406 protein-coding genes, 11 tRNA genes, 2 other RNA genes, 3 pseudogenes and 1 riboswitch (2 of these 423 running past the window's edge) are annotated in these 452,634 nt (G+C 70.8%); of the genes and pseudogenes, 155 read left to right on the top strand and 267 right to left on the bottom strand.

The features are described from left to right. From WFJ17_RS07860 to WFJ17_RS07850, 3 genes are all read right to left on the bottom strand, one after another. Positions 1–204: the beginning of a dihydrofolate reductase family protein gene (locus tag WFJ17_RS07860; protein WP_336648105.1), read on the bottom strand. It extends 372 nt beyond the left edge of the window; 204 of the gene's 576 nt are visible here — the first part of the coding sequence; its start codon is at positions 202–204; its stop codon lies off the left edge, out of view. Between the two features lie 43 nt (positions 205–247). After that, complete coding sequence (locus WFJ17_RS07855; RefSeq protein WP_336648104.1) at positions 248–862, bottom strand: helix-turn-helix transcriptional regulator; 615 nt, start codon at positions 860–862, stop codon at positions 248–250. A 324-nt stretch (positions 863–1,186) separates the two neighbouring features. Further along, complete coding sequence (locus WFJ17_RS07850; RefSeq protein WP_251439643.1) at positions 1,187–1,459, bottom strand: CBS domain-containing protein; 273 nt, start codon at positions 1,457–1,459, stop codon at positions 1,187–1,189. A 243-nt stretch (positions 1,460–1,702) separates the two neighbouring features. Here WFJ17_RS07850 and WFJ17_RS07845 point away from each other — a divergent pair, with 243 nt between their 5' ends. Together WFJ17_RS07845 and WFJ17_RS07840 are read left to right on the top strand one after the other, a co-directional pair. Next, positions 1,703–2,092 carry a hypothetical protein gene (locus WFJ17_RS07845; RefSeq protein ID WP_336648103.1) on the top strand — a complete coding sequence of 130 codons (390 nt, stop codon included), beginning with the start codon at positions 1,703–1,705 and terminating at the stop codon, positions 2,090–2,092. A gap of 33 nt (positions 2,093–2,125) precedes the next feature. Then, positions 2,126–2,581, top strand: a complete 456-nt coding sequence (locus WFJ17_RS07840; RefSeq protein ID WP_336648102.1) for an SRPBCC family protein — start codon at positions 2,126–2,128, stop codon at positions 2,579–2,581. Positions 2,582–2,679: 98 nt separating this feature from the next. Here the strand turns inward: WFJ17_RS07840 and pdxS are convergent, their stop codons facing one another. Beyond that, on the bottom strand, positions 2,680–3,582 hold the full coding sequence (gene pdxS / locus WFJ17_RS07835) for a pyridoxal 5'-phosphate synthase lyase subunit PdxS (RefSeq protein ID WP_292887267.1): 903 nt from the start codon (positions 3,580–3,582) through the stop codon (positions 2,680–2,682). A gap of 90 nt (positions 3,583–3,672) precedes the next feature. Between pdxS and pdxY the strand changes: the two genes are divergently transcribed. Continuing rightward, positions 3,673–4,524, top strand: coding sequence for a pyridoxal kinase PdxY (pdxY, locus tag WFJ17_RS07830; RefSeq protein WP_336648190.1), 852 nt, complete (start codon positions 3,673–3,675; stop codon positions 4,522–4,524). Positions 4,525–4,683: 159 nt separating this feature from the next. Here the strand turns inward: pdxY and WFJ17_RS07825 are convergent, their stop codons facing one another. The 7 genes from WFJ17_RS07825 to WFJ17_RS07795 form a co-directional block, all read right to left on the bottom strand. Beyond that, positions 4,684–5,244, bottom strand: a complete 561-nt coding sequence (locus tag WFJ17_RS07825) for an HIT family protein (RefSeq protein WP_251439638.1) — start codon at positions 5,242–5,244, stop codon at positions 4,684–4,686. Further along, positions 5,241–7,169 (bottom strand): threonine--tRNA ligase, encoded by a 1,929-nt coding sequence (gene thrS, locus WFJ17_RS07820; protein WP_336648189.1) that lies wholly within the window; start codon positions 7,167–7,169, stop codon positions 5,241–5,243. Before thrS ends, WFJ17_RS07825 begins: the two co-directional genes overlap by 4 nt. A gap of 246 nt (positions 7,170–7,415) precedes the next feature. Next, positions 7,416–8,678: a low temperature requirement protein A gene (locus WFJ17_RS07815; protein WP_251439636.1), complete on the bottom strand. Its 1,263-nt coding sequence runs from the start codon at positions 8,676–8,678 to the stop codon at positions 7,416–7,418. 61 nt (positions 8,679–8,739) lie between these two features. Further along, positions 8,740–9,339: a YdcF family protein gene (locus tag WFJ17_RS07810; protein ID WP_251439634.1), complete on the bottom strand. Its 600-nt coding sequence runs from the start codon at positions 9,337–9,339 to the stop codon at positions 8,740–8,742. A 91-nt stretch (positions 9,340–9,430) separates the two neighbouring features. Next, positions 9,431–9,502 (bottom strand) — tRNA-Val (locus tag WFJ17_RS07805). Between the two features lie 29 nt (positions 9,503–9,531). Further along, positions 9,532–9,602, bottom strand: a tRNA-Cys gene (locus WFJ17_RS07800). Between the two features lie 48 nt (positions 9,603–9,650). Then, positions 9,651–9,726, bottom strand: a tRNA-Gly gene (locus WFJ17_RS07795). Between the two features lie 150 nt (positions 9,727–9,876). Here WFJ17_RS07795 and WFJ17_RS07790 point away from each other — a divergent pair. Together WFJ17_RS07790 and WFJ17_RS07785 are read left to right on the top strand one after the other, a co-directional pair. Then, complete coding sequence (locus tag WFJ17_RS07790; RefSeq protein ID WP_251439632.1) at positions 9,877–10,773, top strand: MerR family transcriptional regulator; 897 nt, start codon at positions 9,877–9,879, stop codon at positions 10,771–10,773. 118 nt (positions 10,774–10,891) lie between these two features. Continuing rightward, entirely contained in the window at positions 10,892–11,248 is a 357-nt protein-coding gene (locus tag WFJ17_RS07785) for a VOC family protein (RefSeq protein ID WP_336648101.1), read from the top strand. Between the two features lie 23 nt (positions 11,249–11,271). Here WFJ17_RS07785 and WFJ17_RS07780 read toward each other — a convergent pair whose 3' ends face one another. From WFJ17_RS07780 to WFJ17_RS07765, 4 genes are all read right to left on the bottom strand, one after another. Then, entirely contained in the window at positions 11,272–12,066 is a 795-nt protein-coding gene (locus tag WFJ17_RS07780; RefSeq protein ID WP_336648100.1) for an SDR family NAD(P)-dependent oxidoreductase, read from the bottom strand. A gap of 93 nt (positions 12,067–12,159) precedes the next feature. Beyond that, positions 12,160–12,474 carry an ArsR/SmtB family transcription factor gene (locus WFJ17_RS07775; RefSeq protein ID WP_251439620.1) on the bottom strand — a complete coding sequence of 105 codons (315 nt, stop codon included), beginning with the start codon at positions 12,472–12,474 and terminating at the stop codon, positions 12,160–12,162. Further along, on the bottom strand, positions 12,471–12,956 hold the full coding sequence (locus WFJ17_RS07770) for an SRPBCC domain-containing protein (protein ID WP_336648099.1): 486 nt from the start codon (positions 12,954–12,956) through the stop codon (positions 12,471–12,473). Before WFJ17_RS07770 ends, WFJ17_RS07775 begins: the two co-directional genes overlap by 4 nt. Positions 12,957–13,048: 92 nt before the next feature. Continuing rightward, positions 13,049–13,124 (bottom strand) — tRNA-Val (locus tag WFJ17_RS07765). A 145-nt stretch (positions 13,125–13,269) separates the two neighbouring features. Here WFJ17_RS07765 and WFJ17_RS07760 point away from each other — a divergent pair. Further along, a complete protein-coding gene (locus tag WFJ17_RS07760) occupies positions 13,270–15,270 on the top strand; it encodes an ATP-dependent helicase (protein ID WP_251439615.1) in 2,001 nt (666 codons plus the stop codon). 18 nt (positions 15,271–15,288) lie between these two features. On the opposite strand, the gene WFJ17_RS07755 is transcribed toward WFJ17_RS07760, so the two are convergent. The 5 genes from WFJ17_RS07755 to zapE all read right to left on the bottom strand — a co-directional run bounded on the left by WFJ17_RS07755 (position 15,289) and on the right by zapE (position 21,735). Continuing rightward, positions 15,289–16,479: an acetate/propionate family kinase gene (locus tag WFJ17_RS07755; RefSeq protein ID WP_251439613.1), complete on the bottom strand. Its 1,191-nt coding sequence runs from the start codon at positions 16,477–16,479 to the stop codon at positions 15,289–15,291. Continuing rightward, positions 16,476–18,611 carry a phosphate acetyltransferase gene (gene pta / locus WFJ17_RS07750; RefSeq protein ID WP_251439611.1) on the bottom strand — a complete coding sequence of 712 codons (2,136 nt, stop codon included), beginning with the start codon at positions 18,609–18,611 and terminating at the stop codon, positions 16,476–16,478. The genes WFJ17_RS07755 and pta overlap by 4 nt, the downstream gene beginning before the upstream one ends. Positions 18,612–18,666: 55 nt before the next feature. After that, positions 18,667–19,233 carry a type II toxin-antitoxin system PemK/MazF family toxin gene (locus tag WFJ17_RS07745; RefSeq protein WP_251439609.1) on the bottom strand — a complete coding sequence of 189 codons (567 nt, stop codon included), beginning with the start codon at positions 19,231–19,233 and terminating at the stop codon, positions 18,667–18,669. 41 nt (positions 19,234–19,274) lie between these two features. Continuing rightward, positions 19,275–20,510: an ammonium transporter gene (locus tag WFJ17_RS07740; protein ID WP_336648098.1), complete on the bottom strand. Its 1,236-nt coding sequence runs from the start codon at positions 20,508–20,510 to the stop codon at positions 19,275–19,277. Positions 20,511–20,682: 172 nt separating this feature from the next. Further along, on the bottom strand, positions 20,683–21,735 hold the full coding sequence (gene zapE, locus WFJ17_RS07735; protein WP_336648097.1) for a cell division protein ZapE: 1,053 nt from the start codon (positions 21,733–21,735) through the stop codon (positions 20,683–20,685). Between the two features lie 178 nt (positions 21,736–21,913). Here zapE and WFJ17_RS07730 point away from each other — a divergent pair, with 178 nt between their 5' ends. Together WFJ17_RS07730 and WFJ17_RS07725 are read left to right on the top strand one after the other, a co-directional pair. After that, on the top strand, positions 21,914–22,807 hold the full coding sequence (locus WFJ17_RS07730; protein ID WP_336648096.1) for a sulfurtransferase: 894 nt from the start codon (positions 21,914–21,916) through the stop codon (positions 22,805–22,807). A 19-nt stretch (positions 22,808–22,826) separates the two neighbouring features. After that, complete coding sequence (locus tag WFJ17_RS07725) at positions 22,827–23,273, top strand: SufE family protein (protein WP_251439599.1); 447 nt, start codon at positions 22,827–22,829, stop codon at positions 23,271–23,273. A 107-nt stretch (positions 23,274–23,380) separates the two neighbouring features. On the opposite strand, the gene WFJ17_RS07720 is transcribed toward WFJ17_RS07725, so the two are convergent. Further along, the gene (locus WFJ17_RS07720) at positions 23,381–24,541 is read right to left on the bottom strand and encodes an alpha/beta hydrolase family protein (protein WP_251439594.1); all 1,161 of its coding nucleotides are present in this window, start codon (positions 24,539–24,541) and stop codon (positions 23,381–23,383) included. Between the two features lie 25 nt (positions 24,542–24,566). Here WFJ17_RS07720 and WFJ17_RS07715 point away from each other — a divergent pair, with 25 nt between their 5' ends. The 4 genes from WFJ17_RS07715 to WFJ17_RS07700 all read left to right on the top strand — a co-directional run bounded on the left by WFJ17_RS07715 (position 24,567) and on the right by WFJ17_RS07700 (position 29,811). Then, complete coding sequence (locus WFJ17_RS07715; protein WP_251439592.1) at positions 24,567–25,148, top strand: DUF3000 domain-containing protein; 582 nt, start codon at positions 24,567–24,569, stop codon at positions 25,146–25,148. Then, positions 25,141–26,337, top strand: a complete 1,197-nt coding sequence (locus tag WFJ17_RS07710; RefSeq protein ID WP_251439590.1) for an HRDC domain-containing protein — start codon at positions 25,141–25,143, stop codon at positions 26,335–26,337. Before WFJ17_RS07715 ends, WFJ17_RS07710 begins: the two co-directional genes overlap by 8 nt. Before the next feature lie 115 nt (positions 26,338–26,452). Beyond that, complete coding sequence (locus tag WFJ17_RS07705) at positions 26,453–27,658, top strand: thiolase family protein (protein WP_292880246.1); 1,206 nt, start codon at positions 26,453–26,455, stop codon at positions 27,656–27,658. Between the two features lie 8 nt (positions 27,659–27,666). After that, a complete protein-coding gene (locus WFJ17_RS07700; RefSeq protein ID WP_336648188.1) occupies positions 27,667–29,811 on the top strand; it encodes a 3-hydroxyacyl-CoA dehydrogenase NAD-binding domain-containing protein in 2,145 nt (714 codons plus the stop codon). Positions 29,812–30,008: 197 nt separating this feature from the next. Here WFJ17_RS07700 and WFJ17_RS07695 read toward each other — a convergent pair whose 3' ends face one another. Genes WFJ17_RS07695 through WFJ17_RS07685 form a run of 3 tightly spaced genes read right to left on the bottom strand, consistent with a single transcriptional unit; the run spans position 30,009 to position 34,219 of the window. After that, positions 30,009–31,649 carry a GMC family oxidoreductase gene (locus WFJ17_RS07695; protein WP_336648095.1) on the bottom strand — a complete coding sequence of 547 codons (1,641 nt, stop codon included), beginning with the start codon at positions 31,647–31,649 and terminating at the stop codon, positions 30,009–30,011. Between the two features lie 4 nt (positions 31,650–31,653). Further along, positions 31,654–32,550, bottom strand: coding sequence for a diacylglycerol/lipid kinase family protein (locus tag WFJ17_RS07690; RefSeq protein WP_336648094.1), 897 nt, complete (start codon positions 32,548–32,550; stop codon positions 31,654–31,656). A 4-nt stretch (positions 32,551–32,554) separates the two neighbouring features. Next, positions 32,555–34,219, bottom strand: coding sequence for an FAD-binding oxidoreductase (locus WFJ17_RS07685; protein WP_336648093.1), 1,665 nt, complete (start codon positions 34,217–34,219; stop codon positions 32,555–32,557). 20 nt (positions 34,220–34,239) lie between these two features. Between WFJ17_RS07685 and WFJ17_RS07680 the strand changes: the two genes are divergently transcribed. The 4 genes from WFJ17_RS07680 to WFJ17_RS07665 all read left to right on the top strand — a co-directional run bounded on the left by WFJ17_RS07680 (position 34,240) and on the right by WFJ17_RS07665 (position 37,715). After that, positions 34,240–34,839, top strand: coding sequence for a TetR/AcrR family transcriptional regulator (locus tag WFJ17_RS07680; RefSeq protein ID WP_336628262.1), 600 nt, complete (start codon positions 34,240–34,242; stop codon positions 34,837–34,839). Further along, positions 34,836–36,362 carry a glycerol-3-phosphate dehydrogenase/oxidase gene (locus tag WFJ17_RS07675; RefSeq protein ID WP_336648092.1) on the top strand — a complete coding sequence of 509 codons (1,527 nt, stop codon included), beginning with the start codon at positions 34,836–34,838 and terminating at the stop codon, positions 36,360–36,362. The genes WFJ17_RS07680 and WFJ17_RS07675 overlap by 4 nt, the downstream gene beginning before the upstream one ends. A gap of 58 nt (positions 36,363–36,420) precedes the next feature. Further along, positions 36,421–37,113: a TetR/AcrR family transcriptional regulator gene (locus WFJ17_RS07670; protein WP_336648091.1), complete on the top strand. Its 693-nt coding sequence runs from the start codon at positions 36,421–36,423 to the stop codon at positions 37,111–37,113. A gap of 68 nt (positions 37,114–37,181) precedes the next feature. Further along, positions 37,182–37,715 (top strand): hypothetical protein, encoded by a 534-nt coding sequence (locus WFJ17_RS07665; protein ID WP_251439567.1) that lies wholly within the window; start codon positions 37,182–37,184, stop codon positions 37,713–37,715. 27 nt (positions 37,716–37,742) lie between these two features. Here the strand turns inward: WFJ17_RS07665 and dxs are convergent, their stop codons facing one another. Beyond that, a complete protein-coding gene (dxs, locus tag WFJ17_RS07660; RefSeq protein ID WP_295033520.1) occupies positions 37,743–39,725 on the bottom strand; it encodes a 1-deoxy-D-xylulose-5-phosphate synthase in 1,983 nt (660 codons plus the stop codon). A gap of 61 nt (positions 39,726–39,786) precedes the next feature. Further along, the gene (locus WFJ17_RS07655; RefSeq protein WP_251439564.1) at positions 39,787–41,100 is read right to left on the bottom strand and encodes a citrate synthase; all 1,314 of its coding nucleotides are present in this window, start codon (positions 41,098–41,100) and stop codon (positions 39,787–39,789) included. Positions 41,101–41,231: 131 nt separating this feature from the next. Between WFJ17_RS07655 and WFJ17_RS07650 the strand changes: the two genes are divergently transcribed. Then, positions 41,232–42,401, top strand: a complete 1,170-nt coding sequence (locus tag WFJ17_RS07650; RefSeq protein ID WP_336648090.1) for a citrate synthase — start codon at positions 41,232–41,234, stop codon at positions 42,399–42,401. 155 nt (positions 42,402–42,556) lie between these two features. Here the strand turns inward: WFJ17_RS07650 and WFJ17_RS07645 are convergent, their stop codons facing one another. The 5 genes from WFJ17_RS07645 to dut all read right to left on the bottom strand — a co-directional run bounded on the left by WFJ17_RS07645 (position 42,557) and on the right by dut (position 48,177). Beyond that, positions 42,557–43,162 (bottom strand): hypothetical protein, encoded by a 606-nt coding sequence (locus WFJ17_RS07645; RefSeq protein ID WP_336648089.1) that lies wholly within the window; start codon positions 43,160–43,162, stop codon positions 42,557–42,559. Between the two features lie 137 nt (positions 43,163–43,299). Further along, positions 43,300–46,122: an aconitate hydratase AcnA gene (gene acnA, locus WFJ17_RS07640; protein ID WP_336648088.1), complete on the bottom strand. Its 2,823-nt coding sequence runs from the start codon at positions 46,120–46,122 to the stop codon at positions 43,300–43,302. A gap of 194 nt (positions 46,123–46,316) precedes the next feature. Beyond that, positions 46,317–47,102, bottom strand: a complete 786-nt coding sequence (locus WFJ17_RS07635; protein WP_442927972.1) for a DUF3159 domain-containing protein — start codon at positions 47,100–47,102, stop codon at positions 46,317–46,319. After that, complete coding sequence (locus WFJ17_RS07630) at positions 47,099–47,707, bottom strand: DUF3710 domain-containing protein (RefSeq protein WP_251439558.1); 609 nt, start codon at positions 47,705–47,707, stop codon at positions 47,099–47,101. Before WFJ17_RS07630 ends, WFJ17_RS07635 begins: the two co-directional genes overlap by 4 nt. Continuing rightward, positions 47,704–48,177 carry a dUTP diphosphatase gene (dut, locus tag WFJ17_RS07625; RefSeq protein ID WP_251439557.1) on the bottom strand — a complete coding sequence of 158 codons (474 nt, stop codon included), beginning with the start codon at positions 48,175–48,177 and terminating at the stop codon, positions 47,704–47,706. Before dut ends, WFJ17_RS07630 begins: the two co-directional genes overlap by 4 nt. A gap of 12 nt (positions 48,178–48,189) precedes the next feature. Here dut and WFJ17_RS07620 point away from each other — a divergent pair, with 12 nt between their 5' ends. Further along, positions 48,190–48,696, top strand: coding sequence for a DUF3093 domain-containing protein (locus WFJ17_RS07620; RefSeq protein ID WP_292880289.1), 507 nt, complete (start codon positions 48,190–48,192; stop codon positions 48,694–48,696). An 80-nt stretch (positions 48,697–48,776) separates the two neighbouring features. Here WFJ17_RS07620 and WFJ17_RS07615 read toward each other — a convergent pair whose 3' ends face one another. After that, positions 48,777–49,070 (bottom strand): DUF4193 domain-containing protein, encoded by a 294-nt coding sequence (locus tag WFJ17_RS07615; protein WP_233310015.1) that lies wholly within the window; start codon positions 49,068–49,070, stop codon positions 48,777–48,779. A gap of 193 nt (positions 49,071–49,263) precedes the next feature. Here WFJ17_RS07615 and sepH point away from each other — a divergent pair, with 193 nt between their 5' ends. Continuing rightward, positions 49,264–50,340, top strand: coding sequence for a septation protein SepH (gene sepH / locus WFJ17_RS07610; RefSeq protein WP_336648087.1), 1,077 nt, complete (start codon positions 49,264–49,266; stop codon positions 50,338–50,340). A 63-nt stretch (positions 50,341–50,403) separates the two neighbouring features. On the opposite strand, the gene WFJ17_RS07605 is transcribed toward sepH, so the two are convergent. Beyond that, the gene (locus WFJ17_RS07605) at positions 50,404–51,531 is read right to left on the bottom strand and encodes an alkaline phosphatase family protein (RefSeq protein ID WP_336648086.1); all 1,128 of its coding nucleotides are present in this window, start codon (positions 51,529–51,531) and stop codon (positions 50,404–50,406) included. An 80-nt stretch (positions 51,532–51,611) separates the two neighbouring features. Between WFJ17_RS07605 and WFJ17_RS07600 the strand changes: the two genes are divergently transcribed. Beyond that, a complete protein-coding gene (locus tag WFJ17_RS07600) occupies positions 51,612–54,056 on the top strand; it encodes a DNA gyrase/topoisomerase IV subunit A (protein ID WP_336648085.1) in 2,445 nt (814 codons plus the stop codon). A gap of 18 nt (positions 54,057–54,074) precedes the next feature. Here the strand turns inward: WFJ17_RS07600 and WFJ17_RS07595 are convergent, their stop codons facing one another. From WFJ17_RS07595 to WFJ17_RS07580, 4 genes are read right to left on the bottom strand one after another with little or no spacing between them, the layout of a single operon-like run. Beyond that, on the bottom strand, positions 54,075–54,974 hold the full coding sequence (locus tag WFJ17_RS07595; protein ID WP_295034113.1) for a 3-oxoacyl-ACP synthase III family protein: 900 nt from the start codon (positions 54,972–54,974) through the stop codon (positions 54,075–54,077). Between the two features lie 19 nt (positions 54,975–54,993). Then, a complete protein-coding gene (locus WFJ17_RS07590; RefSeq protein WP_336648084.1) occupies positions 54,994–56,316 on the bottom strand; it encodes a F390 synthetase-related protein in 1,323 nt (440 codons plus the stop codon). After that, positions 56,313–57,113, bottom strand: coding sequence for an MBL fold metallo-hydrolase (locus tag WFJ17_RS07585; protein ID WP_336648083.1), 801 nt, complete (start codon positions 57,111–57,113; stop codon positions 56,313–56,315). The genes WFJ17_RS07590 and WFJ17_RS07585 overlap by 4 nt, the downstream gene beginning before the upstream one ends. After that, positions 57,110–58,117 carry an NAD-dependent epimerase/dehydratase family protein gene (locus WFJ17_RS07580; RefSeq protein ID WP_336648082.1) on the bottom strand — a complete coding sequence of 336 codons (1,008 nt, stop codon included), beginning with the start codon at positions 58,115–58,117 and terminating at the stop codon, positions 57,110–57,112. The genes WFJ17_RS07585 and WFJ17_RS07580 overlap by 4 nt, the downstream gene beginning before the upstream one ends. An 84-nt stretch (positions 58,118–58,201) precedes the next feature. Here WFJ17_RS07580 and WFJ17_RS07575 point away from each other — a divergent pair, with 84 nt between their 5' ends. Continuing rightward, on the top strand, positions 58,202–59,431 hold the full coding sequence (locus WFJ17_RS07575) for a glycosyltransferase (protein ID WP_336648081.1): 1,230 nt from the start codon (positions 58,202–58,204) through the stop codon (positions 59,429–59,431). 3 nt (positions 59,432–59,434) lie between these two features. On the opposite strand, the gene WFJ17_RS07570 is transcribed toward WFJ17_RS07575, so the two are convergent. Genes WFJ17_RS07570 through WFJ17_RS07560 form a run of 3 tightly spaced genes read right to left on the bottom strand, consistent with a single transcriptional unit; the run spans position 59,435 to position 62,952 of the window. After that, positions 59,435–60,346 (bottom strand): arginase family protein, encoded by a 912-nt coding sequence (locus WFJ17_RS07570; RefSeq protein WP_336648080.1) that lies wholly within the window; start codon positions 60,344–60,346, stop codon positions 59,435–59,437. A gap of 12 nt (positions 60,347–60,358) precedes the next feature. Next, positions 60,359–60,835, bottom strand: a complete 477-nt coding sequence (locus WFJ17_RS07565) for a GNAT family N-acetyltransferase (RefSeq protein WP_336648079.1) — start codon at positions 60,833–60,835, stop codon at positions 60,359–60,361. Continuing rightward, positions 60,835–62,952: a DNA gyrase/topoisomerase IV subunit B gene (locus WFJ17_RS07560; protein ID WP_442927971.1), complete on the bottom strand. Its 2,118-nt coding sequence runs from the start codon at positions 62,950–62,952 to the stop codon at positions 60,835–60,837. Before WFJ17_RS07560 ends, WFJ17_RS07565 begins: the two co-directional genes overlap by 1 nt. Positions 62,953–63,134: 182 nt before the next feature. Here WFJ17_RS07560 and WFJ17_RS07555 point away from each other — a divergent pair, with 182 nt between their 5' ends. Next, positions 63,135–63,350 (top strand): DUF7455 domain-containing protein, encoded by a 216-nt coding sequence (locus WFJ17_RS07555; protein WP_251439536.1) that lies wholly within the window; start codon positions 63,135–63,137, stop codon positions 63,348–63,350. Positions 63,351–63,443: 93 nt separating this feature from the next. Here the strand turns inward: WFJ17_RS07555 and WFJ17_RS07550 are convergent, their stop codons facing one another. Together WFJ17_RS07550 and WFJ17_RS07545 are read right to left on the bottom strand one after the other, a co-directional pair. Continuing rightward, positions 63,444–64,493: an alanine racemase gene (locus WFJ17_RS07550; RefSeq protein WP_336648078.1), complete on the bottom strand. Its 1,050-nt coding sequence runs from the start codon at positions 64,491–64,493 to the stop codon at positions 63,444–63,446. Beyond that, positions 64,481–65,203: an alanine racemase C-terminal domain-containing protein gene (locus tag WFJ17_RS07545; RefSeq protein ID WP_336648077.1), complete on the bottom strand. Its 723-nt coding sequence runs from the start codon at positions 65,201–65,203 to the stop codon at positions 64,481–64,483. The genes WFJ17_RS07550 and WFJ17_RS07545 overlap by 13 nt, the downstream gene beginning before the upstream one ends. Before the next feature lie 116 nt (positions 65,204–65,319). Here WFJ17_RS07545 and WFJ17_RS07540 point away from each other — a divergent pair, with 116 nt between their 5' ends. Further along, positions 65,320–66,342 (top strand): sugar-transfer associated ATP-grasp domain-containing protein, encoded by a 1,023-nt coding sequence (locus tag WFJ17_RS07540; RefSeq protein WP_336648076.1) that lies wholly within the window; start codon positions 65,320–65,322, stop codon positions 66,340–66,342. A gap of 133 nt (positions 66,343–66,475) precedes the next feature. On the opposite strand, the gene WFJ17_RS07535 is transcribed toward WFJ17_RS07540, so the two are convergent. From WFJ17_RS07535 to WFJ17_RS07525, 3 genes are all read right to left on the bottom strand, one after another. After that, positions 66,476–67,180, bottom strand: coding sequence for a coenzyme F420-0:L-glutamate ligase (locus WFJ17_RS07535; protein WP_251439528.1), 705 nt, complete (start codon positions 67,178–67,180; stop codon positions 66,476–66,478). Next, on the bottom strand, positions 67,177–68,418 hold the full coding sequence (locus WFJ17_RS07530; protein ID WP_251439526.1) for an RNA polymerase sigma factor: 1,242 nt from the start codon (positions 68,416–68,418) through the stop codon (positions 67,177–67,179). Before WFJ17_RS07530 ends, WFJ17_RS07535 begins: the two co-directional genes overlap by 4 nt. A gap of 224 nt (positions 68,419–68,642) precedes the next feature. After that, positions 68,643–69,575, bottom strand: a complete 933-nt coding sequence (locus WFJ17_RS07525) for a proteasome assembly chaperone family protein (RefSeq protein ID WP_336648075.1) — start codon at positions 69,573–69,575, stop codon at positions 68,643–68,645. Positions 69,576–69,685: 110 nt separating this feature from the next. On the opposite strand from WFJ17_RS07525, the gene WFJ17_RS07520 reads away from it, so the two are divergent. The 3 genes from WFJ17_RS07520 to sucB all read left to right on the top strand — a co-directional run bounded on the left by WFJ17_RS07520 (position 69,686) and on the right by sucB (position 74,344). Beyond that, positions 69,686–71,164: a leucyl aminopeptidase gene (locus WFJ17_RS07520; RefSeq protein WP_336648074.1), complete on the top strand. Its 1,479-nt coding sequence runs from the start codon at positions 69,686–69,688 to the stop codon at positions 71,162–71,164. After that, positions 71,161–72,534 carry a dihydrolipoyl dehydrogenase gene (gene lpdA, locus WFJ17_RS07515; protein ID WP_251439517.1) on the top strand — a complete coding sequence of 458 codons (1,374 nt, stop codon included), beginning with the start codon at positions 71,161–71,163 and terminating at the stop codon, positions 72,532–72,534. The genes WFJ17_RS07520 and lpdA overlap by 4 nt, the downstream gene beginning before the upstream one ends. 97 nt (positions 72,535–72,631) lie before the next feature. Beyond that, positions 72,632–74,344, top strand: coding sequence for a 2-oxoglutarate dehydrogenase, E2 component, dihydrolipoamide succinyltransferase (sucB, locus tag WFJ17_RS07510; RefSeq protein ID WP_336648073.1), 1,713 nt, complete (start codon positions 72,632–72,634; stop codon positions 74,342–74,344). A gap of 11 nt (positions 74,345–74,355) precedes the next feature. Here the strand turns inward: sucB and WFJ17_RS07505 are convergent, their stop codons facing one another. Continuing rightward, complete coding sequence (locus WFJ17_RS07505; protein ID WP_336648072.1) at positions 74,356–75,825, bottom strand: hypothetical protein; 1,470 nt, start codon at positions 75,823–75,825, stop codon at positions 74,356–74,358. Between the two features lie 157 nt (positions 75,826–75,982). Between WFJ17_RS07505 and WFJ17_RS07500 the strand changes: the two genes are divergently transcribed. Next, positions 75,983–76,693: a DUF4191 domain-containing protein gene (locus tag WFJ17_RS07500; protein ID WP_251439514.1), complete on the top strand. Its 711-nt coding sequence runs from the start codon at positions 75,983–75,985 to the stop codon at positions 76,691–76,693. Between the two features lie 72 nt (positions 76,694–76,765). Here the strand turns inward: WFJ17_RS07500 and WFJ17_RS07495 are convergent, their stop codons facing one another. After that, positions 76,766–77,962 (bottom strand): RimK family alpha-L-glutamate ligase, encoded by a 1,197-nt coding sequence (locus WFJ17_RS07495; protein ID WP_251439513.1) that lies wholly within the window; start codon positions 77,960–77,962, stop codon positions 76,766–76,768. Positions 77,963–77,987: 25 nt separating this feature from the next. On the opposite strand from WFJ17_RS07495, the gene WFJ17_RS07490 reads away from it, so the two are divergent. After that, entirely contained in the window at positions 77,988–78,470 is a 483-nt protein-coding gene (locus WFJ17_RS07490) for an ATP-dependent zinc protease family protein (RefSeq protein ID WP_251439511.1), read from the top strand. Between the two features lie 7 nt (positions 78,471–78,477). On the opposite strand, the gene WFJ17_RS07485 is transcribed toward WFJ17_RS07490, so the two are convergent. After that, on the bottom strand, positions 78,478–78,906 hold the full coding sequence (locus WFJ17_RS07485; RefSeq protein ID WP_292880351.1) for an RDD family protein: 429 nt from the start codon (positions 78,904–78,906) through the stop codon (positions 78,478–78,480). Between the two features lie 163 nt (positions 78,907–79,069). On the opposite strand from WFJ17_RS07485, the gene glnA reads away from it, so the two are divergent. Next, complete coding sequence (gene glnA, locus WFJ17_RS07480) at positions 79,070–80,494, top strand: type I glutamate--ammonia ligase (protein WP_251439508.1); 1,425 nt, start codon at positions 79,070–79,072, stop codon at positions 80,492–80,494. A gap of 101 nt (positions 80,495–80,595) precedes the next feature. On the opposite strand, the gene WFJ17_RS07475 is transcribed toward glnA, so the two are convergent. The 5 genes from WFJ17_RS07475 to WFJ17_RS07455 form a co-directional block, all read right to left on the bottom strand. Continuing rightward, complete coding sequence (locus WFJ17_RS07475; protein WP_336648071.1) at positions 80,596–81,444, bottom strand: transposase; 849 nt, start codon at positions 81,442–81,444, stop codon at positions 80,596–80,598. A gap of 106 nt (positions 81,445–81,550) precedes the next feature. Then, on the bottom strand, positions 81,551–82,474 hold the full coding sequence (locus WFJ17_RS07470; protein ID WP_336648070.1) for a diacylglycerol/lipid kinase family protein: 924 nt from the start codon (positions 82,472–82,474) through the stop codon (positions 81,551–81,553). Positions 82,475–82,521: 47 nt separating this feature from the next. Then, positions 82,522–85,503, bottom strand: coding sequence for a bifunctional [glutamine synthetase] adenylyltransferase/[glutamine synthetase]-adenylyl-L-tyrosine phosphorylase (locus WFJ17_RS07465; protein WP_336648069.1), 2,982 nt, complete (start codon positions 85,501–85,503; stop codon positions 82,522–82,524). Positions 85,504–85,515: 12 nt separating this feature from the next. Continuing rightward, positions 85,516–86,853: a glutamine synthetase family protein gene (locus WFJ17_RS07460; RefSeq protein WP_251439501.1), complete on the bottom strand. Its 1,338-nt coding sequence runs from the start codon at positions 86,851–86,853 to the stop codon at positions 85,516–85,518. A gap of 5 nt (positions 86,854–86,858) precedes the next feature. Beyond that, entirely contained in the window at positions 86,859–87,104 is a 246-nt protein-coding gene (locus WFJ17_RS07455) for an SPOR domain-containing protein (protein ID WP_292880366.1), read from the bottom strand. Between the two features lie 66 nt (positions 87,105–87,170). Here WFJ17_RS07455 and ppgK point away from each other — a divergent pair, with 66 nt between their 5' ends. Next, positions 87,171–87,914, top strand: coding sequence for a polyphosphate--glucose phosphotransferase (ppgK, locus tag WFJ17_RS07450; RefSeq protein ID WP_251439499.1), 744 nt, complete (start codon positions 87,171–87,173; stop codon positions 87,912–87,914). A gap of 73 nt (positions 87,915–87,987) precedes the next feature. On the opposite strand, the gene rnpB is transcribed toward ppgK, so the two are convergent. Then, positions 87,988–88,360, bottom strand: an RNA gene (rnpB, locus tag WFJ17_RS07445) — RNase P RNA component class A. Between the two features lie 12 nt (positions 88,361–88,372). Further along, on the bottom strand, positions 88,373–90,100 hold the full coding sequence (locus WFJ17_RS07440; RefSeq protein ID WP_251439498.1) for a bifunctional 3'-5' exonuclease/DNA polymerase: 1,728 nt from the start codon (positions 90,098–90,100) through the stop codon (positions 88,373–88,375). A 143-nt stretch (positions 90,101–90,243) separates the two neighbouring features. Here WFJ17_RS07440 and WFJ17_RS07435 point away from each other — a divergent pair, with 143 nt between their 5' ends. After that, entirely contained in the window at positions 90,244–91,083 is an 840-nt protein-coding gene (locus tag WFJ17_RS07435; protein WP_336648068.1) for an aldo/keto reductase, read from the top strand. A gap of 28 nt (positions 91,084–91,111) precedes the next feature. Here the strand turns inward: WFJ17_RS07435 and WFJ17_RS07430 are convergent, their stop codons facing one another. Together WFJ17_RS07430 and WFJ17_RS07425 are read right to left on the bottom strand one after the other, a co-directional pair. Beyond that, positions 91,112–91,867 (bottom strand): zinc ribbon domain-containing protein, encoded by a 756-nt coding sequence (locus WFJ17_RS07430; protein WP_251439496.1) that lies wholly within the window; start codon positions 91,865–91,867, stop codon positions 91,112–91,114. 48 nt (positions 91,868–91,915) lie between these two features. Next, entirely contained in the window at positions 91,916–92,320 is a 405-nt protein-coding gene (locus tag WFJ17_RS07425; protein WP_336648067.1) for a YchJ family protein, read from the bottom strand. Positions 92,321–92,394: 74 nt separating this feature from the next. On the opposite strand from WFJ17_RS07425, the gene WFJ17_RS07420 reads away from it, so the two are divergent. After that, on the top strand, positions 92,395–94,563 hold the full coding sequence (locus tag WFJ17_RS07420) for a heavy metal translocating P-type ATPase (RefSeq protein WP_442927970.1): 2,169 nt from the start codon (positions 92,395–92,397) through the stop codon (positions 94,561–94,563). A gap of 22 nt (positions 94,564–94,585) precedes the next feature. Here WFJ17_RS07420 and WFJ17_RS07415 read toward each other — a convergent pair whose 3' ends face one another. Then, positions 94,586–95,716 carry an aminotransferase class V-fold PLP-dependent enzyme gene (locus tag WFJ17_RS07415; RefSeq protein WP_336648066.1) on the bottom strand — a complete coding sequence of 377 codons (1,131 nt, stop codon included), beginning with the start codon at positions 95,714–95,716 and terminating at the stop codon, positions 94,586–94,588. Positions 95,717–95,757: 41 nt separating this feature from the next. Between WFJ17_RS07415 and WFJ17_RS07410 the strand changes: the two genes are divergently transcribed. The 7 genes from WFJ17_RS07410 to WFJ17_RS07380 all read left to right on the top strand — a co-directional run bounded on the left by WFJ17_RS07410 (position 95,758) and on the right by WFJ17_RS07380 (position 103,615). Further along, a tRNA-Val gene (locus WFJ17_RS07410) sits at positions 95,758–95,830 on the top strand. A 147-nt stretch (positions 95,831–95,977) separates the two neighbouring features. Beyond that, positions 95,978–98,701, top strand: a complete 2,724-nt coding sequence (gene aceE, locus WFJ17_RS07405) for a pyruvate dehydrogenase (acetyl-transferring), homodimeric type (RefSeq protein ID WP_336648065.1) — start codon at positions 95,978–95,980, stop codon at positions 98,699–98,701. A 13-nt stretch (positions 98,702–98,714) separates the two neighbouring features. After that, positions 98,715–99,932, top strand: a complete 1,218-nt coding sequence (locus tag WFJ17_RS07400) for a PucR family transcriptional regulator (RefSeq protein WP_251439490.1) — start codon at positions 98,715–98,717, stop codon at positions 99,930–99,932. Positions 99,933–100,050: 118 nt separating this feature from the next. Continuing rightward, positions 100,051–100,986, top strand: a complete 936-nt coding sequence (locus WFJ17_RS07395) for an ACP S-malonyltransferase (RefSeq protein WP_251439489.1) — start codon at positions 100,051–100,053, stop codon at positions 100,984–100,986. Further along, positions 100,983–101,981 (top strand): beta-ketoacyl-ACP synthase III, encoded by a 999-nt coding sequence (locus tag WFJ17_RS07390; RefSeq protein WP_251439488.1) that lies wholly within the window; start codon positions 100,983–100,985, stop codon positions 101,979–101,981. Before WFJ17_RS07395 ends, WFJ17_RS07390 begins: the two co-directional genes overlap by 4 nt. A 64-nt stretch (positions 101,982–102,045) precedes the next feature. After that, positions 102,046–102,294, top strand: a complete 249-nt coding sequence (locus WFJ17_RS07385; protein ID WP_045270633.1) for an acyl carrier protein — start codon at positions 102,046–102,048, stop codon at positions 102,292–102,294. Positions 102,295–102,373: 79 nt separating this feature from the next. Next, entirely contained in the window at positions 102,374–103,615 is a 1,242-nt protein-coding gene (locus WFJ17_RS07380) for a beta-ketoacyl-[acyl-carrier-protein] synthase family protein (RefSeq protein ID WP_251439487.1), read from the top strand. A gap of 257 nt (positions 103,616–103,872) precedes the next feature. On the opposite strand, the gene WFJ17_RS07375 is transcribed toward WFJ17_RS07380, so the two are convergent. Both WFJ17_RS07375 and WFJ17_RS07370 read right to left on the bottom strand, forming a co-directional pair. After that, a complete protein-coding gene (locus tag WFJ17_RS07375; RefSeq protein WP_233309964.1) occupies positions 103,873–104,376 on the bottom strand; it encodes a DUF3145 domain-containing protein in 504 nt (167 codons plus the stop codon). 205 nt (positions 104,377–104,581) lie between these two features. Next, the gene (locus WFJ17_RS07370; protein WP_251439486.1) at positions 104,582–105,355 is read right to left on the bottom strand and encodes a hypothetical protein; all 774 of its coding nucleotides are present in this window, start codon (positions 105,353–105,355) and stop codon (positions 104,582–104,584) included. A 171-nt stretch (positions 105,356–105,526) separates the two neighbouring features. Here WFJ17_RS07370 and WFJ17_RS07365 point away from each other — a divergent pair, with 171 nt between their 5' ends. Then, positions 105,527–107,527: a DUF262 domain-containing protein gene (locus WFJ17_RS07365; protein ID WP_336648064.1), complete on the top strand. Its 2,001-nt coding sequence runs from the start codon at positions 105,527–105,529 to the stop codon at positions 107,525–107,527. Positions 107,528–107,562: 35 nt separating this feature from the next. Further along, entirely contained in the window at positions 107,563–108,789 is a 1,227-nt protein-coding gene (locus WFJ17_RS07360; RefSeq protein ID WP_336648063.1) for an alpha/beta fold hydrolase, read from the top strand. 12 nt (positions 108,790–108,801) lie between these two features. On the opposite strand, the gene WFJ17_RS07355 is transcribed toward WFJ17_RS07360, so the two are convergent. Next, on the bottom strand, positions 108,802–109,326 hold the full coding sequence (locus WFJ17_RS07355; protein WP_336648062.1) for an SRPBCC domain-containing protein: 525 nt from the start codon (positions 109,324–109,326) through the stop codon (positions 108,802–108,804). Continuing rightward, on the bottom strand, positions 109,323–109,640 hold the full coding sequence (locus WFJ17_RS07350) for an ArsR/SmtB family transcription factor (RefSeq protein ID WP_251439479.1): 318 nt from the start codon (positions 109,638–109,640) through the stop codon (positions 109,323–109,325). The genes WFJ17_RS07355 and WFJ17_RS07350 overlap by 4 nt, the downstream gene beginning before the upstream one ends. Positions 109,641–109,790: 150 nt before the next feature. On the opposite strand from WFJ17_RS07350, the gene WFJ17_RS07345 reads away from it, so the two are divergent. Beyond that, positions 109,791–109,997 (top strand): CsbD family protein, encoded by a 207-nt coding sequence (locus WFJ17_RS07345; protein WP_292880409.1) that lies wholly within the window; start codon positions 109,791–109,793, stop codon positions 109,995–109,997. Between the two features lie 91 nt (positions 109,998–110,088). On the opposite strand, the gene WFJ17_RS07340 is transcribed toward WFJ17_RS07345, so the two are convergent. The 3 genes from WFJ17_RS07340 to WFJ17_RS07330 form a co-directional block, all read right to left on the bottom strand. Further along, positions 110,089–110,162, bottom strand: a tRNA-Ile gene (locus tag WFJ17_RS07340). A 45-nt stretch (positions 110,163–110,207) separates the two neighbouring features. Further along, positions 110,208–110,735 carry a gamma carbonic anhydrase family protein gene (locus tag WFJ17_RS07335; protein ID WP_251439474.1) on the bottom strand — a complete coding sequence of 176 codons (528 nt, stop codon included), beginning with the start codon at positions 110,733–110,735 and terminating at the stop codon, positions 110,208–110,210. A 35-nt stretch (positions 110,736–110,770) separates the two neighbouring features. Beyond that, the gene (locus tag WFJ17_RS07330) at positions 110,771–112,876 is read right to left on the bottom strand and encodes an acyltransferase family protein (protein WP_336648061.1); all 2,106 of its coding nucleotides are present in this window, start codon (positions 112,874–112,876) and stop codon (positions 110,771–110,773) included. A 205-nt stretch (positions 112,877–113,081) separates the two neighbouring features. Here WFJ17_RS07330 and WFJ17_RS07325 point away from each other — a divergent pair, with 205 nt between their 5' ends. Beyond that, positions 113,082–113,567: a Dps family protein gene (locus WFJ17_RS07325; protein ID WP_336648060.1), complete on the top strand. Its 486-nt coding sequence runs from the start codon at positions 113,082–113,084 to the stop codon at positions 113,565–113,567. A gap of 36 nt (positions 113,568–113,603) precedes the next feature. Here WFJ17_RS07325 and WFJ17_RS07320 read toward each other — a convergent pair whose 3' ends face one another. The 7 genes from WFJ17_RS07320 to WFJ17_RS07290 form a co-directional block, all read right to left on the bottom strand. Further along, positions 113,604–114,275, bottom strand: a complete 672-nt coding sequence (locus tag WFJ17_RS07320; protein WP_442927969.1) for a response regulator transcription factor — start codon at positions 114,273–114,275, stop codon at positions 113,604–113,606. Positions 114,276–114,323: 48 nt separating this feature from the next. Beyond that, complete coding sequence (locus WFJ17_RS07315; protein ID WP_251439467.1) at positions 114,324–115,688, bottom strand: sensor histidine kinase; 1,365 nt, start codon at positions 115,686–115,688, stop codon at positions 114,324–114,326. A gap of 107 nt (positions 115,689–115,795) precedes the next feature. Then, complete coding sequence (locus WFJ17_RS07310; protein WP_251439465.1) at positions 115,796–117,292, bottom strand: amidohydrolase; 1,497 nt, start codon at positions 117,290–117,292, stop codon at positions 115,796–115,798. Then, positions 117,289–117,960, bottom strand: a complete 672-nt coding sequence (locus tag WFJ17_RS07305) for an FMN-binding negative transcriptional regulator (protein WP_336648059.1) — start codon at positions 117,958–117,960, stop codon at positions 117,289–117,291. The genes WFJ17_RS07310 and WFJ17_RS07305 overlap by 4 nt, the downstream gene beginning before the upstream one ends. 47 nt (positions 117,961–118,007) lie before the next feature. Then, complete coding sequence (locus WFJ17_RS07300; protein ID WP_336648058.1) at positions 118,008–119,009, bottom strand: Fpg/Nei family DNA glycosylase; 1,002 nt, start codon at positions 119,007–119,009, stop codon at positions 118,008–118,010. Then, on the bottom strand, positions 119,009–119,494 hold the full coding sequence (locus tag WFJ17_RS07295; protein ID WP_251439459.1) for a ribose-5-phosphate isomerase: 486 nt from the start codon (positions 119,492–119,494) through the stop codon (positions 119,009–119,011). The genes WFJ17_RS07300 and WFJ17_RS07295 overlap by 1 nt, the downstream gene beginning before the upstream one ends. A 65-nt stretch (positions 119,495–119,559) precedes the next feature. Continuing rightward, complete coding sequence (locus WFJ17_RS07290) at positions 119,560–120,735, bottom strand: ferrochelatase (protein ID WP_251439456.1); 1,176 nt, start codon at positions 120,733–120,735, stop codon at positions 119,560–119,562. A 193-nt stretch (positions 120,736–120,928) separates the two neighbouring features. Here WFJ17_RS07290 and pepN (WFJ17_RS07285) point away from each other — a divergent pair, with 193 nt between their 5' ends. From pepN (WFJ17_RS07285) to WFJ17_RS07265, 5 genes are all read left to right on the top strand, one after another. Then, positions 120,929–123,541: an aminopeptidase N gene (gene pepN, locus WFJ17_RS07285; RefSeq protein ID WP_336648057.1), complete on the top strand. Its 2,613-nt coding sequence runs from the start codon at positions 120,929–120,931 to the stop codon at positions 123,539–123,541. A gap of 138 nt (positions 123,542–123,679) precedes the next feature. After that, entirely contained in the window at positions 123,680–124,900 is a 1,221-nt protein-coding gene (locus tag WFJ17_RS07280) for a mechanosensitive ion channel family protein (RefSeq protein WP_374208755.1), read from the top strand. Continuing rightward, entirely contained in the window at positions 124,897–125,322 is a 426-nt protein-coding gene (locus WFJ17_RS07275) for a globin (protein ID WP_336648056.1), read from the top strand. The genes WFJ17_RS07280 and WFJ17_RS07275 overlap by 4 nt, the downstream gene beginning before the upstream one ends. 37 nt (positions 125,323–125,359) lie before the next feature. Then, entirely contained in the window at positions 125,360–127,030 is a 1,671-nt protein-coding gene (locus WFJ17_RS07270; RefSeq protein ID WP_251439451.1) for an FAD-binding dehydrogenase, read from the top strand. Between the two features lie 128 nt (positions 127,031–127,158). Next, a complete protein-coding gene (locus tag WFJ17_RS07265) occupies positions 127,159–127,446 on the top strand; it encodes a helix-turn-helix transcriptional regulator (protein WP_251439448.1) in 288 nt (95 codons plus the stop codon). A 22-nt stretch (positions 127,447–127,468) separates the two neighbouring features. Here WFJ17_RS07265 and WFJ17_RS07260 read toward each other — a convergent pair whose 3' ends face one another. After that, on the bottom strand, positions 127,469–128,134 hold the full coding sequence (locus tag WFJ17_RS07260) for a hypothetical protein (RefSeq protein WP_336648055.1): 666 nt from the start codon (positions 128,132–128,134) through the stop codon (positions 127,469–127,471). A gap of 61 nt (positions 128,135–128,195) precedes the next feature. Between WFJ17_RS07260 and WFJ17_RS07255 the strand changes: the two genes are divergently transcribed. Beyond that, positions 128,196–129,080: an acyl-CoA thioesterase gene (locus WFJ17_RS07255; RefSeq protein ID WP_295033852.1), complete on the top strand. Its 885-nt coding sequence runs from the start codon at positions 128,196–128,198 to the stop codon at positions 129,078–129,080. Positions 129,081–129,095: 15 nt separating this feature from the next. On the opposite strand, the gene WFJ17_RS07250 is transcribed toward WFJ17_RS07255, so the two are convergent. The 3 genes from WFJ17_RS07250 to WFJ17_RS07240 form a co-directional block, all read right to left on the bottom strand. Next, positions 129,096–129,626 (bottom strand): acyl-CoA thioesterase, encoded by a 531-nt coding sequence (locus tag WFJ17_RS07250; RefSeq protein WP_374208754.1) that lies wholly within the window; start codon positions 129,624–129,626, stop codon positions 129,096–129,098. After that, complete coding sequence (ettA, locus tag WFJ17_RS07245; protein WP_251439442.1) at positions 129,619–131,298, bottom strand: energy-dependent translational throttle protein EttA; 1,680 nt, start codon at positions 131,296–131,298, stop codon at positions 129,619–129,621. The genes WFJ17_RS07250 and ettA overlap by 8 nt, the downstream gene beginning before the upstream one ends. A 104-nt stretch (positions 131,299–131,402) precedes the next feature. Then, positions 131,403–131,912, bottom strand: coding sequence for a DUF6993 domain-containing protein (locus tag WFJ17_RS07240; protein WP_336648054.1), 510 nt, complete (start codon positions 131,910–131,912; stop codon positions 131,403–131,405). 159 nt (positions 131,913–132,071) lie between these two features. On the opposite strand from WFJ17_RS07240, the gene WFJ17_RS07235 reads away from it, so the two are divergent. Continuing rightward, positions 132,072–133,667, top strand: coding sequence for an isocitrate lyase (locus WFJ17_RS07235; protein ID WP_336628209.1), 1,596 nt, complete (start codon positions 132,072–132,074; stop codon positions 133,665–133,667). Between the two features lie 62 nt (positions 133,668–133,729). On the opposite strand, the gene WFJ17_RS07230 is transcribed toward WFJ17_RS07235, so the two are convergent. Both WFJ17_RS07230 and WFJ17_RS07225 read right to left on the bottom strand, forming a co-directional pair. Further along, complete coding sequence (locus WFJ17_RS07230) at positions 133,730–134,200, bottom strand: single-stranded DNA-binding protein (protein WP_336648053.1); 471 nt, start codon at positions 134,198–134,200, stop codon at positions 133,730–133,732. Positions 134,201–134,364: 164 nt separating this feature from the next. Next, positions 134,365–134,991: a LysE family transporter gene (locus WFJ17_RS07225; protein ID WP_336648052.1), complete on the bottom strand. Its 627-nt coding sequence runs from the start codon at positions 134,989–134,991 to the stop codon at positions 134,365–134,367. 103 nt (positions 134,992–135,094) lie between these two features. On the opposite strand from WFJ17_RS07225, the gene WFJ17_RS07220 reads away from it, so the two are divergent. After that, a complete protein-coding gene (locus WFJ17_RS07220; RefSeq protein WP_251439437.1) occupies positions 135,095–135,358 on the top strand; it encodes a hypothetical protein in 264 nt (87 codons plus the stop codon). A gap of 200 nt (positions 135,359–135,558) precedes the next feature. After that, on the top strand, positions 135,559–136,254 hold the full coding sequence (locus WFJ17_RS07215) for a phosphatase PAP2 family protein (RefSeq protein ID WP_251439436.1): 696 nt from the start codon (positions 135,559–135,561) through the stop codon (positions 136,252–136,254). 20 nt (positions 136,255–136,274) lie between these two features. Here the strand turns inward: WFJ17_RS07215 and WFJ17_RS07210 are convergent. Beyond that, positions 136,275–136,346: transfer RNA gene (locus WFJ17_RS07210), tRNA-Arg, on the bottom strand. Between the two features lie 45 nt (positions 136,347–136,391). Here WFJ17_RS07210 and orn point away from each other — a divergent pair. From orn to pdxR, 3 genes are all read left to right on the top strand, one after another. Further along, the gene (gene orn / locus WFJ17_RS07205) at positions 136,392–137,018 is read left to right on the top strand and encodes an oligoribonuclease (protein ID WP_251439434.1); all 627 of its coding nucleotides are present in this window, start codon (positions 136,392–136,394) and stop codon (positions 137,016–137,018) included. A gap of 36 nt (positions 137,019–137,054) precedes the next feature. Beyond that, positions 137,055–137,127 (top strand) — tRNA-His (locus WFJ17_RS07200). Positions 137,128–137,195: 68 nt separating this feature from the next. Next, positions 137,196–138,572, top strand: a complete 1,377-nt coding sequence (gene pdxR / locus WFJ17_RS07195; protein ID WP_336648051.1) for a MocR-like pyridoxine biosynthesis transcription factor PdxR — start codon at positions 137,196–137,198, stop codon at positions 138,570–138,572. A gap of 19 nt (positions 138,573–138,591) precedes the next feature. Here the strand turns inward: pdxR and WFJ17_RS07190 are convergent, their stop codons facing one another. From WFJ17_RS07190 to WFJ17_RS07175, 4 genes are all read right to left on the bottom strand, one after another. Continuing rightward, complete coding sequence (locus WFJ17_RS07190; protein WP_336648050.1) at positions 138,592–139,221, bottom strand: LysE family translocator; 630 nt, start codon at positions 139,219–139,221, stop codon at positions 138,592–138,594. A gap of 85 nt (positions 139,222–139,306) precedes the next feature. Beyond that, positions 139,307–140,284: a hypothetical protein gene (locus WFJ17_RS07185; RefSeq protein WP_336648049.1), complete on the bottom strand. Its 978-nt coding sequence runs from the start codon at positions 140,282–140,284 to the stop codon at positions 139,307–139,309. Beyond that, complete coding sequence (locus tag WFJ17_RS07180) at positions 140,281–141,567, bottom strand: MFS transporter (protein WP_336648048.1); 1,287 nt, start codon at positions 141,565–141,567, stop codon at positions 140,281–140,283. Before WFJ17_RS07180 ends, WFJ17_RS07185 begins: the two co-directional genes overlap by 4 nt. A gap of 1 nt (position 141,568) precedes the next feature. Next, positions 141,569–143,719 carry a chitosanase gene (locus WFJ17_RS07175; protein ID WP_336648047.1) on the bottom strand — a complete coding sequence of 717 codons (2,151 nt, stop codon included), beginning with the start codon at positions 143,717–143,719 and terminating at the stop codon, positions 141,569–141,571. A gap of 150 nt (positions 143,720–143,869) precedes the next feature. Here WFJ17_RS07175 and WFJ17_RS07170 point away from each other — a divergent pair, with 150 nt between their 5' ends. From WFJ17_RS07170 to WFJ17_RS07150, 5 genes and pseudogenes are all read left to right on the top strand, one after another. Continuing rightward, positions 143,870–145,090, top strand: coding sequence for an ROK family transcriptional regulator (locus WFJ17_RS07170; RefSeq protein WP_251439423.1), 1,221 nt, complete (start codon positions 143,870–143,872; stop codon positions 145,088–145,090). Between the two features lie 44 nt (positions 145,091–145,134). Further along, positions 145,135–145,536: pseudogene (locus WFJ17_RS07165) on the top strand (GNAT family N-acetyltransferase); the annotation flags it as partial. A gap of 111 nt (positions 145,537–145,647) precedes the next feature. After that, positions 145,648–145,995 carry a metallopeptidase family protein gene (locus WFJ17_RS07160; RefSeq protein WP_251442298.1) on the top strand — a complete coding sequence of 116 codons (348 nt, stop codon included), beginning with the start codon at positions 145,648–145,650 and terminating at the stop codon, positions 145,993–145,995. Beyond that, positions 145,992–146,288, top strand: coding sequence for an ATP-dependent Clp protease adapter ClpS (clpS, locus tag WFJ17_RS07155; RefSeq protein WP_251439421.1), 297 nt, complete (start codon positions 145,992–145,994; stop codon positions 146,286–146,288). The genes WFJ17_RS07160 and clpS overlap by 4 nt, the downstream gene beginning before the upstream one ends. A 5-nt stretch (positions 146,289–146,293) precedes the next feature. After that, complete coding sequence (locus tag WFJ17_RS07150; protein ID WP_336648046.1) at positions 146,294–146,845, top strand: DUF2017 family protein; 552 nt, start codon at positions 146,294–146,296, stop codon at positions 146,843–146,845. A 7-nt stretch (positions 146,846–146,852) separates the two neighbouring features. On the opposite strand, the gene WFJ17_RS07145 is transcribed toward WFJ17_RS07150, so the two are convergent. From WFJ17_RS07145 to WFJ17_RS07110, 8 genes are read right to left on the bottom strand one after another with little or no spacing between them, the layout of a single operon-like run. Next, complete coding sequence (locus WFJ17_RS07145) at positions 146,853–147,434, bottom strand: hypothetical protein (protein WP_336648045.1); 582 nt, start codon at positions 147,432–147,434, stop codon at positions 146,853–146,855. Next, positions 147,415–147,750: a hypothetical protein gene (locus WFJ17_RS07140; protein WP_251439416.1), complete on the bottom strand. Its 336-nt coding sequence runs from the start codon at positions 147,748–147,750 to the stop codon at positions 147,415–147,417. Before WFJ17_RS07140 ends, WFJ17_RS07145 begins: the two co-directional genes overlap by 20 nt. A gap of 60 nt (positions 147,751–147,810) precedes the next feature. After that, positions 147,811–149,064: a DNA polymerase IV gene (gene dinB, locus WFJ17_RS07135; RefSeq protein ID WP_251439414.1), complete on the bottom strand. Its 1,254-nt coding sequence runs from the start codon at positions 149,062–149,064 to the stop codon at positions 147,811–147,813. A 48-nt stretch (positions 149,065–149,112) separates the two neighbouring features. After that, positions 149,113–150,627: an Asp-tRNA(Asn)/Glu-tRNA(Gln) amidotransferase subunit GatB gene (gene gatB, locus WFJ17_RS07130; protein WP_295035140.1), complete on the bottom strand. Its 1,515-nt coding sequence runs from the start codon at positions 150,625–150,627 to the stop codon at positions 149,113–149,115. Next, on the bottom strand, positions 150,627–152,141 hold the full coding sequence (gene gatA, locus WFJ17_RS07125; protein WP_336648044.1) for an Asp-tRNA(Asn)/Glu-tRNA(Gln) amidotransferase subunit GatA: 1,515 nt from the start codon (positions 152,139–152,141) through the stop codon (positions 150,627–150,629). Before gatA ends, gatB begins: the two co-directional genes overlap by 1 nt. Continuing rightward, positions 152,138–152,437, bottom strand: a complete 300-nt coding sequence (gene gatC / locus WFJ17_RS07120; protein ID WP_251439404.1) for an Asp-tRNA(Asn)/Glu-tRNA(Gln) amidotransferase subunit GatC — start codon at positions 152,435–152,437, stop codon at positions 152,138–152,140. The genes gatA and gatC overlap by 4 nt, the downstream gene beginning before the upstream one ends. Before the next feature lie 46 nt (positions 152,438–152,483). After that, complete coding sequence (locus WFJ17_RS07115; protein WP_336648043.1) at positions 152,484–153,272, bottom strand: PDC sensor domain-containing protein; 789 nt, start codon at positions 153,270–153,272, stop codon at positions 152,484–152,486. Positions 153,273–153,298: 26 nt separating this feature from the next. After that, positions 153,299–154,075, bottom strand: coding sequence for a FadR/GntR family transcriptional regulator (locus WFJ17_RS07110; protein WP_251439402.1), 777 nt, complete (start codon positions 154,073–154,075; stop codon positions 153,299–153,301). 120 nt (positions 154,076–154,195) lie between these two features. Between WFJ17_RS07110 and WFJ17_RS07105 the strand changes: the two genes are divergently transcribed. The 6 genes from WFJ17_RS07105 (at position 154,196) to WFJ17_RS07080 (ending at position 162,131) form a co-directional block, all read left to right on the top strand. After that, complete coding sequence (locus tag WFJ17_RS07105) at positions 154,196–155,278, top strand: ABC transporter ATP-binding protein (RefSeq protein WP_292880492.1); 1,083 nt, start codon at positions 154,196–154,198, stop codon at positions 155,276–155,278. A gap of 42 nt (positions 155,279–155,320) precedes the next feature. Continuing rightward, complete coding sequence (locus tag WFJ17_RS07100) at positions 155,321–156,499, top strand: ABC transporter substrate-binding protein (RefSeq protein WP_251448473.1); 1,179 nt, start codon at positions 155,321–155,323, stop codon at positions 156,497–156,499. 63 nt (positions 156,500–156,562) lie between these two features. Then, a complete protein-coding gene (locus WFJ17_RS07095; RefSeq protein ID WP_251448471.1) occupies positions 156,563–157,489 on the top strand; it encodes an ABC transporter permease in 927 nt (308 codons plus the stop codon). A gap of 8 nt (positions 157,490–157,497) precedes the next feature. Next, positions 157,498–158,298 (top strand): ABC transporter permease, encoded by an 801-nt coding sequence (locus WFJ17_RS07090; RefSeq protein WP_251448469.1) that lies wholly within the window; start codon positions 157,498–157,500, stop codon positions 158,296–158,298. A 73-nt stretch (positions 158,299–158,371) separates the two neighbouring features. Continuing rightward, the gene (locus WFJ17_RS07085) at positions 158,372–160,072 is read left to right on the top strand and encodes a long-chain-fatty-acid--CoA ligase (protein ID WP_336648042.1); all 1,701 of its coding nucleotides are present in this window, start codon (positions 158,372–158,374) and stop codon (positions 160,070–160,072) included. 142 nt (positions 160,073–160,214) lie between these two features. Continuing rightward, positions 160,215–162,131, top strand: coding sequence for a DEAD/DEAH box helicase (locus WFJ17_RS07080; RefSeq protein WP_251448488.1), 1,917 nt, complete (start codon positions 160,215–160,217; stop codon positions 162,129–162,131). Between the two features lie 183 nt (positions 162,132–162,314). On the opposite strand, the gene WFJ17_RS07075 is transcribed toward WFJ17_RS07080, so the two are convergent. From WFJ17_RS07075 to WFJ17_RS07055, 5 genes are all read right to left on the bottom strand, one after another. Continuing rightward, positions 162,315–163,061 carry an ABC transporter permease gene (locus WFJ17_RS07075; RefSeq protein WP_336648041.1) on the bottom strand — a complete coding sequence of 249 codons (747 nt, stop codon included), beginning with the start codon at positions 163,059–163,061 and terminating at the stop codon, positions 162,315–162,317. A 24-nt stretch (positions 163,062–163,085) separates the two neighbouring features. Beyond that, complete coding sequence (gene ligA, locus WFJ17_RS07070; protein ID WP_251448463.1) at positions 163,086–165,404, bottom strand: NAD-dependent DNA ligase LigA; 2,319 nt, start codon at positions 165,402–165,404, stop codon at positions 163,086–163,088. A gap of 47 nt (positions 165,405–165,451) precedes the next feature. Beyond that, entirely contained in the window at positions 165,452–166,723 is a 1,272-nt protein-coding gene (locus WFJ17_RS07065) for an ATP-binding protein (RefSeq protein WP_251448461.1), read from the bottom strand. Between the two features lie 105 nt (positions 166,724–166,828). Next, the gene (mnmA, locus tag WFJ17_RS07060; RefSeq protein WP_336648040.1) at positions 166,829–167,926 is read right to left on the bottom strand and encodes a tRNA 2-thiouridine(34) synthase MnmA; all 1,098 of its coding nucleotides are present in this window, start codon (positions 167,924–167,926) and stop codon (positions 166,829–166,831) included. Positions 167,927–168,137: 211 nt separating this feature from the next. Beyond that, the gene (locus WFJ17_RS07055) at positions 168,138–169,319 is read right to left on the bottom strand and encodes a cysteine desulfurase family protein (protein ID WP_336648039.1); all 1,182 of its coding nucleotides are present in this window, start codon (positions 169,317–169,319) and stop codon (positions 168,138–168,140) included. 115 nt (positions 169,320–169,434) lie between these two features. Here WFJ17_RS07055 and glgX point away from each other — a divergent pair, with 115 nt between their 5' ends. From glgX to WFJ17_RS07025, 6 genes are all read left to right on the top strand, one after another. After that, positions 169,435–171,519: a glycogen debranching protein GlgX gene (gene glgX / locus WFJ17_RS07050; RefSeq protein WP_336648183.1), complete on the top strand. Its 2,085-nt coding sequence runs from the start codon at positions 169,435–169,437 to the stop codon at positions 171,517–171,519. A 109-nt stretch (positions 171,520–171,628) separates the two neighbouring features. Continuing rightward, positions 171,629–173,647 (top strand): maltotransferase domain-containing protein, encoded by a 2,019-nt coding sequence (locus tag WFJ17_RS07045; RefSeq protein ID WP_336648182.1) that lies wholly within the window; start codon positions 171,629–171,631, stop codon positions 173,645–173,647. Continuing rightward, complete coding sequence (gene glgB, locus WFJ17_RS07040) at positions 173,644–175,842, top strand: 1,4-alpha-glucan branching protein GlgB (RefSeq protein WP_336648038.1); 2,199 nt, start codon at positions 173,644–173,646, stop codon at positions 175,840–175,842. Before WFJ17_RS07045 ends, glgB begins: the two co-directional genes overlap by 4 nt. Positions 175,843–175,897: 55 nt before the next feature. Beyond that, a complete protein-coding gene (locus tag WFJ17_RS07035; RefSeq protein ID WP_251448449.1) occupies positions 175,898–176,458 on the top strand; it encodes an RNA polymerase sigma factor in 561 nt (186 codons plus the stop codon). Further along, positions 176,455–177,561: a DUF4349 domain-containing protein gene (locus WFJ17_RS07030; protein ID WP_336648037.1), complete on the top strand. Its 1,107-nt coding sequence runs from the start codon at positions 176,455–176,457 to the stop codon at positions 177,559–177,561. Before WFJ17_RS07035 ends, WFJ17_RS07030 begins: the two co-directional genes overlap by 4 nt. Before the next feature lie 180 nt (positions 177,562–177,741). Then, positions 177,742–179,091, top strand: coding sequence for an acyltransferase family protein (locus WFJ17_RS07025; RefSeq protein WP_336648036.1), 1,350 nt, complete (start codon positions 177,742–177,744; stop codon positions 179,089–179,091). Here WFJ17_RS07025 and proS read toward each other — a convergent pair. Further along, complete coding sequence (proS, locus tag WFJ17_RS07020; protein WP_336648035.1) at positions 179,085–180,503, bottom strand: proline--tRNA ligase; 1,419 nt, start codon at positions 180,501–180,503, stop codon at positions 179,085–179,087. The two genes, WFJ17_RS07025 and proS, sit on opposite strands and share 7 nt — an antisense overlap. A 78-nt stretch (positions 180,504–180,581) precedes the next feature. Further along, positions 180,582–180,654, bottom strand: a tRNA-Glu gene (locus WFJ17_RS07015). A 128-nt stretch (positions 180,655–180,782) separates the two neighbouring features. On the opposite strand from WFJ17_RS07015, the gene WFJ17_RS07010 reads away from it, so the two are divergent. After that, a complete protein-coding gene (locus tag WFJ17_RS07010) occupies positions 180,783–181,421 on the top strand; it encodes an MBL fold metallo-hydrolase (RefSeq protein ID WP_295032692.1) in 639 nt (212 codons plus the stop codon). Between the two features lie 53 nt (positions 181,422–181,474). Here WFJ17_RS07010 and WFJ17_RS07005 read toward each other — a convergent pair whose 3' ends face one another. Both WFJ17_RS07005 and pepN (WFJ17_RS07000) read right to left on the bottom strand, forming a co-directional pair. Beyond that, positions 181,475–182,650: a cation:proton antiporter gene (locus WFJ17_RS07005; protein WP_336648034.1), complete on the bottom strand. Its 1,176-nt coding sequence runs from the start codon at positions 182,648–182,650 to the stop codon at positions 181,475–181,477. A gap of 63 nt (positions 182,651–182,713) precedes the next feature. Next, the gene (pepN, locus tag WFJ17_RS07000) at positions 182,714–185,209 is read right to left on the bottom strand and encodes an aminopeptidase N (protein ID WP_336648033.1); all 2,496 of its coding nucleotides are present in this window, start codon (positions 185,207–185,209) and stop codon (positions 182,714–182,716) included. 55 nt (positions 185,210–185,264) lie between these two features. Here pepN (WFJ17_RS07000) and WFJ17_RS06995 point away from each other — a divergent pair, with 55 nt between their 5' ends. Together WFJ17_RS06995 and WFJ17_RS06990 are read left to right on the top strand one after the other, a co-directional pair. After that, positions 185,265–185,762, top strand: coding sequence for a YbaK/EbsC family protein (locus tag WFJ17_RS06995; protein ID WP_336648032.1), 498 nt, complete (start codon positions 185,265–185,267; stop codon positions 185,760–185,762). Between the two features lie 78 nt (positions 185,763–185,840). Then, positions 185,841–186,995 carry an acyltransferase family protein gene (locus WFJ17_RS06990; protein ID WP_251448431.1) on the top strand — a complete coding sequence of 385 codons (1,155 nt, stop codon included), beginning with the start codon at positions 185,841–185,843 and terminating at the stop codon, positions 186,993–186,995. 67 nt (positions 186,996–187,062) lie between these two features. Here WFJ17_RS06990 and WFJ17_RS06985 read toward each other — a convergent pair whose 3' ends face one another. The 10 genes from WFJ17_RS06985 to WFJ17_RS06940 all read right to left on the bottom strand — a co-directional run bounded on the left by WFJ17_RS06985 (position 187,063) and on the right by WFJ17_RS06940 (position 201,759). Next, positions 187,063–189,501: an HAD-IC family P-type ATPase gene (locus WFJ17_RS06985; protein ID WP_336648031.1), complete on the bottom strand. Its 2,439-nt coding sequence runs from the start codon at positions 189,499–189,501 to the stop codon at positions 187,063–187,065. A gap of 5 nt (positions 189,502–189,506) precedes the next feature. Continuing rightward, the gene (locus tag WFJ17_RS06980; RefSeq protein WP_336648030.1) at positions 189,507–190,193 is read right to left on the bottom strand and encodes an SDR family NAD(P)-dependent oxidoreductase; all 687 of its coding nucleotides are present in this window, start codon (positions 190,191–190,193) and stop codon (positions 189,507–189,509) included. A 211-nt stretch (positions 190,194–190,404) separates the two neighbouring features. Continuing rightward, a complete protein-coding gene (locus WFJ17_RS06975; RefSeq protein ID WP_251448422.1) occupies positions 190,405–191,724 on the bottom strand; it encodes an MFS transporter in 1,320 nt (439 codons plus the stop codon). After that, entirely contained in the window at positions 191,721–192,308 is a 588-nt protein-coding gene (locus WFJ17_RS06970; RefSeq protein ID WP_251448419.1) for a winged helix-turn-helix domain-containing protein, read from the bottom strand. The genes WFJ17_RS06975 and WFJ17_RS06970 overlap by 4 nt, the downstream gene beginning before the upstream one ends. 81 nt (positions 192,309–192,389) lie before the next feature. Continuing rightward, entirely contained in the window at positions 192,390–193,094 is a 705-nt protein-coding gene (locus tag WFJ17_RS06965) for an ABC transporter ATP-binding protein (protein WP_336648029.1), read from the bottom strand. Then, positions 193,091–194,026 (bottom strand): ABC transporter ATP-binding protein, encoded by a 936-nt coding sequence (locus WFJ17_RS06960; protein ID WP_251448413.1) that lies wholly within the window; start codon positions 194,024–194,026, stop codon positions 193,091–193,093. Before WFJ17_RS06960 ends, WFJ17_RS06965 begins: the two co-directional genes overlap by 4 nt. A 56-nt stretch (positions 194,027–194,082) precedes the next feature. After that, positions 194,083–196,740, bottom strand: a complete 2,658-nt coding sequence (locus WFJ17_RS06955; protein ID WP_251448410.1) for an FtsX-like permease family protein — start codon at positions 196,738–196,740, stop codon at positions 194,083–194,085. After that, a complete protein-coding gene (locus tag WFJ17_RS06950; RefSeq protein WP_251448407.1) occupies positions 196,737–199,088 on the bottom strand; it encodes a hypothetical protein in 2,352 nt (783 codons plus the stop codon). The genes WFJ17_RS06955 and WFJ17_RS06950 overlap by 4 nt, the downstream gene beginning before the upstream one ends. 123 nt (positions 199,089–199,211) lie before the next feature. Beyond that, positions 199,212–200,480, bottom strand: a complete 1,269-nt coding sequence (locus WFJ17_RS06945; protein WP_251448478.1) for an MFS transporter — start codon at positions 200,478–200,480, stop codon at positions 199,212–199,214. A gap of 73 nt (positions 200,481–200,553) precedes the next feature. After that, positions 200,554–201,759, bottom strand: a complete 1,206-nt coding sequence (locus WFJ17_RS06940) for a trans-sulfuration enzyme family protein (protein ID WP_295034604.1) — start codon at positions 201,757–201,759, stop codon at positions 200,554–200,556. A gap of 114 nt (positions 201,760–201,873) precedes the next feature. Here WFJ17_RS06940 and WFJ17_RS06935 point away from each other — a divergent pair, with 114 nt between their 5' ends. The 3 genes from WFJ17_RS06935 to WFJ17_RS06925 all read left to right on the top strand — a co-directional run bounded on the left by WFJ17_RS06935 (position 201,874) and on the right by WFJ17_RS06925 (position 206,162). After that, positions 201,874–202,350: an Lrp/AsnC family transcriptional regulator gene (locus WFJ17_RS06935; RefSeq protein WP_292880573.1), complete on the top strand. Its 477-nt coding sequence runs from the start codon at positions 201,874–201,876 to the stop codon at positions 202,348–202,350. Between the two features lie 121 nt (positions 202,351–202,471). Beyond that, positions 202,472–205,006: a bifunctional lysylphosphatidylglycerol flippase/synthetase MprF gene (locus WFJ17_RS06930; protein ID WP_336648028.1), complete on the top strand. Its 2,535-nt coding sequence runs from the start codon at positions 202,472–202,474 to the stop codon at positions 205,004–205,006. A 43-nt stretch (positions 205,007–205,049) separates the two neighbouring features. Next, complete coding sequence (locus tag WFJ17_RS06925) at positions 205,050–206,162, top strand: M23 family metallopeptidase (protein ID WP_336648027.1); 1,113 nt, start codon at positions 205,050–205,052, stop codon at positions 206,160–206,162. A 67-nt stretch (positions 206,163–206,229) separates the two neighbouring features. Here the strand turns inward: WFJ17_RS06925 and WFJ17_RS06920 are convergent, their stop codons facing one another. Together WFJ17_RS06920 and WFJ17_RS06915 are read right to left on the bottom strand one after the other, a co-directional pair. Continuing rightward, positions 206,230–206,751, bottom strand: coding sequence for a hypothetical protein (locus WFJ17_RS06920; protein WP_251448391.1), 522 nt, complete (start codon positions 206,749–206,751; stop codon positions 206,230–206,232). Between the two features lie 7 nt (positions 206,752–206,758). Beyond that, positions 206,759–207,169 (bottom strand): DUF4383 domain-containing protein, encoded by a 411-nt coding sequence (locus WFJ17_RS06915; protein ID WP_251448388.1) that lies wholly within the window; start codon positions 207,167–207,169, stop codon positions 206,759–206,761. 215 nt (positions 207,170–207,384) lie between these two features. Here WFJ17_RS06915 and WFJ17_RS06910 point away from each other — a divergent pair, with 215 nt between their 5' ends. After that, positions 207,385–208,350, top strand: coding sequence for a DNA topoisomerase IB (locus WFJ17_RS06910; protein WP_251448385.1), 966 nt, complete (start codon positions 207,385–207,387; stop codon positions 208,348–208,350). Positions 208,351–208,378: 28 nt separating this feature from the next. Here the strand turns inward: WFJ17_RS06910 and WFJ17_RS06905 are convergent. Continuing rightward, positions 208,379–209,915 (bottom strand): annotated as a pseudogene (locus WFJ17_RS06905) (SDR family oxidoreductase). Between the two features lie 208 nt (positions 209,916–210,123). On the opposite strand from WFJ17_RS06905, the gene WFJ17_RS06900 reads away from it, so the two are divergent. Beyond that, positions 210,124–212,007: a bifunctional metallophosphatase/5'-nucleotidase gene (locus WFJ17_RS06900; protein WP_336648026.1), complete on the top strand. Its 1,884-nt coding sequence runs from the start codon at positions 210,124–210,126 to the stop codon at positions 212,005–212,007. Between the two features lie 46 nt (positions 212,008–212,053). On the opposite strand, the gene WFJ17_RS06895 is transcribed toward WFJ17_RS06900, so the two are convergent. Together WFJ17_RS06895 and WFJ17_RS06890 are read right to left on the bottom strand one after the other, a co-directional pair. After that, entirely contained in the window at positions 212,054–212,878 is an 825-nt protein-coding gene (locus tag WFJ17_RS06895; RefSeq protein WP_295032711.1) for a glutamate ABC transporter substrate-binding protein, read from the bottom strand. Position 212,879: 1 nt separating this feature from the next. Further along, on the bottom strand, positions 212,880–214,592 hold the full coding sequence (locus WFJ17_RS06890) for an amino acid permease (RefSeq protein ID WP_251448374.1): 1,713 nt from the start codon (positions 214,590–214,592) through the stop codon (positions 212,880–212,882). 190 nt (positions 214,593–214,782) lie between these two features. Here WFJ17_RS06890 and WFJ17_RS06885 point away from each other — a divergent pair, with 190 nt between their 5' ends. From WFJ17_RS06885 to WFJ17_RS06875, 3 genes are read left to right on the top strand one after another with little or no spacing between them, the layout of a single operon-like run. Next, positions 214,783–215,232, top strand: a complete 450-nt coding sequence (locus WFJ17_RS06885; RefSeq protein WP_251448372.1) for a hypothetical protein — start codon at positions 214,783–214,785, stop codon at positions 215,230–215,232. Further along, entirely contained in the window at positions 215,229–215,630 is a 402-nt protein-coding gene (locus WFJ17_RS06880; protein ID WP_336648025.1) for an MmcQ/YjbR family DNA-binding protein, read from the top strand. The genes WFJ17_RS06885 and WFJ17_RS06880 overlap by 4 nt, the downstream gene beginning before the upstream one ends. A 46-nt stretch (positions 215,631–215,676) precedes the next feature. Then, positions 215,677–216,654 (top strand): Vgb family protein, encoded by a 978-nt coding sequence (locus tag WFJ17_RS06875; protein ID WP_336648024.1) that lies wholly within the window; start codon positions 215,677–215,679, stop codon positions 216,652–216,654. A gap of 323 nt (positions 216,655–216,977) precedes the next feature. Here the strand turns inward: WFJ17_RS06875 and WFJ17_RS06870 are convergent. The 10 genes from WFJ17_RS06870 to WFJ17_RS06825 all read right to left on the bottom strand — a co-directional run bounded on the left by WFJ17_RS06870 (position 216,978) and on the right by WFJ17_RS06825 (position 227,215). Further along, positions 216,978–217,049, bottom strand: a tRNA-Gln gene (locus WFJ17_RS06870). A 90-nt stretch (positions 217,050–217,139) separates the two neighbouring features. Beyond that, a complete protein-coding gene (locus WFJ17_RS06865; RefSeq protein ID WP_336648023.1) occupies positions 217,140–217,637 on the bottom strand; it encodes a lipocalin family protein in 498 nt (165 codons plus the stop codon). Between the two features lie 101 nt (positions 217,638–217,738). Beyond that, positions 217,739–219,244: a glutamate--tRNA ligase gene (gene gltX, locus WFJ17_RS06860; RefSeq protein ID WP_336648022.1), complete on the bottom strand. Its 1,506-nt coding sequence runs from the start codon at positions 219,242–219,244 to the stop codon at positions 217,739–217,741. 63 nt (positions 219,245–219,307) lie between these two features. Beyond that, positions 219,308–220,093, bottom strand: coding sequence for a class I SAM-dependent methyltransferase (locus WFJ17_RS06855; RefSeq protein ID WP_336648021.1), 786 nt, complete (start codon positions 220,091–220,093; stop codon positions 219,308–219,310). Continuing rightward, the gene (locus WFJ17_RS06850) at positions 220,090–221,370 is read right to left on the bottom strand and encodes an MFS transporter (RefSeq protein WP_336648020.1); all 1,281 of its coding nucleotides are present in this window, start codon (positions 221,368–221,370) and stop codon (positions 220,090–220,092) included. The genes WFJ17_RS06855 and WFJ17_RS06850 overlap by 4 nt, the downstream gene beginning before the upstream one ends. Next, positions 221,367–222,146 carry a fumarylacetoacetate hydrolase family protein gene (locus WFJ17_RS06845; RefSeq protein ID WP_251448352.1) on the bottom strand — a complete coding sequence of 260 codons (780 nt, stop codon included), beginning with the start codon at positions 222,144–222,146 and terminating at the stop codon, positions 221,367–221,369. Before WFJ17_RS06845 ends, WFJ17_RS06850 begins: the two co-directional genes overlap by 4 nt. Positions 222,147–222,193: 47 nt before the next feature. Further along, positions 222,194–223,249 carry a phosphogluconate dehydrogenase (NAD(+)-dependent, decarboxylating) gene (gene gnd, locus WFJ17_RS06840; protein ID WP_251448349.1) on the bottom strand — a complete coding sequence of 352 codons (1,056 nt, stop codon included), beginning with the start codon at positions 223,247–223,249 and terminating at the stop codon, positions 222,194–222,196. A gap of 76 nt (positions 223,250–223,325) precedes the next feature. Continuing rightward, positions 223,326–224,438 (bottom strand): branched-chain amino acid aminotransferase, encoded by a 1,113-nt coding sequence (locus tag WFJ17_RS06835; RefSeq protein WP_251448346.1) that lies wholly within the window; start codon positions 224,436–224,438, stop codon positions 223,326–223,328. Between the two features lie 51 nt (positions 224,439–224,489). Beyond that, complete coding sequence (locus tag WFJ17_RS06830) at positions 224,490–225,551, bottom strand: 3-isopropylmalate dehydrogenase (protein WP_336648019.1); 1,062 nt, start codon at positions 225,549–225,551, stop codon at positions 224,490–224,492. Positions 225,552–225,679: 128 nt separating this feature from the next. Further along, positions 225,680–227,215: an MFS transporter gene (locus WFJ17_RS06825; RefSeq protein WP_251448340.1), complete on the bottom strand. Its 1,536-nt coding sequence runs from the start codon at positions 227,213–227,215 to the stop codon at positions 225,680–225,682. 67 nt (positions 227,216–227,282) lie between these two features. Here WFJ17_RS06825 and WFJ17_RS06820 point away from each other — a divergent pair, with 67 nt between their 5' ends. After that, the gene (locus tag WFJ17_RS06820; protein WP_251448337.1) at positions 227,283–227,840 is read left to right on the top strand and encodes a TetR/AcrR family transcriptional regulator; all 558 of its coding nucleotides are present in this window, start codon (positions 227,283–227,285) and stop codon (positions 227,838–227,840) included. Positions 227,841–228,165: 325 nt separating this feature from the next. On the opposite strand, the gene serA is transcribed toward WFJ17_RS06820, so the two are convergent. From serA to WFJ17_RS06805, 3 genes are all read right to left on the bottom strand, one after another. Then, positions 228,166–229,797, bottom strand: a complete 1,632-nt coding sequence (gene serA, locus WFJ17_RS06815; protein WP_336648018.1) for a phosphoglycerate dehydrogenase — start codon at positions 229,795–229,797, stop codon at positions 228,166–228,168. Positions 229,798–229,913: 116 nt separating this feature from the next. Then, the gene (locus WFJ17_RS06810) at positions 229,914–230,243 is read right to left on the bottom strand and encodes a hypothetical protein (protein WP_336648017.1); all 330 of its coding nucleotides are present in this window, start codon (positions 230,241–230,243) and stop codon (positions 229,914–229,916) included. After that, on the bottom strand, positions 230,240–230,776 hold the full coding sequence (locus tag WFJ17_RS06805; protein ID WP_336648016.1) for a hypothetical protein: 537 nt from the start codon (positions 230,774–230,776) through the stop codon (positions 230,240–230,242). The genes WFJ17_RS06810 and WFJ17_RS06805 overlap by 4 nt, the downstream gene beginning before the upstream one ends. 83 nt (positions 230,777–230,859) lie before the next feature. On the opposite strand from WFJ17_RS06805, the gene WFJ17_RS06800 reads away from it, so the two are divergent. Beyond that, positions 230,860–231,861 (top strand): hypothetical protein, encoded by a 1,002-nt coding sequence (locus tag WFJ17_RS06800; RefSeq protein WP_336648015.1) that lies wholly within the window; start codon positions 230,860–230,862, stop codon positions 231,859–231,861. 104 nt (positions 231,862–231,965) lie between these two features. Here WFJ17_RS06800 and WFJ17_RS06795 read toward each other — a convergent pair whose 3' ends face one another. The 7 genes from WFJ17_RS06795 to WFJ17_RS06765 all read right to left on the bottom strand — a co-directional run bounded on the left by WFJ17_RS06795 (position 231,966) and on the right by WFJ17_RS06765 (position 239,823). Further along, complete coding sequence (locus WFJ17_RS06795) at positions 231,966–232,691, bottom strand: copper homeostasis protein CutC (protein ID WP_251448322.1); 726 nt, start codon at positions 232,689–232,691, stop codon at positions 231,966–231,968. Then, positions 232,688–234,037, bottom strand: a complete 1,350-nt coding sequence (locus tag WFJ17_RS06790) for an alpha-L-fucosidase (protein ID WP_336648014.1) — start codon at positions 234,035–234,037, stop codon at positions 232,688–232,690. Before WFJ17_RS06790 ends, WFJ17_RS06795 begins: the two co-directional genes overlap by 4 nt. After that, the gene (locus WFJ17_RS06785) at positions 234,034–235,584 is read right to left on the bottom strand and encodes a M81 family metallopeptidase (RefSeq protein WP_336648181.1); all 1,551 of its coding nucleotides are present in this window, start codon (positions 235,582–235,584) and stop codon (positions 234,034–234,036) included. The genes WFJ17_RS06790 and WFJ17_RS06785 overlap by 4 nt, the downstream gene beginning before the upstream one ends. 83 nt (positions 235,585–235,667) lie before the next feature. Next, positions 235,668–236,642 carry an ROK family protein gene (locus WFJ17_RS06780; RefSeq protein WP_336648013.1) on the bottom strand — a complete coding sequence of 325 codons (975 nt, stop codon included), beginning with the start codon at positions 236,640–236,642 and terminating at the stop codon, positions 235,668–235,670. Continuing rightward, a complete protein-coding gene (locus WFJ17_RS06775) occupies positions 236,639–237,565 on the bottom strand; it encodes a carbohydrate ABC transporter permease (RefSeq protein WP_251448309.1) in 927 nt (308 codons plus the stop codon). Before WFJ17_RS06775 ends, WFJ17_RS06780 begins: the two co-directional genes overlap by 4 nt. Continuing rightward, positions 237,555–238,499 carry a carbohydrate ABC transporter permease gene (locus WFJ17_RS06770; protein WP_336648012.1) on the bottom strand — a complete coding sequence of 315 codons (945 nt, stop codon included), beginning with the start codon at positions 238,497–238,499 and terminating at the stop codon, positions 237,555–237,557. Before WFJ17_RS06770 ends, WFJ17_RS06775 begins: the two co-directional genes overlap by 11 nt. A 64-nt stretch (positions 238,500–238,563) precedes the next feature. Beyond that, the gene (locus tag WFJ17_RS06765; RefSeq protein WP_295032736.1) at positions 238,564–239,823 is read right to left on the bottom strand and encodes an ABC transporter substrate-binding protein; all 1,260 of its coding nucleotides are present in this window, start codon (positions 239,821–239,823) and stop codon (positions 238,564–238,566) included. A gap of 211 nt (positions 239,824–240,034) precedes the next feature. On the opposite strand from WFJ17_RS06765, the gene WFJ17_RS06760 reads away from it, so the two are divergent. Further along, positions 240,035–241,198: an ROK family transcriptional regulator gene (locus tag WFJ17_RS06760; RefSeq protein WP_336648011.1), complete on the top strand. Its 1,164-nt coding sequence runs from the start codon at positions 240,035–240,037 to the stop codon at positions 241,196–241,198. 16 nt (positions 241,199–241,214) lie between these two features. Here WFJ17_RS06760 and WFJ17_RS06755 read toward each other — a convergent pair whose 3' ends face one another. Genes WFJ17_RS06755 through WFJ17_RS06740 form a run of 4 tightly spaced genes read right to left on the bottom strand, consistent with a single transcriptional unit; the run spans position 241,215 to position 245,231 of the window. After that, on the bottom strand, positions 241,215–242,483 hold the full coding sequence (locus tag WFJ17_RS06755; RefSeq protein WP_336648010.1) for an alpha-L-fucosidase: 1,269 nt from the start codon (positions 242,481–242,483) through the stop codon (positions 241,215–241,217). A gap of 35 nt (positions 242,484–242,518) precedes the next feature. Continuing rightward, the gene (locus WFJ17_RS06750) at positions 242,519–242,938 is read right to left on the bottom strand and encodes an RbsD/FucU family protein (RefSeq protein WP_251444366.1); all 420 of its coding nucleotides are present in this window, start codon (positions 242,936–242,938) and stop codon (positions 242,519–242,521) included. A gap of 12 nt (positions 242,939–242,950) precedes the next feature. Further along, positions 242,951–243,931, bottom strand: coding sequence for an aldo/keto reductase (locus WFJ17_RS06745; RefSeq protein WP_251444367.1), 981 nt, complete (start codon positions 243,929–243,931; stop codon positions 242,951–242,953). Continuing rightward, positions 243,924–245,231, bottom strand: coding sequence for an L-fuconate dehydratase (locus WFJ17_RS06740; RefSeq protein ID WP_336648009.1), 1,308 nt, complete (start codon positions 245,229–245,231; stop codon positions 243,924–243,926). Before WFJ17_RS06740 ends, WFJ17_RS06745 begins: the two co-directional genes overlap by 8 nt. Positions 245,232–245,397: 166 nt before the next feature. Between WFJ17_RS06740 and WFJ17_RS06735 the strand changes: the two genes are divergently transcribed. Both WFJ17_RS06735 and WFJ17_RS06730 read left to right on the top strand, forming a co-directional pair. Continuing rightward, a complete protein-coding gene (locus tag WFJ17_RS06735; protein WP_292880672.1) occupies positions 245,398–246,258 on the top strand; it encodes a fumarylacetoacetate hydrolase family protein in 861 nt (286 codons plus the stop codon). Further along, the gene (locus tag WFJ17_RS06730) at positions 246,255–247,007 is read left to right on the top strand and encodes an SDR family NAD(P)-dependent oxidoreductase (RefSeq protein ID WP_251444370.1); all 753 of its coding nucleotides are present in this window, start codon (positions 246,255–246,257) and stop codon (positions 247,005–247,007) included. Before WFJ17_RS06735 ends, WFJ17_RS06730 begins: the two co-directional genes overlap by 4 nt. Before the next feature lie 161 nt (positions 247,008–247,168). Here the strand turns inward: WFJ17_RS06730 and WFJ17_RS06725 are convergent, their stop codons facing one another. Continuing rightward, positions 247,169–247,846 carry a FadR/GntR family transcriptional regulator gene (locus WFJ17_RS06725; RefSeq protein WP_336648008.1) on the bottom strand — a complete coding sequence of 226 codons (678 nt, stop codon included), beginning with the start codon at positions 247,844–247,846 and terminating at the stop codon, positions 247,169–247,171. Positions 247,847–247,921: 75 nt separating this feature from the next. Here WFJ17_RS06725 and WFJ17_RS06720 point away from each other — a divergent pair, with 75 nt between their 5' ends. The 4 genes from WFJ17_RS06720 (at position 247,922) to WFJ17_RS06705 (ending at position 252,747) form a co-directional block, all read left to right on the top strand. Continuing rightward, positions 247,922–248,791, top strand: a complete 870-nt coding sequence (locus tag WFJ17_RS06720) for an amidohydrolase family protein (RefSeq protein ID WP_336648007.1) — start codon at positions 247,922–247,924, stop codon at positions 248,789–248,791. A gap of 129 nt (positions 248,792–248,920) precedes the next feature. Further along, a complete protein-coding gene (locus WFJ17_RS06715; RefSeq protein ID WP_336648006.1) occupies positions 248,921–249,973 on the top strand; it encodes an iron ABC transporter substrate-binding protein in 1,053 nt (350 codons plus the stop codon). A 9-nt stretch (positions 249,974–249,982) separates the two neighbouring features. Next, positions 249,983–251,626: an ABC transporter permease gene (locus tag WFJ17_RS06710; protein ID WP_442927976.1), complete on the top strand. Its 1,644-nt coding sequence runs from the start codon at positions 249,983–249,985 to the stop codon at positions 251,624–251,626. After that, positions 251,623–252,747 (top strand): ABC transporter ATP-binding protein, encoded by a 1,125-nt coding sequence (locus tag WFJ17_RS06705; RefSeq protein WP_336648004.1) that lies wholly within the window; start codon positions 251,623–251,625, stop codon positions 252,745–252,747. The genes WFJ17_RS06710 and WFJ17_RS06705 overlap by 4 nt, the downstream gene beginning before the upstream one ends. Positions 252,748–252,863: 116 nt before the next feature. Here the strand turns inward: WFJ17_RS06705 and ilvC are convergent, their stop codons facing one another. The 6 genes from ilvC to WFJ17_RS06675 form a co-directional block, all read right to left on the bottom strand. Further along, positions 252,864–253,892: a ketol-acid reductoisomerase gene (gene ilvC / locus WFJ17_RS06700; RefSeq protein WP_251444382.1), complete on the bottom strand. Its 1,029-nt coding sequence runs from the start codon at positions 253,890–253,892 to the stop codon at positions 252,864–252,866. A gap of 75 nt (positions 253,893–253,967) precedes the next feature. Then, a complete protein-coding gene (gene ilvN, locus WFJ17_RS06695; protein WP_251444389.1) occupies positions 253,968–254,477 on the bottom strand; it encodes an acetolactate synthase small subunit in 510 nt (169 codons plus the stop codon). Between the two features lie 3 nt (positions 254,478–254,480). Then, on the bottom strand, positions 254,481–256,283 hold the full coding sequence (locus tag WFJ17_RS06690) for an acetolactate synthase large subunit (RefSeq protein ID WP_336648003.1): 1,803 nt from the start codon (positions 256,281–256,283) through the stop codon (positions 254,481–254,483). Between the two features lie 424 nt (positions 256,284–256,707). Beyond that, on the bottom strand, positions 256,708–257,496 hold the full coding sequence (gene otsB, locus WFJ17_RS06685; RefSeq protein ID WP_336648002.1) for a trehalose-phosphatase: 789 nt from the start codon (positions 257,494–257,496) through the stop codon (positions 256,708–256,710). Next, positions 257,493–258,911 carry an alpha,alpha-trehalose-phosphate synthase (UDP-forming) gene (locus WFJ17_RS06680; RefSeq protein WP_336629655.1) on the bottom strand — a complete coding sequence of 473 codons (1,419 nt, stop codon included), beginning with the start codon at positions 258,909–258,911 and terminating at the stop codon, positions 257,493–257,495. The genes otsB and WFJ17_RS06680 overlap by 4 nt, the downstream gene beginning before the upstream one ends. A 69-nt stretch (positions 258,912–258,980) precedes the next feature. Then, on the bottom strand, positions 258,981–260,222 hold the full coding sequence (locus WFJ17_RS06675) for an MFS transporter (RefSeq protein WP_336648001.1): 1,242 nt from the start codon (positions 260,220–260,222) through the stop codon (positions 258,981–258,983). A gap of 120 nt (positions 260,223–260,342) precedes the next feature. Here WFJ17_RS06675 and WFJ17_RS06670 point away from each other — a divergent pair, with 120 nt between their 5' ends. Then, the gene (locus WFJ17_RS06670) at positions 260,343–260,624 is read left to right on the top strand and encodes a hypothetical protein (RefSeq protein ID WP_251444405.1); all 282 of its coding nucleotides are present in this window, start codon (positions 260,343–260,345) and stop codon (positions 260,622–260,624) included. Between the two features lie 14 nt (positions 260,625–260,638). Here WFJ17_RS06670 and WFJ17_RS06665 read toward each other — a convergent pair whose 3' ends face one another. The 4 genes from WFJ17_RS06665 to WFJ17_RS06650 are packed head-to-tail and all read right to left on the bottom strand — an operon-like array spanning position 260,639 to position 263,753. Continuing rightward, the gene (locus WFJ17_RS06665; RefSeq protein WP_336648000.1) at positions 260,639–261,085 is read right to left on the bottom strand and encodes a GNAT family N-acetyltransferase; all 447 of its coding nucleotides are present in this window, start codon (positions 261,083–261,085) and stop codon (positions 260,639–260,641) included. A 25-nt stretch (positions 261,086–261,110) separates the two neighbouring features. Then, positions 261,111–262,295: an acetyl-CoA C-acetyltransferase gene (locus WFJ17_RS06660; protein WP_336647999.1), complete on the bottom strand. Its 1,185-nt coding sequence runs from the start codon at positions 262,293–262,295 to the stop codon at positions 261,111–261,113. A 2-nt stretch (positions 262,296–262,297) separates the two neighbouring features. Then, the gene (locus WFJ17_RS06655) at positions 262,298–262,942 is read right to left on the bottom strand and encodes a 3-oxoacid CoA-transferase subunit B (protein WP_251444430.1); all 645 of its coding nucleotides are present in this window, start codon (positions 262,940–262,942) and stop codon (positions 262,298–262,300) included. A 1-nt stretch (position 262,943) separates the two neighbouring features. Next, entirely contained in the window at positions 262,944–263,753 is an 810-nt protein-coding gene (locus tag WFJ17_RS06650; protein WP_336647998.1) for a CoA transferase subunit A, read from the bottom strand. A 103-nt stretch (positions 263,754–263,856) separates the two neighbouring features. Here WFJ17_RS06650 and WFJ17_RS06645 point away from each other — a divergent pair, with 103 nt between their 5' ends. The 5 genes from WFJ17_RS06645 (at position 263,857) to WFJ17_RS06625 (ending at position 267,680) form a co-directional block, all read left to right on the top strand. Continuing rightward, positions 263,857–264,654 carry an IclR family transcriptional regulator gene (locus tag WFJ17_RS06645; RefSeq protein ID WP_336629660.1) on the top strand — a complete coding sequence of 266 codons (798 nt, stop codon included), beginning with the start codon at positions 263,857–263,859 and terminating at the stop codon, positions 264,652–264,654. Positions 264,655–264,719: 65 nt separating this feature from the next. Then, on the top strand, positions 264,720–265,151 hold the full coding sequence (locus WFJ17_RS06640; protein WP_251444434.1) for a MarR family winged helix-turn-helix transcriptional regulator: 432 nt from the start codon (positions 264,720–264,722) through the stop codon (positions 265,149–265,151). After that, positions 265,148–266,377, top strand: a complete 1,230-nt coding sequence (locus tag WFJ17_RS06635) for an MFS transporter (RefSeq protein WP_251444436.1) — start codon at positions 265,148–265,150, stop codon at positions 266,375–266,377. Before WFJ17_RS06640 ends, WFJ17_RS06635 begins: the two co-directional genes overlap by 4 nt. Before the next feature lie 96 nt (positions 266,378–266,473). After that, on the top strand, positions 266,474–266,749 hold the full coding sequence (locus WFJ17_RS06630) for a hypothetical protein (protein WP_336647996.1): 276 nt from the start codon (positions 266,474–266,476) through the stop codon (positions 266,747–266,749). Between the two features lie 13 nt (positions 266,750–266,762). Continuing rightward, complete coding sequence (locus tag WFJ17_RS06625; RefSeq protein ID WP_336647995.1) at positions 266,763–267,680, top strand: TolB family protein; 918 nt, start codon at positions 266,763–266,765, stop codon at positions 267,678–267,680. Between the two features lie 24 nt (positions 267,681–267,704). On the opposite strand, the gene WFJ17_RS06620 is transcribed toward WFJ17_RS06625, so the two are convergent. Both WFJ17_RS06620 and WFJ17_RS06615 read right to left on the bottom strand, forming a co-directional pair. Beyond that, positions 267,705–268,100, bottom strand: a complete 396-nt coding sequence (locus WFJ17_RS06620) for a DUF6855 family protein (protein WP_336647994.1) — start codon at positions 268,098–268,100, stop codon at positions 267,705–267,707. Positions 268,101–268,174: 74 nt separating this feature from the next. Next, a tRNA-Lys gene (locus tag WFJ17_RS06615) sits at positions 268,175–268,250 on the bottom strand. Between the two features lie 164 nt (positions 268,251–268,414). On the opposite strand from WFJ17_RS06615, the gene WFJ17_RS06610 reads away from it, so the two are divergent. The 4 genes from WFJ17_RS06610 to WFJ17_RS06595 all read left to right on the top strand — a co-directional run bounded on the left by WFJ17_RS06610 (position 268,415) and on the right by WFJ17_RS06595 (position 273,683). Continuing rightward, positions 268,415–269,242 (top strand): inositol monophosphatase family protein, encoded by an 828-nt coding sequence (locus tag WFJ17_RS06610; protein ID WP_292880730.1) that lies wholly within the window; start codon positions 268,415–268,417, stop codon positions 269,240–269,242. 1 nt (position 269,243) lies between these two features. Further along, a complete protein-coding gene (locus WFJ17_RS06605) occupies positions 269,244–269,831 on the top strand; it encodes a hypothetical protein (protein WP_336647993.1) in 588 nt (195 codons plus the stop codon). A 98-nt stretch (positions 269,832–269,929) separates the two neighbouring features. Continuing rightward, positions 269,930–273,094, top strand: a complete 3,165-nt coding sequence (locus WFJ17_RS06600) for a tetratricopeptide repeat protein (protein WP_336647992.1) — start codon at positions 269,930–269,932, stop codon at positions 273,092–273,094. A 49-nt stretch (positions 273,095–273,143) separates the two neighbouring features. Then, complete coding sequence (locus WFJ17_RS06595) at positions 273,144–273,683, top strand: HutD/Ves family protein (protein WP_336647990.1); 540 nt, start codon at positions 273,144–273,146, stop codon at positions 273,681–273,683. A 96-nt stretch (positions 273,684–273,779) separates the two neighbouring features. Here the strand turns inward: WFJ17_RS06595 and ssrA are convergent. Next, positions 273,780–274,149, bottom strand: a transfer-messenger RNA (tmRNA) gene (gene ssrA, locus WFJ17_RS06590). Positions 274,150–274,315: 166 nt separating this feature from the next. Between ssrA and WFJ17_RS06585 the strand changes: the two genes are divergently transcribed. Beyond that, positions 274,316–274,975 carry an SIMPL domain-containing protein gene (locus WFJ17_RS06585; protein ID WP_336647989.1) on the top strand — a complete coding sequence of 220 codons (660 nt, stop codon included), beginning with the start codon at positions 274,316–274,318 and terminating at the stop codon, positions 274,973–274,975. A gap of 22 nt (positions 274,976–274,997) precedes the next feature. Here the strand turns inward: WFJ17_RS06585 and hflX are convergent, their stop codons facing one another. Beyond that, positions 274,998–276,503 (bottom strand): GTPase HflX, encoded by a 1,506-nt coding sequence (gene hflX, locus WFJ17_RS06580; protein ID WP_336647988.1) that lies wholly within the window; start codon positions 276,501–276,503, stop codon positions 274,998–275,000. Between the two features lie 74 nt (positions 276,504–276,577). Here hflX and WFJ17_RS06575 point away from each other — a divergent pair, with 74 nt between their 5' ends. After that, entirely contained in the window at positions 276,578–277,219 is a 642-nt protein-coding gene (locus tag WFJ17_RS06575; protein WP_251444457.1) for a class I SAM-dependent methyltransferase, read from the top strand. A 16-nt stretch (positions 277,220–277,235) separates the two neighbouring features. On the opposite strand, the gene dapF is transcribed toward WFJ17_RS06575, so the two are convergent. Beyond that, complete coding sequence (gene dapF, locus WFJ17_RS06570; protein WP_251444458.1) at positions 277,236–278,108, bottom strand: diaminopimelate epimerase; 873 nt, start codon at positions 278,106–278,108, stop codon at positions 277,236–277,238. A gap of 136 nt (positions 278,109–278,244) precedes the next feature. Here dapF and WFJ17_RS06565 point away from each other — a divergent pair, with 136 nt between their 5' ends. Together WFJ17_RS06565 and WFJ17_RS06560 are read left to right on the top strand one after the other, a co-directional pair. Then, positions 278,245–278,865, top strand: a complete 621-nt coding sequence (locus WFJ17_RS06565) for a ClpP family protease (RefSeq protein WP_251444459.1) — start codon at positions 278,245–278,247, stop codon at positions 278,863–278,865. A gap of 1 nt (position 278,866) precedes the next feature. Further along, positions 278,867–279,508, top strand: coding sequence for a ClpP family protease (locus WFJ17_RS06560; protein WP_251444460.1), 642 nt, complete (start codon positions 278,867–278,869; stop codon positions 279,506–279,508). Here the strand turns inward: WFJ17_RS06560 and WFJ17_RS06555 are convergent. From WFJ17_RS06555 to WFJ17_RS06490, 14 genes are all read right to left on the bottom strand, one after another. Beyond that, positions 279,490–279,861 (bottom strand): helix-turn-helix domain-containing protein, encoded by a 372-nt coding sequence (locus WFJ17_RS06555; protein ID WP_251444461.1) that lies wholly within the window; start codon positions 279,859–279,861, stop codon positions 279,490–279,492. The two genes, WFJ17_RS06560 and WFJ17_RS06555, sit on opposite strands and share 19 nt — an antisense overlap. Positions 279,862–279,938: 77 nt before the next feature. After that, the gene (locus WFJ17_RS06550) at positions 279,939–280,388 is read right to left on the bottom strand and encodes a GNAT family acetyltransferase (RefSeq protein WP_336647987.1); all 450 of its coding nucleotides are present in this window, start codon (positions 280,386–280,388) and stop codon (positions 279,939–279,941) included. After that, positions 280,381–281,325, bottom strand: a complete 945-nt coding sequence (miaA, locus tag WFJ17_RS06545; RefSeq protein WP_336647986.1) for a tRNA (adenosine(37)-N6)-dimethylallyltransferase MiaA — start codon at positions 281,323–281,325, stop codon at positions 280,381–280,383. Before miaA ends, WFJ17_RS06550 begins: the two co-directional genes overlap by 8 nt. A 32-nt stretch (positions 281,326–281,357) precedes the next feature. Next, positions 281,358–282,908 (bottom strand): tRNA (N6-isopentenyl adenosine(37)-C2)-methylthiotransferase MiaB, encoded by a 1,551-nt coding sequence (gene miaB, locus WFJ17_RS06540; RefSeq protein ID WP_295032197.1) that lies wholly within the window; start codon positions 282,906–282,908, stop codon positions 281,358–281,360. A gap of 89 nt (positions 282,909–282,997) precedes the next feature. Next, entirely contained in the window at positions 282,998–283,492 is a 495-nt protein-coding gene (locus WFJ17_RS06535) for a regulatory protein RecX (RefSeq protein ID WP_336647985.1), read from the bottom strand. A 396-nt stretch (positions 283,493–283,888) separates the two neighbouring features. Continuing rightward, positions 283,889–284,938, bottom strand: a complete 1,050-nt coding sequence (gene recA / locus WFJ17_RS06530; RefSeq protein ID WP_251444469.1) for a recombinase RecA — start codon at positions 284,936–284,938, stop codon at positions 283,889–283,891. Between the two features lie 269 nt (positions 284,939–285,207). Then, a complete protein-coding gene (locus WFJ17_RS06525; RefSeq protein WP_251444471.1) occupies positions 285,208–285,432 on the bottom strand; it encodes a DUF3046 domain-containing protein in 225 nt (74 codons plus the stop codon). Between the two features lie 4 nt (positions 285,433–285,436). Then, entirely contained in the window at positions 285,437–285,745 is a 309-nt protein-coding gene (locus WFJ17_RS06520) for a helix-turn-helix domain-containing protein (RefSeq protein WP_251444473.1), read from the bottom strand. A 141-nt stretch (positions 285,746–285,886) separates the two neighbouring features. Further along, positions 285,887–286,423, bottom strand: coding sequence for a CinA family protein (locus WFJ17_RS06515; protein ID WP_336647984.1), 537 nt, complete (start codon positions 286,421–286,423; stop codon positions 285,887–285,889). Then, complete coding sequence (gene pgsA, locus WFJ17_RS06510; RefSeq protein WP_336647983.1) at positions 286,423–287,010, bottom strand: CDP-diacylglycerol--glycerol-3-phosphate 3-phosphatidyltransferase; 588 nt, start codon at positions 287,008–287,010, stop codon at positions 286,423–286,425. Before pgsA ends, WFJ17_RS06515 begins: the two co-directional genes overlap by 1 nt. Beyond that, positions 287,010–289,811 carry a DNA translocase FtsK gene (locus tag WFJ17_RS06505; protein WP_251444479.1) on the bottom strand — a complete coding sequence of 934 codons (2,802 nt, stop codon included), beginning with the start codon at positions 289,809–289,811 and terminating at the stop codon, positions 287,010–287,012. Before WFJ17_RS06505 ends, pgsA begins: the two co-directional genes overlap by 1 nt. Positions 289,812–289,928: 117 nt before the next feature. Beyond that, entirely contained in the window at positions 289,929–291,605 is a 1,677-nt protein-coding gene (locus WFJ17_RS06500; RefSeq protein ID WP_336647982.1) for a ribonuclease J, read from the bottom strand. Positions 291,606–291,734: 129 nt separating this feature from the next. Further along, a complete protein-coding gene (dapA, locus tag WFJ17_RS06495) occupies positions 291,735–292,712 on the bottom strand; it encodes a 4-hydroxy-tetrahydrodipicolinate synthase (protein WP_045273778.1) in 978 nt (325 codons plus the stop codon). A 28-nt stretch (positions 292,713–292,740) separates the two neighbouring features. Then, positions 292,741–293,160, bottom strand: coding sequence for an EF-Tu/IF-2/RF-3 family GTPase (locus tag WFJ17_RS06490; protein ID WP_336647981.1), 420 nt, complete (start codon positions 293,158–293,160; stop codon positions 292,741–292,743). 61 nt (positions 293,161–293,221) lie between these two features. Between WFJ17_RS06490 and WFJ17_RS06485 the strand changes: the two genes are divergently transcribed. Continuing rightward, complete coding sequence (locus tag WFJ17_RS06485; protein WP_292880782.1) at positions 293,222–293,761, top strand: NUDIX domain-containing protein; 540 nt, start codon at positions 293,222–293,224, stop codon at positions 293,759–293,761. A 162-nt stretch (positions 293,762–293,923) separates the two neighbouring features. Here WFJ17_RS06485 and WFJ17_RS06480 read toward each other — a convergent pair whose 3' ends face one another. From WFJ17_RS06480 to WFJ17_RS06465, 4 genes are all read right to left on the bottom strand, one after another. Then, complete coding sequence (locus tag WFJ17_RS06480; RefSeq protein ID WP_336647980.1) at positions 293,924–294,439, bottom strand: endonuclease domain-containing protein; 516 nt, start codon at positions 294,437–294,439, stop codon at positions 293,924–293,926. 651 nt (positions 294,440–295,090) lie between these two features. Continuing rightward, the gene (locus WFJ17_RS06475) at positions 295,091–295,852 is read right to left on the bottom strand and encodes an SDR family NAD(P)-dependent oxidoreductase (protein ID WP_251444489.1); all 762 of its coding nucleotides are present in this window, start codon (positions 295,850–295,852) and stop codon (positions 295,091–295,093) included. 30 nt (positions 295,853–295,882) lie between these two features. Next, positions 295,883–296,368: a dihydrofolate reductase gene (locus tag WFJ17_RS06470; protein ID WP_308220693.1), complete on the bottom strand. Its 486-nt coding sequence runs from the start codon at positions 296,366–296,368 to the stop codon at positions 295,883–295,885. Beyond that, positions 296,365–297,174, bottom strand: coding sequence for a thymidylate synthase (locus tag WFJ17_RS06465; protein WP_336647979.1), 810 nt, complete (start codon positions 297,172–297,174; stop codon positions 296,365–296,367). Before WFJ17_RS06465 ends, WFJ17_RS06470 begins: the two co-directional genes overlap by 4 nt. Before the next feature lie 102 nt (positions 297,175–297,276). On the opposite strand from WFJ17_RS06465, the gene WFJ17_RS06460 reads away from it, so the two are divergent. From WFJ17_RS06460 to WFJ17_RS06450, 3 genes are all read left to right on the top strand, one after another. After that, entirely contained in the window at positions 297,277–297,711 is a 435-nt protein-coding gene (locus tag WFJ17_RS06460; protein ID WP_336647978.1) for a thioredoxin family protein, read from the top strand. Next, positions 297,708–298,298: a DUF4395 domain-containing protein gene (locus WFJ17_RS06455; protein WP_251444494.1), complete on the top strand. Its 591-nt coding sequence runs from the start codon at positions 297,708–297,710 to the stop codon at positions 298,296–298,298. The genes WFJ17_RS06460 and WFJ17_RS06455 overlap by 4 nt, the downstream gene beginning before the upstream one ends. A 67-nt stretch (positions 298,299–298,365) precedes the next feature. Beyond that, positions 298,366–298,791: an OsmC family peroxiredoxin gene (locus tag WFJ17_RS06450; RefSeq protein WP_251444497.1), complete on the top strand. Its 426-nt coding sequence runs from the start codon at positions 298,366–298,368 to the stop codon at positions 298,789–298,791. A gap of 123 nt (positions 298,792–298,914) precedes the next feature. Here the strand turns inward: WFJ17_RS06450 and WFJ17_RS06445 are convergent, their stop codons facing one another. After that, entirely contained in the window at positions 298,915–299,349 is a 435-nt protein-coding gene (locus WFJ17_RS06445) for a hypothetical protein (RefSeq protein WP_251444499.1), read from the bottom strand. A gap of 157 nt (positions 299,350–299,506) precedes the next feature. Between WFJ17_RS06445 and WFJ17_RS06440 the strand changes: the two genes are divergently transcribed. After that, positions 299,507–300,511, top strand: coding sequence for an ATP-binding cassette domain-containing protein (locus tag WFJ17_RS06440; RefSeq protein ID WP_336647977.1), 1,005 nt, complete (start codon positions 299,507–299,509; stop codon positions 300,509–300,511). Next, positions 300,508–301,338, top strand: a complete 831-nt coding sequence (locus WFJ17_RS06435; protein WP_336647976.1) for an ABC transporter permease — start codon at positions 300,508–300,510, stop codon at positions 301,336–301,338. Before WFJ17_RS06440 ends, WFJ17_RS06435 begins: the two co-directional genes overlap by 4 nt. 96 nt (positions 301,339–301,434) lie before the next feature. Here WFJ17_RS06435 and WFJ17_RS06430 read toward each other — a convergent pair whose 3' ends face one another. Then, positions 301,435–304,590, bottom strand: a complete 3,156-nt coding sequence (locus WFJ17_RS06430; protein WP_336647975.1) for an ATP-binding protein — start codon at positions 304,588–304,590, stop codon at positions 301,435–301,437. After that, the gene (gene dapB, locus WFJ17_RS06425) at positions 304,587–305,333 is read right to left on the bottom strand and encodes a 4-hydroxy-tetrahydrodipicolinate reductase (RefSeq protein WP_251444507.1); all 747 of its coding nucleotides are present in this window, start codon (positions 305,331–305,333) and stop codon (positions 304,587–304,589) included. The genes WFJ17_RS06430 and dapB overlap by 4 nt, the downstream gene beginning before the upstream one ends. 85 nt (positions 305,334–305,418) lie before the next feature. Here dapB and WFJ17_RS06420 point away from each other — a divergent pair, with 85 nt between their 5' ends. Together WFJ17_RS06420 and WFJ17_RS06415 are read left to right on the top strand one after the other, a co-directional pair. Next, a complete protein-coding gene (locus WFJ17_RS06420; RefSeq protein WP_336647974.1) occupies positions 305,419–305,898 on the top strand; it encodes a GNAT family N-acetyltransferase in 480 nt (159 codons plus the stop codon). Continuing rightward, on the top strand, positions 305,895–306,329 hold the full coding sequence (locus tag WFJ17_RS06415; RefSeq protein ID WP_336647973.1) for a pyrimidine dimer DNA glycosylase/endonuclease V: 435 nt from the start codon (positions 305,895–305,897) through the stop codon (positions 306,327–306,329). Before WFJ17_RS06420 ends, WFJ17_RS06415 begins: the two co-directional genes overlap by 4 nt. Positions 306,330–306,486: 157 nt before the next feature. Here WFJ17_RS06415 and WFJ17_RS06410 read toward each other — a convergent pair whose 3' ends face one another. The 4 genes from WFJ17_RS06410 to WFJ17_RS06395 form a co-directional block, all read right to left on the bottom strand. Next, entirely contained in the window at positions 306,487–307,089 is a 603-nt protein-coding gene (locus WFJ17_RS06410; RefSeq protein ID WP_251444513.1) for a histidine phosphatase family protein, read from the bottom strand. Positions 307,090–307,162: 73 nt separating this feature from the next. Continuing rightward, complete coding sequence (locus WFJ17_RS06405; RefSeq protein ID WP_251444515.1) at positions 307,163–308,227, bottom strand: aldo/keto reductase; 1,065 nt, start codon at positions 308,225–308,227, stop codon at positions 307,163–307,165. A gap of 201 nt (positions 308,228–308,428) precedes the next feature. Beyond that, positions 308,429–310,705 (bottom strand): polyribonucleotide nucleotidyltransferase, encoded by a 2,277-nt coding sequence (locus WFJ17_RS06400; RefSeq protein WP_251444517.1) that lies wholly within the window; start codon positions 310,703–310,705, stop codon positions 308,429–308,431. Between the two features lie 137 nt (positions 310,706–310,842). Further along, positions 310,843–312,768 carry a GDSL-type esterase/lipase family protein gene (locus WFJ17_RS06395; protein WP_336647972.1) on the bottom strand — a complete coding sequence of 642 codons (1,926 nt, stop codon included), beginning with the start codon at positions 312,766–312,768 and terminating at the stop codon, positions 310,843–310,845. A gap of 219 nt (positions 312,769–312,987) precedes the next feature. Between WFJ17_RS06395 and WFJ17_RS06390 the strand changes: the two genes are divergently transcribed. Further along, positions 312,988–313,158, top strand: a complete 171-nt coding sequence (locus tag WFJ17_RS06390) for a DUF5302 domain-containing protein (protein ID WP_091477308.1) — start codon at positions 312,988–312,990, stop codon at positions 313,156–313,158. 123 nt (positions 313,159–313,281) lie between these two features. Beyond that, positions 313,282–314,490 carry a hypothetical protein gene (locus WFJ17_RS06385; RefSeq protein WP_251444520.1) on the top strand — a complete coding sequence of 403 codons (1,209 nt, stop codon included), beginning with the start codon at positions 313,282–313,284 and terminating at the stop codon, positions 314,488–314,490. A gap of 7 nt (positions 314,491–314,497) precedes the next feature. Here WFJ17_RS06385 and WFJ17_RS06380 read toward each other — a convergent pair whose 3' ends face one another. Continuing rightward, positions 314,498–314,983: an SRPBCC family protein gene (locus WFJ17_RS06380; RefSeq protein ID WP_336647971.1), complete on the bottom strand. Its 486-nt coding sequence runs from the start codon at positions 314,981–314,983 to the stop codon at positions 314,498–314,500. 97 nt (positions 314,984–315,080) lie between these two features. Then, positions 315,081–316,535 carry a cation:dicarboxylate symporter family transporter gene (locus WFJ17_RS06375; RefSeq protein WP_251444524.1) on the bottom strand — a complete coding sequence of 485 codons (1,455 nt, stop codon included), beginning with the start codon at positions 316,533–316,535 and terminating at the stop codon, positions 315,081–315,083. Positions 316,536–316,716: 181 nt separating this feature from the next. On the opposite strand from WFJ17_RS06375, the gene WFJ17_RS06370 reads away from it, so the two are divergent. The 3 genes and pseudogenes from WFJ17_RS06370 to WFJ17_RS06360 form a co-directional block, all read left to right on the top strand. Beyond that, positions 316,717–318,012 carry a sensor histidine kinase gene (locus WFJ17_RS06370; RefSeq protein WP_251444526.1) on the top strand — a complete coding sequence of 432 codons (1,296 nt, stop codon included), beginning with the start codon at positions 316,717–316,719 and terminating at the stop codon, positions 318,010–318,012. Further along, positions 318,009–318,701: a response regulator gene (locus tag WFJ17_RS06365; protein ID WP_251444529.1), complete on the top strand. Its 693-nt coding sequence runs from the start codon at positions 318,009–318,011 to the stop codon at positions 318,699–318,701. The genes WFJ17_RS06370 and WFJ17_RS06365 overlap by 4 nt, the downstream gene beginning before the upstream one ends. Positions 318,702–318,753: 52 nt before the next feature. Further along, positions 318,754–318,899, top strand: a riboswitch (FMN riboswitch). Positions 318,900–318,906: 7 nt separating this feature from the next. Further along, positions 318,907–319,347, top strand: a pseudogene (locus WFJ17_RS06360) (6,7-dimethyl-8-ribityllumazine synthase); the annotation flags it as partial. Between the two features lie 51 nt (positions 319,348–319,398). Here the strand turns inward: WFJ17_RS06360 and WFJ17_RS06355 are convergent. From WFJ17_RS06355 to efeU, 6 genes are all read right to left on the bottom strand, one after another. Then, positions 319,399–320,751 carry an FAD-binding oxidoreductase gene (locus WFJ17_RS06355; protein WP_336647970.1) on the bottom strand — a complete coding sequence of 451 codons (1,353 nt, stop codon included), beginning with the start codon at positions 320,749–320,751 and terminating at the stop codon, positions 319,399–319,401. A 65-nt stretch (positions 320,752–320,816) separates the two neighbouring features. Then, positions 320,817–321,461 (bottom strand): FMN reductase, encoded by a 645-nt coding sequence (locus tag WFJ17_RS06350; protein WP_251444534.1) that lies wholly within the window; start codon positions 321,459–321,461, stop codon positions 320,817–320,819. Position 321,462: 1 nt separating this feature from the next. Next, on the bottom strand, positions 321,463–322,677 hold the full coding sequence (locus WFJ17_RS06345; RefSeq protein ID WP_336648180.1) for an LLM class flavin-dependent oxidoreductase: 1,215 nt from the start codon (positions 322,675–322,677) through the stop codon (positions 321,463–321,465). Positions 322,678–322,895: 218 nt separating this feature from the next. Continuing rightward, entirely contained in the window at positions 322,896–324,209 is a 1,314-nt protein-coding gene (gene efeB / locus WFJ17_RS06340; protein WP_336647969.1) for an iron uptake transporter deferrochelatase/peroxidase subunit, read from the bottom strand. Position 324,210: 1 nt separating this feature from the next. After that, positions 324,211–325,443, bottom strand: coding sequence for an iron uptake system protein EfeO (efeO, locus tag WFJ17_RS06335; protein ID WP_336647968.1), 1,233 nt, complete (start codon positions 325,441–325,443; stop codon positions 324,211–324,213). Further along, positions 325,440–326,435 (bottom strand): iron uptake transporter permease EfeU, encoded by a 996-nt coding sequence (gene efeU, locus WFJ17_RS06330; protein WP_251444539.1) that lies wholly within the window; start codon positions 326,433–326,435, stop codon positions 325,440–325,442. The genes efeO and efeU overlap by 4 nt, the downstream gene beginning before the upstream one ends. Positions 326,436–326,629: 194 nt before the next feature. Between efeU and WFJ17_RS06325 the strand changes: the two genes are divergently transcribed. Further along, positions 326,630–327,634 (top strand): isopenicillin N synthase family dioxygenase, encoded by a 1,005-nt coding sequence (locus WFJ17_RS06325; protein ID WP_336647966.1) that lies wholly within the window; start codon positions 326,630–326,632, stop codon positions 327,632–327,634. Between the two features lie 18 nt (positions 327,635–327,652). Here WFJ17_RS06325 and WFJ17_RS06320 read toward each other — a convergent pair whose 3' ends face one another. Both WFJ17_RS06320 and WFJ17_RS06315 read right to left on the bottom strand, forming a co-directional pair. After that, a complete protein-coding gene (locus WFJ17_RS06320) occupies positions 327,653–328,318 on the bottom strand; it encodes a GntR family transcriptional regulator (RefSeq protein WP_295032812.1) in 666 nt (221 codons plus the stop codon). Further along, complete coding sequence (locus tag WFJ17_RS06315) at positions 328,302–329,795, bottom strand: chlorohydrolase family protein (protein WP_374208775.1); 1,494 nt, start codon at positions 329,793–329,795, stop codon at positions 328,302–328,304. Before WFJ17_RS06315 ends, WFJ17_RS06320 begins: the two co-directional genes overlap by 17 nt. 159 nt (positions 329,796–329,954) lie before the next feature. On the opposite strand from WFJ17_RS06315, the gene WFJ17_RS06310 reads away from it, so the two are divergent. The 7 genes from WFJ17_RS06310 to WFJ17_RS06280 all read left to right on the top strand — a co-directional run bounded on the left by WFJ17_RS06310 (position 329,955) and on the right by WFJ17_RS06280 (position 338,260). Next, positions 329,955–330,962: an ABC transporter permease gene (locus WFJ17_RS06310; protein WP_336647965.1), complete on the top strand. Its 1,008-nt coding sequence runs from the start codon at positions 329,955–329,957 to the stop codon at positions 330,960–330,962. 42 nt (positions 330,963–331,004) lie between these two features. After that, complete coding sequence (locus WFJ17_RS06305) at positions 331,005–332,729, top strand: ABC transporter substrate-binding protein (protein ID WP_251444549.1); 1,725 nt, start codon at positions 331,005–331,007, stop codon at positions 332,727–332,729. Positions 332,730–332,791: 62 nt separating this feature from the next. Then, positions 332,792–333,793 carry an ABC transporter permease gene (locus WFJ17_RS06300; protein WP_251444551.1) on the top strand — a complete coding sequence of 334 codons (1,002 nt, stop codon included), beginning with the start codon at positions 332,792–332,794 and terminating at the stop codon, positions 333,791–333,793. Beyond that, positions 333,793–334,821, top strand: coding sequence for an ABC transporter ATP-binding protein (locus WFJ17_RS06295; RefSeq protein WP_251444553.1), 1,029 nt, complete (start codon positions 333,793–333,795; stop codon positions 334,819–334,821). Before WFJ17_RS06300 ends, WFJ17_RS06295 begins: the two co-directional genes overlap by 1 nt. Next, on the top strand, positions 334,818–335,843 hold the full coding sequence (locus tag WFJ17_RS06290; RefSeq protein ID WP_336647964.1) for an ABC transporter ATP-binding protein: 1,026 nt from the start codon (positions 334,818–334,820) through the stop codon (positions 335,841–335,843). Before WFJ17_RS06295 ends, WFJ17_RS06290 begins: the two co-directional genes overlap by 4 nt. Continuing rightward, positions 335,830–337,041: an amidohydrolase family protein gene (locus WFJ17_RS06285; protein ID WP_336647963.1), complete on the top strand. Its 1,212-nt coding sequence runs from the start codon at positions 335,830–335,832 to the stop codon at positions 337,039–337,041. The genes WFJ17_RS06290 and WFJ17_RS06285 overlap by 14 nt, the downstream gene beginning before the upstream one ends. Then, the gene (locus WFJ17_RS06280; protein WP_336647962.1) at positions 337,025–338,260 is read left to right on the top strand and encodes an MFS transporter; all 1,236 of its coding nucleotides are present in this window, start codon (positions 337,025–337,027) and stop codon (positions 338,258–338,260) included. Before WFJ17_RS06285 ends, WFJ17_RS06280 begins: the two co-directional genes overlap by 17 nt. 115 nt (positions 338,261–338,375) lie before the next feature. On the opposite strand, the gene WFJ17_RS06275 is transcribed toward WFJ17_RS06280, so the two are convergent. The 5 genes from WFJ17_RS06275 to rpsO form a co-directional block, all read right to left on the bottom strand. Next, positions 338,376–338,669, bottom strand: a complete 294-nt coding sequence (locus tag WFJ17_RS06275; protein WP_336647961.1) for a transcriptional regulator — start codon at positions 338,667–338,669, stop codon at positions 338,376–338,378. Positions 338,670–338,682: 13 nt separating this feature from the next. Further along, the gene (locus WFJ17_RS06270; protein WP_336647960.1) at positions 338,683–338,952 is read right to left on the bottom strand and encodes a hypothetical protein; all 270 of its coding nucleotides are present in this window, start codon (positions 338,950–338,952) and stop codon (positions 338,683–338,685) included. Continuing rightward, positions 338,945–339,097, bottom strand: coding sequence for a hypothetical protein (locus WFJ17_RS06265; protein WP_336647959.1), 153 nt, complete (start codon positions 339,095–339,097; stop codon positions 338,945–338,947). The genes WFJ17_RS06270 and WFJ17_RS06265 overlap by 8 nt, the downstream gene beginning before the upstream one ends. Before the next feature lie 42 nt (positions 339,098–339,139). Continuing rightward, on the bottom strand, positions 339,140–339,835 hold the full coding sequence (locus WFJ17_RS06260) for a hypothetical protein (RefSeq protein WP_336647958.1): 696 nt from the start codon (positions 339,833–339,835) through the stop codon (positions 339,140–339,142). Positions 339,836–340,134: 299 nt separating this feature from the next. Further along, positions 340,135–340,404, bottom strand: a complete 270-nt coding sequence (rpsO, locus tag WFJ17_RS06255) for a 30S ribosomal protein S15 (RefSeq protein ID WP_045251768.1) — start codon at positions 340,402–340,404, stop codon at positions 340,135–340,137. A gap of 216 nt (positions 340,405–340,620) precedes the next feature. On the opposite strand from rpsO, the gene WFJ17_RS06250 reads away from it, so the two are divergent. Then, on the top strand, positions 340,621–341,853 hold the full coding sequence (locus WFJ17_RS06250; protein WP_442927975.1) for an MFS transporter: 1,233 nt from the start codon (positions 340,621–340,623) through the stop codon (positions 341,851–341,853). Between the two features lie 37 nt (positions 341,854–341,890). On the opposite strand, the gene WFJ17_RS06245 is transcribed toward WFJ17_RS06250, so the two are convergent. Next, entirely contained in the window at positions 341,891–342,385 is a 495-nt protein-coding gene (locus tag WFJ17_RS06245; protein ID WP_251444562.1) for a carboxymuconolactone decarboxylase family protein, read from the bottom strand. An 83-nt stretch (positions 342,386–342,468) separates the two neighbouring features. Between WFJ17_RS06245 and WFJ17_RS06240 the strand changes: the two genes are divergently transcribed. After that, positions 342,469–343,338 (top strand): sigma-70 family RNA polymerase sigma factor, encoded by an 870-nt coding sequence (locus tag WFJ17_RS06240; protein ID WP_251444563.1) that lies wholly within the window; start codon positions 342,469–342,471, stop codon positions 343,336–343,338. Positions 343,339–343,401: 63 nt separating this feature from the next. After that, entirely contained in the window at positions 343,402–344,295 is an 894-nt protein-coding gene (locus tag WFJ17_RS06235) for a DNA-3-methyladenine glycosylase family protein (protein ID WP_336647956.1), read from the top strand. 118 nt (positions 344,296–344,413) lie between these two features. On the opposite strand, the gene WFJ17_RS06230 is transcribed toward WFJ17_RS06235, so the two are convergent. From WFJ17_RS06230 to WFJ17_RS06220, 3 genes are all read right to left on the bottom strand, one after another. Next, positions 344,414–344,962, bottom strand: a complete 549-nt coding sequence (locus WFJ17_RS06230; protein WP_251444566.1) for a YceI family protein — start codon at positions 344,960–344,962, stop codon at positions 344,414–344,416. Positions 344,963–345,122: 160 nt separating this feature from the next. Further along, positions 345,123–345,491 carry an FKBP-type peptidyl-prolyl cis-trans isomerase gene (locus WFJ17_RS06225; RefSeq protein WP_251444568.1) on the bottom strand — a complete coding sequence of 123 codons (369 nt, stop codon included), beginning with the start codon at positions 345,489–345,491 and terminating at the stop codon, positions 345,123–345,125. Between the two features lie 194 nt (positions 345,492–345,685). Beyond that, a complete protein-coding gene (locus WFJ17_RS06220) occupies positions 345,686–347,053 on the bottom strand; it encodes a PrsW family intramembrane metalloprotease (RefSeq protein ID WP_251444570.1) in 1,368 nt (455 codons plus the stop codon). Between the two features lie 59 nt (positions 347,054–347,112). Between WFJ17_RS06220 and WFJ17_RS06215 the strand changes: the two genes are divergently transcribed. After that, complete coding sequence (locus tag WFJ17_RS06215; RefSeq protein WP_336647955.1) at positions 347,113–347,982, top strand: fumarylacetoacetate hydrolase family protein; 870 nt, start codon at positions 347,113–347,115, stop codon at positions 347,980–347,982. A gap of 21 nt (positions 347,983–348,003) precedes the next feature. On the opposite strand, the gene WFJ17_RS06210 is transcribed toward WFJ17_RS06215, so the two are convergent. The 9 genes from WFJ17_RS06210 to WFJ17_RS06170 all read right to left on the bottom strand — a co-directional run bounded on the left by WFJ17_RS06210 (position 348,004) and on the right by WFJ17_RS06170 (position 358,349). Continuing rightward, on the bottom strand, positions 348,004–349,119 hold the full coding sequence (locus tag WFJ17_RS06210; RefSeq protein ID WP_336647954.1) for a LacI family DNA-binding transcriptional regulator: 1,116 nt from the start codon (positions 349,117–349,119) through the stop codon (positions 348,004–348,006). A gap of 39 nt (positions 349,120–349,158) precedes the next feature. Beyond that, positions 349,159–350,997, bottom strand: coding sequence for a glycoside hydrolase family 3 protein (locus WFJ17_RS06205; protein ID WP_336647953.1), 1,839 nt, complete (start codon positions 350,995–350,997; stop codon positions 349,159–349,161). Positions 350,998–351,020: 23 nt separating this feature from the next. Continuing rightward, entirely contained in the window at positions 351,021–351,884 is an 864-nt protein-coding gene (locus WFJ17_RS06200; RefSeq protein ID WP_336629038.1) for a carbohydrate ABC transporter permease, read from the bottom strand. 3 nt (positions 351,885–351,887) lie between these two features. Then, complete coding sequence (locus tag WFJ17_RS06195) at positions 351,888–352,847, bottom strand: carbohydrate ABC transporter permease (RefSeq protein WP_336647952.1); 960 nt, start codon at positions 352,845–352,847, stop codon at positions 351,888–351,890. 1 nt (position 352,848) lies between these two features. Beyond that, the gene (locus WFJ17_RS06190; RefSeq protein WP_336647951.1) at positions 352,849–354,117 is read right to left on the bottom strand and encodes an extracellular solute-binding protein; all 1,269 of its coding nucleotides are present in this window, start codon (positions 354,115–354,117) and stop codon (positions 352,849–352,851) included. 156 nt (positions 354,118–354,273) lie between these two features. Beyond that, positions 354,274–355,734, bottom strand: coding sequence for an aspartate ammonia-lyase (locus tag WFJ17_RS06185; RefSeq protein ID WP_251444585.1), 1,461 nt, complete (start codon positions 355,732–355,734; stop codon positions 354,274–354,276). Positions 355,735–355,798: 64 nt separating this feature from the next. Further along, positions 355,799–356,701 (bottom strand): metallophosphoesterase family protein, encoded by a 903-nt coding sequence (locus tag WFJ17_RS06180; protein WP_251444587.1) that lies wholly within the window; start codon positions 356,699–356,701, stop codon positions 355,799–355,801. Between the two features lie 80 nt (positions 356,702–356,781). Then, positions 356,782–357,114 carry a peptidase gene (locus tag WFJ17_RS06175; protein WP_251444589.1) on the bottom strand — a complete coding sequence of 111 codons (333 nt, stop codon included), beginning with the start codon at positions 357,112–357,114 and terminating at the stop codon, positions 356,782–356,784. Beyond that, positions 357,111–358,349 (bottom strand): inorganic phosphate transporter, encoded by a 1,239-nt coding sequence (locus WFJ17_RS06170; RefSeq protein ID WP_251444591.1) that lies wholly within the window; start codon positions 358,347–358,349, stop codon positions 357,111–357,113. Before WFJ17_RS06170 ends, WFJ17_RS06175 begins: the two co-directional genes overlap by 4 nt. Positions 358,350–358,553: 204 nt before the next feature. Here WFJ17_RS06170 and WFJ17_RS06165 point away from each other — a divergent pair, with 204 nt between their 5' ends. Together WFJ17_RS06165 and WFJ17_RS06160 are read left to right on the top strand one after the other, a co-directional pair. After that, on the top strand, positions 358,554–360,650 hold the full coding sequence (locus tag WFJ17_RS06165) for a S9 family peptidase (protein WP_442927974.1): 2,097 nt from the start codon (positions 358,554–358,556) through the stop codon (positions 360,648–360,650). Positions 360,651–360,849: 199 nt separating this feature from the next. Beyond that, positions 360,850–361,683 (top strand): endonuclease domain-containing protein, encoded by an 834-nt coding sequence (locus WFJ17_RS06160; protein ID WP_336647949.1) that lies wholly within the window; start codon positions 360,850–360,852, stop codon positions 361,681–361,683. 111 nt (positions 361,684–361,794) lie between these two features. Here the strand turns inward: WFJ17_RS06160 and WFJ17_RS06155 are convergent, their stop codons facing one another. The 6 genes from WFJ17_RS06155 to truB form a co-directional block, all read right to left on the bottom strand. Then, complete coding sequence (locus tag WFJ17_RS06155) at positions 361,795–362,823, bottom strand: 6-phosphofructokinase (protein ID WP_251444599.1); 1,029 nt, start codon at positions 362,821–362,823, stop codon at positions 361,795–361,797. 217 nt (positions 362,824–363,040) lie between these two features. After that, positions 363,041–365,185 carry a DEAD/DEAH box helicase gene (locus tag WFJ17_RS06150; RefSeq protein ID WP_336647948.1) on the bottom strand — a complete coding sequence of 715 codons (2,145 nt, stop codon included), beginning with the start codon at positions 365,183–365,185 and terminating at the stop codon, positions 363,041–363,043. A gap of 219 nt (positions 365,186–365,404) precedes the next feature. Next, on the bottom strand, positions 365,405–366,403 hold the full coding sequence (locus WFJ17_RS06145) for a bifunctional riboflavin kinase/FAD synthetase (protein WP_336647947.1): 999 nt from the start codon (positions 366,401–366,403) through the stop codon (positions 365,405–365,407). Then, positions 366,400–366,819: a hypothetical protein gene (locus WFJ17_RS06140; RefSeq protein ID WP_251445376.1), complete on the bottom strand. Its 420-nt coding sequence runs from the start codon at positions 366,817–366,819 to the stop codon at positions 366,400–366,402. The genes WFJ17_RS06145 and WFJ17_RS06140 overlap by 4 nt, the downstream gene beginning before the upstream one ends. A gap of 135 nt (positions 366,820–366,954) precedes the next feature. After that, positions 366,955–367,326 carry a hypothetical protein gene (locus tag WFJ17_RS06135; RefSeq protein ID WP_295034207.1) on the bottom strand — a complete coding sequence of 124 codons (372 nt, stop codon included), beginning with the start codon at positions 367,324–367,326 and terminating at the stop codon, positions 366,955–366,957. Beyond that, a complete protein-coding gene (gene truB, locus WFJ17_RS06130) occupies positions 367,323–368,219 on the bottom strand; it encodes a tRNA pseudouridine(55) synthase TruB (RefSeq protein ID WP_336647946.1) in 897 nt (298 codons plus the stop codon). The genes WFJ17_RS06135 and truB overlap by 4 nt, the downstream gene beginning before the upstream one ends. A gap of 59 nt (positions 368,220–368,278) precedes the next feature. Between truB and WFJ17_RS06125 the strand changes: the two genes are divergently transcribed. After that, positions 368,279–369,175 (top strand): A/G-specific adenine glycosylase, encoded by an 897-nt coding sequence (locus tag WFJ17_RS06125; protein ID WP_336647945.1) that lies wholly within the window; start codon positions 368,279–368,281, stop codon positions 369,173–369,175. A gap of 87 nt (positions 369,176–369,262) precedes the next feature. Here the strand turns inward: WFJ17_RS06125 and WFJ17_RS06120 are convergent, their stop codons facing one another. The 9 genes from WFJ17_RS06120 to WFJ17_RS06080 all read right to left on the bottom strand — a co-directional run bounded on the left by WFJ17_RS06120 (position 369,263) and on the right by WFJ17_RS06080 (position 379,926). Beyond that, positions 369,263–371,398, bottom strand: a complete 2,136-nt coding sequence (locus WFJ17_RS06120) for a LuxR C-terminal-related transcriptional regulator (protein ID WP_336647944.1) — start codon at positions 371,396–371,398, stop codon at positions 369,263–369,265. Positions 371,399–371,679: 281 nt separating this feature from the next. Next, complete coding sequence (gene rbfA, locus WFJ17_RS06115; RefSeq protein ID WP_251444614.1) at positions 371,680–372,111, bottom strand: 30S ribosome-binding factor RbfA; 432 nt, start codon at positions 372,109–372,111, stop codon at positions 371,680–371,682. Positions 372,112–372,259: 148 nt separating this feature from the next. Then, positions 372,260–375,025: a translation initiation factor IF-2 gene (infB, locus tag WFJ17_RS06110; RefSeq protein WP_336647943.1), complete on the bottom strand. Its 2,766-nt coding sequence runs from the start codon at positions 375,023–375,025 to the stop codon at positions 372,260–372,262. 59 nt (positions 375,026–375,084) lie between these two features. Beyond that, positions 375,085–375,375 carry a YlxR family protein gene (locus WFJ17_RS06105; RefSeq protein WP_251444618.1) on the bottom strand — a complete coding sequence of 97 codons (291 nt, stop codon included), beginning with the start codon at positions 375,373–375,375 and terminating at the stop codon, positions 375,085–375,087. 48 nt (positions 375,376–375,423) lie between these two features. Then, complete coding sequence (gene nusA / locus WFJ17_RS06100; protein ID WP_292880952.1) at positions 375,424–376,410, bottom strand: transcription termination factor NusA; 987 nt, start codon at positions 376,408–376,410, stop codon at positions 375,424–375,426. Positions 376,411–376,577: 167 nt separating this feature from the next. Beyond that, complete coding sequence (locus tag WFJ17_RS06095) at positions 376,578–377,618, bottom strand: TIGR00730 family Rossman fold protein (RefSeq protein WP_292880955.1); 1,041 nt, start codon at positions 377,616–377,618, stop codon at positions 376,578–376,580. Between the two features lie 81 nt (positions 377,619–377,699). Further along, positions 377,700–378,131, bottom strand: a complete 432-nt coding sequence (locus tag WFJ17_RS06090) for a cupin domain-containing protein (RefSeq protein ID WP_336647942.1) — start codon at positions 378,129–378,131, stop codon at positions 377,700–377,702. Continuing rightward, a complete protein-coding gene (locus WFJ17_RS06085) occupies positions 378,128–378,727 on the bottom strand; it encodes a pyridoxine/pyridoxamine 5'-phosphate oxidase (RefSeq protein WP_292880961.1) in 600 nt (199 codons plus the stop codon). The genes WFJ17_RS06090 and WFJ17_RS06085 overlap by 4 nt, the downstream gene beginning before the upstream one ends. A 35-nt stretch (positions 378,728–378,762) precedes the next feature. Next, the gene (locus WFJ17_RS06080; protein ID WP_336647941.1) at positions 378,763–379,926 is read right to left on the bottom strand and encodes a DmpA family aminopeptidase; all 1,164 of its coding nucleotides are present in this window, start codon (positions 379,924–379,926) and stop codon (positions 378,763–378,765) included. A 145-nt stretch (positions 379,927–380,071) separates the two neighbouring features. Between WFJ17_RS06080 and WFJ17_RS06075 the strand changes: the two genes are divergently transcribed. Together WFJ17_RS06075 and WFJ17_RS06070 are read left to right on the top strand one after the other, a co-directional pair. Then, positions 380,072–381,562 (top strand): APC family permease, encoded by a 1,491-nt coding sequence (locus WFJ17_RS06075; RefSeq protein WP_336647940.1) that lies wholly within the window; start codon positions 380,072–380,074, stop codon positions 381,560–381,562. Positions 381,563–381,620: 58 nt separating this feature from the next. Continuing rightward, positions 381,621–382,226 carry a TetR family transcriptional regulator gene (locus WFJ17_RS06070; protein WP_251444632.1) on the top strand — a complete coding sequence of 202 codons (606 nt, stop codon included), beginning with the start codon at positions 381,621–381,623 and terminating at the stop codon, positions 382,224–382,226. A 68-nt stretch (positions 382,227–382,294) separates the two neighbouring features. Here the strand turns inward: WFJ17_RS06070 and WFJ17_RS06065 are convergent, their stop codons facing one another. Both WFJ17_RS06065 and WFJ17_RS06060 read right to left on the bottom strand, forming a co-directional pair. Then, positions 382,295–384,052, bottom strand: coding sequence for a proline--tRNA ligase (locus tag WFJ17_RS06065; protein WP_336647939.1), 1,758 nt, complete (start codon positions 384,050–384,052; stop codon positions 382,295–382,297). Positions 384,053–384,145: 93 nt separating this feature from the next. Continuing rightward, a complete protein-coding gene (locus tag WFJ17_RS06060; RefSeq protein WP_295034768.1) occupies positions 384,146–384,919 on the bottom strand; it encodes an isocitrate lyase/PEP mutase family protein in 774 nt (257 codons plus the stop codon). A 53-nt stretch (positions 384,920–384,972) separates the two neighbouring features. Between WFJ17_RS06060 and WFJ17_RS06055 the strand changes: the two genes are divergently transcribed. Further along, the gene (locus WFJ17_RS06055) at positions 384,973–386,391 is read left to right on the top strand and encodes an RNB domain-containing ribonuclease (protein ID WP_336647938.1); all 1,419 of its coding nucleotides are present in this window, start codon (positions 384,973–384,975) and stop codon (positions 386,389–386,391) included. Beyond that, a complete protein-coding gene (locus WFJ17_RS06050; protein WP_336647937.1) occupies positions 386,378–387,730 on the top strand; it encodes an erythromycin esterase family protein in 1,353 nt (450 codons plus the stop codon). The genes WFJ17_RS06055 and WFJ17_RS06050 overlap by 14 nt, the downstream gene beginning before the upstream one ends. A 97-nt stretch (positions 387,731–387,827) precedes the next feature. Here the strand turns inward: WFJ17_RS06050 and WFJ17_RS06045 are convergent, their stop codons facing one another. Next, positions 387,828–387,986 (bottom strand): hypothetical protein, encoded by a 159-nt coding sequence (locus WFJ17_RS06045; RefSeq protein WP_336647936.1) that lies wholly within the window; start codon positions 387,984–387,986, stop codon positions 387,828–387,830. 395 nt (positions 387,987–388,381) lie between these two features. Here WFJ17_RS06045 and WFJ17_RS06040 point away from each other — a divergent pair, with 395 nt between their 5' ends. Beyond that, positions 388,382–389,323: an HNH endonuclease signature motif containing protein gene (locus tag WFJ17_RS06040; protein ID WP_336647934.1), complete on the top strand. Its 942-nt coding sequence runs from the start codon at positions 388,382–388,384 to the stop codon at positions 389,321–389,323. 36 nt (positions 389,324–389,359) lie between these two features. On the opposite strand, the gene WFJ17_RS06035 is transcribed toward WFJ17_RS06040, so the two are convergent. From WFJ17_RS06035 to ispG, 3 genes are read right to left on the bottom strand one after another with little or no spacing between them, the layout of a single operon-like run. Further along, positions 389,360–390,220: a hypothetical protein gene (locus tag WFJ17_RS06035; protein ID WP_251444645.1), complete on the bottom strand. Its 861-nt coding sequence runs from the start codon at positions 390,218–390,220 to the stop codon at positions 389,360–389,362. 39 nt (positions 390,221–390,259) lie between these two features. Next, on the bottom strand, positions 390,260–390,592 hold the full coding sequence (locus WFJ17_RS06030) for a nuclear transport factor 2 family protein (RefSeq protein ID WP_336647933.1): 333 nt from the start codon (positions 390,590–390,592) through the stop codon (positions 390,260–390,262). Further along, positions 390,592–391,743: a flavodoxin-dependent (E)-4-hydroxy-3-methylbut-2-enyl-diphosphate synthase gene (gene ispG, locus WFJ17_RS06025; RefSeq protein WP_251444648.1), complete on the bottom strand. Its 1,152-nt coding sequence runs from the start codon at positions 391,741–391,743 to the stop codon at positions 390,592–390,594. Before ispG ends, WFJ17_RS06030 begins: the two co-directional genes overlap by 1 nt. A 241-nt stretch (positions 391,744–391,984) precedes the next feature. Here ispG and WFJ17_RS06020 point away from each other — a divergent pair, with 241 nt between their 5' ends. Next, positions 391,985–393,889, top strand: coding sequence for an anthranilate synthase family protein (locus WFJ17_RS06020; RefSeq protein ID WP_336647932.1), 1,905 nt, complete (start codon positions 391,985–391,987; stop codon positions 393,887–393,889). 6 nt (positions 393,890–393,895) lie between these two features. On the opposite strand, the gene WFJ17_RS06015 is transcribed toward WFJ17_RS06020, so the two are convergent. The 3 genes from WFJ17_RS06015 to WFJ17_RS06005 all read right to left on the bottom strand — a co-directional run bounded on the left by WFJ17_RS06015 (position 393,896) and on the right by WFJ17_RS06005 (position 397,368). After that, entirely contained in the window at positions 393,896–395,227 is a 1,332-nt protein-coding gene (locus WFJ17_RS06015) for a M50 family metallopeptidase (RefSeq protein WP_336647931.1), read from the bottom strand. Positions 395,228–395,298: 71 nt separating this feature from the next. Further along, positions 395,299–396,384, bottom strand: coding sequence for a 1-deoxy-D-xylulose-5-phosphate reductoisomerase (gene dxr / locus WFJ17_RS06010; RefSeq protein WP_336647930.1), 1,086 nt, complete (start codon positions 396,382–396,384; stop codon positions 395,299–395,301). A gap of 15 nt (positions 396,385–396,399) precedes the next feature. After that, positions 396,400–397,368, bottom strand: a complete 969-nt coding sequence (locus WFJ17_RS06005) for an FKBP-type peptidyl-prolyl cis-trans isomerase (RefSeq protein ID WP_251444656.1) — start codon at positions 397,366–397,368, stop codon at positions 396,400–396,402. 237 nt (positions 397,369–397,605) lie between these two features. On the opposite strand from WFJ17_RS06005, the gene WFJ17_RS06000 reads away from it, so the two are divergent. Further along, positions 397,606–398,295, top strand: coding sequence for a lysophospholipid acyltransferase family protein (locus WFJ17_RS06000; protein ID WP_251445379.1), 690 nt, complete (start codon positions 397,606–397,608; stop codon positions 398,293–398,295). 27 nt (positions 398,296–398,322) lie between these two features. Here the strand turns inward: WFJ17_RS06000 and WFJ17_RS05995 are convergent, their stop codons facing one another. Then, a complete protein-coding gene (locus WFJ17_RS05995) occupies positions 398,323–398,808 on the bottom strand; it encodes an OsmC family protein (RefSeq protein WP_336647929.1) in 486 nt (161 codons plus the stop codon). A 103-nt stretch (positions 398,809–398,911) separates the two neighbouring features. Here WFJ17_RS05995 and WFJ17_RS05990 point away from each other — a divergent pair, with 103 nt between their 5' ends. Together WFJ17_RS05990 and ald are read left to right on the top strand one after the other, a co-directional pair. Beyond that, complete coding sequence (locus WFJ17_RS05990; protein ID WP_336647928.1) at positions 398,912–399,907, top strand: asparaginase; 996 nt, start codon at positions 398,912–398,914, stop codon at positions 399,905–399,907. A gap of 63 nt (positions 399,908–399,970) precedes the next feature. Then, positions 399,971–401,086, top strand: a complete 1,116-nt coding sequence (gene ald / locus WFJ17_RS05985) for an alanine dehydrogenase (protein ID WP_336647927.1) — start codon at positions 399,971–399,973, stop codon at positions 401,084–401,086. Here ald and WFJ17_RS05980 read toward each other — a convergent pair. The 17 genes from WFJ17_RS05980 to prmC all read right to left on the bottom strand — a co-directional run bounded on the left by WFJ17_RS05980 (position 401,058) and on the right by prmC (position 417,826). Next, a complete protein-coding gene (locus WFJ17_RS05980) occupies positions 401,058–403,862 on the bottom strand; it encodes an FtsK/SpoIIIE domain-containing protein (RefSeq protein WP_336647926.1) in 2,805 nt (934 codons plus the stop codon). The genes ald and WFJ17_RS05980 overlap by 29 nt on opposite strands. A gap of 57 nt (positions 403,863–403,919) precedes the next feature. Next, entirely contained in the window at positions 403,920–404,738 is an 819-nt protein-coding gene (locus WFJ17_RS05975) for a PP2C family protein-serine/threonine phosphatase (protein ID WP_336647925.1), read from the bottom strand. An 83-nt stretch (positions 404,739–404,821) separates the two neighbouring features. Continuing rightward, positions 404,822–405,793 (bottom strand): aldo/keto reductase, encoded by a 972-nt coding sequence (locus WFJ17_RS05970; RefSeq protein ID WP_336647924.1) that lies wholly within the window; start codon positions 405,791–405,793, stop codon positions 404,822–404,824. Positions 405,794–405,886: 93 nt separating this feature from the next. Then, on the bottom strand, positions 405,887–406,648 hold the full coding sequence (locus WFJ17_RS05965; RefSeq protein ID WP_336647923.1) for a large exoprotein: 762 nt from the start codon (positions 406,646–406,648) through the stop codon (positions 405,887–405,889). Positions 406,649–406,762: 114 nt separating this feature from the next. Then, positions 406,763–407,527: a YaaA family protein gene (locus WFJ17_RS05960; RefSeq protein ID WP_336647922.1), complete on the bottom strand. Its 765-nt coding sequence runs from the start codon at positions 407,525–407,527 to the stop codon at positions 406,763–406,765. 82 nt (positions 407,528–407,609) lie between these two features. Next, positions 407,610–407,870, bottom strand: a complete 261-nt coding sequence (locus tag WFJ17_RS05955; RefSeq protein ID WP_233310707.1) for a F0F1 ATP synthase subunit epsilon — start codon at positions 407,868–407,870, stop codon at positions 407,610–407,612. A gap of 2 nt (positions 407,871–407,872) precedes the next feature. Then, on the bottom strand, positions 407,873–409,309 hold the full coding sequence (gene atpD / locus WFJ17_RS05950; RefSeq protein ID WP_251444668.1) for a F0F1 ATP synthase subunit beta: 1,437 nt from the start codon (positions 409,307–409,309) through the stop codon (positions 407,873–407,875). A 23-nt stretch (positions 409,310–409,332) separates the two neighbouring features. After that, positions 409,333–410,232 (bottom strand): F0F1 ATP synthase subunit gamma, encoded by a 900-nt coding sequence (locus WFJ17_RS05945; RefSeq protein ID WP_251444670.1) that lies wholly within the window; start codon positions 410,230–410,232, stop codon positions 409,333–409,335. A gap of 19 nt (positions 410,233–410,251) precedes the next feature. Then, a complete protein-coding gene (gene atpA, locus WFJ17_RS05940; RefSeq protein ID WP_251444672.1) occupies positions 410,252–411,892 on the bottom strand; it encodes a F0F1 ATP synthase subunit alpha in 1,641 nt (546 codons plus the stop codon). A 51-nt stretch (positions 411,893–411,943) separates the two neighbouring features. Further along, a complete protein-coding gene (locus WFJ17_RS05935; RefSeq protein ID WP_251444675.1) occupies positions 411,944–412,732 on the bottom strand; it encodes a F0F1 ATP synthase subunit delta in 789 nt (262 codons plus the stop codon). Beyond that, positions 412,732–413,286: a F0F1 ATP synthase subunit B gene (locus WFJ17_RS05930; RefSeq protein WP_336647921.1), complete on the bottom strand. Its 555-nt coding sequence runs from the start codon at positions 413,284–413,286 to the stop codon at positions 412,732–412,734. The genes WFJ17_RS05935 and WFJ17_RS05930 overlap by 1 nt, the downstream gene beginning before the upstream one ends. Positions 413,287–413,314: 28 nt before the next feature. Further along, positions 413,315–413,551 carry an ATP synthase F0 subunit C gene (gene atpE / locus WFJ17_RS05925; RefSeq protein ID WP_045251710.1) on the bottom strand — a complete coding sequence of 79 codons (237 nt, stop codon included), beginning with the start codon at positions 413,549–413,551 and terminating at the stop codon, positions 413,315–413,317. Between the two features lie 49 nt (positions 413,552–413,600). After that, positions 413,601–414,386, bottom strand: a complete 786-nt coding sequence (atpB, locus tag WFJ17_RS05920) for a F0F1 ATP synthase subunit A (protein WP_251444681.1) — start codon at positions 414,384–414,386, stop codon at positions 413,601–413,603. Positions 414,387–414,507: 121 nt separating this feature from the next. Beyond that, entirely contained in the window at positions 414,508–415,047 is a 540-nt protein-coding gene (locus tag WFJ17_RS05915; RefSeq protein WP_336647920.1) for a hypothetical protein, read from the bottom strand. After that, positions 415,044–416,189, bottom strand: a complete 1,146-nt coding sequence (locus WFJ17_RS05910) for an MraY family glycosyltransferase (protein WP_251444687.1) — start codon at positions 416,187–416,189, stop codon at positions 415,044–415,046. Before WFJ17_RS05910 ends, WFJ17_RS05915 begins: the two co-directional genes overlap by 4 nt. Before the next feature lie 24 nt (positions 416,190–416,213). Continuing rightward, on the bottom strand, positions 416,214–416,888 hold the full coding sequence (locus WFJ17_RS05905; RefSeq protein ID WP_251444690.1) for an L-threonylcarbamoyladenylate synthase: 675 nt from the start codon (positions 416,886–416,888) through the stop codon (positions 416,214–416,216). 80 nt (positions 416,889–416,968) lie between these two features. Next, the gene (gene prmC, locus WFJ17_RS05900; protein WP_336647919.1) at positions 416,969–417,826 is read right to left on the bottom strand and encodes a peptide chain release factor N(5)-glutamine methyltransferase; all 858 of its coding nucleotides are present in this window, start codon (positions 417,824–417,826) and stop codon (positions 416,969–416,971) included. A gap of 141 nt (positions 417,827–417,967) precedes the next feature. Between prmC and cysK the strand changes: the two genes are divergently transcribed. Continuing rightward, positions 417,968–418,906: a cysteine synthase A gene (gene cysK / locus WFJ17_RS05895; RefSeq protein WP_251444696.1), complete on the top strand. Its 939-nt coding sequence runs from the start codon at positions 417,968–417,970 to the stop codon at positions 418,904–418,906. Further along, on the top strand, positions 418,906–419,508 hold the full coding sequence (gene epsC, locus WFJ17_RS05890; protein ID WP_251444700.1) for a serine O-acetyltransferase EpsC: 603 nt from the start codon (positions 418,906–418,908) through the stop codon (positions 419,506–419,508). The genes cysK and epsC overlap by 1 nt, the downstream gene beginning before the upstream one ends. Before the next feature lie 41 nt (positions 419,509–419,549). Here the strand turns inward: epsC and WFJ17_RS05885 are convergent, their stop codons facing one another. Next, a complete protein-coding gene (locus tag WFJ17_RS05885) occupies positions 419,550–419,972 on the bottom strand; it encodes a hypothetical protein (protein WP_336647918.1) in 423 nt (140 codons plus the stop codon). 60 nt (positions 419,973–420,032) lie between these two features. On the opposite strand from WFJ17_RS05885, the gene WFJ17_RS05880 reads away from it, so the two are divergent. Continuing rightward, entirely contained in the window at positions 420,033–421,097 is a 1,065-nt protein-coding gene (locus WFJ17_RS05880) for a DNA polymerase IV (protein ID WP_336647917.1), read from the top strand. Here the strand turns inward: WFJ17_RS05880 and WFJ17_RS05875 are convergent, their stop codons facing one another. After that, positions 421,098–422,081, bottom strand: coding sequence for an NAD(P)-dependent alcohol dehydrogenase (locus WFJ17_RS05875; protein WP_336647916.1), 984 nt, complete (start codon positions 422,079–422,081; stop codon positions 421,098–421,100). It abuts the gene before it with no gap. 87 nt (positions 422,082–422,168) lie between these two features. Between WFJ17_RS05875 and WFJ17_RS05870 the strand changes: the two genes are divergently transcribed. Then, a complete protein-coding gene (locus WFJ17_RS05870) occupies positions 422,169–422,816 on the top strand; it encodes a TetR/AcrR family transcriptional regulator (RefSeq protein ID WP_336647914.1) in 648 nt (215 codons plus the stop codon). A 25-nt stretch (positions 422,817–422,841) separates the two neighbouring features. Here the strand turns inward: WFJ17_RS05870 and prfA are convergent, their stop codons facing one another. From prfA to lysA, 5 genes are all read right to left on the bottom strand, one after another. Beyond that, positions 422,842–423,921: a peptide chain release factor 1 gene (prfA, locus tag WFJ17_RS05865; RefSeq protein WP_251444716.1), complete on the bottom strand. Its 1,080-nt coding sequence runs from the start codon at positions 423,919–423,921 to the stop codon at positions 422,842–422,844. 42 nt (positions 423,922–423,963) lie between these two features. After that, positions 423,964–425,907: a transcription termination factor Rho gene (rho, locus tag WFJ17_RS05860; protein WP_336647913.1), complete on the bottom strand. Its 1,944-nt coding sequence runs from the start codon at positions 425,905–425,907 to the stop codon at positions 423,964–423,966. Positions 425,908–426,104: 197 nt separating this feature from the next. Next, positions 426,105–427,058, bottom strand: a complete 954-nt coding sequence (gene thrB, locus WFJ17_RS05855; protein ID WP_336648179.1) for a homoserine kinase — start codon at positions 427,056–427,058, stop codon at positions 426,105–426,107. A 22-nt stretch (positions 427,059–427,080) separates the two neighbouring features. Continuing rightward, complete coding sequence (locus tag WFJ17_RS05850; RefSeq protein WP_336647912.1) at positions 427,081–428,400, bottom strand: homoserine dehydrogenase; 1,320 nt, start codon at positions 428,398–428,400, stop codon at positions 427,081–427,083. Further along, positions 428,397–429,842 carry a diaminopimelate decarboxylase gene (gene lysA / locus WFJ17_RS05845; RefSeq protein WP_336647911.1) on the bottom strand — a complete coding sequence of 482 codons (1,446 nt, stop codon included), beginning with the start codon at positions 429,840–429,842 and terminating at the stop codon, positions 428,397–428,399. The genes WFJ17_RS05850 and lysA overlap by 4 nt, the downstream gene beginning before the upstream one ends. Positions 429,843–429,988: 146 nt before the next feature. Between lysA and WFJ17_RS05840 the strand changes: the two genes are divergently transcribed. Further along, complete coding sequence (locus tag WFJ17_RS05840) at positions 429,989–430,378, top strand: VOC family protein (RefSeq protein WP_336647910.1); 390 nt, start codon at positions 429,989–429,991, stop codon at positions 430,376–430,378. 228 nt (positions 430,379–430,606) lie between these two features. Continuing rightward, on the top strand, positions 430,607–431,650 hold the full coding sequence (locus WFJ17_RS05835) for a YhjD/YihY/BrkB family envelope integrity protein (RefSeq protein WP_336647909.1): 1,044 nt from the start codon (positions 430,607–430,609) through the stop codon (positions 431,648–431,650). A gap of 1 nt (position 431,651) precedes the next feature. On the opposite strand, the gene WFJ17_RS05830 is transcribed toward WFJ17_RS05835, so the two are convergent. From WFJ17_RS05830 to WFJ17_RS05820, 3 genes are all read right to left on the bottom strand, one after another. Beyond that, positions 431,652–432,539 carry an LmeA family phospholipid-binding protein gene (locus tag WFJ17_RS05830; protein WP_336647908.1) on the bottom strand — a complete coding sequence of 296 codons (888 nt, stop codon included), beginning with the start codon at positions 432,537–432,539 and terminating at the stop codon, positions 431,652–431,654. Between the two features lies 1 nt (position 432,540). Beyond that, positions 432,541–434,208: an arginine--tRNA ligase gene (argS, locus tag WFJ17_RS05825; RefSeq protein WP_251444735.1), complete on the bottom strand. Its 1,668-nt coding sequence runs from the start codon at positions 434,206–434,208 to the stop codon at positions 432,541–432,543. Between the two features lie 104 nt (positions 434,209–434,312). Continuing rightward, entirely contained in the window at positions 434,313–435,290 is a 978-nt protein-coding gene (locus WFJ17_RS05820) for an N-acetylglucosamine kinase (protein ID WP_336647907.1), read from the bottom strand. Between the two features lie 129 nt (positions 435,291–435,419). Between WFJ17_RS05820 and WFJ17_RS05815 the strand changes: the two genes are divergently transcribed. The 6 genes from WFJ17_RS05815 to WFJ17_RS05790 all read left to right on the top strand — a co-directional run bounded on the left by WFJ17_RS05815 (position 435,420) and on the right by WFJ17_RS05790 (position 441,886). Further along, complete coding sequence (locus tag WFJ17_RS05815; RefSeq protein WP_336647906.1) at positions 435,420–436,352, top strand: MurR/RpiR family transcriptional regulator; 933 nt, start codon at positions 435,420–435,422, stop codon at positions 436,350–436,352. Continuing rightward, positions 436,349–437,101 carry a sugar isomerase domain-containing protein gene (locus WFJ17_RS05810; protein ID WP_251444738.1) on the top strand — a complete coding sequence of 251 codons (753 nt, stop codon included), beginning with the start codon at positions 436,349–436,351 and terminating at the stop codon, positions 437,099–437,101. The genes WFJ17_RS05815 and WFJ17_RS05810 overlap by 4 nt, the downstream gene beginning before the upstream one ends. Before the next feature lie 53 nt (positions 437,102–437,154). Beyond that, a complete protein-coding gene (gene ngcE / locus WFJ17_RS05805; protein ID WP_251444743.1) occupies positions 437,155–438,576 on the top strand; it encodes an N-acetylglucosamine/diacetylchitobiose ABC transporter substrate-binding protein in 1,422 nt (473 codons plus the stop codon). A gap of 50 nt (positions 438,577–438,626) precedes the next feature. Beyond that, a complete protein-coding gene (locus WFJ17_RS05800) occupies positions 438,627–439,604 on the top strand; it encodes a carbohydrate ABC transporter permease (RefSeq protein ID WP_336647905.1) in 978 nt (325 codons plus the stop codon). Further along, positions 439,601–440,500: a carbohydrate ABC transporter permease gene (locus WFJ17_RS05795; protein ID WP_251444748.1), complete on the top strand. Its 900-nt coding sequence runs from the start codon at positions 439,601–439,603 to the stop codon at positions 440,498–440,500. The genes WFJ17_RS05800 and WFJ17_RS05795 overlap by 4 nt, the downstream gene beginning before the upstream one ends. Before the next feature lie 102 nt (positions 440,501–440,602). Next, positions 440,603–441,886, top strand: a complete 1,284-nt coding sequence (locus tag WFJ17_RS05790; protein ID WP_336647904.1) for an alpha-L-fucosidase — start codon at positions 440,603–440,605, stop codon at positions 441,884–441,886. A gap of 106 nt (positions 441,887–441,992) precedes the next feature. Here WFJ17_RS05790 and WFJ17_RS05785 read toward each other — a convergent pair whose 3' ends face one another. From WFJ17_RS05785 to WFJ17_RS05755, 7 genes are all read right to left on the bottom strand, one after another. Next, positions 441,993–443,198 (bottom strand): Gfo/Idh/MocA family protein, encoded by a 1,206-nt coding sequence (locus tag WFJ17_RS05785; protein WP_251444754.1) that lies wholly within the window; start codon positions 443,196–443,198, stop codon positions 441,993–441,995. A gap of 68 nt (positions 443,199–443,266) precedes the next feature. Next, a complete protein-coding gene (locus tag WFJ17_RS05780) occupies positions 443,267–445,429 on the bottom strand; it encodes a hypothetical protein (protein ID WP_336647903.1) in 2,163 nt (720 codons plus the stop codon). A gap of 102 nt (positions 445,430–445,531) precedes the next feature. Then, positions 445,532–446,923 (bottom strand): alpha-L-fucosidase, encoded by a 1,392-nt coding sequence (locus tag WFJ17_RS05775; RefSeq protein WP_251444760.1) that lies wholly within the window; start codon positions 446,921–446,923, stop codon positions 445,532–445,534. Next, a complete protein-coding gene (locus WFJ17_RS05770; RefSeq protein ID WP_336647902.1) occupies positions 446,920–448,935 on the bottom strand; it encodes a DUF2264 domain-containing protein in 2,016 nt (671 codons plus the stop codon). Before WFJ17_RS05770 ends, WFJ17_RS05775 begins: the two co-directional genes overlap by 4 nt. A gap of 50 nt (positions 448,936–448,985) precedes the next feature. Further along, positions 448,986–450,647 carry an extracellular solute-binding protein gene (locus tag WFJ17_RS05765; protein ID WP_251444766.1) on the bottom strand — a complete coding sequence of 554 codons (1,662 nt, stop codon included), beginning with the start codon at positions 450,645–450,647 and terminating at the stop codon, positions 448,986–448,988. A 47-nt stretch (positions 450,648–450,694) separates the two neighbouring features. Beyond that, on the bottom strand, positions 450,695–451,645 hold the full coding sequence (locus tag WFJ17_RS05760; RefSeq protein WP_336647901.1) for a carbohydrate ABC transporter permease: 951 nt from the start codon (positions 451,643–451,645) through the stop codon (positions 450,695–450,697). After that, positions 451,635–452,634: the 3' portion of an ABC transporter permease gene (locus WFJ17_RS05755; RefSeq protein WP_336647900.1), read on the bottom strand. 59 nt of this gene lie beyond the right edge of the window; 1,000 of the gene's 1,059 nt are visible here — the last part of the coding sequence; its start codon lies off the right edge, out of view; it ends in the stop codon at positions 451,635–451,637. The genes WFJ17_RS05760 and WFJ17_RS05755 overlap by 11 nt, the downstream gene beginning before the upstream one ends.

The following is a 452,634-nucleotide window of genomic DNA, read 5'->3' as shown; positions in this document are numbered from 1 at the left end:
GTACGGCGCCCACTTCTCGTAGGTGCGCCGACCGAGCAGCACCGTGTCCTGCGTCGCGATCGTCTCGGCCAGGAACTCACCGAGCCCGGAGCCCGTGTCACGTAGCCACTTCCCTTCGCCAGGCTCGTCCGCGAAGCCGTCCAGAGACATCAGCTCGTAGACGACGACACGACGTCCGATCTTCTCTGCACGGTTCTTGTTCACGATGCTTCCTTTCACGCGACCGTCGCTCGGTCGCTCTCGGACGCTATCGGGTCTCCTCCCGACCTGTCTTGTACAACAACGACAGCGTGCCACCGTCGCCGGAATCGGTCAGCCCGGTCGCCGACGGACCGATGAAGCGGCGGAGGGAGCGCGCGAGATGCGGCTGGTCGAAGTAGCCCGCCTCGTGTGCAACTTCTGCGACGTGTCCACCGGCCCGCAGAAGGACGGCAGCGTCGGCCGCTCGCTCGATCTGCCGAACGGTGCGGAGTGGAAGACCGACTGCCGAGAGATATCGCCGCTGCCGCGTTCGCTCGCTGAGCATGGCGCCCGATTCGAGATCAGCTCGGACCAGCAGTCCTCCGCGCACGAGGGTTTCCACGAAACGCTCCGCATCATCGAAACCAGGCAGGTCGAGCCGCTCGCCGAAGAGCCCGAGCCGGCCGTCCGCCACCCGAAGCGGGATGAACCGATCCACCATCGCCACGCCGGGAAGTGCCGGAAGGATCGCGCCCCGAACCACCCTGATGCCGACGAAGTCGGCACCAACCGGGACCGCTGCCTTGGTCGCCCGCGATTCCGGCCCCTGCAAACCTGCGTGGACACCGTCGGGGTCCTCCCACACGACGAGATCCCACTCGGCCCGGGCCACAGAGGACATAGACGCGGTTCCGTCGGTACTGCGACTGCGCCACACCCGCTCCACCCACGGCGAAGCCGACGCTCGATGCTCGAACTCCAGACCCAATGCTCCCCGTCTCTTCCGCCGAAGACATTACGCCCAGCACGGACCCGACCCTGCATCTCAGAAGCCTGCCCAGCATTATCCGGGCTGATCGCGGGGAGGGCTAGGGCACGGTCGCAGATACTTCTACCCGGTCCCAGGCTTCGGACACCTTCAGGAGTCGGTCCGCCGGTTTGAGCTCGATCCGGCGAGGATCCAGGCGATCGCGAACTCCGCCACCCGGGCCATCGGCGCAGCCGATCATTGCGAGATCCGCGCCACCGTCTCTCCCGTAGCGGACGGAGCGACGCTCAACGAGATATCGCCCTGGCTGATGATGCCGACAAGGTCGTGATCCTGGATCACCGGCACACGTCGGATCTGTCGATCCTGCATGAGCCGCAGCACATCCGCGATGTCAGCGTTCGCATCCACGTATGCCGGCGTGCCCTCCGCAAGCTCGCCGGCAGTCACGATGTTCGGATCGCCGCCGCGCGCAAGGCAACGGACGACGATGTCACGATCGGTCAGCATCTCTACGAGTCTTCTCTCGGGGCGAGCACGGGATTGACAAACGCGGGCAAGCGCCCGATGCCGGCCATCTCGTGACACAGATGCCGGTAGGCGGAGCTCACTCCGAACGCTCTTTTGATCTTTTGATCTGCGTTGCGCCCGGCAACACCTGACGACTGGCGACGGCGGTTGTCAAGGCCCTCGCCATTCCCCCGGGGATCACGGAGTCTGGGGTCATCAGAGAGATCCCGGCAGGAGGTTGAGATGAGCGAGATCAATGACGAAGGACTGCTGCCACCGAACGTGCATCACGCGCGTCCCGAGAGTCCTCGACTCCCCGACGAGGACGCCGACCGCGAACGAGCGGCGGAGGACACGGACGAGGACACAGCGGAACAGCGCATTCGGCGAGAGAGCACACCCGACGACAGCGCGCGACAGCACCCTCACGCGGAACACGCAGGGGATCGCGCGGCGGAGGGATCCGACGATCCGTACGCCAAGCGCGACGAAGACTCCCACGACGCAGGCGCACCGGCCCCGGATGAGGACGGCGGACGGGTCGACGGCAAAACGGGCGTGGAGGGCACAGGCGACGAGACCGACTCCGGCGGCGCCAGTCCGGCACGTCCGACAAGTGAACCGCCGGACTGAAGAAGCCAGTCCATCCCGGCTCACCGTCGCCACATGAGCGTGAAGGCCAGTACCGTGGTCGCGGTCGTCGAGATCGGCCGCCCCGTCGGCGAGGTCTACCGCCGATGGACCGATCTCGATGATCTGCCCGAACTCCTACCCAGCGTCGAGCGCGTCGAGCGCCTCAGCGACGACATGACGCACTGGGACGCACGAGTCGGGGGTCTCCGGCGCTCGTTCTACGCCCGAACTGTCGAGGACGTCCCTGACGAATGCATCAGCTGGGAGAGCACGGCGGGAAGGGAACACAACGGCACCGTCGTGTTCGCACCCCTCAGCTCCGACCGAACGCGTGTGACGCTGCGTGTGGTCTGGACGCCCAAGTCTCTCCTGGAGCGCATCAGCGCCGGACTCGGCGTGGACAGGGGCATCGCACAGCACGATCTCGGCCGCTTCAAGAACGGACTCGAAGTGATGGACACCGACGACCCGCCGGCTCTGCCGCCCTGACACCCCGCTGTGCAGGTCGCCGACGCCGCGCCACGACGGCAGAAGACCGGTGCCCCACGGACGCATCCGTGGGGCACCGGTCCTGATCTGACCCGGGATTACCAGCCGCGCTCCGCGAGACGGTGCGGAGCGGGAAGGTCCGCCACGTTGATGCCGACCATGGCCTCGCCGAGGCCCCGGGAGACCTGCGCGATCACCGCGGGGTCGTCGTAGGCCGCGGTCGCCTTCACGATCGCCGCGGCGCGGGCCGCCGGGTCGCCCGACTTGAAGATGCCGGACCCGACGAACACGCCGTCGGCGCCGAGCTGCATCATCATCGCCGCGTCGGCGGGAGTCGCCACTCCCCCGGCCACGAACATGACCACGGGCAGCGCGCCCTTCTCGGCGACCTCTGCGACCAGCTCGTAGGGCGCCTGCAGCTCCTTGGCCGCGACGTACAGCTCGTCTTTGGACAGGGTGGTCAGGCGCGCGATCTCGCCGCGGATCGTGCGGATGTGCTTCATGGCTTCGGAGACGTCACCGGTGCCCGCCTCGCCCTTGGAGCGGATCATCGCCGCGCCCTCGGTGATGCGGCGCAGCGCCTCGCCCAGGTTGGTCGCGCCGCAGACGAAGGGCACGGTGAAGCCCCACTTGTCGATGTGGTTCACGTAGTCGGCCGGCGAGAGCACCTCGGACTCGTCGATGTAGTCGACGCCGAGCTCCTGCAGCACCTGCGCCTCGACGAAGTGACCGATGCGCGCCTTCGCCATCACCGGGATCGACACGGCCGAGATGATCCCGTCGATCATGTCGGGGTCGCTCATGCGCGACACGCCGCCCTGGGCGCGGATGTCGGCGGGCACCCGCTCGAGGGCCATGACGGCGACGGCACCCGCATCCTCCGCGATCTTCGCCTGCTCGGGAGTGACGACGTCCATGATGACGCCGCCCTTGAGCATCTCGGCGAGGCCGCGCTTGACGCGGCCGGTTCCGGTGGTCGATTCGGGTGCAAGTTCTGTCATAGGACAGATCATACGCTGTCTGCCACGCGTCCCGACACCGCGCAGACAGTGGCGCGGGATCCCCGCCTCAAGTGAGAGGATCGAGGGATGCTGAAGGTGCTCTCCATCCAGTCCGCCGTCGCTTACGGCCATGTCGGCAACTCCGCCGCGGTGTTCCCGCTGCAGCGCATCGGCGTCGAGGTCCTCCCCGTCTACACGGTGAACTTCTCCAACCACACCGGCTACGGCGCCTGGCGCGGACCGATGATCGCCCCGGACGACGTCCGCGAGGTCATCACCGGGATCGAGGAGCGCGGCGTGCTCGGCGAGATCGACGCGGTGCTGAGCGGCTATCAGGGCGGCGAGGGCATCGGCGACGTGATCGTCGACGCCGTCGCCAGGGTCAAGGCCGCCAACCCGAACGCGGTGTACGCGTGCGACCCCGTCATGGGCAACGCCAAGTCGGGCTGCTTCGTCGCTCCCGCGATCCCCGTGCTGCTGCGCGACAAGGTCGTGCCCGTCGCCGACATCATCACCCCCAACCAGTTCGAGCTGGGCTTCCTCACGGGCACCGAGCCGGACACGCTCGAATCGACGCTCTCCTCCGTCGACGCGGCGCGTGCGATGGGCCCGAACACCGTGCTGGTGACGAGCGTCGAGCGCCCCGACCGCGAAGAGGGCACGATCGAGATGCTGGCCGTCGACGACAAGGGCGCCTGGCTCGTCGCCACGCCGCACCTGCCGATGAAGGCGAACGGATCCGGCGACGTCACCGCGGCGCTCTTCACCGCGCACTACGTCGAGACGAAGGACGCGAAGACGGCCCTCGAACGGACCGTGTCGAGCGTGTACGAGCTGCTCAGGCTCACGCTGGAGTCGGGCGAGCGTGAGCTGCAGCTCATCCCCGCGCAGGAGTTCTACGCGAACCCGCCGCTGCAGTTCGCGGCACGCCAGGTGCGCTGAGCCGATCTGGGCCGGTCACGCGACGCGGATGCGACCCCGCGCGCGGAGATCGGGTGGATCGCCCGAGACGAGGTGGATCCGGATGAAGGCGCCTGATCTCGGGCGATCCACCTGATCTCGGGCGAGGCACGGTCCGGCGCGCCGAGCGCCGTCCCAGGCTCAGGCGGGCCAGGCGTCCGCGACCGTGTTGCGCACGTCGCCCAGCAGCTGCGGCAGGGCCTTGGTCTTCGCGATGATCGGGAAGAAGTTGGCGTCGCTGTTCCACCGCGGCACCACGTGCTGGTGCAGGTGCGCGTCCACGCCGGCGCCTGCGATGGCCCCCTGGTTCATGCCGAGGTTGAAGCCGTCGCAGCGCGAGGTCGCCTTGAGCACGCGCATCGCGATCTGGGTGAGCTCGCCGATCTCCGCGACTTCCTCGGCCGTCGCCTCGTCGTAGGTCGCGATGTGCCGGTACGGGCACACGAGCAGATGGCCCGAGTTGTACGGGAACAGGTTCAGCAGTACGTACGCGGTGCGTCCCCGCGCGACGATGAGCCGCTCCTCGTCCGGATGCTTCGGCGCCTCGCAGAACGGGCACTCCTCGCGCAGCGGCTCCGGGCCCGCCTGGATGTACGCCATCCGATGCGGCACCCACAGGCGCTGGAACTCGTCGGGGACGCCGGCGAGGTGCGCGGCGTCTTCCAACTGCGCGCCCGCGCCCGCGTCCCCGACGTCGCTCATGCCAGGTCGCCGGCGGTCTGGATCAGCGCGTGACTCTCGATCGCCCGACGCACGCGGTCGACGGCCTCCGCGAGCGGAACGCCGTTCTCCTGGGTGCCGTCGCGGAACCGGAACGAGACCGTGCCCGCGGCCCGATCCTGCTCCCCTGCGATGAGGATGAGCGGGACCTTGCCCGTGGTGTGGTTGCGGATCTTCTTCTGCATGCGCTCGTCCGAGTGGTCGACCTCGGCGCGCACACCCGCCGCGCGCAGAGCGGAGACGGCGTCGTCGAGATAGTCGGCGAACGTGTCGGCGACGGGGATCCCGACGACCTGCACCGGCGAGAGCCACAGCGGGAAGTCGCCCGCGTAGTGCTCGAGCAGGATCGCGAAGAACCGCTCGATCGAACCGAAGAGGGCCCGGTGGATCATGATCGGGCGCTTCTTCTGCCCGTCCTTGTCGGTGAACTCGAGTCCGAAGCGCTCCGGCAGGTTCGGGTCGACCTGCACCGTGGACAGCTGCCACACCCGGCCGATCGCGTCGGTCGTCTTGAGGTCGATCTTCGGACCGTAGAAGGCCGCCTCACCGGGGACCTCGGTGAGCTTCAGACCGGAGGCCAGGGCCACGTTGCGCAGCGCGTTCGTGGAGTACTCCCAGAACTCGTCGGACCCGATCCACTTGTCCTTCTCGTCGTCGCGCATCGAGAGCTCGAGCTCGAAGTCGCTGAGACCGAAGTCGCGCAGCATCGACAGGATGAACTCGAGGACCTTGGTGACCTCGGCCTCGAGCTGGTCCGGCGTCACGAACAGGTGCGAGTCGTCCTGGGTGAAGCCGCGCACGCGCGTGAGGCCGTGCAGGGCTCCGGAGAGCTCGTTGCGGTAGACGGTGCCGTTCTCGGCGAACCGCAGCGGCAGGTCGCGGTAGCTGCGTGCCCGCTCCTTGTAGATGAGGATGTGCATCGGGCAGTTCATGGGCTTCAGGTAATAGTCCTGGCCCTGCTTCGTGACGTGCCCGTCCTCGTCGCGCTCCTCGTCCATCCGGATCGGCGGGAACATGCCGTCGCGGTAGGTGACGAGGTGGTTGGACGTGAGGAAGAGGTCTTCCTTCGAGATGTGCGGCGTGTACACGTAGGTGTAGCCGTCGGCGATGTGCCGACGGCGCGCATGCTGCTCCATCTCGCCGCGGATGATGCCGCCCCGCGGATGCCAGACGGACAGACCGGATCCGATCTCGTCCGGGAACGAGAACAGGTCGAGCTCCTTGCCCAGGCGGCGGTGGTCGCGCTTGGCCGCCTCCTCCAGGCGCTGCTGGTAGGCACGCAGCTCGTCCTTGGTCGGCCAGGCCGTGCCGTAGATGCGCTGCAGCTGCGGGTTCTTCTCGGATCCGCGCCAATAGGCAGCGGCGATCCGCGTGAGGTCCCATCCGTTGCCGATCATGCGGGTGTTCGGCAGGTGCGGACCGCGGCAGAGATCCTTCCAGACGACCTCGCCGTCCTTGGCCACGTTGTCGTAGATGGTGAGCTCGCCCTCGCCGACCTCGACCGAGGCGCCCTCGGTCTTGTCGGCGCCGGGACCCTTGAGCCCGATGAGCTCGAGCTTGAACGGCTCGTCGGCGAGCTCGGCACGCGCCTCGTCGTCGCTCACGACCCGGCGCACGAAGCGCTGGCCCTCGCGCTGGATCCGCTGCATCTCCTTGGAGATCGCCTTGACGTCCTCCGGCGTGAACGGGGTGTCCACGCCGAAGTCGTAGTAGAAGCCGTCGGTGATGGGCGGGCCGATGCCGAGGTTGGCCTGAGGCTTGATGCGCTGCACGGCCTGGGCGAGCACGTGGGCGGTGGAGTGGCGCAGGATCGCGAGGCCCTCGGGGCTGTCGATCGTGATGGGCTGGACGTCGTCGTCCTCGTTGACGAGGGCGGCGAGGTCCTTCTGCTGCCCGTTGACGAGCATGGCGATCACGGAACGATCGCTGTACGGGCCGTTCGCGCCGTAGAGCGCGAAGCCGTCGCAGGGGTAGGACGGCGATGCGGGGGCGGACACAGGGTTCTCAGACAAAGGAAGTTCTCCAGTTTGGCGATGGTCTCGGCTCAGCTTCGGGCGCGTCGGCGCCCTGCCCGCTCAGGCCCTGAGAGTTCGCGTGCCGCTGAGCGCGATCGGGGTCGCGTGCGTCAGCCGGGCGAAGTCCATAGGAGAATCCTACGCCGCGACCGCCAGAGCCTGGTCCAGGTGCCGCTGCGCGAGCCGCCATCCGCCGGCCTCGTATGCGACGACGACGAGCACGGGGCCCGCCAGCACGACGAGCAGGCAGGCCCACAGCGGCAGGCCGGCGAACGCGAGCACGATGCCGAGCACCGGCAGCACCATGGCGAGGGCGTGCAACGGCAGGCCCTTCATCAGCGAGTGCACGAGATACGAATGCAGCAGCGAGATCGAGACCATGAAGACGATCACGGGGATCGCGATCATGAGGATGACCACGGGTGTCGCGAGCGGGTGCTCATGGCGGAAGGCGTAACCGATGGCGTGCAGGCCGGCCCCGACTGCGGCGACGCTCGCGAAGATGAACGCGTGGCCGTATCCCCAGACGAACGAGCGTCGACGATGGACGGCGAGGATCGCACCGGACGGCATCATCGTGTACGACCACCACAGGGCGAAGGTCATCGCGACGCCCGCACCGATCACCACCACGGCGTCACCGGTCCAGCCCTGGGTCTCCGAGATCTCCTGGGCTGCGGCGAGGGTTCCGATGACCGTCTCGCCCAGGGCGATGATCGTCAGCAGGGAATAGCGCTCGGCGATGTGGTGCGCGTGCCAGGGCGTGCCCCGTCCCTCGCCTTCGCCCTTGCGCTCCGCGACGACCGGGCCGCCGAGCTCGACCAGCCAGCACAGCGCGGCCGCGAGGATCGCGGCTCCGAACGGCAGCGGCGCCCAGGCCACCACGACCCAGCCGAGCTGAGCGATCGCGATGAACACGACGTAGGTGAGCGCGTGCCGGCGATAGGCGGGGTCTCGCGCTGCACGCAGCCACTGCGCCAGGAGTCCGACCCGCATGACGATGTAGCCCGCCACCATGATGCGGTTGTCGAACACACCGTCGAGCTCGAGGGACTCGAACATCCGCGGCAACCCGATCGCGAGCACGATCACGCCGGACATCTGCACCATCGTGAAGACGCGGAACAGCCAGTCGTCGGTGTCGAAGGCGGAGGCGAACCAGGCGAAGTTGATCCACGCCCAGATGACGGCGGCGGTCGCGAAGGCGAACGCGCCAACCGCCGCTCCCCCGTGGCCGGCGGCGACGCCGGCCGCGAACTGCGCCCCGGCCACCCCGAACGCCGCGGCGAACACGAGATCGTAGAGCGCCTCGAGCGGCGTCGCCGCGCGGTGCGGCTCATGCCGGGGACGCCCGCGCATCGGCCGCAGTCCGTGTCGATACCGTTCGACCGCGTTCGTCATGCTGCTCCCCGTTTCCCCTCGGGACCCCGCAGCCTCGCCGCGGAATCGTGCAGCGTCCAACCTAGCGCGGCGCCGGATCCCGGCGATCTCGGTGCCCCTTCCGGAGGGTCAGGGCTGCCGCGATCGCCTTGATCACGGTGATCTCTCCGAAGCGGTAGTCGTCGGCGCGGATGAGCCGGGCGGCGAGATCCGGGCGGGCGGCCCGCAGCAGCCCCCGGGCGCGCTCGGCGTGCAGGGCGTTCGACACGATCGCGAGCTCCACGGCGTCTTCGAGGAGCGGGAGGGAGTAGGCGATGTTCTCCTCGGTGGTCCGGCTCGCGGTCTCGACGAGGGTGGTCCCGGAGAAGCCGCGCTGCGCGGCGTACCGGGCGAGGATCCGCGCCTCCGGCTCCGCCCCGCGCACCGCACCCCCGGAGAAGACCAGCACATCGTCCGGGGTGCGCAGGGTGCGGAGCCCTGCGCGGACGCGGAAGCGGTTCACCGCGTTGGCGCGGGCACCGCGATTGCCGTAGCCGAGGACGAGCACCGTGCGCCGCGCCCCGGGGCGGCCCGCCGCCAGTCCGCGCCTGCTCGCACGCGCCGACACGACCTCTCCCCAGAACAGGAAGGCAGCACCGGCGGCCGCCAGAGCGGCGGCGGTGGCGGCAAGCGTCTTGTGCATCGCTCCAGGCTAGGACGCGAGGCGCTTCGTGACGAGGAACGCCCTCACCCGGAAACGACGAAACCCCCGGGTAAGCCGGGGGTTTCTCCTGTGCGCGATACTGGGATCGAACCAGTGACCTCTTCCGTGTCAGGGAAGCGCGCTACCGCTGCGCCAATCGCGCCTGTTCAGGCTATTCAGTTGAGAAGAGCGAGGTGGCGACGGGATTCGAACCCGTGTAAACGGCTTTGCAGGCCGGTGCCTAGCCTCTCGGCCACGCCACCATGTGGATTCGAACCCACATGCGGAAGCCCCCGAAGGGGCTCCTGCACTGGAGCGGATGACGAGACTCGAACTCGCGACCCCAACCTTGGCAAGGTTGTGCGCTACCAACTGCGCTACATCCGCGTTTTGTGTTTTCCCCGGTGTCCCGGGCACTTGAAATACATTAGCCGAGGATCCACGCTTCGCCAAACCGGGCCCCGTTCTCGGGCGTGTCCACGGGCACGGCCCGGACACCGCTGGGCGACGCGAGGACCGAATGGCAGAATGCCGGGCATGACCCGTGACGAGCAGTGTGACGAAGGGGCACGACCCGTCGGTCCCCTCGCCGTTCCGACCTCGCCGGCACGCATCGGCGGCGCCCTGCTGAGCATCGGAGACTTCTCCCGGTACTCGCGGATCAGCGTGCGGATGCTGCGCCACTACGACGAGCGCGGACTCCTCGCCCCCGCCGAAGTCGACCCGTTCACCGGGTACCGCCGATATGCGCCCGAACAGCTGCGCACGGCGGGGCGGATCCGATCGCTCCGCGATGCGGGCTGCGGGATCCCGCTGATCGCGGAGCTGCTGCCGCTGTTCCAGGAGTCGCCGGAGACCCTTCACGAACGCCTGGAAGCGCATGTCGTCGGACTCGACGAGGCCGTGGAGCAGCTGGCCGCTCAGCGGCGTCTCACCCGCTCCCTGATCGCCGGGATCGACGGCGTGGAGCCAGTCGTCGGCGAGCGGACGTTCTCCGCGGCCCGCGTGCTCGCCCTGCATCGGACGGTGGCGTGCTACCCGGCGGAGGGCGAGCTCTGGTCCGACCTGCGCGACCTGCTCGCCTCCCCCGCGGAGGTGGATCCGAGCATGTTCGGAGACCTGATCGGTGCGACGTACTTCGACGCCGAGTACCGCGACGACGACGTGGAGATGGCCATCTGGCGCGACTACCGCGGCCCGTTCACGCCGCGGCACGGCTTCGAGATCGTCGATCTCCCGTCCCGCCGGGTCGCCTGGACGACGCACCGGGGCGGGTTCGAGTCGATCGGGCGGGCGACGGAGGCGCTCGGCGAGTGGGTCGCGCAGCACGGCCGCACCCAGATCGGCCCCGTGTTCAACCTGTACGTCGTCGGCCCCGGGCGGACCGACGACCCGGACCAGTGGGTGACCGAGGTCAACATCCCGATCGCGTGACTCCGCCCCGACGCGCCTCCGTCGGACGGCGGGCTTGACTCTACCACTGTGGCAGGTTCCAGCCTTGATCTGCGGGCGCCGGGATCGACCGGCGCCGCAGATCGAGAGGACGATGGGGATGAACGAGACCATGAACACGGTGAACTACTTCGAGATCGGCACGCCCGATCCCGAGGCGGCGCGTGCGTTCTACGGCGAGGTTTTCGGCTGGAGCTTCGGCCCCGCGGGACCCGCGGGCTACAGCATGGTGAACGACACCGGCGGCGGGCTCTGGGACACGAGCGGCATCGGGTCGGGCACCTGGGCGGTGTTCTACGTCGAGGTCGCCGACATCGAGACGAGCATCGCGTCCGCGCTCTCCCACGGCGCGGGGACGGTTCTGCCTCTGGTGGACAACGGGGTCATCCTCTTCGCTCATCTGACCGACCCGGCGGGCAGCCGGTTCGGCCTGTGGCAGCGCAAGACCGACGCCTGAGCCGCCTCTCCCCGGGGCGCCCGTCAGTCGACGAGCGCCCCGGCGGTGAGATTGGCGATCGCGCCGGTCATCGACCCCGCACGGTCGGACGCGGCGAAGGCGAGATACTCGGCCACCTCGTCGAGCACCGGAAGGCGCCCCAGTGCCGTGGACCCGGTGAGTCCCCGGATCCATTCGTCCATGCCGAGGCCCGACGCGTCAGCGATCCGTCCGAACATCGCCCGGGTGTACGAGGTCGTGAGCGCGTCCGAGATCGCGTGCGGTCGCACGCAGACCACCCGGACGCCGTCGGGCCCGAGCTCGCCGGCGAGGGCGCGTGAGAAGCCCTCCAGTCCGGCGGACTGCGCGGCGTTGCCGATCAGCCCGCGTCCGGAGAGCCGTGCGCCGGGTGTCGAGATCGTCAGGATCACACCGGCGCGCTGCGCGACCATGTGGCGCGCCGCGGCCTTCGCCGTGAGGAAGTTCGTCCGCAGATAGCCGACGACCGGATGCAGGAAGTCGTCGAGGGATGTCTCCGTGATGCCCCTCCCCTGCACATGGTCGAACCCCACCGCGTTCAGTGCGACGTCGATGCGCCCCGCGCTCTCGACGATCTCGTCCGCGTGCCGCTCGACGGCGACCGGGTCGGAGGCGTCGACGACGGCGACCGACACCTCGCCGCCTTCCGATCGCGCCCGGGAGGCCGCCGCCTCGAGCCGCGGCAGCGAGCGCCCCGCGAGGAACAGCCGCGCCCCCTCCCGCGCGAAGACCCGGGCGGCGGCCGCTCCGATCGACCCGCCGCCGCCATGGATGACCGCGACCTTGTTCTCCAGCAGCATGATGCGCTCTCCTTCGTCTGCGTCTGCAACTTCAGGATTGCACTGGGAACATTCTAACGCAACCCTCAGGTTGCACTAAGGCGGGGACCCGGATCAGAGCCGTTCGGCGATCTCCTTGATCACCGCGAGTCGGCCCTCCCACTCCCGGCCGATCGCGTCGAGCCGGCGCGCTGCGGCGCTGAGTTCGGAACCGACCACGCGATAGCGCACCTCGCGACCGACGCGCACGGGTTCGACCAGGCCGACGTCAGCGAGCACCGACAGGTGCTTGGCGATCGCCTGCCGGGACACCGGGAAGCGCGCGGCCAGAGCGGAGGCGGAGGCATCCCCCTCCCCCAGCGCGGCGAGGATCCTCCACCGCGTCTCGTCGCCGAGCGCGGCGAACACCGGCACCAGCGAGGCCGTCATCGTCCGCCCTCCCTCAGCAGGGCGACGAGCTTGTCGATCTCGAGATCCCAGCCGCGTCGGTGGCTCTCGAGGTTCGCCTCCGGGTCGGAGGTGCGCTCGAAGCCGGACTCCACGACGGTGAGCCTCGTGCCCGACTTCTGAGTTTCGAGGGTGAACGTGAAGACCGTCGAGCTCGACTCGTCGAGGTCCGGGGGCAGGATGCCGAGGGCGTCGTCGTTGTTCCAGCGGTAGGTCACCGAGCGCGGCGCGTCCACGGCCTCCACGCGGATCGGGACGGCCCCGTGCCCCTCGAAGGTCATCGTCCCCACCGCGCCGACCCCCGCGCCACACAGGACGGTGCGGCCGAACCAGCGCGAGAGATGCTCCGGATCCGTGATCGCGCGCCATACCTTCTCGACGGGCGCGGCGATGGAGATGCTCCGGGTCACCGTGTAGGTCTCGCCGTCGAGCACTGCTCGATCGCCGCCGGTGGCACCCTGCATGTGACATCCTCCCGAACCGGCAGGAACGCCGAGACCGGCTGTCCTGCAACGGAGAGGTTACCCCAAGAGGCTCCGGAGGGAGGAGGAGATGATGGTGGGCGATGCCGGACTCGAACCGACGACCTCTTCCGTGTGAAGGAAGCGCGCTACCAACTGCGCCAATCGCCCTTGCGGGTTTTCGTGCCCTGAGGCACAGGTAAAGAGCATACCCGATCCGGCGGCGGCACTCCGACCACGGCGTCCGCCGGGCGTGGCGCAGACACCGGCCGAAGACGAACCGGGGATGTCCGAGCCCACGGATACCGTCATCACCGTGAGCACTGCAGAGCTGGTCGACGACCTGGACGAGATGCAACGCCGCGCGGTCGAGCACGGCGAAGAGCCGCTCGTCGTCGCGACCGGCGCGGGCACGGGCAAGACCCGGGTCCTGACCAGCCGCGTCGCCCGGCTCATCGATGCGGGCGCCGCGCCGGAGCGGATCCTGCTGCTGACCTTCACCCGCCGGGCCGCGGCGGCGATGACCTCCCGCGCTGCCGCGATGGTGGGCGACACCGCGCTCGCCCAGCGGATCGCCGGAGGGACCTTCCACGCGGTCGCGCATCGCATCGTCGCCGAGAACGCGCATCATCTCGGACTGGCCGACGTCACGGTCCTGGCTCCGGACGACATCGTCGACCTCGTCGACCTCCTGCGCAGCGAGCACGGCCTCGACGGCACGGGCCGCCGCATGCCGACGAGCAGGGCGATCGCCGACATCGGATCCAGGGCCGTCAGCCTGGAGCGACCCGGGCGCGAGATCATCCAGGAGCAGTTCCCATGGGCGCTCGATCACGCCGACGAGATCATGGCGCTGCTGCGTGCGTACACGCAGCGCAAGCGGGCCCGGGGCCTGCTCGACCTCGACGACCTCCTCGTCGCGTGGCGCTCGCTGCTGCGCGATCCCGACGTCGGTGCACGGCTCCGCGCGCGCTGGGACTGGGTCCTGGTCGACGAGTACCAGGACGTCAACCGCGTGCAGGCAGAGATCGTCCAGGAGCTCTGCCCCCAGGGGCGCGGTCTGACCGTGGTCGGCGACGACGCGCAGGCGATCTACGGCTTCCGCGGCGCCGGGGCCGGGCAGCTCCAGGGCGTTCTCGACCGGCACCCCCAGGCCCAGGTCATCCGCCTCGAGCGGAACTTCCGGTCGACCCAGCCCATCCTCGACCTGGCGAACGCCGCACGCCCCCAGGACTTCCCGATCCGCCTGGTGGCGCATCGTCCGGGCACGGCGCCGCGGCCCGAGCTCGTCCGCTGCGAGAACGCCGACGACGAGGCGCGCACCGTGGCGGAGCGGATCCTCGCGGCCCACGCGGACGGTCTGCCCCTGCGGGAGCAGGCGGTGCTGATGCGCGCCGGCTCGCACAGCGCACTGCTCGAAGTCGAACTGAAAGTCCGCGGCATCCCCTTCGCGAAGTTCGGCGGGATCGGCTATCTGGAGACCGCGCATGTGCGGGACCTGCTCGCCGCGTTCCGCGTGGTGCTGAACCCCGCCGACGAGATCGCCTGGTACCGCCTGCTCACCCGGCATCGCGGACTCGGCAAGGTGGGCGCGCGCCGCCTCGCCGGCGTCCTCGCCGATCAGGGCATCGCCGGCGGCCCGGAGGCGATCGCCGCGGCGCCGGCCACGGCGCGCGTCGGGCTCGCGACCACCCTCTCCCTGCTCGGCGTCGTGGACGCGGGATCCCCCGTGCCCGAGCTGGTGGAGGCGTGCGTCGACGCGGCCACGACGCTGCTGGCCCAGCACTACCCCGATTGGCAGCGCCGCGCGGCCGACGTGGCCGCGGTGGCCGAGGCCGCGGCCAGGCAGCGGGATCTCCGGGCGTTCGTGGGCGACCAGGCCATCGACCCCGTGACCCTGGCGGGCGACTGGGCCTCCACGCCGCACCTCGACGAGGACTGGGTGACGCTGTCGACGATCCACTCGGCGAAAGGGCTCGAATGGTCCGCGGTGCATCTGCTGAGAGCGACCGACGGCGCCATGCCCTCCGATATGGCGCTGACCACGAGGGCGGGGCTCGAAGAGGAGCGGCGCCTGTTCTACGTCGGCCTCACGCGAGCCCGCGACACGCTGAGCATCTACGCGCCGGCCACCCTGCCCACGCACCCCACGGCATTCGCGGCCCGGCACGTCCTGGCCAAGCCGAGCCGGTTCCTGACGAGTGAGGCGCTCGCGTGCCTCGCCGTCGTGGACACCAGGGTCACCGCTCCCGGCGCCTCACCGGCGTCCCAGGGCCCGCGGGTGCGCTTGGACGATCTCGACGCGCTGTTCGCGTGACCGCGCGCAGCGTCGCGCTCACTCCAGGATCCGGGCGGTCTGCCGCGCGATCTCGAGTTCCTCGTTGGTCGGGACGACGAGGACCGTCACCGGCGAGGAGTCGGTCGAGATCACCCGGATCCCCCGCCCCGGAGTCTCATTCCGCAGCGGATCGATCTCGACTCCCGCGAACCCCAGGGTCGCCATCGCCTCACGACGCACCAGGGCGTTGTTCTCGCCGACTCCCGCGGTGAACGAGATGACGTCCACGCCGCCGAGCTGGGCGATGTAGGCCCCCGCGTAGCCGCGCAGCCGGTGGATGTACACGTCGAAGGCGAGCGTCGCCGCCTCATCCCCCGCCGCGGCCCGGGCGAGCACGTCGCGCATGTCGGAGACGCCGGAAAGGCCCTTCAGTCCGCTCCGGGTGTTCAGCAGCTCGTCCAGCTCCGCCACCGTGAGGCCTGCGCGCCGTGCGAGCGTGAACAGCACCGCGGGGTCGATGTCGCCCGACCGTGTTCCCATGACGAGCCCTTCCAGCGGCGTCATCCCCATCGACGTCTCCACCGACCGGCCGCCGAGCACGGCGGTCACGGAGGCCCCGTTGCCGAGATGGAACACGAGCTGTCGCAGGCCCTCCCGCTCGCCGCCGACGAACGCTGCGGCCGCCTCGGAGACGAACTTGTGCGACGTGCCGTGGAACCCGTATCGCCGAATGCGGTACGACTCCGCCAGATCGCGGTCGATCGCGTAGGTGTAGGCGGCGGGCGGGAGCGTCTGGTGGAACGCCGTGTCGAAGACGGCGACGTGCGGCACCGCCGGGAACGCGCGTTCTGCGGCCCTGATCCCCTGCAGCGCGCCGGGGTTGTGCAGCGGCGCGAGAGCCGCGAGCTCGTCGATGTCGGCCTCGACCTGCGGCGTGATCACCGTCGGCTCGAAGAAGCGCGCACCGCCGTGCACCACCCGATGCCCCACCGCCGCGGGCGGGAACTCGTCCAGCGACGGACCGTGCGCGCCGAAGGCGTCCAGCATCACCTGGAAGCCGGCGGTGTGGTCGGGGATCGGCAGGATCCGCTCCGTCTCCGTCCCCGCGGCGTCGACGTGCACGGCCCGGCCCTCGTCCTGCCCGATCCGTTCGACCAGCCCCGACGCGAGCGCCGCTCCGGTGGCCGTGTCGACGAGCTGGTACTTGAACGACGAGGATCCGCTGTTGATCACGAGCACGACGCTCATGCCGGCACCTCCTGGGCCTGGATCGCCGTGATCGCGATCGTGTTGACGATGTCCTCCACCAGCGCTCCGCGGGACAGGTCGTTGATGGGCTTGTTCAGCCCCTGCAGCACCGGTCCCATGGCGACGGCGCCGGCCGAGCGCTGCACCGCCTTGTAGGTGTTGTTGCCCGTGTTGAGGTCGGGGAACACGAACACGGTCGCTCGCCCCGCCACCGACGATCCCGGCAGCTTCGCCCGCGCCACGGCGGCGTCCGCGGCCGCGTCGTACTGGATCGGCCCCTCGACCGGGAGCTCCGGCGCGCGTTCGCGCACGAGCTGCGTCGCCGCGCGCACCTTCTCCACCTCGGCCCCGGATCCGGAGTCGCCGGTCGAGTACGACAGCATCGCCACCCGCGGCTCGATGCCGAAGGCCGTCGCCGTGGCCGCCGACGAGATCGCGATGTCGGCGAGCTGCTCGCTCGTGGGATCCGGGATCACCGCGCAGTCGCCGTAGACGAGCACCCGATCGGCGAGCGCCATGAGGAACACCGAGGACACCACCGAGACACCGGGGCGCGTCTTGATGATCTCGAACGCCGGCCGGATCGTGTGCGCGGTCGTGTGCGCGGCGCCCGAGACCATGCCATCGGCCAGCCCGAGATGGACCATGAGCGTGCCGAAGTACGACACGTCGGTGACCGTGTCCGCGGCCTGGGCGAGCGTCACCCCCTTGTGCGCCCTGAGCCGGGCGTACTCGGCGGCGAAGCGCGGCACCAGTTCGGGATCCGTCGGCGACACGATGCGCGCCGCATCGAGGTCGACGCCGAGCTCGCGGGCGCGCGAGCGCACGGCCGGTTCGTCGCCGAGGATCACGAGATCGGCGATGCCGCCGCTGAGCACCGCGCCCGCGGCGCGCAGCACGCGGTCGTCCCCTCCCTCGGGAAGGACGATCGTCCGGCGCTGGGTGCGCGCCCGGTCGAACAGCTCGTACTGGAACATCAGCGGCGTCACGACGTCGGACCGCGCGACGCCGAGCAGTGCGATGAGCGCGGGCACGTCGACGTGCTGCTCGAAGAGCGCCAGCGCCCGTCCGACCCGGTGCGGCGCGTCGACGGAGAGGCGGCCCGGCGCGTTCATCACGCGCACGGTCGTCTCGTAGGTCCCGAGATCGGTCGCGATGATCGGCACCCGGGGGCCGAGGCCGTCGAGCAGCCGTTCGATCGGCTCCGGGAGCACGAAGGGCCCGTTGAGCACGATCGCGGCGATCGACGGGAAGGTACCGGCGGCCTGCGCGAGCAGCGTGGCCAGGAGCACCTCCTCACGGTCGGCGGGGATCACGACGACCGAGGATTCGATCAGCCGCGGGAGAACGTTCACCATCGACATGCCGGCGATGACGACGTCCAGCACCTCGCGGTCCAGGAGCCCCTCGTCGCCCCGCGCCAGCCGGCCGCCGAGTGCCTGCAGCACGCCGCGCACGGACGGCGCCACGAGCGGCGGATCCTCCGGGATGACCCACACCGGCACACCGTCGGCACCGTCGTCCGTCCGTTCCTCGAGGACCGCGGAGACGGCGGCACGGATGTCCTCGCCGTGATCGGGATCGGCACGATTGACGACGATCGCCGACAGCACCGCCCGCTCCTGCGCGAGTTCGGCGATGCCGAGCCGCGCCAGCTGGCCGAGCTGCGCGGCGGTGCGCGCCGAGGTCGCCCCGAGGCGCTCGCCGTGGCCCGCGGTGTCCCGCCCGCCGAGCACCAGCAGCACGGTCGCGCCCAGGTTCGCCGCGATGCGGGCGTTGAGCCCGAGCTCTGCGGGACCGGCGACGTCCGTGTAGTCGCTGCCGAGGATCACCACGGCATCGCTGCGCGCTTCGACGGCGTGGAAGCGCTCGAGGATGCGGCCGAGCGCGGCATCCGGATCCGCGTGCAGCTCGTCGTAGCCGACGCCGATACAGTCCGCAGCCGGCAGTCCGATCCCGCTGCGCGAGAGGAGCATCTCGAGCACGTCGTCGGTGCCGTCGCTCGCCCGCGTCACGGGGCGGAAGACGCCGACGCGCGCCGTCGCCCTGCTCAGCGCGTCGATCACCCCCAGCGCGATCAGCGACTTGCCGGAATGGCCTTCGATGGACGTGATGAGGATGCTCTTCGCCACGAGCCCAGCCTACGGCGGCCCCGACGCGGAACGGACCCGTTCCGGCGAGGACCGCTCAGGCGGAGGTCCATCCGAACCGGCGCTCCAGGACGCCCGCGACGCTCTCGAACCGGCGGCGGTCCAGAGCCGCCGCCTCCCGGCGCACGCCGGAGACGTGCACGCTGTACAGCTGGTCGACGTCCACCCAGCTCTCGCGTCCCTGACCGTCCCAGGGACCGGATCCGAGGGAGAGGAAGTCGCGGTCGCCGTCGTGAGACTTGCTCGTGAGCTTCACCGCGTACACGCGCTCCGCCGACTGCGTCGCGATGACCAGCACGGGCCGGTCCTTGCCGCGACCGTCGCGCTCGGCGTAGGGCACCCAGGTCCAGACGATCTCGCCGGCGTCGGGCGCGCCGTCCCGGCGCGGCGCGTAGGCGACCCGCAGGTCCCGCACCGACCTCGGATCCAGTTCGATGGTCTCGGTCAGGCCGCCCTGACCCGGGACGACGGCCGGTGCTCCCGCGGCCGTCCCCGCCGGGGAGGCGGATGCCCGGCCCTGGCGCGAGCCGCCACCGAGCGAGCGGAGGATCGCGGCGACGGCGCCGACGAGCGCGGACAGGATGCCGTTGCCATTGGTGGTCACAACGACACCCTATCCGCGCGTTCCCGCATCCCCGCGGGCTGTCACGAGGTGAGCGCGTAGCCCTCCTCGCCGTGCACCACGAGGTCGACGCCGGCGATCTCGTCCTCGCTGGTGACACGGAAGCCGATGGTCTTGTCGATGACGAGGCCGATCACCAGCGCCACGACGAAGGAGTAGACGAGCACGCCGCCCGACGCCAGCACCTGCACCACGAGCAGGCGGAGGTCGCCGCCGGTGAACAGGCCCTGGCCGGTGGCGAAGAAGCCGAGGTAGATGGTGCCGATGAAGCCGCCCACCAGGTGCAGACCGACCACGTCGAGCGAGTCGTCGAACCCGAGGTGGAACTTGAGCTCGACGGCCAGGGCGCACACCGCGCCGGTCAGCGCGCCGAGCAGCAGGGCCCAACCCGGCGTCAGGTTCGCACACGCCGGAGTGATGGCGACGAGTCCGGCGACGGCACCGCTCGCCGCTCCGACGGACGTGGCCTTGCCGCCGCGGATCCGCTCGATGAGGATCCATCCGAGGATGCCGGCCGCGGCCGCGCCGAAGGTGTTGATCGTGATGAGGCCGACCCCGCCCATCCCCTTCGTGGTCCACTGCGCACCGGCGTTGAAACCGAACCAGCCGAACCACAGCAGGGCGGCGCCGAGGAGGGTGAGCGGGACGTTGTGCGGCTTCTGGATGCCCTTCTGGAACCCGATCCGCTTGCCCAGCACGAGGGCGAGGGCGAACGCGGCCGCGCCCGCGTTGATGTGCACGGCGGTGCCGCCGGCGTAGTCGATGAACTCGATGCCGCTGTCCTTGCCGAACAGCATCGCACCGAGGTGCATGATCCATCCGCCGCCCCACACCCATGCGGCGATCGGGAAGTAGCCGACGGTGGCGAACACCCCGACGAAGATGAGCCACGGCCCGAACTTGGCGCGGTCGGCGATCGCACCGGAGATGAGCGCGACGGTGATGATCGCGAAGGTCGCGCCGTACCCGACGGTCAGCAGCGCGATGTTGGATCCCTTGCCGCTCGCGAGCGACGCGAGCCCGAAGTCGGCGAACGGGTCGCCCGCGAACTGGGTGGGCGAGGAGACGCTCGCCATGGACGACCCGTAGAGGATCCACAGCACGGCGACGAGCCCGATCGCGCCGAAGCTCATCATCATCATGCTGATGACGCTCTTGGCCTTGACCAGACCGCCGTAGAAGAACGCGACTCCCGGGGTCATGAGCAGCACGAGCGCCGTCGCCGTGACTCCCCAGGAGATGTTCCCTGTTGCTTCCATGCGCTGCGCCTCCACTTGATCGCCGTGTGCGTTTCAGTGTGGCGACGTCGTGTTTCGCGCGGACACGGCGCATGTTGCGGCGGTGTTACAGGAGGCTCTCCCGTGTGAACAACGTGTTTCGTGGCTCTTCGGCAGGCTCGGCGGCCGCTCTCGCGGCACCGAGACCACCGCGTCAGACCGTGGTGGGGCGCTCCGCGTGCGAGAGCGCGTTCAGGCGCGAGATGGCCCGCAGGTACTTCTTGCGGTATCCCCCGCCGAGCATCTCCTCGCTGAAGACCTCGTCCAGCGGACGACCGGTCGCGAGGATCGGGATCTGCGCGTCGTACGCACGATCGACGAACGCGACGAACCGCAGCGCCTCCGACTGATCGGTGAGCTGACGCACATCGCGGATCCCCAGCGCCTCGACACCGGCGATGAGGCGGATGTAGCGCGACGGGTGCACCTGGGCGAGGTGCTTGACGATGTCGTCGAACGCGTCGTCCGAGACGCGGTGTCCGGCGCTCAGGGCGCCGAGCTGCGCGGCGTACTCGTCGGCGCTCAGAGCGAGGGCATGACCGTCCAGCGCGCGCTGACGGAAGTCGACGCCGTCGATGCGGATCGTCTCGAAGCTGTCCGACATCGCGTGGATCTCGCGGAGGAAGTCCTGCGCCGCGAAGCGCCCTTCACCCAGCGCGTTCGGCGGGGTGTTCGAGGTGGCGGCGAGCTTGGTGCCTCCGCCGACGAGCTCGCCGAGCAGGCGCGTCATCACCATCGTGTCGCCCGGATCGTCGAGCTCGAACTCGTCGATGCAGAGCAGATCGGATCCGCGCAGCAGGTCGACCGTGTTGCGGTAGCCGAGCGCGCCCACGAGCGCGGTGTACTCGATGAAGGATCCGAAGTACTTCCTCCGCGCGGGCATCGCGTGGTAGATCGAGGCGAGGAGGTGGGTCTTGCCGACGCCGAAGCCGCCGTCGAGATAGACCCCCGGCTTGGACTCCGGAACCTTGGGCGCGCGGCGGAACAGACCTCCGCGCTTGATCGGCTGCGCCCCCGTGGCGAACGCCATGAGCTGCTGCTTCGCCTCCTCCTGGGAGGGGAAGGCGGGATCCGACCGGTAGCTGTCGAACGTCGCGCCGTCGAACTGCGGAGGAGGCACGAGCCCCGTCAGCAGTTCGGTGCCGGTCATCTGCGGCTGGCGGTCGATGAGGTGGACGACGCCGGAGGGGGCGGCCTGATCGGTCATGCGGATCCTGTGTCGAAGTCTTACCCTGCGGATGCGCAGGGGCGCACGGGGTTCTAGTGTCGAGGTGACGGATCAACCCTACGCCGTCGCCGTCACCGGTTTCACCGCGCGTCATCGCGTGCGAGGCACCGCTCACGGACCCTGCCGCCCTGTACCACCGTCTCCGAGGGAGCACCCTGTGACCGTCGAGTTCGACACCACCTCCGCAACGTTCGCCGACTACGCCGAGCCGGGCCGCCTCGTCAGCACCGAATGGCTGGCCGCCCGCCTCGGCGAGCCGGGCCTCGTCGTCGTCGAATCCGACGAGGACGTGCTGCTGTACGAGACCGGGCACATCCCCGGTGCGGTGAAGGTCGACTGGCACACCGAGCTGAACGACCCGGTCGTGCGCGACTACGTCGACGGCGCCGGGTTCGCCGAGCTGCTCAGCCGCAAGGGCATCTCCCGCGACGACACCGTCGTCATCTACGGCGACAAGAACAACTGGTGGGCCGCTTACGCGCTGTGGGTGTTCTCGCTCTTCGGACACGAGGACGTGCGCCTGCTCGACGGCGGTCGCGACCGCTGGATCTCCGAGGGCCGCGAGATCACCACCGAGCTCCCTGCCCGGGAGGCCACCGAGTATCCCGTCGTCGAGCGCGACGACACGGCGCTGCGCGCCTACAAGGAGGACGTGCTCGCCCACCTCGGCAACCCGCTCATCGACGTGCGCTCCCCCGAGGAGTACAACGGCTCGCGCACGTCCGCGCCGGCCTACCCGGAGGAGGGCGCGCTGCGCGCCGGGCACATCCCCACTGCGCAGAACGTGCCGTGGGCCAGGGCCGTCGCCGAGGACGGGGGCTTCAAGCCCCGCGCCGAGCTGGCGGCGATCTACCTCGACGGCGCGGGTCTCGAGGCCGGGGACGACGTCGTGGCGTACTGCCGCATCGGTGAGCGCTCCGCTCACACCTGGTTCGTGCTGAAGCACCTGCTCGGCTTCGAGAACGTGCGCAACTACGACGGATCCTGGACCGAATGGGGCAGTGCGGTGCGCGTGCCGATCGTCACCGGCGAGGAGCCCGGCTCGATCTGAGCGTGGGAGGATGGCGGGGATGACTGACACCCCCGCCTCCGCCCTCCCCGACTCCCTGGCCGAGATCAGGGACGAGTTTCTGGAGCTGCCCGAATCGGATCGGCTGCAGCTGCTGCTGGAGTTCTCGAACGAGCTCCCGCCGGTGTCGGACGAGGTCGCCGCGCACCCCGAGATGACCGAGCGCGTCGCGGAGTGCCAGTCGCCCGTCTACATCTACGTCGAGGTGGCCGACGGGGCCGTCACGATGCACGCCACCGCGCCGGCGGAGGCGCCGACGACCCGGGGCTTCGCCAGCATCCTCGCGCAGGGCATGGCCGGACTGAGCCCCGAGGCGGTGCTCGCGATCCCCGACGACTTCCCGCAGTCCATCGGTCTCACCAGGGTCGTCTCCCCGCTGCGGATCTCGGGGATGACCGGAATGCTCATGCGGGCCAAGCGCCAGGTGCGCACGCGCCTCGCCTCCTGACGCCCCGCCCCTGTCCGACCGCGAGACCGAACCTCCCTCACGAGACCGCGCTTTCTTCCCACGGTCTCGCGAGGGAGGTTCGGTCTCGCGGTCGGATAGGGATTCGGTCAGTCGGCGAAGCCGTGCTCGCCGAGCCAGTCGGTGATCGCGTCGGTCCACCGGTTCTGGTCGTAGTTCCACAGCTTGGTGTGCCGGGCGCCGGTGAAGGGCGGCATGGTCACCAGATCGGGACGGGCCGCCGCGAGGGCGTGCGACGCGTCCGCGGGCACGAACCCGTCGTCGTCGCTGTGCAGCAGCAGGATCGGGACGTCCAACTCCGCAGAGCGCGCGACCATGTCGAGCGCGTCGAACGGGATCGCCTGGTCCGCGCCGCTCAGACGTGCCGACCAGGGCTGCCCGAGGGCGTCCATCGCCAGTTGCGGAAGCGGATCCGGCAGTCGCATCGCCCGCGCCTGGTACCGCAGCACGGTCCGCCAGTCCACGACCGGCGAATCCAGGATCATGCCGACGACCGCGCCGCCGTGGTCCGAGGAGACGAGCGCCTGCAGCGCGATCGCGCCGCCCATCGACCACCCCATGAGCAGGATCCGCTCCGCCCCGTGACGCAGCGCGTAGGCGATCGCGAGATCGACGTCCTGCCATTCCGTGCTCCCGAGACCGTACGAACCCGGGCGCGTGCGCGGCCCCTCGCCGTCGTTGCGATAGGACGTCACGAGCACCGGCAGCCCGGCCGCGTGCAGCACCGGAACGGCGCGCAGGCACTCGGAACGCGTCGCGCCGCGCCCGTGCACCTGCACCACCCAGGTCGTCGACTCCGCCGGGAACAGCCAGGCCGGGCAGGGCCCGGCGGGCGTTCCGATCAGCACGGACTCGTACGGCACGTGGACTTCCCCGGGCGCCAGGTAGTAGTAGCCGCTGAACGCCGCACGCCGGCCGATCTCGGCTCCGGGGGCGATCTGCGTCAGAAGCTTGCGTCGCACCGTGCGCGCGTCCGCGTGCAGCACGGCGCCGAGCTTGACGTAGCCCGGGGTTCCCTCCACGTACAGGCCGTAGCTGCCGGGCAGCTCGGTGTCCGGGGTGCGCCCCAGCTCGATCGTCTGCGCGCCGGTGTCGACGGCGAGCACGTCGGTGTCGTTCTTGCGCGGCGCCGGGGTGACGACCTCGCGCGCGATCCGCAGCACGAGGGCTCCCCCGATCGCGGCGCCGAGAGCCGCGACCCCCGCGAATGCGATCGCGCCGACCGTCGCGGCGTGCCTGAGACTCTTCATCGCCTCCTGACTCTAGTCTGTCCGCGTGAGCGCTCATCCCGGACCCGACGGCGTCTTCGCGCATGCCGCCGAGCAGTTGCGAGCGCTGGGTTTCCGGCCCGACATCGTGGTGCGCGAGATCCCCGCGCCTTCCGGTCTCGCCCCGGACGCTCTGGCGTTCGCGGCCGACGTGCGGCCCGACGAGAACGGCGACTCGCTGTACGGGACGGGACGGTTCGTCCTCCTGCACGATCCCTCCGAACCGGATGCCTGGGGCGGTCCGTGGCGCATCGTCGCCTTCGCCCAGGCGCCCCTGGAACCGGAGATCGGCACGGATCCGCTCCTCGCGGATGTAGCGTGGTCCTGGCTGATCGATGCGCTGGCTTCCCGCGGCGCGTCGCACCACTCCGCGTCCGGCACCTCGACGAAGACCCTCTCGAAGGGGTTCGGCGGGCTGGCGGCGGAGGGCGATGGCGCTCAGATCGAACTGCGTGCGTCGTGGTCGCCGACGGGCCCGCTCGCCCCGCACGCAGAAGCGTGGGCGGAGCTGGTCGGAATGCTGGCGGGACTGCCGCCGGGCTCAGAGGACATCGCCGTGTTCGGCGCCAGGAGAACCATCCGTGACTGACTACGTCGTCATCGACAACGACGAGGCCTTCGCCGCCGCCGCGCAGGAGCTCGCCGCAGGACAGGGCCCCGCCGCCGTGGACGTGGAGCGCGCCTCCGGCTTCCGCTACTCGCAGCGGGCGTATCTGGTGCAGGTGTTCCGGCGGGACGCCGGCGCGTTCCTGTTCGATCCGATCGGGATCTCGTCTTTCGCGCCGCTGCAGGAGGCGATCGGCGCCGAGGAGTGGGTGTTCCATGCGGCGAGCCAGGATCTCCCCTCCCTCCACGAGCTCGGGCTCGCACCGGCCCGCGTCTTCGACACCGAGCTGGCCGCCCGCCTGCTCGGCTACGAGCGCGTCGGCCTCGCGGCAGTCGTCGAGCGAGCGCTCGGCATCGTGCTGGCGAAGGAGCACTCCGCGGCGGACTGGTCGACCCGCCCGCTGCCGAATGCCTGGCTCGAATACGCGGAGCTCGATGTGCTGCATCTCATCGACGTCCGCGACTTCATCGCCGCCGAGCTCGAGGAGTCCGGGAAGACCGCGTTCGCCGCCGAGGAGTTCGAGGCGACCAGGCTCCGCCAGCCCAAGCCTCCGCGTGAGGAGCCCTGGCGTCGCCTGAGCGGACTGCATCAGGTCCGCGGAGCGAAGAATCTCGCCGTCGCCCGCGAACTCTGGGAGGCACGCGAGGAGTTCGCCCGCGAGTCGGACGTCTCCCCCGGCCGCCTCGTGCCCGATCGCGCCCTCATCGCCGCCGTGCAGGCCAATCCGCAGAACAAGGGCGCGCTCGCCGCGGTGTCGGCCTTCACGGGACGCGCCAGCCGCAGCCAGCTCGACCGCTGGTGGGCGGCGATCGAGCGCGGACGCGAGCGCACCGATCTCCCCCGTGAGCGCGTGCCCAGCGACGCGCCTCCCCCGCCCCGCGCGTGGGCGGACCGGAACCCCGAGGCCGACGCCCGGCTGAAGGCGGCACGGGCGGCGGTCGAGGCCCGCGCCGAGGAGCTCGGCATGCCGACCGAGAACCTCCTGACCCCCGACACGCTGCGACGTGTGGCCTGGGAGCCGCCGACGGAGATCGACGCAGCGTCGATCGGCGGGGCCCTCGCCGCGCGCGAGGCGCGCGCCTGGCAGATTGAGGAAACCGCACAGCGGATCGCCGATGCTTTTGTCGAAGCTGCGCAAACGCCGGACGAGGCGTCCGGACCCGCTTCGTAGGTTCAGCCCAACCGATTCGTCGGCGCATCCCCCCTCGCTCCTAGGCTGAGTGCGACCCTGAAATCTGGAGGCCCTGCGCTCGCGCGGTCTTCGAACCTGGATGTGTGGAGGCAGAGTGGCCGAGATCTCGGACGTCTTCTTCGTCGATGGAGTGCGCACCCCCTTCGGGCGCGCCGGCGAGAAGGGCATGTACTGGAACACCCGCGCGGACGACCTGGCCGTCAAGGCCACGATCGGCCTGATGGAGCGGAACGCGAACGTCCCTCTGGACCGGATCGACGACGTCGCCATCGCGGCGACCTCGCAGACGGGCGACCAGGGCCTCACCCTCGGCCGTTCGGTCGCGATCCTCGCCGGGCTCCCGCAGACGGTGCCCGGCCTGGCCGTCGAGCGCATGTGCGCCGGCGCCATGACCAGCGTCACCACGATGGGTGCATCGATCGGCGTCGGCATGTACGACCTCGCCCTCGCCGGCGGCGTGGAGCACATGGGGCACCACCCCATCGGCGGCAACGCCGACCCGAACCCGCGGTTCGTCGCCGAGAAGATGGTCGACCCGGGCGCCCTGAACATGGGCGTGACCGCGGAGCGCATCTTCGACCGCTTCCCGCACCTCACCAAGGAGCGCTCCGACCGCTTCGGCATGCTGAGCCAGCACAAGGTGCAGGCCGCGTACGACGCCGGCAAGATCCAGCCGGACCTCGTGCCCGTCGCGATCAAGGGAGCCGACGGCGCCTGGGGTCTCGCGACCGAGGACGAGGGTCGTCGCCCGCAGACCACGATGGAGGATCTGGCGAACCTCAAGACGCCGTTCCGTCCGCACGGCCGCGTGACCGCCGGTACCTCCTCCCCGCTCACCGACGGCGCGACCATGTCGCTGCTCGCCGGAGGCGGCGCCGTCAAGGAGCTCGGCCTCGCCCCGAAGATGCGCATGGTCTCGTTCGCGTTCGCCGGCGTGCAGCCGGAGATCATGGGCATCGGTCCGATCCCGTCCACCGAGAAGGCCCTCAAGAAGGCCGGCCTCACGATCTCCGACATCGGTCTCTTCGAGCTCAATGAGGCGTTCGCGATCCAGGTCATCTCGCTGCTGGACCACTTCGGTATCGCCGACGACGACCCCCGGGTCAACGCCTGGGGCGGCGCGATCGCGCTCGGCCACCCGCTCGCCGCCAGCGGTGTGCGGCTGATGATCCAGCTCGCCGCGCAGTTCGCGGAGCGTCCCGACGTCCGCTACGGCCTCACCGCCATGTGCGTGGGGCTCGGCCAGGGCGGCTCGGTCATCTGGGAGAACCCCTACTTCGACGGCAAGAAGCGGAAGTGAGTGCAGGAATGACGAACTACGACGCCATCGACTTCTCGCCCATCATGGCCCTCACCGAGGGCGAGGTCGTCACGCACTCCCCCGTGCGCGACGTGCGCCTGCCCTCCGGCAAGGTGCTCGCCCTCATCACCCTCGACAACGGCCGCGACCACACGCGCCCGAACACGCTCGGCCCCGCGACGCTCACCGAACTCGGCGAGACGCTCGCCGGGCTCCGCGCCCGGGCCGGCGCGGGTGAGATCGACGCGGTGGGCATCACCGGCAAGCAGTACATCCTCGCCGCCGGTGCCGACCTCTCCGACATCAGCAGGGTCGGATCCCGCGACAACGCGCGCCTCATCGCGCAGCTCGGCCACAAGGTGCTGGGTTCCCTCAGCACGCTCGGAGTGCCGTCCTTCGCGTTCGTGAACGGCCTCGCCCTCGGCGGCGGCGTCGAGATCGCGCTCAACTCCACGTACCGCACGGTCGACGCCTCGGCGGCGGCCATCGCCCTGCCCGAGGTGTTCCTCGGGATCATTCCGGGCTGGGGCGGCGCCTCACTGCTGCCGAACCTCATCGGCATCGAGAACGCGCTCGAGGTCGTTATCTCGAACCCGCTCAAGCAGAACCGCATGCTCAAGCCGCAGCAGGCCTTCGAGCTCGGCATGATGGACGCGATCTTCCCCGCCGCGAACTTCCTCGAGGACTCGCTGCGCTGGGCGGACGCGGTGCTCGGCGGCAAGAAGGTCGAGCGGAAGAACGAGCCCGGCAAGATCGAGCGTCTCACCAAGTGGCCGATCGCCATCAAGATGGCCCGCGGCATGCTGGAGTCGAAGATCGGCACCGTGCCCCGGTCTCCCTACGTGGCCCTCGACCTGCTCGACAAGGCGAAGAGCGGGAGCAGGGAGGAAGGGTTCGCCCGGGAGGACGAGGCCCTCGCCGACCTCGTCACGGGCGACCAGTTCGCCGCGTCGATGTACGCGTTCGATCTCGTGCAGAAGCGCGCCAAGCGCCCCGTCGGCGCGCCCGACAAGGCGCTCGCGAAGAAGGTCACCAAGGTCGGCATCATCGGCGCCGGCCTCATGGCGAGCCAGTTCGCGCTGCTGTTCGTGCGGAAGCTCCAGGTGCCGGTGCTCATCACCGATCTCGACCAGGCGCGCGTCGACAAGGGCGTCGCCTACATCCACGACGAGATCGGCAAGCTCGAGGCGAAGGGCCGCCTGGACGCGGACTCCGCAAACAAGCTGCGAGCCCTCGTCACCGGGACGACCGACAAGAGCCTCTATGCCGACTGCGACTTCGTGATCGAGGCCGTGTTCGAGGAGGTCGGCGTGAAGCAGGCGGTGTTCGGCGAGATCGAGAAGATCGTCGCCGAGGACGCCATCCTCGCGACCAACACGTCCTCGCTCTCGGTCGAGGAGATCGGATCCCAGCTCGCTCATCCCGAGCGGCTGGTCGGCTTCCACTTCTTCAACCCGGTCGCGGTCATGCCGCTGATCGAGATCGTGAAGACGCCGACGACCACCGATGCCGCACTGTCGACCGCCTTCGTCGTCGCGAAGGGCCTGGGCAAGAACGCGGTGCTCACCGCCGACGCCCCCGGCTTCGTGGTGAACCGCCTTCTCGCCAAGGTCATGGGCGAGGCCGCGCGCGCCGTCTACGAGGGCACGCCCGTCGCCGACGTCGAGAAGGCCTTCGGACCGCTCGGGCTGCCGATGGGACCGTTCCAGCTCATCGACCTGGTCGGCTGGAAGGTCGCCGCGCACGTGCAGGACACCATGGTGCACGCGTTCCCGGAGCGCTTCTACGCGAACGAGAACTTCCACGCGCTCGCCGATCTGCCCGAGGTCGTCGAGAAGGACAAGGGCGGCCGGGTGACCGGCTTCACCAAGGCCGCGGACAAGCTCGTGAAGCAGGCCGCGGGCTCCACCCCGACGCCCGCCGCCGAGATCCTCCGCCGCGTGCAGGACGGGCTCGCGCAGGAGATCAAGCTCATGCTCGACGAAGGCGTGGTGCCCGAGGTCGAGGACATCGACCTGTGCCTCATCCTCGGCGCGGGCTGGCCGTTCATCGACGGCGGCGCCTCGCCGTACCTCGATCGCGAGGGTGCGTCGGAGCGCGTGTTCGGCGCCACGTTCCACACTCCGGCGATCCGCGGCATCGCGAGCGCCTGACCCTCGAGGTCGTTGACGAGGACGCGCGTCGCGCGACCGAGACGAAACGCGGTTCCCCTCAGGCCCGGCCTGCAGGGAACCGCGTTTCGTCTTGCTCGGCCTGCGGCCGTGCGCGCTCAACGACCCCGGGACGCCGTCTGCTCCGGCCGTGCTCGCTCAACGGCCCCCGGGACGCCGTCTGCTCCCGCCGTGCGCGCTCAGCGACCCCGAGACGCGGCCTGCTCCGGCCGGGCATCGGGCTCGCCTCGGCGCGGCCAGTACGAGAGTGCGCGCTCCGCGAGGGCGGTGATCGTGAGTGAGGGGTTGACCCCGGGGTTCGCCGGCACCGCGGAGCCGTCGACGACGGAGAGTCCGGGATGTCCCCACACCCGGTGGTAGGGATCGACGACGCCGTGTTCGGGGGCGTCGGAGAGCACCGCTCCGCCGAGGAAGTGGGCGGTGAGCGGGATGCCGAACACCTCCGGCCAGGATCCGCGGGCATCGGCAGGCACGCCCGTCTCCGCGGTCATGCGTCTCGCGATCGCCTCCGCCGCACGGTGCGCCTCGGGAAGGTGGCTGGGATTCGGCGCGCCGTGGCCTTGGGCACTGGTGAGCACGTCCCTGCCGAACCGCCGACGCAGCGACAGCGTCAAGGAGTTGTCCGCGTTCTGCATGACGAGGGCGATGATCCCGCGTTCGCTCCAGCGGCGCAGCGACCCGAGCCGGAGCTGCCGGATCGGATGTCTCAGCGCCGCGCCGCACAGCGCGCCGAGCCGTCGAAGCAGCGGACGATCGCCGGGCACCAGGACGGTCGCCAAGGCCCCCATGAGGTTGGATCCGGGACCGTAGCGCACGTTCTCGACATGCGTGCGGTCGTCCACATGGAACGAGGTGGTGATCGCCACGCCGCGTGCGTACTCCGCGCCGGCCGGCACGGCGGTGGAGACCGCCCCGTCGAGCGCCTCCGAGTTGGTGCGGGTGAGCCGGCCGAGCGCATCCGGGATCCGCGGCAGCGCGCCGGAGGCCTTCATCCGGTGCAGCAGCTGCTGGGTGCCCCACGTGCCCGCCGCGAAGACCACCTGCTCGGCGGTGACGGTGCGCGTGCGACCTCGGCCCCAGGCGCCGCTGCGGCGGGTCGTGACGGAGAATCCTCCCTCCGCGCGCTCGCGCACCTCGACGACGGTGCGGAGCGCCTCGACGACGACGCCGCGTCGCTCCGCGAGCGCGAGGTAGTTCTTCACGAGGGTGTTCTTCGCGCCGACGCGGCAGCCCACCATGCAGTTGCCGCAGAGCGTGCAACCGGTCCGTGCGGGACCCTCGCCGCCGAAGAACGGATCCTCGACGGTCTCGCCGGGTCTGCCGAAATACACGCCGACGGGTGCCCGTCGGAAGGAAGCGGCGACCCCGAGATCCTCGGCGGCACCGGCCATGATGCGCTCCACCGGCCCGGTGTGCGGATAGTGCTCCACCACGCCCAGCATGCGCTTGGCCGTCGCGTAGTGCGGGCCGAGTTCGTCCTGCCAGGGCGCGATACTGGCCCACTGCGGGTCCTCGAAGAAGGCGGCTCCGGGCTGATAGAGCGTGTTGGCGTAATTGAGCGATCCGCCGCCGACGCCCGCCCCGGCAAGGATCATCACGTGCGGGAGCCGATGGATCCGCTGCACGCCGAAGCAGCCGAACGCGGGCGCCCACAGGTAGCGCCGCACGTTCCAGTTCGTCCTGGCGAAGTCCTCGTCCGCGAATCGGCGCCCGGCCTCGTAGACCCGCACACGGTATCCCTTCTCCGCCAGCCGGAGGGCCGCGACGGAACCGCCGAATCCGGATCCGATCACCACGACATCCTCGTCGAAGTCCGTCATCGTCTCAGTCCCCTTCCGGAACCAGGATCGTGAGCGCGCCCGGGCGCACCCGGATCGTGCAGCCTCGTTCGGCGATGCGCTCGCCGTCCGCGTAGACCACGAGGTCGGCTGCCTCGACCTCGATCTGCCGCACCCGACGGTGCGCGACCTCCCGGCGTTCGAGGTGACGACCGGCGAGGAGCAGCGGGAACAGGCGCACCAGCGTGTGCCGACGCAGCGGCGCGACGTGCACCACGTCCAGCAGCCCGTCGTCCGGGAGCGACGTCGGGGTGATCGGCATCCCGCCGCCGTAGCTCGTGGTGTTGCCGACCGCGATCAGCGTGCCCGGCGCATCGTGCAGGGCCTCCCCGTCGCAGGCCAGCCGGAATCGGGTCGGCGCGAGCCGCGCCAGCTCGACGAGGATCGCGAGGTAGTAGCGAGCGGCGCCGCGGGGCCACCGGAGCCGATTGGTGCGATCGCTGACCTTCGCGTCGAAACCGAGCGCGGCGACCGTCAGGAACGGAACCGTGCGGGAGCCCGTCACGATCTCGCCCACGTCGATCCGGCGAGGACGGCCGTGCAGGGCGAGGAGCGCCGCCTGCGTGGGATCGTGCAGCGGCAGCGCCAGAGCGCGTGCGAGGTCGTTGCCCGTGCCCGCGGGCACGAGAGCGAGCGGCACCGTCGCCTCGATCAGCTCCGGCAGGACCTCAGAGACGGTTCCATCGCCTCCGACGACCACGATCGCATCCGGCTGCTCCGTCAGCGCCGTCGCGATCAGCGCGCGGGTGTCCGCGGCGGACGCCCCCGCATGGACGTGTACCTCTGCTCCCGACGCGCGCAGGGCGGCCACGGCGGCGTCGGCGGCCGCGGCGCCGCGCCCCTTTCCGGAACGGGGGTTGGCGATGAGCGAGATCCTCGGCACGCGGCTACTCTCCCGGATGTTCCGCGACCGCGACGGATCCGAGCACGGCGCCGGGGTTCATGATGCCGTGCGGGTCCAGTTCCCGCTTCACCGCCCGGAGGATGCGGATGCCCGTCACCCCGATCTCCTCGGCGAGCCAGGGCGCGTGATCACGGCCCACCGCGTGATGGTGGCTGATCGTGCCTCCCGCGGACATGATCGCGTCGCCGACGGCGTGCTTGACCCTCGCCCACGCCGGGAGCGGCTCGTCGCCGAGCGGCGCCAGCACGGTGAAGTACAGTGACGCACCGGTCGGATAGATGTGGGAGATGTGGCACATGACGAACGCCTTGCGCCCGGACTCGGCGAAACCCGACTTGATCGTCGTGGTCACCGCATCGCGCAGGCCGGCCAGGCGCGACCAGGTCGTGGCGGTCTCGAGCGTCTCGCAGAAGACGCCGGCATCGAGCAGCGCATCACGGAGGTAGGGACCGTCGAAGCGGGTGCGCAGCCAGTCCTCCGCTGCGCCCTCGCCGAGCGACGTGCCGCCGGCGGCCTGCAGCGCCGCGGCGGTGCGGGCGCGCCGCGCTGCGACATCCTCACCCTCGAACACCGTGACGACGCTCGCCCCCTTCGCGAGTGCCTTGCCGATCTTGCCGACCTGCGCGAGACTCACCCCCGTCTCGGTCTCGTCGGAGAGCCGGATGACGGTCGGACCACCGCCGTGCTGCGCGATGTGCCGCAGGGCCGCGGCACCGGCGGCGAAGTCCGGGAACGTCCAGGATTCCAGTACCCGTTCGGCCGGCACGGGATGCACGCGCACGCGCACCTCGGTGATGACGCCGAAGATGCCCTCGGATCCGAGGAACAGGCGCACCAGATCGGGTCCTGCGGCGCTCCCCGGCGAGCGGCCGAGGTCGATGTCGCCCGTCGGGGTGGCCACCCTGATGCCGGTGACCATCGCTTCGAAACGCCCGTAGCCGGCCGAGTTCTGCCCGGACGAGCGCGCCGCGGCGAATCCGCCGATGGTCGCGTAACGGAAACTCTGCGGGTAATGGCCGAGTTCCATGCCCTGCTCGGCGAGCAGGCGCTCGGCCTCCGGCCCCGTCGTGCCCGCGGCGAGCACGGCCTCCGCGCTGATCGCGTCGTAGTCGAGCAGACCGCTGAGCCGGCCGAGATCCAGGCTCACCACCGCGCGCTGTTCCCCGCGTTCGGGGTCGAGGGCGCCGACGACGCTCGTCCCGCCGCCGAACGGGATGACGGCGATGCCGCGCTCCGAGGCCAGGCGCAGGCACGCGGCGACCTCGTCGTGACCTCCCGGCGCAAGGATCGCGTCCGGCGCGGCCTGGACCACGTCGCGGCGCCGCAGCAGATCCGGTGTCGACCGGCCGCCCGCATGCCGGATGCGGCTCTCGGCATCCGTGCGGACGTGCTCGGCGCCGAGCAGGGCACGGAATGCGTCGAGATCCGAGGCGGTGAGCGCGGGATCGTCGAGCCGCACCTCATCGAGCGCGGGTCCGGGTGCAGGGCGACGCACACGGCCCAGCAGGAGCGGCAGCAGGGACCGCACGGCGAAGGGCAGCGCATCCGCGCGCGCCGGGTCGCCCCAGCCGTCCCAGCGCATCGGCGCGACCTCGGTCATCGCCACAGCGTCGTCGCTCCCGCCGGGTCTGCCGCTCTCGGTCCTCATGCGTTACAGTGTGACAGATCATGACAAAACGTCAAGACGCTTTCGATCCCGCGCTCCCCTCCTGGGACGCGACCCAGACGCGGATCCTCGACGCCGCCGACGCCCTCATCGCGTCCCGCGGCGTGCACGGCGTGACGATCGCCGAACTCGCCCGGCGCGCCGGAGTCAGCCGCCCGACGATCTACCGCAGCTGGTCGGACGCCGACGACGCGGTGCGGTCCGCGCTGCTGCGCCGCGTCGTCGGCATCCTCACGGCGTTCGATGAGCCCGCGACCAGTCGATCCGAGATCGTCGACGACGTGCTGCGCTTCGCCGCCCGGTTCCGCGCCGATCCCGTCTACCGGCATCTGCTGGAGGAGGAACCGGCGTCGTTCACCCGCTACACCCTGGAACGGGTCGGATCCAGCCAGCGGGCGATCCTCGCCTGGCTCGCCGTCGCGATCGATGCGGCGCAGCGCGGCGGCTCCGTGCGTCGCGACGATCCGCAGGCCATGGCCGTGATGCTGCTGCTCATCACGCAGTCGGCGCTGCTCTCGCACAACACGGTGAGCGAGCTGATCGATGAGGCGTCCTGGGAACGCGAACTGCGCGCCGCTCTGGAGGGGCTGCTGCGACCGTGACCGGATCCTCGAAGCTCGACGCCGCACGACGTCGCCGCGAGCTCGCGCTCGCCGCGGAGCAGGTGGCCGATCTGCTCGTCGTGGGCGGCGGAATCACCGGCACCGGTGTCGCGCTCGACGCGGCCGCCAGAGGGCTGAGCGTCGTACTCATCGAGGCCGAGGACCTCGCGTTCGGCACGAGCCGCTTCAGCTCGAAGCTCGTCCACGGCGGGCTGCGCTACCTGGCGACCGGCGACGTCGCGACGGCGCGGGAGAGCGCGGTCGAGCGGCATCTGCTGATGACGCGGATCGCCCCGCACCTCATCCGTCCGATGCCCCAGCTGCTCCCCTTCTCCCCTGCCGTGACCATGCGGCAGCGCGCCGTGGGGGCGGTCGGTTTCACCCTCGGCGACCTGCTGCGGCTTCGTGCCGGAACTCCCGCGGCGGTGCTCCCCGGACCTCGTCCGATCTCGGCGCGCACGGCACGGCGGATGGTCCCCGCACTCGATCCGGTCGGCCTGCACGGCGCCGTGCTCGCCGCCGACGGCCAGCTCGTCGACGACGCGCGGCTCGTCGTCGCGGTCGCGCGCACCGCGGCGGCGCATGGTGCGCGGATCCTCACCCGGGTGCGCGCGCTCAGCCTGCATCGCCACGGGGCCCATGTGGAGGATGCGCTCTCCGGCGAGAGGCTCGAGCTGCGCGCACGAGCGGTGGTGAACGCCACCGGCGTCTGGGCCGGGCAGCTCGACGACGCGATCAGGATGCGTCCGAGCCGCGGCACGCACATCGTGCTCGACGCGGAAGCGCTCGGCGGACCGACCGCGGCACTCACGATGCCGCACCCGGGATCGATCAGCCGTTTCGTGTTCGCGCTCCCGCAGCAGCTCGGGCGCGTGGTCGTCGGGCTCACGGACGAGGACGCCCCCGGCCCCGTTCCCGCCGTCGCCGCGCCGACCGAAGCCGAGATCCGTTTCCTGCTCGACACGCTCAACCCGGGGCTGCGCACCCCTGTGCGGCGGGATCAGGTGCGCGGCGCATACGCGGGCCTCCGTCCGCTGGTGGGCACCGATGCCGCATCCACCGCGGACATCTCACGACGTCACCTCGTCGCCCTGTCGGACGGCGGCTTCGTGAACGTGCTCGGAGGCAAGCTCACCACCTATCGGAAGATGGCGGAGGATGCGGTCGATCGAGCGGTCGCTCTCGCGGCACTGCCGGCCGGCCCCTCACGCACGGCCCGGCTGCCGCTCGTCGGTGCGATCGCGGCGCCGTGGCCCGGGAGGGGCTCGCTCGGCTGGCGGTACGGAGCCGAAGCGGAAGGGATCCTGGCCCGGGCCCGGTGCGCGGATCCTCGCGCACAGGTCGCACCGGGTCTCGACATCACGCGCGCGGAAGTGGAGTTCGCCGTGCGGGCGGAGGGTGCGCTCACCGCCGCCGACGTGCTCGACCGCCGCACGCGCATCGGCCTCGTCGACGACGATCGCATCCGCGCGCACGACGCGGTCACGTCCCTGGTCGCCGAGACGCTGGCCGACCTCGCCTGAGCGACCCCGCGCTGACGTCCGGTTGGACGCGACGACTCCGCAGGAGTATTCTTTGAACATGTTCAGTTCATCGGCGGACGCCTCCCAGAAGCCCCTCACCCCCAAGGCGGAGGCGACCAGGGCGCGGATCCGCGACGCGGCGATGGCCTCGTTCGTCGAACGCGGCTATCCCGACACCACGATCCGCCTGATCGCCAAGGAGGCCGGCGTCTCCGTCGGCAACGCCTACTACTACTTCCCCTCCAAGGAGCACTTGGTCCAGGAGCTCTACGACCAGCAGCAGCGGGACCACGGGGCGGCGGCGCGCCCGCGGCTGGACGGAGTGACCGGGCTCGTCGACCGCCTGCGCGTGTTCTTCGAGACCGGACTCGAGACGGTCGGCGCGTATCGCGCGGTGGCTCCGGGGTTCCTCAGCGCGATGGTCTCCCCCGACTCGCCGATCAACCCGCTCTCGGTGGAGTCGTCCCCCGCGCGCGACATGACCATCGGGCTGCTCCGCGAGGTCGTCGGCGGGGCCTCTCATCGCCTTCCCGAGGACATCACCGAACGCCTTCCGGAGGCGCTTTTCCCGATGTACCTGGCCCTGATCCTACGGTGGACCTACGACGAGTCGCCGGGGCAGGCGAAGACGACGCGTCTGCTGGACACCGGCCTACGGCTGTTCGCCGTCGCGCTGCCGTTCCTGCGGGTTCCCGGAGTTCGCGGCGTCACGCGCGATCTCCTCGACCAGATCGCGGACGTGCGGCCGTGAGCTCCGACACCGTTCGGCCCACGCCTCCGACGCAGGCCGGGTCCTCTCTCCGGACGCGGACGAGACCGATGGCGTTCGACTCCGGCGAGTTCGCGAGCGGCGCGGCACGCGCGGTCGCCCTGCACTTCGCGCTCTTCGTGATCCTCTCCGAGCTGGCGAGCCTGGTCATGGGGATGGTCCATGACGGGCCCTCGATCGAGGTCTTCTTCTCTGCGCTGGGCGGCTCGATCGGACTCGTGCTCTTCGTGGGCGCCTACGCCGTTCCCTTCAGCCTGATCGCCACGGTGATCGGGATCCTCCCCGCTCTCCTGTTGGGACGCGCGCTGGTCCGGGTCCGGACGTTCCGCACGCACCTGCTGGCCTGGTGCGCGTTCGGCACCGTCTTCTCGGGCGCCGTCTCGCTCGCCATCTCACATCTGCTGTTCCGGGACCAGATCAGCCTGATGAGCGCGTTCCTCGTCACCGGCTTCCTCGCCGGCAGCGCGGCCATCCCGCTCGGGTGGGCGAGAACCGCCTCCATCGCGCTGCGCGCCGACCGCGGGCTGAAGACCCCCGCGTGGTTCCGCCGCCGTCGGCGAATCCCCGCGACCGCCTCTCGGTGACCTCCGAGCTTTCCGGGCCAAGGCGCGTCAGAGCCGCCGGCGCTCCTCGGCGTCCGTGTCGACGGTGCGGCCCGCGACGATGTCGACCGCGCCCGTGTGCAACGGCATCTCGCCCGTCGGGCGTGCGATCGGAACCCGCGTGCCGAGCACCTGCGCGACCACGTCCTGCGCGATCTTGCCGGCGGTGAGCCCCGCGTCCTCCAGGATCTGCTCCCGGCTCGCGTGGTCGATGTACTCGTCGGGCAGGCCGAGCTCGTCAACCGCCGTGTCGATGCCGGCCTCGCGCAGCACCTGACGCACGCGTGTGCCGACGCCGCCGACGCGGATGCCGTCCTCGAGCGTGATGACGAGGCGATGCCGGGCCGCGAGCTCGACGACCGATGGCTGCACGGGGATCGCCCAGCGCGGGTCGATCACGGTCGCGCCGATCCCCTGCGCCCTGAGCCGTTCCGCCACATCGAGGGCGAGCGTCGCGAACGGGCCGATCCCGACCAGCAGCACATCCTCGCTCTCGCCGCGCGACAGCACGTCCACACCGTCGTGCAGGCGCTCCAGAGCCGGGATCTCGGGCGTCACGGCCCCCTTCGGGAAGCGGATCACGGTGGGCGCGTCGTCCACCGCGACGGCCTCCTCCAGCTCTTCACGAAGCCGCTCACCGTCGCGCGGGGCGGCGATCCTGATCCCCGGCACGATCTGCAGCATCGACAGATCCCACAGCCCGTGATGACTGGGACCGTCGGGGCCCGTGACGCCGGCCCGGTCGAGCACGAACGTGACGCCCGCGCGGTGCAGGCCGACGTCCATGAGCACCTGATCGAACGCCCGCCCCATGAACGTGGCGTACAGGGCGACGACGGGGTGCAGTCCCCCGTATGCGAGCCCCGCCGCGGATGCGACCGCGTGCTGCTCGGCGATGCCCACGTCGTAGACCCGGTCCGGGAAGCGCTCGGCGAAGGGAGCGAGCCCGGTCGGGCGCAGCATGGCCGCCGTCATGGCGATGACGTTCGGCGTGCGCGCGCCGACGTCGACCAGCGACTCGGCGAACACATCGGTCCATCCCGTGCTCGTCGCGGCGAGGGGCGTGCCCGTCTTCGGATCGATCTTGTTCACGGCGTGGAACTGATCCGCTTCGTCATCGAGCGCCGGCTGATAGCCGCGCCCCTTCTCCGTGATCACGTGCACGATGACCGGCGCGCCGAAGTCCTTGGCGAGCTGCAGCGTCTCGAGGAGCGACGGGATGTCGTGCCCGTCCACCGGGCCCAGGTACTTGATGTCGAGGTTCGAGTACAGCTCCTCGTTGTTGGAGAAGCGCGAGAGGAAGCCGTGCGTACCGCCTCGCACGCCGCGGTAGAACGCCCGCCCGACCGGGCCGAACGCACGGAAGAACCGATCCGACTTCTGATGCAGGTCGCGGTACACGCCCGCCGTGCGCACGCGGTTCATGTACCGCGCCATTCCGCCGATCGTCGGCGCGTAGGAGCGGCCGTTGTCGTTCACGACGATGACGAGGTTGCGCTCGTTGTCATCGGAGATGTTGTTGAGCGCCTCCCACGTCATCCCCCCGGTGAGCGCCCCGTCGCCGACGACCGCGACGACGTGGCGGTCCTCGCGTCCCGTCGCGGTGAAGGCGCGGGAGATCCCGTCGGCCCAGCTCAGCGAGCTGGAGGCGTGCGAGGACTCGACCACGTCATGCGGGCTCTCCGATCGCTGCGGGTAGCCGGCCAGACCCCCGCGCGAGCGGAGCGCGGAGAAGTCCTGACGCCCGGTGAGGAGCTTGTGCACGTAAGACTGATGGCCGGTGTCGAAGATGATCGGGTCATCCGGCGAGGAGAACACCCGATGCAGGGCGATCGTCAGCTCGACGACTCCGAGGTTCGGTCCGAGGTGGCCGCCCGTGCGGGCCACGTTCTCGATCAGGAACGAACGGACCTCCGCGGCCAGCTGCACGAGCTGTTCGGGGGTGAGCCGATCGAGGTCGCGGGGACCGGAGATGCCGGGAAGGATCGCCACCGTATCTGCCTCCTGAAACGAAACGGGAACCGCGAGCCGGAGCCCGCAGCACCGACCAAGACTACCGAGCATTGCTCCCGGGGCGCTGGACATCCGCCGCATCCGGACCGACGTAGTGCCCGATCGGCCGCAACCGCAGCGGAGCCCGTCCGTACTCGTCCTGCGCATGCACGCACCAGCCGGCGGAGCGCGCGACGGCGAAGACGGTCTCCCCGGCGTCTGCGGGCATGTCCCAGGCCAGCGCCATCACGGCCAGCGCGAGATCGATGGTCGGGTGAAGGCCCGTCCTGGCATGCACGACGGCGGTGACCCGGTCCGCCAGATCCAGCGCCGCCCGGGCCCGCGGATCCGAGGTCTCCCGCATCCGTCGCAACAGCAGCCGCGCGCGAGGATCACCGTCCGGATACAGCAGCTGCCCGAAGCCGGGGATCCCCGCGCCGCCGAGACGCGTCGCGGTCGCGACCGCCGCCGCCGGATCCTCGCCGTCCTGCACCTGCCGCAGCAGCGCGTGGACGGCGGCGCTCACGGCGCCGTGCAGAGCGGAGTCGAGGGCGCCGAATCCGGCCGCCACGACCGCGTACGGGTGGGCGCGCGCCGACGCCGCCGCCCGCGCGGCGAGCGTCGATGCCGCCATGTCGTGGTCGACGAGCAGGACGAGTGCGGCGTCGAGCACCCGCAGCCGGTCGGGCGATGCCGAAAGTGCCGTGAGACGAGGCCAGAGCCGCGCCGCGACGTGCTCGTCCTCCGCACTGCGGTCCGGTGCCGGCCCCTCCTTCGCCTCCCGCTCCGTGCCGACCGTCGGAAGCGCGTCGACGAGCCCCGCGACGAGACGGGGCGCCACCCGCGCCACGGTCTCCGCGCGGAGGTCGTAGCGCTCGGGATCCTCCGCCGCAAGAGCCGCGACCGCGGCGAGCAGGCGGCTGAACGCCCCGGCGGCGACGGGCAGCGCGGCGACCACCCGGCGCGCCACTGCGCTGTCGGGCCGTTCCAGCGGCGGCGCGTCCTCCGCCGGCAGGTCGGTGCGGGCGAAGAGCCACCGCACGACGGCGTCGAACCTCGGCGGACCGCCCTCTCCCGCGACCAGCTCGTCGATCGGGATGCCGCGGATCCAGAGCTCGCCGTCCTCGATCAAGGCGATGTCGGTGTCGATGACCGCCAGCGGGCTCCCGTCGGCGCCGGCAGCGCGGGCCGCGCCGTGCGAGGGCGAGGTCACGCGGCGGCGAGCACGGGCGAAGCGCTCCACCTCGAGCGGGTCGAAGAGGGAGCCGTGCGCTCCGCGCTCCCGCGAGATCAGGCCGCGCGAGACGTACGCGTAGAGCGTCTCCGTCCGTACGCCGAGCCGCGCCGCGGTCTGCGCGGCCGTGAGTGCGTCCATCGTCAGCCCCTCTCATTGATCCGATCAACATTGACGATATCCGGATCCGCTATGCAGGGTGAGCGAGGAGCCGCATCGCGACTCCGAGGAGCACAGAGCCGCCATCCGCGACTCGCCAGAGAGGAGCCGACATGGCCATCACCATCGATCGCAACGACACGCAGCTCATCGACGTCCCGCGAGGACTCACCAACGTGGTCGTCGCAGAGACCGCGATCGGCGACGTCCGCGGCGAGGAGGGCTTCTTCCACTACCGCGGGGTCTCCGGGGTGGAACTGGCCGCCGAGGCCCGTTTCGAGGACGCCTGGAACCTGGTCGCGCTGGGCGGGCTGCCCCGGGACGGCGCGGAGTCCGCGGCCTTTCGCGCGCGCACGGCTTCCGCGCGCGCGATCCCCGAGAGTCTGCACGGATCACTGTCGTCGATCGCGACGTCGGCGCTGGACCCCATGGCCCAGCTGCGCACCGGACTCGCCCTGATCTCGTCCGCGGACGGCAGGCGGGCGCTCTACGACGAGACGGAGACCGAGCGGAGCGATGACGCGATCCGCCTCGCCGCGGTCGCGCCGGCCCTGATCGCCGCGCTGCACCGCTGGAGCACGGGTCAGGATCCGATCGAGCCCGACGGAGATCTCGACCCGGTCACCGACTATCTGCGCATGCTCACGGGCGTCACGCCCGACATCCGCCTCGCCACGGCCCTGGGAACCTATCTGACGGCGGCGATCGACCATGGCTTCAACGCGTCGACGTTCACGGCGCGGGTCATCGCGTCCACCGGCGCCGACCTCGCGTCGTGCGTCGGCGGCGCGCTCGGAGCGCTGTCCGGGCCGCTGCACGGGGGCGCTCCTGCGCGCACTCTGGACATGCTGGACGACATCGGCGCACCGGAGCGTGCGGACGCCTGGGTGCGCGAGCGCGTGCAGCACGGCGGCCGGATCATGGGGTTCGGACACGCCGTCTACCGCACGGAGGATCCCCGTTCCCGCCTGCTGCGCGGCGTCGCTCAGCGGCTGCGCGCCGACGGACTGGCGACGAACCGCGTGGACCTCGCCGTGACCGTGGAGCAGACCGTGCTGCGCGTCCTGGACGAGCTCAAGCCCGGGCGAGCCCTGCGCACGAACGTCGAGCTCTACGCCGCGGTCGTCATGGAGGCGTGCGGCATCCCCCGCGAGCTGTTCACCCCGACCTTCGCCTCGGCGCGGCTCATCGGATGGGGCGCGCATGCCTGCGAACAGGTGCAGGACGGCAAGATCCTGCGCCCCTCGTCCCGTTACGTCGGGGCGGCGTCACGACCTCGTTGATCGCCGAGCATTCCTGACGCGTGCAGGATCCCACGGCGCCTCCAGGATCGATTCCCCGACCAGCTCCTGCATGCGTCGCGATCTCCTGCACGCGTCGCGGGGCGAGGCGCACGCCGACACGCGGCGGCGCGCCTCGCGTCGCCGAAGGTCCTGGCTCAGTCGTCGGCCGGAGCACCGGAGTACGTCGTGCGGCCCCGGCATCGGAGGGCGAAGCCGAAGAAGAGTGGCGCCACGATGCGTCCCGCCATCACGATCACGATCAGCGGAAGGGACCCCAGGCCGACGGCCAGCGGGAGAAGGAGCATGCAGACGACTCCGGTCGCCGCCAACGCGGTCACCGTGGTCCTCCAGCGCCGGTGCGGGATCGCCCTCCGGATCCGCCTCACCGGGGCGAACCTCTGGCCCGCGAGGACCCAGCCGGCCCCAGCCAGGGGGATCCACCCGATCACGCCGAAGGACAGCGCGACTCCGCAGGCGAACAGCGATCCGGCCCACGCCAGCACGTACCGATCGATGGCGCCGGAAGTCAGATCCCGGTAGGCGAGCTCGCCGAAGGCCGCCAGCACGACTGCCGCCGACACGAGAACGGCCGCAGCGACGACCGACGCGAGAGCGAACTGGGCGGCTGCCGCTTCCCAGCCGCCGAACAGCACCACCGCGGCGGCAGCGAGAACCAGCAGAGGGCGGCCGACGCGCTTACGGACGGAGACGGGAGCCCCTTCGCCGACTGCCACCGTAAAGGGCGCCTCCTCGTGTTCCACCCACGGATGCTATCGCGCGGGCGGACGCCGACACGCGTCGCACGGCGTGAGGATGCCGACACCCGTCGGTGCGCGCGGAGCACACACGCGAACGGGGCCGGCTCCCGAAGGAACCGGCCCCGAATCGCGTGCGTGGATCAGACCAGCGAGCGCAGCACGTACTGCAGGATGCCGCCGTTGCGGTAGTAGTCGGCCTCACCGGGGGTGTCGATGCGCACGACCGCGTCGAACTCGACCGTCTGCTTGCCCTCGGGCGAGAACTCGCTCGGCTCGGCGGTGACGCGCACCGTCTTGGGAGTGGTGCCCTCGTTCAGCTCCTCGAGACCCGCGATCGAGACGATCTCGGTGCCGTCCAGGCCCAGGGACTCCCAGGACTCGCCGGCGGGGAACTGCAGCGGGACGACACCCATGCCGATGAGGTTCGAGCGGTGGATCCGCTCGAAGCTCTCCGTGATGACCGCCTTGACGCCGAGGAGGTTCGTGCCCTTCGCCGCCCAGTCGCGGGAGGATCCGGATCCGTACTCCTTGCCGCCGAAGATCACCAGCGGGGTGCCCTGTGCCTGGTAGTTGGTCGAGGCGTCGAAGATGTAGGACTGCGGGCCACCGGCCTGGGTGAAGTCGCGGGTGTAGCCGCCCTCGATCTGCTGCCCGTCGTTGACCGCCTTGACCAGCGCGTTCTTCAGCCGGATGTTGGCGAACGTGCCGCGGATCATGACCTCGTGGTTGCCACGGCGCGAGCCGTAGGAGTTGAAGTCCTTCTGCGCGACGCCGTGCTCGGTGAGGTACTGCGCGGCCGGGGTGCCGGCCTTGATGTTGCCGGCGGGCGAGATGTGGTCGGTCGTGACCGAGTCGCCGAGCGTCGCGAGCACGCGGGCGCCCGAGATGTCGGTGACCGGCGCCGGCTCCGCCTGCATCCCGTCGAAGTACGGCGCCTTGCGCACGTAGGTCGAGTCGGCGTCCCACTCGAAGACCGGGCCGGTCGGGGTGGGCAGGCTGGTCCAGCGCTCATCGCCGTCGAACACGGTCGCGTACTGCTTGATGAACTGGTCGCGAGAGATCGACGAGTCGATGATCTGCTGCACCTCGGCGGGGTCGGGCCAGACGTCCTTGAGGAACACCTCCTTGCCCTCGCCGTCGGTGCCGAGCGCCTGGGTGTCGAAGTCGAAGTTCATCGACCCGGCGAGGGCATAGGCGACGACCAGCGGCGGGCTGGCGAGGTAGTTCATCTTCACGTCGGGGCTGATCCGGCCCTCGAAGTTGCGGTTGCCGGAGAGCACCGCGGTGACCGCGAGGTCGTTCTCGTTGATCGCGGCGGAGACCTCCTCGATCAGCGGACCGGAGTTTCCGATGCAGATCGTGCAGCCGTAGCCGACGGTGTAGAAGCCGAGACCCTCGAGGTCCTTGTCGAGGCCCGACTTCTCGTAGTAATCGGTGACGACCTTGGATCCGGGGCCGAGCGTGGTCTTGACCCACGGCTTCTGCTTCAGTCCCTTGGCGAGGGCGTTCCGGGCGAGCAGGCCCGCGGCGATCATGACCGACGGGTTCGACGTGTTCGTGCAGGAGGTGATGGCCGCGAGGGTCACCGCGCCGTTGTCGAGGATGTACTTCTGCCCGTCGGGCGTCTTGACCTTGACCGGCTTGGACGCCTCGGTGGGCGCACCGGAGTTGAGCACGACCGGGATCTCGTTGGTCTCGATCTCCTCGCCGGGCACCGATCCCGGGTCGGAGGCGGGGAACGAGCCGGAGTCGGCGACGTCGATCGGACCGGTCGCGTAGTTCAGGATGTCCTTCTCGAACTGCGCCTTCGCCTCGGAGAGGAGGATGCGGTCCTGCGGACGCTTCGGGCCGGCGATCGAGGGCACGACGGTGGAGAGGTCGAGCTCGAGGTACTCGCTGAAACCGGGCTCGTTCGCGGCGTCGTGCCAGAGCGACTGCTGCTTCGCGTAGGCCTCGACGAGGGCCACGGCCTGCTCGTCGCGACCGGTCAGGCGCAGGTAGTCGAGCGTGACGTCGTCGATCGGGAAGATCGCGGCCGTGGAGCCGAACTCCGGCGACATGTTGCCGATCGTGGCGCGGTTGGCGAGCGGCACAGATGCGACCCCGGCGCCGTAGAACTCCACGAACTTGCCGACCACACCGTGCTGGCGCAGCATGTCGGTGATCGTGAGCACGACGTCGGTCGCGGTGACCCCGGCGGGGATCTCACCCGTGAGCTTGAAGCCCACGACGCGCGGGATGAGCATGGAGACGGGCTGGCCGAGCATGGCGGCCTCGGCCTCGATGCCGCCGACGCCCCAGCCCAGCACGCCCAGGCCGTTGACCATCGTGGTGTGCGAGTCGGTGCCGACGCAGGTGTCGGGGTAGGCGCGCAGGACGCCGTCGAGGGAGCGGTCGTAGATGACCTTGGCCAGGTGCTCGATGTTCACCTGGTGCACGATGCCGGTGCCCGGGGGGACGACCTTGAAGTCGTCGAACGCGGTCTGGCCCCAGCGCAGGAACTGGTAGCGCTCGCCGTTGCGCTCGTACTCGATCTCGACGTTGCGCTCGATCGCGTCGGGGCGGCCGAACAGATCGGCGATGACGGAGTGGTCGATGACCATCTCGGCGGGCGAGAGCGGGTTGATCTTGCTCGGGTCGCCGCCGAGGGCGGTGACGGCCTCGCGCATGGTCGCGAGGTCTACGATGCAGGGCACGCCGGTGAAGTCCTGCATGACGACGCGGGCCGGCGTGAACTGGATCTCGGTGTCGGGCTGGGCAGCCGGGTCCCAGGAACCGAGCGCCTCGATCTGAGCCTTGGTCACGTTCGCGCCGTCCTCGGTGCGAAGCAGGTTCTCCAGGAGGACCTTGAGGCTGAACGGGAGCTTCTCGTACCCGGGGACCGTGTCGATCCGGAAGATCTCGTAGTCGGTGCTGCCGACCGTCAGGGTGCTCTTGGCACCGAAGCTGTTCACCGTGGACACGGATCCGTCTCCTTCTGTTCGGATGGAAGCGACAGGCGACTCCATCTTGCTCGCCCGCTCCCCCGCGCGGCTAGCAAGGCGGGCCTTACCAGTCTGCGCTTCGGCGCGAGCGAGCGAAAGGTGTCGATTTATCTTGACGTCGAGATAAATCTAGCACGCGGAGACGGCGGATGAGTCCGTCATTCACACGGGTCTCAGGAGGCGGGATCCGACGGCTCCTCCACCGCTTCGGCGTCGCGTCCGGCCGGATACAGCGCGCGGACGACCAGCCAGGTGAGCGCCACCATCGGCGCGAAGAGCGGCAGGCCCATCACGAGCTTCAGCGTGCCGAGCGCCTGCACATTGCCGGAGAAGTAGAGCGGCAGCTGCACGGCCAGCCGCGCGAAGAAGAGCGCCGCCCAGGCGATCGTGAGCCAGGAGAACGCCCGGCGCTTGCGCGGCTCCTGCCGCCAGCCCCGCACATCGCCCATGAGGAAGCCCGCGGCGAGGCCGATGAGCGCCCAGCCGACGAGTGCGGAGACCAGCAGCACGGTGCCGTAGGCGGCGTTCGTGAAGAAGCCGGGGACGAAGTTGTCCTGGCCGCGGCCGGTCCAGAGCGCCAGTCCCGCCGCGACCGCGACCGCGACGAGGCCGCCGAGGGCCGACGCCGCCGGGGAACGCTGCAGCAGGCGGATGACGGAGAAGACGGCGGCCAGGCCCACGGAGACGACCAGGGAGAGCCAGAGCGGCTCGGGGCGCAGCGTGTAGATCACGAGGAATGCGGCGCTGGGCAGCACCGACTCCAGGACGCCGCGCCATCCGCCCATGGCGCGCCACACGACGTGTCCGGTACTGGCGCCGGAGGCGGGATCGATACCGAGCCGCTGCGCCGCACCGCCGAGTGCAGCGCCCAGGCTCTGCACCGCATCCGGAGCCGGCGGCGGCGCGTACTGCTCGGCTCCCGACTCGGCGGGCCGCTCCGGTCCGCCCGCCGTGCTCACGCCGTGCCGGGCGCCGCGGGCATCCGCAGCGGGATGAGGTCGCGCGGCGGCATGGGAGCCCCGCCGCGGACGACGACGATCGATCGGAACAGATCCTCGACGGCAGCGCCCGCGGTCTCATCCGAGGCGGCGGCCCCGCCGATCACGCCGCGCAGGAACCAGCGCGGCCCGTCGACGCCGACGAAGCGCGCGAGCCGGGTGACGGCCGTGTCGCCGGCGACGGCGGGGATCTCGGCCAGGAGCTCCGCACCCAGAGCACCGTCGCGCTCCGTCACGGTGCCGCCCTGCTGCGAGATCTGCTCCTGGATCTGCGCACGGGTCTCGTCCCAGAGGCCGCTCGATCGCGGAGCGGCGAACGGCTGCACCTGCAGCGTCGAGTCGGCGTAGTCCAGGCCCACGGCGACGATGCGCTGCGTCTGCTCCTCCACCTCGAGGCGCAGGTTCAGGCCCTCCCGGGGAAGGATCTTGATCGCGCCGAGATCGATGTACGGACGGACCGGATTGGCCTCGCTCTCGTCGAACGGGCCGTCGACCGCGCGGTCGTGCGCGGGCGCCGACACCGTGTCCTCGGTCGGCTCGAGGTCGGACGTGCTTTCGTCGCTCATGCGTTCTCCTCCGCGCCGACAGGGGCGGCGCTCTGGGTCTGGTAGCCGGTGGATCCGAATCCGTCCGCACCGCGCGCCGACTCGTCGAGGGTTCCGACCGGGATGAACCGGGCTCGGGTGACGGGCATGACGATCAGCTGCGCGATGCGATCACCGACCGCGACATCGTACGCCGCATCGCTGTCCGTATTCAGAAGACTGACCTTGATCTCGCCGCGATACCCCGCGTCGACCGTTCCCGGCGCGTTCACCACGGTGATCCCGTGCTTCGCGGCCAGTCCGCTGCGGGGCACCACGAATGCGGCGTATCCCTCGGGCAGCGCGATGCTGACGCCGGTGCCGATGAGCGCCCGCTGCCCCGGCTCGAGACGCACCGCCTCGGTCGAGACCAGGTCGGCCCCGGCGTCGCCCGGGTGCGCATAGACGGGAGGCTCGGGCGCGATAATGGGAACGTCCACGGTTTCGGTCACGGAAAGAGGCTAATGCAGAACGCACCGGGCGACGCCCGCCCCGCTTCCGCCGTCGTCCGCTATCGCGAGCGTCTCGCGCCGAGCCTCTGGCTGTTCCTCGCGGCAGCGCTGGGCGGTCCGATGATCACCCTGGTGTTCGTCCCCGCCGGATCCGTCATCGCCCTCGCGATCGGCGTGGTCGCCACGATCGCCATCATCGCGCTGATGATCGCCGGCTCGCCACGCGTCGAGGTGGATCGGCGCGTGCTGCGCGCGGGCCGTGCATGGATCGACGCCTCCTGGCTCGGCGCACCCGAGATCCGGACCGGCGAGGACGCCCGGCAGGCCCGTGGCCCGGCGCTCCCGGCCCGCGGCTGGCACCTCATCCGGGGCGGCATCGACGGCGTCGTGATCGTGCCCAACACCGATCCGGCCGACCCCGCGCCGAGCTGGACGATCTCGACGCGCACTCCGGATCGGCTGGCGGCCGCGATCGAGGCCGCCCGCGCCTCCGCGGCGACGGACGCGGCCGCGGTCTGAGCCTTCTGCTTCCGGTTCGGCCCGAGAACGCAGAACGCGCCCGGAACCAGGATGGTCCGGGCGCGAGCAGCGTCGAGGAATCAGGCCGCGCATTCCTTGCAGATGGGGCCTGCCTTGTCCTCGTGATCGAGCTGTGAGCGATGCTTCACGAGGAAACAGCTGACACAGGTGAACTCGTCCTCCTGCGGGGGCAGCACCACGACGTCGAGCTCGACGTCGGAGAGGTCCGCCCCGGGAAGGTCGAAGCCACCCGGGTTGTCCGAATCCTCGACATCGATCGATCCCGACAGCTTGTCGGGGACGCGCTCCTTGAGAGCCTCGATGGACTCGCTCTCGTCTTCGCTCTTGCGCGGGGCGTCGTAATCGGTTGCCATGGATCTCCACTTTCATCCTGCGAGTGGCGGGAGCCGGGGGTGTTCGGCGGCCCATAGTTTGCATGACGCGCGTGCAAATCGCAAATGCCACTCGATCCATCCCACCGGAACTCACGGCGCGCCCACGATATTCCCTGCGCCCGCCCCGGCCCATGACACCATGAATCGACACTCATCCTGAGGGGCTGAAGCCATGGAACACGTCACGATCGTCGGCGCAGAGGAGGACGTCCTCGTCCTCGCCACCGAGTCGGGGGAACGATTCGCCCTGCCCATCGACGAGGTGCTGCGCACCGAGCTGCGCCGGGCGAAGGCCGGACGCGAGGAGAAGCCCGCTCCGCTCGCCGCCAGCCCCCGGGAGATCCAGGCCCATGTCCGGGCGGGCATGTCCGCGGCCGAGGTGGCGGAGCTGCTCGGCGTCGGCCTCGAGGTCGTGCAGCGGTTCGAGGGCCCGGTGCTCGCCGAGCGCGAGCACATCGTCGGCCAGGCGCTCGCGGTCCCCGTGCTGATCGGGAGCGAGGTCGAACCCGACGCCCAGCCCACCTTCGGAGTCGCGATCAGGGCGAAGCTGGCCGAGCTGGCGGCGGCCGACGAGCGCTGGGCGAGCTGGAAGGACGACAGCGGCTGGATCGTCAAGCTCGAGTTCACCGCGAACGAGGTCGAGCACGACGCGCGCTGGAGCTTCGACCCGCGCCGCAGCGCCCTTGCACCGCTCAACGCCGATGCGACGCAGCTGTCCCGGCAGGGCTCGCTGCCGGAGGGACTGATCCCGCGCCTGCGCGCCCTGGACAAGGACCGCCCGTCGCCCTACAAGGACGAGACCCGGTTCGACTCCGGCGCCTTCGGCCCGCGCCTCGTGCCTGCGCCGGCCGCTCCGGCCGAGGCGTCCGAGACCACCGGCGACGAAGGATCGACGGACGCGCCCGAGCCGCGTTCCGCACGCCACCCCCAGTCGTCCTCGAACGCACAGGAGGCGGCCACGCGCAGCGCGTCGTTCGCCCCGTCCACTCCGTCCGACACCGCCGACCTGCTGGAGGCACTGCGCCGTCGACGCGGTCAGCGCGAGGCCCGTCCCGGTGTCGACGAGGAGAGCGACGACTCCCGTCCGCTCGCCCTCTTCGACGCCCTGGAGCCGGGCTATCAGCCGGAGCCCGCTCCGGAGGAGCCCGAGGCGCCGGTGTCGATCGACGGAGACTCCGGCTCGCGCCGCCGGCGCCGGGGCATGCCCTCCTGGGACGAGATCGTGTTCGGAGCCCGCAGCGAGGACTGACGGCTCGGCCGGATCTAGCCGAACTCCGTCGTCGCCGTGTCGTGCCGCCCTCGGTGAGATCGCTCAGCGGGCGAACGCACCGAGGCGGATGAGCGGCACCCGCAGCTCCGCCGCGCTCAGCGAACCGTGCTGGCCGATCATGCCCTGCGACCGCTGATCCGCGGCGGCGCCGTCGTACAACGCCCACAGGCCCCGCGCCGGGACCACGAGGTCGCCGATCCGCGACTGCGCCTCCGGGGTGGTTCCGGATCCGAACAGACCTCCCCGCACGGCCTGCGCGCGAGTGAGGACGTCGGCCGCCCCGTCCACTCCGGCGGCCCATCGCGCGGCGGCTTCGTCGGTCCGCGCGGGATCCTCCAGGTAGACGTGCAGCATGCGGGGCTCACCGGCGATCGCCGCGACGCCGTCCTGCAGGGGGCTGCGTCCGTCGATGACGAGGTGCCGGGACGCGGGGACGTCGACCATCCCGTGGTCGGCGGTCACGAGCAGACCGACGCCATCGGGGACCGTCCCGGGAATCGCCGCGTCGAGCTCCTCGAGCGCCGCGACCCACTCCCCCGACGCCATGCCGTGCTTGTGCCCGGCCTTGTCCGCCTCGGGAAGATAGCAGTAGACCAGCGCGCCCTCATGCTCCTCGGCGAGGTTCAGCGCCAGTGCCATGCGCTCCGACGCCGTTCGTGCCGCATGGAACTCGGCGCCGCGCAGAGTCGCCGCCGAGAATCCGCTGCGCGCGTACTCCGCAAGCCCGACGGCGAAGGAGGGGCGGCCGCCGGCCGCCGCGGTCTCGAAGACGGTCGGCGTGCGCTGCCACTCGCGGGGATCCGCCTTCGCCTTCTCCCAGCCCGAGAGCTGGTTCACGATCGTCCCGGTGCGCGGGTCACGCACTTCGTAGCCCACGAGACCGTGCCGGCCCGGATCCACCCCGGTGAGCAGGCTCGTGAGCGCCGCGGCGGTCGTCGAGGGGAAGACGCTGGAGAGCACGTCCTTCTTGGCCATCGCCGCGGTCAGACGCCGCGCATGGCCGGCATGCGCCCTCAGCGGGATCGCGCCGAGCCCGTCCATGACCACGAGGACGGCCGATCGCGCCGCCGGGAGGGCTCCCGCGCGGCCGTCGAGCGCGCCGAGCAGGTCGTGCGCCACCCCGGTGATGCTCCGGGGGGACGACGGGATCGCCGGTAGCATAAGGGTCATCCGAGTCAGTCTCGCACAGAGACCGGCGCGGTCCGGCGTCGAGAACCGCTCCGCCGCCTCCCGATTACCGCAGGAAGCCCATGCCCCGCACCACGCCGCCCGAGCCGATCGAAGAGCGCATCCAGGACATCGATCTGTCGAGCGAGATGCAGGGCTCCTTCCTGGAATACGCGTACTCGGTCATCTACTCCCGCGCCCTCCCGGACGCCCGGGACGGACTCAAGCCCGTGCAGCGGCGGATCCTCTTCCAGATGGCGGAGATGGGCCTGCGGCCCGACCGCGGGCACGTGAAGAGCGCGCGCGTCGTCGGCGACGTGATGGGCAAGCTGCATCCGCACGGCGACTCCGCGATCTACGACGCGCTCGTCCGTCTCGCGCAGCCGTTCTCGCTGCGCCTGCCGCTCGTCGACGGCCATGGCAACTTCGGCTCGCTCGACGACGGGCCTGCGGCGTCCCGGTACACCGAGGCACGTCTCGCGCCGTCCTCCCTCGCACTGACGGAGAGCCTGGACGAGGACGTCGTCGACTTCGTGCCCAACTACGACGGCCAGTTCCAGCAGCCGTCCGTGCTGCCGGCCGCGTTCCCCAACCTGCTCGTCAACGGAGCCAGCGGCATCGCCGTGGGAATGGCGACCAACATGGCGCCGCACAACCTCATCGAGGTCGTCGCTGCGGCCATCCATCTGCTCGAGCACCCCGAGGCGACGACCGAGGAGCTCATGGAGTTCGTCCCCGGCCCCGACTTCCCCTCGGGCGGGATCGTGATGGGCCTCGACGGCGTCCGCGACGCCTACGCGAACGGCCGCGGGGCGTTCAAGGTGCGCGGCAAGGTCTCGATCGAGCCCCTCGGCCCGCGCCGGACCGGCATCGTCGTCACGGAACTGCCCTACATGGTCGGCCCCGAGCGCGTGATCGAGAAGATCCGCGACGCGGTGCAGGCGAAGAAGCTCCAGGGCATCAGCGACGTCAACGACCTCACCGACCGCAACCACGGCATGCGGATCCAGATCGGCATCAAGACCGGTTTCGACCCGAACGCCGTGCTGGAGCAGCTGTACCGGCTGACTCCGCTCGAGGACTCGTTCAGCATCAACAACGTCGCCCTCGTCGACGGGCAGCCGCGCACCCTCGGGCTCAAGGAGCTCCTCAGCGTCTACGTGCGGCACCGCCTCGAGGTCGTCACGCGGCGCAGCCGCTTCCGCCTCGCCCGCCGCGAGGAGCGCCTGCACCTCGTGGAGGGTCTGCTCGTCGCGATCCTCGACATCGACGAGGTCATCCAGGTCATCCGCTCCTCGGACGATTCGGAACAGGCCCGCACCCGCCTGCAGAGCGTCTTCGACCTCAGCGAGCGCCAGGCCGAGTACATCCTCGAGCTGCGCCTGCGGCGCCTCACCAAGTTCTCCCGCATCGAGCTGGAGACCGAGCGCGACCAGCTGCTCGCCGAGATCGCCGCGCTGCAGGAGCTGCTCGGCAGCGAGGCGTTGCTGCGCGCCCAGGTCGCGACCGAACTCGACGCGGCCGCAGAGGCCTACGGAACCCCGCGGCGCACCCTACTCCTCAACGCGGCGCCCCCCAAGGCGCGCGCCGCCAAGGGACCGGTGGACACGCAGATCGCCGACGCGCCCACCGTCGTCGTGCTCTCGACCACCGGTCGTGCGGTGCGGGTCGACCTGGAGCCGGGCCAGGTGCTCTCCCCCGCCGCGCGGCGCAGCAAGCACGATGCGGTCCTCTCGACGCTCACGACGACCACGCGCACCGAGATCGGCGCGGTCACCTCCGCCGGACGCGTCCTGCGTTTCACCGCGATGGATCTCCCCTCGGTGCCGTCGGCGTCCGTCCACCTCGCGGCCGGCGTTCCGCTGCGCGACTACATCGGGCTGCTCGACAAGAGCGAGCGGATCCTCGCCCTCATCCGGTTCGACGACGACACTCCGCTCGCCGTCGGCACCAGGACGGGCGTCGTGAAGCGCGTCGTCCCGTCGACCCTCGCGGTGAAGCCGGAGCTGGAGATCATCGGCATGAAGCCCGGGGATGTCGTGGTCGGCGCGGGCTCGGCGCCCGACGACGCCGAACTCGTGTTCGTGACCAGCGACGCGCAGCTGCTGCACTTCGCCGCGTCGGGCGTGCGCCCCCAGGGCGCTCCGGCCGGCGGCATGGCCGGCATCAAGCTCGGCGCCAAGGCCGAGGTCATCGCGTTCTCCGTCCTGGACGCCGGCGACGACGCCATCGTCGTGACCGTCTCGGGAGCCGCAGGCATGATCGCCGGCACCGACGCCGGGCGCGCCAAGACATCGCGTTTCACCGAGTTCCCCGGGAAGGGCCGCGCCACCGGCGGCGTCCGCGCCCACGCGTTCCTGAAGGGCGAAGATCGGCTCACGCTGGCCTGGGTCGGCACGGAGCCGGCGCTCGCGGTCGGCCCCGACGGTTCGGCGCGCACGCTGCCGGACGTCGGAGCGAAGCGCGACGCCTCCGGCCAGCCGATCGACGGCGTGATCGGCTCGATCGGCGGGGTGCTCGGAGCCTGACCTCCGCCCCCTCGCCGTTCAGAGCCGCAGCGCGAGCGCGTTGGCGGTGAGGCCGGCGGCAGTGCCGCACAGGACGACGGTGTCGCCCGTGGCGATGCGGCCGGACTCGAGCGCCCGGGTCAGCATGAACGGCACGGACGCGGAGACCATGTTGCCGAACGCCTCGACCTCGTCGACACGGCGATCCGCCGGCACCCCGATCCGGTCGAGCATCGGCCCGAGCGCCGCCGAGGCCTGATGCGGGATCCACAGGGCGATGTCATCGTGGACGAGGCCCGCCCTGCGCAGGAAGCGGTCGAAGAAATCGGGCAGGACGCGCATCATCCCGAGCAGCGCACGCCGTCCATCCATGTCGAAGAGGTAATCGGCCGGATCGGCCGCCGCGTACTGCTGGGCGGGCGCGTGCGACAGGCCCCCGCGCAGCTCCGTGTCGTGCGCGTGTGCGGGCCAGGTCTGCTGCAGGCTCGACACCACCCCGCGATCGGGCGCCGTGGCACGGCGCAGCACGACCGCCACCGCGGCATCGCTGAACAGCTCGAAGCTCTCCTGCTGGTCGGGGTTGAGGAACCGCGAGGCGACGTCGCCGGCGACCACGAGCACCGTCCGATGGTCGCCGTCGTCGAGATACCGGGAGGCGATGTCCAGGGCCGTGACGAAGCTCGTGCAGGTCGAGTTCACATCGAAGGCGGCGGCATGGCCGGCCGAGGTGAGACGCTCCCAGACCAGTGCCGCGGTGCACGGGATCGGCTGCACCCCCGCGGCGGACGCCCCCAGCACGAGATCGACGTCATCGGTCGTCAGGCCGGCGTGCGCGATGGCGCGCCGCGCCGCCCCGACGAGCATGTCGAGGTGCGACACGTCATCCTCGATGCGATAGCGCACGCTCTCGCCGAACCGCACCGTCCGGCCCGGAAGCATGCTGCCCCACCCCGCGATCTCACAGCTCCGCATCGTCCTGCTCCCCCCTCCAGCGTCGCTCGACGCGACGCAGCTTCCGCCCCGGCTCCGGCGCGTAGGTCACGAAGCGCACCTGGGCCCGCTCCGCGCCGAGGCGGTCCGCCAAGGATCCCAGCTCCGCCGCGACGTGCGCCCGCGCGAGCGCGAGCGGCGTGTCCCCGGCCGCCTCGATGCCGACCTCCAGCTCCCGGCGCCCCGTCTGCACGATGCGGTACTCCGCCACCCCGTCCGCGTAGACCACGGCGCGGGACACGAGATCGGCGAACACCTCGACGACACCCCCGTCCCGCCCCGGCAGCCGCAGGGTGTCGCCCTCGCGCCCCTCGATCCGGGCGACCGCGGTCAGGGCGCTCCCGCACGGGCAGGGGACGTCGCGCTCCCGGAGCACATCGCCCAGACGGTAGCGCACGATGGGCTGCGCCCGGCGACGCAGATCCGTCACGACAGGCACGAACCGGCCGCCGCCCAGCGGCTCCCGCTCGATGAGCACGCCGTCCTCGTTGAGGTGCAGAACGCCCTCCTCGCAGGTGTGCGCGAGGAATCCCTCGGTGCATTGATAGAGCTGATGGATCCGCTCCTGTCCCAGCCCGGCCGCGATCCTGCGCTCATCGGAGACCTCGAGCACCTCGGCGACCGCGTAGACCTTCTCCGGGTGCACGGCGATCTCGCCCCTCTCCGCCGCGCGGGCGATCGCGAGCAGCACTGAGGGGGGTCCGACCAGGATCGTCGGCGCGTAGCGGTCGAGACGATCGAGGTTCTCCGTCATCTCCGCGAACACATCGAAGTAGGAGAAGGAGACGGCGCGGGATCCCACCGCTTCGTACAGCGTGTTGTCGGCACGCAGGAACAGCGCGATGCGGTGTCCGAGGATCCGTCCGCGCGGCAGCGTGCGCGCGAGCATCGTCCCGGCCCAGGCCTCTCGTTCCGCGCGGCTCACGAGGAAGAGGCCGCGGTGCCCGCTCGTGCCGCTGGACAGTCCGATCGAGCAGCCCCGGACGTCGGCGGCGAAGTCGCGCGAGCGCTCGTTCGCGAGCGCGGTCCGCAACGCGTCCTCGCGATGGACCCCGACCGTGTTCAGCTCGTCGAAGCGCTCCATCATGATGCCCTTGTCCATGAGCGGGAGCGCCGCGAGACCCGCGGATCGCTCAGCGAGCAGGGGTCGGAAGTAGGCGGATCTGCGACGGAGGAAACGGAGATGGCGACGCAGCAGGCGCCGCTGCCGACGCTCCACCGCGGCGCGCCTGCGCAACGGCCGGAACCAGCGCGTGGCGGCGAACTCCGCGACGATCCGCAGCCTGCTCATCTCGGGAGCAGCTCTCGGTCGCCGATCGGATCGTGACTGCAGACCACTCGGATCCCGGCGTGCGAGAGCGCCACCAGCCTGCCCGCTGTGTCGCCGTAGGCGTCGCCGTCGTGCTGGAGCGCCCGCGGCAGGAAACGCATCCGCGACTCCTCGGCGAGCAGATCGGAGCCCCAGGCGGCATCTCCGGCGAGCAGCACGCGGTCATCGACGAGCACGCCGATGTGCCCGTTCGCGTGCCCGGGCAGATCCACGATCCGCACGCCCGCCCCGGGGAACGGATCCGCGACGCTCAGGCCCACGCCCGCGACCTCCGTCGGGGCGAAATCGCTCCGCGCCAGGACGAGCGGATCCGGCCCGGGGAACCAGGCCGGCAGCAGACCGGGCAGGATCGCGTCGCGCAGGCGCGCCCGCCGCAGCGTCTCGAGCTGTCCGGCGGTCGTCACGATGCGCGCCGCCGGGAAGAGCCCGACACCCCCGATGTGGTCCGGGTGGAGGTGGCTCAGCACGAGATGGGTGACGCTCTCGGGAGCGACGCCGTCGTCCGCGAGCTGACGCGCGACGTCCTCTTCGGCGGCCATGCTCGGCGGCAGGATGCGCCGGTAGACGGCGCCGCGCCACCCCGTGTCCCAGGGCTCGGGAGCGTATCCGGTGTCGACGAGGATCCGGCGCCCGTCTCCCGGCTCGTAGAGGAACACCCCGGACGGGAACTCTCGCACCGCGCGTCCGGCGCCGCGGAAGAGGACGCCGATGTCGTGCACCGTGCTCCCGCAGGAATAGTGCCTCAGCCGGCGCGTCATGCCGCACGCTCCGCCCGTGCACGCAGGTCGGCCACGGCGCGGTCGAGCGCCTCGTCCAGTGACACGACCGGCGCGTAGCCCAGCTCGGAGCGGGCCCGGGAGATGTCGAGCGTCTGCGCATAGGCGATCGTCGAGAGCGTGTACCGGGTCAGCGGCGGCTCCGGTCTCCCCGGAAGCGCCCGGCAGATCCCCTCGAGCGACGCCGCGAGCGTCCAGGCACCGCGCCGTGACAGCCGTCGGAACCGGGGCGTCTCGCCGAGCCGTGACAGCAGCCCCTCGAGCAGCTCGCGGAACGGCCGGGGGTCGCCGTTGCTGATGTTGTAGACGCCGCCGGCCGGATCGCCCGCGCGCAGCGCGAGGCGGAGGGCGCTCGCCGCGTTCTCCACCGCGGTGACGTCGATGAGGTTGCGCCCGTCGTCGAAGAGCGGCACGCCGATGCGACGGTGCACGGCGATGAGCCGTGGGACGAGGCTCGGATCCCCCGCGCCGATCAGTCCGCGCGGACGCACGATCACGAGCTCGTGGATCCGTCCCGCCCGCTGCGCCTCGCGCAGCAGCTCCTCGGCGGCGAGCTTGGAACGGATGTAGTCGTTCAGGCGGTTACCGGGGTCGACGTCGTCCTCCCGGATGCCGATCCGATCACGCGCCGCGGCGTAGACGCTCGGCGACGACACGAACACGAACCGGCGCGCTCCGCTCTTCTCGGCGAACGACACGGCCGCGGCGGTGCCTTCGACGTTGGCTGCCGCGAAGTCGCTCCGACGCCCCCAGGGCGAGGACAGCGCGGCGCAGTGCACGATCGCGTCGACCGGGCGCACCGCACCGGGAAGCCCGGCCAGGGACGAGACCAGCGTCTCCTCCGGCGCGGCCACCCGCGCGAGCGCCTGCGCATCGCGTCCCGAGGCCAGGACCGGGATGCCGTGGGCCCTGAGTTCGCGCACGACGTACCCGCCGAGGAATCCCCCGGCTCCGGTCACGAGGACGGGCCGGGCGGACGCAGACATGCCCCGATGCTAAGGCACGATCGCCCGGCCCTGGGGAGCTCCGGCGCCCGCGGGGCGGCGTCGGGCCGCGCCTAGAGTGGGACGGTGCGCATCGCGATGGTCACCGACTATTACCTGCCGACGCTCGGCGGCGTGCAGACCGCGATCAAGGCTCACCGCGAAGAACTCATGGACGCAGGGCACGAGGTCACCGTTTTCGCACCGCTCGCGGAGCCCTCCCCCGATCCGACCGTGGTCCGGCTGCCGACCGCGCGCGGATTCGCACCCGACGGCTACCCGTTCACGTGGCCGCTGCGAGACGCCGCCCGCCAGCTCGAACGCGCTCTCGCGGGCTTCGACGTCGTGCACGTGCACACCGAGATGTTCGCCGCCCTCGCCGCGTATCGTGCCGCGCGAGCGCTGCGGATCCCGCTCGTCCAGACCATGCACGGGCGCATCGACGTCTACACGCGCGCGGTGCTCCCGCTGCCGGCGATCACGACGGCCCTGCTCGCCGGGCTGCATCGGCGCGGGCTCGGTGCCGGCCCCGGTTCGCGAGCGGTCCGCCTCGACACGAGCGCCCCCTACGCCCGCAGTCGCACGGCACGGCGCATGTGGCGGCTCATGGTGAGCCAGGCTCAGCGCGCAGACCGGGTGATCGTGCCGTCGACGCACTTCGCTGCGAAGCTCGTCGCGCAGGGGGTGCGGACCCCCGTGGACGTGCTCTCGAACGGGCTCGAGGGCACCGTGCTCGCGGCGCTCGGGACGCCCGCCGAACGCCGGCCGGAACCCGGGGCTCCGCTGCGGGCGCTGTGGTGCGGCCGGCTGTCGCCCGAGAAGCGCCCCGAGGTCTTCCTCGACGCCGTGTCCCGCACCCCGGGGGTCGAGGCCGTGATGCTGGGCGACGGGATCTCGCGCCGGGCGGTCGCCCGCGAGGCTGCCCGGATGGGGCCGGGACGCGTGGACGTGCGCGGCTCCGTGTCCCAGGCCGACGTGCTCTCCGCGATGCGCGCGGCGCACGTGTTCGTGTCCAGCTCCTTCGACTTCGACAATCAGCCGATGGTGCTCCTCGAGGCGGTCGCCGCCGGCCTGCCGGTGATCGTCGCGGATCCCGACCTGTCCGAGGCTCTGCCGTCCGACGGTCATCTGGTCGCACCACGACCGGATGCCGCGGGACTCGCCGAGGCGCTCGCCGCGCTGCGCGACGATCCCGCCCGGGTCGCAGGCATGAGCGCGGCCGCCATCGTGCACCGGCCTCACGTCACACAGAGCGCCCACCGCGAAGGGCTGATGCGCGTCTATCGCGCCGCCGTGTCCGCGCGTTCCTCGCGCTGAGCATCAGTCCTCGCGGAGAGCCGTCCCGAGCTCGGCGAGACCTTCGGCGATCGCGTCGACGAGGGTCGAGGCATGGACGCCGTCCGGATCCAGATCCGGATCGAACACCGTCACCGAGGCACCCCACGCGTGCGGCGCGAGGGCGCGCAGCAGGGCGGTCAGCTCATCGGGGGCGAGGCCGCCGGGATCGGGGCTGTCCACGGCGGGCATGTGGACGGGGTCGAGCACGTCGACGTCGACCTGGACCCAGTAGTCGCGCCCCAGCCCTTCGATCGCTCGCACGCGGGACGCGGCCCGCGCCGCTCCGTGCAGGATCACCTCATCGGCGGGGACGACGAGAGCGATCGCGTCGCGCACCTCCTCGGCGAAGGCGTCCTCGTAGCGGTGCCCGATGTGCGCCACGCGGCCGGCGTCGAAGTACGGCCCGAGCCCGTCGATCCCGGCGAGCTCGGGCGCATGACGGCCGACCGCGATCGCCAGGTCCTCGCCCGCGACGCTGCCGACGGCGGCGCTGTTGCCCGGATGACGGAAGTCGGTGTGCCCGTCGATGTGCACCAGTCCCCCGCCGCCGCTCACCCGCGACGCCAGTCCTGCGGCGATCACGAGGCTGCAGTCTCCGCCGAGCACGAGAGGGGCCTCACCCGACTCCCGGATCTCGAACAGCCGATGGGCGAGTCGCCGCGCGTGATCGACGATCGCCGCCTGGTTGCGCACCGTTCCCTTCGGGCGCCGTCCGTCATCGTCCACATAGCGTCCGGGCAGCACGACGCCGGCGTCGACCGCGCCCCCGGCATGGAGCCGACGATGCAGGCCGGCCTCCCGCAGGGCTTCCGGGGCCTTGGCCGTGCCGGGCACGCCGCCGCGCACGGGCGGACGCAGTCCGAGATTCGTGGGGGCGGAGACGAGCGCGATCATCGTCTCAGTCTGTCAAGGCGCCGGGACGGACTCGGCAGCCGCGCGCGGGTCGCGGCGCATCCAGATGTCCACGCCGTCGTTCTCCTCGACGACGAAGCCGTGCCGCTCGTACAGGCGCAGGGCCGCGGAGCCGACGAGCACCTGGAGCCGCAGCGGCCGATCGACGGGCGCGTCCTTCAGCACGGCGCGAAGGAGGGAGGATCCGATGCCCCGTCCCTGGTGCCGTTCGTCCAGATAGAACATCTCCAGCCACAGCGCATCGCGGTCGGGACGCAGGGTGATCGTGCCCGCGGTCTCGCCGTCGACGAGGATCATCCACGTGTGCGCCGGGGAGAAGTGCTCCACGACACGGGCGCGCGAGCGCGCCGGATCCCAGCCGACCAGCGGTTCGAGATCCCCGCGCAGCACGCGCTCCTTGAGCGCCGCGACCGTATCGACGTCCCCCGGGCGCGCAGGGCGCAGTGACACGCCCGGTGCGAGCGCGATCATCAGGCGTCGATCGCCTCGCGGGCCAAGCGGTCGGAGGAGTCGATGATGAACTCGCGCCGCGGAGCGACCTCGTTGCCCATCAGGAGCTCGAACACCCGGCCGGCGGCTTCGGCATCCTCCATGCGCACACGGCGCAGCAGCCGTCCGGAGCGGTCCATCGTCGTGGAGGCGAGCTGTTCCGCATCCATCTCGCCGAGACCCTTGTATCGCTGGATCGGCTCGTGCCAGCGCTTGTTCTGCTTGCGCAGCTTCGCGAGCAGCGTGTGCAGCTCGCCCTCGCTGTACGTGTAGATGGTCTCGTTGGGCTTGGATCCGGGGTTCATCACGATCACCCGATGCAGCGGCGGCACCGCGGCGAACACGCGTCCGTCCTCGATGAGCGGTCGCATGTACCGGTAGAAGAGCGTGAGCAGCAGCGTGCGGATGTGCGCGCCGTCGACATCCGCGTCGCTCATCAGGATGATCTTCCCGTAGCGGGCGGTGCTGAGGTCGAAGGAGCGCCCGGAGCCGGCGCCGATCACCTGGATGATCGAGGCGCATTCGACATTGGACAGCATGTCGCTGACCGAGGCCTTCTGCACGTTCAGGATCTTGCCGCGGATGGGCAGCAGAGCCTGGTACTCGCTCGTGCGGGCGTGCTTGGCGGTGCCGAGCGCGGAATCGCCCTCGACGATGAAGAGCTCGGTCTGCGCCACATCGGTCGAGCGGCAGTCCACGAGCTTCGCGGGCAGAGAAGAGGACTCGAGCGCGTTCTTGCGGCGCTGCGTCTCCTTGTGGGCGCGCGCCGAGACGCGCGCCTTCATCTCGGCGACGATCTTGTCGAGCAGCTGAGCCGCCTGGCTCTTGTCGTCGCGCTTGGGCGAGCTGAACCGCTCACCCAGGTCCTTGCGGAGCACCTGGGCCACGATCTGCCGCACCGCGGGAGTCCCGAGCACCTCCTTGGTCTGCCCCTCGAACTGCGGTTCGGGGACGTTGACCGTGAGCACGGCGGTGAGGCCGGCGAGCACGTCGTCCTTCTCCAGCTTGTCGTTGCCGACCTTGAGCCGTCGCGCGTTCTGCTCGACCTGGGCGCGGAGCACCTTGAGGAGCTCCTGCTCGAAGCCCTGCTGATGGGTGCCGCCCTTGGGGGTCGCGATGATGTTGACGAAGGATCGGGTGGTGGTCTCGTAGCCCGTGCCCCAGCGCAGGGCGATGTCGACGGCGCAGACCCGCTCCACCTCGGTCGCCACCATGTGCCCGTCCGGCTGCAGCACGGGGACGGTCTCCTTGAAGGTCCCCTCCCCCTGCACCCGCCAGGTGTCGGTCACGGGCGCATCGGTCGCGAGGTACTCCACGAACTCCGAGATGCCGCCCTCGTAGTGGTACGAGGTCTCGTTGCCGACGGCGGCGGCCGACGCGTCGGACTCTGCGTCCGAGCCCGCCGGCACGCGCTCGTCGTGGACGACGAGCTCCAGTCCTGGCACGAGGAAGGCGGTCTGCCTGGCGCGGTTCTCGAGGTCGGCGAGCTGGAAGGCCGCGTCCTTCGTGAAGATCTGCCGGTCCGCCCAGTAGCGGATCCGGGTGCCGGTGGCGCCCTTGGCCGCCTTCCCGATCACGCGCAGCTCGCTCTTGTCCTGGAACGGCGCGAACGGCGCATCGGGACGCTTCTCGCCGTCGTCGGTGAACAGACCGGGCTCGCCGCGACGGAACGACATCGCGTAGACCTTGCCGCCGCGGTCCACCTCGACGTCGAGGCGCTCGGAGAGAGCGTTCACGACCGAGGCGCCCACGCCGTGCAGCCCGCCCGAGGCGGCGTACGAGCCGCCGCCGAACTTGCCGCCGGCGTGCAGCTTGGTGAAGACGACCTCCACGCCCGTGAGTCCCGTGCGGGGTTCCACATCCACGGGGATTCCCCGTCCGCGATCGTGCACCTCGACGCTCCCGTCGGGGTGCAGGATGATGTCGATCTTGGATCCGTTGCCGGCGACGGCCTCGTCCACGGCGTTGTCGATGATCTCCCAGAGGCAGTGCATGAGGCCCGGCGAGCCGTTCGAGCCGATGTACATGCCGGGTCGCTTGCGGACCGCTTCGAGCCCTTCGAGGATCTGGAGATGATGGGCGGAGTACTCGGCTGTCACAATCCTCAATCGTATCGAGGCCCGCAGACGTACGGCGGTCGACACTCCTACCGCGATCCGGACCCGCAGGGGCTTCGTACGCGCTGAGCGAAACACGCCGTCTCGCGGGCATGACTCCCAGGTGTGCGTGGTTGTATTGAGCACACCTCACAGCGGACCCGATACACCAAGGAGGCATCGAGATGAACGCGACGACCGAACGGGATGCCACCGTCATCCCCCGCCTCACGGCGATGGACCGATGCGACGCCTGCGGAGCCCAGGCCTACATCGCCGCCGTGGTCAACGGGCACGAGCTGCTCTACTGCGCCCACCACGGACGCAAGTACGAAGAGAAGCTGCGGGCCGTGGCCACGAGCTGGCACGACGAGACGTCGCGCCTCAGCGAAGCGTCCTGAGAGCCCGAGGTCCGCGGCCACGACGACCGGCCGCGGATGCACAGAAGCGCCCGGTGTCACCCGACATCGGGCGTTTTCGTCGCTCGGGCCGGTTCAGCGGTACTCGCGGCGCACGCTCGGCGTGAGACGGCAGAGGATCTCCTCGCCCACGGTCCCGACGGCTTCGGCCAGGGTCGTGGGCGACTCCTCGCCGCATCGTCCCCGCCCGAAGACGACGACCTCGTCGCCCACGCTCGCTCCCTGCCACGCCTCGACGCGCATCTCGTCGATCCCCACGGACCTGAGCTCCCGCGCGCCGCCGGGGGTGCCGACCCGCACCCGACGGGCGAGGGTGCTGGGCAGCCCGTCGAACGATCCGGCGCCGATGACGACCTCGTCGTCCTCGATCCGCCGTACCGGGGCCACGAGCTCGGCCGCCGGGGCGATTCCGGGCAGGTCGGGGCCGTCCGCAGACCGCACGCCGAAGCAGAACGCCCCGACGCGCACGAGCGTGCCGCGCAGCTCCGGGCGCTCCCAGGTCGCCGCGGACGCCGTCAGGTGCTGATACGGCAACTGTGCGCCGAGCGTCTCCGCCCGGGTCACCGCCGCGAGGAATCGCGCCTGCGCGGCGTCGTCCTCCGCGTCGCTGGCCTCCGCGAGGTGGCTCCAGGCGCCGACGAGGTCGATCATCCCGCGGTGCTGGGCGTCCAGCGCGATGCGGACGCCGTCGTCCCACTCCGCGGCGGACAGGCCGTTGCGGTGCAGCCCTGTGTCGATCTTGAGGTGGATCCGCGCGCGGAACCCCGTCGCATCCGCCTGCACGATCACGCGCTCGAGATACTCGACGCTGCCCACACCGAGGTCGACGTGCGCGTGCAGCGCCGCGGCGATCTCCTCGTCGGACGAGGTCACCCAGGCGAAGAGCCGCGGCTGCGGGCCGACTGCTGCGCGCAGCTGGACGGCGGTCGGAATGTCATAGGTGCCGAGCCAGCCCACTCCGGCATCCACAGCCACCCGCGAGGCCCAGTCGGCGCCGAGGCCGTAGCCGTCGTCTTTGACGACCATCATCAGTTCGGCAGGGGTGACCCGGGCCTGCACCGCGGCGATGTTCGCCCGCAGCACGGCCTCGTCGGCGCGCAGCACCGGTCCGTTCAGTCCAGCCACACGCGCTCCGTCCGCTGTCCGAGCACGGCGGCGAGCTCGCCCGGGGTCATCCCCGTGATCCGCGCCCACTCGGCGAGTCCGGCGGCGAGAGGGCCGCGGCCCCCGAAGAAGATCGCGGCTGCTCCGGGAAGCACCTCGGCGGCGCCGATGTCGACCACGCACACGTCCATCGCGATCCGGCCGACGATCGGGTGCACGACGCCGTCGATCTCGACCGACGCGCGGCTCCCGAGGGCCCGCACGACGCCCTGGGCGTAGCCGCCCGTGACGAGGGCCAGACGCGAATCGACGGGGGCCCGATGGATGTAGCCGTAGGACACCCCGGAGCCCGCGGCGATGTCCTTCGTGGACAGGACGCGGCCGACCGCGCTCATCGCCGGCTCGCCCGCCACGGTGGCGGACGCGTCCGGAAGGCCGTAGAACAGCGCCGGATCCAGGTCGGGCCGGCGCTCGCAGGTGGCGACGATCCCCTCGGCGGCGAGCAGAGCGACCTCGTCGGCTCCGTCCACGCGCACCGCGTCGACGCCGGCGCGCTGCGCGATCCGGGCGGTCTCGAGCAGCCCGTGTCCCCAGGCGTCCCTGCGCAGATCGGCGACCCCCGCGCCTGCCGCGGCGACGGCCCTCGCCGCGGCCTCCGCGAGGGCCGAGCGCGACACCACCGCTCGCAGCATCGCGCTCCGCGAATCGGAGGCGGGGAGCAGTGCGGTCACCGTCCCAGCCTAGCGGCGCGGCGCGACCGCCCCTCCGCGGCGAGGGCTCGTCCCGGGAGTCTCGGAGCATCGCCGCCTAGAATGGACCGGTTCCCGATCCTCGACCCGGAGTACGCATGCCCTCGAACGGCCTCGGCCTCAAGTCCCGTCTCGGCTATCTCGCCGAGCGCGCCCGTCGCATCAATGTCGGCTCGGTGATCGAGCGCGCCAAGGAGGCGTCCGCGCAGCACGGCAAGGCCGTCCCCGCCGTGGTGGTGGACATGCTGTGGTCCGCCGGCCGCCACAACGTCGGGTTCCAGGACTACATCGACTACGACTTCGCGATCCTCAACCGCGCGGAGCGCGCCACCTACATGACGCACCCCGTGTCGAACCAGATCTCGGAGCGCTACGCGCATCCCGACTTCCGGCACCTCTTCCACGACAAGATCGAGTTCGACGAGAAGTTCTCGGACTTCCTCCGCCGCGAGTGGATGGTCGTGAAGCCCGGCAACGCGGATGAACTGCGCGACTTCGTGCAGCGCCAGGGCACCGTCATCGTGAAGACGCCGATGGGCCAGGCCGGCTCCGGCGTGTTCCGCTATCACGCCGCCGACGTCTCCGACTGGGATGCGTTCCATGCAGACCTGCTGGGCCAGGGCCGCCTGCTCGTCGAAGAGGTCATCCGCCAGCACCCCGATCTCGCCGCCGTCTGCCCCGGCACGGTCAACACGACCCGGGTGACCGCGTTCTTCGACGGCGAGAAGACCCACATCCTCGCGATGGCGCAGAAGTTCGGCCGCGGCGAGGTCAGCGACCAGATGTCGTTCGGCGGCTTCTACACGATGCTGGACGACGACGGCCACGCGGTGAGCGCCGGCTACGACTCCCACGGGCACGTGCACGAGCTGCACCCCGACTCGGGCTTCCGCATCGCCGACTTCCAGCTGCCGCTCACCGACGAGGTCAAGGCGTTCGTCGACCAGGTGGCCCGCGTCGTGCCGCAGGTGCAGTACGTCGGCTGGGACATCGTCGTCGGCCCGGACGGCCCCGTGCTCGTCGAGGGCAATTGGGGCGCCGGCGTCTACGAGAACAAGCCGAGCGTCTCGGGCATCCGCACCGGCCACAAGCCGCGCTACCAGGCCGCCATCAAGTTCTGAGCTGCATCTCCCCGGGGTCGTCAGCGAGGACGAGCGCAGCGAGACCGAGACGAAACGCGGCTTCCCGCAGAAGAAACCGCGTTTCGTCTCGCTCCGACTTCGTCGGTGCTCGCTCAACGACCCCGGCGAGCAGTCAGGCCGGGCGGATGATGCCCATCGGCGTCGACTCCGTGCCCTGACCGAGGGGGTTGTCCTTGAGGATCGCAACGAGGCCCTTCTCCGCGGGCTTGTCGAGCGTGGACCCGAGGATGTTGCCGCCGAGGTCGTTGATGTCGACCACGGCGACATCGCAGACGCCGCCGATCAGCCGCTGCATCTCGTGCGCGACCTCGCGCGGGCGCGCGGGTCCCAGCACGACCGAGCGGTCGTACGGCGGCATGGTGCCCTCGGTCGGTCCGTCGATCGCGCGCGCCTTCTCACCGGCGATGCGGTAGAAGTCGCCGCGGCGCCCGAACGCCTTGGTCACGGCCGACACCGCCGCCGCGAGCAGGATCCGGGGCGTGCCGCACTCGCGCAGCGCCATCTCCATGGTCTCGGGCATGCCGAGACCGATGCCGTAGGGCGTGCGCGTGACGTACTTCGACAGGAAGAACGCCAGCTTGCGCGGCTGGATCTCCTCGAGCAGGAACGAACGACCCTGGGTGATGCCGACGATCTTCTCGGTGATGAAGAGGATGTCGCCCTTCTGCACCTCGCCCGCGGCGTACTCGGTGACGATGTCGGCGAGCACGTCGCCGGGCATGACCACCTTCGTGCGGATCGGGATCCGCTGCCAGCGCGCCCCCTCGACCGAGATCTCGAGGTTCTTGCCGTCGTTGGGCCTCGCCTCCGCGCTCACTCGAGGTAGTCCCGCAGCGACTGCGACCGGCTCGGGTGGCGCAGCTTCGCCATCGTCTTGGACTCGATCTGGCGGATCCGCTCGCGGGTCACGCCGAAGGTGTCGCCGATCTGGTCGAGCGTCTTCGGCTGACCGTCTCCGAGGCCGAAGCGCATGCGGATCACGCCAGCCTCGCGCTCGGAGAGCGAGTCCAGCAGCTGCTCGAGCTGGCGCTGCAGCATCGTGAAGCCGACGGCGTCGGCCGGGACGACCGCCTCGGTGTCCTCGATCAGGTCGCCGAACTCGCTGTCGCCGTCCTCGCCGAGCGGGGTGTGCAGCGAGATCGGCTCGCGGCCGTACTTCTGCACCTCGATGACCTTCTCCGGGGTCATGTCGAGCTCACGGCTCAGCTCCTCCGGAGTGGGTTCGCGACCGAGGTCCTGCAGCATCTGACGCTGCACCCGGGCGAGCTTGTTGATGACCTCGACCATGTGCACCGGGATGCGGATCGTGCGGGCCTGGTCGGCCATCGCGCGGGTGATCGCCTGACGGATCCACCAGGTCGCGTAGGTCGAGAACTTGAAGCCCTTGGTGTAGTCGAACTTCTCGACCGCACGGATGAGACCGAGGTTTCCCTCCTGGATGAGGTCCAGGAACTGCATGCCGCGGCCCGTGTAGCGCTTGGCGAGGGAGACCACCAGGCGCAGGTTGGCCCCGAGCAGGTGGCTCTTGGCCCGCTGGCCGTCACGGGCGACCCACTGCAGGTCGAGCCCGAGCTGGCCGGTCTTCTCCGCCGGCGACATGGTCGACAGCTTCTCCTCGGCGAACAGGCCGGCCTCGATACGCATCGCGAGCTCGACCTCTTCGGCCGCGTTCAGCAGCGCGACCTTTCCGATCTGCTTCAGGTAGTCCTTGACCGGGTCCGCGGTGGCGCCGGTGATCTGGGTCGAGTAGACGGGGACGTCGTCCTCGTCGGTCGAGCTGATCCGGATGGCGCCGGTGGGCAGCGGCTCGGTGAAGGCGGGCTTGGCACCCTCCTCCTCATCGCCGTCGTCCGCCGCGTCGACGGCCGACTCGTCGGAGGTGGCCTCGTCGACAGCGTCCTTCTTCGCCTTGGCGGTCTTCTTCGCGGCCGGCTTCTTCGCCGCCGCCGTGGTCGGGGCGGCCTGCTCCGCGGCGTCGGCGGCGGTGGCCGCGACCTCCTCGGGCTCGGTGGCCTCGTTCTTCGTCCGGGTGTTCTTCTTCGTGGCAGTCGTCACGTCTCGCCTCTCACCGGGGCGCTGCGCGGGCGCCCTGTGTTCGCTCAGCCTTTCGGCTTGATCGGCCTGTGCCGTTTCGGGCACTAGTAAGACCCTTGTCAAGTCCCCGACCTTGCGGAGGGTCTTGACAACGGGTCGTCAGATAAGTATCGCACACTCTGCCGTGGACGAGGCCGGATCCTGCCGGAGAGCCGGATCCTCCCGGGAACCTCCCGGGGAGGAGATCAGATCCGGCCGTTCTTGTCCTCGTCACCGGGGCGCGACGCCAGGAAGCGCTCGAGCTCGGCCGCCAGCTCGTCGGCGCTGGGAAGGGATCGCTCGTCGAACCCGGAGGGGCCCTCGTCCTCGAAGTCCAGCCCGGCCATGTACGCGTCGTACCGGTGCTCCAGGGTGCTGACCATCTGGCCGAGCTCCTCGTTGTCGCGGACCTGCTCGTCCACGCGCTCCAGGTACGAGACGCGCTTCTCCCGTAGATCGTCCGTCAGCAGCACGAGGCCCGTGGCCGCCATGACCTTCTCCGCCGCGGTCAGCACCGCGTCGGGGTACTCGGTGTCGGCGAGGTAGTGCGGGATCAGCAGCACGAAGCTCGCGACGCTCCGCTCGGCGCGCACGAAACGGTGCTCGAGCAGATGTCCCGCCGTCCCCGGCACCTGGGTGCGGGGGCGCCACACCGAATGGGCCGCGGTCAGCTCTGCGCGGTTGCCGCTGACCGTCACCCCGATCGGCCGCGTGTGCGGAACCGGCATGGCGATCGCGTGCACCCACGTGACCGTGGACACCTCATGCTCCGCCGCGAAGTCCAGCACGACGTCGGCGAACGCGTTCCAGGCGAAGTCCGGCTCGTACCCGGCCAGCAGCAGGAAGGGGCGGCCGAGGGCGTCGTGCGCGATCGAGAGCTCGAGCCGTGCCGGGGTGAGATCGGCGATGTGGTCCTGGTCGAAAGTCAGCACCGGACGCCGCGCGCGATAGTCCAGCAGCGCATCGTTGTCGAAGACCAGGACGGGCTCCGGAGCCGTCGTCTCGCCGAGGTGGTCGATCAGCCCGGAGACCGCCGATCCCGCGTCGGTGAACCCGGTCAGCAGGATGACCAGAGGCAGGCCGGACGGCACACCGCCGGAGCGGGCGACGCGTTCGTGGATCTCTCCGGAGATGGGCATGCCTCCATGCTACGAGCCCCCTCGCGCCGCGGATCCGCAGAGCGCTGAGAGCGAACACACGTGCGGCGCATCCGCTCCGGCCGCCCCCGTCCGAATCTAGGATGGAGGCCATGACGTCACCTGCGCTCGAGCTCTCCACAGGCGCTCCGGCGGACACGAACGCGGATGCGCTCGTGCTCGTCGTCGCCGGTCTCACGGACACCCCGGAAGACCTGTCCCCCTTCTCCTCCACGCACGCGGCGCTGACCGCCATCGGCTTCACGGGGAAGGCAGGTGTCGTCGCGAGGATCCCTGCACCCGAGGTCGCCGAGGTCCCGGTCGCGGTGGTGAGCGCCGGCTCGTCGCCGGACGCGAACGCCGTGCGCGAGGCCGCGGGCGCCGCGCTTCGCACGCTCACCGGGTTCGACCGGGTGGAGGTGCGTCTCAGCGACGCCGTCTCCGGCTTCGCCGTGGCCGCCGCCGAGGGCGCGCTGCTCGGCGGCTACCGCTTCGACGACTACCGGTCGGGCGAGCAGCCCCGGCGGGCGGGCGTCGTGGTGCTGCGCGCCGACCTCTCCCCCGAAGAGATCGCGCATGCGAAGGCGCTCGCCGACGCGGTCGCCCTCACGCGGGACCTGGTGACCACTCCGGCCGAGTGGCTCGGGCCGGAGGATCTCGCCGCGCGCGCCGCGGAAGCGGTGGCCGACCTGCCGGTCGAGGTCGAGATCCTCGACGAGACGGCGCTCGCCGCGGGCGGTTTCGGCGGCATCCTCGGCGTGGGCCAGGGTTCGGCCCGCCCGCCGCGTCTCGTCCGTCTGGACTACTCCCCCGCCGACGCCACCGGACACATCGCACTGGTGGGCAAGGGCATCACCTTCGACACGGGCGGTCTCTCGCTCAAGCCGCCGGCCAGCATGGTCGGCATGAAGACGGACATGGCGGGCGCCGCGAGCATCCTCGCCGCGACCCAGGCGGTCGCCTCGCTCGGCCTTCCGATCCGGGTCACCGCCTGGCTGTGCATCGCGGACAACATGCCCTCGGGATCCGCGATCCGCCCGGGCGACGTGCTGCGCTTCGCGGACGGACAGACCGTGGAAGTGCTCAACACCGACGCCGAGGGCCGCCTGGTCCTGGCCGACGGCCTCGTCGCCGCGAGCCGGGAGAACCCGGACGTGATCCTCGACGTGGCGACGCTCACCGGCGCGATCATCGTCGCCCTCGGCATGCGGCACACCGGCGTCTTCGGCGACGACACGACGGTGCAGGAGGTCCTCGCCGCGGCATCCGCAACGGGCGAGGCGGCCTGGCCGATGCCGCTCCCCGAGCACATGGAGGACGAGCTGAAGTCGCCGATCGCCGACCTCGTGAACGCCAAGATCGGCGATCCCGCGGGAGGGGCGCTCTTCGCGGGGCTGTTCCTTCGGCGGATGGTCGGACGCGCCTCGGACGAGGCGGACGCCCCGCGGATCCCCTGGGCCCATCTCGACATCGCGGGTTCGTCCGAGCACAAGGGCGCCCCGTACGGCTTCATCGAGAAGGGGGCAACCGGCGCGATCGTGCGCACTCTGATCGCCTTCGCCGAGAAGCGAGCGAACGGAGGCAGGGCATGACCGCGCACAGCTTCGACGTCGTGATCCTCGGCGGCGGCAGCGGCGGCTACGCAGCCGCCCTCCGCGCCGCGGAGCTCGGCAAGTCGGTCGCCCTGATCGAGAAGGACAAGGTGGGCGGCACCTGCCTGCACCGCGGGTGCATCCCCACCAAGGCGCTGCTGCACTCCGCCGAGGTGGCGGAGAACGTCCGTGACGCCGCGAAGTACGGCGTGGGCGCCGCGTTCGAGGGCATCGATCCAGCAGGCGTCCGCGCCTATCGCGAGGGCATCGTCGCCAAGAAGTTCAAGGGCCTCGAGGGCCTCATCAAGGCCCGGGGCATCACGGTCGTGAGCGGATCCGGAACCCTGCGCCCCGATCGCTCGGTGGCCGTCGGCGAGGACGTCTACAGCGGCGCGGACGTCGTCCTCGCCACGGGCTCGTACAGCCGCAGCCTGCCCGGCCTGGAGATCGGCGGGCGCATCCTCACCAGCGAGCAGGCGCTCGCGCTCGAGGAGGTCCCGCAGCGCGTGGTCATCCTCGGCGGCGGAGTCATCGGTGTCGAGTTCGCGAGCGTCTGGCGTTCGTTCGGCGCGGAGGTCACGATCGTCGAGGCGCTGGAGCATCTCGCACCGAACGAGGACATCGCGCTCAGCAAGGGCCTGGAGCGCGCGTTCCGCCGCCGCGGCATCGCGTACTCGCTGGGCGTGCGGTTCGCGAGCGCGACCCAGACGGCCGACGGCGTCACGGTCACGCTGGAGAACGGGACGACCTACGACGCCGACTACCTGCTCGTGGCCGTGGGCCGCGGACCGGCGACCTCGGGTCTCGGCTTCGAGGAGGCGGGGATCGAGATGGATCGCGGCTTCGTGCTGACGGATCCGGAGCTGCGCACGAATGTCGCGCACGTCTGGGCGGTCGGGGACATCGTGCCCGGCCTCCAGCTCGCGCACCGCGGGTTCCTGCAGGGCATCGCCGTCGCCGAGCGCATCGCCGGCCTCGCGCCCGCCGTCATCCCCGACTCGCAGGTGCCCCGCGTCACCTACTGCAGCCCGGAGGTCGCGTCCGTGGGGATCACCGAAGCCGCCGCGATCGAGGCGCACGGCGCCGAGCGCGTCGCGTCCTACGAGTACAACCTCGCAGGCAACGGCAAGAGCGAGATCATCGGCACCGGCGGCCTGGTCAAGGTCGTGCGGCTCAAGGACGGCCCCGTGCTCGGCGTGCACCTGCTCGGCGACCGCGTCGGCGAGCTCATCACCGAGGGCCAGCTCGCCGTGAGCTGGGAGGCCCACCCCGAGGACATCGCGCCCCTGATCCATGCGCACCCGACGCAGAGCGAGGCCCTCGGCGAGGCGTTCCTCGCGCTCGCGGGCAAGCCACTTCACGCATTGTGAAACTTTTCTTGCGCATGGTGGAAATCAATGCTGGGCTGAACACCCGGTTGCCCACTAAGCTGAACACCATCACGAACTTCCTTAAGGAGACTCCGTCATGAGCACACCTGTGGTCCTTCCCGCCCTCGGCGAGAGCGTCACCGAGGGCACTGTGACCCGTTGGCTCAAGCAGGTCGGCGACACCGTCCAGGCCGACGAGGGACTGCTCGAGATCTCGACCGACAAGGTCGACACCGAGATCCCCTCGCCCGTCAGCGGTGTGATCGAGGAGATCCTCGTCGCCGAGGACGACACGGTCGAGATCGGCGCCATCCTCGCGCGCATCGGCGACGGCTCTGGCGCTGCCGCGCCTGCCGCCCCGGCCGCTGAGGCCGCTGCCCCTGCTGCCGAGGCCGCTGCCCCCGCCGCCGAGGCGCCGGCCGCCGCTCCGGCCGCTGCCCCTGCTGCGGCACCCGCCGCATCGTCTGACGCGACCGATGTCCGCCTGCCCGAGCTGGGCGAGAGCGTCACCGAGGGCACCGTCACCCGCTGGCTGAAGCAGGTCGGCGACGACGTCGCGGTGGACGAGCCGCTGCTGGAGATCTCCACCGACAAGGTCGACACCGAGATCCCCTCGCCCGTCGCCGGCACCCTCCAGGAGATCCTGGCCGCCGAGGACGAGACCATCGCCGTCGGTGCGGTGCTCGCACGCATCGGCAGCGGCGCCCCCGCCGCTGCGGCTCCGGCTCCCGCCGAGGCCCCGGCTCCGGCTGCTGCTCCGGCTCCCGCCGCCGCCCCGGCTCCGGCTGAGGCTCCGGCTCCGGCGGCTGCCCCGGCTGCAGCCGCTGCCGCTCCGGCCCCGGCCGCCGCTCCGGCCCCGGCCGCCGCTCCGGCCCCGGCCGCGGCTCCCGTCGCCGATTCCGGTTCCGACTCGCTGTACGTCACCCCGCTGGTGCGCCGCCTCGCCGCCGAGAAGGGCGTCGACCTGGCGACCATCGCCGGCACCGGCGTCGGCGGCCGCATCCGCAAGGAGGACGTGCTCAACGCCGCGTCCGCTCCGGCGGCGAAGGCACCGGCTGCGGTGGCCGCCGCTCCGAAGGAGCGCGTGATCTCGCCGCTGCGCGGTACGACGCAGCCGATGTCCCGCCTGCGCAAGGTGCTGGCGGAGCGGGCGGTCGCGTCCATGCAGCAGACCGCGCAGCTCACCACCGTGGTCGAGGTGGACGTCACCAAGCTCGCCGCGTACCGCGACGAGGTCAAGGGCTCCTTCCAGCAGAAGACCGGTGACAAGCTGTCGTTCCTGCCGTTCTTCGCCCTGGCCGCGGCCGAGGCGCTCCAGGAGTTCCCGATCGTGAACTCGACGGTCGACGGCACGGACATCGTGTACCCCGCCTCGGAGAACATCTCCATCGCGGTGGACACCGAGCGCGGCCTGCTCACCCCGGTGCTGCGCGACGCGGGTTCCAAGAACATTGCCCAGATCGCCCACGAGATCGCCGACCTCGCTGCCCGTACGCGCGACAACAAGCTGAAGCCCGACGAGCTCGCCGGCGGCACGTTCACCCTGACCAACACCGGTTCGCGTGGCGCGCTGTTCGACACCCCCGTCGTCTTCCTGCCCCAGTCCGCGATTCTCGGCACCGGCATCGTGGTGAAGCGGCCCGGTGTCGTGACCGTCGATGGCCAGCAGGCGATCGCGATCCGCTCCTACGTGTACCTCGCGCTGTCCTACGACCACCGCACGATCGACGGCGCGGATGCCGCGCGCTTCCTCTCGTCGGTGAAGGCGCGCCTGGAGGCGGCCGACTTCGCCGCGCAGCTCGGAGCCTGATCCGCACGGATTCACGAGGCACCGCTCTCATCGGATGGCGGATCCGCGATGTCGTACACATCACGGATCCGCCATTCGGCGTCTCGGCGGATGATCACGACCATCTGACCGCCCTCCCCCGAGCCGCTCCGCAGCGCGGCGAGGTCGCCGTAGTCCTCGATCAGCGAGAGCGACCCGCCCGGATCGCGCACCGGCTTGATCGCGCCGGGACCGTCGTTCCAGAGATCCCCGCAGGCGGGCATCGGCGCCGCCTGACAGCGGAGCACGCCCGCGACGAGCTCCTGCCCCGCGCGTTCCGGATCCGGATCTGCGGAGGGTCCGAGGGGACGCGGATTCTCCGGGGCGGTGGAAGCCGGCACGGGAACGACCGAGTCAGAGCCCGGCAGGTCTGTTCCGGGTCCGGACACCGCCGCCGACTCCCGCGGCGTCGCATCGGCCGCCCCGGCGCTGCCGCTGCCGGTCGGCCAGAGCGCACCGCCGACGGCGATCACCGCCGCGACCGAGGCGGCGACCGTCGCCGGCCCGACCCATCGCCGACGCCGCACGGGCGCTTCTGCCCCGGCCCGCTGCCGTCGCCCGGCGGAGGTCCGCCCGGCGAGTCGCGCCGACAGCCCGGCCATGGCTCGCCGCCCCGCCTCGATCACCCGCGCCGGAGTCGTGAGCAATGCCGTCGTCGCGCCCGCGGAGCGCGGAACCGTCCCGCGCCGACTCCCTTCCCGGACACGTCTTCGCGGGTCGCGAGCGAGCCGCAGATCGCGGCGGCGGGGAGGCAGACCCTCTCGGCGCCGCGCCGCGTCCACGGCGTCCCGTGCATCCGTGAGGTCGCCCTCGATGATGCGCAGTGTGCGCGGTGCCGCGATCTCCAACAGCTCCTCCTCCCAGCGCCCGGCCTCGGCGCGCAGACGTCGCGGATCCTGCGCCGCATCGGCGAGACGGAGCAGCAGGCGACGCAGCGCCCGGTCATCCACCGCGCGCTCCAGGTCGCTCAGCAGCCGCCGAGCGGATGCCCACGGCGATTCCTCCTCGGTCTCGGCGGACGGGGCGATCGCGAACACCGGACGCCCCTCGTCCGTCAGCCACCATCGTCCCCGAGGCTCCGGGGCTTCCCCGGCGTCTCCGGGCATCAGCTCGACCGCGCCGCGCAGGATGCTGACCGCGAGCGTCACGGCCTCGCCCCGTGTCACTCCCTCGGCCTCTCCCGCACTCCGGAGCGCCAGCTGGCTGCTGACGGAACGGACGCACCACGGCAGCAGCACGTCGTGACCATCGGGCCGCAGCACGATGTCCAGCGGCGCCACGACGTGCTCCGCGCCCGCGAGCGCCCACCCGGGCCAGCCCCGCAGCCGTTCCGCCGGCACGCGGACGGCCATCCCCTCTTTGCGCGGGACGAGGGCGCCCGGGAACGGCCCTTCGTTCTCACCGAGTACCCGGATCGTGCGGTGCGCCCCCGCCACGGCGGTGCCCATGCTGCGTTCGGTCATGCCCCCATTCGACCTCGGCGGCATTCTCCGCGGATCCGGCCGCCCGCGAACTGTGCGCTGAACGCTCCGCATCCCCTCTGTGCAGGACGATCGTGTTCGCCCAGCGCGTTCGCCCGCGCGCCGTCATGGAGCCCGCGGAATCGGTAGGCTGGAAGGCATGGCAAAAAGTCCCTCCGCGACGGAGAAGCAGCCCGGCTTCTTCTCCCAGCTGCGTTCGCTCTTCCGCTTCACCCGGGAGATCTACCCGTGGCTGCCCTGGGCCCAGATCGCGATCCTGGTGGCCGGCATCCTCATCGGCGTCATCGTCGGCTATCTGATCCCCCCGTTCCAGATCTGGAGCGTCGTGCTGTGGGGCGTCACCGGCCTGCTCGCGGGCGTGCTCGGCGCCATGTTCCTGATGACCCGTCTCTCGACGACGGCGATGTACCGCAAGATCGACGGCATGCCGGGCGCCGCAGGGCACGTGCTCAGCACGTCGCTCGGCCGCAGCTGGCAGGGCTCCGAGATGCCGGTGGGGGTCAACCCCAAGTCGCAGGACGCGGTGTACCGCGCCATCGGACGAGGCGGGATCGTCGTGGTCGCCGAGGGCGCACGCGGTCGTCTCACCCGTCTCGTCAAGGACGAGAAGACCAAGGCGATGCGTGTCGCGCAGGGCGTGCCCGTCAACGTGTTCTACGTCGGCCACGGCGAGGACGACGTCTCGATCGACAAGCTCGCCAAGACCATCAAGAAGCTTCCCAAGGCCATCGACAACGCGACGATGGCCGCCGTGATCAAGCGCATGGAGTCGGTGTCGCAGTCGGTCGCCTCGCTGCCGATCCCGAAGGGCATCGACCCGCTCAAGACGCGCGCACCGCGTCCGCGCTGAGCACGGAACGTCCGAGCGCCCGGCCCCGCTTCCCGCGGGCGCCGGGCGCTTCGTCGTGAGGGGGGCGTCCGCTCAGTTCGCCGAATCGGGCAGATGCTCCTTCGGGAGCTTCCGCACCTTCGCCCTGCGGCGTCGGCGCTCGGGGATCATCGACCGCATCTCATCGAGCTTGCCGAAGCAGAGGAGACGGTCCTCGTCCTCCAGCACGACATGCTTGCGGGGGTTGGGGATCACGGTGACGCCGCGATGCAGCGTGAGCACGGTGATGTCGCGGTCCCACAGCCCCAGCTCGCCGAGCTGCTTGCCCACCTGTTCGGCGCCCGCATGGATCACGAGCTCGGCGACGCCGTAGCCCGTCGACACGCTGAGGCGCTGACGCACGTCGATCTCGGGGAAGTTCACCTGGTTCGCGATGAAGTCGATGATGGCGCCGGCGACGTCGAGGCTGGTCGCCGCCTCGATGCCCTGGAGCCCCGGAGAGGAGTTGACCTCCATGACGAGGGGACCGTCCTCGCCCTCCAGCATGTCCACGCCGGCGACGCGCAGCCCCATGATCTGGGCTGCCCGCACGGCCGTCTGCTCATAGACGGGGTCGAGCTGCACGGCCTCCACCGTCCCGCCCCGATGGACGTTCGAGCGGAACTCGTCGCCGTTGGCCACCCGCCGCATCGCGGCGACGACGCGGTCGCCGACGACGAGGGCGCGGATGTCCCGGCCGCGGCTCTCCGCGATGAACTTCTGGATCAGCACGTTCTGCTTCGTCGAGTGCAGGGTCTCGATGATCGCCTCGGCGACCTTCACCTGCGGCGCGAGGATCACCCCGATCCCCTGGGTGCCCTCGAGGAGCTTGATGACGACCGGGGCACCGCCGACCCGCTCGATCGCAGGGCGCACATCGGCCCGGTTGCGCACGAACGCCGTGGGCGGCATCGCGATGTTATGGCGGGAGAGGATCTGGTTCGCCCGCAGCTTGTCGCGCGCGCTCGAGATGCCGTTCGCCGTGTTCGGCGTGTAGACGTCCATCTGCTCGAACTGGCGCACGACGGCCGTGCCGAAGTAGGTGATGGAGTTGCCGATGCGGGGCAGGATCGCGTCGTAGTCGCTCAGGCGCCGCCCGCGGAAATGCAGGTCCGGTTCATCCGCGGTGAGGTCGATCGCGAAGCGCAGGGTGTTCAGCACCTTGATCTGATGACCGCGCTGGATCGCGGCGGCACGGAGGCGCTGGGTGGAGTAGGACTGCGGGGCGCGCGAGAGCACGGCGAGCTTCACGGTGATTTCCTGCCAGGATGTGTGTGTGGACCGACCTACTCATTCAAGCACCCTTATCGGGTGGCGGGAGTGGGTCTCCCTGCCCGACGTCGGGATCCCGTGGATCAAGGCGAAGGTCGACACCGGGGCACGCAGCTCGTCGCTGCACGCGCAGCACATCCGCGAGTTCGAACGCGACGGTGCTGCCTGGGTGCGCTTCGACGTGCGCCCGTGGCAGGGCGCCCATGAGCTCGTTCCCGTGGAGCTCCCCGTGTTCGACCGCCGGGACGTGCGCTCGTCGTCCGGACATGCGCAGAGCCGGCTCGTCGTGCTGCTCGATCTGATCCTCGTCGATCGGAGGGTCACCGCCGAAGTGACCCTGAGCAACCGCAGCGAGATGGGCTTCCGGATGCTGATCGGGCGGGAGGCGCTGCGTCAGGGCTTCACGATCGACCCGGCACGGTCCTTCCTGGGCGGCAAGGCGCCCAAGACCTACCGCCGCCTGAATCGCGGCCACGCCGCGGTCTGAGCCGGTCTCAGGCGCGGATCAGGACGGTTCCGACCGCCTTGTCGTGCAGTCCCCGCTGATCCGCGTCGAAGATGACGGCCGGAATCACGAAGACCAGCAGGACCGTGCGAACGATGGGGCGCCACAGCCCCACCCAGCCGCCGTGCAGCATCACGAGCCGCATCCCGACGATGCGATGGCCCGGGCTCCCTCCGATCGTCGGGATGAAGACGATCTGCAGCACGGCGAAGACGATCATCGGCGCGAACTGACTGAGTCCCGCCTCCTTCGGCAGCGCCCACTGCTGGAATCCGAGATACGCCGTGGCGATGATCGTCGCGGCGGCGTAGTCGATGAACAGCGCGGCGATCCGACGCCCGAGACGACCGACGCTGCCGGGTCCGGTCTCCGGGAGGCCGAGTCGTTCGCCGGGGTAGCTCTGCGCGGTGTCGGACATCCCTCCAGCCTAGGCGAGGCGATGCGGAGCACCCGACGCGCCGCCGTCGGACCCTCGCCCGGACGTAACACGCCGGAAACATTCCAGACACGGCCGCGTCATCCCTCGCCCGTAACCTGCTTGCAGGTCGCTCGACCGCACCCGTTCCTCCAGGAGTTGATGCATGTTCACCACCCCCGCCGACGTGCTCGCGTACATCCGCGACAACGACGTCAAGTTCCTCGACATCCGCTTCACCGACCTGCCCGGCGTGCAGCAGCACTTCAACATCCCGGCTGCGACGGTCGACGAGGACTTCTTCGCCAACGGCCAGCTCTTCGACGGCTCCTCGATCCGCGGCTTCGCGTCGATCCACGAGTCCGACATGCAGCTCATCCCCGACGTGACCACCGCGTACGTGGACCCGTTCCGCGAGGCGAGCACCATCGTCATGGTGTTCGACATCTACAACCCGCGCACCGGCGAGATCTACAGCAAGGACCCGCGTCAGGTGGCGAAGAAGGCCGAGAAGTACCTCGCCTCGACCGGCATCGCCGACACCGCGTACTTCGCCCCCGAGGCCGAGTTCTACATCTTCGACGACGTGCGCTACTCCGTCACCGCCGGTGAGAGCTTCTACAAGGTCGACTCCGAGGAGGCCGCGTGGAACAGCGGCCGCGAGGAGGAGGGCGGCAACCTCGGCAACAAGACGCCGTTCAAGGGCGGCTACTTCCCGGTCGCGCCGGTCGACAAGACCGCGGACCTGCGCGACGACATCACGCTGCGCCTGATCGACTCCGGCTTCCACCTCGAGCGCTCGCACCACGAGGTCGGCACCGCCGGTCAGCAGGAGATCAACTACCGCTTCGACACCATGGTGCACGCGGCCGACGACATCCTGAAGTTCAAGTACATCGTCAAGAACACGGCCGAGGAGTGGGGCAAGACGGTCACGTTCATGCCGAAGCCGCTGTTCGGCGACAACGGCTCCGGCATGCACACGCACCAGTCGCTGTGGCTCGACGGCAAGCCGCTGTTCTTCGACGAGAACGGCTACGGCCAGCTCAGCGACACGGCGCGCTGGTACATCGGCGGCCTGCTCAAGCATGCGCACGCGGTGCTCGCCTTCACCAACCCGACCCTGAACAGCTACCACCGCCTGGTGAAGCACTTCGAGGCGCCGGTCAACCTGGCCTACTCCGCGGGCAACCGCTCCGCCGCGATCCGCATCCCGCTCACGGGCTCGAACCCGAAGGCCAAGCGCATCGAGTTCCGCGTGCCGGACGCATCGGGCAACCCGTACCTCGCCTTCGCCGCGCAGCTCATGGCGGGCCTCGACGGCATCCGCAACCGCATCGAGCCGCTCGAGCCGATCGACAAGGACCTCTACGAGCTCCCGCCCGAGGAGGCCAAGAACATCCCGCAGGTGCCGAACTCCCTGCTGGACTCGCTCGAGGCGCTGCGCGCCGACCACGCCTTCCTCCTCGAGGGCGGCGTGTTCACCGAGGAGCTCATCGAGACCTGGATCTCCTACAAGTACAACAACGAGATCCTGCCGATGGCACAGCGCCCGCACCCGTACGAGTACGAGCTCTACTACGGCGTGTAAGCAGATTCCGCGGTTCTCCTGGGCTGGTCCGCAGGAGAACCGCAGTTCCGAAGAACCCGTCTCAGCGTCCCCCGGCTGAGGCGGGTACTTCGTTCCTCCGTTCAGCCGGCCGGGCGCGCGTCCGATGCCGCGCGCGCCGCCGCGACGATCTGTTCCCGGCGCGCGAGCTCCGCCGCCGCCCGCCTCTCCTCCGCTTCGGCGCCCGCGACCGCCATCGCCGCTGCCTGCGCGCTCTCCCGCACGGCGCTGAGCTCGCCCTCGAGCTCGGCGATGCGCGCGGCGAGCTGAGCGCCGCGGCGCGATGCATCCTGGACGGCCCGCTCGGCCGCAGCGTGATCGCGTTCGGCCGTGGCGCGCTCTCGCTCGTTCTGCCGCAGCGTATGCTCCGCCCGACGACGCGCCCTCAGGGCGGCCAGGTCGTCGTCGGGTCGCGTCGCTGCCACCGGCGCGTCCGCGACGTCGCCGGCGATCACCGTGGACGGATCGACGGGCGTGCCGTCGCCGTCGAGCTCGCTCAGGAGTCTTCCCGAGGCGACGGCGGCTGCCGCGCCCGGGTCGAAGAACGCCGCCGAGAGGGTCCGCTGCACCGCGTCGAGCGTCCCGGCGCTGATGCGTCCCCCGCGGGCGCGCGCGAGCTCTGCCGCGTCCTCGGCGAGCCGCGCCGTGAGCGCGCGCCGGTCCCGGCCCAGCTTCGCGAGCGCCGGCGCGTCGAGCTCGGCCTGTGCTTCGCGCAGCGCGGCGGCGAGCTGGAGCGCGTCCTGCAACTGCGGCGCGCGCTCCTGCGCGAAGAGGTTCACGGCCCAGGCCGCGGTGGTCGGCTTGCGCAGTGCGCGGATCCGCGCCGCGAGGTGCGCGTCCCGCGCCTCCTTCGCACGGGCATCCCGCGCGGACACGAAGTCACCGGGCGCGCAGGAGAGGAGTTCCGCCGCGATGCTGTCGAACTCGGTCACAGTGCGATGTTCGTCCCCGGAGCGCAGACATGCAAACCCCGGTCTCGCTGGCGGGGGCGCGCGGTGTCTCCGCCCAGGTCTCGGTGAAGAGACGGGCTCTCGGAACTCAGGCCCGGACCAGCAGGACGCCCGGCCGGATCGCCGCGGTGAAGGCGCGCACCGTTCCGTGCTGTTCGCCGTCGATCTGGAACGGCTGCGCCTCCTCCAGTTCGACCCTGACCCGTCGGCCCGACGCGTGGCGCATCACATCCGTGCTCATGGTCTCCCCACCGAGCAGACGTCGCAGTCCGTTGTCCCAGACCAGGGTGCGCACGGTCTCGAACCAGTCCGCGACGCCGTCCGCGCTGACCAGCAGAAGATCCAGCACGCCGTCGTCGGGTGCGGCATCGGGAAGCAGCGTGATCCCGCCCTGGATCATGCCGCAGTTGCCGATCAGGAGCGTGTGGAGCTGCGCGCGATCCTCCGGCTCGTCGTCGAGGGAGAGCGAGGCGCGCACCAGCTCGGTCCCGGCCGCCGCCGCGCCGAGCGCCTTCACATAGGCGAGCCAACCCGCCTTCGCCTTGAGCTCGTCGTCCGTCTCCTCCAGCATGCGCGCGTCGAGTCCGAGGCCGGCCATCACCACGAACATGTGCTCGCCCGGGTCGTCGCCGTCGGTGATCTCGATCGTTCCCACATCGATCCGGCGCGGCTCCGCGGCCAGGGCGTGCGCGACCGCGGCCTGTGTGCTGTCCAGGGGCACGCCGAGATTCCGGGCGAGCAGGTTTCCGGTGCCGTGCGGCAGGATCCCCAGTGCGCTGTCGGTTCCGGCGACGACGGCGGCGACCGCGCGTACGGTGCCGTCGCCCCCTGCGGCGAGGATGAGCTCGCAGCCGGCGTCGACCGCGTCCTGCGCCATGGCACGCCCCGGGTCGTCCTCCGTGGTCGTGGAGAACCGGATGTCGGCGTCGGGGATGCTCTGCAGGATCGCCGCGCGCACCTCCTCCTCGGACGCGAGCTTCACGGGGTTGCGGACCACGCCGATCTTCGTCATGGTCTCAGCCTGCCCGTTCCGCCGTGCGAATGGTGGATCTCCGCGCGTCAGCCGTAGAACAGCGTCTCGAACACCTTTCTCGCGCGGCGCGTGACGCGGAGGTACTCCTCCTCGACCGCGACCGCCGAGCGATCGGGGTAGCCGAGGATCCGGCCCACTCCGTCGAGCTCTCGCGGATCCGCCGGCAGGACGTCCTTGGTCTGGCCGGTCAGCAGCGTCATCGCGGAGCGCAGCCGGCTCGACAACCGCCATGCCTCGCGCAACCGCTCCCCCGCCTCCTCCGGTACGAAGCCGGCACCGACAGCGACGTCGAGGGCCGCCAGGGTCGAGGTGGTGCGCAGCGCGGGTACCGCGTGGGCGTGCTCCAGCTGGACGATCTGGATCAGCCACTCCACGTCGCTCAGCGTGCCGGGCCCGAGCTTCAGATGGCGACGCGGATCGACCCCCTGCGGCAGGCGCTCCCCCTCCACACGCGCCTTGATGCGCTTGATCTCCCGCAGCGAGTTCACATCCAGCGCCTCGGGATAGCGCACGCCGTCCGCGAGGGACGTGAAGCGCTCGATGAGCTTGTGGCTGCCGGCCACCCCCCTGGCCCTCAGCAGCGCCTGCGCCTCCCAGGACAGCGACCAGCGCCGGTAGTACTCCGCGTACGCGTCGAGGCTGCGCACCAGCGGACCGTTGCGGCCCTCCGGGCGCAGATCCGCGTCCAGTTCCAGAGGCAGACGATGATCGGTCAGGTGCTCGCGCAGGCCGGCGACCATGCGCGCCGCGAGCTGCTGCGCGCGCTGGGGCTCGATCCCGTTCGCGTCGTAGACGAACAGCACGTCCGCATCCGACCCGAATCCCAGTTCCGCGCCCCCGAAGCGCCCCATCGCGATCACCGAGAAATCGAGCGCGTCGTCCTCCGCCGGCACCGCGTCGCGCCGCACAGCGCGCAGTGCCGCCTGGATCGTGGCCTCCGTGATCGCGGTGAGGGCGGCGGCGACATCGTCGATCGTGAGCACGTCCAGCACCGCACCCATCGCAGTCCGCAGCAGTTCGCGCCGTCGTAGGGCCCGCACCGACCGCATCGCGTCGAGGATCGTCTCGTGCCGGGTCTGGATCGCCCTGGCCTCCTCGTCCAGCGCCCGGCCGGGCCGGGGCCGCAGCTGCTCCGTGCTCTCCAGCCAGGCGACGGACTCCGGGATCCACTCCATCAACTCGCCGATGTAGCGGGACGTGGACAGCACCCGGGTGAGCCGCTCCGCAGCGCCGGACGAATCCCGCAGCATCCGCAGGAACCACGGGGTGTCCCCCAGGCGCTCGCTGATCCTCCGGAACGCGATGAGGCCGTAATCGGGATCGGTGCCGTCGGCGAACCAGCGCACCATGACGGGCATCAGGTGCCGCTGGATCGTCGCCTTGCGGCTGAGGCCGGTGGTCAGCGCGCCGATGTGCCGCAGGGCGCCGGCGGGGTCGCGGAAGCCGATGGCCGCGAGGCGGTCGTGGGCCTGGTCGGTGGAGAGCGTGCGCTCCTCCTCCGGCAGCGAGGCGACCGCGCTCAGCAGCGGCCGGTAGAACAGGCGCGTGTGCAGGTCGCGGACCTCGCGGCGCACGTCCTCCCAGACCCGCCGGATGCCGTCCGCGGTCTCCGCGAGACCGGTCGCGCGCCCGAGCACGCGGAGCGCCTCCTCCTCGCGCGGGACGAGATGCGTCCGCTGCATCTCGCGGAGCTGCAGACGATGCTCGATGAGACGCAGCACACGGTAGTCGCGCCCGAACAGCGCGGCCTCCGCACGGCCGATGTAGCCGCCGAGGACGAGCGCATCCAGGGACTCGAGAGTGCCCCGGGTGCGGATCTCGGGATCCGTGAGCCCGTGCACCAGCTGGAGCAGCTGCACGGTGAACTCGATGTCACGGAGGCCTCCCGGCCCGAGCTTCAGCTGGTAGGGGACGTCTTCCGGAGCGATGTGCTCGGTGACCCGCTCGCGCATGCGCTGAACGCTGCCGACGAAGTCCTCCCGCGCCGCGCTCGACCACACCTTGGGCTGCACCGCGGCGAGATACTCACGGCCGAGATCGGCGTCACCGGCGATCGCGCGCGCCTTCAGCAGGGCTTGGAACTCCCAGCTCTTCGCCCAGCGATCGTAATAGGCCACGTGCGAGGAGAGCGAACGCACGAGCGCTCCTTGCTTGCCCTCGGGACGCAGCGCCGCATCGACCTCCCACAGCGGCGGTTCCGCCTCGATGCCCGAGATCGCCTGCATCGTGCTGCGGGCAAGCCTCGTGGCGATGTCGAAGGCCTTGGACTCGTCCAGCCGTTCCTCGTCCTCCGTGCCGGCGACGTAGATCACGTCGACGTCGCTGACGTAGTTCAGCTCGCGGGCCCCCGTCTTGCCCATGCCGATGATGGCCAGCCGGGTGAGGGCCACGTCACGGCGCGCATCCTCCGATGCTCCCGCGACCTCTGCTCGGGCGACCGCGAGAGCTGCCTCGAGCGCGGCCGACGCCGCGTCCGCGAGGGCCGACGCGACCGGGGCGACGGCGTCGACCGGATCCGGCGCCGCCAGATCCCAGACCGCGATCCGCACCACGGCGCGCCGGTAGGCGACACGCAGACGCACGCGCGCCGCCGCGTCCGCCGTCGCGGCGAACCCGTCGTCGGCGCCGACGGATGCGAGCATCTCGGCGCCGAGCTCCTGAGCGGTCGGCAGCGCGGGCCGGTCCTCCTGAAGCACGACGAGCTCTGCCGGCCGGCGTTCGAAGAACCGCCCGAGTCCGGGCGAGGCGCCGAAAACGGTCCAGGCCCGGGTGCGGGCGCCCTCGTCGGAGAGCACGGCCACCACCGCCGCCGGGTCACGGCGCGCGACCCGGATGAGGCCCGCGAGGGCCTCGTCCGGGTCCGCGCTGCGCAGTCCCTCGATCAGCGCCGCGGGCGAAGCGCCGGACAGCTCGGACAGCTCACGCAGTCCCGCCGCCGCTTCCGACAGTTCGACGAAGCCGAGCCGTGCGAGAGCGGAGAGGGAGAGCGAATCGTCGAATCGGGGCACGACGCGGCCCGATCAGAGCAGCTCGAGGTTGCTCTTGAGCTCGAACGGCGTGACCTGACCGCGGTACGCCTCCCACTCCTTGCGCTTGTTCAGCAGGACATAGGTGAACACCTGCTCGCCGAGGGTCTCCGCGACGAGCTCCGAGTCCTCCATCAGCTCGAGCGCGTGGTCCAGGCTCGCGGGCAGCGACGCGTAGCCCAGCGCACGGCGCTCCGTGTCGCTCAGCGACCACACGTTGTCCTCCGCCTCCGGCGGCAGCTCGTACCCCTCCTCGATGCCCTTGAGGCCCGCGGCCAGCATGAGCGCGTACGCGAGATAGGGGTTGGCCGCCGAGTCGAGGGCGCGGTACTCGATCCGCGTGGACTGCCCCTTGTTCGGCTTGTACATCGGCACCCGGATGAGCGCGGACCGGTTCGCATGCCCCCAGGTGACGAAGCTCGGGGCTTCATCGCCGCCCCAGAGCCGCTTGTACGAGTTGACGAACTGGTTCGTCACAGCCGCGATCTCGTTCGCGTGCCGGAGCAGGCCCGCGATGAACTGGCGTCCGGTGCGGGAGAGCTGGTACTTGGCGCCCTCCTCGTAGAACGCGTTCAGGTCGCCTTCGAACAGCGACATGTGCGTGTGCATGCCGCTGCCCGGGTGGTTGCTCAGCGGCTTCGGCATGAACGTCGCGTAGACGCCCTGCTCGATGGCCACCTCCTTCACCACGGTGCGGAACGTCATGATGTTGTCCGCCGTGGTGAGCGCGTCCGCGTAGCGCAGGTCGATCTCGTTCTGCCCGGGACCGCCCTCGTGGTGGCTGTACTCGACCGAGATCCCGAGGTCTTCGAGCATCCGCACCGAGCGGCGGCGGAAGTCGTGCGCCGTGCCGCCCGGGACGTTGTCGAAGTAGCCCGCCGAGTCGACCGGCACCGGGCCCTCGGGCCCGAACTGCGACGACTTCAGCAGATAGAACTCGATCTCCGGATGCGTGTAGAACGTGAAGCCCGCATCGGCCGCCTTGGCGAGGGTGCGCTTGAGGACGTGCCGCGGATCGGCGACCGCCGGACGCCCGTCCGGCGTCGTCAGATCGCAGAACATGCGGGCCGTCGGGTCGATCTCCCCGCGCCACGGGAGGATCTGGAACGTCGTCGGGTCCGGCTGCGCGAGCAGATCCGACTCGAAGGTCCGCGTGAGACCCTCGATCGCCGAGCCGTCGAAACCGATGCCTTCCGCGAAGGCACCCTCCACCTCGGCCGGAGCGATCGCCACCGACTTCAGCGTGCCGATCACATCGGTGAACCAGAGGCGGATGAACTTGACGCCCCGCTCCTCGATGGTGCGCAGCACGAAGTCCCGCTGCTTGTCCATCCCGCTCATCGAGCGCCGTCCGCCCCGCCCCAGTCGTCCTCCGCCGCGTCCTCGTCGGCCCAGAGCCGCGAGCGCTCCTTGAGCACCTGCGGGGCGCGAGCCGCCTCCTCTGCGGTGTCGAAGGGCCCGATGCGGTCGAGGGAGGAGGACAGCATGCCGTGCTCGACCTGCCCGGTCTTGCTGTTGAACCAGTACTTCTCGTCGCCGAAGTCTTCGCCGTCGTACTTGTCGTCGCGGTGCGCGTCGCTCATCGCTGCTCCTCCTGTGTGCTTGTCACGATCCTACTGGGGCTCCCGCGTCTCGCTAGGCTGTTGCGCATGGCAAAAGCGATCGGCGTGGACATCGGCGGGACCGGCATCAAGGCGGGTGTCGTCGACCTCGAGCACGGCACCCTGGAATCCGACCGGATCCGGATCCCGACCCCGAAGGGCGCGAAGCCCGCGGACGTGCTCGAGACGGTCAAGCAGGTGCTCTCGACCCTCGGCGTGCAGGACTCCCGGCTCCCCCTGGGCGTCGCCTTCCCCGCGATCGTGAAGCACGGCCGCACCCTGTCCGCGGCCAACATCGCCAAGGACTGGATCGACTTCGAGGCGGAGCGGTTCTTCGAGGACGGCCTCGGCCGGCAGATCACCTTCGTGAACGACGCCGATGCCGCCGGTGTCGCCGAGAGCCGCCACGGCGCGGCCCGCGACGCGCGGGGCCTCACGATCCTCGCCACGCTCGGCACCGGCATCGGATCCGCATTCCTCTACAACGGCGTGCTGGTTCCCAACACCGAGCTCGGCCACCTCGACTTCCGCGGCGAGTCGATCGAGAAGTGGGCGGCGTACTCGGCCATGGAGCGCGATCAGCTGGACTGGGCCGAGTGGTCGGCGCGCCTGCAGGACTTCTTCTCGCACGTCGAGTTCCTGTTCAGCCCCGACCTGTTCGTCGTCGGCGGCGGCGTCTCCAAGCACCCCGAGAAGTTCCTGCCGCTGCTGGATCTGAAGACCCCGATCGTGGCCGCGGTGCACCGCAACTCCTCGGGCATCATCGGCGCCGCGTCGCTCGCCGCGGACTGATACCGCACACCTCCGGCCCCCGCACGAAAGGCCCGGATCCGCACTGCTGCGGATCCGGGCCTTCTCCGTGCGGGGAACGGGCCGGCCTGTACGCCGGGTTCTGTTCCGGGGCCCCTCTCGGGGTGTCCCTTCGACGGTCATCTCTCTCGGCGACGCGTTGCCGCGCCGCTCCAGCGGCCTACCCGGGGACTCGGCGAGCCGCGTCATCATCCCCTGTCTGGCCTTGCTCCGGGCGAGGTTTACCTGGCGGGCCGTGTCGCCACGGCCCCCGGTGGTCTCTTACACCACCCTTTCACCCTTACCCCGCGCCTGACGGCGGGGGCGGTCTTCTCTCTGTGGCACTGTCTCGCGGATTGCTCCGGGTGGGTGTTGCCCACCGCCCTGCCCTGTGGAGCCCGGACGTTCCTCGGTGCGGTCTCCCGCCACGCGACCGTCCGGCCGACCCGTTCCCGACCAGTCTACGAGGACTTCCCCGCATCCTCGGCGATGCGCAGATCGAGCGGGATGTCGATGTCGAATCCCGGGAAGAGGCGGCGGGTCGCGGCATCGGCGGAGTCCCGCACCGCCTGTGCGGCCTCGTCGGCGAGCTCCGCCGGCGCATGCACGATCACCTCGTCGTGCAGGAAGAAGGCGAGATGCGGGCGACGACCGAACACCGGACCCGACCCCGCGGCGGGCCGGGCGGCCTCGGGCAGCGCGCTCAGCCGATGCCGGATCTCGGCGAGCCACAGCAGCGACCACTCGGCCGCGGTTCCCTGCACGACGAAGTTACGCGTGAACCGGCCGCGATCCCTCGCCCTGCTGCGTGCCACCCGCTCGTCGGCGCCATCGGCGTCGGGATCGCTCGCACGCGACTGTGCAGCGGTCCAGGCCGCATCCGGTCGCGGCGAGCTGCGCCCCAGCAGGGTCGAGACCACCCCGCCGTCCTCGCCGGTCTTCGCCGCGCCGTCGACGAGCGCCATCGCGCGTGGGAAGACGCTGCGCAGCCGGGGCCCGAGCTGGCCGCTGGGCCCGGTCGTCGCGCCGTACATCGCGCCCAGCACCGCGTACTTGGCGTCCTGCCGCGTCTGCACGGCTCCGGAGCGCACGACGCCCTCGTACAGATCTGCGCCCCGCGCCGCGGCCGCCATCGCGCCGTCCTTGGACATCGCCGCGAGCACACGCGGCTCCAGCTGGGCGACGTCGGCGCTCACCAGCACCCATCCCTCATCGGCGCGCACCGCCGGGCGCAGGCTCCGCGGGATCTGCAGCGCACCCCCGCCGCTGGAGGCCCAGCGGCCCGTGACGACGCCGCCGGTCAGATAGATCGGGCGGAAGCGCTCATCGCGCACCCACTCGCCCAGCCAGTGCCAGCCGTTCGCGGTGAACAGCCGCGCGAGCTTCTTGTAGGCGAGGAGCGGCTCCACGACCGGGTGCTCGATCTCCCCCAGCTCCCAGCGGGAGGTGGAGTCGACGAGGATGCCGGCACGACGCAGGGACTTCAGCAGCCGCGGCGGACTGTCCGGGTTGACCGAGGGGTCTTCCAGCGTGCGCGCGATCTCGGCGGCGAGTTCGGCCATCCGCGCCGGGCGCGCCCCGGGGACGGGACGAGGGCCGAGAGCCTCCGTGAGGAGCCGCTCGTGCACGTTCGTGCTCCACGGCACCCCGGCCGCTGTCATCTCCTCGGCGATCAGCGCGCCGGTCGACTCCGCCGCGCAGAGCAGCGCCAGCCGCCCGTCCGGAGCCCGGCGCAGGGCCGACCTCTGCCGGGCGAACTCGGCGCGGAGCTCGTCGATCTCGGGCACCTGATCGGCCGGCGACACTGCGACGTCGTGCAGGTCGAACAGCGCGGGCGCCGCCGCCGACCCCGCGAGCGGATCCACGCGGATCCAGCGCGGGGACGGCGGCACCGCTTCCGCGAGGCTCGCGGTGTCGCGCAGGATCGCGTGGCAGAGCAGCAGGTCGTGCGCGCGACGGATCCGGATCCCCGCGGCGAGCAGCGGCGGATAGACGTCGCGCAGGCTCCGCACCACCCAGCGCGGGTGCGCCGTCTCCTCGATCGCCGCGATCGCGGCGTGCAGGCCGGCCCCGGGAAGCTCCCGCATCCCCTGCTCCGCCCCGTCCGCACCGAACGACACGAGGCACCAGTGCTCGGGCCGATCCGAGCGTCCCAGCACGACCTCGTGCGGAACGGCCGATTCGATCATGTCTTCGAATCTACGCCGTCTCCGGCGCGGTGCGCGACAGACTCCCTGACGAACCGGTGACGACCGGGTATGTCGGCGTGTATCGCGTCCCGCACGGAGGACCTCGAGCACCGTTAGCGTGGAAGCACCAAAGAGGAGACCCCATGTCCGACGCATCCCCCTTCATCGCCCACAACGGCTTCACCCTGCCCGTCCAGGGCCTCGGCACCTACGGATTCCGCGGCGAGGCGGGCGCGGACGCCGTCCGCAGCGGAATCGAGAGCGGCTACCGGCTGATCGACTCCGCGTTCAACTACGAGAACGAGGGCGCGGTGGGCTGGGGCATCTCCGGCGCCGCCGTCGATCGCGCCGAGCTCATCGTCACCTCGAAGCTGGCCGGCCGCCACCACCGGCGGGAGAAGGCGCTCGACGCGATCGAGGAGAGCCGCTTCCGCCTGGGAGCCGAGGCGATCGACCTGTTCCTCATCCACTGGCCGCTGCCGCGCCAGGACTCGTACGTCGAGGCGTGGCAGGCGCTGATCGAGGCGCGCGAGCGAGGACTCGTCCACCAGATCGGCGTCTCGAACTTCCTTCCGGAGCACCTGGAGCGCATCGAGGACGCGACGGGTGTGCGACCGGTCGTGAACCAGATCGAGCTGCATCCCCGCTACCCGCAGGAGGAGGCGCTCGCCTACCACCGCGCCCGCGGGATCATCACCGAGGCCTGGAGTCCGCTCGGGCGGGCCGGCAAGGTGCTCGAGGACCCGGTCATCACGACGATCGCCGCCGCACGCGGGATCACGCCGGCGCAGACCGTGCTCGCCTGGCACGCCGCGCGCGGCGTGGTCGCGATCCCGAAGGCGGCCTCAGCCGAGCATCAGGCGCAGAACCTCGCCGCGGCGCAGGTGCGTCTGAACCGGGACGACGTCGACGCCATCACCGCGCTGGGCGAATCCGACGGGCGCCTCTGGGGCGCCGATCCCGCCACCCACGAAGAGTTCTGACGAGCACGGCGACGCCGCGCGGACGAGGTCAGTCCGCCGCGGCGGCGCTGCTCCTCAGTCCCGACTCCTCGGTGCGCACCAGGATGCAGCCGCACTCGGGGCAGGACACCACGTCGTCATCGGCAGCCTGACGGATGACGTTCAGATCCGTCCCCGACAGGACCATCCGACAGCCCTCGCACGTGGCGCGGCGCAGCAGCGCCGCCCCCGCGGTCCGACCGGACCGCCGCTGGTACTCCGCCATGAGCGAGGGCGAGACGGAGTCGACGAGCGCGACCCGATCCCGGGCGAGCTGCTCCCCCTCGGTCACGGCCGCGGCGATCAGCGCCTTGGCCTCGGCGGTCAGTCGGGTGCCCTCGGCGACCGTCTCGTCGATGAGAGCCTGCTGGGCCGCGACGGCGGCGTCGGCGTCCTCGAGCCGGCCCATGATCTCGAGCTCCGCGTCCTCGAGATCGCTGATCCGTCGTCCGAGGCTCGCGATCTCCTGCTCCAGAGCGACCGCGTCCTTGGGATTCTGCGTCGCCGCGAGCCGCTCGGCGTCGCGATCGCGCCGCTGCGCCGCCAGTGCGACGTCGGATTCCAGCCGCTTGAGCTCCGCCTGCACGTCGTCCCTCGCACCGGAGAGCTCGGTCAGCTCGCGCAGCTGCCCCTGGCGCTGGGCGGCGAGCTCGTTGATCCGCTCCCCCTGGACCGGGTGCGTGCGCGCGTGGTCGGCCTGCAGGATGCGGCGGTCGATGTCGGCGATGTCGAGGAGCACGATCTGGTGCGCGGGGTTGGCTTTCACGCCCTCAAACCTACGCCAGACGAGCATCCGCCTGCGCGGCAGGATCCGTCAGGACACGTCGCCGTCGAGGTAGTACCAGTGTCCGGACTCGCGGAGGAACCGGCTGCGCTCGTGCAGGACGCCGCGGCCGGCCGCCGAGCGGTGGATCGCCTCGAACTCCACCACGCCCTCCGTGTCGAACGGCCCGCCCGAGCTCCTCGCGATGATGTCGAGACGGAGCCACCGCACGTCTTCGTCGAGGTCCAGCCGCGTGGGCCGCGTGGAGGGATGCCAGGAAAGCCGCAGGTACTCGGTGTCGCCGATCGCGAACGCGGTGTAGCGGGAGCGCATCAGACGCTCGGCGGTCGGCGCGGCGCGGCCCGCGAGGAGGGGCCCGCAGCAGGCGTCGAACCGATCGCCGCTCCCGCAGGGGCAACGCCGCGCGGGATCCCGGTCGCCGGCCGCCTCATCCATCGGATCCACTCTATGACCCCGCGGGCGCACCTCTCCCGCGGAATACCCCTAGGGGGTATATGGTTGGAGTCATCATGGACGAACGAGCGATGCACGGAACCACCCACGCGCACGACGACGCGCCGATGCACGAAACGCCGCACGGCCCGCACGCGGAGCATGGCGGCCACGCCCCGCACGCAGGCCACGCCGCTCACGCGGGGCACGGCGACCACGACAACGAAACGGGTCACGGCGACCACGGCACCGGAGGCGGTCACGGCGGTCACGGCGACCACGTCGCGCAGTTCCGGCGCCTGTTCTGGATCATGCTCGTGCTGGCCGTGCCCGTCGTGGCGCTCTCCCCCATGTTCGCCATGCTCGTCGGCTACGAGGTGCCCGATCTCCTCGTGCTGCGCGCGGTCCCTCCGGTGATCGGCACCGTGCTCTTCGTCTGGGGCGGGCGGCCCTTCCTCGTCGGCGCTGTCGGCGAGCTGCGCGCACGGCGACCCGGGATGATGCTGCTCATCGCCCTCGCGATCACCGTGGCCTTCCTCGCCTCCTGGGGTGCGACGCTCGGGCTCCTCGACCACGAACTCGACTTCTGGTGGGAGCTGGCGCTGCTGATCGTCATCATGCTCCTCGGCCACTGGATCGAGATGCGCTCCCTGGCCCAGACGACCTCCGCGCTCGACTCGCTCGCCGCGCTGCTCCCCGATTCCGCCGAGCGCGTCGTCGGCGACGAGGTCGAGATGGTCGCTCCCGCCGATCTGCGGATCGGCGACCTCGTGCTGATCCGCCCCGGCGGGCGCGTGCCGGCCGACGCGACGGTCGTGCAGGGGTCCGCCGAGGTGGACGAGTCCATGATCACCGGCGAATCGCGTGCGGTCGCCCGCTCCGTCGGCGACCCCGTCGTCGCCGGAACGATCGCGACCGACTCGGCGCTGCGCGCGCGGGTGACCGCCGTCGGCGAGGACACGGCGCTCGCCGGGATCGGCCGGCTGGTCGCCGAGGCGCAGGCCTCGTCGTCGCGAGCACAGCGCCTGGCCGACCGTGCGGCGGGCTGGCTGTTCTGGTTCGCCCTCATCTCGGGCGTCCTCACCGCGATCGTCTGGACGGCGATCGGGTTGCCCGACGCCGCCGTGGTCCGCGTCATCACCGTGCTCGTGATCGCCTGCCCGCATGCGCTGGGGCTCGCCATCCCGCTCGTCGTGTCGATCGCGACCGAACGCGCGGCGCGCGGCGGAATCCTCGTCAAGGATCGGATGGCGCTCGAACGGATGCGTCAGGTCGACGCCGTGCTGTTCGACAAGACCGGCACGCTCACCGAAGGGGCGCCCGCCGTGACGGCGGTGGCCGCCGCCCCCGGTTTCACCGACCACGAGCTGCTCGCGGTCGCGGCCTCCGCCGAGGCGGACTCCGAGCATCCTCTCGCCGCGGCGATCCGCATCGCGGCGGAGCACCGGGGGCTGCCGCGGACCGAGGCGTCGGGATTCCGGTCCGAGCCGGCGCTGGGCGTGCGCGCGACGGTCGCCGGGCGCATCGTCGAGGTCGGCGGGCCCGCCCTGCTCGCCCGCGCCGGCGTCGCCGAGATGGCGGTCTCCGACCAGTGGCGTGCGCAGGGCGCGATCATCCTGCACGTGCTCGTCGACGGCGTCGTCGCAGGCGCCCTCCGTCTGGCTGATGCGATCCGCGAGGAGTCGCGCACGACCGTGCAGGCACTGCAGAGGCGCGGCATCGACGTGGTCATGATCACCGGGGACGCGGAAGCGGTCGCCGCCTCGGTGGCCGCAGAGCTCGGCATCCGGCGCTACTTCGCCGGCGTGCGGCCTGAGGACAAGGCGGCTCGCGTCGGCGAGCTCCAGAGCGAGGGCCGCGTCGTCGCCATGGTGGGCGACGGGGTCAACGACGCTCCGGCGCTGGCCAAGGCCGACGTCGGCATCGCGATCGGCGCGGGCACCGACGTCGCCATCGGCTCGGCCGGAGTGGTGCTCGCGAGCTCGGATCCCCGCTCGGTCGTCTCCACGATCGAGCTGTCCCGCGCGGCCTATCGCAAGATGCGGCAGAACCTGTGGTGGGCGGCGGGCTACAACCTCGCCGCCGTCCCCCTGGCCGCCGGCGTTCTGGCGCCGATCGGGTTCCTCCTGCCGATGTCGGTCGGAGCGGTGCTCATGTCGGTGTCCACGGTCGTCGTCGCGCTCAACGCACAGCTCCTGCGACGGCTGGATCTGCGGCCGGAGAGCGTCACGGCGACCGGACGCTGAGCACCGCGGGACCGGGTCGGGCTCAGCGCCCGATCCGGTCCAGAGCGTCGGCGAGACGCTGCACCGTACCGTCCACGTCGGCGAGCTTGTCGAGACCGAAGAGACCGATCCGGAACGTCGAGAACGAATCGGGCTCGCCGCAGTGCAGGGGCACCCCTGCCGCGATCTGCAGCCCCTGCTCGCGGAAGGCGGCGCCCGTCCGCAGCGCAGGGTCGGTCGTGTGCACGACCGCCACGCTCGGCGATGCGAAGTCCGCTGCCGCGACCGACGGCAGGCCTCGATCGACCAGGAGTGCGCGCACCCGGGTGCCCAGCTCCCACTGGGCGGTGCGCAGCGCCTCGAACCCGCGTTCGCGGGTCTCCGCCATCAGCAGCGCATTGTGCTGCAGCGTGTCGGTGGGCATCGTCGCGTGATACGGAGCCCGGCGGTCCCGGTACTCCTCCGCGATCCACAGCCACTTCGCCAGATCCATCGCGAAGCTCGAGGAGACCCGCGACGTCACGGCCTGCCGGCCCGCGTCGCCGAGCATCACGTACCCCGCGCCCGGGGATCCGCTCCACCCCTTCTGCGGGGCGGAGATCAGCACGTCGACGCCGAGCGCCGCCATGTCCACCCAGAGGGCGCCGGACGCGATCGAGTCCAGCACCAGCAGCCCGCCGACCTCGTGGACGGCGTCGGCGAGGGCCCGCACGTACTCGTCCGGGAGGAGGATCCCTGCGGCGGTCTCGACGTGCGGTGCGAACACGACCTCGCTGCGCTGCGCCCGGATCGCCGCGACGACCTCATCGATGGGCGCCGGCGCCCACGCGGCCTGCGCGTCATCCGAATCGGGCCTCGCCGCGCAGACGACGACGTTCTGCGCGATATCGCCGGCGTCGAGGATCTGCGACCAGCGGTAGGAGAACAGGCCGTTGCGCACGATGAGGCAGCGCCGTCCTGTGGCGAGCTGGCGGGCGACCGCCTCCATGGCGTACGTGCCGCCGCCCGGGACCACGGCCGTGGTCGACGCGCCGTAGGCGGCGCGCAGGTCGGACTGGATCCGCTGCATCACGCCGATGAATCGCGCGGACATGTGGTTCAGGGAGCGGTCGGTGAAGACCACCGAGTACTCCAGCAGACCGTCGGGGTCGACATCGTCGTGCGGAAGGTTCATGCGCCCAGCCTGGCACACGCGCCCCGCTAGGCTGGAGGCACGCGCCTATAGCTCAGTTGGTAGAGCACGTCGTTTACACCGATGTGGTCGGGAGTTCGAGTCTCTCTGGGCGCACCTCGACCCTCGGCGCCTCCGTGCGCCCGGTCTCGGCGATCGGGGCTAGGCTGACTGACGCGCGCTCTTGTGCGGAGTCGACAAGCCTCCCCCGCGCCGCATCCCGATTTCGTTGGCACGACCTGCCAGACAGACGAAAGGCCTCCTGTGACTGTTCACGACCAGGATCCGTACTCCCAGGGCCCGCTCGACAGCGACCCGGAGGAGACCAGCGAATGGCAGCAATCGCTCGACGAGCTCGTCGGCGCGAAGGGCCACGGCCGCGGCCGCGAGATCATGCTCAGCCTGCTGAAGCGCTCGAAGGACCTGCACCTGGGCGTGCCGATGGTGCCCACCACCGACTACATCAACACCATCGCCCCGGAGAACGAGCCGGAGTTCCCCGGCGACGAGGAGCTCGAGCGCCGCTACCGCCACTGGATCCGCTGGAACGCGGCGATCACGGTGCACCGCGCGCAGCGCCCCGGCATCGGTGTGGGCGGACACATCTCGACCTACGCATCGGCCGCCTCGCTGTACGAGGTCGGCTTCAACCACTTCTTCCGCGGCCAGGACCACCCGTCCGGCGGCGACCAGATCTTCTACCAGGGCCACGCCTCCCCCGGCGCCTACGCCCGCGGCTTCCTCGAGGGCCGGATCGCCGAGCAGCAGCTCGACGCGTTCCGCCAGGAGAAGTCCGGCGCGCCGAACGGCCTTCCGTCCTACCCGCACCCGCGGATGATGCCGGAGTTCTGGCAGTTCCCGACCGTGTCGATGGGCCTCGGCCCGATCAACGCGATCTACCAGGCGATGACGAACAAGTACCTCGCCAACCGCGGCATCAAGCAGAACGACTCCCACGTGTGGGCGTTCCTCGGCGACGGCGAGATGGACGAGGTCGAGTCCCGCGGACAGCTCCAGGTCGCGGCGAACGAGGGCCTGGACAACCTGACCTTCGTGATCAACTGCAACCTGCAGCGCCTCGACGGCCCGGTGCGCGGAAACGGCAAGATCGTCCAGGAGCTGGAGAGCTTCTTCCGCGGCGCCGGCTGGAACGTCATCAAGGTCGTGTGGGGCCGTGAGTGGGACGACCTGCTCGCCCGCGACACCGACGGCGCCCTGCTGAACCTCATGAACGTCACGCCCGACGGCGACTTCCAGACGTTCAAGGCCGAGAGCGGCGCCTACGTCCGCGAGAACTTCTTCGGCCGCGACGAGCGCGCGCTCGCCCTCGTCAAGGACTACTCGGACGACGACATCTGGCACCTGCGCCGCGGCGGTCACGACTACCGCAAGGTGTACGCCGCCTACAAGGCCGCCATGGAGCACAAGGGCCAGCCGACCGTCATCCTCGCGAAGACCGTCAAGGGCTACGGCCTCGGCCCGCACTTCGAGGGGCGCAACGCGACGCACCAGATGAAGAAGATGACGCTGGACGACCTCAAGCTCTTCCGCGACACGATGCACATCCCGATCACGGACGCGCAGCTCGAGGCCGACCCGTACCGCCCGCCGTACTACCACCCGGGACAGAACGACGAGACGATCCAGTACATGCTGGAGCGCCGCCGCGACCTCGGAGGCTTCCTCCCCGAGCGCCGCACCACCCACGTGGGCCTAGAACTGCCGCAGGAGAAGGACTACGCGCTGCCGAAGAAGGGATCCGGCAACCAGGAGGTCGCCACGACCATGGCCTTCGTGCGCATGATCAAGGACCTCATGCGGGTCAAGGGCTTCGGCGAGCGGATCGTCCCGATCATCCCGGACGAGGCCCGCACGTTCGGCATGGACGCGTACTTCCCGACCGCGAAGATCTACAACCCGAACGGCCAGAACTACACCTCGGTCGACCGGGAGCTGCTGCTCGCGTACAAGGAGAGCCCGCAGGGCCAGCTCATGCACGTCGGCATCAACGAGGCCGGTGCGGTCGCCGCGTTCACGGCGACCTCGACGGCCTACTCGACGCACGGCCAGCCGCTGATCCCGATCTACATCTTCTACTCGATGTTCGGCTACCAGCGCACCGGAGACGCCTTCTGGGCCGCCGGGGACCAGATGGGCCGAGGTTTCATCATCGGCGCCACCGCCGGTCGCACCACGCTGACCGGTGAGGGCACCCAGCACGCCGACGGCCACTCGCCGCTGCTCGCGTCGACGAACCCCGCGACGCTCGTCTACGACGCGGCCTACGGCTACGAGGTCTCGCACATCGTGCAGGACGGCATCGAGCGCATGTACGGCGGCACGCATCCCGACCCGGACGTCATGTACTACCTGACCGTGTACAACGAGCCGATGCGGATGCCCGCCGAGCCCGAGGACGTGGACGTGGAGGGGATCCGGAAGGGTCTGCACCGCATCTCCGTCGGATCGGGCGAGGGTCAGCGCGTGCAGCTGCTCGCGTCCGGCGTCGGCGTGCCGTGGGCGATCGAGGCGCAGGAGCTCCTCCTCGCCGACTGGGGCGTCTCCGCCAACGTCTGGTCGGTCACCTCGTGGACCGAGCTGCGCCGCGACGGCCTCGCCGCCGACGAGCACAACTTCCTGCACCCGGAGCAGGAGCCGCGCACGGCGTACCTGACCGAGAAGCTGAAGGACGCCCAGGGTCCGTTCATCGCGACGAGCGACTACATGCACGCGGTGCAGGACCAGATCCGCCAGTGGGTCCCCGGCGCGTACTACACGCTCGGCGCCGACGGCTTCGGCTTCGCCGACACGCGCGCCGCGGCCCGCCGGTTCTTCAAGATCGACGGACCGTCGATGGTGGTCCGCGCGCTGCAGGCACTGGCCGACCAGAGCCGCATCGACCGCTCGGTCGTGGGCCAGGCGATCTCGAAGTACGACCTGTACAACGTGAACGCGGGAACCAGCGGCAACGCCGGCGGCGAGAGCTGACCCGCGCAGCACGATGAGCCGATCCCCTGAGATGACCAAGGAGGAGACGCTGGCGTGGTTGCGCCGCATCTCCGGTGATCTCGCCACGGCGACCCTGCAGCGCCTCGAAGACTCGCTGCCGTGGTACGCCGAGATGCCTCCGGCCCGACGCTCCGCCGTCGGGCTGGTGGCGCAGGCGGGCATCACCTCGTTCATCCAGTGGTACGACGATCCGACGTCGACGCCCTGGATCGCCGCAGACATCTTCGCGGCCGCCCCTCGCGAGCTGCTGCGCAGCGTGAGCCTGCAGCAGACGCTGCAGCTCATCCGGGTCACCGTCGAAGTGACCGAGGAGCGCGTGGCCGGCAAGGGCGGGCATCTGCGCGACGCGATCCTGCTGTACTCGCGGGACGTGGCCTTCGCTGCCGCGGACGTCTACGCCCGAGCGGCGGAGGCGAGGGGCCTCTGGGACGCGCGCCTGGAGGCGCTGGTCGTCGACTCGATCCTCACGGGCGAGGCCGACGAGGAGCTCCCCAGCCGCATCGCGGCGCTCGGCTGGCACGGTCACGGCGAGGTCTGCGTGATCGTCGGGACCACGCCGCCGCAGTTCGACGTCGACCAGGTGCGCCGCACCGCGCGCAAGCTGGCCGTCGACGTGCTCATCGGCGTGCAGGGTTCCCGGCTGGTGCTCGTGGTGGGCCGGGCGAAGCCGGCGGCGGCGGACGACGACCTCGACGCCGACGAGTTCTCCTTCGCCGAGATCGCCGGCACGTTCGAGCCGTCCTTCGGCCCGGGGCACGTGGTGGTCGGCCCGGCGGTCGCCGCACTCGTCGACGCCGGGCAGAGCGCCCGGGCGGCCCTCGCCGGGTTCGCCGTCGCACGCGCATGGCGCGGTGCGCCGCGTCCCGTCGACGCCGACGAGCTGCTGCCCGAACGGGCGATCGCCGGCGACCCGCTGGCGAAGCAGACCCTCATCGAGCGCGTGTTCCGCCCACTGAACGACCATTCCAGCGATCTGGTCACCACTCTGTGGAGCTATCTCGACAACGGCCGGTCTCTCGAGGCGACCGCCCGCGAGCTGTTCGTGCATCCGAACACGGTGCGGTACCGGCTGAAGCGCATCAGCGAGGTCATCGGCTGGGATGCGACCGGCCCGCGCGAGGCCTTCATCCTGCAGACCGCGCTCGTGCTCGGAACGATCGGCACCGCAGACCCGGCGCGTCGAGGGCTGCGCCCCCGGCGTCTGCGCTGACACCGGTGCTCCGCGACCGCGCGAGGACCGAGGGCTCTGTGGCTCGGATACAACCGATTCGCGGATTCTTGTGAGGGTTGTGCCACCGAAACCGACAGATCGTTGGCAGACTGGGAACGTGATCGTCTTCGCATGCCCGGGACAGGGCTCCCAGACCCCCGGCTTCCTCTCCCCTTGGCTCGAGCTCGACGGCGTCGCCGAAGACCTGGCCGCCTACTCCGAGGCCGCGGAGGTCGATCTGATCGAGCACGGCACCGTCTCCGACGCGGACACGATCCGCGACACCCGCATCGCGCAGCCGCTGATCGTCGCGGCCTCGCTCATCGCGGAGAAGGCCCTCCGTGAACGCGCGGGCCGCACGGCCGACGGCATCGCCGGCCACTCCGTCGGCGAGTTCGCGGCCGTCGTGGGCGCCGGGGTCATCCCCGCCGCGACCGCCATGCGCCTCGTGGGCATCCGCGGCCGTGCGATGGCCGACGCCGCCGCGCATACTCCGACCGGCATGAGTGCGGTCCTGGGCGGTGACGAGGAGGCGGTGCTCGCCCTGCTCTCGGATCTGGACCTCACCCCGGCGAACTACAACGGCGGCGGCCAGATCGTGGCGGCGGGGGCGCTGCCCGCCCTCGCCGCACTGGCAGAGGCCCCGGTGCGCGGATCGCGCGTGATCCCGCTGCAGGTCGCCGGCGCCTTCCACACCGACTACATGTCCTCCGCCGTCGAGACCCTCCGCCGGGCCATCGCGGATGTGGTCCCGAGCGACCCCGCCCTGCCCCTGTGGACCAACAAGGACGGCTCGGTGCTCGCCGACGGCGCCACCGTGCTGGAGAACCTCGTCACGCAGGTCTCCTCGCCCGTGCGCTGGGATCTGTGCATGGCCTCCTTCGCCGACAAGGGCATCACCGGCCTCGTCGAGCTCACCCCCGCGGGCGCCCTCACCGGCCTCGCCAAGCGCGGCCTGCGCGGCGTGCCCGCCGTCGCGGTCAAGACCCCCGACGACCTCGACGCGGCGGTCGCGCTGCTGAACGGCACCGACGACAACGGAGAAGCAGCATGACCACGCTCAAGCAGGCCACCGGCCCCGCGTACACCCGCATCTACTCCGTCGGTGCGGCGCGCGGCGAGAACGCCGTGCCCAACGACGACCTGATCGGGCCGATCGACTCGAGCGACGAGTGGATCCGCCAGCGCACCGGCATCATCACCCGCACCCGCGCGGTGCCGGAGACCGATGCGATCGATCTGTCGACCGCCGCGGCGGCCGAGGCGATCGAGAAGTCCGGCCTCGCACCCTCCGACATCGACGTCGTCATCGTGGCGACGATCAGCAATCCGAAGCAGACCCCGTCGGTCTCCGCGATCGTCGCCGACCGGGTGGGCGCGAACCCCGCGGCCGCCTATGACATCAACGCCGCGTGCGCCGGGTACGCCTACGCGGTCGCACAGGCCGACGCCCTGATCCGTGCGGGGGCCGCGAAGAACGCTCTCGTCATCGGCGCCGAGAAGCTTTCCGACATCGTCGACCCGGCCGACCGCAGCATCTCGTTCCTGCTCGGCGACGGTGCGGGCGCCGTCGTGATCGGTCCGAGCGACACCCCCGGCATCTCGGCGACCGTCTGGGGATCCGACGGATCCAAGTCCGACGCCGTGGGCATGAACCACACCCTCACCGAGTTCCGCGACGGCCAGGCGCCGTGGCCGACGCTGCGCCAGGAGGGCCCGACGGTGTTCCGCTGGGCTGTCTGGGAGATGGCGAAGGTCGCCAAGCAGGCGCTCGAGCAGGCCGGGGTCGAGGCGGCCGACCTGGCCGCGTTCATCCCGCACCAGGCCAACATGCGCATCGTCGACGAGTTCGCCAAGCAGCTGAAGCTGCCGGAGACCACCGTCATCGCCCGCGACATCGAGACCACCGGCAACACCTCTGCCGCGTCCATCCCACTCGCGACCCACCGTCTGCTCGAGGAGCACCCCGAGCTCAGCGGCGGTCTCGCGCTGCAGATCGGCTTCGGCGCCGGCCTCGTGTTCGGCGCGCAGGTGGTCGTGCTCCCCTGAGCGGGCGCCGCCGACTCCTAGACTGTTCACCGGTTCCGATACCACCCCATAGAAAGAGGAAATCATGGCTTTCAGCAACGACGAGGTCCTCGCCGGCCTGGCAGAGCTCATCACCGACGAGACCGGCATCGACGCCTCGGAGGTCGCTCTGGAGAAGTCCTTCACCGACGACCTGGACATCGACTCCATCTCGATGATGACGATCGTCGTCAACGCCGAGGAGAAGTTCGGCGTCACCATCCCCGACGACGAGGTCAAGAACCTCAAGACCGTCGGTGACGCCGTGAGCTTCATCGTCGCCGGCCAGGAGTGACACCCGCGGATGCCACCCCCGCTCTCCGCGGGGCGTGGCATCCTCCTCTCCCCCACCCGATTCCCAGAAGGAACCACGCATGACCAAGCGCATCGTCGTCACCGGCATCGGCGCCACGTCCGCCCTGGGCGGCACCGCCCCGGAGAACTGGGCGAACCTGCTCGCGGGCGTGTCCGGTACGCACACCCTGACGCACGACTGGATCGAGACCTACCAGATCCCGGTCACCTTCGCCGCCGAGGCGTCCGTCCGGCCCGAGGAGGTCCTGCCGCGGCACGAGGCCAAGCGTCTCGACCCGTCCGTGCAGTTCGCCCTGATCGCGGCCCGCGAGGCCTGGGAGGACGCGGGTGCGCCCGAAGTCGCCCCGGAGCGCCTCGGTGTCGACTGGGCCACCGGCATCGGCGGCCTGTGGACGCTGCTGGACGCCTGGGACACGCTGCGCGAGAAGGGACCGCGCCGGGTCATGCCCCTCACGGTCCCGATGCTCATGCCCAACGCCGGCGCCGGCAACCTCTCGCTCCAGTTCGGCGCGAAGGCCTACGCCCGCTCCGTGGTCAGTGCCTGCGCCTCCAGCACGGAGTCGATCGCGAACGCCTTCGACCACCTGCAGGAGGGCCTGGCCGATGTCGTGATCGCCGGTGGTGCGGAGTCCGCGATCCACCCGATCACGATGGCGTCCTTCGCCTCCGCCCAGGCGCTCTCCCGCCGCAACGACGACCCCGAGCACGCCTCGCGCCCCGGCGCGATCGACCGTGACGGATTCGTCATGGGCGAGGGCGGCGCCGCCCTCGTGCTCGAGACGCTCGAGCACGCGCTGGCCCGCGGCGCCAAGATCTACGCCGAGATCGTGGGCGGCGGAGTGTCCGCCGACGCGCACCACATCACCGCGAACGACCCGACCGGCGCCGGCGCCACCCGTGCGGTCGAGCAGGCGCTCGCCCAGGCGGGCGCCACGCCGGACGAGGTCACCCACATCAACGCGCACGCCACCTCCACTCCGGTCGGCGACCCGAACGAGTACGAGGCGCTGAAGAACGTCTTCGGCGACCGGATCACCGAGATCCCGGTCTCGGCGACCAAGGCGTCCACCGGGCACCTGCTCGGCGGCACCGGTGCGCTCGAGGCCGTGTTCACGATCCTCGCCCTGCGCGACCGCGTCGCCCCGCCGACGATCAACATGACCGAGCCGGATCCGGCCGTCCCGTTCAAGCTGTCCGGCGAGCCTCAGCCGCTCGGCGACGGCCCGCAGCTCGCGATCAGCAACTCCTTCGGGTTCGGCGGTCACAACGCCGTCGTCGCGATCCGCTCCTACGACGGCTGACGCCGGCTCCCACGAGAATCGCCCCGGTCGCTTCCTCATCGAAGTGGTCGGGGCGATTCTCGTTCTGTTCGGTTGTGCTGTTCTGTTATCTCTCCGGTTGCGGATCGGGGATTCGCTTTCTCGGTCTCCGGGTCCTCTCTCTCCGACTCCCGATAGTCGCGCCTCCTCCGATCCTCGTCCCTTCGTGTCGCGCTTCCTCCGTGGGGAGGAGCGCGACACGAGTCCTTCTGTCTCAGCCGTCCCGCCGGCGAAGCGGCTCAGCCCACTTTGTGGAGCCACACGACGCGGGCGTCGTCGCTCGCGTGCCGGAACGGCTCGAGCTCCTCGTCCCACGCCGACCCGAGCGCGACGTCGAGCTCGCGCTGCAGCTCGATCGGGCTGCCGGCCGCGATCTCCATCGCGTAGCGGATGCGGTCCTCGCCCACGACGATGTTGCCCGCCGCGTCGGTCTGCGCGTAGTGCACGCCGAGGTCCGGCGTGTGCAGCCAGCGGCCGCCGTCGCTGCGCGGCGTCGGATCCTCGGTCACCTCGAAGCGCAGGTGCTCCCAGCCGCGGATCGCGGTCGCGAGAGCGGCGCCGGTGCCGACGGGTCCGTCCCAGTAGAATTCCGCCCTGCGGGCGCCGTCGAGGACGGGCTGCTCCGACCACTCGAAGTTGACGGCGCGCCCGATAGCGCGTCCGACCGCCCATTCCAGGTGCGGGCAGAGCGCGCGCGGTGCGGAGTGGATGTACACCACTCCGCGTGCTTGTGCTGTCGCCATGGTCTTTCTCCGTTTCATCAGGTGCGTCTTCCCCTACGACCTGATCCGCGAAGCATGGCGGTATGCGGTTATGCGCCCATTCTCACCGATACCCAGCGAAATCACAAGCATGTAACTCATTGCGAAAAGGAAACGACCCCCGGCGCGTCGACGCCGGGGGTCGTGATACAGGAGCCCTGCGACGGGCTCCGGCGAGTCAGGAGGCTCAGGCCTCGCTCATCGCGATCTTCTCCTGCTGGCCCTTGGCTGCGTAGTACGCGGCGCGGGCGGCGTCGCGACGGGCCTGCTCCTCGTAGCCGGCGTCGAGGATCTCCTGTGCGACCTCGTAGTTCTCCACGTCCTGGGTACCGTGGTACTTCTCGATGTAGGCATCGAGCTCGGGGCCGGAGGTCCACGAGGTGATGAGGCAGTAGCGCGGCTCGGTGCCGTTGTGGGTGGCCGCGTGCCAGAGGCGCTGCGTGTCCACGATCAGCTGCGCGCCGGCCGGGAGCGCGATGCGGTACTCGACGCTCGGGTCGGTGCGGTTCTCACGCAGGACGAAGTAGCTGTCCTTGTCGTCGGTGAGGTTGAAGAAGCCGCGCACGACCCAGCCGGTGCCGTCGGGGTTCAGACGGTTGTTGTCGTCCTGGTGCAGGTTGTAGAGGCACTCGCCGTAGGGCGTGGGCTGCAGCTCGATGACGCGGCAGCGGCCGACGTTCGCGCCCGGCTCCTGCGCGCGGCGCGTGAGGTTCGGCGCCTTGGACGTCTGCTCGTCGATCCAGACGCCGTCCTTGTCCGTGCGCGGGGGCACGTGATTCCAGAAGCCGTTGCACTCGATCTCGCCCTTGGCGGATGCGAGCGGCGCGAAACGGGTGTCGCCCGACGACTTCCAGTCGTTGTACTCGATGTCGAGCCACTCCTTGGGGTCGAGCTCCTGGTTGTAGCTGTCGAGGACGACGAAGCCCTTGTCCTCGAGGGCGGCGGACTTGATGTATGCCATGAGCGAGTCATGTCCTTTCATAAGGGGCCAGCACGTTTTAACAGGCCCTCCTTAGGACAGCCTAACAGCGGCCCTCAGACGCCCCCGGGGACCGAGCCGTGAATATCCGGCGCCCTCCGGCCGCTGAATAGACTGGGTACGCAGCCCGGATCCGAGGAGAAGCACAGCAGCATGAGCACGGCCACGAACGTCGAAGCAACCGCAGTCTCTACGATCGAGTGGCTCTCCTCCCCCGCGACCACGATCGTCGTCCCCGTCTATCAGCGGCAGTACCGCTGGGACATCGGCGGCTGCGAGAAGCTCCTGACCGACATCCGCTCCGTCGCGGACGAGGACGACGCCCACCGCCACTTCATCGGATCCATCCTCTCCGCCGAGGACGACGCTCACGCGGAGGCCGACCTCATCCTCATCGACGGGCAGCAGCGCATCACCACGCTGATGCTGCTCATCGCCGCCCTGCACCACACGGTGCGGGAGACCGATCCGGCCCTCGCGGCCGAGCTCGAGCGCGTCCTGGTGCGTCCCGGCGACTCCGGACGCACCAAGCTGCGACCGCATGAGGCCTGGGCGGGTCTCTTCGAGTCGGTCGTGCTCGATCGGCGCGCTCCGGGACAGCAGGAGTCCCGCTTCGACGACAACTACGCCTTCTTCCGCTCCCAGGTGCACGCCGACGAGGCTCCCCGGATCTGGCGGGGCCTGCAGAAGCTCGAGCACGTCGCGATCACCCTCGGCGCGGCGGCCAGCGCTCAGCAGATCTTCGAGAGCCTGAACTCCACCGGCGAACCGCTGCGCGACCACGAGCTGATCCACAACTACGTGCTCATGGGCCTGTCGCACTCCGAGCAGCAGCAGGTCGAGGACGAGTTCTGGCTGCCGATCGAGCGCCGCACCGGCCAGGCCATCGGCGCCTTCTGGCGGCACTACCTGATCATGACGACGGGACGCGAGGTCGCCGTCGCCGGCGAGCACGGCGTCTACAGCGCGTTCCGCCACGAGTTCCCGCGGCCCGATCTCGAGACGCTCCGGGCACAGGCGAGCGTGTGGCGCGAGTACGCGGAGATCTACGGCGTGCTGCTGGATCCGGCGACGGAGCCGGATCCGGAGATCCGCCGGCAGCTCGCGTACGTGAACACCTTCGGCCGCGCGACCTATCCGCTCGTCATGAGCGCCTATCGGGACCACCGGCACAGTCTCATCACGAAGGACGAGCTCATCCGCACCCTGGAGCGCATCCAGTCCCTGCTGCTGCGCCGCGCCGTGGTCGGCGTTCCCACCGACCGGCTGATCGCCCGCCTCTGCCGCGCCAGAGCCGAGGGCCCGGACGAACTGCTGAAGGCGTTCGCGCGGATCACCCCCTCGGACGAGCGCATCAGGGTCGCCCTGAAGTTCGCGGATCTCCCGCATGCGCTCTATGTGCTGGGCCGTCTCGAGGGGCTCGCGGACCCGGAGGGATACGACGTCGAGTACGTGGTGCCCCCGGCCCCGCACAACAACTGGTCCGGCGACGGCGTTCGCCTCTGGAGCGAGTACACCGAGGACGAGCAGAACAGCCATCGCGCGCTCGCGTCGACGCTCGGCAACCTCACGCTGATCGAGGAGTCGCTGGCCGAGCGCGTCTTCGGCGACTCCTTCCCCAGCAAGCGCGAGGCGTACCGTCGAAGCCGGATCCCCGGCACGTCCGCACTCGCCGAGCTCGACGCGTGGGGCACCGCCGCGATCTCGCAGCGCACCGCGGCGCTGACGGATGCGTTCCTGAGCATCTGGCGGCGCCCGGCCGTCACCGAGATCGACGACGACGGCCTCACGCCGATCCTCGACGCGGTGCGCCGTCGCGGCTGGCCGGCCGGCTGGGAGCGCGAGTTCGAGTACGTCGAGTATCGCGGAGAGCGCTGGGACGTGCCCGATGTGAAGTACCTGTTCAACCGCGTCTTCCGCCGCGGATGGACGGACACCCGCGAAGCCCTCGAGGCCTTCAACGCCCGCAACGGCGGCCCGATCTACGCCGAGAAGGCCTGGAACGGCGCCTGGGATCAGCTCGACGAGGGCCATTTCCTCTACATGGGGTGGGACTCGAAATACATGATGAGTGCGGTGCAGGGCCTCTTGGAGGAGTCGGGTCTCGCCGCCGAAGTGTTCGTGAAGTACTCCTACATCGGGAATGTGATGTGATGACGATCTCTGCCGCCCCTGTCCTTCGCCGCCGCATGATGGACCTGTCCATCGAAGAGCACACGCTCACCGTGCCGCTGGTGTGGTCCGATCCCGCGGACACCCGCACGATCGACGTGTTCGCCTCCGTGGTGACCCGAACGGGCGGGGAGTCGCTGCCGTACCTCGTGTTCCTGCAGGGCGGCCCCGGCCACGAGGCGCCCCGCGCCTTGCACGCGCCGGCCGGCCCCGCCTGGCTCGACCAGGCGCTGGAGCACTACCGCGTCGTCCTGATCGACCAGCGCGGCACCGGACGATCGACCCCGGTATCCGACGGCATCCTCGACCGCGGTGCCGAGGCCGTCGCCGAGCACCTCACCCACCTGCGCGCCGATGCCATCGTGAGCGACTGCGAGGCCCTGCGCGCGCACCTGGGCGCCGACCGCTGGAACGTGCTCGGACAGTCCTTCGGCGGGTTCACGACACTGGCCTACCTATCGGCCGCCGCCTCTTCGATCGACGCCGCTTATCTCACCGGCGGGCTCAGCACGGTCACCCGCACCCCGGACGAGGTCTACGCGCTCTGCTACGACAAGATGCGCGACGCGTCCGAGCGCTACTACCGGCGCTTCCCCGAGCATCGGGATCGCATGCGTCGCCTCGTCGACCTCGCGGCAGCGGGCGGGATCGTGCTGCCCGACGGCGAGGTCGTCTCGCCCTCGCGCCTGCGCTCGGTGGGCTCGGCGCTGGGCACCAACGACGGCTGGCAGACGCTCTGGCAGCTGCTCGAGCTCGCCCCCGACACCAATGCGTTCCGGTACGACCTCGCCGCAGCCATGCCGTTCGACGGGCGCAACCCGCTCTACTTCGTCTTCCACGAGTCCAGCTACGCGAACGGCCACGTGACCGGATGGTCCGCGGAGCGGGTGGAGCCCGCCGACTTCCTCGAGGACGTCACGCTGTTCACCGGCGAGCACATCCGCCGGGAGTGGACCGAGACGGTCCCCGCGTTCCGTCCGTGGCGCGACGTGTCCCTGGCCCTGGCCCAGCATGAATGGCCGGAGATCTACGCGCCCGAAGCCCTCGTCGCGTCGGAGGCCAAGGGCGCTGCGGCGGTGTACGTCAACGACCCGTACGTGCCCCTGGAGTACTCGCTGGAGACGGCCGGACTGCTGCCCGGAGTGCGCCTGTGGGTGACGAGCGAGCACGAGCACAACGGGCTGCGCTCCGGCCCCGTACTCGAGCACCTCATCGGACTCGCGCAGGACCGCCGCACACGCTGACCCGCCGCACCCTCAGACGCCCCGGGACGATGCGTAGACGGGGAGGAGGTCCCGCCAGCGGGCCTGCCAGGCCGCGGCGGGCGCCTCCGCCGACCAGCCGTCCGGATGGGCGCCTGCGGGGTCGCGCAGCGAACGGGCGAGATCCTCGAGGTGCACCTGCCAGCCGGCCGCGTGGAAATGCAGCACGCCGGACCCCAATCCGCGCTCCTCCACGATCAGTCGCGACTGCGTGCCTTCCTCCTGCAACCAGGCCTCGATCACGGTCTCCTCCTCAGTGCCCGGCTGCTGCGTGAGCAGGAGATGCCGAGGGGCATCGCATACCTCGATCCGCATGCGGCCGGTCCAGGTACTGGTGAAGGTGGCCTCCAGCATGCCTCCGGGTCTCAGTTCCCCCGTCACCTGAACGATCCAGCGCGCGAGTCGCGCCGGATCGGTGCAGGCCCGCCACAGGTCCTCGAGATCGGTGTCGTACACCTCCTCGACGCGGATACCGCCGTGAGCGTCGTCGATGTCCCACATCATCCCGGTGTCCATCATGCGTCGTCCCTCTTCCCTCGTGCGATCTCGGTGTGCAGCGCGTCGAGACGCTGGACCCACAGGTCGCGATAGTCGGCGAGCCACTCGTCGATACCGGAGAGCGCCTCCGGGCGCAGGCGGTAGATCCGCCGCTGCGCGTCCTGCCGCACGTCGACCAGACCCGCCTCACGCAGCACGCGCAGGTGCCGGGAGACGCCGGGCCGCGCGATGGGCAGTGCATCGGCGAGCTCGCCCGCCGTGGCCTCATGATCACGCAGGATCCCGAGCACCACCCGTCGACTCGGGTCGGCGAGGGCCTGCAGCACGGCATCCATGACCGACAATGTACCTGATCAGTTACGTAACAACAAGGGTAAGCAGTACCGCCCCTTGTAGCGACCGGCCGACGCCTCGTCAACCCCGTCGACCGGCCGGTGGCCGCCTGCGAGTCTGTGCTCATCGACCCACAGGAGAGGAGCAGGCCCATGAGCGCTGCAGACCACATGAAGAACACCGCCGAGAAGCTGACGGGAAAGGCCAAGGAGGCGGCCGGCAAGGTCACCGACAACGAGAAGCTCGAGAACGAGGGCAAGCTGGACCAGGCCAAGGCCGACCTCAAGGAGGCCGGCGAGAACCTCAAGGACGACGCGAAGAGGGCCGGCGAGCACCTGAGGGACGCGACGGAGCACTGACGAGAAGAGCCGGGCTGCCCCGCCTCGATCCGGAGGGAATACGGCGGGGCAACCCGGCTCGGAGTCGCAGACTCCCGTCAGCATGTCGGCGTGGGGCGGGCGGGACTTGAACCCGCGATCGTTGGGTTATGAGCCCACTGCCTTCACCAGCTTGGCCACCGCCCCGCACAGTCGAGACTACCGGGCGACGGCGACGTCGTGCGCGCGGCGCTAGAGCGGACGCGCCTCGCGGTGCTGGGTCGAGTGCTCGCGGTAGATCCGCGCGTTCCGGCGCAGACCTTCCCGCTCCTCGGCAGTGAGCGCGCGGCGCACCTTGGCGGGAACGCCCGCCACCATCGACCCGTCCGGCACCTCCGTGCCGCCCAGCACGAGCGCGCCGCCCGCGATGAGACACTCGGATCCGATGATCGCACCGCTCAGCACCACGGCCCCCATGCCGATCAGCGATCCGTCCCCGATCGTGCAGCCGTGCACCACCGCGTTGTGCCCGATCGAGACGTCGTCGCCGATCAGGACGCCGTGCCCTGCGTCGACGTGCACCGAGACGTTGTCCTGCGCGTTGCTGCCCGCTCCGATCCTGATCTCCGCGGAGTCCGCGCGCAGCACCGCGTTGTACCAGACGCTCGAGCCCTCGCCGAGGGTCACCGCGCCGATGATCTTCGCCCCCGAGGCGAGGAACGCCGACGGGGCGATGACGGGGGTGCGATCGGGCAGGGACAGGATCGTGGCGTCGCTCATACCGCGACCCTATCCGTCCCGCCCGGGACCGGCCGTCAGCCGATCCCCATCGCCGCCTTCAACGCCGCCGTGTACTGCGGGGCGAGCGAGTTGGCGAACGTCACCGTGATGTGGTCCTGATCGCGGTAGATGTTCGCCCCGCCCACGACCGCCCGGCAGGTCTCGTCGTCGCAGAACACCTTCGTGAAGTCGAGGAGGGTGACGTCCTTCTGCCCCGCCGCAGCCTCGCGCAGCGGATCCTTCTCGGTCAGCAGGTCGGATCGCGCTCCGTCGCAGGCGCTCTGCGCCCGCGTGCGCAGGCACTTGTTCGGGTCGGTCTCCCACACCGGGTTGTCGACCACGGTGATCACCGGCGTGCCCTGGGACGTCTGCGTCGCCCACGCCTCCCGATAGCCGGCCACCGCGGCGTCGTAGGACGAGGCGTGCTCCCCCGCCGCATAGGGCGTGGTGGAGAGCGCCGCGGTGAAGATCGCGTCGAAGTGCTTGCCCTCGAGCTGCTTGGCCACGGCGGCCCGGTACTGCGTGCAGGCATCGCCGAAGGCGCCTCCGGTGGACAGCGGCGTGGTGTTCCACGGGCACGCGCCCTTGAAGTAGGTGGTGAGATGCCACCCCTCCTTCTCGGCGATGCCCTGGAACGTCGTCAGCAGCTGGTAGGCGTGGCTGTCTCCGATGAGTGCGATCTGCTTGGCCTTCGGATCCTTGGATCCGAACTCGCACGAGACCGGGCGGGCATCGTTGAGCTGCACGAAGCACTGCGACTGCTCGGGGCGATCCACGCCGGCGAATCCGGGCGCGGGCAGGATCTGGTCGGTCTTCGTCCCTGCGCAGGACTCGTCGAGGATCACCGCGGCGCCGAAGCAGGCCGGCGGGTTGGCCCGGAGGTCGGCGATCGCCTGCACCCCCTGCTGGTAGGTGCCCGCGTTCGCAGCCCACCCGGCGCCGGCCGTGCCCGCGACGATCACCATGGCGGCCAGCGATGCCCACAGCGAGAGCCGGGGCTTGCGGGAGGTCAGGGGCTTCCACATCCGCGTCGGATCCTCCACGAACTTCTTCGTGAGCCAGGCGAGCAGGAAGCAGATGCCGACGAGCGCCACGCGGTGATAGATCGAGAGGCCCCAGAACGGCACCGACGGCGCGATGATGATGAGCGGCCAGTGCCACAGATACAGGCTGTAGGAGATGTCGCCGGTGAAGCGCATCGGGCGGATCGCCAGGATGCGGGTCGGATACCACCAGCGCTCCGTGTTCGAGGCGGCGATGATCGCCGCCGCCGCGAGGGTCGGGATCGCGGCCATGTAGCCCGGGAACGGGGTCTGACCGTCGAAGCGGTAGATGACGACGAGCAATACGATGATGCCGCCCCAGCCCAGGATGAAGCTGCCGATCGCGTTGCTCACGCGCAGACGCGGCACGAGCGCGATCACCGCGCCCACACCGAACTGCCACATGCGCCCGAAGGTCACGAAGTACGCCGGTGCGGGATTCGTGGCCGTGAACCACACGCAGAACGCGAACGACGCCACCGAGACGACGCCGATCGCGATCGCGGCCGCACGCAGCCGCGAGCCGCGGAAGTACTTCACCGCGATCCATGCCGCGAGGAGCATGATCAGCGGCCAGAGCACGTAGAACTGCTCCTCCAGCGAGAGCGACCAGTAGTGCTGCACCATGGTCGGGTCGCCCGAGTGCGCGAGGTAGTCGGCGGAGTTCAGCGCCAGGAACCAGTTCTCCACGTAGAACGTCGAGGCGACGATCTCCTGCAGCTCGGCGGGGAGCTGGGACAGCGGCGAGAGCACGGGGATCGCCGCCACGATCGCGCAGAACAGCAGCACGAGCAGCGACGCGGGCAGCAGACGCCGTGCGCGCCGCGCCCAGAACTGGCCGAGGTTCACCCGGCCTGTGGCGTTCAGCTCGCGTGCCAGGTGCGCCGTGATGAGGAAGCCGGAGATCACGAAGAAGATGTCGACGCCGACGTACCCGCCGCTCAGCCGTCCCGGCCAGAAGTGATACAGAACGACGGCCAGCACCGCGATCGCGCGCAGCCCCTGCACATGGGGGATGAAGTTCGATCCGACCTTCTGCGCGGCGGACGTTCGGGTACGACGCAGGGCCGCACGAGAGGGGGTACCAGCTGATGCCACCTGACGAAGGTATCCCGGATCTGTCCGCACTCCCGTCCTCCACGCGGTGCGCACCGGGATCCACAGGAAAGGCTAGCCTTGCCGAATTGCCATGTGATCTGCGAGTTAGCGTTGCCTCAGCTTGCTTGCGGAACATTCTGAGCTGAGTAGCGTTGGGGTCAAGACATCAGCAGGCACGGATCCGAACGATCACCGAGGAGACATCATGAGCAACGCCGAGACCATCACCGCAACGTCCGTCGACCCGACCGTCGCCGCCGGCGCCGCGCAGTTCCTCACCCCGGTCGTGCTCGGTCTGCAGGCGCTCACCCTGAACGGCAAGCAGGCGCACTGGCACGTGCGCGGCGCGAACTTCGTCGGCGTGCACGAGCTGCTCGACGTGATCGTCGACCACGTCGGCGACTTCGCCGACACCGCCGCGGAGCGCATCGTCGCCCTGGGGCTGCCGATCGACGCCCGCGCCGCGGTCGTCGCCGAGAAGGCCGGGGCCACTCAGGTCCCCGCCGGCTTCACGCGCTCGGACGACCTCGTCCGCGCCGTGATCGCCGACATCGACGCGATCCTCGTGAACGTGAAGGCCGCCGTCGAGGGCCTCGACGAGATCGACCTCACCAGCCAGGACGTCGCGATCGAGATCCAGCGCGGTCTCGAGAAGGACCGCTGGTTCCTGGTCTCGCACGTCGCGGCCTGACGCACCACCGCACCTCGCGAACGACCCCCGCCCCGCTCAGGGACGGGGGTCGTTCTGCACATAGGCGAGCACCGCCAGCACGCGCCGGTGGGCGGTGCCGGAGTCCTCCAGTCCGAGCTTCGCGAAGATCGCCGAGATGTTCTTCTCCACGGCGCCCACGCCGATGCCCATCTGGCCGGCGATCGCCACGTTGCTGCGCCCCTCCGCCATCGACTCGAGGACCTCGCGCTCGCGCGGGGTGAGCGCACCGAGCGGATCCGGCCCCGTGCGCATGAGCTGCTGCACCACGCGCGGATCGAGCACCGTGCCCCCGCGGCCGACCTGGCGCACCGCCGCGGAGAGCTCCTCCAGCGACGTCACCCGGTCCTTCAGCAGGTATCCCACACCGCCCTCCCCCGCGCCGAGCAGCTCACGGGCGTAGACGCCCTCGACGTACTGGCTCAGCACCAGGACGCCTACCTCGGGCAGCGCCGCCCGCAGCGCGAGCGCCGCACGGATGCCCTCGTCGCGGAAGGTCGGCGGCATCCGCACGTCGAGGACGGCCACCTGCGCGCCGGCGTCGCGCGTGCGGGCGACCACGTCCTCGGCGTCGTCGAACGCGCCCGCCGTTTCGAACCCGGCCTCGGCGAACAGCCGCACCAGGCCCTCGCGCAGGAGGATCGAGTCCTCGAAGAGGATCACGCGCAGCGGAGTCTCCTGATCGGTCACGCCCTTCAGACTAGGGGGCGTCCGGGACGGCTCCGCCGCGCGCTCCCGCTACGCCGAGACCGGAACCTCGACCGTCACGATCGTGGGCCCTCCGACGGGGCTGTCGAGGTGCAGCGTCCCCCGCATGCCCTGCACCCGGCGCGCGAGCCCTTCCAGGCCTCCCCCGCTGCGCGGCTCGGCGCCGCCGTGCCCGTCGTCCTGCACCGTCAGGCGCACCTCGTCCCCGTCCCGCATCGCGGCGACCGCCGCGCTCCGGGCGCCGGCGTGCTTCGCCACGTTCGTGAGCAGCTCCGCGACCACGAAGTACAGGTTCCGCGCCGCCTCCGGACTCAGGGCCGGGGCGACGTCCGGGCCGACGGACGCGTGCACCGGGAGCGGGCTCGCCGCCGCCAGGGCCGCGATCGCCTCGGCGAGCCCGCGATCCTGGAGCAGCGGCGGGGCGACCCCGCCGGCCAGAGCCCTCAACTCGTCGAGTGCGGCCTGCGCGTGTCCGCGTGACTCCTGGGCGAGCGCGGCGACCGCCTCGGCGTCCCCGTCGGCCGCGCGGCGCTCGAGGGCCGCGAGATCCATCTGCAGGCGCACCAGGCGCTGCTGCGGACCGTCGTGCAGATCGCGCTCCAGCCGGCGCAGACCCTCATCCTCGGCGCGCGCCGCCGCGCCGAGCGAGGCGTCGAGGCCCACGACCTGGGCCGCGAGGTCGTCCGACTCCCAGCGACCCACCAGCGCAGCGGCCACGGAGCCGTGCAGGCGGACCAGCCCGCGCAGCACGAGGGGCAGGGTCGCGAGGAACACCAGCCCGACGACGAGGTAGAGCATCGACGCCCACCGGTGCGGATCCGGGTTCGGATCGATGCCGCCGAAGACGTGCTGCACGGCCCACGGCACCCAGACCTTCTCCGCGCTGCCGTTCTCCGTGAACGGCGACCAGAACCAGTACGTCGGCCCGCCGAGGGCGAGCACGATCCAGATCATCGCGAACGCGAATCCGACGATCGCGACGATCGGACGCACGAGCAGCGCCGACAGCAGCGCCATCCAGTAGTGCGCGTTGCGCAGCGGCTGCGTCAGCCGCGCCCATCGCCCGCCGGCGCGGGTCCCGCGTCGCCAGTCGGGGGCGGCGATCGGCGGGTGGTCGGTCATCCGCAGGAGCGCCCGCTCCGCTTCGGCGAAGCCTCTGGCGACGTAGAGCGAGCCGACCAGGATCGGCACGCCGATGACGAGCACGAGGGAGCCGATGCCGAGCCCGAACACGGACCAGGTCACCCCCATCGCCACGATCGCGAGGGGCAGCGAGAGCACCGCGAGGTACAGCGCATTGCCCGGTGCAGCGGCCCACGCCCGTCCGTAGCCTCGGCGAGGCGCGGCCGGTGGTGCGGTCGGGTGGGCGTCGAGCCGTCGGGTGACGGTGGTCATCGTGTTCTCCTGAGTCCGTGAGGGAAGGGCGCCGATCGGGCCCACCTCAACGATGCCGTTCTCCGATCCCGCCGGCCAGGGTGCGCACCGCCGGATCTGTCCGGGGGCTATCCCCCGTGCGTCACCCATCCGCCGACGACGGTCGCCGACACGGGCATCGAGCGCAGCGTCCGCGCGTCCGCCGTGGAGGGATCGGCGCCGAGCAGCACGAGATCGGCGTCGGCACCGGGCTGCACCGCCGCCCCCGTTCCGGTCCCGCGATGCGCGCTCGCGGCGAGGGCGGTCTCGACGTCGATGCGCTCCTCGGGGTGCCACGCGGCCCGCTCGTCGTCGGTGCGGAACACCGCCGCGGCGATCGCCTGCCACGGGTCCAGCGGCGCCACCGGGGCGTCGGAGCCGAACCGCAGGCTCGCACCCGCGCGATCCAGTGATGCCAGCGGATACGGGATCGCCGTCTGCGCCGACCACAGCACGTCGGCGGCGTCCCGGTCGTCCAGCGCGTGCTGCGGCTGCACGCTCGCGGCGACGCCCAGGCGTGCGAACCGCGCGAGGTCGCCGTGCCGGACGAGCTGAGCGTGCTCGATCGTCCCCTGCGCGCCGGTCGCGGCGAAGGCGTCGAGCGCGGCCGTGACCGCGACGTCCCCGATCGCGTGCAGCGCGATCTCGAGGCCGGATCCGGTCGCGCGCATCAGCAGGTCGTGGAGCTCGGCGGGCGGCACGGTGAGCACCCCGTGGTTGTGCGGATCGTCGGCGTAGCCGTGACTGCACGCCGCGGTGCGGGTGCCGAGGGAACCGTCCGAGATGATCTTCAGGGGGCCGACCTGGACCAGTCCGCACGGGTCTTCGGCCAGGGCGTCCCCGGTGCTCAGCCCCTCGGCGATCGCACGATCGAGGTCATGCGGATAGACCGCGAACTCGACGCGATGCGTGTCGAAGCCCCGGGCGACGCGCCGGGCCCACGCCTCGGCGTTCCAGGCCATGTCGAAATCGACGATCCCCACGATCCCGCGCGCGGCGGCACGCCGCGCCGCAGCGGCCACGGCGGCGTCCGCGACGGCGGGGTCCGCGGCGTTCAGCCGACGGGAGATCTCGAAGGCGTCCTCCTCGCGCAGGACGCCGTCGAGGGGCGCCGCGAAGCCCTCGCGCCGGAACGCCGCGGAGTTGAGCCAGACGCTGTGCACGTCGGCGTTGATGAGGTAGGTGGGGACGTCGCCGCTTCCCTCGTCGAGCAGCGCGAGGCTCGGGCGGTCGGTCCAGCGCACATCCCGGAATCCCGAGCCGACTCGGCGTCCGTCCGGCAGCAGCGGAGCACGCGCCATGGCCGCGGCGGCCTCGACGGCGCTGGTCGTCGCCGACAGGTCTTCACGCTGCGCCGCGAGCGCCCACTGCACCGTGTGCACATGGTGGTCCCACAGGCCCGGCGCGAGCCAGGCGCCGTCGCCCTCCAGCACCGGCCCGCGCAGCGGGAGCGCCCCGGTCGGCGCCACGTCGGCGATCCTGCCATCCTCGAGGATCACGTCCACCGGCCCGTCAACCGCCAGCAGTCGCCGTCCGGCGCCGGTGATGCGCACACCGCGGATCGCGGCGATGCTGCCTCCGCTCATCGCTCCGCCGCCGGTGCTGCCGTCGCCGCATCGCGTGCGGCGAGCCGCGCGTCGTGCGCCCGGCGCATCTCGGCCGCGAGGCGCGGCTCGGCGTAGACGCCGTCTCCGGAGAGCTCGAGGATCACGTTCTCGATCACCTCGTCCGGCTTGTTCTGGCTGAGCTTGCGCTTGGCGGCGACGCGGGTCGGCGTCAGCCGGAAGCCGATGGTGCCGGCCTCGAGCCGGCGCAGGAACGCCGCGTCGTTCGGCGGGGCCCACATGCCGCGGGGATCCGCCAGCCGGCTTTCGAAGTGATCGACGAGGTGGTCCAGCACGCGCAGGTTCTCCTCGGCGTCCAGCAGTTCCGGCGTACCCGAGAGGTGCACGGCGACGTAGTTCCACGTCGGCACCGCGGCGACGTCGCCGTACCAGCCGGGCGAGATGTAGCCGTGCGGGCCCTGGAAGACGACCAGGAGCTCCTGGGCTCCCAGCCCGAGGACGATGTCGTCCGGACGTCCGACGTGCCCGACGACGGTGAGGTCGTCACGGTCAGGGTCCAGCAGCACCGCGTAGTGCGACGCCGTCATGCCGTTCTCGTCCCGGCCCACCAGCGTCGCCCAGGGATTCGCCGCGATGATCCGCCGCAACTCGGCGACATCGGTCATGGCGAAGCTCGGGTTCTGACGCATGGGACCAGCCTAGGGTCGCCCGCGCTCCGACGGCCCCGGCGACGTCGTCACGCCTGGCAGCGGGGGCACCAGTACAGCTTGCGGGCGCCGATCTCCTCGAGCACGATGTCCGTGCCGCACACCCGGCACGGCAGGCCGGTGCGGTGGTACACCCAGTGCCTGTCGTCCCGGTGGGCCATCGCGGCCCGGTACTGATCGGGCGTGAGGTCGTCCATGGTCATCATCTGGCCGGTCTCGACGCCGATCGTGAGCAGGCGCACCCAGTCGCGCCAGAGCGCGCGCACGGTCTCCTCCGGCACGTCCCGCCCCAGGGTGTGCGGGTTGAGCCGCGCCCGGAAGAGCAGCTCGGCGCGGTACACGTTCCCGATCCCGCTGACGACGGCCTGGTCCATGAGCAGGAGCGCGATCGGCACGCCCCGGCGCCGCACCGCGGCCACGAAGCGCTCCTCGCCCTCGTCCACGTCGCCCACGAGCGGATCCGGTCCGAGCTTCGCGACCGTCGCGAGCATCTCGTCGGGGGTCTGCAGGACGCAGGCCGTCGGCCCGCGCAGATCCGCGCAGGTCGAATTCGTCAGAAGGCGCAGCCGCACCTGCCCGACGACGGGCGGCGGCCACTCCGCGCCCTCGTCCGACAGCCCCTTCGTGGCTTCGGACATGCGCACGTGCACCCGGGTCTTCCGCGGAGCGCCGATGGACGCCAGGGAGTTCTCGCCGTCGTCGTCCAGGATCGGCGTCTCGTCGAGATCGGTGCCGCGCTGGTTCGTCTGCCCCATGCGCCCGTTCGCCGAGGCGATGGTCGGATCCACGAGGATCTCTCCGGAGAAGTCCCAGGCGCCGTAGAGCCCGAGGTGTACGCGCAGCCAGAGATCGCCCTCGGTCTCGAGGAACATCTGCTTGCCGACCGCCTGCACGCTCTCCACCACGCGACCGTCGAGCAGCGCCGCCCCCTCCGCGAATCGTCCCTGCGGACTCGACGCGGACACGGCCTTGCCGACGAAGTTGCGGGCGAACTGCCGCGCGATCCGGTGGACGGAATGGCCCTCGGGCATCAGGCGCGCGGATCCGGGAGCAGCGAGCCGTCGCGCTCGAAGTCGGCGATCTGCGCGATCCGGCGCACGTGGCGCTCCTCGCCCGAGAACGGCGTGGCGATGAAGCGGTCGATGAAGCCGGCCACCTCCTCGAAGGTGTGCTGGCGCGCCCCGATCGCGATGACGTTGGCGTCGTTGTGCTCCCGGGCGAGCTCGGCGGTCGCGATGCTCCACACCAGGGCGGCGCGGATCCCCTCGACCTTGTTGGCCGCGATCTGCTCGCCGTTGCCCGATCCGCCGAAGACGACGCCGAGCGCATCGACGCCGGCGCGCTGGTCGGCGATGGTCGCCTGAGCCGCGCGGATGCAGAACGCCGGGTAGTCGTCCAGGGCGTCGTACTCGACGGGGCCGTGATCCACGACCTCGTGCCCGGCCTCGGCGAGGTGGTGCTGCAGCTGGGTGGAGAACTCGAGGCCGGCGTGATCGGTGGCGATGTGGATGCGCATGCCCCAATCCTACGGAGCGCCGTCTGCGCAGCGGGGCGGCGTGACGGCGCTCCCCCGCGGGCGGCTCAGGGCGCGATGCCGGCGGCGGCCGGCTTGAACCCTGCGCGGATGTTCTCGCAGCAGCCGGGGCGGCACACGTCGAACGCCGGACCGAGCGCGGTGACGTGCGCGCGGTCCGCGACCGGGCGGCCCTCGAGACGCTCCAGGACGAGGTCCACGATCCCCGCGACGAAGGAGTCCGAGACTCCGGGCGTCGGCGTGCGCACGAAAGCGAGCCCTGCCTCGGCGGCCGCGTCCTTCGCCTCGGTGTCGAGATCCCAGAGCACCTCCATGTGGTCGCTCACGAAGCCCAGCGGCACCACGGCGACCGCGGTGCGCCCGCGCGCGGGCAGCTCCTCGATGACGTCGCAGATGTCGGGCTCGAGCCACGGCTGCGAGGCGGGGCCCGAACGCGACTGATACACGAGCTCCCACGGCACGTCGGCGGCGGACGGCACGAGTTCGGCGACACGGCTCATGACCCAGGCTGCAACGGCCTCGTGCTGCGCGGCGTAGGCGCCGCCCGCGCCCCAGTCCACATCGCGAGGGCCGGAGCGCAGCGCGTCGTCCGTCGGCACGCTGTGGGTGGTGAACAGGACCTGGATCGCGGCCGGGTCCGCACCGTCGGCGGTGAACGACTCGATGGCGTCCCGCACGCCCTCCACGAAGGACGTCACGAACCCGGGGTGGTCGTAGAACGGGCGGATCTTGTCGATCGTCACGGTCTCGCCGAGACCGGTCTCCTCGAGCACCCGGGCGAAGTCCTCGCGGTACTGACGGCAGCTGGAGAACGAGCTGTAGGCGCTCGTCGCGAAGGCCAGCAGCGTCGTGTCGCCGTTGCCGGACGCCTCGCTCACCGCGTCGGAGAGGTAGGGCGCCCAGTTGCGGTTGCCCCAGTACACCGGCAGGTCGATGCCGCGGCGTGCGAGCTCCGCCTCCAGCGCGGCCTTGAGGGCGCGGTTCTGCGCGTTGATCGGGCTCACCCCGCCGAAGTGCCGGTAGTGGTGCGCGACCTCCTCCAGGCGCTCATCCGGGATCCCTCGGCCGCGGGTGACGTTGCGCAGGAACGGGATCACGTCGTCCTGCCCCTCGGGTCCGCCGAATCCTGCGAGCAGGATCCCGTCGTAGGCGACGGGGGTCTCGACGAACTCGGGCCCGCTCGCGGCAGGCGCGGAGGCGAAGGGGACGGTTGCTGCGGTCACGTTTCGAGCACTCACCCTCCCATCTTCTCCTGAAGTTCCTTTGCCGCCGCCGAGCGCCCTCACCGCGACTCCTTTCGCCGCGGTTACCCGGGAAACCGTGCGAGACGCGCTCTGGCGTAGGCTGGGAGGGTTGCCGCCGGCGCCAGCAGCGCGGATCTTGCGGCCGAAACCCTCACCCCTGGGAGTCTGAGCAGTGCCTGGAGAGAACCTCACCCGCATCGAGGCGCAGGAGCGCCGCGCGATCGTCGACACCGAGTCCTACGAGATCGCGCTCGACCTGACCAAGGGTACGGAGGTGTTCGGATCCCGCAGCGTGGTGCGCTTCACCGCGACCGAGGGGTCCTCGACCTTCATCGACCTGATCGCGCGCGAGGTGCGCGAGATCACCCTGAACGGGGAACAGATCGATCCGACGGGCGCCTTCGCCGATTCCCGGATCGCCCTGGACGGCCTCGCGGCCGAGAACGTGCTCGTGGTCGACGCCGACTGCGAGTACACGAACACCGGTGAGGGCCTGCACCGCTTCGTGGATCCCGTCGACGGCGAGGTCTACCTGTACTCGCAGTTCGAGGTGCCCGACTCCCGTCGCGTCTTCGCCGTGTTCGAGCAGCCCGACCTCAAGGCGACGTTCCAGTTCACGATCACCGCACCCGCCGCGTGGAAGGTCGTCTCGAACTCCCCCACCCCCGAGCCGATCCACCACGACGCGTCCAACGGAACCGGATCCGAGCAGGCCGGCGCGGTCGCCACCTGGGGCTTCGAGCCCACGCCGCGCATCTCCTCGTACATCACGGCGATCATCGCCGGCCCCTACGAGGCGACGTTCTCCGAGCTGACCAGCGCCTCCGGCGCCGTGATCCCGCTCGGCGTCTACGGGCGCAAGAGCCTGTGGGAGCACCTCGACGCCGACTACATCTTCGACAAGACCCGCGAGGGCTTCGCCTACTACGAGGAGAAGTTCGGCGTCCCGTACCCCTTCGCGAAGTACGACCAGCTCTTCGTGCCGGAGTTCAACGCCGGCGCCATGGAGAACGCGGGCGCGGTGACCTTCACCGAGACCTACGTGTTCCGCAGCAAGGTGACCGACGCCGTCAAGGAGCGCCGCGTCGTCACGATCCTGCACGAGCTCGCCCACATGTGGTTCGGCGACCTCGTCACCATGAAGTGGTGGAACGACCTGTGGCTGAACGAGTCGTTCGCCGAGTGGGCGTCGACCATCGCCACGGCCGAGGCCACCGAGTGGACCGAGGCCTGGACGACCTTCAACGCGATGGAGAAGACCTGGGCCTACCGCCAGGATCAGCTCCCCTCCACGCACCCCGTCGTCGCCGAGATCAACGACCTCGACGACGTGCAGGTGAACTTCGACGGCATCACCTACGCCAAGGGCGGATCCGTCCTCAAGCAGCTCGCCTCCTGGGTGGGCATCGAGGCGTTCTTCGCCGGTGTCTCCGAGTACTTCAAGAAGCACTCGTGGCAGAACACCGAGCTCAGCGACCTGCTCGTCGAGCTGGAGAAGACCAGCGGCCGCGACCTCACGGTCTGGTCGAAGAAGTGGCTGGAGACCGCCGGCGTCAACACGCTCGCGCCGGTCATCGCCGAGGCCGGAGACGGGTCCATCTCCCGCTTCGCCGTCACCCAGACCGCCCCCGCCGACTATCCGACGATCCGCCCGCACCGCCTGGGCATCGGCTTCTACAACCTCGACGCCTCGGGAGCCCTCGTGCGCACCCACCACGTGGAGGTGGACGTCGACGGCGACCGCACCGAGATCCCCGAGCTGCAGGGCCTGAAGCGTCCCGACCTGGTGCTGCTCAACGACGAGGACCTCGCCTACGCGAAGATCCGCCTCGACGAGCGCTCCCTGGCGACCGCCGTCGCGCACCTCGCCGACATCAGCGACCCGCTGGCCCGCTCGCTCGTGTGGGGCGCGGCCTGGGACCAGACCCGCGACGCCGAGAGCGCGGCGAGCGACTACATCGACCTCGTGCTCGGCAACATCGGCCGCGAGACCGAGTCGACCACGGTGCGCACCACCCTCGGCCAGCTGCAGACCGCCGCCGCGCTGTACGTCACGCCGGAGCACCGCGACGCCGCCCGCACGCGCGTCGCGGACGGCCTGTGGGCGCTCGCCCAGGGCGCCGAGGCCGGCTCGGACAGCCAGCTGCAGTTCGTCACGGCCTTCGCGAACTCGCTCACCACGGCCGAGCACGCCGACGTCGTCCGTCGCCTGCGCGACGGCGCGCTGACGCTCGACGGGCTCACGATCGACACCGACCTCTCCTGGCAGCTGCTCGTCGGCCTCGCCACGGTGGGGGCCGTCGACGGCGCCGCGATCGACGCGGCGCTGGAGAGCGACAACACCGCCAAGGGCGGGGAGTTCGCCGCCCAGGCCCGCGCGGCGCTGCCCACGCCCGAGGACAAGCAGGCCGCCTGGGCGTCCCTCGTCGACCACGACGACCTGTCCAACACGATCGTCCGCTCCGCGGCGCTCGGCTTCACGCACCCGGGCGGGGTCGCGCTGCTCGAGCCGTTCGTCCCGCAGTACTTCGACGCCCTGCTCCCGATCTGGGAGGGCCGCACGTTCCAGGTCGCCAACTACCTGATCGTCGGCCTGTACCCGAAGGCGCTCGCGAACGTCGCCCTGCGCGACGCGACCCGCGCCTGGCTCTCCGCCCACCAGGACGCCGCTCCTGCGCTGCGTCGCCTCGTGTTCGAGAACCTCGCCGATGTCGAGCGCGCCCTGGCCGCCCAGGCTCGCGATGCGGAGGCCGCCGAGGCCGTGACGGCCGACGCACAGGCCTGACGCACCGCCTCGAAGGGCCGGAGGGAGTTCGCTCTCCCCCGGCCCTTCGTCGTCTCCGGGCCACCCGGCGCCCGGATCACCGGGAAGCGCCGTCGCCGTTCAGAACCCGCCAAGGGCGCGGTCATAGGATCGGGAGCGATGAACATCGTCCCCCTCGCGAATCAGGCAGAGAAGGCCGCCGACACCTGGACCCAGGTCCTCACCGTCCTCGGCGACATCGGCATGAAGGCGCTGTGGAGCGTCGTGACGATCGTCGTATGCGCGATGATCGCCTACGCCCTCCGCTTCGTCATCCGGCGCGTCGTGCGGAGGATCGTCGCCGGCGCCAAGTCCAAGGCCGAGGTGACGGACACGAGGGCGCTCGAGCGATCCCCGCTCGCCGACATGCGGCTCGTGCAGCGCACGAGAACGCTCGGCACGATCCTGCAGAACATCGTCAACGTCATCCTCGTGGTGGTCGCCGTCGTCCTGATCGTGAACATCATCGAACCCACCCTGCTGGGATCCCTCACGCTGCTCACCGCCGCGGTCGGCGCGGGTCTCGGCTTCGGGGCCCAGAACATCGTCAAGGACGTGCTGAACGGCATGTTCCTCGTCGCCGAGGACCAGGTCGGCATCGGCGACGTCGTGGATCTGGGCCTCGCCTCCGGCGTCGTGGAGTACGTGAGCGTGCGCATCACGCAGGTGCGCGATGCGAACGGCACGCTCTGGTACGTGCGCAACGGCGAGATCACCCGGATCGGCAACATGTCCCAGGGCTGGGCGCGCGCGATCATCGACCTCGGGGTGCCGGCCGATGCGGACGTCCCCGCCGTCGAGGAGGCGCTGCTCACCACCGCGCAGGGACTCGCGAAGGACCCGAAGTGGCGCACCCGCATCATCGAGAAGCCCGAGATCTGGGGACTCGAGTCGATCGACGGCGACGCGCTCGTCATCAGGGTGGTCATGAAGACGCGCACGAACGCGATGGACGACGTCGCCCAGGAGCTGCGGATGCGCCTGCGCGACACCGTGCTCGGAATGGACCTGACCGTGCCGAGCATGGCGACCGTCCAGCTCGCCGGCCCCGAAGGCGCCCGGCGGGTCCACGGGGCGAACCCGCCGCGCACCCGCCCCAACCCGGTGGCGACGCCGTCGGTGCCCGAGCGCGGATTCTGGCGCAAGAAGAAGACCGCCGGGGAGAAACCGGCCACGGTCACCCCGCCGCCGCGCACCAAGCCGGCACCCACGGGCTCCTCTGCGCCGAAGAAGACGGAGAAGCCGAAGACTCCACCCTCCGCGCCGCAGAGCCTTCCCCTGCCACCGCTTCCCGATCCGCAGAGCCCGCAGGATCCCCAGAACCCGGGAGACGAACGATGACCGAGCCGGTGTCCTTCTACGACGAGATCGGCGGCCACGCGACGTTCCAGCGCCTCGTCGAGGTGTTCTATCGCGAGGTGGCGCTCGATCCGGTACTGAAGCCGATGTACCCGGAGGAGGATCTCGGTCCTGCCGCAGACCGTCTCCGGATGTTCCTGGAGCAGTACTGGGGCGGCCCCACGACCTACGGCGAGCAGCGCGATCACCCTAGGCTGCGGATGCGGCACATGCCGTTCCACGTCGATCCCGACGCCCGCGACCGCTGGCTGCGATGCATGCGCGCGGCGGTGGACGACGCCCGGCTCCCGCCGATCCAGGAGGCGACGCTGTGGGACTACCTCGAACGCGCCGCGCATGCCATGGTGAACACGTTCGAACCGTCCGGGATCGGCCCGGACGCCGGAGGCCGGCCGACGCTCTAGCGCCGTCCGCCTCACCTGAGAGATCGACGGAGACCTCATGACGGCGAAGACCAGCATCCACTCCACCGACGTCCTGATCATCGGCTGGGGACTGTCCGGGCTCGTCGCGGCGGCCGAGGCCACCGCGACGGGCCGACGCGTGATCGTCGTGGATCAGGAGCCGCGCACGAACCTCGGCGGGCAGGCCTGGTGGTCCTTCGGCGGGCTGTTCCTCGTGGACTCCCCCGAGCAGCGCCGCATGGGGATCACGGACTCCTACGAGCTGGCGCGGCAGGACTGGTTCGGCAATGCCGGCTTCGATCGGCCGGAGGATGCCTGGCCGCGGCGCTGGGCGGAGGCGTACCTGCAGTTCGCGAGCGGCGAGAAGCGCGCCTGGCTCCGCGAGCGCGGGGTGGGCTTCTTCCCGGTCGTCGGCTGGGCCGAGCGCGGCGGGTACGGAGCTCTGGGACCCGGCAACTCGGTGCCCCGCTTCCACATCACCTGGGGCACCGGACCGGGCATCGTGGCCCCCTTCCAGGCGGCCCTGGAGCAGGCGGAGCGGACCGGGCATCTGACGGTGCTCCCCCGGCACCGCGTGACCGCGCTCACCATGCAGGACGGCGCGGTGACCGGAGCGCAGGGCGAGATCCTCGGTTCCTCCGCCGCGGGGCGTGGCGAGCCGAGCGCGCGCGACGCGGTCGGCATGTTCGAGATCACCGCGGCGGCCACGATCGTGACGTCGGGCGGCATCGGCGGCAACCACGACCTGGTGCGCGCCGCATGGCCGGCCCGCCTCGGCACACCGCCGGCCGACATGCTGACCGGGGTGCCCGCCTATGTCGACGGCTCCATGCAGACGGTGTCCGCGGCGGCGGGCGCTCGTCTCATCAATGGCGACCGGATGTGGCACTACGTGGAGGGGATCCGCAACTGGGATCCGGTGTGGCCCGGCCACGGCATCCGCATCCTGCCCGGCCCCTCGTCGCTGTGGCTCGATGCGACCGGACGTCGCCTGCCCGTCCCGCTCTATCCCGGCTTCGACACCCTCGGCACGCTCGCCCACCTGCGCGGCACCGGTCACGACCACTCCTGGTTCGTCACGACCCGGCAGATCGTCGAGAAGGAGTTCGCGCTGTCCGGCAGCGAGCAGAACCCGGACCTCACCGGCAAGGACGTGCCGCTGCTCGTGCGCTCGCGGCTCGCGAAAGGACCGACCGACCCGGTGCAGGCGTTCCTCGACCGAGGCGACGACTTCGTCGTCGAGACGGATCTCGACCGCCTCGTCGCACGCATGCAGGAGCTCCCCGGCGGCGAGGCCCTGGATCCGGAGCGCGTGCGGGAGGAGGTCGTGGCGCGCGATCGCGAGATCGGCAACGACTTCACGAAGGACGCGCAGATCGCGATGCTGCGTTCCGCCCGGGCCTATCGGGGCGACCGCTTGATCCGCACCGCGAGTCCGCACCGGCTGCAGGATCCGTCTGCCGGACCTCTCATCGCGGTCCGGCTCCGCGTGATCACCCGCAAGTCCCTCGGCGGCATCGAGACGGACCTGGAGGCGCGTGCGCTGGATGCCGAGGGCACCGTGATCCCCGGGCTGTTCGCCGCGGGCGAGGCGAGCGGCTTCGGAGGAGGCGGAGTGCACGGGTATCGCGCGCTGGAGGGGACGTTCCTCGGCGGCTGCCTGTTCTCCGGCCGCGCCGCGGGACGCGCGGCGGCACAGGCCGTCTGACCGCACCGGGAGCCGTCCCGGGAACCGCCGCCGTGCGGACGGGCGGTCACCATCCCGATACAGAGAGTTGTACTGAAAGTACAGTTCTCTGTGCTGACTCGATGCGCCCGCACCGATCGACTTGAGATGTGCCCTTCACGCCGCCCGAGCCCGATCTGGATCAGCTCCGCGTGGCGTTCAACAAGGCCCGTCACGCGTCGAGCCTCACCTTCGATCAGCTCGCAGAGCGCTCGGGCGTCAGCAGGCAGACGCTGATCAACCTCTCGCAGGGACGGCACTACGGCGACCTCAAGACGTGGCTCAAGCTCGCCGCGGCGTTCGGGATGCCGCTCGATGACCTCGTGGCCGTCGTGTGGGAGCGCGAGAGATCCCACGGATCGGCGCCCGCGGACCCCGCCCGGCGCGCACGCGGCTGAGTCGGATCCGCCTCGGGCGGACTCAGCCTGCGGAGCCCGTCGCCCGCACGGCCGTCAGCCCCACCGCGGCGGGACCCCGGCTGAGCACATGCCCGCGGGAGAACGCGAGCCGCGTCCACCGGCCGGAGGTCATGACCGGCACCTGTTCGGCGCCCGAGATGAAGCCGAACGCGTGCGCGGCGAACGCGACCCCCCGGGGCAGGCCGAGGAGATCCTCGTCGGGCTCGCCCCAGATCGCGGCCCGCAGCGAACGGACGGCGTCCTCCCCCGCGCCGGCCGGAGATCCGTGCGCGACCGCCGAGATCCCCCACTGCGCGCGCTGCGCGATGACGTCGGCGCCGAGCGCCCCTGCGGACGCCCATCCGCCGCGCGGCGGCGCGATGCCGGCCCAGGCGGGGCTGAGCCCGTTGTCGGGCAGGGCGAGCGAGCGCGGATCGTCCGTGGCGGTGAGCTCATCGATCACGATGTCGCAGCGCAGCTCCGGGTCGGCGTGCACGATGCGCATCGCGAGGATCGTCGGGGTGGCGTCGAACAGCGTCTGCGGCGCGAGCGCGGCCGCGGTCATCGCCAGGACGCCGCCGTCGGCTTGCAGCCGCACGCCCTCGTCGCCGGCCCGCGCGGCACGGGAGACGAAGGTGAGCGCGTCGCGCGCGGTGTCGGCGTCGGCGAGGATCAGGGGCGTGGGCACGCCCTCTAAACTATCAATCGGCGTGCGGCTCCCCGCCCGCCTTCCCGGCGGAGAGGATCCCATGGCTTCGGATGAGGACGCCCGGCGATCGGTCGACATGCTGCTCGGGATCCTGGATCTCGGCGCCACGGACGCCCGCACCACGGAGGACATCTTCACCGGCGCCTCGCACCCGATGCCGACCGGTCGCATCTACGGCGGCCAGGTGCTCGGACAGTCGATCATCGCCGCCGAGCGGACCATGCCGGACGGGCGCATCCCGCACTCGATGCACGGCTATTTCCTGCGCGCCGGCGACGCCTCGCAGGGGCTCACCTACGCCGTCGACCGGATCCACGACGGCCGCTCCTTCTCGACCAGACGATCGCAGGCCTACCAGAACGGCGTGCCGATCTTCTCGATGATCGCCTCTTTCCAGGACGAGAACCCAGGGATCGAGCACGCAGAGCCGATGCCCGACGGCATCCCCGCCCCGGAGGACCTGCGCCCCGACGAGGAGCTCTCCGACGGGATCCACCCGCTCTCGCAGCGCATGCTGGCGGAGCGTCCGGTCGACATGCGGCACGTCGAGGGGCCGCTGTTCCGCGACGCCGGCGCGGAGCACATCGCCCGGCAGGCGGTGTGGATGCGGCTGCGCGCCCCGTTCCCCGACGATCCCGCGCTGCACCGCGCCGCCCTGGCGTACCTGAGCGACATGTCGATCCAGGAGTCGATCCTGCGCGCCCACGGGCTCAGCTGGGCGACTCCGGGGCTCAAGGTCGCGAGCCTCGACCATGCGATGTGGTGGCACCGTCCCGGACGGGTCGACGACTGGCTCCTCTACGTGCAGGATTCGCCCAACGCGCGCGGCGGACGAGGTCTCGCCCGCGGCCGCATCTACACCCGAGACGGCGACCTGGTGGCGAGCGTCGCGCAGGAGATCACGATCCGGGTGCCCGCGTCCTGAGACGCCGCGATCCGCTCAGCGGTGCGCGTAGACGATCGGAGCACCGACGTACGGCGCCCAGGCGCCGCGCATCTCCTGGCTGATCCTGACGGGCCGCCCGGTCTCCGCGCTCACGAGCACGATGACCGCCGTCGAGCGCGCGTAGAGCACGCGCTCGTCGAACGAGGCGTCGTTGAACACCTCGTAGCAGACCTCGACGCTGGAGCCGCCGATCTTGCCGAACCACATCTGCACCTCGAGCGGGTGCCGCTGATACGGCACCGGAGCGAAGTACTCGATCTCCTGCCGTGCCACGAGCGTCAGCGCGCCGGCATCGAGTCCGGAGTCGAGCACGGCGGTGCTGGGGCCGTGCTCCCCCTCGCCCGGGCGCCAGAACGCGCGCACCCGCGCCTCCTCGAGCAGCTTCAGCATCGAGGTGTTGTTGACGTGGTTGAACGCGTCCAGGTCGCCCCAGCGCAGCTGGATCGGGATGTGCAGGCGCTGCCCGGCAGCGACCCCGAGGGGGGCCGCCGCCGCGGGCGCACCGGCGTCGCCGGTCTCAGTCACGCGTCAGCCTGCGGTGCGTGGAGCGGTGGGGGTTGGCCGCGTCGGCACCGAGGCGCTCGATCTTGTTCGCCTCGTAGGACTCGAAGTTGCCCTCGAACCAGTACCACTGGTCGGGGTTCTCGTCCGTGCCCTCGTACGCCAGGATGTGCGTGGCGATGCGGTCGAGGAACCACCGGTCGTGCGTGATCACCACGGCGCAGCCGGGGAACTCCAGCAGTGCGTTCTCCAGGGAGCCCAAGGTCTCGACGTCGAGGTCGTTGGTGGGCTCATCGAGGAGCAGCAGGTTGCCACCCTCCTTGAGCGTGAGGGCCAGGTTGAGACGGTTGCGCTCGCCTCCGGACAGGACACCGGCCTTCTTCTGCTGGTCCGGGCCCTTGAAGCCGAACTTCGAGACATAGGCCCGGGACGGGATCTCGGTCTTGCCGACCATCATGATGTCGAGGCCGTCCGAGACGACCTCCCACAGGGTCTTATCGGGGTCGATGTTCGCGCGCGACTGGTCGACGTAGCTGATCTTGACGGTCTCGCCGACCTTGAGGTCGCCCCCGTCCAGCGGCTCCAGGCCCACGATCGTCTTGAAGAGCGTGGTCTTTCCGACGCCGTTCGGGCCGATCACGCCGACGATGCCGTTGGGCGGCAGGCTGAAGCTCAGGCCGTCGATGAGCGAGCGATCGCCGAAGCCCTTCTTCAGCTTCTTCGCCTCGATCACGACGTTGCCGAGACGCGGACCCGCGGGGATCTGGATCTCCTCGAAGTCGAGCTTCCTGGTGCGCTCGGCCTCCGCCGCCATCTCCTCGTACCGGGCCAGACGCGCCTTCGACTTGGTCTGACGCCCCTTCGCGCTCGAACGCACCCACTCCAGCTCGTCCTTGAGGCGCTTGGCGAGCTTCGCGTCCTTCTTGCCCTGGATGTCGAGGCGCTCGGCCTTCTTCTCCAGATAGGTGGAGTAGTTGCCCTCGTAGCCGATCAGGCGGCCGCGGTCGACCTCGGCGATCCACTCCGCCATGTTGTCGAGGAAGTACCGGTCGTGGGTGATCGCGATCACCGCGCCCTTGTAGGCCTGCAGGTGCTTCTCGAGCCACAGCACGCTCTCGGCGTCGAGGTGGTTGGTGGGCTCGTCGAGCAGCAGCAGATCCGGCTTCTGCAGCAGCAGCTTCGCCAGGGCCACGCGACGCTTCTCGCCTCCGGAGAGCTTGGTGACCGGCTCGTCCCCCGGCGGGGTGCGCAGCGCGTCCATGGCCTGCTCGAGCTGGGAGTCGAGATCCCAGCCGTCGGCCGCGTCGATCTCCTCCTGCAGCACGCCCATCTCGGCGAGCAGGGTGTCGAAGTCCGCATCCGGGTCGGCCATCTGCGCCGAGATCTCGTTGAACCGGTCGACCTTGGCCTTGATCGCCACACCCTCCTGGATGTTCTCCAGGACGGTCTTGGTCTCGTCGAGCTCGGGCTCCTGCATCAGGATGCCCACGCTGAAGCCGGGGCTGAGCTTGGCCTCGCCGTTGGACGGGGTGTCGAGCCCCGCCATGATCTTGAGGATGGTGGACTTTCCGGCACCGTTCGGACCGACCATGCCGATCTTCGCTCCGGGCAGGAACGCCATCGTGACGTCGTCGAGGATGAGCTTGTCGCCGACCGCCTTGCGGGCGCGGACCATGGAGTAGATGTATTCGGCCACGAGGGCACTCCTTCTGTCGTGATGACGATCGTGGGGACCGGGCGGACGGCGGCGGGCCTGGAGGCTCAGGACCTCGGGATCGACACTCCAGCCTACCGGGGCGGCTACGGCCCGACGGGCGCGGTCTTGCCGACGAGGCAGGCGCCGCCGTCGAGTTGCGGCAGCACCGCCGTGACCGGATCCCCGGTGGACGGCCCGACCTGACCCACCAGGCACGACGCATCACCCCAGCGCACCGAGAACTGGATGCTCTCGGCGGGGTTGTCCACGGTCGAGCGGTCCTCGGTCACCTGCATCGCACCGCGGTCGAAGCCGGCTGCCGCGAGCGCGTCGATGTACGCCCGGCCCGACTCGCGCTGCTCCGAGCCCCAGACGCGTTCGGTCACGGCGCGGAACAGCGGGAGGTTCTCATCCGCCGTACCTCCGGGCACGAGCTGGGGAGCCGGTGCGGCGGTCGTCGGCGCCGAAGCCCCGCCCGTGCCGGACGGCCCGCTCGACGCGGAAGGGCGCGCCGACCCCGCCGGGGCGCATGCGGCGAGGGCGAGCGCCAGAAGCAGTGCGCCCGCCGTCACGAGGGGCGCCTGCGCGGCGGCGGTCGATCGGCCTCTGAACACGCATCGAGTCTACGGGGACGGGAATCCGTTCCTGATTACAGAATTTTGTGGAATCTTCTCCCGTCTTTTGGACGGAAGGACCGATCGATGTTGGGCATGGTGGAACCAAACCGCAGGGCACCCGCTCCCGGCGGCCCGCCAGCACACGGAGGAAACATCATGACCGCGTTCCAGAACGACGAGACCGCCATCGAGGCGCTCAAGAAGCAGCACGGATCCAGCTGGGATGCGATCAACCCGGAGTACGTCGCACGGATGCGGGCGCAGAACCGCTTCAAGACAGGCCTGGAGATCGCGCAGTACACGGCGGACATCATGCGCCGCGACATGAGCGAGTACGACGAGGACTCCTCGGTCTACACCCAGTCGCTCGGCGTGTGGCACGGCTTCATCGGCCAGCAGAAGCTCATCTCGATCAAGAAGCACCTCAAGAGCACCAACAAGCGCTACCTCTACCTCTCCGGGTGGATGGTCGCCGCACTCCGATCCGAGTTCGGCCCGCTCCCCGACCAGTCGATGCACGAGAAGACCTCGGTCCCCGCGCTCATCGAGGAGCTCTACACGTTCCTCCGCCAGGCGGACGCCCGCGAGCTCGACCTGCTGTTCACGAAACTGGACGACGCACGGGCCGCCGGCGACGAGACCGCCGTCGAGTTCATCCAGTCGCAGATCGACAACTACGAGACGCACGTCGTCCCGATCATCGCCGACATCGACGCCGGCTTCGGCAACCCCGAGGCGACCTACCTGCTCGCGAAGAAGATGATCGAGGCGGGCGCCTGCGCGATCCAGATCGAGAACCAGGTGTCGGACGAGAAGCAGTGCGGTCACCAGGACGGCAAGGTCACCGTTCCGCACGAGGACTTCCTCGCCAAGATCAACGCGGTCCGCTACGCCTTCCTCGAGCTCGGCATCGACAACGGCGTGATCGTCGCCAGGACGGATTCCCTCGGTGCAGGGCTCACGCAGAAGCTCGCGGTGTCCTCCTCCCCCGGCGACCTGGGCGACCAGTACAACGCCTTCCTCGACGTCGAGGAGATCGGCGAGGCCGACCTGAGCGACGGGGACGTCGTGATCCGCCGCGAGGGCCGGCTGCTCCGCCCGAAGCGGCTGGCGAGCAATCTGTACCAGTTCCGCCCCGGCACCGGTGAGGACCGTTGCGTGCTCGACTGCATCACCTCGCTGCAGAACGGCGCCGACCTGCTCTGGATCGAGACCGAGAAGCCGCACGTAGAGCAGATCGCCGGCATGGTCGACCGGATCCGCGAGGTGATCCCGAACGCCAAGCTCGTCTACAACAACAGCCCGTCGTTCAACTGGACCCTCAACTTCCGCCAGCAGGCCTTCGACCAGCTCGCCGCACAGGGCGAGGACGTCTCGGCCTACGATCGCGGGAACCTCATGAGCGTCGACTACGACGACACCGAGCTGGCCCGTCTCGCCGACGAGCGGATCCGCACGTTCCAGCGCGACGGCTCGGCGCGCGCCGGGATCTTCCACCACCTCATCACCCTGCCGACGTACCACACGGCCGCGCTGTCGACGGACAGCCTGGCCAAGGGGTACTTCGGCGACGAGGGCATGCTGACCTACGTCCGCGATGTGCAGCGCCGCGAGATCCGCGAGGGCATCGCGACGGTCAAGCACCAGAACATGGCCGGCAGCGACCTCGGCGACAACCACAAGGAGTACTTCGCCGGAGCCGCGGCGCTGAAGGCCGGCGGCAAGGACAACACGATGAACCAGTTCAGCTGACCATCCCCCGGTGGAATCGGGTCCCGGCGTCGCCGGGGCCCGATTCCCGCGAGCGCACGCGCTCAGAAGGGGGTCCGGTCCGCACCCGGTGCCGCCCAGCCGTCGTCCGTCGCTTCTCCGGTCTCGCCCGTCGGAGGTTCGGCGGCCGCGGTGTCCGCCGGCGCCATCGCCGCGGTGTGCGCGATCCTGTGGAACACGCTGCGCCCGCGGCGCAGGTCGGGGCCGATGCTGTCGGCGTCGATCTCGACGCTCATCCCCCGCCGGCCCTCCTTGCCCTCCCATTCGCGCAGCCGCAGCCGCCCGGTGACGATGACGGCGTCCCCCTTCGACAGCGACGCGGCCGCGTTCTCCGCGAGAGCCCGGTATGCCCTGACCTCGAACCAGTTCGTGGTCACGTCGACCCAGGCGCCTGTGCCGTCCTGGCGCCGGTGGTTCGTCGCCATGCGGAACCCGAGGGTCGGCAATCCTGACGTCGTGCGGCCCGGCTCCGGCACCGTGGCGATGTTGCCCAGGACGGTGATGCTGTCGGCCATGTCTGCTCTCCTCGCTGTTCGCACGGAGCCGCCCTCGGCTCCGCTCCTGGAGAGATGGTGCCGCGACGGGGGTGCGCTCGACGCGCCGTCGTCCGGATCGGTGCAGAACCGGTCGCGGACCCCGGCTGTGCAGGGAAGGCCCGGACGCCCTCCGTCCGGTGGGGTCAGTGCACGAACAGCAGCAAGGCGGCCACGGCGATGAACAGGGCGCCGAAGACCGCGTTCAGCGTGCGCTGGCCGCGCCGGCTGGAGGTGAGCCGACGGAAGCTCTGCGCCGTCGCGGCGAAGACGAACCACATCACCACGACGTCGATGACCACGGTCGTCCCGATGAGGATCAGATACTGCGGCCACGGATCACGGTCGAGCCGGATGAACTGGGGGACGAAGGCGAGGAAGAACACGATGGCCTTCGGATTGAGCAGGTTGACCCAGAAGCCACGGCGCAGCATCGGCCAGCGCCCCTCGGGCGACCGCTCGACGGCCTGCTCCTCTGCGGAGTCGGGGACGCGCGCGACGATGAGCCGGATCCCGAGATAGACGAGATAGGCGGCCCCGAGGTAGCGCACGGTCTCGAACAGCCAGGGCACGCGGGCGACGAGGAGGCCGACTCCCGCAGCGACGATCGCGACGTGCACCACGAGCGCGAGCTGCTGCCCGACGATCCCCCAGATCGAGCGACGCCACCCCTCGTTCAGCGAGTTGGTCATGGTGTTGATCGCACCGGCACCCGGCGTGAGGCTGATCACCACGCACGCCACCACCAGGGAGAGCCAGACGGTCACGGTCACCAGCACAGTGTAGGGACTCCGGGAAGCCGCGCGCGCAGGGCGTCCCGGAGAGGCGGGCCGAATGTCGGTGGCCGTCCTTATGTTCGAAGGTGAAGGAGGAACCATGACCATCGACATCACGCCCGCCCCCACCATCCGCTGGGCGACCCCGGTCCTCAGCCGAGCCGTCGAGACGCTTCAGCCCGCGGGCGAGCGACTGTGGCGCGTGCTCGACGCCCGAGGAGCCATCCGGGGCCACCTGCGCATCGTTCCGCACGACCTCGGACTCCGCTATCGGGCTGAGCGCCTTCATCTCCCCTCGGGCCTGTTCCGCATCGTCGGAGACTTCTGGAGCGCCGACGACGCGGTCGCCGCCCTGCGGTTCTGACCCTCGGGGCGCGCTTCGCATCCGTCTGGTGCGCCCGCGCTGCGGCCCCCGCGCGGAGCGCACCGCTGCCCCGCCGCGCATTTCTTGGCCAATCCTTAGCCTGGCTCGGCGAGCATGGATCCTCGGCGCGTCGATCCGCATGCGCCGTCCGCGGCGCCCGCGTCGCCGCAAGGAACCTGCCGTCAGGAAGAGGACACGACATGGCCGAGGTGCGCAATGCACGACCCCGCCCGCTCACCGGAATCGAGCGCGCGACCACCCGGCCCCTCATCGCCGTCGCGACGGCCGTGGTCGGCGCCCTCGTGGTCGTGGCCCTCGGGTTCGCGATGAAGACGACCCAGGCGGATCAAGCGCTGGTGGTCGCCCTCAATCAGACGCACACCGGATGGTGGGGTGCGCTCGGCAGCGCGGTCTATCGCGGCATCGAACCGGTTCCTGCCGTCGCGATCACCCTCGTCATCGCCGCCGCGGTCTGGGCGGGATCCCGCTCGCTGCGCACCGCGATCCTCTTCGGGCTCATCGTCGCATTCACCTGGCTGCCCGTCGCCGCGATCAAGATCCTCGTCGACCGCCCCCGCCCCGACGCGGCGCTGCTCGCCCACCCGTTCTCCCCGCTGCAGACCGACGGGTCCTTCCCCAGCGGCCACACCGCGTACGTCGTCGCGCTCGCGGTCGCCTTCTGGTTCCTGCTGCGCGGCACCCGCTTCGCCTGGCTGCCGGTGATCCTGGGGGTCGTCGCCACCGTCGTCATCGGTCTCGCGGTCGTGAGCGACGGGCTGCATTTCCCGACCGACGTTCTCGCCTCCGTGATCTGGTCGCTCAGCACCGCCGCAGCCGTGCGCTGGCTCATCGTCGACGTGATCGCGGCACGGATCGGCCGCCGCTCAGCGGCCTGACAGGCCCGAGTCCGAAGGAGTGCCCCCGGCAGGATTCGAACCTGCGACCAGCGGATTAGAAGGCCGCTGCTCTTCCGCTGAGCTACGGAGGCGCCCCTCCAGGCTAGCGCGTCGGCGGCGCTCAGTAGGATGGCGGCATGGTTTCTTCGTCCGAGAACGATCGACTCGTCTGGATCGACTGCGAGATGACGGGGCTCGATCTCGAGATCGACGAACTCGTCGAGATCGCCGTCGTGATCACCGACTTCGAACTGCGCCTGCTGGATCCGGGGTTCCACGTGGTCATCCGCGCCAGCGACGCCGCGCTCGGCCAGATGAACGACTTCGTCACGAACATGCATCGGACTTCCGGCCTCTTCGAGGAGATCCCCCAGGGCCTGACCCTCGCCGAGGCGCAGGCGCAGACCCTCGAATACATCAGGCGCTTCGTGCCGCAGGAGCGCAAGGCTCCCCTGGCCGGGAACACGATCGGCACCGACCGCATGTTCCTGGCCAAGTACATGCCCGACGTCGATCAGTACCTCCACTACCGCAACGTCGACGTCTCCAGCATCAAGGAGCTGTCGCGCCGCTGGTTCCCCCGGGTCTTCTTCCACGCTCCCTCGAAGGACGGCGGGCACCGCGCCCTCGCCGACATCCTGGAGTCGATCCGTGAGCTCGAGTACTACCGCCGCGCGGTGTTCGTGGAGCAGCCCGGACCCTCCAGCGACGAGGCTCAGAGCACCTCGGACGCCGTGGTGTCAAAGTTCGCCTCGAACCTGTAATACACTGGTGAGGTTGCCCGCTCCGGCAGGCACATGGTGGCTATAGCTCAGTTGGTAGAGCACCGCGTTGTGGTCGCGGGGGTCGCGGGTTCAAGCCCCGTTAGCCACCCTCAGGAGGAGGCCCGGATCCGATCGGATCCGGGCCTCCTCTCCTTCTCCGGCTAGGATCCGTGGCAGATGACCGGATCCGATTTCCTCCACCTCGACCCCGCTGCAGCGCCCCCGCGAGAGCGGACGACCTGGCTCGCCGCCCAGCTGCGCACGGCGATCGCCGACGGCGCCCTCGGCGCGGGTGCGCGCGTGCCGCCGAGCCGCGAGCTCGCCGCCGAGCTCGCCTTCTCGCGCGGCGTCGTGGTCGAGGCATACCGACGCCTCGCCGAGGAGGGCCTCCTCCTCGCCGAGGGAGCCGCGGGAACCAGGGTCGCCGAGACGGTGCCGCCCGCGACACCTCCCGGCCCGGTCACCGACGCGCCCGCGCGCCCCGAGACGCTGCATCTCTCGATGGCCGCACCCGATCTGAGCGCCTTCCCGCGCGCCGCCTGGCTGCGCGCGGAGCGGCGCGTGCTCTCGGCGGCGACCTCTCGCGAGCTCGGGTATGCGGATCCGCAGGGGGTGGGCGCACTGCGGATCGCGCTTTCCGGATGGCTCGCGCGCAGCCGCGGAGTGGTGGTCCCTCCCGAGCGGATCATCGTGACGGCCGGGGTCACCGGCGCGCTCAGCCTGACCGCCCAGGTCATGCGTGATCGCGGCCTCACCGCGTGCGCGATCGAGGATCCGAGCGCGGACGGCAACCGGCGGATCCTCGACTACTGGCTGGACTCGCTCCTGCCCGTGCCCGTGGACGCCGACGGAATCGACGTCGAGGCGCTCACCGCGACCGGCGCGCGCGCCGTGCTCACGACGCCGGCGCATCAGTTCCCCACGGGAGCCCTGCTCTCGCCCGCACGACGTCGAGAGCTCGTCGCCTGGGCCGAACAGTCCGACGGACTCATCATCGAGGACGACTACGACTCCGAGTACCGCTACGACCGTGCTCCCATCCGTGCTCTCCATGCCAGCGCCCCGGATCGGATCCTGCACGTCTCCAGCCTCTCCAAGGTGCTCGCCCCGGCCCTGCGGATCGGCTGGATGGTCGCGCCGGAGCACTGGCACGACGACCTCGTGCGCAAGCGCTGGGCGACGGACCTCGGCTCCCCCGCTCTGCCTCAGCTCGCACTCGCCGAACTCATCCGCACCGGCGCGCTGGAGCGGCAGGTGCGCCGGCTGCGCCTGCGGCACAGGGAGCGCCGCAACGCCGCCGTCGCCGCCGTCCGCGCGCATCTTCCCGATGCACGGATCGAAGGCATCGCCGCGGGTCTGCATCTGCTGGTGCTCCTGCCCCGACACGTCGACGACACCGCCCTCGCCGAGCGCGCCGCGGCCGCGGGCATCCGCGTCGCACCGCTCTCCGCCTACCGGTTCTCCCCCGGCGATCCCGGCGTGGTGATCGGCTACGGCCCGCATTCCCCCGCACGACTCGAGGCGGCCATCGCCGCCCTCGGCCGGCTGATCTGAGCCGTCCTCCGCGGCCGGCTCAGCCCTGGTGCGGAGTGAACGCGAGGGTCAGGGCGAGCACCGCGAACGTCAGGGCGAAGCCGCGGCCGAGCAGACGGTCGACTCCCGGCCTGGCAAGGACGACACCCCGGAGTCCCGCGGCACCGGCACCGTAGCCGGCGAAGATCACGAACGTGACGATCATGAACACCGCGCCGAGGCCGGCCATCCGTGCCACCGCCCCGGGCGCCGCGGCGTCCACGAACATCGGCAGGAACAGGAAGAAGAACATCGTGAGTTTCGGGTTCAGCAGGTTGACGAGCACGGCGTCGCGGATCACGCGCGCGGTCGTGCCCGCTGCACGACTCCGCGTGTCCGCTTCGTCCTCGGCGAAGCCCCGCTCATCCCGCCACATCCCCCAGGCCAAGTAGAGCAGATAGGCGGCGCCCACCCAGCGCAGCGCCTCGAACAGCGGCGGATTCGCTGCGACGACCGCCGCCGCGCCGGTCAGCGCCAGCAGCAGGTGGGGAACGATGCCCAGGGTGCAGCCCAGGGCCGCGACGATCCCCGCCCGTGCGCCCCGGGACAGCCCCGCGGAGATGGTGAAGAGGGCACCGGTGCCGGGGGTCGCCGTGATCACGATCGATGTGACGAGGAAGCTCGCGTCCATCCGCTCAGCATGGATGCCGCTTGGCTCATCGAGAAGATCCAAGACGTGCGATTCTCACCGGTCCAAGACGCCGGGCGCCCGGCCCTCAGCGGACGAGGCTGGGCGACGACGCCCCCGGCGCGACCGAGCGGGGCGCGCCGGCTCCGCTTGCGGGGACCTCCCAGACACCGCCGTCGACCGCATAGGACACCGTCTGATCGTCGACCCATGCCGCCTGGTCGTCGACGCTCCGCGTCTCCGCCAGGGGCGTCTCCTTCATCGTCGACAGGTCGAGCACAGAGAGCCGCCAGGGGGCATCCGCGCCAGGACGCACCCGTTTCTTGAAGACGATGCGCGTCTCATCCGGCGACAGCGATGGACACTCCGCGTTGGTGCGCAGCGTGCGGACGGTCCAGGTCGCCAGATCCCCCTTGCCGAGATACGTCGTGCCACCGGTCGACACCGTCACGTAGAACGTGTTGTCGTCCTCGGCGAAGGACAGGCCCCAGTAGTTCACATCCGCCGGATCGCGCAACTGACCGTCGATGTAGAGTCCCACATCCTCCATCGACTTGACGAGGAAGTCGTCCTCGCGGTCGTAGAAGCCCGTCCGGGTGGAGAAGTCCGTCGTCGCGTAGTCGTCCCCGGTCACGAACACGGTCCAGGAGACCATCCGGCCGGACGCGGAGACCGTCGCCCGATTGGGGACGCCCCCGAAGTCGAACTCCTTCTGCACGCGCAGGCGATCGTCCAGGATGAGCGCCGTGCTCATCGGCGTGACCGCCGTGCGCGGTTTCAGGCACACGGCGGTCCCGCCCGCCGCGTAGAACCGCTGACAGGCGAGCCCCGTGCCGGTTCTGGTCCCGCCCGAGGAACCCCGGTCCTGCACGACGATCGCGCCGTCCCCGTCTCGGATGTACAGGCCGGGATGCGTCGCCGGCGTCGCATGCCCTTGCGCGTGCGCTCCGGCCGGAGATCGTCCCACTGCCGAGGCGGTGTAGCCGATGCCGAGCGCGACGAGCGCCACCGCCGTCACCCCGACGAGGATCCGTGCAGAGCGGGACAGTCCCGACGGTCGCGTCACGACGCGTCCTCGAGCGCGTCGGATGCCGAAGATCCGCGGCTTTCGGGACGGATCAGCACCACCGCAACGACGACCGCGGCCAGGAGCGCGCACGCGGCGCCGCCGAACGCCGGCGCCGCGCCCCAGAGCGTCCACGCCGCCCCGAACAGCACCGCGGCGAGCAGCCGCCCCGCCGCCTGCCCCGTCTGCAGCAGTGCCATCCCGCCCGCCCGGTTCGACCGCGGGATCAACGGACCGGCGAGGGCCATCAGCACACCGTCCGTCGCGGCGTAGAAGACACCCAGAAGACCCAGCACGGCCGGGATCAGCACGACGGGCGCGAGCGGCAGCAGCGGAACCAGATAGGCGCCGAGCAGCGCGACATTGCCCAGCAGGAACGGCACGCGGCGCCCGATCCGATCCGCCCAGCGCCCGAACGGCACCGCGAGGAGCAGGTAGACCGCAGCGCTGCCGAGCGGAAGCAGCGGGAAGAACGCGGTGTCGATGTGCACCCGGTCCTGCACGCCGAGGTACAGGAAGCCGTCGCCGATCGTGACGAGTCCGAGCAGGGTCGCGGCGATCAGCAGCCGCCGGAATCGCGGACCGCGGACGATGCCCACCGTCTGGCGCAGAGTCGGTCGGGGTTCCGTCGTCGCCGGCGCCGTGCGTCCGGGCACGAACGCGATCAGCACGAGCACCCCGAGCGACGCGACGCAGAAGCTCACCATGAACACGGCGTCGAAGGCGTCGGCGACGAGCCAGAGCAGCAGGAACGCGACCAGCGGGCCGGCCAGAGCCCCCGCGGTGTCCATCGCGCGGTGCACCCCGAACGCCCGCCCCTGGCGCGCATCGTCGACCGACAGGGAGATCAGCGCATCGCGGGGTGCGGTCCGGATCCCCTTCCCGATCCGGTCCACGGCCAGCGTCGCCGACAGCGCCGTGGTGTTCGCGCCCGCGAGGAGCAGGAGCGGTTTGCAGACGGCGGACAGCGCGTAGCCGATCCCCGCCACGAGCTTGTGCCGGGACCAGCGGTCCGCGACATGCCCGCCGAGCAGACGCACGAAGGCGGTCACGCCGTTGTAGAGCCCGTCGAGGAGCCCGAACTGGAGCGGGCTCATCCCGAGCCCGACGACGAGGTACAGCGGCAGGACCGCGGTCACCATCTCCGAGGACAGATCGGTGAGCAGGCTCACCGATCCGAGAGCGATCGCGGTGGTTCCGGCGCCGGCGACCCGACGGCCCACCGAGGTGGGGGCCGCCTGGTCGCCGGCGTCCTGCCGCGCTTTGCTGCCGGCGAGATACATGTCAGTGGCAGGTGTACGTCGGGCTCGTGTCGCGCACGGTGCCGTCGATCGAGACGAACTTCGTGGTGAACGTGGTGTCGGTGAGATCGAGCCGGAGCACGCCGTAGGTGTCGTTGATGCGCTTCACGCTGTTCTTCTGCGGCGTGTCGTTGAGGTCGCGCTGGTTCACCCCGCCGAGTCCGGCGATGATCTCCACCGGCCCCGTCGCCGATGCCGCACCCGTTGCCGTCTGCGGAGCGAAGCGCTCGTAGTCGTGGTCGTGGCCGTTGAGGATCAGTTCGGCGCCGGCCGCCTCGAGCTTGCTCCACGCCGGCTTGCTCGAAAGCGTGTTTCCGTGCTCTCCCGTGGTGAACAGCGGCTCGTGGTAATACGCGACGGTGCACGGCTTGGTGTTCGCCGCCAGATCGGCGTCGAGCCACGACATCTGCTCGGCGTCGAACCACCGGTTCGAGTTCAGCGCGATGAAGTGCCAGTTCCCACGGTCGAAGCTGTACCAGGTCTTGCCCTGGGGCGTCGCCCGGGATCCGAAGTAGTCGCGGTAGGCCTTCTCATCGCCGCGATCGGTGTGCTCGTCGTAGTCCCGGTCGTACTTCTCGTGGTTGCCGGGGATGGGATACGTCTTGTCCTTGAAGCGACCCCAGGACTTGTCGTAGTAGCTCGCGAAATCGGACGCGTGCGCGTCGTCGTACTGGTTGTCTCCGAGCGTGATGTAGAAGGCCGGATCGATGGACTGCGCCAGGGCCGCCGTCGCGAAATGGTTGCAGTCTGACGCGGCCTTGGCGCACTGACCGGCGATATCGCCGGCGGCGACCACGGTGAAGGCGCCGGATCCCGGATCGGGGTTGCCTCCGCCGGGGGTGCCTGCGGTGCCGTACACCTGAAGCTCGTAGAGCGAGTAGCCGTAGGCCGTGCCACGGGCGGTGCCGTAGACGCGCAGGTACCGGCCGGCGCCGTTCAGCCCCGCGATCTGGTCGCTGCCTCCGTCGCCGGCGTTCTCGGTCGCGAGGGTGCTCCAGTTGCTGCCGTCGGAGGAGATCTCCACCCGGTACTTCTTCGCATACGCGGCTTCCCAGCTCAGGGTCGCCGCCGAGACGGTCGCGCCCGTGCCGAGATCCACCTGGATCCACTGCGGATCGGACCCTTCTTTGCTCGCCCAGCGGCTCTTCGCGTCGCCGTCGACGGCCAGCTTCACCGCATAGGTCGTGCTCTCGACCGACGATGCCGTGACGGGCCGCCCCTGGGAGATGAGCACCGCACCCGGGTTCGGAGTCGTCGTGGGAGACGGGGTCGGCGTCGGAGTAGGCGTGGGCGTGGGCGAAGGGCTCGGGGTGGAGTCCGTCCCGCCCAGCTCGCTCGACGGCCAGTGCGGAGTCGGGTCGCTCGCGATGGAGTAGGGATCGCCGTATACGGACCACTTCAAGGGAGTGTCGAGGTTCAGATTCCCCGCCTTCAGCCAGACGCGCTGCGCCTTCTCGATCCTGCTGACGTCCTCGTGCGCCGCCTCCTTCTTCATCTCCTTCACGCGCTCGTCCAGGAAGGCGTTGAGATAGGTCGTCTCGTTGCCACCCTGGGCCGGGGTCTTCGCCTTCTTGAGCGCGGCCTTGCGGATGTCCTCCATGCCGTCGAAGCCGTGCACGACCGCCGCGTCGTAGTACGCGAACTGTCCCAGGGCGCCGAGCTTGTCCGAGGTCGCCAGATCCATGGATGGGTCGAAGTACATCGAGCGCGTCAGGTCACGCTGCGCGCGCTGGAACTCCGGCTTCTTGCCCTCGGCCTCCCAGTCCTTCACATACGCCGACCCCAGCGGGCCGGTGTTCTTGGTCCCGTCGACCTGCTTCAGCTTCGGGATCCACTTGGCCAGGGGATTGCCGGGGTACTTGTCCGTGTACTGCTGCACCAGCACGAGCATGTCGTGCGTCCCCGAGGTGAAGCCGATGATCCCGCCGGTGTAGCCGCGGTCGTCCTTGATGTCCTCGATGTACGAGTAGCGCTTGTACCAGTCCAGAGCCGAGTTCTCGGCGCTGGTCACGATCTCCTGCGCGATCTCGCGTTTGACGGGGTCGCGAAGGCTGGTGGGGGTGGCGGCCTGAGCCGTCGCAGACATGACACCGCTGAGCGGGATGATGATCGCCGCTGCCACGAGCGCGATCATCGGTCGACGTTGACGCATGATTCCTCCGGTGAAAGCGGTTTCCCTTTTAGGAAACCTTGTTTACGAAGAGTTATACCGGAGCCTCCTGGTCGGCGCAACGCCTTTCGCTCGATAGCATTCGGAAGACCCCCGACCGAACCAGAGGATCCCGTGCCAGAACGCCCGACCGGAACCAGCGTCGTCCGCTCGATCAACGCGCGCGCGGCACTGCGGCTCCTGCTGGATCAGGGTCCGCTCACCCGGCCCGAGATCGCGCGTCTGCTCGCCGTCTCCAAGCCCACCTCGTCGCACCTGCTCGCTCAGCTGCTCGACGACGGCCTCGTCCGCAGCGACGGAAGCCGCGACGGAGCGATCGGGCGAGCCGCCGAGGTCTTCCGCATCGACGGCCGGGCCGGCCACGCCGCCGCCGTCGACGTCACACCGGAGCGCATCTCGGCCGTCGTCGTGGACCTCACCGGGACCGTCGTCGGCTCCTTCACGCTGTCGACCCCCGAAGGCGAGCAGAGCACGGCTGCGACCGCCCCCGACCCGGTCGAACGGGTGCAGGAGCTCCTCGAGGGGGCATGCGCGTCGGCGGGGATCCCCTCCTCGGGTCTGCGCAGGGTCGTCATCGGCATCCAGGGCGCGACCGACCCGCGTGCGGACCGGGTCCGCTTCGCGGCGCATCTGCCGGGTTGGCAGCGCGAAGGCCTGATCGCCTCGCTCGAGGAGCGCCTCGGCGCCCCGGTCGACATCGAGAACGATGTGAACCTCGTCGTGGTCGCCGAGCACGCGCACGGCGCGGCGATGGGCCATGACGTGTTCGCAGTTCTCTGGGTCTCCGACGGCATCGGCATGGGCGTCATGCTCGCCGGACGCGTTCATCGCGGACTCGCGGGCGGCGCCGGCGAGATCGCGGACCTCCCCCTCCCCGGGGCGCCGATCCCCCCGCAGGTCAACGAGTACGGCGCAAGCGGGATGCAGGCCCTGGCCGCCGCGCCGGCACTCGGACGGCTCCTGGCCCGCCACGGTTTCGAGGGGGCCTCCCCCGCCGCGGCCTTGGAAGCCGCCGTCGCCTCCGACGCGCCGGAAGCGACGGCGGTGCTCGACGAGATCGCGCGGCGCCTCGCCCTCGGCCTGTCCGCCGTGGTGGCCATCATCGCGCCCGAGCTGGTGGTGCTGGCCGGCGACATGGCCGTCGCCGGCGGCGAACGTCTCCGCGCCCTCGTCGAACGGCACCTGCACGACAGCGTGATCGCACGGCCCGCCGTGCTCCTCACCCGCCTCGATGAGAGCCCCGTGCTCGACGGCGCCCGCCGCCTCGCGCTCGCGAGGCTGCAGGAGGAGATCCTCGTCGCGGCGGGAGCCCCGCGGGACACCCGGACGATCTGACGGAGCTCGGCGAACGGACCCGCCGACCCGGATAGCATCGGGATATGGCCTCCTTCGTGCGCACCGCGACCGACGCCGACCTCGCGGAGCTCGCGCGGATCGAGGACGAGGCCGATGCGCTCTTCACGGAGCGCTTCGGGTCCGCACTCGGCCACGGGGCTCCGCCGGGCGCCGCCCGTGCCGCCGAGCGCGGCTACGTCCTCGTCGTCTCCGAGGCGGAGCACGGCCCCGCCGTGGGGTTCGTGCACGTGCTCGAGGAGGACGGCATCGCGCATCTGGAGCAGCTCTCCGTGCTGCCCGCGCACGCCCGACGCGGGCACGGACGCGAGCTCCTGGAGGCCGCCCTCGACGAGGCCGCGGAACGCGGGCACACGAGCGTCACCCTGCGCACGTTCGCCGAGGTGCCCTGGAACGCACCGTTCTACGCATCGGCCGGCTTCGTCGAGACGGACCCGCCCGACGATCCCTTCTACCGCGCGCTGGCAGCAGCGGAGCACCGTCTCGGCCTCGACGAGCTGGGGCGCCGCGTCCACATGACGATCGATGTCCGCGGGGGTATGACGATGGACGCGGAGGCCTTCGAGAACCTCGTCGCAGACGAGCTCGACCGCCTCCCGGACGAGATGGTGGACGGCCTCGAGAACCTCGTCTTCGTCGTGGAGGACCGTCCCGAGGACGGCTCCCTCGATCTGCTCGGGCTGTACGACGGACTCGCCGTCACCGAACGGGGCAACTACGGCATGGGCGAGCTGCCCGATCGGATCATCGTCTACCGGGAGCCGCACCTCGCCCAGAGCGCCGACGAACGGGAGCTCCGCGACGAGGTGCACACCACGCTGGTGCACGAGATCGCGCACTATTACGGCATCGACGACCAGCAGCTGCACGAACTGGGCTGGGCATGAGCGCGCCGCTGGTCGCACCGGACGTCGAGGAGCAGGTCGATCTGCAGGCCGCTCCCGCCGTGCCCTGGGAGCTCGTCGTGTGGGATGACCCGGTCAATCTGATGAGCTATGTGGTGCGGGTGTTCCGCAGCTACTTCGGATATCCGAAGGACCGCGCCACCCGCCTCATGCTCGCCGTGCACAACGACGGGCATGCGATCGTCGCCACCGGTCCGCGGGAGACCATGGAGGTGCACGCGCAGGCGATGCACGACTACGGGCTCTGGGCGACCGTGCGTCGGGCCGGAGAGTGACCGCCGTGCCCGGATCCGGCATCAGCGTCCCGATGCAGGCGATCGAAGTGCACCAGCTCGCCGAGCTCGTGGGCCAGTTCGTCTCCCTGCTGCGCGACTCAGAGTCCGTCGTCCAGGCGGGCCAGGACGGGCACCTGCTGGCCCGATTGACCCCGGCCGTCTACCCTCAGGACCCGGAGGCTTCCGCGGAGTTCGCCGCGGCGACCCGCGACGATCTGCTGGACCGACGGGCAGCGGAGGCGCGGATCGTGCGCGACGACCTCGAATCGGTCCTCGACGGCGATGTCGCGGTCTCCGCGCAGCTGACCATCCCCGCGGCCCACGTCGATTCCTGGCTGCGCACTCTCGCCGCCCTGCGGCTCGTGATCGCCACGAGGCTCGGCATCGAGGACGAGCCCACGCCGGACCCCGACGATCCGAGGCTCGGCATCGAGGACGAGCCCACGCCGGACCCCGACGATCCCCGGCTCGGCGTCTACGAGTGGCTGGGCTATCGCCTGGAGCTGCTCGTGGAGGCGGCGGACGCGGAGGACGACGCCGCACCGTCCGCGGGCTGAGCGCCGGCTACGGGATCGAGACCACCAGCGTCGCGTGACCGATCGGATCGTCCCGCCGCAGATGGACGACCTCCTGCAGCGCCCACCGGTCCCAGTGCGGACGGAACGTGTCCCCGTCCCGATCCAGCGCCCGGCACTTTCGGCTGGACTCGGGCGATTCGACCCACACCCGCACGTCGGCGACGCGCGCCGTGCGGGGTGCGAGCGCGCCGCAGCCCTCCAGGATCACTCCGCGCGACGGATCGACGGCATGGCTCTCCGCGTATTCGCCGGCCTCCCAGTCGTAGCGCTGCCAGGTGCCGACGAGGCCGCGCCCGTGCGGCCGGAGGATCTGCTCGTAGGCGCGTTCCACGCCGGCATCCATCCCGTCCCAGCCGGGGTAGATCGAATCCAGCGCGACCAGCTGCGGTGCCGTCTGCAGCGGCCACTGCTCGGAAACCAGGCGGGCCAGGGTGGACTTCCCGGCGCCGCTGCGACCGTCGATCAGGACGACGGGGTTCGACGCCTGCACGGCGCGCACCGCGTCGGCTACGCGGGCGACCGCATGCCCGAGCGCGCGGGCGACCGGGTCATCGCTTCTTGACGGCACGGATGATGCGGGAGATCGCGCGACCGGCGACCCAGACGAAGGGCACCGCCACGGCCAGCAGGGAGACGATGTTCGGCTCGAACCGCAGCCCCTCCTCGCGGCGCACGTACACCCCGAGCGGGATCGCGATCCCGCCTCCGCCGCCGCCCTCTCCCTCGCCGGCGCCCTGCGCGCCGCCCGAGGCGCCACCGAAGCCGGAGAACGTCAGCGCCACCGGCGTGAACTGCGCACCGTCGACCTCCTGCGGCTCGCCGTAGGCGCTCTTGACGCCGAAGGAGGCGGAATTCTTTCCCAGCTCGAGTGCGATGTGCGGCATGCATCCACGCTAGCCCACCTCGGCGGCCCCGACCACCGTGCCCGGTGGATCTCCCCCGGGTCAGTCGAGACCGTGCGCGCGGGGATGCGGCGCAGAGCCGCGGCCGGGCCGGGCGCCCAGATGCCGGGCGCGCGTGACCGAGCCGGATCCGAAGCGCGCCTGCGCGCTGTCCAGCGCATCCTCGACGCGTCGCCACTCGGCGTCGTCGTCCCAGAGGCCGAGCGCCCCGCCGGCTCCGGAGAGCCGCTCGGCCCGCACCCCGACCAGCCGCACCGGATCGCGGCGCTCGATCGCGTCGAACAGGGTGCGCGCGACCTCGCCGATGCGCTGCCCCACCGACGTCGCCTCGGGCAGCGTCTGCGAGCGGTTGACCGTGGTGAAGTCGGAGAAGCGGATCTTGACGGCGACGGTGCCCGCCTCCCAGCCGGCCCGGCGCAGACGGGCCGCGACGCGGTCGGCGAGCCGCAGCAGTTCCGAGCGCAGCGCCTCCCGATCGGTGACGTCGATGTCGAACGTCTCCTCGTGACCGACGCTCTTCTCCACTCGGCTGGTCTCGATCCCCCGCGGATCCTGCCCGCGGGCGAGGTCGTGCAGGCGCTGCGCCAGCGCGGGGCCGACCGCGCGCTCGAGCGCGGGCATCGGCGTCGCGACGATGTCGCGGATGAAGCGGATGCCCCGCGACTCCAGCGTCTCGGCTGTCTTCGGTCCCACTCCCCACATGGCCCGCACGGGCTTGGCGGCGAGGAACTCGAGCGTCTCGGCCTCCGCGACGACGAGCAGACCGTCCGGCTTCGCCAGGGTCGAGGCCATCTTGGCGACGTGCTTGGTGGCCGCGACTCCGACGCTGCAGGTGATCCCGACCTCGGCCTGCACCCGATTCCGGATCATCGCGCCGATGACTCCCGGGCTGCCCCAGAGCCGCCGCACGCCGCGGACATCGAGGAACGCCTCGTCGATGGAGAGCGGTTCGACCAGCGGCGTGACCTGCTCGAAGATCGCCATGACCTGCTGCGAGACGTCGCGGTACTTCGTGAAGTCGGGCGGCACGATCCGCGCAGCAGGGCACAGCCGGATCGCCTGCGACACCGGCATCGCCGAGCGGACGCCGTATCGCCGTGCCTCGTACGAGGCGCTGGACACCACGGAACGCCCGTCCGGCGACCCGATGATCAGCGGAAGCCCGCGCAGGCTCGGATCATGCAGGACCTCGACCGCCGCATAGAACGCGTCCATGTCGACGTGCAGGATGCCCGTGCCGGTATCGTCCGCGCCGGGAGCCGAGACGGTCCGTCCGGATCCATCTCCTCTGCCCATGACACCATTCTGTCCGAGGCCGCAGACATCGCGCCGGCGGCCTCTGACTCACTGCGCGGCGCGCTCCAGGATGAGCTCGCGGACGCGCGCGGCGTCCGCCTGCCCCTTCATCGCCTTCATCACGGCGCCGATCACGGCGCCGGCCGCCTGCACCTTGCCGTCCTTGATCTTGGCCAGGACGTCGGGCTGGGCGGCCAGTGCCTCGTCGATCGCGGCGATGAGCGCGCCGTCGTCGGAGACGACCGCGAGCCCTCGGGCGTCGACGACCTGCTGCGGGGTGCCTTCTCCGGCGATGACGCCCTCGAGCACCTGACGGGCGAGCTTGTCCGTGAGGGTGCCGGCGTCGACGAGCTGCTGCAGCGCGGCGACCGATGCCGGGGCGATGAGAGACGCGGCGTCGACCTCGCGCTCGTTCGCGATGCGGCTGATCTCCCCCGTCCACCACTTCCGCGCGGCGTCCGCCGTCGTGCCGGCGGCGATGGTCGCCTCGACCTCGTCGAGCAGCCCGGCGTTCACGACGCCCTGGAACTCGATGTCGCCGAAGCCCCAGTCCGCCTTCAGCCGACGGCGGCGGGCGACCGGCTGCTCGGGCAGCGCGGCCCGCAGCTCCTCGACCAGCTCGCGCGGGGGCTGCACCGGGAGCAGATCCGGCTCCGGGAAGTAGCGGTAGTCGTCGGCGTCCGACTTGGGCCGGCCCGGCGACGTGGTGCCGGTGTCCTCGTGCCAGTGCCGGGTCTCCTGCGTGATCGAGCCGCCGTCGGCGAGGATCGCCGCCTGCCGCTGGATCTCGTACCGCACCGCGCGCTCGACGGAGCGCATCGAGTTCACGTTCTTCGTCTCGGTGCGGGTGCCGAGCTTCTCCTGGCCGCGGGGGCGCAGCGAGACGTTCGCGTCGCAGCGCAGGTTGCCGCGCTCCAGGCGCGCCTCGGAGATCCCGAGCCCCCGCACGATGTCGCGGATCGCGGCGACGTACGCCTTCGCGATCTCGGGGGCGCGGTGCTCGGCGCCGAAGATCGGCTTGGTGACGATCTCGACGAGCGGCACGCCGGCGCGGTTGTAGTCGACGAGCGAGTACTCCGCGCCCTGGATGCGACCGGTCGCGCCGCCCATATGGGTCAGCTTGCCGGCGTCCTCCTCCATGTGCGCGCGCTCGATCGGGATCGTCACGAGTGTGCCGTCCTCGAGCTGGACCTCGACGGACCCCTCGAAGGCGATCGGCTCGTCGTACTGCGAGATCTGGTAGTTCTTGCCGAGGTCGGGGTAGAAGTAGTTCTTCCGCGCGAACCGGCAGGACTCCGCGATCGAGCAGCCGAGCGCGAGGCCCAGGCTGATCGACGAGCGCACGGCCTTCTCGTTGACGACCGGGAGGGATCCGGGAAGCCCCAGGTCCACGGGCGCGATGAGGGTGTTCGGCTCCGCGTCGTGATTGCGCTCGTTCGCCGGGTTCGGGGCGTCGGAGAACATCTTGGTCTCGGTGTTGAGCTCGACGTGGACCTCGAAGCCGAGCACGGGCTCGAACAGCTCGAGCGCCTTGTCGAAGTCCATGAGCTTCACGGCGGCCATCAGCGGTTTCCTCCCAGGATCGGAGCGCGGTCGAGCAGCGGCCCGCCCCACGCGTCGACGAGCAGCGTCTCGAGTGCGGCGCCGACCCGGTACAGGCGGGCGTCCTCCCGGGCGGGGGCGAGGAACTGGATGCCCACGGGCAGTCCGTCCTCCTCGGCCAGGCCCGACGGGATCGAGATCCCGGGCACGCCGGCGAGGTTCGCCGGGATCGTCGTGAGGTCGTTCAGGTACATCTGCAGCGGGTCGCCGATCTTCTCGCCGAGCTTGAACGCCGTGGTCGGCGCGGACGGCGTGGCGATGACGTCCACCTGCGCGAACGCGGCGTCGAAGTCCTGCTGGATGAGCGTGCGGACCTTCTGCGCGCTGCCGTAGTAGGCGTCGTAGTAGCCGGCGGACAGCGCGTAGGTGCCGAGGATGATGCGGCGCTTCACCTCGGGACCGAAGCCGACCTCACGGGTGAGCGACATGACGTCCTCGACCGTGCCGCCGCCGTCGGGCGTGACGCGCAGGCCGAAGCGCACCGAGTCGAACTTCGCGAGGTTGCTCGACGCCTCGGCGGGCAGGATGAGGTAGTAGGCGGCGACGCCGTACTCGAAATGCGGTGCCGAGATCTCGACGATCTCCGCGCCCTGCGCCTCCATCAGCTTCAGAGCGGCGTGGAACGAGCTCGCGACTCCCGACTGGAAGCCGGAGTCGGGCAGCTCCTTGATGACGCCGACCCTGAGCCCCTGGAGGACCTGCCCGGTCGCGCCCTCGCGCGCCGCCGCGGCGAACGACGGCCAGGCCTCCGGAAGGGACGTCGAGTCCTTCGGGTCGTGACCGCCGATGACGTCGTGCAGGAGCCCGGCATCGAGGACGGTACGGCTCACGGGGCCGACCTGGTCGAGGCTCGACGCGAGCGCGATGGCGCCGTAGCGACTGACGCCGCCGTAGGTCGGCTTGATCCCGACCGTGCCGGTCACGTGCGCGGGCTGACGGATGGATCCGCCCGTGTCGGAGCCGAGGGCCAGCGGCGCCTCGAAGGCCGCGACCGCCGCAGCCGAGCCGCCGCCGGAGCCGCCGGGGATCCGGTCCAGGTCCCAGGGGTTGTGCGTGGGCCCGTACGCGGAGTGCTCGGTGGAGGATCCCATCGCGAACTCGTCCATGTTGGTCTTGCCGATGCCGACGAGACCCGCGGCGCGCGACCGTGCGACGACGGTGGCGTCGAACGGCGAGCGGTAGCCCTCGAGGATGCGGGAGCCGCTCGTGGACGGCTGGTCGGTCGTGACGAGCACGTCCTTGATGGCGAGCGGCACGCCCGCCAGTTCGCCGAGCTGCTCGCCCGCGGCGCGGCGGCGGTCGATCTCGGCCGCCGCGTCGAGCGCGTGCTCGTTGACGTGCAGGAAGGCGTGCACGTCGCCGTCGACGGCGACGATGCGGTCCAGGTGCGCCTGGGTGGCCTCGACGCTCGACACCTCTCCGGCGGCGAGCTTGGCGCCGAGCTCCGCGGCGGTCCAGCGGATGATCTCGCTCACTGCTCTTCTCCCAGGATCGCGGTCACGCGGAAGCGGTCGCCATCGGCGTCCGGCGCGTTCTGCAGCGCCTGCGCGGTGGTGAGGGTCTGACCCACGACGTCCTCGCGGAAGACGTTGTGCATCGCGATCGGGTGGCTCGTCGCGGCGACGTCAGGGGTCGCCACCTCCGAGACCTTCGCGATGTTGTCGACGATGGCGTCCAGCTGACCGGTCAGCTGCGTCACCTCGTCGTCGGAGAGCTGGATGCGCGCGAGCACGCCGAGATGGCGTACGAGATCGGGGGTGATTTCAGACACCAGGACAGTCTAGCCAGCGGGCTGTCGCTCCCCCGCCCGGCGTGCCTCAGGTCTGCAGGACGAGGACCAGCGCGGTGTCGCCGCAGCGGGAGACGCGCGTGCCCTCGGTGCCGGCCGCGGACACGGCGCCCTCGCGCAGAGCGGCGAGGGCGCCCTGCACGTCCTCCCCGCGCAGCAGCGAGCCCGTCACGCGATGCGAGTCGCTCGAGGCGACCACGCGCCCCGCGGCGTTCACGATCGTGCCGGTGCCCTCCGCCTCGCGCAGGATCGGCAGGACCACGCGTTCCAGTCTCGACACGTGCACGTCGATGCCGACCACACCGACCATCCGTCCCTCGTGCGCGACCGGAGTCGTCACGGTCACGGTGTAGTCGTCGGTGCACAGGTAGTCGACGTAGGGACCGGTGACGTGACGCTCCCCCGTGCGCTCCGGCACCTTCCACCACTCGAGCTGCCGATAGTCGCGGAACTGGTCCGACTCGGGATCGTTCACGGCCTCCAGCCGGCGTACGCCGCCGCGGTCGCCGCGGTCCAGGCCGTGGATCTCACGCAGCCACCAGGCCAGATGCCAGGGCGCGTCGGCGAAGACGCCCGGCGTCGCGACGAAACCGGATCCGGTGACGAGCCCGCCCGGCGCCTCCAGGGCGGGTCTCGCCAGCGCCTCCATGACGGGGTCCAGGACGGCGGCGGTCGGCGCGGCCCCCTGCGCGGAAAAGGCGCCGAACTGGTCCCGCACCGCGGTGCGCCAGTCCTCGACGAGGGCGAAGAGGGGCGCGAACGTGCCCTCGATGCGCTCGGCGATGCGTGCGTCATGCTCGGCGACAGTGCCGGTCATCTCGCGCTCCTTCTGTGTGTTCGATCTCACGCCCGGGCGGAGGCGACGGCCTCCGCGGCCGTCTCCAGCCGGGACTTCTCATCGAGCAGCCACTCGACACCGCCCGTGATGCGGCGGACGGCGATCGCTCGCGCGCCCGCGGTGTCGGCGGCGCCGATCGCATCGACCTGCGCCTGCCGTGCGGCACGGCTGCGCCTGCGGTTGTCGTCCTCGCGCAGCCCCAGCCAGATCAGCGATCCGATCTCCGCCTGCAGGCGCAGCTCTTCGCGCACGAGACGCGGCGACTGGCTGAGAGCCGCGATCTCGAGCTGGAACCGCGCAACGGCGCGTCGTGCCCCGCCCGCCGTGGAGAGGTCCTCCTGCTCCTCGAGCTCGCGCAGGCCCAGGACATCGTCCTCCCCGGCACGATCGGCCGCGAGTTCGGCGGCCATGCCGGCGATCGCCGCGTAGTGCGTGGACGCGTCCCGCAGCTCGACCCGGCTGACCGCCCTGATGCGCTCGTCGGTGAACCGGCGGGCGGTGTCGGGATCGAAGGTGACGAAGCTGCCGCCGTCGCGGCCGCGCCGCGTCTCGATGAGGCCGGCGTCGCGCAGGGCTTCGAGCGCCTCCCGGGCGGTGACGACGGCGACGCCGAGCCGGCGTCCCAGCTGCGATTCGCTGGGCAGTCTCTCGCCGTCGTGCAGGACTCCCGAGGTGATCGCGTCCTGCAGCCGGCGCTCCACGATCTCCGCGCGGCCGACGTCGGACAGGGGCGCGAAGACGGCCGATCGCGCGGGATCCACGCCTGCCGACACCTGTGCCACGCCGCTCTCCTCTCGGGGCTGTGAGACGAAGGTAACACGCCGGTTGACAAAATCCTCTGTTCCCATATGATTCCAAACATCTACTAACAGAGGATTAGTCCTCGCATCGAAGGAGATGTGATGGCCGACAAGCCCGTCGCGATCAGATTGACCGGACTCACGCGTGCGTTCGGGTCTGTGACTGCTGTGGATGGTGTGGATCTGGAGATCGCGGAGGGGGAGTTCTTCTCGATGCTGGGTCCTTCGGGGTCGGGGAAGACGACCGTGCTGCGGTTGATCGCGGGGTTCGAGCAGCCCACGGCCGGCACGGTGGAGTTGTTCGGGGAGGATGTGACGACGAGGGCGCCGTTCGATCGGGATGTGAACACGGTGTTCCAGGATTACGCGTTGTTCCCGCATATGAGCGTGCTGGACAACGTGGCGTACGGGTTGCGGGTGCGTGGTGTCCGTGCGAAGGAACGGCGGGAGCGTGCGCGGAGGGCGCTGGCGAGTGTGCGTCTGGAGCATGTCGCCGATCGCAGGCCCAGCCAGCTCTCCGGGGGGCAGCGGCAGCGGGTCGCGCTGGCGCGTGCGACGGTCGTGGAGCCGAAGGTGCTGCTGCTGGATGAGCCTCTGGGGGCGTTGGATCTGAAGCTGCGGGAGCAGATGCAGGTCGAGTTGAAGCAGATCCAGCGTGATCTGGGGATCACGTTCATCTTCGTGACCCACGATCAGGAGGAGGCGCTGACGCTGTCGGATCGGATCGCGGTGTTCAGCGCGGGACGGATCGAGCAGTTGGGTACCCCGTTCGAGTTGTACGAGAGGCCGGTGTCCCGGTTCGTCGCGGATTTCGTGGGGACCTCGAACCTGTTCGATGACGTGACCAGCGAGGTCGTCCTCGGCCGGGCGGGGCATCATTCCCTGCGTCCGGAGAAGATGCTCGTCGGTGCCGGCCCGTCGACGGAGGCGGGGTCGCGGTCGGCGGCGGGGGTGGTCGCGGAGGCGATCTATCTCGGTTCCGGGGTGCGGCTGGTCGTGGATCTGGACCAGGGGCCGCGGGTCGCGGTGCTACAGCAGAACGCCGGTGGTCGCGCGCACGGGAGCCATGGCGATCGGGTGTTCGTGTCCTGGCGGGACGCGGACGTCGTCGCCCTGGGCGACGCACCCATCGCCGAGCAGAACGACACCCCCTCCCGCACCATCCGCACAGTCGACACGCACTGAACCCTCGCACCACCGAACGCAAGAGAAACAAAGGAGTACTCCATGCGAAAGAACACCCTCACGGCCTTCGCGGCCGTCGGCCTCGCCACGGCGGTGATCGCCGCACTCACGGGCTGCGGCACCGCAGGATCCGGTGGCGGCGGCGCCGCGTCGGGCCCGATCGAGAAGCTCGGCAAGACCGAGGGCGCGGTCAAGATCCTCGCCTGGCCCGGTTATGTGGAGGACGGATCGAACGATCCGAACGTCGACTGGGTCTCCGACTTCACGAAGGCGACCGGCTGCAAGGTCGAGGCGAAGACCTTCGGGACCTCGGACGAGGCGCTGAACCTCATGAAGACCGGCGACTACGACGTGGTCTCCGCGTCGGGCGACGCGTCGCTGCGCCTCATCGCCTCGGGCGACGTGGTCGAGGTCAACACCAAGCTGCTGAAGAACTACGACGGCATCTTCCCGTTCCTCAAGGACCGCGCCTGGAACACGGTCGACGGAAAGCACTACGGCGTCCCGCACGGCTACGGCGCGAATCTGCTCATGTACAACACCGAGACGTTCCCGACCGCGCCCACCTCCTGGGACGTCGTCTTCGACAAGGCGTCCGAGCACAAGGGCAAGATCACGGCTTACGACTCCCCCATCTACATCGCCGACGCCGCCGTCTACCTCATGGCGCACAAGCCGGAGCTGAAGATCACCAACCCCTACGCGCTGGACCAGAAGCAGTTCGACGCCGCCGTCGACCTGCTCAAGGAGCAGCGTCCCAACATCAGCGAGTACTGGGGCGACTACCTCAAGGAGGTGCAGTCGTTCCAGTCGGGCGACAGCGTGGCCGGCACCACCTGGCAGGTGATCCAGAACACGCTCGAGGGCGAAGGCGCCAAGACCGCCGTCGTGCTTCCGAGCGAGGGAGCCACCGGCTGGAGCGACACCTGGATGATCTCGTCGAAGGCGAAGAACCCGAACTGCGCGTACGCGTGGCTCGACTACATCTCCAGCCCGAAGGCGAACGCCCAGGCCACCGCGTTCTTCGGCGAAGCGCCTTCCAGCGAGAAGGCGTGCGACTACCGCGACGACTGCGCCTCGTACCACGCGGGCGACGCCGACTACGCGAAGAAGATCTGGTACTGGACCACCCCGATCGCGAAGTGCCTCGACGGCCGCACCGACGTGAAGTGCATCGACTACGCGGGCTGGACCACGGCCTGGCAGCAGATCCGGAACTGATCGGATCCGGTCGCCCGGGGCTCATGCTCCGGGCGACCGGGACCGGGACCCGAAAGGCCCGTCATGACCACCATCGCACCGGCGAAGACGCCGCCGCGCTCGTCGATCCCGTCGCCCCGCCGCTCCGCGGCGCGACGCGGATCCGTCTACCTCTCCGCGCACCCGCGCGCCCGTCTCGCCCTGCTCCTGTCGGCCCCTTTGTTCTGGCTCGGGGCGGTCTACGTCGTCGCCCTGGCCCTGCTGCTCGTGACGGCGTTCTGGACCACCGACACCTACACCGGCCAGATCCGCACCGAGTTCACCTTCGACAACGTGGTGACCGTCGTGACGGATGCGTTCTACCAGGGCATCACGCTGCGCACCGTGGGGATCGCTCTCGCCGTGACCCTCATCGACGTGGCCCTCGCCCTGCCCATCGCCTACTTCATGGCGATGGTGGCCTCCCCTGCCCTGCAGCGCGCGCTCGTCGTGCTCGTGCTGACCCCGCTCTGGGCCTCGTACCTCGTCAAGGCCTTCGCCTGGCGGTCGGTGCTCTCCAGCGACGGGATCCTGGACTGGCTGCTGCGTCCCTTCGGCGGGAGCACCCCCGGCTACGGCATCACGGCGACCATCATCACGCTGTCCTACCTGTGGCTGCCGTACGTCATCCTGCCCATCTACGCGGGTCTCGAGCGGGTGCCGAGCTCGCTGCTCGAAGCCTCGGGCGACCTGGGCGGACGCAGCTGGGCCACGCTGCGGCTGGTCGTGTGGCCGATGGCCCTGCCCGCGATCATCGCCGGCACGATCTTCAGCTTCTCGCTGTCTCTCGGCGACTACATCACGATCGGCATCGTCGGCGGCGGAGCGCAGATGCTCGGCACGCTCGTCTACCAGGACATCGGCGCGGCGAACAACCTGCCGCTCGCGAGCGCGATCGCCCTCATCCCCATCGTCATCATCTTCGGCTACCTCTTCCTCGTGCGCCGCACCGGCGCCCTGGACAACCTGTAGGAGTCATCGTGCGCATCTCCCTCGGAACCAGGGTCACGCTCGGCGTCGTCACGACCGTGATCCTCGCGGTCGTGTACGTGCCGCTCCTGGTCGTGCTCGTCAACTCGTTCTCCACGTCGTCGTCGCTCACCTGGCCACCTCCCGGATTCACCCTGGAGTGGTGGGGGCGGGCGTTCCGCAGCGACGGCGCCCTCGAGGCCGTCGGCACGAGCGCCCTCGTCGCACTGATCTCATCGGCCCTCGCGCTCATCCTCGGCACGATGCTCTCCTTCGCGCTGCAGCGGTTCTCGTTCTTCGGCCGCAACACCGTGAACCTGCTCGTGATCCTCCCGATCGCGCTGCCCGGCATCATCACCGGCATCGCGCTGAACAACCTGTTCCGCACGATCCTCGGGGTTCCGCTGTCGATCTGGACGGTGATCATCGCGCACACGACGTTCTGCATCGTCACCGTCTTCAACAACGCTGTCGCCCGACTGCGACGCATGGGCACCTCCTTCGAGGAGGCCTCGGCAGACCTCGGAGCCGGCATCTGGACGACGTTCCGGCTCGTCACCTTCCCGCAGCTGCGCTCGGCGCTGCTCACCGGCGGACTGCTCGCGTTCGCGCTGTCCTTCGACGAGATCGTGGTGACGACGTTCACCGCCGGTTCCGGGGTGCGGACGCTCCCGATGTTCATCATCGACAACGTCGCCCGCCCCAACCAGGCGCCGATCGTGTCCGTGATCGCCGTCGTGCTGGTCGTGGTCTCGATCGTCCCGATCGCCCTGGCCCAGAAGCTCTCCGGCAGCGAGCAACAGCGCCGGTGAGGTGCTCCGGGCGGTGCGGAGGGGGTGGCGCCGCCCGGAGCATGTTCGCCGCCCGGCGGCATAGGCTGAGCAGGTGACGACGTTCGTTCCCCCGCGCCCCTGGACCGCCAGCTACGCCGAGGGGGTGCCGGAGGATCTCGCCGAGGTCTCCGGATCCCTCGTCGACATCGTCGAGGCGTCGGCCCGCGACTACCCGGACGCCCCCGCCCTGCAGTTCTTCGGGCGGACGACGTCCTACCGCGACCTGCAGGCCGCGATCGACCGTGCGGCCGCAGGGCTCAAGGCGCTCGGCGTGAAGGCCGGGGATCCGGTGGCGATCGTGCTGCCGAACTGCCCGCAGCACATCGTCGCGTTCTACGCCGTGCTGCGCCTGGGCGCCGTCGCCGTGGAGCACAACCCGCTCTACACGCCGCGCGAGCTGCGCAAGCAGTTCGAGGACCACGGCGCGAAGCACGCGATCGTCTGGAACAAGGTCGTCGCGTCCGTGCAGGAGTTCCCTTCGGATCTCGCCGTCACGAACCTGATCTCGGTCGACGTCACCCGCGCGATGCCCGCGCTCACGCGGTTCGCCCTGCGCCTCCCGGTCGCGAAGGCGCGTGAATCCCGGGAGGCGCTCACCACGCGGGTGCGCGGCACGGTCACCTGGGAGTCCGTCGTCGGATACTCCCCGCTCCCGGCGTCGCACCCGCGGCCGGCGACCGACGACCTCGCGATCATCCAGTACACGTCCGGCACCACGGGCACCCCGAAGGGCGCCTCGCTGACGCACCGCAACCTGCTCGCCAACGCCGCACAGGCGCAGGCGTGGGTCCCGTCGATCACGCGCGGCAACGGCTGCGTCGTCTACGCCGTGCTGCCGATGTTCCACGCCTACGGGCTCACGCTCTGCCTCACCTTCGCGATGTCGATGGGGGCGCGCCTCGTGCTGTTCCCCAAGTTCGACCCGGATCTCGTCCTCGACGTCGTCAAGAAGCACCCGGCGACGTTCCTGCCGCTCGTGCCGCCGATCGCGGACCGCCTGCTCAAGGCCGCGACCGCGAAGGGCGTCTCGCTCGCCGGCATCGAGGTCGCGATCTCGGGCGCGATGGCCCTGCCGCACGAGCTCGTCGTCCCGTTCGAGCAGGCGACCGGAGGGTACCTCGTCGAGGGGTACGGCCTGAGCGAGTGCTCCCCCGTGCTCATGGCGAACCCGGTCGCGGACAACCGCGTCCCGGGAACCGTGGGGCTGCCGCTTCCCGGGACCGAATGCCGTGTCGTGGATCCGGACGAGCCGACGAAGGACGTGGAGCCGGGGCAGCCCGGCGAGCTCGTCGTCCGCGGACCGCAGGTGTTCTCCGGCTATTACGGCAAGCCCGAGGAGACGGAGGCGGTGTTCGCGGACGGCTGGTTCCGCACCGGCGACATCGTCACGATCGACGAGGGCGGGTTCGTGCGCATCGTCGACCGCATCAAGGAGCTCATCATCACCGGCGGCTTCAACGTCGCCCCCACCGAGGTCGAGGGCGCGCTGCGCCAGCACCCGGACGTCATCGACGCCGCGGTCGTGGGACTTCCCAGCGAGCACTCCGGCGAGGAGGTCGTGGCCGCGATCGTGGTGGATCCGGGCACGGACGTCGACGTCGAGGCGATCCGCGAGTTCGCCCGCGGGATCCTCACGCCCTACAAGGTTCCCCGCCGCATCTTCGTCGTCGACGAGCTGCCGACCTCGCTGATCGGCAAGGTGCTGCGCCGCCAGGTCAAGGAGCGTCTGGTCGCGCTGACCACGGGGAACTGACCGGTCCTGTTGTCTCCGATCCCGCGAAAGGCCCGGTCCCGGCCACGGATCGAGCCCTGTGCGGCACCGGCTGCGATCTCCCAGGGCCGGGACGGTACCCTGAGTTGTGACCCGAGACGACGCGACGCCGACCGAGACCCCCATCGACCCCGCTGCGGAGGGCGACGGAACGACCGAAGCGGAAGCGCCGGCGGGCCCCGGCTTCGAAGAGCTCGGCATCACCGGCCCCGTTCTCGCCGCGATCAAGGCGCTCGGCTACGAGACGCCTTCGGCGATCCAGCGCGAGACGATCCCGCTGCTGCTCGGGGGCCGCGACGTGCTCGGCACCGCGCAGACGGGGACGGGGAAGACCGCGGCCTTCGCCCTGCCGATCCTGGAGAACCTCGATCTGCAGCAGCGCAACCCGCAGGCGCTCGTGCTCGCCCCCACCCGCGAACTCGCCCTGCAGGTCGCGGAGGCGTTCGAGGCCTACGCCGCCCAGCTTCCGGGCGTTCACCTCCTGCCCGTCTACGGCGGACAGGGCTACGGCGTGCAGCTGTCGGCGCTCCGTCGCGGCGTGCACATCGTCGTGGGCACCCCGGGCCGCATCATGGACCACCTCGCCAAGGGCACGCTCGACCTGTCCGAGCTCAAGAACCTGGTGCTCGACGAAGCCGACGAGATGCTCAAGATGGGCTTCGCAGAGGACGTGGAGCAGATCCTCGCGCAGACTCCCGAGGACAAGCAGGTCGCGCTGTTCTCCGCGACCATGCCCGCGACGATCCGCCGGCTCGCCCAGCAGTACCTGCACGACCCCGAGGAGATCTCGGTCAAGGGCAAGACGACCACCAACGCGAACATCACGCAGCGCTACCTCGTCGTCTCGTATGCGCAGAAGGTCGACGCGCTCACCCGGATCCTCGAGGTGGAGAACTTCGAGGGCATGATCGTGTTCGTCCGCACCAAGAACGAGACAGAGACGCTGGCCGAGAAGCTCCGCGCCCGTGGCTACTCCGCCGCGGCGATCAACGGCGACATCCCGCAGCCGATGCGCGAGCGCACCGTCGGCCAGCTCAAGGACGGCAAGCTCGACATCCTCGTGGCGACCGACGTCGCGGCGCGCGGGCTCGACGTCGAGCGGATCAGCCACGTCGTGAACTTCGACATCCCCACCGACACCGAGTCGTACGTGCACCGCATCGGCCGCACCGGTCGCGCGGGGCGCAGCGGTGACGCGATCAGCTTCATCACGCCGCGCGAACGCTACCTGCTCAAGCACATCGAGCGCGCCACGCGGCAGCAGCCCACCCAGATGCAGCTCCCGACGACCGAGGACGTGAACAGCACCCGCCTCGCGCGCTTCGACGATGCGATCACCGCGGCGCTGGAGGAGACGGGGCGGATCGAAGGCTTCCGCGACATCATCGCCCACTACGTGCGCCACCACGACGTGCCCGAGGCCGACGTCGCCGCGGCGCTCGCGGTCGTCGCGCAGGGCGAGACGCCGTTGCTGCTCGACCCCGAGAACGACGCGCTGTCCGCCGCCGTGGCCGCCGACAACCGCCCGCCTCGGACGGACCGCCCCGAGCGCTCGGGAGGTCGCGACGCGCGTGATCGCGACGACCGCGGTGCCCGGCCCGAGCGGCGCAGCCGCGGCGACTACACGCCGTATCGGATCGAGGTGGGCCGCCGCCACCGCGTCGAGCCCCGGCAGATCGTCGGCGCGCTGGCGAACGAGGGCGGGCTCGGTCGCGACGACTTCGGCGCGATCACGATCCGTCCCGACTTCTCCATCGTGGAGCTGCCGGCGAACCTCGACGCATCGGTGCTGGATCGCCTGCGCGACACCCGGATCTCGGGCCGCCTCATCGAGATCCAGCGCGACTCCGGTCGCCCGAACCGTGGACCCCGCCGGGACGACCGCGGCGGTGACCGCGGCTACGGCGACCGTCCGCGTCGCTCGTACGAGGGCGGATCCGGGGATCGCGGCTACGGTGACCGCCCGCGTCGCGACGACCGCCCGCGCGATGACCGGCGCACCGACGAGCGGCCCCCGCGCAAGCCGCGTCATAAGGACTGAGCATTCCCGTGCGCCCGGCGTTCTCGCCGGGCGCACGGCGAGTTTCCGAGCGCACGGACCTCGATGCGCGGTTCCCCCGGGCGCGGTGCCGAGTGCACGACGAGCTGCCGATGACACGGCACGTTGACGCGAAGGACCCGTGCACTCGGCACGATCCCGTGCATTCGGCACGATCTCGTGCTCTTAAGCCGCGATGACCGGCTTGGTGCGCACCGGGCCGAGCCAAGTGGCGATGAGCACGGCGGTGACGGATCCGGCTGCCATGATCGCCGCGAGCACCACGATCTGGAAGCGCCCCGCGTCGAGCGGTGACAGGCCGCCGAAGATCGCGCCGACGAAGGCACCCGGCAGCACGACGAGACCCGTTGTCTTGGTCTGATCGATCGACGGGATGAGGGACTCCCGGACGGCCCTTCGAGCGAGTTCGAGTGTGGAGCGCCGCGGTGTTGCGCCGAGCGCCAGCCACCCCTCGACCTCCTCCCAGCGGTCGACGACCGAGGCGGTGAACCGGCGCCCGGCGAGCGTGGCGATGCTCATGGAGTTGCCGATGAGGATCGCCCCGATCGCGAGGAGATAGCGCGGTGTCGGCTGCAGGGCGCCCGTCGCGAAGACGGTGCCGATCGACACCACCGCGCCCGCGCCGATCGACGTCGCCATCACGAGCACACTGCGGGCGCCGCCCGTGCGACGCACGGCGACGCCCGTCGCGATGCCGAACATCACCAGCAGGGCGACGCCGATCCACGCAGGTTGTGAGACGATCCCCGTCAGGATCACGCTGATCACCGCGAGCTGCACCGCGCCCCGGATGACCGCGAGCGCCGGCGTCCACCGTCCGGGCACGCGGAAGAGCAGCAGAGCCGCCGTCGCGACGGCGGCGAGGACGAGCACCCCGATCACGGTCGGGAGCAGGTCGATTCCACCCGTCATGCCGACTCCTCCCCAGTTCGCGCCTCAGGCGTCGAGCGCGTCCGGCCCCTCCGTCACGAGGATATGGAACTGTGCCGCGTCGAGGATCCGGACACCCAGTTCCTCCGCCTTCGCGAGCTTCGACCCCGCCCCAGGCCCGGCCGCGACGAAGTCGGTCTTCTTCGAGACGCTGGATGCCGCCTTGCCGCCCGCCTTGATGATCGCCTCCTGCGCTCCGTCTCGCGTGTAACCGTCGAGCGAGCCGGTCGCGACGACCGTGAGCCCGTCGAGCACGCCCCCCTCGACGACGGCGGCCCCCGGACCGGGATGACCCGGTGTGGCCCACTGCACCCCCGCGTCGGCCCAGCGCTGCACGATCTCCTGGTGCCAGTCCACTTCGAACCAGTCCGACAGGGACTCGGCGATGATGCCGCCCACGCCCTCCACCGCCGCGAGCTCCTCGACGGAGGCGGCGCGGATCGCATCCAAGGATCCGAAGAACTGCGCGAGCGCGCGGGCCGCGACCGGCCCGACGTGCCGGATGTTGAGCGAGACGAGAAGACGCCACAGCTCCTTGGTCTTCGCCTTCTCCAGCTCCGCCAGGAGCTTGACGGCCTGCGACGACGGCTGGGGGACGGTGATCCCGTTCTTCTTCTCGGCCGCGGTCGCGTTGCGGCGGAACGGCGCGCGGGTCTTGACGATCCCGTCCTCGTCCTCCTTCGGAAGGCCCGTCTCGGCGTCGCGGACGAGCACCTCGATCGGCACGAGCTGCTCGAGCGTGAGCGTGAACAGCCCCGCCTCGGTCTCCAGCGGCGGCACGGCGGGGTGGCTCGGCTGGGTAAGCGCGGCCGCGGTGACCTCGCCGAGCGCCTCGACGTCGAGCGCGCCACGGGATCCGATGTGCTCGACACGGCCGCGCACCTGCGCGGGGCAGGAGCGCGTGTTCGGGCAGCGCAGATCGATGTCCCCCTCCTTGGCAGGGGCGAGGATCGAGCCGCACTCCGGGCAGCGCTCGGGCATCACGAACTCCCGCTCGGTGCCGTCACGACGTTCGACGACGGGCCCGAGCACCTCCGGGATCACGTCGCCGGCCTTGCGGAGCACGACCGTGTCGCCGATGAGCACGCCCTTGGCCTTCACCACGTCCTTGTTGTGCAGCGTCGCCTGACGCACCACGCTGCCGGCGACGTGCGCCGGAGCCATGACGGCGAACGGCGTGGCGCGCCCGGTGCGTCCGACCGAGACGACGATGTCGAGGAGCGTGGTCTGCACCTCCTCCGGCGGGTACTTGTAGGCGATGGCCCAGCGCGGCGCACGGCTGGTGGCGCCGAGCTCGTCGTGCAGGTCGAGCTCGTCGACCTTCACGACGATGCCGTCCAGCTCGTGCTCGATGTCGTGCCGGTGCTCGCCGAAGTACGCGACGAAGTCGGCGACCTCGTCGATCGTGGCGCAGACCTTCGTGTGCGGGCTCGTGGGCAGGCCCCATTCGTCCAGCAGCTCGTACACCTGGCTCTGCGCCGCGACGGGCGGATCCTGCCATGCTCCGATGCCGTGCACATACAGGGCGAGGGAGTCGACGCGGAGCAGCCCTGCCTCGAGCTCCATGCCGTCCTTCTTGTCCAGCTGCTGACGGAGGCCGCCGCTGGCCGCGTTGCGCGGGTTCGCGAAGGACGGGAAGCGCCGGGCGGCGGCCGTGCGCGCCTTCTCCTCGTCGAACGGCTTCTTGGCGCCGGTGCGCGCCTCCCACCGCTCCAGCGCCTCGGCGTAGGCCCGGTCTCGGAACGCGGCCTGCGCGGCGTTCAGACGCTCGAAGGCGGCGACCGGGATGAACACCTCCCCGCGCACCTCGACGATCGGAGGGTGCCCCGTTCCGCTCAGGCGCTCGGGGATCCCGGCGACGCGCAGCGCGTTCTCGGTGACGATCTCTCCGACGCGCCCGTCGCCGCGGGTCGCCGCCGACGTGAGCACGCCGTTCTCGTAGCGCAGGTTGATCGCGAGGCCGTCGATCTTGAGTTCGGTGAGCCAGGCCACCTCACGACCCGCCGCGGCGCGCGTCTTCGCGGCCCACTCCCGCAGCTCTTCGAGCGAGAACACGTTGTCGAGGCTGAGCATGCGCTCGGCGTGCTCGATGGTCTGCAGCCCCGTGGCCTCGGCGGCTCCCACCATCTGTGTCGGCGAGTCCTGGCCCTGAAGCTCGGGGTGCACGCGCTCGAGCTCTTCGAGCCGGTGCATCCAGCCGTCATAGGTGGCATCGTCGACGAGCGAGGTGTCGCGCCCGTAGTACGCGTCCTTCGCCTCCAGGATGCGGGTCGTCAGCTCCTCGGCCTCGACGCGGGCGGCTTGCAGCGAGATGTTCTCCGGCACCCCTGAAGTCTACGAGCGGGCGCCGACATCCGAGGGGCGCCGCCCTCTCAGAGCCGCGCGATCGTCTCGATGTCGGCGCGGAACTCGGCGATCTCGTCGGCCGAGACGGTCGCCCGGGTGCTGCCGAGGGCTCGCGCGTAGTCGTCGGTGCCGAGGGAGGAGCCCGCGGTCCCCTCGCGCAGCGCTCGTGCCAGAGCCTCCTGCGATGCACGGCGGGCGGCGTACTCGATGTCGGCGGGGGTCAGCCCGTCGCTCGCCGAGACGAGCCGGTCCAGGTCCACGTCCCCGGCGGATTCGACCGGGATGTACCGCGCCCAGATCGCGCGACGGGCATCGGCGTCGGGGAGCCCGATCGGGATCACGTAGTCGAAGCGCCCGTGCCGGAGGAACGCGGCGTCGAGAGCCCGTACGAAGTTCGTCGCGCAGATCAGGATCCGCCCCTCCCGGTCGCGGAAGTCGGCGACGAGCTTGAGCAGCTCGTTGGTCACCCCCTGGGTGGGCGACGGCGGAGTGCCGCCGCGGCGGGAGGCGATCTCCTCCACCTCGTCGATGAACACGACGGCGTGCTCGAGTTCGTCGATCGTCTCGAACGAGGCGCGCAGCCCGCCGGCGAGGCCCGAGCCGCCGTCGGCCAGCCGAGAGGGGAAGAGCTCGACGAAGGGCCAGTCCAGCCGTGAGGCGACGGCCCGCGCGAACGTGGTCTTCCCGGTTCCGGGAGGGCCGAACAGCATGACCGCCCGCGGCGGCACCACCCCGAACCTCTCGGCGAGCTCCGGGCGCGCCAGCGGCGTGACCAGACGCTCCTCGAGCAGCGTCTTCTCGTGCGTCATCCCCGCCACGCGGTCCCACAGGTGCGGCGGCAGGATGCGTCCGCCGACCTCTTTCAGCGCGTCGATCTCGCGCCGCTGGATGGGCATCGCGCGCTCCAGGTAGCGCACCGAGTGGTGCACGTGGAAGCCGTTCTCCGTGAAGGCGCCGAGCCCGTCGGCCTCGGGGATGAGCACGGAGAGCTTCGCGAGGCCGAGGGGCGCCATCTTGCGCTCCAGCGCGTGCAGGAGGGAGGAGCTCACCTCGGAACCGGCGTCCTCCGCCGTTCCAAAGAACACGATCCATCCCTGGGCGTGCGCGCCGCGGCCGACGGCGGCGCCCACGAGCAGCTCGCCCTGCACGGCGACGACGGCGTGGTCCTGCTGGCAGGAGGCGATCACCTCGGCGAGCGAGTAGATGGGCCACTCGTTCTCGCGGGTGACCTGCCCCCACAGCCGGACGATCTGGTCCAGATCGTCCCCGTGGAAATCGCGGATGTAGGTCCTCGTCATGGCGGCTCCTCCGTCGGACTGTGCACCCATCATCACAGAGCCCCGCATCGGCCGACCGCGACATGACGACGCCGACAACCGATGTCGTCGACGACGACAGCTGGTTCAGACGCCCGCGGGCACCGCCGAGACCGTGCGATCGATCGTGAACTGGCCGAGCACCCGTGTTCCGACGTAGAGCACCGCGCTCTGACCGGGCGCCACGCCGTCGAGGGGCTCGTCGGGGATGACCCGGACGACGTCCTCCGCGACGAAGGCACGGGCAGGAACCGGATCCGCATGGGCGCGGATCTGCACCTCGCAGAGGAACTCGTCCGCAACGGGCGCGGCTCCCGCCCACGAGCGCCGCTCCCCCGAGATCTCGGCGATCGCGAGCGCCTCCTTCGGGCCGACGACGACCGTGTTCGAGACCGGACGGACCTCGAGCACGAACCGGGGCTTGCCGTCGGGGGCGGGCACGCCGAGGCGCAGTCCGCGGCGCTGGCCGACCGTGAACGCGTGCGCGCCGTCGTGCGTGCCGACCACCTCGCCGTTGCGGTCGAGGATCTCGCCCTGCTCGGCGCCGACCTTCTCCGCGAGCCACCCACGGGTGTCGCCGTCGGGGATGAAGCAGATGTCGTGGCTGTCCGGCTTCTGCGCGACGCTCAGCCCGCGCTCGGCGGCTTCCGCCCGCACGAGCGCCTTGGACGGCGTGGATCCGAGCGGGAAGTACGTGTGCGCGAGCTGCTCGGCGTTCAGAACGCCGAGCACGTAGGACTGGTCCTTCGCGGCATCCGAGGCGCGGTGCAGTTCCAGCCCGCCCTCGCCATCGACGAGCGTCGCGTAGTGCCCGGTGCACACCGCGTCGAAGCCGAGTTCGATCGCGCGCTCCAGGAGGGCGGCGAACTTGATCTTCTCGTTGCAGCGCAGACAGGGGTTCGGCGTGCGCCCCGCCCGGTACTCCGCGACGAAGTCCTCGATGACGTCCTCGCGGAACCGCTCGGAGAAGTCCCAGACGTAGAACGGGATGCCGAGGAGGTCGGCCGCTCGCCGCGCGTCCATCGCGTCCTCGATCGTGCAGCAGCCACGGCTGCCGGTGCGCAGGGTGCCGCCCGCGCGCGACAGCGCGAGGTGCACGCCCACCACGTCGTGCCCCGCCTCGACGGCGCGCGCGGCGGCCACCGCGGAGTCCACTCCCCCGCTCATCGCCGCCAGCACACGCATGGATCCAGTGTACGTCGGGGCACTCCGGGGCCGGCTGAGCGAGCGCCGACGGAGTCGGTGCGGGACGAATCGCGGTCGCTCGTGAGGTCGCCGCGTTTCGTCTCGGTCGCCTTCGGCGTCCTCGCTCAACGACCCCGGAGGGGATGGTCGCGCTGGGCCGGTGCCCGCTCAACGACCCCGGAGGGGATGGTCGCGCTGGACCGGCGCCCGCTCAGCGACCCCGGATCGAGGATCCCGATGCCCGCGCGTACGCGTCCGCGATCACCGCGAGCACCGCGTCGACGTCGTCGTCGGACGAGGTCCTTCCGAGCGTGAACCGGATGACGCTGCGCGCCTCGGTCTCGGTGCGGCCGAGCGCCTGCACGACATGCGAGGGCTCGGCGATGCCGGCCTGGCACGCGGATCCGGCCGAGGCGGAGATCCCCGCGACATCGAGCAGGAACAGCAGGCTCTCGCTCGGCGCGCCGGGGAACAAGAGGTGAGCGTTGCCCGGAAGCCGGCCGGAGGGATCCTGATCCCCCAGCAGCTCGGCCGAGGGCACCCGCTCCCGGATCCCCGCGGCGAGGCGGTCCCGCAGACGGCGCAGTCGCACAGCCTCCGCGACCTGCTCCCCCACCGCGAGCTCCGCCGCGAGCGCGAACGCCGCGGCGCCGGCGACGTCCTGGGTGCCCGAGCGGAGGCCGCGCTGCTGACCACCGCCGTGCAGCAGCGGCGCGATGCGCGCGGTGCGGGCGACGACGAGCGCGCCGGTGCCGGCCGGGGCGCCGATCTTGTGCCCCGCGACGCTGAGCGCGACGAGGCCGGCGCCCGCCGGCGCCTCACCGCGGAGTGCGGCGAACGAGAGCGGCAGATGACCGAACGCGGCGACCGCGTCCAGATGCAGGGGAACGCTCGCGGCGGCGGCGGAGGCGGCGAGCGCCGCGGCGTCGTTGACGGTGCCGACCTCGTTGTTCGCGACGAGTGCAGTGGCCAGGGCGACGCCCTCGGCGGCGAGCGCCGCGGCGAAGGCGTCGACGGGGATCCGTCCGACGGCGTCCAGTCCGACGGCGACGACGCCGGCTCCCTCGGCGGCGAGGGCGGCGACCGTGTCGAGCGTCGCGTGGTGCTCCCCGTCGGGGAGCAGGATCCCGGTGCGCCCCTCGGCACGGGAGCGCCACAGGCCCTGGAGGGCGAGGTTCATCGACTCGGTGCCTCCCGACGTGAGGACGACCTCGATCGGCTCGCACCCGAGCGCGGCGGCGAGGCGTTCGCGGGACTCCTCGAGGATGCGGCGCGCACGCTGGCCCGCACCGTGCGTCGACGAGGCGTTGCCGGTCGCCCCGGCCACCCGCAGCCACTCGTCCGCGGCCTCGGGGCGCAGGTCGGTGGTCGCCGCGTGATCCAGGTAGTGCACCCCTCCACTCTCGCATCTCTCGCCCCGCTGGGACTCGGTGGCACGGATCGCGGCACGCGGTGGCGCCGCAGCGGGCCCCTCCCGCGTTAGTCTGTCCCTCATGTGTCCGCATGCCATGGAGGACGAGACGCCGCTTCCCGACGGCGAAGGCTGCTCACTGTGCAGCCCGTCCCTGGACGACCTGGGCGTCCGCCTTCACGACGGGGTCGCGACGCTGCGCGTCTGGTCCCAGAACGCCTCGTCGATCGAACTCGTGATCTTCGATGAGACCGACCTCGACTGGGAGACGGCGCAGCTCGCGCTGGAGCGCCGTCCCGGGGGCGTCTGGGAGATCACGACGGAGCTGCTGCAGCCCGGCACCCGCTATGCGCTGCGCGTCGACGGCGCGCACAGTCCCGGCAACACCTTCAACCCCGAGACGCTGCTCCTGGACCCCTATGCCCGGGGCCTCGCCCAGGGCGACGGCTACGAGGAATGGCGCTCGGTCGTCATCGCCGACGGCTTCGACTGGGGCGACGTCGTCAAGCCGAAGACCTCCCTCGACCGCACGGTCATCTACGAGGGCCACGTCAAGGGGCTCACCAAGCGGCACCCCGGCGTCCCGCCGGCGCTCCACGGCACCTACGCCGGCCTCGCCCACCCCGCGATGATCGAGTACTACCGCGAGCTCGGGATCACGGCGGTCGAGCTGCTGCCCGTGCAGGCGTTCGCGTCGGAGCCGCGGCTGCTCGACCGGGGTCTCACGAACTACTGGGGCTACAACACCCTGAACTTCTTCACCCCGCATGCCGCCTACGCCACGGAGGATGCGCGCAAGGCGGGCCCCGAAGCAGTGCTGCGAGAGTTCAAGGGCATGGTCAAGCTCCTGCACCAGGCGGGCATCGAGGTGATCCTCGACGTCGTCTACAACCACACGAACGAAGAGGGCATCGGCGGCCCGCGGACCAGTCTGCGCGGGATCGACAACGCGCTCTACTACCGCCAGCAGGACGACGGCAGCTACATCGACACGACCGGCTGCGGCAACACGCTGAACACCGCCACCCCGGCTGCCGCGCGCCTCGTGCTCGACTCGCTGCGGTACTGGACGACCGAGATGCAGATCGACGGCTTCCGCTTCGACCTCGCCACGGCGCTCGGTCGCGATGCCGCGAACTCCTACACTCCGCAGCATCCGCTGCTGCAGGCGATCCGGACGGATCCGGATCTCGCCGACGCCAAGATCATCGCGGAGCCCTGGGACGTCGGGTTCGGCGGCTGGCAGACGGGGAACTTCCCCACCGGCTGGAGCGAGTGGAACGACCGCTACCGGGATCGGGCCCGCAACTTCTGGCTCAGCGACATCGACTACGCCCGTCGCGCCTCGGCGCCGACCGGCATCGGCGGCTTCGCCAATCGGCTCGCCGGATCCGCGAACACGTTCGTCGACGAGCGCGGACCGCTCACGAGCATCAACTTCGTCACCGCGCACGACGGCTTCACCCTGCACGACCTCGTCGCCTACGACGTGAAGCACAACGAGGCCAACGGCGAGGACAACCGCGACGGGGCGGACATGAACCGCTCGTTCAACCACGGCGCGGAGGGCCCGACGGACGACCCCGGGATCCTCGCCGCACGCCGCAAGGCGATGCGCAACCTGCTCGGCACGCTCATGCTCTCCGCCGGGGTGCCGATGCTCACCGCGGGCGACGAGTTCGGGCGCACCCAGCGCGGCAACAACAACGCGTACTGCCAGGACTCCCCGATCAGCTGGCTGAACTGGGAGCACGAGCCCTGGCAGAAGGACCTCTTCGCGCATGCGTCCCTGCTGACGCGCCTGCGCGACGAGAATCCCGCGCTGCGCCCGCTCCGGTACGCCCGCCTCGGCGAGCACATCCCGAACGCCTCGGTCATGGACTGGTTCGATCAGGACGGCGAGACGATGGAGGTGGAGCAGTGGAACGACCCCCGCAACCGCACGCTGCAGTACGTCGCCGCCTCCACACCGGACAAGGAGGCCTTCAACCGCATCCTGCTGATCGTGCACGGCACGGAGTCGCCGATCGATGTGCGCCTTCCGGTCATCGAGGGCGTGACGGCGTACGTCTCCCTGTGGTCGAGCATCGATGAGCGGCCGTCCGCGGTCGAGACGGTGCACCGTCCCGGCGACGTGATCGCCCTTCCGGGAACCTCGATGCGACTCTTCCGAGCGGAGTGACGCGCCCGTTACCTTCTTGGCGGCCCAGGAGCGGTAGGTTCAGGGTGTGTCCGAACGAACCGCCGCACAGCCCTCGTCCGATGCTCTCCGCAGCACTGCTCAGATCCCGGTGCGCGCACTGGGCGACATCGACGCCGCGGACGCGCAGACCACGCGCATCCCCCTCGCGGATCCATCGCCCGCGGCCCCGGAGGGATTCCATCCCAAGGCGTTCGCCGGCGAGGTGGTCCCGTTCCGGGTGGTCGCCTTCCGCGAAGGGCACGACCTCATCGGCGTGCACCTGCGCCTGCGCGCACCGGACCATGAGGAGAGCCTGCATCGGCTGACTCCGCTCCTGGACGGCACCGACCGCTGGCAGGTGGACGTCGCCCTCGACGAGGAGCGCGCCTGGACGTTCCGGTTCGAGGCCTTCGCCGACGAGTTCGCCACCTGGGCGCACGCCGCCGAGCTGAAGATCGCGGCCGGCGTCGACGTCGAGGTCATGCGCGCGCTCGGCGCGGGCCTCCTGGCGCGCGCCGCCAAGGACAAGTCCCGCCCCAAGCCCGAGCGCAAGCGGCTCGCGGCCGTCGCCGAGACCCTGAGCTCGCCGGACGGCTCCGCCGAGGAGGCCCTCGCCGTCGCGACCGATCCCGAGCTCGCCGCGGTCTTCGCCGACCGTCCGCTCACGGCGCTCGACTCGGCGACCGCATGGCAGAGCATCACCGTCGAGCCCGCGATCGCCGGGGCCGCCGCCTGGTACGAGTTCTTCCCCCGTTCCGAGGGCGCGGTGCAGAACGCCGACGGGACGTTCACGAGCGGCACCTTCGAGACCGCGGCCGAGCGCCTTGCCGCTGTCGCGGCGATGGGCTTCGACGTGCTGTATCTCCCGCCGATCCACCCGATCGGGCGGCTGAACCGCAAGGGCCCGAACAACACTCTGACCGCCGGGCCCGCCGATCCCGGATCCCCGTGGGCGGTCGGGGCGGCCGAGGGCGGTCACGACGCCGTGCATCCGGACCTCGGCACCCTGGCCGACTTCCGTCGCTTCGTGAAGAAGGCGAACGCGCAGAACCTCGAGGTCGCCCTCGACCTGGCCCTGCAGGCGGCGCCCGACCACCCGTGGGTCACGGAGCATCCGGAGTGGTTCACCGAGCTCCCGGACGGCACGATCGCGTACGCCGAGAACCCTCCGAAGAAGTACCAGGACATCTATCCGCTGAACTTCGACCGGGATCCGGTGGGGCTGTACACAGAGGTGCTGCGGATCGTCGAGCACTGGATCGCGCAGGGGGTGCGGATCTTCCGCGTGGACAACCCGCACACCAAGCCGCTGCGGTTCTGGGAGTGGCTCATCCGCACGGTGAACACCAAGCACCCGGAGGTCGTCTTCCTCGCCGAGGCGTTCACCCGGCCCGCGCCGATGCGGGGTCTCGCCGCGGTCGGCTTCCAGCAGAGCTACAGCTACTTCACCTGGCGCAACACGAAGGCCGAGCTCGAGGAGTTCCTCCTCTCCGTATCCCAGGAGACGGCCGACTACATGCGGCCGAACCTCTTCGTGAACACGCCGGACATCCTCACCGAGTACCTGCAGTTCGGCGGCCGCGCGGCCTATCGGATCCGCGCGGCGATCGCCGCGACCGGAGCGCCCCTGTACGGCGTGTACGCCGGCTACGAGCTGTACGAGAACGTCGCCCGGCCGGGGTCCGAGGAGAACATCGACAACGAGAAGTACGAGTACAAGGTGCGCGACTGGGCCAAGGCGGAGGCGGAGGGCCGATCGCTCGCCCCCTACCTCACCCGGCTCAACGAGATCCGCCGCGCGCACCCCGCACTGCGTCAGCTGCGCAACCTGCGGCTCCACTGGAGCGACGACGACGCGGTCCTGGTGTTCTCCAAGCACCTGCCCGCGCCCTTCACCGGCACGGACACGAGCGACACGATCATCGTCGTCGCCAACGTCGACCCGCACTCGGTGCGGCAGACCACCGTGCATCTCGACACCCTCGCCTGGGGCGTCGAGCCTGGAACGGCGTACGAGGTCGAGGACCTCGTCACCGGATCCGTCTGGACCTGGACGGATCACAACTTCGTGCGCCTGGACGCCTTCACGGAACCGGTGCACATCCTCCATGTGAAGGGGCAGCCATGATCAGCACCACGATCGATGCGGCTGTGCTCGGGGCCGTGGCCTCGGGCTCGCACCACGACCCGCACTCCGTGCTCGGAGCGCATCCGCAGTCGGACGACAGCGGCAGACGCGCGACGATCGTGCGGGCGCTCCGCCCCCTCGCGAAGACCGTCTCGGTGCTTCCCGCGGACGGCGCCGAGGTCGCCCTCACCCACCTCGCCGACGGCATCTGGGAGGGAGAGGTCGCCGGATCCCCGGGCTCCTATCGGATCAAGGCGACCTACGCGGACGCGCCCGACTGGATCTCCGCGGATCCGTACCGCCACTCCCCCACGATCGGCGAGCTCGACCTGCACCTCATCCGCGAGGGCCGTCACGAACGCCTCTGGGAGGCCCTCGGCGCCCATCCTCGAACGGTCGACGGAGACCAGGGCACGGCGTTCGCGGTGTGGGCGCCGCACGCCAGGGCGGTGCGCGTCGTCGGCGACTTCAACGGCTGGGACGGCCGCCTCGACGCCATGCGCTCGATGGGATCCAGCGGCGTGTGGGAGCTGTTCCTCCCCGGCGTCGGCGTCGGTGCGCACTACAAGTACGAGATCCTGACCCCGGCGGGCGCCTGGATCCTCAAGGCCGACCCGATGGCGCAGCTCGCCGAGAACCCGCCCGCGACGGCCTCGATCGTCACCCGCTCGGGCTACTCCTGGGGCGACGGCGCATGGATGACCCGCCGGGCGGCGACCCACGCGGTCGCGCAGCCGATGAGCGTGTACGAGCTGCACCTCGGATCCTGGCGTCCCGGTCTCGGCTATCGCGACATCGCGGACCAGCTCATCGAGCACGTCACGGCGACCGGCTTCACCCACGTGGAGTTCATGCCCGTGGCCGAGCACCCCTTCACGGGCTCCTGGGGATATCAGGTCACCGGGTACTACGCGGCCACCCACCGCTACGGCGAACCGGACGACCTGCGCTATCTGATCGACCGGCTGCACCAGGCCGGCATCGGCGTGATCATCGACTGGGTGCCCGGGCACTTCCCCAAGGACGCCTTCGCGCTGGCCCGCTTCGACGGCGAGCCGGTCTACGAGCACCCGGATCCCCGTCGCGGCGAGCACCGGGACTGGGGCACGCTCATCTTCGACTACGGCCGCAACGAGGTGCGCAACTTCCTCGTCGCAAACGCGCTGTTCTGGCTGGAGGAGTTCCACGCCGACGGGCTGCGGGTCGACGCGGTCGCCTCGATGCTCTACCTCGACTACTCCCGCGACGAGGGCGAGTGGGAGCCGAATGTGCACGGGGGCCGGGAGAACCTCGAAGCGATCCGGTTCCTGCAGGAGGTCAACGCGACCGCCTACCGCCGCCACCCCGGCATCGTCATGGTCGCCGAGGAGTCGACGAGCTTCCCCGGGGTCACCGCGCCCACGGACCACCATGGTCTCGGCTTCGGGTTCAAGTGGAACATGGGCTGGATGAACGACTCGCTCGTCTACATCGAGCGGGATCCGCTGTACCGCTCGCACCACCAGGGCGAGATGACCTTCTCATTCGTGTACGCGTTCGGCGAGAACTACATCCTGCCGATCAGCCACGACGAGGTCGTGCACGGCAAGGGCAGCCTGCTCTCGAAGATGCCGGGCGACCACGCGGCGAAGCTCGCGAACGTGCGCGCCTACCTCGGCTACATGTGGGGGCATCCCGGCAAGAACCTGCTCTTCATGGGGCAGGAGTTCGGGCAGCTCTCCGAATGGTCCGTCGATCGCAGTCTGGACTGGTGGCTGCTCGATCAGCCCTCCCACCGGCAGCTGCAGGAGTTCGTCGGCGCGCTCAACAGCACCTACCGGCAGAACGCCCCGCTCTGGGAGCGGGATCACGACGGCAGCTCGTTCACGCGGATCGGCGCGCCGGACTGGGATCCCAATATCGTCGCCTTCGTGCGCCGTGACGCGCACGGCGGTCACATCGCGGTGATCAGCAACTTCGCCGGGACGACCCGGCACGGGGTCCGGCTCGACCTGCCGCTCGCGGGCGGGTGGTCGGAGGTGCTGAACACCGACGCCGCCGAGTTCGGCGGGCACGGCGAAGGCAATCTCGGCCTCGTCTACGCCACCGACGTGGAGAACGGCTCGCCGCAGGCGACGCTGACGGTGCCCGCACTGTCGACGATCTGGCTGCGGCACCAGAAGGACCCGCACGTGCCGATCGTGAGCAAGGGCTGAGACGATTCCGCCGGAGCCGACACTTCTCGGTGAGAGACACCGGAACGGAGCCGGCATGGCACACGACGCACACGACAGGACGCTCGTCGCGAGAGCAGCGGCGGGAAGCGACTCCGCCTTCCGCACGCTGTATCGCGCCTACGTCCGCCCCGTCCACTGGATCGCGTACGGCATCCTCGGCGACGCCGGCGATGCCGAGGACGTGACGCAGGAGACGTTCGTCGTCGCCTGGCGGAAGCTGCCCGCCCTGGAACTGGCAGGGGAATCCCTGCTGCCCTGGCTCGCGACGATCTGCCGGTTCCAGGCGGCCAACCGCCTGCGCCGGCGGCAGCGCGACGCCGCCCGCACGCTCGAGGAGACCGACGAGCGCATCCCCGCGCTCATCGACGTCGAGCAGCAGGTCATCGCCGCCGAGCTCGCCGAGCGCATCGCCGCCGAGCTCGGCGGGATGAGCGCGCTCGACCGCGAGATCTTCCGGCTGTGCGCGACCGAGGGGTACGACTACCGCGCCGCGGCCGACGAGCTCGGCGTGGGCCACGGCGTCGTCCGGAACCGTCTCTCCCGCGTGCGCACCCGCCTGCGCGGCGCAGTGACCGAAACGGAGCCCGCATCATGACCACCACCCCGATCGCGCTGCCGGAGCTGTCCGACGACGCCGTGGACCGCATCGAGGAGGCCGTCTTCTCGCAGATCGCGGAGGAGCGCCGCGCCGCACAGGCGCGAACCGCCGCGTCCCGCGGACGTGCGCGTCGACGCGGGTGGCTCACCGCAGGCGGCGTCGCCGCGGCCTTCGTCGTCGGAGTGCTGGTGACGCCGCCGATCCTGCAGCTGACCGGCTCCTCAGCCGGATCCTCGGTCGCATCGGCTCCCTATCACCCGACCAGTGGCACGGTCCCGCTGAGCGGAACCGCGAAGGAGCTCTCGCAGAGCGCCGACGACGCCGCGTCGAGCAGTGCCGGCGGAGCCGCACCCTCGACGACCGCGCAGCGCGACATCATCCGCACCGGATCGGCCACCGTGCAGGTGGACGACGTGAGCAAGGCCGCCGACGCCCTCGCCGCCCTCGCGCAGAAGCACGGCGGCTTCGTGGAGAGCCAGCAGATCGGTTCGACGCAGGGTCCCGTGGCGACCGACGGCGGGATCGTCCCGCCGCCCTCCGGCGACGGGTGGGTGACGCTGCGCGTGCCGGTCGCCGACCTCGACGCCGTGATGGCGGCACTGCGCTCCGAAGGCACGGTGCTGGCCACCTCGATCGGACAGAACGATGTGACGGCGACCACCACGGACCTGCGCGCACAGGTCGACTCGCTCACCGCGTCGGTGCAGCGGCTGACGCAGCTGATGTCCCAGGCCACCAGCGTCGCCGACCTGCTCACCGCCGAGACGGCGCTCACCGAGCGGCAGGGACAACTGCAGTCCGCCCAGCAGCAGCTGAAGGATCTCGAGTCCCAGGTGGACATGTCCTCCGTGCAGGTCACGCTCGTGCGGCAGGCGCCCGCCGCCGCCGACCCCGCCGGTTTCGGCGACGGGCTGGCGGCCGGCTGGAAGGGTCTCATCGTCTCACTGAACGCCCTGGTGATCGCGCTCGGCTTCCTGCTCCCCTGGCTCGTCGTGGCCGGCGTCGTGGTCCTCATCGTGTGGGCGATCGTGCGGACGCGCCGTGCTCGGCGCGCCCGTGCCGAGAAGGCGACGCTCACACAGACCGAGGCCGACGCCTGACCGCGAAGGGCACGGCTCGCCGACGGCAGAGGCGCACAATTCAGGCTGCTCTCGCCAGCGTCCGGGGAACGTCCGCACCACGACGCCGAGTCAACCGGCCGCCGTCGAGTTCTGGCCTGAGTTGTGCACGCCGCCGGTCGATGCCGAACGCGACAAGAGGTCGCCACTAAGGTCATCGACATGAGCAGCGCCGCCGTCTCCTCCGCCCGCGCCGTCCCCGCGGGGCGCGACCTGACCCTCGACCTGACGCGAGTCGCGTGCGTGGTCCTCGTCGTCTTCGTGCACATCCTCTTCACGGGCGTCGGACGTCGCGCCGACGGGAGTCTCCTGATCGAGCGCACCGTGGAAGGGCAGAGCTGGTTCGACGCCGCATCGTGGATCCTGAACATCATGCCGCTGTTCTTCGTCGTCGGCGGCTACTCCGCGCGAGCGGGCTGGCGCTCGGCACAGGCGCGCGGAGAGGACGCAGTCGGCTTCGTGCGCCTGCGCCTCGTGCGACTGGCGCACCCCGCGCTCCCCGTCTTCGTGTTCTTCACGGCGGCGCTCGGCGCCGCCCGACTGCTCGGAATCGATCCGGGGCTCGTCGACACCGTGGCGATCGGCATCGGATCCCCGTTGTGGTTCCTCGCCGCGTATCTGCTCGTGCAGGCCCTCGCACCCTGGATGATCGGGCTCCATTCCCGATACGGCATACGCGTGCCGGCAGTGCTGCTGCTCGGAGCGCTCGCGACCGACGCCCTGCGCTTCCTCGTCGCCGGCGGAGTGCTCGGGATCCCGCACGTGCCCGCGACGGGCTACGGCATCGGGAGCGAGTTGTTCGGACTGCCCAACGTGGCATTCGTGTGGCTGTTCGCGCAGCAGATCGGCTTCTTCCTCTTCGACGGCTGGTTCGCGCGGCGTCGCGCCCGGCAGCTGATCGGACTCATCGTTCTCGGCTATCTCTGCGTCTGGAGTCTGGTGTCGCTCGGCGGCTACTCCGGGAACATGCTGAGCAACCAGTGGCCGCCGACCGCGCCGCTCGCGATCCTCGCCGTGGTGCAGGCCGCGGCGCTCGCACTCCTGAACCGCCCGCTCACCGCGCTCATGCGCACCCGTGCCGCGCAGAGCGCCGTGCTGCTGATCGGCTCCCGGTTGATGACGGTGTACCTGTGGCACCTGCCGATGATCATGGTGCTCACCGGGGTGGAGCTGGTTCTCCCTTTCTCGATGCCGGCACCGGGGTCAGCGCTGTGGTGGTGGACCCGTGTGCCGTTCCTCCTGGTCGTGCTCGCCGCCGTCTGGGTGCTGTCCCTGTGGCTGGGGCGCTATGAACGGGCGCCGAGGATGGGCGATGCTCCGACGGCCCCCGTCCTCGCTCTCGCGGTCGCGCTGTTCCTGGCCCCGGTCCTCGCGATCACCGCCTACGGGCTGGACCTGCTCCTCGCGGCGTGCGCACTCGTCGCCACGATCGCCGCACTCGCACTCGTCGGCGCTGTCCCGCTCTCCCGCTCGGAGGCCGCGATCACCGCCAGGACGAGCCGCGGTCAGTAGGCGCGCGCGACGACCGCGACCAGGTCCTTCTCCGGCTCGTGCGGGCCGGGCAGGGAGCCGTCGCGGGTCTGCAGGCAGCGCACCGTGATGGCGTCCCGGTTCAGTTCCTTCTCGCCGGCCTCGCCGAGCGCGTCCCAGTCGATGAGGGCGAAGCCGCTGCGGGCGGCTTCGCGCGCCTCGTCGATGGTGGACACGCGTACGGTGCGGTCTGCGAGGCGCTCACGAGCAGCGGTGAACAGGTCGGCCTGGATCTCGTCGAGCAGCGCGGGCACACGCGTCGCAGCCTCCGTGACGGGCATCTGTCGCTTGCCCGCACGATCGCGGCGCGCGAACGTGAGCTGTCCGGCGTCGAGATCCCGCGGGCCGACCTCGATGCGCACCGGAACCCCCTTGAGCTCCCACTCGGTCGCGCGGCGGCCGAAGCCGGTCTGGGTGCGATCGTCGAGCTTCGCCCGCACCCCCGTGGCCATGAGGTCGGCGACGATCGTCCGTGCCGCCGCGACCGTCCGTTCGTCGTCCTTGACCACGATGACGACGACCTGGTGCGGCGCGATGCGCGGCGGCAGGACGAGCCCGGAGGCGTCTCCGTGCGACATGATGAGCCCGCCCATCATGCGGGTGGACGAGCCCCACGACGTGGTCCAGGCCGTCTGCGCGACGCCCTCCGCATCCGAGAAGGTGATGCCGAACGCGTTCGCGAAGTTCTGCCCCAGCTCGTGCGAGGTCGCCATCTGCAGAGCCTTGCCGTCGCCCATCATGGCCTCGCAGGTCATGGTGTTGATCGCGCCTGCGAAGCGCTCGGACGGAGTCTTGATGCCCGGAAGCACGGGGATGGCCAGCACGGTCTCCAGGAAGTCCTTGTAGACGTCCAGATGGATGCGGCGTGCGTATTCGGCGGCGTCCTCCCGCGTGGCGTGCGCCGTGTGCCCCTCCTGCCAGAGGAACTCTGTGGTGCGCAGGAAGACCCGCGGGCGCATCTCCCAGCGGACGACGTTGGCCCACTGGTTCAGCAGCATGGGCAGATCGCGATGAGACTGGATCCATTTCGCCATGACCTCGCCGAACAGGGTCTCGCTCGTCGGGCGGACGACGACCGGCTCGGTCAGCTCCTTGCCCCCGGCGTGCGTCACCACGGCCAGTTCTGGGCTGAAGCCCTCGACGTGCTGGGCCTCGCGCTCCAGATAGGACTGCGGGATGAACAGCGGAAGATAGACGTTCTCCGCGCCCGTCGCCTTGATGCGCGCGTCCATGGCGGACTGCATCCCCTCCCACATCGCGTAGGAGTACGGTCGCATCACCATCGTGCCGCGCACCGGCCCGTTGTCCGCCAGCTGCGCCTTCTCGAGCACGTCCTGGTACCACTGCGGGAAATCGTTCTCGATCGACGCGAGAATGCTCTGTCGTTCAGCCACGTCTCGAGGATACCGACGCGAACGGATCCGCAGACGACGAAAGCCCTCGGCGAACCGAGGGCTTTCGCGTGCTGTCTGTGACCCCAGCGGGATTCGAACCCGCGTTACCGCCGTGAGAGGGCGGCGTACTAGGCCGCTATACGATGGGGCCGTCTTTGCGATCCGTTTCCGTCTCGCGACAACCGTTCAAGTATGACATGACGCGCAGCACCCGCCAAATCGGGGCCGGTCGATCACGATCCCCGGGAGTGTCGCGTCGCGCGGGATTACGCTCGGACCATGCGCATCACCAAGCATGAGCACGCGGCTCTCCGCGTCGAGGACCATGGGCAGACCCTCCTCATCGACCCCGGCAGCTTCACCCTGCCACTGGACGAGCTGCAGCACCTCGTCGGCGTGGTCATCACCCACGAGCACCCCGACCACTGGACGCCGGATCACCTGGATCGGATCCTGCGCGACGCGCCGGGGACGCCGATCTTCGCCCCAGCCGGCGTGGTCCGGTCCGCACCCGGATACGAGATCACCGAGGTCGCTCCCGGCGACACCGTGACCGCGGGCGACTTCACCCTGCGGTTCTTCGGCGGGGTGCACGCCGAGATCCACTCGTCGATCCCGCTCATCGACAACGTCGGCGTGCTCGTCGACGACGAGCTCTACTACCCCGGCGATTCCTACGCGATCCCCGAGGGCGTCGATGTGCAGACCCTCGCCGCCCCGCTCGGGGCGCCGTGGCTGAAGATCGGCGATGCGATCGACTTCGTGCTCGCCGTCGCGCCGCGCCGCGCCTTCGGCACGCACGACATGACGCTCTCGGTGATCGGGTCGAACATGCACCGCTCGCGGCTGAAGTGGGCGACCGAGGAGCACGGCGGAGAGTTCTTCGAGCTGGACCCCGGCGACGACCTCGAGATCTGACGCGACGGGTCGCCCGCATCCGCGAGCCGCGGCCATGGTGACGGCCGTGGGCGTCACCCCGTCGGGCTGACCGCGGGCGTCGTCCCGGGAGGATCCGCCGGATCGGTCCGCGACCGACGGGACACCGCGGCGACGGCCGCCGTGGACGACACCACCGCGACGAGCGCGCCCAGGAGGATGGCGGCGCCTTCCCCGGGCAGCAGCGTCGACGTCTCGACCCCCAGTGCCACCGCCGCCACGGGAACGCCGAGCTGGCCCGCCGAGGCGACCGTCTGCGGCCACGGCAGCCCTGCCGCGCGGGCAATCAGGTGCGCGAGCACGGCCGCGGCGCCGAGCGCGAGACCGAGGAGGAGCATCTGCGGATGCGCGGCGAGGTGTCGCAGATCGATCGACGCGCCGAGCCAGACGAAGAACAGCGGGCCGAAGAAGCCCTCGGTCATTCCGAAGAGCTGCCGGGCCAGCCTCCGCGGCTGACCGACCGCGGCGAGCACGAGCCCGAGCGTGAACCCCGCCATCATCACCGACACGTGCGTGAACTGCGCGATCCCCGCCAGGGCGAAAAGGGCGAGCAGGCTGAACCGCAGCTCGAGCGCGAAGCGCCGCGACTCCGACACCGCGTGCAGCAGATGCAGCCGGCGCGGGCCGACACGGCGCAGCACGACCACGAGCACGACCCCGGCGGCGGCGATCCCCACTCCGCCGAGCGCCACCAGGGGCACCCGCGAGGGCTGCAGCACGAGCGGCAGGGCGAGGATGCACGCGACGTCGGCGATCGCGATCTGGGCGACCAGCTGTGCGGCCGAGGCCGCGGCGATCCCCATCGACTGCAGCATCGGCAGCACGAGCGCCGCGGAGGAGGATGCGATCAGCACGGTGTAGACGGCACCGTGCTGATTGCCGAACAGCAGCGCGACGCCGATGCCGAGGGCCGCGGCGACCAGGGCCACGAGGAGCGCGCCCAGCGCCCCGCGTCCGATCGCGGAGCGCACAGCACGGTCGAGCACCGGGATGTGCGAGCCGATCACGAGCATGATCAGCCCGAAGCCGATCTGCGCGAGTAGGGTCAGCGTCGGCTCGCTCGCATCCACCCAGCCGAAGCCGCTGGCGCCGACCACGAGGCCGGCGAGCAGCTCCCCCGCGATCAGCGGCACCCGCCAGGCGCGTCGCGCGGACAGCAGGGGGCCCGCCAGACCCACCAGCACGAGAAGCGCGAGCGTCGCGAACGTCATGCGCTCACTCTAGGACCGCCCCCGGGCCCCCGATCCCTGCGCGCGCCGCGCCGGCCGTGGCGGTCAGCTCACGCGTGCTCCCTGCAGCTCCCGCACGCGGATGGCGCGCTGCTGGTGATCGCGCTGTTCGAGCACGATCCGCCGCAGCGCGGCCGGAGCCTGCGGATGCGACTCGAGCCAGGCGTCGACCAGTTCGGTCGTCTCGGTGTCCGGATACAGGCCGATCACGAGGCGGCGCGCGATCTCGATCGATCGCTCGGCCCATGCGGACTCGATGCGGGTGAAGTACTCCTCGTCGAACGTCTCCACGAGGTCGCGGCGCCCTCCGGCGCCGAACCCGCGGATCGTCGCATCGAGATGGTCGTTCGTGAGCGTGAGGTCGCTCCAGGCCGCTCGCCAGTCGGCCGCCCGCACGAGCGCGTTCGGGGTGGAGGCGGCGGCGGCGAGCGCGGCGGTGCGTCCGCTCGCGGTGTGGTCGCGCAAGTGCTCCTCGGTGATCTCCTCGGCCCCGGCGTGCCCGGTGGCGACGAGCGCGGTCAGGAGTTCCCAGCGCAGGTCCGCATCCATCGGGAGACCGCGCGGACCGGCTCCGATGAGCAGCGAGGAGACGTCGAGCCGGCGGGAGTCGTCGAAGGATGCGGCGGCGGCGAAGGCACGCGCCCAGATGAGCTGGGCGTCGCTGCCGGCCTCCGCCTTCCCGAGCGCCTGCCACGTCGCGTCGAGCCAGGCCCGGCGGGCGCCGGCGCGCTCGGCATCGGGCAGATAGTGGCCGATCGCCGTCGCCGCGTTCAGCACCGCGCCACCGAGCAGCGCGCTGTCGGTCTCAGCCGGCGCATGGGCCTCGACGATGGCGAGGTAGCGGGCCACGCCGAGCTCGCCGTCCCTGGTGGCGTTCCACAGCGCCGACCAGACCAGGCCGCGGGCCAGCGGATCTCCGAGCGAGGACAGCCCGCGCTCGACGGCGTCGAGCGACCGGTCGTCGAGGCGGGCCTTGGCGTAGGTGAGGTCGCGGTCGTTGAGGAGGACGAGGTCGGCATCCGGGAGCACGACGGCGGTGCGCTCGTCGGCGATGTCGACGGGGACGTGCCGCCGCAGCACGAGCCGGCCGTCCTCGAGGCCGTAGAGCCCGATCTGGAGCCGGTGCGGGCGGGGGTCGGTCTGGACCAGGACGGCGCCCTCGCCGTCGCCCCGCTCGATGCTCAGCGTGCTCATCCCGGTCGTCTGCAGCCACGCCTGCGCCCATGCGCGCATGTCGCGCCCCGACGCGCGCTCCAGTTCGACGAGCAGGTCCTCCAGCGTGGTGTTGCCGTAGGCGTGCCGGGCAAAGTAGCGCCGGGCGCCGTCGAAGAACGCCTCCTCCCCGACGAACGCGACGAGCTGCTTGAGCACCGCGGCGCCCTTGGCATAGGTGATGCCGTCGAAGTTCAGCTTCGCGGCCTCGAGATCGGCGATGTCGGCGACGATCGGGTGGGTGCTGGGCAGCTGGTCCTGCGTGTACGCCCAGGCCTTGCGGCGGTTCGCGAAGGCGACCCAGGCATCGGTGAACTCGGTCGCGGCGACGGAGGCATGGGCTCCCATGTAGTCGGCGAACGACTCCTTGAGCCACAGGTCGTCCCACCAGCGCATCGTCACGAGGTCGCCGAACCACATGTGGGCCATCTCGTGCAGGATCGTGTTCGCGCGAGCCTGGCGCTGCGCGCGCGTCGCGGCGCCCCGGTAGAGATAGGACTCCGTGAAGGTCACCAGCCCGGGGTTCTCCATGGCGCCGATGTTGTACTCCGGCACGAAGATCTGGTCGTACTTGCCCCAGGGATAGGGGAACGCGAACGCGTCCGCGAAGAAGTCCAGCCCCTGCCTCGTGATCTCCAGGATCTCGTCGGCGGCGAGGTGCTCCGCCATCGAGGCACGGCTCAGCACGGAGAGCGGCACCACCAGGTCGTCGCGGCGCCACTCGGAGGTCACCCGCACATAGGGTCCGGCCGCCACGCAGACGAGATAGCTGGAGAGCGGCCGCGTCGGCGCGAACTCGACGGTCTGCACGTCGCCCTCGACCTGCACCGACGCGGCGGACTGATTGGCCAGCACCTCCCACCCCGCGGGCGCGGTCACGGAGACCGTCAGCGGCGCCTTCATGTCCGGCTGCTCGAAGCACGCCATGAACCGGCGCGCATCGGCGGGCTCGTCGTGCGTGTAGAGGTACGTGTTCCCGTCCACCGGGTCGACGAAGCGGTGCAGTCCCTCCCCGGAGCGGCTGTAGGCGCCCGTCGCACGGATCACCACGACGTTGTGTGCCGCGAGGCCCGCGAGCCGGATGCGCGCACCGTCCCACTCGACCTCCTGGGGCGCATCGTTGAGCAGGACCTCGCTCACGTCCTCGCCGAGGAAGTCGACCCACGTCTCGTCCGCCGTCGCGTCGAACTCCAGCGTGCTCGCCGTCGGGAATCCGGTGACCCCCGGGTCTGCGGCACCGGTCACGTCGAGCTCGAGCCGGGTACGGAGCAGGGTGATCCCCGCAGAGCGCGCGGCGGTCTCGGTCCGGGTGAGGTTCGCGGAGGTCATGGATCCATCGTTCCATGTTCCGCACCCCTGTCGGGCGCTGTGCGAGCATGGTCGCATGACCGAGCAGCAGACGAGCGCGCCCCTCCCCGAACGCAGCCGGATCGTGCAGGAGCACGTGCACGCCGCGGGACTGGCGTCGCAGGTGCGCGAGCTGCCGGATTCGGCCCGCACCGCCGCGCAGGCCGCCGCGGCCCTGGGCTGCGAGGTGGGAGCTATCGGATCCAGTCTGCTCTTCCTCGCCGACGGAGAGCCGCTGCTCGTGATGACGAGCGGACGGCACCGCGTCGACGTCGACCTGCTGACCGCCGCGGTCGGGGCCCGCGCCGTCGCGATGGCGCCCGCCGCCACGGTGCGCGAGGTGACCGGACAGGCCATCGGCGGCGTGGCGCCGGTCGGACATCCGGCCCGCGTGCGCACGGTCATCGACGAGGCGCTGCGCGACTACGACGTCGTCTGGACCGCCGGCGGCACGCCCCACACCGTGATGCCGCTGAGCTTCGACGAGCTGGTGACGCTCACCGGTGGCGAGGTCATCGTGGTCGCGGGCGACTGAACCACACGACTCGCCTTTTCGCAAGCCCCCAGGCGCGATCCAGGAGACGTCCAGACTCCGTGCCTACCGTGAAACGGGATGTCACAGAACGGTAACAGGATCAGTTCTCTCGACGGCCTCCGCGGCCTCGCGGCGGGGATCGTCCTCCTCCATCACGCCTCCTTGATCGCGCAGCCGTGGCTCGACCCGGCCGGCTGGGCGATGCTGACGCAGTCTCCGCTGAAGCTCCTGCTCGCCGGATCCGAGGCGGTCATGGTCTTCTTCGTGCTCTCCGGCCTCGTCGTCGCACTGCCCGCCCTGCGCTCCGGCTTCTCCTGGGCGCGGTACTTCCCGGCGCGCCTGTTCCGCCTGTACCTGCCGGTGATCGCCGCCCTCGGCGCCGCGACCCTGCTCGTCCAGCTGGTTCCCCGAGACGCCACGACGATGCCGGAGGACTCCTGGATGCAGGATGCACAGGCCACCAGCGTCTCGGCCGGAGACGTGCTCTCCCAGATGACGCTGCTGCGCTCCGACTACCCGATCGACAATGTGCTCTGGTCGCTGCGCTGGGAGCTCTTCTTCTCGCTGCTGCTGCCGCTCTACGTCTGGGTCGCGCTGCGGGTCCGGCGCTTCGTCCTCCCCGTCGCCGTGCTGACCGTCGTGCTGATGTTCGTGGGGCGCACCACCGGCAACTCCGCGCTCGCCTACCTGCCGGTGTTCCTGCTCGGCACCCTCATCGCGGTGCGCCTCCCCCAGCTGCGGGAGCTCGCGCACAACCCGCGGGCGACCCGTGCCCTCCCCTGGATCGCCGTCGCCGCCTGCGCGATGCTCATCGCCAGTTGGCTCGCACGCCCGCTCACCGCGGGCACGATCGCCGCCGATGTGCTCTGGGCGCTCGCCGGCGCCGGAGCGGCGCTGCTCGTGATCCTCGCCGTGATCTGGCCGCGCGCCCAGCGCGCGCTGAGCGTCCGGCCGATGCAGTGGCTGGGCCGGGTGTCGTTCAGCCTCTATCTCGTGCACGCGCCGATCCTGGCCACGCTCTGCTACCTGCTCGGCGCCGGGCAGTGGTGGCTGGCCTGTCTGCTGGGCGTGCCCCTCAGCCTCGCCGTCGCCGCGCTGTTCCACGCCCTCGTCGAGCGCCGGTCCCAGGAACTCGCGAGCCGAGCCGGATCCATCGGCGCGGCGCTCGCCGAGCGCGTGCAGATCCGCCGGATCGGCACCGCCCGGCGGATCGCGCTGGCCCGGGCGCGATGAGCGGCGGATCCGGGCGCGATGAGCGGCGGATCCGGGATCCACGTCGCAGACGCCGCCGTCGCCCGGCTCAGCCCGCCGCGGCCTCGCGGCGCTGGCGGCGCCGGGTGACCGCGGCGTACACGGTGCGGAGCACCGCTCGCGCGGCGTAGCGCACGCCGATGCCGGCCGCGCCGAACGCGCACCCGATCAGGACGGCACGGGGGTCGTGCAGATCGACGTCGAACAGGCGGGATCCGAACGGGGTGAGGATGACCACGAGCATCCCCCCGATCATGGCTCCGACCAGTCCGATCTTCCACGGCCGGAACGGTCGCGCCACGGTGATCAGCACGAAGAACGCGACGATGATCAGCGCGAGGAACGCCGTGGACGAGGTGAGCACGCGCAGGTCGTGCCCGGTGCCGAGCACCGCGCGCGCGGTGAGGTACGCCCCGTAGGACGCGAGCGCGGCGCCGATGCCGCCCGGGACGGCCGCGTCCAGCACCCGGCGCACGAACCCGTCCTGTGCGCGGGCCGTGTTGGGCGCGAGCGCGAGGAAGAAGGCGGGGATGCCGATGGTGAACCAGGCGATGAGGGTCACATGCCGCGGAAGGAAGGGGAACGGCACCGCCGTGACGGCGACGAGCAGCGCCAGCAGGATCGAGTACAGCGTCTTGGTGAGGAACAGCGTCGCGACGCGTTCGATGTTGCCGATCACGCGGCGCCCCTCGGCGACGACGTGCGGCAGGGTGGCGAACGAGTTGTCCAGCAGCACGATGCGCGACACGGCCCGCGCCGCGGGCGAGCCGGAGCCCATCGCCACGCCCACGTCGGCATCCTTGAGCGCGAGCACGTCGTTGACGCCGTCGCCGGTCATCGCGACGACGCGCCCGTCGGCCTGCAGCGCATGCACCATCGCGCGCTTCTGCGTCGGGGTGACCCGGCCGAACGCGGTGCGGGTCTGCACCTCCGCATCGAACCGCGCGGACTCGGGATCCAGGGTTCGAGCGTCGACGGCATCGCGACCGTTCGGGACTCCGGCCTCCGCCGCGATCGCGCCGACGGCGGCCGCGTTGTCGCCGGAGATCACCTTGATGTCGACGTCCTGCTCGGCGAAGTAGGCGATGGCCCCGGGAGCCTCGACGCGCAGCCGCTGATCCAGCACCACGAGAGCGGTGGCGACGAGGCCGTCGGGCAGACCGTCGCCCGCCGCGGCGGGATCGGGCAGCGCCGCATCGCTGCGGGCGAGCGCGAGGACGCGCAGCCCCTCCGACGCGAGCGCATCGGAGCGCGTGCGCACCGGATGCCCGGGCGGGAGCAGGACGTCGGGTGCGCCGAGCACCCAGGTCTCCACGCGTCCCGCACCGGTGCCGGCGCACTGCACCGCCGCCCATTTTCGGGCCGAGGAGAACGCAACCGAGGTCTGCACCGCGAGCGCCGGCGCCGTGGCGACATGCTCCAGGATCGCCGCCATGCTCGCGTTGGGCTTGCCCTCGGCCCGGCCGATCGCGGCCAGCGCCGCCTCGATCCGGTCGTCTGCGACTCCCAGCGGCTCCACCGACCCCACCCGCATGCCGTCCTCGGTGAGGGTGCCGGTCTTGTCCGTGCACACCACGTCGACGCGGGCGAGCTGCTCGATCGCCGGCAGGTCCTGCACCAGGCAGTTGCGCCGCCCCAGCCGGATCACGCCGACGGCCATCGCCACGCTCGTCATGAGCACCAGCCCCTCGGGAACCATGGGCACGAGGGCGGCCACGAGGCCGCGCACGGCGTTGCGCCAGTCCTCCGCATGACCCCAGATCTGGTTCACGATCGTGAGCACGCCGACGGGGATGAGCGCCCAGGTGACGTACTTGAGGATCTGGTCGATCCCGGCGCGCAGCTGCGAACTCGGCTTCCGGAACTCGGAGGCCTCCTTGGCGAGACGCGCGGCGTAGGCGTGCTCGCCGACGGCGGTCGCACGGAAGGCCGCCGATCCGGCGGCCACGAAGCTGCCGGACTTGAGCTCGTAGCCGACGCCGGCGAGCACGGGCTCCGACTCCCCGGTGAGCAGCGACTCGTCGACCTCGAAACCGGTGGCGTCCAGGACGACGCCGTCCACGGGGATCTGGTCCCCCGCGGCGACCAGCACGACGTCGTCGAGGACCACCTGCTCCACGTCGACCTCGGCGACTCCCGTGGCCCGCTCGACGCGCGCCGGCGCCTTGCTCAGCAGCGCCAGCCGATCCAGCGTGCGCTTGGCGCGCACCTCCTGCACCATGCCGACGACGCTGTTCACGATGATCAGCAGCCCGAAGAGGCCGTCGATGACGTATCCGGTGCCGAGGATCAGCAGGAGCATCACGAGGTAGATGCCGTTCACCCGGGTGAAGGCGTTCGCACGGAAGATCTCGCCGAAGCTGCGACTCGTCCGCGCTGCGATGACGTTCGCCTCACCGCGTGCGTGACGCTCGGCGACCTCCGCTGCGGTCAGAGGGGCGCGGCCGACGGCGACGCTCCCGGTGCCGGATCCGGCCGGGTCCGTCATCCCCGTCACGCCGGCCGGTCGGTCGAGATCCAGGGCGCCGTGAATGCGCGGACCCGGGATCCGTCGTGGTCGGCGAGCGAGACGCCCACGAACGCCGTCGCCGCCTCCGAGCTCTGCCAGCGGAACCGCACCTCCCCGGAGAGCGCGGCCGCGGCGATCGCCGCCCCGGCGTCGGCGGCCGACTGCGCGTTCGCGAACGCCCCCGCGGTGCGGGACGCGTACGCCTGCAGCATCTCCCCGTATGCACCGGCGTCCGTGGGCCGAACCGCGTTCTGCACGAAATCGCTCGCGACCGCGGCCGGCTCGATGACCCGCACGTGCACGCCGAACCGCTCGGCGACGGCGGCCAGCGACTGCATGAACCCCTCGACGGCGAACTTCGCCCCGCAGTACGCGTCGGCGAAGGGCTGGCCGACGGCGCCGCCGACGCTGGTCACGGTGAGGATCGTGCCGCGCCCGCGCTCGCGCATGCCGGGGAGCACGAGCTTGGCGAGGTGCACCGGCGCGAAGTAGTTGACCTCCGCCTGCGCGCGGATCTGGTCCATGGACAGCTGCTCGGCGGTGCCGACCCCGCCCTGCCCCGCATTGTTGACGAGCACGTCGACACCGCCGAACTCGGCCGTGAGCTCCTCGACGAGCCGTGCCGCGGCGGCGTGATCGGTGACGTCGAGTGCGCGGACCTCCAGGGCCACCCCCCGCAGCGTCGGCCGCGGTCCGGAGCCGATCGGATCGGCCGGTGTCGCGCATCGTCGCGATCACCCGAGCGCCGGCTTTCGCGAGCTCCACGGCGGCGTACATCCCCATGCCGGACGACGTCCCCGTCACCAGCGCCACTTCCCCGTCCCGGCTGATTTCGCTCATGCGCTCACCTTAACAGCGCGCCATCTGCCCGCGCTGGAGGAATCAGGCCGGATCCACGACGCCCGACCGGCCCCGCCGACCGGGGGCCCGCTCCTGGCGGAGCGCGGGCAGGTAGCACAGGGCGCCGAGGACGCTGAACGCCCCCGCGACGACGGTCGCCCACCCCGCCGACGTGGCACCCGCGACCGCGGTGAGCACCAGCAGCCCGATGCTGTAGGCACCGCCGGAGACCATCGAGTTGAGCGACAGGATGGTCGCACGCGTCGACCGGTCCGCCTCGCGGTGCAGCAGCGCCGCGTGCATGGGCCCGGCGGAGCCGTGCGCGAGATAGGTGAGGCCGTACCCGATGAGCAGCCCGACCACGCCGGAGGCGAGTCCCATGAGCACGACGAAGGCGCCGTTCAGGATCCGGCTGAGGATCGCCGTCCACGCCACACCGATCACGCCGCTCACCCGGCTCGCCAGGAGCGAGCCGACGGCGAACAGGCCCCAGGCGGCGGCGGAGGCGGGCCCGAAGACCGCTGCCGCGGCGTCCTCCCCGCCGAGGAACCCCTCCAGCTGCAGCGGCGTCAGCGTCTCGAAACCGATCATCGCCACCGACCAGAACACCTCGACCAGGACGAGCCCGGCGAGGACGCGGGACCGCACCGCCCGACGCACCCCTTCGACGACCGTCCGCGGCGTCTGCCGTGCGGCGTCGGCCATGACGGCGAGCGGCCGGACCGGCGCGTCGGTGCGCTCCGTGACGTCGTGCACCAGGATCACGACGAGCACCGTGTAGAGGATGTACAGCCCGATGGCCACGAGCATGGGCAGGATCAACGCGGACACCGCCCCCATCGGATGCCAGGCCACGAGGAGACCGCCGAGCAGTGCGCCCGCCGCGATCGCCACCCCGAGGGCGGTGCCGGCGCGCGCGAGAGGATGCGCGACCTCCGCCGCCGGGTCGTGCTCGTGCACGACATCGACGAACCAGGCCTCGAGCGAACCCGAGTCGAGCACGCGGAACACGCCCTGCAGCAGCAGCGATACCGCGAACAGCGCGTACGAGTCGGCGAGCAGGAACAGGATGCTGGCCGCGATCGCGAGCACTCCCGATGCGGCCAGCACGGGCCGACGTCCGAGGGTGTCGGAGAGCGCGCCGGTCGGGAGCTCCAAGGCGAGTGCGACGAACCCCTGGATCGCCAGGATCGAGCCGATCGCGGCGATCGACATCCCCCGCTCCAGGGGCAGCAGGACCGTGAGCCCGAGCGTGACGCCGACGGGCAGCCAACGCAGCGCGGTGAGCAGCAGCAGACGGCGCTCGGCCGCCGCGATCGACCGCGCCGCTCCCGCCTCCGACGGAGAGTCCTCCGCGTTCATGGCTGCGCCGGCGGGTCAAGGTCGACGGGGGTGCTCTGCACGACGAGCTGCACCCGTCGCGCCGAGGGATCCCCTTCGCCGATGCGGCGGTACTTCTCGGTCAGCGCATCGAGTTCTGCCTGGAACGCGGCGAGCTGGTCCGCGGTCACCGTGAGCAGCGTGTCGCCGAACCCGAGCTGGTCGACCCACTCGGCGGGCCAGGCCGCCTCGGCGTCGAGCCACTGCTCGGTGCGCAGCGCGTACTGCCGCACGTAGTCTCGTCGCAGCCAGCCGAGCGCGGTCTGCGCGTCCTCGTCGTCGGAGAAATCGGAGTTGCTCCAGGAGTGGAAGTCGGTGCTGGCCCGCCAGACCCGCCTCTTCCCCGCTCCCGCGCCGGTGTCCGTCACGAGGCCGACGTCTTCGAGGGCGCGGAGGTGATAGCTCGTCGCTCCGGTGTTGGTGCTCAGTGCGGCGGCGAGCTCGGTCGCCGTCGCCGGGCCGTGCATGCGCAGCCAGCCGAGGATCCTCGAGCGCAGCGGATGCGCGAGGACGCGCACGGCGCGCTCGTCGAGCCGCATTCCGACGGGGTGTTCCGGGTTCTCCATGGCCTCATGATTGCATGCACAGAATCTATGCACAAGTATTCTGCACAGGATTCCCGGCCATGCCGGACGCGCCGATGAGCCTCAGTGCCGCCCCGTTCTGGCGGCGAGCGCACGAGCACCCAGCTCACGCAGCGCGCCGTCGTGGAGATCCAGGACCCGGTCTGCGCGCGTGAGCATCGCGGGGTCGTGCGTGGCGACGATCGCCGCCGTGCCGCGCTCGTGCACGAGACCGGCGATGAGATCCATGATCTGGACACCCGTCTCGCTGTCGAGCTGCGCCGTCGGCTCGTCGGCGATCAGCACGGCCGGATCCATCACCAGTGCACGGGCGATGCCGACCCGCTGCTGCTGGCCGCCGGAGAGCTCGGACGGACGCTGGCGAGCGTGCTCTGCCAGCCCCACGGCCGTCAGAGCCCGCGCCACGCGCTGCTCGCGCTCCGCGACCGGCGTGCGACGGATGCGCAGCGGCACCTCGACGTTCTCCGCCGCCGAGAGCACGGGAAGCAGACCCGAGGTCTGGAAGATCGACGCGATCCGCTCTCCGAGCACGTGGCCCGTATCGCCGTCGGCGAGATCCCGGCCGTCCAACAGGACGCGCCCCGAGGTCGGGCGATCGAGCCCGCCCAGCATCGTGAGCAGCGTGGTCTTTCCGGATCCCGACCTCCCGGTCACCACCACGAGCTCGCCGGCGGACAGGGCGAGATCGACGTCGCGGACCGCCGTGACGTCGCCTCCGGGCGCCGCGAACACCCGGGTCAGCGCGTCGGCGCGCAGCACTTCGGTCATGTTCGCTCCGTCCCCTCCGCGCCCTCCGCGTCCTCCGGCGGATCGGATGCCTCGGGGGTCGACGCACCGGACGCGACCCGCACATGATCCGTCTCGAGGGTGAGACGCACCCGGTCGCGCAGCTCGAGCGCGGTCACGAACTCCCCCGGCAGCTGCATGCGCCCCGCCCGGTCCAGCACCGCGAACTCCTGCGCGACCCGTACCTCCCGGCCCTCGTCATCCGTCCGTGTGCTGCGCAGGGTCTCGGTCGACGTGCGGCCGTCGCGGATCCGGACCGTGCGATCCACGTGCTCCGACACCATCGGGTCGTGCGTGACGATGAGCGTCGTCACACCGTGCTCGGTGTTGACGGCCTTCATCGCGTCCAGCACATCTGCCGTGGTCCGCTCGTCCAGCTCGCCGGTGGGCTCGTCGGCCAGCAGCACGCGGGGCTCGTTCGCGAGCGCGACCGCGATCGCGACGCGCTGCTTCTGCCCTCCGCTCAGCTGCCCGGGGCGCTGCTCCGCGACGTCCGCGACGTCGAGAAGCTCGAGCAGCTCCCGCGCACGGGCGGCTCGCGACCCCGCAGGGATCACCTGCGCGACGCCGTGCGCCAGGGCGATGTTCTCCCGCGCGGTGAGATACGGCAGCAGATTGCGCCCGGACTGCTGCCAGACGAAGCCGACGCTGCGGCGTCGGTAGCGCAGCCGCTCGGCCGCGCGCATCGTGGCGAGGTCGTGGCCGGCGACGCGCGCACTTCCCGCCGTCGGCGCGTCCAGCCCCGCCAGGATGCCCAGCAGCGTCGATTTCCCCGAGCCCGAGGCGCCGACCAGCGCAACCATCTCGCCCGCCTGCACCCGCAGATCGAGCCCCTGCAGCGCCTGCACCTCGATCCCCTTCGCGGTGAAGATGCGCACGAGTCCCTCGCAGGCGATGTCGATGTCGGCGCTCATCCCGTCCCTTCCTCTCCTGTCATCGTCTCCTCTTCCCCTACAGCCCGCACCCCGGTTTAGCTCTCATCGTCGGCGACCCGGATCGCGTCGGCGCTGTGCACCCTCGTCGCGGCCGCCGCCGCGAGCAGCACGGCGGTCCCCGTGACCAGCACGAAGCCGATCACGGCCACCGTGAGCCACCCGAGAGGCATGCTCAGCGCGGGCGCGATCGATCCGCCCGTGAAACCGCGCAGATCCAGGGAACCCAGCACCAGCCAGGACATCGCCAGCCCGCACCCCACGCCGATCGGCACGGCGACCAGGAGCGCGGGGCCGACCTCCCACGCCACGAGCGGCAGTTCTCGGCGGCGCGGATAGCCCACCGCGCGCAGCAGCGCGAGCAGTCGCGCACGGGCGGCGGAGCCCAGCAGCAGCGTCTGCATGATGGCGAGCGTCAGCAGCACCGCCACGAGGACGGACGCCGCCACCAGCGCGATGCGCAGCGCCGATGTCGCCGGGTCTGCCGCGGCCTGGGCGACGATGTCCTGCGTGGTCGTCACGGTCGCCGTGGTGCCGAGCCGCGCGCCGACCGCCCGGGCGACGGACGAAGGATCCCGCCCCGAGCCCACCGCGACGAAGAGCCTCGAGACGAGCGGTGCGGAGACCCCGATCCGGTCGAGGTTCGCACGATCGACGATCACCCACTTCTCTGCAGCGCCGAACGGCGTGGGCTGCGCGGTGCGCCCGATCACCCGCACCTCGTGTCCGTTCACCGAGAGCGCGTCACCGAACTGCGCGAGCAGCGCCTCGGACGCCACGACGGGAACCGCGTCGCCGGCCGTCGTCTTCAACGACGCGGGCAGCGGGAGAGCCCCGTCGGCTCCCTGCTGCACGCGGACGAACGCGTCGCGATCGACCGCGTAGACCCGCACCCGGTCCTGAGCCTTGGCGGAGGAGCCCTGTCCGATCTCGTCGGCGTCCAGCGTCGCGATCGCGGCGACCCCGGGCAGCGTCCGCACGGCGTCGACCTGCTCGTCCTCGATGACCGGCATCGACACGGCGACGTCGGCTCCGGTCATGTCACGAGCGGTGCGCGCGATGCCGTCCGACACGGTCGCCGAGAAGGACACCGAGAACACCGCCACCGCGACCCCGATCACGGCGGCGAGGGCCGGCGCCGTCCGCAGCGCCGCGTCGCGGAGCGCGCGTGCCGGGCCGAGCAGCGCGATCAGGCCCGTGCGCCGTGCCGCGGACCGGTGCAGCCTGTCCAGCAGCAGCGGGAGCAGTCGCCGCGCGAGCACGGTGCCCGCGCCGCACACCAGCACGGGGACTGCGAGCAGCACCGGATCCACGCGGAGCGAGGGGCCGCGCCCGAGCAGGATCGCGGCGACGACGATCGCGAGCGCGATCACCGCGACCTCCGGCAGCACCCGCCGCCACGGGCGTCGCGCCGTATCGCCGTCCCGGGTCTCGGCGCGGGACAGCCTGCGCACAACGGCGAGCGGCACGGTTCCCGCCGGGATCAGCGCGAGCGCGGTCATGACGAGCACCGCGGGCGGATCGGGAGTCCGGCCCGCGAGGACCGCCCCGATCGTGCCGCCGAGCACGGCGCCGAGTGCGCCGAGCACCAGCGCCTCGCCGCCGAGCACGAGGATCAGCATGAGCCGCGACGCTCCGCGCGCGCGGGCGAGCGCCGCGGCGCGGGAACGGCGCAGCGCGACCTGGCCCCCCGCCAGCGTCAGCATCACGGCCGCCACCGCCAGCGGCCCGACGGACGCGACCGCGACCGCGGCCACGAGCGCGTCGCCCCGTGCCCGTCCTGCGTCGATCGCATCCGGGACCGGCGTGCGGAACGACAGCCCGCGGTCGAAGAAGTCGCCGCCGGCCACGAGATGCATCGGATTCGCCAGGAACAGCCGCAGCTGGCTGCTCACCGTCGCGGCATCCCCGGCGTCGATCGACCCCGTCCGCACCGGGATCCAGGAGAAGGTCGTCGTCTCGATGGCCCGGCGGCCCAGCACTCCTGCCTCCTCGGGCGCGAGGAATGCGAAGGTCTGCAGGATGATGTCGCCCGCCGGGCTGTACCGGATCGCCGGCGTACGGGCGCCCACGAGGATGTCCCAATCGAGATCGGTCCTCGGCCGGGGCTCGACGAGCCCGACCAGCGTGACCCCCAGGTCCTGCCGATGGCGGACCTCCCCGACCCTCCAGTCCAGGCGGCGCGCGGAGTCGGCGGTAAGCACGACCTCGATCCCCTGGGCCGGATCCGTGACCCGGGGATACCTGCCGCTCACGAGGGTGCTGCGCTCCTCGATCCCCGGATCCATCGCGAGCTGCACGAAATGCAGGGGCACCGTGCGGTCGGTCGAGAGCGCGGATCCGCCCCACAGGCCGACCACCCGCGGCTCTGCCAGCACGTCCCGCAGCGGGGACGGCTGCCGCTCGCGGGTCTCCTCGGCCGCCGCCAGCAGGCCAGGCCAGACATCCGACCTCGGTCCGTCTTCCGCGCTCACGCCGGGGATGCCGGACTGCGTCGCGGTGAGCGTGCGCCCGACCGCGGGGGTCTCCTCGATCTGGTGCTGCACGGTCGCCGTGCGCGCCCGATCGATGAGCGGAGGCACGAGTGCGGCGACGAGGCTCAGCGCGGCGACCGCGAGCACCAGGAACGCCGACAGCAGCGGCGCGGTGAGGACCGTGCGCAGGACCACTGTCGCAGAGCGGGGGTGACGGGTCATGCGCCGATCCCCCACATCACCGGCAGCACCGCCGCGGTCACGAGCAGTCCCGCGGCGACGCCGCCGAGCACCCCGGCGAGGGCGATGCCGAGCACCTCGCCGACGCGCGCGGTGCGCTGTCTCGCCGCAGTCAGTCCGAGCGCCCGCAACGCGACGCGCTCCTCCGTACGCCGGCTGCGATCGACGGCGACCGCGACGGCGAAGCCGAGCGCCCCGAGCAGCGCGGCGCCGAGTGCGCCGACGACGAGCACGAGCACGGATGCGTCGGTGACGGGGGCGACGCTCACCGACCGCGCCGTCAGGATCGTGACGGGGTCCGTTGCTCGCGCCCGGATGGCTTCGGCGACCGCAGCCGGATCCGAGGCGGCGATCCACAGCCCGTTCGCGGTGATCCCGTCCGCCGCCCGGAGCGCAGAGGCACGCTCGGCGAGGATGCCGAAGCCGGATCCGATACCGGGGAGAGCGGCGACGACGGCGACGACGTCCATGTCGACGGGAACGCCCTCCGGGCGCAGCGTCGCCGTGAAGCGCGTTCCCGCCCGTGCTCCCAGTCGGTCCGCGAGCGTCTGCGTGACCGCGATCGGTAGTGCTCCGGTGTCGCGGTGGAGGGCGGCCGGAACACCGGCGGGCAACGTCAGGGCGGTCGAGTCCGCCGCCACGAACGCGACCGTGTCCGCGCCGACCTCGGCGTCCCTGCCGAGCACCTCGGTGGCGCGCGCGACCGACGGCAGCCGCGCGGCCTCGCCCGCGCTGAGCGGCGGTGCGCTCTGCACCCCGGCTGTCGCCCTCACATCCAGCCCGAGTCCCGCGCGCACTGCGGCGCGATCGGCCTGCGCAGCGAGCGGGCCGGCGCCGACGGCGAGCGTGACGGAGCCCGCGGCCAGCGCGGCGCAGAGGATCGCCACGGCCGTCGCCCCGGCCCGGCGGGCGATCTGGCGCAACGGAAGCACGGGAACGATCCCGCGCCCTCGTCGCGCCACCCGCTCCGCGAGTGTTGCGATCAGCACCGCGAGCACCGGCACGAGCAGCGCGAGCGCGAGCAGCGCCGCGGCGCCGGACGCCGAGGCCACCGGGTCCGCCCTGCCGCCGGCGTCGAGCACGCCGCCCTGAGCGAAGAGCTGCCAGAGGGCGAACCCCGCCACCAGCGCCGCGAGGAACGCAGGCAGCAGCAGGGCGACCGCCATTCCACGGCCGGCGTCCGCACGGGTCGCCGCGGCGGTCGCCGAATCGCGCGCCGCGGCGACCGCCGCGGCCACGACGGCGGTGAGCACGGTCGACACGGCCACCACAAGGGTCGTCGACGAGAACGGACCCCACGGCAGCAGCAGGAGCAGCGCGGCGACGACGCCGACGCCGGACGCGCCCCCGGCCTCGACGGCCGCGCCGCCGGCGAGGTCCCGCACCGCCGCGCCGCGCGCCCGCAGCAACCGCAGTTCGTCCCGTCGGCCGGACGCGAGCGCGGCGAGGATCACGATCAGCGCGATCGCACCGAGCAGCACGATGATCGCGGTCGGCACGGTCATCGTGCCGCGGGTGACGGTGACGGCCCGGGTCGCGCGATCGAGCAGCGCAGCGAGACCACCGGAGACCGTGGTGTTGGAGCGGTTGTCCGGGTCCACGGATGCGGCGAGTCCTTGCAGCCGGACGAGCCCTGCGCGATACGCGTCGAGGCGGCCGGCGGTGAGCACCGTGGGCCGGATGGTCCAGGTCACCGACGGCGTGGTGGAAAGCCGCCCCAGGGTGTCGTCGGTGACGAGCACGGGCCCGGCCGCCCCTCCGGAATCCCCCGAGGCCACCGCGGGATCGCCTGCCCACACGGGGTCGGCGGGGTCGTTCGCGGTCCAGATCCCCACGACGGAGACCTCCGCGGCCGCGCCCGCCGGGTCGGCGCCGAGTGCGATCCGATCCCCGACGCGCCAGCCGCGCCGCTCGGCGGCGGCCGCGAGCACCGCCGCCTCGCCCGCGCGCGACGGCCAGGCACCGTCGACGAGCGAACCCCGCTCCATCGCGTCGGAGCCGCTCATGGCCTGCATCGCATCCGGATTGCCGAGCGAGATGCCGCTCACCGCCAGCCGGGCCACGGCGACCGGAGCCGCGCCGAACGCCTCGGCGATCGCCGAGCGCACGGCGCGGTCCTGCGCGCCGGCGTCCTCCGACTGGAGCGCGGTGACGGTCGCGACCTGCGTTCCGGGCTCGGCGCGACCGGCCATCGTCCGCAGCCCGTCGTCCACGAGCCGTGCCGACAGCACCTCCATCCCGCCGACGCCGAGCACGACCAGGAGCGCGGAGAGCATGACGAGCAGGAGCCGCGCGGTCTGCTGCCGCGCCCGTCTCACCGCAAACGTCATCGTCCTCGCCCGTGTCACCGCTGTATCGCGCTCACCGCCGGATCGGCACCGATCCGAACAAACGCGCTCCTCCCATCCTGGAGGGGGCGCGCCGGAGCCGCAATGACGGCCTCGGGCGGGCGCTCAGCGCGTCTCCGCCTCGGCGACGTCCTCCTCGACCGCGACCCCGTTGGCCGATGCGGGCACCCGGCGCTCGAGAGCGAAGGCCAGCAGGCAGATGAGCACCGAGCCGACCACCATCGTCACGATGAACCAGGTCTGCCGGCCCTCGCCGAGGAGCAGACCCGCCGCGATCGGCCCGGCGATGGCGCCGCCCTGGAACGCGGCCGCGTTGATCGCGTTGTAGCGCCCCCGGCTGCGATCGGACGCGAGGTCGTTGTAGATCGCGGGGACCGTGGGCTGCAGCATCGTCTCGCCGAACGCGAACACCCCCATGAACAGCAGCACCCCGATGGCCGCCGCGAGCGACTTCGGCAGCAGCCCCGTGAGCCCCAGCAGCACCCACGAGAGCCCCCAGACCAGGGTCATGATCTGCATGACCCTGGTGCGCCGGTGTCCACGGATGAGCTTCAGCACGGCGAACTGCAGCAGCACGATGACGGCGGTGTTGACGGCGAAGGAGAACCCGATCACCTGCGTGGAGACGCCGGACACCTGTCGCGCGAAGGCCGGGAAGCCGCCCTCCATCTGCCCGTAGCCGATGAACACCGCCAGGAAGGTGAGCAGCGTCAGCCACAGCACCGCCGGTCGTCGCAGGATCTGCCGGTACCCCTCCGCCGGCTCCTCGTGCGGCTGGGCCGGATCCGCATGCGTGCGCACATGCCGCAGCGGTCCGAGCAGCAGGGCCATGGGGATGAGGGAGCTCGCGGCGTCGATGAGGAAGATCGCGGTGAAGGTCTCCGGGCGGTGGACGTCGATGAAGAAGCCGCCGACGATGCCGCCCACGCCGATGCCGAGGTTGACGAGCGCGAAGTTCACGCCGAAGTACTGCTGGCGGAGGTCTCCATCGACGATCGCCGCGATCACGGAGTTGAACCCGGGCCAGGAGACGCCGAAGTTCACGCCGATCAGCACGAGCGCGATCGCCGCGACCGCCGGTGTCGTCGCGAAGGCGAGCAGCGCGCACCCCGCGATCATCGCCATGAGCCCGGCCAGAAGCACCCGTCGTGCGCCGTAGCGGTCGATGAGGGTGCCTCCGGGGCCCGTCACGATCAGCCCGGTCACGGCGATGATGCTCATCAGCGCGCCCGAGACGCCCAGGTCGAAACCGCGCACCTCGTGCAGGTAGATGATCGTGAAGGGCAGGGTCAGCCCGCGACCGAGGGTCTGGATCGCGACGGTCGACAGCAGCCAGCGGCCCTCGGTGGGCAGGGCGGTCCAGAACGTTCGCATACCGGTCACCGCACAAGTCTGCCCGAGGCCGCCGACATCGCTCGTCCGCGGTCCGATCCCGCCCGGGATCCGGTCAGGAGACCACGACCGCGACGCGGGCCAGAGCCCGGGCGAGATCTCCGATGAGGTCCTCCGGATCCTCCAGCCCGATCGACAGCCGCACGATGTCCGCGCCGGGGCGCGCCTCGGCGGCCACAGGCCGGTGGGTCAGCGCCGCCGGGTGCTGCACGAGCGAGTCCACGCCGCCCAGCGACACCGCGTGCGTGAACAGCCGCACGGAACCGGTGAAGGCCTCGGCGGCCGCATACCCTCCGCGCAGCCGCACCGCGATCATCGCTCCCCCGCCGCGCATCTGGCGCGGGATGAGACCGCGCTCATCCCCGATCCCGGGGTACCGCACCTCCGCCACGGCGGGGTGCTCGGCAAGCCATGCGACGACCTGTTCGGCGGAGCGCTGCTGGCGCTCCATCCGCACCGGCAGCGTCGCGAGCCCGCGGTGCAGGAGGTAGGCGCCGAGCGGATGCAGCAGCGCTCCGGTGATCGCCCTGACGCGTCGCAGCGCCTGCGCGGTCTGCTCCGAGCAGGCGATGACCCCGGCGATCACGTCGCCGTGCCCGCCGAGGTACTTGGTGGCGCTGTGCAGCGACATCGCCGCGCCCAGGTCGAGAGGGTTCTGCAGCAGCGGCGTCGCGAAGGTGTTGTCGACGAGCACCGGCACCTCCCCCGCCTGAGCGACGACCGCCGCGATGTCGACCAGATCGAGGGTCGGATTGCCCGGGGTCTCCACCACGATCAGGCCGGTGTCGGGGCGCAGGTGCGCGTGCACCTCGCCCTCCGTGCAGAAGCTCGTCTCCGCGCCGAGCAGCCCGGAGTCGAGCAGATGGTCCGTGCCACCGTAGAGCGGGCGCACGGCGATGATGTGATGCTTGCCCGCCGCCGTCGTGTGCGAGAGGATCGCCGCTGTCATCGCCGCCATGCCGCTGGAGAAAGCGACCGCCGACTCGGCGTGCTCGAGCTCGGCGAGGCCCTCCTCGAACCGGGCGACCGTGGGGTTCCACAGCCGCGCGTACACGTTCCCTCCGTCCGGCAGCGGGTGCCCGCCGTTCGCCATCGACTCGTAGGAGTCGCCCCCGTGCTGGATGTCGGGGAGCGGGTTCGTGGTGGAGAGATCGATCGGCGCCGCATGCACGCCCAGAGCCGCCAGGTCGGCACGACCCGCGTGCACCGCGACGGTCGCAGGGTGCAGCGGGGTCTCGTTCAGGGAATCGTCATCGATCATGCTCCTCAGCATCCCTCCCCGCGCATCAGACTGCGACCCCCATTGCTGCAGACGCGTGTCTGGTCTGACATTCTTGCTGTCAGAGCAACGGTGCGCGCTCGGAAGGAGCGGATCTTGACCCCTGGACAGCAGACCGTCGATGCGCTCGACCTGCGCATCATCGCCGATCTGTCCGAACGCCCCGACACGCCGATCAAGGAGCTGGCGTCGAGGCTCGGCATCCCCGCCTCCACGTGCGCGTTCCGGCTGCGCTCCCTGCGGGCGCGCGGCGTGATCCTCGGACTGCGCCTCCTCCTGGATCCCGCGGCCCTGGGCCGGCCCGTGCAGGCCGTGATCCGGGTGCGGCTGGGCGCGCACAGCAAGGCGGGCGTCGAGACCCTGTTCGACGCGCTCGCCGCGACGGAAGGGGTGCTGCAGGTCTTCCACATCGCGGGCGCCGACGACTTCCTCGTGCACGTCGCGGTGGCCGACGCCGCCGCGCTCCGGGACATCGTGCTCGAGCGCATCACCGTGCACGCGGTCGTGCGCGCCACGGAGACGCAGCTCGTGTTCGAACGTCGCGAGGGCACCGGGCTCGTCGCGATGCCCTGAGGACCGACCCCGCCCTGGACCCGGCGACTGTACAACGCCCCGGACGTTCGGCACTCTGAGAAGTGGTCCCGGCTTCGGCCGCATCCCCGGGCCGCACGCTCACGCCAGAGAGGGCAACCGCATGACCGACGACGTCTCGGCCGGCACCGCCGTCCCGCCCACTTCGCCCCCGCGTCCGACTCCCCCCTGGCTCGGCGCCGTGCTCGCCTACCTGCGCCGCGCCCCGTTCGCCGCAGCGCTCGCCGTGCTGGTGATCGCGATGGGCTTCGTCACCGGCACGTTCCTCGGACGCTTCCCCGCAGAGCTCGCCGCCGGGGAGGGCACCACCGTCGATCAGGGACTGTGGTGGACCCCGTTCACCGCCCTGCTGTTCGGCGATTCGGTGGTCGGCGGGCTCCTGGCGATCGCGCTGATCCTCACGGCCGGTGCATACGCCGAGCGCACGCTCGGCTCCGTCCGGAGCGTGTGGGTGTTCTTCGTCACCGGCGTGCTCGGGATCCTGATCGGCGTCGGATCGCAGGCGCTCCTGGTCTCCTGGGGATCGCAGTGGGGCGTGCTGGCCAGCTTCGATCTCGTCGCCGATCCGACGATCGGGACCGTCGGCCTGCTCATGGCGGCGTCCGCCTTCGCTCCGACGCTGTGGCAGCGCCGGATCCGCGTCGTCGGGTTCACGCTCCTCCTCATGTTCGCGCTGTACGCCGCCGACAGCGACAGCGTGTTCCGGCTCCTCTCCGGCGTGCTGGGCCTCATCCTCGGCGCGGTGCTCGCGCGCGGGACCGTGCGCCCCTCCTGGCATCGCAGCTCGTACCGCGAGGTGCGCACCCTCGTCGCGGCCATCGTCGGCGCGACCGGTCTGGGGCCCATCATCGTGCTCGTCTCGGGATCGTGGTACGCCCCGCTCGGGCTCGTCGTCTCCGGCTTCTCCCCCGTCGAGGCGCAGCCGATGGACAAGTCCTGCGTCCAGGACTTCACCGCGGACTGCACGCGCCAGGCGGCCGCGATCCTGCAGTCCGGCCCTGGCCCGTTCCTGATCAGCCTGGTGCCGCTGGTGCTGACGCTGCTGGCGGCGTGGGGGCTGCGCACCGGACGCCGCGCGGCGTGGATCATGGCGCTGGTGGTCAACGCCGCAGTCGCCGTGCTGACCGCCACCGCCGTGGGGATCAATGATCTTCTCGACGACAAGGCCCGCGGCAATCTGCTCATCGAGGACGGCATCGCCATGATCCTCGCCGTCCTCGTGCCGATCGGGGTGATCGCGCTGCTGCTGCTCACCCGACGCCGGTTCCAGGTCACGGCTCCGCGCGCGGCCGCGCGCCGCTTCACGGCGACCGTGGTCGGAGCCTTCGTCGTGTGCGCGGGGATCTACGTCGTGATCGGCCTCATCGACGGCGACAACTATCTCGATGGACAGCCCTCGATCGGCGAGCTCCTCGCCGATCTCGTGCGTCCCTTCGTCTCCCCCGGGCTCCTTCCCGACATCGCCGATGCGGGGATCCCCGTCGACGGCGCGGCGCTCGTCGTCTACCAGTGGATCGGCGTGCCGTTCTGGATCGTCTTCGTGTTCGCCGCGATCCGCCTGTTCCGGGCGACGCACGTCTCCAGTCTCGCGATCGAGGAGGCCCGATTCCGTGCGCTCCTGCGGGACGGCGGCGGAGACACGCTCGGGTTCATGGGCACCTGGACGGGCAACACCCACTGGTTCACTCCGGACGGACGGGGCGCGATCGCCTACCGGGTCATCAACAAGGTCGCACTGACGATGTCGGATCCCGTGTGCCCCGAGGGTGCGGAGCGGGACACCATCGAGGGCTTCATCGGGTACTGCGAGGCGCAGGGCTGGTCCGCCTGCTTCTACAGCTTCCACGAGCGCTATCTGCCGATCTTCCAGTCCTTCGGCTGGCAGTACATGTCCGTCGGCGAGGAGACGGTCCTGGACCTCCCCGGCTTCGAGCTCACCGGCAAGGCCTGGCAGAAGGTGCGCCAGCCGCTCAACCGCGGCGAGCGCGAGGGGATGACCACTCTCTGGTCCACCTGGCACGACCTGCCCTCCCGCTACTCGCGCGAGATCACCGCGGTCAGCGAGGAGTGGGTGGCGCACAAGAAGCTCCCCGAGATGGGCTTCACGCTCGGCGGCATGGAAGAGCTCAAGGACTCGGACGTCGGGATCTTCCTCGCGATCAACAAGGACGGCGGGATCGAGGCGACCACGAGCTGGCTGCCGAGTTGGACCGACGGGAGGATCACCGGCTGGACCATCGACTTCATGCGCCGCAGCGACGGAGCCATGCCGGGCATCATGGAGTTCGTCATCGCGTCCGCCGCGCTGCACATGAAGGAGCAGGGAGCTCAGGTGATGAGCCTGTCCGGAGCACCGCTCGCGACCAAGCCGGGCGAAGAGGCCCCGGATCCGACGGTCATGTCGCGTCTGCTCGGCTGGCTGGGCGAGATGCTGGAGCCCGCCTACGGGTTCACCTCGCTGTTCCGCTTCAAGAGCAAGTTCAATCCGCGTTACGAGACCATCTACATGGCCTACGCCGACCCCGCGCAACTGCCGAGGATCGGAATGGCGATCGGCAGCGCCTACCTTCCGGAGGCGACGCCGAAGGAGTATCTGGCGCTCATGCAGACCATCACGAACCGCGGCGGGGAGCACTGAACGCACCCGGACGCGCCACGCCGAGACGCGCGTTCGGGGGTCAATGTATGGAACTCTCAGGAACCATCCGTATTATTACGGAGTTGTAACACCACTCCGTGCCCCCGAATGCGGAGTCGTCACACTCCCCCCTCCGCTGCCCGAGGAGCACATCATCAGTTCGCGAGCCCCCGAGACCGAACTCCCCTCTGCCCATTCCGCAGGATCCCCGTCCGCGACCGCCGGCTCCGCCGCGCCCCGCTCGCGCCGTGAGCTGCGCGAGCAGGCCGCCGCCCAGGTCGCCGCCAGCGCCCCCACCGCAGACGGAAGCGCGTTCTCCGCCCGCCGCACCGCAGACCCCACCGCGCCGCAGGCGCGCATCCCCGCACCGCCGCAGGCCACCACGCCGCCCGCGCGCTCGGCAGCCCCCGAGCAGCTGCCCGCACACGTCGTCCCGGCCGGCAAGCGCCCGCGCCGGAGCGTCAAGAACTTCAGCCGCAGCACCGGCGCCGCCCTGGCGATCTCCGCCCTCGTCGTCGGCACCGCGCTTCCGGCGCTCGGCATGGTCCGCGCGAACGACGCGAAGGCCGCGGGCAGCGCCTCCGCCGACATCCGCGCGCAGTCGTTCACCACGGCGGAGGGCGTACTGCCCGACGTCCAGGTGCACGGCACGTTCACCGCGACGACGCCGACCGAGCTCAGCGCGATGCAGGCCGCCACCGCAGCCGCCGCGCGCACCGGGGTCGCGTCCATCGCCAAGCCCGGCCAGGTCATCTACCCCATTGCCGCGGGCTCCTACACGCTGACCGACGGCTTCGGCGCTCCGCGCACCGGCCGCAGCCACATGGGCCAGGACTTCGCCGCCCCCATCGGCACCCCGATCTACGCGGCCGCCGACGGCTGTGTCACGCTGTCGTCGGAGAGCTACCAGGGGTACGGCGTCACCGTCGAGATCGCCCACCCGGCGCTCTCCGGAAGCAATGCCGTCTCGACCCTCTACGGGCACATGGACTACGGCACCCGCGCGGTGCAGACCGGTGAATGCGTCACCGCCGGCCAGTACCTCGGCCGCGTGGGCAACACCGGCTGGACCGTCGGTTCCTGCCTGCACTTCGAGGTGCACATCAACGACAGCGCGATCGACCCGCTCGCCTGGCTGGAGTCGAACGTCTTCTGACCCGACCCCGGATACGACGAAGCCCCCGCCACGGCGGGGGCTTCGTCGTATCCGTCCCTCCTCCGGGTCAATGCCCGCTGTGCGGATCGACGACGACCAGGTCCCCGCCGTGGTCGTGTCCTGCTCCGCGCCCGGCCGCGTCGGTCAGCGCGAGGGCGGGCGTCGCCAGCGCGGCGACGAGGACGACCCCCACGGCCATCCCCGCCGCCCGCAGACGCGGCGCCCTGGGCGGTTCCTCCCCCGAGGCCGCCGGCTGCTCCCCTCTTCGCGCTGCACGTGCCGCCATGGATCCCCCCACGACGGCGAGCGCCGACGAGATCGCGACGGCGCCGACCGGCGCGCCGCCCCCGAGCGACGCCGCGCCGAGCAGCACCGCCGCGATCGCGCCCGCCGCCGCCCCTCGCCCGCCGATGATCCGCCCGGCCCGCAGCACGGCGATTCCCCAGCCGAGCTCGGCCGCGCCGACCACCAGCATCGGCGCGCACAGCGCCGACGCCGCGCCACCCGACGGCGCGACGATCGAGGCGCCGATGGCGAGGTGGATCAGCCCCGCTCCCCACGCGAGCAGAGCGGGCCAGGTGCGCAGCACGACGACCTCAGGCCGTCGCCCCGCGCGGCGCGCTGCGCTCGACGCCCAGCCCGACCGCGAGCAGCAGCAGGGCGCTCGCGAGGTGCAGGAAGTGATCGAACGTGTTCAGCGCGAGGATGTTCGCCGCCGTGCCCACCAGGAAGAACCCGACGATGCCGAGCAGCAGATAGGCGGCTCCGACGACGGTGTTGGTGCCCTTCGCCGCCGGCGTGGACACGAGGCCCGCGACCAGCAGAGCCGCGCCGATCAGCAGATGCGCGACGTTGTGCAGCGGATTGACCATGAAGATCCCGAGCAGCATCCCTCCCTGAGTTGCCAGGAAGGAGACTCCTCCGGTGACGGCGAAGCCGAGTGCTCCGACGACGATGTAGACGGCGCCGAAGATGACGGCGATCAGACGGTTCGGTGACGAACGCATTGCTCCTCCTCGATTCGGCGGCGGGGTGCCGCTCACCTCTTCTTCGGAGTCCCTGAGAATTCGGATTGCGCACCTCGGGCGAGATCTCGAGAGCTCGCGGGGCTGCGGTGCAGATCGCTCCCTCCCGCGCAAGCCCGTTGCCGGCCCAGCCGTGGCGCGGCAGGATCGGCCGCGGGCCGGAGCGATCCCGCCCGGGCGATGGAAGGGGGCCGGGAATGGCGTTGCGGATCGTGGACGGACAGGAGCCGGGCATCCGCCGGATCCGGCGCGGACGGGGGTTCGAGTACCGCGACGCCCGAGGTCGCCACATCGGCGACGCCCGGACGATCGAGCGCATCCGCGCGCTCGCGATCCCGCCGGCGTGGGAGGACGTCTGGATCTGCGCGCACCAGGACGGCCACCTCCAGGCCACCGGCGTCGACGCCGCGGGCCGCACCCAGTACCGGTACCACCCCGAGTGGGCGCGCCGGGCGGCGGAGGCGAAGTTCGACCGCGCCCTGGATCTCGCCCGGGCGCTGCCCGCCGCGCGCCGTTCCGTCACGCGCGACCTCCGGTCCGGCGGGACGGCCCGGCCGACGGTCCTCGCCGCCGGCTTCCGCATGCTCGATGTCGCGCTGCTCCGGATCGGATCCGAGAAGTACGCCGAACGACACGGCAGCGTCGGCCTGTGCACCCTGCGCGCCCGGCACGTGACGGTCGACGGCGAGACCGTGCGGCTGCGCTTCCGCGGCAAGAGCCGGGTCGCCTGGGAGACCGAGCTCGAGGATCCCGACCTCGCCGCGGTGCTGGAGCGGCTCCGTCTCCGCGCGCCCCGTCCGCGGACCCGGCTGCTGGCCTGGCAGGAGGACGGCCGGTGGCATCGGGTGCGCCCTGCCGACATCAATGAAGACGTCCGCGCCCGCACCGGCGGCGATTTCACCGCCAAGGACTTCCGCACCATCCACGCGACCGTCATCGCCGCGCGCAGCCTTGCGCGCACCGGCGCCGCCCGGACCGAGCGCGCACGCCGTCGAGCCGAGCGGACGGCCGTCGAGGAGACGGCCGTCGCCCTCGGCAACACGCCGTCCGTGGCGCGCGGAAGCTACATCGATCCCCGGCTCTTCGAGCGCTATGAGCAGGGGCTGACCGTGCGGGCCGACGGCCGGAGCATCGAGCAGCAGCTGATCGACCTGCTGCCCTGAAGAGCCCGCGGGCGGGCGCCCGGGAGGCTCACGGGCTCTTCTCTCCCCGCGGAGCGATGTCCGCACCGGAAACGGCGGTCCGCTGCCGCTCCCCGGGCTCGCGGTCCGGGTCGCGTTCGGCCTCGCGGAGGATGCTCGCGACCATCCCGCTGAAGATGATCCCGTGGAACGGCAGCAGCACGGCCCAGTACAGCCGCCCGGCGAGTCCCTGGGGAAAGAACACCGCCCGCTGACGATACAGACTGCCCTCGTCGTCCGGGCGCACGCTCAGTTCGAGCCACCCTCGTCCGGGCATCCGCATCTCCGCCCGCAGTCGCAGATCCTGTCCTCGCACGATCGACTCGACCCGCCAGACGTCGACCACGTCACCGGTGTTCAGGCGGGAGGGGTGCCGACGCCCGCGGGTCATCCCCACACCCCCCGAGAGGCGATCGATCCACCCCCGCGCGGCCCAGGCGAGCGGCGCCGAATGCCACCCGTTCACCCCGCCGATCGACTCGATCACGCGCCACACCGCTTCGGGCGACGCCGTGCTGCGGCGCTCGCGCTCGTCCGTGAACACGACCTGTCCCGCCCACTCCGGATCGCTCGGGAGCGGATCGCTCGGAGCACCCGCGACCGTCGCGTTCTGCCAGCTGGTCTCGACCTCCCCGGCTCGCTCGCGCCGGAGGGCCAGCCTCACCGCCACCCGGTACGGGAGCAGCCCGCCCTCGGGCGGTGGCACGTAGCGGTCGATGTCGTGCTCCTGTGCCACGCAGTCGTTCTGCAGGGACGCGATGATCGGCACGGCGAGCGCCCGCGGCACGGGGGTGACCAGGTTCACCCACTGGGACGCGAGCCAGGGCGTGAGCACGGGCAGCGGCGCGATCGGCCGCTGCCGCAGCCCCGCCTCGACGGCGTACCCGTTCATCATCTGCCCGTAGCGGAGCACGTCGGGGCCGCCGATGTCGAAGGTGCGGTTGAGCCCCTCGGGAAGACTCGCGGCCCGCACGAGATAGCGCAGCACGTCGCGGACGGCGATCGGCTGGACCCGGTTGCGCACCCAGCGCGGTGCGGGCATGTACGGCAGAACCTCGGTGAGGTGACGGATCATCTCGAACGAGGCGGACCCGGATCCGATCACGATCCCGGCCTGGAAGACGATCGCGGGGACCGGCGAGTCCAGGAAGACGCGTCCGACGGCCGCTCGCGATGCGAGATGCGTCGAGAGCCGTCCCTCGGCGGGATGCAGTCCGCCGAGGTAGACGAGGCGCCGGACGCCGGCGTCGGCGGCCGCCGCTGCGAACGTCTCGGCCTGCGCGCGTTCGGCCTGGGCGAAGTGGCCCCCCCGAGCTCATCGAGTGCACGAGGTAGTACGCGATCTCCGCTCCCTCCATCGCGGCGCGCACCCCTTCCCCGGTCGAGAGGTCGGCGGGCACGATCCGCACCCGATCCCGCCAGGGGACGTCCGTGAGCTTCCACGCCGAGCGCACGAGACAGGTCACCTCGTAGCCGGCGTCGAGCAGCTGCGGGACCAGGCGCCCGCCGATGTATCCGGTTGCGCCGGTGACGACGACTCGCGTCATGCGGATCAGCTCCTTCACAGAGTGTCTAACCAGGTTAGCTAAAACTGCGCTGATGCGGATCATCCCACGAGCGAGCGCCACTCATCGACCGGAGTCGCTCCGCTCGATCGCGCACGCACGCAGCACGGTGCCGCTCATACGCGCGATCGTCGAGTGTTCACCCGCGCACTGTTGTCCCGGTTCTCCGGGCGTGATTGCATCGGACTTCATGACTGATGAAACACATCTGCACCGTCACGCCGCCGCCCCCGAACCCCGCTGGTGCTCCTGCGCGGTTCCGGACGAGGCCGCGCGGGAGCGCCGTTCCGGACTGAATCGACGAGGATTCCTCACGGGTGTCACGGCGGCGAGCGCCCTCGCCGCCGCCGGGTGGGTCGCGACCCCCGAGAAGGCCTCGGCCGCCGCCGGCGGCATCGGCAAGTCCGTCACGATCACCATCATGGGCACGTCCGACCTCCATTCGCATGCCCTGAACTGGGACTACTACACGGACGCGGCGTACAGCGACAAGGCCGGCAACGTCGTCGGCCTCTCGCGCGTGGCGAGCGTGGTGAAGCAGATCCGCGCCGACCGGGGGCGCGACCACACCCTGCTCTTCGATGCCGGCGACACCATCCAGGGCACTCCCCTGGGCTTCTACTACGCAACGGTGGAGCCCATCACGAAGACCGGTGCGACCCATCCCATGGCCGCGCAGATGAACGCTCTCGGCTACGACGCCGTCGCCCTCGGCAATCACGAGTTCAACTACGGCCTCGACTTCCTCGACACCTGGATCTCGCAGATGAAGGCGCCCGTGCTCGGCGCCAACGCCGTGCGCGCGGGGACCACGGTTCCGGCGTACACGCCGTACACGATCAAGACCCTGAACCTGAAGGGCGCCAAGCCGATCCGCGTCGGCGTGCTCGGACTCACCAACCCCGGGATCGTCATCTGGGACAAGGCCAACGTGAGCGGCAAGCTCGAGGTGCTGGACATCGTCGAGACCGCCAAGCGCTGGGTGCCGGTGATCCGCGACCAGGGCGTCGATCTGCTCGTCGTCAGCGTGCACTCCGGCGACAGCGGCACGTCGTCGTACGGCACCGATCTGCCGAACGAGAATGCGGCGGGGATCCTCGCCGAGCAGGTGCCGGGCATCGACGCGATCCTGTTCGGCCACGCGCACAAGGACATCCCGCAGCGCTTCGTGACGAACGCGCAGACCGGCCAGCAGGTCGTGCTCAGCGAGCCGATGTGCTGGGGGCAGCGCCTGAGCGTCTTCGACATCGAGCTCCAGCAGGTCAAGGGCAAGTGGACGGTCGTCTCGCGCAAGTCCACGAACCTCAACACCAACACCGTGCAGGACGATCCCGCGATGGTCGCGCTCGTCCAGAAGCAGCACGACGCTGTCGTCGCCTACGTCAACAAGCCGGTGGCGACCTCGACCGAGGAGCTCTCCGCCGCCGAGTCCTGCTGGAAGGACACGGCGATCCTCGACTACGTCAACACCGTGCAGGTCGACACGGTCTCGAAGGCGATCGCCGGCACTCCGGAAGCGGCCCTTCCGATCGTCTCGATCGCCGCGCCGTTCAACCGCCTGGCGACCTTCCCGGCGGGCGAGGTCACGATCCGCGACGTCGCGGGGCTGTACATCTACGACAACACGCTCATGGCGTCGGTGCTGACCGGTGCGCAGATCAAGGACTACCTCGAGTACTCGGCGAAGTACTTCCAGCAGGTGTCCCCTGCCGCTGCGGTCGACCCCGCGAGCTGGACCAACGCGCTGAGCACCCCGGACTACAACTACGACCAGTTCTCCGGGGTCACCTACGACGTGGACATCGCCCAGCCGCAGGGCTCCAGGATCGCGAACCTGTCCTGGCAGGGCTCACCGGTGGATCCCGCGCAGAAGTTCGTCGTCGCGGTGAACAACTACCGTCAGTCCGGCGGCGGCGGCTTCCCGCACATCGCCACCGCACCCGTCGTGTACAACGCGCAGGTCGCCATCCGCGAGGCGATCGTGGCCTACGCCTCGGCCGCCGGGGTCATCGACCCGGCCGAGTTCCACGTGGTGAACTGGCAGCTCACGCGCGCCGGCGTCCCGGTCTTCTGAGCCGCAGGCGACGCCCCTCCGCTTCGGAGGGGCGTCGTCGCGTCCGCTACTTCACCGTCGGCGGAGCGGGGATCGCGTACCCGGATGGCGCGATGTTCGCATCGAGCGACGCCTTCCAGGCTCCGGACGAGATGTACTCCTTCAGGGCGGACCGCACGGTACCGAGGCGACTGTCGCCCTGCGCCATGCCGATGCCGTAGTTCTCGTCGGTGAACCCCTTGCCGATCACGCGCAGCACGCCCTTGTACTCGGGAAGCGCCGCGAATCCGGCCAGGATCAGGTCGTCCGTCGACACCGCATCGACCGTCCCCGCTGCGAGGTCGCGCACGCACTCCGACCAGGAGGGCACCTTCACGACGGTGATCCTGCCCTCGTAGTGCGCGGTGAGGTAGTCGATCGAGGTGGTGCCCGCGGCCGCGCAGACCTTCTTGCCGTCCAGCGTCTGCGGGCCCGAGATCGTGTCGTCGTTGCGACGGATGAGCAGATCCTGATGCGCGACGAAGTACGGTCCTGCGAAGGCGATCTCCTTCTCCCGCTCCGCGGTGATCGAGAACGTCGAGACGACGAGGTCCACCTTGCCCGACGTCAGCGCACTCACCCGCTCCGACTGCTCGATGCGCTGCCAGGTGATGTTCTTCGTCGGCACCCCGAGCTTCCCCGCGACGTAGTTGGCGGTGTCGATGTCGAACCCCGCGTAGCCGGCGTCGGTCTTGAGGCTGACTCCGGGGAGGTCGTCTGCGATGCCGATCGTCACCGTGGCGGATCCGGTGGCGTTGTTGTCGCCGGTGCTCTTCGGCGGCGTCGACGAGCAGCCGGAGACGAGCACGGCCGATGCGACGAGGACGGCCGCGGCGATCGCGTGTCGGCGCATGTCACCGTCCCCCTTCGCTCTTGCCCGTGCCGTCAGGCGGATTCCTGTCCGGCTCGTCGAGGTTGTCCCACTCGTGCACGTCGATCTCCACGGGCCCGATCTCGATGCCCCCGTCGTCGGGGTCGTCATCCCGCTCGTGCACGTCGAACTGGACCGTGCCGATGGCCGCGATCGACTCCGTGCGCGGCCCGGCGGGCTGGGGCGGGTAGCGCAGACCGGTGTCGGTCCATTTGCTGAGCATCCGGCCGTCGGTATGCGCCGACACCCGGCCCTTCACGATGAGCCAGCCGATCTCGAAGATCACGAAGAGCACCGGGATCCCCACGACCACCACGACGAACCCGGTCTTGTGCCAGAAGTACGGCGAGGCCTGCCAGCCCGAGATCGCCATGCCCACGATCACGAACACGAGGAACGCCAGCCCCAGATAGCTCGTCCACGGCGTGCCCGGCGCACGGAACGTGCTGGCGGGGAGAACCCCTCGATCGCTGAGCCTGCGCAGACGCAGCTGGCAGACGAAGATCGTGCCCCAGGTGAACACGACGGCGATCGAGGCGGCTTCCAGCGCGATCTCGAACGCGTCCGGGCTGACGGCGTTGAGGATCGATCCGAACACGTAGACGACCGCGGTCATCACGATGCCGGCCCACGGCACCCCGGACTGGCTCATCTTCAGCGTGAATCCCGGAGCCTGCTTCGCCATGCCGAGGCTGCGCAGCACGCGGCCGGTCGTGTACAGCCCCGAGTTCAGCGAGGACATCGCGGCGACGATGAGGATCGCCTGGATCACGTTCGCCATCCACGGCATCCCCATCCGTCCGAACACGGTCACGAACGGGCTGATGCCGGGGGTGAACTCGCTCGTCGGCAGGATGCACACGAGCAGCAGCAGCGCGCCGCAGTAGAACACGGCGATGCGGACGATCACGGCGTTGACCGCCTTCGGCACCTCGCGCTTCGGGTCCTCCATCTCGCCGGCCGCGATGCCGACCATCTCGATCGCGGCATAGGCGAAGACCACGCCCGACATCACGATGATCGGGCCGTACCAGGCGAAACCGTCGCCGGTCGGCCAGAAGCCGCCGGGGTTCGACCAGAGGTTCTGCACGCCGGCGCGATGTCCGCCGACATCGAGGCTCAGCACGACCACGACGAGCCCCACCACGAGGAAGACGATGATCGCGGTGACCTTGAGCACCGAGGCCCAGAACTCGAACTCGCCGAAGGCCTTCGCCGACAGCAGATTGACCACGAGCACCACGGCGAGGGCGATGAGCACCGTCGCCCAGGTGGGCATCTGCGGCCACCAGTACTGGATGTAGAGGCCGACTGCACTGAGTTCGGCGATGCCGGTGAGCGCCCAGTTCGTCCAGTACATCCAGCCCGTGTAATAGGCGGCCTTCTCGCCGAAGAACTCGCGCATCCAGGACACGAACGCCCCGGAGGTCGTCCGGTACAGCACCAGCTCGCCGAGCGCCCGCATCAAGAAGTAGGCGATCACGCCGACGAAGGCGTAGCTGAGCACCAGCGCGGGTCCGTTGCTGTGCAGGCGGGATGCGGATCCGAGGAACAGGCCCGTTCCGATCGCGCCTCCGATCGCGATCATCTGCACCTGGCGCCGGTTCAGGCTCTTCTTGTAGCCCTCCTGCTCGGCGTCGTGCTCGGCCCCGTGATCCTGGTCGTGCGTGAGATTCGTGGCTTCCGTCCGTGACATGCGTTCCCCCTCATCACCGTGGATCGCCGGTGGGCGGGCCGCATCGCGACTCCGGGCATCGGCGCTGACGTGCAAACGAGAATGGCACGGTTTCTGGACCGAGGGCAACGGATCGGCGGCGAGCCGCCCCGTAGACTCACGGCAACGACGACCGCCGTCCTCTGAGGCAGTGGCGTGGAAGGAGGGGCCGGTGTTCGGACGGAAGAACGCGAAGAAGCAGCGGATGGACGACATGATGGAGCGGCTGCGCCCCGATCTCACACGGGAAGCGCTCGGCGTCGGTCCGGACTTCCCCGGTGTCGCGCCGAACCCGCTGCTGAGCCGCGACGCGCGCCGGCGCACCGCGGAGCTGCGCACGGGCGCGCTCGCGATCGGCGTCCTCGTCGGCTGGCGCGAGGTGAACAGCAATCCGCGTCTCGTGCTGATGCTGGATGTGCGGACCGCGGAGGGCGCCGCCTTCCGCGGCATCGCCGACGAGGACTTCACGATCACCGAGCTCGCCCGGCTCGCACCGGGGCAGACCTTCCCCGTGCGCTACCGTCCGGCGGTCATGGATCACTGCGTCGCCCTCGCACGGGATGCCGACCCGGCCGAGGTGAAGCGCGTGTCGGATCTCATCGACGCACGCACGCGCCCATGAGCGGCGACGAGCTGCGGCTGTGGGCGGCCGCGCGCGCCGACGAGCTCCCCGGCACGACCGTCGACCAGCCGTTCGGCCCCGAAGTCGACGTCTACCGGGTGCGCGAGCGGATGTTCATGGCGATGTCCTCCACCGGCCGCACCTCGGTGACGCTCAAGTCCGCGCCGGAGGACGCCAAGGCGCTGCGCGAGACGTTCGAGGCCATCGTCCCGGGGTATCACATGAACAAGCGGCACTGGATCACGCTGCAGGCGGACGGCACGCTCGAGCAGGATCTCGTGGAGGAGCTCGTCACCGAGGCGTACCGTCTCGTGGTCGCGAAGCTCCCCCGCGCGCAGCGTCCCGTGGATCCGGATCTCTTCCTGAGCGCCTCACGCGCGGATCCGGATCGTCCGTAGGCCCAGGTCCCTCGCGCACCGCGTCCGCAGTCCGGAGGATGGAGGCATGGAAAGACTGCGTGCCTTCTCCCCCGCCGACGATGCTCTGCACGGGCCGAGCGGGATCATCGGCACCTTCGGGGAGGTGTGGTTCACGAGCATCGCCGACCATCGCGTCGGACGGGTCCGGGCCGGCGGGTTCGTGCAGGTCTTCTCCGACCCGGGCGATCTCGTCCGGCTCCCCGCCAACATCTTCCCGGGCGCCGACGGTCGGGTCTGGTTCACCTCGCTCGGCTCGGACCGGCTCGGTGCGATCGATCCGGCTGCGGACGACCCCTCGACCACGATCGTCACCTACGCCCTCCCCGAGGGCAGCCGCCCCGTGGCGCTGAAGTCCGCCGCGGACGGTCTGCTCTGGAGTTCGCTGCGCGGGGCGGACGCGATCGTGTCGCTCGATCCGCGTGCCGACGACCCGCTGGCGACGCTCCAGTGGTTCCGCAGCACCTCGATCGACGCCCCCGCGGCGCTGTTCACCGCCGCGGACGGGCGGATCTGGTGGGTGAACTCGGGATCCGATGCTCTCGGCGTGCTGGATCCCGCGACGGGCGAGATCCGGGAGCTCACCCTGCGATCCGGATCCGGGGCGCCACGAGCCTGGGCCGAGACGGCCGACGGGCGGCTCTGGCTCACCGCCCGGTCGCCCGCGGGATTGCTCTCCTTCGATCCCTCCGATCCCGAAGGCTCGCTGGAGCGATGCGAGACGGCCTCGCTCCAAGAGCCCGACGGCGTCTGCCTCGGCCCCGACGGCGCCCTGTGGATCGCGGACACCGCCGCGAACACGATCGTACGATTCGATCCGGCGAACGGCTCATGGACGACGGCGGGCACGGCCCCGCAGGTCGACGGCCCCTTCGACATCAAGCCCGGGCCTGACGGAGCATCCGTCTGGTTCACGAACAAGACCGGGAACACGATCGGTCGGCTCTCCACTGGCGACGAGGCCCGCGCCGGCCGAGACTCAGTCGTGGACGAGGACCGTGGGTGAATTCTCTGAAGAGGGGTGCGGCCGGCAGCTGATCCGACCGCACCCCCGCGCACCCTGGGGGACGCGCACAGCGGCTCCGAAGGGACACCGACGCGAGATGGGACACGACGGCGAGGAATCTGGAACCCGCCGTCGAGGTGGTGCCCGGTGTCACGAGCCGTGCAGTGGAAGAGAGCCCGATCCCCCTCGATCATCACGCGACTTTCCCGCGGATCCCGCAAGACGTCGCGTCCTGCGACGCCCCTGTCGCGTTGTGCGCGTCCGGAGCGCGACCATCCCTCCGCACACAAGAAAACCCCCGACGGAGCGGGGGTTTCATCTTGCTGGGGTACCTGGACTCGAACCAGGAACAACTGAACCAGAATCAGCCGTGTTGCCAATTACACCATACCCCAAGGGCGAAACCAGGGCCTCGCACCGAGAGTCAAGCTTACCCGAGCCCGCGACGGGATCCAAACCGGCGCCGGATCCCGCGCGCGTCGCACTCAGATCTCGACCACTTCGCCGGACTGGGAGGTCTCGATCCAGTCGGACAGATCGAAGCCCTGTGCCCGTGCAGTCTCCAGGAAATCGCGCCGGACGGCCTCGTCGCCCCGGGGCTCACGTGCCAGCAGCCAGAGGTGCTTGCGATCCGGGGTTCCGACGAGAGCATGCCGGTACTCGGCGTCCACGCGCAGCACCCAGTAGTCGGCGTGGGTGAACGGGATCCAGCGCAGCCCCTCGGGGAGGAACGTGACGCGCAGCCGGCCCGCATGCTCGGTGTCGAGCTCCGCCTCCCCCACCGCCTGCGTCGGTTCGCCGTCGCCATCCAGACAGCGGTTGTCCACCCGCACCGTGCCGTCGTCGGCCAGCGCGTACTCGGCGGTCACGTCGGTCGCGTCGTCGTCCTCGTACCGCAACGGCAGCCGCCCCTGCTCGAACCAGAGCCCGAGATAGCGGTCGAGCTCCAGCCCGGGCACCGACCTCACTTCCTCCACGTCCATTGGATCCTCCTCCGTCGTCGACGCCCATTCCACCCGAGCGTCGCGAACAAGCCAAGGGGCTTGCCCCGATGCGCGGCGCATGGCAGGACGTCCGACGAGGGTCAGCCCAGGAAGTCCGCCAGGGCGTGCAGGCGGCGCAGGGTCTCGTCCCTGCCGAGCAGCTCCATCGACTCGAACAGCGGCGGCGACACCCGGCGGCCGGTGAGCGCGACGCGCGGCGGTCCGTAGGCGACGCGGGGCTTGAGCCCCAGTTCGTCGACGAGCGCGGCGGAGAGCGCCCCCTGGATCGCGTCCGGTGTGAAGGTCTCGAGGGGCTCGAGTGCGGCGGCGGATGCCGTCAGCACCTCGGCGGCGTTCGCAGGCAGCCCCTTGAGCGCGTCCTCGTCGTACGACACGGAGTCGGTGAAGAGGAAGCCGAGCATGCCGGGCACCTCGCCGAGGAGCTGCACCCGCTCCTGCACGAGCGGAGCGGCGCGGAACGCGAGCACGATCTGCTCGTGGGTCGGCTCGCCGTCGAACACGTCGGCGGCGGCCAGGTACGGCAGGATCCGCTCGGCGAAGTCCTTCGGCTCCAGCGTGCGGATGTGGTCGCCGTTGATCGACTCGGCCTTCTTCTGGTCGAAGCGGGCCGGGTTCGGGTTGACGTTGACGATGTCGAAGGCCGCGGTGAACTCCTCGAGCGAGAAGACGTCGCGGTCGGGGCCGATCGACCAGCCCAGCAGGGCCAGGTAGTTCAGCAGGCCCTCGTGGATGAAGCCGCGCTCGCGGTGCAGGAACAGGTCGGCCTGCGGATCGCGCTTGCTCAGCTTCTTGTTGCCGGTCTCCCCCAGCACGAGCGGCATGTGCGCGAAGCGCGGCACGAACGTCGTGACGCCGGCGTCGATGAGCGCGCCGTAGAGGGCGAGCTGGCGCGCGGTGGAGGGCATGAGGTCCTCGCCGCGGAGCACGTGCGTGATGCCCATCAGCGCATCGTCGACGGGGTTCACCAGCGTGTACAGCGGGGCGCCGTTCGGACGCACGACCACGAAGTCCGGGAAGGATCCGGCGGGGAAGGTCACCTCGCCGCGGATGAGGTCGACGTACGTGACGTCCTCATCCGGGACGCGCAGGCGCAGCGCGGGCTGACGCCCCTCGGTGCGGAACGCCGCCCGCTGCTCCTCGGTGAGGTCGCGGTCGAAGTTGTCGTACCCGAGCTGCTTGGCGCGGCCGTTCGCCTCGTTGCGGGCGTCGATCTCCTCGGCCGTCGAGTAGCTCTCGTACACCGCGCCCGACGCCTTGAGCTTCTCGATCACCTCCTGGTAGATCTCGCCGCGCTGCGACTGCCGGTACGGCGCGTGCGGGCCGCCGACCTCGACGCCCTCGTCCCAGTCGATCTTGAGCCAGGTCAGAGCGTCGACGAGCTGACGGAAGCTCTCCTCGCTGTCGCGGGCCGCGTCGGTGTCCTCGATGCGGAACACCAGCTTCCCGCCGGTGTGCCGGGCATAGGCCCAGTTGTAGAGCGCGGTGCGAACCATGCCGACGTGCGGCAGACCGGTCGGCGAGGGGCAGAAGCGGACGCGGACATCGGCACCGGACGCGGTCGTGGTGCGGGGATCGGGAGTAGCCATAGCCCTTCGATTCTAGTTGGCGGGCCGCACGCTCCCCGACGACCGCATTCGCCGCCCACCGCCTCACCGGGACGGATCGAGGTACGCCACGCCCACGGCGGCCACATGCTCCAGCGGCAGGACACCGTCGACCGAGCGTGCCGCGACCACCTCCTCGAAGCCGGCCCGGAATCGCTCGCGATCACGCGTGCCGAGCGCACGGTAGTAGGCGCCGGCGCCGGCGATCCCGCCCTCGACCGAGCTCCACAGCGCTTCCGGCGAGGCCCGCCAGATCCAGCGCAGCTCCCGCACCCGGGGATCGGGCCATCCGCCCTCGTCGAGCATCGCCGCGAACCCGTCGACGCTCCGCTCGAAGTCCAGCTCCGCCGGGAGCCGGCCGCCGGACGCGGCGACGAGGCCCGCCCGATCGCACACCTCGGCCCACAGCCACGACGGCGAAGAGGTCCAGATCGTGGCGACAGCCGCCCCGCGCGCGACCCGTCGCAGCTCCGCGGCTGCGGCCCGTGGATCGGGGACGTGATTGAGCACGAAGTTGGCGACCACCGCGTCATAGGCGCCGTCGCGCTCGGGAAGGGCAGGAAGGGCCCCTCCCTCCGCACGCAGCCCGGGATGACGGCGCGCGGCGACCTCCCGCATGCTCGGCTCGGGCTCCCGCGCCATGACGGCCCAGCCGTCGGCGGCGAACGCCGCCGCGAGCTCACCGGTCCCGGCCCCGACGTCGAGGAGGGTCCGCCCGTCCCCGGTACCGAGGAGTGCCTGCAGTGCGGGGAAGGTCCCCCGGCAGAGCTCCGCGTAGGAGGACGCGTAGGCCGCGCCGACGCCGCTCCAGGATCCGGGGCGTCCTCTCATCGCTTCCCGAGGGGCGACAGCACGACGATCGCGACGACCACGATCAGCGCGGCGATCGCGAGCCCCGCGTAGGAGAAGGTTTGCAGGATCACCCCGGCGAGCACCGCCCCGCCCGCTGCGCTCAGGCTCATCAGCGAGTCGCTGCGCCCCTGCCTGCGCGTGCGCAGCGCGGGCGCCGACGCCTCGGTGAGCAGGGCGGCCCCGGCGACGGTCGCCGCGCTCCAGCCGAGTCCCAGCAGGATCAGGGCGACCATGACGCCCCACGGGGTCTCCCCCGCGAACATCGCGAAGCACAGCGAGGCGACGAGCACGACCTGGCCGAGCAGCACGGTGCGCAGCCGCCCCCACCGGTCGGCGAGGATGCCGAACACGGGCGAGAGGCCGTACATCCCGGCGACGTGCAGGGCGATGGTCACGCCGACCAGCACGGTCACGTCCACCTCCGACATGCCGGCCGACCCGCTGCCGCTCATGGAGCCGGAGTGGTGCATGCCGGCCATCGTCATGTTCACGAGATGCACGGGAGTCATGGCCATGACCGAGGCCATCGTGACGTGGGATCCGGCGATCGCGAAGATCGCATAGCGCGCGGCCACGGGACGGTCCACCCGTTCCACCGCCCCGACGAAGGAACCCGTCTCGGGCAGATCCCGGGACAGGAGGAGCGGATCCGGCCGCAGCGCCACGAGATACAGCGTGAAGGCGGCGATCTGGGCGACGAGGGAGAAGAGATAGGAGCCGGTGTGCGGCGGCATCCCGATCGCTCGTCCCACCTGCTCGCCCGCGCCGAGGAGCAGCGGACCCGCCACCCCTCCGATCGTCGTCGCCCAGACCACGATCGAGAGGTCGCGACCGCGGTGCGCCGGGGCGGCGAGATCGGTCGCGGCGAAGCGGGACTGGAGGTTGCCCGCGTTTCCCATGCCGATGAGCACGATCCCCGTCAGCAGCAGCGGGAACGAGCGCACGGCGGCGGCCGTGATCACGATCGCGATGCCGACGAGGGCGAGCAGGTTTCCGGCGGTCAGGGCGAGACGCCGTCCGCGCGTTCCGGCGAGGCGGGCGAGCGGGATGGCCGCGATCGCAGCGCCCAGGGTGACCGACGCCGTGGCGAGCCCCGACAGGGCATCGCTGCCGGAGATGTCCTTCGCCAGGAGTGCTCCGAGCGAGACCGTCGCGCCGAACGCGACGCCGCCGAGCACCTGGCCGAGCGAAAGGATGCCGACCGTGCGCCGCTGGATCCGGTTCCGCTGGTCGGGCGTCAGGACCGCCGCGCTCACGAGGCGGGCAGAGCGTCGCGCACGGCGTTGCGCAGGGTTCCGATGCCGCTGATCTCCACCTCGACGGTGTCGCCGGCCTCGAAGGGGCCGACGCCCGCCGGCGTGCCGGTCATGATGACGTCGCCGGGAAGGAGCGTGAACACGGCGGACGCGTAGGCGATGATGTCCGCGACGGAATGGATCATGTCGGTCAGCGGCGCGTGCTGGCGCACCTCGCCGTTGACGCGGGTGGTGAGCTCCGCGCTGTCGAGATCCACGTCGGTCTCGATCCACGGACCCAGCGGGCAGAACGTGTCGAAGCCCTTGGCGCGCGCCCACTGGCCGTCCTTGCGCTGCAGATCGCGCGCCGTCACGTCGTTGCCGACGGTGTAGCCGAAGACGTACTGGCGTGCGTTCTCCGCGGCGACGTTCTTCGCGATGCGCCCGATCACGACGACGAGCTCGCCCTCGTACTCGGTCCGCTCCGAGAGCGCGGTCGGACGAACGATGGTGTCGCCCGGGCCGATCACCGCGGTGTTCGGCTTGAGGAACAGCAGCGGCTCCGCCGGCGCCTCGCCGCCCATCTCCGCGGCGTGATCGTGGTAGTTCTTGCCGACGCAGACCACCTTCGACCTCGGGATCACGGGCGCCAGCAGGGCGGCGTCCGCGAGCGGCACGCGCTCACCCGTCGTCTCGTAGCCCGCGAACATCGGGTCGCCGGCGAGCACGACCAGCTCACCCTCGTCGAGGATTCCGTACTTGATGCCGTCGTTGTGGCTGAACCGAGCGATCTTCACACGTTCAGCCTAGCCACGAGGATCCGATGTTTCGTCGCGGTCGCGACTCAGGCGTGGTCGGCCTTGTTGCCGCCGGCCTCGAGCACGTCGCCCGCGGGGAGCTCCTTGTGCCCGCCGAACTGCAGGCGCATCGCCGAGAGCACCTTGTTCGCGTACAGGTCCTCGTCACGCGACGCGAAACGCTCGAACAGCGAGGCGGCGAGCACCGGCACCGGCACGCCCACGTCGACCGCGGCCTTGACCGTCCAGCGGCCCTCGCCGGAGTCGGACACCCGGCCGGCGAGGCCGTCGAGCGTGGGGTTGCCCTGGAGCGCCGCCGCCGTGAGGTCGAGCAGCCACGACGAGATCACGGATCCGCGGCGCCACAGCTCGGCGACCTTCGGGGTGTCGATGTCGAACTGGTAGTACTCGGGCTCCTCGAGCGGGGCGACCTCGGCGGAGTGCTCGGCCTCGCGGATTCCCGCATCGGCGTTCTCGAGCAGGTTCAGCCCTTCGGCGAGGGCGGCCATGACGCCGTACTCGATGCCGTTGTGCACCATCTTCACGAAGTGCCCCGCCCCCGAAGGACCGCAGTGCAGGAAGCCGAGCTCCTCATCGGTGAGCTCCCCCGTCCGTCCCGGCGTGCGCTCGATGTCGCCGACGCCCGGAGCGATCGTCTTCAGGATCGGCGTGATCGTCGCGAACGCCTCATCGGGTCCGCCGACCATGAGGCAGTATCCGCGCTCGAGGCCGAAGACGCCGCCGCTCGTGCCCACGTCGACGTAGCTCAGGCCCTTCTCGCGCAGCGCCTTGGCGCGGCGCACGTCGTCGCGGTAGTTGGAGTTGCCGCCGTCGATGAGGATGTCGCCGGGCTGCAGCACCGTGCTGAGCTCCTCGACGACCCGTCCGGTGAGACCGGCCGGGATCATCAGCCAGACGACGCGCGGGCCATCGAGCTTCGCGGCGAGGTCGGCGTAGTCGGTCGCACCGATCGCCCCCTCCGCCACGAGGGCGTCGACGGCGTCCTTGTTGACGTCGTAGACGACGCACTCGTGGCCTCCGCGCATGAGGCGGCGCACGATGTTCGCCCCCATCCGTCCGAGTCCGACCATGGCCAGCTTCATAGGGGGGTCCTCTCCCTCAGGGATCGCGGTTCGTGCGCCGCCTCCGCGCCGGAGGCGGCGTTGCTCGTGCGGCGGGTCAGCCGTCCAGGCGGACGAGCCAGCCGTGGGTGTCCTCACGACGGCCGTACTGGATGTCGGTGAGCTCCTCACGCAGCGACATGGCCAGCTCGGTCGCCTGCGGGCCGTCGTGGACGATCTCGAAGTCGGCGGCCTGCAGCTTTCCGATCGGCACGACGACCGCAGCGGTGCCGCACGCGAACGCGCCGACGATCTCACCGGACGCGGCGCCGTCGCGCCACTCCTGGATCGACAGCTTGCGCTGCTCGACCTCGAGTCCGCGATCCTTCGCGAGCTGCAGGATCGACGCGAGGGTGATGCCCTCGAGGATCGAGTCGGACTCGGGGGTGATCAGCTTGTTGTCGCGGGTGACGAGCACGAGGTTCATGCCGCCGAGCTCCTCGATGTACTCGCCGTCGAGGAAGAGCACCTGCTGGCAGCCCTTCTTGTACGCCTCCTCCTGCGGGAGCAGGCTCGAGGCGTAGTTGCCGCCGGTCTTGGCCGCGCCGGTGCCGCCTCGTCCGGCGCGCGCGTAGTCGCGCGAGAGCCAGATGTTGACCGGCTGCACGCCTCCCGGGAAGTAGGCGCCGGCCGGGCTGGCGATCAGGTAATAGGCGACCTTCTTCGCCGCGCGCACGCCGAGGAACGCCTCCTTCGCGAACATGAAGGGGCGCAAGTACAGGCTCTCCTCCGGGTTGCTGGGCACCCAGGACGAGTCGACGGCGACCAGCTGCTTGAGCGACTCGATGAAGAGCTCGGTGGGCAGCGGAGGCAGTGCGAGCCGCGCCGCGGAGCGCTGCAGGCGGGCGGCGTTGCGGTCGGGACGGAAGGTCCAGACCGATCCGTCCGCGTGCCGATAGGCCTTGAGGCCTTCGAAGATCTCCTGCGAGTAGTGCAGCACGGCCGCAGCCGGGTCGAGCTCGATCGGGCCGTAGGGCGAGACGCGGGGGCGGTGCCACCCGCCCTTCTCCGACCAGCACAGGTCGACCATGTGGTCGGTGAAGTACTGCCCGAATCCGGGGTTCTGCAAGATCGTCTCGCGCTCGGCGTCCGAGCGCGGCTCCTCGTTGCGGGTGACCCGCCAGATGAGGCCGGCGGGAGACGGAGCCTGAAGAGGGAGTTCGATGGTCATGAGTGTGTCCTGACAGGTCGAAGGGGACGGCGTCGTGCGCGTGACTTCAGGTTACGCCTGGAGTCGCGCGATGATCGCCGCGCCGGTCTGTTCGGTGGTGCGGGTGCCTTCCCGCGATGCGACGTCCTCCTGGACCGCGCGCTGCACGCGTGCGGCCTCGTCGACGAGCCCCAGGTGGTCCAGGAGCAGGGCGACCGAGAGGATCGCTGCGGTGGGGTCGGCCTTCTGCTGACCCGCGATGTCGGGTGCCGAGCCGTGCACGGGCTCGAACATCGACGGGAACGCGCCGTCGGGGTTGATGTTGCCCGAGGCGGCGAGGCCGATGCCACCGGTGACGGCGCCGGCCAGATCCGTGAGGATGTCCCCGAAGAGGTTGTCGGTGACGATCACGTCGAAGCGCGAAGGGTGGGTGACCAGGAAGATCGTGGCCGCGTCGACGTGCAGGTAGTCTACGGCCACGTCGGGGTGCTCGAGCGCCACCTCGTCGACGATCCGCTTCCAGATCGCGCCGGCGTGCACGAGCACGTTGGTCTTGTGCACGAGCGTGAGCTTCTTGCGGCGCTTCTCGGCGAGGGCGAAGGCGTAGCGGACGACCCGTTCGACGCCGAACGCCGTGTTGACGCTGGTCTCGTTCGCGACCTCGTGCGGTGTGCCCTTGCGGATGGCGCCGCCGTTGCCGACGTAGGGGCCCTCGGTGCCCTCGCGGACCACGACGAAGTCGATCTCGCCCGGGTCCGCCAGCGGGCCGGTCGATCCGGGGTACAGCCGGGAGGGCCGCAGGTTCACGTAGTGGTCGAGCTCGAAGCGGAGCTTCAGCAGCAGGCCGCGCTCGATGTTCGCGTCCTTGAGGCGCGGATCCCCCGGCTGTCCGCCGACGGCGCCGAGCAGGATCGCGTCATGGGTGCGGATCGCGTCGAGGTCCGTGTCGGTGAGCGTGTCGCCGGTCTCCAGGAAGCGTGCGGCGCCGAGCGAGAAGGGCGTCTTCTCGAAGGTCACGCCGCTGTCCGCGGTCACCGCGTCGAGGACCTTCTCGGCCTCGGCGACGACCTCGGGACCGATGCCGTCCCCGGGGATGACGGCGAGCTTCACGACACGGGACGAGGCGACAGACACAGGCGCTCCTCAATTGTTGCGGGTGGAGGATCCCAGGCTATCGGCAGCCGGAGCCCCTCAAGACAACGAGTCGTCCCCCTCAGCACGACCCATAGACCGTGCTGAGGGGGACGACTCGAGAATGGCGGTCAGCGGAGGCGGCGGCCGAGAGTCAGCGCGGCGATCACGGCCGCGACGACGACGAGCCCGCCGCCGATGAGCGACGTCACCATCACACCGGTGCCGAAGGCGTCGGCGGCCGCCTGCTGCAGTGCGGTGCCCAGGGCGTCCGGGAGCTTCTCGGCCGCGGAGAACGCTCCGGCCAGCGTCTCCCTGGCGCGGTCGGCCACGGCATCCGGCACGCCCGCGGGCACGATCAGGGAGCTGCGGTAGAACGCGGTGATGATGCCGCCCAGGATCGTCGTGCCGAGCACGGCGCCCAGCTCGTACGCGGTCTCGGAGACGGCGCTCGCGGCACCGGCCTTCTCCGGTGGCGCAGCCGCGAGGATGAGCTCGTTCGAGACGGTCTCCGCGGCGCCGATGCCGATGCCGAGCAGCACGAACGCGACGATCAGCGGGGCGACGCCGTGCGCGTGCGTGGTGAACGCGACGACGAGATAGCCGGCGAGCGAGAACACCAGGGCCGACGGCACGAGGACCTCGGGGCGCACCCGACGCGCGATCGGCACGACGACGAGACCCGAGACGATCATCATGGCCATGCCCGGGATGAGCGCGAGGCCGGCGTCGACGGGCTTCAACCCGAGCACGAGCTGCAGATGCTGCGACACGTAGTACAGGAAGCCGACGAGCGCCACGACGCTGAGCAGGTTCACCAGGATCGCGCCGCTGAACATCCCGCGCCGGAACAACCCCATGTCGAGCATCGGGACCTCGGCACGCAACTGGCGGCGCACGAAGAGCACGCCCATGCCCACGCCGAGGACGATCAGGATCACGACGAGCGGCGAGACGCCGTCGACGGCGAACTCCTTGATCGCGTACACCACGGGCACCATGGTGGCCATCGACATCAGGATGCTGAGCAGGTCGATCCGCCCCGGGTTCGGATCCCGGCTCTCCGGCACCAGGATCGGCGCGAGGATCAGCAGCGGGATGAGCACCGGGACGGCGACGAGGAACACGGATCCCCACGCGAAGTGCTCGAGCAGCACTCCCCCGACGATCGGTCCGAGCGCGGATCCGGCGGAGAACGCCGCCGCCCACACCGCGATCGCGAGACGGCGCTGCTCGCGGTTCTGGAACACCGAGCGCAATAGCGAGAGCGTCGACGGCATCAGCATCGCGCCGAAGAACCCGAGCAGGGCACGAGCCGCGATCAGCAGGCCCGCGGTCGGGGCGAATGCGGCGAGCGCGGAGACGAGCGCGAAACCGGTGGCGCCGATGAGCAGCATCTTCCGCCGCCCGAAGCGGTCGCCGAGCGTGCCCATCGTCACCAGCAGGCCGGCGAGCACGAGCGGGTAGACGTCGATGATCCACAGCTGCTCGACGCCGCTGGGGCTCAGCGCCGTGGAGATCTCCGGCAGCGCGAACGACAGCACGGTGTTGTCGACGGAGACCAGCAGCACCGGCAGCATGAGCACGACCAGCGCCGCCCATCCGCGCGCGCCGACGCGGGGGCCGTCCTCGGTCCCCGGCAGGGAGATCGACGCTGTTGCGGACATGGTGCACCTCTCGGATCTGTCAATGAGGGACGAATTACTAAACCGTCCGGATGGTATAGTAACAGACATGGCCAGACCTCCGCATGCCCGTGAGCGCGTCCTCGACGCCTATGAGGCGCTGCTGATCTCCGACGGCGAGCGCGCCGCGACCCTCGACGCCGTCGCCCGGGCGGCGGGAGTCTCCAAAGGCGGACTGCTCTACCACTTCGCCTCGAAGGACGAGCTCGCGACCGCGATGATCGCACGTCTCGACGCCCTCGCGGCCGAGGACATCGAGCGGATCCGCTCCGCATCCGAGGGACCGGTCGAGTATTACCTGCGCACCTCGGTCATGATGGACGACGCCCTCGACCGGGCGATCATCGCGGCGTCCTGCCTGGCCCAGAGCGGCAGCAGGGCCGCCACGGACGTGCTGCACCGCATGCGCGAGGAGTCGGCCGAGGCGATCCGCCCGCACGTGCGCGATCAGGCGGCGCTCGACCTCGTCATGCTGCTCAGCGACGGGCTGTTCTTCAACAACGCCCTGGACTCGCACGGTCCCGCAGACGACGCGGACGGCGTCCTCCCCACCGGGGCGGACTTCGACGCGCTGGTCGCTCTCGTACTCCGCACCGTCGAGGGCTGAGACCGCGCCCGACGCACATCGGCGGCGAGGATGCGCAGGCGACCGTCCCCGGGGCCGCTGTGCGTAGGGCGCTGCAGGCACCCCTCGGGGTCGTTGAGCGAGGACGCCGCAGGCGACCGAGACGAAACGCGGCGCCCTCGCAAGGGCACCGCGTTTCGTCTCGCTGCGCTCGCTCAACGACCCCGAGGGAGTTCGCTGCGCTCGCTCAACGACCCTGAGGGGGTTCGCCCCGCTCGCTCAACGACCCCGAGGGGGTTCGCCCCGCTCGCTCAACGACCCCCGAGGGGGTTCGGCCGGCGCGCTCAGCGGCCCCGAAGGGCGAGGATCACGCCTCGACGAGCTCGATCTGACGGAACAGGTCGGCGTCGATCGCCTCGCGCACCTCGTCGAGCAGCACCTCGGGGATCGGCGAGTCGAGCGTGAGCACCGACAGGGCCTGGCCACCGGCGTTCTCGCGGGCGATCTGCATGCCGGCGATGTTGATCCCGGCCTCGCCGAAGCGCTGGCCGTAGACCGCGACGATGCCGGGACGGTCCGTGTACAGCATGACGACGTGGTGCTTCTCGATCGGCAGCTCGACGGCGTGGCCGTTGATCGCGACGAGCTTCTCGATCTGCTTGGGGCCCGTGAGGGTGCCCGACACGGAGACCTGGCTGCCGTCGGCGAGCGCCCCGCGCAGCGTGATGACGTTGCGGTACTCCTCGCTGATGTCGTCCTGAACCAGGCGCACGGCGACGCCGCGCTGTTCGGCGAGCAGCGGCGCGTTCACGTACGAGACCGTCTCGCTGACGATCGGGGTGAACACGCCCTTGAGCGCGGCGAGTCGCAGCACGCCGACCTCGTACCCGTTGAGCTCGCCGTGCACCTCGACGTCGAGGCTGGTCAGCGGCGACTGCGCAAGACCGGACAGGATCTGGCCGAGCTTCTCGGTGAGCGGGATGCCCGGACGCACGTACGGGTCGATCACGCCACCGGCGACGTTGACCGCGTCCGGGACCAGGTCGCCGCCGAGGGCGAGCCGCACGGAGCGCGCCACCGAGACGCCGGCCTTCTCCTGCGCCTCGTCCGTCGACGCGCCGAGGTGCGGAGTGACGACGACGTTCGGCTGCGCGGTGAGTGCGCGCGCCGCGCTTCCCTCGACCGGCGGCTCGGAGGTGAAGACGTCCAGGCCCGCACCCGCGATCTCGCCGTTCTGCAGGGCGACGAGCAGCGCCTCCTCGTCGATGAGACCGCCACGGGCGACGTTCACGACGTACGCGGTGGGCTTCATCGCACGGAACTGCTCCGCGCCGATCATGCCGGTCGTCTCCGGCGTCTTGGGCATGTGGATCGTGAGGAAGTCGCTCTCCGCGACGAGTTCGTCGAGGCTCAGCAGCTGCACGCCGAGCTGCTGGGCGCGGGCGCTCGTGACATAGGGGTCGTAGGCGACGACGCGCATGTCGAATGCGGCCAGACGTGCGGCCACCAGCGCGCCGATCCGGCCGAGGCCGACGATGCCGACCGTCTTCTCGAAGAGCTCGGCGCCGGTGTAGGAGCTGCGCTTCCACGCACCGCCCGAGAGCGAGGCGTGCGCCGCCGGGATGCGGCGGGCGAGGCTGAGGATGTGGCCGACCGTGAGCTCGGCGGCCGAGACGATGTTCGACGTGGGCGCGTTCACGACCATCACGCCGGCTGCGGTCGCCGCCTTGATGTCGACGTTGTCCAGGCCCACGCCGGCACGCGCGACGACCTTCAGCACGGGGGCGTGCGAGAGCGCCTCCGCGTCGATCTTCGTGGCCGAGCGGATGAGCACGGCGTCGGCGTCCGCGAGGGCGGCGAACAGCGCCTCCCGGTCGGTGCCGTCCACCGAGCGGACGTCGAAGTCGGGGCCGAGTGCGTCGACCGTGGCCGGAGACAGCGTCTCGGCGAGCAGGACGACGGGCTTGCGGGCGGACGTGTTCACGGCGTTCTCGGGCACAGAGAGATCCTTCGGGGCTGGGAAGGGGGATCCGGATGCGCCGCACCGTCGGGGCGCGATGGTGCGAACACTCTACCGGAGCGCGCCGTGCCCTCCGGACCGTGTGACGCCGCGGGTCAGTGCGCGCCGGACAGCGTGTAGCCGACCACGTCCAGCCAGAACACCGCGACCACCCCGAGCCCGGCGAAGAGCACGAGGGCGACCGTGCCGAGTCCGCGTCGGCGGGTGATCGCGATCGCGAGCACGTAGACCACCACGGGCAGGATGATCGCGAGGATCAGCGCCACCCACGTGGTCGCACCGATCGCGAGCCCGGCGAGCGGGATCGTGTAGGCGATCGCGTTCCACACCGCGTAGGCGTAGAGGAGCCCGAACAGGCCGAGCAGCGTGTACAGGATCCAGCGGGGGCGCCGCGGATCCAGGGTCGTCCTGGCTTCTGCGCTCATGCCCCCACCGTCCCGAACATCACGAAGGGCCACGGCACGAGCAGCACCGCACCGCCGATCAGCGCCACGATCCGGATCCAGGTCGCGGTGCCTCGGGTGAGCACCCAGGTCGCCGCGAACCACAGCACCGGCGCGAGCGCCGCGAGCCACATCCACGGGAAGTACGTCCAGTCCCCGAGCAGGAGCGAGGCCCGCGGCCGCAGACGGAAGCCGCCCACGATCCAGCCCACCGCGAAGAGCAGGTACACACCGCCGATGATCCCGTAGAACACCAGGGCGACGTTGCCGATCCCCTCAGGCTCGTCCTCGTCCTCGTCCTCGTCCTCGACTTCGGCCGGCGACGCCTCCGCCGCGGGGGCCGCGGCGGCGACGGGCGCCTCGATGCCGGCGGCAGCGGTGTGCACCGCCCCGGGATCCCCCTGCGGGGCCTGAGGCGGCGCGGCGTCGGTCGGGCGCTCCTGCTTCGCGGGGGCGTCCGGCGCGGCGGGCTCGTCGCCCTCCCAGCGCAGCGCGTCGTCCGGATCGGTCGTCATGCGTCCAGCGTAGCGACCGATTTCCCCGGATCAGCGGGCCCCCGCCGCTAGGCTCGGTCCTGCACCAGGCGGAAAGGACCACCGTGCCCGAGAACAACAGCAAGAAGCCCGCCCGCGCGGCGAGCAAGCCCGCACCCGCGTCGACCAGCGCCGCGGCTTCCACGGACGCGCCGGCGGATCCTCCCGCCGGCTGGACCCCCACCCCCGAGGCCAAGGCGAAGGCGACGCGGTTCCGCTGGATCGCCGTGGTGCTCTGGGTCGTCGCGATCGCCGCCGAGGCGTTCGGCATCTTCTGGCTGCTCCGGCAGCGCCAGGTCACCGGCGGCGACGGCGAGCTCGTCCGCAACCCCGACACCGGGCTCCTCGAGCAGCAGGGCGCGACCGCGACGTTCCCGCAGTGGGCGTTCATCACGCTCATCGTGCTGTTCGTCGTGATCGCGGCGCTGTCGATCACCGGATCGTTCCTCTGGAAGAAGGCGAACCGCCTGGATCCGGCCCGTCGCTCGGACACCGTGCGGTTCTTCGTGCAGAACCAGCTGGGCGCGATCATCGCGATCATCGCGTTCGTGCCGCTCATCATCCTCGTGTTCCTGAACAAGGACATGGACAAGGGGCAGAAGACGATCGCGGGCATCGTGGGCATCGCGCTCGCGGCTCTCGCCGTCGTGCTCGGGATCGACTTCAACCCGCCGTCCGTCGAGCAGTACACGGCGGACCAGTCCACCGTGATCCAGCTGCTCGGCAAGGACCAGGTCGTCTGGGTCGACGGCGGCACCGTCTACCACGTGTGCGAGGAGGTCTCGGCCATCCAGACCGGCAGCGACAAGCGCACCGGCACCACCGCACAGGCGGTCGAGGCGGGCAAGACCCGGCTGACGCTGGAGTTCGCGTCCGAGCTGCGCAAGTGCGGCCTCCCCGTGCCGGAGAACGCGCCCGCGATCGCCGATGCCCTGCGCGCCATCCGCGACGGCAACACCGACACCACGCTCCCCGCGCCGGTCTGGGGCGCCGGCGTCGAAGCACCGCTCACGGTTCCGGACGCCTCGTCGTCGGGCTCGACGCCCGCGCCGACCAGCACACCCTGACCCGCGCACCGGCGAAAAGACGAGCGCGACGTCCCTCTCGGGGCGTCGCGCTCGTTCGTCCTCCAGAGGCCCACTCTCTCCGCGAAGGAGAGCGCGGCCCGGGATCAGCCCCGCAGCGCGGCGGCGGCCCGCCGCACGATCTCTGCATCGGTCACGTCGAAACCGGGATCCCCGCCGCCGGGTCCGCTCGGCGTCGTGTCCCCGGAGGGCCGGCGCGCCGACAGATGGACCGCGTCGACCCCGGCCGCCAGGAGCCCGGCGACGTCTTCCACGCGCACTCCTCCCCCGGCCATGATCTCGAGTCCGCCGTCCGCCGCGGCGACGAGCCCGCGCAGAGTCTCGACCCCGTCGATGCTGCGCGCCGCGCGACCGCTGCTGAGCACGCGGCGCACCCCGCCCGCGATGAGGTCGTCAACGATCGCCGCAGGCTCCGGCACCGCGTCGATCGCGCGATGGAAGACGAGGTCCGCGGCGCCGGCCGCCTGCCGCCACGCGTCCAGCGCGCGTCGGTCGACCGCTCCCGCGGCGGTCAGGGCGCCGACCACGACCGCCCCGGCGCCCCGGCGGACGACATCGGCGATGTCGGCCGCCACGAGGTCGACCTCCTCGGCGCTGTAGACGAATCCGCCCCCGCGGGGCCGCACGAGCACGGCGACGCGCGCAGGATCGCCGGCGACGGCGAGCACCGCGTCGACCGTGGCGCCCGAGGGCGTCAGGCCTCCGGTCGCGGCGAGCGCCTGGCAGAGCTCCACCCGATCGGCGCCGCTCTCGAACGCGGTCCGCGCCCCCGCCGGCCCGTCAACCGCGATCTCGAGCGCGATCCGCGTCACGGTGCGACCGTGAGGGTGGCGACGGGCTCGTCGCTCAGCCCGGCGGGGATGCGCACGATCCGCGCACCGTCCGTCGCGGTCTCCGACTCCGCGGCGGAGCCGTCCGCCCAGCGCGCCGTGCCGTCGGTCAGCTCAGCCGGGAGACGGAGCTCCCCGGCGCTGGGGTCGAGCGCGTGCACGTGCACGCCGGCAGCCGACTCGGTATAGCGGCGCGGCTCGCCGGCCTCCTCGCCGAAGCGCAGCCAGGGGCGCGTGCCATGGATCGTCTCGCCGTTCGTGCGCATCCAGGCGCCGAGGTCGCGCATCGTCCGGCGCTGCAGCTCGGGGATCCGCCCGGCCGCATCGGGACCGACGTTGATGAGCAGGTTGCCGTTCTTGGAGACGACGTCGACGAGCATCCGGATCAGGTCCGGGCCGGACAGCGTCTGGCGCTCGTCCTCCGCCTGGTTGTACCCGAACGAGTAGCCGAGGCCGCGCGTGGACTCCCACGGAGCATCGAGGATCCCGGGGATGTGCGTGTACTCCCGCGTGAGGAAGCCGTGGTACGGCACACCCCAGCGGTCGTTCACGACGCCGTCCGGCACCCGTGCGAAGTAGCGGCGCAGGAGTGCCGCGACCGCGAAGTCGTCGTTCCCCTTGCCGCCGTCTGGCCACTCGATGTCGTTCCAGAGCACGTCGGGTGAGAAGCGCTCGACGAGCTCGTCGAGCTGCGCGGCGGCGTAGCGCGAGAAGTGCTCGTCGTTGCGGCGGTAGCGGAACAGGTCGGTGTCGGACTCGATCGCCGGGAAGTCGCTCGCATGCCAGTCCAGCGCGCCGGAGAAGTACACGCCGAACCGCGCGCCCGCACGGCGCGTGGCGTCGTGGAGCTCCGCGATCAGATCGCGCCGGGGTCCGCGGGCCACCGCGTTGAATCCGGTCGTACCGGTCCCCCACAGGCAGAAGCCCTCGTGGTGCTTGGTGGTGGGGATGACGTAGCGCGCCCCCGCATCCACGAGCTCGCCGACGAACGCGTCCGCGTCGAAGGACGATGCGTCCCAGAGGTCGGCGAGGTCCTCGTAGGACGTCCCGGGTCCGTAGAGCTCCTGATGCCGCTGCCAGGTCGGGCTTCCCGTGATCCGCACGGTGTTGCCGTACCACTCCGCGTACTGGTGCCAGGCGTAGGCGTCCTCGGTGGGGATGTTCACGCCCTCGCCGTGCTGCACGGCCCAGGCGGGCACGGAGTACAGGCCCCAGTGCACGAAGAAGCCGAGTTTGGCGTCACGGTACCAGTCCGGCACGGCGGCATCCGGGTAGGCGGGTGCGGCGGATCCGAAGTCGGGTCCGGTGCGCTTCTCGAAGTTCATCATGCGGGCAGCTCCTCTCCGCGACGGCTCACGTGCGCCGTCAGGGCCGGCTCACCGTCGGTGTCGAACGGGAAGACACCGGGTGCGAGCCGGTGGTGCCCCAGGCGGAGCAGATCCTGGTCCACGCCACCCGGCGTGAGCGCGAGCGTCCAGTCGGCGGCGAGGTCGTACAGCTCGGGCTCGAGGTAGCCGATCTTCACGATCACGATGTCGGCGGCCTCGGGATCCAGTCCCAGCATGCGGAAGTCGTCGAGGTGGTGGAAGGGCTTGCGGCGCTCGGTGACGATCGCGTGCACGCTGCCGGCGCCGATCACGACCTGCGTGCCCGCCTCGGGATCGCCCTCGGTGATCGAGAGGACCTCGCCCGAGATCGGCACGGGGCCGCGCGGACCCGGATCCACCCGGCCGCCCACCTCGAGGTCGACGGCGGCGCCGACGCCCGCGGCCACGGCCTGCGCGACCGCCGCGGGATCGAAGACGGAAGCGTGCACGACGACGCGCCCCGGTTCTGCGAGCTCCGGGCGCGCGAGCAGCTCGCCGAGCGTCCAGGACACGTCGCCGGCGCCGCCCGCCGTGGGGTTGTCGCCGGAGTCGGAGATCACGTACGGGCGAGCAGCTCCCGGCGCGAGCGCGCGATCGAGCGCCTCACCGAGGCCCGCGGTCGGGCCCACGAAGACGAAGTCGGCGCGGGCGTCCCAGTACTCCCGGGCCAGCCGCTCCGCCTCGCGGGCGATCACGGCGCGGTCGTCGCCGGTCACCATCACGATCGCCATGTTGCGCGGCTCGTCGGCCCACGCGTATCCGACCCAGATCGCCGCGTCCACGACGCCGTCGAGCTCCTCGACGTCCGGCACCTGCGCGTAGATGCCGCGCGCCGGCTCCAGTCGGGTGCTCGTCTTCTCCCCCGGCAGCAGCACGGGAACGGGGACCCATGCCTTGAAGGGGCGTCGGAGCAGCGGATCGGATCCGTGCGGACCGCGCAGGCGCGCGAGCAGGTTCCACACCGCGCGCTCCTTGGTGTTCATCCAGTCCTCGTGCGGCGCCATCCGATAGCAGGTGAGCAGATCCAGGGCGTCGCGCAGCACCTCCGACACGTTGCCGTGCAGGTCCATCGAGGTCGACACGAGCACGTCGTCGCCGAGCTCGGCGCGCACGGCGGCCGCGAGGTCCCCCTCCGCGTCCTGCATCCCGACGACGCTCATGGCGCCGTGGATGTCGAAGAAGAAGCCGTCGAACGGACCGCCCGCGGCGATCTCGGCGCGGATGCCGTGAACGATCGCCTCCTTCATCCGCAGGTAGGTGGCCAGCGCCACGGCACCTCCCGGAAGCGAGCGGCCGTGATGGATCGGGACCCACTCCGCCGCCGCTCGCAGCTCACGCTCCTCGTCGAGGAACGGGTAGTAGCCGACGAGCTCGGCGCCCTCGCGGATCGTGAAGGCCTCGTCGCCGGAGATGTGCGGCGAGAAGGTGCTGGACTCGATCGAGATCCCGGCGATGCCGATCCGCGGACGGACGAGCCCTCCGTCCTCGACGGGCGGGAGCGGCCCCATCCAGACCGTGTCGGCCTCGGGGCGGAGGTGCGGGGTGGGCGCTGTCATGACGGCGTGGGTTCCTTCTCAGGGGTGCGGACGGTTCAGACGGTGGCGGGGACGGAATCGGCGAGCCGCGCGGACGCGAGCGCCGCTGCTCCCCGGGCGACGGCGTCGGCCGAGATCTCGGCGGGCACGATGCGCAGCGGGAACCCGGAGACCGGGGCGTCGGTGCGCAGCGTCTCGAGGATGCCGGGTTCGAGCAGGTCCCAGGCCTCGCGGACTCCACCGCCGACCACGACCATGCCGAGGTCGAGCAGTGACGCCGTGATGGACGCGGCGAGCGCGGTCGCCCGCGCCGCGTCTGCGAAGACGGCGAGCGCAGCGGCCTCGCCGTCCCTGGCGCGATCGGCGATCTCCGGAGCGGAGGCGTCGGATCCCGTGGCCGCGCGATAGCGGCGCGTGATCGAGGTGCCGGAGGCGAGCGTCTCGAGATGCCCGGTCTGCCCGCAGGTGCAGACGAGCTCGCTGAATCCCGGCGTGTGCCCGATCTCCCCCGCCGCGCCGTGCACGCCGTGGTGCACGGCGCCGCCGAGGGCGATCGCGCCTCCCACTCCGGTGCCGAGCATGATGCCGAGCACGTCGCTCTCGCCGCGGGCCGCACCCCAGCGCAGCTCGCCGAGGAGGAACGCGTTCACGTCGTTCTCGACCCACACGGGTGCGCCGAGTCGGCCTTCGAGCTCCTCCGCCAGGGGGAAGCCGCTCCAGTCCGTGAACGTGGCGGAGGCGGCGACCACGACGCCGCGCTCCTGGTCGATCACACCGGCCGCACCGACGCCGGCGCCGGCCAGGGGCGCTCCGATCACGCCGCACAGCCGGAGCACGAGGCCCGCTGCGGCGTCCGCCATCGCGGGACCGCCCTCCGCGGCCGGCGCCGGTACGACGCCTCGGGCCAGGACGGATCCGGACTCGTCGGTCAGCACGGCGGAGATCTTCGTCCCGCCGATGTCGATGCCCGCGATCACGGGCGCGCTCGTGTGCCGGTGCGGCTCGGCACCGGAGTGTGCGTCGTGGGTCATCGTCCGCCGAGCCCCGCCATCGCGATGCCCTTGACCAGGTGCTTCTGCAGCACGATCACGAGGATCGTCGTGGGCACCATCGAGATGATCGCGGCCGCCATCTGCAGGTCCCAGCGCGTGCCGGTGAGACCGGAGAAGGTCGCGAGTCCCACGGGGAGCGTGCCGTGCGCGTTGTAGTCGACCGTGACGATGAGCGGCCAGAGGTAGCTGTTCCAGAACGACAGGAAGGTGAACACGGAGAGCACCGCGACCGCCGACTTCGCGAGCGGGAGGATGATCTGCAGGAACGAGCGCACGGGCCCCGCGCCGTCGACGCGCGCGGCCTCTTCGAGCTCGTAGGGGATCCCCCGGAAGAACTGCCGCATGAGGAACGTGCCGAAGGCGGTGAACGCGAACGGGAAGATCAGCGCCTGGTAGGTGTCCACCCAGTTCAGCCACTGCATGACCTGGAACATCGGGATGACGAGCACCTCGGCGGGGACCATGAGGGTCGCGAGGAAGAGCACGAACACGGCGTCGCGGCCCTTCCAGCGCAGACGCCCGAAGGCGTAGCCCGCGGTCGTGGAGACGATGAGGACGACGAGTGTTCCGGCGATCGCCACGAAGAACGAGTTGCCGATGTAGGTGAGGAACGGACCGTACGCGAACACGTCGGCGAAGTTGGACCAGCGCAGCTCGGAGCCGATGAGCTTCGGCGGCATCGAGAACATCTCGTTGTTCGGCTTGAGCGCCGAGAAGAACGAGTAGATCAGCGGCGACACGAAGATCAGCGCGGCGAGGTAGACGAAGACGTGGGCGATGATGAGGCGCGTCCGCTCGGCGCCGGAGAGCGGCGCCTTGGTGCGCTTGGTGCGGTCCTCGGCCGCGACCTCGATCGACTCGTCCGAGGCGATGAGGGCGCTCTGCTGCAGATCAGTGCTCATAGTGCACCCACTTCTTCTGCGCTCCGAACTGCAGCGCGGTGATGATGATGATGAGCGCGAACAGGATCCACGCGCCGGCGGCGGCGATGCCGAGATCCTGGAACTTGAAGCCCTGGTTGTAGATGAACTGCACGAGCGGCTGGGTCGCATTGCCCGGACCGCCGCCGGTGAGCAGCTGCGGCTGCGCGAAGACCTGCAGGGACGTGATCATGGTCATGATCGTCGCGAAGAAGATCGACGGCGAGATCATCGGGACCACGACGCTCCACTGCATCCGGAAACCGGAGGCCCCGTCGATCCGCGCCGCCTCGATGACCGATTCCGGCAGCTGCTCGAGGGCGGCCGAGAAGATGAGCATGTTGTAGCCGAGCCCCTGCCAGACGCTCATGATGATGACCATCGCCATCGCCCAGAACGGGTCGGCGAGGAAGTTGGGGAGCTTGATGCCGAACCAGCCCTGGGCGATCCCGTTGAAGAGGCCCTGCGGCTGCAGCATCATCTTCCACACCAGGACGCTCGCGACCATGGGCGTCACGACCGGGATGAAGAAGAGCACGCGCAGCGCGCCGCGTCCGCGGATCCGCGGCCCGAGGGACATCGCCAGGATCAGGGAGCAGACGATGCTGAGCGGCACGTAGACGACCGTGAAGACGGCGGTGTTGCGCATCGCGGGCCAGAAGTCCGGGCTCGACGTGAAGAGCTTGATGTAGTTCCCGACGCCGTTGAACGTCTTGTCGCCGAACGTGGGCCAGTTGTAGAAGCTCATCACGATCGAGAGCACGACCGGCACGACGGTGAACACGGCGAGGCCGATCAGGGCGGGGCTCGCGAAGCCGAGCGCCTGACGGCCCTCTGTCCGCGCGAGGGATCCGCGGCGGGCCGGGACGCCGCGGCGGTCCTGCGGCGCGCGACCGCGGGATGCGGCGATGGTCACCGTTCCTCCTTCTTCCAGGATGGTGTCCCGGCCCGGCGGACGGATCCGCCGGGCCGGGAGGGGATCACTTGCCGAACTGCTCCTGCGCGCTCTTGAGCACGTCGGCCATGGGGGTCTGGCCGTTATAGACGCTCACGAGCTGCGGCTGGATGTAGCTGCCGACCTTCGACCAGTTGTCGGTGACGTACTGACCCTGCACGTTCGCGAACGCGGCCTTGAAGACCTCCTCGACCTGTGCGCGGTACTTCTCGTCGATCGACTCGAAGTACAGCGGCTGGCTCTCGGTGCGCGCCGGGTAGCTGCGGCCCGAGGAGGCGATGTAGTCCTGCGAGTCCTTGCTGAGCAGGGATCCAAGCACCTTGAGCGCGGCGTCCTTGTTCTTGCAGGTCTTGGAGATGCCGTAGCCCGAGCCGAGGATGAGGCTCAGCGAGTCCTTGCCGTCGCCCGGCAGCGGCGCCATGCCCGCGGTGAAGCCCGCCTCGTTCTTCAGGTAGCTGACCGCGTTCCACGTGCCGTCGACGGCCATGGCCGCGTTGCCGTTGGAGTACTGGTCCTCGCCCCAGCCGCCGTCCGAGGCGCTGGCGACGGGGAGCGCCACCTTCTGGTCGGTGACCAGGCCCGCGTACCAGGTCGCGGCGTCGGAGAACTTCTTGTCGGTGAGCTGGAGCTTGCCGTCCTGCGTCGCCGGCTGCACGCCCGCCTTGGCGATCGGCAGCGCCTGCCACTGGAAGTCGCCCATACCGACGGCGAAGCCCTGCTTGCCGTCGCGGGTGGCCGCCTTCGCGGTCTTCTCGAAGTCGTCGAAGGTCCAGCCCGGCTTCGGGTCGGCCGCGCCCGCGGCCTTGAGCTGATCCGCGTTGTAGTAGACGAGCATGGTCGCGGTGTCGAACGGCAGGCCGTAGAGCTCGCCCTTGTTCTTCAGGATCTCGGTGGTGCCGGAGGCGAAGTCGCCCTCCTTGAGGCCCGCGGTCTTCAGATCGTCCGCGGTGAGCTTCTGGAAGCCTGCGGTGTAGCTGGAGAGCATGCCGCTGTTCATGCCCGTGACGCACGCCATGTTGCCCGAGGCCATGTTCGTGGTGAGCTTCGTGAAGAAGTCGTTCCACGGCGCGGTGCGCAGCTCGATCTTGAGGTCCGGGTTCTGCTTCTTGGCGACGTCGATCTGAGCCTGCAGCGCCTTGGTGTCGTCGGCGGATCCGGCCCACATGTCGACCACGACGGTCTTGTCGTCGCCACCGGCGCTGCTGCTGGAGCCTCCGCAGCCGGTGAGGACGAGGGCGGCGCCCACCGTGAACGCCGCCACGGGGACGAGGTGAGTCTTCTTCATTGAAATGCCTCCTCAGGCACGAACAGATCCAGGCTTCGTTTGAGTTCGAACGAAGTAATTCGGGGTTATGCCCTCACCCTGTCAGAGCGACACGCGAAACTCCAGTCGAACATCGGATGTCTGGCTCAGATCGTGAGAGTTCCGTGATTTATCCGAACTGGTTGGTCATTCGCCACTAGAGTGATCTTCATTTGACCTCGAAGGAAGTGTCATGGCACATCCCGCAGACCGGTCCCCGGACCGTCGCGAACCCCCGTCGTCCGGCGACCACGCCCGGCAGATCGTGGAGCTGGTGACGCGCGGTGAAGCGCTGTCGCGCTCCGACCTCGCCCGGCTGCTCGGCATCGCCCCATCCACCGTCTCCCTCCGCGTGCAGGAGCTCGTGGACGCCGGAATCCTGCGGGAGAACGGTCAGGCGCAGTCATCCGGCGGACGCCGCGCACGCCGCCTCTCCCTGGGCGGCACACCGCATCGCGTGCTGGCCGCGGAACTCGGCGGCGAGCACGCCCGGCTCGGGCTGCTCGATCTCGGCGGTCACCTCGACCGGACCGCGACGATCCCGATCACGATCGCGGACGGCCCCGAGGCGACGCTCGCCCTCGTCGAGGCGGGGCTCCGCGCCCTCGCCGCCGAGGCAGACATCCGAGCAGTGGGCATCGCGCTCCCGGGGCCGGTGGACTTCGAGTCCGGCAGCGTAGACCAGCCCTCCCGTATGCCGGGCTGGCCCGGATTCCGCGTCGGCGAGGCGCTGGCCGGGCGCTTCGGAGTTCCGGCCGTGGTCGACAACGACGCGAACCTCATGGCCCTGGGCGAGCATCACCGCAGCCTCACGCGCGACCAGCACAGCATCACGGTCAAGGCGGGGACCGCGATCGGAAGCGGCATCATCGTGGCGGGTTCCGTGCACCGCGGCGCCACGTCCGCGGCCGGGGACATCACGCACACGCGCGTCGCCGAGGCCGCGGACATCCCCTGCTCCTGCGGCAACCACGGCTGCCTGGAGACCATCGCGAGCGGTGCGGGCCTCGTCCGGCAGATGCGCGAGCGCGGCGTCGCCGTCGCGGGCGCCGCCGACGTGCTGGAGCTGGCGCGCAACGGCGATCCGATCGCCACGACGCTGGTGCGCACGGCCGGCACGCACCTCGGTCAGGTGCTGTCCGGCGTGGTCAACTTCTTCAACCCGCACGCCGTGTTCCTCACCGGGAGCATGAGCGCGAGCGAGCCCTTCCTCGCCGCGGTCCGCAGCCGCGTGTACGAGGCGTGCCATCCGCTCGCCGCCCAGACCCTGCGCATCGAGTCCGCCCGCACGGGCCCCGACGCGGCGCTCTACGGCGCGGCGCGCCTGGCCATGGAGCTGGTCGACCCCGTCGCCTGACCGCCGGCGCCGGCGGTCAGGCGACGGGCGCGAGGGTCAGCTCGATGACCGGGATGAGCACGTCGGGGCGCCGCACGGGCAGGTGCACCGTGAGCGTGCCCTCCTGCTCCCCCGCCGGAGTCATGAGCGACGCCTGCTGGTGCGGATCCGTCACCGAGGTCTTCAGCCAGGATCCGTCGTTCAGCAGACGCGCGTACGTGACGCGGTCCGCGAGCCCCTCGAGGTGCACGTAGCCGAGCGGCCAGGAGAACAGGTGCAGGTAGAGGCGGTCGCCCCGCCGCGTGTAGACGCCCTCGCGCGGCGCGGCGAAGGGCGCATGGCCCGCGCCGACGATCGCGTCGCGGTGCAGGCGCATCCACTCGCCCAGCTCGGCGAGCACGGCCTCGTCGCGCGGCGCGATGCTCCCCCGGCCGTCCGGGCCGACGTTGAGCAGCATGTTGCCGTCCATCGCCACGGAGTCCGCGAGCATCTGGGCCAGCAGAACGGCGGACTTCTGATCGTGGTTGTCGCGGTGATAGCCCCAGGATCCGTTGATCGTCTGGCACGCCTCCCACACCTGGGGGACGCCCTCCACGACGATCGGGGCGGTCGGCTGGTACTGCTCCGGCGTCACGACGTCGGCGGGGATCCCGAGCCGGTCGTTCACGAGCATCTGCGGCTGCAGCTCGCGGCAGAGCGCCAGGAGCGTCTCCGCGTCCCAATCCGCCGGCCCCTTCCCCGCCCAGCCGTCCTTCTCCTCGGGGTAGGTGAAGTCGAAGAACAGGTAGTCGATGTCGCCGTACCGGGTGAGCAGCTCGCGCACCTGCCCGTGCAGGTACGCGCGGTAGCGATCCATGTCCCGCGCGCGGTTGCGCTCGTGCTCGATCGCGTCGGCACGGCGAGGGTGGTTCCCATCCACCGTGAAGTCCGGGTGATGCCAGTCGATGAGCGAGTGGTACAGACCCACCCGCAGTCCCTCGGCGCGCAGGGCGTCGACGTACTCGCGCACCAGATCACGCCCGCACGCCGTCATCGACGTGTAGTCGGTGAGCGCCGAGTCCCAGAGGCAGAACCCGTCGTGGTGCTTCGTGGTGAGCACGACGTAGCCCATCCCCGTCGCCTTCGCACGACGCGCGAGCGCGGTCGCGTCGAACAGGTCGGGGTCGAAGTGGTCGAAGTAGGCGCGATACTCCTCCGCCGTCAGGCGCTCGTAGTTCTGCACCCATTCGTGCCGGGCGGCCCCGCTGTAGAGGCCGAAATGCACGAACATCCCGAACCGGGCCTCATCGAACCACTGCTGTCGCATCTCTGCCTCTTCCTCGATCCTCGGGTGGGTGCGGTTCAGGCGGAGGGGTGCCCGACGACGCCCTTGCGCAGCAGCGCGTTGCCGTACTTGCGGGTCTCCCCCGTGCGCACCATGAGGTAGGCCCCCTGCGCGACGTCGTAGTACGCGAAGCGCTCCACGAAGCGCGTGGTCTCCTCGTCCGTGCCGGCGGCCGCCATGAGCTCCCGCTGCACGTCGAGCACCGTCGCGTCGGCCGACTCCATGAGGTCCATGCCCGGGGCGTCGTCGAGGGGCAGCACCGAGCGGATCGCGGCGACCACGGCCGGCGTCGTGGTGCCGGGCAGATCGACCACGCGCGCGCCGAGCGCCCACGCCGGGAAGTGCGCGTCGGCCACGACGACCGCGTCGGAGTGTCCCATCCGGTCGAGGTGCAGCAGCAGCTCACCGGTGAGCAGGGGGTCGATTCCTTCGAGCATGAGGACTCCTGTTCAGGAAGGGATGAGAGCTTCGGCCGCGAGCTCGCGCCAGAGGTCCGCGGGGATGTCGAGGGCGGCGAGCTGCGCGTTCTGGCGCAGCTGCTCCGGACGGCTCCCGCCCACCACGACCGACGTCACGACCGGGGACTGCAGCGGGTACTGTATCGCGGCCGCGGGCAGCGGGACCCCGTGCGCGCGGCAGATGTCCGCGATCCGGGTGAGACGCTGCCAGAGCTCCTCCGGCAGCGCGCCGTACTCGTAGCGACCGTCGCGGCGCGGCTCGCTCTGCGCGAGCAGGCCCGAGTTGAAGACCGAGGCGGCGACGATGTCGGTCCCGCGCTCGGCGCAGGCCGGGATCACGTCCGCCGCCGCAGGCTGCTCGAGCAGGGTGTAGCGCCCGGCGACCATGATCGTGTCGAGGTCGGCGGAGCGCACCGCGGCGGTCAGGGCCGCGGCCGTCATGGATCCGATGCCGATCCGGCCGACCTCCCCCTGGGCACGCAGCGCCTCGAGCGCGGGGAACGCCTCGGAGAGCGCCAGATCCAGGTCGTGCCGTTCCGGGTCGTGCAGGTAGAGGATGTCGATGCGCTCGATCCCGAGGCGCTCGCGCGACTCGTCGAGGCTCGCGCGGATCCCCGCGTCCGAGAAGTCCCAGACGCGCTGCAGGTCGTCCGGCACGAAGAAGTCGTTGTCGGTGTCGAGACCGCCCGCGACGTGGCCGGGATTCGGGCGGAGCAGGCGGCCCGCCTTGGTGGAGAGCACGTACTCGTCACGCGGCTTGGTCTGCAGGAAGGCGCCGAGACGTCGCTCCGAGAGCCCGAGCCCGTAGTGCGGGGCCGTGTCGTAGAGGCGGATCCCGCTCTCCCAGGCCGCGTCCAGCACGGCCCAGGCCTCGTCGTCGGTCAGCGCGCGGAACAGGTTGCCGACGTTCGCGGCGCCGTATCCCAGAGCCGGGACGCCGGGCCGCGTCGTGGCGTCGACGGACTCAGACATGCGCGCCCGCCTCCCGGTGCTCGCCGTTCCAGGTGAACTCCGCGCGGCTCGCCGCCTTCATCTCCATGCCGTTGCCGGGCTCCGTCGGAGCCGTGTAGGAACCGCCGCGGATGTCGGTCGGCACCGCGAAGTGCTCGTGCAGGTGGTCCACGTACTCGATCATGCGCCCTTCGCGGCTTCCGGAGACGGCGACGAAGTCGAACATGGAGAGGTGCTGCACGGCCTCGCACAGGCCGACGCCGCCGGCGTGCGGGCACACCGGCACGCCGAACTTCGCGGCGAGCAGCAGGTTCGCGATGTTCTCGTTCACGCCGGCCACGCGCACCGCGTCGATCTGCATGACCTGGATGGCCTCGGCCTGCAGCAGCTGCTTGAAGATCATCCGGTTCTGCGCGTGCTCGCCGGTCGCGACGCGGATCGGCGCCACGCCACGGGCGATCTCGGCGTGCCCGAGCACGTCGTCGGGGCTCGTCGGCTCCTCGATCCACGCGGGACGGAACTCGGCGAGCGCGTTCACCCAGGCGATCGCCTCGGAGACCTCCCAGCGCTGGTTGGCGTCGATCGCGATCGGGAAGTCGGGCCCGCACACCTCGCGGGCCTTGCGGAACCGCCGGATGTCGTCGTCGAGGTCGGCGCCGACCTTGAGCTTGATCTGCGTGAACCCGTCGGCCATCGCCTCCCGGGCGAGGCGCTCGAGCTTCTCGTCCGAGTAGCCCAGCCAGCCGGGACTCGTCGTGTAGCCCGGGTACCCGGTCGCGAGCAGCTGCTGCTCCCGCTCGGCGCGGCCGGGCTCGGCGGCGCGCAGGATCGCCAGGGCGTCCTCGCGGGTGAGCGCGTTGGTGAGGTAGCGGAAGTCGACGAGATCGACGAGCTGCTCCGGCGTCATCCGGGAGAGGAGCTGCCAGAGCGGAAGCCCGGCGCGCTTGGCCTTGATGTCCCACAGCGCGTTGATCACGGCGCCGATCGCCATGTGCATGACGCCCTTCTCCGGGCCGAGCCAGCGCAGCTGCGAGTCGCCGATGATCTCCCGGAACGTGCCGCCCATGTCGTCGAGCAGCGGCTCCAGCTCGCGGCCCACGAGATGCCCGGCGAGCGCGTCGATGCCCGCGACCTGCACGTCGTTGCCGCGGCCGATCGTGAAAACGAACGCGTGCCCGTCGATGCCGTCGGCCGCGTCGGTGCGCACGATCACGTAGGCCGCGGAGTAGTCGGGGTCGGGGTTCATCGCGTCGGAGCCGTCGAGGCTGAGCGAGGTGGGGAATCGGATGTCGCTGGTCTCCAGCGCGACGATGCGGCTCACGGTTCTCCTGTTCTGGGCCGAAGTCGGGGCGGTGGCGCGGAAGGCCGTCATGGGCCCCGACAGTTGGAGTGTAAACATCGGATGTCTATACTGTCAACGCGGGATGCATCCGCTCACGTCGTTCCGGCGGCGGATCCACCCATCCCTCTGAGAAGGCAGGAGAATCATGAAGTTCGCGCGTCTGGGCGACCCCGGATCCGAGATCCCGGTCGTCATCGCCGAGGGCCGTACCTACGATCTTCGGCCCGTGACCTCCGATGTGAACGGCGACTTCCTCGCCGCCGACCCGGTGGGCCGCACGCGTGCCGCCCTGGATGCCGGAGCCCTCCCCGAACTGGCCGACGCCGCCGCGCAGCGCATCGGAGCGCCGATCGCGCGCCCCAGCGCCGTGATCTGCGTCGGGCAGAACTACGCCGCCCACGCCCGCGAGTCGGGCGCGGAGCCGCCCACCGTGCCGATCCTGTTCCTGAAGACGCCGAACACCGTCGTGGGTCCCGACGACGCGGTGACGATCCCGCGCGGCAGCGAGAAGACGGACTGGGAGGTGGAGCTCGGCGTCGTGATCGGATCCCGCGCCGCCTACCTCGACTCCCCCGCCGACTCCGCGGCGCACATCGCCGGATACGTGGTGTGCAACGACGTCTCGGAGCGGGCCTTCCAGATGGAGGTCTCCGGCGGGCAGTGGTCCAAGGGCAAGGCGGCCTTCGGGTTCAACCCGACCGGGCCGTGGCTCGTGACACCCGACGAGGTCGACGTGCAGAACCTGCGGCTGCGCAGCTTCGTGAACGGCGAGCCGCGGCAGGACTCGAACACGAACGACATGATCTTCCCCGTCGCGGAGATCGTGCACCACATCTCGCAGTACATGACCCTCGAGCCCGGGGACCTCATCCTCACGGGCACCCCGCAGGGCGTCGCGTTCGGCGGGAAGTTCCCGTACCTCCGCGCCGGGGACGTCGTCGAGATCGACATCGAGGGGCTGGGGAGCCAGCGTCAGGAATTCATCGCATGGGAGGCACAGGCATGACCGGTCAGGTGGAAGGGCTCGTCGCGATCGTCACGGGCGGCGCATCGGGGATCGGCGCGGCGATCGCCGCGCAGCTGCACGAGCAGGGCGCCGAGGTCGCGGTGCTCGACCGCGACGTGACCGGCGCGGATCCGCGCTTCGCCGCCTTCACGGCCGACGTGTCGGACCGGGCGAGCGTGGACGCGGCCGTCGCCGCCATCGGCGAGCGCTTCGGCCGCATCGACATCGTGGTGAACAACGCCGGGATCGGCGCACAGGGCGACGTCGCCGCGAACGGCGACGACGAGTGGGCGCGCGTGCTCTCGATCAACGTGACGGGCATCGCCCGCGTCTCCGCCGCGGCACTGCCCTGGCTGCGGAAGTCCCCGGCCGCCGCGATCTGCAACACCGCCTCGATCGCCTCGACCACGGGGCTGCCGCAGCGCGCGCTCTACTCCGCCTCGAAGGGCGCCGTGTCCGCGCTCACCCGGGCGATGGCGGCGGATCACCTCCGCGAGGGGATCCGCGTCAACGCGGTCAACCCTGGCACCGCCGACACCCCTTGGGTGGGACGGCTGCTCGACTCCGCCTCCGACCCCGCCGCGGAGCGCGCCGCGCTCAACGCCCGCCAGCCGCACGGTCGCCTGGTGTCACCGGACGAGGTCGCCGGCGCCGTGCTGTACCTCGTCAGCCCGACCTCCGGATCCACCACCGGCACCTCCATCGAGGTCGACGGCGGCATGGCCCAGCTCCGCCTGCGCGCCGAGTAGCCGGGCTCCGGGGCCGCTTCGACCGGCTCTCCCCCACCGGCTTCCGCTGTTCCCGTCGCAGAAGAGCTGCTCCCGTCGCAGAAGATGTCGCTGACCGGCGTTCAGAACGACATCTTCTGCGACGGGAGCGGTTCGAGCCGCCGCGAGCGGTGGGAACGGACTCAGGCCTGGGCAGCCTGGCGCAGCCAGCGCTCGACGTCCGCGATGTGCGCGGTGGCGAGCGAGGTCGCGAGGGCGGGGTCGTGCTGCGCGATCGCATCGGCGATGGCGCGGTGCTCGGACAGCGTGCGCTCGACCGCCCCCTGCTCGGTGAGCCCGCGCCAGACCCGGGCACGGATGGTCTGGCTCGACAGGCTGTCGATGAGGCTGGCGAGATAGCCGTTGCCGGTCATCTGCACGATCTCGCGATGGAAGCGGATGTCGTGAGCCACGAGGTCGTCGATCGAGACGGCGGCGTCGATCCCGTCGATCTCCGCCTGCAGCGTCGCGATCGCCTCATCATCGCCGTGGGTCGCAGCGAGGCCGGTCGCCTGGGACTCCAGCATGCGACGCACCGCGAACAGCTCGAGCAGGGAGTCGTCGTCGTGCATGTCGACGACGAAGCTGATCGCCTCGAGGAGGAGGTGCGGCTCGAGACTCGTCACATAGGTGCCGTCCCCGCGGCGCACGTCGAGGACGCGGATCACCTCGAGCGCCTTGACCGCCTCGCGCATCGAGTTGCGGCTCAGGCCGAGGCGCTCGGCGAGTTCCTTCTCCGGCGGCAGCCGATCGCCTGGGCCGAGCTCGCCCGACACGATCATCGCCTTGATCTTCTCGATCGCCTCGTCGGTGACTGCCATGGCGTCATCCTAGGCGCTGGAGCGAACATCGGATGTCTGCGCCACACGGGCCGCGATCTGCGAAAGGATGTCAGCATGCGTCTCCTCGACTCCCACCTGCACCTGTGGGATCCCTCCCGCCTCGACTACACCTGGCTCGACGGACCGCTGGCTCAGCGATACGCCGCCGAGGAGCTCGCCAAGGCGTCCGTCACCGGCGCCGAGCGGGCTGCGGCGATCTTCGTGCAGGCGGAGTGCGTCGAGGCGGAGTTCCTCGATGAGGTGCGCTGGGTCTCCGAGACCGCCGCGCGCACCGGCGTGATCGGCATCGTGGCGGGGGCACGGCTCGACCGGGGCGAGCAGACGACCGCGCATCTCGACGCGCTCGTCGGCCTCACCGGGGTCGTCGGCGTGCGGCACAACCTCCAGGACGAGCCCGACGGCACCGCCCGCCACGACGCCTTCCGTGCGGGTGCCGCCGCCGTGGCCGCGCGCGGGCTCCGCTTCGACGCCTGCGTGCGCGCCCACCAGCTCCCCGACGTCTCCGATCTCGCCGGGGCGGTGCCTGCGCTGCCGATCGTGCTGGACCATCTCGGGAAGCCGTCCGTCGGCACCGCCGCGGATCCGCTCCGCCCCGACGCCGACTGGCTGCGCGACCTGCGCGCACTGGCGGCGCATCCGCGGGTCGCCGTGAAGCTCTCCGGGCTGCCCGCGGAAGCCGGAGGCCTCTGGAGCCCGGCCCAGGTGATCCCCTTCCTCGATGCGGCCGCCGACGCGTTCGGATCCGACCGCCTGCTCTGGGGCAGCGACTGGCCCGTCTCGGCGATCACCGGCGAGGCGTGCGAGTACCGGCCGGAGAGCCGCGGGCTCTGGGCCGAGACGGTGGTGGAGTGGGCGGCGGCCCGAGGCCTCGACGCCGACGCCGTCCTCTGGGGCAACGCGGCGAGGTTCTACGGCGTGGGCTGATCGCCCTGTCGCCCGTTCAGGCAGACCTCGCACGGTTCTCAGGAATGTCATCAGGTTGGTGAGTGAGGCTTGCCTTACCTACGATGTGATTCGCGACCTCCGCATCACCCCCGCCACGAAGGACTCTCCGTGAACCGTTCCCTCCGCCTGCTCTCCGCTGCGGCAGCAGCCTCCGCCGTCGCCCTGGCCTTGACCGCCTGCAGCGGCGGCGGCTCCACGCCCGCCGCGAGCACCGGCGGCGATGACCTCGCCGGGCAGACCATCACGATCTACAACGCGCAGCACGAAGAGCTCACGAAGTCGTGGACCGATGCGTTCACGAAGGCGACCGGCATCAAGGTCCAGGTGCGCAACGGCGACGACACCGAGATGTCCCAGCAGCTCATCCAGGAGGGCGATCGCTCCCCCGCCGACGTGTTCCTCACCGAGAACTCGCCGTCGATGTCGGCCGTCGAGAAGGCGGGCCTGTTCACGTCGCCGGGCGACGAGGCGCTGAAGAACGTCCCGACGAAGTACCGCCCGTCCTCCGGCAAGTGGGTCGGCATCGCGGCCCGCTCGACTGTGTTCGCCTACAACACGTCGAAGCTCACCGAGGCGCAGCTGCCGAAGTCGCTGATGGATCTCGCCGACCCGTCCTGGAAGGGCCGCTGGGCCGCATCGCCCTCCGGCGCCGACTTCCAGGCCATCGTCTCGGCGCTCGTGCAGCTCAAGGGCGCCGACGCCGCCGAGGAGTGGCTGAAGGCCATGAAGACCAACTCGGTCGCCTACAAGGGCAACTCCACCGCGATGAAGGCGGTCAACGCCGGTGAGATCGACAGCGCGGTGATCTACCACTACTACTGGTTCGGCGATCAGGCGGCGACCGGAGAGAACTCGAAGAACGTGCAGCTGCACTACTTCAAGAACCAGGATCCGGGTGCGTTCGTCTCGGTGTCCGGGGGCGGCGTGCTGAAGTCGAGCAAGCACCAGGCCGCAGCGCAGAAGTTCCTCGCGTTCGTGACGGGCGCCGAGGGCCAGAAGATCCTGCAGACCGGAACCTCGTTCGAGTACCCGGTCGGATCCGGGGTCGCCGCGAACCCGAAGCTCGTTCCCCTCGAGGATCTGCAGGCGCCGACCATCGACCCGGCTACGCTGAACTCCAAGCAGGTCACCGATCTGATGACCCAGGCGGGCCTGCTCTAGGGCGCAGACATCACCACCACGACCACTTCCCGACGGGCGGTCGGAGCGCAACGGCTCCGGCCGCCCCGCGGCGTCTCCCGGGGAGCCGGATCCTGGGTCGTGATCACCGCCGGCGTCGTGGTCGCGGCGCTCTCGCTGCTTCCGCTGCTCTTCGTCGTCACGACCGCGGCCCAGATCGGCTGGGCCGAGTCGGCGGCGCTGATCTTCCGCCCACGGGTCGGCGAGCTGCTGACGAACACCGTGCTGCTCGTCGCGATCACCGTGCCGCTCTGCGCCGTGATCGGGGTCGGCGGCGCCTGGCTCGTCGAGCGGACGTCGCTCGCGGGCGCCGGGGCGTGGGGCGCGGTGCTCGCGATGCCGCTCGCGATCCCCGCGTTCGTGAACTCCTACGCCTGGGTCTCCGCGGTCCCCTCGCTCGCCGGACTCGGATCCGGCGTGCTGCTGGCGACGCTGTCCTACTTCCCGCTCGTGTACCTCCCGGTGCGCGCCGCGCTCGCGCGCCTGGATCCCTCCCTCGAGCAGGCCGCGGCGAGCCTCGGCCGCGGTCCGGTGCGCGTGTTCTTCGGGACCGTGCTGCCGCAGCTGCGACTCGCGCTGCTCGGCGGCGCGCTGCTCGTGGGGCTGCACCTGCTCAGCGAGTACGGCGCGTTCGCCCTGATCCGCTTCGACACGTTCACGACCGCGATCATGGATCAGTACCGTTCCACGTTCAACGGGTCGGCGGGGAGCATGCTGTCCGGCGTGCTCATGCTGCTCTGCTTCGCGCTGCTGCTGCTGGAGAGCCGCGCCCGCGGACGCGCCCGCTACGCACGGATCGGATCGGGTACGGCAGCGCCGCCCCGCCGGATCCGGCTGCGCGGATGGCAGCTCCCGGCCCAGGTCGCCCTGCTCGCTCTCGGCGTCGCCGCGCTCGGCGTGCCCGCGGTCGTCATCGGCGGCTGGCTGGCCTACGGCGGCACCGCGGTCTGGACGGCGCCCGATCTGGTGCCGACCCTGCTGCAGACGCTCGCTCTCGCGCTCGGCGGCGGTGTGGTCACCGTCGTCGCCGCGTTCCCGCTGTCCTGGCTCGCCGTGCGCCGTCCCGGCGCGCTCAGCCGGCTGCTGGAGCGCACGAACTACATCACCAGCTCCATGCCGGGCATCGTGCTCGCGCTCGCACTCGTCACGGTCTCGCTCTTCTTCGTGCCGGCGCTGTACCAGACGACGGCGCTGCTGCTCCTCGCCTATGCCCTCCTCTTCCTTCCCCGCGCGCTGGTGCCGCTCCAGGCGGGCATCGCACAGGCGCCGCAGAGCCTCGAGGAAGCGGCGCAGGCGCTCGGCCGCCGGCCGCTGCGGGCCTTCTTCGGGGTCACGCTGCGCCTGGTGGCGCCCGCGACGGCCGCCGCCCTGGCGATGGTGTTCCTCGCGGTGGCCGGGGAACTGACCGCGACCCTGCTGCTCTCGCCGATCGGCGTGCAGACGCTCGCCACGCGGTTCTGGAGCCTGTCCAGCGAGATCGACTTCGCGGGTGCCGCGCCCTACGCGACGCTCCTGATCCTGCTCTCCGCCCCCATGACCTATCTGCTCTTCCGGCAGTCCGCGGTGCTCTCCACCGCCGACGCCTCCCCCGGCACCTCGACGACGCCCGCCCCCTCGACCGCGGAGAACGCATGACCGCACGCAACCTCGGATCGCTCGGCGCCGTGCCCTCGCCCGGGACCGGCCCCCTGCCCACCGCGCACCTGCAGGTGGCCGGCGTCACTGCGTCGTACGGCGGGCATCGCGTGCTGCACGGCGTCGACCTCGCCGTGCAGAAGGGCGGGATCACCGCGATCGTCGGCGCCTCGGGGTCGGGCAAGACCACCCTGCTGCGCATCATCGCCGGTTTCGAGCGCCCGGAGCGGGGCGAGGTCGTGCTGGGATCCCGCTCCGTCGCGGGTCCCGATACCTGGGTTCCCGTCCATCGCCGCGACATCGGCTACGTGACGCAGGACGGCGGCCTGTTCCCGCATCTCTCGGTCGCGCGCAACATCTCCTTCGGCCTCGACGACCTCGGCCGCGCCGCCCGGGATCGGCGGGTGGCCGAGCTGCTGGCTCTCGTCGCCCTGCCGCAGGACGTGGCGGATCGCCGCCCGGACCAGCTCTCCGGCGGACAGCAGCAGCGCGTCGCGATCGCCCGGGCGCTCGCCCGCGAGCCCGAGCTGATGCTGCTGGACGAGCCGTTCTCCGCCCTCGACACCGGACTGCGCGCCGCGACGCGGGAGGCGGTGGCCCGGATCCTGACCGATGCCGGCACGACGACCATCCTCGTCACGCACGACCAGTCCGAGGCGCTGAGCTTCTCCGACCAGGTGGCCGTGATGCGCGACGGCCGCCTCGTGCAGACGGGGCACCCGTTCGTCGTGTATACGCGTCCGGCGGACCGCGGGGTGGCGGAGTTCCTCGGCGAGGCGATCGTGCTGGACGCCTGGCTGGACGGATCCCTCGCGTCCTGCGCGCTGGGCTACGTGCCGGTTCGGAATCCACCGGTCCAGGGGCATGTGCAGCTCATGCTGCGCCCGGAGCAGGTGCAGCTCGTCGCCGACTCTCCGATCCGGGCGACCGTCGAGTCGGGCGTCTACTTCGGGTCGGAGACGTCGGCGCGGATCCGGCTGGAGCCCCGCGCCGGCGCGGATCCCCGCCTCGATGCGGAGCCGCCGGTGATCGTCATCCGGCACGCCAACCCGGCCCTCACCCGCCCCGGCCAGCGCATCGCCCTGCGCGTGATCGGCGAGGGCGTGGTCTTCCCGGCGTAGCGCGCCCCGGGGTCGTCGAGCGAGGACGCGCGCAGCGCGACCGGGCTCGGCGTCCTCGGAACAGAAGACAGAACGGGCGCCCCCGAAGGGACGCCCGTTCTCTCGTCAGCCGTGGGTCAGCGCGCGGCGCTGCCCTCGACGTAGTCCTCGTCCTGCGACTTCCAGGCGAAGAGCGCACGCAGCTCCTTGCCGGTGGCCTCGATCGGGTGCCCCTGCTCCTTCTCGCGAAGGGCGAGGAACTCGGTCGCGCCGTTGTCCTGGTCCTCGATGAAGCGGGTCGCGAAGGCGCCGGACTGGATGTCCGCGAGGACCTCCTTCATGCGCTCCTTCACACCGGCGTCGATGATGCGCGGACCGGAGACGTAGTCGCCGAACTCGGCGGTGTCGGAGATCGACCAGCGCTGCTTGGCGATGCCGCCCTCCCACATCAGGTCGACGATGAGCTTGAGCTCGTGCAGCACCTCGAAGTAGGCGATCTGCGGCTGGTAGCCCGCCTCGGTGAGGGTCTCGAAGCCCGCCTGCACGAGGTGGCTCATGCCACCGCAGAGCACGGCCTGCTCGCCGAACAGGTCGGTCTCGGTCTCCTCGGTGAAGGTGGTCTTGATGACGCCGGCGCGGGTGCCGCCGATCGCCTTCGCGTACGAGAGGGCGGTCGCCCAGGCGTTGCCCGACGCGTCGCGCTCCACGGCGATGATGTCCGGGATGCCGCGGCCGGCGACGAACTCGCGGCGCACGGTGTGACCCGGGGCCTTCGGGGCGATGAGGATCACGTCGACGCCCTCGGGAGCGTCGATGTAGCCGAAGCGGATGTTGAACCCGTGCGCGAACGCGAGGGTCTTGCCCGCGGTGAGGTTCGGCGCGATCGACTCGCTGTAGATGCCGCGCTGGTGCTGGTCCGGCGCGAGGATCATGATGAGGTCGGCCCACTGGGTCGCCTCGGCGACGGTCTTGACGGGGAAGCCGGCCTCCTCGGCCTTGGCGATCGAGCGCGAGCCCTCCTTGAGGGCGATCGCGACCTCGACGCCGCTGTCGCGCAGGTTCATCGCGTGCGCGTGGCCCTGGGAGCCGTAGCCGACGATCGCGACCTTCTTGTTCTGGATGATCGACAGGTCCGCGTCTGCGTCGTAGAAGATCTCGGTGCTCACTGTGTGTTTCTCCTTGTTGGGGTTCTGGGAAGTTCTGCTGCCGGCCCCGTCGACGGGCTCAGGGGCCGGCGGGGGTCAGCTGCGCAGCACGCGCTCCGTGATGCTCTTGCCGCCGCGGCCGATCGCGAGCAGGCCCGACTGGGCGAGCTCCTTGATGCCGAACGGCTCGAGCGCGCGCAGCAGCGCGTCGACCTTGCCCTTGTCGCCCGTGACCTCGACCACGAGCGCCTCGGGCGCGTAGTCGACGACGGACGCGCGGAAGAGGTTCACGACCTCGAGCACGTTCGAACGGCTGTTGTTGTCCGTGCGCACCTTGATGAGCATGTGCTCACGCTGCACGGAGGCGCTCTGCTCCAGCTCGACGATCTTGATGACGTTGATCAGCTTGTTCAGCTGCTTGGTCACCTGCTCGAGCGGGAACTCCTCGACGTCGACGACGACCGTGATCCGGGAGATGCCCGGCACCTCCGTCACGCCCACGGCGAGCGACTCGATGTTGAAGCCGCGGCGCGCGAACAGTCCGGCGACGCGGGTCAGGATACCCGGGGTGTCCTCCACCAGGAGGCTCAGCACATGCGTGGACATGGATCAGTCCTCCTCGTCGAAAGCGGGCGCGTGGTCGCGCGCGTACTGGATGTAGCTGTTGCTGACGCCCTGCGGCACCATCGGCCACACCATGGCATCCGCGCTGACGACGAAGTCGATCACGACGGGGCGATCGTTCGTCCCGAGGGCGAGCTTGATGGCGGCGTCGATCTCCTCCTCCTTCTCCACCCGGATCGCGAGGCAGCCGTAGGCCTCGGCGAGCTTGACGAAGTCGGGGATCCGGATCGTCCCGTGCCCGGTGTTCAGGTCGGTGTTCGAGTGCCGGCCCTCGTAGAACAGGGTCTGCCACTGGCGGACCATGCCCAGGGAGGAGTTGTTGATGATCGCGACCTTGATCGGGATGTCGTTGATGACGCAGGTCGCGAGCTCCTGGTTGGTCATCTGGAAGCAGCCGTCGCCGTCGATCGCCCAGACCACGCGGTCGGGCTCGGCGACCTTGGCGCCCATGGCCGCCGGCACGGCGTAGCCCATGGTGCCGGCACCGCCGGAGTTCAGCCAGGAGTTGGGACGCTCGTACTTGATGAACTGCGCCGCCCACATCTGATGCTGGCCGACGCCTGCGGCGTAGACCGCCTCGGGGCCGGTGAGCTCGCCGATCCGCTGGATCACGTGCTGCGGGGACATCAGGCCGTCCTCGGGCGGCGTGTAGCCGAGCGGGAACTCGGCACGCAGCCCGTCGAGGTAGGCCCACCACTCCTCGATGTCGCCCTTGGCGCCACCGGTGAGCCCGCGGAACGCGGCCTCGAGATCCGTGATGACCTCGCGCACGCCGCCCACGATGGGCACGTCGGCGGTGCGGATCTTGGAGATCTCGGCCGGGTCGATGTCGACGTGGACGACCTTCGCGTTCGGGGCGAACAGCTCGGCCTTGCCCGTCACGCGGTCGTCGAACCGGGTGCCGAGGGCCACGAGCAGATCGGCCTCCTGCAGCGCGAGCACCGCCGGCACCGTGCCGTGCATGCCGGGCATGCCGACGTGCTGCGGGTGCGAGTCGGGGAACGCGCCACGCGCCATCAGCGTGGTCACGACAGGGGCGCCGGTGAGCTCGGCGAGGGTCAGCAGCTCCTCCGAGGCGTTGCCGCGGATGATGCCGCCGCCGACGTAGAGCACCGGCTTCTTGGCCTCTGCGAGCAGGGTCGCCGCGGCCTGGATCTGCTTGCCGTGCGCCTTCGTCACGGGACGATAGCCGGGCAGGTCGTACTTCGGCGGCCACACGAAGGGCGCCGTCGCCTGCTGCGCGTCCTTGGTGATGTCCACCAGGACGGGCCCGGGACGACCGGTCGCGGCGATCTCGAACGCCGCGGCGATGGCACCCGGGATGTCCTCCGGACGCTTGACGAGGATCGAGTGCTTGGTGATCGGCATGGTGATGCCGACGATGTCCGCCTCCTGGAACGCGTCCGTGCCCATCAGCCGGGAGAACACCTGTCCGGTGATCGCGACGATCGGGATGGAGTCCATGTAGGCGTCCGCGATCGCGGTGACGAGGTTGGTCGCCCCGGGACCGGAGGTCGCGATGGTGACGCCGACCTTCCCGGAGGCGGTGGCGTAGCCCTCGGCGGCGTGACCGCCGCCCTGCTCGTGACGCACGAGGATGTGGCGCAGCTCGGTCGACGCCATCAGCGGGTCGTAGACCTCCATGATCGCGCCGCCGGGGATGCCGAACACATCCGTGACCCCGAGGAGCTCGAGGGAGCGGACGACGGCCTGAGCGCCGGTGAGAACAGGGGCCGCCGCCGGGCGGGCAGGCGGACGAGGGACGGCTGGAGCGGTATCAGCGGTCATGAAGGTTCCTTGCGGTGATGAACGATCGGCGGAAGCGGCGGGACGATGCCCCGTCGCGGACGACTCTCCGACCCGGTCCGCCGGGGGCGGGCCGCAGGGGTCGGGAATGCTGGGCTGGAACGCCTCGGGTGCAGCGCGGGGAAGTCGGCTCGACGTCGCGACGAACATCGTCGCGGTAGGAGCCCGGCTCAGGCGTCCCGGCGAGTGGGCCGAGAGCACGAGCCGCGATATCGACCCGAATCAGATCACCATCGCGCCCGACGGACTGCGAGACCGCCGGAGCTCTGCGTCCGATCCGTGATCCGGTTGTGCCGATCACGCATCGAACGTGCGTCAAGCCTAACGCATGATCCTCGCGGTCCAGGACGCGGATGCGCACGACGAACGGACGACCGTGTTCGTCCTGCGCGCGCATGGAAGAAGTCTATTGCGCGCTCGCCCTGGCGTCGGCCAGGGCGTCGAGGAGACCCGCGAACGCGGCGGGATCGGCGACGCGCAGTCCCGCGGCCGTCTCGCCCGCGCCGATCCGCACGCCCAGGTCCTCACTGCCGAGCGTGCGCATCCCGTCCTCGTCGGTGACGTCGTCGCCGGCGAAGAGCACGCCGGTCGCCTGCACGTGCGTCCGAAGGCGCGCGAGCGCCGCGTCCTTGCCCTCGGCCCGCCAGGAGAACTCGCGCAGATGGTGCCCCGTGCGACGGCGCCACGAGGGGATGCGCTCGGAGGCCCACTTCTCCACGCGGAGGAACGCGATCTCCTCCTGCCCGGGCGCAGCCGTGCGCGTGTGCACGCCGAAGCCGAAGGTCTTCGGCTCGTGGACCACGCCGTCGAGATCGGCGATCAGCGCGCGCAGCTCGGCGACGACCTCCGCCTGATCGGCGGGCTCGGAGGAGAGGTCCGTCTCCTCCCCCGTGTCCGGGAACCAGAACTGCGCGCCGTGGGATCCGGCGAGCAGGATCGGCGAGCCGTCCTCGTGCTCGGTGATCTCGCGGAGGTCGTGCAGGCTGCGCCCGGACGCGTAGGCGACGAAGGTCTGCGGCAGTGCGGCGAGACGCCCCACGGCGGCGACGGCCGCCGGCAGCGCCCGCGCCGACATCGGGTCCGCGACGTGCGGCGAGACCGTGCCGTCGAAGTCGAGCGCGACCAGCAGGCGCGGCGTGCGCGCGATCGCCGCGAGGGCGGGATCGAGGTCTCCGGGGGTCCAGTGGCGGGTCATCGCGTGCTCCGTACGTCCTCGAGGGCGGTGAGGAACTCCTGCGACCAGGCGTTCACGTCGTTCTCCAGCACCCGCTTGCGCAGCGCCCGCATGCGGCGCGCCTGCTCGCGCGGAGGCATCTCGACGGCCTGCATGATCGCGTCCTTGAGCCCCTCGATGTCGTGCGGGTTGACCAGCACCGCCTGGCGCAGCTCGTCGGCGGCACCGGTGAACTCGCTGAGCACGAGCACCCCGCGGTGGTCGCCGCGGGTGGCGACGTACTCCTTGGCGACGAGGTTCATGCCGTCGCGGAGGGCGGTGACGAGCATCGCGTCGGCGGCGAGGTACAGCGCGACCATCTCCTCGCGCGGGAAGCCCTGGTGCAGGTAGCGGATCGCCGTGTGGTCGATCGTGTCGTGGTCGCCGTTGATCCGCGCGACGGCGAGCTCGATCTCGTCCCGCAGCTGCACATAGGCGTCGACCCGCTCCCGACTGGGGCTGGCGACCTGCACGAGAGTGACGTCCTCGACGGAGATGCGCCCCTGATCCAGCAGCTCGCCGAACGCCTTGATCCGGTGCCGGATCCCCTTGGTGTAGTCGAGGCGGTCCACCCCGAGCAGGATCTTCTTCGGGTTGCCGAGTCCCTCGCGGATCTCGGCGGCCCGAGCACGCACGTCCGGGCGCGCCGCGAGTTCGAGGTACGGCGTCGTGTCGATGGAGATCGGGAACGCCCGGGCGACGGACGTGCGCGCGCCGCCGTAGGGCACGGACACCGTGGATCCCTTGACGTCCAGCCTCAGCCTGCGGCGCACGGCCGTCAGGAAGTTCGTGGCGTCCTGCGCCCGCTGGAAGCCCACGACATCGGCGCCCAGCAGCCCCTGGAGCACCTGATCGCGCCAGGGCAGCTGCGCGTACAGGCCGTGCGCGGGGAACGGGATGTGATGGAAGTACCCGATGGTGAGATCGGGACGGCGCTCGCGCAGCATCGCGGGCACCAGCTGGAGCTGATAGTCGTGCACCCAGACCGTTCCGCCCTCGGACACGGCCTGGGCCGCCCGCTCGGCGAAGCGCCGGTTCACCCGGACGTAGGCGTCCCACCACTCCCGGTGGAACTGCGGCGGCGCGATGACGTCGTGATACAGCGGCCAGATCGTGTCGTTCGAGAAGCCCTCGTAGAACTCCTCGACCTCCTGGGCCGACAGCGACACGGGGAGCAGGCGGATCCCGTCCTCCGTGAACGGGTCGAGCTCCAGATCCGGTTGCCCGGCCCACCCCACCCACGCCCCGTCGACGGCCTGCATGACGGGCTCGAGCGCGGCCACGAGGCCGCCGGGCGAACGCCGCCAGACCTCGGAGCCGTCGGGACCGTGCACCCGGTCGACGGGAAGACGGTTGGCGACGATCACGAACGGCGCGGTCGGTGTGGACGAAGGCATGGAACGCTCCTCACGGCAGCGGGGGCTGCATCTCCAGGCTAGCCAACCGACGCCGACCGGCGGTGCGCGTCAGTCCGCGGCGCGGCGCGAGCGCGCCCGCAGCGCGTTCGCCACCCCGGCGACCAGCACCAGCGCAGCGGCGGCGACCGGCAGCACGAGGGCCGTCTGCGCACCGCCGGCATCGGCGACCTGGCCGGCGGTGACGGCGCCGATCGCCTGACCGACCACCATCGCCGAGCCGAGCATCGTCATCACGGTGGCGGATCGATCGGCGGGGCCGAACGCCGCGCCCAGGCTGAACTGGGTCACCAGGGTCGGGCCGATCCCGCAGCCCATCACCGTCAGGGCGATCAGCATCGCCCCCACGTCGTGCACCCAGGGCAGCATCAGGCTGCCGCCGAACAGCACGCCGGCGAAGACGAGCCAGCGCGCGGCGAGCGTGAACCGTGCCGGCAGGAACGCGACGCCGAGCGCGAGGATCGCGGACCCGACGCCCAGCGCGCCGTAGAGCAGGCCCGCCTCCTCGGCCCGGCCGTGCTCCGTCATGAACGCGGTGAGCGAGGTGAGCATGGCGCCGAAGAACACGCCGACCCCGAGCATGCCCACCACCACGATCATCAGGCGGGGGCGGAACAGCTCCGAGACACGCGAGGTCGCGTGCCCGTCGGCGCCGCGCTGCGCGGAGACGTGTGCGGCGGTCGGATGCAGGGCGAAAGCGCCCACGAACACGAGGATGAGGGCGGCGGCGATCACGAGGGGCATCCAGGGCGCGATGGCCGTGGCGAGCACGCCCACGAGGAACGGGCCGAACACGAACACCGTCTCGTCGGCGGCCGACTCGTACGACATCGTCGACGACGTGGTGCGGGCGCGACGCTCGGCAGGAACCCGCTCGGCGATGATCGTGACCAGGCGCGACCGCGACATCGGCGAGACCTGCGGTGCGGTGGCGCCGATCGCGAACGCGCTGAGCAGCACGAGCGGCTCGGGCGCCGGTGAGTAGACGACGAACGTGAACCCGATCAGCGCCGCGGCGTTGGCGACGGCGATGAGGCCGAGCACGATCCGCTGCCCGCGACGGTCGGCCGCGGCGCCCAGCAGCGGACCGAAGCAGGCGGTGCCGATGCCCACGGCCGCGGAGGTGAGTCCGCCGAGCGCCACCGACTCGCGGGCGGCGACGACGACGGTGAGCACCCCGACGACCATCATCGCGAAGGGAAGCCGGGCGATGAAGGCGATGAGGAAGTACGGCAGCCCGACCCGGCGGAAGAGGCTCGGGGGGACCGGAGTGGACGAGGTGTGCGAAGTCATGGCGGGAGAGGTCTCTGGCGTCGCCGCGGGAGGAGACGCAGTCAGGTGCCGCCGCTTTCCGCCGGAAGAGCCGGCGGCCGGTAATGCACAACGGTGATGTCACCAGGGTAGCGTGGTCGTATGCGCAACTACCTCTTCGCGAGCGGTCTCTTCGGGGCGATCACGAGCGGCATCGCGCTGCTGCGCGGAACGCGGGACGCGCCCATCACCTGGCGCGCGGTCCTCGCCTGGCTGAGCTGGGGCATCACGATCGCGCTCGCGATCGGCGCCATCGTCGACTTCCGTCGTGACGAGCGCGGCGAGATGGTGTCCGCCGACTCGCCCGTCGCGCCGGTGCAGTTCAAGCGGGCCAAGAAGGCGCTCAAGGCCGAGGAGAAGGCCGAGCGCAAGGCTCAGAAGTAGGGGCCCGGGTTCGATCAGACCAGGTCGATCTCGTAGTGGATGAACCCGCTGCGGGAGGCGACCCGGTCGTAGAGGCCCCGCGCCGTCGTGTTGGTCTCGGCGGTGAGCCAGTAGACCTTGTCGCTGCCGGCCGCCCGCGCCGCCTCGTTCACATGCGCGATCAGGGCGCGTCCCACGCCGCCGCCGCGGACCGAGGGGTCGACGAACAGGTCCTCGAGATACGTGTAGTGGCGCGTCGACCAGGTCGAGGGGTGCGCGAGCCAGTGCACGATGCCCACCGCGCGGCCGTCGTCGTCGCGCGCGATCGCCCCGTGGATGTCGCCGGCGGGATCCACGATCCGGGCGAAGGTCGACGCGGTGACGTCCTCCGCGAGCGGGGTCTCGTAGAACGTCAGGTACGCCTGCCACAAGGGCAGCCAGTCGTCCCGGTCGGCCGCCGTGAGCGCATGGATCGTCGTCATGCGCCGATCCTACGGGAGCGGTTCCTCAGCGGGTGAGGATCAGCGCCTCGCCCTGACCGCCTCCGCCGCAGAGCGCCACCACGGCGGTGCCCGATCCGCGACGCACCAGTTCGTGGGCCATGTGCACGGCGAGCCGGTTGCCGCTCGCGCCGATCGGATGGCCGATCGCGATGCCGCCGCCGTGGACGTTGACGATCTCCGGATCCAGGCCGAGCACCGCCTCCGAGCGGGCGACCACGGCCCCGAACGCCTCGTTGATCTCGACCAGGTCGACGTCCGCCGCCGTGATCCCCTGCTTGTCGAGGGCGCGCTGGATGGCGTGCGCCGGCTGCTCCTGCAGCGAGTTGTCGGGGCCCGCGGTCTGTCCGCTGGCGCCGACCGTTACGAGCACCGGCCAGCCGTGGGCCTCGGCCTCGGCGCGCGTGGTGACGACGACCGCCGAAGCGCCGTCGGAGATCTGCGAGGAGTTGCCCGCGGTGATCGACCCGCCTTCGGCGAACGCCGGACGGAGCCCGGCGAGCGTCTCGACGGTCGTCTCCGGCCTGATGCCCTCGTCCGCCGTCAGGACCAGGGGCTCGCCGCGGCGCTGGGGCACCGTGACCGGCACGATCTCCGCGTCGAACACCCCCGCCTCGCGTGCTGCAGCGGCCCGCTGGTGCGAGCGGGCCGCGACCTCGTCCTGCGCCTCGCGGGTGAGGCCGAAGCGCGGGTTGTGCCGCTCGGTCGACGCGCCCATGCTCTCGGCGTCGTAGGCATCGGTGAGGCCGTCGTAGGCCATGTGGTCGAGGACTTCGACGGACCCGTAAGTCCAGCCGTCGCGCGAGCCCATCAGCAGGTGCGGTGCGCGGGTCATCGACTCCATGCCGGCCGCGACCACGGTGCGCGCGTCGCCGGTGCGGATCATGCGGGCGGCGTCGATGATCGCGGTGAGCCCCGACAGGCACACCTTGTTCACCGAGTGCGCCGGCACGTCCCATCCGATGCCGGCTCCGATCGCGGCCTGCCGGGCGGCGTTCTGCCCCGACCCCGCGGCCAGGACCTGACCGACGATGACCGCGTCCACGTCCGCCGCGCCCACCCCGCCCTGCTCCAGCGCGCCCCGGATGGCCAGGGCTCCGAGCTGCGGCGCGGTGAACGACGCCAGCTGCCCCTTCAAGCGGCCCTGCGGCGTGCGCGCCGCAGCCACGATGACGATGTCCTCTGCACCCATGATCACTCCAGTCCCTCGGCGACGAGCAGCGGGGGCTGGGTCGCATCCTTCACATCCTGCACGCTCACCCCGGGCGCGAGCTCCACGAGGCGCAGCCCCTCGGGGGTGACGTCGATCACGGCCAGATCGGTGATGATCCGGTGCACGACCGCGCGGCCGGTGAGCGGGAGGGAGCACTCGTCGACGATCTTCGCCGACCCGTCCCTGGCGACGTGCTCCATCAGCACGATCACCCGTCCCGCACCGTGCACGAGATCCATCGCGCCGCCGGGGCCCTTGACCATCTTCCCGGGGATCATCCAGTTGGCCAGATCCCCGGTGGCGCTCACCTGCATCGCGCCGAGGATCGCGGCGTCGATCTTGCCGCCGCGGATCATGCCGAAGCTGAGCCCTGAGTCGAAGAACGCCGCACCGGGCAGGGTGGTGACGGTCTCCTTGCCCGCATTGATGAGGTCGGGGTCGACCGCCTGCTCCTCGGGATAGGGGCCGACGCCGAGGATGCCGTTCTCGGACTGCAGCACCACCGTCACCCCGTCGGGCACGTGGTTGGGCACGAGCGTGGGCAGCCCGATGCCGAGGTTCACGTACGAGCCGTCGGACAGCTCTCGGGCGGCGCGCGCCGCCATCTCGTCCCGTGTCAGAGCCATGTCAGGCCTCCCTGTTCCCGGAGTCGGATCCGGTCCCCGCGCCCGTCGAAGGGCGCACGGTGCGCCGCTCGATGCGCTTCTCGATGTCGGATCCGACCTCGACCACCCGGTGCACGAAGACGCCGGGCAGGTGCACGCGATCCGGATCCAGCTCCCCCGGCTCGACGAGCCGTTCGACCTGCGCGATGCAGACGCGGCCCGCCATCGCGGCGAGCGGGTTGAAGTTGCGGGCGGCCTTGTTGAAGATCAGGTTGCCGTGCCGGTCGCCGAGCGCCGCGTGCACGAGTGCGTAGTCCGTGGTGATCGCCTCCTCGAGCACGAACTCGCGGGGCTGCCCGTGCATCTCGAAGGTGCGCACGTCCTTGGCGGGCGACCCGACCTCCACCGAGCCGTCGGCGGCATAGCGCCGCGGCAGGCCGCCCTCGGCCACCTGGGTGCCGACGCCGGTCTGCGTGAAGAACGCGGCGATGCCGGATCCGCCGGCGCGCAGCTTCTCGGCGAGCGTGCCCTGCGGGGTCAGTTCGAGCTCGAGCTCCCCGGAGAGGAACTGGCGCTCGAACTCCTTGTTCTCCCCGACGTACGACGAGGTCATCTTGCGGATGCGGTGCGCACCCAGCAGCAGCCCGAGGCCCCAGTCGTCCACTCCGCAGTTGTTGCTGACCACGCTGAGACCGGAGGTGCCCTGTGCGAGCAGGGCCTCGATGAGCGCGCTCGGATTGCCGGACAGCCCGAACCCGCCGACGGCGAGCGACGCACCGTCGGGGATGTCGGCGACCGCCTCCGCGGCCGACGCCCATTGCTTGTCGATCACTCGCCACTCCTTCGTGTGTTCCTCCTCACACTCTGCGCTTCGGCGCGGAGCCGCTCAACCCGGCGCTTGCGATGTGGGCGCTGCGTTCGGTAGCGTCCACATCGTGGAACAGACGCCCTCGTCCCGCCGCACCGTGCCGGGCGCGCAGGCGATCGCGCGCGCCGCCGGACTGCTCCGCCTCGTCACCGCATCGCCGGACGGTGCGTCGCTGCAGCGACTCGCAGAGACCTCGGGCCTCAGCCGCTCGACCGCACATCGGCTGCTCTCCGCCCTGCGCGCCGAGGGGCTCGTGGACCAGGATCCGCACACCGCCCTGTGGATGCCCGGTCCCGAGCTGTACCTCATGGGAACAGTGGCGGCGGCGCGCTATGACATCACCGAGATCGCGCGCGACATCGTGCGCTCGCTCGCCGTGAAGACCGAGGAGAGCGCGTTCCTCTCGGTGCGCAGGGCGGACGAGACCGTCTGCCTGCTGCGCGAGGAGGGCGCCTTCCCCATTCGCTCCTTCGTGCTCAGCGAGGGCGTGCGGTTCCCCCTCGGCGTCGCCAGCGCCGGCCTCGCGATCCTCTCCTTCCTCCCCGACCACGATGTGGATGCCTATCTCGAACGCCACCCCGAGCTCGGCGAGCGCTGGGGCCGAACGCACGCCGCGACGCCGCTGCGCCGACGGCTTGCGGAGACCAAGGCGCGCGGGTATGCGGTCAATCCCGGCCTCATCGTCGAGGGCAGTTGGGGCATGGGCGCCGCGGTGTTCGACCGCGACGGGCGCCCGGAGTGGGCACTGAGCCTCACCGGCGTCGAGTTCCGCTTCGGTCCGGATCGCCTGCCGACGCTCGGCCGCACCCTTCTCGCGCACGCGCACCAGCTGTCCGCACGCATCGCCGGCCGCGCCTCCCGCTGAGCGACGCAGGTGCGTCGACGACGTGACGCTTGCCATTTACATACCATCGGATATATACTTCAGTTATGAATCACGGCGAGATCCTGCAGTCGATCGTCTTCTCGACGCACGCGCTCACCCGCATCGCGGCGCAGGAGGCCGGAAACGACGCTCCTGCCGCCCAGTGGCGGGCCCTCAGCCTGCTCGACGGCAGGGATGGACAGCGCGTGGGGGAGCTGGCGAAGGCCAGCCGCACCACGCAGCCAGGGATGACCCGCATGATCGGACAGCTGGAGCACGAGGGCCTCGTGCTCCGCTCCCCCGACCCCGAGGACTCCCGCGCCACCGTGGTCACGATCACGGCGGCGGGACGCAGCGCCCTGCACGCCTGGCGCGACGAGCTGCAGCGGATCCTCGCCCCGCGATTCAGCGATCTCGACGACACGGACTGGCAGCACCTGGCCCGCGCCGCGGAGATCCTGCACACCCACTCGCTTCTGGAAAGGACAGCACGTTGAGCACCACCGCTTCCCCGGCATCGATCTGGAGGCAGCCCGCACAAGTGTGGGCCGTCGCCTTCGCCTGCGTCGTCGCGTTCATGGGGATCGGTCTGGTCGACCCGATCCTGCCCGCGATCGCCGAGTCGCTGAAGGCGACGCCGGTGCAGACCGAGCTGCTGTTCACGAGCTACCTGCTCGTCACGGGCGTGGCGATGCTGTTCACCAGCTGGATCTCCAGTCGGATCGGCGCCAAGGCCACGCTCCTGGTCGGCCTCGCCCTCATCGTCGTCTTCGCGCTCTTCTGCGCGCTCAGCGGAAGCGTCGACGCCATCATCGGCTTCCGGGCCGGCTGGGGCCTGGGCAACGCGCTGTTCATCTCGACCGCGCTCGCCACGATCGTGGGAGCCGCGAGCGGCGGATCCAGCGCGGCGATCATCCTGTACGAGGCGGCCCTGGGCCTCGGCATCGCGATCGGCCCGCTCCTCGGCGGCCTGCTCGGCGAGGTCGCCTGGCAGGGTCCGTTCTTCGGCGTGGTCGTGCTCATGGCGATCGGCTTCATCGCGGTGCTCACGCTGCTGCGCGGCCCGTTCGAGAAGCGCCAGCCCGTGCCGTTCTCCGCACCGTTCAAGGCGCTCGGGCGGCCCGCGCTGGGCGTGCTCGCGGTCGCCGCCCTGTTCTACAACATCGGCTTCTTCGTGCTGCTGGCGTTCTCGCCGTTCCCGCTCGGCTTCAGCGCGATCGGCATCGGCCTCACCTTCTTCGGCTGGGGCATCGCGCTGGCGGTCACGAGCGTCTGGGTCGCGCCGATCCTGCTGCGGCGCATGCCGATCACCCGGATCATCCTGTTCGTGCTGCCGCTGCTGGCCCTCGACCTCATCGTCGCGGGGATCCTGGTCGCGATCCCGATGGCTCTGGTGATCTGCATCATCGTCGGCGGACTGCTCCTCGGCATCATGAACACGGTGCTCACCGAGGCCGTCATGGAGGCGACGGACCTGCCCCGCTCGGTCGCCTCCTCGGCCTACTCGGCGGTGCGCTTCATCGGCGGCGCCGTCGCTCCTCCCCTCGCCGCGCTCCTCTCGCACCTCTGGGGCGACACCGTCCCGTACCTGTTCGCCGGCGTGTCGGTGCTCATCGCGGCGCTCGTGGTGCTGCTCGGCCGTCGTGCGCTCGCGCACATCGACCGCGGTTCGCACGATGTCGCCGAGGATGCGGAAGCGATCCTCATCGGCGACGCCGCCTGAGGATCTGCGCCACCCGAAGGCGCCGCGAACCGCCCGCCCCGCACGATGGTGCGCGGGGCGGGCTTCGTCGTCCGCGCCGGGGCATACGCTGGAGTCATGCTCATCGGTGTCATCCGCCCCGTCGAATCCAAGACCCACACCGTGCAGGCCGAGGAGCTCGACGAGATCCAGGATCTGCTGGCCGCCGAGACCCCTGCGGGATGGCAGCTCGCCTCGGCCCCGGTCGCGATGGCGAAGAAGGACACGATCCTCACGGCCGAGGGCACGATCGTCCGTCGCGACGGCCTGCAGGAGATCGAGGCCGACAACATGACGGCACTCGAGGCCAAGGTGCCCGAGGGGTATCAGCTGCTCTCGGTGCGCGTGGTCTGATCGGATCCCGCCGATGACGACCGCGCAGGACGCCGCGCCCGAGGGCGGGCTGCGGCCGGGCCAGTCCGCTCGGATCCGGGTGTGGGATCGCGCGACGGGAACGACCCGCACGGTCCACGCGTCCACGACGCGGCGGTACGAGGCGCCGAACTGGACCGCCGACGGGCGGCTCCTCGTGAACGGCGACGGGCGGCTCTGGCTGCTCCCCGCCGACGGCACGGGCGAGCCGTCGCCCCTCGCGGCGATCGGGCTCCCCGAGGCCAACAACGACCACGTGCTCTCGCCGGATGGCAGCACCGTGTTCGCCTCCGCCCAGGACTGGCACATCTGGTCCGTCCCGATCGAAGGCGGACCGGCGCACCGGGTCACGCCCGACGACGGCGGGATGCACTTCCTGCACGGCGTCAGCCCCGACGGTGCACGCCTCGGCTACGTGCGGCTCGACCCCGACGGCGGGAACTGGTGGGCGTCGGCGGCGATCCACACGATCGGGGTCGACGGACGGGACGACGTCGCCGTCACCACGCATCCGGGGCCCGCGGACGGCTGCGCCTGGACGCCGGACGGCGAGTGGGTCGTCTTCAACACCGAGCAGTTCTCCCCCGCTCCGGGGCACGCGCAGCTGGCGCGGGTGCGCCCCGACGGCGCCGAGCTCGAACAGCTGACCTTCGACGAGCGCGTGAACTGGTTCCCGCACGTCGCGCCGTCGGGGGATGTCGCGGTCTACCTCAGCTACCCGCCCGGCACCACAGGGCACCCCGCAGACCTCAGGGTCGAGCTGCGCCTGGTCTCCGTCGACTCCTGGGCGGAGCCGACGACGATCGTCGAGCTCCTCGGCGGTCAGGGCACGATCAACGTGCCCTGCTGGGCGCCGGACGGATCCGCGTTCGCGTTCGTCGACTATCCCGCCGGCGAGGCCGACGGGATCTGAACCCGTCCCGACCGCGCGACGTGCTCAGAGCGCGCGCACGCGGTTGTTCCGCGCGTTGTGCTCCAGCTCGACCAGCCCGAGCCGCTCGAGCAGCGGCGGCAGGTACATCCCGAAGCGTCCGCGGTACCCCTTGCGCAGCCCGTACCAGCCGCCGACCGGGTTGTCCTCCGCCCGGCCGAACGCCTCCACGGTTCCCTCCGCAGCCGGCTTCTGCTCGTCTGCCGCCCCCAGCGGAACCCAGTCCCCCTGGGCCTGGAGCCAAGAATGCAGATCCTCGATGGAGCGCGCCTGATACCTCAGCGTCGTCGACCCGACCTGGCAGACGAGCTCGTCGCCGTCGCGGTGCATCGTGTACTCGCTCGAACCCGGCGCCGTGCGCAGCCGCCACGGGCTCGCCGCGGTCCCATCCCCATCCGTCATGGGCGCGAGTCTACTGAGCACCGCAGACACGCAGAAGGCCCGGTCGGAATCTCTTCCGATCGGGCCTTCCTCACTGGTGCACCCCCTGGGACTCGAACCCAGAACCCACTGATTAAGAGTCAGTTGCTCTGCCGATTGAGCTAGAGGTGCTCGGCGGACCGGTTCCCCGGCCGAGGAATCACATTACCAGCGGTTCGGACGGAAGCGAAATCGGCGGCGGCTCTCCGTGCATCCCTGGCGTGTCGTCGGCCCGGAGTGCGCTCTGGGCCGCGTGCGCCCAGGGTTCGGCCACCGCACGCCAGTATCCTGGAGGCGTGTCTGAGACCCGCGCCGCTGCCGACTTCCAGAGCGACCTCGACCTCGCTCTCCGCCTTGCCGACGCCGCCGACGGGCAGTCACTGCCCCGTTTCGACGCCGCCGATCTGAGCGTCTCGCTCAAGGCCGACCGCTCGCACGTGACCGATGCGGATCTGGCGACCGAGCGCGCGATCCGGGAGATCCTGCAGGCCGAGCGTCCGGAGGACGGGATCCTCGGCGAGGAGTTCGGCACCTCGGGCGATGCGCACCGGCAGTGGATCATCGACCCGATCGACGGCACAGCGAACTTCCTTCGCGGGGTGCCGATGTGGGGCACCATGATCAGCCTCGCCGTCGACGGCGTCGCCCGCGTCGGCGTGGTCAGCATGCCCGCCCTGGGCCGCCGCTGGTGGGCCGCGCCCGGCCTCGGCGCGTGGGCCTCCACGGATGCGGAGCCGCGCGCGATCCGCGTGTCGGACGTCGCGAGCCTCGACGACGCGAGCGTCAGCTTCCAGAGCATCGCCCAGTGGGACGAGGCGGGCCACCTCGACGAGCTCATCGCGCTGAGCCGCCGCGTGTGGCGCGATCGCGCCTACGGCGACGTGTTCTCCTACATGATGCTCGCCGAGGGCCGCATCGACATGGTCGCCGAGTTCGATGTCAAGGAGTACGACATCGCGGCGGCCTTCGCGATCGTCGCCGAGGCGGGCGGCGCCGCCACCGCCTACGACGGGACCGCGACGCTCTCCGGGCGCTCGGCGCTCGCCACGAACGGGGTGCTGCACGAGGCGTTCCTCGCGCAGCTGCACGGAGCCGCAGAGCCGCCTGCGGCGGCCGCTCGCTGATATGCGGTTCTCCACGCGCGCACTGGCCGTCGCGGCGGTGTCGCTCGGCGTGCTCGCCGCGACCACCGCCTGCACCGGGACTCCCTCCCCCGCCCCGTCAGACTCTTCCGCGTCGCGCGCGTCGGACGAGCCCACCCGTTCGGCATCGTCCCCGACGCCGGCTGCCACCGATGTCCCCGCCGCGTCGCCGCGCCCGTTGAGCTGCGAGACGCTCATCCCCGCCGACACCGTCGCCGCTCTGCATGCGCAGGGCTGGTCGGCGATGCAGCGCGACTTCGCGTTCGGCCCGGATCCGGTCCCGGGCGGCATCGCCTGCCTGTGGGCGGATCCGTCCACCGCATCGGATCACGGCCTGCTCTACGGCTGGGCGCCGATCTCGGGCGCCGATGCCGCCGCTCGGGAGGCCGCGCTGGTCTCGGAGGGATGGGTCCGCGAGGACAGCGACCGCGGCGTGTACGTCACGGCCGATCCGCGCACCACGCTCAGCAGGGACGCCGAGGGCTACGGTATGACCTATCTGTTCGGCCGCGGCTGGGTCTCCGTCTCCGACACGAAACAGGGGCTGATCCTGATCGACCCCCGGAGCTGATCACGATCGTCGTCGGATCCTTCGCCTGACGCTCGGCTCGCTCCCGGACGCCGAGCGAGTTGCCCGTCACCCCGCAGCCTTCTACTGTCGAGAGCGTGATGGCAGATGCGCTCCAGTCCGCGTGGTCCGACGTCTCCAGCCGCGACACGGTGCGCATCGCCCGGGCGCTCGACGCGTTCCGCGAACTGCTCCCGCAAGCACTGATGACCGAGGGGGAAGGCGGTGCCGCGCACCGCAGCGCGCTGCGCGGCCTGGCCCACGGCCTGGACGAACTCGGGCGTGAGGACGAGGCCAGAGAGCTCTACCGCACTCTTGCCGAGGTCTGCGAGGGTGCGCTCGCGGATCAGGGTCTTCGGGATGAGGATCGCGAAGGCCTCTTCGACGACCACCTGCACGCCCGCGCCGCGGAGCAGCTGGTCGGCGGGGTCCCCGCCTCCGCCGGCACCGTCGCCGCTCTCGACGCCCTCATCGCCGAGGGCGAGCACGAGCTGGGCGGCGCGCACGGACGCGTGCTCTGGCTGCTGGACCGGCGGGCACAGCTACTCTCCCGGATGAACGAGGCGGAGGGGCTGCTCGCCTACGACCTGCTCATCGCCCGCGCGGCCGCAGCGGACGAGCGCGGCGAGAATCATCTGACCGCGCTCGCGGCGAAGGCCGCCGAGCTGTCCCGGCGGGACGAGGACGAACAGTCCGCCCTGCTCTGGGGACAGGTGCTGGACGGACGCCGCGCCCTGCTCGGGATGGATGCTCCGGCGACGCTGGACGCCTGGTGGTGGCGAGCGAGGACCCGCTACTGGTCGGGCGACACGGCCGGGGCCGATGCCGACCTCGCCCTGCTGATCCCGGCGCTGCAGCGGCAGCGCGGCGAGGACGATGCGCTCACCCTGGACGCCATGAGGTTCCGCATCAACCCTCTGCGCGTGCTCGCCCGCGACGGCGCCCCCGCGGAGGACCCGCTGCCGCTGGTGCGCCGGATCGCCGTGCTCGAGACCGCGCGGTTCGGCCCCGGCTCCGATGAGGTGCTCACCTCCCGGATGATGGCCGTCGAGGTGCAGCTCGACCGCGCAGACGGCCTTCGTGGGTGGCCGGGGCTCATCGCCGAAGCCCGCGAGATCGTCGACGATACGGTCGATCGCCCGTCGCGCGCCTCGCTCGCGCTGCGCTCGCGAGACCTCCTGTCCCGGGTCCTGCGTGCGGCGACGGAGCGGGACGCGTCGTCCGCCCCTCCGGAGACCGCCCTCGCCGCAGCCGTCGCGCGGTGCGCGCATCTGGATCGTGCCGTCGAAGAGCTGCGCTCCGCCGATGTCGCGTCCGAGGCGGATTCGAGTCCCACCGCGGATCCGGATCCATCCCTGGCGACCCCGTACCAGCTCGCGAGCGAGCTCGCGCACGCCTGGACCGATCTGTCCCGGTGGCACGACGCGCACTCCCCCGAAGCCCTGGACGCGCTGCAGACCGGCGCGGAGCGCCTTCGCGGACTCGGCCCCGCCGGCCGCCGGAGCGAGATCGATCTGCGCGACCGCCTCGGCTCGGCGCTGCGCGATGCCGGCCGCGGCTCCGAGGCTCTCGCCCCCTTCGAACGGTCTCTCGAACTGGAGTCGAGCCTCGCGGCGGAGGCCTCGACGGCGGAGGATCTCCGCACCGCCGCCACCCGGCTCGCACAATCCCGATACGCACTCGGCGCGACGCTGCGCGGCATCGGACGCAATGCCGAGAGCGAAGAGCTGCTCGCCGACGCGATCGAGATCGCACAGCACGACGGCGCATCCCCGCAGGCCGTCTCCGAACTCCGCGACGTCCGCGCCCTCGCGCTGCAGGATCTGGGGCGCAGCGACGAGGCCGCCGCCGAGATGCGCGCACTCTATGACGCCTCAGGCGACGTCGGCCATGCGATCGACCTCGCCGCGGTGCATCTGCGCAACGATCGCCCCGCCGAGGCGGAGGCGCTGCTGCGACCCGTGCTCGCCCGGCTGGAGGCCGACGGATCCGCCGACACCGCACAAGCCGGCCGCGTCATCGGCAACCTCGCTCTCGCCGCCTGCCAACTCGACCGGGATGCCGAGGCGGCCGCGACCTACGATCGGCTGTACGCACTGCAGTCGCGCATCCTCGGCACGGAGCATCGGGACACCCTGATCACCTTGCACAACCGCGCCCTGGAGGAGAGGCATCTCGGTCGGTTCGCCGACGCGGTTCGCCGCTTCGAAGCCGTTCTCGCCCGGCGCACCGCTGCTCTCGGCGCTCGCGATCCGCACACGCTGAGCACACTGTCCGCGCTCGCCGGTGCCGTGGCCGATGCGGGAGACCTGCACCGTGCCAGGGAGCTGAGCGAACGCGTCGTCGCGGAGACGCGAGAGGTCCTCGGCGATACGGACCCGCAGACGCTGAGCCGGATCCGCGACCTGGACGGGATCCTTGCCCGTCTCGGCGACGCCCAGGAGGAGCGGGATGTCCTCGCCGCTCAGGTCAGCGCCGGGTTCGCCTCGACGAGTCGCGCTTCCGACGACGGCAGTGCGTCGCCCGGACTCGCCGCACTGCGCTATGCCGACCATCTCGCGCGGCAGAATCGCTACGGCGATGCCCTCGTCGAGTACAGCCGCGCCCGCGAGGCCCTGAGCGACACCGCCGGCATCGACTGGCTGCGGGCCGAGCGCGGCGCCGCCGAGTGCTCGAAGCGCCTCGGCGCGTACCGCGAGGCCGCCGAGGCCTACGCCCGGATCGTGCCGCAGCTCGAGCGTCTGCTGCCCGGCGATCCGTGGGCGCTCGCCGACGCCTTGAACGACCACAGTCTCGCTCTCTCGCACCTGGGCCGCGTCGATGAGATGGCCGTCGTGCAGCAGCGCGCGATCGAGGTCGCCGACGGCGCCGGATCGAACCCCGAGCGGGCCGTGCAGCTGCGCATCTGGCTCGGCCGGCGACTGGCCGAGGCCCGGCGCTTCCCCGAGGCGCTCGCGGCCTACGACGACGCCGCGAAGACGGGCGCCGGCACGCTCGGCGCCGAGCACGCGATCACGCTCGACGCCACGGACGATCGCGCGGAGACGCTGATCTCGCTCGGGCGGCATCGCGAGGCGCTGCGGATCTACCGCACCAACATCCCCGCCATGGAACGCGTCCTCGGCGCCGACTCCGCGGCCGTGCGGCGCGCCCGCGGCAAGCAGAAGACGTCCGCCCAGCAGGCCTCGAAGACCCGCTCGGCGATCATCGGCGGAGTGATCGTCGCCGCGATCCTCGTCTACGTCGTCGTGACGCGGATGACCTGAGGCGCCTGCTTCCTCGCAGGGATCCCGGGCAGAAACTACGATCGGCATCATGACGGTTCCGATCCTCGAGTACTCCGCCCTCACCCCGCGGGCGTGGAAGAACGGTCTCGGGATCACCCGGACGCTGTTCGACGACGCCGACGCCACGGACGCGTGGACCTGGCGGATCAGCATCGCGGAGATCACCGGCACGCAGCCGTACAGCGCCTGCCCCGGCGTGCGCCGGGGGCAGGTCGCGCTCGGCCCTGGTGCCGTGGACCTCGTGATCAACGGCCGGGCCGAGACGCTCGCGGTCGACGACATCATCGCCTTCGACGGCGAGGACGAGGTCTCCGCGACGCCGCGCGAGGCCGGATTCCTCGATCTGAACGTCATGACGCGGCGGGACACCTGGGACTCGACGGTGGAGGTCATCGATGCTGCGACCGTGAGCGCCGAGCCCGGCGGCCCGACGACGCTGATCGCTCTCGACGACGACGGCGCGATCGACGACCGCCCCCTCGCACGCCTCGATGCCGCCCTGCTCGAGCCCGGTATGACCTGCACGCTGCGCGGCCGCTTCGTGATCGCTCGGCTGCGCCGGATCTGAGGCGCGCACGAAGAAGCCTCCGGGATCCGTGCCGATGGCACGGATCCCGGAGGCTTCTCACGGCGACAGCGGTGTGGTTCTGACGAGCGGAGCCCGTGGTGGAGCTGGGGGGAATCGAACCCCCGTCCAACGCTGAGTCTCCACGCCTTCTCCGGGCGCAGTCTGTGCAGACGTTCTGCTCGGCTCCGACCTTTGTCACAGACACCTAAGTCGACAAGCCCAGCCTGGGAAGAGTCCCACGCGACGTCCAGACGCCGTCGCGCAGCAAGATTCCTAGATGACGCCAGGATCCGTATCGGAATCACATACGGCCTGACGGACTATCGGGCTCGCTTACGCAGCGAGGGCGAAGTCAGTGCGCTTTGCATTGGCACTTATTGTTTTGCAGGGAGCGTTCACGAGATAACCCTGCATCCTCGGCCCGCTTCTCGTGGATTCACAGGCGCTGTCGAAACCGATCAGCCCCGTGGACCTTCTTGCGAAGGAGCCGCTGTCGCACTGTGGAATTACCGGCGGACGCCGAAGCGCCCGAGCTACCCAGAGTACAACGGTTGCGGAGTCCGCGCCATTCCACGCCGCGGCGGCGACTTCGCGGCACCCGCCGCCGCGATCACGTGCCGTAGAGTCGCGGCATGAGCGAGGTCGTCATCACCGTCCGCGGCGAGCACGAGGTGCGGGTCGCACCCGAGCGCGCCATCGTCAGTCTGTCCGTCGCCTGGGACGGACCCGATCGCGAGACCGTCGTCAACCGCACGCTGGCCCTCGCCGAGCCTGTGCGCGAGGGCATCGCGGCGCAGAAGGATGCCGGCGCCGTCGAGGAGTGGTCGAGCCGTCGCCTGGCCGTGCGGTCGGAGCGACCGTGGAGCAACGACGGGACGCGGCTCGCCCTCGTGCACCACGCCTCCGTCGACTTCTCCGCGGTCTTCGTCGACTTCGCCGCCCTCTCCACCTGGGTCGCCGAAGTGTCGGCCGGCGACGGCATCGCCGTCAACGGCACCGAATGGATCCTCACGCCGCAGACGCGCGCCAGGGTGGAGCAGGAGGTGGCTGCGGAGGCGGCGCGAACGGCGGTCACACGCGCCGGCGCCTACGCGACGGCACTGGGACTTGCGAAGGTCGAACCGATCGAGATCGCCGATGCGGGTCTCATCACCGACCACGGTTCGGCGGACATGGCCCCGACGGCGATGCGCGCCTTCGCGGCTCCCCCGTCGGGCGGCGGCGGTCTCGAGCTGCAGGGCGATGACATCGCGGTCTCCGCGACCGTCGAGGCGCGGTTCGTCGCCGCCTGAGCCGGCCCCGCGCCGACCCCGGTCAGGCGACGAACGGTGCGAGCTCCGCGGCCAGGCGCTCGCCCACGTGAGCGTGGATCCGAGTGCCCTCCTCCTCGTGCGCGACCTCCAGCAGCAGACCGGTCTCGTGCACCGCGGCGACCAGGTCTCCCCGGTCGTACGGCACCACGGCACGGATCTCCACCGCGGGCTTCGGCAGCGCCTCGTCGATCGCGGCGCGCAGTTCGGCCACGCCCTCGCCACTGCGCGACGAGACGAAGTGCGCCCCGGGCACGAGCCCGCGCAGCACCATCCGCTCGTCGTCGTCCAGCAGATCCGCCTTGTTGAACACGATGATCTCGGGGATGCTCCGCGCACCGACGTCGCCCATCACGTCCCGGACGGTCTTGATCTGACCGGCCGGATCCGGGTGGGATCCGTCGACGACGTGGACGATGACGTCGGCGTCGGCGACCTCTTCGAGCGTCGAGCGGAACGCCTCGACGAGCTGGTGCGGGAGGTTGCGCACGAACCCGACGGTGTCGGTGAGCGTGTAGACACGCCCGTCCGCCGTCTCGGACCGACGCACTGTCGCGTCGAGGGTGGCGAACAGCGCGTTCTCGACGAGCACGCCCGCGCTCGTGAGCGCATTGAGCAGGCTCGACTTGCCGGCGTTGGTGTACCCGGCGATCGCCACGGACGGAATCGTGTGGCGCTTGCGCTCAGCGCGCTTGGCCTCGCGGGCCGGCGTGAAGTCGCGGATCTGCTTGCGCAGCATCGCCATCCGGGTGCGGATGCGGCGACGGTCGAGCTCGATCTTCGTCTCACCGGGTCCGCGCGATCCCATGCCTGCGCCACCGGCGCCGACCTGACCACCCGCCTGGCGGCTCATCGAGTCACCCCAGCCGCGCAGGCGCGGGAGCAGGTACTCGAGCTGCGCCAGTTCGACCTGAGCGCGTCCCTCGCGGCTCTTCGCGTGCTGGCTGAAGATGTCGAGGATCACCGTCGTCCGGTCGATGACCTTCACCTTGACGACGTCCTCCAGCGCGCGTCGCTGGGACGCGGCCAGCTCGGTGTCGGCGATCACCGTGTCTGCGCCGACCGCGGCCACGATGTCCTTGAGCTCCTGGGCCTTGCCGCGGCCGAGGTACGTCGCGGGATCCGGATGCGGTCGACGCTGCAGCAGCCCGTCGAGGACCACAGCACCGGCGGTCTCCGCCAGCGCGGCGAGCTCGCGCAGCGAGTTCTCCGCGTCATCCTGTGCACCCTGGGGGTACACGCCGACGAGCACCACGTTCTCCAGCCGGAGCTGGCGGTACTCGACCTCGGTGACGTCCTCGAGCTCGGTCGAGAGACCGGCCACGCGACGGAGCGCATGCCGTTCCTCCAGGTCCCACTGCTCGCCGTCCGCCGAGCCGTGACCGGCGGTGGCCGTGTCCTGCAGCGCCTGCGCGGAACCGAACACGTGCGATTCCGCCCGTCGTTCCGCGGCGGCCAGAACGCGATCGACCGCGTCGCCGTGCTCATCATGTGTCGTGGACTGCGTCATCCGCACCTTTCTCCTGCCCGCCGATTCGGACGGGCGCCTTAACTTTAGCTGCGAGTGTCCGCTACGCTCGCTCCATGGGCTCGGACCACTACTTCACTGCGGCCCCCGCCAGCCCCGAGAACCTCCGCAGGATCAAGGTGAACCTTGCGGGCCGAGAAGTCGAACTCACCACCGCGGCCGGAGTCTTCAGCCCCGACCACGTGGATGTCGGCACCTCAGTGCTCCTCGCCAACACCCCACCCCCGCCGCCCGGCGGGCATCTGCTCGATCTCGGGTGCGGCTGGGGTCCGATCTCGCTGTCGCTCGCCCTCGCCGCGCCGCATGCGACCGTCTGGGCCGTCGACGTGAACGAGCGCGCGCTGGATCTGGTCCGGCGCAACGCCGCGGAACTCGGTCTCGACAATGTCAACGCCGTGACGCCCGACGATGTTCCCGCCGACGTGACCTTCCGCACCATCCGCTCCAACCCGCCCATCCGCGTCGGCAAGAGCGAGCTGCACGACCTGCTGGAGCGCTGGATCCCCCGACTGGACGAGCGGGCGGACGGCTGGTTCGTGGTGAGCCGCAACCTCGGCGCCGACTCGCTGCAGCGCTGGCTGGCGGCGACGTTCGACGAAGGCTACAGCGTGTGGCGGGCGACGACCGGCCGCGGCTTCCGCGTCCTCAAGGTCCGACGGCACGGCATGCCCCGTACCGAGGGCATCGAGCTGCCTTAAGCCCCGGCCGACCCGATCAGGCGAGTTCGATCTCCCCCGAGAACGCGAGCTGCGCAGGCCCGGACAGGAGCACATGCTCGCCGTCTGCGCCCGGAGCCATGGTCACTCGGAGCGTTCCTCCGGGAACCTCGACCAGCCACTCGTCCGGGGCTCCCGCTCCGGCCCAGTGGCGCACGGCGAGCGCGGTCGCGGCGACGCCGGTGCCGCAGCTCAGGGTCTCCCCCACGCCCCGCTCGAACACCCGCATGCGCACCCGCCCGGCTCCGTCCTGCACCAGGGGCTCCGCCGGCACGACGAACTCGACGTTCGCACCGTGCTCGGGCATCGGCGCGAGCTCGGGTCCGTGGGTCAGTTCGAGGCCGTCGAGCTCCTCATCGGACGCGATCGCGACGACGACGTGCGGGTTGCCGACGTCGATGCCGAGGCCGGGACGCGGCACGCTCAGGCCGACGGCCCGGGCCAGGGGGTCATGCCCCGAGAGCCGCCAGGCGCCGATGTCCACGCGATACCCCTCGGCACTGCGGGTGACCTCGCGCACGCCGGCTCGTGTGCCGATCGCGAGGGTGCCGCCCTCCTCGAGCTCGGCGAGGCCGGTGCGCAGCAGGTAGTGGGCGAACACGCGGACGCCGTTGCCGCACATCTCGGCGATGGATCCATCGGCGTTGCGGTAGTCCATGAACCACTCGGCGGCCGGGTTCTCACTGAGGGCGCGGGCCCCCTCCGGAAGGGCCGCGGAGCGCACGACGCGCAGCAGCCCGTCGGCGCCGATCCCGAAGTGCCGGTCGCAGAGCGCGGCGACCTGCTCGGCCCGGAACTCGAGGGCGCCGTCGGGGTCGGCGATGATGACGAAGTCGTTGCCCGTGCCGTGCCCCTTGGTGAATGCGACCATGCGTCGATTCTAAGGCGGCGCGCACCGGCGCCCGTCCGCTCCCGCCCCTTGCGCGGAGCGCCCTCTCTGCTTCGGGCGGATCCGCTCGAGGCAGATCCGGTGGCGGCGCCCGCCCCAGGCGGGCGAGGCTTCCTGCATGACCGATGACATGCCCCGCAACCTCTTCGACGCCGACACGCGTCGGATGCTGTTCGCCCGACGGGTGCTCGTGCTCGACGGCGTGCTGGACGACGACAACGGCGTGCTGCTCATGACGCAGCTGCTCGCCCTCGCCGCCGAGGATCCGGATGCCGACATCACGCTGTGGATCCATTCCCCGGGCGGATCCGTCCCTGCGATGCTCGCGATCCGCGACCTGATGCGCACGGTGCCCTGCGACGTCGCCACCGTCGCCTTCGGGCTCGCCTGCAGTGCCGGCCAGTTCCTGCTCTCGGCCGGGACGAAGGGCAAGCGCCGCGCTCTCCCGCACAGCCGGATCCTGCTGCATCAGGGTTCGGCGGGGATCGGCGGCACCGCCGTCGACGTCGAGCTGCAGGCCGCCGATCTCCGGCACACCCGAGACACCGTGCTCGGCCTCATCGCCCAGGACACCGGACAGCCGCTGGACCGCGTCTTCGAGGACTCCCTGCACGACCGCTGGTACAGCGCCGAGGAGGCGCTCGCCTACGGCTTCATCGACGAGATCGCCACCGGATTCGCAGCGGTGCTGCCGCCGATCACCCGCCGCAGCGTCGGCCTGACCGCACAAGGAGCCTGAGATGGCATCGTTCCTCGTCCCGAACGTGATCGCCACGTCGCCGCGCGGAGACCGCGTGCTCGACGTCTACTCGCACCTGCTCGCCGAGCGGGTCATCTATCTCGGCACTCCGCTCGACGCCGACGTCGCGAACGTGCTCGTGGCCCAGCTGCTGCACCTCGACTCGACCGGGAGCGACCGCGACATCCAGCTCTACATCAACTGCGAGGGCGGCGATCCGAGCGCGATGCTCGCCGTGTACGACACCATGCGGTTCATCCGCTCGGATGTCGCGACGTTCTGCGTCGGACAGGCGGTGGCGGTCGGCGCGGTCCTGCTCGCCGCAGGAGCGGCCGGCAAACGCGCGGCTCTCCCGCACGCCCGAGTCATCCTGCATCAGCCGGCCGCCCAGGGGCGCGGCACCATCCCCGACCTCATCCTGCAGGCCGACGAGGTCGTCCGCGTGCGCGACAGCCTGGAGCAGATCCTCGTGGCGCACACCGGGCAGAGTCCGGAGCGCCTGCGTGCGGATACGGACCGGGATCTGGTGCTGACGGCGCCGGGAGCCCGCGCCTACGGTCTCGTGGACCAGGTGGTGGAGCAGGCCCCGCCCCCGCGGAGCGCGCTGCCCGGAGATGATCCGGGTCAGGCCGCCAGCGCGTAGCAGGCGCGCGCCGGCTGGGCGGTCGCGCGCACCGGCGCGGCCGTCTCCGGGGAGATCCGCTCGGCGACTCCGAGCGTGAGATCGAGCAGCGTCAGTTCGAGCGCACCGGACACGGCGGCGAGCATCTCGCTCGATGCCTCCTTGCGACCGCGCTCCATCTCCGACAGGTACTGCGGGGAGACACCCGCGCGCTGGGCGGTCTCGGCGAGGGTCTCGCCCCGGTCCGCCCTCGCATCGCGCAGCAGCTCGCCCACCACCGTGCGCCAGAGCCGCTCCGGCTCGGGACCGCGCTGCGGAGGCCCCTCGTGCTTGGGCGTGCGGTCGATGCGGGGGGACTCCGGCAGGGCGGTCATGGCGCCATGCTAGGCACGCGGGCTGCGGCGTCGCGAGCGGATCCGCTCTGAGCAGAATCCGCCGAACGGCCGCCCGCTCAGACGTCGTGGATGAGGCGCTTGCCGGTGTTGCCGACATCGAAGCGCTCATAGCCCAGCGCGTCGTAGAAGCCGAGCACCTGCTCGTTCCCCGGGCGGACCATGAGCTGGACCTTGGGGCACCCCATCCCGAGGAGGAGCCGTTCGGCTTCGACGACGAGAGCCCGGCCGATACCCGCGCCGCGACGGTCGGACGCACTCGCGAGGTAGTAGAGCCATCCTCGATGCCCGTCGTACCCCGCCATCACCGAACCGACGATCCGCGGCGCACCGCCGTGGTCCTCCCTCTCCTCCGCGACCAGGAACAGCTCCGGCTGCACCGCGAGCTTTCGCTCGATGTCGGCGCGGGGATCGTTCCACGGCCGAGTGAGCCCGGCGTCCTCCCAGAGCGCGACGACCGCGTCCGTGTCGGGTCGTCCGAAGGCCCTGATCTCGAAGCTCTCACTCATCCGTGCTCTCCTCCACGATCGCGTCCGCATCGATCCCGCCGAGCGCATCGAGCCACTCGGCCTCCGCGTACCGGCGGAACCACGAGACCTGACGTCGCGCATACCGCCGGGTGAGCGCCTGGGTCTCGGCGATCGCCTGGTCCTGGGTGAGTGCCCCCTCGAGCTGCGCCAGGGCCTGTGCGTATCCGATCGCCCGGCGTGCCGTCGTGCCGTTCTCGAGGCCCGCCTCACGCAGGCGCTCGACCTCGGCGAGCATGCCCTGCTCCCACATCCGCTCCACCCGGCGATCCAGCCGCGGCACCAGGGCGGCGCGTTCCACGCCCAGCGCCAGCACCCGGGATCCGGGAAGCCACAGCGCGGGCTGCTCGGGAAGCGCCGCACCGTGCGTGCGCTCCCCCTGGGCGAGCACCTCGAGAGCGCGCACGATGCGCCGGCCGTTGTGCGGGTCGATCCGGGCGGCCGTCTGCGGATCCTGCGCGTGCAGACGCGCCAGCAGCGGCCCCGTCCCGTGCTCCTCCAGCTCCGCCTCGAGACGGGCGCGGAGTCCGGCGTCGCGCGGCGGGAAACGGAAGTCGTAGATCACGCTGGAAACATAGAGACCGGATCCGCCGACGAGGATCGCCTCCGCACCCCGCGCGTGGATCTGCCGGATCGCCTCGCGTGCCCGAGGCTGGTACCACGCCACCGCCGCCTCGGCGGTGACGTCGAGCACGTCGAACAGGTGATGCGGAATGCCGCGCCGCTCGTCGACGGGGAGCTTGGCCGTGCCGACGTCCATGCCGCGGTACAGCTGCATCGCATCGGCGTTGACGATCTCGGCGCGACGACCGCGCGCGGCGAGGGCCTCGGCGAGGTCGAGCGAGAGGTCGCTCTTGCCCGTTCCGGTCGCCCCGACGACGGCCCAGAGCCGCGGTGCATGCGGACGGACGTCGTCCACCGGTTCCGACCGCGGCCCGGCTGCCGGCGCGGTCACACGCCGGCGCGGAGCGTCGGCAGGCCCAGCGACACCGCGCGGGGCTTCCCGTCTGCCGCGGGAGCCGCCGGCACCGCGCACGACTCCGACTGCGCACGGTCCCAGGCATCGCCCCCGCGAGTGCGCCGGATCCGCAGCGGGGCGCCGTCCGGCGCGTCCGCGAGCAGGTGGAACGGGGCGGCGTGCGTGACGGTGACGGTGACGACATCGCCCGGGCGGGGGCGGTCCGATCCCTCCGGGAGCTCGAAGTGCACGAGCCGGTTGTCCTGGGCGCGCCCCGTGAGGCGGTGCGTCTCCGCGTCCTTCTTGCCCTCGCCGACGGAGACGAGCACCTCGACCTCGCGGCCGAGCTGCTTCTGGTTCTCCTCGAGCGAGATGCGCTCCTGGAGGGCGATCAGGCGGTCGTAGCGCGCCTGCACGATCTCCTTGGGGATCTGGTCCTCCATCGTCGCGGCAGGCGTTCCCTCGCGGATCGAGTACTGGAAGGTGAACGCGCTCGCGAAGCGCGCCTGCTCCACCACGCGCATCGTGTCCTCGAAGTCCTCCTCGGTCTCGCCGGGGAAGCCGACGATGATGTCGGTCGAGATCGCCGCGTTCGGGATCTTCGCGCGCACGCGATCGAGGATCCCGAGGAAGCGGTCGCTGCGGTAGGAGCGACGCATCGCGCGCAGGATCCGGTCGCTGCCGGACTGCAGCGGCATGTGCAGCTGCGGCATCACGTTCGGCGTCTCGGCCATGGCGTCGATGACGTCGTCGGTGAAGGCCGCCGGGTGCGGGCTGGTGAACCGGATCCGCTCCAGTCCTTCGATCTCGCCCGCCGCACGGAGCAGCTTGCCGAAAGCCTGCCGGTCGCCGAACTCGACACCGTAGGAGTTCACGTTCTGTCCGAGCAGCGTGACCTCGATCGCGCCGTCCTCGACGAGCAGACGGATCTCGTTCAGGATGTCGCCCGGGCGGCGGTCCTTCTCCTTGCCGCGCAGGCTCGGCACGATGCAGAAGGTGCAGGTGTTGTTGCAGCCGACGGAGATCGAGACCCACCCGCTGTGCGCCGAATCACGCCGCGTCGGCAGCGTGGAGGGGAACACCTCGAGGGACTCGAGGATCTCCAGCTCCGCCTCGCCGTTGTGACGGGCCCGCTCGAGCAGTCCCGGCAGCGAGCCCATGTTGTGGGTGCCGAAGACCACATCGACCCACGGCGCCTTGTCGAGCACCGCCTGCTTGTCCATCTGGGCGAGGCAGCCGCCGACGGCGATCTGCATGCCGTCGTGCTTGTCCTTGCGGCTCTTGAGGTGCCCCAGCGTGCCGTACAGCTTGCCCGCGGCGTTGTCGCGCACCGCGCACGTGTTGATGATGACGATGTCGGCCTCGTCGTCCGCGCCGGCACGCACGTAGCCCGCGCTCTCCAGCGAGCCGGACAGCCGCTCGGAGTCGTGCACGTTCATCTGGCAGCCGAAGGTGCGCACCTCGTAAGTGCGCGCGCGCCCGGCCTCATCGAGCGCCGCATCGGAGGGCGCGATGATCGTGGGCTCTGAGAGGGGAATGGTCATAGTGCCTGCCATTCTACTTTCGCCAGGCGGGAATCGGACCCGCGCCTCGTCCGGGCCGAAGCCGCTCCGGCCCGCCGGACGCCACGGCCTCACGTCTCCTCGAAACGCACCCTGCCCACACCGCCACCGCGCTGGGTCTCTCGCCACGCCGTGCGCGCCGCCGTCAGTGCGATGCTCCCGCCATACCCCCGGCGGGACAGCTGCCCCACGAGCCGGCGCACCGCCGTGTCCTCGTCGTATCGGCGCAGGCTGGAGACCTTCGTCCGGGCGTAGTCGAGTGCCCGCTCGGCATCGTCGTCGTCCAAGACGGCCAGAGCTTCGTCGCCGATCTCTCGCGGAATCCCTCGCTGGTTCAGGGTTCGCGCGATCGCGACACGTCCCTGCCCCTTCCGCTGCGACCCCGAGGTCACGAGGAGCTCGGCGAGCGACGCATCGTCGAGATAGCCCCGCCGCTCGAAGTCGGCGACGATGTCGTCCCGGAGGTCGGCCGGCACCCCCTCCTCGCGGAGCACCTCCCGTGCCTCCCGGCTCGAAAGCTGCTTGGAACGGAGCTTGCGCACGAGGACCTCGCTCGCGTCAACCACCGGATCCTCCGACGCGTCGTCTGATCCGGTGCTGTGCCCGCCGATCGCACGCAGACCGCGGCGCGCCGACGATGCCGGCGCTTCCGACGACGCGGCAGGGGTCTCAGCAGAGGCGAGCGCCACGGCGGCCGGGTGGCGTGGACCGGGTCCGCGCCGTACCGCCGCGGACTCATCAGCCCAGGTCGAGCGCCATTCGTCCGTCGTGGGACGGCCCGCGGGGCGCCCATCCGCGGCTCTGCCGTCAGCCGGCGCTCCCCCGCTCCTCGCACCGAAGAGCGGGATGACGGGGGCGAGGCGCTCGTCCTCGGACGGCGCCCCGCCCCTCTCATCGCTCACGGCTCACCCCGGTCGCCGAGCTCCGTCGAAGCACGGTCGCTGAGCCCCGTCGACGCATGATCAGGCCGGACGACGCTGAGCCAGCTCGTCGGCGGCCGCGGCGGGAGCCGACGCGCCGCCGATGCCGAGCTTCTGCTTGATCTGCGTCTCGATCGTCTCGGCGATGTCGGGGTTCTTCAGCAGGAAGTTGCGGGCGTTCTCCTTGCCCTGGCCGAGCTGGTCGCCGTCGTAGGTGTACCAGGCGCCCGACTTCTTCACGATGCCGTGATCGACGCCGAAGTCGATGAGGCTTCCCTCGCGAGAGATGCCCACACCGTAGAGGATGTCGAACTCGGCCTGCTTGAACGGCGGAGCCATCTTGTTCTTCACGACCTTGACGCGCGTACGGTTTCCGACCGCCTCCGCGCCGTCCTTGAGCGTCTCGATGCGGCGGATGTCGAGGCGCACCGAGGCGTAGAACTTGAGCGCCTTGCCTCCCGCGGTGGTCTCCGGCGAGCCGAAGAACACGCCGATCTTCTCGCGCAGCTGGTTGATGAAGATCATCGTGGTGTTGGTCTGGTTCAGCCCACCGGTGAGCTTGCGCAGCGCCTGCGACATCAGTCGCGCCTGAAGGCCCACGTGCGAGTCGCCCATCTCGCCCTCGATCTCCGCACGCGGCACCAGGGCCGCCACCGAGTCGATGACGATGAGGTCGATGGCTCCCGAGCGCACGAGCATGTCGGCGATCTCGAGCGCCTGCTCGCCGGTGTCGGGCTGGGAGACGAGCAGCGCGTCGATGTCGACGCCGAGCTTCTTGGCGTACTCGGGGTCGAGGGCGTGCTCCGCGTCCACGAACGCGGCGATGCCGCCGGCGCGCTGCGCGTTGGCGATCGCGTGCAGCGTGAGCGTCGTCTTACCCGAGGACTCCGGACCGTAGATCTCCACGATCCGTCCCCGCGGCAGTCCACCGACACCGAGCGCGACGTCGAGCGCGATGGAGCCGGTGGGGATCACGGCGACAGGAGCGCGCTCGTCGCTTCCCAGCCGCATGACCGAGCCCTTTCCGAACTGCTTGTCGATCTGGGCGAGTGCGGTCTCGAGGGACTTCTCGCGGTCTGCGGGAGAGGGCATGTCGTGCTCCTTCGTGCTCGTGAACTGCCGCCTGTAGGCTGTCGCGGCCGCCCCGGCTGGGGCGAGCTCTCCGACAAGGCGTATGACCTCGTGGTCATGTCGAACACGTTAGGAGGGGCCACCGACATCGAGCCGAAGGTCCCGGGAATCGTGCAGATGCCGATCACGAGATCATCTGTGCAGGACGATACGCCCACCTCGAACATGTCTTCGACGACACGCCGACGGAACAGCGAAACCGATCGAACACCGGACGAACCGGCGGTCGATCAACGACGCTTCGGCTCGAGCCGGCCCACGCCGTGCCGTCGAGAGTCGGGAACATCGGTCTCGGCGCACAGCGCCAGCCACACCTCGCGCGGGGGCACACCCGCTTCCATGGCCTGCACGGCGGTCCGTCCGCCGACGGCCGTCAGCACCAGATCAGCCACGAGCGCAGCACCACGCGTCCCGAACTCCGCGTCGACCGCGCGGAGGAACTCGCTTCTCCGCATCCGGTCAGCGCAGCGAGAGCTCGGACTCGACCGAGGCCACCAGGTCGTCCGGGACCACGTCCGGGATGACCTGCAGCCCCTCGAGCACGGCGATGCGATCACCGACCTCGCGCATGATCGTCGAGATGGGGACGTCGAGCGCTTCGGCGACCGAAGCGAGGATCTCGCTGGAGGCCTCCTTCTGCCCACGCTCGACCTCGCTGAGGTACCCGAGCGCGACGGATGCCTTTCCTGCGACCTGGCGGAGGGTGCGGCCCTTCTGCAGACGGAAGTCCCGCAGCACGTCGCCGATCTCCTGTCGTACGAGAATCATCGGGACCTCCTCTCCCCCATCGCCCCGGCGGAACCGCCGGATCGGATGGTCAGTCTAACCCGACCTGACATGTTCGACACTACTGTTTCGTCCTGTGCATTGAATGTGAGCACACTCGACTCAACTTCATCCAGAAGCACTCTATTCCCGCTGCGGGACGCCGGGCGCGCCCTGGCCGGATCCGTCGTCCGTCACCGTCTCGAGAAGCAGTTCGAGCGCCGCCTCCACGGTCGCCGCCCGGATCGCGGCGCGGTCGCCCGCGAACAGGAACCGACGGCTCAGCACGCGCTCCCCCACGCTCACGCCGATGTGCACGGTGCCGACGGGCTGCCCGCCCTGCGCCGTGGGTCCGGCGACTCCCGTGGTGGCGAGACCGGCGTCCGCCGGCCGCCCGTCGACAGCGAGGGCCGCACGCGCCCCGATCGCCATCTGCCGGGCCACGTCCGGATCGACGGGCCCGCGGGCTTCGAGCAGCTCCGGATCGACGCCGAGCAGCGAGGACTTGACCGGCGTGGCGTAGGCGACCACCGCACCGTTGAGCACGTCGGACGCGCCGGGAACGGCGACGATCGCGGCGCACAGCGCCCCACCGGTGAGCGATTCCGCGACCGCCAGGGTCATGCCCCGCTCCCGCAGCGCGTCCAGTACGACCGCGGCCCGGGGCGCGACGTCGTCCATCAGACGCCGGTCTCGCGATCAGTCCGAGAACCGCGCACCTGAGCGACGACGTAGTCGATGCCGCTGAGGATCGTCAGGATCAGCGCGGCGATCATCAGTACCGTCGTCATGATCGTCCACGCCGGAAGACCGATCCACGCCTGCAGCGGCAGCAGCGCCCAGGACAGGGCGATTCCCTGCACGGTCGTCTTGATCTTGCCCATCCAGGCCGCCGCGACGACATGCTCCTTGACGATCGTGAAGCGGTGGATCGTGATCCCCCACTCCCGGATCAGGATGATCAGCACCAGCCACCACCACACCTCGCCGAGGATGGCGAGGCCGATGAACCCGGCTCCGGTGAGCAGCTTGTCGGCGATCGGATCCCAGAGCTTGCCGAAGTCGCTGACCAGGTCGTACCTGCGGGCGAGATAGCCGTCGACCCAGTCGGTCGAGATCGCGAGGATGAACAGACCGGCGGCCACCCAGCGCAACACCGGCTGGCTCGCCCCGTACGTGCCGCCGAGCAGGAGCAGCACGAAGAAGACGACGGCGAGCGGGATCCGGGCGACCGTGATCGCGTTCGGCAGCTGACGCGGGATCGCCATCAGTCGCGCCCCGTCAGGCCCCAGGCGTCCTCATCAGACTCCGCCTCGACCTCCGGGAGACCGCGGTACTGCGCCTCCAGCGGATCCTCGCCGTAGCGGTCGAAGCCGGGCCCCGACGACGCGGGGACCGGGTCCGCCGGACGCGGGGGCAGCGCCGCTGCGGGCGCGGCAGCAGGGACGGGAGCGGCCGGCGCGGGTGCGGCGGGTGCGTCGTCTCCCCGCAGCCGCGCCAGCACACCGGGCAGCTGCTCGGGGGTCACCAGCACGTCACGGGCCTTGGATCCCTCGGACGGGCCGACGATCTCCCGCGACTCGAGGAGGTCCATGAGGCGCCCCGCCTTGGCGAACCCGACCCGCAGCTTCCGCTGGAGCATCGAGGTAGACCCGAACTGCGACGACACGATGAGCTCGGCAGCGGCGAGCAGGAGCTCGAGGTCGTCGCCGATGTCCTCGTCGACCTCCTTCTTCTTGCCCTCGACCGCCTCGGCCACGTCCGGACGGTACTCCGGGCGTGCCTGGCCGGTGACGTGCTTGACGACCGCGTCGATCTCGCTCTCATCGACCCAGGCACCCTGCAGGCGGAAGGGCTTGGAGGATCCCATCGGGGAGAAGAGCGCGTCGCCCTGTCCGATCAGCTTGTCGGCTCCCGGGCTGTCCAGGATGACGCGGCTGTCGGTGACGCTCGTCACCGCGAACGCGAGACGGGACGGCACGTTGGCCTTGATCAGGCCCGTGACGACGTCGACGCTGGGTCGCTGGGTCGCGAGCACCAGGTGGATGCCGCTCGCCCGGGCGAGCTGGGTGATGCGCACGATCGAGTCCTCGACGTCGCGCGGGGCGACCATCATGAGGTCGGCGAGCTCGTCGACCACCACGAGAAGGTACGGGTAGGGCTTGAGCACGCGCTCGCTGCCCGGCGGGACCTCGACCTCGCCGGCGCGCACCGCGCGGTTGAAGTCGTCGATGTGGCGGAACCCGAACGACGCGAGGTCGTCGTACCGCATGTCCATCTCCTTCACGACCCACTGCAGCGCCTCGGCGGCCTTCTTCGGGTTCGTGATGATGGGCGTGATGAGGTGCGGGACGCCCGCATAGCTCGTGAGCTCGACGCGCTTCGGGTCGATGAGCACCATGCGCACGTCGGCCGGCCGCGCCCGCATGAGCAGGCTGGTGATCATCGAGTTCACGAAGCTCGATTTTCCGGATCCGGTGGATCCGGCCACGAGCAGGTGGGGCATCTTGGCGAGGTTCGCGACGACGAAGTTGCCGCCGACGTCCTTGCCGACGCCGATCGTCAGGGGGTGCGTGCTCTTCTGGGCGGCCGCGGAGCGCAGCACGTCACCGAGGGCCACGGTCTCGCGGTCGGCGTTGGGGATCTCGATGCCGATCGCGCTCTTGCCCGGGATGGGCGAGAGGATGCGGACATCGTTGGACGCGACGGCATAGGCGAAGTTGTTGCTCAGCTGCAGGATCTTCTCGACCTTGACGCCGTGCCCGACCTCGACCTCGTACTGCGTCACCGTCGGACCGCGCGAGAAGCCGGTGACCTTCGCATCGACGTTGAACTGCGTGAGCACGTTGGTGATCTGCTCGACGACGCGGTCGTTCGCCTCGGAGCGGGCCACCGACGGCGGACCCGCCTTGAGCGCCCCCGGCGACGGGAGGATGTACGGCGCCAGCGGGGCCTGCAGACCGTGATCCCCGGGTCCGTCCGTGCCGAAGCCGTCGAAGCCCGCCAGCTCGAGTTCACCGGTGTCCCCGTCGTCGAGCAGGGCCGTGCTCTGCTGCTCCGCGAGGGAGTCGGCGACGGCGCGCACGTCGGTGAGCACCTCGGTCGCGGCGTCGTACGGGTCGTCGTCCTTGATGACCGCCTGGTCATAGGCCGTCGCCTGGGCGACGGTGGGGGTGTCGTCCTGAGCCGTGAGCAGCTCGGTGAGATCCTGCGACCCGGCTCCGCCGTCCGGATCCTCTTCACGCCCCGTCTTGTTCCGCCGCCACCAGGGCAGCACGTCGGGGTCGTCGACCTTCTCCGCCTCGTCGACGACGGCGTCCTCGGCCGGTGCCGCCTTCGGCGCGCGCTCCGCGTCGAACATCCAGGCGTACAGGTCGCCGAGCCGCTGTCCGATCCGGTTCGGCGGGGTCTTGGTGAGGATCAGCACACTGAGCGCGGCCAGCAGCGACAGCACGATGTAGGCGGGGATCGTCGTCAGGTAGCTGAGCGGCTGCCCCAGGAGCCAGCCGAACAATCCCCCGGCGGCGCTCAGCGAGACCATGCCCTGGCGCGGCTGCGGCATGCCGCCGGCGATGTGGCAGAAGCCCGCGAGGGCCACGACGAACAGGCCGAAGCCGATCCCGATCCGTCCGTTGTCGTGCACGGACGACGGGTGGCGGAACAGCCAGCCGGCGAGCAGGAGAAGCAGCACGGGCATGATGAAGGCGGCGCGCCCGATCAGCGCCCCCACCGAGTAGGCGCTGATGTTGGACGCGACGGCGCTGCCGATGAAGAACCACTCGTTGACGGCTCCGGCGACGGCGAGGAGCACGAGCAGGAACGGGAACCCGTCCCGGCGCTGGTCCTTCTCCAGGGTCTCCAGCCCGAAGGCGCGGAACAGACCCCCGACGCCGTGCGCGAGCCCGGTCCAGGCGCGCACCGCCACCGGCGGCTTGTCCGGCTCGTCGACGTACTTCCTCGGGGCGGGCGCCGCCTTGGCCTGGGCACGCGGCTTCGCCCCGGACGTGGAGCGACTGCGCGTCGAGGGCTTGTCGGCCGCGCTCTTGGTCGCAGAGGAACTCCTGGGCATGCTTCCACGCTAGGCCCGCGGACCGACATCGGCCCGCAATGACGCGGCATTCCGCGGGATTGCGGGCCTACGGCCGCACCAGAGCCGCACAGACCCTGCGTGAGGGCCGGCGCTCGATCAGGCCTCGATGACGAGCGGCACGATCATGGGCCGGCGACGCAGCTTCTGGTTCACCCAGCGCCCGATCGTGCGCCGCACGATCTGCGACAGCGCGTGGTTGTCCCGCACGCCGTTGCCCGCCGCCTCCTTGAGGGCCGCGACGATCTTCGGGGCGACGTCGTCGAAGACCGAGTCGTCCTCCGCCACACCCCGGGCGTGGATCTCCGGACCCGAGATGATCCGCCCGGTCGTGGAGTCGACCACGACGATGACGGACACGAAGCCCTCCTCGCCGAGGATCCGCCGGTCCTTCAGATCCGCGTCGGTGATCTCGCCGACGGTGGAGCCGTCCACGTACACGAAGCCGATGTCGAGCTGTCCGGCGACGCGCGCGACGCCGTCCTTGAGGTCGATCACGGTTCCGTTGAATCCGACGATGGTGCGCTCGGCGTCGATGCCGGTGTCCTGCGCGAGCTTGGCGTTCGCGATCAGATGACGGTACTCGCCGTGCACGGGGAGCACGTTCTTCGGCTTCAGGATGTTGTAGCAGTAGATCAGCTCGCCGGCTGCGGCGTGGCCCGAGACGTGCACGCGGGCGTTGGCCTTGTGCACGACGTTCGCGCCGAGCTTGGTCAGGCCGTCGATGACGCGGTAGACGGCGTTCTCGTTGCCGGGGATGAGGCTCGAGGCGAGGATCACCGTGTCGCCGGGGCCCGGCTCGATCGCGTGATCGAGGTTGGCCATGCGGCTGAGCACCGCCATCGGCTCGCCCTGCGACCCCGTCGACATGTAGACGATCTGATCGTCGGGCAGGTCGCGCGCCTTCTTGTAGTCGATGAGCACGCCGTCGGGCACCTTGAGGTAGCCGAGCTGCTCCGCGATCGTCATGTTGCGCACCATCGAGCGCCCGAGGAAGGCCACCCGGCGGCCGTGCGCGTGCGCGGCGTCGATGACCTGCTGCACGCGGTGCACGTGGCTGGAGAAGCTCGCGACGATCACGCGGCGCGGAGCCTTGCCGATCACCTGGTCCAGCACCGGACCGATCGAGCGCTCCGTGGGCGTGAAGCCCGGCACGTCGGCGTTCGTGGAGTCGACGAGGAACAGATCCACGCCCTCCTCGCCCAGACGCGCGAAAGCCCGCAGATCCGTGATGCGGCCGTCCAGCGGCAGCTGGTCCATCTTGAAGTCGCCGGTGGCGAGCACCATTCCTGCCGGCGTGCGGATCGCGACGGCGAGCGCGTCGGGGATGGAGTGGTTGACCGCCACGAACTCGAGGTCGAACGGCCCGACCTGCTCGCGCTGGCCCTCCTTCACCGTGAGGGTGAAGGGCTTGATGCGGTGCTCCTTGAGCTTCGCCTCGACGAGGGCGAGGGTGAGCCCGGACCCGATCAGGGGGATGTCGGCCTTGAGACGCAGCAGGTAGGGGACGGCGCCGATGTGGTCCTCGTGACCGTGGGTGAGCACGACCCCGACGATGTCGTCCAGGCGGTCCTTGATCGGCTCGAAGTCGGGCAGGATCAGGTCGACGCCCGGCTGGTGCTCCTCGGGGAAGAGCACGCCGCAGTCGACCACGAGGATCTTGCCGTCGTACTCGAAGATCGTCATGTTGCGGCCGACCTCCCCGAGTCCGCCCAGGGGCGTGACGCGGAGCGTGCCGGGTGCGAGCGTCTCGGGCTCGGCGAGGGGAATGGTCATGTGGTGCCTCCTAGGCGGGGCGCGCGGCGCGCCCGATGTTCGTGGTCCCCCCGCCGAATAGGAGCGGATCCGAGTGCGCGTTCCGCGCGGATCCGTCCTGTCCGGGCCCGATGCCCGTCGGCCACGCCCTCATCGGGTCGTGCCGTGCACCTTGGGGAGGGCGCCGCCGGCGGCGGCATTGCGGTCGGGGCGGAAGTCGGAGAAGTCCGCGCCCGGGATGTCCTTGACGAGCGCGAGCTCGTCCTCGATGAGAGCGGCCTCCCACTCCTCCGGCCCCACGAGGGGCAGGCGGACGCGGGGGCTCGTGATGCGGCCGAGGCCGTGCAGGATGTACTTCGCCGACACCGTGCCGGGCACGTGCGTCATCGCGGCGCGCACGAGCGGCTCCAGGCGCTTGTGCTCGGCGGTGGCCGCGGCGAGATCGCCCCGGTTCACCGCGTCGACGATCGCGCGGTACGGCGCCGAGGTGATGTTCGCCGTCACGCCGATGAGGCCGGTCGCGCCGATCGACAGGTGCGGGAGCACGTTCGAGTCGTCGCCGGAGAAGTACATGAGGTCGGTCTGGTTGAGCACACGGCTGACCTCGGAGAAGTCGCCCTTGGCGTCCTTCACGGCGAGGATGTTGGGGTGCTTGGCGAGGCGCAGGATCGTCTCGTACTTGATCGGCACACCCGTGCGCCCGGGGATGTCGTAGAGGATCACCGGCAGATCGGTCGCGTCCGCGACGAGGCGGAAGTGGGTCAGGATGCCGGCCTGGGTGGGCTTGTTGTAGTACGGCGTGACGATCATGATGCCGTCCGCGCCGGCCTTCTCGCTGGCCTTGTAGAGCTCGATCGCGTGCGCGGTCTCGTTGGAGCCGCCGCCCGTGATGATCTTCGCGCGCCCGGCGGCGACGTCCTTGCCGACCTCCACCAGGCGCAGCTTCTCCGCGTCGGTGAGGGTCGAGGTCTCCCCCGTGGTACCGGTGACGACGATGCCGTCGGCACCGTCCGAGATGACGCGGTCGATGTGCTTCTCGACGGAAGGCCAGTCGACCTCGCCGTCGGCCGTCATCGGGGTGATGAGGGCGACGAGCACCTGTCCGAAGGGATTGCCCGTGTGCGTCATGCCTCCAGCGTATCTGCTCGGGGCGGCCTCACGCTGTCGGCGTCACCCGGATGACGTCTCCACGGGCGAGGTCGACGCTCGGCTTGAGGAGCAGTCCGGCGGCGACGCCCACCGGCGCCTCATCGGCCTTCTTCCGGAACATCTCGATCCCGGTGATGGTGCTGGCGCCCGTCTGCGCGGATCCGCGGAGGACCACCACCCGGTCGCCCGTGCGCATCGCGCCCGTCGTGGTCCTGCCTGTGGCGACCTGCCCGCGCCCCGTGATCGTGAAGACGTCCTCCACGACGAACTCGGAGCCCCCGCCGGTCGAGACCGTGCTCGCGACCGAGGCGATTCCCGCGCTCGGAGCGATCCCGGCCGCGGCGAGGCGCTCGGCCTCCTGCGCGTTGTACCGCCGGAGCATCTCGTTCGCGTCCAGCGGATCCTTCTTCTTCCCGAACCAGCCCATGCTCCGAGCCTAGGCGCGCTCGCGGTCCTGGACGCCCGGGCACGGCGGCTAGGCTCCCGCCATGGCCTGGCACACGCGGGAATCGCGCATCGTCTACGACAATCGCTGGATCTCCGTCCGCGAGGATCAGGTCTCGGGACCCGCGGGCGACGGGATCTACGGGGTCGTCGCGCTGAAGAATCCGGCCGTCTTCGTCGTCGCCCTCGACACGGAGGACCGGGTGTGCCTGGTCACGATCGACCGCTACACGACCGGACGCTCGATCGAGGTGCCCGCCGGGGGCACCGACGGCGAGGATCCGCTCGTCGCCGCACGCCGCGAACTGCTCGAGGAGACCGGACTCGAAGCGGACGAGTGGACGCCGATCGGCACGATGAACGCCCTCAACGGGGTGACCGTCGCGCCGGAGCACGTCTTCCTCGCCCGGGGCCTGCGCCAGGCCGAGGACAGCACGCTCACGCAGGCCGAAGAGGGCATCGACGAACTGGCGTGGGTGCCGTTCGCCGAGGCGCTCGCGATGGTGGCCGATGGACGCATCCGCGACGGCGAGACGATCGCCGCCCTCGCGTACGCGGGGATCCGTCTCGGCCGCTTCGCCTGAGCCGGGTGCAGGCCGCCACGCCGATGCGGGCCGCTGTGCAGGCGGCACGGGTGCCGCGCCGCGGACGCCGATGTGCAGGGCGGGTGGGGCGTTCTGCAGGGACGCCGCGTCGCGCTCCGCTGACGCCCCGCGGAATCTCGCCCGGGAGATCCACCGATCTGCTCAACGACCCTGCGCAACGACGGAGGCTCCCTGCACAACGGCCCCGAGCGCGGCGAGCCGCCCCTCGATGGCCGCGAGAACGGTCGGCCAGTCATGCACGATCATCGCGTAGTCGAACCGCAGGGTCTCATACCCCTGAGCGGCAGCCCTGGCGTCGCGCATCAGGTCCTTGTGCCGGTGTGACGCGCCATCGTGGTTGAGACGCCCGTCGACTTCGAGGATGATACGGCCGCCGAGCACGAAGTCGACACGACCGACACCGTCGATCTGCACCTGGGCCGCCAGGGTGATTCCGCAGCGTCGCAGGCCCAGCTTCAGCAGAGATTCCAATCCGCTCTCCGAACGGTCGTCAGCGAGGTCGAGGAGCTCGTGGAAGCGCGTCGGAAGACTCTCGCGCAGGCGTTGCACGCCGGCCAAGCCGATCAGGCCGAGATGCAGCGACGACTCGACAGCGACGAAGAACGCCTCGGGCGAGGCGCAGCACGCGAACTGCATCAGTGCGAGGAGCACATCCACGAAGCCGAACCCAACGCCGCGCTCCCCCGTCTCGTGATGCGTCCGGCACCGGCAAGCGGCATGTCGGTGCTGTCGACCGGATGGACCGATCCAGACGTGGGGTCGAGAGGACGGCGCCGCACTCCCCTCCTCGGCATCGTCCAGGATCCACACTCCCGCTGCCGGAGCGCCCCCGCACAGCCGACTTCACCTCCGTGCCTGGCCGCAGTCAGCACGTCCGCATCGACGTGCGCGAGTGCGTAGACGCCCTTGCGCACGAGGATGACCCCGCCGTCGGCGATCGCCCGGGCGATCGCCGCCCGGCGGATCCCGTGGCTCTCGAGCTGTGCGCGGCGCGCCACGCCGCCGTACCCGGCCAGAACTCGTTCGATCGACACCCGCTCGATGATGCCCGCCTGCACAGGCGCGCCGGTTGCCGATCACGCGATCGGTGGACAACTCGTCCGGAGGCCGATCTGTGGAGGACGAATGGAGGGACGGCGAGCAAGCCGTTGTGCAGGGAGGGTAGGTCAATGTGCAGGGTCTGGGGCCGCCCACCGTCGCCCTTTCCGCAGAAAGACGCGGCGTTGGTGGGCGGTTCGGGCTCACGGCCCTGCAGAACACGGAAGCTCCCTGCAGAACGGCCCGGATCCGCGCGCGAGGTTCGGCGGACTACATGCGGCCGCGGCGGGCGATGCGCGTCGTGAGCGAACGCGGGACCAGTCGCGAACCGAGGATGACCGCCTTGTAGCGCAGCGACGGGATCACGACGGATCTGCCCTGCGCGGCGGCGCGCAGTCCCTGGCGGACGACGAAGGGGGCATCCAGCCAGAGGAACCGCGGCACCCCTTCCTGTCCGGCGCCGAGGCCCATCCGGGAGTGGAAGGTCGTGTGCACGAACCCGGGGCAGAGCGCGGTGACCGTGACGCCGTCGCGCGCGTACTCGCCGTTCGCCCAGCGACTGAATCCGATGAGCCACGCCTTGCACGCGGAGTACGTCGACCGCGAGATGAATCCGGCCACCGAGGCGACGTTGATGATCCGTCCGCCGCGGCCGCGCATGACCCCCAGGGCCGCGTGCATGAGCCGCATCGGCGCCTCGACGTGGACGCGCAGGTGCCGCACCTCGTCCGCGATGTCGTTGTCGGCGAAGTGCAGCGGCAGCCCGAACCCTGCGTTGTTCACGAGCAGGTCGATCGGGCGTGCCGCGTCGGCGATCCGCTGCGCCACGCGATCGACGTCCGACTCCTCGGCGAGGTCGGCGAGGAACACCTCGACGGCGACGCCATGGCTCGCGCGCAGCTCGGCGGCGAGCGCCTGCAGCGCGTCATCCGACCGGGCGACCAGCACGAGGTCCGCACCGCGGTCGGCGAGCTGACGGGCGAACTCGGCACCGAGTCCTGCGCTGGCGCCGGTGATGAGGGCGACGGGCATACGGGTCCTCCTGTCGGAACGGGGATGCGGTCAGCGCTGGTAGCCGAGGAAACGGAAGCGGATCCCGGTCCGGCTGGTCTGCCACTCCCCCTCCGAGACGAGGCGGAACCCCTCGCGCGACGGAGCGAAGGCGTCGCCGGGCACATCGAGGTCGAGCTCGGTCACCTCGAGACGGTCGGCATGGCCGATCACCTCGCGGAAGATCTCGCCGCCCCCGATCACCCAGGCCTCGTCGAGACCGGCGAGGCCGTCGGCGACCGATCCTGCGGTGCGCGCGCCGTCGGAGCGCCATCCCGTCTGCCGCGTGATGACGACGTTCTCGCGTCCCGGTAGCGGACGGAACCGCTCGGGAAGGGACTCCCAGGTGCGCCGACCCATGACCACGGGGGCTCCGAGGGTGACCTCCTTGAAGTGGGCGAGGTCCTCCGGCACGTGCCAGGGCATGGTGCCGCCGGCGCCGATCACGCCGTCCTCCGCCTCCGCCCAGATCAGCCCGATGCGCGTTCCGGCGATCACACCGCCACCGCCGCCCGGATCGCCGGGTGGTGCTGGTAGTCCTCGACGGAGAAGTCCTCGTACGCGTAGTCGAAGATCGAGTCCGGCTTCCGGGTGATCCGCAGCGTCGGGTACGGGTAGGGGTCCCGGGTGAGCTGCTCGCGCACCTGCTCGAGGTGGTTGTCGTAGATGTGGCAGTCGCCGCCGGTCCACACGAAGTCGCCCGGCTCGAGGCCGGTCTGCTGCGCCACCATGAGGGTGAGCAGCGCGTAGGAGGCGATGTTGAACGGCACGCCGAGGAAGAGATCGGCGCTGCGCTGGTAGAGCTGGCAGGACAGCTTGCCGTCGGCCACGTAGAACTGGAACAGGGCGTGGCAGGGGGCGAGCGCCATGTCGGGGATGTCCGCCGGGTTCCAGGCCGAGACGATGATGCGGCGCGAATCCGGCGAGTTCCGGATCTGGTCGATCACCTGCTGCAGCTGGTCGATGTGCCCGCCGTCGGGCGTCGGCCAGGAACGCCACTGCACTCCGTACACCGGTCCGAGGTCGCCGACGGCGTTGGCCCACTCGTCCCAGATGGTGACGCCGTGCTCCTGCAGCCAGCGCACGTTCGAGTCGCCGCGCAGGAACCAGAGCAGCTCGTACGCGATCGACTTGAAGTGCACGCGCTTGGTGGTGATCAGCGGGAAGCCCTGTGAGAGATCGAAGCGGATCTGGCGCCCGAACACGCTGGTCGTTCCCGTGCCGGTGCGATCGTCCTTGTGCGTGCCCGTGGCCAGCACGTCGCGGAGCAGGTCTTCGTACGGCGTGGGGATCGTGGCGCTCATGGCTTTCAGCGTACCGGCGGGCGAGCGGCGGCGGGCGGGAGCACGCTGACTCGAACCGTCATATCCGCCCCTGCCCTGCCGACTCGGACGTAGCCTCGGAGCATGCCCCTGCCGATCGCCCTCCTCATCGGCGCCGCGCTGCTCGCGGCGACCGTCGTGGCCGGTCTGCTCCTGCGCCGGCGGGACGGCCGGGCCGTGGTCGTGCACGGCGACCGGCACGTGGATCCCGCCGACCTCATGCGACCGCTCGGGTCCCAGGCGACGCTGGTGCAGTTCAGCACCGAGTTCTGCGCACGCTGCCCGCAGGTGCGGCGCATGCTCGGCTCCGTCGCCGACGAGCGCGCCGGCGTCGTGCTGGCGGAGGTCGACCTCACCTCGCGCTCCGACCTCGCCGCGCGATACAAGGTGCTCTCGACGCCGACCACGCTCGTCGTCGATCCGGAGGGCAGGATCCGCTCCCGTTTCACCGGCGTGCCCGCGCGGGCCGACGTGCTCGCCGCGCTCGCCGCCACGACTCCTCAGGAGGCCCGTCCATGACCGCTCCCGCCGGCATCGATCCCCGCGGCCCGCGCTTCGCCGCGTGGATCACCTCCGCCCTGCTCCTCGTCGCGACCGTGCTGGGACTCGTCGCAGGATCGCCACCTGCCACGATCTCCTTCGGCTGGTTCGCGTATCAGCCGCTCGCGGACGCCACCTACGCCTCCGGTGACTTCGCTTTCATCGCCGGCCGCCCGTTCTGGCTTCAGATCCTGCTGCTGCGCGCCGCCCAGCCGGCGTTCCTGCTCACCCTCGTGATCGCGCTGCTCTTCCTCTGGGGCGTGCTCTCGCCGCGCACCCAGCCGTGGAGCCTGCTGTTCCGCACACTCGTCCGCCCGCGCCTGGATCCTCCGGCCGAGCTGGAGGACCCGCGCCCGCCGCGCTTCGCCCAGGGCGTGGGCCTGTTCGTCGTGACGGTCGGGCTGCTGCTGCATCTGCTCGGCGTGCCGTGGGCGCTGCCCATCGCCACCGCGATGGCGTTCGTGGCTGCCTTCCTGAACGCGGCCTTCGGCCTCTGCCTGGGCTGCCAGCTCTACCTGCTGCTCCAGCGCGCGGGCATCCTGGGCCGGGCGCCGCGACTTCCCTGAGAAGTACGGATCCCTCCGGGCCCGGTCGATAGGCTGGCAGCCTCACCCATTCCGATCGGAGGATCCCATGTCCGTCACGAGCGAAGCCGCTGCCACCTGGACCGGAAGTCTCATCGAAGGCGAGGGATCCGTCTCCTTCTCCTCCTCGCACCTGGGCACGTTCCCCCTGAACTGGAAGGCCCGTTCCGAGGGGTCCGAGACCACGACCACTCCCGAGGAGCTCATCGCCGCCGCGCACTCCTCCTGCTTCAGCATGGCGCTCTCGCACGCGCTGGCCGGAAACGGCACCCCCGCGGAGCGGGTCGACACGACCGCGTCCGTCACGTTCAAGCCCGGCGTCGGCATCACCGGCAGCCACCTCAACGTGAACGCGACGGTCCCCGGCCTCGACGCCGAGACCTTCCAGCGCCTCGCTCAGGAGGCGAAGGTGGGCTGCCCCGTCTCCGCCGCGCTGTCGGGCATCGAGATCACGCTCGAGGCGACCCTGGCCTGAACGCCTCGCGAACCTCGAAGGGCCGTGCCTCCTCGGAGGCGCGGCCCTTTCGCATCAGAGACCGGTCCTGCGCCGCGGTCCGCGAGACCGGTGGCCCGCCGTCGCCCGAAGACGGCGGAGCACCTACTTCGCGAGTCGGATCGCGGCGCGGATCGCGGCGCGCGCATCCTTCCGCCGACCGGCCGCATCCTGGACCACGCCCAGGCGGTACTGCGCGCGCCAGTCCTCCGGGCCCGCCTCGGCGGCTGCGCCGTACTCCGCCAGGAGACGGTCGGCGTCCTCGGGCAGCAGGCGCCCGTTCGAGCGCAGGTGCTCCGGCGCCTCCGGCATCCCGCCCTCGTCGTTCAGCGTGCGGCCGAGGCGGTCGGCCGCGAGGCCGAACTGCAGCTCGCGCACCAGCGCCCATGCTCCGATCAGCGGCATCACGAGCAGGGCTGCGCCCATGGTGATCCCGAGCGCCTGCCCCGACCCGAGCAGCACCACCGCGCGCCAGCCGACGAGTGCGATGTACAGCACGAGGAGCGCGGCCATGACGGCGACGCCGATCCGGGATCCCATCCCTCCATCCTAGGTCGGCGCGCCGTCGCGTCCGGCGCCGGCGACAGGCCCGCTCCCGGGGGGGCCGACGCTCGACGGCACCGCCGCGGACAGCGCCGGACAGCGTACGACAGCGACACGACAGCGGTCCGAAAGCGGCGGGCCGGATGCTCGGAACATGACGAACTCCACCACCGACTGGGCCCTCGAGGCCGACGGACTCGTGAAGGTGTTCGGTGCGAACCGCGCGGTCGACGGCGTCGACCTGCAGGTGCGCACCGGCGCCGTCTACGGCGTCCTCGGCCCGAACGGCGCCGGCAAGACGACCACCATCAACATGCTCGCGACGCTGCTGCGTCCGGACGGCGGCACCGGCCGCGTGTTCGGGCACGACGTCGTCCGAGAGCCGCACGTCGTGCGGCAGCTCATCGGCGTCACCGGGCAGTTCGCCTCGGTCGACGAGACGCTCTCCGCGACCGAGAACCTCATGATCTTCTCCCGTCTGCTGGGTCTGAGCCGCAGCGAGGCGAAGGCGAAGTCCGCGGATCTCCTCGATCGGTTCGGGTTGTCCGAGGCGGCGAAGCGTCCGCTGCAGAACTTCTCCGGCGGCATGCGGCGGCGCCTCGACCTCGCCGCCTCGCTCCTCGCGCAGCCGCCGCTGATCTTCCTCGATGAGCCGACCACCGGCCTCGATCCGCGCACGCGCGGGCAGATGTGGGACACGATCCGCGAGCTCGTGAGCACCGGATCCACCGTGCTGCTGACGACGCAGTACCTCGACGAGGCCGACCAGCTCGCCGACCGCATCGCCGTGATCGACCGGGGCAAGGTCGTGGCCGAGGGCACCCCGGACGACCTGAAGGCCTCCGTCGGCACCTCCTCGCTGCAGCTCCGCGTCCGCGACGCCGCCGACACGGCCGACGCGCTGCGCGCGATCGAGCAGACCCTCGGCGTCCGCGGCGTCCTCTCGCCCGAGGCGTCCCGCATCACCGCTCCGATGGCCGACCCCGACCGGATCGCCGATCTGCTGATCACGTTCCGCGAGGCCGGGATCGGTCTCGCGGAGGTGAGCGTGCAGAAGCCCACCCTCGACGAGGTGTTCCTCACCATCACCGGCCACCCGGCCGAGGAGGAGCCCGCCGGGGATCCCACCGCCGCACAGATCCAGGAGGTCCGCGCATGAGCACTCTCGCCCCTGTCGCCGGTCGTATCGTCCCCGCTTCCGAGCGCCGGCCGGACCCGCGCCCGAGCCTGTCCCTGACGCTGCGCAACACCGTCACCATGGCGGCCCGCGGCCTCATCAAGATCCGCAGGACCCCGGAGCAGCTGGTCGACGTGACCCTGCAGCCGATCCTGTTCACCCTGATGTTCACCTACATCTTCGGTGGAGCGATCTCCGGCGACGTCACGAACTACCTGCCCGTGATCATCCCCGGGATCCTCGTGCAGACCGTGATCACGACCTCGGTCGTGACCGGCGTGCAGCTGCGCGAGGACATGGACAAGGGCGTGTTCGACCGCTTCCGCTCGCTGCCGATCGCGCGTATCGCGCCGCTGTCCGGGGCGCTGCTGGCCGACACGATCCGTTACGGCATCGCCACCGTGCTGACGTTCACGATGGGTTTCATCATGGGCTTCCGTCCGGCGGGCGGTCTCGGCGCTGTCGTCGCCGCCGGCCTGCTGGTGATCGCGTGCTCCTGGGCGATCAGCTGGATCTTCGCCTTCGCCGGCGTCATCGCCCGGACCGCGTCGAGCGTGCAGGGCATCTCGATGCTCATCCTGTTCCCGCTCACGTTCCTCTCCAACGCGTTCGTCCCGGTCGACACGATGCCGAGCTGGCTGCAGTGGTTCGTGAACGTCAACCCGGTCTCGCATCTCGTGACCGCCGTGCGCGATCTGGTCAACACGGGCGCGTTCGGTGCCGACGCCTGGGTGTCACTCCTCGGCGCCGTGGTGATCGTCGCGATCTTCGCGCCGCTCACCGTGCGGGCGTACATGCGCAAGGCCTGAACAGGGCTCGTCATGGGGCGTCCTCCTCTCGGAGGGCGCCCCTCGGCGCTGGGCGGCCCCGCTCTCCGCGCGCCGTGCTCAGCGAGCGCGCCGTGCTCAGCGAGCGCCCAGCACGGCGAGGCCGCGCGCAACCCTCTCGTCAGGATCCAGTGCCGCCGCGTCCGCCCGGGCCTCGGCGACCTCCGCGGATCCGGTGATCCTCTCCGCATCCGCGAGATGCACGGCGAGGCTGAGACTCGGCATGTTCTGCCTCCCGCCGAGCACCTCGGCGAGCGCGACGGCCGCTGTCCCCCGCCCGATGAGCTCCGGCTGCCGGATCGCCCAGGCCGACCATCCGATCAGGGCCGTACCGAGCACCGGCCGGTCCACGCCCTCCCGGCGCAGCCGGCAGGCGGCGATGGTGCGCGTGCGCAGCCGCCGCTCCCACACGGCCAGCTCCGCCTCCGGCACCTCGAGCTCCCGCACGGCCGCCGAGACATACCCCGACAGCGCCATCAGGTACCAGGGCGAGCGACGGTGCACGGGATCGGCGAAAGCCGCCATCGCCCGGCGGAAGCCCTCGGTCGCGTCGGCCCTGCGCCCCTCCAGGAGGTCGGCCTCCGCGAGCCCGTACAGACCGATCGACCCCAGTTCCACGCCGTCCTGGCTGAGACCCCCTTCTTCGACGAGCCGGCTGAACAGCGCTCGGGCCTCGTCGCCGCGGCCCAGGCAGAGCAGCGCGCCTCCGCGCACCCACTCCTGGTGGTCGATCTGATCCTGCGCTTCGAACTCGGCGAACACGGCGCCCGCACGCTGGATCCAGGTCATCGCCTCGGCCGGACGGGCCGACTGCGCGGCCAGCTGGGCGGCGAGGTCGGCGGCCATGCCCTCCGCCCACCGCTCGTCGAGGCTGCGCGCCCGCTGCCAGGCGCTGCGGGCGGCTTCCATCGCCTCCTCCGCCTCGCCGTCGTTCTCCGCGCGGTGCGAGCGCAGCACGTCCGCGGCCAGCTGCGCGCGCGGATCCGACCTCTGCGGCCCCTCGGGCAACGACCCCATCGGCGCGCCCCGGCCCACGGAGAGCAGCGCGTCCGACAGCAGTTGCCAGGCCGGTGCGAGCGCGTCGCCGGCTGCGCGCACGGCACGGGCGACGAAGGCGAGTCCGCGCGCGGCGAGGGGGTCCCCGCTGATCATGCAGCCGAGCGAGGCCATCACGACGGCCATGACCTGCAGGTCGGGCTCGACGTCCCCGGCCGGCAGGGCGTCCACGATCTCGATCATCGGCCCCGCATAGCCGATGAACTCGGTGAAGGAGCCGCGGATGAACCAGGACTGCCCGAGGACGGTGAACAGACGCACCGCGTCGCCGCCGCGTCGCTCCGCGACCAAGTGCCGCAGCACATGCACGAGGTTGTCGTGCTCGCGCGTGATCGCGAGGTGCGCCCGCGCGGTCAGGCCCGCGGGGAACGCCCGCGTCCTCGCACCGTGCGCGGCGACGAAGGCGAGCGCCCAGGCGACCACGGCCTCCCACGCGTCCTGCTCGGCGCCGATCTCGACCAGCCGGTCGTGTCCGAACTCGCGCACGGTCTCCAGCATGCGGAAGCGCACGTCGCCGTCGCCGATCTCCACGACGTTCAGCAACGACTGCGAGACGAGTCCCTCCAGCACATCGTCGGACGCAGCGCTCAGGACGGCGTCGGCGGTCTCCGCCGAGAAGCCGCCGGGAAGCACGGACAGCAGCGCGAGCGCCTGCCGCGCCTCCGGCGAGAGCAGATCCCAGCTCCACTCGATCACAGCCTCCAGCGTGCGGTGGCGTTCGGGAGCCGAACGGTCACCGGTGGTCAGCAGCGCGAACCGGTTCTCCAGCCGCCGTTCGATCTGCTCGGGCGTCATCGTGCGCACCCGCGCCGCAGCGAGCTCGATCGCGAGCGGCAGCCCGTCCAGACGTGCGCACAGGCGCGCGACGACCTCGAGATCGAGCGTCGCGCCCGGACGTGCGACCTGCGCACGCTCCACGAAGAGGCGCACGGCCGGTGCATCCTGCGTCGCCTCGATCCCCAGCGGCTCCAGCGGAAGCACGCGCTCCGCGGCGATCGCGAGCGGGGTGCGGCTGGTGGTCAGGATCCGCAACGACGGCACCATGGCCAGCAGATCCGCCGACCAGCGCGCGACACCGTCGATCACCTGCTCGCAGTTGTCCAGGACCAGGAGCGTCGTCCGCTCACCGAGAGCGGCGATGATGCGGGCGCCGAGGTCGGGACGCGGACGCTGCTCCGAGAGCCTGCCGCCGGGGGCGTTCTCGCTGATTCCCAGGGCGGCGGCGACCGCCAGCGGCACGCCCCCGTCGGTGCGCACACCGGCGAGCGGGACGACGACCACGGCGGGCGCCGGCGACTCCGCCGCCAGTGCCTGCGCGAGCCGGGTCTTGCCCAGTCCGCCCGCGCCCATGATGGTCACGAGCCGTGCGGTGCGCAGCAGGACGCGCGCGCTCGCCAGCGCTCCGTCGCGGCCGATGAGCTCGTTCGGGGCGGACTGCACACCGATCCGCACCCGCGGCCCCTCGTCCCGCCCGCGCAGCAGCCGCGCGTTCAGCTCGACGAGCTCGGGGCCGGGCGAGCTGCCCAGCGCGTCGGCGAGGGCGGCGCGCAGCCGTGCGAAGACGCCGAGGGCCTCAGGGACCCTGCCGTCGTCGGCGAGTGCCGTCATCAGCGCGGCGTGCGCCGTCTCATCGAGCGGATGGGCCGCAGCGAGTTCCTCGAGGATCCCGATGCCCTCCGCCGCTTGCCCAGCGGCCACGAGCGAGGCGGCGAGGCAGCCGCGGAGTGCGGCCTGCAGCCCCTGCGTGTGCGCCGCGAGCTCCTCCGCGATCGGAGCCCCCGCGAGGTCCGCGCCGGGCTCGCCCCGCCACAGGGCGAGGGCCGCGCGCAGCAACCGGACGCGGTCGGGATCGCCGTCGTCGAGTGTCTCCGCCTCGGCGCGCAGACGGCGCGCGGACTGGAGGTCGGTGTCATCGGTGCCCAGGGCATAGCCTCCCGGAGCGCTCGCGATGGCGTCCGGCCCGGCGAGCGCCCTGGCCCGGGAGACGAGCGTCTGCAGGGCCGCCTTCGGGTTCTGCGGCTGGTCGTCCCCCCAGACCTCGTCGGCCAGCGCGGGCACGGATCGCGTGGTGCCGGTGCCCGCCAGGACGAGCGCCGCCAGCAGGGCGCGCATGGGCGTGCCTCCGGCGTCGCGATCCGCGATCCGCACCGGGCCGAGCACGCCGATGCGCGCGGTCATGCGCGCGGCCGGATCCCCAGATCGATCACGTTCTCCAGGCCCACGACCACACCGCGCAGATCACGGGCGTACGGCAGGGCGAGGCGGATCCCGGGGGCGTACGCCGCCGCCGACTGCACGGTGTCGTGCACGATCGTGAGCGACTCCCCCGGGCCCGAAAGGATGACCTCCTGCTTGGCGAGCACGCCGGGCCGGCGCAGCGAGTGCACCGGGACGCCGGCGACCTGCTGGCCGCGCGCGCGCTGGTCGACGTGCGGCGCATCGACGGGCCCCTGCTCGGAGCGGGCCGCCGCGATCAGTTCCGCAGTGCGCACCGCCGTGCCGCTGGGCGAGTCGATCTTCGTGTGCTGGTGCGCCTCGATGATCTCGACGGACCCGAAGAACGGAGCGGCGAGGGCGGCCAGCGCCGTGCCCAGCACGGATCCCAGCGAGAAGTTGGGCACGAACAGCGCTCCCGTGCCGGCGGCGTCGATGGCCGGCCGCACCTGGGCGATGCGGTCGGCAGACCACCCCGAGGTCGCGACGAGGAGGTTGATGCCGCGGTCGACCGCGGCGCGCACGATCTCGACGCTGGAGGCCGGCGTGGTCGCATCGACCACGAGGTCGGCGCCGTCGAGCTCGTCCATGGTGCTGTTCGACCCGAGCACCGCGCCGAGCTCGAACCCGTCCAGCTGCGCGATCACATCGCCGATGATGGTGCCGAGCTTGCCGGAGGCGCCCACCAGGGCCACGCGCGTCGTCATGTCCACAGTCTATTCAGGGCGGCGGACGCGGCTCCTCCGCGCGGCTGGTGCGGTCCGGGGCGCGTCGAGGGCATAACGTCGGAGCATGCCCACGTTCCGGATCGCATCCCCCGAGGATGCCGACGCGCACGCCGTGCTGGTCGCCTACTTCACCCTGCGGGCCGCGGAGTTCCCCGGTGGCACCTACTCCCCTACATATCCGAAGGCCGCGGCGTTCCAGGATCCTGACGGCGTCTTCCTGCTTCTCGAAGACGACGACGCGATCGTGGGCTGCGGCGGGATCCGCCGCGTCGCGATGCCCGACGGCGCGCCGGACGTGTTCGAGATCAAGCACGTGTTCCTGAGCCCGGAGGCGCGCGGTCGCGGTTGGGGGCGCCTGCTGCTCGAGGAGCTGGAACGCCGCGCTCGCGGATTCGGGGCCAGCGCCCTCGTGCTCGACACCCACCACACGCTCGAGGCGGCCGGCCACCTCTACCGCAACAGCGGCTTCGCCGAGATCCCCCGTTACAACGAGAATCCCAACGCGACCCGGTGGTATCGGAAGGATCTGGAGGCGCACGCGTGAGGCTGTGGTCTGTTCACCCCCGCTACTACGATCGGCAGGCGCTCACGGCGTGCTGGCGCGAGGGACTGCTCGCGCAGGCGGTGATCGCGGACCCGACGCGGCGCGGCTATGCGAACCACCCGCAGCTGCAGCGGTTCCGCGCCGTGCCGGATCCGCTCGCGGCGATCGGCGACTACCTCTCCGCAGTGGTGGACGAGGCCGACGCACGCGGCTACCGGTTCGCGCGGGAGAAGATCCTCAAGACCGGTCCCGTGGAGCGGATCCCCGTCGCCCACGGTCAGCTCGAGTACGAGTGGGGTCACCTGCTGCGCAAGCTCGAGGTCCGCAACCCGGACCTCTGGGAGCGGTGGCGCGGCAGTGCGCTCCCGGATCCGCATCCGCTCTTCATCGTCGAGCCGGGTCCGATCGCCGACTGGGAGCGCATCAGCTGATCCCGGCGCGCCGCGGCGGGCCGTCCTCGCCCGTCACGATCAGCACACGTGGTGACGATCAGCACACGGATCCGGCGAACTCGTGTGCTGATCGTGACAGGCCGTGCGGATCGTCACGAACATGCGCCGCGCAAGCGCCGCGTCCACGGTTGTGAGGTCAGACCGCGAGGGGATCCGGCAGGCCGGTGCGCAGCTCCACAGGCAGATGGCTCAGGTCGTTGTGCGCGAGCAGGGTCCACGGGCGGCCCTGCTTCTGCGAGATCACGGTGAGTCCGCAGTTCGCCTGGTTGAGCGTCATCCAGCGCCAGTCCGGCGCCTCGAGCACCTCGCGGACGAACCAGCCGATCACGAAGTTGTGCGTGATGAGCACCTCGTGGACGTCACCGGGCTTGCGGACCAGGTACTCGTTGACGGCGTCATCCATCTGCGCCCTGCCGGCCTCGATCTCCGCATCGGTGACGGATCCGAAGAAGGGCTCGAAGACGGCTGGTGTCTCCTCCGTCATGCCGGTGGGCACGCAGTCGAACAGCAGCGCGGACGGCTCAGCCTCGACCGAGGGGATCCGCTCGGAGATCGCCCTCGCCGTCTCGGCGGCGCGGAGCAGCGGAGAATGCCAGATCGCGTCGAGCGGGAGCCCGGACAGGCGGTCGGCGATCAGCTCGGCCTGACGGCGACCGCGCGGCGAGAGGGGGCCGTCGGCGAGACCGTGCTCGGCGTCCTGATGTTCGCCGTGCCGGACCAGATAGATGTAATGCGTCACAACCGCTCGCCTCGTCGCCGACTCCGTGGTCGGGCTGCTTCCAGCCTATGTCACGGATCGGACACGGACCGGATCAGCTCGCCGCCCGGGTGAGTTCGGCCAGCTGCGCCCGCCCCAGCGCGACACCCGCGCCCTGCATGAGCTCATCCACCTGGTCGGTCGCGAAGGCGTTGACGATGGGGGCGGTGACCGTGCGCTGCGCGAGCAGCCAGCCGATCGCCACCGCCGCAACGGGCACCTGCAGCTCGTCCGCCGCGATGTCGAGAGCCCGCAGCACCTTGATTCCGCGGCGGTTGATGTTGCCGCGCAACTGCATGCCGCGCACGCCCTGCAGGGCCTGCTTCGAACGGTGGCGCCCCGAGAGGAAGCCGTGCTCGAGGGCGTGCGAGGGCGTCACCGCGAGCCCCTGGGCCGCGGCGACCAGTCGCAGGTCGCCCTCGAAGCCCTGGCGGCGCAGCAGGTTGTACGGCTCGTCCAGCACCTCGATGCGCGGGTACCCCGCCGAGGCGAGGATCCGGGCCTCGACCAGACGCTCCGGGGTGAACCCGAAGGCTCCCAGCAGGCGCACCTTGCCGGTCTCGACCAGCCACTCCGCCGTGGCGAGGGTGTCCTCGAGGGCGCTGCCGTCGTCGACCGTGCCGTCGAGGTAGAGCACGTCGATGCACTCGACTCCGAGCCGGTTCAGCGAGGCCTCCACCGCGCGGACGAGGTTCACCGCGCCGATGCCGGGGTTGTCGGGGTGACCGCCCACGCGCACGCTCAGCACGATGTCGTCGCGGTTGCGGCGCGACGCGAGCCAGCGCCCGATGATGTGCTCGCTGCGCCCCGCGGCGAAGCTGTCGGCGGTGTGCACCGCGTTGCCGCCGAACTCGGCGTAGCGGTCGAGAATGCGCAGGGCGGTGTCGGCGTCGGTGTTCCAGCCGAACTCCGCGCCGCCCAGGATCAATGGGAAGGTGCGGATGCCTGTCTCGCCGATCGGCACGCGCAGGCTCGTGCCGATGCCGGGTCCGACCACGGGGATCGGGGCGGACGGATGCGGCGGGACCACGGCAGGCGGCGTCGTGACGGCGGGCGCGGTCGCGACGGCAGGCGCGGCACCGCCGGTCGCGGATCCGGGTCCGACACTGAAGAGACGCATGCGATCACCCCCGTGTCTGCTGCGCTGTGCTTCGAACGCACCCCCCCGGTGCGTTCCCTACGAGAGTAAGGGAGGCCTCGGACGCTTCCGTTCATTGAGACGGCCGGGAGGCGAACAATGGATAACGGTTCGGTCACGAAGACGCGAAAAGGCCCGCCATGTCCCCCCTTCGGCGGACATGACGGGCCTTTTCGTGAGGAATCAGGCCTCGGCGGTCTCGGCGACCGGCTCCGCAGCCTCGGCCGGAGCCTCGTCGATGACGGGCTCGAGCGAGAGCTTGCCGCGGTCGTCGATCTTCGTGATCTTCACGAGGATCTTCTGGCCGACGGAGAGCACGTCGTCGACGTTCTCCACGCGCTTGCCACCGGCGAGCTTGCGCACCTCGGTGACGTGCAGGAGGCCGTCCTTGCCCGGGAGCAGGGAGACGAACGCGCCGAAGGTCGCGATCTTGACGACCGTGCCGAGGAACTGCTCACCGACCTCGGGGTTGGTCGGGTTGGCGATCGCGTTCACCTGGGCACGGGCGGCCTCGGCCGACGGGCCGTCGGTCGCGCCGATGTAGACGGTGCCGTCCTCCTCGATGGAGATCTGCGCGCCGGTCTCGTCCTGGATCGCGTTGATCGTCTTGCCCTTCGGGCCGATCAGCTCGCCGATCTTGTCGACCGGGATCTGCACGCTGATCACGCGCGGCGCGGTCGGCGCCATCTCGTCCGGGCTGTCGATCGCGGCGTTGAGCACGTTGAGGATCGTCAGACGCGCGTCCTTGGCCTGGGTCAGCGCGCCGGCGAGCACCTCGGAGGGGATGCCGTCGAGCTTGGTGTCCAGCTGGATCGCGGTGACGAACTCGCTCGTGCCGGCGACCTTGAAGTCCATGTCGCCGAGCGCGTCCTCGGCGCCCAGGATGTCGGTGAGCGCCGCGTAGCGGGTCTCGCCGTCGACCTGGTCGGATACGAGGCCCATCGCGATGCCGGCGACGGGGGCGCGCAGCGGCACACCCGCGTTCAGCAGCGACAGGGTCGAGGCGCAGACGGATCCCATCGAGGTGGATCCGTTGGAGCTGAGCGCCTCGGAGACCTGACGGATCGCGTAGGGGAACTCTTCGCGGCTCGGCAGCACCGGCACGAGGGCGCGCTCGGCGAGGAAGCCGTGCCCGATCTCGCGACGCTTCGGCGAACCCACGCGGCCGGTCTCGCCGGTCGAGTAGGGCGGGAAGTTGTAGTGGTGCATGTAGCGCTTGCTCGTGGTGGGCGACAGCGAGTCGATCTGCTGCTCCATCTTGAGCATGTTGAGCGTGGTGACGCCCAGGATCTGGGTCTCGCCGCGCTGGAAGATCGCGGAGCCGTGCACGCGCGGGATGACCTGCACCTCGGCGTCGAGCGGGCGGATGTCCGCGAGGCCGCGACCGTCGATGCGGACGCCCTCGGTGAGGATCCGGCCGCGCACGATCTTCTTCGTGACGGACTTGTAGGCGGCGGAGAACTCGCTGAGGGCGATCTCCGGCTGCTCGCCGGCCTCGACGGCGGCGACCAGCTCGGCCTTGACACGGTCCTTGATCGCGTCGTCGGCGTTCTGGCGCTCCTGCTTGTCGGCGATCTGGTAGACGTCGACGAGCTCGGCGAAGGCGCGCGACGAGACGAAGTCGAACGTCTCCTCGCTGTACGGCAGGAAGACCGGGTACACGCCCGGCTCCTTCGACGCCGTGGCGGCGAGCTGCGCCTGCGCCTCGACGAGCTGCTTGAGGAACGGCTTGGCCGCCTCGAGACCCTGCGCGACGATGTCCTCGCTGGGCTTGGTGGCGCCGGCCTTGATCAGGTTCCAGCTGCCCTCGGTCGCCTCGGCCTCCACCATCATGATCGCGACGTCGGTGCTGCCGTCGCCCTTGGTGACCACGCGGCCCGCGACGACGAGGTCGAAGACGGCCTGCTCGACCTGCTCCGCGTTGGGGAACGCGACCCACTGGTCCGCGTGCTCGCCGTGGCCGGGGATGAACGCGAGGCGCACACCGGCCACGGGGCCGGAGAACGGCAGGCCCGAGATCTGGGTCGACGCGGACGCCGCGTTGATCGCGAGCGCGTCGTAGTACTCGCCCGGAGCGATGCTCAGGACGGTGATGACGATCTGCACCTCGTTGCGCAGGCCGTCGACGAACGACGGACGCAGCGGACGGTCGATCAGACGGCAGACGAGGATCGCCTCGGTGGACGGACGGCCCTCGCGACGGAAGAACGAGCCGGGGATCTTGCCCGCGGCGTACGAGCGCTCCTCGACGTCGACGGTCAGCGGGAAGAAGTCGAAGCCCTCGCGCGGCGACTTGCCCGCGCTCGTGGCCGAGAGGAGCATCGTCTCCTCGTCGAGGTAAGCGGCGACCGCGCCCTGCGCCTGCTGCGCGAGACGGCCCGTCTCGAAGCGGACGGTGCGGGTGCCGAAGCGGCCGTTGTCGAGAACGGCCTCGGTGGCAGTGATTTCAGGACCTTCCAAGAGGTCTCTCCTTCTTTGTTTAGGCTCGCTCTCCCGTGTGGAGCGCGAGCATGGACGGATGCGCACAGAGGCATCCTGTTCGATCCTATCAGCGCGCGGCGCAACAGCTGCCCCGGCCTCTCCCGCCGCGCAGCCGATCAGACCTCGCTCGGCTCCCGCACTCCCCGCTCGCGGCCGAGGCGCACGTAGTCGTGGTGCTTCGCGCTGCGTCCGTCGCCCGCGGCCCGTCCGTGCAGACGCCGCCACACCCAGGGGAGCGCATGCCGACGCCACCACACGCCGGCCCCGGTGCGCTCCGACGCGTGCAGGGCCTCGTCCAGCGCGCCGAGCTCGTCCGCGAGGGCCACGCCGAGCACGCCGCCGGCCCGATAGGCGAGGAAGCGGTGCCCTCGACTGGAGAGGTGCACGAGGTCCTCCCCCCAGTTCGGCCTCTCGGCGAGCTGCGGATGCAGGTCGGTGTCCAGCAGGATCGCGCCCTGGCGGCGGGCGATGCCCGCGAGCGCCGTGGCCCAGGCGGAGAACCGGCGGGCGTAGATCCGCGCCGCCGGGTTGCCCGGCAGGAACGCCGTGACGACCAGGACGTCGGCGCCCGCCTCGCGCAGCTGCCGCACGGCGTCCTCGAGACGCGCCGCGAGCCGCGGGATCGAGGCGCGCCGCTTCACCAGGTCGTTCGCGCCGACGAGGATCGACGCGAGATCCGGGCGCAGCTCGAGGGCGCGCTGCAGCTGCGTGCCGCAGACGTCCTCGACGCGCTTCGAGCGGATCGCGAGGTTCGCGTAGTCCAGCGGTTCCCGGGCAGCCAGCAGCAGAGCGAGCCGATCCGCCCAGCCGCGCAGTGCGCCGTCGGGCCCCGGATCGCACAGGCCCTCGGTCAGCGAGTCGCCGAGCGCGACATAGCGGCGCCAGTGCTTGCGCTCCCCCGCCGGCGCGGGCTCGGGTCGCACCGCCCGGGGAGCGCGGAGGCCCGCGTCGGCCCTGTGCAGCTCCTGCGCCTCGGCGAAGTGCCCGAGGAGCTGGTCGCACACGGCGCTCCAGCTGCGCCCCTCGACCGCCTCGCGACCCGCGCGGCCGAACGCCTGCCGTTTGCAGGCGTCACCGGCGAGATCCCGCACCCGCTCGCGCAGATCCTCGAGATCGCCCGGGCGGTAGAGCCAGCCGTCGATCCCCCTCCGCACGAGGTCGAGCGGGCCGCCCCGGCCCGTCGCGACCACCGGGATCCCGCTCGCGTGGGCCTCCTGCAGCGTCTGACCGAAGGTCTCGCTCTCCCCCGGATGCACGAAGACGTCGAAGGACGCCATCGCCCGGGCGAGCTCGGCCCCGCCGAGGTGCCCCAGGAAGAGCGCGCCGGGCAGCAGCGCCTCGAGACGGGGACGGGCGGGCCCGTCGCCCACGATCACGAGCCGCACCCCGGGGAGGTCGGCGAGCACGCGCAGATCCTCCACCTGCTTCTCCGGCGCCAGCCGCCCGACGTAGCCGACGACGACGTCCGACCCGCCCCGGTGCTCCCAGTCCGCCACCCGCCGATCGGGGTGGAAGCGCTCGGCGTCCACTCCTCTGCCCCAGCGACGCACCCGGTCGACGCCGAGACGGGCGAGCTGCTCCTCGGACTCCGACGACGGAGCGAGGGTCAGCGTCGCCCGACGGTGCAGACGCGCGATGTGCGCTTCGGCGAGCGCGGTGGTGAGGGCCACTCCGTAGCGTGCGGCGTAGGCGGCGACGTCGGTCTGGTACGCCGCGACCGACGGCACCGCGATGCGCTCCGCGGCGAGCGCACCGCGCCAGCCCAGCGCGAAGGGCGACGCGAGGTGCACGACGTCGGGCTCGAAGCGGGCCAGCGCGACGGACAGCCGGTGCGCGCTCGAGGTGCCCACCCGCACGGTGCGGTAACCGGGCAGGGCGACCGACGGGATCGGCTCGATCCGCGCGTGCCCGATCATGCGCGGCATGTCCGCGGCCGCGGGCGCGTACACACGGGCCTCATGTCCGTGACGCTCGAGATGGCGGAGGATCTGCAGGACGCTCCCGGTCACGCCGTTCATGTGCGGGAGGAAGGATTCCGTCACGATCGCTGCTCTCACGTGATCAGGATCCCGCCCCGCCGGCTCTGGAGGCGCCCGGATCGGCGATCATCGCGCAGTGTTCACCGGATGCACGGCCCCCGGTCACCGATCGTCTGCCGCCGCGTCCTCCGCCGACGATGCCGTCCTCGGGACCGGCACGCGACCGGCGACGAGCCGCGGCGACGATGGCCCTGTCGGGACGCACGCCCTAGGCTGGCGCGCATGAGTACCGACGACACCGCCGCTGCGGACATGAAGCGCAAGTTCAAGGAGGCGCTCGAGAAGAAGAACGCCCAGCAGCATCGGGGCGAGGCGCATCTGGACGGCGACTCCGCCGTGCACGGCACACACGCCGCGCAGACCAAGCGCGAGTTCCGCCGCAAGAGCGGCTGAAGCCCGGATCACCCGGTAAGGGGCGCCGACGCATCGCCGTCGGCGCCCCTGCGCATGCGGCCCCCGAGACCGGTCCGTGCCGTCGCAGTTCCGATCCACAGGCAACCGGGTTACGGTCGAAAGGTGAGCGATCCGTCCCGAACCGCCGCTCCCTCGCGAAGGGGCCGCGCCGCGCGCCTGCTCGCCGCGATCCTGGCGACCTCGACGCTCGTGGCGGGCCCGATGGTCGCGGCGCCGGCGTACGCGGACGACTACCCGTCCTGGCAGGACGTGCAGAACGCGCAGGGCGACGAACAGGCCACGCAGGACGAGATCGCCAAAGTGAACGACGCGCTCGCGGGAACGCAGCAGAAGGCGGCGGACGCCTCGACCGCCGCGATGAAGGCGGCCCAGGCCTCCGACGCCGCGCGAGCCGACGCCGATGCCGCCGCGAAGCGCGCCGATCAGCTGACCGCACAGGCGGCCGACGCCACTGCGGCGGCCGAGCGCACGCACGAACAGGTGGGCACGATCATCGCCGGCCGGGCCCGGACGGAGACCGCTGCGCCGCTCTCCGTACGCCTCCTGACCGCTTCGGATCCGGATCAGCTGCTCACCCGGCTCGGGGTCATGCAGCGCCTGGACGCGACGTGGAGCACTCTCGGCGCACGCGCTCTCGCGGAGCAGGGGGTTGCGGCCACGCTGCGGGATCAGGCGCAGACGGCGCGCACGGCACGCGATCAGCGGGCGACGGCGGCGGAGCAGGCCGCCCGGGAGGCGAAAGCGGCCGCGGATGCCGAGGCCGCCGCGGTCCAGGACCTGCAGGGCCACGTCACGACGCTCTATCAACAGCTCGCCGCGCTGAAGAACACCACGGCGGACGTCGAGCGCCGCTACCGGCTCGGCCAGCAGGTGGCCGAGCAGGAGCGCCAGGCCGAGCTGCAGCGCGAGGCGGCCGCCGCGGCCGCGGCCGCGGGTTCCGGCGGCGGCTCCTCGGGCGGCTCCGGAGGCGGATCCACCGACCTCGGCGGGGGCGGGGTGAACGTCGACCCGGCCGGCGCCCAGGCTTACGCCGCCGGGCAGCTCGGCAACTACGGCTGGGGCCAGGATCAGTTCCCCTGCCTGTACCGCCTGTGGATGCAGGAGTCCAGCTGGCGTGCGGACGCGCTCAACCCCGACAGCGATGCCTACGGGATCCCGCAGGCCCTGCCCGCCGAGAAGCTGGCGGCGGCCGGCCCCGACTGGCGCACCAACGGGAACACCCAGATCGACTGGGGGCTGAACTACATCCAGGACCGGTACGGGTCCCCCTGCGGCGCCTGGGCGCACGAGGTCTCGAACAACTGGTACTGAGCAGTCCTCAGGGACGAGCCCGCGCCGCGCGGGCGGCGTCGAGGACGGCCGGATCCGCACAGCCGCGCGCGAAACCGGCGATCCTGCGGCGGATCTCCCGTCCCAGGACGACGGTGCCGATGCGTTCCGCGACGGGGGCGAGCCACGCGGGTCGGCAGGTGAAGCTGTACTTCCAGACGGCGCGCGTGCCGCCGTCCACCGGTTCGAAGCGCCAGCCCGCGCCGAGCGTGCGGAGGAACCACGGCCCGCGCTCCATCACCATCCCCACGGTCGTCGGCGGCGCGTAGGAGACGTAGTGGGTGGTCATGGCGAGGCCGAACCTCTGCCGGGTGAAGGTGCGCACGCCCTTCGCCGGGGTCGTCGCACCGTCGAGGAAGTGCTGCGCGTGGATGAAGCCGTCCCAGCGGCGTCGTACCTCCCCCGTCGTCTGCGAGACCGCGAAGGCCAGGTCGGGGGAGATCGGGACGACGACGGCGGCCTGGACGACGGGCATGCTCCGACGCTAGCGCCTCGGCCGCGACGGCGAGGCACGCGACGGCCGGGGCGGGGCGTCGTCGGCGCCCCGGCCCGGCCTCAGCGGGCGATCCGGGTCAGCCGCGCCCGGCGCGAGCGCGTGCCCGCTCCTGCTTGGCGGCCATCTCGTCCACGGCGGCATGTCCGAGCGTCTCGGTGCTGACCGCCTCCGCCTCACCGCGGCCGAGCGCGGCAGAGGGCGCGTCGTGCCCGACGCCGTCCAGGGTCGACTCGTCGAACGGCCGCGCACCCGAGAGGACCGCGCGCACCTGCTCCGCATCGATCTGCTTCGTCCAGGTGCCGATGAGGATCGTGGCGACCGCGTTGCCGGTGAAGTTGGTCAGCGCGCGGCCCTCCGACATGAAGCGGTCGATGCCCACGATCACGCCCACGCCGTTCACGAGGTCGGGCCGGTACGCCTGCAGGCCGCCCGCCAGCGTCGCGAGCCCGGCGCCGGTGACGCCCGCGGCGCCCTTGCTCGCGATGATCATGAAGACGAGGAGGCCGATCTGCTCGGGGATCGACATCGGCTGGCCGAGGCCCGTCGCGATGAACAGGGACGCCATCGTGAGGTAGATCGCCGTGCCGTCGAGGTTGAACGAGTAGCCGGTCGGCACCGTGATGCCGACGACGGGCTTCGCGACCCCGAGGTGCTCCATCTTCGCGATCAGGCGAGGCAGCGCCGACTCGGAGGACGAGGTGCCGACGATCAGCAGGTACTCGCGCGCCAGGTACTTCATGAGCTGGAAGATGTTCACCCGCGCGACGAGCATCAGGATCCCGCCCAGCACCACGACGATGAACACGATGCAGGTCAGGTAGAACGCACCGAGGAGGATCCCGAGGCTCCAGATCGCCGCGACGCCCGTCTTTCCGACCACGGCGGCGATCGCGCCGAACGCGCCGAGCGGGGCGAGCCACAGGATCATCCCGAGCACGCGGAACACGAGCGTCTGCAGGTGCTTGATCGCCGTCATGATGGGCGCGCCGCGCTCCCCCAGCCCCTGCAGCGCGAACCCGACGAGCAGCGCGATGAAGAGCACCTGCAGCACGCTCTCGCCGGTGAAGGCGCCGAAGAACGTGGCGGGGATGATGCCGAGGATGAAGTCCTGCGTCGTCTTCGCCTCGGTCGTCGCGGCCTCATAGGTCGCGCCCGCCATGTGCAGCCCCTCGCCGGGATGGATGATGTTGCCGACGACCAGCCCGATCGCGAGGGCGAACGTCGACATCACCATGAAGTAGACGAGCGCGAGCCCGCCGATCTTGCCGACCGTCGCCGCCTTCGCGATGGATCCGACGCCGATCACGATCGTGCAGAAGATGATCGGCGCGATCATCATCTTGATGAGGCTCACGAATCCCTTGCCGATGGGTTCGAGACCCTGCGCGAACTGCGGGAACACGAGCCCCACGGCGATCCCGAGGGCCACCGCGATGAGCACGGACACATAGAGCCAGGTGTGCTTGTCCCAGGAGTTCTTGCCGCGGCGCCAGTCGTGCCGCGGGAGAGTGAAACCTTCGGTGAGAGCCATCATCGCCTCCGCTGAGTGAACCTGAAGCCCGCACCCCTGCGGGCGGGCTGTGCCGACCATCGTGCGGATCCGCGGCTCTGCCCGGCGAGTTCTGGTCGTATTGAAACCGGCTCGGATCCGCTCCGGGCCGCCGCTGGTCCGGGGAGCTCGCGCATACTGGCTGAGGAGGTCGGGATCGGCGATGGCGACGACAAGACGCGGCGGAGTGCGCAGTGCGGCATCACGCGTGTTCGCGCTCCTGATCGGATCCGTGCTGCTGATCGGCGCCGCGATCGGGGCGTTCCTCACCTGGGAGGCGCAGACCTCGGCGCGGCAGGAGGCCGAGCACGTCACCGCGGCGATCGCGCAGGCGCTCGCCGCGGCACCGGAGATCGAGGCCGCCGTGACCGCCGCCGACCGCCCCACGGCGGCGGGGGGTCTGCGCGCGTACGTCGAGTCCGCCCGCACCGGCGCCGGGCTCGACTTCATCACCGTGATGGACCGCGACGGCGTGCGCCTGACGCATCCGGATCCCGCCCGGATCGGCGAGAAGTACCTGGGCACGATCCCCGCCGACGGTCGTCCCCTCACCGAGCAGTACACGGGGACGCTCGGGCCGTCCGTGCGCACGATCGCCCCGGTCCACGACGCGGACGGCGCGATCGTCGGCTGGGTGTCGGCGGGCGTGACCGTGGAGTCGCTCGCCGGGGCGCTGCTGCGACGCCTGCCCGTGATCGTGCTGCTGACCCTCGCCGTCGTGGCCCTGGGCGCGATCGGGGCCGTGCTCGCCCGGCTCGCGACACGGCGCATCACGGGCGATCTGGATGCCCGCGATGTGCGCGAGGCCGTGGCCGGGTACGAGTCGGTGCGCACGCTCGGCGAGGCGCTGCGCGCGCAGACCCACGAACACGGCAACCGCCTGCACACGGCGCTGTCTCTGCTCGAGCTCGACCGCCGCGACGAGGCGATCGCGTTGCTGTCCGAATCCTCCCTGCAGAGCCAGTCGGTGATCGACCAGATGACGCTGCGGGACGGGGATCCGACGCTCGGCGCGCTGCTGCTCGGCAAGGCCTCCCAGGCGAAGGAACGCGGCGTGCGCTGGCAGGTCCAGGTGGATCCGGCCGCTCCCCGTGCGGATCTGCCCCCGGTCGACGCCGTCGCCGTGGTCGGCAACCTCATCGACAACGCCCTCGACGCCGCGCGTCAGGCTGGGACGGGCGCCGACCGCTGGGTGCGGGTGGACGTGACGGCGGCGGACGGCGGCGCCGTCGCGATCACCGTCGCGGACGGGGGCCCCGGAGTCCCCGCGGACGACCGGGAGCGCATCTTCGAGCACGGCTACTCCACCAAGCCGAGCGACCGCACGGGGCGCGGCGTCGGACTGGCCCTCGTCCGCGACATCGTGACCGCCGCCGGCGGGAGGGTCGAGCTGTCCGCAGACCCGACCGCGTTCCGTGTCACGCTGCCGGGTGCGCCGTCGGAGAGGAGATCCGGATGATCGGCGTCCTGCTCGTCGACGACGATCCGCTCACGCTCGAGCTGCACGCGGCGTACCTCGCACGGCTCGACGGCTTCGAGGTCGTCGGCGAGTGCACCGGCGTCCGCGCCGCGCTCAGCGCGCTGACCACGGAGGCGGAGCGGATCGACCTGGTGCTGCTGGACCTCACGATGCCGGACGGATCCGGCATCGACGTCCTGCGGCGCATCCGCGGAGCCGGGAGCGCGATCGACGTGATCGCGGTGACGAGTGTCCGCGATGTCGAGGCTGTGCGGCGGATGTCGGCGCTCGGCGTCGCCCAGTATCTGCTCAAGCCGTTCCCGTTCGCCGTCTTCCGCGAACGCCTGCTGCAGTACCGCGACCGGCACGAGCGCGCGATCGCCCTCGCCGGAGCCGCCAGCCAGGAGGAGATCGATGCCCTGATCGGCGGGCCGACGACCGGGACGATCGCCCTCCCGAAGGGACTCGCGGTCGAGACGCTGCAGACGGTGACCGCCGTGCTGCGCGCCCACGGCGACCTCTCGGCGGCGGAGGCCGCACCCCTCGTGGGCGTCTCGCGGGTCACCGCGCGACGCTACCTGGAGCACCTCGTCGCCCAGCAGATCGCGATCCGCGCCCCGCGCTACGGGGCGCCGGGACGTCCGGAGACCGCGTACCGCCTGGCCGGAACGGGAACGGCTTCACACTGACCGCCCCGCCCGTCGCCGTGGTCGGCGCGCCCTCACCGCGGTGATAGCGTCGTCCTGTCCTCAGGGCGGGGTGAGAGTCCCCACCGGCGGTGTCGCGGCATGGTCCGCGCGAGCCCGCGAACGGTCCCCATGGTGGGGACCGCCGATCCGGTGCGATTCCGGAGCCGACGGTCACAGTCCGGATGAGAGAGGACAGAAGGAGCAGTCCACCATGCCCAGAATCGCCATCGTCGCCGCGCAGTGGCACGCCGAGATCGTCGAACAGGCCGTTTCCGCCTTCATCGAGCGCCTCGCCGAGCTCGGCATCGACCAGGTCGACGTGTTCCGCGTTCCCGGGGCGTTCGAGATCCCGCTGCACGCGCAGCGCCTCGCCCGCACCGGTCGCTACGACGCCATCGCCACGAGCGCCCTCGTCGTGGACGGCGGCATCTACCGGCACGACTTCGTCGCCGGATCCGTCGTCGACGCGCTCATGCGCGTGCAGCTCAGCACCGACGTCCCGGTGTTCTCCGCGGTGCTCACCCCGCATCACTTCCACGAGCACGACGAGCACCAGGACTACTTCCGCTGGCACTTCTCCGTGAAGGGCCGGGAGCTCGCCGAGGCCGTGTCGGCCACCGTGCAGAGCCTCGCCGCGATCGGCTGACCGACTCACGAGGCCTGGCTCAGGCACGCCCGCCGTCGCCGAGGGCGGATCTCAGCGCGGCAGGCGTCCCTCGTGCAGGACGGCGTCGGGGTCGGCGCTCGCCCGCACCGCCCGGAGCCGATCGAGGTCGGACTCCGTGGCGCACCGCTCGAGCGTCTGCCCCGGCGTGAGGAACGTCGGCACCGTCCGATCGGCGACGGCCGGCGCGAGCAGGTCGACCAGCCCCACGATGCTCGCATCGCCGGGCCCGGTCGGCGCCCCGGGGAAGTCCGGCACGAGCGCGTGCAGGAGCCACGAGGCGGAGGCGAGCGAGGCGAACCCGGATCGTCGCGGTGCGTCGAGCGCTCCGCCCAGCATCCTCAGGTCGATCCCGACGATCGGCGCCTGCTCGGGCGCCTGACGGAACTCCGCCAGGGCCTCGATCGTCGCGTCGTCCAGGCGATCGAGCGCGACGGAGGCGCCCCGGCCCGCGGTCGGCTCGGTCGGCTCCCCCGAGGCCGCGGCGAGGGCGGCGAGCGAGGTCGGGCCTGTGGTCTCCCGCTGCACGGCGCCTGAACGACGGACGCCGTCGAGCAGCGCGTCGGCCGCGCCGTCGGCGGACAGCGCCTGGACGGTCAGGAAGCTCTTGCCGCGGATCGCCTCGGGCAGCATCGGGACGTCCGGCATCCGCATCGAGTTCACGAACACGTTGAGCGTCGCGGGCGCCACCGCGGCGAGATCCCGCACGGCGCGGATCACGGCGGCGGTGTCCGCCGCGTCGAAGGTCAGCGCGGCGCCCCACTGCGCCGGGGCGCGGACGAGGTCGATCTCGAGCGCGGTGACGATCCCGACGACGCCGCCCGCCCCGCGCAGCGCCCACATCGCCTCGGGGTCGCTGCCGTCGTCGATGCGCTCGTGCGTGCCGTCGGGCCGCAGCACCCACGCGGCGCGCAGGTTGTCGGATCCGAGACCCGCCGTGCGGCTGAACCAGGAGTGCCCGCCGCCGAGCGTGTAGCCCGCGACGGAGACGACGGGGCTCGTCCCCGCGGGCGCCGCCCATCCGCTGCCCTCGAGCGCGTCGACGACGGCGCCCCAGCGCACGCCGCTGCCGACCACCACGACTCCGGCGTCGTGATCGATCTCGAGCCGGTCGAAGGCCGCCGTGCGCACGATCACCGCGCCGGACAGGTCCCCGGAGGCGCCGTGCCCGCTCGGCTGAACGGCGAGAGGCGTTCCCGCCTCGCGCGCGGCCGCGAGGATCAGGCGCAGGTCGTCGAGCCCCGCCGGGGCTGAGACGGCCGCCGGCAGCTGATCGATCGAGAGGTTCCACGGGCGGCGGGCGGCGTCGAACCCGTCGTCTCCGGCGCGGAGGAGGGATCCGTCGAGCCGACCGGGAAGGGAGTCGAACGCAGAGAGAAGGGGCATGACGCCACCCTAGGATGCCCCACGGACATTCCCTGCGGCGTCATGCCCCTGCGCGCTGCGCGGCCCTACTCCCCTGCGAGACCGCCGAGCAGGTGCCCGAACGAGCGCCCTTCGCCGAGGTAGTTGCCCGGATCGAAGGGATCCTTGTCGGCCGCGGGCTCCCGCCGGGCCATCGCCTCCGCGAGCTCCCGCGCGCCGCGCTCGACGCGCGTGCTGAGCGGCGCGACCTCGTCGGCATTCGCCCCCCAGTCGCTCGAGGCGGCGAAGACCCCCGTCGGCACGGGCTCCGCGTGCAGGTAGGTGAACAGCGGGCGGATCGCGTAGTCGATCGCGAGCGAGTGCCGCGCCGTGCCGGCGTTGGCCCCGATCAGCACGGGCTTGCCGGAGAGCGCATCCGGGTCGAGGACGTCGATGAAGGACTTGAACAGCCCGGAGTAGCTCGTCGAGAAGATCGGCGTGACGGCGATCAGGCCGTCGGCCGAGACGACCGTGTTGATGGCCGAGTCCAGCGCGGGCGGGGCGAATCCGGTGAGCAGGTTGTTCGTGATGTCGTGCGCGAGATCGCGCAGCTCGATCACGTCGACGCTGACCTCGGAGCCGAGCTCGGTGAGCCGGTGCGCGGTCTCGGCCGCGAGGCGGTCGGCCAGCATGCGCGTGGACGACGGGTTGCTGAGCCCTGCGGAGATCACCGCGATGCGACGGGCGCCCATCTCAGTTCGCCCCCTTCGTGGCCGCGGCTCCGAAGGACGAGCCCGCCGCGGCCGGGACCGCGCCGCCGTCCTGATAGGGCGAGCCCGCCGTGAGGTTGTCGCCGCGGTTCGCTCCGGGGCGCGCCTCGCGCGAGGGTCCGTCGCCGTAGACCGCCTTGACGCGCGCGGCGTGGGTCGGCGCGTCGGGCACCGTGGCGGGGCGGTTCTGCGCCAGCTCCTTGCGGAGCACCGGCACGACCTCGCCGCCGAGCAGGTCGAGCTGCTCGAGCACGATCTTCAGCGGCAGCCCCGCGTGGTCCATGAGGAAGAGCTGGCGCTGATAGTCGCCGTAGTGGTCGCGCATCGCGGCGTAGCGGTCGATGACCTGCTGCGGGGATCCGACGGTGAGCGGGGTCATCTCGGTGAAGTCCTCCATCGACGGGCCGTGGCCGTAGACCGGGGCGTTGTCGAAGTAGGGACGGAACTCGTTCACCGCGTCCTGGGAGTTCGGGCGGATGAACGCCTGCCCGCCGAGACCCACGATCGCCTGCTCTGGCGTGCCGTGGCCGTAGTGCGCGAAGCGCTGCCGGTACAGCTCGATGAGGCGCTGGTAGTGCTCCTTCGGCCAGAAGATGTTGTTCGCGAAGAACCCGTCGCCGTAGTAGGCGGCCTGCTCCGCGATCTCCGGCGTGCGGATGGAGCCGTGCCAGACGAACGGGGCGACGCCGTCGAGCGGCCGCGGCGTGGAGGTGAAGCCCTGCAGCGAGGTGCGGAACTTGCCCTCCCAGTCCACGACGTCCTTCGTCCACAGCTCGTGCAGCAGCGCGTAGTTCTCGATCGCGAGGGGCAGCCCCTGCCGGATGTCCTTACCGAACCACGGGTAGACCGGCCCCGTGTTGCCGCGGCCCATCATGAGGTCCATGCGGCCGCCGGAGACGTGCTGCAGCATCGCGTAGTCCTCCGCGATCTTCACCGGGTCATTCGTGGTGATGAGCGTGGTCGAGGTCGAGACGATGAGACGCTCGGTCTGCGCGGCGAGCGCGGCGAGGAACGTCGTGGGGCTCGACGACCAGAACGGCGGGTTGTGGTGCTCGCCGATCGCGAAGACGTCGAGACCGACCTCTTCGGCGTGCTTGGCGATCGTGAGGGTGTTCTGGATCCGCTCGCGCTCGCTCGGGGTCTCCCCCGTGACCGGGTTGCGGGTGATGTCGCTGACCGACATGAGGCCGAACTGCATGCCCGACCAGGTGCTCGACTCGCTCACTGTGTCTCCTTCAGATTTCTATTCACTTGAATATATCTGGTGAAACGCCGTCCTTCGAGAAGTATTCCCCGGATCCCGGACATCATCCATCCCGGGTTTCCCTCCCCTGTCCGTCATCCGCTCCCCGGACGCGCATCGCTCAGGGGACGGAGGGAAGCGGGCGGAGGGAGATGCGAGCTGCCGGACAGGCCTCAGGCGAAGAGGCCGGCGCCGACGTACGAGCCCTTCTCCGCACCGGGCGGGATCGCCCAGACACCCGAGCCGATGTGGCGGATGTACTCGCTCATGAGGTCGGTCGACAGGCGCTTCTGCAGGGTGACGAACTGCTCCGGCGAGCGCTGATAGGACAGGAAGAACAGCCCCGCGTCGAGGCGCCCGAGGTCGCTGTTGCCGTCGACGTAGTTGTAGCCCCGCCGCAGGATCCTGATTCCGTCGTTGACCGTGGGATGTGCGAGCCGGACGTGCGAGTTCTCGTCGATCGCATGCCCGGCGAACTTCGGCTCCGTCATCTCCCCGCCGCCGGAGAGCGGAGCGCCGCTGCCCTTGGCGCGGCCGATCGTGCGGTCCTGCTCGGCGAGGCGGAGCCGATCCCAGGTCTCGACGAGCATCGCGATCTTGCGGGCCACCAGGTAGGAGCCGCCGGCCATCCACGCGGGTTCGTCCTTCTCCGCCACCCACACGTGCTCGTCGAGGGCCGCCGCATCGTCGGAGAGGATGTTGGCGGTGCCGTCCTTGTAGCCGAACAGGTTGCGCGGCGTCTGCTGGTCGGCGGACGTGCGCGACGTGCGCCCGAAGCCGAGTTGCGACCAGCGCAGCCGTGCCCGCCCGAACGCGATCCGGCTCAGATTGCGCACCGCGTGCACGGCGACCTGCGGGTCGTCGGCGCAGGCCTGGATGCACAGATCCCCGCCCGTGTAGGCGGCGTCCAGCGCATCGCCGACGAAACCCGGCAGGTCGGTGAGCACCGGTGGCCGCCGCGCGGCGATCCCGAAGCGGTCCCCCTCCGCGAGGAACAGCGAGGGGCCGAGCCCGAACGTGATCGTGAGCCCCGCGGCGGTGAGCCCCTGGGCCTCCCCGGTGTCGTCCGGCGGCGCCTCCGGAGATCCCCCGACCGCCCCGGACGCGCTGACGTCCAGGCCCTTCGTGAGCCGCGAGGCCGCATAGCTCCAGTCCTGCAGCAGTGAGATCAGGTCGTCCCGGCTCGCCCGCGGCATCATGTCGAAGCTCGCGAAGTGCAGGTGCTCCTGCACGCGCGTCGTGATCCCCGCCTGGCGGGCGCCCTCGAACGCGTACTCGTCCGCGGGGGCCGATCCGCCCAGCACGCCGGTGGCGGCGACGGCGGCCGCACCGCCCGCACCGACGGCGATGCCGGCGACACCGCTGCCGAGCGCCCATCCGATCAGGCCGCGACGGCTGATGCCGCGACGATCCGACCCCTCGGCGGCAATCCCCTCCGCGGGCTCGGGCGAAGGGGTGCGCCCCTCCTCGGACTCAGGCGCGGTCATCTCAGCCCAGGATCGTGCTGGTGAGCTTGGAGAGCGGCTCGGCGAGCGCGTTCAGAAGGTCGGTGAGGTCGCGCTTCTGCGTCTCGGTCACGGTCGAGTACGGGGCGAAGCCGTCCTTCAGCGAGCCGTGCACGGCCAGCTCGGCCTCGAGCGCGGAGAAGCCGCGGTCGATCTGCGCGACCAGCTTGCGCCCCTCGTCGCCCTTGCCGTCCGCGAAGTCCCTGACCAGCGAGAACGCCATCTTCGAGCCCTCGACGTTCGCGGCGAAGTCGGACAGGTCGGTTCCCGACCACCAGTCCTCCTCGCCGGTGATCTTGCCGTTGGCGACCTCGTCCAGCAGCGAGATCGCGCCGTTCGAGATGCCGGCGATGCCCTGCGCGTCCAGATCCTTGAGGAAGGCGTCGGAGTGGACGTGGTCGTACAGCTCCTGCAGGTCCGCGACGAGCTTGTCGGCGAAGGCACCGCGCTGCTCGGGGGTGGAGGGCGCCCAGTCCAGGTTCGCAGGGGTGGTGCCGTCGGAGTTCATCGCGCCGGCGGCGGGAACCCACAGGTCCTTCTCGATGCGGTGGAAGCCGGTCCAGTCGATCCCGTCGGCCTTGGCGTCGAGCTCGCGGAAGTCGAGTCGCGGATCCAGCGTCCCGAGCTTGTCGGCGACCGGCTCGATCCGCTCGTAGTAGGAGCGCACGACGGAGAACTGGGCCTTCGCGGCCGCGTCGTCCCCCGTGCGATAGGCCTCTGCGAAGGCCTTCGCCGCCGGGAGAAGCTGGCCGACCTGGTCCTTGACGAAGGCCGCGTACAGGTCGACAGCCTTCTTCTTCTGCGCGGCGTCGCCACCGGCTTCGGAGACCTTCTCGCCGGTCACGGCGAACGCCGTCTTGCCGACCCCGGAGCCGATCATCCCGGGCTTGCAGACCGTGAAGTACTTGCCGGGCTGCGCGACGACGGTGAGGGTCCGGGATGCTCCCGGAGCGACGTTCTCCACCTCGCCGACGATCCGGACCCCGTCCTCGGCGAGCAGGTAGAACTCGGTGACCTCGTCGCCCTTGTTGCTCACGTCGAAGGCGAGCGTGCCGCTGGTCGCGGTGCCGGCCGAGACGGCGCACCCGTCGGCCGTCGACGAGACGGTGAGGCGTCCGGCGGCGGACACGTCCGCCTTGGCGACGCACCCGGTGAGGGCGAGACCGAGGGCGGCGGCGGCGCCGAGGACGGCGATCGATCGGCGGGCGAGGGTCATGAGGCTCCTTCGGGAGTGGCGGTCGGCGAGGCGACCCGGGCGGCGTGCTCCGCGGCGACGGGCGCGCCGGAAGCCGCTCCTGCGGCGGTGGACGGGGAATCGGAGGGCGCCGCGGCACGCGACGCAGGGCGGCGCAGGCCGCGCACGAACAGCGTGCCGACGACCAGGAGGTAGAGGGCCCAGGCGATGACCTGGATCCAGCTCATCCTCGGCATGAAGCCGACCGTGGCCTGCAGCAGGACGGCGAGCGCGCTGTCTGGGCGGATGGCGGAGGTGACGTCGAACGCCCAGCCGAACGGCAGCCCTGCCCAGCCCACGAGCACGGCGCCCGAGGCGTCGAGCGGCGCCGCCGACGTGAACGGCCCCGGCACGACGCCCGCCTCCTGCAGGTCGCTGATCGCGTAGGCGAGGACGCCCGCCGCGATGATGACGAGGAAGCCGCCGGTCCAGGTGAAGAAGCGGGACAGGTCCAGGCGCACCGCGCCGCGGGCCAGCAGCCAGCCGGCGAGCACGGCGACGACGAGGCCGAGTGCCGCCCCGAGGATGGCGGAAGGGGCGTCGCCGAAGGACTGCACCATCGACCAGAGCAGGAGGGTGGTCTCCACGCCCTCGCGTGCGACCGAGACGAAGCCGACCAGGACGAGCGCCCAGACGGTGCCCGCCTCGAGGGCGCGATCCACGCCCCCGTGCAGTGTCGCCTTCATCGTGCGGCCGGCCTTGCGCATCCAGAAGATCATCCAGGTGACCATGGCGACCGTGACCAGCGACAGCGTGCCGCCGATGATCTCCTGCCCCTGGAAGGTGAGCGCGTAGGCGCCGAACGTGAGCACCGCGCCGATGGCCAGGGCGAGGAGCACGGCGGCGCCGACGCCCGTCCAGAGCCGGGGAAGCACGTCCCTGCGGTCGAGGCGCTTCAGGTAGGCGACGAGGATGCCGACGACGAGCGCGGCTTCGAGGCCTTCACGAAGGCCGATGAGGAAGGTGGCGAACACGGGAGGGGCTGTTCCTGACGTTTCTGAGGTAAGGCATCCCTTACCTCAGAAAGCGTAGCACCCGTCCTCCGCGTTTCCGCATCGTGGGCGTCGCTCTGTGACGGACGACCCCGCGACGGCCGTGCCGCCCGGGCCCGGAGTAATCCTCGGCAACATTCGCGCCGGGGCCGGCCACCCGGACCTAGCCTCGCCTCATGGCCGAACTGAACCTCCCGATCCTCGATCTGTCCCAGCTCGACGCCGGAGAGGAGGCGGCGGCCCGATTCCGCGACGACCTGCGCGCGGCGACCCACGACGTCGGGTTCTTCTACCTGACCGGCACCGGGGTCACCGACGAGCTCGAGCGGCGCCTGCACCGGGCGGCGAAAGACTTCTTCGCGCTGCCGGAGGACGACAAGCTGGCGATCGAGAACGTGAAGAGCCCGCATTTCCGCGGCTACACGCGCATCGGCGGCGAGCGCACCCAGGGTGCGGTGGACTGGCGCGAGCAGATCGACATCGGTCCCGAGCGGACCGCGGTCCACGGAGGCCCCGGCTACAACCGGCTGATCGGCCCGAACCTGTGGCCCGAGGCGCAGCCCGAGCTGCGGGAGGTCGTCGCGGAGTGGCACGAGCACCTCTCCGGCGTCGCGCGCAAGCTGCTGCGGGCCTGGGCGCTCGCGCTCGGCGCGGCGGAGGACTACTTCGAGTCGAACTTCGGCGATCCGTCGACGCTCATCAAGATCGTCCGTTACCCGGGCTCCCACGAGCCGGAGCCGCAGCAGGGCGTCGGTGCGCACAAGGACTCCGGCGTGCTCACCCTGCTGTGGGTGGAGCCGGGCAAGGGCGGCCTCCAGGTCGAGCGCGACGGCACCTGGGTCGACGCTCCTCCGGTCGACGGCGCGTTCGTCGTCAACATCGGCGAGCTCCTGGAGTATGCCACCGACGGCTACCTCAAGGCGACGAACCATCGCGTGGTCTCGCCGAAGGCTCCCGACGAGCGGATCTCGATCCCCTTCTTCTTCAATCCCGCGCTCGACGCCCGCCTGCCGCTCATCGAGCTTCCCGCCGAGCTCGCCGCCCAGGCGCGCGGAGTCACCAAGGATCCCGCGAATCAGATCCACGCGCTGTACGGCGAGAACGCGCTGAAGTCGCGCCTGCGCGCGCACCCCGACGTCGCCGCGATCCACCACGCGGACCTGGTCGGCGCACCGGCCTGATCCACGGCGCGGAGGGGGTCAGCCGTCCAGGACTCCGTCCAGCTGAGCGAGCACGGGCTCCCTGCTCATCTCGATGTGCGCGTACATCAGCGCCGCCGCGAGCGAGCCGCGTCCGTGCGCGATCGCCTCGACGAGGTCGACGTGCTCATCGGTCTGCTCCCGGTCCCTGGCCTCCCTGGTCAGCCGGAACACCCACTCCATGCGCCCCGCGAGGGGACCGAGGCTGCGCAGCAGCAGGCGGCTGCCGCTGAGGCGGACGACCTCGGAATGGAAATCGATGCTCGCCGCCCGTGCGACCTGGGGATCCGCGACGGACGCCGCCTCGTGCAGCTCGTCCAGCCGGTCGATGCTCTCCGACCCGTCGCGCACGCGCTCCGCTGCGCGCTGCGCGGCGAACGGCTCGAAGCAGAGGCGGGTGTCGAAGAGGTCGTGCACGTCGGCGCGGGTGAGCGGCGTGACGTTCGCGCCCCTGTGTCGGGACGCGATGACGAACCCCTCGGCCTCGAGGCGCTGCAGCGCCTGGCGGACGGGGATGCGGGACACCTCGAAGCGCTCGGAGAGCTCGCGCTCCTTCAACCAGGCGCCGGGCGCCGTCTCGCCCTCGATGATGGAGCGCAGGACGTCGCGGTAGACGCGATCGGCGAGCGCGAGCGCCGCGTGCTCCGCCTCAGGACCGCTCTCCATCGCCCATCCTCTCCCCCATCCGCCGGAACACGGGCGGGAACAGTCCCCCGCCGCCGAGGTGATCGCGCTCGTCGTACCCGGCGCGCATCACATCGAACAGCGCCTGTGCGTCGTCGCGGACGGCGTGCAGGTCGACGCCGTCGATCGCTCCGTCGCGCATCACGACCCGGCCCGCGACCATCGTAAGGCACGCGTCCCGCGCGCTTCCGGCCAGCACGAGGTTGCGCAGCGGGTCCTCGATCGGCCCGAAGCGCACATCCGACAACCGGAAGGCCGTGAGGTCGGCGGACGCGCCCTCGGCGATGCGCCCGAGATCCGGGCGGTGCAGCGCCCTCGCGCCGCCGAGCGTCGCGGCCTCGATGTAGCCGGCGAGGTCCCCGGCGGCCAGCGAGCGGTTCTGCACCTTCGCGACGGACACGCCGGTGTCGATGCCGCGGATGAGGTCGGGCGGGAACGAGTCGGTGCCCAGCGAGATGTTCAGCCCCGCGTCACGGTAGCGCCCGAACGTCTCCAGCTCGGAGCCGTAGCGCGCGTTCGTGAGCGGACAGTGCACGATCGAGACGCCGGCGTCGACGAGCGTCGCGAGATCGCCGCGGTCCTCGCCCCACACCCGGGGATTGACGTCGAGGAAGACGCCGTGCGGGATGATCAGCCGGTCGTCCAGCAGCCCCTGCGCGCGGATCAGCTCGAGCGGGGTGCAGCCGTAGCGCTCGAGGATCCAGTCCCGTTCGAAATCGCCCTGGAGGGCGTGCAGGCGGACCAGTGCTCCGCGCTGCCGCGCCGCGTCCGCGGTCGCGGCGAGCAGCTCGGGGGTCAGCGTCTCGATGCGGCAGGGCAGGAACACGGGCGTGAGCAGCGGATCCCTCCAGGACCGGACCGTGTCGTGGAAGCGGATCGCCTCGGCGAGGCCCGCGACCCCCTCCGCCTCGTCGAACGCGATGTCGCGCTGTCCGTCCCGCACGACGTTGACGCCCGAGCGATAGGACGGCCCGAGGAATCCGCGCAGCCCGAGCGTGCGCGAGTACTCCGCCATCGCCAGGAAGTCGTCGGCGGTCTCCGCCCAGACCGAGTGCACCTCGGAGGCGATCGGCATGTAGCTGGTGATGCCGTGCAGGGCGAGCTGTACGAGCGCGATCTCGCGGATGCGCCGGCGCTGGGCCGTGTCGAAGACATGGCGCCGGCGCAGGAGGTAGTCCGCGGACCACTGCAGGCGCCGGGCGTGCTCCGCGGTGGACCACGAGTCGAGGATCAGGTGGTCGATGTCGGTGAGGGCGTCCAGGTCGATCAGCCCGGGCATGAGCAGGCTCTCGCCGAGCTCCATCGTGCGCTCGACGTCGCGCGGCGCCTCCGCCCGGGGGCCGACGAACGCGATCCGCTCCCCCTCGATGACGACCGCGCCGTCGCGCAGCTCGACGGGGGCTGTGCCGTCGAAGGCAAGGACATGATCGGCGGTGATCAGGGTGCGCACAGGTCTCATTCTCCCGAGAGTCGATTGGTATCCAAAAGCCGAGCTTTCTCCGCGAGATGCCCCCGAAACGACGGGGATTGGTCAGAGATGGCTTTCGTTTGGTATACATATCCTACTGGTTTGGTATACAATTCCAGCAACCCCCGTCCCCGAGCATCAAGGAAGATCGTGACGGACACCCTGCCGACGGCCCCGAAGACCGAGGCCGTCATCATGCCGAAGATCGCCACCGGCCGCTCCCTCCTCGGGACGGCCTGGCTGCGCATCAAGCGCAGCAAGATCGCGCTCGTGTCGCTCGGCGTCGTCGTCGCGATCATCCTGTTCGCGCTCCTCGCACCGGTCCTCACCGCGATCGAGGGCCAGGACCCGTTCATGACGCACACCGGCCCCGACATGCTGGACGACTTCAACACCCCGGGCCTGCCGCTGCCGCAGTTCATCTATCCGTCCGCCCAGCACTGGCTCGGCGTCGAACCGGGTCTCGGCCGCGACCTCTTCGCACGGCTCGCCTACGGCGCCCAGGTGTCACTGACGATCGCGCTGCTGGCGACGCTGGTCTCGGTCGTGCTGGGAACGATCCTGGGCGCGGCCGCCGGCTTCTTCGGCGGGAAGGTCGACATGGTCATCAGCCGCCTGATCGACCTGTTCCTCGCCTTCCCGCACCTGCTCCTGGTGCTCTCGCTCACGCCCATCCTGCAGTCCCGCCTGCGGGGCACCGCACTCGGGCAGGGCAGCTTCGTACCGATCGCCTCCCTCGTGATCATCCTGGGATTCTTCGGCTGGGCGTATCTCGCCCGCGTCGTCCGCGGCCAGGTGCTCAGCATCCGGGAGCAGGAGTACATCGAGGCCGCGCGCTCCTACGGCGCATCCAAGCGCACGATCCTGTTCACCCAGGTCATCCCGAACGTGTCCGGCGTCGTGCTCGTCTACGCGACCATGATGATCCCCACGAACATCTCGGCCGAGGCCGCGCTCTCCTTCCTCGGAGTCGGCGTCAAGGATCCGACGCCGTCCTGGGGACAGATGCTCAACGCCGCCCAGTCCGGCAACTGGTACCTCGTCGATCCCTGGTTCCTGTTCGTCCCCGGCATCGCGCTGGTCATCACGGTCCTCGCGTTCAACCTGCTCGGCGACGCCGTGCGCGATGCGCTGGATCCCAAGGCCTCGCGCAGCTGACCCCTAGTTCGCCCCACCACCCACCCCGAGAAAAGAAGCACCATGAGACACAGTCGTCCCCTGTTCGCCGCCTCCGTCGTGGCCGTCGCGCTCGCCGTGACCGGCTGCGCGGCCGGATCCGCGCCGAGCGGCTCCGCGTCCGGCTCCTCGAACGCGAACAACCCCTACGCCCCGCACGTCGTGAACGAGGGCTTCAGCACCAAGGGCGGAAACGTCAACGTGCTGATGTCGAGCGACTTCCAGACGCTCGACCCGGGCAACAGCAACTACGTCCAGACCGCCAACGTCGGTCAGCTCTACTACCGCACGCTGACCATGGCCAAGGAGACGGCCGGCCAGCCGCCGAAGATCGTCCCCGATCTCGCGACCGACCTCGGCAAGGTCTCCTCGGACGGCCTCACCTGGACGTACACGCTCAAGGACGGCCTCAAGTACGAGGACGGATCCCCGATCACCTCCGCCGACATCAAGTACGGCATCGAGCGCACCTTCGCCCGCGACGTCTACACCCAGGCCCCGCAGGAGCTGAACGCGGTCCTCGACGCGGACACCTACAAGGGCCCGTACACCGGCGGAGACCTCGCCGCCGTGGAGACCCCGGACGCGAAGACCGTGATCTTCCACCTGAAGCAGCCGTACCCCGACTTCCCCTCGCTCGCATCGCGCTCCAACAGCGCCCCGGTGCCGCAGGCGAAGGACACCAAGCTCGACTACACGAACCACCCGATCTCGTCGGGGCCGTACATGATCTCGAGCTACGACCGCGGCCGCGAGCTCAAGCTCGTGCGCAACCCGAACTGGGACGCGAAGACCGATGAGAACCGCACGGCCCTGCCCGACACGTTCTCCTTCTCGCTGTCCACGGCGCAGGCGACGATCAGCCAGCAGCTCCTGAGCGACTCCGACCCGACCGCGATCACGCTGGACTCGAACGGCGCCCTGCAGGCCTCGGATGCGGCGCGTCTCACCGATGCGACCATCAAGCCGCGTACCGCCGCCGGACTGCTCGGCTGCACCGACGTGCTGAACCTGAACACCACCACGATCACCGATCCGGACGTGCGCCACGCTCTCGCGCTCGCGATGGACCGCGCCGCGATCCAGGTGCAGTACGGCGGCAAGCGCTTCGGCCAGCTGACGAACTCGTACCTGAACGACGCGCAGGTGGGCTGGATCCCGCCGACGATCGACCTCGACCCGAACGGCAAGCCGAAGCTCGACGAGGCGAAGAAGCTCCTGCAGGGCAAGACCGTGCCGAAGACGCTCACCTACGGCTACTCGAACGCCACCGAGCGGTTCAAGAACCTCGGCACCGTGCTGCAGCAGAACTTCAAGGAGCTCGGCATCGACCTGCAGATGGTCGCGATCCCGGCGCCGAACTACTACACCACCCTCGCAGGCGACCAGATGCCGGACATCGCGCGCGCCGGCTGGTGCGGCGGCGCGGCCTCCGCATCGACCCGCACGACGGTCGACCCGAACCTCGGCCCGAGCCTGGACGGCACGACCTACGGGTTCAGCAACATCTCGCGCTACTTCGACCCCACCATCTCGGGCGAGATGTACAAGCTGCGCGACACCAACGGCTCGTCCGAGGAGCTCAACACCGAGTGGACGAAGCTCTACAACAAGGCCATGGAGACCTACCCGATCGTGCCGCTGTTCCGCACGTACACCTCGAGCGTCGTCGGATCCAAGATCCAGAACGCCCAGGTCGGGTACTTCTTCGGAAGCATCGACCTGTCCACCGTCGGCGTCAAGAACTGACGCCTCACCCCTGAAAGGACGGGGCCGGCCGGCAGCATCGGCCGGCCCCGCACGGGACAGCAATGTTCGGATTCCTCGTCCGCCGCGTGGCGGGCCTCGTCATCCTTCTCCTCGTCGTGAGCTTCGTCACGTTCGCGCTCTTCCAGATCGGCCCCTCCGACCCCGCGGCGGCCGCCTGCGGGCAGGAGTGCACGCCCGAGCGCATCGAGCAGGCGCGCATCGCGCTCGGCATGGACAAGCCCTTCTTCGTGCAGTACTTCGCCTACCTCTCCGGCTTCATCGGCCCGCGGATGATCGGCGCCCCCGGCGCGGAGCAGCTCTGCGCCTGGCCGTGCCTGGGCAAGTCTTTCCAGACCAACGAGAACGTCACCGACGTGCTCGCCCGCGCCCTCCCGTACACGCTGTCGATCGCGGTCGGCGCCGTCGTGCTGTGGACGATCGCCGGCGTGGGGCTCGGCCTGCTGGCTGCGCTGCGCAAGGGCAGGCCGACGGACAAGATCATCGTCGGCGCCGCCTCGGTGGGGGTCTCGCTGCCGATCCCCGTCACCGGTCTCCTGCTGCTGCTCGTCTTCGTCAGCACCCTGCACTGGCTGCCGTTCACCAGCAACCAGATCTTCAGCCCCGCCGGCCCCGAGGGTCCGGCCGCCTGGTTCACGAACTACCTGCTGCCCTGGATCGCGCTCGCGGTGCTGTTCAGCGCGCAGTACATCCGCATCACCCGCAACAACATGATCGAGACGTTCGGCGAGGACTTCATGCGCACCGCCCGCGCCAAGGGTCTCGGACGGCGCGCCATCGTGTTCCGGCACGGCGTCCGCGCCGGCATCACCCCGATCGTCACGATGCTCGGCCTCGACATCGGCGCGCTCCTCGGCGGCGCCGTGCTCACCGAGCAGATCTTCTCCGTCCCCGGCCTCGGATTCACCGCGGTGCACGCGGCCGTGGCCGGCGACCTGCCCGTGACGATGGCGATCACCATGCTCGCCGCGTTCTTCATCATCACCGCCAACGTCATCGTCGACCTGGTCTACGCCGGCATCGACCCCAGAGTGAGGATCAGCTGATGGCCTCCCCCTTCCTGGACATCCGCGACCTGCGGGTGGACTTCCCCACGGACGACGGGCTCGTGCACGCCGTCAACGGCATGGATCTCACCCTCGAGCGCGGCGACACGATCGGCATCGTGGGCGAATCCGGATCCGGCAAGACGGTCACCAGCCAGACCCTGATGGGACTGCTCAAGGGGACCAGCGCGCGGGTCAGCGGGCAGATCCTCTTCGAGGGGACCGACCTCGTGCCGCTCAGCGAGAACGAGATGCGCCCCTACCGGGGCCGCAAGATCGGCATGATCTTCCAGGATCCGCTGTCGGCCATGCACCCCTTCTACACGGTCGGCACGCAGATCGCCGAGGCGTACCGCGTGCACAACGCCGTGAGCGCGAAGGCGGCCAGGGCCCAGGCGATCGACATGCTCGCGCGGGTCGGGATCCCGGATCCGGTCTCCCGCTACGACTCCTACCCGCACGAGTTCTCGGGCGGCATGCGGCAGCGTGCGATGATCGCGATGGCCCTGATCTGCGAGCCGGAGCTCCTCATCGCCGACGAGCCCACCACGGCACTGGACGTGACCGTCCAGGCGCAGATCCTGGACCTCATCGCCTCGCTCCAGCAGGAGACCGGATCCGCGGTCGTCTACGTCACGCACGACCTCGGCGTCGTCGCCGAGGTCTGCCAGCGCGTCGTCGTCATGTACGGCGGTCAGTGCGTCGAGCACGCCACGGTGCAGGACGCGTTCGCGCACACCGCCCACCCGTACACGAAGGGGCTGCTCGCCTCGATGCCCTCGATGGCGGACGACGCCGGCAGGCTCACGCCGATCCCGGGGTTCCCGCCCTCTCTGCTGAACCTTCCGCAGGGCTGCCTGTTCGCCGAGCGCTGCCCGGTGCGGCACCTGGTGCCCGGGGATCGCTGCATCACCGAGCGGCCGGAGCTGCACGGGGCCGGATCGCACCGCTCCCGGTGCCACCTGTCCGAGAACCTCGGCGTCGCGGATGCCCCCGGCGCCCCCACGATGACGGAGGCCGCACGATGAGCGCACCGCTGCTGCAGGTCGAGTCCCTCACCAAGCACTTCTCCGTGTCGAAGGGCTTCCTCCGCCCGAAGAGCACCGTGCGCGCCGTCGACGGGGTCTCGTTCAGCCTCGAGCGCGGCCAGACGCTGGGCCTCGTCGGCGAGTCCGGGTGCGGCAAGTCGACGGCGGGCCGCCTGCTCATGCGCCTGCTGACGCCGACCGCCGGCAGTATCCGCCTCGACGGCGCCGACGTCGCGGGGCTCACCGGGTCCGAGCTGCAGGACTTCCGCCGGCGGGTGCAGATGGTGTTCCAGAATCCGGCATCGTCGCTGAACCCCCGACAGAGCGTGGGCGCCGCGATCGCCGCGCCGCTGCGCGCGCAGGGCATCGCCCCGAAGGAGGGCCTGAAGGCGCGCGTGCAGTCGCTCATGGATCGCGTCGGGCTGCGGCCGGAGCACTACAACCGCTTCCCTCATGAGTTCTCCGGCGGGCAGAAGCAGCGCGTCGGGATCGCCCGCGCGCTCGCGCTCGAACCCGACGTGGTGATCTGCGACGAGCCCGTCTCGGCGCTGGACGTGTCGGTGCAGGCGCAGGTGATCAACCTGCTCCAGGACATCCAGGACGACACCGGGATCTCCTACGTGTTCATCGCCCACGACCTCTCCGTCGTCAAGCACTTCGCGAACGATGTGGCCGTGATGTACCTCGGGAAGATCATGGAGATCGGCACCAGGGACGAGGTGTTCGACGCGCCCCGGCACCCCTACACGCAGTCGCTGCTGTCGTCGGTGCCCTCGCCGGACCCGAACGCCGACCGCAGCGGACGCATCCGCCTTTCCGGAGACCTGCCGCACCCGTCGAACCCGCCCAGCGGCTGCGTGTTCCGCACGCGCTGCCCCGTGTTCGCCCTCCTCGACGAGGAGAGGAAGAGGATGTGCGTGGAGCAGGTGCCCACCGGCGCCGTCGCCTGCCACCATCCCGCCGAGGCCGCCGCGTTCGCGGCGAGCTCCCCCGAAGAGAGGAAGATCCTTGCTGATTCGTGACGCCCGCCCCTGGGGCGGCCCCGCATCCGACGTCGTGATCGAGGACGGCCGCATCGCCGCCGTGCGCCCCCACGATGAGAGCGTCCCGCTTGGGGCAGGAGACGTCGACGGTCGCGGCCGGCTGCTGCTGCCCTCGTTCAGCGACGTGCACGTGCACCTGGACTCCTCGCGCATCGGGCTGCCGTTCCGGGAGCACACGGGCGCCCCCGGGGTGTGGGCGATGATGATGAACGACCGCCGCAACTGGCGCAACACTGACGTGCCCCATGCCGAGATCGTCGCCGGGACCCTGGAGACGATGATCGCGCGCGGCACCACCCGGGTCCGGTCGTACGCGCAGGTCGACGTGGACTGCAAGCTGGAGAAGTTCGACTCGGTGATGGCCGCCAAGGAGAAGTTCGCCGGAGTCGCCGAAGTGCAGGTCATGACGTTCCCGCAGGCCGGGATCCTGCTCGAGGAGGGCACCGTCGACTATCTCGAGGAGTCCCTCAAGCAGGGCGCCGACGTCATGGGCGGGATCGACCCCTCCCAGCTCGACCGCGACCCGGTGCGCCACCTCGACGTCGTGTTCGGTCTCGCCGAGAAGTACCAGGTCGAGGTGGACATCCACCTGCACGAACCCGGACACCTCGGCGTGTTCAGCACCGACCTCGTGCTCGAGCGGGTGCGGGCTCTGGGCATGCAGGGCAAGGTCACCCTGTCGCACGCGTACGAGCTCGGCGGCGTGGACGAGGCCACGAGTCGCCGCCTGATCGAGGAGTTCGCCGAACTCGACATCGCCATGGCGAGCGTCGCCCCGGCCGCACGCAACCAGCTCTCGCTCGTCGCCCTCACCGAGGCGGGCGTGCGCTTCGGGCTCGGCGAGGACGGCCAGCGCGACTACTGGAGCCCCTACGGCAACGGCGACATGCTGGACCGCACCTGGCAGCTCGCGTTCACCAACAACTTCCGCCGCGACGAGCACATCGAGATGTGCCTGGCCATCGCGACGATGGGCGGAGCCGCCATCATGTCGCACGACGTGCCGCGCCTGGCGGGAGTGAAGGACCGCCCCGGCACGGCGATCGGCGACCGGGCCGACCTGCTGCTCGTGGACGGGCAGACCCCCACCAGCGCCGTGATGGACCGCGGCACCGACCGGACCGTCCTGCACGACGGACGCGTCGTCGCCGATGGGCTCCGTGTCCTCGCGAGCTGATCGGGTCGACGGCCATGTCGTCCCGGCCGGGCGCGCGGGGGGCCGCGCCCGGCCGGCGCCGACGGGGACCGCCGCCCGAGCCCTCGCGCTCGGCGCCGCGCTCCTCGTCGGCGTCAATCTGAGACCGGCGATCACCTCGGTCTCCGCGCTGCTGGATCAGGCGACGAGCGAGTTCGGCCTGGGCGGCGTGGAGCGCAGCCTCCTCGCGACGCTTCCCGTGATCGCCTTCGGTCTCACCGCGTTGCTCGGGCCGCTGCTGGCGCGGCGGTTCGGGACGACCCGCGCGATCCTCGCCGCGATGTCGGCGCTCGCCGCGGGCCTCGTGCTGCGCGTCCTCAGCGGATGGATGCTGCTGCCGGGCACGTTCCTCGCGGGGGCGGCGATCATGGTCGCCGCGACGCTGCTGCCGCCGTACCTCAAGGCGCTCGGTGCGAGCGGGCTCTGGGTGGGCCTCAGCAGCATGTCCTTCGGCATCGGCGCGGCGCTCGGCGCCGGACTCGCGGTGCCCCTGGATGAGGCGTTCGGCCTGCGCCCGGCCCTCGCCGCCTGGAGCGTGCTCGCGGTGCTCGCCGCGCTGGCGATGCTCGCGGTGGGCCGCGGATCGGCAGCCACCGCGCCGATCCGGGAGCCGGTCTCGATCCCCGCCGACGCACGGGTGTCCGTCGCCGTGATGACCGCGGTCTTCTCGCTGCAGGCGCTGCTGTACTTCGCCGTCACCACCTGGCTTCCGTTGATGCTGTCCTCGCACGGCGAATCACGGGCGGCCGCCGGCGGGCTCCTGGGCTGGTTCAGCCTGATCGGGCTCGTGCCGACCCTGGTGGCGCCGGTGATCGCGCGCCGGCGTCGGATCCTCACGTGGTTCGGTCCCGGCCTCGGTCTCGTCATGGCAGCGGGCTTCGTGTGGTTCGCCCTGGACGGCGGTCATGATCCGGTGGTCGTGACGGTGCTCGGGATCGCGCAGAACGCCGGCTTCGGGCTCGCCATGGGGCTGCTCGTCAGCCTCGCCGCCGACGAGTCGTCCGCGGGGATCCTCTCGGCGATCGCCCAGGGCGCGGGCTACGCCGTCGCCGGCATCGGAAGCCTGCTGCTCGGCGTCGTCCACGACGCGACCGGCACCTGGACGCCGAGCCTGCTGATCATGGCGGTCTGCGCGCTGCTGCTCGCGGGATCCGTGGCGCTCGTGATCCGCCGCCGTCCGGTGTCGCTGATCCGGCGCTGACCACGCCGTCGCGTCCGCTGCGCCGCGAGAACCACCTCCTGCACGAGAGACGACGTCTGATGTGATGTCTCGCGCAGGACGTGGTTTCTCGCGCGGATGCCGATCGCGAGCGGGATCAGATGTCGGGTCCGCCACCGGCGACGATGTCCCTCAGCGCCTGCACGTGCGCCTCGAACGCCCGCTCACCGGACGCTGTGGCGCGCACCCAGGTGCGCGGCCGGGTGCCGACCTGCCCCTTCCTGCTGACGACGTAGCCGGCGTCCGACAGCGCGGCGATCGCCTTGCTCACCGCGGAGTCGTTCGCCTGCAGCACGTGCGCGAGCGTCGCGAAGTCCATCTCCACGCCATCGCGCAGGGCAGCCATCATCGAGAAGCGGATCGCGCCGGCGAAGGTGTCATCGAGGCGCATTCGCGGATGCGGCTCAGTCATCGCGACCGGCCGGCCAGAGCGCCGCGACGACGAAGAGCGCCAGGATCGCGCCCGCGGCGATGCCACCGATCGTGCCGCCGTGCAACGGGGTCGCGAATGCCGGAATCGGCGCGACGCAGGTGATCGCGGCGGAGATCGCGAACGCCGTCGATTGCGGGGGACGCCATGCCGCACCGATCGCGGGCACCGCGTCGAGCGCGGCCTGCGCGGCGAGCCGCTCGTGCATGCCGTCCGTGTCGTCGATGCGGCGCTCCTCAGTCATCGCCGCGTCCCGGGAGCCGACTGACGATCGCCGCCAGGACCAGGACCACGGCCCCGAGGGCGAAGCCGAGCGCCGGCGCGAGCGCTGGACGCGTGCTGGTGAGGAGCACCATCGCCGCCGCGGCGGATGCGCCGAACCCGAACATGGTCCACTGCGGCGCCCGCCAGGTGCCGCCCAGATCCGCGCATCACCGTGTCAGCACCGCGATCAGGGAGAGGATCACGACGGCGCACACCCCCAAGGAGCTGACGCCGGGGCCCCATCCCGGGACCGCCGCCACCCCGCTGAGGGCGACGCTGATCGCGAGGCAGGCACCCACCGCCAGCGTGCCGACCCGTGCCGTGCGGGTGAACGGCGCCCGCGCGGGCGCAGTGCGGGAAGGGTCGTACCGCCCGTCATGGCGCAGAGACAGACCGGCCGAAAGTCCTCCGGCGAGGAAGAGCAGTGAGGGCAGGGGAAGCCAGAACCACGAGAAGGCGCCGAGGAACCCATCGATGAGAACGAGCGCGAGCCCGAGCACGGCACCGGTGATGGCGAGGCCGTAGTAGGCGACCGCACGCGCACCCCGAAGCACGCGGCGGGCGCCGTATCCTTCCCTGACTTCGCGCGCGAGAAACGACCAGATGAGGAGGACGGCGAGGAGGCTCATCGGTGCGATGGGCAGGTCGGGATTCTGCCGATGCAGCCCCCAGGCGATGAAATAGACGCCGACGTACAGGGCGGATGCGATGCCTTCCACGATGTACAGACGCCCGAGCCGCCGCAGATCGAGCACGCCGTCGGCACGCTGCCGGACGTCGGGCAACACGTCCAGATAGGCCTGCGCGGTGACCGCATCCGGCTGTTCCAGGGGCTCCGCACCCCGCATGGCCCGCTGCTCCATCGATCCCCCCGAATCGCCGATCTCGCTTTCCTGAGGGAAAGCTTCTTCTGCTTTCCTACAGGAAAGTTGCGTCGGGATCAATGGCCGCGACGGGCCGGGTCCGACGACGGCACGGGATGCTGCCGAGCGGACGGGCTGTCGACGCGATCAGGCCGTGCGCTCGACGGGGTCCCGTCCACTCGACGCCGGAGCGCGAGCCCGTCCGACCGCGGGGACAGGGCGCGACAAAGGTCGAGGCCCGCCCCACACCGTGGGACGGGCCTCGCAAGAATGTTTTGCGCGATTGTACGCTGGCTGCCTTAGCGGCGGAGCCCCAGACGCTCGATCAGCGAGCGGTAGCGCTCGATGTCGACATCCTGGAGGTAGCCGAGCAGACGACGACGCTGACCGACGAGCAGGAACAGACCACGACGCGAGTGGTGGTCGTGCTTGTGCTCCTTGAGGTGCTCGGTGAGGTCCTTGATGCGCTGCGTCAGCATCGCAACCTGCACCTCGGGGGATCCGGTGTCACCGGGGTGCGTCGCGTACTCTTCGATGATCGCCTTCTTGACGTCTGCATCCAGTGCCATAGGTGATCCCCTTCCTCTTTGCTGCGCGGTGCCCGACGCCGAATGCGTGGGCTCTCTTTATCCGCGGCCGATCGAACGGCAACCGCACAAGTCTATCAGCACGGAGAGGTCCCGTGCGCCGAGCCGGATCCCCGGCCTCCGCAGCGCCGCTACGCTCGACGGGTGAGCCATCTGATCGACCTGAGCCCGTTCCGGCAGAGCCCGGCGTTCGCCCGGATGTGGATCGGATCCACCCTCAGCGGCATCGGCGGGCAGCTCACGGTCGTGACCGTCATGCTGCACGTGTTCGAGCTCACGCAGAGCACCTTCGCCGTCTCCATGATCGCCGTCGCAGGACTCGTCCCGATGATCCTCGCCGGCCTGTACGGCGGCATGCTCGCCGACGCGTTCGACCGCCGGCGGGTCGCACTCATCGCCGCCGTGATCACCTTCGCCGCGACCGCGCTGCTGGCGACCCTCACCTGGACGCACCGCGAGACCATCTGGTGGCTCTACGCGCTGAGCATGATCATCGCCGCGGCCAACTCGGTCGGAATGGCCACGCGCACCGCGATCGTGCCCCGCCTGCTCCCCCGTGAGCTGCTCGCGCCGGCCTCGGCGCTCAACGGCGTGGCCTTCGGCATGACCGTCATGGCGGGCCCCGCGCTCGCCGGCGTGCTCGTGGCGCTCACCGGCTACGGCTGGACCTACACGATCGACGTGATCCTGATGCTGTCCATGTTCCTCGGGCTGTGGACCCTCCCCGCTCTCAAGCCGGAGGGCGAGATCGTGCGCCCCGGCCTCGCCTCGCTCGTCGACGGCTGGCGCTTCCTCCGGCGCGCCGGCAACATCCGGATGCAGTACATCCTCGACATCTGCGCGATGACCTTCGGCCAGCCGCTGGCCCTCTTCCCCGCGCTCGGCACCGTGATCCTGGGCGGAGGAGCGGTCACCACGGGCCTGCTCACGGCAGCCGTCGCGGTCGGGACGTTCCTCTCGAGCCTGTTCTCGGGGCGGATCGTGCACTACCGCTGGCACGGCCGCGGCATCGCCCGGGCGGTGCAGGCCTACGGCGCGGCGATCGCGCTGTTCGGTGCCGTCCTGCTGATCGGCGCGCTCCTCCCGGCGGGACACGCCACTGCCTCCGCGCCCAACGTGCTGCTGATCGCGCTCGGCTGCCTCGCCCTGGCGTTCTCGGGCGCCGCGGACAACGTCAGCTCGATCTACCGCAACACGATGATGCAGGCGGCTGTCCCCGACACGATGCGCGGCCGCCTGCAGGGCGTCTTCATCATCGTCGTCGCCGGGGGCCCGCGCCTCGGCGCCCTCTACGCCGGAGCGCTGGCCTCGCTCACCGCACTGTGGTTCCCGCCGCTGCTCGGCGGGCTGCTCGTGATCGGTCTCGTCGCGCTGTTCGTGCGGCTCAGCCCGCGCTTCCGTGCGTACGACGCCGAGGATCCGCAGCCTTGAACGCCGATGGACGGAGGCTGCGGATCCCCTGTGCTCATCAGCGCTGACCGGCAGGCTGACGGATCGCGACGTTGATGCGGTTCCACACGTTGATCGCACTGATCGCCACGATCAGGGCGGACAGCTGGCGCTTGTCGAACTGCGCGGACACCTCGGCCCACAACTCGTCGGGCACTGGATCGGCCTTGTCCGCGATCCGGGTGAGCGCCTCGGTGAGCGCCAGCGCGGCCCGCTCCCGCGCGGTGAACAGCGGCGCCTCACGCCAGGCCGCGACGCCGAAGACGCGCTCCTCGCTCGCTCCGTCCGCACGCATCTCCTTGGAATGCTCGATCGTGCACCAGCTGCAGCCGTTGATCTGACTGGCCCGCAGGTGCACCAGGTGCAGCAGCTCCTCCGGTAGATCGGTCGAACCGGCCACCCTGCTGAGCGCGGTGAGTGCGTCGAACCCGCCCTCCAGCAGGAACGCGGGGTGCGGCATCCGCGCCTTGATCGCGACGGCGGCCGTGGTGTCGATGGTCTGGTCGATGGTCATGTCAGACTCTTCCCGTTCTTCTCGTCAGATGCCGCCGATCCGGGCGGTCACTCTGATGACACGCGAGCCGGAGGAGATGTGACATGACGGACCAACTTTCTCTCGCCGCGAGCTTCGAGGAGCATCGACCACGGCTGCGCCGGCTCGCGCAACGCATGCTCGGATCCACGGCGGAGGTCGATGACATCGTGCAGGACGTCTGGCTGCGGGCGTCCGCAGCCGGCGCGGACGACGTACAGAACCTCGGCGGCTGGTTGACCACGATCGCATCCCGCGCCTGTCTGAATGTGCTGCGTTCTCGCGCCTCACGAGGTGAGATCCCGCTCGATGACGATACGACGGGTCCCGTCATCGAGACAGATGAGCGGGAGCCCGGCCCGCAGGAGGAGGCGCTGCAGGCCGAGGCCGTCGGCGCCGCGCTGGCACTGGTGCACGAGCGTCTCTCCCCGGCCGAACGCGTGGCGTTCGTGCTGCACGACTCGTTCGACGTGCCCTTCGAGCAGATCGCGAGCCTGCTCCAACGCTCGCCCGATGCGGTGCGGCAGCTGGCCAGCCGTGCACGCCGCCGGGTGCGCTCGGCGGATGTCGCCACCCCGCGCCCCGCCCGGGAACGACGCCCCATCGTCGAGGCGTTCTTCGCGGCCGCCCGCGCGGGGGACTTCGACCGCTTGGTGTCGCTGCTCTCCCCCGACGTCGAGCTGCGGGTCGAGCAGGGGCTCTCCGCCACGGCGATCGTACGCGGGGACGCCGCTGTCGCAGGCCGCGCGCTCATGTTCGCGGTCCCGGATGCCGTGCTCCGTCCCGTGCTCGTGGACGGCCTGCCGGGTGTCGTGGTCACGGTCGGCGCGCGCACGGTATCGGTCATGGCGTTCGACGTCGTTGGAGAAAGGATCGCGGCGATCGACGCATTCGCCGGTCCGGCGCGCGTCGCCGAGCTGTCGCTCCCGCACTGACGCGCGGGGCCGCCGCGACGCCGCCCTCGCCGGATTGTCCGACCCCCGGCGCAGACTGGCGGCATGAGCACGACGACTCGCACGACGACGCTGCCCCTCCGCGGGCCCTACGACCTCCGCGAGGTCGCTCTCATGGGATTCGGGCATCGCGACGAATCCGCCTTCGACGGCATCATGCGGCTCGCGTTCTGCACTGACGGGCTCGATGCCCAGGTCGGCGTCGCGGTGCGGCAGCAGGGCGACGCCCTCCACCTGACCGTGCACGGAGAGGGCGACCTCGACGCGATCGCGGCCCAGGTGGCGCGCGTGGTCTCGGCGGACCACGACGGCGATGCCTGGGCCGCCGTGTGCGCGGCGGATCCGGTGCTCGCGCGGGTGCACGCCGCCTCGCCGGGATTCCGCCCGTCCAACTTCTACAGTCCGTACGAGGCGGCGGTGTGGGCCGTGCTGTCGGCGCGCCGGGCACGACGACAGGGGATCGCGCTGCGCCGGCGCCTGTCCGAGCAGCACGGCGCCGTCTTCGAGCTCGCGGGGCGGGACGAGGCCGCACTCCCGCTGCCCGAGCAGCTGCTCGCGCTCACCGCCTTCCCGGGGCTCCCCGCCGACCGGATCCCCCGGCTCCATGCCATCGCCCGCGCCGCCCTGGACGGACAGCTCGACGCGCGGCGCCTCGCCGCGATGCCGCCGGAGGAGGCGATGCTCGACGTCCAGCGCCTTCCCGGCATCGGACCGTTCTACAGCGCGCTCATCCTCATCCGCGCCTGCGGGCTCACCGACGTGCTGTCGACCCAGGAGGATCACACACGGGCCGCGGTGCAGGCGCTGTACGGGCTCGATCACACCCCCGGCGACGACGAGCTGGGGCGGATCGCCGAGGCGTGGCGCCCCTTCCGCGCCTGGGCCGCCGTGGCTCTGCGCGCGGTGGGGTCGCGACTGATCGACGAGCCTGCGGCCTGACGGGGTCGATGGCGACGCGCAGGGCGACGCGCCCCCGGGGCCGGCGCCGGCTTCACCCCGCACACAGCACGAAGGGCGGCCACCGCGTGCTGCGGCGCCGCCCTCTGCCCTGCTGCGGTTACGCCGCCAGGGCGCCCTGCAGGTCGAGCGTGATGGTGACGTCCTTGCCGACGAGAACGCCCCCGGTCTCCAGCGCGGCGTTCCACGTGAGGCCGAAGTCCTCGCGGTTGATGACGGTCTTCGCCGATGCGCCGGCCTTGTAGTTGCCGTACGGGTCGGAGCCGAAGCCGCCGAAGTCCAGCTCGAAGGTGACCGGCTTGGTCACGCCGTGGATCGTCAGGTCGCCGTCGACGAACAGCTCGCCGTTCTCGGCGCGCGCACCCGTCGAGACGAAGTCCATCGTCGGGTACTTCTCGGCGTCGAAGAAGTCGCCGGACATCAGGTGGCCGTCGCGCCCGGCGTCGCCGGTGCTCAGCGAGGTCACGTCGACGCTCGCCTCGACCCGCGCCTCGAGCGGGTTCTCGGGGGCGACCAGGGTCGCGCTCTTGACGCCGAACGTGCCGCGCACCTTCGAGATCATCATGTGGCGGACGCTGAAGGTGACCTCACTGTGGGCGGGGTCGAGGTTCCAGGTGCCGCTGCGGTAGCCGGGGATGTCGATGGTCATGAGTGCTCCTCGTCGGAAGTGTTCGTCGGGCCGCGTTTCGGCGACATCAGGGCACAACCTCCATTCATGTGAATGCATTCCCGACTCGTCGGATTTTTCTGAGATTCCCTCCCGACACGACGAAGGCCCCGTCGATGACGGGGCCTTCGATCGGGATCGGTCAGCCGACGGCGACGAGATCGATGATGAAGATGAGGGTCTTCCCGCCGAGGAAGTGACCGGATCCGGCGGGTCCGTAGGCGAGGTGCGGCGGGATGATCAGCTCACGACGTCCGCCGACCTTCATCCCGGGGATCCCCTCCTGCCAGCCCTGGATCAGACCGCGGAGGGGGAACTGGATGGTCTCGCCGCGGCCCCACGACGAGTCGAACTCCTCGCCGGTGTCGTGCTCGACTCCGGCGTAGTGCACGGTCACGGTGTCGCCGGGCTTGGCCTCGTCACCGGTTCCCTCGATGAGGTCGCGGATCACGAGCTCCGTGGGGGCGGGACCGGTGGGGGCGTCGAACTCGGGCTTGGTGCGCTCAGTCATGCTTCCATCCAACCGGAGCGTGCCGGGCGGGGTCAACGCGAGGCACTGTGCCGACGGCGAACAACCCCGCGATGGGGCCGGAGTCCGCAACGGATCCTTGACATCGCGGCACGGCGGGTGCACTCTGAGTGCAGATCAACTCAGCGCCCGGAGGACTTGCAGGCATCGCCGCAGCACCGGGCGCTGAGTCTTGCTCAGACCGCGAGCAGGGCGTCCCGCGCGGCGTGCGTGCGCAGCAGCAAGGTCTGCTCGTCCTGGGCGGCCAGCGGATCCCGGCCGGTGATGATGCGCTGGCGCACCGAGGCGAGCGTCGTCGCGTCCTTGATGAACCCGCGCATGATCGGGCGCCGATCGCCGCGCAGACCGGATGCCCACTGCATGCCGGCACGCCGTCCCGCGGGGGTCGCGAGCATCGACACCTCCTGCGGGGTGAACCAGCCGGCCGTCGCGTAGTCCCCGAGGCGGGCGTAGGTGAGCCGGGCCTCCTCCTTGCGCAACAGGATGATCGCGACGATGAATCCGACGAACAGCGGAACCTGCAGCACGATGTAGAGCACGAAGAAGTTGCCGATCATCGACGATCCGTTCCACAGCGCGTGCAGCGCGATGGCCCCGAGCAGCCCCATCGCGCCGAAGCCGAGGGCGCGCCCGGCGGACGCGCCGCGCCGCGCCGCCAGCCCGATCGCGAAACCCGTCACCGAGGTGAACATGGCGTGGGCGAACGGCGACATGAGCCCGCGCAGCACGAACGTGACGGTGAGGTCGGGCGCACCGCCCTCGATCAGGCTGATCGCGAAGTACTGGATGTTCTCGGTGAACGCGAACCCTGCTCCGACGAGCGCCCCGTAGACGATGCCGTCGATGGGGCCGTCGAACGACCGCCGCGCCATCAGGAAGACGAGGAAGACGCCGAGCCCCTTGGCGGTCTCCTCGACGATCGGCGCCTGCATCACGGCGGTCAGGTCGTCGCCGCGCTGGCCGAGCAGGAGCGTCAGCAGCAGATCGACGAGGAGCGCGAGGCCCACGGAGGCGATCGCCCCCCACGCGATCGCGAACGCCACGAGAGACCGGGGCTCCGGTTCCCAGCGATCGATGAAGAACACTCCGAAGAACACGATCGTCAGCGGGACGAGCGCGAGCACCATGCCGATCATCGAGGCCGCCGGCCCGAGCGCCCACACGAAGTAGGCGATGAGTCCCAGCAGCACGAAGCCCAGCGCGCCGAACGCCCAGACCGAGGCATGGCGCCCCTTCGCCGAGGGCACCGGCAGCGCCGGAACGGCCTGCACGGGTGCGGGCGGGGCGTACGCGCTGTAGGCGACGACGCCGTGATGCTCCGGCCGCTGCGCGAGCACGGACCCGTACACCGGGGAGACCGGCGTGGACGCGGTCTGCGGATAGAGCTGCGGCTGCACATACTGCGGCTGCGGCGCGTACGCCGACTGCTGCGGATACGGCGCGGCGGCCGGCGTGGCCTGCTGCGGATCGACATGCGGCGCCGCGGCTGCGGGGTGCGGGGCCGGGCGCTGCGCGGCGGGGTCGCCGTGTCCTCCAAAGCTCATGCCCAAAGCCTAGAGGCTCGCCCCGGCGGGGTCGTGGCCGCGCCCGGTAGCGTGGAACCATGCGGTTCGCTCATCTGCGCCGTCCCGAGTCCGACGTCCCCGCCCTCGCCGTCCTCGACGGCGACGGTGCGACCCTCGTCTCCGACCTCGTGGATCCGGCCCCTGCCACACTCCAGCAGCTCATCGAAGGCGGCGACGACCTCCTCGCCCGGGTGCGTGAGGCCCACGCCCGGGGCGGCGCCCCGGTGCACCCCCTCGACGGCTTCGCCTTCAGCACCGCGGTGCTCGCACCCCCGGTGGTGCTCGCCGTCGGGCTGAACTACGCGGCGCACTCCAGCGAGCTCGGCCTCAAGACGGACACCGCGCCGACCGTGTTCACGCTGTGGCCGAACTCCCTCACCGGCCACGGACAGACCACCTCCTGGCCGCGCGCACTGTCGGAGTCGGTCGACTACGAGGCCGAGCTCGGCGTCGTGATCGGCACCGCAGCCAAGGACGTCCCCGCCGAGGACGCCCTCGACCATGTCTGGGGATACACGGTCGTCAACGACATCACGGCGCGCGACATCCAGTTCGCCGAGGCGCAGTGGTCGCGCTGTAAGTCGTTCGACGGCTTCTCTCCCACCGGCCCCGTCGTGGTGACCGCCGACGAGATCCCGGATCCGCAGGATCTGCACATCTGGACCGTGGTCGACGGGCACACCGTTCAGGATGCGTCGACCGCCCAGATGGTGCGACCGGTGTCGGCGCTCATCGCGCACCTGTCGCGCTCGCTCACCCTGCAGCCCGGCACCCTGATCTCCACGGGCAGCCCGGGCGGGGCCGGATACTCCCGCGATCCGCAGATCTTCCTGCGCGACCGCTCGACCGTGACGGTCGGCATCGACGGGATCGGCGAGCTCACCACGCACTGCCGGATCCTGGACTGACCCCGCGGCGCCGGGGGCCGCTCAGCAGCCGCAGCTGCCCCCGATGCGCAGCTCCGTCGCGAGCCGCACGGTGCGCGCGGGCGCGCTTCCGTCGCCGGGATCCGTCAGCAGCAGCCGGGCCGCGATCCGGCCCATCAGCTCCATCGGCTGACGCACCGTCGTGAGGGCCGGCGACGACAGCCGGCTCGCCAGGATGCCGTCGAAGCCCGTCACGAGCACGTCCCGCGGCACGCCGATCCCCTCGCCGCGGAGCACGTCCATCACGCGAAGCGCCGTCTGGTCGCTGCCGCAGACCAGCGCATCCGGCAGTGCTCCAGCGCCGGCGCGCTCGCGCAGCACCGGATAGGCGGGGATCCTCTCCAGATCGGTGTCGTCGAGAGTCTCCGCTTCGGCGCCGCCGATGCCCTGCACCGCCGCGAGGAACCCCTCGCGGCGCTCGTCCAGGTCGTCTTCGCCGATCGCCCCGATCCAGCCGAAGGTCCGGGCGCCGTGCTGCTCGTGCAGGTGCGCGACGAGCATCCGCATTCCTCCGGCGTTGTCGACGGTGACCCGGTGGCCGATGCCGGCGCTCTTGCTCAGCTGCACGACCGGGACGCGCGCCGCCACGGCCTCGATGGCCGCCGCCGTCGATCGGCCGGGCAGGATGGCGAGGCCGTCCACCCGCCCCGCGGTGTCCGCCAGGTCGGACACCCCCACCCCGCCGCTGGAGAGCAGCACCGCCGTGCCGTGGCGCTTGCACTCGAGCACGAAGCCCCGCTGCACCTCGTCGACGTACAGCGGGAAGGTGCGCGGGTCGCTCTCGCGCTCGTCCGCGGAGGCGTCCCAGACCACCGGGTCGGCATCCAGGTCGATCTCGTCCCCGTCGATCCGCGCGGCTCCGCGCGTGGAGGGCGTCACCCCGGGCTCCTCGTCGAGCAGCATGTCGAAGAGGTGCAGCCCGAGCACGCCGGTGCGCCCCCGCGCCAGGCTGCGCGCCGATCCGCTCGGCACGTAGCCGATCTCGCGGGCCGCTTCGAGCACGACCCGGCGGGTGTCCTCGCGCACCTTGTCGGGGCGGCGGAACGCGAACGAGACCGTGGCGATCGACACCCCGGCACGCTGCGCCACGTCATAGACGGTGGGCCGGCTCGACGCCATGAGCACCTCGCTTTCGGAGCGATTCTACTGAGCGCGCGGTCAGCAGATCGTCAGGCCGGCGCCGCGGCGGAAGACCGGATCCTCCGTGCCCCCGGGGACGTCCGCGAACGCGGCCCGCACCGCGTCCATCGACCGCGGGATGTCGACGGGGAGGGCGCCGCGCGGCGGAGTACGCCCGGAGAGCGCTGCGAGCACGGCGGCGTCCGAGCTGCCGAACTCCACCGCGATCGCGGCGGCGAACGGGATCAGCGGTGTCAGGATCGCGGGCCGATCGAGGTTCACGACGACCACGAGCGGGCAGTGCTCCGCGATCCGGCGCAGCCGCACGATCAGCCCCGGCGGGAACTCGAGCGAGCCCTGATGGAACCAGGCCTCCAGGAAGAGGTCGTCGCGCGGCTCGAACGGCGCCCCGATCCGCACCAGCGCGAGGTCGGCGTCCTCCGGGGCCGCAACCCGGTCGGCGTATTCGGCGAGCGCCGGGGTCGAGAGGCCCTCGGCGTAGACCCTCTGTCGCCCGGTCCGGAACAGCGGGAGGGCGCCGTCCCGGTTCTGCAGCACCGTGAGGGATTCGGCCTGGGCGCGCTCCCCCTCGGCGCGGAACTCTGCAGCGCCCACGATGCGCTCCGCCTCATCCTCGTCCACATAGGGGTCGTCGAAGAGCCCGAGACGGAACTTCACGAGCAGGATGCGCCGCGCGGATCGGTCGATCCGCTCCGTGCTGACCGCTCCCTCGGCCACGAGCTCCAGGAGCAGTTCGACGCACTCCTCGCCGCCGAACTGATCGACTCCCGCGTCCAGCAGCCGCAGCAGCCGCTCCCGCGGGCTCAGCCCCTCCACCCCCCACGCCCGTGCGGGCAGCACCTGATCGCCGACGTGGTTGTCGTTGATCAGCTCCCAGTCGCTGAGCACGACGCCGTCGTAGCCCAGCTCCTCCCGCAGCAGGTCGGTGACGATCTGCCGACTGTAGCTGAAGCCCACCTCTTCGATCGGCTCGCCGTTGCGCTCCAGCCCCACCGGCATCCCGTAGTACGGCATGATGCCCGCCGTGCCCCGACGGATCGCCTCGACGAACGGCCGCAGGTGCTCCTCGAAGCGCCCACCGGGATACACCTGCTCCCGCCCGTAGGGGAAGTGCGCATCCTCGCCGTCGAGCTGCGGCCCGCCGCCCGGGAAGTGCTTCGTGACGCAGGCGACGCTCTCCGGACCGAGCACGGCGCCCTGGAACCCCTCGAGGTACGCGCCGGTCATCTCGGCCACGCGCTCGGCGTCGTAGCCGAACGTCTGCGCCTGGCGTCCCCAGCGCGCCTCGGTCGGCAGATCCACCTGCGGGTGCAGCGCCATCCGGATGCCCACCGCGCGGTACTCCCGGCCGGCGATCTCCGCGAAGCGCCGCACCAGCTCGACATCGTCCAGGGCCGCGAGCCCCAGCGGCTCCGGCCACTGCGAGAACGGACCGGCGGCGAACCCGACGCCCGAGTTCTCCACGAACGCATGCCGGGGATCCGTGCTGATGGTCACCGGGATGCCGTGCGGGGAGCCGGCGGCCAGGGCCTGGAGCCGGTTGTTCCAGCGGGCCCCTTCGCGCGCGCTCCGCATCCCGTGCACGTTGAAATGCGTGAGGTGCTTGCGGAGCACGACCTCCGTCGTCGGAGACTTCGAGATCGCGCCGGGCTCCTCGCGCAGCTCGCCGTCGTCGCCGATCTCGATGACGGTGTGGAACAGGAGCCCCACCTTCTCCTCGATCGACAGGCGGCCGAGCAGGTCCTCGACCCGCTCCTCGGCGCTCAGCCGCGGATCCTCGTACGGATCCCTCACTCCGTTGCCGTTGAGGTCGCGGAAGCGCACGCCCTCCTCCGTCGTCCGAAACTCATCCCTCATGGATGTCCCTCTCCCTCGTCGCGTCATTTCAGGCCCGTCGTCGCGACGCCCCGGATGAACCACCGCTGCAGGAAGACGAAGAGCAGCAGGATCGGGGCGATCACGAGCACCGAGCCCGCGAGCAGCAGCCCGTAGTCGGTGGCGTTCTGGCCGGTGGAGTACAACGACAGCGCGACGGGCAGCGTGTACATGTCCTCGGTCTGGGCCGCCACGAGCGGCCACAGGAAGTTGTTCCAGGAGCCCAGGAACGTGAGGATCCCGAGCGTCGCCAGGGGCGGCCCGCACAGCGGCATCACGACACCGCGGAAGATCCTCCACTCCCCCGCGCCGTCCAGGCGCGCCGCCTCGAGCAGCGCGTCCGGGATCCCCGCCATGAACTGGCGCATGAGGAACACTCCCAGGGGCGCCGTGATGAACGGCAGGATCAGTGCGGGATAGCTGTTCACGAGCCCGAGCTTGGAGACCATCACGAAGAGCGGCACGAAGGTCACGACGCCGGGCACCATGAGCGTGATCATCACCGCGGCGAACAGGATGCGCTTGCCCGGGAACTCCATCTTGGCCAGCGCGTAGCCGACCATCGAGCAGAAGACGAGGTTGCCGAGCACGGTCACGAGCGCGACGATCAGGCTGTTCCCGAAGAAGTGCCAGAAGTCGAGGGGGCCGAACCACTGCGCGTAGTTCGCGCCGGTCGGCGCCTGCGGCCACCATGTGGGCGGCCGGCGCAGGATCTCCCCCTGCGTCTTGACGGATCCGAGCACCATCCACAGGAACGGGATGAGCCAGATCGCCAGGCCGACGGTGAGCACGCCGTACGACGTCGCCCTGCCGCTCAGGCGGCGCGCCCGGCGTCTGCGGGTCGGGGGTGCGGTCTGCGCGAGAGCCATGGGTCAGTCCTTCGATCGCAGCAGGCGGAACTGCAGCAGGCTCACGAGCGCGATCACGAGGAACAGCACGTAGCTGGCCGCGGACGCGAGGCCGTACTCGCCGAACCCGAACTGCTGGTAGGTGTAGAACGCCACGGAGAGCGTCGAGTCCAGGGGCCCGCCCTTGGTCATCACGAAGGACTCCTCGAAGAACTGCAGGTAGCCGACGGAGATGAGCACGGCCCCGAGCAGGAGCGTGGGCCGCAGCAGCGGCAGGGTGACCGAGATCAGTCGTCGCCACGGCGAGGCCCCGTCCATGATCGCCGCCTCCGTGACGTCCTCGGGCACCGCCTGGAGTCCCGCGAGGAAGATCACCATGAGGGTGCCCACGTTGCGCCACACCGCCATGAGGATGAGCGACGGGAGCGCGAAGGCGGGATCGTTCAGCCAGTTGGGCCCGTGGATGCCGATCGCGGCGAGTGCGGTGTTCAGCAGTCCGTCCGGCTGCAGGATGTACCGCCAGACGACGGCGACGGCCACGATGCTCGTGACCACCGGCGCGTAGAAGCCGACTCGGAAGAAGGCGACCAGCCTCCCCTTGCCGCTGTTCAGCGCCAGGGCGAGGGCCAGGGCGACGATCATCGTCACCGGGATGCCCACGACCACGAACACCCCCGTCACCCCCAGCGAGGTGAGGAACCGCGGATCCCGGAAGAGCGTGACGTACTGCTCCAGGCCGACGGCGTCGACGGCGAAGGGCGAGCCGATGTCCCGGGCCGTGAAGTCGGTGAACGACATCGCGAGCGAGCCGACGATCGGCACGATCATGAAGACCGCGAAGACGAGCACGAACGGCAGGGCGAAGCCCCACGCGATGAGGTCTCGGCGGCGACGGGCCGCGGCGAACATGCCGCCGCCGCGCCGCCCGTTCCCGCCGCCGGAGCCCGCGCGGGCTCCGGCGGCGGAGAGGACGGTGGCCGTCATCTCACTTCAGTCCGATCGTGTCGGCGTCCGACTGCAGCTTCTCGAGGGCGTCGGCGACCGAGACGCCGCCGCGGCGGATCGACTCGAGCGCCTGATCGCCCTTGGCCGCCACCTGCACCCAGGAGGTCGACACGGGCGGAGCCTTCGCCGTCTCCAGCTGGGTCCCGAAGGTCGCGAGGCTCGCGTCGGAGGAGACGGCCTTCTCCTCCCAGGCGGCCTTCGCCGCGGGCAGATCTCCCGTCGCCGCGTAGAACTCCACCTGGATCTTCGGCTCGGCGAGCCAGCGCGCGAGCTTCCATGCCGAGGACGCGTTCTTGCTGCCGTCGAACACCACGAGGTTCGCGCCGCCGCTGAACGACACCGACGCCTTGTCCGCGGGGAGCACGGCCGTGGCGTACTTGTCCGCGAAGTCCGCTCCGCCGACCGAGGCGAGCTGACCCCGCAGGAACGGGCCCTCGACGACCATCGGCGTCGTGCCGGCGACGAACTCCGACTCGACGGCGCCGGCCGAGGTGTCGGCGTTCGGATCCGCGAGCTTCTTGTCGAAGAAGCTCTTGTAGTACTCGATGCCCTTGGTCATCTCCGGAGTGTCGAGCGTCCACTTCTTGCCGTCGGAGACCTCGGCGCCCGCCGACCACGGCATCCACAACGCACCCTGGAACGAGTCGTTGCCCGCGGGCATGCGGATGCCCCACTTCGTCCCGGCCTTGGCCTGCATGTCCCCCGCCATCTGCTGCAGCTCGTCCCAGGAGGTCGGAGCCTTGGTCCAGCCGGCCTTCGCGGCGAGGTCGGTGCGGTAGTACAGCACGCGGGTGTCGACGTACCAGGGGATCCCGGCGGCACGGTCGCCGATCTTGGTCGAGCTCACCGCGCCGTCGAAGAACCCGGACGTGTCGATCCCGTCCGGAACGGTTCCGAAGGCGTCGCCGAAGTCGGCCATCCAGGTCGTGCCCATCATCGCGATGTCGGGGGTGTTGCCGCCGGCGATCGCGGTCTGGATCTTGTTGTGCGCGGCGTCCCACGGGATCGCGGTCACCTTGACCGTGACTCCGGGGTTCGCCTTCTCGAAGGTCTTGACGAAGTCGGGCAGGGCCTCCCCCTCCGCGCCCATCGCCCACATCGTGATCGTCCCGGTGGCCGGCGCATCGTCGAGCTTCACCGCTGTCGCGCTCGGCCCGGACGAGCCGCCCTCCGCACGCCCGCACCCCGTGAGTGCGAGGCCGATCGCTGCGAGAGCCGCGATCCCGGCCAGAGCTGTCCTGCTTTTCACGTCTTCCTCCTTGAAGCGTCCATCGATCTGAATCTAAGCGCATAGATTCTCGCTCTTCCTCGATCTAAGCGCATAGATCTCAGGAAGGCAAGGATCGGAGACGACGAACGGCCCGCCACTCGCAGAACTGGCGGGCCGTTCAGGCTTCCGGGCGGATCAGACCGCGGCGTCGAGGTCCTTCACGGGGATCACCGGGATCGCCGCCGTGATCGTCTCGAGGCCCGACAGGCGCGCGGGCGACAGCTGCTTGGTGACCTCTTCGCGCGACATCAGGCCCGCCTCGACCACGAGGTCGGCGACGTTGCGGTTCGTCAGCAGCGCGGTCTTGGCGAGCGCGGCCGACGCGGCGTAGCCGATGAACGGCGTGAGCGCGGTGATCACGCCGACCGAGGAGCCCACCATCGCACCCAGGCGGTCCCGGTTGGCGGTGATGCCGTCGACGCAGTTCACGCGCAGGGTCCACATGGCCTGGCGCATCCAGGTGATCGACTGGAAGATCGAGTGCGCGATGACGGGCTCGAAGGCGTTGAGCTGCAGCTGGCCGGCCTCGGACGCCATCGTGACCGTCACGTCCGCGCCCGCGACGGCGAAGGCCACCTGGTTCACGACCTCGGGGATCACCGGGTTCACCTTGCCCGGCATGATGCTGGATCCGGCCTGCATGGCGGGCAGGTTGATCTCGCCGAGACCGGCCTGGGGACCCGAGGAGAGCAGACGCAGGTCGTTGCAGATCTTGGAGAGCTTCATCGCGTTGCGCTTGAGCGAGGAGGAGAACGACATGAAGGATCCGGTGTCGCTCGTCGCCTCGACGAGGTCGCTCGCCGTGGCGAGGTCGAGGCCCGAGATCTCGCGCAGGTGCTTCAGCACGGCCGGGGCGTAGCTCGGGTGGGTCGTGATGCCCGTGCCGATCGCCGTCGCGCCCATGTTGATCTCGTACATGAGCCAGGCGTTCTCGGTGAGACGCGTGTGGTCGTAGCCCAGGGTCGAGGCGAAGCCGTGGAACTCCTGACCGAGCGTCATCGGCACGGCGTCCTGCAGCTGGGTGCGGCCGACCTTGAGCACGTCGTGGAACTCGCGCGCCTTGTTCAGGAAGGAAAGGCGCAGCAGGTCGAGCTCGTCCAGCAGGGAGCGCAGGTTGAGCGACAGGCCGATCTTGACGGCCGTGGGGTAGACGTCGTTGGTGGACTGGCTGCGGTTGGTGTGGTCGATCGGCGAGAGGAACGCGTAGTCGCCCTTCTCCCGGCCGGCGAGCTCGAGGGCGATGTTGGTGATGACCTCGTTCGCGTTCATGTTGGTCGAGGTGCCGGCCCCGCCCTGGATGACGCCCACGATGAACTGGTCGTGGAACTCGCCGTCGATCACCTTCTGCGCGGCGGCGTCGATGAGGTCGGCCTTGGCCGGGTCGAGGGCGCCGATCTCCTTGTTCGCACGCGCGCTGGCCTGCTTGACCATGGCGAGCGCCTCGATCAGCTCCGGGTAGACGGAGATCGGGCGCTTCGTGATCGGGAAGTTCTCAGCAGCGCGGAGCGTATGGATCCCCCAGTACGCGTCGGCAGGGATCTCCTTGCTTCCCAGGGAGTCGGTTTCGGTTCGGGTGGCAGGCGCAACGGCGGCCATGGACACATCCTCGTGGGTGATGGCGAACAGGGAAGGGGGATGCCTCCATCCTACCCATGGCGGCTCACCGTCCCGGCTTGCGCGAGAACGCCTCCAGGCGCTGCTCAGGAGTCAGCTGCGCCATCCGCTCCACCCATTCGGGGCCGAAAGTGTCGACGGGTGTCGCCTCCACCACCGGCACCACGGTGTGCGTGATCGTCTCCGGGCGCACGTGCACGAGCTGGAACGACTGCGCCGCATCCATGCCGTTCACCCGGTCCGCAGGACTCGCGACATCCATCGTGTAGCAGGTGGCGCCGGCGACGCTCACCGGGATGTCCGCGAACGTCGCGTGCAGGGAGTAGTGCAGATGCCCGGCGAGGATCCCGCGGACATCGGATCCGCGCAGGATGTCGGCCAGTTCGTCCTGGTGGCGGAGTTCGAGGATGTCGAAGAACGGGATGTGGCTCGGCACGGGCGGGTGGTGCATCGCGAGCAGCGTGCCGTGCGGGGCCGGTGTGCGCAGGAGGTCGGCGAGCCAGTCGCGCTGCCCCGCGTCGATGTCGCCGTGGTGCCACCCCGGGACGGTGGAGTCGAGGGCGATCACGCGCAGCCCGTGCAGATCCCACACGCCCGTCACCGGGTCCTCGCTGGGCGGGCCGTCGAGCAGGTGCTCGCGCAGCACGGGGCGCTCGTCATGGTTGCCCGCGACCCAGATCACGGGAGCGTCCAGGCGCTCCGAGACCGGTTCCACCGCGGCCCGGAGCCGCCGGTACGCGTCGGGCTCGCCGAGATCGGCGAGGTCCCCGGTCACGACGATCGCATCGGGACGCTCGACGGCGCTCTCGATCGCGGCGAGCGTGCGATCCAGGGTGCGATCGACGTCGAATCGTCCGCCGAGCGCCGCGCCCCCGGCGAGGAGGTGCGGGTCGCTCAGGTGCACGAGGGTGTGCGTGGGCGGCGCATAGCGGCCGAACTGCACTGTCATGCCCTCAGGCTAGCGGCGCGGCGCTCCTTCACGACCGCGGCGCTCCTTCACGACCGCGGCGCTCCTTCACGACCGCGGCGCTACTTCACGACGATGAGCAGGATGCCGCCGAGCACGGCCGCCGCGCAGACGGCGAAGCACGCGTACGCCGCGATCTGGGCGAGCGTCTTCTGCCCTTCGCTGAGCGGGCTCTTGCGCGCGGCCTTCGCCGCCGCCTTGGCTGCGCGCTTGGCCTCCTTCTCGCTGATCACCGTGATCGCGTCGGTGAACTCCGCGGGCGTGACCACGGGCACGCGACCGGCGCGGACCAGCATCCGCAGCCCCAGGGCGTAGAACCCCACGACGAGCAGCGTGCCGACCAGTGCGGCGCCGAGGACCTGGAAGAACGCCTCCCAGTGAATCGCGACGGTCATCGTCCCGCCCCCTTCTCACGCGCCTTGGCCCGCTCGCGCGCTCGCTGCGCCCTCGCCTGACGCGGGGTGAGCGGCGGCTCCTCGGGCACCTCGACGGCGAGACCGGAGTCGGCGACCTCGCTGAACGCGTTGTTGGCGGTGACCGCGTTGCGACGCGAGCGCAGGAACAGTCCGATGATCACGGCGAGCGCGAGGATCGCATCGATGAGCACGCCCCAGCCGCCCCCGATCACCACGATGAGCGCCGCGACCGCGCCGACGGCTCCGGCCGCCGGGAGCGTGAGCACCCAGCCGATGGCGATGCGGCCCGCCGTGCGCCAGCGCACGGCGGAACCCCGCCTGCCGAGTCCGGATCCGATCACGGATCCGGAGGCGACCTGCGTGGTGGACAGAGCGAAGCCGAGCGCGCTGGAGGCGAGGATCGTGGCGGCCGTGGACGTCTCCGCCGCGAAGCCCTGCGCGGGCTTGACGTCGGTGAGGCCCTTGCCGAGCGTGCGGATGATGCGCCATCCGCCGAGGTAGGTGCCGAGCGCGATCGTGCAGGCGCAGGCGATGATGACCCACAGCTGCGGCTCATGGTGCGCCCCCGACTGCCATCCGACCGTGATGAGGGCGAGGGTGATGACGCCCATCGTCTTCTGCGCGTCGTTCGTGCCGTGCGCGAGCGCGACCAGCGACGACGTGAAGATCTGGCCCCAGCGGAAGCCGCTGCGCCCGTCCGGCCTGCCGTCGTAGCGGCGGGTGACGAGGTACGCGAGCTTGGTGGCGAGGAACGCGATCAGCCCTGCGGTGACCGGGGCGATGAGGGCCGGCAGCACGACCTTCGACAGCACCGCGCCGAAGTCGATCCCGTTCATGCCGATGCCGACGAGCGTCGCACCGATCAGGCCGCCGAACAGCGCGTGCGAGGAGCTGGAGGGGAGACCGAGCAGCCAGGTGAGCATGTTCCAGGTGATCGCGCCGATGAGTCCGGCGAAGATCAGCGCCGGGAAGAGATCCCCGTGGATCTGGTCCTCCCGGACGATCCCGCCGGAGATGGTCTTGGAGACCTCCGTGGACAGGAACGCGCCGACCAGGTTCAGACCGGCCGCGAGCATGACCGCCGTGCGGGGCTTGAGGGCTCCCGTCGCGATGGGGGTCGCCATGGCGTTCGCCGTGTCGTGAAACCCGTTGGTGAAGTCGAAGAAGAGTGCCAGCAGGATCACCAGCACGACGATGAGGGCTGCGGTTTCCACCGTTCGCTTTCGTGAAGTGGAGGGACGTGACGAACGAAGAGTTCACCGGGGATTCAGCATCCGTTAACGGGCCGAGTGAATCCTCCCACCCCGACCTATGCCGGTCAACTCGAAGGCCGCTCCCCCGCATCCGGAGATCGGCCGCCCCGCCTCGGCTAGCGTGGTGACGTGACCTCCGTCTCCGCACCTTCCTCCCCCTCCCCGATCGCCCCGCCGCGCGCCGCGCGCCGGTCCCATCCGCGCACCCACCACGGCGACGTCTTCGACGACCCCTACGACTGGCTGCGGGCGAAGGAGGATCCCGAGGTGATCGCCCACCTCGAGGCGGAGAACGCGTACACCGACGCCCGCCTGGCTCACCTCGAGCCGCTGCGCGAGACGCTGTTCCAGGAGATCAAGAGCCGCGTGCAGGAGACCGACCTCTCCGTGCCGACCCGCCGCGGCGACTGGTGGTACTACGGCCGCACCGTCGAGGGGCAGCAGTACGGCCTGCAGTGCCGCGCGGCGGTCTCCGCCCCGGACGACTGGACGCCTCCGGTGCTGGACGCCGCCGCGCCCGTGCCCGGCGAGCAGATCCTGCTCGACGGCAACGCCGAGGCGGAGGGGCACGAGTTCTTCGCGATGGGCGCCTTCGACGTGTCGGACGACGCCACGAGGCTGCTCTGGTCCACCGACTTCGAGGGCGACGAGCGCTACACCGTGCGGGTGCGCGAACTCGGCACCGGCGAGACGCTGCCCGACGAGATCCCCGGCACGTCGGGGGCGTTCTTCACCCCCGACGGCACCGCCGTGCTCTACACGACCGTCGACGACTCGTGGCGGCCGGACACCCTCTGGCTGCACCGGATCGGCACGCCGGTCTCCGAGGACGTGCAGCTGTTCCACGAGCCCGACGAGCGGTTCTGGCTCGGCGCCGGGATCACCCGCAGCCGCAAGTACCTGGTGATCGGCGTCGGCTCCTCGATCACGAGCGAGGAGCTGCTCGTCGACCTGGACGATCTCACCGCCCCGCCTCGCGTCGTGTGGCCTCGCCGCGAAGGCGTGGAGTACTCGGTCGAGCATGCGGTCGTGGCGGGGCGCGACGAGCTGCTCGTGCTGCACAACGACGACGCGCTCGACTTCGAGCTGGTCGCCGTTTCCGCCGACGACCCGCAGGGACCGCGCCGCGTCGTGCTCCCGCACACGCCCGGACGCCGCCTGCTGGACGTGGACGCCTTCCGGGACGTCACCGTCGTCGCGTACCGGTTCGAGGGACTCGAGCGGATCGCGCTGATGGATCCGGCGACCGGCGACCTCGAGGAGCTCGGCTTCGACGAGCCGCTGTTCTCGGCGGGCTTCGGCGGCAATCCGGAATGGGCTCCGCCGTTCCTGCGCCTCGGCTACGGCTCCTTCGTGACGCCGTCGACCGTGTACGACCTCGAGCTGGCGACGCGGACCCTGCATCTGCGCAAGCGCCAGCCGGTGCTCGGCGGCTACGATCCGTCCGCGTACGGGCAACGCCGCGACTGGGCCGTCGCGGAGGACGGCACGCTCGTGCCGATCTCGCTGGTGTGGAAGCGCTCGTTCGGCGAGCCGGGCGCCGCACCGCGCCCGGTGCACCTGTACGGCTACGGCTCCTATGAGCACTCGATCGACCCCGGCTTCTCGGTCATGCGCCTGAGCGCACTCGACCGCGGCGTGGTGTTCGCGGTGGCGCACGTGCGCGGCGGCGGCGAGATGGGCCGGCAGTGGTACGAGGACGGCAAGCTCGGGCAGAAGGTCAACTCCTTCACCGACTTCGTCGCCGCGGCCCGCCACCTCGTCTCCTCGGGCGTGACCGAGCCCGCCCGGTTGGTGGCCGAGGGCGGCAGCGCCGGCGGACTGCTCATGGGCGCTGTCGTGAACCTGGCGCCCGAGCTGTTCGGCGGCGTGCTCGCCTCGGTCCCCTTCGTCGACGCCCTCACCACGATCCTGGATCCCTCGCTCCCGCTCACCGTCATCGAATGGGACGAGTGGGGCGACCCGCTGCACGACGCCGAGGTGTACGCCTACATGAAGTCGTACACGCCCTACGAGAACGTGCGGGACGGCGTCGCCTACCCCTCGATCCTCGCCGTCACCTCGCTCAACGACACGCGCGTGCTCTACGTCGAGCCCGCGAAGTGGGTGGCCCGCCTGCGTGACGCGGGGGCCGAGGACGTGCTGCTGAAATGCGAGATGGTCGCGGGACACGGCGGCGTCAGCGGACGCTACAACTCCTGGCGCGAGCGCGCGTTCGAGCTCGCCTGGATCCTGGACCGGCTGGGAGCGACCGCGGCCTGACCACGCGACGTGCGCGTCGGGCTGCTCCGCCCCGGGCGAGGCGCTTCGACCGAGATCAGGCGGATCCGATTCGGATCTGCCTGATCTCGGTCGATCCACCTGTCCTCGGGAGGCGACACGTTCGTCCTCCACAATCGGAATCCCTCGATTCGCCTGTGGACAACCCCGAATCCGGGCGTCCGAGGGTCACGCTGTCCCCATGGACCTGCTCTCCTGGCTCGCCGCGCACGACGGCGTCGCACACACCTCGGACCTGTACCGCGCCGGGTTCAGCAAGCACCTCATCGGCGCCGCGGCCGCCCAGGGGCTCGTCACCCGCGTCCGGCGATCGTGGATCCTGGGCCCGGGCGTCGATCAGGCGTCTGCGCACGCGGTCCGCTTCAGCGGACGGGTGACCTGCGTCACGCAGGCGAAGGCGCTGCAGCTCTGGGTGCCCGACGCGCCGGAGTCCCACATCGCCGTGCCTCCGAAGACCGCCGGCGCTCAGGATCCGGCCGTGCGGCTGCACTGGGCGAAAGGTCCCGCACCCTTCGCGCCGCGCGCGATCGCCGACCCTCTGATCAACGTGCTCTTCCAGGTGGCGCGCTGCCAGCCGACGGCGGATGCCCTGGCCATCTGGGAATCCGCGGTACGCAAGAACCTCATCAGCGCGGAGGTGCTCCAGCGCGTCGGGTGGCATTCCACACGCGCACACCTGCTCGCCCGATCGGTTGGCGCCCTCTCCGACTCCGGGCTGGAGACGCACTTCGTCGAGCTCATGCGTCAGATCGGCGTCCGGGTGCGCCAGCAGGTGTGGATCGACGGCCATCCCGTGGACATCCTCATCGGCGATCGCCTCATCGTGCAGCTCGACGGCTTCGAGCACCACCGCACGGCCGCGGATCGGAGGCGCGACATCCGCGCCGACGCGCGTCTCGCCGTGCGCGGATACACCGTGCTGCGGTTCGACTACGCGCAGGTCCTGTTCGAGAAGGCGTTCGTCCAGGAGAGCGTGCGGGCGGCCATGGCACAGGGCCTCCACCTCGCACGCTGACGGCCCGCCGTGACTCCCGAACCATGGCGGATCGACTGAGATCAGGCGGATCCGAGCGGATCCGCCTGATCTCGGGACATCGACCTGTTCTCGGGAGAAGCGCCGTTCGGCTCAGCCGAAGAGGGTCGCCGCCGCGTCGTAGCGGTTGCGGGGAACGGTGTTCAGCTCGCCGAGCGCATCGGCGAACGGCACGCGGACGATCTCGGTGCCGTGCAGCGCCACCATCTGGCCCCACGCCCCGTCGACGACCGCATCGGCGGCGTGCATGCCGAGGCGTGTCGCGAGGACGCGGTCGAAGGCCGACGGTGCGCCGCCCCGCTGGATGTGCCCCAGGATGGTCGCGCGGGTCTCGATGCCCGTGAGCCGCTCGATCTCCGGGGCGAGCAGATCGCCGATGCCGCCGAGGCGCGGACGGTTGAACGCGTCCAGCCCCTTGTCGCTGTACGCCTCCTCCATGTCCTTGAGCTTGAACCCCTCGGAGACGACGACGAGAGGCGCACGTCCGCGATCGTTCGCGCTGGTCACGAGGGCGGCGATCTCGTCGAGCGACATCGGCACCTCGGGAATGCAGATGACGTGCGCCCCGGCCGCCATGCCCGCGTGCAGAGCGATCCAGCCGACGTGACGGCCCATCACCTCGGCGACCATGCAGCGCCGGTGCGAATCGCCGGTGGTGCGCAGACGGTCCATCGCCTCGGTGGCGATGTTGACGGCCGTGTCGAAGCCGAACGAGTAGTCCGTGGCCCGCAGATCGTTGTCGATGGTCTTGGGCACCCCGACGACGTTGATCCCCTCCTTGAACAGGCGGTCCGCCGCCGCGAGCGTGCCCTCGCCGCCGATCGCGATGATGCCGTCGATCCGGTGCCCGAACAGGGTCTTGGCGATGTTCTCGGCACCGCCGCGCGCCCCCTCGTAGGGGTTGGTGCGGCTCGTGCCGAGGATCGTTCCGCCGACCTTCGACAGGCCCTTGACCTCATGCCGGGTGAGCGGGAAGAAGTCGCCGTCGACGACGCCGCGCCAGCCGTCGCGGATGCCGACGAACTCGAGGTCGTACGCCTCGGTGCCCTTGAGCACGATGGCGCGGATGACCGCGTTCAGGCCGGGGCAGTCGCCGCCGCTGGTCAGGATGCCGATCTTCATAGGACGTCCTCGGGAGGGAAGGGAGAGGGAAGCGCGGCGCCGTTGCCACGTTCGACCCTAGTGCCGATTCCCGCTCCGACGCCATTCGACACCGCCGAAAACCCGGCTTCTTACACACCCACTCACCGAGTTCTCGCGTTCTTGACGAAGAACGGCACTCCATCGCCGAAAACCAGGCGAAGAAGTGCCGTTCTTTTCAGTTCCGGCGGGACTCGTGTCAGTTGCCGCCGAGCGCTTCCCGGAGCAGATGCATGAGCGCCGCCAGCTGCACCGACTCGCTCGCCCCCTCCTCCACGGCCTCGCCGTCGAGCGCCCGGGCCGCGAGGCCCTGCTTCTGGTCGATGAGCTCCGCGATCTTCGTGTCGAGGGTGTGCGCCGCGATGATCCGCCATGCGGTGACCGGCTCGTCCTGGCCGATGCGGTGGACGCGGTCGATCGCCTGGGTCTGCTCCGCGGCCGTCCAGCTGAGCTCGGCGAGCACCACGTTGGAGGCGGTCTGCAGGTTGACGCCGACTCCGGCGGCGGTCAGCGAGCAGACGGCGATGCCGACCTCGGGATCGCCGTTGAAGGCGTCGACCGCCTGCTGCCGGGCCACGGCGGTCTGGTCCCCGCGGAGCGACACCGAGCGGATCCCGGCCGCCGCGAAGTGCGCCTCGGCCTGATCCATCACGTCGACGTGCTTCGCGAAGAACACGACCTTGCCCACCGAACGCTGCAGCTGTGCCGCGTAGTCCGCCGCGAGCAGCGCCTTGGCCTGCCCGATCTTGCGCACCATCGTGAAGACGTTGTCGCCCCCGGTTCCGGCCGCCTTCGACTCCTCCAGCTCGCCGTGCGCGACGAGCCGGACGATGTCCTCGTCGATCTCGCCGTGCGCGAGGCCGCGCTCACCGCGTGCCTCGATGATCCGGCGGTACTTCGCCGCCATCCTCGCGCCCAGCTCGGCCTCCGCCTGCCTGATGCTGCGGCCGAACTCGTCGTCGAGCTGCACGGGCAGGTCGGCGATGAGCTTGTCCGGCAGATCGGCCGCGACGTCCTTCTTCTTGCGGCGCACGATGCCCATCGAGATGACCGCGTCCCTGGCCTCACCGTAGAAGGCCTTGTCGGCCGGAGTGAGCCCGGTGGCGTCGAGCTTGTCCGCCAGCGCCGGAGAAGGCCGCTCGCCGTTCGTCCAGCCGAGGAAGCGCCAGATCGCGTCGAAGTCCTCGACGTCGTTGATCAGCGGCGTACCGGTCAGCGCCATGAGCAGCGGGCGCCCGTTCGGCGACTGCTCCCGGATCCGCGTCGCGAGGGCCAGGACGTTCTGCGAGCGCTGCGAGGACAGGTTCTTGATGAAGTGCGCCTCGTCGACGACCATGCCGCGCAGGCCGATCTCGCCGAGCCAGGACAGGTGACGGTCCAGGATCTCGTAGTTCACGATGAAGACGTCGGCGAAGGCGTCGACGTCCTGCCCGTCGCCCTGGATCACCGCGGCGCGGCGCTGCGGCGTCCACCGCTCCACCTCGCGCGCCCAGTTCATCTTCACGACGTTCGGCACCACGACGAGCAGCGGATACGCGTCCGCCACCGAGGCGGCGAGCACCGACTGCGCGGTCTTTCCGAGGCCCGGCTCGTCGGCGAGCAGGAAGGAGCGGTGGCCTGCCCGCACGGATTCGAGGAACCGGGACTGGTGCACCATCACCTCCAGGCCCTTCGGCGAGATGTGGTCGTGCTCGGGCAGCGGGGGCAGCTCCATCGACGCGGCGGATCCGCCCGCTCCCGACTCGAACGCCTTGTACAGCGGCCCCATCAGCTCCCAGCCGTCCAGGCGGCGGCGCGGGGTCACCGCAGGGCGGGGCGTGAGGTCGGGCGCCAGGAACGGGTTCGCCAGCATCCGCGACTCCACCGACGGCGGAGCGACCTGGCGCTCGGCCAGCGCGGCCGGGACGACCGGCGCCTGCTGCACGCGGGCGACGTCGGCGATCACGAGCTCCTCGGGCGCCAGCTCGGCGCCGGACTCCAGCAGCCAATCGCGGCGCATGCGCTTCGCGACGGGGCTGGTCGCCTGATCCGCCTCGAGCAGCTGGATCAGCGAGGTGTCGCGGGCCGCGGTCTTCGCCAGGATCGTGGCCACGCCGTCCAGCCGCTTGAGCTGCTCGGCGCGCGCGGAGTCGCCGAGCTCCGCATCGCCCTTCACCCTGGCGCGCTCCTCGCGCACCAGGAAGGCGATCACCTGGAACTTGACGCGGTTGGTGGGCCCCAGCTTCCCGTGCTGGGCCTTGGCCTCGATCTCGCGGACCTTGCGCGCGAGAATCGGGATCAGCGGCGCGTCCTCGTCTCGGCGCGACGTCTTCTTCCGCCGGGTGGCGGTCGCCGTGGTCGGCATGCTCCTCCTGAGCGTGGATGCCGTCCCCTTGCGGACGGCGACTGATCCGAACAATGACCGTCCGGACGGCAGGACCTGCGGACGATGCGGTGTCCGCGGACGGCGACTGTCGGTCGGCAGCGCGCGGACCGGGCGGACGGCGAACCCCGTAGGCGTGCATCGCGCACGTCGATCACAACGGGTTCGCGCTCAGCTTACGCCACTCCCGCCGTGGTGCGGTCACTCGGTGCGCGAGTCCGGGACGTCGGACGTGCCGAGCACCCCGGGCTTCGCCGGGACGCCCAGCAGCAGGCGCGCCTGCACGACGTCCGCGTCGATGCCCGCGATGAGCGACTCCAGGCTGTCGAACGCGGTCATGCCGCGCAGCCGATGGGTGAACTCCACCGTCACGTCGTGACCGTACAGGTCGAGTCCCGGGCTGTCGATCGCGTGCGCCTCCACCTGACGCTGCGCGACGTCGTCGAACGTGGGATTCGTCCCGACGGAAATGGCCGCAGGATGCACGATCCCCGTGGTGTGGTCCACGAGCCGCCCCGCGTAGACGCCGTCCGCCGGGACCATCTCGTCGAGAAGCGCCGGAAGGTTCGCCGTCGGGAAGCCCAGCTCACGGCCTCGCTTGAGCCCGTGCACCACTTCCCCGCGCACCGAGACAGGGCGCCCCAGCACCGCACCGGCCAGGGCGACGTCGCCGACCGACAGCAGCTCGCGCACCCATGACGAGGAGACGCGGCGGTCGGTGCCCTCGAGGAAGACATCCTCGATCTCGTCGACCGTGAAGTCGTGCTGCGCGCCGAGCTCGGCGAGCAGCGCGGGCGTTCCGCTGCCGCCGCGGCCGAAGCGAAAGTCCCGGCCGACGAGCACGGTGGCCACGTGCAGCGCGTCGACGAGGATCGACGTGACGAAGTCCGAGGCTTCGCGCGCCGCCAGCTGCTCGTCGAAGGTGAGCACCAGCACCGCATCCAGCCCGCAGTCGGCGAGCAGTTCGATCTTGCGCTGCACCGACACCAGGTCGTCGGGGCAGCGGTCGGGCCGCAGCACGCTGAGCGGATTGCGGTCGAACGTCACCGCGACGGTCTTCGCGCCGAGGCGCGCCGCATCCAGCTGCGCCCGTCGGAACACCGCGCGGTGGCCGGAGTGCACGCCGTCGAACTTGCCGATCGCGGCGACCGTGCGCCCGAAGTCTGCGGGGATCTCGGCCGGATCACGGAACACGATCATGCCGCGGCCTCCTCGGGTGCAGCCGCCGGCACGCGGCCCGACGGACGATGCACGACCAGCCACCACAATCCCGCCATGGGCAGGAACAGCGGGATCAGCACATACCCGAGGCCGAACTGCGACCACACGGTCTGATGCTGGAAGAGCGCGGGGTGCGTGAGGCTCAGGGTGCCGACGATCAGCACGCCGGCCAGCTCGAAGACGATGGCGACCCAGGCGACGCGGTACCAGCCGGGTCGGCCGGACCAGATCAGCGCGAGCGTCGCGACGATGTAGACCACGGCCGACACGGCGGACAGCGTGTAGGCGAGCGGAGCCTGGTCGAAGGCACGGGCGATCTGCACGAACGAGCGCCCGGTGGCGCCGAGCGCCATCACCGCGTACACGATCACGAGCACGCGGCCGATGCCCCGCATCCGGGGTCGGGTCGGTGCGGCGGACGATCCCTCGGGCTGAGAGGAGTCGGACGGGGTCGTGGGTCGCGCGGTGCTCATGGCGCTCCCCATTCTACGGACCCGGACGGACACGGCGTCCGCGCCTCGGCGCGGTGCTCAGCCGCCGACGGGCGTGGTCCAGATGACCTGCATCCGCCAGATCATCACGGCGAGCGAGAGCGCGACCACGCCCAGGATCACGGTGCTCCACCGCGACCGCTCGAGCAGCGCCCAGACCACCCCGCCGATCGGCAGCAGCACGGCGGACACGAGATACACCCCGTACTCCAGCGGATCGCCCAGCGCGGGGTTCCCGGCGAACGGCGACACGATCGCCATGACCACCTGCACGACGAGGAGCAGTTCGACGAGCGCCAGGGATCCGACCGTCCAGTCGTTCGGACGCTTCCCCGCGAAGCCCATGATGAGGCAGAAGAGCCCGGCCGCGACCGCGACCGCGAGCTGGACGACGGTGAACCACAGGATCATGACGCTCCCTCCGGCATGTTCATGGCGCTCTTCAGGTCGTCGCCGCGTCGCTCCACGATCCCGATCAGCACGCCGTCCGGATCGATCGCAGCGGCGCGCGCGCCTTCGAGCCGAGCCCGCTGGCCGACCAGGCGCTTGCCGTGCCGCAGATCGACGGCCTCCTGCGCGGAGACGGGGAGGACGGGGAGGATCCGCGCCGCCGCAGCGGCCGCTGTCAGCGGCTGCGCCCCGGCGAGATCGTCGAGCGCCACCGCCTCGGCCACGTCGAACGCACCGACCCTCGTGCGACGCAGCGCGGTGAGGTGCGCGCCGACGCCGAGAGCCGCGCCGAGGTCGCGGGCGAGGGCGCGGATATAGGTGCCGGAGGAGCAGTCGACGATCACGTCGAGATCGCGGGTCCCCCCATCGGCCGGGGAGTCGGAGAGCACGTCGAACCGTGAGACGAGCACGTCTCTGGCCGCGAGCACGACCTCCTCGCCCGCACGCACCCGGTCGTACGCCCTGCGCCCGTCGACCTTGATCGCCGAGACGGCGCTGGGCACCTGCGAGAGCTCTCCGGTCAGGGCGGCCACACCCTCGGCGATCTCAGCCGAGGTGATCGCGGCCACGCGCTCCGGGTCGGCGGTCGCGACGATCTCGCCGTCCGCGTCGTCCGTGCCGGTGCTCTGTCCGAGGCGGATGGTCGCCCGATACGTCTTGTCGGCGCCGACCACGAAGGTCAGCAGCCGCGTGGCCGCCTCGATGCCCACGACGAGCAGGCCGGTGGCCATCGGGTCGAGGGTGCCCGCGTGTCCGACCTTCCGGGTGCCGAACGCCCGGCGGGTGCGGGCGACGACGTCGTGACTCGTCATCCCGCCCGGCTTGTCGACGAGCAGGATGCCGCTGGTTGCCATCCTCCCAGCCTAGGGCGTGCGCGAGCCAGGCCCGGAACGGGGAGGTAGCGTGGAGTCCCGTGCCCGACTCCCCCGCCGCAGCATCCGTCGCGTCCGCGCTGATCCCGTGGTTCCGCGCGCACGCCAGGGATCTGCCCTGGCGCAGGGCCGACTACCTCGAGCGCTACGGCGCCTGGGGCGTGCTGGTGAGCGAGTTCATGCTCCAGCAGACCCCGGTGACGCGGGTGATCCCGCACCTGGAGGCCTGGCTCGCACGCTGGCCGGATCCGTCCTCGCTCGCATCCGCGACCGGCGCCGAGGTGCTCCAGCAGTGGGCGAACCTGGGGTACCCGCGGCGTGCGCTCTGGTTGCACGGCGCGTCGATCGCGATCCGCGATCAGCACGGCGGATTCACGCCGCGCGAGGTGACGGAGCTGCTCGCACTGCCCGGCATCGGCGACTACACGGCGCGTGCCGTCGCGGCGTTCGCCTTCGGGGATCGCCATCCGGTCGTCGACACGAACACGCGCCGGGTGATCGCCCGCGCCGTGCACGGCAGGGCCCAGCCCGACGCGCCCGCACGGCGCGACCTGGACGACATGCTCGCGCTGCTCCCGTCCGAGCGCGACGGGGCGGCCGTCGTGAACGCCGCGACGATGGAGCTCGGCGCGACGGTGTGCACGGCCCGGAGTCCGGGCTGCGAACGCTGCCCTCTTGCAGCGCTCTGCGCCTGGCGTGCGGCCGGCTATCCCCCGAGTGAGGACCGGCGGCGCAAGCAGGCCCGCTACGAGGGCTCGGATCGGCAGGCGCGCGGCGGAGTGCTGCGCGCGCTCCGGCACGCCGACGATCATCGTCTGCCTGCGGAGGCGGTGCTCTCCGACTGGCCGGATCCGGCTCAGCGCGACCGTGCGATCGACTCGCTCATCGCGGACGGCCTGCTCGAGGCGGCCGACGGCATGCTCCTGCTCCCGCGCTGACCCCCGCGCCGGACGCCCTGATGCGCCGCCGGGCGACCGGGATCGACGCGCCGCAGATCGGCGCCGCGGCGGGAGGGCGCCGGAGGATCAGAGGTGCTGGTCGGTGCGATGCGCGAGCACCGTCAGCTCATGCCGCGTGCGGACGTCGAGCTTGGCGAAGATCCGTCCGCCGTGCACTTCCACGGTCCGCACCGAGACGTGGAGCGTGTGGGCGATCTCCCGGTTGGGGCGCCCGTCCGCCATCAGCAGCGCGACCTCCATCTCCCGGGCGGTGAGGATCGGATCCCAGACGGCACGGCACACCTCCAGCGCCGGCTGCGCGCTGGAGTCCGCAGCGCCCCCGCCGATCGGGGCCCTCTCCCCCATCGCCCGCAGCCGCCGCTCGACCAGTCCACGCCAGGCGCGCGCGCCGGCCTCCTCGAAGAGGCTCTGCGCCGCCCGCAGGTGCCGTACGCCGCGGCCGAGGTCACCGCGCGCGGCGCACGTCGATCCCAGCAGCGCCTCGACCCTCGCGCGTTCGAACGGCGAGCGGACCCCGCGACTCTCTTCGGCGACGGTCTCGAGGTCGGCGCGCCAGGACGCCTCCCGTGCCGCCCGCACGCGCGCGCGCAGGCGGCGCGCCGTCGTGGTCTCCGGGGGCTCCAGGCCGCCCGAGGCGCTCAGCGGACCGACCTCGTCGAGACCAGGCAGACCGAACCGCTCGGCGGGACGACCCCGGTCGTCCCAGAGCCGGAGGTGCACGGCGGCCTCGTCGCTGCGTCCCTGCAGATAGGCGCCGATGGCACGGTCCACGAAGCCGCCCGGCTCGCGTGCCCAGGGCGCTGCGGCCTCGAGGCTCTTCGACCACGCTCCGATCCGACCGTCGACCGCCAGATCGAGTCGGCGCGACAGCGACACCGCGAGACCGCCGAACGGGAACGCGACCGGCAGCCGATCGGCGGCGGAGCGCAGCAGGTCGCGCGCGATGCCGATCCTTCCGGCCCAGACGTGCAGCAGCGCCTCGGCGACGGCCCGGCGGGCACGGAGCAGCGGCCCCCGCACCGGAAGCCCCACGGCGACCTCCGGCGCGTCGCGGGGCTCCGGCTCGGCGAGAGCGCGCAGCCCGGCATCGGGGTCGCCCTGCAGCCCGGCGCACAGGGCGCGCGCGACCCGTCGGATCTCGTCGCCGTCGCCGATGGCCGTCGCCCCCGTGCCCTCGCCCGCCAGGAGTTCGCACCAGGCCCGCAGCGCGATCCGGTCCTGAGAGGCGTGCTCGGCGCGGGCGCCCGCCGCGAGCCAGGCGATGGTGCGCTCATGGTCGCCGCGCTCGGCGCTGAGGGACGCCCCCAGCACCGCCGCATGGTGGAAGCCCGGCACGGCCGGGTCGCCGGGGAGCAGCCTCTCGGGACCGGGAACGGTCCCGTGCCGCAGCGCATGCGCGAGCACGAACGTCGCCCGTGCCGCATCGCGATGCGCGCCGTCGAGTCGCAGCGCTCCCTCCGCGCACTCCAGGGCGTCGACGACGCAGCCTCCGGCCAGCGCCGCGTGCGCCGCGCAGAGCAGCGCCTCGGGGAGCGCGTCCGTGCCGGACTGCGCATGCTCCACGGCCTCCGTCGCGAACGCCCAGGCGCAATCCGCCGAACCGGCTCGCAGGGCGGCGCCGGCGCGGTCCAGGAGGGGCTCGACGAGCCGCGGGTCACCGCACACCGCGCCGCGGGCACGATGCCACAGCGCGGCGAGCGGGTCGCCGGTCTCCTCGAACGCGGACGCGAGCAGCCGGTGGGCGCCGATCCGTTCGCCCGTGGTCGATGCGGCGAGCACCGAAGCCCGCAGCGCCGGATCGGAGAGACGGAACGCGCCGCCGCGCAGGCGCACGAGACGACCGAGCGGGGACGCCGCGATCCGATCCGACGATGATCCGGTGAGCAGCCCCAGCACCGGCAGCCCTCCGACGCCGCACAGCGCGAGGGCGAGCAGCAGTCCCGCGTCGATGTCCTGCGGGACCGCCTGTCGGCGATAGGCGTCGAACGCGGGCACGTGCGGCAACGGGTCGGGCAGTGCGCGCCACCCTCGGCGCTGCTCAGGACTCAGCGCGGCCAGCACCTCCGCGGTCAGCGCAGGCTCGCCTCCGCACGCGGCGCGGACGGCGCTGTGCACATGCGGTGCGGTCTCGGCGCCGCCCCAATCGGACCCGCGCGGAGCCGGCTCCGGCGGCGGCACGGCAGGATCGGGTGCGACGCCCATCGGCGATCTCGACGGGTGAAGCGCCCCCAGGCGCGCTCGCGCCGTGCCATCCATCTCGTACAGCCCCCCGCTGTCGTCGATCGCGCGCGACACCGCGCGCGTCGTCGGATGCTAGCAAGGCGCGTTCCCCGCGCCAAAGTTCTTGAACCCTGTTGAGAATGCGGGTGCGGGTGCGTGAGATGGAACCGGGGCGCAACGCTGAAGGCCCCGGAAGCCATGCTCCCGGGGCCTTCAGCGAATGCGGTGCGCCGCACGGCGACCGGAGTCGCGGATGACGCGGCCTAGTCCTGAGGCTCTTCCTCCTCGACCCGGTACGGGTCGGCATCGCCGGCGTAGCTGCCTGAGGCCGCGAGCTTCGCGACCTCCTCATCGCGTTCCCGCGCCTGGCGGAGCAGATCGCTGATGTGGTCGGCGTTCTCGGGCAGCGCGTCCGGGATGAACTCGAGCGTGGGCACGAGCCGCACGCCGAGCTGAGCGCCGACCTCCTTGCGCAGGAGTCCGGTCGCGGAGGTCAGCGCAGCGCCCGAGGCCACGCGCTCCTCCTCCGAGCCGAGCACGGTGTAGAACACGGAGGCGTGCTGCAGATCGCCCGTCACGCGCACGTCCGTGATCGTCACGAAGCCGAGGCGCGGATCCCGCAGCCCCTTCTCCAGCCGCTCGGCGAGGATGACGCGGATCCGGTCCGCGAGTCGTGCCTGTCGTTCTCCGGCCATGTCCCTACCCTCTCACTTCTGTTCGTCCGACGCTGATCGACGGGCGGAGCAGGATGGCATCGTGTGGCGCCTGCCGGGGCGCCCGCGAAGCGGGCCGGGCCCCCGGCCAAGGCGACACACGATGCCATCCTGCGAAACCACGAGCCGATCAGGCGCGCGGCTTCTCCACCATCTCGGTCGTCTCGATCTCGTCGCCGACCTGGATGTCGTTGTACTTGCCGAGGCCGATACCGGCCTCGAAGTCCGTGCGGACCTCGGTGACGTCGTCCTTGAAGCGGCGCAGCGACTCGATGGCGAGGCCATCGGCGATGACCACGCCGTCGCGGATGACGCGCGCCTTGGCGTTGCGCGTGATCGTGCCGGAGCGGACGATGACACCCGCGATGTTGCCGAACTTGGAGGAGCGGAACACCTCGCGGATCTCGGCGACACCCGACTGGACCTCTTCGAACTCCGGCTTGAGCATGCCCTTGAGGGAGTTCTCGATCTCGTCGATCGCGTTGTAGATGACCGAGTAGAACCGCACGTCCACGCCCTCGCGGGACGCGGCCTCGCGGGCCTTGGTGTCGGGACGGACGTTGAAGCCCACGATGATCGCGTTGTCGATCGTCGCGAGGTTCACATCGGACTCGGTGATCGCGCCCACGCCGCGGTGGATGATGCGCAGCTGCACCGAGTCGTCGACCTCGATCTTGAGCAGCGACTCCTCCAGCGCCTCGACGGCACCGGACACGTCGCCCTTGATGATGAGGTTGAGCGTCTCGACCTTGCCCTCTTCGAGTGCACGGGTGAAGTCCTCGAGCGAGATGCGCTTGCGGGCCTTGGCCAGCTGTGCGTTGCGCTCGACGGCCTCGCGCTTCTCCGCGATCTGGCGCGCCATGCGGTCTTCCTCGGTGACGATGAAGACGTCGCCGGCACGCGGGACCGAGTTCAGACCCTGCACCTGGACCGGACGGGACGGAGCCGCGGCCTCGACCGCATCGCCGTTCTCGTCGATCATGGCGCGGACGCGTCCGTACGCGGTGCCCGCGACGATCGCGTCGCCGACGCGGAGCGTTCCGGACTGGATCAGCACCGTGGCGACCGAACCGCGGCCCTTGTCGAGCTTCGCCTCGATGGCGATGCCTCGTGCGGCCTTGTTCGGGTTGGCGGTGAGGTCCAGGCCGGCGTCCGCGGTGAGCAGCACGGCGTCCAGGAGCTCCTGGATGCCCGTGTTGGCCCGCGCCGAGACGTCGACGAACATGACGTCGCCGCCGTACTCCTCGGCGACCAGACCGTACTCGGTGAGCTGCTGGCGCACCTTGGCCGGGTTGGCCTCGGGCTTGTCGACCTTGTTGACCGCGACCACGATCGGCACGTTCGCCGCCTGGGCGTGGTTGAGGGCCTCCACCGTCTGCGGCATGATGCCGTCGTCTGCGGCGACCACGAGGATGGCGATGTCGGTCACCTGGGCGCCACGGGCACGCATGGCGGTGAACGCCTCGTGACCCGGGGTGTCGATGAAGGTGATCGCACGCTCGATGCCCTCGTGCTCGGTCCACACCTGGTACGCACCGATGTGCTGCGTGATGCCGCCGGCCTCGCCCTCGATGACGTTGGTCTGGCGGATCGCGTCGAGCAGTCGGGTCTTACCGTGGTCGACGTGGCCCATGACGGTGACCACCGGAGGACGGATCTCGAGGTCGTCCTCGCTCTCCGCCTCCAGCTCGGCCTCGAGGTCGAGACCGAAGCCCTCGAGGAGCTCTTTGTCCTCGTCCTCGGGCGAGACCATCTGGATCGTGTAGCCGAGCTCGGCGCCGAGCACCTCGAACGTCGCCTCGTCCAGCGACTCGGTGGCCGTGGCCATCTCGCCGAGGTTGAAGAGGATCGTCACGAGCGTGCCGGGCTGCACGGTGTAGCCGCGCAGGGCCTCGAGCTTGTCCGCGAAGTCGGCGATCGATGCGCCACGACGCAGGCGGATGATCTCGCCGTTGCCCTTGGAGACGTTGACGCCGCCGACGACCGGCGCCGACCGCATCTCGAACTCCTGCCGCTTCGCCCGCCGCGACTTGCGCTGCTTGCTCTTGCCGCCGCCCTTGCCGAACGCGCCGGCGGTACCCCCACCGGGGCCGCGGCCGCGACCGCCACCGCCGCCGGGACGACCGGCGAAGCCGCCGGCCGGAGCGCCGCCGGGGCGCTGGAAGCCGCCTGCACCGGCACCGGCGCCGCCGGGACGGCCGGGACCGCCGGTGCGCTGCTGGAACGGAGCGCCGGGACGACCGGCACCGCCCTGACCGGGGCGGCCGGGACGGCCCGCACCCTGACCGGGACGAGGCGCGCCGACGCGCGGCGAACCGGGACGCGGAGCCTGCGGACGCGGAATGTTGCCCGGGGTCGGACGCTGACCCATCCCCTGCTGGGAGGCGAACGGGTTGTTGCCCGGTCGCGGACCGGCGGGACGCTGCCCCATGCCCTGCGACGAGGCGAACGGGTTGTTGCCGGGGCGCGGGGCGCCGGGCTTGGGCGCGGCGGATCCGCCGGGCTTGGGCGCGGACGGCTTCTCGGCCGCCGGAGCCGCCGGTGCGGCGGGAGCCGCGGGCTTCTCCGCAGCCGGCGCCGGAGCAGCCTCGGCGGGCTTGGCGGGACCCGGCTTGGGACCGGGGGTCGGCGCCTTCGGACCGGGCTTGGGCGCGCCGGCGGTCGCCGGAGTCGCCGACGCGGAGCCGCCGGGCTTGGCCGCCGGAGACGGCGCGGGTGCGCCGCCGGCGGGCTTGTCGGCCTCGATCGCAGCACGCAGCTTGCGCGCCACCGGAGGCTCGATGGTCGATGAGGGGGACTTCACGAACTCTCCGAGCTCCTTGAGCTTCGCGAGAGCGAACTTGCTGTCGACGCCGAGTTCAGCGGCGATCTCGTGCACGCGTGGTTTACCAGCCACAATTCTCCTGTCAGGGTCGGTCCGCCCTGACAGGGCAGACCACTAGTCGCGGACGGGTCTCATTTCGAGCCGTTCACTTTGTTTCCATAGCCGTTCAGCCGTTTCTCGAGGGTCTGCATGTTCTCTGCTTCCGGGAATTCCAGCACAGGGGACACACGGAGCGCACGGGCGAAGGCGCGGCGCCGCTGAGCGACCTCCACGCACTCCGGAGTCGGATGCACCCACGCACCCCGCCCCGGCAGCACGGCCTGCTCGTCGAAGACGAGCTGACCATTCCGGATGACCACCCTGAGCAGAGCGGCGCGAGATGCACGAGCGCGGCAACCGACACACGTTCGTACGGGTTCCATCTTACACCTCGGATCTGGACCGCCGGTGCGCGACCCGGCCGGGAGCGCTCAGGAATCGAGCAGCGAGTCCGGCTGGATGTCGATCTTGGCGCCGGTGAGCTTCGCGGCCAGGCGGGCGTTCTGCCCTTCCTTGCCGATGGCGAGCGACAGCTGATAGTCGGGGACCAGGGCGCGGACGGCCTTCGTCCCCGCGTCCAGCACGAACGCGCTCGTGACCTTGGCCGGCGACAGCGCATGGGCGACGAAGGTCGCCAGATCCTGGTGGTAGTCGACGATGTCGATCTTCTCCCCCGCCAGCTCCTCGGTGACCGCACGGACACGCCGGCCCATCTCGCCGATGCAGGCGCCCTTGGCGTTGATCGCGGGATCGTTCGCCTTCACCGCGATCTTGCTGCGGTGCCCCGCCTCGCGCGCGAGCGCGACGATCTCCACCAGACCCGCGGCGATCTCCGGCACCTCGAGCGCGAAGAGCTTGCGGACGAGCCCGGGGTGCGTGCGGGAGACGGTGATCGCCGGGCCCTTCAGCCCCTTGGCGACCGACGTCACGTAGACGCGGATGCGGGTTCCGTGCGTGTACTCCTCACCGGGCACCTGCTCCTCGGGAGGGAGGATCGCCTCGACGGATCCGAGGTCCACGTGGATCATGCGCGGGTTCGGGCCCTGCTGGATGACGCCGGCGACGATGTCGCCCTCCTTGCCGCGGAACTCGCCGAGCACGGCGTCGTCGGCGATGTCGCGCAGGCGCTGGCCGATGACCTGCTTCGCGGCGAAGGCGGCGATGCGACCGAAGTCGTCGGGCGTCGAGTCCTCCTCGCCGATCACTGCCCCGTCGTCGTCGAGGACGGGCACCATCACGGCGACGTGGCCGGTCTTGCGGTCGAGCTCGACGCGCGTTCCGTCCGTGAGGGAGCCGTCGTGGGAGTCGTGCTTCGCGTACGCGGTCAGGACGGCCTGTTCGATGATCGCGATCAGCTCGTCGAAGGGGATCTCCTTCTCCCGCTCGATCGTGCGCAGCAATCCGAGATCGATATCCATGGCGGCCTCCCTGTTCAGCTCTCGTCGGCGCACATCCGCACGCACGACATCCGTACAACGATACCCTGGCCCGGCTCCCGGCGCGATCGACGGCCGCCCGCGCGCGCCTTCGCCGCGGGGATCCACCCCCGGGCGCCGAGGTGCGCTCGCGGAGAGAAGCGCAGGACTCAGCCGCGCGACGCGGAGCCGAGCCCGTTGATGGCGTCGATGAGCCGGAACAGCCCTCCGACGGCTCGCTGGTCGAGGTGCAGCGTGAGCCGAGGGAGTTCGAGCGCATCCTTGTCCGCCAGCTCCACCGGCAGCGGCCCGCTCGCCTCGATCCGCCCTGCCGCGAGCATCCATCCGAACTGCTCGTCGAGTCGAGCGATCTCCTCGGCCGTGGGGGCGTTCCGCAGCCGCAGCACGAGGACGTCGCCGACCCAGCGCAGCGAGTCGTAGTTGTGCCAGAAACCGGTGATCGCCGCGGTCGCCTCGGCGATGGAGTCGGTGATCCGCACCCGGTCGAAGTCGCCCGGCGAGATCACGCCGGTCGGCGCCAGATCCTCCTGCACGAAGCGCTCCAGACCGCGCCAGAACGTGCCGCCGGTCGCGTCCAGCAGCACGATCGGCATCGGCTCCGCCTTGCCGGTCTGCTGCAGCGTGAGCAGCTCGAACATCTCGTCCAGGGTGCCGAAGCCGCCGGGCAGGCAGATGAACCCGCGCGACTCCTTCATGAGCATCAGCTTGCGCGTGAAGAAGTACTTCATCGCGACGACGTGCTCCTGGTCGGCGACGATCGCGTTCGCCTTCTCCTCGAACGGGAGGCGGATGGACACCCCGAGCGAGCGCTCGGGGCCGGCGCCCTCCGCGGCGGCCTGCATGATCCCGGGGCCGGCGCCGGTGACGACCATCCAGCCCTCTGCGGCGAGCGCGGCCGCGACGTCCCGCGCCTGCCGGTAGAGCGGATCGTCCTGCGCCGTGCGGGCCGATCCGAACACGGTCACCTTCGGCACGCCGCGGAACGGGGCGAACAGCCGGAACGCCTCGCGCATCTCGCTGAGCGCGGCGGACGCGATCTTCAGATCGAGCCGATCCGTGCGATCCTCGCCGAGCAGCACCGCGGTCTGCAGCAGCCGCAGCACGAGGCGGCGGTCGGCATGCACCCCGGCGTCGTCGAGGACGGCGTTGATCTCGGCGCGCAGCGCCGGCGGGAGGATCTCCTCAGTCATGCCCCCAGCGTGTCACGGACGCGTGAACGCCCGGTGCTGCCGCGCCCTTCGATCGGATCCGGATCCGGATCCGCATCCGCATCAGGCCCAGGGCATCGGCCGTTCCGGCAGGCGCGCGCTGTCGTCGGGCAGGTGCGGCAGCGCCTCGCCGCCGGCACGGATGCACAGCCAGCGCAGCTCGCCGGGGCTGTCCGGACGCGCACGCCAGGTCCGCGGCACGCCCTGGCCGACACGCACCACGGTGCCGGGCCCGACCTCGACGAGCTCGTCGCCGACGCCCATCTGGCCCTGTCCGGAGAGGAACACGTAGAGCTCCTCGATCCGCGAATGGGTGTGCCAGTACCCCGCCTCCTCACCGGGGAGCAGGGCGTTGGCGGTCATCCCGATGTACTGCATCGTGAGTTCGTGGTCGACGACCCGCCGGCCGTCGCGCGACCGAGTCTCGTCGAACCCGCCGTGGAAGGCCCGCCACTCGTCCGGCCCCCCGATGCTCGTGATCTCGTAGTCGCTCATGCGCCCTCCCCCTCGTCCGCGCCGTCACGACCGCCCTCGCCGTCGCTCCAGGTTCGCAGCCAGCCGTTCCCGTGGCGGGTGTACACGATGCGGGTGTGCCGGCGATCCACCGCCCCCTGCCAGAACTCGATCCGGCTCGGCACGATCCGCCAGAGCACCCACTCCCCCTCCGCCACTCCGGCCCGTGCGGAAGCGGGACGCGCGGCGAGGTCCGCCGCGCTCTCGCCCGCGGGGGCCTCCTGCACCGGGCCGCGCACGCGGACGGCGCGCATCACGGGCTGCCACCAGAAGTTCAGCGCGGCCGCGGGAGTCGCCTCGAGCTGGCGGCCCTTTGCCGAGGAGCGGGTTCCCGCGAACGCCCAGCCGCGCTCGTCGACGTCCTTGAGGATGAGCGTGCGCGCGTCGGGGACGCCGTCGGCATCGACCGTCGCCAGGGTCGCCGCGTGCGGCTCGGCGACACCCGCCTCGGCAGCCCCGGTGATCCAGTTCAGGAACAGGGCGAGCGGATCGCCCGTCACCGATTCGGGATGGAGCGCGGGCGGGGAGCCGGTCAGCGACGGGCGCGACCGCAACCAGGCGGCGGGCGTGGTGTGCATGCCCCCATCCTGCAGGATCCGCGCCCCGGGGCGCCTCAGCGCGCCGCGATCCGCGCCGCCGCCGCCCGGATCTCGTCGTGCGGGAGCGCGAAGCTCTCGTGGCCGTCCCGCCCCGTCATGTCCTCGGCGGCGACGAGGGAGTTCCAGACCGCCTCGTCGACGGCCTGCACCGCGGCCGTGAGGAACGGATCCATCCGCCCCCAGGGCACGAAGCGCAGCTCCTCGTACCCGGCCGGCTCGTCCGCGGGGAACGCCGAGCTCAGCGCACCGGAGTTGGCCGTCGACAGCGCCAGCACGATGTCGCCGGAGAAATGGCTGCCCGCGGTTCCGCTGCGACCGAGTCCCAGTGCGCCGCGGCGGGCGAGCGCCGCGCACTGCCCCGGCAGCAGCGGTGCATTCGTGACGATCACGACGATCGCGGACCCGGCTCCGCTCACGGCCCGCCCGCGGGCGCGGTCCTCGGCGAACCAGTCGGTGTCGTCCATCGGGTTCGGTGCCGCGGTCCGCTGCCCGAGCGGGATGCCACCCAAGCGCAGTTCCGATCGGGAGCCGAAGTTCGCCTGGACCAGCGCGGCGACGACGTACTCGTCCTCCCCGTGCCGGACGACGCGGGAGGCCGTGCCCGTGCCGCCCTTGAAGCCGTAGCAGTTCATCCCGGTTCCGCCGCCGACGCTCCCCTCCTGGACCGGTCCGGCCTTCGCCGCATCCAGCGCCTCGGCCGCGTGCTCGGGACGCACGTGACCGCCGTTGATGTCGTTGAGGTACCCGTCCCAGGTCTCCCCCACGACCGGCAGCAGCCACTGCGCCGCGAGGTCGGGACGGGTCGCGGCGAGCCAGGCGTCGACGCCGGCGTGCACGGCTCCCACCGCGTGCGAGTTGGTGATCGCGATCGGCAGGGCGAGGGATCCGGATTCGTCGATCCAGCTGCGCCCCGTGAGCTCCCCGTTGCCGTTGAACGAGTGCACCGCGGCCGCGCACGCGTCGCCCACGCCGGCGCGTCCGCGCGGCAGGATCGCGGTCACCCCGGAGCGCGCGGCGTGGGCCCCCTCCCCCGTCACGAGCGTCGTGAAGCCGACCTCGAGGCCGGGGACATCGGTGATCGCGTCGAGCGCACCGGGTTCGCCGTCGAAGACGATGCCGAGGTCGCGGGCGCGCGGGCGCCGTTCCCGCTGCTGCGAGGAGGGACGTGACGTCATCATGGTTCCGATCTACTCTGAACGATTGTTCAGAAGTTTACGACAGATCCTTCTCATTTGCTTGACAGGATCGAGTTAACCCTCTTGAATCACTGTTCAAGCGCCGCGGCTGTCCCGATGCCACGGCGGATCCCACCAGGAGCCGATGATGTCTCGACCGTCCCCCGCCGATTCTTCGACCGCCGCCCCGCCGGACCCCGCGCTGACCGGCGGCACCGCACTCGCCCGCCGCCGCCTCGGCGTCTGGGCGATCGTCTTCTTCGTGATCTCCGCCGCGGCTCCGCTCACGGTGGTCGCCAGTGCCGCCCCCACCGACTTCCGCCTCGCCGGGATCGGCGGCCCCGGCGCGATGCTCGCCTCGGGCGTCGTCCTGATGCTGTTCGCGGTCGGCTTCACCGCGATGTCCCGGTACGTGCGCAACGCGGGAGCGTTCTACATCTACGGGACGAAGGGTCTCGGCAAGCCGGTGGGGATCGGGATCGTGTTCGTCACGATCTTCTCCTATGCCGCCCTCTGCATCTGCTTCTACGGCTTCGTCGGGTTCTTCGGCGAGATGACCTTCGACGCGCTTTTCGGGATCAAGCTGCCCTGGACCGTATACGCGCTCATCGCCTTCCTCGCCGTCGGCATCCTCGGCTACCGCAAGATCGACGTGGGGGCGAAGGTGCTCGCCGTGCTGCTCACCGCCGAGGTCGCGATCCTGCTGGTCCTCGCCATCGGCGTGCTCGCCCAGGGCGGGCCCGAGCCGATCTCGTTCGCCGCCTTCGCCCCGCAGAACGTGTTCTTCGCCGCGGGCAGCGGCGCGCTGTTCGTGTTCGGATTCGGCGCCTACCTGGGCTTCGAGAGCACGGCGATCTACACGGAGGAGGCGATCCGGCCGGCCCGCACGGTGCCGATGGCGACCTACATCGCGATCGCGTTCCTGGGCGTCTTCTACGCCTTCACGTTCTGGATCCTCACGGTCGCCTTCGGCGTCGACGGCGTGCTCAAGCTCGCTCAGCAGGACACCTTCCAGGACATGGTCTTCGATGCGGGCGAGCAGTACCTGGGTCTCTGGGCGTCGATCACGATGCGGATCCTCATCGTGACGAGCTTCTTCGCCTGCCTGCTCGCATTCCACAACGCCTGCACGCGCTATCTGTTCTCGATCGGACGCGAGCGCCTGCTGCCCGGCTGGCTCGCCCGCACCCAGATCAAGACCCAGGCGCCGCACCATGCCAGCCTCGTGATGAGCATCATCTCGCTCGCCGCGATCGTCATCACGCTCGCCACCGGCGCCGACCCGTTCCTCGGCTTCGCCCTGCCCGTCTACTCCGTCGGCGTGGCCGGCCTCGTGTTCGCGCAGGCGGTCGCCGCGATCGCCGTCGTGGGCTTCTTCCTGCGCGACCGTCGAGGGCACAGCGTCTGGCGCGTGCTCGTCGCCCCGGCCCTCGGCGCGCTCGGCCTCATCGTCGGATGGATCCTCATCGCGACGAACTTCAGCCTCGTCTCCGGGGTGGAAGGGCCGATCAACCTGGCACTGCTCGCCCCGACACCCGTCCTGTTCCTCGCGGGGATCGTGATCGGGTTCGTGCTCAGGGTCCGCAACCCCCGGCACTATGCTGAGCTGACCACCGTGGTCGTCGACGACGAGGGCTGAGCCCACGGCCGCCGCATCCGGACACGGCGACCCGGTCACCACGCAGGAAGGGGTCGCCGTGCCGGCACCGCACAAGCACAGCGCACGGCGCGCCGAGCTGATCTCCGCGACCCGCCGCGTCGCGGGACGCAGCGGGTTGAACGCCACCAATGTGCGCGCCGTTGCCGCCGAGGCCTCGGTGAGCGCCGGCAGCGTGCTCTACTACTTCCCGAGCTTCGACGACCTCATGTATGCGACCGTCGAGGGCGTGCTCGAGGAGATGTACGAGCATCGCCGCACGATCGCCGAGCAGGAACCGGATCCGATCCGGCGGCTCGCGAAGCTCGTCGAGGCCGGCGTTCCCGACGAGATCAGCGACCACCTGCGCATGGCCTACGAGAGCATCCCGCTGCTGCGGGAGCAGCCGCAGTACCGACCGCTGCATCGCTCGATCGTGGAGCGCCAGGTGGGCCTGTACCGGTCCACGATCGAGATCGGGGCGGCGCTCGGCGTCTTCCGGCCCGCCGCGGACCTCACGGTGATCGCACGCAACATCGTCGCGCTCGAGGACGCCTACGATCTGTATCCGCTGATCGGGCTCGACCTCGGCGCCCCGACCTACCGCGCGAACATCCTGTCCTACGCCTCCCTCGCGCTCGGCTGCGCCTTCGACGCGCAGGAGTGACCCGCACGGACGCCGAAGGCCCCGCGACCTTGGCGGGTCCCGGGGCCTTCGCGGTGCCGGTGCGTGGGTCAGCGCGCGGTGAGCGTCTGCAGTGCGTCGGCGAGGGAGATCGTGTCGCGATCGCCGCTGCGGCGGTCCCACAGCTCCACTTGGCCCTCGGCGGCACCGCGGCCGACGACGAGCACGCGCGGGACGCCCACGAGCTCGGCGTCGCCGAACTTGACCCCGGGCGAGACCTTGGGGCGGTCGTCGTAGAGCACGTCGAGCCCCGCGGCCTCGAGCTGGGCCGCGGCGTCCGCGGCGACGTCGAAGGCGACCTGGTCGCGACCCGCGGCCACCACGTGCACGTCGAACGGCGCCACGGAGGCGGGCCAGATGAGCCCCTTCTCGTCGTTGTTGAGCTCGGCGATGATCGCGAGGATGCGCGTCACGCCGATGCCGTAGGAGCCCATGGTGACGGTCACGAGCTTGCCGTTCTCGTCGAGCACCTTGAGGCCCAGCGCTTCGGCGTACTTGCGGCCGAGCTGGAAGACGTGGCCGATCTCCATGCCCCGGGCGAGATGCACGGGACCGGATCCGTCCGGCGCGGGGTCGCCCTCGCGCACGTTCGCGATCTCCACCACGCCGTCGGAGGCGAAGTCGCGCCCGGCGACCACGGAGTGGGCGTGCTTCTGATCGATGTTCGCGCCGGTGATCCAGCTCGTGCCCTCGACGACGCGGGGGTCGAGGAGGTACCGGATCCCGGTCGCGGACTCCTCGCCCAGGATCGCGCCGGTGGGCGACCACGGGCCGATGTAGCCCTTGACCAGCAGCGGGTGCTTCTCGAAGTCATCCGCCGTCGCCGGCTCCACTTCGGCCGGAGCGAAGGCCACCTCGGCGCGCTTCTCGTCGACCTCGCGGTCGCCGGGGAGGCCGACCACGACGAGCTCGCGAGTGCCGTCGAGGTGGGTGAGCGCGAGCACGACGTTCTTCAGCGTGTCCGCCGCGGTGTATTCGCCGTCCAGCGCCGCATTCGCGTGCGCCACCAGGGTCTCGATGGTGGGAGTGTTCGGCGAATCGAAGATCACCGGGGTGCCGTCCACGTCGAACGGCACGGGGGCGGGGACCGCCGTCGTGTACGCCTCCACGTTGGCCGCGTAACCGCCCGCGGACCGCACGAACGTGTCCTCGCCGACGGGCGTCGGGTGCAGGAACTCCTCGCTGCGGGACCCGCCCATCGCGCCGGCGTCGGCCTGCACGATGACATATTCGAGTCCGAGGCGCTGGAAGATGCGCTCATAGGCGTCCCGCTGCGCCTGATAGCTCGCGTCGAGTCCGGCGTCGGACGAGTCGAAGGAGTAGGCGTCCTTCATCGTGAACTCGCGACCGCGCAGCAGGCCGGCGCGGGGGCGCGCCTCGTCACGGTACTTGTCCTGGATCTGGTAGATCGTCAGCGGCAGGTCCTTGTACGAGGAGTACAGGTCCTTCACGAGCAGGGTGAACGCCTCCTCGTGCGTCGGCGCGAGCAGATAGTCGCCGCCCTTGCGGTCGTTCAGGCGGAACAGCAGGTCGCCATACTCCTCCCAGCGGCCGGTCGCCTCGTATGCCTCGCGGGGCATGAGAGCCGGGAAGTGCACCTCCTGTGCGCCCGCGGCGGACATCTCCTCGCGGACGATGGTCTCGATCCTCGCCTTCACCCGCAACCCGAGCGGCAGCCAGGCGAAGATGCCTGCGGCCTGCGGTCGGATGTACCCGGCGCGGATCAGCAGCTTGTGGCTCGCGACCTCGGCGCCGGCCGGGTCTTCGCGGAGCGTGCGGAGGAAGAAGTTCGAGAGACGAGTCACCACGCCCACAAGTCTAGTGACGGCGATCGCCCCGCCCGTGCGGGGTGCGCGGGCGGGGCGATCGGAGGGGACGCGCTGTCGAGCGGCGCGCGCTGGTCAGTTCAGGGCGCGGGTGCTCGCCGGGATGACGCCTCCGGCGTAGATCTCGGCGGCGTTGTCCTGCAGCGCCGTCAGAGCCACGCGCTGCGGCAGCGGCCCGTAGGAGATGCGCGCGGCGCCCAGTGCCTCGTACTCGGTCGAGGTGAGCGCTCCGGGCAGGCCGATCACGCTGACCTTCCCGTGCCCGATCCCCTCGACGAGCGCGCGAGTGGTGTCGGCATCGAGGATGCCCGGCACGAAGACCGCGGTCGCGCCGGCGTCGAGGAAGGCCCGGCCGCGCTCGATCGCGTCGGCGAGGGACTCCTCCACCGGACGACCGCCGCCGCGGACGAAGGCGTCGGTGCGCGCGTTGAGCACGAACGGCACGCCCTCCGCCTCACCGGCGCGGATCATCGCCTCGACGTTCGCAGCAGCCTCGGCGAGGGGACGCAGCCGGTCCTCGACGTTGGCGCCGACGACGCCCGCGCCGATCGCGAGGCGCACGGTCTCCCCCGCGTCGCCGTAACCGTCGTCAAGGTCGGCGGTCACGGGGAGCTCGACGGCGGCGGCGATGCGACCGACCATGTCGAGCATGAGCTCGCGCGGGATCGCGCCGTCGGCGTAGCCGTAGGACGAGGCGATGGAATGGCCGGCCGTGGCGATGGCCGTGGTCTCGGGCAGGGCGGCGATCGCCTGCGCGGACACGACGTCCCATACGTTCACGACGCGGAGGATCTCGGGTGCCGCATAGAGCGCGGCGAGGGTGCGGGCCTTGTCAGCGGTGCTGGTCATGGACACCACGCTAACGCCCGTCTCGGACGCACAGGGCGGCTTAGGCTGAACCCATGCCTCAGCGCCGATCGCACGTCGCCCCCTCCGCCGCGCAGTCGGAGCTCGCCACGGCGCTCGCGGCCCTGCGCACCGAGATCGACGCGCCGGCCGAGTTCTCGCCCGAGGCGCTTGCGGAGGCCGCCTCTGCGACGGCACCGACGCCCGACCTGGATCTGCGCGACATCGCCTTCGCGACGCTGGATCCGGCGGGATCCATGGACCTCGACCAGGCGTTCCAGCTGGAGCGGAACGGGTCCGGATACACCGTGCGCTACGCGATCGCCGACGTGCCGTCGTTCGTCGCGCCCGGCGGCGCCCTCGATCTCGCCGCGCGTGCCCGCGGCGAGACCCTGTACGCGGCGGACGGCACGATCCCGCTGCACCCGCCCGTGCTCAGCGAAGACCATGCCTCGTTGCTGCCCGACCAGGACCGGCCGGCGCTGGTGTGGACCTTCACTCTGGACGCGGACGGATCCGCCACCGGCACGCGCCTCGAGCGTGCTCTCATCCGCTCGCGGGCAAAGCTCGACTACGCTTCGGTGCAGTCCGACCTCGACGCCGGACGGGACTCTCCGGCGGCGCTGCTGCCGGAGATCGGGCGCCTGCGCCTGGAGCAGGAGGCGCAGCGGGGAGGCGCGAGCCTGAATCTGCCCGACGAGGAGGTCGTGCGCCACGACGACGGCTCCTACGCGATCGAGCGCCGCACGCCGCTGCCCGTGGAGGACTGGAACGCGCAGCTCTCGCTCCTGACCGGGATGGCCGCGGCGCAGCTCATGCTCGAGGCGAAGGTCGGGATCCTGCGCACGATGCCGCAGCCCGATGACGCCGCCTTCGAGACCTTCCGCCGGCAGACGACGGTGCTCGGCACGCCGTGGACGACGGGCCGCTACGGCGACTATCTGCGCGGCCTCGACCGGGACGATCCGCGCACCCTGCCGATCCTGGAGGCGGCTTCCGCCCTCTTCCGCGGCGCCGGGTACGTCGCCTTCGACGGAGCGGCCCCCGCGGAGACCGTGCAGGCGGCCATCGGCGCCCCTTACGCGCATGCCACCGCCCCGCTGCGGCGACTCGTCGACCGGTGGTCGCTGACGATCTCGCTCGCCGTGAGCCGCGGCGAGGAGATTCCGGGGTGGGTGCGGGAGAGCCTCCCACTCGTGCCGGATCTCATGAGGGCCTCGGCGCAGCGCTCGTCGACGCTGAACGCGCGCACCCTCGACCTCGTGGAGGCGGCGCTGCTCGCCTCCCACGTCGGGGAGACGTTCGACGCGGTGGTGATCCGCCGCAACGGCGCACGCGGGACGGTGCAGATCGAGGAGCCGCCCGTCACGGCCTCGGTGGCGCTGCCCGAGACGGCCGCTGCGGGGTCGACCGTCCGGCTCTCGCTCGGTGCGGTCGATGTCGCGAAGGGGCAGGTCTCCTTTGCCGTCGTCTGACCGCCCCGCCGACGCCCTCTCCGCGTGGATCCGCGACCGCGCGCGCCCGCTGCGCACGCTCGATCCGGACGACGTCGACGATTCCGACCTCGAACCGCTGCTCGAGATCGTCGGGGATGCGCGCGTCGTCGCGCTCGGCGAGTCGATGCACCGCGTGCACGAGTTCTTCGCTCTGCGCGACCGGATGTTCCGCTTCCTGCACCGGCGCGCCGGCTTCACGGCGTTCGTGACGGAGAGCGGGCTCCCGGAAGGGCGTCACGTCGACGACTGGATCCGCACAGGTCGCGGCGGCCTTCGGGACGCGCTGCGGGACGGGGTCTCCTACCGCTTCGGCGCCTGTCAGGAGATGCTGGATCAGCTCACCTGGATGCGCGAGCGCGCCGCGACCGCGCGTTCGATCCCGCGCTGGTACGGCATGGACCTGCCCGACTCCTCGGCGAGCGCGCTGCCCGGCGTGCAGGCCGCGCTGGAGCTGCTCGACGTCGTCGATGCGCACTATGCGGCGCATGTGCGGGCGACTCTGCTCCCCCGGTTCGGATATCTCCCCGCCGACCGCACCGGGCTGGCGCAGGCGGCGCCGACGATCCAGGCGTATCTGGCGCTGCCCGCAGCCGAGCGCGCCGCCCTCACCGTCGGCATCGCCGATCTCGCGGCTCGGATCCGCGCTCGCCGTCGTGAGCAGGTCGCCGCGCTGGGCGGCGGTGCCGAGGCCGAGGCGCGGGTGGACTTCCCGATCCACGCGGCGGAGAGCGCCCGCGCGGCCGATGCGTTCCTGCAGGCCATGACCGCCGGCCCCACCCGCACCTGGCCCGCCGCGAACATCCGCGACGCATGGATGGCCGACGCCGTGGAGGGGATCCTGCAGCGCGAGCCCCGCATCCTCGTCACTGCCGCCAACGGGCACGTTCAGCGCACGGCGTTCTCCGCTCCCCCGTTCGTCCCGGACCCGATGACGACGATGGGCGGGCACCTCGCCGACCGGCTCGGCGGCGACCTCGTCGTGATCGGCACCCTGTTCGGCGGCGGAGAGCAGTGGCTGCACCGCCCCGCTCCCGCCGACCCACCGGGCCACTCCCGCCCGTTCGTGTCCGCGCTCGCTCCCCTGGATCCTGCGAGTCTCGACGCCGCCGTCGAGCGCTCCGGGATCGGCGACGCGATCGTGGACCTGCGAAGTGCGCCGCCGACGGTGTCCGCGGCGCTCGATGCCACGACGGGGTGGCACAACGGCGACGTGGTCCAGCCGGGCCGAGCCCGCGACGCCTTCGACGCGGTGGCCTTCGTCCGCTCGGTATCGCCGTGGCAGACCTGGATCGACGAGCGGGGTCTGGATCGGCGGTGAGGACGTCTCACCCTGTCGTTCCGCGCGGAGCGGGGGGCGGAGAGGTTCTGCACAGATTCCGCAGCTCTCGTTCGACCGGCCGGTGCCGCTGCGAGGATCAGGCATGGAGATTTTCACCGAGGTCGACGCGCAGGTTCAGAACCTGCGCGCGCTCCTCGGCGATGCGCTCGAATCGGCCGATCTCGTCGCCGTCATCGAGAGGCTCGACGACATGCATGCCGTCGACACGATCACCGCGGCGACGGCGCTGATCCACTGCGGCGAGAGGATCCGCGCCGCGGCCACCGGAGTGATCGCGGCACGTTCCGCCCGGGACGCGGGGCAGGCCGGGCTCGCGCAGTCCCTCGGGCACAGGAATGTCGCCTCCCTCGTGCAGGAGATCACGGGATCGACGAGAGCAGAGGCGAACCGGCAGGTGCGGATCGGTGAATCGCTCCGCGCCTCGGCGACCACGACCGCTTCCCGGACACGGCGGCGGACGGCGGATCGGCTGACGAGTCGGAGCCGGTCGCGCTCTGGCACGCCGGACTCGATCGCGCCCTGCTGGAGGGTCGACTCACGACCGCGCAGCACGACGCGATCCGCCAGGGACTCGCCGACCCTCCCCTGTCCGACGAGACGACGGAACGGCACGAAGAGAACGACGCGCTCATGCGAGACCTCTGGGAGATCGCCGCCGATCAGCTCATCGCCGCGGCGGCGCACGATACCCCGGAGACGCTGAGCGCCGCTGCGCGCTCCATCCGCGATCGGCTCGATTCCGAGGGCGCCGCGCGACGCTTCGAAGAACGGTACGCACGGCGCTCCTTCCGCGTCTGGACGACCCTCGACGGTCACAAGCGCGGTGCGATCGACTTCGACGACGAGGGCTACGCCTGGGCGGCGACGATCATCGCCAACGCCCTGCGCCCGCGCACCGGCGGCCCTCGGTTCGTCGACGCCGAGGAGAAGGCTCGCGCGAGATCGCTGGCAGATGACCCGCGCACGAACGATCAGCTCACCTACGACCTCCTCCTCGACCTCCTCCGGGCCGGATCCCTCGCCGATGCCCCGGCCGTCTTCGGGACGCGGCGCGCCGGCGTCCGCGTCGTCCGGGTCGTGGGCGCCGACGACATCGCGGATCCGATCGCGCACACGGAGGATCACCTCCACACCTTCCCGGCCGCGGTCGCCGAGCAGCAGTCATGCGATGCCGGATCCGTATCCGTCACCGTCGACTCCCGAGGGAACCCGCTCGACGTCGGTCGGGAGCACCGGCTGTTCACCGCGAAGCAACGCGTCGCACTCGCGGTCCGAGACGGCGGATGCCGATGGGTCAGCTGCGACCGCCCCGCGTCCTTCTGCGAGGCTCACCACATCGACGAATGGGCTCGCGACGACGGGCACACCGACATCGACCGCGGAGTCCTGCTCTGCCGCTTCCATCACATGCAGCTGCATCACGGCGGCTGGCGCATCACACGCCACGGCAAGGACGACTTCGTCCTCCATCATCCGCGCGGCCAGACGTCTGCGCTCCCGCCCCGGCCAGCCCTCAAGTACGCCTGGACGGGGTTCGAACCGCCACCGAAGAGGTTCCGTCCGGTGGCGTGAGCCCCGGCCGCCCCGCCCCTGATCGGGAGGGGCCGACTACGCCGGAACCGAAGTCGTCGTCATCACGAGCAGCTGTGGATCCGACAGATCCAGCGACACCCGGATCGAAGCGAACTCCGCGAGCGACGACACGTGCGTGCCGCCGCACAGGATCGACGCCGTGCCCTCGGGCAGTCCGCACACCCAGCGACGACGGTCCACGATCGTCTCACCGTCGACCTCGATCCGGCTCGACGCTGCGGAGGCCACCCAGGCCGCGAGCTGCGTGTTGATGCGCTCCTCGCGTTCGGCCAGAGTTGCCGCGAAGCCCTCGGTGTCGAATCCCGCCTTGCGCAGGCTTTTGCCGAGACGGTACTCGTCCACCGAACCGCCCTCGTCGATGAAGCTCGTCTGGTTCGCACGCCCCTCGAAGTCGGGCGAGCCGAGCGCGTCGGATCCGGGATCCTTGCGCCAGAGGTCGGCGACCGCGAGATCCAGAGCCAGCGATGCCAGGTGGCAGGCCGTGTGCCCACGGCTCAGCCCCGCGCGACGCTCCGCATCCACCGTCGCCTCGGCGGAAGCTCCTGCGGCGAGCGCCGAGGGAACGGCCTCGACCCGGTGCCCGACGAGCCAGGTCCAGCCCGCGGCTCCCCGCTTGACAGGGATGTCCGAGCCGACCGCGACCACGCCCTCGTCGCTCACCGCCGCCATGACCGCCTCGGACACGGCGACCTCGACGTCGTCCACGCGCAGCGACCCCCGGTCTCCCGGCTGATCCGGCCAGGTGTGGTCGACGGGATGGAAAGGAGTCCGGTCCAGCACGACGACCGCACCGGTGTCCGACGGATGCACGCCCACGACGCGGGCGGACTCGACGAGGGATCCCGAAGGGAAGGTGACGACGGTGCTGGACGACACGGAGGCTCCTGACAGGGTGACGAGGGAAGGATCCCGACGTCAGTGCGACGGCGGGATGGTGAAGCTCGCGAGGCGATCGCCGGAGACCACGAAGATCCCGTCCGACTCGCCGGTGAAGACGCTGCTGCGCCAGTCGAAGCGGATCCTGGTCGTGTCGCCCTCGGTCTCCGCGGTCAGGACCGTCATGCGTGCGCCGGCGCCGATCGCGTCGGATGCGGCCCATGCCCGCACTCCCTCGGGACCCTTCTTGACGGTGCCCCAGTCGCTGACGAAGCCCTCCGGCGTGAAGGCGGCGACGAACGCCTCGGTGTCGGCCGCGTTGATGGCGTCGACCATGCGCTGCACGGCAGCGGGAAGCGCGAAGCCGCTCATCAGCTGGTGACGACCTGTGCGGTGCCGAGGGGGGCGTTCGGCCCCATCTCGTCGGCGATGCGGTTCGCCTCCTCGATGAGCGTCGCCACGATGTCCTCCTCGGGCACGGTCTTGATGACCTCGCCCTTGACGAAGATCTGACCCTTGCCGTTTCCGGAGGCGACGCCGAGGTCGGCCTCGCGGGCCTCCCCCGGGCCGTTCACGACACAGCCCATGACGGCCACGCGCAGCGGAACCGTCATGTCCTTGAGCCCTTCGGTGACGTTCTCCGCGAGGGTGTAGACGTCGACCTGGGCCCGACCGCACGAGGGGCAGGACACGATCTCGAGCTTGCGCTCGCGCAGGTTCAGCGACTGCAGGATCTGATGCCCGACCTTGACCTCCTCGGCCGGCGGGGCCGAGAGGGAGACGCGGATCGTGTCTCCGATGCCCTCGCCGAGCAGGATCCCGAAGGCCGTGGCGGACTTGATCGTGCCCTGGAACGCGGGGCCCGCCTCGGTCACGCCGAGGTGCAGCGGCCAGTCGCCCATCGCGGCGAGGAGGCGGTACGCCTTCACCATCACGACCGGGTCGTTGTGCTTGACGGAGATCTTGAAGTCGTGGAAGTCGTGCTCCTCGAACAGCGACGCCTCCCAGCGTGCGCTCTCGGCGAGTGCTTCCGGAGTGGCCTTGCCGTACTTCTCGAGCAGCCGGGGGTCGAGGGACCCGGCGTTCACGCCGATGCGCAGCGACACTCCGGCATCCTTCGCCGCCTTCGCGATGGCGCCGACCTGGTCGTCGAACTTGCGGATGTTGCCCGGATTCACGCGCACCGCGGCGCAGCCCGCGTCGATCGCCTGGAACACGTACTTCGGCTGGAAGTGGATGTCGGCGATGACCGGGATCTGGCTCTTCTTCGCGATGATGTGCAGCACGTCGGCGTCGTCCTGCGACGGCACGGCGACGCGCACGATCTCGCATCCCGAGGCGGTGAGCTCGGCGATCTGCTGCAGCGTCCCGTTGATGTCGGTGGTCTTGGTCGTCGTCATCGACTGGACGCTGACGGGGGCTCCTCCACCGACGAGCACCTTGCCGACCTTGATCTGGCGGCTCTTGCGACGCGGGGCGAGGACATCGGGGATCTTGGGCATCCCCAGGTTCACGGCTGGCACAGATCCAGGTTACCGGTGCGGGGCTGGACGGGATCCGCGTGCCGCCTGAGCAGACGCCGTGTCCGCGCCGTCACGAGGCGCACCCCTGCCGCGACGGTGTGATAGTTTCGGCGCATGTCCGCGAACCGCACCTGGTGCCCCGCCTCCTAGGCGGTGAGTTCGCGTACCACGATCCAGACCGCCTTCCGGGGCGGTCTTGTCGTTTCTGCCGCGTCGGATCCCCTGCTCAGGAGCCCCTTTGATGACCACCGCCGACCGGATCCATTCGCTCGATTCGTCCTTCGTGCTGCTCGCCCGTGAGGGCTCGGACAGCGTCGAGCTGCTCACCGGCACGATCGTCGACGTCGATCTCCTCGCCGACATCCCGCTCGACGCCGACGGAGCGCGCCGGGAGGTGTTCGCCCTGGTGCCGTTCCGCCAGGTGCGCGAGCGCGGCTTCGAGGCGCAGGACGACGGAGCGCCCCTGCGCTGCCTGCTGGTCGACGAGCATCTGCATCTGCCCGCGGCCGAGGTGCTCGCGGCTCTCCCGGCGACGCCCGTCCCGCTCCACGACGGCGGCTTCGACCTCAGCGACGACGAGTACGCCGCGATCGTGGAGCGGGTGATCGCCGACGAGATCGGCCGGGGCGAGGGTGCGAACTTCGTGATCCGACGCGACTACACGGCACGGATCGACGCCACGGACTCCGCCGCGGAGCGCACCGCGGCCCTCACCTGGTTCCGCGCGCTCCTCGAGCACGAGCGCGGTGCGTACTGGACTTTCGCGGTCGTCACCCCGGGGGTCATCGCGGTCGGCGCGAGCCCGGAGGCGCACGTCGTCGCGCAGGGCGGCGTGGTGACCATGAACCCCATCTCCGGCACCTTCCGCCACCCGGCGGGCGGCTCCACCACCGCGGCTCTCGGCGAGTTCCTCTCGTCCACGAAGGAGACCGAGGAGCTGTTCATGGTGGTGGACGAGGAGCTCAAGATGATGAGCGCGGTCTGCTCCGACGGCGGGCGGATCACCGGACCCCACCTCAAGCAGATGTCGCGGCTCACTCACACCGAGTACATGCTGCGCGGCAGCAGCCGGCTCGATCCACGCGACATCCTGCGCGAGACGATGTTCGCCCCCACCGTCACCGGGTCCCCGATGCAGAACGCCTGCACGGTGATCCGCCGGCACGAGCGCAAGCCGCGCGGCTACTACTCCGGTGTGGCGGCGCTCTTCACGCCCAACGACGCCGGGGGGCACGACCTCGACGCGCCGATCCTCATCCGGACCGTGTACCTCGACGACGGCGAGGTGAGCGTCCCGGTCGGCGCCACTCTCGTGCGCCACTCCGACCCCGCCGGCGAGGTCGGCGAGACGCACGGCAAGGCCGCGGGCGTGCTGGGTGCGATCGGCGCCGTGGCGCGGGACACCGCCGCCGAAGCCCGCGAGGATGCGGACGAGCCCGGAACGGGGACGACCCCGGCAGAGGATCCGGAGATCCAGGCGCTGCTCGCCTCCCGCAACGCCCGGCTCGCCGAGTTCTGGATCAACCCGCAGGACGGTGCCACCGAGACCACGGCGGCGGCGCCCTTCGCAGGACGCACGGCCGTGGTCGTCGATGCGGAGGACCGGTTCACGACGATGCTCGCGCACCAGCTGCGCCACCTCGGGCTCGACGTGCGGATCCTGCCGTGGGCCGAAGCCGACGACGCGGAGATCGACGCCGCCGACCTGCTCGTCGCGGGCCCCGGGCCCGGCGACCCGCGGGACGGATCCTCGCCGCGCATCGCCCGGATGCGCGCACTCGTCGCGCGGCGTCTCGCCGGTGGGCGCCCGCTGCTCGCCGTATGCCTCAGCCACCAGATCCTCGCGGACTCCCTCGGGATCGCGCTCGCACCGCTCGCCAGCCCGCATCAGGGACTGCAGAAGTCCGTGCCGGTGTTCGGCGAGAGCGCCTCGATCGGCTTCTACAACACGTTCACCGCGCGCGTCACGCCTGGCACGAGCGCCGTCGGCCTCGCCGAGGTCTCCGCGGATCCGACGTCGGGCGACGTCTACGCGCTGCGCGGACCGGGTTTCGCCTCGGTGCAGGGGCACCTCGAGTCGATCCTGTCCCGCGACGGGATGACGACGCTGCAGAGGCTGGTGGCGCACGCCCTCGACGGGCACTGAGCGCCGTCAGCCGATCGTCACCGGCCGGACGAGGTCGGCGACGATCAGCAGCGCCCCCATCGCGATGAGCAGACCGGCGACGACGATCGTCAGCGGCACGAGCCTCGTGGCGTCCACCGGCGCCGGCGGCGGCCGGCGGAACAGCTTCGCCCACGCCCGCTTCAGGCCGTCCCAGAGCGCGACCACGATGTGCCCCCCGTCCAAGGGCAGGAGCGGGATGAGGTTGAAGACGAAGAGCGCGATGTTCAGCGAGCCCATGAGGCTCAGCAGCACGGCGAAGCGGTTCAGCACCGGCGCATCGGCCGCGGCGACCTCGCCGGCGATCCGGCCCACCCCGACCACGCTCAGCGGGCCGTTGGGGTCACGCGGCGTACCGGTGACCAGCGAGACTCCGACGTCCCAGAGGCGCACCGGAAGAGTGCCGATGAGCTGCACCACGGATCCGGCGTTGGTCATGGCCTGCTCGAAACCGGCGCCCATGGGCTGCTGCACATAGGCGAGCTGCGCGGAGATCCCGGCATAGCCGACGGTGCGCACGACGGTGTGGCCCTTGTCGTCGACCACCGGCCGGCCGTTGCCGTCCACCTGCTGGCGCTGCGCAGCCACCGGGGTCAGCTGGAGCGTCACGTCGGCACCGCCACGCTCGACGACCAGCGGAAGGGTCTTCCCCGGCGAGGCCTGGATGATCGCGCTCGCCTCAGCGAAGGTCGACACGGCGGTGCCGCCGACCGAGACGATCCGGTCGCCCGGCTTGACGCCTGCCTCGGCCGCGGGCGCGACCGGATCCGAGGAGGTGCAGGAGGTCTGGGTGGATCCGGCCGGCAGCACGCACTCCGACAGCGAGGCGATCGTCGTGGTGCCCTGCTGCACCCCGATGCCGCTGAGGAGGATCGTGAACACGACGATGGCGAGCACCAGGTTCATGAACGGACCGCCGAACATGACGATGATCCGCTTCCATACGGGCAGCAGGTAGAAGACGCGACCCGCACGCTGCGGATCGATGGTCTCGTCGTTGGCGGCCCTCGCATCCTGGATCAGCGAGCGGAACGCACCGCGCGATCGACTCTCCGAGGCGGCGCCGTCCGTGTCTTCGGCCGACGGCGGGTACATGCCCGACATCGAGATGAAGCCGCCGATCGGCAGCGCCTTCACGCCGTACTCCGTCTCGCCGATCTTCTTCGAGAACAGTCGCGGGCCGAAGCCGATCATGTACTGGCCGACGTGCACGCCGAACAGCTTCGCGGGCACCAGGTGTCCGAGCTCGTGCAAGGCGATCGAGACGCCGAGCCCGACCAGCACGAACAGCAGGCCGCCGACGTATAGCAGGATCTCCACCCCGCCACGCTACCGGTGCGGGGCTAGGAAACGGCCGTGCCGCGGCTGTGCGCGCCCGGTGCGCGCGGGCCTCAGGACGCCGCGGCGATCAACCGGTCGGCCGTTGCCCGCGCCCACGCCTCCGCGTCGGCGAGCGACGCGACCGTGAGGTCGTCCGGAGGCTCGTGCGCATCGACCACGCGCTGGATGATCTCGACGATCCCGAGGAACGAGAGGCGCCCCTCGTGGAACGCATCGACGGCCTGCTCGTTCGCGGCGTTGTAGACGGCGGGGAACGTGCGTCCCGCGCGTCCGACCTGCTTCGCCAGCGCCACCGACGGGAAGGCGGCGTTGTCGAGCGGCTCGAACGTCCAGCTCGCGGCCTTCGTCCAGTCGAGCGGGCGTCCGACCCCGCCGACCCGGTTCGGCCAGTCCAAGCCCAGCGAGATCGGGAGCCGCATGTCCGGCGGGGAGGCCTGCGCGATCGTCGAGCCGTCGACGAACTCGACCATGGAGTGGACGATCGACTGCGGATGAACGACCACGTCGATCCGTTCGTAGTCGACGTCGAACAGCAGGTGGGCCTCGATGACCTCGAGTCCCTTGTTCACAAGCGTGGCCGAGTTCGTCGTCACCATCCGTCCCATGTCCCAGGTCGGGTGGGCGAGCGCCTCGGCCGGCGTGACCGACGTCATCTGGTCGCGCGACCGGCCTCGGAACGGGCCGCCCGAAGCCGTGACGACCAGGCGGCGCACCTCCTGCGGGGTTCCGGAGCGGAGCGCCTGCGCCAGCGCCGAATGCTCGGAGTCCACCGGGACGATCTGCCCCGGTGCGGCGAGCGCCGTGACGAGGGCACCGCCCACGATCAGCGATTCCTTGTTCGCGAGCGCGAGCGTGCGACCGGCCCGGAGCGCGGCGAGCGTGGAGCCGAGGCCGATGGATCCCGTGATCGCGTTCAGCACCACGTCTGCCTCGACGTCGCGGACGAGCTGCTCCGCCTCGGCGGCGCCCAGCGCGGTGTCGTCGACGCCGAACTCCTCCGCCTGCTGCTCGAGAAGTTCTGCCTGCGTGCCCGCGGCGAGTCCCACGAGCTCGAATCGTTCGGGGTTCGCCCGGATGACGTCGAGGGCTTGGGTGCCGATCGAGCCGGTGGATCCGAGGATGAGGACGCGACGCATGACCTCAGCCTAGGGTCACTGCGCCGGCGCCGCCGAAGGAACCGTGCCGAGGATGTCGATCACGAACACCAGCGTCGAGTTGGCGGGGATCCCGGACTGGGCCTGCGCGCCGTACCCCTCGGCGGGCGGGATCACGGCGAGCACCTGGGAGCCCACCTTCTGCCCCTCGAGCGCCTTCTTGAAACCCGTCACCACGCCGGTGGTCTGGAACTGCGCGGGCGTCCCGCGCTTCCAGCTGGAGTCGAACTCCTTGCCGTCGGCCCAGGTCACCCCGCGGTACTGCACGATCACGTAATCGCCGCTGGCCACGGTCGCGCCGTCGCCCTGCTTCAGCACGGAGATCTTCGTCTCGGTGGGCGGGTCGGTCTTGGGAATGGTGATCTCGGGCGCGCCGTCCTTGGCGAGCTTCACCGTCGGCATGCCCTCGACCGGGGCGACCGCGGTGCCGTCGGCGACCGTGGGGAGCTTCTTCGTCGCCTCGGCGTAGACGACGACAGACTTCCCGCCCTCGCCGAACATCTTCCCGGGGATCGCGGCGACGACCGCCGAGCCGAGCGGCTTGCACTCCAGAGCCGCCACGAACAGCGACTGCTGCTGCGGATCCAGCAGCACGGGGATCTGGTCGTCGGAGCCGCGCGAGCTGGAATCGAGGACGGCGCTGTCGGCGGCGTTCACGATCCGGTAGCGGACGGAGACGAGGTCTCCGGCCTTGACGTCCTTGCCGTCGCCCTTCTTCACGACCGTCCGCTCCACCGCGGTGGCCTTGTCGATGTCCGCACCGGAGGGCACGGTGACCTTCAGATCCTTGCCCTCACCTTCGACCTTGATCGCGTCCGATGCCTTGCCCGGCTTCGCATCGAGCAGGCACGACGAGGACGCGGAAGGGCTCGGCGACGCCGAAGGGCTCCCGGCGCCGGCGCAGCCGGAGAGCAGGAGAGCCGTCGCTGCGACGGCGGACAGGGCAGCGGCAATGCGGATGCGCACGAAGGACCTCGAGACGTAGAGACGAACCCGCCCATCCTGCCCTATCGGGCTTTGCCGCCGCTGGGAAGCACCGTCGCGCCACGCATTCCGATCGCGGAATGGATCCTGATCTAGCCTTGTCTGGTGACTCCGGAACACGAACCCGCGGCGTCTGCGGACCGCAACGATGCCGTCGCCGTGCAGCATCATCCCGAGGACGAGGTGCGACGCGCGGGCGCGACGTACCTGCTCGGCCGGATGATCCTGATCCCGCTCACGCGGCTCATCTACCGCCCCCGCATCGAGGGGCGCGCGAACGTGCCGAAGGACGGACCGATCATCGTCGCGTCCAACCATCTCTCGTTCATCGACTCGATCGCGATCCCGGTGGCCGCTCCCCGGCGCGTCCACTTCCTCGCGAAGTCCAGCTACTTCGAGGGCACGAGTCTCAAGGGCCGGTTCGTCGCGAACTTCATGCGGGCCGTAGGCGCGATCCCGGTGCGCCGGGGTGCGGGCCAGGCGGCGCTCGACGCCCTGGACGAGCAGCGGAAGCTGCTGGATCAGGGCCTCGCCGTCGCGCTCTACCCCGAGGGCACGCGATCGACCGACGGTCGTCTCTACAAGGGCCGCACCGGCGTCGCCTTCCTCGCCCTCCAGACCGGCGCGAAGGTCGTGCCGGTGGGCGTGATCGGCACGGACAAGGCGATGCCCGTCGGCGCGAGCATGCCCAAGATCGGATCGAAGGTCACGATCCGCTTCGGCGAGCCCCTCGACCTCGCGCACCACGGCCCTGCGACCTCCGGACGGGCCCGCCGCGGCGCCACGGACGAGATCATGGCGGCGATCCACGCCCTCAGCGAGCAGGAGCTCGCCGGCGTCTACAACGAGGTGCCCGCGCAGGGGGCGATCGAGAAGATCAAGCAGGCGCTGCCGCACGAACGGCGCTGATCCTTCGAGGATTCCTGCGGCGACCGCTCAGCGGGCAGGTGAGGCGACGAGGATCGTCGCCTCGTGGTGCACCGGGAAGGCGACGGAGTTGGCGATGAAGCACCAGACGTTCGCCTGGGCGTGAGCCGCCTCGGCTGCCGCGCGCATCGACTCGTCGGCGATCGTGACGACCGGGCGCAGCGTCACCTCGGTGAACGCTCCCCCGCCGCGTCCGTCCTCCTCCATCGTGCCGGTCGCCTCGTCGCGATAGTCGAGCACCACGACGCCCGCGGTCACGCAGGCGTGCAGGTAGCTCAGCAGGTGGCATTCGCTCAGCGCCGCGAGCAGCATGTCCTCCGGGTTCCACCGCGTCGGATCCCCGCGGAACGGCTTGTCGGACGAGGCGAGCAGATCCGGTTTGCCCGCGATGCCGATCGTGCTCGCCCGGTCGTAGTCGCGGTACCCCGAGGTGCCGGTGCCGCGGTTGCCGGTCCAGGTCGTGGTGAGTGCGTAGTGGTGCGTGCCGAGGCCCATGGGTCCATCGTGCCAGGCCGGCGCGGCATGCGGCCAAGACGCGGCACCCCCAGGACCGACGCACACCCACGACGTCGCCGGATCAGCTACTAGGCTTGCCCTCGTGGTGCAGACTCTGACCGTCCAGGATGCCGTGGAACTCGCCGTCGTCGAACGGAATGGATTCATCGAATCCCGCCACATCGGAGCAGCCGTCGTGCTCTCCCCGGACGGCGACGTCGTCGTTCGTCACGGCAATCCCGAGGCCCTCGTGCTGCCCCGCTCGAGTCTCAAGCCGCTGCAGGCCGTCGCGTGCCTCACCGCCGGCGCGCCCCTCGAGGGCGAGCAGCTGGGGCTCGCCACGGCGAGCCATGTCGGCACCGACCGGCACGTGGCCGTGGTGCGCGAGGTGCTCACCGCCGGCGGGCTCACCGAGGACGACCTGGGGTGCCCCGCGGACTGGCCGGGCGACTCGGCGACGCGCGACGAGCTCGTGCGCGACCATGCCGGCAAGGCGCGCATCCGGATGAACTGCTCGGGCAAGCACGCGACGATGCTGCGCGCCTGCGTCGCGAACGGCTGGCCGACCGCCGGCTACCTGGACGTGGACCATCCGCTCCAGGTGCACATCAAGGAGACGGTCGAGCGGCTCAGCGGCGAACGCGTGGCGGCCACCGCGATCGACGGCTGCGGCGCGCCGGTGCACGCCATCACCCTGCTGGGTCTCGCGCGCGCCCTGCATCGCATCGGGAGCGCGTCGGAGCGCTCCCCGTTCGCCCTGCATCGGGTCGCGGGCGCTCTGGTGCGCACGGTGCGGGAGAACCCGTGGACCATCGAGGGGCCCGGGCGCCCCGACACCGTCGCGATCGAGAAGCTGGGCGTGTTCGCCAAGCATGGCGCCGAGGGCGTGATGGTGATGATCGCCCCGAACGGCACCACGGTCGCCCTGAAGATGCTCGACGGATCCGGCCGTGCGGCCACGATCGTCGCGGCGACGCTGCTCGCCCGTGCGGGCGCTCTGACCGACGCGCAGGTGGACAGCCTCGCCTCGGCCCTCCCTCTTGCCGTCCTCGGTGGCGGCAGCGGCGTGGGGGCCATCCGCCCCGGCGCCGGAATCTGAACGCCCCCAGAAAGGGCCAGGACCCCGAGCCGGAAGGCTCGTCAGGGAAAGAAAGGAGCCACGATGAGGATCTCGGTCCCCAGCGAGGTGAAGAACAACGAGTTCCGCGTCGCGCTCACCCCCGCGGGGGTGCATGACCTCGTGCTCGCCGGCCATGACGTCTTCGTGCAGTCCGGCGCCGGTGCCGGCTCCTCGATGTCGGACGACGACTACCGCGAAGCCGGCGCGACGCTGATCGACGACGCCGACGAGGTGTGGGCCCGCGCCGAGCTCGTCCTGAAGGTCAAGGAGCCGATCGCCAGCGAGTACCACCGCTTCCGCAGCGATCTGGTGCTGTTCACGTACCTGCATCTCGCGGCCGATCGCGCACTGACCGACCGGCTGGCCGAGTCCGGCATGACCGCGATCGCCTACGAGACCGTGCAGCTGGCCTCGGGAGCCCTCCCGCTGCTCGCCCCGATGAGCGAGGTCGCGGGACGTCTCGCCCCTCTCGTCGGAGCGAACACGCTGATGCGTTCGCACGGCGGCCTCGGCCTGCTGATGTCGGGCGTGCCTGGCACGCGTCCCGCGACCGTCACGGTGATCGGCGGCGGCGTCGCCGGCGCGAACGCCGCGGTGATCGCGGCCGGCATGGGCGCGGACGTGACGATCTTCGACACGAACATCGCCCGTCTGCGCTATCTGGACGACTTCTTCGGCGGACGCGTCAAGACCGCGGCGTCGAACCCGCTGGACCTGCGCCGCGCCGTGGTCGGGTCGGACCTCGTCATCGGATCGGTGCTGATCCCGGGCGCGAAGGCTCCGAAGCTCGTCACGAACGACATGGTCGCCGAGATGCGTCCGGGCAGCGTGCTGGTCGACATCGCGGTGGATCAGGGCGGCTGCTTCGCGGACACGCACCCGACGACGCACGACGACCCGACGTTCCGCGTGCACGACACGGTGTTCTACTGCGTGGCCAACATGCCGGGCGCCGTGCCGAACACGTCGACCTCTGCGCTGACGAACGCGACGCTGCCCTACGTGCGGCAGATCGCGGCGCGCGGCTGGCAGGCGGCCCTGCGCGCCGACGCCGCCCTTGCCGGCGGCCTCAACGTCACCGGCGGGAAGATCGCCAACGCCGGCGTGGCCACCGCGCACGAGCTGCCGCTCACGCCGCTCGAGGAGCTGCTGGGCTGACCCCGCTCCGCGGGGCGGGCAGGATCACCCTGGACGGCCTTCCGTCCTCGTCCACGGTCCATGCCCGCCCCGCGAACGGGAGCGCGTACGGAGGGAGCTCGCGCACGCCGGCGAGCGTGCGCAGTTCCCGGGCCGCCTCCGCGAGCACCACGATCTCCCCCGTCCGTGCGATGCGCTGCCACAGCGTGAACTGGCGCTGCCAGGAGTCCGCATCGCCCACGAGCAGCTGAAGCTCCGCGCGATCCCTCACCCCCTCGTCGAGGACCGTCGGCGTCCCCTCCGAGATCACCTGGACAGCACCGCGTCCGAACCGGTCGGCGAGCATCTCGGCGGTGCGCACCGGCGCGGTGCTCACCAGACCGACCAGGCTCGTCCTCGGCTGCCAGACCGGGTGGGGAGCCTCATCGCCGGCGCCCGTACGCCCCTCGGGCAGCACGAACTGCACCTCGGTTCCGTCGAGCAGGCCTCGCCCCGGCGGTCGCGACGGATCAAAAGTGCGGGGATCCCCGCCTGCTGCCAGGTGCTCGGTGCGGCTCGCCGATCGCAGCAGCGCCCGCGCGGGCAGCAGATCGGCGAGCAGCGCGAGCTGCGCCGTGCACCGCGACGCGCTGAGCAGCACCGTCGCCCCGCGCTCTCCGGCGTCGCGTATGACGCGCTGCAGCCGCTCCGCCCAGGCCGAGGCGTATTCCAGCGGCAGCGCGGCCAGCTGACGGTCCGCGTCGTCGACGGCCAGCAGACGAGGCAGCCTGCGGCGTCCGTCGGCCAGCTCGTCGATCACCTCCCAGGAGCGTTCGGGATCTGCCGGGAGCAGCAGCGCCCCGCTCGTCTGCTCGACGGCGTTCCGCAGCAGCGCGGTCTTGCCGGATTCCGGCCCTCCGAACACCACGAGCCCGCGGTCCTCCCCCGCACGCAGCGTGCGAGGCACCTGACGCTGACGTTCGGGCTCGTCCGCGAGGCCGAGCACGATCTCACCCGGCATCGACGGAGGCAGATCGGCGCGATGCAGCCGCGGGGGCAGCACCGGCAGCCAGGGGCTGCGAGCTCGCTCCTCACCCCGCCGCCGCGCGGCGATGACTCCGAGGTCGCTCTCGCCCGTCCGCGCCACGCGGAACGCCGCGGGCGCTGCATCCTGCGCGCGCCGGACAAAGGCCAGTCCGCGTCCGGCGACGTCCCCGGGCAGCAGCGCTGCGTCGTCGGTGCCGATCATGGCCCGGCTGTCGGCGGCGTCGGTGACGCGCAGCGCGATCCGCAGCGGGCAGTTGGCGGCCAGAGCGTCACGGATCACGCCGGTCGCCCGTTGGGTGCCGAGGATGAGATGCATGCCCAGCGCACGGCCACGCGCGGCGATGTCGGTGAACACGAGCGCGAGGTCGGGGTGCTGCTGCACGAGCGCCGCGAACTCGTCGACCACGATCACGAGGCGGCCGAGCGCCCCGTCGGCCTCCGCGATGCTGCGCGCCCCGTGCTCGGAGAGCACCCCCTCCCGGCGCCGCAGTTCGGCGCGGAGACTGCGCACACCGCGCTCGGCACCGTCCGCGTCGAGATCGGTGATCACCGCTGCGACGTGGGGCAGGATCCGCAGCGGCTCGAACGCGGTGCCGCCCTTGAAGTCGGCGAGCACGAACGCGACCTCCGTCGCCGAGTGCGCCGCGGCCAGCGCGGAGACCCAGCTCACCAGCAGTTCGCTCTTGCCCGCGCCGGTGACGCCCGTCACGAGCGCGTGGGGGCCGTCGGCCACGAGATCGACGGCGACCGGCCCCTCGGCGTCCCGGCCCAGCGCGGCGATCAGTCGACCGAGAGACGCGCCGCGCTCGTGACTGTCGGACGATACCGTCGCCAGGACCTCCGCGATCCCGACCGCTGCGGGGATGACCGCCGCCTTATCGTGCTCGAGCATCTGTGCGCGCACGATCTCCTCCGCCTGCTCCCGGGAGATCCCCTCCACGGAGCACGCCCGGTCCCCCTCCGGCGTACGCAGGCGTGCGGCCGAGGGCTCCGTCACATCGAGGACTGCGCGATATCCCGCCGGGGGTGCGGCTCCCTGCCTCCGCACGCACAGACGAGGGCCCGTGAGCGCCGTTCGCCCCACGCCGACATGCACCGGGACTCCGGGGTGGTCCCTGCGCGCCTGCGGGAGGGCATCCAGTCCCACGACCGCGACGCCGTCGCCCTCGAAGCGGATCGCGCCGCTCGCGTGCCGTACGCAGAGCTGCAGCAGCAGGGCGCGCGTCACGGCCGCCGCCACGGGAAGAGGACCGCGTATGCAGAGGCCGTCCGCAAGCGACGTCGTCACGGGCACGGCGGGCAGAGTGCGGTGCCGCGCACGGAACGCCTCGGCTGCCGGTCCCGTGCCGGTGAATCGCAGCGGCGACGCGCCGTCGCCGCTGCCGACGGCGAGCTCGACGCCTTCCTCGAACGCGAGCGACCGCGTCGGGGGTTCCCCGAGGCATGCGGCGAGATCGGGAACGGCCCGCCGCCGGCGCGCCTGTTCCTCCGCCTCTCGCGCCGCCACGGTCTGCTCCACGCGCGCCCAGGCCTGCGTCTCCTCCGCCTTCGCGATGCGCAGGGCGCGACGACGCTGCCGCAGACCGTCCAGGAACGCCGCGAGGATCATCACCGGTCCCAGCGCGGCGAAGCAGAGCGAGAGCGCGGAGCCCGTCACGGCGAAGAGCACCGCCCCCGATACGAGCGGGACGATCGCGGCGACGAGCGGGAGAGACCCGCGTGCGGGCGTCACGGGAGCAGAGGGCAGGGAGATCGTCTCGACGGCGTGCATGCCGTCATCCCATCGCAGTCCGCACGCCTGCGGGCCGGCGTGCGCGGGATCGGTGCGCTAGACGACGGGAAGCGGGGCTGTGGAGGACGAGGCGTCGGCGGAAGGGATGCGCCGCACGTCCACCACGATGATCGTGACGTTGTCCCGTCCGCCGTTCTCCAGGGCTGCGCCGAGCATCGCGTCGACCGCAGCGTCCGGAGTCGGATTGAGACCGAGGAAGTGCTGGATGCCGTAGTCGGTGAGCTCCTTCGTGAGCCCGTCCGAGCAGATCACGAAGCGGTCGCCGTCGCGCACGGAGAACTCGCGGTAATCCGGCGGCAGCGCCTCGCTCACGCCGACGGCACGGGTGATCACGTTGCTGTAGGGATGCCCCTCGGCCTCCTCGGGGCTCAGACGTCCCGCCGTGATGAGCTCCTGCACGACGGAGTGATCCGTCGTCACCTGGCTGAGCGCTCCGTCGCGGAGCAGATACACCCGGGAATCGCCGATGTTGAGCGACACCCAGTGCGCGTCCCCGTCGATCAGCGCGAAGAACACGCCTGTGAGCGTGGTTCCGGTTCCCTCGTCCGTGGTGTCGGGATGGGCGGTGATGTCCTGCACCGCCGCAGTGAGCGCGGTCTCGATGGTGGCCGGGGAGATCTCACCCGCCCCGACCGCTTCCTGCAGACGGGCGACCGTGCGCTGGCTCGCGATCTCACCGCCCGCGTGACCGCCCATGCCGTCGGCGACGACGAAGAGCGGGTACTCGGTCAGCAGCGAATCCTGGTTGCTCTCGCGCCGACGACCGGTGTCGGTCGCCCCCGCCCAGCTCAGGATGACCGTGTCGCCGGACGCCAGCGCGACCTCGCGCGTGTGGGCCGTAGAACCCTGGCTCATCGCGATCCTCCCTCTCCTCGGGCGGTCGGAACGACCGCTGAAATCTCACACATCGTAATGGATCCGCACCGTCGACACGCGGCTCAGGCCGCCGGATCCGCCGGGAGCGGAAGCAGCGCGTCGATCGCGGCGACGTCCTCCGCTGTCGGAGTCCACGCCGCGCCGGCGCGGGCGTTCGCCTCGATCTGCGCCGCCGAGGTCGCTCCGGCGATCACCGACGCCACGCCGGGCTGCGCCAGCAGCCACCCGAAGGTCGCCTCGAGCATCGTCACACCCCGCTCGTCGCAGAACGCCCGGTAGGCCTCGAGCGCATCCCACGGCGCGTCTTCCCAGAGGTGCGCCCTGGTCCGCATGATGCGGCTCTGCGCGGGCCCTCCCTCCCGGGTGAACTTCCCGGTGAGCAGGCCGTTGTGCAGCGGGAAGAACGGGAAGAAGCCGAGCCCGAAGCGGTTCACCGCCGGGAGGACCTCGCGCTCCGCGGCACGGGACAGCAGCGAGTACTGGTTCTGCGAGGAGATGAAGCGCGCGCTGCGGGAGGCGCTCAGCTGCGCCTCCGCGATCTGCCAGCCGGCGAAGTTCGAATGTCCGAAGTAGCGGATCTTGCCTTCGCGGACGAGCTCGTCGAGCGCGTCGAGCGTCTCCTCGATGGGCGTCTGCGGATCCGGCCAGTGCAGCTGGTAGAGGTCGATCCAGTCCGTGCGCAGGCGACGCAGCGACTCCGTGACCGCCCTGCGGATGTAGCGACGCGACCCACGCGCGGCGGGGAAGTCGTAGCCCATGTCGAATCCGGCATAGCCGAACTTGGTCGCCAGCACGACGCTATCGCGGCGCCCCTCGAGCGCCTCGCCCATGAGGGTCTCGCTGAGGCCCGGATCCTTGCCGTAGATGTCCGCCGTGTCGAGGAAGGTGACCCCGTGGTCGATCGCGGCGTCGAGGACCTCGCGCGTACCCTGCAGGGTCTCGGTCGCGGTGCCCGCCCGTCCGAAGTTGTTGCATCCGAGTCCCACGGCGGAGACCAGGAGCCCGGACGATCCGACACGTCGTTCAGCGCTCATGCCTTCCAAACTACAGGGCGTGATCGCGCCCCGCGCCCGCACCCGGGAACGCCGGAGGCCCCGGTCCGAGGACCGGGGCCTCCGTGAGGAGCGTCAGGCGGGGGGCTGCTCACCCGTCTGCGGAGCGTCCGGGTTCGCCGCCGGCGGGGCCGGAGGAGCCGGAGGGGCGGGCGGGGTCACTGGCGGCTGCGGCGCGGCCGGAGCCGGCGGAGCTGCCGGCGGCTGGAACGTCGGAGCCTGCGGCGCGGCGGGGGCCTGCGGCGCAGCCGGCTGGCCGTAGCCCGGCTGCTGCGGCGCTGCGTAGCCCTGGGCGGCCGGCGGCTGGTATCCCTGCGGGGCACCGTAGCCGGGAGCCGGAGCCTGTGCCGACGGCTGCACGGGAATGCCCTGCCAGACCGTGCGGTCGGCGAGGAAGCCGTTGCCGGCCCAGGAGGCGGGGACGATGTTCGGGTTCCAGCGCGACTTGTCGAACGCGTTGATGCCGAGCCACACGATGCTGAGGAAGATGTAGAGCACGACCCAGGCGCCGCTCTTCTGCAGCTTGAGGCCGACGCGCCAGGCAGCCAGCACCATCAGCACGGCCATCGCGATACCCACGAGCCATCCGAGGAAGGGCACCCAGGTGAGCAGGAAGCCGAACGCGAGCCACGGGCTCAGGTCACCGAGCTTCAGGAAGATCATCACGTTGTAGAACGGCACCCACGCGCGCCACTTGCCTTCGACGCCGGCCTTCTCGAAGATCTTCATGAGGAAGAGCGAGCCGAGCACGTAGAAGACGACGGCGAAGATGAACCAGGTCAGGGCCGCGATCAGATAGGCAGCCGCGAGCGCGGTGCTGTCTCCGTAAGAGTCCATGTTTCCCTCCGGGATCGGTTGATGATGCATTTCGCATCGAGGAGCCCCAACTGAGAATTAGCTGGGTGCTTCGACGCGAAACACCCTACCGTGTCCGGACGTCGCACTCACGAACTATTTGCGGGCCGTCGGCTGATCCGTCACCAGTTCCACGACGCGGGTCTCGTCCGCGAGCCGGAGTTCGACCCCCGCGCGCGACGCCCAGTTCCGCAGGGTGCGCAGGGAGGTGATGTTCGGCCGCTCCTGCGCAAGGCGACGGACCAGCTCGCCCTTCGCGTGTTTGTTGAAGTGATTCAGCGCCTTGCCCTGCGCTGTCACGACCCTGACGTACGCCGATGGCAGCGCCTCCGGCACCGGTCCCAGCCCGACGTACGCCTCGGAGCGCAGGTCCAGCACGAAGCGGGGATCCGCCGCCACGAGCTCCGCCGACACGGCGTCCGCCCACAGCCGCCGCAGAGCCGGGATCCCCGGCACGGATGCTCCGGCGCCGAGCCGATAGGACGGGATCGGATCCAGGGCTCCCACAGGCCCGAACGGAGCCGAGTGGATCCGGACATGAGCGCCGAGCCAGCGGCGTGCATACCCGTCCAGCGACCCGGCGTCGAGAGCATCGAACAGCACCCCGGTGTAGCGGTCCACGGCCGGCAGGATCGGGCCGTCAGCGAGGGCGGCGTTGTCCCGCACCGCCTCGGCGAGCTGGGCGTCGCTGAGCTTGAGCACGCGGCGCGTCGTCTCCGCATCCGCGGCCAGTGCCGTGAGCGCATCGCGCACCTGTTGGCGCTGCGGAAGGAGGCCCGGCAGCGCCCAGGCCGACGGATCCGCGGGCCCGCGCTTCCCGCCCGGGCGCTTGGTCTCGCTCGGCGGCAGCAGGATCATCATCGGCAGGACTCCTCGGACGACGGATGGGGACGCGCAAGCGCCGGACCCCCGCGGGGATCCGGCGCTTGCGTGAACGGTTCGATCAGGCGACGAGCGCCGCGTTGCCCGCGACGATGGTCAGGGCGTCGCCCTCCATCGACACGAAGCCGTCGCGCGCGCTGGCCAGCACCTTGGTGCCGTCGAGCTGGGTGATGCGGACCTGACCCTCGGCGAGGATCGCCAGCACGGGCTCGTGCCCGGCCATGAAGCCCAGCTCGCCCTCGACGGTCTTCGCGACCACGAGGCTGGCCTCGCCGGTCCAGACCTCCGCGTCCGCGGAGACGAGGCTGACGTGCAGCGCCATGATCAGGCGTTCTCCTTCTGGATGCGCGCCCAGTTCTCCTCGACGTCCGAGATCGGGCCGACGTTGAAGAAGGCCTGCTCGGCGACGTGGTCGAAGTCACCGCGGCAGATCGCGTCGAACGACTCGATCGTGTCCTTGAGCGGAACCGTGGAGCCCTCGACACCGGTGAACTTCTTCGCCATGTAGGTGTTCTGGGAGAGGAACTGTTGGATGCGGCGGGCGCGGGCGACGACGATCTTGTCCTCTTCCGAGAGCTCGTCGACACCGAGGATCGCGATGATCTCCTGCAGTTCCTTGTTCTTCTGGAGGATCTGCTTGACCGTCGTGGCCACGCGGTAGTGGTCCTCGCCCAGGTAGCGGGGGTCCATGATCCGCGAGGTCGAGGTCAGCGGGTCGATCGCGGGGTACAGACCCTTCGAGGCGATCTCGCGCGAGAGCTCGGTCGTCGCATCGAGGTGCGCGAAGGTCGTCGCCGGGGCCGGGTCGGTGTAGTCGTCGGCCGGGACGTAGATCGCCTGCAGCGAGGTGATCGAGTGACCACGGGTCGAGGTGATGCGCTCCTGGAGCACACCCATCTCGTCGGCGAGGTTCGGCTGGTAGCCCACCGCGGACGGCATGCGGCCGAGAAGCGTGGAGACCTCGGAACCGGCCTGCGTGAAGCGGAAGATGTTGTCGATGAAGAGCAGCACGTCCTGCTTCTGCACATCGCGGAAGTACTCCGCCATGGTCAGGGCCGACAGGGCGACGCGCAGACGCGTCCCCGGCGGCTCGTCCATCTGGCCGAAGACGAGCGCGGTCTTGTCGAAGACGCCCGCCTCCTCCATCTCGCCGATGAGGTCGTTGCCCTCACGGGTGCGCTCGCCGACGCCCGCGAACACCGACACACCGCCGTGGTCCTGCGCGACGCGCTGGATCATCTCCTGGATGAGGACGGTCTTGCCGACGCCCGCGCCGCCGAACAGGCCGATCTTGCCACCCTGCACGTACGGGGTGAGCAGGTCGATCGACTTGATGCCGGTTTCGAACATGCTGGTCTTCGACTCGAGCTGGTCGAAGTTCGGGGCCTTGCGGTGGATCGGCCAGCGCTCGGTGATCTCGATCTGCTCGCCGGGCTCGGCGTTGAGGACCTCGCCGATGACGTTGAAGACCTTGCCCTTGGTGACGTCGCCGACCGGGACCGAGATGGCCTCACCGGTGTCACGCACCTCCTGGCCGCGGACCACGCCGTCGGTGGACTTCAGCGCGATGGCGCGCACCAGGTCGTCGCCGAGGTGCTGGGCGACCTCGAGGGTGATCTCGGTCGACTCTTCGCCGATCACGATCGTGGTCTTCAGGGCGTTGTAGATCTCGGGGATCGCGTCGTGCGGGAACTCGATGTCGACGACCGGGCCGTTGACGCGAGCAACGCGCCCGACGACCGTCGTAGCGGTGGCAGTCATAATTGGTCTCTCTCCTGAGGGGCTTATTTGCTCGACGCCAGAGCGTCGGCGCCGCCGACGATCTCGGCGATCTGCTGCGTGATCTCGGCCTGGCGCGCGTTGTTGCGCAGGCGGGTGTAGTCGGTGATGAGCTTGTCGGCGTTGTCGCTGGCCGACTTCATCGCCTTCTGCGTCGCGGCCTGCTTGGCGGCGGACGACTGCAGGAGGGCGTTGAAGACCCGGCTCTGGATGTACACCGGCAGGATCGCGTCGAGCACCGTCTCCGCATCCGGCTCGAACTCGTACAGCGGGTAGACCGCGGTCGAGGTGTCGGCCTCGTCGGCCTCGGCGATCTCCAGCGGAAGCAGCCGGACCGTCTCCGGCGACTGCGTCATCATGCTGACGAAGCGGTTGAAGACGAGGTGGATCTCGTCCACGCCGCCCTGGTCCCCGCCCCGATCGAACGCCTCGAGCAGCGTCGCCGAGATGGCCTCCGCCGTGTGGAACGACGGGGTGTCCGTGTCGCCGGTCCACTCCGCCGCCGCGTCGAGGCCGCGGAACTGGAAGTAGCCCACCGCCTTGCGTCCCACGAGGTAGAACACCGGCTCGCGGCCCTCGGAGCGCAGGAGCTCTGCGAGCTCCATGCCCTCACGGAGGATCTGCGAGTTGAAGGCGCCCGCGAGACCGCGATCCGACGAGAAGATCACGACCGCGGAGCGGCGGATGTTCTCGGGCTCACGGGTGAGCGGGTGGTCGACGTTGGAGTGCGTGGCCACGGCGGAGACGGCCCTCGTCACGGCCCGCGCGAAGGGCGAGGACGCGTTGACGCGCGCCATCGCCTTCTGGATGCGCGAAGCCGCGATGAGTTCCATCGCCTTCGTGATCTTCTTGGTCGTCTGAGCAGAAGAGATCTTCTGCTTGTAGACCCGGAGTTGTGCGCCCATAGCTCAGACTCCCCCGCGCTTACGCGCGACGGCCCTTGACGATCTTCTCCTGGTTCACGTCGTCGACGTCCGCGGCGCTGTGCTCCTCGTGGCCGGGAGCGCCGATGCCGTGACCGGTGCCGCCCTGGAACTCGAGGATGAAGGCGTCGGTGGCCTTGTCGAGCTCGGCGACCGTGTCGTCGTCGAGGACGTTGGTCTCACGCAGGCGATCGAGCACCGTGGTGTGACGACGGAGGTGGTCGAGCAGCTCCCGCTCGAAGCGCAGCACGTCCTCGACCTCGATGGTGTCGAGCTTGCCGTTGGTGCCGGCCCAGATCGACACGACCTGGTCCTCCACCGGGTACGGCGAGTACTGCGGCTGCTTGAGCAGCTCGGTCAGACGCGCGCCGCGCGCCAGCTGGCGCCGCGAGGCCTGGTCGAGGTCGGACGCGAACATCGCGAAGGCCTCGAGCGAGCGGTACTGCGCGAGCTCGAGCTTCAGCGTTCCCGAGACCTTCTTGATCGACTTCACCTGGGCGTCACCACCGACGCGGGACACCGAGATGCCCACGTCGACAGCCGGACGCTGGTTCGCGTTGAACAGGTCGGACTGCAGGAAGATCTGGCCGTCGGTGATCGAGATCACGTTGGTCGGGATGTACGCCGAGACGTCGTTGGCCTTGGTCTCGATGATGGGCAGACCCGTCATCGAACCGGCGCCGAGCTCGTCGGACAGCTTCGCGCAGCGCTCCAGCAGGCGGGAGTGCAGGTAGAAGACGTCGCCGGGGTACGCCTCGCGGCCCGGCGGACGGCGCAGCAGCAGCGACACGGCGCGGTAGGCCTCGGCCTGCTTCGACAGGTCGTCGAAGATGATCAGGACGTGCTTGCCGCCGTACATCCAGTGCTGGCCGATGGCCGAACCGGTGTAGGGGGCGAGGTACTTGAAGCCGGCCGGGTCGGAGGCCGGGGCCGCGACGATGGTCGTGTACTCCAGGGCGCCGGCCTCTTCCAGCGCACCCTTGACGGAGGCGATGGTCGAGCCCTTCTGGCCGATGGCGACGTAGATGCAGCGGACCTGCTTGTTGACGTCGCCTGACTCCCAGTTGGCCTTCTGGTTGATGATCGTGTCGATCGCGATCGCCGTCTTGCCGGTCTGGCGGTCGCCGATGATGAGCTGGCGCTGGCCGCGGCCGACGGGGATCATCGCGTCGATGGCCTTGATGCCGGTCTGCATCGGCTCGTGCACGCTCTTGCGCTGCATGACGCCGGGCGCCTGCAGCTCGAGGGCGCGGACGCCGTCCGTCGCGATCTCGCCGAGACCGTCGATCGGGTTGCCGAGCGGGTCCACGACGCGGCCGAGGTAGCCGTCGCCGACCGGCACGGAGAGGACCTCACCGGTGCGGGTGACCTCCTGGCCGGCCTCGATGCCGGCGAAGTCGCCGAGGACGACGACGCCGATCTCGTGCTCGTCCAGGTTCAGCGCGAGTCCCTTGGTGCCGTCGGCGAAGGTCACGAGCTCGTTCGCCATGACGCCGGGCAGTCCCTCGACGTGCGCGATGCCGTCCGCTGCGTCGATGACGGTGCCGACCTCGGTCGCCGTGCCGGACGTCGGCTCGTACGCGGCGACGAAGTCCTTCAGCGCGTCACGGATGACGTCGGGGCTGATCGAAAGTTCTGCCATTGTCTTCCCTTTGTATCTGGTAGCGCGGCCTTACCGCGCGAAGTTCGTTTGTCAGCCCGCGAGCTTCTGCCGGAGGTCGGCGAGGCGGGCGGCGATGCTGCCGTCGATGACGTCGTCCGCGACCTGCACGCGCAGGCCTCCGACGACGGCGGAGTCGAGCACTTCGTTCAGCGCGATCTGACGGCCGTAACGGCCCGTCAGCACGGCGCGGAGACGGTCGCGCTGCGGCGCGCTGAGCGGAGCAGCCGTGTGCACGGTCGCGACGATCCGGTCGCGCTGCGCCGAGACGATCCGCATGGCGCGGCTCAGCAGACGGCGCACGCGGCGGCCGCGCGGCTCGCGCACCAGCGACGTGACGATGAGCGATGTCGCGGGGTGCAGGCTCGATCCGACCAGCTTCTGCACGAGCGCGGCCTTGCCCTCGCCGCCACCGAGGCGACCGCCCAGGGCCAGCTCGAGATCGGCGTTGTCCGCGACGAGACGCGAGACCGAGAACAGCTCGCCCTCGATGTCGGCGTCCGGCGAGGAGATCGCCGCCGCGCGCACCGCGAGCTCCTCCACACCGTCGACGAGGTCGGCGGCGGAGGACCAGCGCTGGGAGACGGCCGTGGTGAGCAGGCTCACCGTGATCGGAGACGCTCCGGCGAACACGCGCGACACCAGGGCGGCGCGGGCCTCGACGGGGGCGGACGGATCGGCGAGCGCGCCGCTCAGCGCGGTGGACTCACCGATCAGGCGCGTGGCGGAGAACAGCTCTCCGGCGACGTCGAGGGTGATCCCCTGCGCGGCGGTCAGAGCACTGCTCGACGCCGTGAGGGCCTGAGCGGTCGCGCTGCCCATTACTTCGCCGCCTCGGAGGCCTCGAGGTCCGCCAGGAAGCGGTCCACGACGGCCGTCGCGCGTGCGTCGTCGGAGAGGGTCTCGCCGACCACGCCACCGGCGAGGTCGAGGGCGAGGCCGCCGACCTCGTTGCGCAGCGAGACGAACGCCGTCTGGCGCTCCGCCTCGATCTGCGAGTGGGCGGCGGCGGTCAGACGCGCAGCCTCGGCGGCAGCGGTCTCCTTGGCCTCGGCGACGATCTTCTTGCCGTCCTCACGGGCGGTCTCGCGGATCGTGCCGGCCTCGGTGCGCGCCTCGGCGAGCTGACGGGTGTACTCCTCCAGCGCGGCCTCGGCCTGCTTCTGGGCCTCGTCCGCCTTGGCGATGTTGCCCTCGATGGCAGCGGAGCGCTCGTCGAGCATCTTCGTGAACCGCGGAAGGGCGTAGAACCACACCACGGCGAGGATCACGACGAACCACAGCGCCGACCAGACCAGGTCGTACCACGCCGGCAGGAGCGGGTTGTGAGCCGCCTCGCCCTCTGCCGCGAGGTTCGTGACAAGAGCGTTCAGCATCCTGTCTCCTTCGGGATTCGGGTGCGGATTACGGGAAGGGGATGAAGCCGACGGCGATGCCGACGAACGCGAGCGCCTCGGTGAAGGCGATGCCGATCCACATCAGAACCTGCAGGCGACCGGCCAGCTCGGGCTGACGGGCGACACCCTCGATCGTCTTGCCGACGACGATGCCCACGCCGATGGCCGGGCCGATGGCGGCGAGGCCGTAGCCGATCGCCGCGAGGTTGCCGTTGACTGCTGCGAGAACCGTAGTAGCGTCCACGGGTTTTTCCTTTCGTTGTGGGCGGCAGGTTCGCCGCCCGCAGGGGTTGTCAGTGCTCTTCTGCGACCGCGAGCTGGATGTAGACCGCGGTGAGGACGGTGAAGACGTAGGCCTGGAGGACGGCGACGAGGATCTCGAAGACCGAGAAGGCGCCGCCGAAGGCGAGGGTACCGACGCCGAGCGCAGCCCAGCCGCCGCCCGCCGTGAAGAAGAAGAACGCAGTGGCCGAGTAGCACAGCACGAGCAGCATGTGGCCGACGACCATGTTCATCAGAAGACGAAGGGTCAGGGTCACCGGGCGGATGATGAAGGTCGAGATGAACTCGATCGGCGTCACGATGATGTAGACCGGCCACGGCACACCGGCCGGGAAGAGCGCGTTCTTGAAGAAGTTCTTCGGGCTCTTCTTGATACCGGCGTAGATGAAGGTGATGTAGCTGATGACCGCGAGCAGCAGGGGAACGCCGATGATGCTCGTACCGGCGATGTTCAGGCCGGGGATGATGCCCGTGATGTTCATGAACAGCGTCATGAAGAAGATCGTGGTGAGGATCGGCAGGAACCGGTCGCCGTCCTTACGGCCGAGCAGGTCGTGCGCGATGCCGCCGCGGACGAAGCCGAGGCCCATCTCGACGACGCTCTGGAAGCGGCCGGGGACGATCTTCATCCGGCGGGTTCCGAGCACCAGGATCAGCACCACGGCCACGACCGAGACGAACTGAACGAGGTGGATCCTGTGGATCGGGACGCCGAAGACGTTGAACAGGATCTCGGGGAAGAACTCGTCCATCGACGGGCCGTGGAAACCGCTGTCGTCGGCCAGTCGAGGAATCATGGTCGCAGCAAGATTAAACAGCGCGGGCTCCAACTTCGGGGCACCGGGGGCTACCGGGGCGTCGGTCGATGTGCTTCACAGCGCAGCGCTCGCGGGACGAGCGGGCTCGGGTTCCAGCCTATCAGACGTGTGAGTTCCCTGAATCCGCGTCATGATCCCGCCCAGAGGGACTACGCTCCCCTGCCGACGGCGCCACGTCCTCGGGGGCGACGGTCGGCAGCGAGGTGTCGCTGACGACGGGCAGTCGCATCTTCAGGAACACGACGGCATCGATGGCGAGCGAGACCAGCACCCCCGCGAGCAGCGCCCAGAAGAAGACGACCGGCTCCAGCCAGGGCTGCCCGCGCAGCACGAGGATCAGCACGAAGAAGAGCGCGAGCTTCAGGAACCAGCCGCCCATCACGATCGCGAAGAAGAGCTGCACGTAGAGCTCCTGACCGAACCAGCGGTTCGCGATGAGGATGCTGCCGGCCGTGATCGCGCCGAACACCACCGCGATGAGGGCGCCGATCAGACCGCTCCACACGCCGGGGGCGCCCTTGACCGCTCCCCCGACGACTGCGGCGACCACGCCGAGCACGACGGCGGCGACGCCGGACGCGATCAGCGCGGTGCGCAGGATCGGGGTGCTGGTGACGGGGTGGGGGCTCGCGGAGCTCATTTCGATTCCTTCTGCGGGGCGCGCGGGCGCGACGGGATGAGGGTGACGACGAGGCAGGCTCCCGCGCCGACGATGCCGAAGACCACGCCGGCGGCGTACTCGCCGAACCAGCCCTCCCGCGAGCCGATGTACATCAGCAGCACGGCGATCGAGATGACCGCGGTCCAGGCGTAGAAGATGAGCACCGCGTCGCGGCCCCGATGACCGAGGTCGAGCATGCGGTGGTGCAGGTGCTTGCGGTCGGGCGAGAACGGCGACTTGCCCGCGCGCATGCGGCGCAGCACCGCCAGCCCGAAGTCGAGCAGCGGCAGCAGCACCACGACGACCGGGAGCAGGATCGGGATGAACGCGCCGAGCAGCTGCGAACGGCCGATCTGCGCGTTGGTCAGCACCGCCGGGTTCAGCTGCCCCGTGATGGCGACGGCGCTGGTCGCCATGAGCAGACCGATCACGAGGGCCCCGGAGTCGCCCATGAACAGCTTCGCCGGGCTCCAGTTCAAGGGCAGGAAGCCGATGCAGGCGCCGATCAGCACGGCGGCGATGAACGGCGCGAGGCTGAAGTAGCTGGACTGCCCGATGTCCCGGGCGATGATGTACGAGTACGCGAAGAACACGCCGTTCGCGATGAGGCAGACGCCCGCGACGAGGCCGTCCAGGCCGTCGATGAAGTTGACCGCGTTCATCACGATGACGATCGCGAACATCGTGATGACGATGCTCAGCGCATTCGAGGCGATCACCGGCTCGGGCAGCGGGAGCGAGGCGATCTGCAGTCCGCCGACGATCGTGACCAGGCCCGCGGCGAGGAACTGGGCGCCGAGCTTGATCATCCAGTCCAGATCCCACAGGTCGTCGATGACGCCCACGACCGCGATGAGCAGCACGGCGCCGAGCACCGACCACATCGTCTGCGGCTGCGCCCAGATGATGTGGAAGAACGGGCTCGCGGCGCTTGCGGCGAACGCCGCGAGGATGCCGCAGAGCATCGCCACCCCGCCGAGCCGCGGCGTCGGAGTCGTGTGCACGTCGCGCTCGCGGATGCCGGGGTACAGCTTGAAGCGCAGGCTCAGCTGCCACACCGCCCAGGAGCAGGCGAGGGTGACGGCGGCCGTGAGGATCACGGTGAACAGGTACTGCTTCACGTCGTCGCTCTCATCCGAAGACCGTCAGGACGGCTCTTCGAGCAGATCCCCGAGCACGCGGGCGAGGTCGTCGCGGGACACGGCGCCTTCGCGGAGCACGCGGACCTTCGCATCGTCGCCGCCCGGGCGCACGAGGGAGGTGGCGTCGACGATCGTCGATGCGACGCCGCCGGTCGCGGGCCCCGCATCGAGGTAGACCGCGACGCTGTCGCCGAGCATGTCCTGCGCGCCCTGCGCCTCGACCGCGGCGGGCCGGCCGGTGAGGTTCGCGCTGGAGACGGCGAGCGGCCCGGTCTCCTCGAGCAGCGCCAGCGCGACCTTGTGGTCGGGCATCCGCACGGCGACCGTGCCGTGGGTCTCGCCGAGGTCCCAGACGAGCGAGGGCTGCGAGGGCAGCACGATCGTCAGGCCGCCCGGCCAGAACGCGTCCACGAGACGCTGCACCGGCTCCGGCACGCTCTCGACGAGAGCGGCGAGGGTGGCGGTGCTGCCGACGAGCACGGGAGGCGGCTGCTGGCGACCTCTCCCCTTCGCGTCGAGCAGGCGCTGGACGGCGGCGGGGCTGAACGCATCGGCGCCCACGCCGTAGACGGTGTCGGTGGGGAGCACGACCAGCTCGCCGCGGCCGATCGCCAGACGGGCCTGGCGCATGCCGGTGAGGATCTGATCCGCGTCGCGGCTATCGAAGAGGGAGGACATGACCGACCCAGTCTACGGGGCGGAGCGTCCCGCCCTGCTGTGGGCGCGATGCGAGCCGGCCCGAGGCGGCGCGGAAGGGGTTACGGACGGATCGCCGTCGTGGCCCGGTCGCGCCGGGTGAGGTCCTGATGCGTCGCGGTCGCGCGCCAGCCGTCCGCCGCGAGCAGCTCCCGGATCGCGGCTCCCTGCACCTCGGCATGCTCGAGCACCAGCGTGCCCCCGGGATGCAGCAGCGCCCAGGCTCGGCGACTGATCGCCCGCACCACATCGAGTCCGTCCGGGCCGCCGTAGAGCGCGAGCGCCGGGTCGAACAGGCGCACCTCGGGGTCGCGCGGGATCGCGTCGTCCGGGACGTACGGCGGATTGGAGATGACGACGTCCACCGTGCCGTCCAGCTCGCCCAGAGCCTCGCGGAGGTCCCCGAGCACGAGAGCGAGGTTGCCCTGCCCCGCGGTGTTGCGCTGCGCCCACGCGTGCGCCTCGGGCGACAGCTCCACCGCGTGCACCCGCGCATGCGGCACCTCGGTCGCGAGTGCGAGCGCGATCGCGCCGGATCCCGTGCACAGGTCGACTCCGACCGGCTCGGGCGATGCGGAGGCCAGCAGCGCGTCGATCGCGAACTGCGCGACGATCTCGGTCTCCGGCCGTGGCACGAAGACGCCAGGACCGACGGCGAGCTCGAGGTGGCGGAACGGAGCCGTTCCGGTGAGGTGCTGGAGCGGCTCGCGCGCCGCCCGCCGGGCGACCAGCGCCTCCAGCGCATCGGTCTGGGTCTCGTCGAGCGCATCACCGCGGATCGTCGCCGCCTGCACCGCCCCGCGCCCCATTCCCAGGACGTGTCCCGCGAGCAGCTCGGCGTCGACGACGGGGTCGGGCACGCCGGCCTCGCCGAGGACGGTCGCGGCACGGCGGAGGGCTTCGGCGAGGGGTGCGGACATAGACCTCCAGCGTAATGCGGCCGTCACATTCACCGTGCGCACACGACCCCGGCCTAGGCTGTGCACGATCGTGTCCTCGTCGACTAGCGGGACGGGACCCGTCGCTCCACCCGACGCAGTGCGCCCATCGAAAGGTCCGTCATGGCAGGCATCCACTCCGACATCACCAGCACGTTCGGCAACACCCCGCTCGTCCGGCTGAACCACGTCACCGAGGGCCTCGACGCCACGGTTCTCGTCAAGCTCGAGTCGTTCAACCCGGCGTCCAGCGTCAAGGACCGCATCGGCATCGCCATCGTCGACGCCGCCGAGGCGTCGGGCGAGCTGAAGCCGGGCGGCACCATCGTCGAGGCCACCAGCGGCAACACCGGCATCGCGCTGGCGATGGTCGGCGCGGCCCGCGGCTACCGCGTGATCCTCACCATGCCCGCGTCCATGTCGAAGGAGCGGCGCGTGCTGCTCAAGGCGTTCGGCGCCGAGCTCGTGCTCACCGACCCCACGCTCGGCATGAAGGGCGCGATCGAGGAGCTCCAGAAGATCATCGCCGAGACCCCGGGCGCCGTGTGGGCCCGCCAGTTCGAGAACGCCGCGAACCCCCAGATCCACCGGGAGACCACCGCGCAGGAGATCCTGCGCGACACCGAGGGCAAGGTCGACGTCTTCGTCGCCGGCATCGGCACCGGTGGCACGATCACGGGCACGGGTCAGGCGCTCAAGGCGGTCAACCCCGAGGTGACCGTGATCGCCGTCGAGCCGACCGACTCCCCGCTGCTCAGCCAGGGCCACCCCGGACCGGCGAAGATCCAGGGCATCGGCCCCAACTTCGTCCCCGCGATCCTGGACCGCGACGTCATCGACGAGATCATCACGGCCGGCTTCGAGGAGTCCCTCGCCACCGCGCGCGACCTCGCCGCGAAGGAGGGACTGCTCGTCGGGATCTCCGCCGGCGCCGCCGTCGCCCAGGCGCTGAAGGTCGCGGCGCGCCCCGAGAGCGCCGGCAAGACCATCGTCGTGATCGCCCCGGACACCGGCGAGCGCTACCTGTCGACCGCCCTCTTCGAGGACCTGCGCGAAGACTGATGACCGTCTCCGAGACTCCCCGGGGGTCCGACATGTCGTGGGCCGGGCGGATGCGCGAGGACGTCGCGTCCGCCCGGCTGCGCGACCCCGCGGCGCGCGGCGGGCTCGAGATCGCGCTGCTCTATCCCGGCCTGCACGCCATCTGGGCGCACCGGCTCAACCACGCGCTGTGGAAGCGCGGACTGCGCTTCCCGGCACGGATGGGCTCGCAGGTCGCGCGCTGGCTCACCGGCATCGAGATCCACCCGGGCGCGCAGATCGGGCGGCGCTTCTTCATCGACCACGGCATGGGCGTCGTGATCGGAGAGACGGCCGAGGTCGGCGACGACGTGATGCTCTACCACGGGGTCACGCTCGGCGGCCGCACGCGCGACGCCGGCAAGCGCCACCCCACCCTCGAGGACGGCGTCGTCGTCGGCGCCGGCGCGAAGATCCTGGGACCCGTCGTGATCGGGGCGCGATCCGCGATCGGCGCCAATGCGGTCGTGACGAAGGACGCCCCCGCCGACTCCGTGCTCACCGGCGTCCCCGCGCGTGCACGGCCCCGCATCGAGGGCGAGAGCACGGCACGGATCCTCTCCGTGCCGGACTACTCGATCTGACGCGCGCTCGCGGATCTCGCAAACGGGATCCGCGAGCGGGTTCAGCGCTTCTTCGCCGCGGCCTTCAGCGCCGCGGCCTCGCGCACCTCGCGCTTGATGAGCAGCAGCGGCAGCACGACCGTGCACAGCGCCGTGATGATCCAGACGACCACGGGACCGAGGATCCAGGCCAGCGCGTCGGTGATCCGCAGGCCTCCGATCGGCAGCAGGACGACGATGAGCAGCGCGACGAAGGTGGAGATGATCCCGATGCCGCCCAGGAGCGCGGGCGCGTAGCGGTTCGCCATCGAGGCGATCCATGGGGCGAGCAGGCTCTGCAGCACCGTGAAGATCAGCACGCACAGCACGAACCCCCACCACTTGCTCCATTCGATCGTGAAGCCCGGGAGCAGCAGGTCGGCCACGATGAGGCCGACGGCCGAGGAAGCCAGGAAGATCAGGGTGCGCGTGAAGAAGAGGCCCATGGCCGGAGCATAGCGCGGGACAGGTGCCGCCCTGCATGCGCCCCGCGTAGTGTCGAGGGCATGCACTGGGTGCTCCATGTGGACCTCGACCAGTTCATCGCGGCCGTCGAGGTGCTGCGTCGTCCCGAACTCGCCGGACTGCCGGTCATCGTGGGCGGCCGCGGGGATCCGGGCGAGCGCGCCGTCGCGTCCACGGCGTCCTACGAGGCGCGCGCGTTCGGCGTGGGCTCCGGCATGCCGCTGCGCATCGCGGCGCGCAAGGCGCCCGAGGCGGTGATCCTGCCGGTCGACGCGCCGGCGTACCTGGAGGCGTCGGCCGAGGTGATGGCGGAGCTGCGCGCCCAGCCCGGGGCCGTGGTGCAGGTGCTGGGCTGGGACGAGGCCTTCGTCGGCGTGGACACGGACTCCCCCGAGGCGTATGCGCGCCGTCTGCAGCAGGCGGTCCTGGCCCGCACGCGGCTGCACTGCAGCGTCGGCATCGGCGACACGCTCGTCCGCGCGAAGATCGCGACGGGGTTCGGCAAGCCGCGGGGCGTGTTCCGCCTCACCGCGGCGAACTGGGACGCGGTGATGGGCGAGCACGCGGTCATCGACCTGTGGGGCGTCGGCCCGAAGGTCTCGAAGCGGCTGCTCGCCCTGGGCATCCGCACGGTGGCGGAGCTCGCCGCCGCGCCCGCGGATGCGCTCACCGCCGAGTTCGGTCCGCGGATGGGTCTCTGGTATCGCGAGCTCGGACAGGGCGGGAGCTCCGCGGTCGTCGACGATACGCCCTGGGTTCCGCGCGGACACAGCCGCGAGACCACGTATCAGACCGATCTCGCCGACCCCGCGGAGATCGAGCGGGCCGCTCTGGCGCTGCTGGACCAGGTGCTCGATGATGTGGCCGAAGACGGACGCGGCGTGATCGGCCTCGGCCTGAAGGTCCGCTACGCGCCCTTCACGACGAAGACGTTCACCAAGCGGATCCCGGAGACCGCCGATCGCGCCGTGATCGTCGAGAGGGCGCGGGAGCTCATCGCGCGGATCGCGCCGGACCGCGCCGTGCGGCTGCTCGGCGTGCGGGCGGAGATGACGCTGCCCGAGGACGCCCGGGACGGACGCACGCCGACCCGCGGGGCGTGGTGATCAGTCCGCGTTCGCGTCGGCGGTCTCCTGCGGATGCAGCACGAGGTTGCCCACCTTCCGGCCCGCGTCGACGCGCGCATGCGCCTCGGCGAGACGATCCAGCGCGAGCGCGCCGTCCCGGACGACGCGGAGCGCCCCGGAGCCGACCAGCTCGAGCAGGGTGGTGAAGTCCTCGGTGCGCTGCGGGGCCGTGCCCGTCTTGACCGGGCCGCGGGCGGTGACGATCTCGCCGAGGGTCGCGGCCGCGAGCAGCAGCCTGCCGCCCTCGGCGAGAAGCGGTCGTCCGGTCGCGGGACTCAGCGCGCCGACCGTGTCGAAGACGACGTCGAAGCGCTCACCGCGGTCCGCGAGGGCAGCGATCGGATCGACCCGGTAATCGATGACCCGGTCGGCCCCCAGCGCCCTGGCGAGCTCGGCGTTGCCCGCGCTGGTCACGGCGGTCACCGTGGCTCCGAGGTGCTTCGCGAGCTGCACCGCGTTCGTGCCCACCGCGCCAGAGGCGCCCACGACGAGCACCCGTTCGCCGGAGCGCACCGCGGCTCTGTCCCGCAGGAAGTACAGGGCCGTCGTGCCGCCGAAGAGCACCCCCGCGGCATCATCGAAGGAGACCTCGTCGGCGATGCGCACGAGCCGCGAGGCGGACACCGCGACGAGCTCGGCGTGCGCGCCCATGCGCGCCCCGGTCATCCCGCAGACGCGGTCGCCCACGGCGACGCCGTCCGCTTCCGCACCCGTCGCCTCGACGACACCGGCGAAGACCACCCCGAGCACCGACGCCCGCGGGCCCCGCAGCCCGAGGGCGAGCCTTCCCGGCAGTGCGAACCCGCGCGGAAAGCGGGCGCCCCGGATGCGCGCGTCGCCCGAGTTGACGGTCGACGCCATCACGCGCACGAGCACTTCGCCGCGTCCCGCGACCGGATCGGCCACCGTCTCGATCCGCACGACGGACGGAGGTCCGTATCGCTCGACCACACCTGCACGCATCCTGTCCCCTTACGCCCGTAAGTCTCTGTGCCGCTACGATAGCCTTACACCGGTAAGGGCGCAACCCGCGCCCGGAAGGGAGGCCGCGTGGCCCGGAGGATCCCGCTCAGCCGCGAGCGCATCGTCACCGCGGCGATGCAGGTCGCCGATGACGGCGGTCTGGGCGCGGTGAGCATGCGCAACGTCGGCAAGGAGCTCGGCGCCGAGGCGATGTCGCTCTACCACCACGTCTCCGGCAAGGAGGAGCTGCTCGACCTGCTCGCCGACGCGGCTTTCACGCAGATCCCGCTGCCCGAGATCGGCGCACCGTGGCGCGCCGCGATGACCTCGCGCGCCCACGCCATGCGTGCCGTGCTCAAGAGGCACTCCTGGGCTCTGACCCTGCTCGAGTCACGCGCGAACCCCGGCGAGGCCGTGATGCGGCACCACGACCGCGTGCTCGGGCTGCTCCGCGGGGACGGGTTCGACCTCGTGCTCGCCGCCCACGCGTACTCCGCGCTCGATGCGTACATCTACGGCTTCGTGCTCACGGAGCTGAGCCTCCCGTTCACCCCCGACACGGGTCCGGAGGAGTTCGCCGAGGGGCTGGAGCTCACCGCCTCCGAGTACCCGCATCTCGCCGAGATGCTCGAGCAGATGGTCGTCGGGCACGACTACGACTACGGGGACGAGTTCGGCTACGGCCTCGATCTCGTGCTCGATCAGCTCGAGCAGCGCAGAGCCGCCCTGGCCTGAGCCGCCGGCGCCTCCGGGAGTGCGCTCAGCCCTCGGAGCCGAGAGCCGCCAGCCGCGCCTCCTCGTCCGCATGGATCGCGGACTCGATGAGCGGCTCGAGGGCGCCGTCCATCACGGCGTCGAGGTTGTAAGCCTTGAACCCGGTGCGGTGATCCGCGATGCGGTTCTCCGGGAAGTTGTAGGTGCGGATCCGCTCCGAGCGGTCCATGCCGCGGATCTGCGAGCGCCGGGCGTCGGAAGCCGCCGCATCGAGCTCCTCCTGCTGCTTCGCGAGCAGCCGGGCCCGCAGCACGCGCATGGCGGCCTCGCGGTTCTGCAGCTGCGACTTCTCGTTCTGCATCGACACGACGATCCCGCTCGGCAGGTGCGTGATGCGCACGGCCGAGTCGGTCGTGTTCACGGACTGCCCGCCCGGGCCGGAGGAGCGGAACACGTCGATCTTGAGGTCGTTCTGGTTGATCGCGATCTCATCGGGCTCGTCGACCTCGGGGAACACCAGGACCCCGGTCGTGGACGTGTGGATGCGCCCCTGCGACTCGGTCGCGGGGACCCGCTGCACCCGGTGCACGCCGCCCTCGTACTTGAGGTGGGCCCAGACGCCCTGCGAGGGATCCGTGGAGGATCCCTTGATCGCGACCTGCACGTCCTTGTACCCGCCGAGATCCGACTCGGTGCGCTCCAGGAGCTCGGTCTTCCAGCCCTTCGACGCGGCGTACTGCACGTACATGCGCAGCAGATCGGCGGCGAAGAGGGCGGATTCGGCTCCGCCCTCCCCCGCCTTGATCTCCATGATCACGTCGCGCGCGTCGTCGGGGTCCCGAGGGATCAACAGGCGCCGGAGCTTCTCCTGCGCGGCCTGCAGACCCTCCTCCATGCCGGGGATCTCGGCCGCGATCGACTCGTCCTCGCGGGCGAACTCGCGCGCGGTCTCGAGATCCTCCCCGGCGGCGATCCAGTCGTCATGCGCCTTCACGATGCGGCTCAGCTCGGCGTAGCGGCGGTTGACCCGCTTCGCGCGCGCGGCGTCGGCGTGCACCTCGGGGTCGGAGAGCTCCTTCTCCACCCTGCGATGCTCGTCGCGCAGCGCCTCGACCTGTTCGAACATGACGACCGGATCCCGGAGCAGTGGCTGTCCCGCAGAAGCGGGTCAGCGGATGCTGTTCTCGGAGGCGTGGCTGTGACCCGTGCCCGCGGTCGGCTTGCCCAGCTGCGCGTTCTGCATCTGCAGCAGGAACTCGACGTTGGAGTCGGTCTCCTTGAGCTTGCCCAGCACGACCTCGAGGGCCTGCTGCGGGTCGAGCCCGGCGAGGGCGCGGCGCAGCTTCCAGGTGATCTTGACCTCGTCGGGGCTCAGCAGCATCTCCTCGCGGCGGGTCGAGGACGCGTTGACGTCGACCGCCGGGAAGATCCGCTTGTCGGCCAGCGCACGGCTCAGGCGCAGCTCGCTGTTGCCGGTGCCCTTGAACTCCTCGAAGATGACCTCGTCCATCTTGGATCCGGTCTCGACCAGCGCGGTCGCGAGGATCGTGAGGGATCCGCCGTTCTCGATGTTGCGCGCGGCGCCGAAGAAGCGCTTCGGCGGGTAGAGCGCCGACGCGTCGACGCCACCCGTGAGCACGCGGCCCGAGGCGGGAGCGGCGATGTTGTACGCGCGGCCGAGGCGGGTGATCGAGTCGAGCAGCACGACGACGTCGCGGCCCAGCTCGACGAGGCGCTTGGCGCGCTCGATCGCGAGCTCGGCGACCGTGGTGTGGTCCTCCGCCGGACGGTCGAAGGTCGAGGCGATGACCTCGCCCTTGACCGTGCGCTGCATGTCGGTGACCTCTTCGGGGCGCTCGTCGACGAGCACGACCATGAGGTGCACCTCGGGGTTGTTCTGCGCGATCGCGTTGGCGATCTGCTGCAGGACGATGGTCTTGCCGGCCTTCGGAGGCGCGACGATGAGGCCGCGCTGGCCCTTGCCGATCGGTGCGACCAGGTCGATGATGCGCTGCGTCAGCTTCTCGGGAGCCGTCTCGAGGCGCAGGCGCTCCTGCGGGTACAGCGGGGTCAGCGCGGAGAACTCGACGCGAGCGGCGGCGTCCTCGGTGCTCAGGCCGTTGATGGAGTCGACCTTGACCAGCGCGTTGTACTTCTGGCGCCCCTGCTGCTCGCCCTCGCGAGGCTGCTTGATCGCGCCGACGACGGCGTCGCCCTTGCGCAGGTTGTACTTCTTGACCTGACCGAGCGAGACGTAGACGTCGCTCGGGCCGGAGAGGTAACCGGTGGTGCGCACGAAGGCGTAGTTGTCGAGCACGTCGAGGATGCCCGCGATCGGGATGAGGACGTCGTCCTCGCCGATCTCGGTCTCGAACTCGTCGACGTTCTGGTTGCCGCCACCGCGGCGCTTGTTGCGCTGACGGCTGCGGCTGCTGCCGCCGTCCTCGTCGGCGTCCGGCGCGGCACCGCCGCGGCCGGCCTGGCCGCCATTGCCGTTCTGACCGTTGCTCTGGTTGCCGCCGTTGTTCTGGTTGCCGGCCTGGCCGTCCTGGCCGTTGCGGTTGCGGCTGCGCGAGCGGGAACGGCTGCGGCTGCGGCCGGTCGGCTCCTCGCCGCCCTCCGCGGGTGCCTCGGCGGGCTGCTCGGAGGGAGCCGCGTCGGCCGGAGCCTCCTTGGCCGCCGGCTCCACGGGCGCCGCGGCAGGCTGCTCGGAGGGAGCCGCGTCGGCCGGAGCCTCCTCGGTCTTCTTGGCGCGGCTGCGCCGGGGCGCCTTCGCCTTCGGCGCCTCCTCGGCCGGGGCGTCCGCCGCAGGTGCGGCATCGGCCGGAGCCGCCGCCTCCGCGGGGGCCGCGGCCTCGACGGGGGCCTCCTCGGTCTTCTTGGCACGGCTGCGCCGGGGCGCCTTCGCCTTCGGCGCCTCCTCCGCGGGAGCGTCGGCCGGAGCCGCCTCTGCGGGAGCCGCGACAGCAGCGCCCGCCTCGGCGGCCTGGGCGGCGCTCGCGGTGGTCGCGCGACGCGGGGCGCGCTTGCGCGGCGCCTTCGGGGCGTCCGCTGCGGACGCGGTCTCGGCCGGGGCCGAGGTCTCGATCTGGGTCTCGGAGATGGTCTCCACGAGTACTCCTCTTGTAAGTCGTGGGTGTTTCGACGCGCACACGGCAGATGCCGGGGCGCGACCGCACGATCATGCCGAGAACAGGCTGTCCCCTGCATGCCACCCGGAGAACACGCTCTCGACGAGCTCGATGACCGGCTCGCGGTGCGGTTTCGGATGCTGTGCGGCTGACGCAGGAAGTGCGTCGCGGGCCGGGATCACGATTGTGACGAAGAACCCTCCGCTCGTTCCCTCACTGTACCACCTCGCACATCGACGGCGACCATCTGCGGGATCCACGGAGTGTCCGTCGCGGCCTCGGCGATCCGGACCGCGTCGAGACGGCTGCCGGGCCCATCGCAGAGCACGAGCACGCTGGGGCCCGCCCCCGAGACGACCGCCGCGAAGCCCTCGGCCCGCAGGGCGCGCACCAGCCGGTTCGTCTCCGGCATCGCCGGTGCGCGGTAGTCCTGGTGCAGCCGGTCGTCGGTCGCGTCCAGCAGCACATCGGGGCTCTGGGTGAGGGCGGCGATGAGCAGGGCGGAGCGGGAGACGTTGAAGACCGCGTCCTCGCTGGGCACCTGATCCGGCTGCAGGCTGCGCGCCGCCTTCGTCGACATCGTGTACCCGGGCACGAGCACGAGCGGCGACACGCCGCGGTGCACGAGCAGCTTCTTGTGCTGCGGACCGCGCTCCCCGGTCCAGGCGATCGTGAGGCCGCCGAACAGGGCCGGAGCCACGTTGTCGGGGTGTCCCTCCAGCTCGGTGGCCAGGCGCAGGAGCGCGGCGTCGTCGAGCTCGACGATGCCCTCGAGCAGTCCCTGCGCGGCGAGGACGCCCGCCGCCACCGCGGCCCCGGACGACCCGAGTCCGCGTCCGTGGGGCACGCCGTTGCGCGCCACGAGCCGGATGCCGGGCATCGCGACCCCTGCATCGGCGAACACGTGCGCGATCGACCGGACGACGAGGTTCGACGCGTCGCGGGCGATCTCCTCCGCGCCGGATCCGCTGACCTCGATCACGTAGACCCCCGGCTCCAGGGCCGTCACCTCGAGCTCGTCGTACATGCTCAGCGCGAGCCCGAGGGTGTCGAACCCGGGACCGAGATTGGCGCTGGTGGCCGGGACGCGCACCTCGACGGTGCGCCCTTCGAGTGCCTCAGGGCCCGGCATCGGGCCTGCCGCAGCGCTCACGTCACTCCCCCTCGACGCGCAGCACCGACACCACGCGGGTGACGGCCTCGCTGTCGGCGAGCCGGGCGACGGTGTCGCTGAGCGCCTGCTCGGTCGCGCGATGCGTGCCGATCACGATGCGCGCGGTCGTGCTGTCCTCGCCGCGCTCGATCGTCTGCAACGCGGTGGCGATGGAGACGCCGTGGTCGCTCAGCGTCCCCGCCACGGTCGCGAGAACGCCCGTGACGTCGGCGACCTCGATGGTGATCTGGTAGCGCGTGGTGATGTGACCGAACGGCGCGATCGGCAGGCTCTGCCGGGCCGACTCGCCCACGCCCACGCCGCCCGCGATGTGCCGGCGCGCCGCGGAGACGACGTCCCCGAGCACGGCGGACGCGGTCTGCACGCCGCCGGCGCCCGCCCCGTAGAACATGAGCGGCCCCGCCGCCTCCGCCTCGACGAACACGGCGTTGTTGCCGCCGTGCACGCTGGCCAGCGGATGCTCGCGATCGATCAGCGCCGGGTAGACGCGCACCGAGACCGCGTCGCCCTCCGGCTCCGACAGGCGCTCGCACACGGCGAGCAGCTTGATCACGTACCCGGCGCGCCGGGCGTCATCGATCATGTCGGCGGTCACCGACGAGATGCCCTCGCGGTGCACGTCGTCGATCGAGACCTGGGTGTGGAACGCGAGGCTCGCGAGGATCGCGGCCTTCTGCGCGGCGTCGTAGCCCTCGAGGTCCAGCGTCGGGTCGGCCTCGAGGTATCCGAGCTCGGTCGCGATCCGCTGCGCCTCCTCGGCGCTCAGGCCCTGGCGGTCCATCGAGTCGAGGATGAAGTTCGTGCTGCCGTTGACGATGCCGAAGATCCGCTCGATGCGATCGCCGGCGAGGGAGTCGCGCAGCGGCCGGATGATCGGGATCGCGGCGGCGACGGCCGCCTCGTACGAGACGGAAGCACCCACCTGGTCGGCGGCCTCGAAGATCTCGGCGCCGTGCGTCGCGAGCAGCGCCTTGTTGCCGGTCACGACGTCGGCGCCGCTCTGCAGCGCCTGGAGGACATAGCCGCGTGCCGGCTCGATCCCGCCCATGAGCTCGATCACGATGTCGGCGCCGAGGATCAGCGCATCGGCGTCGGTGGTGAGCAGCTCGCGGGGCAGCTCCGCGTCGCGCGGCGCGTCCACGTCGCGGACGAGGATCCCGGCGAGCTCGAGCGTCGCCCCGCTGCGCTCGGCGAGTTCGGCCTGGTGCTCGAGCAGCAGGCGCGCGACCTGGGATCCCACGGATCCGGCGCCGAGCAGGGCGACGCGGAGGGTGCGGCGGTGGCCGGCGAGTTCCGTCATGCTTCTCCTTCTCCGGTGCGGGCACCGGTGCGCTCCGCCCCCGACGCGGCGATGCCGGCGTCCCGGGACAGGAGGTCGGCGAGGGTCTCCCCCCGCACGATCACCCGCGCCTGGCCGTCGCGCACGGCGACGACCGCGGGGCGCGGGGTGTGGTTGTAGTTGCTGGACAGCGCGTAGCAGTATGCGCCGGTCGCCGGCACCGCGAGCAGGTCGCCCGGGGTGACGTCGGAGGGGAGGTACTCGTGATCGACGACGATGTCCCCCGATTCGCAGTGCGAGCCCACGACGCGGGCGAGCACGGGAGCGCCCGTGCCCTCGCGCGAGGCGATGCGTGCCGAGTACTGGGATCCATAGAGGGCCGGCCGTGCGTTGTCGCTCATGCCGCCGTCCACGCTCACGTAGAGCCGCTCGCCGCGGTCGCCGAGCGAGACCTCCTTGGTCGTGCCGACCTCGTATACCGTCACTCCGGCCTGGCCCACCACGGCACGGCCGGGCTCGAAGGCCAGCGTCGGGACCGGGATGCCGCGCACTTCGCACTCGCGCGCGACCGCGTCGACGATCGCGCCCGCGAGCTCTTCGATCGGGGTCGGGTCGTCGGCCGACGTATAGGCGATGCCGAAGCCTCCGCCGAGGTTGAGCAGGGGCAGCTCGCCGCCCTCGCGCAACGCCGCGTGCAGCTCGATCATCCGGGAGGCCGACTCGGCGAAGCCGCGGGATCCGAAGATCTGGGATCCGATGTGGCAGTGCAGGCCGCGCAGCTTGAGGCTGGGGATCTCGCGGATCCGCTCGACGAGCGCGGGCGCCGCCTCCAGCGGCGTCCCGAACTTCTGGTCCTCGTGCGCCGTGGCGAGGAAGTCGTGCGTCTCCGCGTGCACGCCGCTGTTGACGCGCAGCAGCACGCGCTGCACGGCGCCGCGGCGCTCCGCGATCGCTCCGAGGCGCTCGATCTCGATCGCGGAGTCGAGGATGATCGTGCCGACGCCCACCTCGACCGCGCGCTCCAGCTCGGACACGCTCTTGTTGTTGCCGTGGAAGCCGATCCGCGAAGGCTTGACGCCCGCGGCGAGGGCCGTCTCCAGCTCGCCGCGGCTGCAGACGTCGACCCGGAGCCCTTCCTGCGTCACCCAGCGCGCGACCTCGGTGCTGAGGAACGCCTTGCCCGCGTAGTACACGCGAGCCTTCGTCCCATGGGCGACCGCCGCGGCGTCGAACGCGCTCCTGATCCGGATGGCGTGCGCGCGGACCTCGGCTTCGTCCAGCACGTAGAGGGGGGTGCCGAAACGGGCCCGGAGCTCTGCGACGCCGACGCCGCCGAGCTCCAGCTCTCCGTCGGCGTCCCGCCGGGCGGAAGCCGGCCACACCCCCGGGGCGAGATCGTTCGGATCGGCTGGTTCCTGCAGCCAGTCCGGGGCGAGCGCGTCGTCGGGCGATGCGGGAAGCACAGGGCACCAATCGTCGTGGGGGACTCGGGTTTCGAGCCCGACCCAGAGCGGGCCGGGTTCTGAGAATTCTAAGGCACCGCACCGCCTCGCCCCGACGGGTGTGACGGTGCGGTGCGCGCCTGCGGGTCGTCTGATTGGATGACGGGATGCGCGGCTTCCATCATGTCGAACTCTGGGTCGTCGACCTGGTACGCGCCGGCGCCGAGTGGGGCTGGCTGCTCGAGCAGATCGGGTTCGAGGCCGACGACGCCTGGGCCGACGGCTGTTCCTGGCGGGCGGGCGATGCGTACCTCACGATCTGCTCCGCCCCCGCGCTGCATGGCGCGAGTCACGACCGGCGGCTCCCCGGCCTGAACCACCTGGCGTTCCACGGAGGCTCCCGCACCCAGGTCGATGCGCTGATGGCCGCCGCCGAGGCGCATGGATGGCGGACGTTGTACGGCGACCGCTACCCGCACGCCGGCGGGCCTGACCACTACGCCGGATGGCTCGAGAACAGCGACGGCTTCAAGGCGGAAGTCGTCGCGGGCCCTTGAGGTCCGTCGGCGCGCGCGGTGCGCTTCCGCCGGAGATGTGCACCTTCGACGGAGGGATCCGGCGATTTCCTCCGAAGCAGATGCACGACTCCGTGCGAAGCGCACGCCTCTCCGCGCGGGCCGGTGGTGCGCCCCGCCCTGCACCGCGCTTCTGGGCCGAGCTGACACGGAGCGGCCCCCGCGTCAAGCGCCTCCGTCCCCCCACTCTCCTCTCGCTACGCTCGAAGCATGGCTACCCGCACCGACTCCGAGCACGCACCGGCCGAGAAGACGCGGATCCAGAAGGGGTTCGAGGCCGTGCTCGGCCGCGTGCTGAGCTGGCGTGTCGCACGCGCCTGGCTGCTCTACTCCGAGAAGCACGGCCCCGCCCTGGCGGACGGGATCACCTACCGGGCCCTCTTCAGCGTGTTCGCCGCGGTGCTGCTCGGCTTCTCGGCCGCGGGACTGTGGCTGGCCGGGAACCCCGAGGCTCTCGCCGCGCTCGCCCGAGCGGTCGACGCCGCGGTGCCGGGGCTCGTCGGATCCGGCGGACTCATCGACCCCGCGAAGATCACCGCACCCACCGGTCTCTCGATCGCGGGTGTCGTGTCGCTCGCCGGGCTCATCGGCGCGGCGCTCGGCGCGATCGGGTCGCTGCGCATCGCCCTGCGCACGCTCGCCGGCGCCCTCGCCGACGACGTGCAGTGGTACTGGGTGATCGCACGCAACCTCGGACTCGCGCTCGGAATCGGGATCGGCTTCGCGCTGAGCGCCGCGGCCACCGTGATCGGATCTGTGGGGCTGGACCAGATCGCCGACCTGCTCGGCTTCCGGCACTCCCCCGCGACGGCCTGGATCGAGCGGCTGCTGTCGCTGCTCATCGTGTTCGCGCTGGACACCGCGCTCATCGCGGGACTCTTCTCCGTGCTCTCCGGAGTGCGCGCCCGAGCGCGCGCCCTTTGGGCGGGATCCCTCCTCGGCGGCCTCGGCCTGCTCGTGCTGCAGCAGCTGTCGACCCTGTTCGTCGGAGGCGCTGCGTCGAATCCCCTGCTCGCGTCGTTCGCCGCGCTCATCGCGCTGCTGCTGTGGCTGAACCTGTCCGCGCAGGTCGTGCTGCTGGCCGGCGCCTGGATCATCACGGGGGTGGAGGACGACGAGGACCGCACGTCCGGGCGACCGCGAACGTTCGAGGAGCGGCGGCTGGATCGGGCGGAGCGACTGCTCGCGGCGACCACCGCCGAACGCGATGCCGCGCGCGAGGCGGTCTCCGCGCAGCAGCGCCCGTCGCACTGAGTCAGTTCGCCGGGCAGGTGCCGTTCTCGAGCAGCTTCGGGTCGGTCGTGATCGCGCTGTCCGCAGAGAACGTCGCGACCAGGGCGTCGCCGTCCACCCGGAGTCCGCTGAGGTGCACGCCCGCCGGCAGCCGGTCGGCGATGCACAGCTTCTGCGTGGCGAACAGCGGCTTGAGGGCGCTCGCGAAGGGCGAAGAGGTGTCGGAGGCATCGAGCGTCATGGCGCCGATCGTCGCCGAGGTGGGCGTGAAGGTGAGCTCGCCGTCCACCGCCCCCGGAGTGAGCGCGAGGGAGAGCGGGACGCTCGCACCGAACAGCGTCACGGATCCGGTCGCCTTCACGTCGGCGCCGACGAGTGTCACGGACTCGATCGGGGTGGATCCGGCGGCGGCCGTGATCGCCTTCTCGAGCTGATCCGCGGTGATCCGGAAGGTGCCCTTCGCGCTGCCCAGCTCGCCTCCGCGGATGGGCACGCCCGTCGCGTCGACCTGCACGGCGCTCGTGATCGGCCCGAGCGCGACGCTCTTCGAGGAGAGCCGGACGTCGTCCAGCCGCCCTGCCACCAGCTGCGGCAGCACGATCCCGCCCACGTTGACGTCCAGCTGCTGATCGGCGGGCAGCTTCAGCGCCGTGATCACCTGCGAGCGGATCTGCTGCGCGACGACCGCGCGCGCCACGAACTCCCCGCCGACGGCGAGCGCCGCGAGCACGACCACGACGATCCCCACCGCCCACGGCCAGCGAGCCCGTCGTCGCGGCGGCGGAACGGCGATGGGCGCGGACGGCAGCGGCCCGCCGGCGCGAGCCGGCGGAACGACGACGGGGTGCTCGGACCCGAGGTTCCGCGGATACGGCTCGGTCGGGTGCATGCCCTCCTCCGCGCCGCTCACGTCACATCCGCTCCGGAGCGGACACCCCGAGCAGGCCGAGCCCGTTGCGCAGCACCTGGCCGGTCGCGTCGTTCAGCCACAGGCGGGTGCGGTGCACGTCCTCGATCGGCTCGTCGCCCTGCGGGATCACCCGGCAGGTGTCGTACCAGCGGTGGTAGAGCCCGGCGAGCTCCTCCAGGTAGCGCGCGACGCGGTGCGGCTCGCGCACCTCGGCGGCGAAGGCCACGATCCGCGGGAACTCCTGCAGCGCGCCGAGCAGCGCGGACTCGGTCTCGTGGGTGAGCAGCTCCGGGGCGAACGCCGAGCGGTCCACGCCGGAGTCGGCCGCGTTGCGCGCCACGTTGTGCGTGCGGGCGTGCGCGTACTGCACGTAGAACACCGGGTTGTCGTTCGTCCGCTTCTGCAGGAGCTCGGGGTCCAGCGACAGCGGCGAGTCGGCCGGGAAGCGCCCGAGCGAGTACCGCAGCGCATCGGTGCCGAGCCACTCGCGCAGGTCGTCCATCTCGATGATGTTGCCCGCGCGCTTGCTGAGCCGCGCGCCGCCCACGGAGACGAGCTGGCCGATCAGCACCTCGACGTCCTTGTCCGGGTCGTCGCCGGCCGCGCCGGCGAGCGCCTTCAGGCGATGGACGTAGCCGTGGTGATCGGCGCCGAGCAGGTAGATCTTGTGCTCGAAGCCGCGATCGCCCTTGTTCAGGTAGTAGGCGGCATCCGCGGCGAAGTAGGTGTACTCGCCGTTGGAACGGCGGATGACGCGGTCCTTGTCGTCCCCGAAGTCCGTGGTGCGCACCCACACCGCGTCCTCCTGGTCGAAGACGTGCCCCTGCGCGCGCAGGCGGTCGACGGCCTGATCGACGAGGCTCGGCCCGCCGTCCTCGCCCTTGGCGTGCAGGATCCGCTCCGAGAACCACACGTCGAAGACGACGTTGAACTTCGCGAGCGACTCCTTCTGCTCCGCGAGCTGGTACCGGTAGCCGAGCTCGCGGGCGACGAGCTGCTGCTCGGCGTCATCGAGGGAGAGGAAGTCCGGTCGGTCCGCGAGCACGCGCTGCGCGATGTCGGCGATGTAACTGCCGGCGTAGCCGCCCTCCGGGGTCGGCTCCCCCTTCGCCGAGGCGACGATCGACCCGGCGAAGCGCTCCATCTGCGCGCCGGCGTCGTTGATGTAGAACTCGCGGGCGACGTTCGCGCCGCTCGCGTCCAGGAGCCGCGCGATGGCGTCGCCGAGGGCCGCCCAGCGGGTGTGCCCGATGTGCAGCGGCCCGGTGGGGTTCGCCGACACGAACTCGACGTTGATCGAGCGCCCGGCCTGCGAGTCGTTGCGCCCGTACGCCTCTCCCGCGTCGACGATGACCTTCGCCAGGGCGCCGGCGGCGCCGGCCTCGAGACGCACGTTCAGGAAACCGGGGCCGGCCACCTCGGCGGAGGCGATGCCGTCCACCGCGACGAGACCGTCGGCGATCTGCTGTGCGAGCTCACGCGGGTTCGCGCCGAGCTGCTTGGCCAGTCGCATGGCGACGTTGGTCGCCCAGTCGCCGTGATCCCGGTTGCGGGGGCGCTCGAGCACGATGTCGGTGGCGTCGAGCGCCAGCGGCTCCCCCGGTCGTCGCTCGTCCGCGATCGGGGCGAGGACGGACAGGATCGCTGCGGCGAGGGCTTCGGGGTTCATAGGACTCCGATTCTACGGCGTGCGCCTCGCTGCCACCGCCGTCCCCGCGCCCGGCGGGCCGACCGTCCGGTGCCCGATCCGGATGCGCCGCCGGGCTCCCGCCGTCAGGCGGGGATCCCGGCCCTGACCCGGCGCAGCGTCTCCTCGTCGACCTCGACGCCCGCGTGGCGCAGCGCGAGCATCGTCGCCCCGGCCGCGCCACTGTCGACGAGCACGAACGACTGCCTGCCGAAAGCCGCGTCGAGGTGCGCGCGCAGCCGGTCCTGCGGGATCCCGCCGCGGGAGACGATGCTGCCGCCGGCGACGATCGGTCCCGGCGTCCCGCTCACGAGCTCGAGCGTCCGCACCAGCTGGTCTCCGGCTTCGGTGAGGATCCGCCTGGCCACGGGATCCTCCGCATCGGCCGCGTCGAACACGAGCGGGGCGAAGGCCGCGAGCTGCACCGGGCGCCGGGCGTAGAGCGCGCGGACGAGCTGCTCGAGGGCGACGGATCGTCCGTCCTCGCCGCCGCCCGCGTCGCGCGCCCCGGTCGCGCCGGTCGCCTGCAGCACGAGCGGCGTCAGCGCGGTCGCCGGTCCGAGCCCGTCGAGCTCGTCGACCGCCGCCGCGGCCGCGGCGCGTCCGATCCAGAAGCCGCTGCCGCGGTCGCCGAGCAGCCAGCCCAGGCCGTCCGCCGTGGCCACGATCCGGCCGCCCTCCACGCGCACCGCGCTCGCCCCGGTGCCGCACACCAGTCCATAGCCCACGGGGGCGACGGCGCCGCTCGCGTACATCGCGAGCAGATCGGACTCGAAGGTCAGCGTTCCCGCGAAGCCGTCCTGCGTGAGCGGATCCAGGATCCAGTCCGACGCGCCGCCGCGCGCATCGTGACCCGCCATGGCGACGACGATCCACGACACGTCGGCGAGAGTGGCTCCTGCCTCGTCCAGCGCGCCGGCGATCGCACGGCGGACCTCGGCGAGCGCCACGGGAATTCCCGATGACGTCGGATTTCCGCTGGCTCCGCGACCGAACCCGACGCACTCACCCCGGTCCGTCGCGAGCACCGCCCTGGTCGACGTCCCACCCGCGTCCACACCCATCACGAGCATGTTGAACCCCAATTTGTTATCTGTCCTACTTGATTTTTCATCCGCGACCTGATGAGAATGTTTTTCACCCGAACCATGTCGATCCACGACGCGTTTTCACCGGAGGCAATGGTGCCACTCATGCAGGACGTCGGCAACGAGTTGTCGATCACGCAGCGCATCTCGCTGCGGCGTCGGGCGATGCCCAGGGCCATGGCCAAGATCGCCGACGTGATCTCCGCCCACCCCACCGCCCCCGTCGAGCTCACCATCACCGAGCTGGCCGACCAGGCCGGCACCTCCGCCGCGACCGTCACCCGGTTCTGCCGGGCGATCGGCTTCGAGGGCTACACGCAGTTCCGCGTCGGAGTGGCCGCCGAGTCGGGGCGCGGCGACGCGGGCACCACCTGGCGCACCGACATCGCCGAGGACATCGGCCAGGATGACCCGGCGGACCGGGTGCTGCTGACGCTGCTCGGCCTGCACACGCGCAGCATGGAGGTCACCACCAGCCTGCTGGACCTCGACGACGTCCAGCTCGTGGCCGGCGCGATCGCCGAGGCCCGGCACGTCGACATCTACGGCGTCGGCGGCAGCGGCGTGATCGCCGACGAGTTCCGGGGCAGGCTCTACCGCATCGGCGTGAACGCGCACTCCTGGTCGGACGTGCACGACGGCCTCACCAGCGCGGTCCTGCAGGACGCCTCCTCCGTCGCCGTCGGCATCTCGAACACCGGCCGCACCGAGGAGACCATCGAGATGCTGTCCCACGCGCGGGCGGCGGGCGCACTCACGGTCGCGATCACCACCGACGCGGATTCCTGGCTCGCCTCCAGCGCCGACGTCGCCCTGATCACGGCCTCGGAGAACCCCGCCCAGCGCCCCGACGACCTCTCGATCAAGCACGCCCAGCTGCTCGTCATCGACCTGCTCTACGTGCTCGTCGCGCAGCGCACGCTCGGCGAGGCCGCCACCCGACTCGCGGCCAGCGCCATGGCCGTGTCCGCCCACCGCCGCGGACTGTCCGCCCAGGACAAGCACGGCACGAACCGTCAGAAGGAGTCACACCGATGAGCGCCTCCCCCCAGGATCTGCTCCGCGAAGCCGAGACCCGCCTCGAGCGACTCGCCGCCGACGCGCAAGACGGACGGCTGGATCCCGCGATCGAGCTGCTCGTCGCCGCGCTCCGCGACGGAGGCGTGATCCAGGCGTTCGGCACCGGGCACTCCGAGGCCTTCGCGATGGAGATCGCCGGCCGCGCCGGCGGGCTCATCCCCACCAACCGCATCGCCCTGCGGGACATCGTGCTGCACGGCGAGCGCAGCGCCGACGTGCTGACGGGCTCGCTCGAGCGCGAGCCGTGGGTCGTCGACGAGCTCATGGCCGTCTCCCCGGTGACGGAGAACGACGTGTTCGTGATCGCCTCCAACTCCGGCGTGAACGGATCCATCGTCGGCGTCGCCCTGTGGGCGAAGGAGCACGGCCACAAGGTCATCGCCGTCACCAGCCTCGAGCACACCGCACGGGTCGAGCCGAAGCACCCGAGCGGCAAGCGCCTCAGCGAGATCGCCGACGTCGTGATCGACAACCTGGCTCCCTACGGAGACTCCACGCTGCAGGTCACCGACACGATCTCGGCCGGGGCCATCTCGTCGATCACCGCCGCGTTCATCGCGCAGCTGCTCACGCTCGGCGTCGCCCGCACCCTCGCGGAGGCCGGCGAGGTTCCGCCGATGTACATCTCCGCCAACATCCCCGGCGGCGACGAGCACAACTCCGCGCTCGAAGCGCGCTACCTCGACCGGCTCCGCCGCGGCGCCTGAGCGCCCACAGACTCATCCTCACCCTCACCACCCACTAGGAAGGCAACAATCACATGGAAACCAAGGACGCTTCCATCATCAGCCGGCGTTCGCTGCTTCGCGGTGCGGCGCTCGCGGCGGTCATGGTGCCGCTCGGCGTCAGCCTGGCATCCTGCGCCGGTCCGAGCGGCGGCTCCGGCAGCGGCAGCGCCGGAGGCACGAAGTCGGCGGACAACCCGTTCGGCGTCGCGGCGAACTCCAAGGTCGACGCGGTGATCTTCGACGGCGGCTACGGCGTGGACTACGTCGAGAACGCGGCGAAGATCATGGGCGGCAACAAGAAGCTGGACGGCGCGACCGCCAAGATCTCCCCCTCCACCAAGATCGCCCAGGAGCTGCAGCCGCGGTTCGTCGGCGGCAACCCGCCGGACCTCATCGACAACTCCGGTGCGAACTCGATCGGCTGGAACACGATCCTCGACCAGCTCGAGGACCTGACCGACGTGCTCGAGTCGAACAACCTCGAGGGCACCAAGATCAGCGACACGCTCTACGGCGGCGTCAAGGATCCGGGCACCTTCGGCGGCAAGTTCGTGGCGATCAACTACTTCATGACCGTGTTCGGACTGTGGTACTCGTCGAGCCTGTTCGAGAAGGACGGCTACAAGGTCCCGACCAGCTGGCAGGACCTCAAGGACCTGGGCGCAGCGGCCAAGGCGAAGGGCAAGTACCTCTTCGTCTGGGGCAAGGAGGCGGCGACGTACTACCAGACGCTCGTCATCGACTCCGCGGTGATCCAGTCCGGCGACGACGTGCGCCTGCCGCTGGAGAACCTGAAGGAGAACTGCTGGTCGCACCCGACCCTGCAGTCGATCCTGACGATCCTGTACGACCTGATCCAGGCGGGCTACATGAAGCCCGGCGGATCCGGCACGCAGTTCACGCAGGCGCAGTCGCAGTGGAGCCTCGACGAGGCCGCCCTGCTCTACCCCTCGGGCTCGTGGATCGAGAACGAGATGAAGAAGCAGACCGCGGACGGCTTCAAGATGATGGGCATCCCGGAGCTCCCCCTCGACGACAAGCAGACCACGCCGAAGGGCACCATGCGCGCCGAGGCCGGCGAGCCGTTCGTCGTCCCGACCAAGGCGAAGAACGCCGCCGGCGGCAAGGAGCTGCTGCGCACGATGCTGTCGAAGGAGGCCGCGACCTGGACCGCCAAGTCGAAGTTCGCGCCGACCATCGTCAAGGGCACCGTCCCGGACGACGCCTTCGGCTCGACGGCGCTGGCCTCGCAGATCAAGATGCTGGACGCTGCGGGTGAGAACGTCTTCACCATCAAGTCGACCAACCTCTACGGCATGAACTCCGACCAGCTGCCGATCTGGAACTCGTTCCTGGACGGCAAGATGACGGTGGCCGAGATCACCAAGGCGCTGCAGGACCTGGTCGACAAGGTCCGTAACGACAGCTCTGTCACGAAGATCGAGATCAAGTAATGACCATAAGCGGTCCGGGAGTGTCCGGCGCGGAGTTGGACACCGCAGCCGTGACCGCTCCCCGCACGGGGCGCCGCAAGGCGCCCCGTGCGGGGCTTCCCCGGAAGCTCACCCCCGATTACATCTCGTTCCTCGCGGTCTTCTTCGTCCTCCCGGTCGCGCTCTTCCTGGTGTTCGTCATCTGGCCGTTCATCCAGGCGGTCTATGTCTCGCTCACGAACTGGACCGGCTTCTCGCCCAACATGTCTTTCGTGGGGCTCGACAACTTCGTCCGGCTGTTCCAGGACTCGGCGTTCATGCAGGCCATGGCGAACAACGCGCTGCTCGCCGTCGTCGTCCCGCTCGTCACGATCGTGATCGCGCTCCTGTTCGCCAGCCTGATCACCGTCGGCGGCCCGAGCCACGGCCAGGTCCGGGGGCTGAGAGGCTCGACCTTCTACCGCGTGGTGTCGTTCTTCCCGTACGTCATCCCCGCGATCGTCATCGCGATCCTGTGGAACATGATCTACGCCCCCAGTGGACTGCTCAACGGCGTCCTGGGCGTCCTCGGCATCGACACGAACCAGTTCGCGTGGCTGGGCGATCAGCGCACGGCGATGGCCGCCTCGATCTTCGTCATGGTCTGGGGAATGGTCGGCTTCTACATGGTGCTCTTCATCGCGGCCATCAAGGGGATCCCCGCGGAGACCCTCGAGGCCGCGCGCATCGACGGCGCCGGACGGTTCCGTACGGTGACGTCGATCATGCTGCCGCAGATCCGCGACAACGTGCAGACCTCGTACATCTACCTGGGCATCGCCGCACTGGATGCCTTCGTCTACATGGCCGGCCTGAACTCGACAGGCGGTCCCAACAACTCGACCCTGGTGATGAGCCAGTACCTGTTCCGCACGGCCTTCGAGAAGGGCCAGTTCGGTCTGGCGACCGCGATGGGCGTCGTGCTCGCCGTGCTCTCGCTGGCCTTCGCCGGAATCGTCATGCTGGTGTTCCGCCTCATCGGCGGCAAGGATGAAGGGGGACGCTCATGAGCCTCGACACGCGCGCCGCGGTCACGGTCGGACGCAAGACCAACGACGTCCACATCACGAAGTCGACGACGAGCGACAAGGTGGTCGGCGGCGTCTCGCACGTGGTGCTGGCGCTCTGGTCGCTGGTCGTGATCCTTCCCCTGGTGTGGACGATCATCGGCTCGTTCAAGACCACGAAAGAGATCTTCAAGTCGCCGTTCGGCCTGCCTGCGCAGTGGAACTTCGACAACTACGTCACCGCCTGGGTCGGGAACAACTTCGGCGGGATGTTCCTGAACACGGTCATCGTCGTCGGCTTCTCGCTCTTCTTCGTGATGCTGCTGGGCGCGATGTGCGCCTACGTGCTCGCGAGGTTCGAGGTGCCGGGCAGCCGGGTCGTCTACTACCTGATGCTCGCGGGGCTCACCTTCCCGGTGTTCCTCGCGATCGTGCCCCTGTTCGGGATCCTGCAGAACATCGGGCTGCTCGGGACCCTGCCCGGCCTGATCGTCGTGTACGTGGCCTACGCGCTGCCGTTCACCGTGTTCTTCCTGTACTCGTTCTTCAAGTCGCTGTCGTACGAGATCCAGGAGGCGGCCTACCTGGACGGCGCCAGCGAGTGGCGCACGTTCTTCCAGGTGATGCTGCCGATGGCCAAGCCCGGCCTCGCCGCGATCGCGATCATGAACTTCCTCGGCCTGTGGAACCAGTTCCTGCTCCCGATCGCGTTGAACCCGAACAAGGACAACTACGTGCTCAGCCAGGGCATGGCGTCGTTCGCCTCGTCGGCGGGCTACTCGCTCGACTTCGGCGCGATGTTCGCCGCGGTGATCATCACCATCATCCCGGTGCTGATCATCTACATCCTGTTCCAGCGCCAGCTGCAGGGATCCGTCTCGCAGGGCACCTCGAAGTAGTCGGTGGGACGGATGGCCTGGAGCCATCCGTCCCACCCCCTCGTCCGCAGCGCCGAGCGCTCGCACCCGCCGCGCCGCCGCCGGCGCACCCCCTGGAGAACGATGTCGATTTCCGCAGACACCGCTGCACACCGCCCGACCCCCGCACAGCTGCGCTGGCAGCGCGGCGGCATCGGGGTCTTCCTGCATTTCGGGCTGAACACCTTCGCCGGTGTGGAGTGGAGCGACGGAACGCTGTCCCCGGCGAGTTTCGACCCGCGACGGCTCGACGCCCGGCAGTGGGTCGCGGCAGCGCGGGTGGCGGGCGCGACCTACGTCGTGCTGACGGCCAAGCATCACGACGGCTTCTGCCTGTGGCCCACGTCCACGACCGACTACTCCGTGGCTTCGAGCCCCTGGCGCGACGGGGCGGGCGACGTCGTCCGGGAGCTCGCCGATGCGTGCGCCGAGGCGGGGATGGGCCTCGGGCTCTATCTCTCGCCGTGGGACCGTCACGAGCCCCGCTACTCCGACGCCGCGGCCTATGACGACTTCTACTGCGCGCAGCTCACCGAGCTGTGCACGCAGTACGGAGATCTCGTCGAGATCTGGTTCGACGGCGCAGGCTCCGCCGGCCGGAGCTACGACTGGAAGACGATCATCGAGGTGGTCCGCACCCACCAGCCCGGCGCCGTGGTCTTCAACATGGGCGATCCCGACATCCGATGGGTCGGCAACGAAGACGGCCTCGCCGCGGATCCCGTCGAGTACGTCGTCGACGTGACGCGCAACGATGTCCACACCGACGAGGTCCTCGACTTCGGCGAGCGCTATCTGCCTCCCGAGTGCGACGTCTCGCTGCGCCACGGCTGGTTCTGGCACCCCGACGACGCCCCCAAGACCCTGGAGCACCTGCTGGCGATCCACTACCGGTCCGTGGGGCTGGGCGCCAACCTGCTGCTGAACGTTCCCCCGAACCGGGACGGACTTATCGACGATGCGGACCTGACCCGCCTGCAGGAGTATTCGGACGAGCTCGAACGCCGCTTCGCGGCACCGCGCACGGCCGCTCTCACGGCTGTCGCGCCCGGTCGGTGGCGGGCGGACTTCGGCTCCGAGGTCACGCTCGATCACCTCGAGCTCGTCGAGGATCTCGAGGGCGGTCAACGCGTCGCCGCGCACCGCATCGTGGCGTCCGGCGCGGAGATCGCCGCGGGTCAGACCATCGGCGCCGGACGACTGCACGCGTTCCCCGCGCTCACGCTGTCCGAGGTCGAGATCGAGCTGACCGGGCCCGATCCCGTCCTCACCTCGGTACGCGGTTTCCGCACCGGGAGCGAGAGCATCCCCGTTCCGCCCTCCGTCGAGGAGTACCGCGCGGCCGACGGGGACATGATCCTCATGTGACCCTCGTCACGAAAGCTCCCGCAGGGCGTTCGAAGCAGCGCTCTCCGACGAAGGAGGGCCGTCCCCTGGGGACGGCCCTCCTGCGTCGTCTCGGCCCGGAGCCCGCTCAGCGGCGCGCGGGCTGGTGCGCCGCGAAGTAGGCGAGCACCTCGTCGGGCAGCGCAGGGATCTCCTGCGGACGGGATCCGGATCGGATCGAGATCGCGCCGGCGATCCCCGCGGCGACCGCGTCGCGCGCGGCCACCGGGCTGGTGTCGGTCGGGCTGCCGTGGCGCACGAAGGCGACGAACTCGGCGACCGTGAGCGGATCCGCTCCCCCGTGCCCTCCCTCGCCGCCGTCCTCGATCGGATAGCGCACGTGCCCCTTCTCGAGGTAGTCGCTGCGGGCGTTCCAGAGGCGGATCTCGCCGCCCGTGCCGTCGTCGAAGTTCTCGATGCGCCCCTCGGTGCCGATCACCGTGTAGTTGCGCCAATAGTCCGGCGTGAAGTGGCACTGCTGGTAGCTCAGGAGGACACCGGAGTCCGTCCGCATCATGATCATCGAGATGTCCTCGACGTCGATGACCGGATTCAGATCCTGCTGCGCACGCGGTGGCCAGCTGTCCATCGAGAACCAGTCCCCCATGCGCCGGTCGGAGTTGTCCCGCCGGGACTCGACATCCCCGTACACCGCGAGGTCGCCGACTCCGACCACCGTGCGGGACGACGTCCCCGCGAGCCAGTGCATGACGTCGATGTCGTGGGCGCCCTTCTGCAGCAGCAGGCTCATGGCCTTGTCCCGCTCGGCGTGCCAGTCCTTGAAGTAGTAATCGCCCCCGTGACCGACGAAGTGGCGGCACCAGATCGCCTTGACCTCGCCGACCTCGCCCCGGTCGACGATGTCCTTCATCATGCGCACCACTCGCATGTGCCGCATGTTGTGCCCCACGTAGAGCTTGGATCCCGTCCGATACGCGGTCTGCAGGATCCGATCGGCGTCCTCGATCGAGATCGCGAGGGGCTTCTCCAGGTAGACGGGGACGCCGCCCTCCAGAAGCTCGACAGAGATGTCGGCATGCGTGAAGTCGGGCGTCGTGACGAAGGCTCCGTCGAGCACGACGCCGGAGGCGAGCAGCTCGGTCACGGAGGCGAACACCGGCACGTCGCCGAACAGCTGCGCCGCCCGCGCACCGGACTGCGGTGCGGGGTCGACCGCAGCGACCACACGGCCGTCCACGGCCTCGACGTGCCGGGCGACCCCGGCCCGGGCCCCCACGCCGACCACCGCCGCGCGGAACGGCTCGGCCGACGGGGTCTGGTCGGGTTCTGTCATGTCTTTCCTTTCGGATCTGGTTCGGAGAGGCCGGACCGGCGGTCCCGGTCCGGCCTCCCGCGAGGGGACTATCGCACGGTCAGCGTCACGTACTGCGTCGTGTCACCCTGTGCCTGCTGCTCCAGCCGCATCCGCTCGTTGACGTACTGCAGAGCGAGGCCGCTGTTGCGGTTGACCAGGCGATAGGTGGTGGAGCCGTCGAGCGAGGTGCCGTCGGTCGCCACCCGCTGCAGGTACCACTGGTCGCTGCCGCCCGGGGTGCCGAGGCCCGCCGAGGTCAGCGGCTGGGCGTCGGCCTCCCGCGCCCCCACGGTGACGACGGCGTCGACCGCGCGCTTCGCGGCCGGGGTGCTGCCGGCGACCTGCAGGGTGCGGCCGGTGGACGAGTCGACGAGCCGGTAGAACCCGCTGTTCCCGCCGTCGCCCCTGGTGTCCTCGACCGGCTGGAGCTTCCAGGTGGAGACACCCGTCGCCGCACCGTTTCCGCCGTCCAGACCGGGCCCGCGGTTCGCGGTCACCGCCTTGCCTCCGACGCGCAGCACGTAGGCCGAGTCCGCGGTCACGGCATCGCCGGCAGTGTCCTGCGGCGCGTACTCCGTGCTCACGGCGGCGCTCCCGTCACCGGCCGTCTGCGCGATGTCCACGACCTTGCCGTTCAGATCCGAGATCGTCAGGAAGGAGCGCCCCGTGACGTTCTGGTTCGTCAGGCTGCCGTTGTCGAGAGAGGTGAGATAGCCGCCGTTGGAGCCGGCGGGCATGAGCCCGACGACCTTCCAGGAGTTCGGATCGCCCAGATCCGCCGTCTCGTACACGTTTCCGTCGTACCCCACGATCCGGTAGAGCCCCGAGAACGCGTTGTAGGAGATCGCCGACTCGTTGTTCGCCGACGGCAGGTACAGATGCTTCGAGATCGGATCCTTGTAGTACGCGCTGTTCGTGATGAGGTCGACGGTCTGCGCGGCGCCGGAGGACGGGTCCGTCTGGGTGACGTAGATGCCGCCCGTGACGACCTTGACGCCGTTCTCGTACTTGTCGTCGACGGCCTTGAGGGTCATGTCCTGCCCCGTCACCGGGTCGCGGTAGGAGACCGTGCGATCCGGGGCGGACTGCCCCGTCGCGTCGTTCACGATCGTGTGCGCCAGGGTGTTCGCCGTGTACGTCGCGCCGGAGGCGTCGGCGAACGCGATCAGATGGTCGGCGCCGACCTTCGCCGCCTGGTACGAGGCGTCGGCGTGCTCCCCCGAGCCGCGCCAGGCGATGACGTCGGTCGTGGGATCGTACGACACGTTCAGGCCGCCGATGGAGTTGACGTTCCCGTCGATGCCGCCGATCCCCGGCTGCGACCACGACCCGTCGTGCCACTTCTGCCAGGTGCCGCTGGCCATTCCGCCGCTGATCGGCGCGCGCGCCATCTCGGTCCAGCTGGCCAGGGTCGACGACGCCGGCTTCTTGTAGATCTTCACGTTGTAGGTGATGTAGAAGTAGCCGGTGGAGTAGTCGATGAACAGCCGGCACCCGGAGTTCCCGAACGGGTAGGACTGGCCCGGTGAGGCGGTGGCGTCGATGACCTGGTCGTCATCCCATGCCGACGTGAGCGCCGGCCCGGCGTACTGCCAGGTGCCGCCCTCGTCCTTCGAGGTCGCGAGCAGGATCCGGTTGTTGTGGTGGCCGGTGGAGACCTTGTCGGCGATCGTGGCGTTCGCGCCCTTGGTCTGCCAGGGGTCGAACTGGTACTCGTCGTTGAGCAGCGCATGCCAGGTGCCCTGGGGATCCACCCACACGCCGATGACGTCGCAGTGGTCGTCCTGCTGCGGCGACGGGATGGGGAACACCGGGTCCTTGTCGAGCTGGTAGCAGATCGTGCCCGCGTCGGCGTAGTACGCGGGCGCCTCCGCCTTCTGCGTCGTGGTGCCCATGCCGGCGGACACCGCGCTCATGTCGGTGTTCGTGAAGGTGCGGGCCCACGCACTGGCGGGGTTCGTGCTGTACGCCGTGAGCGCGTTGGTCCAGTGGAACCGTCCGTCTCTGCCGAGGTAGGCGGATCCGGCGATGTCGCTGGTCAGGCCGCCCTTCATCGTCGTGCTGCCCGCAGCGACGTACTGCGGCGGGGACGGGACGGTGTCGGCCTGCGCGGCGGCGGGCAGAGCGAGCGCGAGGACGGCGCCGGCGGCGAGAGCCGGGGTCATCCGCCACCAGCGGGCTTTGCGATGTGCGGTGCGGTGCGGTTTCATGGTGATGCCCTTTCCTTTTCCTCTTCGAAGCGGAGGGTTGGGGTGTGTCCTTCCCGTTCCCCACGTCGCAAGCGCGGAACGGGAAGGCGCCCGCTCATGCGTTCACACGAGCGCGACGTCGGGGTTGGGCTCGATCGGGCCGCTCGCCGGGGCCGCAGGCGCCGTCTCGAGCACGAGCACGGACGGCATGCCGGTCGATGCCGGTGCCGGGAGCTGGACGGTGTGGCCGTCCAGCGGGGTGAAGGGCAGCTCTGCGCCGTCGGCCAGGGCGCGCACGGCGCGGAGGGCGATGCCGGCGGGCAGCGCGATGGTGAGCAGACCGGACACCGGGATGCGGACGACGATCGCATGCACGACGCCCGCCGGTCCTCGTTCCGGGGTCCCCGTCCCGAGGGGCGCCGTGTAGAAGCCCCATCCGGGGTAGGCCCACCCGTCCGCGGGGCCGCTGTCGTGGACGGCCGCCCCGTTCGCCGCCATCCACGCGCCGACCTCGTCGGCCAGGGCGACCTCGACGGGGGCGAGGGAGCCGTCGCCGCGCGGCCCGAAGTTCAGCAGCAGGTTCCCGCCGAGGCTCACGGTCTGCGCGAGCTGCTCCACGACCTGCGCCGGGGTCTTGCGCCCGTGCTCGGCCCAGGCGGAGTCGTGGAAGCCCCAGCTCGCCTGCGTGAGCGTGGCGCAGGCCTCCCAGTCGTGCGCGGTCACGGACAGGTCCCAGGGTGCGGGGAGGCGCCGCTCGTAGCCGCTCTCGTAGTCGCCCATGAGGACGCCGTTCGAGTCGAAGTGCCGCGCTCCGCGATCGTCGGCGCGCAGGCGGCTGTTCACGATCGCCCCCGGGATCCGCTCCTTGAGCAGCCGCTCGATCTCGTGCGTCCAGCCGCCGCTCGCCTTGACCGACTCGTCCCAGGTGCCGTCGAACCAGAAGCCGCGCACGTGGGGATACCTCTCTGCGAGCTCGAGGAGCTGATCGGTCGCGAAGCGGAGGTAGCGCTCGAAGGCCTCGCGGTCCTCGTCGGACTCGAGGGCGGAGCGCCAGTCGGGGTGATGCCAGTCCAGCACCGAGTAGTAGAGGTGCGTGGAGAGTCCCTCGGCGCGATAGGCGTCGAGGATCTCGCCGAGCACATCCCGACCGGAGGGCGTGGCGGCGACGGAGAAGTCGGTGTAGGCGCTCGGCCACAGGCAGAAGCCGTCGTGGTGCTTGGTCGTGACGGTCACGTAGCGCGCGCCCATCCGCTTCGCCGTGCGCGCCCACTCACCGGGATCGAACCCCTCGAGGGTGAAGTCCGCGGTGAGCACCGCCCAGTCCTCGCGGCTCACGTCGGCGGACTGCATGAGGAACTCGGAGGCGAACTCGATCGTGCGCCCCCGCCAGGTGCCGGCGGGGAGCGCGTAGAGGCCCCAGTGCACGAACTGACCGAGCCGATCGGCGCGGAAGGCCCGCATCGTCGGATCCTCGCGGCGCCCGAGGCCGTCCGCGCCGTATTGCAGCGGGATCACCGCGCCTCCCCTCTCGGACCGGTGAGCCCGGGATGACCGTCCCAGGGGACGAAGGTCGCGAGGTCGAACTCCGCGCGGCGGCCCGAGGCCCAGTCGACGCGGACGTGCGTGCGGTCGACATGGACGCGGACCCGGTCGCGCCAGCTCTGCGGATCGACGGCGCCGCCCCGCTCCAGCACGTGAAGCGTCACGACGACGGTGTCGCCGGTGCCGGTCCGGCCCCGCAGCGAGGGGGTCGCGGAGTGCGATCCCATCGCGTTCGCGTCGCGGTAGGCGAACACCTGAGCGCGTTCCGGAGCCTCTCCCCCGGCAGCACCCGGTTCGGGGGCGTCCCAGCCGTGCAGCCCGATGACCGCGGCGAGCAGACCGTCGCGGCCCTGGGCCCATGCCCCGTCCTCGAAGACGCCGGCCGGGAGTCCGCGGTCGTCCGCGACCATCCAGCCCCCCTCGCGCATGGGCCACGGCCGATCGGTCTGCACGAGATGCGCGCGCACCTCCGCCGTGCCGTCGCCCGCGGTCACCGTCGTCACGGCCGTCCCCGGCAGGGCGCGGCGGTGCAGCTGGGGCACGTGGACGGATCCGGCGAGCTCTCCCTCGACCCGCATGGCGCGCAGCGCACTGCGCCGGCTGCCGGCTCCCTCGTCGTCGAGGAGCGCGAGATGGGAGTCGATCGCGTCCTCCCAGGCCGCTCCCGTCCCCGGCGCCGTGTGCGTCGAGTAAGCGAACTTCGCGTAGTGCGGGTCGTCGCGGTCCTCGTCCTCGCCGACGGGCAGCGTGGCGTGGTCCGACCCGTGGTTCGCCATCCGCACGATGCCGTCGTCCGCGGCGCGGAGCACCCAGCCGACGGGCTCGACGGGCACGGTGAACGCGCCGCGATCGGCGGGCAGCGCCTCCTCCACCGCGGTCCAGACGGATGCGGTCGCGGGCTGCGCGAGCCCGAGGAACCCGATTCCCGCCAGGTACGGGGATCCGAAGCCGCTGTAGTCCTGGCACATCGGCTCGAACGCGTCGTACCATCCGAGGGTCAGCGGCGCGTCGACGCCGACCCCGTGGGCGGTGAAGCGCGCGAGCGCGCCGGAGGCGAGCCGACGGGTCTGCCCGGGGGTGAGCGCGCTCGCCCCCGACGCGTCCGCGCACCAGAAGGCGGCGAGCGCGGCCGTGCGGTAGGTCAGCGACCGGCCCTGATGAAGGAGCGAGCCGTCGGCGGCGACCATGTGCGCCTGGGACGCGGTGAAGTCGTGCAGCCGCTCGAGGTGCCGCTGCCCCTCGGGCGTGTGCACGGCATCGGTCATGCGGTACCAGGCCCACAGGTAGGGATGGATCGCCCAGGCGTTGTAGTAGTCGACCGCGTGCTCGGGGCCGTCGGTGTACCAGCCGTCGCCGAGGTACCAGCTCTCCACCCGGGCCACGTTGCGGTGCGTCTGCACACCGCGCACGTCCTCGCCGACCGAGCGCAGGAACCCCTCGGCCATCGCGGGGAACAGCTGCCAGTTGTTCTGCCACACCTCGCAGCGGGCGTGATGACGCAGCCACTCCGCGATCTGGAGCTGCTCAGGACGCGTGAGCCCCGCCCACAGCCGTTCCCGGCTGACGTGCAGGGAGAACGCGATGTTCGCGGCCTCGACGATCGAGTTCGTGATCCCGGTCAGCGGCAGCCGGCAGCTGACGCCCCGGGGCCACTCCTCCGCACCGCCGGGCCTGGTGCCGGCGAGGAGCGCCCGGGAGTAGTACTCCAGGTGCTCCTGGACCGCGGGTTCCGCGGGGTCGGCGGCGCCGGCGATCCGCGGGGCGGCGAGCAGGAACGACCGGCCGACGGCCTCCATCCCCTCGCGGCGCACCCCGTCGCCCGTGATGCGTCCCGGCAGGCGCGGGAGGGCGCCCTCCGCACTGGCGTGCCGGCGCACCTGGCCCAGCCAGTCGTCCGCCACCGCCTCCCAGCGCGCCCTGCCCCAGCCCGTGAACGGGGAGAGGACCGGATCCATCGCGATCGTCGTCGAGATGTCTTCCCTCACGGTTCCCACTCCTCTGTCGCCCTCTCCCGCGTCCACGGATCCTCTGCGTCTCAGGCGCTCGGGGACGGGCTGGCCGTCGCGCCGCTCAGCGCCTTCTGGAACTCGGAGCGGATGGTGTCGCCGCCCGCGCTCTTCCACGTGGAGATCGCGCTCTTCACATCGTTCAGCGAACCACGCCCGGCGATGAAGTTGGTCACCGCGTCCGAGACGGGCTTCGCGATCGTGAGGCCCTGCTTCGCGTTCGTCGGGCTGAACAGGCCCAGGGTCGGATCCGCGACGCCGATCGGCACGAGCTTCGCATACGCGTCGTGGAGCACCTTGATGGCGTCCGGGAACTGCGGCGAGTACAGCGTGTTCGGGCCCGCCGCGAGGTACTTCCACGGCACGGCGGTGTTCAGGGCCGCCGCGGGAGTCGGGATCGGGTTGCCCTTGTCGTCGCGGGTGTAGTCGGTGCCCTCGGCGCCGTAGTTCATGAGGAGATACTCCTCGCTGCCGAACGGCGCCGCGAGGAAGTTCGCGACCTGCAGCACCTGCCTGATGTGGTCGGCGCTGCCCTTCTTCACCATCGTCCAGGCGAAGTCGATGTTGTCGAGCCAGACCGTGGCCTTGCCGCCCGTGGCGCTGAACGGGATGAACGGGACGACCTTGTTCGCGGGGTTCGCCGCGGGCACGGTCTGCTGATAGCCGCCCGGCTTTCCGAACGCCGGCAGCCCGTCGTAGATCTGCGCGACCTGGCCGGAGATGAACGCGTTCGACATCTGCGACTTCGTCCAGCCCTCGCTGCCGGGGGCGAAGCAGCCGGCAGCGTAGAGCTTCTGCACGAAGGACACCATCTCCAGGTACTCCGGCGTCTCGATGTCCTTCACCAGCTTGCCGTTCTTCATCGTCCAGTTGAACGGGACGTGGAAGATGTGCTCGAACGGGACGAGCCCGAACTTCGTGCTGCCGAGCGCCCAGCGGTTGGCGCCGGTGAGCTGCTTCGCGAGGGAGAGGTAGTCGTCCGCGTTCTTGATGGCCGACGTGTCCGTGACGCCCGCGGCCTCGAAGAACGTCTGGTTGATGAAACCGGATCCGCCGGTCATTCCGCGCGGGATCGGGATGCCGTAGAGCTTTCCGTTCTGCACCGCCGGCTTCCAGAACGCCTGCGGGATGTTGGCGAGGTTCGGGTAGTCCTTGGACTTGTCGCCTGCGAGGAACGGGGTGAGGTCCTGACAGGCCGACTCCAGGAAGCCGATGATGTCGGCGATCGCGGCGCCGTCGTTGAGCATGAGATCGGGCATGTCGCCACCCGCGATCACGGTGTTGAGCTTGGTGTCGTAGTCGTCGCTCGACACCGCGGTGATGTCGACCGTCCCGCCGAGGCGCTTGTCGATCTCCTGCCAGGCCGGGTTCGACGCCATCGGGGTCGGCGGCGGCCCGAAGATGTTCGTGATCGCGGTGATCTTCTGCCCCTTCAGGAACGGCGCCGGCACCGAGCGGAAGGGCTTCGCCGGGTAGTTGAAGAAGGCCGCGGGGACGCCCTCCGCGGTCCCGGCGAGGTCGGGCGTGGCGCCGTTCAGCGGGATGTACTTCGGCAGCACGGAGGCCGAGGCGGCGGACGCGTTCAGTGCGCCCTTCGTGCCGCAGCCGGCGAGCGAGCCCGCGGTGGCGACGCCGAGGACGCTGAGGGCGGCGAAGGACAGGAAGGTCCGCCGGTTCGTTTCGAGAGCCACGAGGGGCTCCTTTCTGTACAGGGTGGATCGATCGGGTGGAGCGGGCCTCAGCCCTTGACGGCGCCGGTGAGGACGCCCTTGGTGAAGTACTTCTGCAGGAACGGGTAGACGAGCAGGATCGGGATGACGCTGATCACGACGACGGCCATCTGGATCGCCTGGGACGGCGCGGAGATCTCGCCGACCGAGGCGGTGTCGAGCGGGGATCCCAGCAGCACGTACTGGCGCAGGATCATCGACAGCGGCCACATGTCGCTGTCGAGGTAGAGCATCGCGTTGAAGAACGCGTTCCAGTAGGCGACCGCGTAGAACAGGCCGACGACCGCGAGGACGCCCTTCGACAGCGGCAGCACGATCCTCACGAGGATGCGGAAGTCGCCGGCGCCGTCGATCCTCGCCGCTTCGAAGAGCTCCTGCGGAAGCCCCATGAAGAACGAGCGGACGACGACGAGGTTGAACGCCGAGATCAGCGTCGGCAGCACGAGCGCCGCATAGCTGCCGAGCAGTCCGAGCTGCTTGACCATGAGGAAGCTCGGGATGATGCCCGGCGTGAAGAGCATCGTGAACAGCGCCGTCAGCAGGATGAACCGGCCGAAGGCGAGATCGCGGCGGGAGAGCCCGTAGGCCATGCCGACCGTCGCGGCGAGCGAGCACAGCGTGCCGATCACGGTGATGAGCATGCTGCGCACGAGCGCGGCGGTGACGATGCCGCCCGAGAAGATCGTCTCGTAGGCCGCGAGCGTCGGGTGCAGCGGGAAGAGCACCAGGCCGTTGGCGTTCGCGATGTCGGTGCTGTCCGAGAGGCTCGTCGAGATCACCGTGAGGAACGGGTAGATGGTCGCGATGCAGATGAGCACGACGACGAGTGCTTTGCCCGCGGCCCCGAGGCGGCTGGGCTTCTCCATCCAGGCGGGCCGCGCGGACTCGGTCCTGCGCCGCCCGCGTCGCGTGCGGGGCATGACGACCGCCCTGGTCGTGAGCTGAGCGTCACTTGCCACGGGAGTACACCCCTTCCTGGCCGAACAGATGCGCGACCTTGTTGGCGCCGAGCACGAGCGCGAGGCCCACGACGCCCTTCACGAGACCGACGGCGGCCGCCGGGCCCCACTGCCCGTTCTGGATGCCGTGGTAGTAGACCCAGGTGTCGAGCACCTCGCCCGCGCCCGCGCCGACGTTGTCGCGCTGCAGGACGATCTGCTCGAAGCCGACGGAGAGGATGCTGCCCAGGTTCAGGATGAGCAGCAGGATGATGACCGGCATGATCCCGGGGATCGTGATCGTCTTCATGCGCTGCCAGGGACCCGCGCCGTCCACGGCGGCCGCCTCGTACAGCTCCTGGTCGATGTTCATGAGGGCGGCGAGGAAGATGATCGTGCCCCAGCCGGCGTCCTTCCAGGCGGACTGGATCGACACCAGGAACGGGAAGAACCAGGGCGTGGTCATCGCCTCGAACGGCTGCAGGCCCATCGCCTGCATGAGATGCGGCACGACCCCGGTCGCACCGAGCACCTGTCCGAAGATCGACACGATGATGACCCAGCCGAGGAAGTGCGGCAGGTAGACGACGCTCTGCACGAACTTGCGGATCCGGTTCGACATGATGCTGTTCAGCAGTAGCGCCAGCACGATCGGGATCGGGAAGAACAGCACGAGCTGGAGACCGGTGATCACCAGCGTGTTGCGCAGCGCCTGCCAGAACGTGGGATCCCCGAAGATCTTCACGAAGTTGTCGAATCCGACCCATGCGCTGTCGATGAAGCCGAGGTAGGGCTGGTAGTCCTCGAACGCGATGATGTTGCCCGGCAGCGGCAGCCAGTGGAACACGACGAAGTACAGGAATCCCGGGGCGATGAGCAGGAGCATCACCCGGTCGCGCTTGATCCGTTCCCAGAGGCTGCGCTTGCGGTGCGCCGGCACGCCGGCCGTCGCGGCGGTGCGGCGGCGGCCCTTCGACGCGGGACGTGCGGGGTGCGCGGGGCGCATGTCC

It is taken from the genome of Microbacterium sp. MMO-10 (assembly GCF_037148715.1).
Classification (GTDB): Bacteria; Actinomycetota; Actinomycetes; order Actinomycetales; family Microbacteriaceae; genus Microbacterium.
This window is presented reverse-complemented; position numbering and strand designations above follow the sequence as displayed.

Coding starts and splice junctions, on each gene's coding strand:
- WFJ17_RS07855 (WP_336648104.1), bottom strand. CDS start 862: ATGTCCTCTGTGGCCCGGGCCGAGTGGGATCTCGTCGTGTGGGAGGAC.
- WFJ17_RS07850 (WP_251439643.1), bottom strand. CDS start 1,459: ATGCTGACCGATCGTGACATCGTCGTCCGTTGCCTTGCGCGCGGCGGC.
- WFJ17_RS07845 (WP_336648103.1), top strand. CDS start 1,703: ATGAGCGAGATCAATGACGAAGGACTGCTGCCACCGAACGTGCATCAC.
- WFJ17_RS07840 (WP_336648102.1), top strand. CDS start 2,126: ATGAGCGTGAAGGCCAGTACCGTGGTCGCGGTCGTCGAGATCGGCCGC.
- pdxS (WP_292887267.1), bottom strand. CDS start 3,582: ATGACAGAACTTGCACCCGAATCGACCACCGGAACCGGCCGCGTCAAG.
- WFJ17_RS07825 (WP_251439638.1), bottom strand. CDS start 5,244: ATGAGCGACGTCGGGGACGCGGGCGCGGGCGCGCAGTTGGAAGACGCC.
- thrS (WP_336648189.1), bottom strand. CDS start 7,169: ATGCTCGTCAACGGGCAGCAGAAGGACCTCGCCGCCCTCGTCAACGAG.
- WFJ17_RS07815 (WP_251439636.1), bottom strand. CDS start 8,678: ATGACGAACGCGGTCGAACGGTATCGACACGGACTGCGGCCGATGCGC.
- WFJ17_RS07810 (WP_251439634.1), bottom strand. CDS start 9,339: ATGCACAAGACGCTTGCCGCCACCGCCGCCGCTCTGGCGGCCGCCGGT.
- WFJ17_RS07790 (WP_251439632.1), top strand. CDS start 9,877: ATGACCCGTGACGAGCAGTGTGACGAAGGGGCACGACCCGTCGGTCCC.
- WFJ17_RS07785 (WP_336648101.1), top strand. CDS start 10,892: ATGAACGAGACCATGAACACGGTGAACTACTTCGAGATCGGCACGCCC.
- WFJ17_RS07780 (WP_336648100.1), bottom strand. CDS start 12,066: ATGCTGCTGGAGAACAAGGTCGCGGTCATCCATGGCGGCGGCGGGTCG.
- WFJ17_RS07775 (WP_251439620.1), bottom strand. CDS start 12,474: ATGACGGCCTCGCTGGTGCCGGTGTTCGCCGCGCTCGGCGACGAGACG.
- WFJ17_RS07770 (WP_336648099.1), bottom strand. CDS start 12,956: ATGCAGGGTGCCACCGGCGGCGATCGAGCAGTGCTCGACGGCGAGACC.
- WFJ17_RS07755 (WP_251439613.1), bottom strand. CDS start 16,479: ATGAGCGTCGTGCTCGTGATCAACAGCGGATCCTCGTCGTTCAAGTAC.
- WFJ17_RS07740 (WP_336648098.1), bottom strand. CDS start 20,510: ATGGAAGCAACAGGGAACATCTCCTGGGGAGTCACGGCGACGGCGCTC.
- zapE (WP_336648097.1), bottom strand. CDS start 21,735: ATGACCGATCAGGCCGCCCCCTCCGGCGTCGTCCACCTCATCGACCGC.
- WFJ17_RS07725 (WP_251439599.1), top strand. CDS start 22,827: ATGACTGACACCCCCGCCTCCGCCCTCCCCGACTCCCTGGCCGAGATC.
- WFJ17_RS07720 (WP_251439594.1), bottom strand. CDS start 24,541: ATGAAGAGTCTCAGGCACGCCGCGACGGTCGGCGCGATCGCATTCGCG.
- WFJ17_RS07700 (WP_336648188.1), top strand. CDS start 27,667: ATGACGAACTACGACGCCATCGACTTCTCGCCCATCATGGCCCTCACC.
- WFJ17_RS07695 (WP_336648095.1), bottom strand. CDS start 31,649: ATGACGGACTTCGACGAGGATGTCGTGGTGATCGGATCCGGATTCGGC.
- WFJ17_RS07685 (WP_336648093.1), bottom strand. CDS start 34,219: ATGAGGACCGAGAGCGGCAGACCCGGCGGGAGCGACGACGCTGTGGCG.
- WFJ17_RS07680 (WP_336628262.1), top strand. CDS start 34,240: ATGACAAAACGTCAAGACGCTTTCGATCCCGCGCTCCCCTCCTGGGAC.
- WFJ17_RS07670 (WP_336648091.1), top strand. CDS start 36,421: ATGTTCAGTTCATCGGCGGACGCCTCCCAGAAGCCCCTCACCCCCAAG.
- WFJ17_RS07665 (WP_251439567.1), top strand. CDS start 37,182: ATGGCGTTCGACTCCGGCGAGTTCGCGAGCGGCGCGGCACGCGCGGTC.
- WFJ17_RS07655 (WP_251439564.1), bottom strand. CDS start 41,100: ATGGACGCACTCACGGCCGCGCAGACCGCGGCGCGGCTCGGCGTACGG.
- WFJ17_RS07650 (WP_336648090.1), top strand. CDS start 41,232: ATGGCCATCACCATCGATCGCAACGACACGCAGCTCATCGACGTCCCG.
- WFJ17_RS07630 (WP_251439558.1), bottom strand. CDS start 47,707: ATGAGCGACGAAAGCACGTCCGACCTCGAGCCGACCGAGGACACGGTG.
- WFJ17_RS07620 (WP_292880289.1), top strand. CDS start 48,190: ATGCAGAACGCACCGGGCGACGCCCGCCCCGCTTCCGCCGTCGTCCGC.
- WFJ17_RS07615 (WP_233310015.1), bottom strand. CDS start 49,070: ATGGCAACCGATTACGACGCCCCGCGCAAGAGCGAAGACGAGAGCGAG.
- sepH (WP_336648087.1), top strand. CDS start 49,264: ATGGAACACGTCACGATCGTCGGCGCAGAGGAGGACGTCCTCGTCCTC.
- WFJ17_RS07605 (WP_336648086.1), bottom strand. CDS start 51,531: ATGACCCTTATGCTACCGGCGATCCCGTCGTCCCCCCGGAGCATCACC.
- WFJ17_RS07600 (WP_336648085.1), top strand. CDS start 51,612: ATGCCCCGCACCACGCCGCCCGAGCCGATCGAAGAGCGCATCCAGGAC.
- WFJ17_RS07595 (WP_295034113.1), bottom strand. CDS start 54,974: ATGCTTCCGGGCCGGACGGTGCGGTTCGGCGAGAGCGTGCGCTATCGC.
- WFJ17_RS07590 (WP_336648084.1), bottom strand. CDS start 56,316: ATGAGCAGGCTGCGGATCGTCGCGGAGTTCGCCGCCACGCGCTGGTTC.
- WFJ17_RS07585 (WP_336648083.1), bottom strand. CDS start 57,113: ATGACGCGCCGGCTGAGGCACTATTCCTGCGGGAGCACGGTGCACGAC.
- WFJ17_RS07580 (WP_336648082.1), bottom strand. CDS start 58,117: ATGTCTGCGTCCGCCCGGCCCGTCCTCGTGACCGGAGCCGGGGGATTC.
- WFJ17_RS07570 (WP_336648080.1), bottom strand. CDS start 60,346: ATGATCGCGCTCGTCTCCGCCCCCACGAATCTCGGACTGCGTCCGCCC.
- WFJ17_RS07565 (WP_336648079.1), bottom strand. CDS start 60,835: ATGATCGCGCTCGCACCGGGCGTGTCACTGCGCCCTGCGCGCCCGGGG.
- WFJ17_RS07555 (WP_251439536.1), top strand. CDS start 63,135: ATGAACGCGACGACCGAACGGGATGCCACCGTCATCCCCCGCCTCACG.
- WFJ17_RS07540 (WP_336648076.1), top strand. CDS start 65,320: ATGCCCTCGAACGGCCTCGGCCTCAAGTCCCGTCTCGGCTATCTCGCC.
- WFJ17_RS07525 (WP_336648075.1), bottom strand. CDS start 69,575: ATGCCCATCTCCGGAGAGATCCACGAACGCGTCGCCCGCTCCGGCGGT.
- WFJ17_RS07520 (WP_336648074.1), top strand. CDS start 69,686: ATGACGTCACCTGCGCTCGAGCTCTCCACAGGCGCTCCGGCGGACACG.
- lpdA (WP_251439517.1), top strand. CDS start 71,161: ATGACCGCGCACAGCTTCGACGTCGTGATCCTCGGCGGCGGCAGCGGC.
- sucB (WP_336648073.1), top strand. CDS start 72,632: ATGAGCACACCTGTGGTCCTTCCCGCCCTCGGCGAGAGCGTCACCGAG.
- WFJ17_RS07505 (WP_336648072.1), bottom strand. CDS start 75,825: ATGACCGAACGCAGCATGGGCACCGCCGTGGCGGGGGCGCACCGCACG.
- WFJ17_RS07500 (WP_251439514.1), top strand. CDS start 75,983: ATGGCAAAAAGTCCCTCCGCGACGGAGAAGCAGCCCGGCTTCTTCTCC.
- WFJ17_RS07485 (WP_292880351.1), bottom strand. CDS start 78,906: ATGTCCGACACCGCGCAGAGCTACCCCGGCGAACGACTCGGCCTCCCG.
- glnA (WP_251439508.1), top strand. CDS start 79,070: ATGTTCACCACCCCCGCCGACGTGCTCGCGTACATCCGCGACAACGAC.
- WFJ17_RS07470 (WP_336648070.1), bottom strand. CDS start 82,474: ATGACGAAGATCGGCGTGGTCCGCAACCCCGTGAAGCTCGCGTCCGAG.
- WFJ17_RS07460 (WP_251439501.1), bottom strand. CDS start 86,853: ATGGACAAGCAGCGGGACTTCGTGCTGCGCACCATCGAGGAGCGGGGC.
- WFJ17_RS07455 (WP_292880366.1), bottom strand. CDS start 87,104: ATGAGCGACGCGCACCGCGACGACAAGTACGACGGCGAAGACTTCGGC.
- ppgK (WP_251439499.1), top strand. CDS start 87,171: ATGGCAAAAGCGATCGGCGTGGACATCGGCGGGACCGGCATCAAGGCG.
- WFJ17_RS07440 (WP_251439498.1), bottom strand. CDS start 90,100: ATGATCGAATCGGCCGTTCCGCACGAGGTCGTGCTGGGACGCTCGGAT.
- WFJ17_RS07435 (WP_336648068.1), top strand. CDS start 90,244: ATGTCCGACGCATCCCCCTTCATCGCCCACAACGGCTTCACCCTGCCC.
- WFJ17_RS07425 (WP_336648067.1), bottom strand. CDS start 92,320: ATGGATGAGGCGGCCGGCGACCGGGATCCCGCGCGGCGTTGCCCCTGC.
- WFJ17_RS07420 (WP_442927970.1), top strand. CDS start 92,395: ATGGACGAACGAGCGATGCACGGAACCACCCACGCGCACGACGACGCG.
- WFJ17_RS07415 (WP_336648066.1), bottom strand. CDS start 95,716: ATGAACCTTCCGCACGACGATGTCGACCCCGACGGTCTGCTGGAGTAC.
- WFJ17_RS07400 (WP_251439490.1), top strand. CDS start 98,715: ATGAGCCGATCCCCTGAGATGACCAAGGAGGAGACGCTGGCGTGGTTG.
- WFJ17_RS07390 (WP_251439488.1), top strand. CDS start 100,983: ATGACCACGCTCAAGCAGGCCACCGGCCCCGCGTACACCCGCATCTAC.
- WFJ17_RS07385 (WP_045270633.1), top strand. CDS start 102,046: ATGGCTTTCAGCAACGACGAGGTCCTCGCCGGCCTGGCAGAGCTCATC.
- WFJ17_RS07380 (WP_251439487.1), top strand. CDS start 102,374: ATGACCAAGCGCATCGTCGTCACCGGCATCGGCGCCACGTCCGCCCTG.
- WFJ17_RS07375 (WP_233309964.1), bottom strand. CDS start 104,376: ATGGCGACAGCACAAGCACGCGGAGTGGTGTACATCCACTCCGCACCG.
- WFJ17_RS07370 (WP_251439486.1), bottom strand. CDS start 105,355: ATGGCATACATCAAGTCCGCCGCCCTCGAGGACAAGGGCTTCGTCGTC.
- WFJ17_RS07365 (WP_336648064.1), top strand. CDS start 105,527: ATGAGCACGGCCACGAACGTCGAAGCAACCGCAGTCTCTACGATCGAG.
- WFJ17_RS07360 (WP_336648063.1), top strand. CDS start 107,563: ATGATGGACCTGTCCATCGAAGAGCACACGCTCACCGTGCCGCTGGTG.
- WFJ17_RS07355 (WP_336648062.1), bottom strand. CDS start 109,326: ATGATGGACACCGGGATGATGTGGGACATCGACGACGCTCACGGCGGT.
- WFJ17_RS07350 (WP_251439479.1), bottom strand. CDS start 109,640: ATGGATGCCGTGCTGCAGGCCCTCGCCGACCCGAGTCGACGGGTGGTG.
- WFJ17_RS07345 (WP_292880409.1), top strand. CDS start 109,791: ATGAGCGCTGCAGACCACATGAAGAACACCGCCGAGAAGCTGACGGGA.
- WFJ17_RS07335 (WP_251439474.1), bottom strand. CDS start 110,735: ATGAGCGACGCCACGATCCTGTCCCTGCCCGATCGCACCCCCGTCATC.
- WFJ17_RS07325 (WP_336648060.1), top strand. CDS start 113,082: ATGAGCAACGCCGAGACCATCACCGCAACGTCCGTCGACCCGACCGTC.
- WFJ17_RS07315 (WP_251439467.1), bottom strand. CDS start 115,688: ATGACCACCGTCACCCGACGGCTCGACGCCCACCCGACCGCACCACCG.
- WFJ17_RS07310 (WP_251439465.1), bottom strand. CDS start 117,292: ATGAGCGGAGGCAGCATCGCCGCGATCCGCGGTGTGCGCATCACCGGC.
- WFJ17_RS07305 (WP_336648059.1), bottom strand. CDS start 117,960: ATGCGTCAGAACCCGAGCTTCGCCATGACCGATGTCGCCGAGTTGCGG.
- WFJ17_RS07300 (WP_336648058.1), bottom strand. CDS start 119,009: ATGCCCGAGGGCCATTCCGTCCACCGGATCGCGCGGCAGTTCGCCCGC.
- WFJ17_RS07295 (WP_251439459.1), bottom strand. CDS start 119,494: ATGCGCATCCACATCGCCACCGATCACGCCGGCCTCGAGTTCTCCACC.
- WFJ17_RS07280 (WP_374208755.1), top strand. CDS start 123,680: ATGAACATCGTCCCCCTCGCGAATCAGGCAGAGAAGGCCGCCGACACC.
- WFJ17_RS07275 (WP_336648056.1), top strand. CDS start 124,897: ATGACCGAGCCGGTGTCCTTCTACGACGAGATCGGCGGCCACGCGACG.
- WFJ17_RS07270 (WP_251439451.1), top strand. CDS start 125,360: ATGACGGCGAAGACCAGCATCCACTCCACCGACGTCCTGATCATCGGC.
- WFJ17_RS07255 (WP_295033852.1), top strand. CDS start 128,196: ATGGCTTCGGATGAGGACGCCCGGCGATCGGTCGACATGCTGCTCGGG.
- WFJ17_RS07235 (WP_336628209.1), top strand. CDS start 132,072: ATGACCGCGTTCCAGAACGACGAGACCGCCATCGAGGCGCTCAAGAAG.
- WFJ17_RS07230 (WP_336648053.1), bottom strand. CDS start 134,200: ATGGCCGACAGCATCACCGTCCTGGGCAACATCGCCACGGTGCCGGAG.
- WFJ17_RS07220 (WP_251439437.1), top strand. CDS start 135,095: ATGACCATCGACATCACGCCCGCCCCCACCATCCGCTGGGCGACCCCG.
- WFJ17_RS07215 (WP_251439436.1), top strand. CDS start 135,559: ATGGCCGAGGTGCGCAATGCACGACCCCGCCCGCTCACCGGAATCGAG.
- orn (WP_251439434.1), top strand. CDS start 136,392: ATGGTTTCTTCGTCCGAGAACGATCGACTCGTCTGGATCGACTGCGAG.
- pdxR (WP_336648051.1), top strand. CDS start 137,196: ATGACCGGATCCGATTTCCTCCACCTCGACCCCGCTGCAGCGCCCCCG.
- WFJ17_RS07190 (WP_336648050.1), bottom strand. CDS start 139,221: ATGGACGCGAGCTTCCTCGTCACATCGATCGTGATCACGGCGACCCCC.
- WFJ17_RS07180 (WP_336648048.1), bottom strand. CDS start 141,567: ATGTATCTCGCCGGCAGCAAAGCGCGGCAGGACGCCGGCGACCAGGCG.
- WFJ17_RS07175 (WP_336648047.1), bottom strand. CDS start 143,719: ATGATCGCGCTCGTGGCAGCGGCGATCATCATCCCGCTCAGCGGTGTC.
- WFJ17_RS07160 (WP_251442298.1), top strand. CDS start 145,648: ATGACGATGGACGCGGAGGCCTTCGAGAACCTCGTCGCAGACGAGCTC.
- clpS (WP_251439421.1), top strand. CDS start 145,992: ATGAGCGCGCCGCTGGTCGCACCGGACGTCGAGGAGCAGGTCGATCTG.
- WFJ17_RS07140 (WP_251439416.1), bottom strand. CDS start 147,750: ATGCCGCACATCGCACTCGAGCTGGGAAAGAATTCCGCCTCCTTCGGC.
- dinB (WP_251439414.1), bottom strand. CDS start 149,064: ATGGGCAGAGGAGATGGATCCGGACGGACCGTCTCGGCTCCCGGCGCG.
- gatB (WP_295035140.1), bottom strand. CDS start 150,627: ATGGCCGCCGTGAAGCTCATGGACTTCGACAAGGCGCTCGAGCTGTTC.
- WFJ17_RS07115 (WP_336648043.1), bottom strand. CDS start 153,272: ATGACCGGCACTGTCGCCGAGCATGACGCACGCATCGCCGAGCGCATC.
- WFJ17_RS07105 (WP_292880492.1), top strand. CDS start 154,196: ATGGCCGACAAGCCCGTCGCGATCAGATTGACCGGACTCACGCGTGCG.
- WFJ17_RS07100 (WP_251448473.1), top strand. CDS start 155,321: ATGCGAAAGAACACCCTCACGGCCTTCGCGGCCGTCGGCCTCGCCACG.
- WFJ17_RS07095 (WP_251448471.1), top strand. CDS start 156,563: ATGACCACCATCGCACCGGCGAAGACGCCGCCGCGCTCGTCGATCCCG.
- WFJ17_RS07075 (WP_336648041.1), bottom strand. CDS start 163,061: ATGACGGGTGGAATCGACCTGCTCCCGACCGTGATCGGGGTGCTCGTC.
- WFJ17_RS07065 (WP_251448461.1), bottom strand. CDS start 166,723: ATGACGAGGACCTACATCCGCGATTTCCACGGGGACGATCTGGACCAG.
- mnmA (WP_336648040.1), bottom strand. CDS start 167,926: ATGCGTGTGCTGGCGGCGATGAGCGGGGGAGTGGACTCCGCGGTGGCC.
- glgX (WP_336648183.1), top strand. CDS start 169,435: ATGGAGGACGAGACGCCGCTTCCCGACGGCGAAGGCTGCTCACTGTGC.
- glgB (WP_336648038.1), top strand. CDS start 173,644: ATGATCAGCACCACGATCGATGCGGCTGTGCTCGGGGCCGTGGCCTCG.
- WFJ17_RS07035 (WP_251448449.1), top strand. CDS start 175,898: ATGGCACACGACGCACACGACAGGACGCTCGTCGCGAGAGCAGCGGCG.
- WFJ17_RS07030 (WP_336648037.1), top strand. CDS start 176,455: ATGACCACCACCCCGATCGCGCTGCCGGAGCTGTCCGACGACGCCGTG.
- WFJ17_RS07025 (WP_336648036.1), top strand. CDS start 177,742: ATGAGCAGCGCCGCCGTCTCCTCCGCCCGCGCCGTCCCCGCGGGGCGC.
- WFJ17_RS07010 (WP_295032692.1), top strand. CDS start 180,783: ATGCGCATCACCAAGCATGAGCACGCGGCTCTCCGCGTCGAGGACCAT.
- WFJ17_RS07005 (WP_336648034.1), bottom strand. CDS start 182,650: ATGACGTTCGCGACGCTCGCGCTTCTCGTGCTGGTGGGTCTGGCGGGC.
- pepN (WP_336648033.1), bottom strand. CDS start 185,209: ATGACCTCCGCGAACCTCACCCGGACCGAGACCGCCGCGCGCTCTGCG.
- WFJ17_RS06995 (WP_336648032.1), top strand. CDS start 185,265: ATGACCGAGCAGCAGACGAGCGCGCCCCTCCCCGAACGCAGCCGGATC.
- WFJ17_RS06990 (WP_251448431.1), top strand. CDS start 185,841: ATGTCACAGAACGGTAACAGGATCAGTTCTCTCGACGGCCTCCGCGGC.
- WFJ17_RS06985 (WP_336648031.1), bottom strand. CDS start 189,501: ATGACGGACCCGGCCGGATCCGGCACCGGGAGCGTCGCCGTCGGCCGC.
- WFJ17_RS06975 (WP_251448422.1), bottom strand. CDS start 191,724: ATGAACGCGGAGGACTCTCCGTCGGAGGCGGGAGCGGCGCGGTCGATC.
- WFJ17_RS06970 (WP_251448419.1), bottom strand. CDS start 192,308: ATGGAGAACCCGGAACACCCCGTCGGAATGCGGCTCGACGAGCGCGCC.
- WFJ17_RS06965 (WP_336648029.1), bottom strand. CDS start 193,094: ATGACCGAAGTGCTGCGCGCCGACGCGCTGACCCGGGTGTTCGCGGCG.
- WFJ17_RS06960 (WP_251448413.1), bottom strand. CDS start 194,026: ATGAGCGCCGACATCGACATCGCCTGCGAGGGACTCGTGCGCATCTTC.
- WFJ17_RS06955 (WP_251448410.1), bottom strand. CDS start 196,740: ATGACCCGTCACCCCCGCTCTGCGACAGTGGTCCTGCGCACGGTCCTC.
- WFJ17_RS06950 (WP_251448407.1), bottom strand. CDS start 199,088: ATGACGTTTGCGGTGAGACGGGCGCGGCAGCAGACCGCGCGGCTCCTG.
- WFJ17_RS06945 (WP_251448478.1), bottom strand. CDS start 200,480: ATGCGAACGTTCTGGACCGCCCTGCCCACCGAGGGCCGCTGGCTGCTG.
- WFJ17_RS06940 (WP_295034604.1), bottom strand. CDS start 201,759: ATGATCGATGACGATTCCCTGAACGAGACCCCGCTGCACCCTGCGACC.
- WFJ17_RS06930 (WP_336648028.1), top strand. CDS start 202,472: ATGACCGACGACGTCTCGGCCGGCACCGCCGTCCCGCCCACTTCGCCC.
- WFJ17_RS06925 (WP_336648027.1), top strand. CDS start 205,050: ATGTATGGAACTCTCAGGAACCATCCGTATTATTACGGAGTTGTAACA.
- WFJ17_RS06915 (WP_251448388.1), bottom strand. CDS start 207,169: ATGCGTTCGTCACCGAACCGTCTGATCGCCGTCATCTTCGGCGCCGTC.
- WFJ17_RS06910 (WP_251448385.1), top strand. CDS start 207,385: ATGGCGTTGCGGATCGTGGACGGACAGGAGCCGGGCATCCGCCGGATC.
- WFJ17_RS06900 (WP_336648026.1), top strand. CDS start 210,124: ATGACTGATGAAACACATCTGCACCGTCACGCCGCCGCCCCCGAACCC.
- WFJ17_RS06895 (WP_295032711.1), bottom strand. CDS start 212,878: ATGCGCCGACACGCGATCGCCGCGGCCGTCCTCGTCGCATCGGCCGTG.
- WFJ17_RS06890 (WP_251448374.1), bottom strand. CDS start 214,592: ATGTCACGGACGGAAGCCACGAATCTCACGCACGACCAGGATCACGGG.
- WFJ17_RS06880 (WP_336648025.1), top strand. CDS start 215,229: ATGAGCGGCGACGAGCTGCGGCTGTGGGCGGCCGCGCGCGCCGACGAG.
- WFJ17_RS06875 (WP_336648024.1), top strand. CDS start 215,677: ATGGAAAGACTGCGTGCCTTCTCCCCCGCCGACGATGCTCTGCACGGG.
- WFJ17_RS06865 (WP_336648023.1), bottom strand. CDS start 217,637: ATGGACGTGGAGGAAGTGAGGTCGGTGCCCGGGCTGGAGCTCGACCGC.
- gltX (WP_336648022.1), bottom strand. CDS start 219,244: ATGGCTACTCCCGATCCCCGCACCACGACCGCGTCCGGTGCCGATGTC.
- WFJ17_RS06855 (WP_336648021.1), bottom strand. CDS start 220,093: ATGAGAGGACGCCCCGGATCCTGGAGCGGCGTCGGCGCGGCCTACGCG.
- gnd (WP_251448349.1), bottom strand. CDS start 223,249: ATGAAGCTGGCCATGGTCGGACTCGGACGGATGGGGGCGAACATCGTG.
- WFJ17_RS06835 (WP_251448346.1), bottom strand. CDS start 224,438: ATGACCATCGAACTCCCTCTTCAGGCTCCGTCTCCCGCCGGCCTCATC.
- WFJ17_RS06825 (WP_251448340.1), bottom strand. CDS start 227,215: ATGTCCGCAACAGCGTCGATCTCCCTGCCGGGGACCGAGGACGGCCCC.
- WFJ17_RS06820 (WP_251448337.1), top strand. CDS start 227,283: ATGGCCAGACCTCCGCATGCCCGTGAGCGCGTCCTCGACGCCTATGAG.
- WFJ17_RS06810 (WP_336648017.1), bottom strand. CDS start 230,243: ATGAGCGCAGAAGCCAGGACGACCCTGGATCCGCGGCGCCCCCGCTGG.
- WFJ17_RS06805 (WP_336648016.1), bottom strand. CDS start 230,776: ATGACGACCGATCCGGACGACGCGCTGCGCTGGGAGGGCGACGAGCCC.
- WFJ17_RS06790 (WP_336648014.1), bottom strand. CDS start 234,037: ATGATGAACTTCGAGAAGCGCACCGGACCCGACTTCGGATCCGCCGCA.
- WFJ17_RS06785 (WP_336648181.1), bottom strand. CDS start 235,584: ATGGGGCCGCTCCCGCCCGTCGAGGACGGAGGGCTCGTCCGTCCGCGG.
- WFJ17_RS06780 (WP_336648013.1), bottom strand. CDS start 236,642: ATGACCCACGACGCACACTCCGGTGCCGAGCCGCACCGGCACACGAGC.
- WFJ17_RS06775 (WP_251448309.1), bottom strand. CDS start 237,565: ATGAGCACTGATCTGCAGCAGAGCGCCCTCATCGCCTCGGACGAGTCG.
- WFJ17_RS06765 (WP_295032736.1), bottom strand. CDS start 239,823: ATGAAGAAGACTCACCTCGTCCCCGTGGCGGCGTTCACGGTGGGCGCC.
- WFJ17_RS06760 (WP_336648011.1), top strand. CDS start 240,035: ATGGCACATCCCGCAGACCGGTCCCCGGACCGTCGCGAACCCCCGTCG.
- WFJ17_RS06755 (WP_336648010.1), bottom strand. CDS start 242,483: ATGCGACAGCAGTGGTTCGATGAGGCCCGGTTCGGGATGTTCGTGCAT.
- WFJ17_RS06750 (WP_251444366.1), bottom strand. CDS start 242,938: ATGCTCGAAGGAATCGACCCCCTGCTCACCGGTGAGCTGCTGCTGCAC.
- WFJ17_RS06745 (WP_251444367.1), bottom strand. CDS start 243,931: ATGTCTGAGTCCGTCGACGCCACGACGCGGCCCGGCGTCCCGGCTCTG.
- WFJ17_RS06735 (WP_292880672.1), top strand. CDS start 245,398: ATGAAGTTCGCGCGTCTGGGCGACCCCGGATCCGAGATCCCGGTCGTC.
- WFJ17_RS06730 (WP_251444370.1), top strand. CDS start 246,255: ATGACCGGTCAGGTGGAAGGGCTCGTCGCGATCGTCACGGGCGGCGCA.
- WFJ17_RS06725 (WP_336648008.1), bottom strand. CDS start 247,846: ATGGCAGTCACCGACGAGGCGATCGAGAAGATCAAGGCGATGATCGTG.
- WFJ17_RS06720 (WP_336648007.1), top strand. CDS start 247,922: ATGCGTCTCCTCGACTCCCACCTGCACCTGTGGGATCCCTCCCGCCTC.
- WFJ17_RS06705 (WP_336648004.1), top strand. CDS start 251,623: ATGACCGCACGCAACCTCGGATCGCTCGGCGCCGTGCCCTCGCCCGGG.
- ilvN (WP_251444389.1), bottom strand. CDS start 254,477: ATGTCCACGCATGTGCTGAGCCTCCTGGTGGAGGACACCCCGGGTATC.
- WFJ17_RS06690 (WP_336648003.1), bottom strand. CDS start 256,283: ATGACCGCTGATACCGCTCCAGCCGTCCCTCGTCCGCCTGCCCGCCCG.
- otsB (WP_336648002.1), bottom strand. CDS start 257,496: ATGACCCGCCACTGGACCCCCGGAGACCTCGATCCCGCCCTCGCGGCG.
- WFJ17_RS06680 (WP_336629655.1), bottom strand. CDS start 258,911: ATGCCTTCGTCCACACCGACCGCGCCGTTCGTGATCGTCGCCAACCGT.
- WFJ17_RS06675 (WP_336648001.1), bottom strand. CDS start 260,222: ATGACTTCGCACACCTCGTCCACTCCGGTCCCCCCGAGCCTCTTCCGC.
- WFJ17_RS06670 (WP_251444405.1), top strand. CDS start 260,343: ATGCGCAACTACCTCTTCGCGAGCGGTCTCTTCGGGGCGATCACGAGC.
- WFJ17_RS06665 (WP_336648000.1), bottom strand. CDS start 261,085: ATGACGACGATCCATGCGCTCACGGCGGCCGACCGGGACGACTGGCTG.
- WFJ17_RS06660 (WP_336647999.1), bottom strand. CDS start 262,295: ATGGGTGCAGAGGACATCGTCATCGTGGCTGCGGCGCGCACGCCGCAG.
- WFJ17_RS06655 (WP_251444430.1), bottom strand. CDS start 262,942: ATGGCTCTGACACGGGACGAGATGGCGGCGCGCGCCGCCCGAGAGCTG.
- WFJ17_RS06640 (WP_251444434.1), top strand. CDS start 264,720: ATGAATCACGGCGAGATCCTGCAGTCGATCGTCTTCTCGACGCACGCG.
- WFJ17_RS06630 (WP_336647996.1), top strand. CDS start 266,474: ATGCTCATCGGTGTCATCCGCCCCGTCGAATCCAAGACCCACACCGTG.
- WFJ17_RS06625 (WP_336647995.1), top strand. CDS start 266,763: ATGACGACCGCGCAGGACGCCGCGCCCGAGGGCGGGCTGCGGCCGGGC.
- WFJ17_RS06620 (WP_336647994.1), bottom strand. CDS start 268,100: ATGACGGATGGGGATGGGACCGCGGCGAGCCCGTGGCGGCTGCGCACG.
- WFJ17_RS06605 (WP_336647993.1), top strand. CDS start 269,244: ATGCGGTTCTCCACGCGCGCACTGGCCGTCGCGGCGGTGTCGCTCGGC.
- WFJ17_RS06600 (WP_336647992.1), top strand. CDS start 269,930: ATGGCAGATGCGCTCCAGTCCGCGTGGTCCGACGTCTCCAGCCGCGAC.
- WFJ17_RS06595 (WP_336647990.1), top strand. CDS start 273,144: ATGACGGTTCCGATCCTCGAGTACTCCGCCCTCACCCCGCGGGCGTGG.
- WFJ17_RS06585 (WP_336647989.1), top strand. CDS start 274,316: ATGAGCGAGGTCGTCATCACCGTCCGCGGCGAGCACGAGGTGCGGGTC.
- hflX (WP_336647988.1), bottom strand. CDS start 276,503: ATGACGCAGTCCACGACACATGATGAGCACGGCGACGCGGTCGATCGC.
- WFJ17_RS06575 (WP_251444457.1), top strand. CDS start 276,578: ATGGGCTCGGACCACTACTTCACTGCGGCCCCCGCCAGCCCCGAGAAC.
- dapF (WP_251444458.1), bottom strand. CDS start 278,108: ATGGTCGCATTCACCAAGGGGCACGGCACGGGCAACGACTTCGTCATC.
- WFJ17_RS06565 (WP_251444459.1), top strand. CDS start 278,245: ATGACCGATGACATGCCCCGCAACCTCTTCGACGCCGACACGCGTCGG.
- WFJ17_RS06560 (WP_251444460.1), top strand. CDS start 278,867: ATGGCATCGTTCCTCGTCCCGAACGTGATCGCCACGTCGCCGCGCGGA.
- WFJ17_RS06555 (WP_251444461.1), bottom strand. CDS start 279,861: ATGACCGCCCTGCCGGAGTCCCCCCGCATCGACCGCACGCCCAAGCAC.
- WFJ17_RS06550 (WP_336647987.1), bottom strand. CDS start 280,388: ATGAGTGAGAGCTTCGAGATCAGGGCCTTCGGACGACCCGACACGGAC.
- miaB (WP_295032197.1), bottom strand. CDS start 282,908: ATGACCATTCCCCTCTCAGAGCCCACGATCATCGCGCCCTCCGATGCG.
- recA (WP_251444469.1), bottom strand. CDS start 284,938: ATGCCCTCTCCCGCAGACCGCGAGAAGTCCCTCGAGACCGCACTCGCC.
- WFJ17_RS06525 (WP_251444471.1), bottom strand. CDS start 285,432: ATGCGGAGAAGCGAGTTCCTCCGCGCGGTCGACGCGGAGTTCGGGACG.
- WFJ17_RS06520 (WP_251444473.1), bottom strand. CDS start 285,745: ATGATTCTCGTACGACAGGAGATCGGCGACGTGCTGCGGGACTTCCGT.
- WFJ17_RS06515 (WP_336647984.1), bottom strand. CDS start 286,423: ATGGACGACGTCGCGCCCCGGGCCGCGGTCGTACTGGACGCGCTGCGG.
- pgsA (WP_336647983.1), bottom strand. CDS start 287,010: ATGGCGATCCCGCGTCAGCTGCCGAACGCGATCACGGTCGCCCGGATC.
- WFJ17_RS06505 (WP_251444479.1), bottom strand. CDS start 289,811: ATGCCCAGGAGTTCCTCTGCGACCAAGAGCGCGGCCGACAAGCCCTCG.
- WFJ17_RS06500 (WP_336647982.1), bottom strand. CDS start 291,605: ATGACCATTCCCCTCGCCGAGCCCGAGACGCTCGCACCCGGCACGCTC.
- dapA (WP_045273778.1), bottom strand. CDS start 292,712: ATGACGCACACGGGCAATCCCTTCGGACAGGTGCTCGTCGCCCTCATC.
- WFJ17_RS06490 (WP_336647981.1), bottom strand. CDS start 293,160: ATGGGCTGGTTCGGGAAGAAGAAGGATCCGCTGGACGCGAACGAGATG.
- WFJ17_RS06485 (WP_292880782.1), top strand. CDS start 293,222: ATGGCCTGGCACACGCGGGAATCGCGCATCGTCTACGACAATCGCTGG.
- WFJ17_RS06475 (WP_251444489.1), bottom strand. CDS start 295,852: ATGCCCGTCGCCCTCATCACCGGCGCCAGCGCAGGACTCGGTGCCGAG.
- WFJ17_RS06465 (WP_336647979.1), bottom strand. CDS start 297,174: ATGAGCGCCACGATCCCCACGCCGTACGAAGACCTGCTCCGCGACGTG.
- WFJ17_RS06460 (WP_336647978.1), top strand. CDS start 297,277: ATGCCCCTGCCGATCGCCCTCCTCATCGGCGCCGCGCTGCTCGCGGCG.
- WFJ17_RS06455 (WP_251444494.1), top strand. CDS start 297,708: ATGACCGCTCCCGCCGGCATCGATCCCCGCGGCCCGCGCTTCGCCGCG.
- WFJ17_RS06450 (WP_251444497.1), top strand. CDS start 298,366: ATGTCCGTCACGAGCGAAGCCGCTGCCACCTGGACCGGAAGTCTCATC.
- WFJ17_RS06445 (WP_251444499.1), bottom strand. CDS start 299,349: ATGGGATCCCGGATCGGCGTCGCCGTCATGGCCGCGCTCCTCGTGCTG.
- WFJ17_RS06440 (WP_336647977.1), top strand. CDS start 299,507: ATGACGAACTCCACCACCGACTGGGCCCTCGAGGCCGACGGACTCGTG.
- WFJ17_RS06435 (WP_336647976.1), top strand. CDS start 300,508: ATGAGCACTCTCGCCCCTGTCGCCGGTCGTATCGTCCCCGCTTCCGAG.
- WFJ17_RS06430 (WP_336647975.1), bottom strand. CDS start 304,590: ATGACCGCGCGCATCGGCGTGCTCGGCCCGGTGCGGATCGCGGATCGC.
- dapB (WP_251444507.1), bottom strand. CDS start 305,333: ATGACGACGCGCGTGGCCCTGGTGGGCGCCTCCGGCAAGCTCGGCACC.
- WFJ17_RS06420 (WP_336647974.1), top strand. CDS start 305,419: ATGCCCACGTTCCGGATCGCATCCCCCGAGGATGCCGACGCGCACGCC.
- WFJ17_RS06405 (WP_251444515.1), bottom strand. CDS start 308,227: ATGCGTCTCTTCAGTGTCGGACCCGGATCCGCGACCGGCGGTGCCGCG.
- WFJ17_RS06390 (WP_091477308.1), top strand. CDS start 312,988: ATGAGTACCGACGACACCGCCGCTGCGGACATGAAGCGCAAGTTCAAG.
- WFJ17_RS06380 (WP_336647971.1), bottom strand. CDS start 314,983: ATGCCCGTCGTCCAGGCCGCCGTCGTCGTCCCGATCTCCCCCGACCTG.
- WFJ17_RS06375 (WP_251444524.1), bottom strand. CDS start 316,535: ATGGCTCTCACCGAAGGTTTCACTCTCCCGCGGCACGACTGGCGCCGC.
- WFJ17_RS06370 (WP_251444526.1), top strand. CDS start 316,717: ATGGCGACGACAAGACGCGGCGGAGTGCGCAGTGCGGCATCACGCGTG.
- WFJ17_RS06365 (WP_251444529.1), top strand. CDS start 318,009: ATGATCGGCGTCCTGCTCGTCGACGACGATCCGCTCACGCTCGAGCTG.
- WFJ17_RS06355 (WP_336647970.1), bottom strand. CDS start 320,751: ATGCCCCTTCTCTCTGCGTTCGACTCCCTTCCCGGTCGGCTCGACGGA.
- WFJ17_RS06350 (WP_251444534.1), bottom strand. CDS start 321,461: ATGGGCGCCCGTCGCATCGCGGTGATCTCCGCAGGGCTCAGCAACCCG.
- WFJ17_RS06345 (WP_336648180.1), bottom strand. CDS start 322,677: ATGCAGTTCGGCCTCATGTCGGTCAGCGACATCACCCGCAACCCGGTC.
- efeB (WP_336647969.1), bottom strand. CDS start 324,209: ATGACCGCGCCTGAGTCCGAGGAGGGGCGCACCCCTTCGCCCGAGCCC.
- efeO (WP_336647968.1), bottom strand. CDS start 325,443: ATGACCCTCGCCCGCCGATCGATCGCCGTCCTCGGCGCCGCCGCCGCC.
- WFJ17_RS06325 (WP_336647966.1), top strand. CDS start 326,630: ATGGCCGAACTGAACCTCCCGATCCTCGATCTGTCCCAGCTCGACGCC.
- WFJ17_RS06320 (WP_295032812.1), bottom strand. CDS start 328,318: ATGGAGAGCGGTCCTGAGGCGGAGCACGCGGCGCTCGCGCTCGCCGAT.
- WFJ17_RS06315 (WP_374208775.1), bottom strand. CDS start 329,795: ATGAGACCTGTGCGCACCCTGATCACCGCCGATCATGTCCTTGCCTTC.
- WFJ17_RS06305 (WP_251444549.1), top strand. CDS start 331,005: ATGAGACACAGTCGTCCCCTGTTCGCCGCCTCCGTCGTGGCCGTCGCG.
- WFJ17_RS06300 (WP_251444551.1), top strand. CDS start 332,792: ATGTTCGGATTCCTCGTCCGCCGCGTGGCGGGCCTCGTCATCCTTCTC.
- WFJ17_RS06295 (WP_251444553.1), top strand. CDS start 333,793: ATGGCCTCCCCCTTCCTGGACATCCGCGACCTGCGGGTGGACTTCCCC.
- WFJ17_RS06290 (WP_336647964.1), top strand. CDS start 334,818: ATGAGCGCACCGCTGCTGCAGGTCGAGTCCCTCACCAAGCACTTCTCC.
- WFJ17_RS06275 (WP_336647961.1), bottom strand. CDS start 338,669: ATGCGCCTCGATGACACCTTCGCCGGCGCGATCCGCTTCTCGATGATG.
- WFJ17_RS06270 (WP_336647960.1), bottom strand. CDS start 338,952: ATGACTGAGGAGCGCCGCATCGACGACACGGACGGCATGCACGAGCGG.
- WFJ17_RS06265 (WP_336647959.1), bottom strand. CDS start 339,097: ATGTTCGGGTTCGGCGCATCCGCCGCGGCGGCGATGGTGCTCCTCACC.
- WFJ17_RS06260 (WP_336647958.1), bottom strand. CDS start 339,835: ATGGAGCAGCGGGCCATGCGGGGTGCGGAGCCCCTGGAACAGCCGGAT.
- rpsO (WP_045251768.1), bottom strand. CDS start 340,404: ATGGCACTGGATGCAGACGTCAAGAAGGCGATCATCGAAGAGTACGCG.
- WFJ17_RS06250 (WP_442927975.1), top strand. CDS start 340,621: ATGTGGATCGGATCCACCCTCAGCGGCATCGGCGGGCAGCTCACGGTC.
- WFJ17_RS06245 (WP_251444562.1), bottom strand. CDS start 342,385: ATGACCATCGACCAGACCATCGACACCACGGCCGCCGTCGCGATCAAG.
- WFJ17_RS06240 (WP_251444563.1), top strand. CDS start 342,469: ATGACGGACCAACTTTCTCTCGCCGCGAGCTTCGAGGAGCATCGACCA.
- WFJ17_RS06235 (WP_336647956.1), top strand. CDS start 343,402: ATGAGCACGACGACTCGCACGACGACGCTGCCCCTCCGCGGGCCCTAC.
- WFJ17_RS06230 (WP_251444566.1), bottom strand. CDS start 344,962: ATGACCATCGACATCCCCGGCTACCGCAGCGGCACCTGGAACCTCGAC.
- WFJ17_RS06225 (WP_251444568.1), bottom strand. CDS start 345,491: ATGACTGAGCGCACCAAGCCCGAGTTCGACGCCCCCACCGGTCCCGCC.
- WFJ17_RS06220 (WP_251444570.1), bottom strand. CDS start 347,053: ATGAGCTTTGGAGGACACGGCGACCCCGCCGCGCAGCGCCCGGCCCCG.
- WFJ17_RS06215 (WP_336647955.1), top strand. CDS start 347,113: ATGCGGTTCGCTCATCTGCGCCGTCCCGAGTCCGACGTCCCCGCCCTC.
- WFJ17_RS06210 (WP_336647954.1), bottom strand. CDS start 349,119: ATGGCGTCGAGCCGGCCCACCGTCTATGACGTGGCGCAGCGTGCCGGG.
- WFJ17_RS06205 (WP_336647953.1), bottom strand. CDS start 350,997: ATGAGGGATGAGTTTCGGACGACGGAGGAGGGCGTGCGCTTCCGCGAC.
- WFJ17_RS06200 (WP_336629038.1), bottom strand. CDS start 351,884: ATGGCTCTCGCGCAGACCGCACCCCCGACCCGCAGACGCCGGGCGCGC.
- WFJ17_RS06195 (WP_336647952.1), bottom strand. CDS start 352,847: ATGACGGCCACCGTCCTCTCCGCCGCCGGAGCCCGCGCGGGCTCCGGC.
- WFJ17_RS06185 (WP_251444585.1), bottom strand. CDS start 355,734: ATGGCCGCCGTTGCGCCTGCCACCCGAACCGAAACCGACTCCCTGGGA.
- WFJ17_RS06180 (WP_251444587.1), bottom strand. CDS start 356,701: ATGACAGTGCAGTTCGGCCGCTATGCGCCGCCCACGCACACCCTCGTG.
- WFJ17_RS06175 (WP_251444589.1), bottom strand. CDS start 357,114: ATGACCGTCGCGATTCACTGGGAGGCGTTCTTCCAGGTCCTCGGCGCC.
- WFJ17_RS06160 (WP_336647949.1), top strand. CDS start 360,850: ATGGACCTGCTCTCCTGGCTCGCCGCGCACGACGGCGTCGCACACACC.
- WFJ17_RS06155 (WP_251444599.1), bottom strand. CDS start 362,823: ATGAAGATCGGCATCCTGACCAGCGGCGGCGACTGCCCCGGCCTGAAC.
- WFJ17_RS06150 (WP_336647948.1), bottom strand. CDS start 365,185: ATGCCGACCACGGCGACCGCCACCCGGCGGAAGAAGACGTCGCGCCGA.
- WFJ17_RS06145 (WP_336647947.1), bottom strand. CDS start 366,403: ATGATCGTGTTCCGTGATCCGGCCGAGATCCCCGCAGACTTCGGGCGC.
- WFJ17_RS06140 (WP_251445376.1), bottom strand. CDS start 366,819: ATGCGGGGCATCGGCCGCGTGCTCGTGATCGTGTACGCGGTGATGGCG.
- WFJ17_RS06135 (WP_295034207.1), bottom strand. CDS start 367,326: ATGATCCTGTGGTTCACCGTCGTCCAGCTCGCGGTCGCGGTCGCGGCC.
- truB (WP_336647946.1), bottom strand. CDS start 368,219: ATGGCAACCAGCGGCATCCTGCTCGTCGACAAGCCGGGCGGGATGACG.
- WFJ17_RS06120 (WP_336647944.1), bottom strand. CDS start 371,398: ATGGGCGTCGCACCCGATCCTGCCGTGCCGCCGCCGGAGCCGGCTCCG.
- rbfA (WP_251444614.1), bottom strand. CDS start 372,111: ATGGCCGGAGAACGACAGGCACGACTCGCGGACCGGATCCGCGTCATC.
- WFJ17_RS06105 (WP_251444618.1), bottom strand. CDS start 375,375: ATGGAACCCGTACGAACGTGTGTCGGTTGCCGCGCTCGTGCATCTCGC.
- nusA (WP_292880952.1), bottom strand. CDS start 376,410: ATGGATATCGATCTCGGATTGCTGCGCACGATCGAGCGGGAGAAGGAG.
- WFJ17_RS06095 (WP_292880955.1), bottom strand. CDS start 377,618: ATGACTGAGGAGATCCTCCCGCCGGCGCTGCGCGCCGAGATCAACGCC.
- WFJ17_RS06090 (WP_336647942.1), bottom strand. CDS start 378,131: ATGAGCGACTACGAGATCACGAGCATCGGGGGGCCGGACGAGTGGCGG.
- WFJ17_RS06085 (WP_292880961.1), bottom strand. CDS start 378,727: ATGCACACCACGCCCGCCGCCTGGTTGCGGTCGCGCCCGTCGCTGACC.
- WFJ17_RS06080 (WP_336647941.1), bottom strand. CDS start 379,926: ATGATGACGTCACGTCCCTCCTCGCAGCAGCGGGAACGGCGCCCGCGC.
- WFJ17_RS06075 (WP_336647940.1), top strand. CDS start 380,072: ATGTCTCGACCGTCCCCCGCCGATTCTTCGACCGCCGCCCCGCCGGAC.
- WFJ17_RS06060 (WP_295034768.1), bottom strand. CDS start 384,919: ATGACCAGCACCGCTGACAAGGCCCGCACCCTCGCCGCGCTCTATGCG.
- WFJ17_RS06055 (WP_336647938.1), top strand. CDS start 384,973: ATGCCTCAGCGCCGATCGCACGTCGCCCCCTCCGCCGCGCAGTCGGAG.
- WFJ17_RS06040 (WP_336647934.1), top strand. CDS start 388,382: ATGCGAGACCTCTGGGAGATCGCCGCCGATCAGCTCATCGCCGCGGCG.
- WFJ17_RS06030 (WP_336647933.1), bottom strand. CDS start 390,592: ATGAGCGGCTTCGCGCTTCCCGCTGCCGTGCAGCGCATGGTCGACGCC.
- WFJ17_RS06020 (WP_336647932.1), top strand. CDS start 391,985: ATGACCACCGCCGACCGGATCCATTCGCTCGATTCGTCCTTCGTGCTG.
- dxr (WP_336647930.1), bottom strand. CDS start 396,384: ATGCGTCGCGTCCTCATCCTCGGATCCACCGGCTCGATCGGCACCCAA.
- WFJ17_RS06000 (WP_251445379.1), top strand. CDS start 397,606: ATGATCCTGATCCCGCTCACGCGGCTCATCTACCGCCCCCGCATCGAG.
- WFJ17_RS05995 (WP_336647929.1), bottom strand. CDS start 398,808: ATGGGCCTCGGCACGCACCACTACGCACTCACCACGACCTGGACCGGC.
- ald (WP_336647927.1), top strand. CDS start 399,971: ATGAGGATCTCGGTCCCCAGCGAGGTGAAGAACAACGAGTTCCGCGTC.
- WFJ17_RS05980 (WP_336647926.1), bottom strand. CDS start 403,862: ATGCACGCCGTCGAGACGATCTCCCTGCCCTCTGCTCCCGTGACGCCC.
- WFJ17_RS05975 (WP_336647925.1), bottom strand. CDS start 404,738: ATGAGCCAGGGTTCTACGGCCCACACGCGCGAGGTCGCGCTGGCGTCC.
- WFJ17_RS05970 (WP_336647924.1), bottom strand. CDS start 405,793: ATGAGCGCTGAACGACGTGTCGGATCGTCCGGGCTCCTGGTCTCCGCC.
- WFJ17_RS05965 (WP_336647923.1), bottom strand. CDS start 406,648: ATGGACTCTTACGGAGACAGCACCGCGCTCGCGGCTGCCTATCTGATC.
- WFJ17_RS05960 (WP_336647922.1), bottom strand. CDS start 407,527: ATGATGATCCTGCTGCCGCCGAGCGAGACCAAGCGCCCGGGCGGGAAG.
- WFJ17_RS05955 (WP_233310707.1), bottom strand. CDS start 407,870: ATGGCGCTGCACGTCAGCCTCGTCTCCGCGGACGCGGAGGTCTGGACC.
- atpD (WP_251444668.1), bottom strand. CDS start 409,309: ATGACTGCCACCGCTACGACGGTCGTCGGGCGCGTTGCTCGCGTCAAC.
- WFJ17_RS05945 (WP_251444670.1), bottom strand. CDS start 410,232: ATGGGCGCACAACTCCGGGTCTACAAGCAGAAGATCTCTTCTGCTCAG.
- atpA (WP_251444672.1), bottom strand. CDS start 411,892: ATGGCAGAACTTTCGATCAGCCCCGACGTCATCCGTGACGCGCTGAAG.
- WFJ17_RS05935 (WP_251444675.1), bottom strand. CDS start 412,732: ATGGGCAGCGCGACCGCTCAGGCCCTCACGGCGTCGAGCAGTGCTCTG.
- WFJ17_RS05930 (WP_336647921.1), bottom strand. CDS start 413,286: ATGCTGAACGCTCTTGTCACGAACCTCGCGGCAGAGGGCGAGGCGGCT.
- atpB (WP_251444681.1), bottom strand. CDS start 414,386: ATGATTCCTCGACTGGCCGACGACAGCGGTTTCCACGGCCCGTCGATG.
- WFJ17_RS05915 (WP_336647920.1), bottom strand. CDS start 415,047: ATGAGCTCCGCGAGCCCCCACCCCGTCACCAGCACCCCGATCCTGCGC.
- WFJ17_RS05905 (WP_251444690.1), bottom strand. CDS start 416,888: ATGTCCTCCCTCTTCGATAGCCGCGACGCGGATCAGATCCTCACCGGC.
- prmC (WP_336647919.1), bottom strand. CDS start 417,826: ATGTCCGCACCCCTCGCCGAAGCCCTCCGCCGTGCCGCGACCGTCCTC.
- cysK (WP_251444696.1), top strand. CDS start 417,968: ATGGCAGGCATCCACTCCGACATCACCAGCACGTTCGGCAACACCCCG.
- epsC (WP_251444700.1), top strand. CDS start 418,906: ATGACCGTCTCCGAGACTCCCCGGGGGTCCGACATGTCGTGGGCCGGG.
- WFJ17_RS05885 (WP_336647918.1), bottom strand. CDS start 419,972: ATGGGCCTCTTCTTCACGCGCACCCTGATCTTCCTGGCTTCCTCGGCC.
- WFJ17_RS05880 (WP_336647917.1), top strand. CDS start 420,033: ATGCACTGGGTGCTCCATGTGGACCTCGACCAGTTCATCGCGGCCGTC.
- WFJ17_RS05875 (WP_336647916.1), bottom strand. CDS start 422,081: ATGCGTGCAGGTGTGGTCGAGCGATACGGACCTCCGTCCGTCGTGCGG.
- prfA (WP_251444716.1), bottom strand. CDS start 423,921: ATGTTCGAACAGGTCGAGGCGCTGCGCGACGAGCATCGCAGGGTGGAG.
- thrB (WP_336648179.1), bottom strand. CDS start 427,058: ATGCCGGGCCCTGAGGCACTCGAAGGGCGCACCGTCGAGGTGCGCGTC.
- WFJ17_RS05850 (WP_336647912.1), bottom strand. CDS start 428,400: ATGACGGAACTCGCCGGCCACCGCCGCACCCTCCGCGTCGCCCTGCTC.
- WFJ17_RS05840 (WP_336647910.1), top strand. CDS start 429,989: ATGCGCGGCTTCCATCATGTCGAACTCTGGGTCGTCGACCTGGTACGC.
- WFJ17_RS05835 (WP_336647909.1), top strand. CDS start 430,607: ATGGCTACCCGCACCGACTCCGAGCACGCACCGGCCGAGAAGACGCGG.
- argS (WP_251444735.1), bottom strand. CDS start 434,208: ATGAACCCCGAAGCCCTCGCCGCAGCGATCCTGTCCGTCCTCGCCCCG.
- WFJ17_RS05820 (WP_336647907.1), bottom strand. CDS start 435,290: ATGGGTGTGGACGCGGGTGGGACGTCGACCAGGGCGGTGCTCGCGACG.
- WFJ17_RS05815 (WP_336647906.1), top strand. CDS start 435,420: ATGCAGGACGTCGGCAACGAGTTGTCGATCACGCAGCGCATCTCGCTG.
- WFJ17_RS05810 (WP_251444738.1), top strand. CDS start 436,349: ATGAGCGCCTCCCCCCAGGATCTGCTCCGCGAAGCCGAGACCCGCCTC.
- ngcE (WP_251444743.1), top strand. CDS start 437,155: ATGGAAACCAAGGACGCTTCCATCATCAGCCGGCGTTCGCTGCTTCGC.
- WFJ17_RS05795 (WP_251444748.1), top strand. CDS start 439,601: ATGAGCCTCGACACGCGCGCCGCGGTCACGGTCGGACGCAAGACCAAC.
- WFJ17_RS05790 (WP_336647904.1), top strand. CDS start 440,603: ATGTCGATTTCCGCAGACACCGCTGCACACCGCCCGACCCCCGCACAG.
- WFJ17_RS05785 (WP_251444754.1), bottom strand. CDS start 443,198: ATGACAGAACCCGACCAGACCCCGTCGGCCGAGCCGTTCCGCGCGGCG.
- WFJ17_RS05780 (WP_336647903.1), bottom strand. CDS start 445,429: ATGAAACCGCACCGCACCGCACATCGCAAAGCCCGCTGGTGGCGGATG.